At 69.1% G+C, this 403,165-nt stretch carries 376 protein-coding genes, 4 tRNA genes, 23 pseudogenes and 4 riboswitches (1 of these 407 only partly in view); of the genes and pseudogenes, 134 read left to right on the top strand and 269 right to left on the bottom strand.

What is annotated here, in order from left to right; all coding sequences use genetic code 11:
- A partial coding sequence (locus tag SSPN_RS42080; protein WP_010306172.1) for a magnesium chelatase ATPase subunit I occupies nucleotides 1-1,127 on the bottom strand: 1,127 nt, incomplete at its 3' end.
- Between the two features lie 55 nt (nucleotides 1,128-1,182).
- A riboswitch (cobalamin riboswitch) is annotated at nucleotides 1,183-1,307 on the bottom strand.
- 537 nt (nucleotides 1,308-1,844) lie between these two features.
- A pseudogene (locus SSPN_RS42075) lies at nucleotides 1,845-2,241 on the bottom strand (GNAT family N-acetyltransferase).
- A gap of 275 nt (nucleotides 2,242-2,516) precedes the next feature.
- Between SSPN_RS42075 and SSPN_RS42070 the strand changes: the two are divergent.
- From SSPN_RS42070 to SSPN_RS0102260, 4 genes are read left to right on the top strand one after another with little or no spacing between them, the layout of a single operon-like run.
- On the top strand, nucleotides 2,517-2,966 hold the full coding sequence (locus SSPN_RS42070; protein ID WP_010306163.1) for a YbaB/EbfC family nucleoid-associated protein: 450 nt from the start codon (nucleotides 2,517-2,519) through the stop codon (nucleotides 2,964-2,966).
- Between the two features lie 24 nt (nucleotides 2,967-2,990).
- Entirely contained in the window at nucleotides 2,991-3,299 is a 309-nt protein-coding gene (locus SSPN_RS0102270) for a type VII secretion target (protein ID WP_010306159.1), read from the top strand.
- Nucleotides 3,299-7,762, top strand: a complete 4,464-nt coding sequence (locus SSPN_RS0102265; protein WP_010306157.1) for an RHS repeat-associated core domain-containing protein — start codon at nucleotides 3,299-3,301, stop codon at nucleotides 7,760-7,762. The genes SSPN_RS0102270 and SSPN_RS0102265 overlap by 1 nt, the downstream gene beginning before the upstream one ends.
- A gap of 7 nt (nucleotides 7,763-7,769) precedes the next feature.
- Nucleotides 7,770-8,270: a hypothetical protein gene (locus SSPN_RS0102260; protein WP_010306153.1), complete on the top strand. Its 501-nt coding sequence runs from the start codon at nucleotides 7,770-7,772 to the stop codon at nucleotides 8,268-8,270.
- Between the two features lie 69 nt (nucleotides 8,271-8,339).
- Here SSPN_RS0102260 and SSPN_RS61415 read toward each other — a convergent pair whose 3' ends face one another.
- The 3 genes and pseudogenes from SSPN_RS61415 to SSPN_RS0102245 all read right to left on the bottom strand — a co-directional run bounded on the left by SSPN_RS61415 (nucleotide 8,340) and on the right by SSPN_RS0102245 (nucleotide 9,974).
- Nucleotides 8,340-8,672: a DUF4291 family protein gene (locus tag SSPN_RS61415; protein WP_083821573.1), complete on the bottom strand. Its 333-nt coding sequence runs from the start codon at nucleotides 8,670-8,672 to the stop codon at nucleotides 8,340-8,342.
- A gap of 154 nt (nucleotides 8,673-8,826) precedes the next feature.
- Nucleotides 8,827-9,048 (bottom strand): annotated as a pseudogene (locus SSPN_RS61410) (DUF4291 family protein); the annotation flags it as partial.
- Nucleotides 9,049-9,146: 98 nt separating this feature from the next.
- The gene (locus SSPN_RS0102245) at nucleotides 9,147-9,974 is read right to left on the bottom strand and encodes a S1 family peptidase (protein ID WP_010306149.1); all 828 of its coding nucleotides are present in this window, start codon (nucleotides 9,972-9,974) and stop codon (nucleotides 9,147-9,149) included.
- Nucleotides 9,975-10,260: 286 nt separating this feature from the next.
- Here SSPN_RS0102245 and SSPN_RS0102240 point away from each other — a divergent pair, with 286 nt between their 5' ends.
- The gene (locus tag SSPN_RS0102240; protein WP_029534884.1) at nucleotides 10,261-10,893 is read left to right on the top strand and encodes a LysE family translocator; all 633 of its coding nucleotides are present in this window, start codon (nucleotides 10,261-10,263) and stop codon (nucleotides 10,891-10,893) included.
- On the opposite strand, the gene SSPN_RS42055 is transcribed toward SSPN_RS0102240, so the two are convergent.
- Nucleotides 10,844-12,043, bottom strand: coding sequence for an MFS transporter (locus tag SSPN_RS42055; protein WP_010306145.1), 1,200 nt, complete (start codon nucleotides 12,041-12,043; stop codon nucleotides 10,844-10,846). The two genes, SSPN_RS0102240 and SSPN_RS42055, sit on opposite strands and share 50 nt — an antisense overlap.
- Before the next feature lie 53 nt (nucleotides 12,044-12,096).
- Between SSPN_RS42055 and SSPN_RS59125 the strand changes: the two genes are divergently transcribed.
- Together SSPN_RS59125 and SSPN_RS42050 are read left to right on the top strand one after the other, a co-directional pair.
- Entirely contained in the window at nucleotides 12,097-12,516 is a 420-nt protein-coding gene (locus SSPN_RS59125; RefSeq protein WP_237710420.1) for a LysR family transcriptional regulator, read from the top strand.
- The gene (locus tag SSPN_RS42050) at nucleotides 12,513-13,202 is read left to right on the top strand and encodes a LysR family substrate-binding domain-containing protein (protein ID WP_010306141.1); all 690 of its coding nucleotides are present in this window, start codon (nucleotides 12,513-12,515) and stop codon (nucleotides 13,200-13,202) included. The genes SSPN_RS59125 and SSPN_RS42050 overlap by 4 nt, the downstream gene beginning before the upstream one ends.
- 170 nt (nucleotides 13,203-13,372) lie before the next feature.
- On the opposite strand, the gene SSPN_RS0102225 is transcribed toward SSPN_RS42050, so the two are convergent.
- A complete protein-coding gene (locus tag SSPN_RS0102225) occupies nucleotides 13,373-14,179 on the bottom strand; it encodes a S1 family peptidase (RefSeq protein ID WP_010306139.1) in 807 nt (268 codons plus the stop codon).
- A gap of 255 nt (nucleotides 14,180-14,434) precedes the next feature.
- On the bottom strand, nucleotides 14,435-18,115 hold the full coding sequence (gene cobN, locus SSPN_RS0102220; protein ID WP_010306137.1) for a cobaltochelatase subunit CobN: 3,681 nt from the start codon (nucleotides 18,113-18,115) through the stop codon (nucleotides 14,435-14,437).
- 48 nt (nucleotides 18,116-18,163) lie between these two features.
- Nucleotides 18,164-18,279, bottom strand: a riboswitch (cobalamin riboswitch).
- A 593-nt stretch (nucleotides 18,280-18,872) separates the two neighbouring features.
- Here cobN and SSPN_RS42045 point away from each other — a divergent pair.
- A pseudogene (locus tag SSPN_RS42045) lies at nucleotides 18,873-19,739 on the top strand (acetyl-CoA C-acyltransferase); the annotation flags it as partial.
- A gap of 382 nt (nucleotides 19,740-20,121) precedes the next feature.
- On the opposite strand, the gene SSPN_RS0102210 reads toward SSPN_RS42045, so the two are convergent.
- From SSPN_RS0102210 to SSPN_RS0102200, 3 genes are read right to left on the bottom strand one after another with little or no spacing between them, the layout of a single operon-like run.
- Nucleotides 20,122-21,033 carry an NAD(P)-dependent oxidoreductase gene (locus SSPN_RS0102210; RefSeq protein ID WP_010306133.1) on the bottom strand — a complete coding sequence of 304 codons (912 nt, stop codon included), beginning with the start codon at nucleotides 21,031-21,033 and terminating at the stop codon, nucleotides 20,122-20,124.
- A complete protein-coding gene (locus SSPN_RS0102205) occupies nucleotides 21,030-21,641 on the bottom strand; it encodes a bifunctional 4-hydroxy-2-oxoglutarate aldolase/2-dehydro-3-deoxy-phosphogluconate aldolase (protein ID WP_237710419.1) in 612 nt (203 codons plus the stop codon). Before SSPN_RS0102205 ends, SSPN_RS0102210 begins: the two co-directional genes overlap by 4 nt.
- Nucleotides 21,642-21,643: 2 nt before the next feature.
- On the bottom strand, nucleotides 21,644-22,633 hold the full coding sequence (locus SSPN_RS0102200) for a sugar kinase (protein WP_010306125.1): 990 nt from the start codon (nucleotides 22,631-22,633) through the stop codon (nucleotides 21,644-21,646).
- A gap of 190 nt (nucleotides 22,634-22,823) precedes the next feature.
- Between SSPN_RS0102200 and SSPN_RS0102195 the strand changes: the two genes are divergently transcribed.
- From SSPN_RS0102195 to gdhA, 4 genes are all read left to right on the top strand, one after another.
- Nucleotides 22,824-23,369, top strand: a complete 546-nt coding sequence (locus tag SSPN_RS0102195; RefSeq protein ID WP_010306121.1) for a YbhB/YbcL family Raf kinase inhibitor-like protein — start codon at nucleotides 22,824-22,826, stop codon at nucleotides 23,367-23,369.
- Between the two features lie 169 nt (nucleotides 23,370-23,538).
- Nucleotides 23,539-24,564: a VanZ family protein gene (locus SSPN_RS42040; protein ID WP_010306116.1), complete on the top strand. Its 1,026-nt coding sequence runs from the start codon at nucleotides 23,539-23,541 to the stop codon at nucleotides 24,562-24,564.
- A 14-nt stretch (nucleotides 24,565-24,578) separates the two neighbouring features.
- Nucleotides 24,579-25,976 carry a mycothione reductase gene (locus SSPN_RS0102185; protein WP_010306112.1) on the top strand — a complete coding sequence of 466 codons (1,398 nt, stop codon included), beginning with the start codon at nucleotides 24,579-24,581 and terminating at the stop codon, nucleotides 25,974-25,976.
- A 173-nt stretch (nucleotides 25,977-26,149) separates the two neighbouring features.
- Entirely contained in the window at nucleotides 26,150-27,490 is a 1,341-nt protein-coding gene (gene gdhA / locus SSPN_RS0102180; RefSeq protein WP_010306107.1) for an NADP-specific glutamate dehydrogenase, read from the top strand.
- A gap of 147 nt (nucleotides 27,491-27,637) precedes the next feature.
- On the opposite strand, the gene SSPN_RS0102175 is transcribed toward gdhA, so the two are convergent.
- The gene (locus tag SSPN_RS0102175; RefSeq protein ID WP_010306105.1) at nucleotides 27,638-28,906 is read right to left on the bottom strand and encodes a CynX/NimT family MFS transporter; all 1,269 of its coding nucleotides are present in this window, start codon (nucleotides 28,904-28,906) and stop codon (nucleotides 27,638-27,640) included.
- Nucleotides 28,907-28,991: 85 nt separating this feature from the next.
- Here SSPN_RS0102175 and SSPN_RS42035 point away from each other — a divergent pair, with 85 nt between their 5' ends.
- The gene (locus SSPN_RS42035) at nucleotides 28,992-29,855 is read left to right on the top strand and encodes a FadR/GntR family transcriptional regulator (protein WP_337466310.1); all 864 of its coding nucleotides are present in this window, start codon (nucleotides 28,992-28,994) and stop codon (nucleotides 29,853-29,855) included.
- Nucleotides 29,856-29,865: 10 nt separating this feature from the next.
- Here the strand turns inward: SSPN_RS42035 and SSPN_RS62050 are convergent.
- From SSPN_RS62050 to dxr, 10 genes and pseudogenes are all read right to left on the bottom strand, one after another.
- Nucleotides 29,866-29,940 (bottom strand): annotated as a pseudogene (locus SSPN_RS62050) (type II toxin-antitoxin system Phd/YefM family antitoxin); the annotation flags it as partial.
- Nucleotides 29,941-30,048: 108 nt separating this feature from the next.
- Nucleotides 30,049-31,565, bottom strand: a pseudogene (locus SSPN_RS0102160) (cobyric acid synthase).
- Nucleotides 31,566-31,870: 305 nt separating this feature from the next.
- Nucleotides 31,871-32,728 (bottom strand): type I methionyl aminopeptidase, encoded by an 858-nt coding sequence (gene map / locus SSPN_RS0102155; RefSeq protein WP_010306096.1) that lies wholly within the window; start codon nucleotides 32,726-32,728, stop codon nucleotides 31,871-31,873.
- 138 nt (nucleotides 32,729-32,866) lie between these two features.
- On the bottom strand, nucleotides 32,867-33,262 hold the full coding sequence (locus tag SSPN_RS0102150) for a type II toxin-antitoxin system VapC family toxin (protein ID WP_010306093.1): 396 nt from the start codon (nucleotides 33,260-33,262) through the stop codon (nucleotides 32,867-32,869).
- On the bottom strand, nucleotides 33,259-33,531 hold the full coding sequence (locus tag SSPN_RS0102145; protein WP_010306091.1) for a type II toxin-antitoxin system Phd/YefM family antitoxin: 273 nt from the start codon (nucleotides 33,529-33,531) through the stop codon (nucleotides 33,259-33,261). Before SSPN_RS0102145 ends, SSPN_RS0102150 begins: the two co-directional genes overlap by 4 nt.
- 57 nt (nucleotides 33,532-33,588) lie before the next feature.
- A complete protein-coding gene (locus SSPN_RS0102140) occupies nucleotides 33,589-35,376 on the bottom strand; it encodes a penicillin-binding transpeptidase domain-containing protein (protein WP_044573203.1) in 1,788 nt (595 codons plus the stop codon).
- Nucleotides 35,377-35,552: 176 nt separating this feature from the next.
- Nucleotides 35,553-36,389, bottom strand: a complete 837-nt coding sequence (locus SSPN_RS0102135; RefSeq protein ID WP_010306083.1) for a GNAT family N-acetyltransferase — start codon at nucleotides 36,387-36,389, stop codon at nucleotides 35,553-35,555.
- A gap of 193 nt (nucleotides 36,390-36,582) precedes the next feature.
- Complete coding sequence (gene ispG / locus SSPN_RS0102130; protein ID WP_010306079.1) at nucleotides 36,583-37,737, bottom strand: flavodoxin-dependent (E)-4-hydroxy-3-methylbut-2-enyl-diphosphate synthase; 1,155 nt, start codon at nucleotides 37,735-37,737, stop codon at nucleotides 36,583-36,585.
- A 293-nt stretch (nucleotides 37,738-38,030) separates the two neighbouring features.
- On the bottom strand, nucleotides 38,031-39,314 hold the full coding sequence (locus SSPN_RS0102125) for a M50 family metallopeptidase (protein ID WP_010306075.1): 1,284 nt from the start codon (nucleotides 39,312-39,314) through the stop codon (nucleotides 38,031-38,033).
- Nucleotides 39,315-39,317: 3 nt separating this feature from the next.
- Nucleotides 39,318-40,562, bottom strand: coding sequence for a 1-deoxy-D-xylulose-5-phosphate reductoisomerase (gene dxr / locus SSPN_RS0102120; protein WP_010306071.1), 1,245 nt, complete (start codon nucleotides 40,560-40,562; stop codon nucleotides 39,318-39,320).
- A gap of 113 nt (nucleotides 40,563-40,675) precedes the next feature.
- Between dxr and SSPN_RS0102115 the strand changes: the two genes are divergently transcribed.
- On the top strand, nucleotides 40,676-40,945 hold the full coding sequence (locus SSPN_RS0102115) for a GlsB/YeaQ/YmgE family stress response membrane protein (protein WP_010306067.1): 270 nt from the start codon (nucleotides 40,676-40,678) through the stop codon (nucleotides 40,943-40,945).
- 200 nt (nucleotides 40,946-41,145) lie between these two features.
- A complete protein-coding gene (locus SSPN_RS0102110; protein ID WP_010306064.1) occupies nucleotides 41,146-41,430 on the top strand; it encodes a DUF2631 domain-containing protein in 285 nt (94 codons plus the stop codon).
- Between the two features lie 260 nt (nucleotides 41,431-41,690).
- Here SSPN_RS0102110 and SSPN_RS0102105 read toward each other — a convergent pair whose 3' ends face one another.
- The 4 genes and pseudogenes from SSPN_RS0102105 to SSPN_RS0102090 form a co-directional block, all read right to left on the bottom strand.
- Nucleotides 41,691-43,124, bottom strand: coding sequence for an aldehyde dehydrogenase family protein (locus SSPN_RS0102105; protein ID WP_010306063.1), 1,434 nt, complete (start codon nucleotides 43,122-43,124; stop codon nucleotides 41,691-41,693).
- Nucleotides 43,125-43,454: 330 nt separating this feature from the next.
- Nucleotides 43,455-43,676: pseudogene (locus SSPN_RS59120) on the bottom strand (arginase family protein); the annotation flags it as partial.
- Between the two features lie 95 nt (nucleotides 43,677-43,771).
- On the bottom strand, nucleotides 43,772-43,930 hold the full coding sequence (locus SSPN_RS57485; RefSeq protein WP_010306056.1) for a PucR family transcriptional regulator ligand-binding domain-containing protein: 159 nt from the start codon (nucleotides 43,928-43,930) through the stop codon (nucleotides 43,772-43,774).
- A 13-nt stretch (nucleotides 43,931-43,943) separates the two neighbouring features.
- Nucleotides 43,944-45,404, bottom strand: a complete 1,461-nt coding sequence (locus tag SSPN_RS0102090) for a PucR family transcriptional regulator (RefSeq protein WP_010306050.1) — start codon at nucleotides 45,402-45,404, stop codon at nucleotides 43,944-43,946.
- Between the two features lie 199 nt (nucleotides 45,405-45,603).
- On the opposite strand from SSPN_RS0102090, the gene gabT reads away from it, so the two are divergent.
- Nucleotides 45,604-46,947 (top strand): 4-aminobutyrate--2-oxoglutarate transaminase, encoded by a 1,344-nt coding sequence (gene gabT / locus SSPN_RS0102085; RefSeq protein WP_010306046.1) that lies wholly within the window; start codon nucleotides 45,604-45,606, stop codon nucleotides 46,945-46,947.
- A 422-nt stretch (nucleotides 46,948-47,369) separates the two neighbouring features.
- Here gabT and SSPN_RS0102080 read toward each other — a convergent pair whose 3' ends face one another.
- The 3 genes from SSPN_RS0102080 to rlmN form a co-directional block, all read right to left on the bottom strand.
- Entirely contained in the window at nucleotides 47,370-47,549 is a 180-nt protein-coding gene (locus SSPN_RS0102080; protein ID WP_010306043.1) for a hypothetical protein, read from the bottom strand.
- Between the two features lie 55 nt (nucleotides 47,550-47,604).
- Nucleotides 47,605-47,853, bottom strand: a complete 249-nt coding sequence (locus tag SSPN_RS62045) for a hypothetical protein (RefSeq protein WP_010306040.1) — start codon at nucleotides 47,851-47,853, stop codon at nucleotides 47,605-47,607.
- Between the two features lie 84 nt (nucleotides 47,854-47,937).
- Nucleotides 47,938-49,050: a dual-specificity RNA methyltransferase RlmN gene (rlmN, locus tag SSPN_RS0102070; RefSeq protein ID WP_029534879.1), complete on the bottom strand. Its 1,113-nt coding sequence runs from the start codon at nucleotides 49,048-49,050 to the stop codon at nucleotides 47,938-47,940.
- A 123-nt stretch (nucleotides 49,051-49,173) separates the two neighbouring features.
- Here rlmN and SSPN_RS0102065 point away from each other — a divergent pair, with 123 nt between their 5' ends.
- Nucleotides 49,174-49,851, top strand: a complete 678-nt coding sequence (locus SSPN_RS0102065) for a metal-dependent transcriptional regulator (RefSeq protein ID WP_010306033.1) — start codon at nucleotides 49,174-49,176, stop codon at nucleotides 49,849-49,851.
- Here the strand turns inward: SSPN_RS0102065 and SSPN_RS0102060 are convergent.
- The gene (locus SSPN_RS0102060; RefSeq protein ID WP_010306030.1) at nucleotides 49,828-50,310 is read right to left on the bottom strand and encodes a hypothetical protein; all 483 of its coding nucleotides are present in this window, start codon (nucleotides 50,308-50,310) and stop codon (nucleotides 49,828-49,830) included. The two genes, SSPN_RS0102065 and SSPN_RS0102060, sit on opposite strands and share 24 nt — an antisense overlap.
- Before the next feature lie 274 nt (nucleotides 50,311-50,584).
- On the opposite strand from SSPN_RS0102060, the gene SSPN_RS0102055 reads away from it, so the two are divergent.
- Nucleotides 50,585-51,349, top strand: coding sequence for a VOC family protein (locus SSPN_RS0102055; RefSeq protein WP_010306026.1), 765 nt, complete (start codon nucleotides 50,585-50,587; stop codon nucleotides 51,347-51,349).
- Nucleotides 51,350-51,500: 151 nt separating this feature from the next.
- Nucleotides 51,501-51,698, top strand: a complete 198-nt coding sequence (locus SSPN_RS0102050; protein ID WP_010306022.1) for a hypothetical protein — start codon at nucleotides 51,501-51,503, stop codon at nucleotides 51,696-51,698.
- Nucleotides 51,699-52,019: 321 nt separating this feature from the next.
- Here the strand turns inward: SSPN_RS0102050 and SSPN_RS0102045 are convergent, their stop codons facing one another.
- The 6 genes from SSPN_RS0102045 to rpsB form a co-directional block, all read right to left on the bottom strand.
- Nucleotides 52,020-52,751: a class I SAM-dependent methyltransferase gene (locus SSPN_RS0102045; protein WP_010306018.1), complete on the bottom strand. Its 732-nt coding sequence runs from the start codon at nucleotides 52,749-52,751 to the stop codon at nucleotides 52,020-52,022.
- Nucleotides 52,752-52,854: 103 nt separating this feature from the next.
- A complete protein-coding gene (locus SSPN_RS0102040; protein ID WP_044573200.1) occupies nucleotides 52,855-53,700 on the bottom strand; it encodes a phosphatidate cytidylyltransferase in 846 nt (281 codons plus the stop codon).
- 36 nt (nucleotides 53,701-53,736) lie between these two features.
- On the bottom strand, nucleotides 53,737-54,294 hold the full coding sequence (frr, locus tag SSPN_RS0102035; RefSeq protein ID WP_010306009.1) for a ribosome recycling factor: 558 nt from the start codon (nucleotides 54,292-54,294) through the stop codon (nucleotides 53,737-53,739).
- A 100-nt stretch (nucleotides 54,295-54,394) separates the two neighbouring features.
- Nucleotides 54,395-55,144 carry a UMP kinase gene (gene pyrH, locus SSPN_RS0102030; protein WP_010306007.1) on the bottom strand — a complete coding sequence of 250 codons (750 nt, stop codon included), beginning with the start codon at nucleotides 55,142-55,144 and terminating at the stop codon, nucleotides 54,395-54,397.
- A 212-nt stretch (nucleotides 55,145-55,356) separates the two neighbouring features.
- Nucleotides 55,357-56,172: a translation elongation factor Ts gene (gene tsf, locus SSPN_RS0102025; RefSeq protein ID WP_010306004.1), complete on the bottom strand. Its 816-nt coding sequence runs from the start codon at nucleotides 56,170-56,172 to the stop codon at nucleotides 55,357-55,359.
- A gap of 189 nt (nucleotides 56,173-56,361) precedes the next feature.
- Nucleotides 56,362-57,180, bottom strand: coding sequence for a 30S ribosomal protein S2 (rpsB, locus tag SSPN_RS0102020; protein ID WP_010306002.1), 819 nt, complete (start codon nucleotides 57,178-57,180; stop codon nucleotides 56,362-56,364).
- A gap of 408 nt (nucleotides 57,181-57,588) precedes the next feature.
- Here rpsB and SSPN_RS61405 point away from each other — a divergent pair, with 408 nt between their 5' ends.
- Nucleotides 57,589-58,143 carry a M23 family metallopeptidase gene (locus SSPN_RS61405; protein WP_010305998.1) on the top strand — a complete coding sequence of 185 codons (555 nt, stop codon included), beginning with the start codon at nucleotides 57,589-57,591 and terminating at the stop codon, nucleotides 58,141-58,143.
- A 146-nt stretch (nucleotides 58,144-58,289) separates the two neighbouring features.
- Here the strand turns inward: SSPN_RS61405 and whiG are convergent, their stop codons facing one another.
- The 5 genes from whiG to SSPN_RS0101990 all read right to left on the bottom strand — a co-directional run bounded on the left by whiG (nucleotide 58,290) and on the right by SSPN_RS0101990 (nucleotide 63,443).
- On the bottom strand, nucleotides 58,290-59,297 hold the full coding sequence (gene whiG / locus SSPN_RS0102010) for an RNA polymerase sigma factor WhiG (protein ID WP_010305995.1): 1,008 nt from the start codon (nucleotides 59,295-59,297) through the stop codon (nucleotides 58,290-58,292).
- Nucleotides 59,272-60,246, bottom strand: a complete 975-nt coding sequence (locus SSPN_RS0102005; protein ID WP_029534876.1) for a tyrosine recombinase XerC — start codon at nucleotides 60,244-60,246, stop codon at nucleotides 59,272-59,274. The genes whiG and SSPN_RS0102005 overlap by 26 nt, the downstream gene beginning before the upstream one ends.
- Before the next feature lie 123 nt (nucleotides 60,247-60,369).
- Nucleotides 60,370-61,527 carry a DNA-processing protein DprA gene (gene dprA, locus SSPN_RS0102000; protein WP_010305987.1) on the bottom strand — a complete coding sequence of 386 codons (1,158 nt, stop codon included), beginning with the start codon at nucleotides 61,525-61,527 and terminating at the stop codon, nucleotides 60,370-60,372.
- Complete coding sequence (locus SSPN_RS0101995) at nucleotides 61,527-63,041, bottom strand: YifB family Mg chelatase-like AAA ATPase (RefSeq protein ID WP_010305984.1); 1,515 nt, start codon at nucleotides 63,039-63,041, stop codon at nucleotides 61,527-61,529. Before SSPN_RS0101995 ends, dprA begins: the two co-directional genes overlap by 1 nt.
- Nucleotides 63,042-63,443: a YraN family protein gene (locus SSPN_RS0101990; RefSeq protein WP_010305980.1), complete on the bottom strand. Its 402-nt coding sequence runs from the start codon at nucleotides 63,441-63,443 to the stop codon at nucleotides 63,042-63,044.
- Between the two features lie 108 nt (nucleotides 63,444-63,551).
- Between SSPN_RS0101990 and SSPN_RS54195 the strand changes: the two genes are divergently transcribed.
- Nucleotides 63,552-63,809 carry a hypothetical protein gene (locus SSPN_RS54195; RefSeq protein ID WP_148271915.1) on the top strand — a complete coding sequence of 86 codons (258 nt, stop codon included), beginning with the start codon at nucleotides 63,552-63,554 and terminating at the stop codon, nucleotides 63,807-63,809.
- A gap of 24 nt (nucleotides 63,810-63,833) precedes the next feature.
- Here SSPN_RS54195 and SSPN_RS0101985 read toward each other — a convergent pair whose 3' ends face one another.
- The 19 genes from SSPN_RS0101985 to ftsY form a co-directional block, all read right to left on the bottom strand.
- Complete coding sequence (locus SSPN_RS0101985) at nucleotides 63,834-64,157, bottom strand: DUF2469 domain-containing protein (RefSeq protein ID WP_010305976.1); 324 nt, start codon at nucleotides 64,155-64,157, stop codon at nucleotides 63,834-63,836.
- 33 nt (nucleotides 64,158-64,190) lie between these two features.
- On the bottom strand, nucleotides 64,191-64,943 hold the full coding sequence (locus tag SSPN_RS0101980; protein WP_010305971.1) for a ribonuclease HII: 753 nt from the start codon (nucleotides 64,941-64,943) through the stop codon (nucleotides 64,191-64,193).
- A gap of 7 nt (nucleotides 64,944-64,950) precedes the next feature.
- Nucleotides 64,951-65,853, bottom strand: coding sequence for a signal peptidase I (gene lepB, locus SSPN_RS0101975; protein WP_187764705.1), 903 nt, complete (start codon nucleotides 65,851-65,853; stop codon nucleotides 64,951-64,953).
- 294 nt (nucleotides 65,854-66,147) lie between these two features.
- Nucleotides 66,148-66,507 carry a 50S ribosomal protein L19 gene (gene rplS / locus SSPN_RS0101970; RefSeq protein WP_010305964.1) on the bottom strand — a complete coding sequence of 120 codons (360 nt, stop codon included), beginning with the start codon at nucleotides 66,505-66,507 and terminating at the stop codon, nucleotides 66,148-66,150.
- 193 nt (nucleotides 66,508-66,700) lie between these two features.
- On the bottom strand, nucleotides 66,701-67,507 hold the full coding sequence (gene trmD / locus SSPN_RS0101965) for a tRNA (guanosine(37)-N1)-methyltransferase TrmD (protein WP_010305960.1): 807 nt from the start codon (nucleotides 67,505-67,507) through the stop codon (nucleotides 66,701-66,703).
- Nucleotides 67,508-67,579: 72 nt separating this feature from the next.
- Nucleotides 67,580-68,119: a ribosome maturation factor RimM gene (rimM, locus tag SSPN_RS0101960; RefSeq protein ID WP_010305958.1), complete on the bottom strand. Its 540-nt coding sequence runs from the start codon at nucleotides 68,117-68,119 to the stop codon at nucleotides 67,580-67,582.
- Between the two features lie 8 nt (nucleotides 68,120-68,127).
- Nucleotides 68,128-68,367 carry an RNA-binding protein gene (locus tag SSPN_RS0101955; protein ID WP_010305954.1) on the bottom strand — a complete coding sequence of 80 codons (240 nt, stop codon included), beginning with the start codon at nucleotides 68,365-68,367 and terminating at the stop codon, nucleotides 68,128-68,130.
- On the bottom strand, nucleotides 68,364-68,816 hold the full coding sequence (gene rpsP, locus SSPN_RS0101950; RefSeq protein WP_010305950.1) for a 30S ribosomal protein S16: 453 nt from the start codon (nucleotides 68,814-68,816) through the stop codon (nucleotides 68,364-68,366). The genes SSPN_RS0101955 and rpsP overlap by 4 nt, the downstream gene beginning before the upstream one ends.
- Before the next feature lie 189 nt (nucleotides 68,817-69,005).
- A complete protein-coding gene (locus SSPN_RS0101945) occupies nucleotides 69,006-69,761 on the bottom strand; it encodes a CPBP family intramembrane glutamic endopeptidase (RefSeq protein ID WP_010305948.1) in 756 nt (251 codons plus the stop codon).
- Nucleotides 69,762-69,869: 108 nt separating this feature from the next.
- Nucleotides 69,870-70,724 carry a CPBP family intramembrane glutamic endopeptidase gene (locus tag SSPN_RS0101940; protein WP_010305945.1) on the bottom strand — a complete coding sequence of 285 codons (855 nt, stop codon included), beginning with the start codon at nucleotides 70,722-70,724 and terminating at the stop codon, nucleotides 69,870-69,872.
- A gap of 202 nt (nucleotides 70,725-70,926) precedes the next feature.
- Entirely contained in the window at nucleotides 70,927-72,003 is a 1,077-nt protein-coding gene (locus SSPN_RS0101935; protein ID WP_010305941.1) for a metal-dependent hydrolase family protein, read from the bottom strand.
- Complete coding sequence (ffh, locus tag SSPN_RS0101930; protein ID WP_010305936.1) at nucleotides 72,000-73,544, bottom strand: signal recognition particle protein; 1,545 nt, start codon at nucleotides 73,542-73,544, stop codon at nucleotides 72,000-72,002. The genes SSPN_RS0101935 and ffh overlap by 4 nt, the downstream gene beginning before the upstream one ends.
- Before the next feature lie 200 nt (nucleotides 73,545-73,744).
- The gene (locus SSPN_RS0101925; RefSeq protein WP_010305932.1) at nucleotides 73,745-75,475 is read right to left on the bottom strand and encodes a DEAD/DEAH box helicase; all 1,731 of its coding nucleotides are present in this window, start codon (nucleotides 75,473-75,475) and stop codon (nucleotides 73,745-73,747) included.
- A 307-nt stretch (nucleotides 75,476-75,782) separates the two neighbouring features.
- Nucleotides 75,783-76,367: an AAA family ATPase gene (locus tag SSPN_RS0101920; protein ID WP_029534872.1), complete on the bottom strand. Its 585-nt coding sequence runs from the start codon at nucleotides 76,365-76,367 to the stop codon at nucleotides 75,783-75,785.
- A gap of 773 nt (nucleotides 76,368-77,140) precedes the next feature.
- Nucleotides 77,141-77,479, bottom strand: a complete 339-nt coding sequence (locus SSPN_RS0101915; RefSeq protein WP_010305925.1) for a P-II family nitrogen regulator — start codon at nucleotides 77,477-77,479, stop codon at nucleotides 77,141-77,143.
- Nucleotides 77,476-78,813 carry an ammonium transporter gene (locus SSPN_RS0101910; protein WP_010305921.1) on the bottom strand — a complete coding sequence of 446 codons (1,338 nt, stop codon included), beginning with the start codon at nucleotides 78,811-78,813 and terminating at the stop codon, nucleotides 77,476-77,478. Before SSPN_RS0101910 ends, SSPN_RS0101915 begins: the two co-directional genes overlap by 4 nt.
- 122 nt (nucleotides 78,814-78,935) lie before the next feature.
- Nucleotides 78,936-80,156, bottom strand: a complete 1,221-nt coding sequence (locus SSPN_RS0101905; RefSeq protein ID WP_010305918.1) for a CynX/NimT family MFS transporter — start codon at nucleotides 80,154-80,156, stop codon at nucleotides 78,936-78,938.
- Nucleotides 80,153-80,842: a FadR/GntR family transcriptional regulator gene (locus tag SSPN_RS0101900; protein ID WP_029534871.1), complete on the bottom strand. Its 690-nt coding sequence runs from the start codon at nucleotides 80,840-80,842 to the stop codon at nucleotides 80,153-80,155. The genes SSPN_RS0101905 and SSPN_RS0101900 overlap by 4 nt, the downstream gene beginning before the upstream one ends.
- 202 nt (nucleotides 80,843-81,044) lie before the next feature.
- Complete coding sequence (gene ftsY, locus SSPN_RS0101895; RefSeq protein ID WP_202798844.1) at nucleotides 81,045-82,484, bottom strand: signal recognition particle-docking protein FtsY; 1,440 nt, start codon at nucleotides 82,482-82,484, stop codon at nucleotides 81,045-81,047.
- Between the two features lie 147 nt (nucleotides 82,485-82,631).
- On the opposite strand from ftsY, the gene SSPN_RS0101890 reads away from it, so the two are divergent.
- Both SSPN_RS0101890 and SSPN_RS0101885 read left to right on the top strand, forming a co-directional pair.
- A complete protein-coding gene (locus SSPN_RS0101890) occupies nucleotides 82,632-83,831 on the top strand; it encodes an anhydro-N-acetylmuramic acid kinase (protein ID WP_237710417.1) in 1,200 nt (399 codons plus the stop codon).
- A 9-nt stretch (nucleotides 83,832-83,840) separates the two neighbouring features.
- On the top strand, nucleotides 83,841-85,349 hold the full coding sequence (locus SSPN_RS0101885) for a sodium:solute symporter (RefSeq protein ID WP_010305905.1): 1,509 nt from the start codon (nucleotides 83,841-83,843) through the stop codon (nucleotides 85,347-85,349).
- Between the two features lie 79 nt (nucleotides 85,350-85,428).
- Here SSPN_RS0101885 and SSPN_RS0101880 read toward each other — a convergent pair whose 3' ends face one another.
- Nucleotides 85,429-86,085: a hypothetical protein gene (locus SSPN_RS0101880; protein ID WP_010305900.1), complete on the bottom strand. Its 657-nt coding sequence runs from the start codon at nucleotides 86,083-86,085 to the stop codon at nucleotides 85,429-85,431.
- 247 nt (nucleotides 86,086-86,332) lie between these two features.
- Between SSPN_RS0101880 and SSPN_RS42025 the strand changes: the two genes are divergently transcribed.
- Nucleotides 86,333-86,632, top strand: coding sequence for a hypothetical protein (locus SSPN_RS42025; RefSeq protein WP_143539746.1), 300 nt, complete (start codon nucleotides 86,333-86,335; stop codon nucleotides 86,630-86,632).
- Nucleotides 86,633-86,879: 247 nt separating this feature from the next.
- Here the strand turns inward: SSPN_RS42025 and smc are convergent, their stop codons facing one another.
- The 3 genes from smc to SSPN_RS57475 form a co-directional block, all read right to left on the bottom strand.
- Nucleotides 86,880-90,527, bottom strand: coding sequence for a chromosome segregation protein SMC (gene smc, locus SSPN_RS42020; RefSeq protein WP_010305891.1), 3,648 nt, complete (start codon nucleotides 90,525-90,527; stop codon nucleotides 86,880-86,882).
- 257 nt (nucleotides 90,528-90,784) lie between these two features.
- Nucleotides 90,785-91,078: an acylphosphatase gene (locus SSPN_RS0101865; protein WP_010305887.1), complete on the bottom strand. Its 294-nt coding sequence runs from the start codon at nucleotides 91,076-91,078 to the stop codon at nucleotides 90,785-90,787.
- Nucleotides 91,066-91,659 carry a hypothetical protein gene (locus tag SSPN_RS57475; RefSeq protein ID WP_010305883.1) on the bottom strand — a complete coding sequence of 198 codons (594 nt, stop codon included), beginning with the start codon at nucleotides 91,657-91,659 and terminating at the stop codon, nucleotides 91,066-91,068. The genes SSPN_RS0101865 and SSPN_RS57475 overlap by 13 nt, the downstream gene beginning before the upstream one ends.
- A gap of 39 nt (nucleotides 91,660-91,698) precedes the next feature.
- Between SSPN_RS57475 and SSPN_RS0101855 the strand changes: the two genes are divergently transcribed.
- Nucleotides 91,699-91,887 (top strand): hypothetical protein, encoded by a 189-nt coding sequence (locus SSPN_RS0101855; RefSeq protein WP_010305879.1) that lies wholly within the window; start codon nucleotides 91,699-91,701, stop codon nucleotides 91,885-91,887.
- Nucleotides 91,888-92,161: 274 nt separating this feature from the next.
- Here SSPN_RS0101855 and SSPN_RS0101850 read toward each other — a convergent pair whose 3' ends face one another.
- The 6 genes and pseudogenes from SSPN_RS0101850 to SSPN_RS50235 form a co-directional block, all read right to left on the bottom strand.
- Nucleotides 92,162-92,785: a nucleoside/nucleotide kinase family protein gene (locus SSPN_RS0101850; RefSeq protein WP_010305876.1), complete on the bottom strand. Its 624-nt coding sequence runs from the start codon at nucleotides 92,783-92,785 to the stop codon at nucleotides 92,162-92,164.
- Nucleotides 92,786-92,874: 89 nt separating this feature from the next.
- Nucleotides 92,875-93,678 (bottom strand): ESX secretion-associated protein EspG, encoded by an 804-nt coding sequence (locus SSPN_RS0101845; protein WP_029534869.1) that lies wholly within the window; start codon nucleotides 93,676-93,678, stop codon nucleotides 92,875-92,877.
- A 2-nt stretch (nucleotides 93,679-93,680) separates the two neighbouring features.
- The gene (locus SSPN_RS0101840; RefSeq protein ID WP_010305869.1) at nucleotides 93,681-94,970 is read right to left on the bottom strand and encodes a PPE domain-containing protein; all 1,290 of its coding nucleotides are present in this window, start codon (nucleotides 94,968-94,970) and stop codon (nucleotides 93,681-93,683) included.
- A gap of 9 nt (nucleotides 94,971-94,979) precedes the next feature.
- Nucleotides 94,980-95,585 carry a DUF3558 domain-containing protein gene (locus tag SSPN_RS0101835; protein WP_010305865.1) on the bottom strand — a complete coding sequence of 202 codons (606 nt, stop codon included), beginning with the start codon at nucleotides 95,583-95,585 and terminating at the stop codon, nucleotides 94,980-94,982.
- Nucleotides 95,586-95,595: 10 nt separating this feature from the next.
- Nucleotides 95,596-95,967 carry a hypothetical protein gene (locus tag SSPN_RS0101830; protein WP_029534868.1) on the bottom strand — a complete coding sequence of 124 codons (372 nt, stop codon included), beginning with the start codon at nucleotides 95,965-95,967 and terminating at the stop codon, nucleotides 95,596-95,598.
- A 112-nt stretch (nucleotides 95,968-96,079) separates the two neighbouring features.
- A pseudogene (locus SSPN_RS50235) lies at nucleotides 96,080-96,313 on the bottom strand (DUF397 domain-containing protein); the annotation flags it as partial.
- 179 nt (nucleotides 96,314-96,492) lie between these two features.
- Here SSPN_RS50235 and SSPN_RS0101825 point away from each other — a divergent pair.
- Nucleotides 96,493-98,211 carry a PstS family phosphate ABC transporter substrate-binding protein gene (locus tag SSPN_RS0101825; protein WP_010305857.1) on the top strand — a complete coding sequence of 573 codons (1,719 nt, stop codon included), beginning with the start codon at nucleotides 96,493-96,495 and terminating at the stop codon, nucleotides 98,209-98,211.
- Nucleotides 98,212-98,264: 53 nt separating this feature from the next.
- Here SSPN_RS0101825 and SSPN_RS0101820 read toward each other — a convergent pair whose 3' ends face one another.
- From SSPN_RS0101820 to kdpF, 6 genes are all read right to left on the bottom strand, one after another.
- Nucleotides 98,265-98,945: a response regulator gene (locus SSPN_RS0101820; RefSeq protein ID WP_010305852.1), complete on the bottom strand. Its 681-nt coding sequence runs from the start codon at nucleotides 98,943-98,945 to the stop codon at nucleotides 98,265-98,267.
- Nucleotides 98,942-101,497, bottom strand: coding sequence for a DUF4118 domain-containing protein (locus SSPN_RS0101815; protein ID WP_010305849.1), 2,556 nt, complete (start codon nucleotides 101,495-101,497; stop codon nucleotides 98,942-98,944). The genes SSPN_RS0101820 and SSPN_RS0101815 overlap by 4 nt, the downstream gene beginning before the upstream one ends.
- A 126-nt stretch (nucleotides 101,498-101,623) precedes the next feature.
- The gene (locus SSPN_RS0101810; RefSeq protein WP_010305847.1) at nucleotides 101,624-102,241 is read right to left on the bottom strand and encodes a potassium-transporting ATPase subunit C; all 618 of its coding nucleotides are present in this window, start codon (nucleotides 102,239-102,241) and stop codon (nucleotides 101,624-101,626) included.
- 163 nt (nucleotides 102,242-102,404) lie between these two features.
- Complete coding sequence (kdpB, locus tag SSPN_RS0101805; protein WP_010305844.1) at nucleotides 102,405-104,474, bottom strand: potassium-transporting ATPase subunit KdpB; 2,070 nt, start codon at nucleotides 104,472-104,474, stop codon at nucleotides 102,405-102,407.
- Nucleotides 104,471-106,132 carry a potassium-transporting ATPase subunit KdpA gene (gene kdpA, locus SSPN_RS0101800; protein ID WP_010305841.1) on the bottom strand — a complete coding sequence of 554 codons (1,662 nt, stop codon included), beginning with the start codon at nucleotides 106,130-106,132 and terminating at the stop codon, nucleotides 104,471-104,473. The genes kdpB and kdpA overlap by 4 nt, the downstream gene beginning before the upstream one ends.
- Nucleotides 106,132-106,227, bottom strand: a complete 96-nt coding sequence (gene kdpF, locus SSPN_RS0101795; RefSeq protein ID WP_010305839.1) for a K(+)-transporting ATPase subunit F — start codon at nucleotides 106,225-106,227, stop codon at nucleotides 106,132-106,134. Before kdpF ends, kdpA begins: the two co-directional genes overlap by 1 nt.
- A gap of 431 nt (nucleotides 106,228-106,658) precedes the next feature.
- Here kdpF and asnB point away from each other — a divergent pair, with 431 nt between their 5' ends.
- The gene (gene asnB / locus SSPN_RS0101785) at nucleotides 106,659-108,491 is read left to right on the top strand and encodes an asparagine synthase (glutamine-hydrolyzing) (RefSeq protein WP_010305834.1); all 1,833 of its coding nucleotides are present in this window, start codon (nucleotides 106,659-106,661) and stop codon (nucleotides 108,489-108,491) included.
- A 321-nt stretch (nucleotides 108,492-108,812) separates the two neighbouring features.
- Here the strand turns inward: asnB and SSPN_RS0101780 are convergent, their stop codons facing one another.
- The 13 genes and pseudogenes from SSPN_RS0101780 to rsmD form a co-directional block, all read right to left on the bottom strand.
- Nucleotides 108,813-110,264 carry a sensor histidine kinase gene (locus SSPN_RS0101780; protein ID WP_010305829.1) on the bottom strand — a complete coding sequence of 484 codons (1,452 nt, stop codon included), beginning with the start codon at nucleotides 110,262-110,264 and terminating at the stop codon, nucleotides 108,813-108,815.
- Nucleotides 110,261-110,977 (bottom strand): response regulator transcription factor, encoded by a 717-nt coding sequence (locus tag SSPN_RS0101775; protein WP_010305825.1) that lies wholly within the window; start codon nucleotides 110,975-110,977, stop codon nucleotides 110,261-110,263. The genes SSPN_RS0101780 and SSPN_RS0101775 overlap by 4 nt, the downstream gene beginning before the upstream one ends.
- 231 nt (nucleotides 110,978-111,208) lie before the next feature.
- Entirely contained in the window at nucleotides 111,209-112,264 is a 1,056-nt protein-coding gene (locus tag SSPN_RS59100; protein WP_237710416.1) for a mannosyltransferase YkcB-related protein, read from the bottom strand.
- Nucleotides 112,249-113,418 carry an ArnT family glycosyltransferase gene (locus SSPN_RS59095; protein ID WP_237710415.1) on the bottom strand — a complete coding sequence of 390 codons (1,170 nt, stop codon included), beginning with the start codon at nucleotides 113,416-113,418 and terminating at the stop codon, nucleotides 112,249-112,251. The genes SSPN_RS59100 and SSPN_RS59095 overlap by 16 nt, the downstream gene beginning before the upstream one ends.
- Complete coding sequence (locus tag SSPN_RS0101765; RefSeq protein WP_010305819.1) at nucleotides 113,415-114,674, bottom strand: bifunctional glycosyltransferase family 2/GtrA family protein; 1,260 nt, start codon at nucleotides 114,672-114,674, stop codon at nucleotides 113,415-113,417. Before SSPN_RS0101765 ends, SSPN_RS59095 begins: the two co-directional genes overlap by 4 nt.
- A gap of 375 nt (nucleotides 114,675-115,049) precedes the next feature.
- Nucleotides 115,050-115,919: pseudogene (mutM, locus tag SSPN_RS42010) on the bottom strand (bifunctional DNA-formamidopyrimidine glycosylase/DNA-(apurinic or apyrimidinic site) lyase); the annotation flags it as partial.
- 79 nt (nucleotides 115,920-115,998) lie between these two features.
- Nucleotides 115,999-116,748, bottom strand: coding sequence for a ribonuclease III (gene rnc, locus SSPN_RS0101755; RefSeq protein WP_010305811.1), 750 nt, complete (start codon nucleotides 116,746-116,748; stop codon nucleotides 115,999-116,001).
- A gap of 14 nt (nucleotides 116,749-116,762) precedes the next feature.
- On the bottom strand, nucleotides 116,763-116,945 hold the full coding sequence (gene rpmF / locus SSPN_RS0101750; protein ID WP_010305807.1) for a 50S ribosomal protein L32: 183 nt from the start codon (nucleotides 116,943-116,945) through the stop codon (nucleotides 116,763-116,765).
- A gap of 2 nt (nucleotides 116,946-116,947) precedes the next feature.
- Nucleotides 116,948-117,520, bottom strand: a complete 573-nt coding sequence (locus SSPN_RS0101745) for a YceD family protein (protein ID WP_010305803.1) — start codon at nucleotides 117,518-117,520, stop codon at nucleotides 116,948-116,950.
- Between the two features lie 159 nt (nucleotides 117,521-117,679).
- Complete coding sequence (locus SSPN_RS0101740) at nucleotides 117,680-118,414, bottom strand: DivIVA domain-containing protein (protein ID WP_010305800.1); 735 nt, start codon at nucleotides 118,412-118,414, stop codon at nucleotides 117,680-117,682.
- 197 nt (nucleotides 118,415-118,611) lie between these two features.
- On the bottom strand, nucleotides 118,612-119,037 hold the full coding sequence (locus SSPN_RS0101735) for a guanyl-specific ribonuclease (protein WP_029534865.1): 426 nt from the start codon (nucleotides 119,035-119,037) through the stop codon (nucleotides 118,612-118,614).
- Nucleotides 119,038-119,195: 158 nt separating this feature from the next.
- Nucleotides 119,196-119,678 carry a pantetheine-phosphate adenylyltransferase gene (gene coaD, locus SSPN_RS0101730; RefSeq protein ID WP_010305792.1) on the bottom strand — a complete coding sequence of 161 codons (483 nt, stop codon included), beginning with the start codon at nucleotides 119,676-119,678 and terminating at the stop codon, nucleotides 119,196-119,198.
- A 54-nt stretch (nucleotides 119,679-119,732) separates the two neighbouring features.
- Nucleotides 119,733-120,293, bottom strand: coding sequence for a 16S rRNA (guanine(966)-N(2))-methyltransferase RsmD (rsmD, locus tag SSPN_RS0101725; protein ID WP_010305790.1), 561 nt, complete (start codon nucleotides 120,291-120,293; stop codon nucleotides 119,733-119,735).
- A gap of 382 nt (nucleotides 120,294-120,675) precedes the next feature.
- Here rsmD and SSPN_RS0101720 point away from each other — a divergent pair, with 382 nt between their 5' ends.
- From SSPN_RS0101720 to SSPN_RS61395, 3 genes and pseudogenes are all read left to right on the top strand, one after another.
- Entirely contained in the window at nucleotides 120,676-122,736 is a 2,061-nt protein-coding gene (locus tag SSPN_RS0101720) for a HelD family protein (protein WP_010305786.1), read from the top strand.
- Between the two features lie 340 nt (nucleotides 122,737-123,076).
- Nucleotides 123,077-123,397 (top strand): annotated as a pseudogene (locus tag SSPN_RS61400) (thiamine pyrophosphate-dependent enzyme); the annotation flags it as partial.
- A 97-nt stretch (nucleotides 123,398-123,494) separates the two neighbouring features.
- Nucleotides 123,495-123,566: pseudogene (locus SSPN_RS61395) on the top strand (hypothetical protein); the annotation flags it as partial.
- 375 nt (nucleotides 123,567-123,941) lie between these two features.
- Here SSPN_RS61395 and SSPN_RS42005 read toward each other — a convergent pair.
- A complete protein-coding gene (locus SSPN_RS42005) occupies nucleotides 123,942-124,586 on the bottom strand; it encodes an Ldh family oxidoreductase (protein WP_158309521.1) in 645 nt (214 codons plus the stop codon).
- A 224-nt stretch (nucleotides 124,587-124,810) separates the two neighbouring features.
- Nucleotides 124,811-128,188, bottom strand: a complete 3,378-nt coding sequence (locus SSPN_RS0101690; RefSeq protein WP_010305766.1) for a pyruvate carboxylase — start codon at nucleotides 128,186-128,188, stop codon at nucleotides 124,811-124,813.
- Between the two features lie 319 nt (nucleotides 128,189-128,507).
- On the opposite strand from SSPN_RS0101690, the gene SSPN_RS0101685 reads away from it, so the two are divergent.
- Entirely contained in the window at nucleotides 128,508-129,731 is a 1,224-nt protein-coding gene (locus SSPN_RS0101685; protein WP_044573188.1) for a cytochrome P450 family protein, read from the top strand.
- A 169-nt stretch (nucleotides 129,732-129,900) separates the two neighbouring features.
- Here the strand turns inward: SSPN_RS0101685 and recG are convergent, their stop codons facing one another.
- The 6 genes from recG to SSPN_RS0101655 all read right to left on the bottom strand — a co-directional run bounded on the left by recG (nucleotide 129,901) and on the right by SSPN_RS0101655 (nucleotide 136,293).
- Nucleotides 129,901-132,138, bottom strand: a complete 2,238-nt coding sequence (recG, locus tag SSPN_RS0101680) for an ATP-dependent DNA helicase RecG (protein ID WP_010305761.1) — start codon at nucleotides 132,136-132,138, stop codon at nucleotides 129,901-129,903.
- Nucleotides 132,139-132,222: 84 nt separating this feature from the next.
- Nucleotides 132,223-132,684, bottom strand: a complete 462-nt coding sequence (locus tag SSPN_RS0101675; protein ID WP_010305758.1) for a hypothetical protein — start codon at nucleotides 132,682-132,684, stop codon at nucleotides 132,223-132,225.
- A gap of 100 nt (nucleotides 132,685-132,784) precedes the next feature.
- Nucleotides 132,785-132,967 carry a hypothetical protein gene (locus SSPN_RS0101670; RefSeq protein ID WP_010305755.1) on the bottom strand — a complete coding sequence of 61 codons (183 nt, stop codon included), beginning with the start codon at nucleotides 132,965-132,967 and terminating at the stop codon, nucleotides 132,785-132,787.
- A gap of 249 nt (nucleotides 132,968-133,216) precedes the next feature.
- On the bottom strand, nucleotides 133,217-134,164 hold the full coding sequence (locus SSPN_RS0101665) for a DUF1648 domain-containing protein (protein WP_010305752.1): 948 nt from the start codon (nucleotides 134,162-134,164) through the stop codon (nucleotides 133,217-133,219).
- Between the two features lie 61 nt (nucleotides 134,165-134,225).
- Nucleotides 134,226-134,576, bottom strand: a complete 351-nt coding sequence (locus tag SSPN_RS0101660; protein WP_010305748.1) for a GntR family transcriptional regulator — start codon at nucleotides 134,574-134,576, stop codon at nucleotides 134,226-134,228.
- A 163-nt stretch (nucleotides 134,577-134,739) separates the two neighbouring features.
- Complete coding sequence (locus tag SSPN_RS0101655; RefSeq protein ID WP_010305744.1) at nucleotides 134,740-136,293, bottom strand: DAK2 domain-containing protein; 1,554 nt, start codon at nucleotides 136,291-136,293, stop codon at nucleotides 134,740-134,742.
- Nucleotides 136,294-136,583: 290 nt separating this feature from the next.
- Here SSPN_RS0101655 and rpmB point away from each other — a divergent pair, with 290 nt between their 5' ends.
- Entirely contained in the window at nucleotides 136,584-136,775 is a 192-nt protein-coding gene (rpmB, locus tag SSPN_RS0101650; RefSeq protein WP_010305739.1) for a 50S ribosomal protein L28, read from the top strand.
- 172 nt (nucleotides 136,776-136,947) lie between these two features.
- Here rpmB and SSPN_RS0101645 read toward each other — a convergent pair whose 3' ends face one another.
- Both SSPN_RS0101645 and SSPN_RS0101640 read right to left on the bottom strand, forming a co-directional pair.
- Entirely contained in the window at nucleotides 136,948-137,535 is a 588-nt protein-coding gene (locus SSPN_RS0101645; RefSeq protein WP_010305735.1) for an Rv1733c family protein, read from the bottom strand.
- A gap of 107 nt (nucleotides 137,536-137,642) precedes the next feature.
- Nucleotides 137,643-138,317: a uracil-DNA glycosylase gene (locus SSPN_RS0101640; RefSeq protein WP_010305732.1), complete on the bottom strand. Its 675-nt coding sequence runs from the start codon at nucleotides 138,315-138,317 to the stop codon at nucleotides 137,643-137,645.
- A gap of 370 nt (nucleotides 138,318-138,687) precedes the next feature.
- Between SSPN_RS0101640 and SSPN_RS0101635 the strand changes: the two genes are divergently transcribed.
- Nucleotides 138,688-140,013, top strand: coding sequence for an MFS transporter (locus SSPN_RS0101635; protein WP_010305727.1), 1,326 nt, complete (start codon nucleotides 138,688-138,690; stop codon nucleotides 140,011-140,013).
- Between the two features lie 16 nt (nucleotides 140,014-140,029).
- Here SSPN_RS0101635 and SSPN_RS0101630 read toward each other — a convergent pair whose 3' ends face one another.
- Nucleotides 140,030-141,019: a thiamine-phosphate kinase gene (locus SSPN_RS0101630; protein ID WP_044572458.1), complete on the bottom strand. Its 990-nt coding sequence runs from the start codon at nucleotides 141,017-141,019 to the stop codon at nucleotides 140,030-140,032.
- A 73-nt stretch (nucleotides 141,020-141,092) separates the two neighbouring features.
- On the opposite strand from SSPN_RS0101630, the gene SSPN_RS0101625 reads away from it, so the two are divergent.
- Together SSPN_RS0101625 and SSPN_RS0101620 are read left to right on the top strand one after the other, a co-directional pair.
- On the top strand, nucleotides 141,093-141,326 hold the full coding sequence (locus SSPN_RS0101625) for an Lrp/AsnC family transcriptional regulator (RefSeq protein ID WP_010305722.1): 234 nt from the start codon (nucleotides 141,093-141,095) through the stop codon (nucleotides 141,324-141,326).
- Nucleotides 141,327-141,373: 47 nt separating this feature from the next.
- A complete protein-coding gene (locus tag SSPN_RS0101620) occupies nucleotides 141,374-141,991 on the top strand; it encodes a DUF3515 domain-containing protein (protein ID WP_237710414.1) in 618 nt (205 codons plus the stop codon).
- A gap of 257 nt (nucleotides 141,992-142,248) precedes the next feature.
- On the opposite strand, the gene SSPN_RS0101615 is transcribed toward SSPN_RS0101620, so the two are convergent.
- Both SSPN_RS0101615 and pdxR read right to left on the bottom strand, forming a co-directional pair.
- Entirely contained in the window at nucleotides 142,249-143,340 is a 1,092-nt protein-coding gene (locus SSPN_RS0101615; protein WP_010305717.1) for a D-alanine--D-alanine ligase family protein, read from the bottom strand.
- A gap of 147 nt (nucleotides 143,341-143,487) precedes the next feature.
- Entirely contained in the window at nucleotides 143,488-144,900 is a 1,413-nt protein-coding gene (pdxR, locus tag SSPN_RS42000) for a MocR-like pyridoxine biosynthesis transcription factor PdxR (protein ID WP_044573183.1), read from the bottom strand.
- 60 nt (nucleotides 144,901-144,960) lie between these two features.
- Here pdxR and SSPN_RS53550 point away from each other — a divergent pair.
- The 3 genes and pseudogenes from SSPN_RS53550 to SSPN_RS53540 all read left to right on the top strand — a co-directional run.
- Nucleotides 144,961-145,608: pseudogene (locus tag SSPN_RS53550) on the top strand (pyridoxamine 5'-phosphate oxidase family protein); the annotation flags it as partial.
- A 7-nt stretch (nucleotides 145,609-145,615) separates the two neighbouring features.
- Nucleotides 145,616-146,032 (top strand): GNAT family N-acetyltransferase, encoded by a 417-nt coding sequence (locus SSPN_RS53545; RefSeq protein ID WP_010305711.1) that lies wholly within the window; start codon nucleotides 145,616-145,618, stop codon nucleotides 146,030-146,032.
- 376 nt (nucleotides 146,033-146,408) lie between these two features.
- On the top strand, nucleotides 146,409-146,663 hold the full coding sequence (locus SSPN_RS53540) for a hypothetical protein (RefSeq protein WP_010305708.1): 255 nt from the start codon (nucleotides 146,409-146,411) through the stop codon (nucleotides 146,661-146,663).
- Between the two features lie 51 nt (nucleotides 146,664-146,714).
- On the opposite strand, the gene SSPN_RS0101590 is transcribed toward SSPN_RS53540, so the two are convergent.
- From SSPN_RS0101590 to SSPN_RS62400, 5 genes are all read right to left on the bottom strand, one after another.
- Entirely contained in the window at nucleotides 146,715-147,182 is a 468-nt protein-coding gene (locus SSPN_RS0101590) for a cysteine dioxygenase (protein ID WP_010305705.1), read from the bottom strand.
- 802 nt (nucleotides 147,183-147,984) lie between these two features.
- Complete coding sequence (locus tag SSPN_RS0101585; RefSeq protein ID WP_010305701.1) at nucleotides 147,985-149,091, bottom strand: cystathionine gamma-lyase; 1,107 nt, start codon at nucleotides 149,089-149,091, stop codon at nucleotides 147,985-147,987.
- A 187-nt stretch (nucleotides 149,092-149,278) separates the two neighbouring features.
- On the bottom strand, nucleotides 149,279-150,286 hold the full coding sequence (locus SSPN_RS0101580) for an NAD(P)H-dependent glycerol-3-phosphate dehydrogenase (RefSeq protein WP_010305696.1): 1,008 nt from the start codon (nucleotides 150,284-150,286) through the stop codon (nucleotides 149,279-149,281).
- Complete coding sequence (locus SSPN_RS0101575) at nucleotides 150,273-151,049, bottom strand: lysophospholipid acyltransferase family protein (protein WP_010305692.1); 777 nt, start codon at nucleotides 151,047-151,049, stop codon at nucleotides 150,273-150,275. The genes SSPN_RS0101580 and SSPN_RS0101575 overlap by 14 nt, the downstream gene beginning before the upstream one ends.
- Before the next feature lie 193 nt (nucleotides 151,050-151,242).
- Nucleotides 151,243-151,491, bottom strand: coding sequence for a zinc ribbon domain-containing protein (locus SSPN_RS62400; protein ID WP_420187918.1), 249 nt, complete (start codon nucleotides 151,489-151,491; stop codon nucleotides 151,243-151,245).
- Between the two features lie 284 nt (nucleotides 151,492-151,775).
- Here SSPN_RS62400 and SSPN_RS50220 point away from each other — a divergent pair.
- The 4 genes and pseudogenes from SSPN_RS50220 to SSPN_RS0101555 all read left to right on the top strand — a co-directional run.
- Nucleotides 151,776-151,997: pseudogene (locus tag SSPN_RS50220) on the top strand (IS200/IS605 family transposase); the annotation flags it as partial.
- 76 nt (nucleotides 151,998-152,073) lie between these two features.
- A complete protein-coding gene (gene cofC, locus SSPN_RS0101565; protein WP_010305684.1) occupies nucleotides 152,074-152,706 on the top strand; it encodes a 2-phospho-L-lactate guanylyltransferase in 633 nt (210 codons plus the stop codon).
- A 102-nt stretch (nucleotides 152,707-152,808) separates the two neighbouring features.
- Nucleotides 152,809-155,115: an RNA degradosome polyphosphate kinase gene (locus tag SSPN_RS0101560; RefSeq protein WP_044572455.1), complete on the top strand. Its 2,307-nt coding sequence runs from the start codon at nucleotides 152,809-152,811 to the stop codon at nucleotides 155,113-155,115.
- A gap of 45 nt (nucleotides 155,116-155,160) precedes the next feature.
- Entirely contained in the window at nucleotides 155,161-156,114 is a 954-nt protein-coding gene (locus SSPN_RS0101555; protein ID WP_044573178.1) for an NUDIX hydrolase, read from the top strand.
- Between the two features lie 548 nt (nucleotides 156,115-156,662).
- On the opposite strand, the gene SSPN_RS0101550 is transcribed toward SSPN_RS0101555, so the two are convergent.
- The 3 genes from SSPN_RS0101550 to leuC form a co-directional block, all read right to left on the bottom strand.
- A complete protein-coding gene (locus tag SSPN_RS0101550; RefSeq protein ID WP_010305671.1) occupies nucleotides 156,663-157,283 on the bottom strand; it encodes an HU family DNA-binding protein in 621 nt (206 codons plus the stop codon).
- A gap of 232 nt (nucleotides 157,284-157,515) precedes the next feature.
- Complete coding sequence (leuD, locus tag SSPN_RS0101545) at nucleotides 157,516-158,118, bottom strand: 3-isopropylmalate dehydratase small subunit (RefSeq protein WP_010305666.1); 603 nt, start codon at nucleotides 158,116-158,118, stop codon at nucleotides 157,516-157,518.
- Between the two features lie 180 nt (nucleotides 158,119-158,298).
- On the bottom strand, nucleotides 158,299-159,702 hold the full coding sequence (gene leuC / locus SSPN_RS0101540; protein ID WP_010305662.1) for a 3-isopropylmalate dehydratase large subunit: 1,404 nt from the start codon (nucleotides 159,700-159,702) through the stop codon (nucleotides 158,299-158,301).
- Between the two features lie 89 nt (nucleotides 159,703-159,791).
- On the opposite strand from leuC, the gene SSPN_RS0101535 reads away from it, so the two are divergent.
- Entirely contained in the window at nucleotides 159,792-160,493 is a 702-nt protein-coding gene (locus SSPN_RS0101535) for an IclR family transcriptional regulator (protein ID WP_083821565.1), read from the top strand.
- A 126-nt stretch (nucleotides 160,494-160,619) separates the two neighbouring features.
- Here SSPN_RS0101535 and SSPN_RS0101530 read toward each other — a convergent pair.
- The 6 genes from SSPN_RS0101530 to gltX all read right to left on the bottom strand — a co-directional run bounded on the left by SSPN_RS0101530 (nucleotide 160,620) and on the right by gltX (nucleotide 164,346).
- Nucleotides 160,620-160,695 (bottom strand) — tRNA-Glu (locus SSPN_RS0101530).
- 78 nt (nucleotides 160,696-160,773) lie between these two features.
- Complete coding sequence (locus SSPN_RS56375) at nucleotides 160,774-161,040, bottom strand: hypothetical protein (RefSeq protein WP_010305653.1); 267 nt, start codon at nucleotides 161,038-161,040, stop codon at nucleotides 160,774-160,776.
- Between the two features lie 538 nt (nucleotides 161,041-161,578).
- Nucleotides 161,579-161,651, bottom strand: a tRNA-Glu gene (locus SSPN_RS0101520).
- Between the two features lie 33 nt (nucleotides 161,652-161,684).
- Nucleotides 161,685-161,756, bottom strand: a tRNA-Gln gene (locus SSPN_RS0101515).
- A 170-nt stretch (nucleotides 161,757-161,926) separates the two neighbouring features.
- On the bottom strand, nucleotides 161,927-162,709 hold the full coding sequence (locus SSPN_RS0101510) for an HAD family hydrolase (RefSeq protein ID WP_010305650.1): 783 nt from the start codon (nucleotides 162,707-162,709) through the stop codon (nucleotides 161,927-161,929).
- 140 nt (nucleotides 162,710-162,849) lie between these two features.
- Nucleotides 162,850-164,346, bottom strand: coding sequence for a glutamate--tRNA ligase (gene gltX / locus SSPN_RS0101505; RefSeq protein ID WP_010305646.1), 1,497 nt, complete (start codon nucleotides 164,344-164,346; stop codon nucleotides 162,850-162,852).
- Between the two features lie 103 nt (nucleotides 164,347-164,449).
- On the opposite strand from gltX, the gene SSPN_RS0101500 reads away from it, so the two are divergent.
- Nucleotides 164,450-165,679 carry an FAD-dependent oxidoreductase gene (locus SSPN_RS0101500; RefSeq protein ID WP_029534859.1) on the top strand — a complete coding sequence of 410 codons (1,230 nt, stop codon included), beginning with the start codon at nucleotides 164,450-164,452 and terminating at the stop codon, nucleotides 165,677-165,679.
- Between the two features lie 332 nt (nucleotides 165,680-166,011).
- Here SSPN_RS0101500 and SSPN_RS0101495 read toward each other — a convergent pair whose 3' ends face one another.
- The 10 genes from SSPN_RS0101495 to SSPN_RS0101450 all read right to left on the bottom strand — a co-directional run bounded on the left by SSPN_RS0101495 (nucleotide 166,012) and on the right by SSPN_RS0101450 (nucleotide 177,068).
- Complete coding sequence (locus tag SSPN_RS0101495) at nucleotides 166,012-166,794, bottom strand: fumarylacetoacetate hydrolase family protein (RefSeq protein ID WP_010305640.1); 783 nt, start codon at nucleotides 166,792-166,794, stop codon at nucleotides 166,012-166,014.
- A gap of 108 nt (nucleotides 166,795-166,902) precedes the next feature.
- On the bottom strand, nucleotides 166,903-168,540 hold the full coding sequence (gene cimA, locus SSPN_RS0101490) for a citramalate synthase (protein ID WP_010305636.1): 1,638 nt from the start codon (nucleotides 168,538-168,540) through the stop codon (nucleotides 166,903-166,905).
- Between the two features lie 306 nt (nucleotides 168,541-168,846).
- Nucleotides 168,847-169,173 (bottom strand): ArsR/SmtB family transcription factor, encoded by a 327-nt coding sequence (locus SSPN_RS0101485; RefSeq protein ID WP_010305630.1) that lies wholly within the window; start codon nucleotides 169,171-169,173, stop codon nucleotides 168,847-168,849.
- A gap of 5 nt (nucleotides 169,174-169,178) precedes the next feature.
- On the bottom strand, nucleotides 169,179-169,613 hold the full coding sequence (locus tag SSPN_RS0101480) for an SRPBCC domain-containing protein (protein ID WP_010305627.1): 435 nt from the start codon (nucleotides 169,611-169,613) through the stop codon (nucleotides 169,179-169,181).
- A 133-nt stretch (nucleotides 169,614-169,746) separates the two neighbouring features.
- Nucleotides 169,747-170,790 (bottom strand): 3-isopropylmalate dehydrogenase, encoded by a 1,044-nt coding sequence (locus tag SSPN_RS0101475; RefSeq protein ID WP_010305623.1) that lies wholly within the window; start codon nucleotides 170,788-170,790, stop codon nucleotides 169,747-169,749.
- Between the two features lie 261 nt (nucleotides 170,791-171,051).
- A complete protein-coding gene (gene serA / locus SSPN_RS0101470) occupies nucleotides 171,052-172,647 on the bottom strand; it encodes a phosphoglycerate dehydrogenase (RefSeq protein ID WP_010305620.1) in 1,596 nt (531 codons plus the stop codon).
- A gap of 505 nt (nucleotides 172,648-173,152) precedes the next feature.
- A complete protein-coding gene (locus SSPN_RS41990; protein WP_010305617.1) occupies nucleotides 173,153-173,398 on the bottom strand; it encodes a DUF397 domain-containing protein in 246 nt (81 codons plus the stop codon).
- A gap of 180 nt (nucleotides 173,399-173,578) precedes the next feature.
- Nucleotides 173,579-174,574 (bottom strand): ketol-acid reductoisomerase, encoded by a 996-nt coding sequence (gene ilvC / locus SSPN_RS0101460; protein ID WP_010305613.1) that lies wholly within the window; start codon nucleotides 174,572-174,574, stop codon nucleotides 173,579-173,581.
- Between the two features lie 146 nt (nucleotides 174,575-174,720).
- Nucleotides 174,721-175,227, bottom strand: a complete 507-nt coding sequence (ilvN, locus tag SSPN_RS0101455; RefSeq protein WP_010305608.1) for an acetolactate synthase small subunit — start codon at nucleotides 175,225-175,227, stop codon at nucleotides 174,721-174,723.
- A gap of 8 nt (nucleotides 175,228-175,235) precedes the next feature.
- Nucleotides 175,236-177,068 carry an acetolactate synthase large subunit gene (locus tag SSPN_RS0101450; protein ID WP_083821564.1) on the bottom strand — a complete coding sequence of 611 codons (1,833 nt, stop codon included), beginning with the start codon at nucleotides 177,066-177,068 and terminating at the stop codon, nucleotides 175,236-175,238.
- Nucleotides 177,069-177,470: 402 nt separating this feature from the next.
- On the opposite strand from SSPN_RS0101450, the gene SSPN_RS41985 reads away from it, so the two are divergent.
- Nucleotides 177,471-178,016: a PH domain-containing protein gene (locus tag SSPN_RS41985; RefSeq protein WP_010305598.1), complete on the top strand. Its 546-nt coding sequence runs from the start codon at nucleotides 177,471-177,473 to the stop codon at nucleotides 178,014-178,016.
- Nucleotides 178,017-178,379: 363 nt separating this feature from the next.
- Entirely contained in the window at nucleotides 178,380-180,224 is a 1,845-nt protein-coding gene (gene ilvD, locus SSPN_RS0101440; RefSeq protein ID WP_010305594.1) for a dihydroxy-acid dehydratase, read from the top strand.
- 279 nt (nucleotides 180,225-180,503) lie between these two features.
- Here the strand turns inward: ilvD and SSPN_RS0101435 are convergent, their stop codons facing one another.
- A complete protein-coding gene (locus tag SSPN_RS0101435) occupies nucleotides 180,504-181,163 on the bottom strand; it encodes a DoxX family protein (RefSeq protein ID WP_237710413.1) in 660 nt (219 codons plus the stop codon).
- Nucleotides 181,164-181,401: 238 nt separating this feature from the next.
- Here SSPN_RS0101435 and SSPN_RS0101430 point away from each other — a divergent pair, with 238 nt between their 5' ends.
- The 3 genes from SSPN_RS0101430 to SSPN_RS59090 all read left to right on the top strand — a co-directional run bounded on the left by SSPN_RS0101430 (nucleotide 181,402) and on the right by SSPN_RS59090 (nucleotide 184,157).
- On the top strand, nucleotides 181,402-182,358 hold the full coding sequence (locus SSPN_RS0101430; protein WP_010305587.1) for an alpha/beta fold hydrolase: 957 nt from the start codon (nucleotides 181,402-181,404) through the stop codon (nucleotides 182,356-182,358).
- Between the two features lie 423 nt (nucleotides 182,359-182,781).
- Nucleotides 182,782-183,921, top strand: a complete 1,140-nt coding sequence (locus tag SSPN_RS0101425; RefSeq protein ID WP_237710412.1) for a PQQ-dependent sugar dehydrogenase — start codon at nucleotides 182,782-182,784, stop codon at nucleotides 183,919-183,921.
- 23 nt (nucleotides 183,922-183,944) lie between these two features.
- The gene (locus tag SSPN_RS59090) at nucleotides 183,945-184,157 is read left to right on the top strand and encodes an SDR family oxidoreductase (RefSeq protein ID WP_010305578.1); all 213 of its coding nucleotides are present in this window, start codon (nucleotides 183,945-183,947) and stop codon (nucleotides 184,155-184,157) included.
- Between the two features lie 156 nt (nucleotides 184,158-184,313).
- Here the strand turns inward: SSPN_RS59090 and gatB are convergent, their stop codons facing one another.
- Genes gatB through gatC form a run of 4 tightly spaced genes read right to left on the bottom strand, consistent with a single transcriptional unit; the run spans nucleotide 184,314 to nucleotide 187,841 of the window.
- A complete protein-coding gene (gatB, locus tag SSPN_RS0101415; protein WP_010305575.1) occupies nucleotides 184,314-185,819 on the bottom strand; it encodes an Asp-tRNA(Asn)/Glu-tRNA(Gln) amidotransferase subunit GatB in 1,506 nt (501 codons plus the stop codon).
- The gene (locus SSPN_RS0101410; RefSeq protein ID WP_010305573.1) at nucleotides 185,816-186,013 is read right to left on the bottom strand and encodes a hypothetical protein; all 198 of its coding nucleotides are present in this window, start codon (nucleotides 186,011-186,013) and stop codon (nucleotides 185,816-185,818) included. The genes gatB and SSPN_RS0101410 overlap by 4 nt, the downstream gene beginning before the upstream one ends.
- On the bottom strand, nucleotides 186,010-187,542 hold the full coding sequence (gene gatA, locus SSPN_RS0101405; protein ID WP_010305571.1) for an Asp-tRNA(Asn)/Glu-tRNA(Gln) amidotransferase subunit GatA: 1,533 nt from the start codon (nucleotides 187,540-187,542) through the stop codon (nucleotides 186,010-186,012). Before gatA ends, SSPN_RS0101410 begins: the two co-directional genes overlap by 4 nt.
- Entirely contained in the window at nucleotides 187,542-187,841 is a 300-nt protein-coding gene (gene gatC, locus SSPN_RS0101400) for an Asp-tRNA(Asn)/Glu-tRNA(Gln) amidotransferase subunit GatC (protein WP_010305570.1), read from the bottom strand. Before gatC ends, gatA begins: the two co-directional genes overlap by 1 nt.
- A gap of 329 nt (nucleotides 187,842-188,170) precedes the next feature.
- Between gatC and SSPN_RS0101395 the strand changes: the two genes are divergently transcribed.
- Entirely contained in the window at nucleotides 188,171-188,824 is a 654-nt protein-coding gene (locus SSPN_RS0101395; RefSeq protein WP_029534856.1) for an ACT domain-containing protein, read from the top strand.
- 129 nt (nucleotides 188,825-188,953) lie between these two features.
- Here the strand turns inward: SSPN_RS0101395 and ligA are convergent, their stop codons facing one another.
- The 8 genes from ligA to SSPN_RS0101350 all read right to left on the bottom strand — a co-directional run bounded on the left by ligA (nucleotide 188,954) and on the right by SSPN_RS0101350 (nucleotide 197,632).
- Nucleotides 188,954-191,110: an NAD-dependent DNA ligase LigA gene (gene ligA / locus SSPN_RS0101390; protein WP_044573164.1), complete on the bottom strand. Its 2,157-nt coding sequence runs from the start codon at nucleotides 191,108-191,110 to the stop codon at nucleotides 188,954-188,956.
- A gap of 115 nt (nucleotides 191,111-191,225) precedes the next feature.
- Complete coding sequence (locus tag SSPN_RS0101385) at nucleotides 191,226-191,921, bottom strand: hypothetical protein (RefSeq protein WP_010305564.1); 696 nt, start codon at nucleotides 191,919-191,921, stop codon at nucleotides 191,226-191,228.
- Between the two features lie 51 nt (nucleotides 191,922-191,972).
- Nucleotides 191,973-192,983 (bottom strand): DUF6461 domain-containing protein, encoded by a 1,011-nt coding sequence (locus SSPN_RS0101380; RefSeq protein ID WP_010305563.1) that lies wholly within the window; start codon nucleotides 192,981-192,983, stop codon nucleotides 191,973-191,975.
- A gap of 202 nt (nucleotides 192,984-193,185) precedes the next feature.
- On the bottom strand, nucleotides 193,186-193,359 hold the full coding sequence (locus SSPN_RS56370) for a hypothetical protein (protein WP_010305559.1): 174 nt from the start codon (nucleotides 193,357-193,359) through the stop codon (nucleotides 193,186-193,188).
- A gap of 161 nt (nucleotides 193,360-193,520) precedes the next feature.
- Nucleotides 193,521-194,552, bottom strand: a complete 1,032-nt coding sequence (locus SSPN_RS0101365; RefSeq protein WP_010305550.1) for a methionine synthase — start codon at nucleotides 194,550-194,552, stop codon at nucleotides 193,521-193,523.
- 136 nt (nucleotides 194,553-194,688) lie between these two features.
- Entirely contained in the window at nucleotides 194,689-196,221 is a 1,533-nt protein-coding gene (locus tag SSPN_RS0101360; protein ID WP_010305545.1) for a fatty acyl-CoA synthetase, read from the bottom strand.
- A 72-nt stretch (nucleotides 196,222-196,293) separates the two neighbouring features.
- Complete coding sequence (locus SSPN_RS0101355) at nucleotides 196,294-197,070, bottom strand: alpha/beta fold hydrolase (protein ID WP_029534854.1); 777 nt, start codon at nucleotides 197,068-197,070, stop codon at nucleotides 196,294-196,296.
- 31 nt (nucleotides 197,071-197,101) lie between these two features.
- Nucleotides 197,102-197,632, bottom strand: a complete 531-nt coding sequence (locus tag SSPN_RS0101350) for a TetR/AcrR family transcriptional regulator (RefSeq protein ID WP_010305538.1) — start codon at nucleotides 197,630-197,632, stop codon at nucleotides 197,102-197,104.
- Between the two features lie 85 nt (nucleotides 197,633-197,717).
- On the opposite strand from SSPN_RS0101350, the gene SSPN_RS0101345 reads away from it, so the two are divergent.
- Complete coding sequence (locus SSPN_RS0101345) at nucleotides 197,718-198,905, top strand: FAD-dependent monooxygenase (RefSeq protein ID WP_010305532.1); 1,188 nt, start codon at nucleotides 197,718-197,720, stop codon at nucleotides 198,903-198,905.
- Between the two features lie 59 nt (nucleotides 198,906-198,964).
- Here SSPN_RS0101345 and mnmA read toward each other — a convergent pair.
- The 5 genes and pseudogenes from mnmA to SSPN_RS41975 form a co-directional block, all read right to left on the bottom strand.
- Nucleotides 198,965-200,034: pseudogene (gene mnmA, locus SSPN_RS41980) on the bottom strand (tRNA 2-thiouridine(34) synthase MnmA).
- A gap of 2 nt (nucleotides 200,035-200,036) precedes the next feature.
- On the bottom strand, nucleotides 200,037-201,272 hold the full coding sequence (locus SSPN_RS0101335; RefSeq protein WP_029534853.1) for a cysteine desulfurase family protein: 1,236 nt from the start codon (nucleotides 201,270-201,272) through the stop codon (nucleotides 200,037-200,039).
- A 443-nt stretch (nucleotides 201,273-201,715) separates the two neighbouring features.
- A complete protein-coding gene (locus SSPN_RS0101330) occupies nucleotides 201,716-202,561 on the bottom strand; it encodes a lysophospholipid acyltransferase family protein (RefSeq protein WP_010305524.1) in 846 nt (281 codons plus the stop codon).
- Nucleotides 202,558-203,322: a GNAT family N-acetyltransferase gene (locus SSPN_RS0101325; RefSeq protein WP_010305521.1), complete on the bottom strand. Its 765-nt coding sequence runs from the start codon at nucleotides 203,320-203,322 to the stop codon at nucleotides 202,558-202,560. The genes SSPN_RS0101330 and SSPN_RS0101325 overlap by 4 nt, the downstream gene beginning before the upstream one ends.
- Before the next feature lie 220 nt (nucleotides 203,323-203,542).
- Nucleotides 203,543-204,682 (bottom strand): glycosyltransferase, encoded by a 1,140-nt coding sequence (locus SSPN_RS41975; protein WP_010305518.1) that lies wholly within the window; start codon nucleotides 204,680-204,682, stop codon nucleotides 203,543-203,545.
- 201 nt (nucleotides 204,683-204,883) lie between these two features.
- Between SSPN_RS41975 and rnhA the strand changes: the two genes are divergently transcribed.
- Nucleotides 204,884-205,342, top strand: a complete 459-nt coding sequence (gene rnhA / locus SSPN_RS0101315; protein WP_010305515.1) for a ribonuclease HI — start codon at nucleotides 204,884-204,886, stop codon at nucleotides 205,340-205,342.
- 60 nt (nucleotides 205,343-205,402) lie between these two features.
- Here the strand turns inward: rnhA and SSPN_RS0101310 are convergent, their stop codons facing one another.
- Both SSPN_RS0101310 and SSPN_RS0101305 read right to left on the bottom strand, forming a co-directional pair.
- On the bottom strand, nucleotides 205,403-206,353 hold the full coding sequence (locus SSPN_RS0101310; RefSeq protein ID WP_010305510.1) for an electron transfer flavoprotein subunit alpha/FixB family protein: 951 nt from the start codon (nucleotides 206,351-206,353) through the stop codon (nucleotides 205,403-205,405).
- Nucleotides 206,354-206,388: 35 nt separating this feature from the next.
- On the bottom strand, nucleotides 206,389-207,171 hold the full coding sequence (locus tag SSPN_RS0101305) for an electron transfer flavoprotein subunit beta/FixA family protein (RefSeq protein WP_010305506.1): 783 nt from the start codon (nucleotides 207,169-207,171) through the stop codon (nucleotides 206,389-206,391).
- Between the two features lie 288 nt (nucleotides 207,172-207,459).
- Here SSPN_RS0101305 and SSPN_RS0101300 point away from each other — a divergent pair, with 288 nt between their 5' ends.
- Nucleotides 207,460-208,305: a DegV family protein gene (locus tag SSPN_RS0101300; protein ID WP_029534851.1), complete on the top strand. Its 846-nt coding sequence runs from the start codon at nucleotides 207,460-207,462 to the stop codon at nucleotides 208,303-208,305.
- Between the two features lie 396 nt (nucleotides 208,306-208,701).
- Here SSPN_RS0101300 and hrpA read toward each other — a convergent pair whose 3' ends face one another.
- The 4 genes from hrpA to SSPN_RS0101280 form a co-directional block, all read right to left on the bottom strand.
- The gene (gene hrpA / locus SSPN_RS0101295) at nucleotides 208,702-212,664 is read right to left on the bottom strand and encodes an ATP-dependent RNA helicase HrpA (protein WP_029534850.1); all 3,963 of its coding nucleotides are present in this window, start codon (nucleotides 212,662-212,664) and stop codon (nucleotides 208,702-208,704) included.
- Nucleotides 212,665-212,766: 102 nt separating this feature from the next.
- On the bottom strand, nucleotides 212,767-213,945 hold the full coding sequence (locus tag SSPN_RS0101290) for a THUMP-like domain-containing protein (RefSeq protein ID WP_010305494.1): 1,179 nt from the start codon (nucleotides 213,943-213,945) through the stop codon (nucleotides 212,767-212,769).
- A gap of 180 nt (nucleotides 213,946-214,125) precedes the next feature.
- Complete coding sequence (locus tag SSPN_RS0101285; protein ID WP_010305488.1) at nucleotides 214,126-214,908, bottom strand: enoyl-CoA hydratase/isomerase family protein; 783 nt, start codon at nucleotides 214,906-214,908, stop codon at nucleotides 214,126-214,128.
- 77 nt (nucleotides 214,909-214,985) lie between these two features.
- Nucleotides 214,986-215,753: an ABC transporter ATP-binding protein gene (locus SSPN_RS0101280; RefSeq protein WP_044573160.1), complete on the bottom strand. Its 768-nt coding sequence runs from the start codon at nucleotides 215,751-215,753 to the stop codon at nucleotides 214,986-214,988.
- Between the two features lie 480 nt (nucleotides 215,754-216,233).
- Here SSPN_RS0101280 and SSPN_RS0101275 point away from each other — a divergent pair, with 480 nt between their 5' ends.
- From SSPN_RS0101275 to SSPN_RS0101260, 4 genes are all read left to right on the top strand, one after another.
- The gene (locus SSPN_RS0101275) at nucleotides 216,234-216,863 is read left to right on the top strand and encodes a cysteine dioxygenase (RefSeq protein WP_010305481.1); all 630 of its coding nucleotides are present in this window, start codon (nucleotides 216,234-216,236) and stop codon (nucleotides 216,861-216,863) included.
- Entirely contained in the window at nucleotides 216,860-217,285 is a 426-nt protein-coding gene (locus tag SSPN_RS0101270; protein ID WP_010305476.1) for a rhodanese-like domain-containing protein, read from the top strand. The genes SSPN_RS0101275 and SSPN_RS0101270 overlap by 4 nt, the downstream gene beginning before the upstream one ends.
- Before the next feature lie 231 nt (nucleotides 217,286-217,516).
- Nucleotides 217,517-217,699 carry a hypothetical protein gene (locus SSPN_RS59085; protein WP_148271914.1) on the top strand — a complete coding sequence of 61 codons (183 nt, stop codon included), beginning with the start codon at nucleotides 217,517-217,519 and terminating at the stop codon, nucleotides 217,697-217,699.
- Between the two features lie 136 nt (nucleotides 217,700-217,835).
- Nucleotides 217,836-218,960: a hypothetical protein gene (locus SSPN_RS0101260; protein WP_237710411.1), complete on the top strand. Its 1,125-nt coding sequence runs from the start codon at nucleotides 217,836-217,838 to the stop codon at nucleotides 218,958-218,960.
- A 10-nt stretch (nucleotides 218,961-218,970) separates the two neighbouring features.
- Here SSPN_RS0101260 and SSPN_RS62395 read toward each other — a convergent pair.
- The 5 genes and pseudogenes from SSPN_RS62395 to glgP all read right to left on the bottom strand — a co-directional run.
- Nucleotides 218,971-219,102 (bottom strand): annotated as a pseudogene (locus tag SSPN_RS62395) (zinc-binding dehydrogenase); the annotation flags it as partial.
- 348 nt (nucleotides 219,103-219,450) lie between these two features.
- Entirely contained in the window at nucleotides 219,451-220,116 is a 666-nt protein-coding gene (locus tag SSPN_RS53535; RefSeq protein WP_010305463.1) for an HNH endonuclease, read from the bottom strand.
- 152 nt (nucleotides 220,117-220,268) lie between these two features.
- A complete protein-coding gene (locus SSPN_RS0101245; RefSeq protein WP_010305459.1) occupies nucleotides 220,269-220,841 on the bottom strand; it encodes a TetR/AcrR family transcriptional regulator in 573 nt (190 codons plus the stop codon).
- Nucleotides 220,842-220,928: 87 nt separating this feature from the next.
- Nucleotides 220,929-221,027, bottom strand: a pseudogene (locus tag SSPN_RS50195) (mycothiol transferase); the annotation flags it as partial.
- 224 nt (nucleotides 221,028-221,251) lie between these two features.
- Complete coding sequence (gene glgP, locus SSPN_RS0101235; RefSeq protein ID WP_010305451.1) at nucleotides 221,252-223,804, bottom strand: alpha-glucan family phosphorylase; 2,553 nt, start codon at nucleotides 223,802-223,804, stop codon at nucleotides 221,252-221,254.
- 88 nt (nucleotides 223,805-223,892) lie between these two features.
- Here glgP and SSPN_RS0101230 point away from each other — a divergent pair, with 88 nt between their 5' ends.
- From SSPN_RS0101230 to SSPN_RS0101220, 4 genes are all read left to right on the top strand, one after another.
- Nucleotides 223,893-225,143: a neutral zinc metallopeptidase gene (locus tag SSPN_RS0101230; protein WP_143539749.1), complete on the top strand. Its 1,251-nt coding sequence runs from the start codon at nucleotides 223,893-223,895 to the stop codon at nucleotides 225,141-225,143.
- Nucleotides 225,144-225,367: 224 nt separating this feature from the next.
- Nucleotides 225,368-226,315, top strand: coding sequence for a neutral zinc metallopeptidase (locus tag SSPN_RS59080; RefSeq protein ID WP_237710410.1), 948 nt, complete (start codon nucleotides 225,368-225,370; stop codon nucleotides 226,313-226,315).
- Complete coding sequence (locus SSPN_RS59075) at nucleotides 226,222-226,797, top strand: neutral zinc metallopeptidase (protein ID WP_237710409.1); 576 nt, start codon at nucleotides 226,222-226,224, stop codon at nucleotides 226,795-226,797. Before SSPN_RS59080 ends, SSPN_RS59075 begins: the two co-directional genes overlap by 94 nt.
- A 95-nt stretch (nucleotides 226,798-226,892) precedes the next feature.
- Nucleotides 226,893-227,609 carry a tyrosine-protein phosphatase gene (locus tag SSPN_RS0101220; RefSeq protein WP_029534846.1) on the top strand — a complete coding sequence of 239 codons (717 nt, stop codon included), beginning with the start codon at nucleotides 226,893-226,895 and terminating at the stop codon, nucleotides 227,607-227,609.
- Between the two features lie 110 nt (nucleotides 227,610-227,719).
- Here the strand turns inward: SSPN_RS0101220 and trxA are convergent, their stop codons facing one another.
- Nucleotides 227,720-228,637 carry a thioredoxin gene (gene trxA, locus SSPN_RS0101215; RefSeq protein WP_029534845.1) on the bottom strand — a complete coding sequence of 306 codons (918 nt, stop codon included), beginning with the start codon at nucleotides 228,635-228,637 and terminating at the stop codon, nucleotides 227,720-227,722.
- A 340-nt stretch (nucleotides 228,638-228,977) separates the two neighbouring features.
- Here trxA and SSPN_RS41955 point away from each other — a divergent pair, with 340 nt between their 5' ends.
- On the top strand, nucleotides 228,978-229,238 hold the full coding sequence (locus tag SSPN_RS41955; RefSeq protein WP_187764709.1) for a hypothetical protein: 261 nt from the start codon (nucleotides 228,978-228,980) through the stop codon (nucleotides 229,236-229,238).
- Between the two features lie 57 nt (nucleotides 229,239-229,295).
- On the opposite strand, the gene SSPN_RS0101205 is transcribed toward SSPN_RS41955, so the two are convergent.
- Nucleotides 229,296-229,598 carry an MTH1187 family thiamine-binding protein gene (locus tag SSPN_RS0101205; protein ID WP_010305429.1) on the bottom strand — a complete coding sequence of 101 codons (303 nt, stop codon included), beginning with the start codon at nucleotides 229,596-229,598 and terminating at the stop codon, nucleotides 229,296-229,298.
- 139 nt (nucleotides 229,599-229,737) lie between these two features.
- Between SSPN_RS0101205 and SSPN_RS0101200 the strand changes: the two genes are divergently transcribed.
- Nucleotides 229,738-230,238, top strand: coding sequence for a MarR family winged helix-turn-helix transcriptional regulator (locus tag SSPN_RS0101200; protein WP_010305424.1), 501 nt, complete (start codon nucleotides 229,738-229,740; stop codon nucleotides 230,236-230,238).
- A 1-nt stretch (nucleotide 230,239) separates the two neighbouring features.
- Here SSPN_RS0101200 and SSPN_RS0101195 read toward each other — a convergent pair whose 3' ends face one another.
- Both SSPN_RS0101195 and cutA read right to left on the bottom strand, forming a co-directional pair.
- Nucleotides 230,240-230,599 carry a DUF3817 domain-containing protein gene (locus tag SSPN_RS0101195; RefSeq protein ID WP_029534844.1) on the bottom strand — a complete coding sequence of 120 codons (360 nt, stop codon included), beginning with the start codon at nucleotides 230,597-230,599 and terminating at the stop codon, nucleotides 230,240-230,242.
- Between the two features lie 76 nt (nucleotides 230,600-230,675).
- Nucleotides 230,676-230,993 (bottom strand): annotated as a pseudogene (gene cutA / locus SSPN_RS41950) (divalent-cation tolerance protein CutA).
- Between the two features lie 553 nt (nucleotides 230,994-231,546).
- Between cutA and SSPN_RS0101185 the strand changes: the two are divergent.
- The 7 genes from SSPN_RS0101185 to SSPN_RS0101155 all read left to right on the top strand — a co-directional run bounded on the left by SSPN_RS0101185 (nucleotide 231,547) and on the right by SSPN_RS0101155 (nucleotide 238,089).
- Entirely contained in the window at nucleotides 231,547-232,521 is a 975-nt protein-coding gene (locus SSPN_RS0101185; protein WP_010305409.1) for a LacI family DNA-binding transcriptional regulator, read from the top strand.
- A complete protein-coding gene (locus tag SSPN_RS0101180) occupies nucleotides 232,518-233,564 on the top strand; it encodes a class I mannose-6-phosphate isomerase (protein ID WP_237710408.1) in 1,047 nt (348 codons plus the stop codon). The genes SSPN_RS0101185 and SSPN_RS0101180 overlap by 4 nt, the downstream gene beginning before the upstream one ends.
- Nucleotides 233,561-234,313, top strand: a complete 753-nt coding sequence (locus SSPN_RS0101175; RefSeq protein WP_010305404.1) for an ATP-binding cassette domain-containing protein — start codon at nucleotides 233,561-233,563, stop codon at nucleotides 234,311-234,313. The genes SSPN_RS0101180 and SSPN_RS0101175 overlap by 4 nt, the downstream gene beginning before the upstream one ends.
- The gene (locus SSPN_RS0101170) at nucleotides 234,313-235,362 is read left to right on the top strand and encodes an ABC transporter permease (protein WP_010305401.1); all 1,050 of its coding nucleotides are present in this window, start codon (nucleotides 234,313-234,315) and stop codon (nucleotides 235,360-235,362) included. Before SSPN_RS0101175 ends, SSPN_RS0101170 begins: the two co-directional genes overlap by 1 nt.
- 45 nt (nucleotides 235,363-235,407) lie before the next feature.
- Entirely contained in the window at nucleotides 235,408-236,385 is a 978-nt protein-coding gene (locus tag SSPN_RS0101165; RefSeq protein WP_029534843.1) for an ABC transporter substrate-binding protein, read from the top strand.
- Nucleotides 236,386-236,457: 72 nt separating this feature from the next.
- Nucleotides 236,458-236,646: a hypothetical protein gene (locus SSPN_RS0101160; protein WP_010305395.1), complete on the top strand. Its 189-nt coding sequence runs from the start codon at nucleotides 236,458-236,460 to the stop codon at nucleotides 236,644-236,646.
- 147 nt (nucleotides 236,647-236,793) lie between these two features.
- Entirely contained in the window at nucleotides 236,794-238,089 is a 1,296-nt protein-coding gene (locus SSPN_RS0101155) for a DNA polymerase IV (protein WP_044572444.1), read from the top strand.
- A 6-nt stretch (nucleotides 238,090-238,095) separates the two neighbouring features.
- Here the strand turns inward: SSPN_RS0101155 and SSPN_RS0101150 are convergent, their stop codons facing one another.
- The 3 genes from SSPN_RS0101150 to SSPN_RS0101140 all read right to left on the bottom strand — a co-directional run bounded on the left by SSPN_RS0101150 (nucleotide 238,096) and on the right by SSPN_RS0101140 (nucleotide 241,376).
- The gene (locus tag SSPN_RS0101150) at nucleotides 238,096-238,863 is read right to left on the bottom strand and encodes a hypothetical protein (RefSeq protein ID WP_010305389.1); all 768 of its coding nucleotides are present in this window, start codon (nucleotides 238,861-238,863) and stop codon (nucleotides 238,096-238,098) included.
- A 67-nt stretch (nucleotides 238,864-238,930) separates the two neighbouring features.
- On the bottom strand, nucleotides 238,931-240,145 hold the full coding sequence (locus SSPN_RS0101145; RefSeq protein ID WP_029534841.1) for an acetyl-CoA C-acetyltransferase: 1,215 nt from the start codon (nucleotides 240,143-240,145) through the stop codon (nucleotides 238,931-238,933).
- 223 nt (nucleotides 240,146-240,368) lie between these two features.
- Nucleotides 240,369-241,376 carry a hypothetical protein gene (locus SSPN_RS0101140; RefSeq protein WP_010305383.1) on the bottom strand — a complete coding sequence of 336 codons (1,008 nt, stop codon included), beginning with the start codon at nucleotides 241,374-241,376 and terminating at the stop codon, nucleotides 240,369-240,371.
- A gap of 134 nt (nucleotides 241,377-241,510) precedes the next feature.
- On the opposite strand from SSPN_RS0101140, the gene mce reads away from it, so the two are divergent.
- Entirely contained in the window at nucleotides 241,511-241,957 is a 447-nt protein-coding gene (gene mce, locus SSPN_RS0101135; RefSeq protein WP_010305380.1) for a methylmalonyl-CoA epimerase, read from the top strand.
- A 64-nt stretch (nucleotides 241,958-242,021) separates the two neighbouring features.
- Here the strand turns inward: mce and SSPN_RS0101130 are convergent, their stop codons facing one another.
- From SSPN_RS0101130 to SSPN_RS0101120, 3 genes are all read right to left on the bottom strand, one after another.
- Entirely contained in the window at nucleotides 242,022-244,373 is a 2,352-nt protein-coding gene (locus tag SSPN_RS0101130; protein ID WP_237710407.1) for a penicillin acylase family protein, read from the bottom strand.
- A gap of 176 nt (nucleotides 244,374-244,549) precedes the next feature.
- Nucleotides 244,550-245,212 (bottom strand): TetR/AcrR family transcriptional regulator, encoded by a 663-nt coding sequence (locus SSPN_RS0101125; protein ID WP_029534839.1) that lies wholly within the window; start codon nucleotides 245,210-245,212, stop codon nucleotides 244,550-244,552.
- Between the two features lie 128 nt (nucleotides 245,213-245,340).
- Complete coding sequence (locus SSPN_RS0101120; protein ID WP_010305372.1) at nucleotides 245,341-245,739, bottom strand: SPW repeat protein; 399 nt, start codon at nucleotides 245,737-245,739, stop codon at nucleotides 245,341-245,343.
- Nucleotides 245,740-245,989: 250 nt separating this feature from the next.
- Between SSPN_RS0101120 and SSPN_RS62040 the strand changes: the two genes are divergently transcribed.
- From SSPN_RS62040 to SSPN_RS56365, 3 genes are all read left to right on the top strand, one after another.
- Nucleotides 245,990-247,831: a hypothetical protein gene (locus SSPN_RS62040; RefSeq protein WP_010305369.1), complete on the top strand. Its 1,842-nt coding sequence runs from the start codon at nucleotides 245,990-245,992 to the stop codon at nucleotides 247,829-247,831.
- Nucleotides 247,832-247,965: 134 nt separating this feature from the next.
- Nucleotides 247,966-248,787: a MerR family transcriptional regulator gene (locus tag SSPN_RS0101110; RefSeq protein WP_010305365.1), complete on the top strand. Its 822-nt coding sequence runs from the start codon at nucleotides 247,966-247,968 to the stop codon at nucleotides 248,785-248,787.
- A gap of 115 nt (nucleotides 248,788-248,902) precedes the next feature.
- The gene (locus tag SSPN_RS56365; RefSeq protein ID WP_010305361.1) at nucleotides 248,903-249,067 is read left to right on the top strand and encodes a hypothetical protein; all 165 of its coding nucleotides are present in this window, start codon (nucleotides 248,903-248,905) and stop codon (nucleotides 249,065-249,067) included.
- Nucleotides 249,068-249,106: 39 nt separating this feature from the next.
- Here the strand turns inward: SSPN_RS56365 and SSPN_RS0101100 are convergent, their stop codons facing one another.
- The 11 genes and pseudogenes from SSPN_RS0101100 to SSPN_RS41935 form a co-directional block, all read right to left on the bottom strand.
- Nucleotides 249,107-249,931 (bottom strand): alpha/beta fold hydrolase, encoded by an 825-nt coding sequence (locus SSPN_RS0101100; protein ID WP_187764710.1) that lies wholly within the window; start codon nucleotides 249,929-249,931, stop codon nucleotides 249,107-249,109.
- 499 nt (nucleotides 249,932-250,430) lie between these two features.
- Nucleotides 250,431-251,180 carry an alpha/beta hydrolase gene (locus SSPN_RS0101095; RefSeq protein WP_010305352.1) on the bottom strand — a complete coding sequence of 250 codons (750 nt, stop codon included), beginning with the start codon at nucleotides 251,178-251,180 and terminating at the stop codon, nucleotides 250,431-250,433.
- 45 nt (nucleotides 251,181-251,225) lie between these two features.
- Entirely contained in the window at nucleotides 251,226-251,540 is a 315-nt protein-coding gene (locus SSPN_RS41945; protein WP_029534838.1) for a hypothetical protein, read from the bottom strand.
- A gap of 22 nt (nucleotides 251,541-251,562) precedes the next feature.
- Nucleotides 251,563-252,546, bottom strand: coding sequence for a DUF3558 domain-containing protein (locus tag SSPN_RS0101085; protein ID WP_010305345.1), 984 nt, complete (start codon nucleotides 252,544-252,546; stop codon nucleotides 251,563-251,565).
- A gap of 70 nt (nucleotides 252,547-252,616) precedes the next feature.
- A complete protein-coding gene (dhaM, locus tag SSPN_RS0101080) occupies nucleotides 252,617-253,294 on the bottom strand; it encodes a dihydroxyacetone kinase phosphoryl donor subunit DhaM (RefSeq protein WP_010305342.1) in 678 nt (225 codons plus the stop codon).
- Nucleotides 253,291-253,943, bottom strand: a pseudogene (gene dhaL, locus SSPN_RS41940) (dihydroxyacetone kinase subunit DhaL). The gene dhaM and the pseudogene dhaL overlap by 4 nt, the downstream one beginning before the upstream one ends.
- 13 nt (nucleotides 253,944-253,956) lie before the next feature.
- Nucleotides 253,957-254,952: a dihydroxyacetone kinase subunit DhaK gene (gene dhaK, locus SSPN_RS0101070; RefSeq protein ID WP_010305335.1), complete on the bottom strand. Its 996-nt coding sequence runs from the start codon at nucleotides 254,950-254,952 to the stop codon at nucleotides 253,957-253,959.
- A 159-nt stretch (nucleotides 254,953-255,111) separates the two neighbouring features.
- Nucleotides 255,112-256,626 (bottom strand): aldehyde dehydrogenase family protein, encoded by a 1,515-nt coding sequence (locus SSPN_RS0101065; protein ID WP_010305332.1) that lies wholly within the window; start codon nucleotides 256,624-256,626, stop codon nucleotides 255,112-255,114.
- 73 nt (nucleotides 256,627-256,699) lie between these two features.
- Nucleotides 256,700-257,680, bottom strand: a complete 981-nt coding sequence (locus SSPN_RS0101060; RefSeq protein WP_029534837.1) for a DUF3558 family protein — start codon at nucleotides 257,678-257,680, stop codon at nucleotides 256,700-256,702.
- Between the two features lie 115 nt (nucleotides 257,681-257,795).
- Nucleotides 257,796-258,053 (bottom strand): hypothetical protein, encoded by a 258-nt coding sequence (locus SSPN_RS0101055; RefSeq protein WP_010305325.1) that lies wholly within the window; start codon nucleotides 258,051-258,053, stop codon nucleotides 257,796-257,798.
- A 28-nt stretch (nucleotides 258,054-258,081) separates the two neighbouring features.
- Nucleotides 258,082-259,684, bottom strand: a pseudogene (locus SSPN_RS41935) (sodium:solute symporter family protein).
- A 298-nt stretch (nucleotides 259,685-259,982) separates the two neighbouring features.
- Here SSPN_RS41935 and SSPN_RS0101030 point away from each other — a divergent pair.
- Nucleotides 259,983-260,165 carry a hypothetical protein gene (locus SSPN_RS0101030; protein ID WP_010305322.1) on the top strand — a complete coding sequence of 61 codons (183 nt, stop codon included), beginning with the start codon at nucleotides 259,983-259,985 and terminating at the stop codon, nucleotides 260,163-260,165.
- 12 nt (nucleotides 260,166-260,177) lie between these two features.
- Here the strand turns inward: SSPN_RS0101030 and SSPN_RS56360 are convergent, their stop codons facing one another.
- The gene (locus SSPN_RS56360) at nucleotides 260,178-260,480 is read right to left on the bottom strand and encodes a hypothetical protein (RefSeq protein WP_010305319.1); all 303 of its coding nucleotides are present in this window, start codon (nucleotides 260,478-260,480) and stop codon (nucleotides 260,178-260,180) included.
- A 58-nt stretch (nucleotides 260,481-260,538) separates the two neighbouring features.
- Nucleotides 260,539-261,128: pseudogene (locus SSPN_RS41930) on the bottom strand (endonuclease); the annotation flags it as partial.
- Between the two features lie 150 nt (nucleotides 261,129-261,278).
- Between SSPN_RS41930 and SSPN_RS0101015 the strand changes: the two are divergent.
- From SSPN_RS0101015 to SSPN_RS41920, 4 genes are read left to right on the top strand one after another with little or no spacing between them, the layout of a single operon-like run.
- Nucleotides 261,279-262,646, top strand: a complete 1,368-nt coding sequence (locus SSPN_RS0101015) for a tyrosine-type recombinase/integrase (RefSeq protein ID WP_049887568.1) — start codon at nucleotides 261,279-261,281, stop codon at nucleotides 262,644-262,646.
- Nucleotides 262,643-264,460: a hypothetical protein gene (locus tag SSPN_RS0101010; RefSeq protein WP_010305313.1), complete on the top strand. Its 1,818-nt coding sequence runs from the start codon at nucleotides 262,643-262,645 to the stop codon at nucleotides 264,458-264,460. The genes SSPN_RS0101015 and SSPN_RS0101010 overlap by 4 nt, the downstream gene beginning before the upstream one ends.
- Nucleotides 264,457-266,661, top strand: a complete 2,205-nt coding sequence (locus SSPN_RS41925; RefSeq protein WP_010305309.1) for a hypothetical protein — start codon at nucleotides 264,457-264,459, stop codon at nucleotides 266,659-266,661. Before SSPN_RS0101010 ends, SSPN_RS41925 begins: the two co-directional genes overlap by 4 nt.
- The gene (locus tag SSPN_RS41920; protein ID WP_010305306.1) at nucleotides 266,658-267,122 is read left to right on the top strand and encodes a hypothetical protein; all 465 of its coding nucleotides are present in this window, start codon (nucleotides 266,658-266,660) and stop codon (nucleotides 267,120-267,122) included. The genes SSPN_RS41925 and SSPN_RS41920 overlap by 4 nt, the downstream gene beginning before the upstream one ends.
- A 587-nt stretch (nucleotides 267,123-267,709) precedes the next feature.
- Here SSPN_RS41920 and SSPN_RS59060 read toward each other — a convergent pair.
- The 6 genes from SSPN_RS59060 to SSPN_RS0100970 form a co-directional block, all read right to left on the bottom strand.
- Nucleotides 267,710-267,904 (bottom strand): hypothetical protein, encoded by a 195-nt coding sequence (locus SSPN_RS59060; protein ID WP_237710406.1) that lies wholly within the window; start codon nucleotides 267,902-267,904, stop codon nucleotides 267,710-267,712.
- A 64-nt stretch (nucleotides 267,905-267,968) separates the two neighbouring features.
- Nucleotides 267,969-268,343 carry an SAM-dependent methyltransferase gene (locus SSPN_RS59055; RefSeq protein WP_238935670.1) on the bottom strand — a complete coding sequence of 125 codons (375 nt, stop codon included), beginning with the start codon at nucleotides 268,341-268,343 and terminating at the stop codon, nucleotides 267,969-267,971.
- A gap of 283 nt (nucleotides 268,344-268,626) precedes the next feature.
- The gene (locus SSPN_RS0100985; protein ID WP_010305300.1) at nucleotides 268,627-269,124 is read right to left on the bottom strand and encodes a GNAT family N-acetyltransferase; all 498 of its coding nucleotides are present in this window, start codon (nucleotides 269,122-269,124) and stop codon (nucleotides 268,627-268,629) included.
- 353 nt (nucleotides 269,125-269,477) lie between these two features.
- Nucleotides 269,478-270,137 carry an endonuclease NucS gene (gene nucS / locus SSPN_RS0100980; protein ID WP_010305297.1) on the bottom strand — a complete coding sequence of 220 codons (660 nt, stop codon included), beginning with the start codon at nucleotides 270,135-270,137 and terminating at the stop codon, nucleotides 269,478-269,480.
- The gene (locus SSPN_RS62390; RefSeq protein ID WP_420187915.1) at nucleotides 270,137-270,376 is read right to left on the bottom strand and encodes a PDDEXK family nuclease; all 240 of its coding nucleotides are present in this window, start codon (nucleotides 270,374-270,376) and stop codon (nucleotides 270,137-270,139) included. Before SSPN_RS62390 ends, nucS begins: the two co-directional genes overlap by 1 nt.
- 126 nt (nucleotides 270,377-270,502) lie before the next feature.
- Complete coding sequence (locus SSPN_RS0100970; RefSeq protein WP_010305294.1) at nucleotides 270,503-272,191, bottom strand: alpha-amylase family glycosyl hydrolase; 1,689 nt, start codon at nucleotides 272,189-272,191, stop codon at nucleotides 270,503-270,505.
- Between the two features lie 322 nt (nucleotides 272,192-272,513).
- Here SSPN_RS0100970 and SSPN_RS0100965 point away from each other — a divergent pair, with 322 nt between their 5' ends.
- A complete protein-coding gene (locus SSPN_RS0100965) occupies nucleotides 272,514-272,795 on the top strand; it encodes a hypothetical protein (RefSeq protein ID WP_148271913.1) in 282 nt (93 codons plus the stop codon).
- 88 nt (nucleotides 272,796-272,883) lie between these two features.
- On the top strand, nucleotides 272,884-273,423 hold the full coding sequence (locus tag SSPN_RS0100960; protein WP_029534831.1) for an NUDIX domain-containing protein: 540 nt from the start codon (nucleotides 272,884-272,886) through the stop codon (nucleotides 273,421-273,423).
- Between the two features lie 60 nt (nucleotides 273,424-273,483).
- On the opposite strand, the gene ehuA is transcribed toward SSPN_RS0100960, so the two are convergent.
- The 5 genes from ehuA to murA form a co-directional block, all read right to left on the bottom strand.
- Nucleotides 273,484-274,248, bottom strand: coding sequence for an ectoine/hydroxyectoine ABC transporter ATP-binding protein EhuA (gene ehuA / locus SSPN_RS0100955; RefSeq protein WP_010305279.1), 765 nt, complete (start codon nucleotides 274,246-274,248; stop codon nucleotides 273,484-273,486).
- A 13-nt stretch (nucleotides 274,249-274,261) separates the two neighbouring features.
- On the bottom strand, nucleotides 274,262-274,912 hold the full coding sequence (gene ehuD / locus SSPN_RS0100950) for an ectoine/hydroxyectoine ABC transporter permease subunit EhuD (protein WP_010305275.1): 651 nt from the start codon (nucleotides 274,910-274,912) through the stop codon (nucleotides 274,262-274,264).
- Nucleotides 274,913-275,626: an ectoine/hydroxyectoine ABC transporter permease subunit EhuC gene (gene ehuC, locus SSPN_RS0100945; RefSeq protein WP_010305271.1), complete on the bottom strand. Its 714-nt coding sequence runs from the start codon at nucleotides 275,624-275,626 to the stop codon at nucleotides 274,913-274,915. It abuts the gene before it with no gap.
- Between the two features lie 20 nt (nucleotides 275,627-275,646).
- Nucleotides 275,647-276,540, bottom strand: a complete 894-nt coding sequence (ehuB, locus tag SSPN_RS0100940) for an ectoine/hydroxyectoine ABC transporter substrate-binding protein EhuB (protein WP_029534830.1) — start codon at nucleotides 276,538-276,540, stop codon at nucleotides 275,647-275,649.
- A 97-nt stretch (nucleotides 276,541-276,637) separates the two neighbouring features.
- Nucleotides 276,638-277,894 carry a UDP-N-acetylglucosamine 1-carboxyvinyltransferase gene (murA, locus tag SSPN_RS0100935; protein ID WP_010305264.1) on the bottom strand — a complete coding sequence of 419 codons (1,257 nt, stop codon included), beginning with the start codon at nucleotides 277,892-277,894 and terminating at the stop codon, nucleotides 276,638-276,640.
- A gap of 121 nt (nucleotides 277,895-278,015) precedes the next feature.
- Here murA and SSPN_RS0100930 point away from each other — a divergent pair, with 121 nt between their 5' ends.
- Nucleotides 278,016-278,588: a cob(I)yrinic acid a,c-diamide adenosyltransferase gene (locus SSPN_RS0100930; RefSeq protein WP_010305262.1), complete on the top strand. Its 573-nt coding sequence runs from the start codon at nucleotides 278,016-278,018 to the stop codon at nucleotides 278,586-278,588.
- Between the two features lie 320 nt (nucleotides 278,589-278,908).
- On the opposite strand, the gene SSPN_RS0100925 is transcribed toward SSPN_RS0100930, so the two are convergent.
- From SSPN_RS0100925 to SSPN_RS0100870, 12 genes are all read right to left on the bottom strand, one after another.
- Entirely contained in the window at nucleotides 278,909-279,346 is a 438-nt protein-coding gene (locus SSPN_RS0100925; RefSeq protein ID WP_010305258.1) for a DUF2550 domain-containing protein, read from the bottom strand.
- A 12-nt stretch (nucleotides 279,347-279,358) separates the two neighbouring features.
- Nucleotides 279,359-279,724 carry a F0F1 ATP synthase subunit epsilon gene (locus SSPN_RS0100920; protein ID WP_010305255.1) on the bottom strand — a complete coding sequence of 122 codons (366 nt, stop codon included), beginning with the start codon at nucleotides 279,722-279,724 and terminating at the stop codon, nucleotides 279,359-279,361.
- Nucleotides 279,725-279,894: 170 nt separating this feature from the next.
- Nucleotides 279,895-281,325: a F0F1 ATP synthase subunit beta gene (atpD, locus tag SSPN_RS0100915; protein WP_010305252.1), complete on the bottom strand. Its 1,431-nt coding sequence runs from the start codon at nucleotides 281,323-281,325 to the stop codon at nucleotides 279,895-279,897.
- 1 nt (nucleotide 281,326) lies between these two features.
- A complete protein-coding gene (locus SSPN_RS0100910) occupies nucleotides 281,327-282,253 on the bottom strand; it encodes a F0F1 ATP synthase subunit gamma (protein WP_010305250.1) in 927 nt (308 codons plus the stop codon).
- Nucleotides 282,254-282,264: 11 nt separating this feature from the next.
- Nucleotides 282,265-283,911, bottom strand: a complete 1,647-nt coding sequence (gene atpA / locus SSPN_RS0100905) for a F0F1 ATP synthase subunit alpha (protein ID WP_010305247.1) — start codon at nucleotides 283,909-283,911, stop codon at nucleotides 282,265-282,267.
- 55 nt (nucleotides 283,912-283,966) lie between these two features.
- Nucleotides 283,967-284,797: a F0F1 ATP synthase subunit delta gene (locus SSPN_RS0100900; RefSeq protein ID WP_029534829.1), complete on the bottom strand. Its 831-nt coding sequence runs from the start codon at nucleotides 284,795-284,797 to the stop codon at nucleotides 283,967-283,969.
- Nucleotides 284,798-285,016: 219 nt separating this feature from the next.
- Nucleotides 285,017-285,580 (bottom strand): F0F1 ATP synthase subunit B, encoded by a 564-nt coding sequence (locus SSPN_RS0100895; protein ID WP_010305239.1) that lies wholly within the window; start codon nucleotides 285,578-285,580, stop codon nucleotides 285,017-285,019.
- Between the two features lie 30 nt (nucleotides 285,581-285,610).
- Entirely contained in the window at nucleotides 285,611-285,868 is a 258-nt protein-coding gene (locus tag SSPN_RS0100890) for an ATP synthase subunit c family protein (protein ID WP_029534827.1), read from the bottom strand.
- A 60-nt stretch (nucleotides 285,869-285,928) separates the two neighbouring features.
- Complete coding sequence (gene atpB, locus SSPN_RS0100885) at nucleotides 285,929-286,708, bottom strand: F0F1 ATP synthase subunit A (protein WP_010305232.1); 780 nt, start codon at nucleotides 286,706-286,708, stop codon at nucleotides 285,929-285,931.
- Between the two features lie 271 nt (nucleotides 286,709-286,979).
- Nucleotides 286,980-287,456 carry a Cg1360 family ATP-synthase-associated protein gene (locus tag SSPN_RS0100880; RefSeq protein WP_010305229.1) on the bottom strand — a complete coding sequence of 159 codons (477 nt, stop codon included), beginning with the start codon at nucleotides 287,454-287,456 and terminating at the stop codon, nucleotides 286,980-286,982.
- Nucleotides 287,453-288,625, bottom strand: coding sequence for a glycosyltransferase family 4 protein (locus SSPN_RS0100875; protein WP_029534825.1), 1,173 nt, complete (start codon nucleotides 288,623-288,625; stop codon nucleotides 287,453-287,455). The genes SSPN_RS0100880 and SSPN_RS0100875 overlap by 4 nt, the downstream gene beginning before the upstream one ends.
- A 146-nt stretch (nucleotides 288,626-288,771) precedes the next feature.
- The gene (locus SSPN_RS0100870) at nucleotides 288,772-289,422 is read right to left on the bottom strand and encodes an L-threonylcarbamoyladenylate synthase (RefSeq protein ID WP_010305223.1); all 651 of its coding nucleotides are present in this window, start codon (nucleotides 289,420-289,422) and stop codon (nucleotides 288,772-288,774) included.
- 196 nt (nucleotides 289,423-289,618) lie between these two features.
- Between SSPN_RS0100870 and SSPN_RS0100865 the strand changes: the two genes are divergently transcribed.
- Entirely contained in the window at nucleotides 289,619-290,488 is an 870-nt protein-coding gene (locus SSPN_RS0100865) for an alpha/beta fold hydrolase (protein WP_010305220.1), read from the top strand.
- Between the two features lie 36 nt (nucleotides 290,489-290,524).
- Here SSPN_RS0100865 and prmC read toward each other — a convergent pair whose 3' ends face one another.
- From prmC to rpmE, 3 genes are all read right to left on the bottom strand, one after another.
- On the bottom strand, nucleotides 290,525-291,397 hold the full coding sequence (gene prmC, locus SSPN_RS0100860) for a peptide chain release factor N(5)-glutamine methyltransferase (protein ID WP_029534824.1): 873 nt from the start codon (nucleotides 291,395-291,397) through the stop codon (nucleotides 290,525-290,527).
- Nucleotides 291,398-291,406: 9 nt separating this feature from the next.
- Entirely contained in the window at nucleotides 291,407-292,501 is a 1,095-nt protein-coding gene (gene prfA / locus SSPN_RS0100855) for a peptide chain release factor 1 (protein WP_420187237.1), read from the bottom strand.
- Between the two features lie 208 nt (nucleotides 292,502-292,709).
- Nucleotides 292,710-292,931, bottom strand: coding sequence for a 50S ribosomal protein L31 (gene rpmE, locus SSPN_RS0100850; protein WP_010305211.1), 222 nt, complete (start codon nucleotides 292,929-292,931; stop codon nucleotides 292,710-292,712).
- A 277-nt stretch (nucleotides 292,932-293,208) separates the two neighbouring features.
- Here rpmE and SSPN_RS0100845 point away from each other — a divergent pair, with 277 nt between their 5' ends.
- On the top strand, nucleotides 293,209-293,577 hold the full coding sequence (locus SSPN_RS0100845) for a hypothetical protein (protein ID WP_237710405.1): 369 nt from the start codon (nucleotides 293,209-293,211) through the stop codon (nucleotides 293,575-293,577).
- A gap of 120 nt (nucleotides 293,578-293,697) precedes the next feature.
- Here the strand turns inward: SSPN_RS0100845 and rho are convergent, their stop codons facing one another.
- From rho to argS, 6 genes are all read right to left on the bottom strand, one after another.
- The gene (rho, locus tag SSPN_RS0100840; protein WP_010305206.1) at nucleotides 293,698-295,491 is read right to left on the bottom strand and encodes a transcription termination factor Rho; all 1,794 of its coding nucleotides are present in this window, start codon (nucleotides 295,489-295,491) and stop codon (nucleotides 293,698-293,700) included.
- 897 nt (nucleotides 295,492-296,388) lie between these two features.
- Complete coding sequence (gene thrB, locus SSPN_RS0100835) at nucleotides 296,389-297,303, bottom strand: homoserine kinase (protein ID WP_010305203.1); 915 nt, start codon at nucleotides 297,301-297,303, stop codon at nucleotides 296,389-296,391.
- Nucleotides 297,300-298,364: a threonine synthase gene (thrC, locus tag SSPN_RS0100830; RefSeq protein WP_029534823.1), complete on the bottom strand. Its 1,065-nt coding sequence runs from the start codon at nucleotides 298,362-298,364 to the stop codon at nucleotides 297,300-297,302. Before thrC ends, thrB begins: the two co-directional genes overlap by 4 nt.
- Before the next feature lie 20 nt (nucleotides 298,365-298,384).
- Nucleotides 298,385-299,689, bottom strand: a complete 1,305-nt coding sequence (locus SSPN_RS0100825; protein ID WP_010305197.1) for a homoserine dehydrogenase — start codon at nucleotides 299,687-299,689, stop codon at nucleotides 298,385-298,387.
- Nucleotides 299,690-301,108 carry a diaminopimelate decarboxylase gene (gene lysA / locus SSPN_RS0100820; RefSeq protein WP_010305194.1) on the bottom strand — a complete coding sequence of 473 codons (1,419 nt, stop codon included), beginning with the start codon at nucleotides 301,106-301,108 and terminating at the stop codon, nucleotides 299,690-299,692.
- Nucleotides 301,109-301,176: 68 nt separating this feature from the next.
- A complete protein-coding gene (gene argS / locus SSPN_RS0100815; RefSeq protein WP_010305191.1) occupies nucleotides 301,177-302,838 on the bottom strand; it encodes an arginine--tRNA ligase in 1,662 nt (553 codons plus the stop codon).
- 212 nt (nucleotides 302,839-303,050) lie between these two features.
- On the opposite strand from argS, the pseudogene SSPN_RS41910 reads away from it, so the two are divergent.
- A pseudogene (locus SSPN_RS41910) lies at nucleotides 303,051-303,843 on the top strand (DUF3105 domain-containing protein).
- Between the two features lie 3 nt (nucleotides 303,844-303,846).
- Complete coding sequence (locus SSPN_RS0100805; RefSeq protein WP_010305184.1) at nucleotides 303,847-304,518, top strand: DUF305 domain-containing protein; 672 nt, start codon at nucleotides 303,847-303,849, stop codon at nucleotides 304,516-304,518.
- 39 nt (nucleotides 304,519-304,557) lie between these two features.
- Here the strand turns inward: SSPN_RS0100805 and SSPN_RS0100800 are convergent, their stop codons facing one another.
- A complete protein-coding gene (locus SSPN_RS0100800) occupies nucleotides 304,558-305,475 on the bottom strand; it encodes a cation diffusion facilitator family transporter (protein ID WP_010305182.1) in 918 nt (305 codons plus the stop codon).
- 164 nt (nucleotides 305,476-305,639) lie between these two features.
- Here SSPN_RS0100800 and SSPN_RS0100795 point away from each other — a divergent pair.
- A tRNA-Arg gene (locus tag SSPN_RS0100795) sits at nucleotides 305,640-305,712 on the top strand.
- Nucleotides 305,713-305,790: 78 nt separating this feature from the next.
- On the opposite strand, the gene SSPN_RS57470 is transcribed toward SSPN_RS0100795, so the two are convergent.
- Nucleotides 305,791-305,928, bottom strand: a complete 138-nt coding sequence (locus SSPN_RS57470) for a hypothetical protein (RefSeq protein WP_010305180.1) — start codon at nucleotides 305,926-305,928, stop codon at nucleotides 305,791-305,793.
- 280 nt (nucleotides 305,929-306,208) lie between these two features.
- On the bottom strand, nucleotides 306,209-306,931 hold the full coding sequence (locus SSPN_RS0100780) for an SDR family NAD(P)-dependent oxidoreductase (protein ID WP_010305174.1): 723 nt from the start codon (nucleotides 306,929-306,931) through the stop codon (nucleotides 306,209-306,211).
- A gap of 55 nt (nucleotides 306,932-306,986) precedes the next feature.
- Here SSPN_RS0100780 and SSPN_RS0100775 point away from each other — a divergent pair, with 55 nt between their 5' ends.
- Nucleotides 306,987-307,544 (top strand): MarR family winged helix-turn-helix transcriptional regulator, encoded by a 558-nt coding sequence (locus tag SSPN_RS0100775; RefSeq protein WP_010305173.1) that lies wholly within the window; start codon nucleotides 306,987-306,989, stop codon nucleotides 307,542-307,544.
- A gap of 234 nt (nucleotides 307,545-307,778) precedes the next feature.
- On the opposite strand, the gene SSPN_RS0100770 is transcribed toward SSPN_RS0100775, so the two are convergent.
- The 3 genes from SSPN_RS0100770 to SSPN_RS62035 all read right to left on the bottom strand — a co-directional run bounded on the left by SSPN_RS0100770 (nucleotide 307,779) and on the right by SSPN_RS62035 (nucleotide 309,148).
- Complete coding sequence (locus tag SSPN_RS0100770) at nucleotides 307,779-308,534, bottom strand: FadR/GntR family transcriptional regulator (protein ID WP_010305170.1); 756 nt, start codon at nucleotides 308,532-308,534, stop codon at nucleotides 307,779-307,781.
- A 177-nt stretch (nucleotides 308,535-308,711) separates the two neighbouring features.
- On the bottom strand, nucleotides 308,712-309,056 hold the full coding sequence (locus tag SSPN_RS48510) for a hypothetical protein (protein ID WP_010305166.1): 345 nt from the start codon (nucleotides 309,054-309,056) through the stop codon (nucleotides 308,712-308,714).
- Complete coding sequence (locus tag SSPN_RS62035; protein ID WP_010305163.1) at nucleotides 309,041-309,148, bottom strand: hypothetical protein; 108 nt, start codon at nucleotides 309,146-309,148, stop codon at nucleotides 309,041-309,043. Before SSPN_RS62035 ends, SSPN_RS48510 begins: the two co-directional genes overlap by 16 nt.
- A gap of 641 nt (nucleotides 309,149-309,789) precedes the next feature.
- Here SSPN_RS62035 and SSPN_RS59050 point away from each other — a divergent pair.
- Complete coding sequence (locus SSPN_RS59050) at nucleotides 309,790-309,954, top strand: hypothetical protein (protein ID WP_010305160.1); 165 nt, start codon at nucleotides 309,790-309,792, stop codon at nucleotides 309,952-309,954.
- Nucleotides 309,884-310,033: pseudogene (locus tag SSPN_RS62030) on the top strand (lytic polysaccharide monooxygenase auxiliary activity family 9 protein); the annotation flags it as partial. The gene SSPN_RS59050 and the pseudogene SSPN_RS62030, both read left to right, overlap by 71 nt.
- Nucleotides 310,034-310,201: 168 nt before the next feature.
- Here the strand turns inward: SSPN_RS62030 and SSPN_RS0100750 are convergent.
- Both SSPN_RS0100750 and SSPN_RS0100745 read right to left on the bottom strand, forming a co-directional pair.
- Nucleotides 310,202-311,770, bottom strand: coding sequence for a solute symporter family protein (locus SSPN_RS0100750; protein ID WP_010305157.1), 1,569 nt, complete (start codon nucleotides 311,768-311,770; stop codon nucleotides 310,202-310,204).
- Complete coding sequence (locus SSPN_RS0100745; protein ID WP_044572435.1) at nucleotides 311,767-312,189, bottom strand: DUF485 domain-containing protein; 423 nt, start codon at nucleotides 312,187-312,189, stop codon at nucleotides 311,767-311,769. The genes SSPN_RS0100750 and SSPN_RS0100745 overlap by 4 nt, the downstream gene beginning before the upstream one ends.
- 838 nt (nucleotides 312,190-313,027) lie before the next feature.
- Here SSPN_RS0100745 and SSPN_RS0100740 point away from each other — a divergent pair.
- The 4 genes from SSPN_RS0100740 (at nucleotide 313,028) to SSPN_RS0100725 (ending at nucleotide 317,780) form a co-directional block, all read left to right on the top strand.
- Nucleotides 313,028-316,009, top strand: coding sequence for a sensor histidine kinase (locus SSPN_RS0100740; protein WP_029534821.1), 2,982 nt, complete (start codon nucleotides 313,028-313,030; stop codon nucleotides 316,007-316,009).
- A 41-nt stretch (nucleotides 316,010-316,050) separates the two neighbouring features.
- On the top strand, nucleotides 316,051-316,491 hold the full coding sequence (locus SSPN_RS0100735; RefSeq protein ID WP_010305145.1) for a roadblock/LC7 domain-containing protein: 441 nt from the start codon (nucleotides 316,051-316,053) through the stop codon (nucleotides 316,489-316,491).
- Between the two features lie 76 nt (nucleotides 316,492-316,567).
- On the top strand, nucleotides 316,568-317,098 hold the full coding sequence (locus SSPN_RS0100730) for a DUF742 domain-containing protein (protein WP_010305141.1): 531 nt from the start codon (nucleotides 316,568-316,570) through the stop codon (nucleotides 317,096-317,098).
- Between the two features lie 76 nt (nucleotides 317,099-317,174).
- Nucleotides 317,175-317,780, top strand: a complete 606-nt coding sequence (locus SSPN_RS0100725) for a GTP-binding protein (RefSeq protein WP_010305137.1) — start codon at nucleotides 317,175-317,177, stop codon at nucleotides 317,778-317,780.
- Between the two features lie 206 nt (nucleotides 317,781-317,986).
- Here SSPN_RS0100725 and SSPN_RS56355 read toward each other — a convergent pair whose 3' ends face one another.
- On the bottom strand, nucleotides 317,987-318,139 hold the full coding sequence (locus SSPN_RS56355; protein WP_158309519.1) for a hypothetical protein: 153 nt from the start codon (nucleotides 318,137-318,139) through the stop codon (nucleotides 317,987-317,989).
- A 338-nt stretch (nucleotides 318,140-318,477) separates the two neighbouring features.
- On the opposite strand from SSPN_RS56355, the pseudogene SSPN_RS59045 reads away from it, so the two are divergent.
- Nucleotides 318,478-318,855, top strand: a pseudogene (locus tag SSPN_RS59045) (transposase); the annotation flags it as partial.
- A 390-nt stretch (nucleotides 318,856-319,245) separates the two neighbouring features.
- On the opposite strand, the gene SSPN_RS50165 reads toward SSPN_RS59045, so the two are convergent.
- The 6 genes from SSPN_RS50165 to SSPN_RS0100690 all read right to left on the bottom strand — a co-directional run bounded on the left by SSPN_RS50165 (nucleotide 319,246) and on the right by SSPN_RS0100690 (nucleotide 326,160).
- The gene (locus SSPN_RS50165; RefSeq protein WP_237710594.1) at nucleotides 319,246-319,755 is read right to left on the bottom strand and encodes a transposase family protein; all 510 of its coding nucleotides are present in this window, start codon (nucleotides 319,753-319,755) and stop codon (nucleotides 319,246-319,248) included.
- Nucleotides 319,756-319,812: 57 nt separating this feature from the next.
- Nucleotides 319,813-320,757, bottom strand: a complete 945-nt coding sequence (locus SSPN_RS0100710; RefSeq protein WP_029534819.1) for a patatin-like phospholipase family protein — start codon at nucleotides 320,755-320,757, stop codon at nucleotides 319,813-319,815.
- 62 nt (nucleotides 320,758-320,819) lie between these two features.
- On the bottom strand, nucleotides 320,820-321,254 hold the full coding sequence (gene arfB, locus SSPN_RS0100705; protein WP_010305122.1) for an alternative ribosome rescue aminoacyl-tRNA hydrolase ArfB: 435 nt from the start codon (nucleotides 321,252-321,254) through the stop codon (nucleotides 320,820-320,822).
- Nucleotides 321,255-321,423: 169 nt separating this feature from the next.
- Nucleotides 321,424-322,782 carry a serine hydrolase domain-containing protein gene (locus SSPN_RS0100700; protein WP_010305116.1) on the bottom strand — a complete coding sequence of 453 codons (1,359 nt, stop codon included), beginning with the start codon at nucleotides 322,780-322,782 and terminating at the stop codon, nucleotides 321,424-321,426.
- A 115-nt stretch (nucleotides 322,783-322,897) separates the two neighbouring features.
- Nucleotides 322,898-324,022: a CPBP family intramembrane glutamic endopeptidase gene (locus SSPN_RS0100695; RefSeq protein WP_083821558.1), complete on the bottom strand. Its 1,125-nt coding sequence runs from the start codon at nucleotides 324,020-324,022 to the stop codon at nucleotides 322,898-322,900.
- Between the two features lie 71 nt (nucleotides 324,023-324,093).
- A complete protein-coding gene (locus tag SSPN_RS0100690; protein WP_237710593.1) occupies nucleotides 324,094-326,160 on the bottom strand; it encodes a transglycosylase domain-containing protein in 2,067 nt (688 codons plus the stop codon).
- Between the two features lie 315 nt (nucleotides 326,161-326,475).
- Between SSPN_RS0100690 and SSPN_RS0100685 the strand changes: the two genes are divergently transcribed.
- A complete protein-coding gene (locus tag SSPN_RS0100685; protein ID WP_010305105.1) occupies nucleotides 326,476-326,856 on the top strand; it encodes a hypothetical protein in 381 nt (126 codons plus the stop codon).
- On the opposite strand, the gene SSPN_RS0100680 is transcribed toward SSPN_RS0100685, so the two are convergent.
- The 5 genes from SSPN_RS0100680 to SSPN_RS0100665 all read right to left on the bottom strand — a co-directional run bounded on the left by SSPN_RS0100680 (nucleotide 326,849) and on the right by SSPN_RS0100665 (nucleotide 331,292).
- On the bottom strand, nucleotides 326,849-327,268 hold the full coding sequence (locus SSPN_RS0100680) for a hypothetical protein (RefSeq protein ID WP_010305103.1): 420 nt from the start codon (nucleotides 327,266-327,268) through the stop codon (nucleotides 326,849-326,851). The two genes, SSPN_RS0100685 and SSPN_RS0100680, sit on opposite strands and share 8 nt — an antisense overlap.
- 257 nt (nucleotides 327,269-327,525) lie before the next feature.
- Nucleotides 327,526-327,915 (bottom strand): MFS transporter, encoded by a 390-nt coding sequence (locus tag SSPN_RS59040; RefSeq protein WP_237710404.1) that lies wholly within the window; start codon nucleotides 327,913-327,915, stop codon nucleotides 327,526-327,528.
- On the bottom strand, nucleotides 327,881-328,540 hold the full coding sequence (locus SSPN_RS59035; RefSeq protein ID WP_237710403.1) for an MFS transporter: 660 nt from the start codon (nucleotides 328,538-328,540) through the stop codon (nucleotides 327,881-327,883). Before SSPN_RS59035 ends, SSPN_RS59040 begins: the two co-directional genes overlap by 35 nt.
- Nucleotides 328,541-328,965: 425 nt before the next feature.
- The gene (locus SSPN_RS61390; protein WP_010305101.1) at nucleotides 328,966-329,712 is read right to left on the bottom strand and encodes a DUF6319 family protein; all 747 of its coding nucleotides are present in this window, start codon (nucleotides 329,710-329,712) and stop codon (nucleotides 328,966-328,968) included.
- 83 nt (nucleotides 329,713-329,795) lie between these two features.
- The gene (locus SSPN_RS0100665; RefSeq protein WP_010305099.1) at nucleotides 329,796-331,292 is read right to left on the bottom strand and encodes a flavin-containing monooxygenase; all 1,497 of its coding nucleotides are present in this window, start codon (nucleotides 331,290-331,292) and stop codon (nucleotides 329,796-329,798) included.
- Between the two features lie 83 nt (nucleotides 331,293-331,375).
- On the opposite strand from SSPN_RS0100665, the gene SSPN_RS0100660 reads away from it, so the two are divergent.
- Both SSPN_RS0100660 and SSPN_RS41885 read left to right on the top strand, forming a co-directional pair.
- A complete protein-coding gene (locus SSPN_RS0100660; protein WP_010305097.1) occupies nucleotides 331,376-331,987 on the top strand; it encodes a TetR/AcrR family transcriptional regulator in 612 nt (203 codons plus the stop codon).
- A 233-nt stretch (nucleotides 331,988-332,220) separates the two neighbouring features.
- On the top strand, nucleotides 332,221-333,054 hold the full coding sequence (locus SSPN_RS41885; protein ID WP_143539751.1) for a hypothetical protein: 834 nt from the start codon (nucleotides 332,221-332,223) through the stop codon (nucleotides 333,052-333,054).
- Nucleotides 333,055-333,308: 254 nt separating this feature from the next.
- On the opposite strand, the gene SSPN_RS0100650 is transcribed toward SSPN_RS41885, so the two are convergent.
- The 3 genes from SSPN_RS0100650 to SSPN_RS0100640 all read right to left on the bottom strand — a co-directional run bounded on the left by SSPN_RS0100650 (nucleotide 333,309) and on the right by SSPN_RS0100640 (nucleotide 337,408).
- Nucleotides 333,309-333,788, bottom strand: a complete 480-nt coding sequence (locus SSPN_RS0100650) for a hypothetical protein (RefSeq protein WP_010305092.1) — start codon at nucleotides 333,786-333,788, stop codon at nucleotides 333,309-333,311.
- Between the two features lie 174 nt (nucleotides 333,789-333,962).
- Nucleotides 333,963-336,179 carry a 3-hydroxyacyl-CoA dehydrogenase NAD-binding domain-containing protein gene (locus tag SSPN_RS0100645; protein WP_010305089.1) on the bottom strand — a complete coding sequence of 739 codons (2,217 nt, stop codon included), beginning with the start codon at nucleotides 336,177-336,179 and terminating at the stop codon, nucleotides 333,963-333,965.
- A gap of 14 nt (nucleotides 336,180-336,193) precedes the next feature.
- Nucleotides 336,194-337,408 carry an acetyl-CoA C-acetyltransferase gene (locus SSPN_RS0100640; protein ID WP_010305084.1) on the bottom strand — a complete coding sequence of 405 codons (1,215 nt, stop codon included), beginning with the start codon at nucleotides 337,406-337,408 and terminating at the stop codon, nucleotides 336,194-336,196.
- Nucleotides 337,409-338,416: 1,008 nt separating this feature from the next.
- Between SSPN_RS0100640 and SSPN_RS59020 the strand changes: the two genes are divergently transcribed.
- The 6 genes from SSPN_RS59020 to SSPN_RS0100600 all read left to right on the top strand — a co-directional run bounded on the left by SSPN_RS59020 (nucleotide 338,417) and on the right by SSPN_RS0100600 (nucleotide 342,346).
- Nucleotides 338,417-338,695 (top strand): hypothetical protein, encoded by a 279-nt coding sequence (locus SSPN_RS59020; RefSeq protein WP_187764717.1) that lies wholly within the window; start codon nucleotides 338,417-338,419, stop codon nucleotides 338,693-338,695.
- A gap of 173 nt (nucleotides 338,696-338,868) precedes the next feature.
- The gene (locus SSPN_RS0100625) at nucleotides 338,869-339,420 is read left to right on the top strand and encodes a DUF3558 domain-containing protein (RefSeq protein ID WP_029534818.1); all 552 of its coding nucleotides are present in this window, start codon (nucleotides 338,869-338,871) and stop codon (nucleotides 339,418-339,420) included.
- A 99-nt stretch (nucleotides 339,421-339,519) separates the two neighbouring features.
- Nucleotides 339,520-340,026 carry a hypothetical protein gene (locus tag SSPN_RS0100620; protein WP_029534817.1) on the top strand — a complete coding sequence of 169 codons (507 nt, stop codon included), beginning with the start codon at nucleotides 339,520-339,522 and terminating at the stop codon, nucleotides 340,024-340,026.
- Nucleotides 340,027-340,150: 124 nt separating this feature from the next.
- Nucleotides 340,151-340,486: a hypothetical protein gene (locus SSPN_RS41875; protein WP_010305069.1), complete on the top strand. Its 336-nt coding sequence runs from the start codon at nucleotides 340,151-340,153 to the stop codon at nucleotides 340,484-340,486.
- Nucleotides 340,483-341,790: a putative T7SS-secreted protein gene (locus tag SSPN_RS41870; RefSeq protein ID WP_044572430.1), complete on the top strand. Its 1,308-nt coding sequence runs from the start codon at nucleotides 340,483-340,485 to the stop codon at nucleotides 341,788-341,790. The genes SSPN_RS41875 and SSPN_RS41870 overlap by 4 nt, the downstream gene beginning before the upstream one ends.
- Nucleotides 341,791-341,836: 46 nt before the next feature.
- The gene (locus SSPN_RS0100600) at nucleotides 341,837-342,346 is read left to right on the top strand and encodes a hypothetical protein (RefSeq protein WP_010305061.1); all 510 of its coding nucleotides are present in this window, start codon (nucleotides 341,837-341,839) and stop codon (nucleotides 342,344-342,346) included.
- An 855-nt stretch (nucleotides 342,347-343,201) separates the two neighbouring features.
- On the opposite strand, the gene SSPN_RS0100595 is transcribed toward SSPN_RS0100600, so the two are convergent.
- From SSPN_RS0100595 to SSPN_RS0100585, 3 genes are read right to left on the bottom strand one after another with little or no spacing between them, the layout of a single operon-like run.
- Nucleotides 343,202-344,521 (bottom strand): (Fe-S)-binding protein, encoded by a 1,320-nt coding sequence (locus tag SSPN_RS0100595; protein WP_010305057.1) that lies wholly within the window; start codon nucleotides 344,519-344,521, stop codon nucleotides 343,202-343,204.
- Nucleotides 344,521-345,777 carry an FAD-binding oxidoreductase gene (locus tag SSPN_RS0100590; RefSeq protein ID WP_010305052.1) on the bottom strand — a complete coding sequence of 419 codons (1,257 nt, stop codon included), beginning with the start codon at nucleotides 345,775-345,777 and terminating at the stop codon, nucleotides 344,521-344,523. Before SSPN_RS0100590 ends, SSPN_RS0100595 begins: the two co-directional genes overlap by 1 nt.
- Nucleotides 345,777-347,261 carry an FAD-linked oxidase C-terminal domain-containing protein gene (locus tag SSPN_RS0100585; protein WP_010305048.1) on the bottom strand — a complete coding sequence of 495 codons (1,485 nt, stop codon included), beginning with the start codon at nucleotides 347,259-347,261 and terminating at the stop codon, nucleotides 345,777-345,779. The genes SSPN_RS0100590 and SSPN_RS0100585 overlap by 1 nt, the downstream gene beginning before the upstream one ends.
- Before the next feature lie 347 nt (nucleotides 347,262-347,608).
- Between SSPN_RS0100585 and SSPN_RS0100580 the strand changes: the two genes are divergently transcribed.
- From SSPN_RS0100580 to SSPN_RS48505, 4 genes are read left to right on the top strand one after another with little or no spacing between them, the layout of a single operon-like run.
- Nucleotides 347,609-347,935 carry a hypothetical protein gene (locus tag SSPN_RS0100580; protein ID WP_010305044.1) on the top strand — a complete coding sequence of 109 codons (327 nt, stop codon included), beginning with the start codon at nucleotides 347,609-347,611 and terminating at the stop codon, nucleotides 347,933-347,935.
- Nucleotides 347,932-349,101, top strand: coding sequence for a WXG100 family type VII secretion target (locus tag SSPN_RS0100575; protein WP_010305041.1), 1,170 nt, complete (start codon nucleotides 347,932-347,934; stop codon nucleotides 349,099-349,101). Before SSPN_RS0100580 ends, SSPN_RS0100575 begins: the two co-directional genes overlap by 4 nt.
- Before the next feature lie 22 nt (nucleotides 349,102-349,123).
- Nucleotides 349,124-349,888 (top strand): hypothetical protein, encoded by a 765-nt coding sequence (locus SSPN_RS0100570; protein WP_010305037.1) that lies wholly within the window; start codon nucleotides 349,124-349,126, stop codon nucleotides 349,886-349,888.
- Nucleotides 349,882-350,427, top strand: a complete 546-nt coding sequence (locus SSPN_RS48505; RefSeq protein ID WP_010305033.1) for a hypothetical protein — start codon at nucleotides 349,882-349,884, stop codon at nucleotides 350,425-350,427. The genes SSPN_RS0100570 and SSPN_RS48505 overlap by 7 nt, the downstream gene beginning before the upstream one ends.
- 72 nt (nucleotides 350,428-350,499) lie before the next feature.
- Here SSPN_RS48505 and SSPN_RS0100560 read toward each other — a convergent pair whose 3' ends face one another.
- The 4 genes from SSPN_RS0100560 to SSPN_RS0100545 form a co-directional block, all read right to left on the bottom strand.
- Nucleotides 350,500-351,342 carry an oxygenase MpaB family protein gene (locus SSPN_RS0100560; protein WP_010305028.1) on the bottom strand — a complete coding sequence of 281 codons (843 nt, stop codon included), beginning with the start codon at nucleotides 351,340-351,342 and terminating at the stop codon, nucleotides 350,500-350,502.
- A 6-nt stretch (nucleotides 351,343-351,348) separates the two neighbouring features.
- Complete coding sequence (locus tag SSPN_RS0100555; protein ID WP_010305024.1) at nucleotides 351,349-352,512, bottom strand: alkaline phosphatase family protein; 1,164 nt, start codon at nucleotides 352,510-352,512, stop codon at nucleotides 351,349-351,351.
- A gap of 44 nt (nucleotides 352,513-352,556) precedes the next feature.
- Nucleotides 352,557-353,699, bottom strand: coding sequence for an acyl-CoA dehydrogenase family protein (locus SSPN_RS0100550; protein WP_010305020.1), 1,143 nt, complete (start codon nucleotides 353,697-353,699; stop codon nucleotides 352,557-352,559).
- A 97-nt stretch (nucleotides 353,700-353,796) separates the two neighbouring features.
- A complete protein-coding gene (locus SSPN_RS0100545; protein ID WP_010305015.1) occupies nucleotides 353,797-354,930 on the bottom strand; it encodes a CaiB/BaiF CoA transferase family protein in 1,134 nt (377 codons plus the stop codon).
- 310 nt (nucleotides 354,931-355,240) lie between these two features.
- Between SSPN_RS0100545 and SSPN_RS56350 the strand changes: the two genes are divergently transcribed.
- Nucleotides 355,241-355,402, top strand: coding sequence for a hypothetical protein (locus SSPN_RS56350; protein WP_010305011.1), 162 nt, complete (start codon nucleotides 355,241-355,243; stop codon nucleotides 355,400-355,402).
- Nucleotides 355,403-355,465: 63 nt separating this feature from the next.
- Here the strand turns inward: SSPN_RS56350 and SSPN_RS0100530 are convergent, their stop codons facing one another.
- From SSPN_RS0100530 to SSPN_RS0100515, 4 genes are read right to left on the bottom strand one after another with little or no spacing between them, the layout of a single operon-like run.
- Nucleotides 355,466-355,651, bottom strand: a complete 186-nt coding sequence (locus SSPN_RS0100530; RefSeq protein ID WP_029534815.1) for a DUF397 domain-containing protein — start codon at nucleotides 355,649-355,651, stop codon at nucleotides 355,466-355,468.
- Nucleotides 355,652-355,655: 4 nt separating this feature from the next.
- Complete coding sequence (locus SSPN_RS0100525; RefSeq protein WP_010305004.1) at nucleotides 355,656-356,504, bottom strand: helix-turn-helix domain-containing protein; 849 nt, start codon at nucleotides 356,502-356,504, stop codon at nucleotides 355,656-355,658.
- Between the two features lie 12 nt (nucleotides 356,505-356,516).
- Nucleotides 356,517-357,047: a DUF6879 family protein gene (locus SSPN_RS0100520; protein ID WP_010305001.1), complete on the bottom strand. Its 531-nt coding sequence runs from the start codon at nucleotides 357,045-357,047 to the stop codon at nucleotides 356,517-356,519.
- 5 nt (nucleotides 357,048-357,052) lie between these two features.
- Nucleotides 357,053-357,253, bottom strand: a complete 201-nt coding sequence (locus SSPN_RS0100515; protein WP_010304998.1) for a hypothetical protein — start codon at nucleotides 357,251-357,253, stop codon at nucleotides 357,053-357,055.
- A gap of 286 nt (nucleotides 357,254-357,539) precedes the next feature.
- Here SSPN_RS0100515 and SSPN_RS0100510 point away from each other — a divergent pair, with 286 nt between their 5' ends.
- Nucleotides 357,540-357,977 (top strand): Imm1 family immunity protein, encoded by a 438-nt coding sequence (locus tag SSPN_RS0100510; protein WP_237710402.1) that lies wholly within the window; start codon nucleotides 357,540-357,542, stop codon nucleotides 357,975-357,977.
- Between the two features lie 52 nt (nucleotides 357,978-358,029).
- Here SSPN_RS0100510 and SSPN_RS0100505 read toward each other — a convergent pair whose 3' ends face one another.
- Both SSPN_RS0100505 and SSPN_RS56345 read right to left on the bottom strand, forming a co-directional pair.
- Nucleotides 358,030-358,284: a hypothetical protein gene (locus tag SSPN_RS0100505; RefSeq protein WP_010304992.1), complete on the bottom strand. Its 255-nt coding sequence runs from the start codon at nucleotides 358,282-358,284 to the stop codon at nucleotides 358,030-358,032.
- Entirely contained in the window at nucleotides 358,277-358,447 is a 171-nt protein-coding gene (locus SSPN_RS56345; RefSeq protein ID WP_010304990.1) for a hypothetical protein, read from the bottom strand. The genes SSPN_RS0100505 and SSPN_RS56345 overlap by 8 nt, the downstream gene beginning before the upstream one ends.
- Nucleotides 358,448-358,868: 421 nt before the next feature.
- On the opposite strand from SSPN_RS56345, the gene SSPN_RS0100495 reads away from it, so the two are divergent.
- Together SSPN_RS0100495 and SSPN_RS0100490 are read left to right on the top strand one after the other, a co-directional pair.
- Nucleotides 358,869-359,585, top strand: a complete 717-nt coding sequence (locus SSPN_RS0100495) for a MerR family transcriptional regulator (protein ID WP_010304988.1) — start codon at nucleotides 358,869-358,871, stop codon at nucleotides 359,583-359,585.
- Nucleotides 359,586-359,702: 117 nt separating this feature from the next.
- The gene (locus SSPN_RS0100490) at nucleotides 359,703-361,049 is read left to right on the top strand and encodes an AMP-dependent synthetase/ligase (protein WP_010304985.1); all 1,347 of its coding nucleotides are present in this window, start codon (nucleotides 359,703-359,705) and stop codon (nucleotides 361,047-361,049) included.
- A 215-nt stretch (nucleotides 361,050-361,264) separates the two neighbouring features.
- On the opposite strand, the gene SSPN_RS0100485 is transcribed toward SSPN_RS0100490, so the two are convergent.
- From SSPN_RS0100485 to SSPN_RS0100470, 3 genes are all read right to left on the bottom strand, one after another.
- Nucleotides 361,265-362,425 carry a methyltransferase domain-containing protein gene (locus SSPN_RS0100485; RefSeq protein WP_010304983.1) on the bottom strand — a complete coding sequence of 387 codons (1,161 nt, stop codon included), beginning with the start codon at nucleotides 362,423-362,425 and terminating at the stop codon, nucleotides 361,265-361,267.
- A 121-nt stretch (nucleotides 362,426-362,546) separates the two neighbouring features.
- Nucleotides 362,547-363,020: an MvdC/MvdD family ATP grasp protein gene (locus SSPN_RS41860; protein WP_010304981.1), complete on the bottom strand. Its 474-nt coding sequence runs from the start codon at nucleotides 363,018-363,020 to the stop codon at nucleotides 362,547-362,549.
- Between the two features lie 456 nt (nucleotides 363,021-363,476).
- Nucleotides 363,477-363,827, bottom strand: a complete 351-nt coding sequence (locus tag SSPN_RS0100470; RefSeq protein WP_237710401.1) for an MFS transporter — start codon at nucleotides 363,825-363,827, stop codon at nucleotides 363,477-363,479.
- Between the two features lie 125 nt (nucleotides 363,828-363,952).
- Here SSPN_RS0100470 and SSPN_RS0100465 point away from each other — a divergent pair.
- From SSPN_RS0100465 to SSPN_RS0100455, 3 genes and pseudogenes are all read left to right on the top strand, one after another.
- Nucleotides 363,953-364,195 (top strand): annotated as a pseudogene (locus SSPN_RS0100465) (recombinase family protein); the annotation flags it as partial.
- 78 nt (nucleotides 364,196-364,273) lie between these two features.
- Nucleotides 364,274-364,426, top strand: a complete 153-nt coding sequence (locus SSPN_RS56340) for a hypothetical protein (protein WP_158309518.1) — start codon at nucleotides 364,274-364,276, stop codon at nucleotides 364,424-364,426.
- Nucleotides 364,419-364,667 carry a hypothetical protein gene (locus SSPN_RS0100455; protein WP_010304971.1) on the top strand — a complete coding sequence of 83 codons (249 nt, stop codon included), beginning with the start codon at nucleotides 364,419-364,421 and terminating at the stop codon, nucleotides 364,665-364,667. The genes SSPN_RS56340 and SSPN_RS0100455 overlap by 8 nt, the downstream gene beginning before the upstream one ends.
- Nucleotides 364,668-364,719: 52 nt before the next feature.
- Here SSPN_RS0100455 and SSPN_RS0100450 read toward each other — a convergent pair whose 3' ends face one another.
- The 5 genes from SSPN_RS0100450 to SSPN_RS0100430 all read right to left on the bottom strand — a co-directional run bounded on the left by SSPN_RS0100450 (nucleotide 364,720) and on the right by SSPN_RS0100430 (nucleotide 367,971).
- Nucleotides 364,720-365,868, bottom strand: coding sequence for a methyltransferase domain-containing protein (locus tag SSPN_RS0100450; RefSeq protein WP_029534811.1), 1,149 nt, complete (start codon nucleotides 365,866-365,868; stop codon nucleotides 364,720-364,722).
- The gene (gene tgmB / locus SSPN_RS50160) at nucleotides 365,759-366,835 is read right to left on the bottom strand and encodes an ATP-grasp ribosomal peptide maturase (RefSeq protein ID WP_010304968.1); all 1,077 of its coding nucleotides are present in this window, start codon (nucleotides 366,833-366,835) and stop codon (nucleotides 365,759-365,761) included. The genes SSPN_RS0100450 and tgmB overlap by 110 nt, the downstream gene beginning before the upstream one ends.
- Before the next feature lie 3 nt (nucleotides 366,836-366,838).
- Nucleotides 366,839-367,144 (bottom strand): putative ATP-grasp-modified RiPP, encoded by a 306-nt coding sequence (gene tgmA / locus SSPN_RS56335; RefSeq protein ID WP_010304966.1) that lies wholly within the window; start codon nucleotides 367,142-367,144, stop codon nucleotides 366,839-366,841.
- Between the two features lie 264 nt (nucleotides 367,145-367,408).
- Complete coding sequence (locus SSPN_RS0100435) at nucleotides 367,409-367,759, bottom strand: hypothetical protein (protein WP_010304963.1); 351 nt, start codon at nucleotides 367,757-367,759, stop codon at nucleotides 367,409-367,411.
- Nucleotides 367,759-367,971, bottom strand: coding sequence for a hypothetical protein (locus SSPN_RS0100430; RefSeq protein WP_044572420.1), 213 nt, complete (start codon nucleotides 367,969-367,971; stop codon nucleotides 367,759-367,761). The genes SSPN_RS0100435 and SSPN_RS0100430 overlap by 1 nt, the downstream gene beginning before the upstream one ends.
- A 373-nt stretch (nucleotides 367,972-368,344) precedes the next feature.
- Here SSPN_RS0100430 and SSPN_RS0100425 point away from each other — a divergent pair, with 373 nt between their 5' ends.
- Complete coding sequence (locus SSPN_RS0100425) at nucleotides 368,345-369,202, top strand: helix-turn-helix domain-containing protein (protein WP_010304959.1); 858 nt, start codon at nucleotides 368,345-368,347, stop codon at nucleotides 369,200-369,202.
- Nucleotides 369,199-369,399 (top strand): DUF397 domain-containing protein, encoded by a 201-nt coding sequence (locus SSPN_RS0100420; RefSeq protein WP_029534809.1) that lies wholly within the window; start codon nucleotides 369,199-369,201, stop codon nucleotides 369,397-369,399. Before SSPN_RS0100425 ends, SSPN_RS0100420 begins: the two co-directional genes overlap by 4 nt.
- Nucleotides 369,400-369,462: 63 nt before the next feature.
- On the opposite strand, the gene SSPN_RS41850 is transcribed toward SSPN_RS0100420, so the two are convergent.
- Both SSPN_RS41850 and SSPN_RS59015 read right to left on the bottom strand, forming a co-directional pair.
- Complete coding sequence (locus SSPN_RS41850) at nucleotides 369,463-370,008, bottom strand: MFS transporter (protein WP_010304955.1); 546 nt, start codon at nucleotides 370,006-370,008, stop codon at nucleotides 369,463-369,465.
- Nucleotides 370,005-370,232, bottom strand: a complete 228-nt coding sequence (locus SSPN_RS59015) for a hypothetical protein (protein ID WP_010304954.1) — start codon at nucleotides 370,230-370,232, stop codon at nucleotides 370,005-370,007. Before SSPN_RS59015 ends, SSPN_RS41850 begins: the two co-directional genes overlap by 4 nt.
- Nucleotides 370,233-370,427: 195 nt before the next feature.
- Here SSPN_RS59015 and SSPN_RS0100410 point away from each other — a divergent pair, with 195 nt between their 5' ends.
- From SSPN_RS0100410 to SSPN_RS0100400, 3 genes are all read left to right on the top strand, one after another.
- Entirely contained in the window at nucleotides 370,428-370,925 is a 498-nt protein-coding gene (locus SSPN_RS0100410) for an SSI family serine proteinase inhibitor (protein ID WP_143539754.1), read from the top strand.
- A gap of 99 nt (nucleotides 370,926-371,024) precedes the next feature.
- Complete coding sequence (locus SSPN_RS0100405; RefSeq protein WP_010304950.1) at nucleotides 371,025-371,417, top strand: YidH family protein; 393 nt, start codon at nucleotides 371,025-371,027, stop codon at nucleotides 371,415-371,417.
- 1 nt (nucleotide 371,418) lies between these two features.
- Nucleotides 371,419-371,748 (top strand): DUF202 domain-containing protein, encoded by a 330-nt coding sequence (locus tag SSPN_RS0100400; protein ID WP_010304948.1) that lies wholly within the window; start codon nucleotides 371,419-371,421, stop codon nucleotides 371,746-371,748.
- 1 nt (nucleotide 371,749) lies between these two features.
- Here SSPN_RS0100400 and SSPN_RS0100395 read toward each other — a convergent pair whose 3' ends face one another.
- The 5 genes from SSPN_RS0100395 to SSPN_RS0100375 all read right to left on the bottom strand — a co-directional run bounded on the left by SSPN_RS0100395 (nucleotide 371,750) and on the right by SSPN_RS0100375 (nucleotide 376,227).
- Nucleotides 371,750-372,169, bottom strand: a complete 420-nt coding sequence (locus tag SSPN_RS0100395; RefSeq protein ID WP_010304945.1) for an organic hydroperoxide resistance protein — start codon at nucleotides 372,167-372,169, stop codon at nucleotides 371,750-371,752.
- An 11-nt stretch (nucleotides 372,170-372,180) separates the two neighbouring features.
- Entirely contained in the window at nucleotides 372,181-372,624 is a 444-nt protein-coding gene (locus tag SSPN_RS0100390) for a MarR family winged helix-turn-helix transcriptional regulator (RefSeq protein ID WP_010304943.1), read from the bottom strand.
- A 366-nt stretch (nucleotides 372,625-372,990) separates the two neighbouring features.
- The gene (locus SSPN_RS0100385; protein ID WP_010304940.1) at nucleotides 372,991-374,094 is read right to left on the bottom strand and encodes a 3-dehydroquinate synthase II; all 1,104 of its coding nucleotides are present in this window, start codon (nucleotides 374,092-374,094) and stop codon (nucleotides 372,991-372,993) included.
- A gap of 68 nt (nucleotides 374,095-374,162) precedes the next feature.
- Entirely contained in the window at nucleotides 374,163-374,978 is an 816-nt protein-coding gene (locus tag SSPN_RS0100380) for a 2-amino-3,7-dideoxy-D-threo-hept-6-ulosonate synthase (RefSeq protein WP_010304936.1), read from the bottom strand.
- 13 nt (nucleotides 374,979-374,991) lie between these two features.
- Nucleotides 374,992-376,227 carry an aspartate kinase gene (locus SSPN_RS0100375; RefSeq protein WP_029534806.1) on the bottom strand — a complete coding sequence of 412 codons (1,236 nt, stop codon included), beginning with the start codon at nucleotides 376,225-376,227 and terminating at the stop codon, nucleotides 374,992-374,994.
- A 253-nt stretch (nucleotides 376,228-376,480) separates the two neighbouring features.
- On the opposite strand from SSPN_RS0100375, the gene SSPN_RS0100370 reads away from it, so the two are divergent.
- Together SSPN_RS0100370 and SSPN_RS0100365 are read left to right on the top strand one after the other, a co-directional pair.
- Nucleotides 376,481-378,391, top strand: a complete 1,911-nt coding sequence (locus SSPN_RS0100370; RefSeq protein ID WP_010304933.1) for an FAD/NAD(P)-binding protein — start codon at nucleotides 376,481-376,483, stop codon at nucleotides 378,389-378,391.
- A gap of 92 nt (nucleotides 378,392-378,483) precedes the next feature.
- On the top strand, nucleotides 378,484-379,893 hold the full coding sequence (locus tag SSPN_RS0100365) for a class-II fumarase/aspartase family protein (RefSeq protein WP_010304931.1): 1,410 nt from the start codon (nucleotides 378,484-378,486) through the stop codon (nucleotides 379,891-379,893).
- A 191-nt stretch (nucleotides 379,894-380,084) separates the two neighbouring features.
- Here the strand turns inward: SSPN_RS0100365 and SSPN_RS0100360 are convergent, their stop codons facing one another.
- The 5 genes from SSPN_RS0100360 to SSPN_RS0100340 form a co-directional block, all read right to left on the bottom strand.
- Nucleotides 380,085-381,704, bottom strand: a complete 1,620-nt coding sequence (locus SSPN_RS0100360; RefSeq protein ID WP_010304929.1) for an FAD-binding oxidoreductase — start codon at nucleotides 381,702-381,704, stop codon at nucleotides 380,085-380,087.
- 277 nt (nucleotides 381,705-381,981) lie between these two features.
- A complete protein-coding gene (locus SSPN_RS0100355) occupies nucleotides 381,982-383,037 on the bottom strand; it encodes a methyltransferase (protein ID WP_010304927.1) in 1,056 nt (351 codons plus the stop codon).
- A 217-nt stretch (nucleotides 383,038-383,254) separates the two neighbouring features.
- Nucleotides 383,255-384,946: a class I adenylate-forming enzyme family protein gene (locus SSPN_RS0100350; protein ID WP_010304924.1), complete on the bottom strand. Its 1,692-nt coding sequence runs from the start codon at nucleotides 384,944-384,946 to the stop codon at nucleotides 383,255-383,257.
- Nucleotides 384,947-385,215: 269 nt separating this feature from the next.
- On the bottom strand, nucleotides 385,216-385,590 hold the full coding sequence (locus tag SSPN_RS0100345; protein ID WP_044573115.1) for a VOC family protein: 375 nt from the start codon (nucleotides 385,588-385,590) through the stop codon (nucleotides 385,216-385,218).
- A gap of 114 nt (nucleotides 385,591-385,704) precedes the next feature.
- On the bottom strand, nucleotides 385,705-388,473 hold the full coding sequence (locus SSPN_RS0100340) for a helix-turn-helix transcriptional regulator (RefSeq protein ID WP_010304918.1): 2,769 nt from the start codon (nucleotides 388,471-388,473) through the stop codon (nucleotides 385,705-385,707).
- A 435-nt stretch (nucleotides 388,474-388,908) separates the two neighbouring features.
- On the opposite strand from SSPN_RS0100340, the gene SSPN_RS0100335 reads away from it, so the two are divergent.
- Entirely contained in the window at nucleotides 388,909-389,400 is a 492-nt protein-coding gene (locus SSPN_RS0100335; protein WP_010304915.1) for a cupin domain-containing protein, read from the top strand.
- 55 nt (nucleotides 389,401-389,455) lie between these two features.
- Here SSPN_RS0100335 and SSPN_RS0100330 read toward each other — a convergent pair whose 3' ends face one another.
- The gene (locus SSPN_RS0100330; protein ID WP_010304913.1) at nucleotides 389,456-390,094 is read right to left on the bottom strand and encodes a TetR/AcrR family transcriptional regulator; all 639 of its coding nucleotides are present in this window, start codon (nucleotides 390,092-390,094) and stop codon (nucleotides 389,456-389,458) included.
- 131 nt (nucleotides 390,095-390,225) lie between these two features.
- On the opposite strand from SSPN_RS0100330, the gene SSPN_RS0100325 reads away from it, so the two are divergent.
- The 5 genes from SSPN_RS0100325 (at nucleotide 390,226) to SSPN_RS0100305 (ending at nucleotide 394,612) form a co-directional block, all read left to right on the top strand.
- Nucleotides 390,226-390,966, top strand: a complete 741-nt coding sequence (locus SSPN_RS0100325) for an SDR family NAD(P)-dependent oxidoreductase (RefSeq protein ID WP_010304910.1) — start codon at nucleotides 390,226-390,228, stop codon at nucleotides 390,964-390,966.
- A 40-nt stretch (nucleotides 390,967-391,006) separates the two neighbouring features.
- Nucleotides 391,007-391,324, top strand: coding sequence for a DMT family transporter (locus tag SSPN_RS0100320; RefSeq protein ID WP_010304907.1), 318 nt, complete (start codon nucleotides 391,007-391,009; stop codon nucleotides 391,322-391,324).
- Nucleotides 391,325-391,759: 435 nt separating this feature from the next.
- Nucleotides 391,760-392,875: an NAD(P)/FAD-dependent oxidoreductase gene (locus SSPN_RS0100315; protein ID WP_010304905.1), complete on the top strand. Its 1,116-nt coding sequence runs from the start codon at nucleotides 391,760-391,762 to the stop codon at nucleotides 392,873-392,875.
- On the top strand, nucleotides 392,872-393,723 hold the full coding sequence (locus tag SSPN_RS0100310) for an SDR family oxidoreductase (RefSeq protein WP_010304903.1): 852 nt from the start codon (nucleotides 392,872-392,874) through the stop codon (nucleotides 393,721-393,723). Before SSPN_RS0100315 ends, SSPN_RS0100310 begins: the two co-directional genes overlap by 4 nt.
- A 16-nt stretch (nucleotides 393,724-393,739) precedes the next feature.
- Nucleotides 393,740-394,612 (top strand): NAD-dependent epimerase/dehydratase family protein, encoded by an 873-nt coding sequence (locus SSPN_RS0100305; RefSeq protein WP_010304901.1) that lies wholly within the window; start codon nucleotides 393,740-393,742, stop codon nucleotides 394,610-394,612.
- A 170-nt stretch (nucleotides 394,613-394,782) separates the two neighbouring features.
- Here SSPN_RS0100305 and SSPN_RS0100300 read toward each other — a convergent pair whose 3' ends face one another.
- Both SSPN_RS0100300 and gcvH read right to left on the bottom strand, forming a co-directional pair.
- The gene (locus SSPN_RS0100300) at nucleotides 394,783-396,138 is read right to left on the bottom strand and encodes an L-serine ammonia-lyase (protein ID WP_010304898.1); all 1,356 of its coding nucleotides are present in this window, start codon (nucleotides 396,136-396,138) and stop codon (nucleotides 394,783-394,785) included.
- Nucleotides 396,139-396,166: 28 nt separating this feature from the next.
- On the bottom strand, nucleotides 396,167-396,538 hold the full coding sequence (gene gcvH / locus SSPN_RS0100295; protein WP_029534805.1) for a glycine cleavage system protein GcvH: 372 nt from the start codon (nucleotides 396,536-396,538) through the stop codon (nucleotides 396,167-396,169).
- A gap of 51 nt (nucleotides 396,539-396,589) precedes the next feature.
- A riboswitch (glycine riboswitch) is annotated at nucleotides 396,590-396,687 on the bottom strand.
- Nucleotides 396,688-396,792, bottom strand: a riboswitch (glycine riboswitch).
- Between the two features lie 113 nt (nucleotides 396,793-396,905).
- Here gcvH and SSPN_RS0100290 point away from each other — a divergent pair.
- The 6 genes from SSPN_RS0100290 to SSPN_RS0100265 form a co-directional block, all read left to right on the top strand.
- Nucleotides 396,906-398,462, top strand: coding sequence for a PucR family transcriptional regulator (locus SSPN_RS0100290; RefSeq protein WP_010304894.1), 1,557 nt, complete (start codon nucleotides 396,906-396,908; stop codon nucleotides 398,460-398,462).
- A gap of 183 nt (nucleotides 398,463-398,645) precedes the next feature.
- Nucleotides 398,646-399,761 carry an alanine dehydrogenase gene (ald, locus tag SSPN_RS0100285; RefSeq protein WP_010304892.1) on the top strand — a complete coding sequence of 372 codons (1,116 nt, stop codon included), beginning with the start codon at nucleotides 398,646-398,648 and terminating at the stop codon, nucleotides 399,759-399,761.
- Between the two features lie 327 nt (nucleotides 399,762-400,088).
- Entirely contained in the window at nucleotides 400,089-400,754 is a 666-nt protein-coding gene (locus SSPN_RS57465; protein ID WP_010304890.1) for a hypothetical protein, read from the top strand.
- 139 nt (nucleotides 400,755-400,893) lie between these two features.
- Entirely contained in the window at nucleotides 400,894-401,862 is a 969-nt protein-coding gene (locus tag SSPN_RS0100275; RefSeq protein ID WP_010304887.1) for an ABC transporter ATP-binding protein, read from the top strand.
- Complete coding sequence (locus SSPN_RS0100270; RefSeq protein ID WP_010304885.1) at nucleotides 401,862-402,716, top strand: ABC transporter permease; 855 nt, start codon at nucleotides 401,862-401,864, stop codon at nucleotides 402,714-402,716. Before SSPN_RS0100275 ends, SSPN_RS0100270 begins: the two co-directional genes overlap by 1 nt.
- A 213-nt stretch (nucleotides 402,717-402,929) precedes the next feature.
- Nucleotides 402,930-403,165: the start of an ABC transporter transmembrane domain-containing protein gene (locus SSPN_RS0100265; protein ID WP_010304882.1), read on the top strand. It continues 3,439 nt past the right edge of the window; the window shows 236 of its 3,675 coding nt (coding positions 1-236); the start codon lies at nucleotides 402,930-402,932; its stop codon lies beyond the right edge, outside the window.

Genomic DNA, 403,165 nt, shown 5'->3' with positions numbered 1-403,165 from the left:
TCGACGCTGCGCTCCTCCGAGCCGCCGTCGGCTCCGCCGTCCGGCTCGGTCGGCCCCTCCGGCGGCTGGCCGCCGCCGTCCGGGCCTTCCGGCGGCTCGTCGTCGCCGCCGTCGTCGGCGTGCTCCGCCGCCTCCGTCAGGGCCTGCTGGAGCTGGTCTTCGGCCATGCCGGGTTCGTCGAAGGGGTCGCGGCGGCGGCGGTGCGGCAGCGCGAGCCTGGCCGCCGCTTCGACGTCCGCCTCGGCGACCGCCTCGGCTCCGCGCCACGCGACGGCGGTGCGCGCCAGCACCAGGTCTGCGCGCATGCCGTCGACGTCGAAGGACGCGCACAGCGCGGAGATCCGGCGCAGCTCGGTATCCGGGAGGACCACCGCGTCCACCCGGGCGCGGGCGACCACGATCCGTGCGGCGAGTTCGGCGTCGGCGTCGGCCCACCGCGCGGCGAACCCGGCCGGGTCGGCTTCGAACGCCAGGCGGCGGCGCACCACCTCGGTCCGGGTCGCCACCTCGCGCGACGCGGCGACGTGCACGGTGAGGCCGAACCGGTCCAGCAGCTGCGGGCGCAGCTCGCCTTCCTCCGGGTTCATCGTTCCCACCAGCAGGAACGATGCCGCGTGCGAGACCGAGACGCCTTCGCGCTCGACGTGCGCGCGCCCCATCGCCGCGGCATCCAGCAGCAGGTCGACGAGGTGGTCGTGCAGCAGGTTCACCTCGTCGACGTAGAGCACGCCCCGGTGCGCGGCGGCGAGCAGGCCGGGTTGGAAGGCGCGGACTCCTTCGGTCAGGGCGCGTTCCAGGTCGAGCGAGCCGATCAGCCGGTCCTCGGTGGCGCCGACCGGGAGCTCAACTAGCTGGGCGGGGCGCTGCGTAGCGGCGGAGCCGTGCGGACCGTCCGGGCACTGCGGGTCCGCGGCCTGCGGATCGCACCCGAAGCGGCAGTCTGCGATCACGTCCAGCGGCGGCAGCAACGACGCCAGCGCACGCACCACGGTCGACTTCGCGGTGCCCTTCTCGCCTCGGACGAGGACCCCGCCGATGCGCGGGTGAACGGCGTTGAGCAGCAGCGCCAGCCGGAGGTCGTCGTGGCCGACGACGGCGGAGAAGGGAAAGCGCGGGATAGCGGACATGCCGGGTGTTCCTTCCTCGGGGTGCGGACGCCCCGGTGGCGGGAACAAGGGGCCGCAGTGTCCTGACTCCCGGATCGTCGCGCCCCTCCGGCCTTCCCAGGTCGCCCCGGTGGCTCGCGGGGGAGGGCCGCTCCCCGGTCACAGTGGCGCCGACCGTGCCGGATTCCCACCGGCTTCCTGGCGCACCCCTTGCATTCGGATCACCGTGCATCGTCGCAGAACCCGGCCACCTGACCAACCGACCACCACCCCGACGAGACCAGCACCACTGGAGAGCGCCCTGCTCGCCACACCGGCGCGCCATTTCAGGGATGGGGGAATACCGATCCGCTCCAGGAGCGGCGGTGCTGGCACGATTTCTCCTCCTCGTGCACGGCGATGTGCGCAAGCAGCGCGAACGCACGTGCAAGCCGGGATCGCGCCGAATGGCTGGGCGGTCCCGGGATCGATGGAAAAGCGCGAACAGCAGGAAGTGCTCGCCGAAGGAGGCGCGCTCCAACACACCCTTGGGCCGGAGCAGACTCAGGCGGTGTCCGGGCCGATGCGGGGCCGGCAGAAACGCGTGGCGCCGCGAAGCGCCGGGGCAGGGCGGATGCCGGGCAGCACGCCGCGACGTTCACGCCGTTCGGTGCACCGTCGCCACTCCTCCACGCTCAATTTTGACGCCGGGAGCGTGGCAGCCCGAACGACCGCGGTCAAGCCCGCGAATAGCGCCGATCACGCGTGGCGGCGGGGCTCGCGGCGCATGTCGATGTGCGGGATGCCGTCCTCCAGGTATTCCTCGCCGTCCTCGACGAAACCGAAGGAACGGTAGAAGTCCGTGGCGTAGGTCTGCGCGGCCAGCACGGCCGGTGAGTGCTGCACCTCGGCGACCGCGGCGCGCATCAGCTTGCGGGCCAGGCCCAGGCCGCGCGCGCCCTTGGCGGTGCAGACCCGCCCGATGCGGAAGGTGCCGTCGGGATCTTCCAGCAGCCGGAGATAGCCGAGCACGTAGCCGTCGGCCGAGTCGATCCAGAAGTGCCGGGTGGTCTCCTCCAGGTCGCGACCGTCGAGCTCCGGGTAGGGGCATTCCTTCCTGCTCGACGACGAACACGTCGACGCGCAGGCGTAACATCCGGTAGAAGTCCTCGGCGTCCAGGTCCGCGGTGTAGGCGCGGTGGACGGCGGTCGCGAGCGGCTGCAGGGTCACTCTTACCTGGATATCACAGTCAGGTCTCAAAACCCTCATTCACCAGCGCGCGGAGTAGTCAACACCACTCCTGCCGACGCCTTTCCCATTGCTCTGTTCGGGGTGGTTTCGCGCCGAAGCGCTGACCGTCCGCCGGGTCCGCGACTAGCCTGCCCGAGATCAGTAGTCGATCCGTCACGGCAAATGGTCTTGGGGGATTCGTGGGCGAACCGGTCTTCGGCGTCGATGGCGCGCGAACCGAGGAGGAGATCAGGCGCTGGGCCGCCGGCGTCCAGGCGAAAGCCGAGCGTTATCAGCAGATGCAGCAGCAGGTGACTGCGGTCACGGCCAGCGCGGAGTCCCGCGACGGGGTGGTGCGGGTGACTGTGGACAGCGCCGGTGCGGTCACCGACCTGCAGATCACCGACGACGCGCGCCGGATGTCCGGCGCGGGGCTCGCCGAAGCGGTGCTGACGACCATGCGGCAGGCCCAGGCAGGCATCCGGGACCAGGTGGCCGAGGTCATGTCGGCCACCGTCGGCGACGACACCGAGACCGTCAACGCGGTCATGTCGGCATACCAGGAGCGCTTCCCGGATCCCGAAGCCGGGGAACGCGCCGAGCAGCCGCCCGACGACGAAGATTTCAACGACGACACGTACCTGCGGTAACCGGGCGTCACCTGGGGGTTGACGATGACGAACGCATTCGGCGTGTCCCCGGAGGAGCTCCGGTCGCACGCCAGCAAGCTCGACGCGCTTTCCGATCAGCTGAAGACCGCGTTGGACGCGGCCAACCAGGTCACGATGGGCACCGAGGCCTACGGGGTGATCTGCTCGTTCTTCGTGCCGATCGTGCAGGCGGTCTCGCAGCCCGGGGTCGACGCCCTGTCCACCGCGTCGGAATCCATGACCGACCAGGCCGGCAACGTCAAGGACACCGCGCAGACCTACGAGTCCGGTGACGAGGCGAACGCCGACAGCTTCTCCGGCTGGGAGGTGTGATGGCCGACAACCCGCTGGTCGCGCCGCGGCAGGACTCCACCACGGGGGTCAGCGGCATCGGCATCCTCGAATCCGTCGGCGACCTCCAGTCCGGCATCGAATCGGGTTCCTGGTCGGAGATCGCGCTCGGCGCGGCCGGCGCGGGACTGGAAGCGCTGTCGATGGTCATGGACCCGGTCGGCACGCTGGTCTCGTACGCGGTGTCCTGGCTGATGGAGCACGTCAAGCCGCTGTCGGACGCCCTGGACTGGCTGGCCGGCGACCCGGACCAGATCTCCGCCTACGCCCAGACCTGGGGCAACGTCGCGAAATCGGTGGAGCAGGTCGCGGCCGATTTCACCAACGAGGTCAACAACATCACCGGTACCTGGACCGGTGCGGCGGCCGACGCCTACAAGAACGCCACCACGAAGCAAGCCGAGCAGATCAAAGCGGCAGGCGGCGCGGCGGACACCATCAGCACGGTCGTCGAGATCGTCGGCGTGCTGGTCGGCATCGTCCGCGAACTGGTGCGCGACCTGGTCGCGGAGTGCGTGGCGGCGCTGATCACCAAAATCCCCCGCTGGATCGCGGAAATCGGCGGCACCCTCGGCATCGGCACCCCGGCGGTGGTGGCCGAAGCGGCCGGGATGATCGCCAAGTGGGTCAGCAAGATCTCCGACGTCATCACCAAGCTGACCCGCTCCCTGAACAAGCTGCAACCGCTGCTGAAGAAGCTCGACGAGATCTGGGAAGGCATCAAGGACGCCCTCAAGGGCCTCCGCAAGGCCGACGGCCCAGCGAGCACCAAACCGTCCAGCGTGGACGCGCCGTCCCCCAAACCAGACGCCCCGGACGCCCCCAACTCCCCCGACACGTCCCCGTCGAGCACGTCCCCGGCTGGCACGTCATCGAGCCCGGATGGCACGCCGAACGGCGGATCGCCGTCCACCAAATCACCCGACGAACCAGAAATTCGGGACAAAAGCCGCTCCGCTGAAGAGGAGCGGGTCCCGGACAAGGACAAGAACGACTGCGGCGACCCGATCGACATCGCAAGCGGTGACGTGATCTTGTCCCAGACAGACGCCGAACTCGCTGGAACGCTGCAACTGCAGCTCAAGCGGCTTCACCTTTCGTCATATCGCGTCGGCCGCCACTTCGGCGAAACCTGGTCGTCCACATTGGACCAGCGGCTGGAAGTAGATGCTGAGGGCGTCTGCTTCGCAGCGGACGACGGGACCTTGCTGTTCTATCCGCATCCGGCACCTGGAGCCTCCGTCACGGCCGTAACCGGTCCCCGCAAGCCGTTGACCCGTGCCGAAGACGGCAGCTTCACGATCGACGACGCGGAGTCCGGCCGAAGCCTGCATTTCGCGCCACGTGGCGCGGTCCTCCCGCTCACCGCGATCACCGATCGCAATGGGAACCGGGTCGATTTCGAGCGCGATTCCGCAGGAACACCGGTCGAAGTACGCCACAGTGGCGGGTACCGGATTCGCGTGGATTCCGACGACGGCCTGGTCACCGCGCTGTATCTGCGCGAGGCGGACAACGGCGACGACCTGCTGCTGCAGCGCTACGAGTACGAGGCGCGCCGCCTCACCGGCGTGGTCAACGCATCGGGCCTGCCGTTGAAATTCGCCTACGACGAAGCCGGCCGACTCACCAGTTGGACCGACCGCAACGGCTCCTGGTACCGCTACGCGTACGACCACGAGGGACGGGTCGTGCAGGCAGACGGCTCGGGCGGCTTCTTCAGCGGCACCCTCCAGTACGACCGGGAAAACCGGGTCACGTACTGGACGAACTCACTCGGGCAGCGAACGGCCTACCACCTCAACGAGAGGGGGCAAACTGTTCGCGAGGTCGATCCGCTGGGAAACGAAGTCCGCATGGAATGGGACGAGCACGACCGCCTGCTCTCCAGCACCGACCAGCTCGGCCACACCACGCGATACGACTACGACGCGGACCTCAACCTGATCTCGGTCACGCGACCGGACGGCAGCCAGGCGCGCTTCGAGTACAACGAATTGCAACTGCCGACCACGATCATCGCGCCCGACGGCTCGGTGACCCGGAACGAGTGGGACGATCGCGGAAACCTCGTCAGAACCATCGATGCTTCCGGGGCGCACGAGCGGTTCGGCTACGACGAGAACGGGCATCTCCAGGTCGCCATCGATGCCTTGGGCAACGTGCGTCGAATCGAAACCGACGCCGCGGGTCGCCCGATCTCCATCACCGATCCGATGGGCAACACCACTCGATACGAGCGTGACGGTTTCGGTCGAGTCGTCGCGATCACCGATCCGCTCGGGCGCACCACGCGGTTCGGCTGGACGGTCGACGGCAATCTGGCGTGGCAAGTTCTCCCCGACGGCGCGACCGAGCGCTGGAGGTATGACGGCGAAGGGAACCTCCGCGGCTATACCGACGCCCTCGGCCAGACGACGCACACCGAAGTAACCCATTTCGACCTGCCGTCGGCGGAAGTCCGCCCGGACGGGACGAGGTTGGAGTTCGAGTACGACACCGAACTGCGGCTCACCAGTGTCACCAACGAGCAGGGACTGGTGTGGCGCTACGACTACGACGAAGCCGGAAACCTCAGCAAGGAGGTGGACTTCAACGGCCGAGCGGTCACCTACCGGCACGACGCGGCAGGGCGGCTCGTCGAACGGACGAATGGTGCCGGGGAAACGACGGCCTTCGTGCGCGATTCCTTCGGCAACGTGATCGAACGCCGCAGCGGGGACGCGATCGCGACGTTCAGGTACGACGAAGTCGGCCTTCTGGTCGAGGCTATGGACAACAACACCCAAGTGACCTTCCAGCGTGATCTGCTGGGCCGGGTACTTGCCGAGACGATCAACGGCCGCACTGTGGCATCTGCGTACGATCCCGTCGGCCGACGAGTTCGCCGCCGCACGCCGTCGGGCGCGGAAAGCGTGTGGGACTTCGACGCCAACAGCCAACCCATCGCGCTGCACACCGCCGGACGGACCCTGGGCTTCGCCTATGACGCGGCGGGGCGTGAGATCCGCAGAACCCTGGGCCGTCATGCCGCACTGGCGCAGGAATGGGATCCGGGCCATCGTCTTCTCGCGCAGACCATCACCGGCAGCGAGAAGCGCAAGGTCCAGCACCGTTCGTTCACCTACCGCGCCGACGGGTCTTTGACCGGCATAAACGATCAACTCACCGGACCACGCACGTTCGAGCTCGACCGAGCCGGCCGGGTAACCGCTGTGCGCGGCGCCGGCTGGACCGAGAGGTACACCTACGACGCGGCCGGGAATATCACAAATGCATCATGGCCGACGGCGAACACCTCATCGGACGCGGACGCCACCGGCGATCGCGAGTATCGCGGCACTTTGATCAAACGGGCCGGAAAGGTTCGGTTCGAACACGACGCGCAGGGCAGGGTAGTACTTCGCCAGCAAAGACGGCTATCGCGAAAGCCTGAAACATGGCGCTATTTCTGGGACGCAGACGACCGGTTGATCGGGGTACTGACGCCGGATGGCTCGCGCTGGCGCTATCGCTACGATCCGCTCGGACGCCGCATCGCAAAGCAGCGCCTTGCGCCGGACGGCGTGAGCTTTCTGGAACAGGTCGAATTCGCCTGGGACGGACCGGTTCTGGTCGAACAAGCGCACACCGACGGCGTCCCCAACGGGCCCGGACTCGGCGATGCACGAGTCACCGTCTGGGATTACGAGCCGGGAACCTTCCGCCCGATCACCCAGCTCGAACGCTCACCCGTGAGCCACGCACCGCAGCAATGGATCGACGAGCAGTTCTACTCCATCGTCACCGACCTGATCGGCGCGCCGTGCGAGATGGTCAACGACCGAGGCGGCATAGCCTGGTTTCACCGCACCACGCTTTGGGGCAACACCCTCGATCAAAGCCGTGCGGGCGCGTACACGCCCCTGCGCTTTCCCGGGCAATACCACGACAGCGAAACGGGACTCAACTACAACTTCCAACGACACTACGATCCGATTTCGGGCCGCTATGGCAGCACGGACCCGCTGGGCCTGAGCGCGGGTCCGAACCCGCATCATTACGTGGCCAACCCGACGAGCTGGATCGACCCGCTGGGGCTGCAGGGGAGAGACTGCAAGAAGCGCAGGGACGAGGTGCGGAAAGGAGTTGAACGGGACGGGACCACGTACAAACCGGAAGCGGGGTTGCTGGGCGCCAAGAAGCACGGTCTCGACTGGACGGAAGGGCCCGCCAGAGCCACAAAGGAAAACAAGCCACAAGGCCAGTTCGGATCGCCCGATGATGTCGAATTCGCCGTGCAAAAGGGCGCAGAACTAGGAAAGAACAACCACGGAGTATTCCCGCTTCCGGAGGGGCACGGGAACATAGAACACCTCCCCGGCGGGGGGACGCGAACACCCAACGCCATCTTCGTAAAGGTCTACGAGAGTGGTAAAGTGCACGCCTACCCGTTTACCCAGTAGGAGCACGATGAATTTCGCCGTTCAGGCCGGAAACCCGGCAACGCTGCGACCACCGGACGTCGCGGCCGACATGAGTGACGCGATCGGCGAGATCTATCCACTTGAGACCGAGGACGCGATCCTGATCTGGAACCTGGTTCCGATCCGGCTGAGCTACCGGTACGACCTCTCCGTCCTGGTGGACGATCTGGTGCCCCTGCTGGAAAAGGTACAAGAGGACGAATTCACTTCGGGCTCGACGCATTGGGGCTCTGATACATTTTCCGCCGAGTGGAAAATCGTCCGGACAGGACAGGATCTCACCATTACTGCGAAATGGCTGAGCACCCTGGGAAACTACGAAGAACTGCTCAACGCCCGCGCCGTCGTCAGCACTTCGCTCAGCACGTTCGTGCATGAGCTGACGAAGCTCCTGATCCGGACATCATCCGATATCAATGCGGTGGGTGTCGAACTGGAGGACCAGGACATCTTCCAGCGTGCGGAGGCGATCATCGCACGGCAATGAGTGCCCCAGCTCAATGCCGAAAAGCATGTGCTGCTGGTCACCGGATCCCGGCGCACGCGAGGCCGTGGCCTAACCGGTGGCTCCGAGCACGCGGGCGATGTGCGCTGGGAGGGGATACGGCTTCTCGGCGGGCAGTGCCGTTCCTGCAGCTTCGAGGTTTCCGGCCGCCACGAGGTCAGCGGTCTTCCGCATTACCGGGGTTACGTCGGTAATTGACACGATCCAGTCTTCGACGTAGCGGTCGACCGACTCACCGCCGAGTCCTGTTTGGATGGACCTGTGGTCCATCCGGCGGTGGTTCAGGTCGCGTTCCGGGTCCCATTGGACTCGGACCGGGCTCGCGCGCTTCTGCTCGGTCCACGCTTCGCGGCGGCCGTGGACGTCGGGCTCGTAGTGGCTCAGGCAGGCGTGGCCGAGCGTCCGTAAGCACGGAGCAGGAAGTACGCCGGGAAGTCACCCGTGGATCCGAGGCTCATGCCGACCAGGGCGGCCGCGATCACGATCAGTACCACCGCTGTGCCGGCGCCCGCGAAACCGAGCACTGCCGCGCCGACCGCGCCCATTCGAAGCCCTCTCGGGTGATCTCGACCGCTAACACCCTTTCCTGGTCCGGCTTTCTCGCCCAGCCGCACCGGTAGGCCATCCACCGGAACGACGGCTTGATCCACGTCATCCGTTCGCGTTTGAACGGGGGCACGAACGTCCCGGCCGCCAGCGCTGCATCCGCGATGGCATCCGGATATGCCTGGTACACGGTGATGGCGGACTCCGTGTACAGAGCCCTGACCGCGCGGTACCCGCGCGGGCTTCCCTGATCTTCCACACCGCTCAGCCTGCGGCAGGGCCAGGTGCCGGCTCAACCGGTTTTCGCTGCGGTCACAGCTCCGCCGACAGGTCCGCGGCGTAGCTGCTCAGCCGGGTGTACACCCCGGGCGTGTTGGGGCGGCCGCAGCCGGTGCCGTAGGAGACCACTCCGATCAGGCGGTTGTCCGCCACGATCGGGCCTCCCGAGTCCCCGGCGCAGGCGTCCATGCCGCCCTCCGGGACTCCGGCGCAGAACATGCTCCGGGCGTCGTAGTTCGGGTACGCGGTCCGGCAGGTTTCATCGGTGGTGACCGGGACGTCGACCGAGCGCAGGGTGTTCGACGGCGGACCGGATTCGCGGGTGCGGCCCCAGCCGTATACCCGCGCCACCGCCCCCGGCTGGTACGGCGCGGTTTCGCCCGGGCCCACGACGTTCAGCGGGTGTTGCGGCATCGGGGCGCGCAGGGTCAGCACCGCGACGTCGTCGCCGCGGGTGTAGTCCTTGAAGCCGGGGTGGACCCAGATGCTCTCGATCTCCCCGACCACGCCGCGCTCCGTGTGCAGGTCGGTGCGTCCCGCGATCGCGCGCAGTCCCTCCGGGGGGCGCCTGGTGCCGGTGGTCGGGTCCATCGTGCAGTGCGCCGCCGTGATGACCTTGATCGGGCTCACCAGGGTGCCGCCGCAGAACTGGCGGCCGTGGTCGTCGGTCACCGCCACGGCCCAGGGGGCGTCCTCCGTGCTGGTTTCCGAGCCGCCGAGCACGCGCGCCTCGGGGTGCCCCTCCGCGCTGGCCGCCACCGGGTGCAGTCCGGCCAGTGCCGTCACCGCGCCGGTGACCACGAGCCGCAGCAGCGCTCCCTTGCGCGCCGTTCCGGTACTGCGCTCACTGCCACACCCCACGTCGTGCCTCCAGCTGTCACGGATCTCGCCGACGGCACACCGTAGTCACCCCGATACAGGAACATCACGAGGCGCAACTCACACGTGATCGGGAAAATATCTCGTTAATATTGGAGATACCGGGAAATTCTTCGGATCATGTCGATGATGACAGCAGCTCATCCTTCCCGAACCACCACGGACCCGGAGCGCGCCTCGCGCCCGGTCCGTGAACTGTGCCCGACCAGGTGATCGATTCCATCCGATCAAGTGATCAGTGCTGCGCGCTGTCGCGAAGGAGGATGCCGTGCTTGTGGACCTGACCCCGTTGCCCGCCTTCCTGCTGGCGAGCGCGGTCGTCATCCTCACCCCGGGCGTGGACGTCTTCCTGCTGCTTCGCACCTCGCTTACGGCCGGCCGCCGGGCCGGGCTGCTCGCGCTCGCCGGGATCCACAGCGCGAGCATCATCCAGGTCGCATCGGTGATCTCCGGGCTCGGCGCGCTGCTGACCAGCCACCCGGCCGTGCTGTCCGTCCTGAAGTGGATCGGCGCCGCCTACCTGGTCTACCTCGCCGCGTCGATCCTGCGCGGACTGTGGCTGACCAGGAAGGAATCCGCCGCGGGGGCGCTCACGACACCCCCGGCGGATTCGGCGAACCCCTACCTGCGCGGCCTGTTCAGCAACCTCACCAACCCGAAGATGCTGCTGTTCAGCCTGGCGTTCCTGCCGCAGTTCGTCGGCGCCGCCGCGCAGCCCGCGCTGCAACTGGTGCTGCTCGGCGTGGTCTTCCTGGTGCTCGCGGCGATCTGGGAGCTCACGATCGTGCTCGGGGCCGCCCGCATCGCCACCCGCCTACAGCACCCCCGCGTCGCGAAGTCGCTGGATGCGGTCAGCGCTGCGGCGTTCCTGACCATCTCGGTCGGCCTGGTCGCGGGCTGACACCGCCGCGCACGTCAGCAGCGCGAGCCCGGCCATCACGGCCAGCACCACCGGGGCGGTGACGAACGGCTCCAGCAGGCTGACCGCGAACGGCGTGCAGAAGCCCAGGTAGGCCATCGACCAGAACACCGCGGTCAGCCTGGCCAAAGTGGACGGTGGCGCGATGCGGCCGACCACGGTCAGGCAGAACGTCACGCAGAACCCGTAGCCGGCACCGAGCACGAGAGCGGCGAACAGCGCCAGCCCCGGCAGCACCCACCACACCGCGACCGCCGCCAACGTGAGCGCGGCGGGGCGCGGCGGTCGTCGTGAGCAAGCCGACGACCGCCGGTGCGCACTCGCCTCGCTGCGCGACCCGCCGCGCCAAGGGCTGGACCACCGCACCGAACCCCGGTGCCATCAGCGCGGCGACCCCGGCGAAGACGAGCTCGAACCCGGGCACCGCCGAGGCGACCTGCTCGGGGAGCACGCCGAAGGCCACGGTCGGCCCGACGAACACCCACGGCGCGACCGGCACCACCAACCGCAGGAAGCGCGGATCCCGCAGGCCGCTGCTCTGCGGACCGGGCTGGACCTCGCGCGACCGCGTCTCCGGGCACGCCACCGCGAGCGACAAGCCCGCGATGCACAGGACCAGGTGCGGCAGATATGCGCTGACCAGCGGGTTCGGGCCCCATTGCGCGATCAGCGCGGACACCAAACCGCTCACGCTGAACCCCAGCGACAGCAGCACCCCAGCCCGTCGCGCGCCCACCCCGTCCTCGACGGCGGTGCCGAACGGCGGGTGCGACAGGTCGCGGACCCACGCGCTGCCCGCGGCCAGGACCGCGCCCGTGCTGATCCCGGCCAGCAACCGCCCCACCAGCAGCCACGGCGTGGCCAGCACCCCAGCCATGAGCGCGGCGGTTCCGGCCGCGCTGATCGCGATCGCACCGAAGACGACGGGACGCCGGCCGTACCGGTCCCCCATCGGGCCGCCCAGCAGCAGCCCCGGCAACAGGCCGACCACGTAGAGCACGAGCAGGCCGGTCACGGCCTGCCCGGACAGCCCGAGTTCCGCCTGGTAGCCCTCGAGCAACGAGGAGAACTGGTTCGCGCCCCAGCCCGCCGTGGTAAGCAGGAACGCGGCGGGCAACCACTTGTTCCGCACAGCGTCGGTTCTATGCCGGTCGAACGCGCGACCGCACCGGCCGTTCAGGATTCGTGAACGCGGCCGTGATTTCCGCCTCGCCATCTCTTCCACGTCACGAAAACCCGGCGCGCCGTTTGGTCCGGTTTGCCAGAAATATCGTGCTCGACGCGGCCGCTCGCCCGCAAACTCGGGCAAATTTGCCCGGTGCCGCCGCTTCCCCTGCTTCGTACGCTGCAGGTATGGACCTGCGGCGGTTGGCGTCGTTTCTCGCGGTTGCCGAAGAAGGCCACTTCGGCAAGGCCGCGGCGCGCCTGTTCCGGTCGCCCGCGTCCGTCACGGCGCACGTCCAGCAACTCGAGCGCGAACTCGGGGCCCGGCTGCTCGACCGCTCCCCGGTCCGGCTCACCCCGGCAGGCGAGCGGTTCATCGGGCACGCGAGTCCGCAGGCGCGCGGTTCATCGGGCACGCGAGATCCCTGCTGGCGGCGATGAACGCCGCGGTCGCGGACCTGTCCGAGGTCGCCGCCGAGCCCACGCTGCGGATCGGCATCATGAGCAACGGCTCGGCCGAGCTCACCCCAGCCGTGGTGCAGACCTTCCACCGCGCCCGCCCCGAAATCCAGGTCGAGTTCGTGGCGCTGGACTTCACCGAGCACGTCTCCGCGCTGATGCAGCACAAGGTCGACGTGGCGTTCGTGCGGCCCGCCCCGGACGACGAGCGGGTCGCCGTTGACGTGCTGACCACCGAGCGGCGGATCGTGGTGGTCCCGGCGTCCTGGGAGCTGGCCGACGCCCCGGCCGTCCACCTGTCCGACGTGCTCGAACTGCCCTACATCAGCCTTCCCGACCACACGCCGCGGCAGTTCGCGGACTACCTCTACTTCGCCGCTGCGCGCGGCGGCCTGGCCCCGCACTGCAGCAGATCGCATGCTGTGACCCCGCACGAGGTACTGACCACGGTGGCGGCCGGGTGCGGCGCCGGATCGGCGCTGGAGTCCTTCCAGCGCTACTACCCGTGGCCGGGCACCGTGTGCGTGCCGGTGCTGGACGCGCCGCTGGAGCACAGCGTCCTGGCCACCCGGGCGGACGACCGGAACCCGGCGGTGCGCATCTTCCGCTCGCAGGCGACGACCCTGGCGCGCGAGCTGGGCCCGCAACTCCGCTTGACCGCCACCTGACGCCAACGGCTTTCGGACCGCAGACCTTCCAGCACCAGCCGGGTCTCGTGGTCGGCCAGAGCTCTCCGGTGGTCGCGGCGACGGCCATCTTTGTCGAGGACGGCGGTCTTCGACAAGAGACATGACGCGGCCGGGGCGCTCCCGCTTCGCCCCGGCCGCGTCGATCCGGGTCAGGAGCCCAGTTGTGCTTGGACGTCGTCGTGGTACGCCGACACCCGGGTGTAGATGCCCGGCGCGTTTGGCCGGGCGCAGCCGTTGCCCGTCGAGACGATCCCGACCAGCTTGTTGTCGACCACCAGCGGCCCACCTGAGTCACCCTGGCAGCTGTCCACGCCGCCCTGCGGGAAACCGGCGCAGATCATCGCGTCGGACTTGTACTGCGGGTACGCCTTCAGGCATTCCTGGTCGCTGACCAGCGGCACCTCGGCCTTCTGCAGTGTCTGCGACGCCTGGCCGCCTTCGGCGGTGGCGCCCCAGCCGAGCACTGAGGACATCTTCCCCGCTTCGTAGAGCGAGCCGTCCTCCTTGCCGGCCAGCGCGAGCGGTTGCTGCGGCAGCGCCTGATCCAGGGTCAGTACCGCGACGTCCGCGCCGCTGTTGGCGTTCTGGAAGCCCGGGTGCACCCAGATGCCGGTCACCTTGGCGACCGTGCCCTCGGTGGTCTTCTTGTCCTCCCGCCCGGCGACGACCTGGACCGACTCCGGCTTCTCCCCCGAGACGCAGTGCGCGGCGGTCACGATCTTGTTGGCCTTGGCGACCGTGCCGCCGCAGAACTGGTTGCCCTGCGGGTCGGTCAGGTACACCACCCAAGGGTGTTCGGCGATCTTGACGGGTTGCCCGCCCACGATGGGCGGTGCCTTGGCCTCCGACGTCTCCCCACCCGCCGCGTTGGCCGTCGTTGTCAGCAAGCCCGACGACAGGGTCGCCGCCGCCAGCAGCCCGGCAATCGACCACGTCCGGCGCTTCGTGTCTGCCATCACCGTTGCCTCCTCCCCCGGAGCCATCCGGCACGCCGTCGTTCGACCTGCCGCCTCCGGCTCGTCCAAGAGTGTCCATTAGAAAGAGGATCAGAACCCGCTGTTGGATACACCCGAGCTAGCCAGGGCAACCCGATCGAGTGGAAAAAGCGCACTATTACCACCCGGACGGACTAACGTGACTGTCCAAATAGGACTTTGGCCACGTGGCCAATTCCCTTGCATGGAAAGAGTAATTCCACGCTTGCCGAGAGCTCAGTCCTCCAACTGCCCCTCCAGCTCCAGGTACACCGCGCGGAGGTCGTCGAGCACCGACGCGTCCGGCTCGGCCCACAGGCCGCGCTCGGCCGCCTCCAACAGGCGTTCGGTCATGCCGCGCAACGCCCACGGGTTGGACTTCCGCAGGAACTGCTGCACCTGTTCGTCGAACACGTACGACTCGGCGAGCTTGGTGTACATCCAGTCGTCGACCACACCGGCGGTCGCGTCGAAGCCGAACAAGTAGTCCACTGTGGCCGCGAGCTCGAAAGCGCCCTTGTAGCCGTGCCGCTGCATGGCCGAAATCCACTTCGGGTTGACCACGCGGGCCCGGAAGACCCGCTTGGTCTCCTCGCCCAGCGTCCGCGTCTTGACCGCGTGCGGCACCGCCGAGTCGCCGACGTAGGCGGCCGGGTTCTGCCCGGACAGCGCGCGCACCATCGCCACCATGCCGCCGTGGTACTGGAAGTAGTCGTCGGAGTCGGCGATGTCGTGCTCGCGGGTGTCGACGTTCTTCGCCGCGACCTGGATGCGGCGGAACGCCGATTCCATGTCGGTGCGCGCCTCGCGTCCGTCCAGGCCGCGCCCGTAGGCGTAGCCGCCCCAAGTCGCGTAGACCTCGGCGAGGTCGGCGTCGCTGCGCCAGTTTCGGGCATCGATCAGCGGCAGCAGACCCGCGCCGTAGGCGCCCGGCTTGGAGCCGAAGATGCGCGTCGAGGCGCGCCGGTCGTCGCCGTGGTCGCCAAGGTCGGCGCGGTAGTGCGCGGCGACGTAGTTGTCCTCGTCCGGTTCGTCGAGTTTGGCCACGGTCTGCACCGCGTCGTCGAGCAGCGCCACCACGTGCGGGAAGGCGTCACGGAAGAATCCGGAAATGCGGACCACCACGTCGATGCGCGGCCGGCCCAGCTCCGCGACCGGAACAACGTCGAAGCCGGTCACCCGGCGCGAGGCGTCGTCCCACACCGGGCGGCAGCCCAGCAGCCACAGGATTTCGCCGAGGTCGTCGCCCTGGGTGCGCATCGCGGAGGTGCCCCACACGGTCAGCCCGACCGAACGCGGGTACTCGCCGGTGTCCTCGCGGTGGCGCGCCAGCAGCGAATCGGCCAGTGCGGAGCCGACGTCGAAGGCGTTGCGGGACGGGATGGCCTTCGGGTCCACGGAGTAGAAGTTGCGGCCGGTGGGCAGCACCGAGATCAACCCGCGCGTCGGCGATCCGGACGGACCGGCCGGAACGAAGCCGCCGCCCAGCGCGTGCAGGACGTGCTCGACCTCTTCGGTGGTGCGCGCCAGCCGCGGCGCGACCTCCGTGCAGGCGAAGCGCAGCACCTGCACGACCGAGTCCAGCGGCGCGCCGATAACCCCGGCGACGACCTCCTCGGCCGCCGCGGCCTGCCAGCCCGCTTCGGCCAGCGCGACGATCAGCTTGCGCGCCAAGGATTCCAGCAGGTCCACGGCGTCCGACGCTGATACCGAAGGTCCTTCTACCAGCTGCGTCAGCGCGCTCGGCACGTCGGCCCCGGCACCCGGTTCGGCCAGCAGCACCTGCTCGTCGAGTCCGAAGTGGACGGCCAGCGCGGACCGCAGCCCGGGCAGCGCGCCGACCTTTCCGCCGAAGACCTGGCGGGCGCGCAGGATCGCGAGGACGTCGTTGACCAGCTCCTCGCCCAGCGGCGCCCGGCCCAGGATGTGCAGGCCGTCGCGGATCTGCACGTCCTTGATCTCGCACAGGTACCCGTCGATGTGCATCACGAAGTCGTCGAAGGACTCCGCGTCGGGCCGGTCCTCCTGATGCAGGTCGCGGTGCAGCTCCGCGGAGGTAACCAGCTCCCAGATCTGGTTGCGCAGCGTGGGTTTCTTCTCCGGGTCCAAGTCTGCGACCAGCGCATACTCGTCCAGCAGCTGCTCCAGCTTGGCGATGTCGCCGTAGCTGTCCGCCCGGGCCATCGGCGGGATCATGTGGTCGACCACGATGGCGTGCCCGCGGCGCTTGGCCTGGGTGCCCTCGCCCGGGTCGTTGACGATGAACGGGTAGATCAGCGGCAGCTCGCCCAGCACCGCGTCCGGCGCGCAGTCCGCCGCCAGCCCCAGGCCCTTGCCCGGCAGCCATTCCAGGGTTCCGTGCTTGCCCAGGTGGATCACCGCGTGCGCGCCGAACTCCTCGGCCAGCCACCGGTAGGCGGCCAGGTACTGGTGCGACGGCGGCAGATCCGGGTCGTGGTAGATCGCGATCGGGTTCTCCCCGAAGCCGCGCGGCGGCTGGATCATCAGCACCACGTTGCCGAAGCGCAGCGCCGCGACGTAGATCGAGCCCTCGTCGTCGACGTACAAGCTCCCGGGCGGGGCGCCCCAGTGCTCCGTCATGGCCGCCCGCAACGACTCCGGCAGCGCGTCGAACCACTCGCGGTAGCGGGTGGCGGGCACCCGGATCGCCGCCTCGGACATCTGGTCCTCGGTCAGCCACTCGACGTCGTGCCCCCCTGCGGCGATCAGCCGGTGGATGAGGCTGTCACCGTCCAAACCGGACACGTCCAGCCCGCTGAGGTCGTAGCCCGCGGCCTCCAGCGCACGCAGCAGCACGACGGCCGATGCTGGGGTGTCCAGGCCGACGGCGTTGCCGACGCGGGAATGCTTCGTCGGGTAGGACGACAGGACCACGCCGAGCCGCTTGTCCGCGTTGCCGACGTGGCGCAACCGGGCCAGCGACACCGCCGTTCCCGCGACGCGGCGAGCGCGCTCCGGATCGGCGGCGTAGACCGGGATGCCGTCCTCGCCGCTTTCCTTGAAGGAGAACGGAACGCTGATCAGCCGACCGTCGAACTCGGGCACCGCGACCTGCATCGCCGCGTCCATCGGCGACAGCGCCGCGTCGCTTTCCTCCCACACAGCCCGACTGGTGGTCAGGCACAGGCCCTGCAGGACCGGGATGTCGAGCTCGGCGAGCGCACCTGCGTCCCAGGAGTCCTCATCGCCGCCCGCGCTCGCGTCCGCCGCGACGGAACCGCCTGCGGCGAGCACCGTCGCCACCAGGACGTCGCAGCCTTCGAGCAGTTCGCGCAGGCCTGCCGCGTCCGACAGCCCGCGCAGCGAGCCGCAGAACACCGGCACTGCGTTGGCACCGGCGTTTTCGACCTGCTCGGCAAGGGAATCCACGAATCCGGTGTTGCCCGCCAAGGCATGGGCCCGGTAGAAGACGATGCCCACCGTGGGCCGCGCCGGGTCGTGCGGCCGGGAGCCGTGGCGGCCGAACTCGGGCGTCTTCTCCGGCGCGGCGAAACCCTCTCCGGTCAGCAGCACGGTGTCGGAGAGGAACCGGGCCAGCTGGGCGAGGTTGTTCGGCCCGCCTTCGACTAGGTAGGCCAGCGCCTGCGTGGTCACCCCGGCGGGCACGGTGGACAGTGCCATCAGCTCGGCGTCCGGGGTGGCCTCGCCACCGAGCGCGACGGTGGGGACGCCGGAGGCGAGAACCGCGTCGAGGCCCTCCTCCCAGGCCCGGCGGCCGCCCAGCAGGCGGACCACCACGACGTCCGCACCGACGAGCAGTTCCGGGACTTCCTCGGGGGTGACGCGGGCGGGGTTGGCAACCCGGTAGCCGACGTCCGCGGCGCGGGCGGCCAGCAGGTCGGTGTCCGCAGTGGACAGAAGCAGGACACGGGTTGTTTCGCGGGCAGGCTCGCTCACGGTCGTCCTCTCTCGGGGTGCGCGCCCCGGTGGGGTCACGGCGGCCGGAGTGTCCTGGCTCCCGGATCGCCGCAGGTCCCCGCCTTCCCGCCCGCGGGCGGTGGCACGTGGGGCTGCTCCCCGGTCACAGTGGCGCGACCACCCCGGATTCGCACCGGGTTCCTCCGCAACACCGCCGTCTTGCTCGTCGCCATCCTAACGGCCACCCCACCCAGCACCAGGCCTCCGTCGAAGGTCACCTCGTCGCTGGTGAACCCCGTGAGCGCTTTGCGAGCGATAGAGGCTGCCACCAAACGCGTCCTACGTAGCGCTGCGGGCAGCGGAACCTCAGATGCCATCCGGACTCCGGGATCCCCACGCTTGCGTCTGCCCATTGGCAACACGTTCTACCTGGAAGTCCCGGTGGCAACCCCCAGCGGGAGCAGTCTGATCCTGTCTCGCCAAGACCGCGAAGCGAACGGACTGCCCACCCCAATAGACGGTCCGTTCACTCCACACACCCAACGCAACCCCCAGCACACCCACCCGAAGCGAACGGACTGCCCACCCCAATAGACGGCACAAACGGTCCGTTCACTCCACACACCCAACGCAACCCCCAGCACACCCACCTGAAGCGAACGGACTGCCCACTCCGGTAGACGGCACAAACGGATGCTCCTATAGATGTCAAGCGGCGGGTGCAAGGTCGTTTTGAGTGACTTGTGTGGTGGTCAGGGCGTGGTAGACCTCGCGGGCGACGAATCGTTTGAGGCACGCGGAAAGCATGAGCAGCGCGCCGTTCTACACCACTGAGGCGCGGTGGGGCATCCGCGGCAGCGGGCTGGAGCTGCACGACGCGCTGGCACGCGGGCGGGTGACCGCAGGCGGCAAGAACTTCCCGGTGCCGGGCGGGATGCTGGAAACAGCCGAGAACCTGCGCCGCGAGTACGAGATCTCGCGTACCGAGCAGGACGAGCTCTCGGTCCGCTCGCAGCAGCGCGCCGCCGCCGCGCAGCAGGCCGGGCGGTACGACGACGAGATCGTGCCGGTGACGGTGCGTTCCCGCAAGGGCGACACCGTTGTCGACGTGGACGAACACCCGCGCCCGGATACCACGATGGAAAGCCTGTCGGCGCTGAAGCCGGTGCTCGGCAAGTCCGACCCGGAGGCGACGGTCACCGCAGGCAACGCCAGCGGGCAGAACGACGCCGCCGCCGTTTGCGTGGTGACGACGCCGGAGCGCGCGGCGGAGCTCGGACTGCGCCCGCTGGTGCGGCTGGTGTCCTGGGCGCGGGCTGGCGTGCCGCCGCGCACGATGGGCATCGGCCCGGTCCCAGCGACCGCGAAGGCCTTGCAGCGCGCCGGAATCGGCCTGGCCGACGTCGATCTGATCGAGCTCAACGAGGCATTCGCGGCGCAGGTGCTGGCCTGCACCCGCGAGTGGGAGTTCAAGCCCGCAGACTTCGACCGGCTCAACGTCAACGGCTCGGGAATCTCGCTGGGCCACCCGCTGGGCGCCACCGGCGGCCGCATCCTCGCGACATTGTCCCGCGAGATGCACCGCCGCGAAGCCCGCTACGGCCTGGAAACGATGTGCATCGGAGGCGGCCAGGGCCTCGCCGCTGTCTTCGAACGCATCTGAATCCCGTTTCCAGACGCATTCTGCGTGTCACGGCGGTGCTGCGCCGAACACCCGTGAGGCGTTTGGGTTGCTATAGCCATAGCTATCCAAAAGGCTCACGGGTTCGTGCGACAGTTCCGTCTCCGCGGGTCTGCCGTGAGCGTTTTGGGGCTTCCGTTCGAGGGTCAGACCCACCAGCGGCGTCACTACACACATCATCACTGTCCGTTCACTCCACACACCCAACGCAACCCCCAGCACACTGACGTGAAGCGAACGGACTGTCCACTCCGGTAGACGGCACAAACGGTCCGTTCGCTTCAACCAGCGCATTCCGAAACGGCCTCGGCAGCACCCAGAGGGCACAGATGCGGATCTGTCGTTCTGCCGGGCCAGGTGGGGGTCAGTAGCCCGCGGTGCGGTCGATGACGCCGAGGAGTGGTTGGCCTGCGAGGCGGCGGCGGACGTTTTCCTCCACCCGCCGCGCCAGCGCCGGGACCAGCAAGGACTTCGGGTTCGCCGAGTGCGGCGAGATGATCGCGCGCGGGTGCTGGAACAGCGGGTGTCCGTCCGGCAGCGGCTCCGGATCCGTCACGTCCAGCGCCGCGCCACCGATACGCTCCGCGTCCAGCGCCTCGACCAGCGCGTCGGTGTCGACCAGCGATCCGCGGGCAACGTTGATCAGCCACGCGTCCGCTTTCATCCGGGACAGTGCGCTTGCGTCGACCAGCTTCGCCGTCTTGGCCGTCGCGGGCGCGGCGACCACGACGAAGTCCGACTCCGCGAGCAGCCGGTCCATCCCAGCCTCGTCGTCGGCCGGCCAGGTCCAGGCCGCCCCGGCGACCGGCTTCCCGGACCGGTTCACCGCCAGCACCCGAACGCCGAAGGGCTGCAGCAAATCGATCAGCGCCCGGCCGATGCCACCGGCGCCGATGATCCCGACCGTGGCGCCGAAGAGGCTGAGCATGCCCGCCGGTCGCGCCCAGTTCTCCGCGCGCGCCATCGCGTGCAGCTGCCGCGCCCCGGTCAGCATCAGTCCAAGTGTGTGCTCGGCGACGGTCTGGGCGTAGGTGCCCGCCGCGGAAGTGAAGGTTATCCCGTCGCGCAGCGCGCCGGCGGCGACCCACGCTTCGATTCCGGCCGATGGGAGCTGCACCCATTCCAGGCCAGGGTGGTCGAACTCGGCGAACCGCTCGGGGCCTGCGCCGTACCAGGTCAGCGCGGTGGCCTCCGCGGCCGGGCTGATCTCGGCGCCTGCCGCCACGACGGCCGCCGTCAACTCTGGCGGGGCGACCGGACCAATGTGGACTTTCACGACTTCGTCACCTCGGCCTCCTCGACCAACTTCGCCAACTCGGGCAGCTGCTCGGCATCCTCCAACGCCGAACCGACCGCAACCACGGTGGCCCCCGCCGCGAGGAACTCCGGCGCGTTGCGCGCGTTCATCCCGCCGGTGGCCACCATCCGCAGGCCGGGGAACGGCCCGTGCATCGCCTTGAACCAACCGGCGCCCAGTTCGGCGGCCGGGAACGCCTTGACCCACGACAGCCCGAGCCGGTGGGCTTGCTGTATCTCGCTGGGCGTGGCCGCGCCGGGCAGGTGCGGCACGCCGAGTTCCGCGCTCAGCCACACCACTTCGGGATCCAGCCCCGGCGCCACGGTGAATGCCGCGCCCAGTTCCTTGGCCGTGTGCACCTGCTCCGTGCTCACCACCGTCCCGGCCCCCACCGGCCGACCCCGCAGCACGCCCGCCTGCACGGCCGCGCGCAGCGACGGCTCGGCGCGCGGCGTCTCGATCGGCACCTCGACGGCCTCGATGCCCAGGTCCCACGCCAGTTCGGCCAGTTCGACGGTCCGCTGAGGGTCCATTCCGCGCAGGATCGCCATGACCGGACCGGTGAAAAGCTCGTCGAAGAAGCCCACGATCACTCTCCCTTCTCGGCTGCAGCAACGCCGCCGAAGCTGAGGCTGCACCACTGCTGGTCGTCGTAGCCCGACCATTCGGCCACCGCTGCGCGATCCGGCAGTGCCATGTGGTCCTCGGTGCTGAGCAGGCTGTGCGCGGCCAGGATGTGCCCGAGCCGCAGGCAGCGGACGCCGTCTTCGCCGCGCAGCACGCCGGAGAGGTACCCGGCGGCGAACGCGTCCCCGGCGCCCACCGGCTCGACCACCTGGACCTTCGGGGCCGGCACGATCACCGTCTCGGCACCCAGCGCGTAGGCGGCGTCGGCGCCGTCCTTGACCACGACGGCGCTCGGCTGGTCCAGGAGTTTCCGCACGTCCTCGGCAGTTTCGACGCCCCAGAGGGTGGTCGCCTCGTCTAGGCCGACGAACACCACGTCGGCGAGCTGGGCGAGTTCACGCAGCAGCGGTCCGGCCTGCTCGACCGGCCAAAGCGCGGGGCGGTAGTTGACGTCGAAGGTGATCCGGGCGCGGCGTTCGCGGGTCAGCAGTCGCCGGACGAGCCGTTCGCAGCTGGCGGAGAGCGCGGGGGTGATGCCGCTGATGTGCAGCAGCCGGGGCGCGTCGAGCTGCTCGTCGCCGAGGAAATTTTCGTCCATTGTGGACGCCGCAGAGCCCGCCCGGTAGTAGTGCACCTTGGTGGCGGACGGGCCGGGGTCCTTGAAGTAGACGCCGGTCGGCGCGTCCGGGCACACCTCGACCAGGCCGGTGTCGACCCCGGCGGCGGCGATGGCCGCGACCATGCGGCGCCCGAGCGGGTCGTCCCCGACCCTGCTGACCCAGCCGACGCGGTGCCCCAGCGCGGCGAGGTGGATGGCCACATTGGACTCCGCGCCACCTGCGGAGAGGGTGAACGTCGCGGCTTGCTCCAGAGGCACCGGGGCAGCCGGGGCGACCAGCGACATCGTCTCCCCCAGGCACAGCACCTCGGGGGCGCTGCTTTGCTCCGCCACGTTCGCCTCCTCGATTCCACGGCACTCGTCGCCGGACAGCTTAACCGTTCATCGCTGCGAAATGCACATATCCATTGCGCTCCTTGCAACAAGATTGACTGCGGCGTGCGCTGCCGTGGTGGCGAACGGCAGGCCTCTAGGCTGAGAATCCGGTGATCACGCACACCCCGATGAAAGGGAGGCTGCTCGAATGAGCTTGGAGCGCCCGATCGATCCGGACCCGTACTCGCTGCTGCCCTCGGTTCCGGCGTTCACCGTCACCTCCGACGACGTGACCGACGGTCAGCCGATGGCGCAGGCCCACGCCTACGACGGCATGGGCGTCGACGGCCAAAACCACTCGCCCCACCTGCGCTGGACCGGTTTCCCGGAGACCACCAAGAGCTTCGTGGTGACCTGCTTCGACCCCGACGCGCCGATCCCGGGCGGCTTCTGGCACTGGGTGCTGGTCGACGTGCCGGCCGACGCGACCGAGCTGGCCACCGACGCGGGCAACCGCAACGGGCAGGGCATCCCGGCCGGGTCCTTCCACGTCGCCAACGACCTCGGTGAGCGCGCCTTCGCCGGCGCCGCCCCGCCGCCCGGCGACCGGCCGCACCGCTACTACTTCGTGGTCCACGCGGTAGACACCGAGAAGCTCGGCGTGGACGAGAACGCAAGCCCGGCGGTGGTCAGCTTCAACCTGGCCTTCCACACCGTCGCGCGCGCCGTCATCACCCCCACCTACCAGCGCTGACGGCGCAAGCCGACAACTGCAACACCCTTTCGCGAGCCGTGCCGCTCCGGGCCTTCCCGGAGCGGCACGGCTCTTTTCGCGCGCCAAGATCGCCCGATCGAGATGTATCTGAAACGGCCCCTCGCTCCTCTTTAAGAACAGGGAGGTTCTCGGACGTCAGGAGATCGGGATGAGCGTGCTGCCGGGTTCGTTCGCCGCGCTGGTCGCCGCCGGGGTGGCCGCGCTGCTGTTCGCGCCGTTCGTCGCCGGTGAGCACCGGACGCACGGCGAGTTGCGCGTGGGCGTCGCGATGCAGCGCTTCGCCGTGCTGCTCTACGCGTTCGGGCTGGTTTCCTACGTGTTCCTGCCGTTGCCGACCGGTGCGGCCTGCTTCGCGCCGCAGTGGCGGCCGCTCGCCGGGCTGACCAACCCCTCGATGCTGGGGCAGTTCGCGTGCAACATCGCGCTCTTCGTCCCGCTGGGTGCGCTAGCGCGGGGCGGTTGGCCGACTGCGGCGCTGGCCGGCTTGGTGACCTCGGTGCTCGTCGAGTTGACCCAGCTGACCGGGTTCTGGTTCGCCTTCCCCTGCCCGTACCGGGTTTTCGACGTGGACGACATCCTCGCGAACACCACCGGCGCGCTGCTCGGCGGCTTGCTCGCACCACTCCGGCGGCGCCTGCCGACCGGCACCAGCGGACGGCCAGCGGCGGAACCGCGCCCGGTCACCGCCGCCCGGCGACTACTGGGCATGTGTTGCGACGCACTGGTGCTGTGGCTCCTCGGCGTGGCCTGCGCCCGGGCCGTGGACATCGCGCTCCGGCTGACCCGAACCGCCCCGACGCGGTGGTGGGAAGCCGCCGCGCTGTGGCTCGCGCCAGCCGCGTTGTCGCTGGTCGCGATGCTGATCGGACACGGCAGCTCGCTCGGCCAGCACGCGGTGATGCTGCGCGCCAGAGCTCCCGACGGGCGCCCCGCACCGGCGGCCATGCTGTGCCGTTGGGCGGTCGGCATCGGCGGACTGGCCGTGGCGCAAGGCGTGGTCGAGGGCTCGTTTGGGGAACCGAGTGCTGTGCTCGGCGTGTTGTGGTGCACCGCGCACGCCTGGGGTGTGACCAGCACCCGAGATCACCGCGGAATCACCGGGCTCGCTGCCGGGTTGCAGGTGATCGACGCCCGACGAAGCCAAGGTGCGCCGCACGCGGCGCGCTCGATTTGAGGCAGGATGGACCAGTGCGGCACTTCGATCTAGTCATCATCGGCTCCGGCTCCGGAAACTCGATCCTCGACGACCGGTTCGCCGACTGGGACGTCGCGATGGTCGAGAAGGGCGTCGGCCCCAACGACGCCTACGGCGGCACCTGCCTCAACGTCGGCTGCATCCCGACGAAGATGTTCGTGCACACCGCCGACGTGGCCAGCGCCCCGGCCAGCGGCGCGAAGCTCGGCGTCGACCTCGAACTGCGCGACGTGCGGTGGCGCGACGTCCGGGACCGGATCTTCGGCCGCATAGACGAGATCTCCGCCGGTGGCCGGCGCTACCGCGCAGAGGACAACCCGAACGTCACCCTCTACGAGGGCATCGCCCGGTTCACCGGCGTCAAGCAGCTGACCGTGGACACCGCCACGGGCCCGGAGACGATCACCGCGGACCGCTTCGTGGTGGCCGCCGGTGGCCGTCCGGCGATCCCGGACATCCCGGGCCTGGACCAGGTCGACTACTACACCAGCGACACCGTGATGCGGCTCGACGAGCTGCCCACTCGGATGATCATCATGGGCACCGGGTTCGTCGGCGCGGAGTTCGCGCACGTGTTCTCCGCGCTGGGCGTCGAGGTGACCATGATCGGCCGGTCCGGCCGGGTACTGCGCTCGGAGGACACCGACATCTCCGCGAGGTTCACCGAGCTCGCGGCCCAGCGCTGGGACCTGCGGCTGAACCGCAAGGAGATCGCGGTCGAGCGCGATGGCGACCTCGTCCGCCTGCACCTGGAGGGCCCGGAGGGCACCGAGGTCGTGGCGGCCGAGGCGCTGCTCATCGCAGTTGGCCGGGTACCCAACGCCGACCTGCTGGAGGCAGCCGCGGGTGGCCTCGAACTCACCGCCGACGGCAAGATCAAGGCCGATCTGACCCAGCTGACCTCGGTGGACGGCGTCTGGGCGCTGGGCGACATCAGCTCCGACCACGAGCTCAAGCACGTCGCCAACCACGAGATGCGCGTCGTCCAGCACAACCTGCTGCGCCCCGACGAGCCGATCGAGTCCGACCACCGGTTCGTGCCGCACGCGGTGTTCTCCGCCCCGCAGATCGCCTCGGTCGGCCTCACCGAGCAGGAGGCGCAGCGGCGCGGAGTCGACTACGTGACTTCGATCCAGGACTACGCGGGCATCGCCTATGGCTGGGCTATGGAGGACACCACCGGCTTCGCCAAGCTCCTAGCCGATCCGGAGACCGGTCAGCTCCTCGGCGCCCACATCATCGGCCCGCAGGCTCCGACGCTGCTGCAGCCGCTGATCCAGGCGATGCAGTTCGGCCTGGACGCCCGGACGATGGCCCGCGGCCAGTACTGGATCCACCCGGGCATGCCGGAGCTGGTCGAGAACGCCCTGCTCAACCTGCCGCTGAAGTAACGCCGCCCGCATCTGCCGCCCAGGACCGGGCGGCAGATGTGTTCCGCGTCATCTTGAGTAATTCCAGTTAATTCGTCAACTTGGGAGGATTGGGGCTGCCCGAAAACCCCGCCGCCGCCCGGTGAAACGGCGTGCGACAGCCCGGAACGCTCAACGGACAAAGGAGTTTGACTGTGCTTCACGAACGCCTCGAACCGGTCTACGAGAACGTGGTCCAGCGCAACCGCGGCGAAGACGAGTTCCACCAGGCAGTCCGAGAAGTACTGGAGAGCATCGGTCCGGTCGTCGACAAGCACCCCGAGTACGCCGAGCAAAAGATCATCGAGCGAATCTGCGAGCCGGAGCGGCAGATCGTCTTCCGGGTGCCGTGGGAGGACGACTGCGGCGAGGTGCAGATCAACCGCGGCTTCCGGGTGGAGTTCAACAGTGCGCTCGGCCCGTACAAGGGCGGCCTGCGGTTCCACCCGTCGGTCTACCAGGGCATCGTCAAGTTCCTCGGCTTCGAGCAGATCTTCAAGAACGCCCTCACCGGGTTGCCCATCGGCGGCGGTAAGGGCGGCGCGGACTTCGATCCGAAGGGCCGCTCCGACCGGGAGGTCATGCGGTTCTGCCAGAGCTTCATGACCGAGCTGCACCGGCACATCGGCGAGTACACCGACGTGCCCGCCGGTGACATCGGCGTCGGGGGCCGCGAGATCGGCTACCTGTTCGGCCAGTACAAGCGGATCACCAACCGCTACGAATCCGGGGTGCTGACCGGCAAGCACCTGTCCTTCGGCGGCGCCCGCGTGCGCACCGAGGCCACCGGCTTCGGCTGCGCGTTCTTCGTGCAGGAGATGCTGTCCGCCCGCGGCGAGTCGTTCGACGGCAAGCAGGTCGTGGTTTCCGGATCGGGCAACGTGGCCATCTACACGATGGAGAAGGTGCACCAGCTCGGCGGAACCGTGGTGGCCTGCTCGGACTCCTCCGGCTACGTCGTCGATGAGAAGGGCATCGACGTCGAGCTGATCAAGCAGATCAAGGAGATCGAGCGGGGTCGCATCAGCGCGTACGCTGGGCGTCGGCCGGGCGCGAAATTCGTTGCGCAGCGCAGCGTCTGGGAAGTGCCGTGCGACGTGGCGATGCCGTCGGCGACCCAGAACGAGCTCACTGCGGACGATGCGGCCACCCTGATCGCCAACGGCTGCGTGGCCGTTGGCGAAGGCGCGAACATGCCCACGACGCCGGATGCGGTGCGCGGCTTCCAAGAGGCCGGCGTGGCGTTCGGCCCGGGCAAGGCGGCCAACGCCGGGGGCGTGGCCACCTCCGCGCTGGAAATGCAGCAGAACGCATCCCGCGACAGCTGGAGCTTCGAGTTCACCGAGAAGCGGCTCGAGGAGATCATGAAGGACGTGCACGCCCGCTGCTACGCCACCGCCGCGGAGTACGGCATGCCTGGCAACTACGTCGCGGGCGCGAACATCGCGGGCTTCACGAACGTCGCCGACGCGATGCTCCGCCTCGGCCTCGTCTGACCGGGCGATCAACGCCCATCACGCCCACCCCAGCTCGCTCATCAAGCGAGGTGAACGGTCCGTTCGCCCCAGTAGGCGGAGCGAACGGACCGTTCGCCTCAACAGCAGGCGAGGTAAACAGGCCGTTCGCTCCCCCTGCCGGAAGCGTCAGATGGTGCGGGGACGTCCCGCGACTACGCCGAACACCGCCTGGACCGCGACGATCACCACGATCGCCGTCAACGAAGCCGACCAGCCGCCGGTCTCGTCGTGCAGCACGCCGAACAGGAACGGCCCGAACGACGAGATCAGGTAGCCGATGCTCTGCGACATCGCCGACAACGACGCGGTGTCAGCGGCGTTGGCGGTGCGCAGCGAGATGAGGACAAGCGCCAGCGGGAACCCGCTCATGCCGACACCGATCGCGAGCGCCCACACCACCGGCATGGCCAGCGGAGCCCACAGCAGTCCGAGCAGGCCGGTGAGGGTCATCACCGCGAGCCCGATGGCCCACCAGGACTGGCTGCGGCTCCTGGTCACCAGCGGCGGCAGAATCATGTTGATCGGCACACCGATCAGCAGCAACAACCCGAGCAGCATGCCTGCGGTCGTGCTGTCCATCCCGGCGCCCTTGAACACTTCAGGCATCCAGCCCATCAACACGTAGGCGACCAGTGCCTGCAGCGCGAAGTAGATGGTGATCACCCATGCCAGCGGGCTGCGCAGCAGCGAACGCCGCTTCCCCGTCGAAGCGGTGCCCGGCGCCTGACGCGTCGGGAAGCGCCGAGCCGTCGCGGGCACCCACGCGCACAGCGCGGCCAGCGCCACGACCGCCCAGGTCGCCAGCGCCAACCGCCAGCTGCCGGTCGAGGAGTTCAGGTACGGCGTCAGCGCCGAACCGGTCGAGCCGCCCGCCGCCATCGCGGTGGTGTAGAGCGCCGTCGCCATCCCGACGCGGGTCGGGAAGGACTCCTTGACCACCACCGGGATCAGTACGTTGCACATCGCGATCGCGGCGCAGACCAGCACTGTGCCGCCCAGCACCGTCCACGGTCCGTCGACGACCCGCAGCAGCATCGCGGCGGTCAGCACCGCCAGCGACGCGCCGATGACCTTGTTGATGCCCATCCACCTTGCCAGCAGCGGAGCGCCGAAGCCCGCGACCCCGAAGCAGAGCGTGGGCACCGAAGTCACGACGCTCGCCCACGTGCTGGAAGCACCGAGCGACTCATGCACCTCACCGAGCACCGACGCCAGGCTGGTGACCGCCGGGCGCATGTTCGCCGCCGCGAGCACAACACCTGCCAGCAGCAGCCCTCCCCCGGCTGCGGCAGCGTGCCGATTGGGGAAGACCGCCTCGGTGGCACCCTCGTTCTCGACGGCGAGGGCATCCGGGTGGTGCTGGGCGGCGAGTCGGGTGGCATCCTGGTCAGCCAAGTGTTCGGGGACATGGGGTTGTGGCTTCGTAGACATCGCGACCTAGTATGTCAAACGTAGGATGTTTGGACGAAAGGACCTGTCAGTGCCTTTGGTCACCACCAAGCGGACGGGGCTGGTCGATCAGGTCATCGCCCAGATCCGCGAGCTCGTATCGTCCGGGGAATGGCCGATCGGCGAGAAGATCCCACCCGAGACCGAGCTCGTGGGCGCACTCGGCGTGGGCCGCAACACCGTCCGCGAGGCGGTGCGCGCGCTCTCCCACGCCGGGCTGCTGGAGGTGCGGCAGGGCGACGGGACGTTCGTGCGCGCCACCAACGAGATCTCCGGGGCGGTGCGCAAGCTGTGCGGCCCCGAACTGCGCCAGGTCCTGGAGGTCCGCCGCGCGCTTGAGGTCGAGGGCGCGCGGCTGGCGGCCGGGGCGCGGACCGACGAGGACCTGACCGGGCTGGAGGCCTGCCTGACCATCCGGAACGAGGCGATGCGGCGCCAGGACAGCACGGAGGTCGCCACCACCGACGCCGAGTTCCACCGGCTGCTGGTCGCGGCCTCGCACAACCCGGTGCTGATCTCGCTCTACGAAGGGATCCGCGAGACGGTGGCATCCAGCGTCGCGACCGCCCTCAACCGGGACGCCCAGGCTGAACTGGTCTCGCACGCCGAACTGCTGGCAGCGGTGCGCGACGGCGACCCCCGCCCCCTTCCTCGACGAACTGCTCAGCCAGATGGGCTCGGAGAGCGCGGCGGAGCAGCTCGATTGATCGCCGCCACTCCGAAGGCGTCGGCTATCCGGCCGACGAGTCCGGCCAGTAGTCGGTCCCAACGTCGAACGCGTCGCCACCGGTCGGCACCACCCAGGAGGCCGCGATCACCCCGGCGGCGAAACCACCGGTGGTGGAACGGGTGCGCGCGGGTTGCAGCCACACCGACGGCGCGCCGAAGCGGGTGATCACGATCTCCTCCCCCGATTCGGCGCGGTCGAGCAGCTCCACCAACCGCTCGCGGGCTTCGTCAACGGTGAACTCGGCAGCCATGTCCTCGACGTTACCCGCGTCACAACTCGTTGAGGCGACCTTCCACCGACGCTCGCGGCTCTCGCGCGACCGGAGCACCGGCCGACACCGGCCGACACCGGCACAGTTTCATTTGAAACTGCGGTGCACCGCCGGGAGCCCGGCGGGCGCGCCGTGGTCAAGCAGGCGGCGCAGGGCATCGGTGTCCAGGTGGTTTTCCACCAGGTCACCCAGCAGATCCAGCTGCCCCGCGCGGACCTCGGCGAAATCCGTGTCGTCGGCCGGTTCGAAACCGTCCCGCCCGGCGCGCCGCGCCGCCCACCACAGGAAGGCCCGCCGGAAGGCGTTGTTCTCGAACAACCCGTGCCAGTGGGTGCCGAGCACGGATTCCGCGATACCCCCTTCGGCCCGTCCGTCGGGCAGGGTGACCAGCGGCGTCAGGTCGCCGCGGCGCACTGCGGCACCATAGTGGATCTCGTAGCCCTCGACAGGCTCGCCGAAGGCCTCGCCGCGTGGCCTGGCCAGCGTCTTCTGCGGCGCGAACTCGATCTCCAGCTCGAGCAGCCCGAGTCCGTCGACCGCGCCGGCCCCGGACTCGACCTCGTCGACGATTCGTCGGGCCAGCATCTGGAAGCCGCCGCAGATCCCGACCACCGGCAGTCCGGCGCGGGCGTGCGCGCGGATCGCCTCGGCCAGCCCGCTGCTCCGCAACCAGGCCAGGTCGGCGACCGTCGACTTGGATCCGGGCAGCACGACCAGGTCCGCATCGGCCAGCCGCGAAGGTTCGGTGACGAACCGGACCGCGACGCCCGGTTCCGCGGCCAGCGCCTCCACGTCGGTGGCGTTGGAGATCCGCGGCAGCCTCGGCACCGCGACCCGCAGCCACTGGCCGCCCTTCGGCGGCGCAGGACGCCCGATCACCCCATCGGCCACGTAAGACAACGAATCCTCTGCGTCCAGCCACAGCTCCTCGGCCCACGGCAGCACGCCATGCACCGGGCGGCCAGTCAGCTCGCGCAATTGGTCCAGCCCCGGCTCCAGCAGCGCCGGATCCCCACGGAACTTGTTGATCAGGAATCCGGCGACCAGCGCCTGGTCCGCCGAGTCCAGCAGCGCGAGGGTGCCGAAGATCTGGGCGAACACGCCGCCGCGGTCGATGTCACCGACCACCAGCACGGGCAGTCCGGCGGCCTGCGCGAGACCCATGTTGGCGATGTCGTTGGCTCGCAGGTTGATCTCGGCCGGTGATCCGGCGCCCTCGCACACGACGTAGTCGTACTCCGCGCGCAACCCCTCCAATGTGGACACGACGGTGTCCAGAAGAGTGGCCTTGCGGGCCCGGTAGGACATCGCGGTCACCTCGCCGGACACCTGCCCGAGCACGACGACCTGCGAACTGCGGTCGCTGCCTGGCTTGAGCAGCACGGGGTTGAACCGCACCGAAGGCTCGACGCCGCACGCAGCGGCCTGCACGGCCTGCGCGCGCCCGATCTCGCCGCCGTCGGGCGTGACCACGGAGTTGTTGGACATGTTCTGCGCCTTGAAGGGCGCAACCCGAGCGCCGCCGCGCGCCAACCAACGACAGATCCCGGCGGTACGCTCTTCCCGGCATCCGAGGTGGTCCCGGCAACCAACACCGCATTCACACGTAGTTCCTACCCCATCAACCCGAGCCTCCCGAAGGCACCACCGAACCACCGGCAGCACCTACAGGCCGACCATCCGAGGACCGACGCCGCACGCAGACGCTGCAGTCGGCGAAACCGCACGAAATCGCCGGGCAAAGCAACCGCTAAGCACAGCCGAAAGCCAATGCGGGGAAGCGAAAGCGCGCACTACAACAGCACAATCGCAACCGCGACACTCGAATCTGACGACTTGACGCCGCCCCAAGCGGCGAAGCCGCTTAGCCACCCTCGCAACCGGCACCGCCACGCAAAACGAGCCTGGATCAGGGCAGAGTCAGGATTTCGTTGCCTTCTTCGGTGATTAGGATGGTGTGCTCGAACTGGGCCGTCCAGCTCTTGTCCTTCGTCGTGACCGTCCAGCCGTCGTCCCACATGTCGTACTCGTGGGTGCCGAGGGTGATCATCGGCTCGATGGTGAAGGTCATGCCGGGTTCCAGGACGGTCTGCACAGACGGCTCGTCGTAGTGCAGGATCACCAGTCCGCTGTGGAACGAGCGGCCGATGCCGTGCCCGGTGAAGTCGCGGACCACGCCGTAGCCGAACCGCTTGGCGTAGGACTCGATCACCCGGCCGATCACGTTGAGCTGACGTCCAGGCTTGGCGGCCTTGATGCCCCGCATCAGGGCCTCGTGGGTGCGCTCCACCAGCAGCCTCGCGTCCTCGGAGACCTCGCCGGCCAGAAACGTCCCGTTGGTGTCGCCGTGCACGCCGCCGATGAAACCGGTGACGTCGACATTGACGATGTCACCGTCCTCGATCACCGTCGAGTCCGGGATGCCGTGGCAGATCACCTCGTTCAGCGAGGTGCAGGAGGACTTCGGGAAGCCCCGGTAACCCAGCGTCGAAGGGTAGACCCCGTGGTCGCAGAAGAACTCGTGCACCACAGCGTCGACTTGGTCGGTGGTCGCGCCGGGCTGCACCGCCTTGCCGGCCTCGACCAGGGCCTGCGCGGCGAGTTTGCCCGCCACCCGCATCGCCTCGATCACCTCGGGCGGCTGCACGTCGGGGTCGCTGTTGCGCTTGGGAGCCGGTTTGTCGACGTACTCGGGGCGCTCGATGTGCGCTGGGACTGGGCGACGCGGCGTCTGCACGCCTGGCTTCAACGGAGCTCGAACCGGCATGCCCCCCACTGTAACCGCGTTGCGCTCCCGGACTCCGCGTGGCGGCCACGAACGCACCACACTCGTCCCCCTCGCCGTTGGACCGCAATTTCCATTGAAATTGAAGATCCAATTTCAATGGAAATTGCGGTAGTCCCGTCAGTTCACGCCTGGTGAGGCCGTGGTCAGCCCCGCGTCTTCCGCCGCAGCCAGCAGCGCCGGATCGTAGGAGACGTAGGCGTGCAGGCCGTGCTTGATCTTGCACGCGGAGGCCAGGTGGATGGCGTCCACCGGGCCGACGTTGCAGCGCAGTTCGGTGGCCACGTCGAGCACGTCCTGCTTCACCGGCAGCTGGTCGATCTTCGACACGATGATCGACGCCAGGTCTTCGGCGGCCGGGCTTACCTCACGGAAGGTGCGCAGCACGTCCACCTTCGACAACGCGCTGGTCACGCGGGGGTGTTCCCAGCGCTCGCGGATCCACTGGCTCAGCGCCTTGCTCTCCGGCTCCGGGGCGATCAACTTGATCAGCGCGGAGGAATCGAAGTAGATCAAAGCCGCTCCTGTTCACGCCTGCGCAGCAGCCGGTCGGAGACGTTCGGGGTCGGCGCTGCGGGCAACGGTTCGGGGAGCTCACCGCCTTCACCGGGCACGAGCTCTCCGGCGGCGACGAGTTCGTCGTACAGGGTTTGGTCACGCGTGGGCGGACTTAGCACCGCGACGGTGCGCCCCCGATCGGTCACGAGAATCGATTCGCCGGCGGCGACCCGCTTCAGGTATCGACTGGCGTTCTGCCGCAGCTCACGGACGCCGATCCGCTCCATGTGCAACAAAGTAGCACAATGATCACCACTGGCGATCGCCCCGAACACGTGAAGCGATCAGGCGCCCGCGAGGAAGCGCTTCGCGGCCTCGACGGCCGGGCCCGACGAGCCCGCGTCGGTCACCAGCACCGCGAAGGCCAGGTCGCCGCGGTAGCCGACGAACCAGCCGTGCGAGTGGGTCCCGTCGCCGAACTGCGCCGTGCCGGTCTTGCCCCGGACGTCACCGGAGCCGTTCAGCGAGGTCGCGGTCCCGCTGGTGACCACCTCGCGCATCATCGCGCGGAGTTGGTCGAGGGACTGCGGCGACGGCGGCTGCGGTTCGGCGTCGGCCTTCGTCGGCACGCCCCGGACCAGCGTCGGCACCGGCATCCGCCCTTGGGCGACCGAGGACGTCACCAGCGCCATGCCGAACGGGCTGGCCAGCACCGTGCCCTGGCCGATGCCGTTCTCGGCGCGCTGCACCGTGCTGCCGGCTGGCGTCACCTTGCCGGTGATCGTCGTCGCTCCTGCCATGTCGAAGTCCACGCCGAGGCCCAGCTGCCGCCCCGCGTCGGTCAGCGCCTGCCCGGGCAGGTCGACCGCGAGCTGCGCGAACGACGTGTTGCAGGAACGCGCGAACGCCGTCCGCAGCGGCACCTGGCCGAGGTCGAACTCCTTGTCGTTCGGCAGAACCCGGCCGTCGAACACCTTCTTGCCCGGGCATTCGACCTGGGTGTCGATGTTGACCTTGCCGGACTCCAGCCCGGCGGTCGCGGTCACCGTCTTGAACGTCGAGCCCGGCGGGTACTGGCCGGAAAGCGCCACCGGGCCCTGCGCGTCGGCGGCGGCGTTCTGCGCCACGGCGAGCACCTCGCCGGTGGACGGCTGCATGGCGACCAGCATCGCGGCCTGCGGTACCGGGTCCACCGCCTGTTCGGCGGCGTGCTGCGTGCGGTCGCCGAGGGTCACGTTGGTCGGCGCGACCGGCTTCTCTGGGACGTCGTGCAGCTCCGCGGCCTCCTGACCGGCAGCGTCGAGCGTGACGACGCGCCACCCGGCGTTCGCCTCGACCTGCTCGTCGACCTTGCGCGCGACGCCCGCGAGCACCTGCGTGCCGTACCCGCGCTCGGTGGTGACCAGCCGCGTCTGGGCCGGGAAGCGCACGCCCGGCAGGTCGTAGATCTGCGCCTTGACCTTGTCGTAGTCGCTCTGCCGCAGCGTGACCACCGCGTAAGGCTGGCCCTGCGGCGTTTTCGCCACGCCGTCCAGGATGGACTGCTGGGTGATCGCGGGCTCGACGGTGCTCAGCGCGCTCGCCAGCGAAGACGCGACCGCCGGCACGTCACCGGCTTCCGGCCGGCTGAGGCTCACGGTGACCAGCCGTTCCGGGCCCATGAGCTGCTTGCCGTCGCGGTCCAGGACCGGCGCCGGATCGGGCCGTTGTTCGCGGAAGGCGATGGTCTGCCCGGCGGCGAGTTGCGGGTGGATCACCGCTGGTGCCCAGCGGACCTTCCAGCCCTGATCCTGCTCGACGAGCTTGAGCTCGGTCGAGTAGTTCCAGACCTTGCCCGCGCCGAAGTCCCAGGACATGTCGAACCGGGCAGTAGGCACCCCCTGGGCGTCCTCGGTCACCTCCCGGACCGTCGCGTGCGCGGCGGTCGGCGACAGGTTCCGCCGAGCCGCCTCCAACGCCTGCCGGGCCTGGTCGGGCGCGTCGGTCTGGTTCGCCGCACCGGCTGCGTCGCCTGCCGCCACCGCGTTCACGAAGGACGCGGCCACGTCCTCTTCAGAGGGTCCGGTGCTGCAAGCGGCCAACGGCGACAGCAGCAATGCCGCCGCGCCGGCCAAGATCCGCGAGGAAACCATGTCCGCGAGTATGCCGAAACCTCCCGAAACGTCCACACCTCTTTTTCCGGCGGGGCACTCGCGTTCGGGCCACACCGACCAGACAGACGACAGTTTCGATTGAAACTGTCACCGAACACACCACACGAGAAACAGCAGTTTCAATTGAAACTGCTGCGGAACTCCACAGTGGATGATCAGAGGAGGACGGTGCCGAAGGATCCGACCTGCTGGAAGCCGACCTTCCGGTAGGCCAGGCGGGCGGCGGTGTTGTAGCCGTTGACGTACAGGCTCGCCGTGCGGCCCAGGCCGCGCACCAGCCGGTCCGCCACCGCAGCCGTTCCCGCCGTGCCCAGTCCGGTGCTGCGCCGGTCCGGATGCACCCAGACGCCTTGGATCTGGCCCACGGTTCGGGACAACGCGCCGATCTCGGCCTTGAACACCACCTCGTCGCCCTCGAAGCGGGCGAACGCCCGGCCACCGGCGATCAGGTCGGCGACCCGCGCGCGGTAGCTCGCCGCGCCGCCGTCGCTGGACGGGTCCACCCCGACTTCCTCGGTGAACATCGCGATCGCCGCAGGCAAGTAGCGGTCCAGTTCGTCCGGGCGCACCGGGCGCACCAGCGGGTCCGGGGCCACCCGCGGCGGTTCGGAGAGCGCCATGAGCGGCTGGTCGGCGCGCACCTCCCGCGCCGGGCCCCACTGCGCCGCCACCTCGTTCCAAAGCGCGAGCACCTGCTCGGCCGGGCCGACCAGCGACGAGCACACGCGGCGTCGGCGCAGCGCGCGGTCGGCGAAGGCGCGCATCGCGGCGGGCCCGCCGCGCAGCGGGATCAGGTTCGCGCCCGAGAAGCACATCCCGGTGAGCTTGTTGCCGTAGCCCCAGAGTTCGCCGCCGAGGCGCAACGGGTGGACGCCGACCTCCTCGACGCGCGCGGCCACCATGCAGGCCGCAACCGGAGCGGAATCCAACACGGAACGGACCAGCAGCGCGTCGCGTTCCTCCAACAGCCGTGCACCGGCGAGCTTGAGCACCTGCCAAGACTGCCAGAAACCCCGGTCGAAGAGCCTCCCCTGCCGATATGCACCACACCTACCCGAACGTGCACTCACCCGTTCGGAGCAGTCCGATCGGCGGAACACCGCCGATTCACCGCACCGGAACGCGCGAACGCCCGGAAATCCGAAGACCGGCCCCCTGAATCGGGGACGGCCGGTCGCGGCGAGATCAGCTGACGGTGACGACCGGCGCGCCGGACTCGGCGTCGGCGGGTTCCATGTCCTCGGCGATGCGCATGGCCTCCTCGATCAGGGTCTCGACGATCTGGTGCTCCGGCACCGTCTTGATCACCTCGCCCTTGACGAAGATCTGGCCCTTGCCGTTGCCCGAGGCCACGCCGAGGTCCGCTTCCCGCGCCTCGCCCGGCCCGTTGACGACGCAGCCCATGACCGCGACCCGCAACGGCACCTCCATGCCCTCCAGGCCGGCGGTGACCTCCTCGGCGAGCTTGTACACGTCCACCTGCGCCCGTCCGCACGACGGGCACGACACGATCTCCAGCTTCCGCGGCCGCAGGTTCAGCGACTGCAGGATCTGGGTGCCGACCTTGATCTCCTCGACCGGCGGCGCCGACAGCGACACCCGGATCGTGTCCCCGATGCCCTGGCGCAGCAGCGCGCCGAAGGCGACCGCGGACTTGATCGTGCCCTGGAACGCCGGGCCTGCCTCGGTGACGCCGAGGTGCAGCGGGTAGTCGCACTGCTCGGCGAGGATCTCGTAGGCGCGCACCATCACGACCGGGTCGTTGTGCTTCACCGAGATCTTCAGATCGTGGAAGTCGTGCTCGGCGAACAGGCTCGCCTCCCACAGCGCCGACTCGGCCAGCGCCTCCGGGGTCGCCTTGCCGTACTTCTGCATCAGCCGCGGGTCCAGCGAACCGGCGTTGACGCCGATCCGGATCGGCGTGCCGTGGTCCTTGGCGGCCTGCGCGATCTCCTTGACCTTGTCGTCGAACTTCTTGATGTTGCCCGGGTTGACGCGCACCGCGGCGCAACCGGCTTCGATCGCCGCGAACACGTACTTCGGCTGGAAGTGGATGTCGGCGATGACCGGGATCTTCGACTTCTGCGCGATGGCCGGCAGCGCCTCCGCGTCGTCCGCGCTGGGGCAGGCCACCCGGACGATGTCGCACCCGGCGGCGGTCAGCTCCGCGATCTGCTGCAGCGTGCTGTTGATGTCCGCAGTGACGGTCGTGGTCATGCTCTGCACGGAGACGGGGTGCTCACTGCCCACCCCGACCGCTCCGACCTGTAACTGCCGGGTCTTGCGCCGTTCCGCGAGCACCGGAGCCGGGGACGCGGGCATGCCCAGATCGACGGTCATCGATTCCTCTCCACCTCTTCTGGTGTTCTTCGCGCGACTCGCGCCGCCTCGCACCACGATACCGGCGCACGTTCATCCGGCGGGACGTCGTGGGGTCGAACGTTCGGTGACCATCAGCGCCCGTTCACGTCGGGTTAGGAGCACCGTCGCGCGCCGGTCAACCACCCGATCCATTAACCGCCGTGGCGAGCGGCCGAAGCCGTTCAACACCGGCCGACACGCGTTCCCGCGATCCCGCAGCCGCTCGGCATGCGAGTGAAATTCACATCCTATGCCGTTCCCCCGCCGCGCGGCTAGAACAGCTTCACCGGGTTCACGACATCGGCGACCAGGACCAGCAGCGAGTACGCGATGAAGATCAGGCTCACCGCGTACGCCAGCGGCATCAGCCGCGCCGTGTCGAACGGGCCCGGGTCCGGCCGCCGCACCAGCTTGGCGAACCCTCGGCGGAGACTCTCCCAGATCGCGCCGGCGACGTGGCCGCCATCCAGCGGCAGGATCGGCAGCATGTTGAACACGAACAACGACAGGTTCACGCCCGCGAGCAGGTTGAACATCATGATGATCCGGGCGTCCACGCCGTAGTCGTCCGAGGCCAGCACCTCGCCGCCCAGCCGGCTCGCGCCGACGATGCCCACCGGCGAGTCCTGGTGCCGTTCACCGCCGAAGATCGCGTTGATCAAGTCGGGCACCCGCTGCGGCAACTCGACGACCTTCTGCGCGGTGAGGCTGACGAAGCCGCCGATGGTCTTCGCCACGCCGCCGACGTCCTGCTTCACCAGCTGCGACGTCGGGGTCAGGCCGAGGAAGCCGACCTTCTCGTACTCGCTGGTCGAGTTCAGCTTCGGCCGGTCGGTCTGCATCAGGTTCGCCTGCAGGGTCAGCTGCTGGCCGCCGCGGTCGACGACCACCGGCACGGTGCCGGCGGAGCGCCGGATGGCCAGTTGCAACTCGTCCCACGAGGCGTAGGGCTTGCCGTTGAACTCCAGGATCCGGTCGCCGGGCCGGAAGTCGGCGGCCGCGGCCGGCGACGGCGGCGCATCCGCCGGGCACTGCTCGGTGTTCGGGGCGGTAGCGGGGAGCACGCACGCGCTGACCGACGACACCGTCGTGGTCGGCGTGTTGATGCCGTGGCCCATCAGGATCGCCGCGAAGATGCCGACCGCCAGGATGAGGTTCATCACCGGCCCGGCCAGCATCACGATGACCCGCTTCCACGGGCTGCGCTGGTAGAACTGCCGGTGCGCGTCCTCGGGGGTGATCTCCTCGGCGGACATCTGGCGGGCGTCCTCGATCATCGCCCGCCACGGCGCGGACGACGCGGTGCGCCCGTACTTCTCGTCCTTCTTCGGCGGAAACATGCCGATCATCCGGATGTAGCCGCCGAACGGGATGAGTTTCACGCCGTACTCGGTGTCGCCCTTCTTGCGCGACCAGATGGTGCGCCCGAAGCCGACCATGTACTGGGTGACCTTGATCCCGAACAGCTTCGCTGTCGCCAGGTGCCCCAGCTCGTGCCACGCGATGGAGAACAGCAACCCGAGGAAGAAGATGATGATGCCAACGACGACCAGCATCTATTACTCCGCCTTCCCCGCGAGCTCGCGAGCCCGAGTCCGCGCCCAGCCCTCGGCCGCGAAGACCTCGTCCAAGCCCGCCGGATCGCTGCGCCACTGATCTGCGCCGGCGAGCACCTCACCCACAGTTTGCACGATTCCGGTGAAGCGAAGTCGGCCATCGACGAAGGCCGCGAGCGCTTCTTCGTTCGCCGCGTTGTAGATCGCGGGCAGGCAACCGCCGCCGGAGCCCGCAGCCCGGGCCAGCTCGACAGCCGGGAACGCCTCGTTGTCCACCGGCTCGAAGGTCCACTCCTGCGCCTGCTCGAAGGTCAGCGCCGGGGCGGCCTTGGGCACCCGGCGCGGCCATTCCAGGCTCATCGCGATCGGGATCCGCATGTTCGGCGGGCTGGCCTGGGCGATCGTGGCGCCGTCCACGAAGGTGACCATCGAGTGCACGATCGACTGCGGGTGCACCACGACGTCGATCCGGTCGTAGTCGATGCCGAACAGCAGGTGCGCCTCGATCAGCTCCAGACCCTTGTTGACCAGTGTGGCCGAATTGATGGTGACCACGCTGCCCATCGACCAGGTCGGGTGGGCCAGCGCTTGCTGCACCGTGACGTCCACGAGCTCGTCGCGCTTGCGGCCCCGGAACGGGCCGCCGGAGGCGGTCAGCACCAGCCGTTCCACCTCGTCGGAACGACCCCCGAACAGGCACTGCGCCAGCGCGGAGTGCTCGGAGTCGACCGGCACGATCTGGCCGGGGGCGGCGCCCTTGAGCACCAGCGCACCACCCGCGATCAGCGACTCCTTGTTGGCCAGCGCCAGCTGCGCGCCGGTCGCCAGCGCGGCCAGCGTCGGCTTGAGACCGCGCGAGCCGTCGACGCCGTTGAGCACCACGTCGGCGGGGGTGGACTCGATGAGGTCGGTGACCGCCTCCGGCCCGGCCAGCAGCCTGGGGAGGCGGAATTCACCGGCCGCGTAGCCGCGCTTCTGGGCCTCGGCGTAGAGGGCGAGCTGGACGTCTTCGACGGCGGTGCCCTTGGCGACCGCGACCGCCGGGACGTCGAACTCCAGCGCCTGTTGCGCCAGCGCCTGCGGGTCGCTGCCGCCCGCGGCCAGCCCGGCGACCCGGAACCGGCCGGGGTTGTGCCGGATCACGTCTAGGGCCTGGGTACCGATCGAACCGGTCGAGCCGAGCACCAGCACGGTGCGGGGGTCGCCGGGTGCGCTCTGATTCGGGGTGTCGGCGTGCATCACGGTCATTGTCCCCGAAGAAGGTGAGCACCCGTCGCTCGCGGTGCGCAAATCACTTCCGGGGCTCACGATCAGGTGGTAGGCCCCGGCCGGGTGAACCGGATGACGTGAGGAGAACCGCAATGGGCATCATCGGATGGATCGTTCTCGGCCTGGTCGTGGGGGCAATCGCGAAGGCGATCATGCCGGGCAAGGACCCGGGCGGGATTCTGGTCACCATGCTGCTTGGCGTGGTGGGCGCGTTCGTCGGCGGGCTGCTCGGCAACTGGATCTTCGGCGTCGGCATCGACCGGTTCTGGTCGCTGAGCACCTGGATCCTGGCCATTGTCGGCTCGGTCATCGTGCTGGGCATCTACCGCGTGATCGTCGGCCGCAAGGCGGTGCAGCGTTAGGAGCGAGCCCACCGTCCTCGGCGCGGGGTGTTGCGGAAATCGCTTCCGCAACACCCTTTTCGCTGATCGCAGGGGGGCAGGTGCGCGCTCGGGCACCGAGGGCGTGTGCGAGGATGGGGGCAATGTGGATCGCCGGACGGCGGTCTGCACACCTAGTAACGTCTTCCGGCCTGGCGGCCGGCGTGGCACAGGAGGGGAACGTGGCGAGCACCGAGCTGGAGAAGAAGCCCGGCCAGGCCATCGACCCGGCCGAGGAACCGTCGGTCGAGTGGGGCTGGCACGGCGGTTTCCCGAAGGGCACCCAGTTCATGGGCTGGTTCTCGGTCGTCGCGTGCCTGGCCATGCTGATCGGCAACCACCAGGGCGTCCTCAGCGGCGGCGGGCAATTCAAGACCGAGGACGGCTACCTGGTCTTCATCGCGGCGGTCCTGGTCATCGGCCTGCTGATCGACCTGCGCAAGAAGCGGACCGCCTGGCGCCGCTGACGCGCCGAAAGCATGAAAGAACGCCGCCCCGGTCACCGGGGCGGCGTTCTTTCATGAGTGCGCTGGTTCTCCTCGACCCAGCCCGACCAGGACGCCGTCTTGGAGGCGGTTTCCTGGTGTTTTCTTCTGAAGCGGCGCAGCGGCTCAGCCCACCCGCGCAACCGGCACCGCGCACGTGTGCGTCGAGGATCCCGCAGCGAGCAGGCGTCCGAGGTTCCGCTACCCGCACCGCCGCGCAGAAGGAGCCTGGAAGCAGCGATTCACGGGTTGATGCCGGTGAGGACTGTGACGTGCTCCTCGGTGAGATCCGTCATCGCGGCCCGCACGCCTTCCCTGCCGACGCCCGACTCCTTCACCCCGCCGTAGGGCATCTGGTCGGCGCGGAAGCTCGGCACGTCGCCGATGATCACGCCGCCGACCTCCAGCTCCGACGACGCGCGGAAGGCCAGCTGCAGGTCGCGGGTGAACACCCCGGCTTGCAGGCCGTAGCGGGAGGCGTTGACCTTCTCGAACGCCTCGTCCATCGAATCGACCGGCGCGATGACCAGCACCGGCCCGAAGACCTCCTCGCAGGAGACCTTCGCGTCCTCCGGTGCGTCGGCCAGCACCGTCGGCGCGTAGGTCGTGCCCTCGCGGGTGCCGCCGGTGAGCACCCGGGCGCCCGCCGCGACGGCTTCGCCGACCCACTGCTCGACGCGCTCCGCGGCCGCCAGGTCGATCAGCGGCCCGACCTTGGTGGCCGGGTCCTTCGGGTCTCCGGTGCCCTGCGCCTCGACGGCCTTGACCACCCGGGCGGTCAGGTCGTCGACGATGTCGCGGTGGGCGTAGACGCGCTGTACCGAGATGCAGGACTGGCCGCCCTGGTACACCGCGAAGGTGGCGATGCGCTCGGCGGCGTATTCGAGGTCCGCCCAGTCCGAGTTGACGATCACCGCGGCGTTGCCGCCGAGTTCGAGGGTGACGTGCTTGCGCGGGGCCGAGTCGCGGATGCCCCAGCCGACCGGCCCGGAACCGGTGAACGACACCACCGGCAGCCGCGGGTCCGCGACGAGCTCGGCGGCCTTCTCGTTGGTGGTCGTCACCACCGACCAGGACCCGGCGGGCAGCTCGGTCTCGGCCAGGATCTCGCCGAGCAGCAGCGCGGACAGCGGGGTCTTCGGTGCGGGCTTGAGCACGATCGGGGTGCCGACGGCGAGCGCCGGGGCGACCTTGTGCGCGACCAGGTTGAGCGGGAAGTTGAACGGCGAGATGCCGAGCACCGGGCCGCGCGGGATCCGGCGGATCAGCGCCATCCGGCCCGTCGCACCCGCATCGGTGTCGAGCCGCTGCAGCTCGCCGGAGAAGCGGCGGGCTTCTTCCGCGCCCCAGCGGAAGGTGGAGACGGCGCGGGCGACCTCGCCGCGCGCCCAGGTGATCGGCTTGCCGTTCTCGGCGGTGATCAGCTGTGCGATCTGCTCGGCCCGCTCGGTGAGGCGGCGGCTCACGTGGTCCAGCGCCGCCGCGCGCGCGTGCGCGGGCAGTTCGGCGAACTCGCGGCGGACCGCGTGCGCGGCGGCGACGGCCCGCTCCACATCGGCGTCGGTGGCGTAGCACGTGGTGGCGACTGCCGCGCCGTCGTAGGGATGACGCACCTCGAAGGTCGCGTCGCTGGTCAACCGTTCGCCAGCGACCCAGTACCCGGTGACCGATGACATCGGCTGCCTCCTGTTGATTTTCGTCCTCGCCGCGACGCTACGGCCGCGCCCCGAGCCACCGGCACTGCCAATCCGTCCACCGCCGCCCGCAACCATGTCCAAACCGTCACCCCACCCCGCTCGGCTAGCGAAGGGCACCTCGACCGGTTGGCAGGTCGCGCAGACCGGGCGCACCGGCGCGGGCGTCTTGCTCGCGCGAAATCGCCAACCCGGGGCACGCCATCAGCGCATCTTCGCTGGGGCGGGCGAAGGTGCCCATCAGCCGCGAGACGGCGCTCGACCGGGCCGGAGTGACCGGCCCGGTCGCGGGGCGCACGCGATGGGGTGAACCACCTCCACCACGTCGGCGCCGACCACGTTCAGGTCGGCCAGCCCCCGCACCACTTCGAGCAGCTCGCGGCTGGACAGCCCGCCGGATTCGGGGGTTCCGGTGCCCGGCGTGTACGCCGGGTCCAGCACGTCGATGTCGATGGACGGGTACACCGGCCGTATCCCGAGCCGCGTGCGGATCCGCTCGATGATGGTGTCCGGCGGCGTCCGGGCGAACTCACGGGAGTTCGGCCCGGCACCCGTCCGTATCCGACGGCCGCGACGTCGGCGATGACCAGGTCCGCGATGAAGGCCTCCGGGGTAATCCCGGCGGTGCGCTACACCCCGGCGGTCAGCACCACCTCGCCGCCGCGCAGGAACCGGCCGGGCGCCTTGATCTCGATGGTGTGCACCCAGCGGATCGGCCGGTCCACCCGGCCGCGCACCCGCACCTGCAGGGCGAGTCCCGGCAGGTTCAGCAGATCTTCGACGAGCACGGCGCCACCCCCGTCACTCGCCGGGCCGGTCCAGGATTTGCAGCGCCAGCCACAGCTCCGCGCGCACGCCGGGCTGGTCCAGGCTGCGCCCGAGCAGCTCCTCCACCTTGCGCACCCGGTTGCGCAGGGTGTGCCGGTGCACGCCCAGCCGGTTGGCCGCCGGATCCCACTGCCCGTGGTGCGCCAACCAGGTTTGCAACGACTCGATCAGCGCGTCCTGCCCGCGCAGCGGGGCGAGCAGGGCCTCGGCGAACCCCTGGGCATCGGTGCCGGGCACCAGGTTCAGCAGGCCGTATCCGGCGAGGTCTCCGAAGTGCACCGCGGTGCCGCTGCGCTTCGCCGCACGCGCCGCCTGCTGCGCCTGGCGGAGGCCTTCGGCGAGCCCGGCCACCTCGCACGGCTCGGACACGCCGACGGCCACGCCAGGCTGGCCGGTGAGCCAATCGAGCGCGCCGCCATCGACGAGCCCCACCACGGTGTCGCCGTGTTCGGCCAGGTAGGCGGGGGCGCTTGGCTGGTCCGCCGCCAGCCGGGTGAGCAGCTCGTCGCGGTCGCGGGCACCGGCCAGCGCCACCACCCGGAACGGCTCGGGCGGCAGCTCGGCGTGCAGGTCGGGGAGCACGTCCTGCACCGGCTCGCCGCGGAGCATCAGGTCCAGGAACCCGGCGCGCAGCCGACGACGGGCGGTGGCGAGGGCCTCGACCTGCTCCAGCGCCAAGGTCAGCAGCGAGGCGGCCGAGTTGATCACGTGGTGGTCGGTGGTGGCGAACGGCCCGCCGCGGCCGACGGCCAGGAAGCCGCGCGCCCGGCCACCCAGCGCCTGCATGCTCACTTCCTGATCGCCGAGCGAGAACCCGGCGGCGGTCAGGCCGCGCTTCGCGCGCACCTTAGCCACTTCCGGCTCCAGCTGCGGCAGCCGGGAACCCGCCGCCGCCGGGGCGCTGTGCAGGAGCCGGCCACCGGCGTCGAGCAGCAGCACCCACGCGTCCAAAAGCGTCGCGAGCTTGCGGACCAGGGTGGCCACGCCGTTGGTGGTGCCGGCCGCCTGCGCGAGTTCATGCTGGGCGCGGCTGGTGTGGCGCAGGCTCGCGTACTCGTCGGCCGAGACGGCGCGCGAAACGGCTTTGCTGATCGCGATGAACGGCGTCGGGCGGGGCACTTCGAGCAGCGGCAGCCCGGCGGATTCCGCAGCCGTCACGAGCTCGGCAGGGATCTCCCGGTGGCTGAGCCCGACACCGAAACCCAGCCCCGCGACGCCGACCGCGGTGAGCCGCTCGACCAGCCCCGCGCAGTCTTCCGGACGCAGCGCCAGGCCGGTCGTCAGCAGCAGTTCGCCGCCCTCCAGGAACGGGGCTGGATCCGCCAGCTCGCTGGTGTGCGCCCACGCGATCGGGCGGTCGAACGCCCGTGCACCGGCCCTCGCGGCGAGCCCCAGCTCGGCGTCGGCGACCAGGTCGCGAACCGTCAACGGCACCGGCCACCTCCTGACATTGTGTCGAATCCGAAAATCCGAGTTAACCAGATCGTCCACTGTTCGGTTCAGGGCACCGGGGGCGACTCTGGTCTCAGGACGTATGCGACCGAAGCCTGCTCCAAGCGGAGATAGCCGCTTGCGGTGCGGGGGCTCAATCTGCTGCAGCCACTTTCGAAACAGTTCTCAGGAGGTCCCCACCGTGACCGTTTCCCCTGCCCGGGCGGCACTGCCGCAGGCACGCGTGCTGCGCACCGAGATCCCCGGCCCGAACTCCCGCGAACTCCAGCGGCGCCGCACTGCGGCGGTGTCGACGGGCGTGGCCAGCGTGCTGCCGGTCTTCATCGCCGAGGCCGCCGACGGCGTGCTGCACGACGTCGACGGGAACTCGCTGATCGACCTCGGTTCGGGCATCGCCGTCACGAACGTCGGCAACGCCGCGCCGGAGGTCGTCGAGCCCGTGCGCCGCCAGGTCGGCGAGTTCACCCACACCTGCTTCATGGTGACGCCGTACGAGAACTACCTGCAGGTCTGCGAGGAACTCGCGGCGCTCACCCCGGGCGACCACGAGAAGCGCAGCGCGCTGTTCAACTCGGGCGCGGAAGCGGTGGAGAACGCCGTCAAGATCGCGCGGCGCGCAACCGGGCGGCAGGCGATCGTGGTGCTCGACCACGCCTACCACGGGCGCACCAACCTGACCATGTCGCTGACCGCGAAGTCCGTGCCGTACAAGCACGGTTTCGGCCCGTTCGCGCCGGAGATCTACCGGATGCCGACGTCGTACCCGGCGCGGGATTCGCGCACCGGCGAGCAGGTTGCGCGGGAGGCGATCGACCGGATCGAGAAGCAGCTCAGCGCCGACACCGTCGCGGCCGTACTGATCGAACCGATCCAGGGAGAGGGCGGATTCATCGAGCCAGCGGCCGGATTCCTGCCCGCGATCTCGCGATGGTGCACCGACAACGGCGTGCTGTTCATCGCCGACGAGATCCAGACCGGCTTCTGCCGCACCGGCGCGTGGTTCGCCTGCGACCACGAGAACGTGGTCCCCGACCTGATCACCACGGCGAAGGGCATGGCCGGCGGTCTGCCGCTGGCCGCGGTGACGGGCCGCGCGGAGCTGATGGACGCGATGCCGCCGAGCAGCCTGGGCGGCACCTACGGCGGCAACCCGGTCGCGTGCGCGGCCGCGCTCGGCGCGATCCGCGCGATGCGCGAACGGGACCTGGCCACGGCCGCGCACGACATCGGCGACCTGGTGTTCCCCCGACTTCGCGAGCTCGCCGAGACCACCGACGCGATTCTCGACGTGCGCGGCCGGGGCGCCATGATCGGCATCGAGTTCGTCAAACCGGGCACCCCCGATCCGGACCCCGAGGTGACCGCGAAGATCGCGAAGGCCTGCCACGCCCAGGGCGTCGTGATCCTCACCTGCGGCACCTACGGCAACGTGATCCGCCTGCTGCCGCCGCTGGTCATCGACCACGCCCTCCTCGAAGAAGGCCTGGCGGTCCTGGAAGAAGCCATCCGCGAGCACACGCGGTGATCGACCGGGACGCGGGCGATCTGCCGGGGGGACAGCCGCCCGCGGCCCCATCCATCACGCAGGCGACGCGAAGGAAGCGGAACGCCAGCTGACGAAAGAACCACCCAGCACGGCGCGGACACCGGGCGCACCTGCGGCCAGGCGAGTTGTGGGCACACACCCGGTCCGCTGGTTTGTCGCTGGGAGATCGGGCTTGCCTGCGGCGCTCCGCCTCGACGCGCCAGTCATGACAGCCGACAAAGCTTGGCGGGACGTCGACGTTCGAGTTCCGGTCCAGCTTCTGCGCTGACATCTTGAGCGGTTGTGCCGGAACAACTGCTCACGACCGCATGGGGGCTCGGTCGGTGCGCGCCGTTCGGGGGCTGGGCGGCGCGCACCGGCCGTGCACGGGTCGGGGTTCATCCGGCCCCGGCCCGAGTCTTTCAGCGCAGCTGGTGCCGGGCGAAGAACTGCATGATGATCGGCGTCGCATCGACGACCGCCGGCGCGGAGGCCTTGCCGCAGCCGGTTGACGGCAGAGGATCGTCGGTCACGCGAGCCGGTTCGGCCTGCGCGGGCAAGCCACCCAGCGCCATCATGGCCACGCCGACCGCGACCAGCAACCGTCCACTTCGGATCAAACGGGGAGAGTGGCGGGCGAACACCCGTTTCGCACGGTCAGGCACCATTGCCTCCCACCTCGATCAACTCGGGTGCAAGGATCGTGGACCTCCGAAGCCCGCCGGTCAGCATTGCGTTCATTGCGTTCACGGGTCGCTCGAAGGGCGCGGCGTTGCGCACCGCCCACTCGGCGAAGGTGCGGGGCAGGCGCGCGAGGACCCGCTCGACGTCCCGACTCACCTGCCGCTCAGCGGCTTTCGGTTCGCCCAGGATGCGGAGGGTGGACTCCACGACCGGCTCTGGCATGAACCGCAGCCTGCGTTCGGGCCTGCACTCTCGACCGGCCCGGCCGGTAGGAGAAGCCCTGAGAAGCCCGTCATCCCAAGGAAATCAGCCCTCGGCGGCGAGTTGGCCGCAGGCCGCCGCGATCTCCTGGCCGCGGGTGTCCCGGACCGTGCACGAGACACCCGCGGCACGAACCCGGCGGACGAACTCCCGCTCCACCGGCTTCGGGCTGGCGTCCCACTTGCTGCCCGGCGTCGGGTTCAGCGGGATCAGGTTGACGTGCGCGAACGGCCCGAGGTGGCGGTGCAGCAGCTTGCCGAGGAGATCCGCGCGCCACGGCTGGTCGTTGATGTCGCGGATCAGCGCGTACTCGATCGACACCCGGCGCCCGGTGTGGTCGGCGTAGCCGCGGGCCGCCTCCAGCACCTCCGCGACCTTCCAGCGGTTGTTCACCGGCACCAGCGAGTCACGCAGCTCGTCGTCCGGGGTGTGCAGCGACACCGCGAGCGTGACGTGCAGGTTCTCCGCGGTCATCTTCTTCATCGCGGGCACCAGCCCGACCGTGGACACGGTGACCGACCGCTGCGAGAGGCCCAGCCCCTCCGGCGCCGGGTCGCAGATCCGGTGCACCGCGTTGATCACCCGCCGGTAGTTGGCCAGCGGCTCGCCCATGCCCATGAACACGACGTTGGACAGCCGACCGGGCCCGCCCTGGACCTCGCCGTCGCGCATCGCCGCCGCGGCCGAACGCACCTGGTCGACGATCTCGGCGGTCGACAGGTTGCGCTGCAGGCCGCCCTGCCCGGTGGCGCAGAACGGGCACGCCATCCCGCAGCCGGCCTGGCTGGATATGCACACAGTCGCGCGGTCCGGGTACCGCATCAGCACGCTTTCCAGCAGCGTGCCGTCGTGCGCGCGCCAGAGCGTCTTGCGGGTGGTGCCGTCGTCGGTGTTCAGGTGCCGGACCGGACTCAGCAGCGGCGGCAGCAGGTGCTCCGCGAGCTTCGCGCGGCTGGCCGCCGGGATGTCGGTCATCGACTCCACGTCGGCGTTGAGCCGGCCGAAGTAGTGGTGCGCGAGCTGCTTGGCTCGGAACGGCTTCTCCCCCAACTCGGTCACCGCGGCGCGCCGTTCGTCGGCGGAGAGGTCGGCGAGGTGTCGCGGCGGCATGCCACGGCGCGGGGCGTCGAAGACGAGTGGAAGGGAAGTCGCAGACATAGCGTCCACAAGTGTCCCACGGCGCGAAACGACCTTGGTGGCCGGGCGACACCGCGCGAACACGCGGGGCACACGCTTCGTTCACGGGCCGGGGGTCGCCCGTATCGTGCAAGTATGACGAGTATGGCCGAGCGCCCCTCGCCGTCCGTTGAGGACTACCTCCGGGCGATCTACGGGCTCAGCGAACGGGGCGTGCCCGTCACGAACGCCACCCTGACCCAGCGGCTCGGCCTGAGCCCTTCTTCGGTGTCCGGGATGATCAACAAGCTGGCGCAGCTCGGCCTGGTCACCCACGTCCGATACCGCAGCGTCGAGCTGACCCCGGAGGGCCGCCGGCTGGCCTGCGACGTGCTGCGCCGACACCGGCTGATCGAGCTGTTCCTGGTCGAGGAGCTCGACTACAGCTGGGACGAGGTGCACCGGGAGGCCGACGCGCTGGAGCACGCGGTGTCCGACGAACTGGTCGCGCACATCGCCGCCAAGCTCGGCAACCCCACCCGTGACCCCCACGGTGACCCGATCCCGACCGCCGAAGGCACCGTGGAGAAACCCGCGACGCTGCTGCTGGACCAGGTCGAGCCCGGCACGATCGGCACCATCGCACGGGTCTGGGACACCGATTCGGAGCTGCTGCGCTACCTCACCGAACACGGCATGACACTGGGCTCGCGGATCGAGATCGTGGAGCGCAAGCCCTTCGGCGGGCCGCTGGTGGTGCGCGTCGGCGAGCCGCCGCGGGACGAAACCCATTTCGTGGGCAACGAGATCGCGGCAGCGCTATCGATCAGCGTGCACCGGTGACCCCTCGGTGGTGAGCCGGGAGGCGACCGTGCGGGATGCGACCACTCGCGACGCCGCCCGCTCCAGCGGATCCGCGGGCGGATCGTCGCCGTAGATCTGCTCGGTCACCAGGCGTCCGTGCAGCTCGTCGGTGCGGTGCGCGCCCAGCACCGCCAGCAGCAGGTCGAACCGGCTGTCGGTGAGAGCCACCACGACGTAGCAGAATCCGGCGAGACCGGCGAACACGAGACCGGACACCCACCACACCGAAGCGCCCTGGACCAGGAACATCACGGCCAGGGCGAGCATCAGTCCGGACGCGAAGGCCATTCCGCGGGCGATGGTCACCTGCTTCAGCATCGACCGGAACGCCGGGTACTGGTGGCAGAGCTGCTGGATGATGCGGGCCCGCTCGTGGCGGTCGATTTGCGCAAGCCGGCTCAGGCCCGCGGTGACCGGCTTCGCCGCGCGGTTGGCCATGGCTGCTCCTGTAACCCTGGTACGTGCTTCGATCGGGTTCTCCGGCATGCGACTACGCACGCTGAGTCACCTCTACTAGTCGATCACGCGGACCGTCCAGTAGCAAGGCGTCATTCGGGGGCGTTCCCATTGCGGAAAAGACACCGAACAGTAACGCCCCCGCGCGGCCGAACCGGCTTGATCCACCACGCGTGTTTTCCGGACCGGCGCAACGGTCACCCTGAGGTAACCGACCATTGACCGCCTCTGCGGCGTGCGCTTCGAAGGAGTAGCGATGGCCATCGCAGTGGGTGCGCCTGCCTGGGTGGATCTGGCCACCCACGACGTCGCCGACGCCAGGGACTTCTACACCGGCCTGCTCGGCTGGCACTGGATCCAGCGCCCGGACTACAACATCGCCTTGAAGGAGCACAAGCCGGTCGCCGGGTTGCTGCTGCCGGAGACCGATACGCCGACCGCCTGGACGCTGTACCTGGAGTGCGGCTCGGCGCGCCGAGCGGTGGAGCGCATCCGCGCGCTCGGCGGAAAGGTGCTGGTCCCGCCGACGGAAACGCCCGCCGACGAGACGTTCCTGGTGGCCGAGGATCCATCCGGCGCGACCATCGGACTGTGGGAAGCACCGCCCAACGGCACCTTCGGCCGCGACCACGCGGGCATGCTCTGCTGGGCGGAGCTGCATACCCGCGACGGTTCTTCCGCCGATCCCTTCTACGCCGAACTGCTGGGCTACCGGCAGGAGCAGATCGGCGAGCCTGGCGACAGCTTCGACTACACGGTCTGGTACGTCGACGACCTGCCAACCGTGGGCCGCTTCGAGACCAGCTCGGCGCTGCCCGAGGACGTGCCCGCGCACTGGCAGCTGTACTTCCAGGTCAACCCCGACAACGACACCGACGCCGCAGCGGCGAAAGCGGTGGAGCTGGGTGGCAAGGTGCTGCGCGAACCGTCCGATTCCCCGTACGGCCGGCTCGCCCTGCTCCAGGACGTCGTGGGAGCCACGTTCTTCATCATGGACACCGCCCAGCGCACCGGGGAGTGACCCGCGCACCTGCTCGCACCGACGCGAACCTGGATGTTTGGCATCCAGGTCATGCGGATGGGCGAAGGGGTCGAGTGGGGACTGCGCTGCTGCCTCACGTTGGCGTGGCTGGACGACGAGCCGGTGCCGACCGCCCGCCTCGCCACCCATTTTGATCAGTGGAGCACCGGCGGAAGCGTCGCTGGTCGTTTCGCTGAACGCCTCGGCGATCTACCTGGGAATCGGCGCCGGAACCCTCGGCGGCGGCCTACTGCTCACAACGAGCCCAGCCCTCGTCGACACCGCATCAACCGTCGTCGCCGCAACCGCAGCGCTCTTCCTCGCGATCACCCGAACCACCGGCGACTGATCCCAGCGCGCCCGGGCGTTGGCGCAGTTCCGGTTCCGATCAGCGGAATCACGGCAGCTGCTACACAGCCGACTAGCGGCACCGACTCCTCCATGTGCTCCAGCACTGCCCTGTCACCGGGGAGATCACCTGCGAGCACCAGTTCTTCGCCGAGCACCCAACGAACCCCCAGGCAACGCCGCTGCTCCCCGGGGAATGCTCCAGCCCGGCGAGCGCAGCGCAAGCGCGCGCCGCCCCCCGGCACCATCAGCGACGCAGCCGATTCCACCTACCGGAAGTACGTCGGTCCGCTAGACGTTGACCGGATCGCGAGCCCACCGCTCAGGCGCGCAACAGGCCCGCCGGCTTGCGGCGGGTGCGGAGGCGGTAGCCGACCGGGATCGTTCGGCCGGGCGTCTCGCGGGCTGCGCGGGCGGCGACCTTCGCCGAGAACTCGATGCCCAGCACCGCTTCGAGGGTTTCCCGGTCGTCGAAGCGCCACAGGGTGTCCACCGGGGCGCTGTCGAAGTCGTGGCGTTCGAAGAACGACTCGATCGCATCCGGATCGATCTGCGGAGCATCCGCTCGCATCCAGTCCCCGTACGGCGGACGGGACGCGTCGAGGTCGACGATCGCGATCATCCCGCCCGGGCGGAGCACCCGCTCCGCCTCCGCCAGGCCCGGTTCACAGCCGGCACCGAAGAAGTACGCGGTGCGGGCGTGCACCAGGTCGACGCTGGCGTCGGCGAGCGGCAACTGCTGGGCGGGCGCGACCCTGACGTCCACACCAGGAGTTCCGGCCAGCCGGCCGCGAGCGCGTTCGGCCAGCGGCGGATGCGGTTCGACGCCGATCACCGTCCGGGCCGTGGCGGCGAACAGCGGCAGGTGAAAGCCGTCGCCGCAGCCGATGTCGACCACGTCGCGACCGGCCCACTCGCAGCGCTCCCGCAGCGCCCGCCACAACGCGCCGGTGGAGTCCTGGGCCCGGTTCTCGATCTCGAAGAGCTCCGGCCAATGCCAGATGTTCGGGCTCGGCGTCACCTGCGGCCGGGCCGGCTTCCGCCAGGTTCGCATCACTGTCCTTGAACCGGTTAGTCCTTCGTCTTCGAAGCGGCGCAACCGACCGCTCCCAGGTACCCGACACCGAGCGTTGACGCAATGCCGAGCAGCGGGTTCCTCAGGTCGGGATCAGCCAGAAGAGCATCATCCAGGCGGCCGCGGCCGACGGCAGCAGGGAATCCATCCGGTCCATCAGGCCGCCGTGCCCGGGCAGGAGGTTGCCCATGTCCTTAATGCCGAGATCGCGCTTGATCAGCGATTCCATCAGATCGCCCAGCGTCGCGGTGCCCACCAAGGCAGCCCCGAACAGCGCGCCCTGCCACCACTGACCGTCGAGCATCAACGTCACCGAGAGGACGCCGGCCACCACACCGACCAGCATCGACCCACCGAAGCCCTCCCAGGACTTCTTCGGGCTGATCTTCGGTGCCATCGGATGCTTCCCGAACAGCACGCCGAACGCGTAGCCACCGGTGTCCGAAGCGACGACACCGATCACGAAGCACAACGCCCGGAACGCGCCGTCCTCCGGCCGCACCAGCATCGCCGCGAAAGCGGCGAACAGCGGTACGTAGGCAGCGGTGAACACCGACGCGGTCACGTCCCGCACGTAGCCGTCCACGCCGTGCCGGAACCGCCACGCCAGGCATGCCAGCACGGTTATCACGAACGCCACCAGCGTCCCGCGCAGCCCGAAGGGCCACGACAGCCACAGCATGGCCTGCCCACCCACCAGCACCGGGACCAGCGAGATGCGGATGTCGGCTCCGCGCTTGAGCGCGCTGGCCAACTCGACGGTGGACACCGCCACCGCGGCGGCCACGATGCCGATGAAGACGAACCGCACCATCAGCAGGGAGAGGATGATCGCGGCACCGAGCACTACCCCGACGCCGATGGCGGCACGGAGATCGCGTCCGGCCCGGGAAGGACGCGAAGGCGGGTCCGGGCTGCCAGCGGACATTCCGGACTCACCTTCGCATTGGCCGGCCGTCACCACTCAGACCTCTAGCAGCTCTGCTTCCTTGTGCTTGACCAGCTCGTCGATCTGGGCGACGTAGCGGTGGGTGAGGTTCTCCAACTCCTTCTCACCGCGAGTGCCCTCGTCCTCGCCGGCCTCGCCGTCCTTGACGATCCGGTCGATCTCTTCCTTCACCTTGCGGCGGATGCCCCGCAGGGTGATCTTGCCTTCCTCGCCCTTGTGCTTGGCGAGCTTGACCATCTCCTTGCGGCGCTCCTCGGTCATCTGCGGGATCGCCACCCGGATGAGCTGGCCGTCGTTGGACGGGTTCACGCCGAGGTCGGAGTCGCGGATGGCCTTCTCCATAGCCGCCAGCTGGCTGGCGTCGTAGGGCTTGATGACCACCAGCCGCGCCTCCGGCACGGAGACGCTGGCGAGCTGGTTCAACGGCGTCGGCGAACCGTAGTAGTCGACGACGATGCCCGAGAACATCGCGGGGTTCGCGCGGCCGGTGCGGACGGTAGCCAGCTCGTCCTTGGCCACCTCCACCGCCTTTTGCATCTTCTCCTCGCCTTCGAGAAGAGCTTCGTCGATCACGGCTGCTCCTTAAGTCTGCCGACCGGTGGACATTCGTAGTGTCGCCTGCTGCGCGGCGCGCCCCCAGTGCGGGCCCGCCGCAGATCAGGATCCAGCACCCTCAGGCCGACGGAGCGTCCGGGGTGCTGACCAGCGTGCCGATCTTCTCACCGCCGACAGCGCGGGCGATGTTGCCTTCTTCCAGCAGGTTGAACACCAGGATCGGCATTTGGTTGTCCATGCACAGGCTGAAGGCGGTCGCGTCGGCGACCTTCAGCCCGCGTTCCAGCACCTCGCGGTGCGTGATGCTATCGAACAGCTTCGCGTCCGGGGTGGTCTTCGGGTCGGCGGTGTAGACGCCGTCGACCGCCTTGGCCATCAGCACCACCTCGCAGCCGATCTCCAGCGCCCGCTGCGCCGCAGTGGTGTCGGTGGAGAAGTACGGCATGCCGGTGCCGGCACCGAAGATGACCACACGTCCCTTCTCCATGTGCCGCATCGCGCGCCGCGGGATGTACGGCTCGGCGACCTGCCCCATAGTGATCGCGGTCATCACCCGGGTGTCGATGCCGTGCTCACGCTCCAGGAAATCCTGCAGCGCCAGGCAGTTCATCACCGTGCCCAGCATCGCCATGTAGTCACCGCGCGCGCGTTCCATGCCGCGCTGCTGCAGTTCGGCGCCGCGGAAGAAGTTGCCGCCGCCGATCACGATGGCCACCTCGACCCCGTCGGCGACGATCTCGGCGATCTGCCGGGCGACCGTGCCGACCACGTCCGGGTCGATCCCGACGCTGCCCCCGCCGAACATCTCGCCGCCCAATTTGAGCAGCACCCGGCTGTAGCCGCGCTTCGCTGGGCCGTCGTCGGTCACTGGTTCCTCCCGCGAGGTTCGATATGGCTTGAAGTTTGCGCGGATTGGCCCGCTCGCCGACAACGGCGCCGCGCCAGGCGCCGCGATCTTGCGAAAGCGCCCCGCCTTGCGAACGAAGGCGGGGCGCTGGTGCCGTGGCTGGCGGCCGTGACCGGTTCACCACAGCCGGTGAACCTGCGATGCCGCCCGGCGTGCCGCCGAACAGCGACCGATCAGGCCTGGCCGACCTCGAACCGGACGAAGCCGGTGACGGTCACGCCGGCCTCGTCGAGCAGGGCCTTGACGGTCTTCTTGCTCTCCTGCACGGACGACTGGTCCAGCAGGGCGTTCTCCTTGAAGAACCCGTTCAGGCGACCCTCGACGATCTTCGGCAGCGCCTTCTCCGGCTTGCCCTCGGCCTTCGCGGTCTCCTCGGCGATGCGCCGCTCGTTGGCGACGATGTCCTCCGGGACGTCGTCGCGGCTGAGGTACTTCGGCTTGAGCGCGGCGACCTGCATCGCGGCACCCCGCGCTGCGTCGGCATTGTCACCGGTGTACTCGACCAGCACGCCGACCGCCGGGGGCAGGTCCGCGGACCGGCGGTGCAGGTAGGTGGCCACCTCGCCGTCGAACTTTGCGACGCGGCGCAGCTCCAGCTTCTCGCCGATCTTGGCGGACAGCTCCTGGATAACCTCGGAGACGGTCTTGCCGTCCAGCGGGGCCGCCAGGGCGGCTTCCAGGTCGGCGGCACCGGCGGCCTGGACCGCGGCGACGACCTTGCTGGCCAGCTCGATGAACTCGTCGTTCTTGGCGACGAAGTCGGTCTCGCTGTTCAGCTCGATCAGCACGCCGCCGTCGGCGGCGACCAGGCCCTCGGCGGTGGCGCGCTCGGCACGCTTGCCCACGTCCTTGGCGCCCTTGATGCGCAGGCTCTCGACGGCCTTGTCGAAGTCGCCGTCGGCCTGCTCAAGAGCCTTCTTGCAGTCCATCATGCCGGCGCCGGTCAGCTCGCGAAGACGCTTGACGTCGGCCGCACTGAAGTTCGCCATCGTGCGTTATCCGTCCCTCTTAGTACGCAGCTTCGAAGGTCTTGCAGACATCGGCCGGGCCGCGTCCCGTGGCGTTCAACCAGCTCAGTGGGGATGCGAACCCGGCCCGGGTGGCACCCACCAGGTTGCCTGGCGGGTAGCCGGACCGCGCCGCGCGCCGACCGCGTGACCGGCGCGCGGCAAGCGGACTCAGGACTGCGCGGCCTGCTCGCCGCCCTCGGTGGCCTGGCCGGAGCCGGCCAGCAGCTCCTTCTCCCACTCGGCCAGCGGTTCGCCACCGGCCGGCTTCTCCTCGCCCTCCGGGGCACCGTTGGTGCGGCCACTGCGGGCCATCAGGCCCTCGGCGACACCGTCGGCGACCACGCGGGTCAGCAGGGCGGCGGAGCGGATCGCGTCGTCGTTACCCGGGATCGGGTAGTCGACCTCGTCCGGGTCGCAGTTGGTGTCCAGGATCGCGACGACCGGGATGCCCAGCTTCCGGGCCTCGCCGACGGCGATGTGCTCCTTCTTGGTGTCCACGATCCACACGGCGCTGGGCACCTTGCTCATGTCGCGGATACCGCCGAGGGTCTTCTCGAGCTTGTCCTTCTCGCGGGTCAGCATCAAGATTTCCTTCTTGGTGCGGCCCTCGAAGCCCCCGGTCTGCTCCATCGTCTCGAGTTCCTTGAGACGCTGCAGACGCTTGTGGACGGTCTGGAAGTTGGTGAGCATGCCACCCAGCCAGCGCTGGTTGACGAACGGCATGCCGACCCGCAGGGCCTGCTCGGCGATCGCTTCCTGCGCCTGCTTCTTGGTGCCGACGAACAGGATCGTCCCGCCGTGTGCGACCGTCTGCTTGACGAAGTCGAACGCCCCGTCGATGTAGGTCAGCGTCTGCTGCAGGTCGATGATGTAGATGCCGTTGCGCTCGGTGAAGATGTAGCGCTTCATCTTCGGGTTCCAGCGCCGGGTCTGGTGCCCGAAGTGCACGCCGCTATCGAGCAGCTGCTTCATGGTGACGACGGCCATAGCCTGATTCGCACCTCTTGAGTCAGGCGCGCCGCTTGGCGCGCGATCCGGTTGCCGCGGCGGACCGGGTGGCCCGTCGCCCTGGTACCCACCCGGCCGCCCCCACCCGGGCTCGGCGAAGAGCTCGGGACCGCGAGGGCGCCGGTACCCTGCCGGGAGCAGCAGCGTCCGAAGCGTCGAACTAGTTGCTGTTCCAACCGGTGGCCGACCACGAAGTCGGTCTACCTGCTCAAGCTGGGCGTGCGGGCACGCGAAGTCGGTCCGTGCGGACACGAAACCGCGCTGACAGTGTACTGGACGCCCCGGCTGACCCGATCGTGGACTGCGAGTTGTCCACAGCCGCCGGGTTTGTCCACAGATCTTGATTTCCCCCTGTTCACCCGGGCCACCCGCGGCCACGGTTGCACCATGCGCCTGTTGATCTCCGTCCTCATCTGCTGCAGTGCCGCCGGGCCCCTCGGCCTCACCGCAACGCTCGTCGAGCCGCCACCCACGGTGTCAGCACGACCGCGTGCTGCGCCGGAGCCAGCGCCGCCGGTAGCCGCGCGGTTCGGCTGGCCGCTGGCACCGCCGCCTGCCGTCACGCGACCGTTCGAGGCCCCGGAGCACACCTTCGGCCCAGGTCACCGCGGTGTCGACCTCGCAGGAGAGGTCGGCCAGCCGGTGTTGGCGGCCGGGGACGGCATGGTCGTCTACGCGGGCTGGATGGTGGATCGCAACCTGGTGTCGATCGAGCACGCCGGGGGCCTCCGCACCACATACGAGCCGGTCGCGCCGGGAGTCGCGGTCGGCGACCAGGTCACCCGGGGACAGCCCATCGGCCATCTGGAGCCAGGCCACCCGGGGTGCACCGCCGAACCGCCCCGGGCCTGCCTGCACTGGGGCGCCCGGCAGCGCCGGGACTACCTCGACCCGCTACGCCTGCTCGGCTTCGGCCACGTCCGGCTGAAACCGTGGCGATGACGTCGTATCCGTGGTGATTCCGGGGGAGCACGAAACGTCGATTTCCCTGGTGTCTCGCGGAGAGCCGCTGCGGTGGGAAGTGGCCTTGATGTTCCGTCACCCGCACCGCCGCGCAGAACAAGCCCGGAACCGGCCTCTGCAGCAGGTCAGGCCTGTTCGGTGAGCTTGGTGCGGAGGCGGAGGACCGCGCGGGTGTGCAGCTGGCAGACCCGCGATTCGGTCACGCCGAGCACCTTGCCGATCTCGGCCAGGGTCAGGTTCTCGAAGTAGTAGAGGGTGACCACCACGCGGTCCCGCTCGCTGAGCCGCTCCACGGCCTCGGCCAGCTGGCGCCGGCTGTCCCGGTCCACCAACGCCGCCACCGGGTCCTCGGCCCGGTCGTCGGGCAGCGTCTCGGCCAGCGAAGCCTGCGCCGGACCCGCGCCGATCAGGTCGTCGAGCGCGATCACGCTGGTCATCTGCAGCTGCGCGAACAGCTCCCGCAGCTCATCGAGGGACAGCTCCAACTCGCTGGCCAGCTCGGCATCGGTCGCGGTGCGCTGCAGCTTCGCCTCGAGGCGCTCCAGCGCCCGCTCCACATCGCGGGCCCGGCTGCGCACCGACCTCGGAACCCAGTCCTGGGCGCGCAGGTCGTCGAGGATGGCGCCGCGGATGCGCTGCATCGCGTAGGTCTCGAACTTCAGACCGCGCTCCGGTTCGAACTTCTCTATCGCGTCGACCAGCCCGAATATCCCGGACTGGATCAGGTCGGAGACGTCGACGTGCGACGGCAGACCGGTGCCAACCCGGCCGGCCACGTACTTGACCAACGGGGCGTAGTGCAGCACCAACCGGTCCCGCAGTTTCTGGTCGCGACGCTGGCCGAATGCCTGCCACAACGCGACTATTCCGGCCTCGACCTCGTCGCCGCTGCGGTGATCCGCGCCGGTCGCAGGCCCGGCGGACGCAGTGGATTCGGTGGAATCGGCGGACGCGGCGGACGCGGCGGGCTCAGCGGTCGCCACGGACAGCCTCCGACACGATGCGCGGTCGCCGACATGGCCGTTGGTCGAGCCGCCTTGATCACGGGCGGTCACCGATACCGAGGTCGATCTCGCGGCCACCGTGTCGGCGTCGCCCCCGGCGTGGTCAGGAACGGGGGTGAGTTCGGTCATGGATCGCCTTCAGCCGTTCAACGGTCACGTGGGTGTAAAGCTGGGTCGTTGCGAGCGTAGCGTGACCAAGCAACTCCTGAACGCTACGGAGGTCAGCACCGCCCTCCAACAAATGGGTCGCGGCCGAGTGACGCAGCCCATGCGGTCCGACATCCGGCGCACCGGACACCACGCCGACCGCGTCGTGCACAGTGCGTCGCACCGCACGCGGGTCGAGCCGTCCACCTCGGACACCCAGGAACAATGCGGCACCGGACGATTCTCTGGCCAGTTTCGGCCGGCCATCGGAAAGCCAGCGCCCGATCGACTGATCCGCAGGTACGCCGAAGGGCACGGCGCGTTCTTTGTCTCCTTTACCGATCACGCGGATCAGCCGGCGCTCGCGGTCGACGTCGTCGACGTCGAGCCCGCAGAGCTCGGCGACGCGAACCCCGGTGGCATACAGCAGTTCGAGCACCGCGTAGTCCCGCAATGCCACCGGATCCCCCTGTTCCGCACCCACCGCAGAAGCCTGCATCGCCGAACCCGCTTGGTCAACGCGCAGCACTGCGGGCAGCTTCCGCTGCTTCGATGGCACCGCCAGCCGCGGCCCCGGGTCGACGGGCAGCAGCCCGCCGCGGAACGCCCACGCGGTGAAGGTGCGGGCCGAGGCGGTCCGCCGGGCCAGCGTCGCCCGGCTCGCGCCGTGCGCGTGCTGCGCAGAAAGCCATTCCCGCAGGACGGAAATGTCCAGTGCAGCAGGGGTTCCGCCGTTCTCCGAGGCGGCCAGGTGCGCCAGCAGCGAGACGACGTCACCGATGTATCCGCGAACGGTGTGCGCGGACAACCCGCGTTCCGCAGCGAGATGTCGTTCGAACGCGTCGACTGCGGTGCCGAGCGACTCGGGCAGTTTCGCCCGAGCCACTCGTAGATCCGGTCTTCGCGGTTCGGCGGAACGTGGGCGGGCCATACGTCGAAGCTGGCCCTCGCACCGGCATCGGTCAAGCATCGCCACGCCGAATCATGATCACTTGAATGGTGCGCGATTCGGCTTGCGCCGTGGAAGTTCAGCTGTCAGCACGTGATCGCGTGATCACTCCGTCGCGGACCACCCCCCTTCGGACCTGGTCACGAACCCGGCCAGTTCCAACTCCGGCAGCAGCGCCCGGACTTTGCCCAACGGCAGCCCCGAGTCCCGCGCCAGCTCGTCCGCGCTGGCGCAGTCCGTACCGGTCAGAGCATCGTGCAGGCGTCGCGCATCCGGATGCAGCCCATCGGTGCGGCGGTGCTGGGCAGGGATTTCGACCGCTGGCAACGCGCCGAGCGGGCTCAGCGCCTCCAGGACCTCCTGGGTGCGGGTGACCAGCACGGCCTGCCCAGACCGGACCATCCCGTGGCAGCCCACGGAATTCTTCGACGTCACGGGCCCGGGCACGGCCAACACGGGCCTTCCCAACGCATCGGCGGTGTTCGCGGTGTTGGCCGCGCCGCTGCGAGCGCTGGCCTCGACCACGACGGTGGCTTGGCCCACCGACGCGATCAGCCTGTTCCGGACCAGAAAACGGTGCTTCCGAGGCGGCGTACCCAGCGGATATTCGCTCACGACGACACCTTGATCGGCGATGACGCGCAGCAACCTGCCGTGCCCCGCCGGGTAATCGACGTCAACGCCGCAGGCGAGGAAGGCAACCGTCAAACCTCCCGCTGCGAGAGCACCTCTGTGCGCGGCTCCGTCGATGCCGTACGCAGCCCCGGAGACCACAGTGAACCCCGCGGTCGCCAGCTCGTGGCCGAACTCCGCCGCCACGTGCTCGCCGTAGCCGGATGCCGCTCTGGCACCGACCACGGCCACCGCCTGCTCCGCCGCTTCGGACAGCACCGCCTTGCCGCGGACCCACAACGCGATCGGCTCGGCCATCCCCGGCAGGTCGATCGATCTCGCCCCGGACAGACCGTCGAATGCCCCGCGCGGCCATTCGGGGTCCTCCGGCACGACCAGCCGGACACCGGCGGACTCGGCGGCCGCCAGGAGCTGTTCGCCCGAGACGTGCCATCGCCGCGCCTCGACCTCCGCCGCGACGTCCGGCGGTGCCTTCTCCCGCTGGATCAGGCCGACCGCCCGGCACGGGCCGCGCTCCGCGACGAACCCGGCCAACGCCGGGGCCGGCGGCTCGGCAACGGCGGCCAGGAAAGCCCTGGCGGCCAGCAATTCCCGCTTCGCCTTCTCCCCCATCACGGTCCACCTCGTCATCACGCCGCCCTCCTGTCCCGGAACTCCAAGGCTGCCGCCACGTGCTCCGGACCCGGTTGATCACTCCCGTCGAGGTCGGCCAGCGTCCAGGCCACCCGCAGGCACCGGTCTGCGCCCCGCGCCGTGATCGCGCCGACCTCCAGCCCCCGGTCCAGCAGTCCAGTCGCCTCGACCGGCAGCGCGAACTCCCGCCGCAGCACCGGCCCCGGGACCTCGGTGTTGGTCTGCCACCCGTGCGCGGACCACCGCTCCCGCGCTGCCGCCCGCGCGTCCTCCACCCGCTTGCGCACCGCCGCCGTGCCCTCCGGCTCGGCGCCGCTGTGCACGGTCATCGCGGTGATCGGACGCATCCGAACCCGCAGGTCGACCCGATCCAGCAGCGGCCCGGACAACTTTCCGAGGTAGCGCCGCCGGACCTGCGGCGGGCACTGGCAGTCCAGGTCGCGAGCCGGCGCGCACGGGCACGGATTCGTGGCCAGGACCAGCTGGAACCGCGCCGGGTAGCGCAGCGTGCCGTCGCGCCGGGCCAGCCGGACCTCGCCTTCCTCCAGCGCCGTTCGCAAGGCCTCCAACCGTTTCGCCCCGAGCTCGCAGGCCTCATCCAGAAGGAGAACCCCTCGATGCGCCCTGCTCACCGCGCCCGGTTTCGCCAGTCCGGTGCCGCCGCCGATCAGTGCCGGGATCGACAGCGTGGGGTGCGGCGCCACGAACGGCGGGGTCCGGATCAGCGCGGTCCCTGGCAGGTCGCCGGCCACCGAGCAGATCGCGGTGACCTCCAACGCCTCGGGCGCGGTCAGGCTCGGCAACAGCCCGCACAGCCGCTTGGCCAGCATCGTCTTGCCGGTGCCCGGCGGCCCGACCATCAGCAGATGGTGGCCGCCCGCCGCGGCGACCTCCAGCGCCCACCTCGCCTCGGGTTGCCCCAGCACGTCGGAAAGGTCCGGCACGTCTTCGGCAGGCGGCTGGTCGACCGGCGGCGGTCGGCGATCAAGCTCGCCGAGTTCGCGCAGCCAGCCGACGACGTCCCGGAGGTGCCCGGCGCCGAGCACCTCGATGCCTTCCACCAGGTGCGCCTCGGCCAGTCCCTCGGCGGGTACCACCGCCCGGCGCATGCCCGCCCGGCGAGCGGCCAGGAGCGCGGGCAGCAGGCCACGGACCGGCCGGATGCGCCCGTCCAGGGCCAACTCGCCGAACAACACCGTGCCCGCCAGCCGGTGCGGCGGCACCAGTTCCGCCCCGGCCAGCACCGCGCAGGCCAGCGCCAGGTCGTACGACGTACCGGTCTTGGGCAGCGCGGCCGGCGACAGCGCCAACGTCACGCAGCTCGCTGGCCAGTCCTCCTTGCAGTTCTGGATCGCCGCGCGCACCCGGTTCTTCGACTCCTGCAGCGCCGTGTCGGGCAGGCCAAGGAGCTGCACAGATGGCAACCCACCCTTGCGCACGTCGGCTTCTACCTCGACGAGCACGCCGTCCACTCCGAACAGCGCGACCGCCCAGGTCCGTCGCAGTGCCATCTAGAACACCCCCTCCAAGTGCTTGATGCGCGGCTGCTTGCCCGGCGGCCACAGCACCGCCACGACGTCGAACCGCACCCGGCAACCCACCAGGCCACGCGCCGCCAGCCAGGACTGCGCCACGCCCCGGATCCGGTTGATCTTCTCCGGCACGATCGCGTAGCTCGGTCCGCCGTAGTCCATGCCGGAGCGCGCCTTGACCTCGCAGCACACCACGGTGTCGCCGTCGGTGGCGACGATGTCGAGTTCTCCTTGCGGGCATTGCCAATTCCGGTCCAACACGGTCAGGCCGCAGCGTTCCAGGAGCGCTGCCGCCAGCCGCTCCCCCTCGGCGCCCAACGCATGTCTGCGGCCCCTGGTGTCGTCATCGGACAGCTGACCCACGACCTTCTTCCGGCGCACGGCTTCCTCCTCGATTCGGGTTCGGGGTTCCGTGCCGGTATCCGGAAGCGCACATGAGCGAGTTCCACCAAGTACGCCAAGGGATTCGAGCACGTCGATGCATCCAAGGTGCCCGCATTCGGGACCGATCTCCAGTTATTTTCGAAATCTGTGGATCAATCCGTCCGCTGTGGACAACTCTCCTCACCCGAAGGAGTAGGAACAATTGTCATTCAAGCAAGAATCGCTTCGCATACTGCGAAATTTGCAGAATCCGCCGATACAGGAATTGGGGTCACGCAACATTTGCACAACGGCTTGCAAAACGGTTTGTACAACGGCTTGCAAAACGGCCCGCAAAAAGAAGAAGCCCGGGCGGTCGGATAGACCACCCGGGCTGCGAGATCGGGATCAGGAACCGAACGGGCCGCTCTCCGGCAGCCGGAGGTCCGGTTTGTCCAGCTCCTCGACATTGACGTCCTTGAACGTGATCACCCGCACGTTCTTCACGAACCGCGCCGGCCGGTACATGTCCCACACCCACGCGTCCGACATAGCCACCTCGAAGTAGACCTCCGAGTCGGAGTTGCGCACCTGGACGTCCACGACGTTGGCCAGGTAGAAGCGCCGTTCCGTCTCCACGACGTAGGTGAACTGCCCGACGATGTCGCGGTACTCCTTGTAGAGCTGCAGCTCCATCTCGGTCTCGTACTTCTCGAGATCCTCGGCGCTCATCGCTGTGCGAGCCCTTCTGCATTGCCGTTCGGACTACAACGCCTCATTGTCCACCACATCCCCCTCCGAAGCATCGAACAACCCGGGCTTGCTGGTCACGATGCGCGGCGAGCGCATCCCGTGCCGCTGCGCCGCGGACACCACGTTCGCGTAGGACCACCGGTGCTCGGCGCAGGGGCCGAACCGCGTCAGCCGGGCCGAGTGCACGGGCGTGCTGTACCCCTTGTGCTCGTCGAACCCGTAGTCGGGGAACTCGACGTGTAGCTGCGCGGTCATCAACCGGTCCCGGGTCACCTTCGCCAGCACCGACGCCGCGGCCACGCAGGCCGCGACCAGATCGCCCTTCACCACGGCCACGCTGGGCGTCGCCAGTCCCGACACGCGGAAGCCATCGGTCAGCACGTAACCCGGATGCGGGTTCAGCTGCGCGACCGCACGCCGCATGCCCTCCAGGTTCGCCACGTGGATTCCGAGCGCATCGACGTCCTCGGCCGGAATCACGATGGTGGAGCAGCTCAGCGCCCGCTCGGTCACGCGGTCGTACAGGCGCTCCCGATCGGCCTCCGAGAGCACCTTCGAGTCCGTCAGCCCGTCGAACCGCCGCGCGTCCCCCGGGCGGAGCGCGCACGCGGCCACCACGAGCGGACCCGCGCATGCGCCACGCCCGGCCTCGTCCACACCTGCCACCGGCCCGAGGCCCCTGCGGTCCAACGCGCTCTGGAGGGCCCAGTTACCACTGCTGCGCCGGATCACCGACCTCGGCGGCCGGAACGCCGCCACCGTCACCTCGACGTCACTCCGACGACCGTCTCTTGTTCACCACACCGACGAGCCTACGACCCAGCCACAGCGTCGGGAACGCCGCGGCGAACCCGACGCCCATCGGCACCCCGGTCTGCCAGGCCGGTGCGCCCAGCGCGGTGGTCTGCGGGTTAGGTTCCGGGATGCTCTGCCAGCGGGTCGGCGGCAGCACGATCAGCTGGGCCTTGCCGATCACGTTCTCGACCGGCACGGCACCGTTGCTACCGCCACCGCCCTGCACCCGCGAGTCCGCCGAGTCGTTGCGGTTGTCCCCCATCACCCACAGGTGCCCCGGCGGCACCTTCACCGGCTTGAACTCGTCCTGACCGACGCCACGTCCGGGCTCCCAGTACAGATACGGCTCGTTGAGCGGCTTGCCGTCGACCAGCACCCGGTTCTGCGCGTCGCAGCACGCCACGGTCTGGCCGCCGACGGCGATCACCCGCTTGACGAAGTCCTTCTCGTCCGGAGCGCCGAAGCCCAGCAGCGACGCCGCGCCCTGGAAGAAACCGGCGACGGGGTTGGACGGCTCATCCACCTCGAACTCGTTCTGCACCCAGGGCTGCGGGCCGCGGAACACCACCACGTCGCCCGGTTCCGGATCGCTGAACCGGTAGGTGACCTTGTCCACCAGCACCCGGTCGTTGTTGCAGCCGGTGCACCCGTGCAGGGTCTGCTCCATCGACTGCGATGGGATCACGTACACCCTGGCCAGGAACGCCTGGATGAGCACCGTCAGGACGAGTGCCGTGACGATCAGGATCGGCAGCTCGCGCCAGAACGAGCCCTTCTTCTTGCCCTTGGGCTTGCGACGGCGGGCACCATCCCCCGGCTCGTCCGGGGCACCACTGGGGCGCTCCGCGCCGTTGGGGTCTTCCGCTGATCCGCTGCGCATGACGTCGGCCACCTGGCCAGGCTACTGGAACCGCGGCGGCCGCCGTCGCGCTCCCCCCGCCGCAGGCACCTGATTCGAACGCCCCGCGGCACCGCTTTGACGTGCTATTTCCCGGTAAATCCGATTCGAGGGAGCGGGACGACACCACACGGACCAGCCGGTGATCACTCGAAGGTGGATCACCCGACCGACACCGATGCGCGACCGCCACCGGGCAAAACGCCTATCCACGGCACGCGAAACGGCCCAGGTGCGTACACCTGGGCCGGTCGGTGGTTCCGAGTGGAACGCCGATCAGGAAGCCGACGCGGTCTCGCGCTTCTCCTTGATCTTGGCCTTCTTGCCGCGCAGCTCGCGCAGGTAGTACAGCTTCGCCCGCCGAACGTCACCGCGCGCCACGACCTCGATCTGCGCGATGTTCGGGGTGTGCACCGGGAACGTCCGCTCCACACCGACACCGAAGGAAATCTTGCGCACGGTGAAGGTCTCCCGGATGCCACCGCCCTGCCGGCGGATGACCACGCCCTGGAAGACCTGGATCCGCTCGCGCGAACCCTCGATGACGCGGACGTGGACCTTCAGCGTGTCGCCAGGCCGGAAGGCCGGAATGTCGGAACGCAACGACTGGGCGTCCAGCGCGTCCAGGGTGTTCATCGGTGGTCCGTCCTCATCCGTGTCGAAGGCACCCGTGTTCTCGCATGTCGATGACCCGACCTACTGGTGGGCACCGCCTGACACGGGGTGAACTTGCTTGTGAGCCCGCCGAACCTGACGTTCGGCTGCATCAACCGTTCCAGTGTGCCAGATCCGCATTTCGGCGTCTGAACCGACCCCACCGACGCGGGGGTCAGCGCGGCGCGTCTCCGGCATTCCGGGACTCGTCGGAATGCTCCGACCCCCGCAGCTTATCGAGTTGCTCGCGGTCGGCCGCGTCCAGGGTCCCCGCCGGCAGCGCGGCCAGCAGATCTGGGCGTCGCCGGTAGGTCCGGGCCAGCGCCTGATCGCGCCGCCAGCGGGCGATCGCGGCGTGGTTGCCGGAACGCAGCACGTCCGGCACGGCGTGCCCGCGCCACACCTCGGGACGGGTGTAGCAGGGGCCTTCCAGCAGGCCGTCGGAGAACGAGTCCTGCTCGGCCGACAGGGGGTTGCCCAGCACGCCTGGCAGCAGCCGGGCCACCGCCTCGATCATGACCAGCGCGGCGACCTCACCACCGACCAGCACGTAGTCGCCGATGGAGACCTCCTCCACCGGCATCCTGGTGGCGGCGTCGTCGATCACCCGCTGGTCGATGCCCTCGTAGCGACCGCAGGCGAACACCAGCCAGGGCTCGGCGGACCAGCGGATGGCGGTGCGCTGGTCGAACGGCCGCCCGGCCGGGGTCGGCACCACCAGCCGCGGCGCGGGGGAGTCAGCGGATGCCGCAGCAGCGCCACAAACACCGTCCAGCGCCGCGCCCCAGACGTCCGGCTTCATCACCATGCCGGGGCCGCCGCCGTAGGGGCTGTCGTCCACGGCCCGGTGCACGTCGTGCGTCCAGTCCCGCAGGTCGTGCACGCCGACCGCGATCCGCTCGCGTTCGATGGCCTTGCCCAGCAGCGCTTCCCGCAGCGGGGCCAGGTAGTCGGGGAAGATCGTGATGACGTCGATGCGCATGGGGCCCTCGAAAAGGAAACACCCCCACCGGACGGCGAGGGCGGTTTTGCCTTGTTGTTGCCGGGTGCGGCGTCACTCCGCGTCGAGCAGGCCTTCCGGCGGGTCTACGACGAGGCGACCGGCGGCGAGATCGACCTCGGGCACGATCTCGGCCACGAACGGCACCAGGACCTCCCGGCCGTCGGCGGTGCGCACGGCCAGTAGCTCGCCGGCGGGCGTGTGCAGCACTTCGCCCACCGCACCCACCTCGTCGCCGGAGACCAGTTCGACCCGCAGGCCGGTCAGCTCGTGGTCGTGGAACTCGTCCGGATCACCGGTCGGTTCGAGGACGTCGGAGCGGACCGTGAGCAGCACGCCGCGCAGGTCCTCGGCGGCTTCCCGGCCCTCGACGCCCTCCGCGCGCACGAGCAGCCGCCCGGCGTGCTGCCGGGCGGCTGTCACCGTCAGGTTCTGCGCGCGGACCACCCCGCGCCGCTGGACCCCGAGCACCGAGCCGGGAGCGAACCGCAGCTCCGGGCTGTCGGTGAGCACCTCGACGACGAGTTCTCCCCGGATGCCGTGCGGCCGCACGACGCGGCCGACGGCCAGGGTTTCCAGCTCAGGCTCGTTCATGGTCGTGCTCAGCGGTCGGTGTCGACCACGTCGACCCGGATGCCGCGCCCACCGATGCCGGACATCACGGTCCGCAGCGCCGTCGCGGTGCGCCCACCGCGACCGATGACCTTGCCCAGGTCGTCCGGGTTCACGTGCACCTCGAGGGTGCGACCGCGTCGGGTCGTGAGCAGCTGGACGCGGACATCGTCGGGGTTATCGACGATGCCGCGCACCAGGTGTTCAAGCGCGTCCGCGAGGACCGTCACGCCTGACCTTCCTCGGACTTCTGCTCTTCGGCCTTGTCCTCAGCCTTGTCCTCGGCCTTCTTCGCACCCTTCTTCTTCGGGGTGGTGGCCTCGGTGGTGGGCTCCTCGCCGGCGGCGGCCAGTGCGGCCTCGAACAGCTCCTGCTTGCTCGGCTTCGGCTCGGCGACCTTCAGCCGACCCTCGGCACCCGGCAGGCCCTTGAACTTCTGCCAGTCGCCGGTGATCTCCAGGATGTTCTGCACCGGTTCGGTCGGCTGCGCGCCGACACCCAGCCAGTACTGCGCCCGCTCCGAGTTGACGATGATGCCGCTCGGGTTCTGCTTCGGGTGGTACTGCCCGATCGTCTCGATGGCCCGGCCGTTGCGGCGGGTCCGGGCGTCGGCGACCACGATGCGGTAGTGCGGCTCGCGGATCTTGCCGATCCGCGCGAGCTTGATCTTCACAGCCACGGGTGCTGGTGCTCCTCAGACTCTCGTTCGTGCTCCGGTGAGCATGCCCAAGCCGCGTGGGGCAGCGGAATGGAATGCTCGTACGTCAATGGGCCACAAGCGGTGAGAGGGACCCCTCGCGGCGAACAGCATCTAATTGTGCCAGATAGTGCGGCCGCCGTTGCCGCGGACCCGGGCCAGCAGGCACCGCTAGGCCGGGAGCAGGCCGAGGGAGACCAGCAGCAAGCCGAGCGCGGGCAGGAAGTTGTTCACCTGGTGCGCGACCACGCTCGCCATCAACCGCCCGGTGACGAGCCGGGCCACGCCGATCGGGATGGCGATCACCAGCAGCAGCACGGTGCGCTCCGGCTCCAGGTGGCCGATCGCGAAGACCGCCGTGCTGAGCACGAACACGTTCAGCTGGCTCCAACGCAGCCGTTCCATCGCGCCCCAGAGCAGCCCGCGGTAGAGCAGCTCCTCGCACAGCGGCGCCACCAGCCAGATGTGCAGGAAGATCACCACCGCCAGCGCCGGTGGCAGCTGCACCCCGTCGACCAGGCTGCTCACCGTGGACTGCCCTTCGCCCGGGCCCATCCACTTCATCCACAGCATCGAGGCGATGGTCGTCGTGACCAGGCCGACGCCCCCGATGGCCAGGCCGGTGGTGACGTCCGACCAGTGCCATTCGAGGCCGAAGTCGTGTCGCGGGCCGTTGCCGCGCACCACGGTGATCACCACGGCCACCGCCCCGGCCAGCACCGTCGGCAGCACCAGCATCACGACCAGCGTCACGCTGTCGGGGCTGCCCAGCGCGGCGGCGAGCGTCACCGAGACCAGCACGAAGATCGCCTGCGCGAAGAAGAACGCGCCGAGCCCCCACCGGTGGGTCCGAGCCAACGCGGGCTCCGGCGGGGTGGGCGGCAGCGATGCGTTCGCAGCGGGCTCTGGCTGCTTCGGTGTGTTCACGGGGCCTCCGGGATGCCGATCGGCGACCGCTTGCCTGATCATTTCGGCGTGCGGACGCCGGCGGAGTCGCCAGGCTATACCCGCCGGTACCGCCGACGGCAGCGATTTTCAGCTGGCGACGGCGAACAGCAGCAAGGCGGGCAGGAAGTTGTTCGTGGCGTGCGCGATCATGCTCGCCGCCACCCGGCCGGTGATCATCCGCGCGGCCCCGATTGCCAGGCCGCCGACGAACAGCACCGGCGTGCGCCACACCTCTTGGTGAATAAGCGCGAAGATCAACGAGGTCAACACCAGGATCGCGTACCTCGGGATGCGGTAGTGCTCCAGTGCGCCCCAGAGCGCACCACGCATGAGCAGCTCCTCGGTCAGCGGGGCGCCGAGGAAGGCGAACAGCGCGAACAGGAACAGCCAAACGGTCCGCTCGCCCTGCATTAGCCGGGTCAGATCGGTCTCCGGGGGCGGCCCGGAGATGGCGATTATCACCACTGCCAGCACCCAGGAACCGAGCAGCGCGATGGCCCCGCAGGCCAGCCCCACCTTGAAATCGCGCCGTCTCGGCAGGATGCCGAAGTCCGAGCGCAGCCCGTTGCCGCGCCACCAGGAGAACATCGCGGGCACCAGGCCGAGCAGGATGTTCGGGGCGAAGGCCAGCAACAACAGCGGCCCAGTGTTGGGCGGCGCTGTCGGGTCGAACCCGCTGGCGCGCGCCGGCCGGATCGCGTGGAGGATCAGCACGACCAGGTAGTAGCCGCCGTAGCCGATGAAGAACGCCGCGAAACCCCAGGCCAGGGAGCCGCGGCGGGCAGCCTCCAGCTGCGCCTCCCAGAACCGCGGATGCAGGTCCGCGTCGGTGGTGTCCTCAGCTGGGGGCATCGGCCGCGCGGCTGGCGTCGACGGCGGCTGGGCCGGCTCCTCGGGTGACTTCGGGAACTCCGGCTCTTCTCGCTCGGGCAGCTCACCCACATTCGCTCCCCTCGACGATTTCACCCTAGGTGCTCAACGAACGCGCTGGGCCGCGCACCCCGCGATGACCTGGTGAATCGAAGATCGAGCCCGGAAGCAACTGCCGGTGTGAAGGACGAAGAGCACCCTCGACCGGCCGCCACCCGGCCACGCCGGTCGAAGGTGCTCTCCATTCGGCCAAAATCGCCCGTTGGGCGAGGGGTCATGCGCCGACTACGTTGCCGCGCAGGACGATCCGCTTCGGGTGGCGCAGGACCGCCAAGTCCTTGCGCGGGTCCTCGTCGTAACAGACCAGGTCGGCCGGGGCGCCGTGCTCCAGCCCGGACCAACCCAGCCACTCGCGGGCCGCCCACGACGCCGCACCCAGCGCCTGCTCGGTGGACATCCCGACCCGGTGCAACGCGAGCACCTCGTCGGCCAGCAGGCCGTGCGCGATGCCGCCACCAGCATCGGTGCCCGCGTACACCGGGATGCCCGCCTCGATCGCCGTCGCGACCGTTCGATCGGCCCGCTCGTAGAGGTCGGTCATGTGCGCCGCGTAGGTCGGGTACTTGGTCGCGGCCGCCGCGAAGGACGGGAAGTTCTCGACGTTGACCAGCGTCGGCACCAGCGCCGTGCCGTGCCGGGCCATCAGCTCGACCGACTCGTCGGTGAGGCCGGTGCCGTGCTCGATGCAGTCGATCCCGGCCTCGATCAGGCCGGGCAGCGCCGCCTCGCCGAAGACGTGCGCGGTGACCCGGGCACCCAGCCGGTGCGCCGTCGAGATCGCCTCGGCGAGCACCTCGTCGCTCCACAGCGGCGCGAGGTCGCCCACCGACCGGTCGATCCAGTCGCCGACGAGCTTGATCCACCCGTCGCCGTAGGCGGCCTGCTCGGCGACCGCGGCGGGCAGCTGCTCCTGGTGCTCCAGTTGGTCGCCCAGGTGCGGGATGTAGCGCTTGGGCCGCGCCAGGTGCTTGCCGGCCCGGATGATCCTGGGTAGGTCCTCGCGTTCCTGCAGCGGGCGGGTGTCGATCGGCGCGCCGCAGTCGCGGATCAGCAGCGTCCCGGCGTCCCGGTCCGCTTCCGCCTGCGCCGCGGCCTCGTCGAGCTCCACCGGGCCGTGGGAGCCGATGCCGACGTGGCAGTGCGCGTCGACCAGGCCGGGCAGCACGAAACCGCCGTCGAACACGGTCTCGGCGCCGGGCACCGGATCCAGGCTGATCAGCCCGTCCTGCACCCAAAGCTCCCGGTGCGCGCCGTCGGGCAGCACGACGGCGCGCAGGTGCAGGACGGTCACTTCTTCTTGCCGAAGTTCAGCTTCGACGGGTCGAAGCCGGGCGGCAGGTCGTTCATGCCGCCTTCCAGCTTGGACAGGTCCGGGCCTGCGCCGGGCATGCCCATGCCACCCGGGGGCAGGCCGGGGAAGCCACCAGGCAGGCCGCGCATGCCCTTGGGCTGGGTCGGACCGCGCCCCTTCTTGCCCTTCTTCCCCTTCTTGCCCCTGCGGTTCTTGCTCCCGCCACCGCCGCCGAAGCCGAAGCCGCCCGCCATTTGCTGCATCATCTTTCGGGCTTCGAAGAAGCGGTTGACCAGGTCGTTGATCTCGCTGATGGCCACCCCTGAGCCACGCGCGATGCGCTGCCGGCGGGAGGCGTTGATGATCTTCGGGTCGGCCCGCTCGGCGGGCGTCATGCCGCAGATGATCGCCTGGATGCGGTCCAGGCTCTTCTCGTCGAAGTTGGCCAGCTGCTCCTTCATCTGGCCTGCGCCCGGCAGCATCCCCAGCAGGTTCTGCAGCGGGCCCATCCGGCGGACCGCCTGCATCTGCTCCAGGAAGTCCTCCAGGGTGAGCTGGCCGGTGCCCAGCTTCTGCGCGGCCTGCTCGGCCTGCTCCTGGTCGAAGGCCTGCTCGGCCTGCTCGATGAGGGTGAGCAGGTCGCCCATGCCCAGGATCCGGTTGGCCATCCGGTCCGGGTGGAAGACGTCGAAGTCCGCCAACTGCTCGCCGCTGGAGGCGAACATGATCGGCTGCCCGGTGACCTCGCGGACCGACAGCGCGGCACCACCGCGGGCGTCGCCGTCGAGCTTGGTCAGCACCACGCCGGAGAACCCGACGCCGTCGCGGAAGGCCTCGGCGGTGTTCACCGCGTCCTGGCCGATCATCGCGTCCAGCACGAACAGGATCTCGTCCGGGGTGATCGCGTCCCGGATGTCGGCGGCCTGCTTCATCATTTCTTCGTCGATGCCCAGCCGGCCGGCGGTGTCGACGATGACGATGTCGTGCTGGGCCCGGCGGGCCTCGTCGATGCTGCGGCGGGACACCTCGACGGGGTCGCCCACACCGTTGCCGGGCTCCGGCGCGAACACCGGTACCCCGGCGCGCTCCCCGACCACCTGCAGCTGGTTCACCGCGTTCGGGCGCTGCAGGTCGCAGGCCACGAGCAGCGGGGTGTGGCCCTGCCCGGCGAGCCACTTGGCGAGCTTGCCGGCCAGCGTGGTCTTACCGGAACCCTGCAGACCGGCCAGCATGATCACGGTCGGCGGCGTCTTGGCGAACTCCAGCCGACGGGTCTCGCCACCGAGGATGATGACCAGTTCCTCGTTGACGATCTTGATGACCTGCTGGGCCGGGTTCAGCGCCTGCGAGACCTCGGCACCCTTGGCGCGATCCTTGACACCCTTGATGAAGCTGCGCACCACGGGAAGCGCCACGTCGGCTTCGAGGAGGGCGATGCGGATCTCCCGCGCGGTGGCGTCGATGTCAGCATCGGACAGCCGCCCCTTGCCGCGCAGGTTCGTCAGGACCGAGGTGAGCCGGTCGGAGAGAGTGTCGAACACGGGTTCACGGGCTCCAGAGTCGATGGATGTGCCTGGGTACCTATGCGAGGGTAACCGGCCGGGCCAGTGGTCCGGTGCGGGCCGGGGAGCGCAACTTCGCGAGGAATCGCGACCGTCCCCTCGGCGCGGGACTCAGGGGAAACGGGTGCAACCCGGGGGTTGGCCGATTTCACGTGAAACCGATCAACCCCCGGAACACCTCAGCTGTGCGAGTAGTCCTCGTGGCGCTTGCCCGTCGAGCGGGACTGCGGCGAGCGCTGGCCCTTGCGGTGCGGCCGCGGCTTGTCCCGATCCCGGTCCCGACCGGGGCGGCGCGGGCGGCGGTTGATGAACTCGCCGTCGGCGCGGCTGATCCGCAGGCCCCGCCCGGCCACCTGGGTGGTGCGCAGCTTGCTGAGCAGTTCGTCCGGCAGGTCGGCGGGCAGTTCGATCAGGGTGTGCTCGTTGCGGATGTCGATGTGCCCGATGTACTTGCTGGGCACGCCGCCCTCGTTGGCCAGCGCCCCGACCAGGGCCCGCGGGGTGACGCGGTTGCGGCGGCCGACCTCGACCCGGTAGGTCTCGGTCTCCGAGGTGGTCGCGTCGAAGGAGGGCCCGCCGCGGCGGGCCGGCGGCTCAACGGGCTCCGGGTCCAGCAGCAGCGGCCGGTCGCCCTGCGCCATAGCGGCCAGCGCTGCGGCGATCTCCGTGGCCGGCACGTCGTGGGTTCGCTCGTACTCCGCCACCAGGTCCTGGAACACCTCCAGGCCGCCCTTGGCCAGGGTGTCGGTGATGCTCTGGGCGAACTTCGCCAGCCGCCGGTCGTTGACCGCGTCGATGCTGGGCAGCTCCATCTGCTGGATGTGCTGGCGGGTGGCCCGCTCGATGGACCGCAGCAGGTGGCGCTCGCGCGGCGAGACGAACAGGATCGCCTCCCCGCTGCGGCCGGCCCGGCCGGTGCGGCCGACGCGGTGCACGTACGACTCGGTGTCGTGGGGGATGTCGTAGTTCAGCACGTGGGAGATGCGCTCGACGTCGAGGCCACGGGCGGCGACGTCGGTGGCCACCAGGATGTCGATCTTGCCGTCCCGGAGGTGGCCGATCGTGCGCTCCCGCTGCGCCTGCGCGATGTCGCCGTTGATCGCGGCCGCGCTGAAGCCGCGGGCCTGCAGCTTCTCGGCGAGCTCCTCGGTGAGCTGCTTGGTGCGGACGAACACGATCATCGCGTCGAAGGTCTCGACTTCGAGGATCCGGGTCAGTGCGTCCAGCTTGTTCGCCGCGCGCACCGGCACGTGCCGCTGGTTGATGTTGGTCGCGGTGCTGGTCTTGGTCTTGACCGAGATCTCGACCGGCTCGTTGAGGTAGTTCTGGCTGATCTTGCGGATCGCGCCGGGCATGGTCGCGGAGAACAGCGCCACCTGCCGACTGGCCGGCACGGACTGCAGGATCTTCTCCACGTCCTCGATGAAGCCCATCCGCAGCATCTCGTCGGCCTCGTCAAGCACCAGGTTCTTGAGCCCGGTCAGGTCGAGCGAGCCCTTCTCCAGGTGGTCGATCAGCCGACCGGGGGTGCCGACGACGACGTGCGCGCCGCGGCGCAGGCCGGCGAGCTGCGGGCCGTAGCTGGTGCCGCCGTAGATCGGCAGCACGTGGAAGCCGGGGATATGCGCGGCGTAGCGCTGGAACGCCTCGGAGACCTGGATGGCCAGCTCGCGGGTGGGCGCGAGCACCAGGGCCTGCGGGCCGGCGGCGTCCAGGTCGAGCCGAGACAGGATGGGTAGCGCGAACGCGGCGGTCTTGCCGGTGCCCGTCTGGGCCAGGCCGAGCACGTCGCGGCCCTCCAGCAGCAGCGGGATGGTCTTCTCCTGGATCGGCGACGGGGTCTCGTAGCCGATCTCGGTCAGCGTCTGGCAGACGCGCGGGTCGAGATCAAGTTCGTCGAAGGTCGGCATGCTAAACGCGGGTCTCCTCGGTGGACTCGGCAAGGGCTGATGGATTGCGGAAACGGCCCTGCACTGCCCGCCCGGGAGGTCCGGGGTGGATCGGCTAGGCGTCGGCTCGGAAGCTCATACCGCCACGGGGCGGCGCCGCTTGCGCATTTCGAACCGCGCGCTCAGCTGGACGCACACCCTGTTGCCAGTCACCCGCAGCTCGATCTTTCTCAGCCTGGCGCGACGACCTCCTGCCGCAGCGCCAGACGCCTAGCCTAGCGATCGGGTTCCGGGCGCGCGGCGGTGGCCCGGCCCAACGGGACGTAGGTCACGCCACGACGTCCAGCCGGAGGCCGTGCTCGACTTGATTCCGGGTGAACAGGTGCACCCGGTACCAGCCGTGCGGCGCAGCGCCGCCGCGCAGCCGGTGGTGCATCCGGTCGGCCCGCAGTACGTGCCGTTGGAACGACCTGGAGCGGATTAGCCGTCCGCGTGCCTGCTGCCCGGCCAATGCCTCGCGCGCATCCGCGTGCAGCCACACCAGCACCCGCTGCCGACCGGTGAGCCAACCGAACATCAGCAGCAGCAACCGGGTCGTGGCGCGGGTGGCCGGTTCATGCGCGACGACCGGACCGGACGTGCGCAGGCACTTCCAGGCGATGCGACTTCGGTGCAACACGTGCACCAGCGGGCGGTAGTAGCGGTACGGCAGGCGGGCCGGGAGGACCTTGCGCAGCCTTGCGCGGACCTGGTCGGAATCCAGCGTCGAGATGTCCTTGCCGCCGTGCAGCTTTCGGAGCACCGTGCTCTTGCCCGCGCCGGGCAGACCGGCCACGACGACGAGCGAGCGGCGGCCGACGCGCACCGTCGGCGGCGGGCTGGCGGGCGGCGGAAGTACGTCCGATATGTCCACGACGACATCGAGGTTACGCGTTGATCGATCTTGGGCAGCCGCCCGAGTGCGCAACGCCACCGAACGCGGAGAAGCGGGAGGCGGCCCGCTCCCCCCGGACGAGCCGCCTCCCGCACCATCACCATCCCCCTGGGCGCTACGGGATATCGCACCCGGCCCGCGTGGGCGACCGTGTCCCCCCGGCCACCCACGCGACCCCAAACGCGACCGCGAAGCCCGGTTTGCCCGCCCGACCCCCAGTACGGGCGGGGCCCCCTCCGGTTTTCTGCTCTACCGCGTCGCACTTGGAAGTCTGCCGCCTGGCGGGGCCCCGCGAGACCGTGAAGCCCCCTGAGTGCGGCTGCGTAGTGTTACGCACTCGCCACCGCCCGATCCGCGAAATCCACTCACCCGACACCGACGGACCGGACGTTTGGCCTGTTCGGACCCCGTGAGCGCTGCTCGGCGCCATAGCACCTGAACCACTCACGGGTCGGCCTTGCCTTTGAAGCGCCGGAGGCGCTTGGCCCACCCCCACAACTGGCACTGCTGCGGGTTCTCAGACCGCGCCCACCCCGTCGGTCGGGGCTCTTGGCGAGGCAAGTCCCCGAAACCACGTTGGACATGCACGAATCGGGACACCGGATGCCAGGCGGCGTCTGAGGTCCGCTACCCGCACCGCCACGCAGGACGAGCGGAACAGTCTCTACTCACCGGCCTTGAGCAGGCGAAATGCGAAGGGCACCGCCGACCCGTTGGAGATCGGAGGTGCCCTCAACTCGGCCCGGAACGGGTCAGATCGCCTCGACCCCGGTTTCTCCGGTGCGCACCCGGACCACGGTGTCCACCGAGGTCACCCAGACCTTGCCGTCGCCGACCCGGCCGGTGCGCGCGGCGGTAACGATCCCGTCGACCACCTTGTCCACGTTGGACTCGTCGATGAGGACCTCGATCCGCAGCTTCTCGATGAAGTCCACCGCGTACTCGGCGCCCCGGTACACCTCCGTGTGGCCCTTCTGGCGGCCGTAGCCCTGCGTCTGGCTGACGGTCATGCCCAGCACCCCGAGCCGCTCCAGCGCGTCCTTCACGTCGCCCAGTTTGGACGGTTGAACGATCGCGGTCACCAGTTTCATGCGCGGCTGCCCTCCAGCTTGCGTTCGACCTCGTCGGCCGGCACCGCGGAGCGCCGCGCGGAACGCTCGGCGCCGAAGTGGTACGCGGTCTCGGCGTGCTCAGTCTCGTCGATGCCCACGGACTCGTCCTCGGCGCTCACCCGGAACCCGACGACCGCCTTGACCAGCAGCGCCAGCACCAGGCTGAGCACGAAGGAGTAGGCGAGCACCGCGACCGCGCCGACGGCCTGCCGCCAGAGCTGATCGAACCCGCCGCCGTAGAACAGCCCGTCGACCCCGGCCGGGGCGGCCGACGAGGCGAACAGGCCGATCAGCAGGGTGCCCATCAGGCCGCCGACCAGGTGCACGCCGACGACGTCCAGCGAGTCGTCGTAGCCGAACTTGTACTTGAGGCTGACGGCCAGCGCGCACACCACGCCGGTGATCGCGCCGACGGCGATCGCGCCCAGCGGGGTCACCGAGGAGCAGGCCGGGGTGATCGCCACGAGGCCCGCGACGATGCCGGAGGCGGCGCCGAGCGTGGTGGCGTGACCGTCGCGGATGCGCTCGGCGAGCAACCAGCCGAGCATCGCGGCGCTGGTCGCCACCAGGGTGTTCACCAGCGTGACCGCGGCGGTGGTGTTGGCCGCCAGCGCCGATCCGGCGTTGAACCCGAACCAGCCGAACCACAGCAGGCCCGCGCCGAGCACCACGAACGGCAGGTTGTGCGGCTTGCCCGGGTCCTTCGGCCAGCTCCGGCGCTTGCCGAGCACCAGGGCCAGCGCCAACGCGGCGGCACCCGCGTTGATGTGCACCGCGGTGCCACCGGCGAAGTCAATCGCGGCCAACCGGTTGGCGATCCAGCCGCCGACGGCGGTCACGTTGCCCGCATCGTCCTTCGTGTCGAAGGCGAAGACCCAGTGCGCGACCGGGAAGTACACGACCACGGCCCACAGCCCGGCGAACAGCAGCCAGGGGCCGAAGCGGGCCCGGTCGGCGATCGCGCCGGAGATCAGCGCGACGGTGATGATCGCGAACATCGCCTGGAAGCCGACGAACGCCAGCGTCGGAATGGTGCCGGAGACCTGGTCCTCGCCGAGCAGCGAGCTCAGCCCGAAGAACTCCGCCGGGTTGCCGAGCAGCCCGACGCCGCCGATGTCGGAGCCGAACGCGGTGGAGTAGCCGATGAGCACCCACAGCACGCCGACCACGCCGATGCTGCCGAGGCTCATCATCAGCATGTTGAGCACGCCGCGCGAACGCACCATGCCGCCGTAGAAGAACGCCAGACCCGGGGTCATGAGCAGGACGAGCGCCGCGCTCACGAGCACCCATGCGGTGTCGCCTGAATTCACATTGCCTCCCGATGCCGACCGAGTTGGCCCGCATCCTGCGGAATGCCTGTTTCAGGCGACCCGTTTCGCGGTAACGCGACCGTGAATTCCGGCTCACCGCGCGTTACAGCCGTGTTGTGAGATCACCGCGGTGTTTCGTCGCCGATCACCGAAGGCACCTGGACCGGCCGCCCGGCCAGCAGGCCCATCCAGAGCCAGGCCGCCGAACAGGCCAGCAGCAGCACCAGCGGCGCGATCCAGCCACCGGTCACCTCGTGCAGCAGCCCGATCAGGAGCGGGCCGGCGGCGGCGATGAGATACCCGCCGCCCTGCGCCATCCCGGACAGCGCCGTCGTGGTGTCGCTGTCCGGCGAGCGCAGCCCGAACAGCGTCAGCGCCAAACCGAACCCCGCGCCCTGCGCCAGGCCGAGCCCGACCACCGCCGGCCACAGCGCGGCGGTCGGGCCGACGAGGATGCCGGTGAAGCCGAGCATGAGCAGCACCGTCAGCACCACGGCGATCAAGCGCTGGTCGCGGAGCCGGTGGCACAGCACGGGCACGCTCATCGAGCCGACGGCCTGCACCGCCGCCTGGATGCCCAGCGCCAGGCCAGCGAGCTCGGGATCCATGCCCCGGCTCTGCAGCATCGTCGGCAGCCAGCCGAACGTGACGTAGGCCATCGCCGACTGCACCCCCATAAAGACGGTGACCTGCCAGGCCAGCGGGTTGTTCCACAACCGGCCACCGCTCGACGGCAGCGGCGGCGCGCCAGAGCTACGCCGCAGCGCGAAGAGGCTGATCACCAGGGCCAGCAGGACGGGAAGGGCCAACAAGCCGAGCGGAGCGCGCCAGGCGGAGGCCAAGGCGGCGCCGATCGGCACGACCACGCTGGCCGCGATCGCGCCGCCCAGCGTCAGGCACATGGTGTAGACCGCCGTGATCATCGGCACCTTGTGCGGGAAGTCCCGCTTGATCAGGCCCGGCAGCGCCACGTTCGCCACGGCGATCCCGGCCCCGGCCACGACCGTGCCGGCCAGCAGCGTCCAGATCGACCCCAGCGCGCGCAGCGAGTCGCCGACCAGCAGCACCAGCAGGCAGCCGACCAGCACCTTCTCGTCGCCGAATCGCTGCCGGAGCTTCGGCGCGACGAACGCGAACGCCCCCAGGCACACCACGGGCAACGTGGTCAGCACGCCGCCGAAGGTGTTCGACACCCCCAGGTCCAGCTGGATCTGCTCCAACAGCGGTGCGACCGCGGTGAACGGCGGTCGCAGCGCCAGCGCCACCAGCACGACCAGGACCAGGGTGGCCGCCGCGGCGGTGCCCACCGGAGGGGCCTTCGGCTGCTGGACTCGGGTGCTCACTGCTCGTTTCCCCTCCCGTCGAGAACGCCGCCGAGAGACGTCAGGCTCGGCTGGATCACGGCATGCGCGGCGGCCGCGGCGGCCTCCGGGGCTCCCTCGACGATCGCGTCCAGCAGCGCGCGATGCGTGATCGGCCCGCCTTCGGTCAGCGCGGAGTCCGCGCGGAGCGTCTTCAGGCTTTCCTGGAGTCGTTCGCTCAGGTAGCGGTACATCTCCGAGAGCAGCGGGTTGCGCGCCGCCGCCACGATCGCGACGTGGAAGTCGACATCGGCGGCGGCAAAGGCGTCGGGAGAGTCCGCGCGGTCACGCAGTTCGAGCAACTCGCGCAGCTGACGAACGTCCGCGTCGTCGCGACGCACGGCGGCCAGCCGCGCGGCCTGCACGTCGTAGGCGAGCTGAACCTCGAAGACGTCCCGCACCTCGGCCAGCCGCAACTGCCGAAGCATCGGCGCCGGGTCGGCGGTGGACACGACGAAGGTGCCGGCGCCCTGCCGGGTCTCCAACCGCCCGAGGTGCACCAGAGCCCGCACGGCCTCCCGGATCACGGTCCGGCTCACCCCGAGCTCGGCGACCAGTTCCAGCTCGGTCGGAATCCGCTCGCCGGGAGCCCAAGCGCCACCGACCAGCTGCTCGTTGACAGCGGCGATGACCTCGTTCACGGAAGACCGATGCCCAACCATCCGCATGCCAACACCTCCGGCAGACCGTAAGCCAGACGTCAGTCGGCAGACAAATATTCCGCAGAGTGGAACCGGTCACCGACACCGCGCATTCAGCTTCAGCGATCCTTCTAACGGTGCCGAAGATCGACGGGGCCTGGCTGTAGTGCGGACAGCAGACAGCCCCCGCACCGAAGGGTGGTGGTGCGGGGGCCGCGGTGTCGGTGGGTCAGTCCAGAAGTGCGTCCACGAAGGCTCCTGGCTCGAAGGGCGCCAGGTCGTCCGGGCCTTCTCCGAGGCCCACCAGCTTCACCGGGACACCAAGCTCCCGCTGGACCTGGAAAACGATGCCGCCCTTGGCCGTGCCGTCGAGCTTGGTCAGCACGATGCCCGTCACGTCGACGACATCGGAGAACACCCGCGCCTGCGTCAGGCCGTTCTGGCCCGTGGTCGCGTCCAGCACCAGAAGCACCTCGTCGACCTGGGCCTTCTTCTCCACGACGCGCTTGACCTTGCCCAGCTCGTCCATCAGGCCCGTCTTCGTGTGCAGCCGGCCCGCGGTGTCGACCAGGACCGCGTCCACCGCGGTGTCGCTACCGCGACTGACCGCCTCGAACGCCACGCTCGCCGGGTCGGCGCCTTCCTTTCCGCGCACCACCTCGGCGCCCACCCGGTGCCCCCAGGTGGCGAGCTGCTCGACGGCCGCGGCGCGGAACGTGTCGGCCGCGCCGAGCAGCACCGTCCGCCCGTCCGCGACCAGCACCCGCGCCAGCTTGCCGGTGGTGGTGGTCTTGCCGGTGCCGTTGACCCCGACGACCAGCACCACGGCCGGTTTCCCGCCGTCGGCCGGGTTGCCGTGCGGCAGCGCCCGGACCGCGCGCTCCATGTCCTGGCCGAGGGCGTCCACCAGGACCTCGCGCAGCAGCGCGCGCGCCTCGTCCGGGGTTCGGATGCCGCGTGTGGCGATCTCGGTGCGCAGCCGCTCGGTGATGTCCGTGGTGGTCGCCGTGCCCAGGTCGGCCAGCAGGAGGGTGTCCTCGATCTCCTCCCAGGAGTCCTCGTCGAGGTCGCCCGCGCCGAGCAGGCCCAGCAGGCCCTGGCCGAAGGTCGACCGGGAGCGGGAGAGCCGGCCACGCAGCCGCTCCAGCCGCCCCGAGGTCGGCTCGATCTCCTCGATCTCCTCGGGCACCGCGGGCGCTGGCTCCGGCACCGGCTCGACGCGTTCCTGCTCCGGGACCTCGACCGGCGGGGCCTCGACCGGCGGTTCCTTCGCCGGAGGCTCCTCGACCGGTGCCTCTTCGGTCGCCGTCGAGCCGTCCGGCAGCGGCACGTCCACGATCCCGCGCCGCTCGCTGTCGCGGGGCACCGCCGCGTCGTCGCCTACCCCGGGCTGGCCCTCCACCTCGGTGCGCTCGCCCGCAGGATGCTCCGGCGGGGCCGCCGTCGTGGTGCCGCCGCTGGACAGGCTGATTCCGCCGTCGGCGCGATATCCGCCGCCCTTGACGGCCGCTGTCGGGCCGGCGTTTTCGTCCCGTTCGCTCAGGCTGATCCGCCGCCGGCGGGTGAGCACGACACCGGCGACCACGGCGATCGCCAGCACCACCACGACGGCGACGATGATCAGAATCAGGGTTGAGGTGGTCACGGACCCATCCTCCCACCTGGTCATACCGGCCCCGGAACGCGCCCGGCGCACCAGGCGCGTCGCAGCCACCGCCCGCCGCGCCGGGTGCGAACCGGGCACCGGGAAATTCCGACACACAAAGTGAGCAATTCACCAACAACGCCCGCGATACGCTTGCATTTACCGGCTGGTGTGGAATACACCACATACGTGCCTTGGTGGCGGGTGCTCGGACTGCTCTCCGGCACGTCGGTGGACGGCGTCGACGTGGCAGCTGCCGAGCTGCGGCTGGACGGCGACACCGTGGAGCTCCGCCCGCTGGGAGCCACCGTTCTCCCCTACCCGGAAGTCCTGCGCGAGAAGCTGCTCGCCGTGCTTCCGCCGGCCGCATGCAGCGCCGAAGACCTGTGCCGGCTCGACACCTACGTGGGCCAGCAGCTGGCGGCGGCGGCCCGCCTCGGGGTGGAGCTCGCGGGAGGCCGCGCGGATCTCGTCGCGTCGCTGGGCCAGACGATCTACCACTGGGTCCAGGGCAGCGGACGGGTCCGCGGCACCTTGCAGATCGGGCAGCCAGCGTGGATCGCCGAGGCCACCGGGCTGCCCGTGGTGTCCGACCTGCGCGCCCGGGACGTCGCCGCCGGCGGCCAGGGCGCCCCGCTGGCGGGCGTGTTCGACGCGCTGTGGCTGGCCGACGAACCCGGCACGACCATCGCCCTGAACATCGGCGGCATCGCCAACATCACCGTCGTCGGCGGCCGACGCCCGCTGGCCTACGACACCGGCCCCGGCAACGCGCTGATCGACCTCGCGGCCGGACAGATCACCGGTACCCCGCAGGACACCGACGGGCGCATCGCGGCGACCGGCACCGTCCATCCCGAACTGCTCGAACTGTTGCTCTCCGACGGCTACTACCGGCGGCCAGCGCCGAAGTCGACCGGCAAGGAGCACTTCAACGCCGATTACCTGGCCCGGACGCTGGACGAGCTGCCCGACGAGGTCGGCGATGGCGACCTGCTGGCGACGCTGACCGAGCTCACCGCGCGCACCATCACCGACGCCTGCCGCACCGAGCATGCGGCGAAGGTCGTCGCGTCCGGCGGCGGGGTGCGCAATCCCGTCCTGCTGGCTGCCCTGCGCCGTCGGCTGGACGCCCCGCTGGTCGTCAGCGACGACCTCGGGCTGCCCGCCGACAGCAAAGAAGCGCACCTTACGGCGCTGCTCGGATTCCTGACCTGGCATGGCATCACCGGCAACACACCGGGCACCACCGGCGCCGCCGGACCGCGGCTGCTGGGGAGCATCACCCCGGGCTCCGGTTCCCTGCGCTTGCCCGAACCCGCCATCAAGCAGCCGAGGCGACTGCGACTGCAGCCCGGCCACACCGCCTAGGAGGCTCCAATGCGATCTGTCGACCTCATCGTGATCGGGTTGTACCTGGTCGCGATGCCGGTACTCGGGTTGCTGCTCAGCGGGCGGCAGCGCAGCTCGCAGGACTACTTCATCGGTAGCCGCCAACTGCCCTGGTGGGCGGTGTGCTTCTCGGTGGTCGCCACCGAGACCTCGACGCTGACGGTGATCAGCGTGCCGACGGTGGCGTACCTCGGCAGCTTCACCTACCTGCAGCTCGCGATCGGGTACCTGATCGGCCGGATCGTGGTGGCGTTCGTGCTGCTGCCCAAGTACTACGCCGGGAACCTGGTCAGCGCCTACGAGTTCCTCGGCCAGCGGTTCGGTTCCGGTTTGCAGGGCACCGCGTCGGTGACGTTCCTGGTGACCCGGCTGCTGGCCGACGGGCTGCGGCTGTTCGCCACCGCGATCCCGGTGAAGGTGATGCTGGCCGCGTTCGGCGTGAACATGGCGTACTGGCAGATCGTGCTGATCCTGTCGGCGATGACGGTGATCTACACCTACCTCGGCGGCATCAAGGCCGTGGTGTGGGTCGACGCCATCCAGATGGCGGTCTACGTCGGCGGCGCGGTCCTCGCCGCAGTGGTGCTCGCCGGCCGGTTGCCCGGGGACTGGATGTCGACCGCGTTCGCCGCGGGCAAGTTCGAGCTCCTGGACTTCGGCTCGTCGATCATCACGGACCAGTACGCGTTCTTCACCGCCGTGATCGGCGGGGCCGTGTTCGCGATGGCCTCGCACGGCGCCGACCAGCTGATGGTGCAGCGGCTGCTCGCCTGCCGGAACCTCCGGGACAGTCAGCGAGCGCTGATCGCCAGTGGCGTCGTGGTGTTCCTGCAGTTCGCCCTGTTCCTGTTCATCGGCACGATGCTGTGGTCGTTCTTCAACGGTGCCAAGCCCGCCGAGCTCGGAATGGCCAGCAAGGACGAGCTGTTCCCGCAGTTCATCGTCAACGATCTCCCGCCCGGGCTTTCCGGGCTGATGATCGCGGGCATCCTGGCCGCCGCGATGAGCACCCTGGCGTCCTCGTTGAACTCGCTGTCCACGTCCACGGTCAGCGACCTCTACCAGCGGATTTCGAAGCACAAGCTGGACGACTCGACGATCCTGCGGATGGGTAAGGGCTGGACGCTCGTCTGGGCCGTGGTGTTCGTGGTGTTCGCGTCGATGTTCAGCAGCACCGACAACCCGGTGGTCGAGGTCGGCCTGAGCATCGCCAGCTACACCTACGGCGCGCTGCTGGGCGCTTTCCTGCTGGGGCTGCTGGCGAAGCGGGCCCGGCAGTCGGATGCGGTGATCGCGTTCGTGGCGACGATCGTGGTGGTGCTGTTCTTCGTGTTCGGGGTGACCTTCCCCGACGGCGAGGGCGGCGAGAAGGCGCTGGCCTTCCCCTGGTACACGCCGTTGGGCGTCGTCGTGACGCTCGTGGTGGGCGGGCTGCTGTCGCTGCGCCACCCCCGGCTGGCGACCGAAGCCGCCGTGCAGCGGGTCGACAACGCGTGAGTACCCGTGAGTCTTTTGGGGACAGCCACAGCAGCCCAAAAGACTCACGGGCGCCGCTGGCCCCAGTCAGCCGCTCGGCTCAGCTGACCGCGACCGAGATGATCGACAGCAGGATGATCAGGAAGCACAGCGCCAGGCTGCCGCCCATGATCCCCAGGGCCAGGCCCACGCCCGGCGCCTTCTGCGGGGTCGGGCCGATGGCACCGTTCATGAAGACGATCACCGGCGCCGCGTAGTGGACGTCGACCTGCTGGCCGGCGTTGACCGGGATGACCGCGGTCGCCTCGCCGACCCGCCACAGGTAGTTGACGTGGATCCCGATCTGGTACTGGCCGGGCGGCAGGTCGACCGGCGTTTTGCCCCAGGTCAAGATCGGCCCTGGCTGCCCGTTGATGGTGACCTGCGGTTTGAAGAACATCAGCATGAACGCGAGCCAGAAGTACGAGCAGTCGATCACGATGCGCCCCATGCCGGGCGGGGGCGGCGCCATCAGTTGGCCCTGCGGCGCGACCGGAGCCGGCGGCTGCGGCGGGTACCCGCCCTGCTGCGGCATGGGCGGCGGCATTCCCGGCTGCATCTGGGGCTGCGGGTAGCCGCCCTGCTGCGGTATCGGACCGGACCCACCGGGCTGCGGTATCGGACCGGACGGGGGACCGTAACCACCGGGCTGTGGCATCGGCTGGCCCTGCGGCGGGTATGGCTGCTGCCCCGGCGGGGGGCCGTACGGGTTGGTCATGGAAAGCCTCCTGTACCTGGTGGGGCCCCGCACTCGGGGTGATGCGGGAACATCCGCGCCCGGTGTCCGGTCGACATCTGCCCCCGAGGATCGATGCCGGACCGCGGAACATCGTCCCGCATCCGGATCCGGGTGTTGAAACCGAGGTGGCTGACCACACTAATGCCCGGCACCGGGCCTTCAGCGGGAGTCACGCCAGGTCGATGATCTACCCAAACGATCAGCGTGGCTGCGGATGGGGGTTGCGGTGCAGAACATCGATCATGCGGACCTCCGGGCAAAGCTCGGTGCGTATTCCGCGGACGCGTTAGACGACGTCGAGTGGCTCACGGTGCGCACCCATCTGTGGGAGTGCGCGCCCTGCCGGGCCGAACTGGGGTGGCCGGAGTTGTGGAATCGCGCTGCGCCGCAACGGATTTCACCGTCGAAGCCGTCGCGCGACCGTCGGCCGCAGGCGCAGCCGGGCTGGTCGGTGGCGTTCGGCCTCGCACTGGTCGCGGCGCTCGTCGCCTTCGGCGTCGGCTACGCCCTCGGCACAGCTGGCTGACCGCCACGCGGGATCAGGGGTTCGTCCCGGCTGTGGTCGGGCCTGAACCGGCACCGATCCGCTTGGCCCCTTGTCGGGCTCCCGGAAGCGCACTGCAGCACCTGCGGGCTTCCGGGGCTCCACCCGTCGCACGCGGACGTCTCGTAGAAACCCTGCTTGGCCAGCTGATGAAGTTGTGGACAGCGCAGGGTGCCGGCGGTCGGTGCACAACGAGCGGGACGTGGAACAGCGAAAACCCCGCCTCCGCTCAGGAGTCCAGCACCGCCGCGACATCTCCTTCGGCTGGCTCGTCTGGGGCGTCCTTGCGCTGCTTGTCGGAATCACCGCGCAGGCGTTGGGAAATCACCTGCGTGATGCCGTCGCCGCGCATCGTCACGCCGTACAGGGCGTCGGCGATCTCCATAGTCGGCTTCTGGTGCGTGATGATGATCAGCTGGGAGGTCGTGCGCAGCTGGTCGAGCAGCGTGATCAGGCGCCGCAGGTTGGTGTCGTCCAGCGCCGCCTCGACCTCGTCCATCACGTAGAACGGCGACGGGCGGGCACGGAAGATCGACACCAGCATGGCCACCGCGGTCAGCGACTTCTCGCCACCGGACAGCAGCGACAGGCGCTTGACCTTTTTTCCCGGCGGCCGGGCCTCGACCTCGACGCCGGTGTTCAGCAGGTCGTTCTCGTCGGTGAGCATCAGCCGCCCGTCGCCGCCGGGGAACAGGACCGTGAAGACCGTCTCGAATTCCCTCGCCACGTCGTGGAAGGCGGAGGTGAAGACCTCGAGGATCTTGTCGTCGACCTCCTTGACGACGCTGAGCAGGTCGCGGCGGCTGTCCTTGAGGTCTTCGAGCTGGGTGGAGAGGAACTTGTAGCGCTCCTCCAGCGCGGCGAATTCCTCCAGCGCCAGCGGGTTCACCTTGCCCAACAGGGAAAGGTCCTTCTCGGCGCGCTTGGCGCGGCGCTCCTGGGTGGCCCGGTCGAACGGCACCGGCGGCGGCGCGCTGACCTCCTCGCCGCGCTCCTTGGCCGCCTCGTACTCGGCGATCTCGGCGGGTCCCGGCGGAATCGGCACGGTGGGGCCGTATTCGTCGACCAGGTCGTCCAGCCCGATCCCGAAGTCCTCGATGATCTTGGTTTCCAGCTGCTCGATCCGCAACCGCTGCTCCGCACGCACGACTTCGTCGCGGTGCACCGCATCGGTCAGCTTCTCCAGCTCCCCGCTGAGCTCGCGCACTCGCGCTCGCACGGCGCCGAGCGCCTGCTCGTGCTCGCTCTGCTTCGCCTGCGCGACGTCCCGCTCCTCCGTCGCGGCGCTCAGCGATTGCGCGATGCGCTCCAGCGCTGTCTCGCAGCCGGTGACAACAGCCTGCGTCACGCGCGCTGCGCGTTCCCGCGCCTTGCGCGCCGCTTCCGCGCGGGCGCGCGCTTCGCGCTCGTGGCGGGCTGCGCGGCGCAGTTGATCGGCACGTCCCTGCACCGCGCGCGCCCGCTCTTCGGCGGTGCGCTGGGTGAGGCGGGCGTCCATTTCCTGTTGCCGCACCGCGTTCAACTCGGTGCTGAGCCGGTCGCGTTCGCCGGTGTCGGGTTCCGCCGCCTCGTCCTGTTCGGTTTTGACGATGCTCAGGCGTTCTTCGAGTTCCGCGAGCTTGACGAGGGATTGTTCGCGGGACTGCTCGATCTTCACCCGCTGCTGCCGGATCCGGTCGACCTCGGCGGTGGCGGCGCGGGCCGCGCGTTGCAGGCTGGACAGCCGTTCGGTGCTGCGGGCTCGCCGCACCTTGGCGTCGTTGATCTGCTCCTGCACGGCGCGGACTTCGGCGCGCCGCGCTTCTTCTTCGGCTCGCGCGCCTTCCAGCGCCGCGGAGTGCTGTTCCAGGCGTCGCCCGGCGGCGGCGAGCTCGCGTTCGGCTTCGTCGACGGCGGCTTGCACCTCGATGGTGCTCTGCCGGTCGTCGGAGCCGCCGGTGGCCCAGTGCGCGCCGAGGACATCGCCGCTGGTGGTGACGGCGCGGATTTCGGGGTGCCGCTGCACGAGTTCCTGGGCGGCGGCCAGCGTGTCCACGACCGCGACCTTGTCGAGCGCTTTCGCCACGGCGCCGCGCAACCCGTCCTGGGCGCTGACCAGGTCGGCAGCCCAGCGCGCCGAGCCGGCGAGCTGCGGCCAACCCGACCTATCCAGCTCCACAGCGGATTCGATGAGCAGCCCCGCGCGGCCCGCTTCGTCCGCCTTGAGCAGTTCGAGGGCCATCACAGCGTCGGTGACGCCGCGAACCGCGACGGCGTCGGCGACGGCGCCCAGCGCCGCGGCGAGCGCGGCCTCCGCGCCAGGTTCGACGGTGAGCAGCGCCGCCACCGAGCCGAGCAGGCCCGGCACCCTGTCCCCTGCCGACATGAGTGCGCCCGCGCCGTCCTTGCGCTGCAAGCCCATCGACAGCGCCTCGACGCGCGCCTTCCAGGACGCGATCTCCCGCTCCGCGGTCCGCTCGGCCTTCACCAACTCCTCGACGCGGGCCCGCGCGGCGTCGCGCGCTTCGGCCGCGCCTTCGCGGCGTTCCTCCAGTCCAGCGTCGTCGGAGTCGTAGCCGCCGCTCTCCTCTTCGGCGTCGGCCAGCGCGCGCTCGGCTTCTTCGGCCCGCGCGGTGGCTTCGTCCAGCGAGTCCGACAGCCGCTCGATCTCCTCCCCGGTGTCGCTGACCTTGCCGCGCAACGACTCGACCTGCCCGGACAACCGGGCGGCACCTTCGCGGTGGTCGGCGATCGCCCGCACCGCGGCCAGGTGCGCGTGCTCGGCCTGCTTCAGCGCGGATTCCAGCTCAGACCGGCGCTGCACCACCTCGTTGAGCGCCTCGCGAGCCTCTTCGACCTGCTCACGGAGCTCGATCTCCTCCTCGGCGGCCTCTTCGGCCTCGGCGTCGAGCTGGTCCGGGTCGCGGCCCGGGCGGTGCTCCTCGGTCTGGGCGGTGAGGTGCCGGTGGCGTTCGGCGGCCAGCCGCAGCGTGCCGTGCAAGCGTTCTTCCAGCGCGGACAGCCGGTACCAGGTCTCCTGCGCGCGGGACAGCCGCGGCGCGTCGGCGGCGACCTGCTCTTCGAGGTTCTTCTCCTCGGACTGCGCGAACTGCAGCGCACGCTCGACCTCGGTGCGCTTGGTCCGCGCGGCTTCCTGGTCTGCCTCGTCGCGGGCCAGGTCGGCGCGGGCGGTGACCAGGTCATCGGCGATGAGGCGCAGCCGGGCGTCCCGCAGATCGGCCTGCACGGTCTGCGCCTTGCGCGCGATCTCGGCCTGCTTGCCGAGCGGCTTGAGCTGGCGGCGCAGCTCGCTGGTCAGGTCGGTCAACCGGGTCAGGTTGGCCTGCATCGCGTCGAGCTTGCGCAGCGCTTTCTCTTTGCGCTTGCGGTGTTTCAGCACGCCCGCGGCCTCTTCGATGAGCCTGCGGTGCTCGTCGGGCTTGGCCTGCAGGATCGTGGCAAGCTGGCCCTGCCCGACGATGACGTGCATCTCGCGGCCGATGCCGGAGTCCGACAGCAGTTCCTGCACGTCCATCAGCCGGCACGAGTTGCCGTTGATCTCGTACTCGCTGGCGCCGTCGCGGAACATCCGGCGGGTGATGGACACCTCGGTGTACTCGATCGGCAGCGCGCCGTCGGAGTTGTCGATGGTCAGCGTGACCTCGGCGCGGCCCAGCGGGGCGCGGCCCGCGGTGCCCGCGAAGATCACGTCTTCCATCTTGCCGCCGCGCAGCGCCTTCGCACCCTGCTCGCCCATCACCCAGGTCAGTGCGTCGAGCACGTTGGACTTGCCCGAGCCGTTCGGGCCGACGACGCAGGTGATGCCGGGTTCGAAGCGCAGCGTGGTGGCCGAGGCGAAGGACTTGAACCCCTTCAGCGTCAGGCTCTTCAGGTGCACGGCTGCGATTGACCTTCCCGTGGTTCGTCTGGTTGACCGGCGGTCACATCCGGCAGAGCCTACCGCTGCGGCCGTCCGCAACTGCGCAGAACCGCTGGTAACGGCGATTTCGCTCGCACGACGGCGAACCGGAGATCAACAATCGGCATCGCCACCGTTTCAGCTGGCCAGCTGCCGCGAGTACGTTGCGCTGCTGCCGGAGCACGACGTGCTCACAGGTCGCAGACCAGGCCAAACCGGTTCCCGGCGCGATTCCATTAGCGCTCCATGAAACCGGTCAAGCCGCCCTTGGGCTCGGACCACTGCTCCGCGACGTGGTCGACGTGGCCCGGGGTTTCGCCGGAACGCAGCGCAGTCAACAGCTTCTCGCACGCTTCCCGGGGGCCTTCGGCGACCACCTCGACGCGGTTCGCGGGCCGGTTCGTGGCGCTGCCCACCAGGCCGAGTTCCAGCGCCCGGGAACGCGTCCACCAGCGGAAGCCGACGCCCTGCACCCGCCCGTGCACCCATGCGGTCAGTCGTGCCTGTTGCGAATCCGTCACGCCGGGCATGATGCCGCACGGCCGCTGCGCGCGCGGCCCTGGCTTGCGCCGATCATCACCACTGCCCGGGCACCGGTATGATCCGCCACGATTCGTGGTAGGGCCGGGTGTTCTGGGGCATCCGCGCAGACCGCCCGACGAGCCGACGAGTGGGGCACCGTGGACCCGATGTTGCCGGAAGACCCGGACGCCCGGCCGAAGCGCCTGGTGATGCTGGCCGCATCGAGCATCGCCGTGGCCACCGTGTTCGCGACGACCGCCGCGATGGTCGCCGGCGCGCAGCAGCACGACGCGGCGACGCCGGACTTCACGCTGAAGCCGACCGCCACGTCCCGGCCGGCCTCGACGTTCTCCACGCCGTCTTCGTTGCTGCCCCCGCCGCCGATGAGCAGCGAAACCTCGGATATCTCGACGACCTCCAGCAGGTCGACTTCGTCCGCTTCGAAGAGCAGCGAAACGCTCACGGAGATCCCGCCTCCGATGCCGCCAGAGCCGCCCCCGCCCCACACTCCGCCGCGGCCGACGAAGACCACCACGACACCCACGACCACGACGACCACCACCACGACGACCACGACCACCACGACCACGGAGCCGACCGACTCAGAGACCTCCGGCGGTGACGACTAGTGACGTTGGCCGTGCACGCCTGCCAGTCGCTGTGCTCGTGGCACCGGACTCCCAAGCAGCTCAACGGGTTTCCGCTGCTGGCCTGTCGCGGCTGCGGGTCGCAGTGGATCCGCAGCGAGCCGTGGACGCCCATCGACCACACCGGCCGGATCCCCGACGACGTTCGGGCGGAGCTCGCCGAGCGCTGACGCTGCGCACCCACCCGCGCATCCATCGTGACGATGCCGTGTCAGTAAAGGTCCTGTGTCGGTCGAAACACCAGCGCATGGGCGAGGGCAAGCGATCGGCGAGGCGTCGGCGAGCACGGGCAAACGCGGCCGGTAGCAGCAGCGTCCCAATCCCGCGGACGGCCCGGTCGCCGAGTTCGCGCACCGGTTGTGCGAGCTGACGGAAGCCGCGGGCGATCCGTCCTGGGCCCCGGACCCCATTCCTGAATGGTAATTAAGGTTTCGCGCGAAGAAATCACCGCGGATCGCCGACGACGACGAGATCGGCACGATCCCGACTCGCCGCGACGACAGCGGAATTCCGCTCGTCGCTGCGGTAAACCCATTCCGCGGCTTCGTCAGGAGTGCGCCCGTAACTGATGTGCCGCGCAATGAGCCGCTGCACCCGAACGTCGTCATCGGGCGCGAGGAACCAGGCTTCGTCGAGCAATTCCCGAACCGCCGACCACGGCGGCGCGTCCAGCAGCAGGTAGTTCCCTTCGGTGATCACCAGCGGAACATCGGGCTCGACGGCAATGGCGCCGGCATAGGATTCCTCGATCTCCCGGTGGAATTCGGGCGCGTAAACGGTATCGGGCCCGCATTCCCGAATCCGCCGCAGCAAAGCGACGTACCCGGCGGCGTCGAAGGTGTCAGGAGCGCCTTTCCGATCGGCTCGCCCGAGCCGACGCAACTGGGCGTTGGCCAGGTGGAACCCGTCCATCGGCACCAGTACGGCCGAGCTGCCGAGCTCCTGCAGAACCCGCTCGGCCACGGTCCCCTTGCCTGCCCCGGGAGCACCGGCGATCCCCAAGATCCGCCGCTGCCCGCTACCGGCCAACTCCCGAGCCCGCTTGACCAACTCCACGTACCCGACCAACCAACACCTCCGCGCGAAACGCCCGCGAGTGCTTTTGGGCGCTCTGACACCTAACCGTACTCACGGCAGCTGAGCAGCGGAAACGAGGTTCAGTCCGACCACAGTTCGGCGAGCAGTTCCCTGGTGTACTCCGCGATCCTCGCGTTGCCCGCCGGGGCTATCGTGCTCCAGCGCCGACCGTCCCCGCTCGGGCGGACCACGTGGCTGTAGCGGCCCTTGCCCGTGTCGTGGAACGCCACGACCCTGCTGGCCCGCTCGGGTTTGCCGCCTCGGTTCGGGCAGGCCTCAACGCCGAACTGGCCCCGGATCCCCATGCCATCCGCCATGTTCGCGACGTCGGCGGCGTCGTCCGGGACGATGCCCAGGGCTCGGAGCTCGTCCGTGAACAGCAGCGGGTTGTCCGGGCCCGCATAGTCGCTGGCCTCGCGGAGGATGTCGTTGGGCAGGCTCACCGCGCGGCCCGGGCCGGGCGGCATGTCGCCCGCCACCGACACCGCCGCCTCCGCCAGCGAACTCCCCCGGATCGGGGTGAGCTCGACGATGTCACCGTCCACAATGGTCAGCAGGCCCGCCGCGCCGTTGGCCGAGGCCAGTGCGCGGATCGGCCGGTCGGCCCAGATCCGCACGTCGATGCTGCGCTGCGGCCGGTCCAGCAGACCGAGCAGGTCGCCGAGGTCGACGTCGACGCGGTCGCGCTTGCCCTCGGCGAGGCGGCGGCGGCGAAGCCCGGCCCACACGTCCGCGACGAGCTGGGCGCGCTCCGCGTACGTCACTCCCGGGCTAGGCACGTTGAGGATGATGTGCCGGCGCTCCGTGAGTTTCTCCGCCTCGCAGACCACATCGAATTCCAATGCGGACAGCACAATCGGATCGGCTTCTGTTCCAGGGCGCAACGTCAGTCCCGCTTCTTCGATTCGTCGTCGGGTTCCTCGTCGGCTTCGGCGTCGGGGTCGAAGTGCCCCAGCACCGGAGGAGCGACCAGCCGCTCGTCGTCGAACGGGGTTTCCTCGGCGACGTACTTGTTCTCGTGCTCCTCGTCCTCGCTGCGCTTCTCGCCGCGGGTCGCCGCCGGACCCATCATCGAGCCGGCCGCCGGACGGCTGCCCGGGGTGTTGCCCGCGGCCCGCCCGGCCACCGTGTCACCAGGACCGCCGCCGATGCCGGACGAACCCCCGCGACTCATCCCTTCGACCGCGCCGCCGCGCACGGTTCCGCCGCCGGCGCCCGCCACCGCCGGGGCGCGGCCACCGAGCATCCGGCTCGCCGCGTAGGCGCCGATACCAGCGACCACCGCGCCACCACCAGCGATGCCGAGCACCGTGGCGGGGTTGATGCCGTCGCTCGTCCCGGCGGCCTCCGGCGTCTGGTCCGCCTCGCCACCGGGTTCGCGCTCGTCCGGGTGCTCGCCGCTGCCGCTCCGGTCGCCGGGCACCGGCGGAGCCGTGCGGTCGCCGCGCACCGGCGGAGCCGTGCGGTCGCCGCGCGGGGTTCCACCGCCGGCATTGCCGCCGCCCACTACCCCGCCCAGCACACCGGCATCGCTCGCGCCGCCGCCGTAGTAGGCGCCGACCGAACCCACGCCCGCGCCGATGCCCGACATGCCCGTCCCGGACGCCGACTGCGCCGACACCGTGGCCGGTGGCATCCCGGGCAACGGTTGGTAGGAATCGGCCTGGCTGACGGAGGTGTTGCGGTAGGAGCTGAGAGCCGCCTGCGCGGCCTGCTTCTGGGCCTCGATCTGCTTGGCCTCTTTGTCGTAGTCGCTCTCGTAGCCGAAGGCGCCCCCGGCCCATTCGACCGCGTTCTCCGACTGCTTGTGCTTGAGCTCGTCGTTGTTCGGCAGCCCGTTGCGCGCCGACTCGTACCCCCGACCCTGCGCGTCGACGCTTTCCGCCGAAGCCTTCAGGGGATCCGGGGCGTCGGCCATGAAGACGGATTGCTGCTGCGTCACGGCCGCCGCGAGGCTCCCGGCGTTGCCCTCCCAGGCGATCTGCAGCTTGCCGAGCTCGCGGCGCAGCGTCTCGTCGAGATCTACGACCACCTGCACGCACTCGTCCAGCGCCCGCACCGCGCCCTGCATCGACTCCGCGCCGCGCCCCTGCTTGATCTGCGTGATCCATTCCTGCAGCTGGGGGATGTCCATCCCCTCGAACCGGATATCGCGGATCGGATCGATGCTGGTCACGACTTCCCCTTAGCTACCCTGCAAGGTCGTCACGGCCGCCTCCGCGGCCTGCTTCGCCCGCACGCACATCTGCTCGTTGTTCATGCCACCGGGGGTGGTGAGGCTCAGGTCCACGTAGAGCGTCTGCCCTTCGGCGGCGTCGACGAACACCGCACAACCGAGGCTCTCGGCACCCGGAACCTGCCCTTGCACGGCACCGAAGCCGTTGACCTCATACGTCGTCGCGGTCTTCGCCTTCACGGCCGCAATTTTCTGCGCGAAATCGTCCAAACCCTCGGGCACCACCCGAAGCGAGATCCCGAACTGAGTCTTTCCTGCAGCACCAGCGAAAGAACACCCGTTGTAGTTGTTCCCGTTTCTGACCACCGGGCGGCCGCCACCCACCTGGAGCGGCGCCTTCTGCTCAGGAGACAACCAAGTGCAGATCGCCGCATCCTGCTTACCCGCAATCGCCAGGTCTTTCGGGCGCTGCGGAAGGTCCAGCGAAGAAGGCGGCGCTGCCTCCGAAGCGGGAGCTGAACTCGTCGGCTCCGGGTCCGGGCCGTTCACCGTGCAGCCAGCAAGGGTGAAGACCGAAGCCAACCCGATCAAGCCATGCCCGAAGCGCAACCGCACGGGACTCCCCTCACACCTGGTTCTGCTGCAGCTGGAACGACGCAACGATCTCGTCGTCGGTGAAGCCGTACTGCTTGGCTGCGTCTTCGAGTTGTCTTCCCAGTTCAAAGACGTTGTCCACGTACTGCATGAGACGCGCGTAGTGAGAGTCGGGGTTTCCCAGCAGGTTCGCCGTCCAAACCGCCGCAGCGGTCGCGCTGATCTCATCGTAGGCGGGAGCGCCTACAGCCAAGTTGTGCGCGAGGCTGAACAGCTTGAACTGCGCGTCCTCAGCCGCTGAGAGGATGATTTTGCGCACCTCAAGGACATTGTCCTTGTTGACAGTGATGGTTTGACCGGCTCCGCCGGGAACCGGCGGCGGAGGTGGTGCTGGCGTCGTCATCGCGGGAAACCCCCAGGTCGCGGCGTCTGATCACCCGGTCGAAAGCCGACCCTAGCAGCGCGCCTTCCCGCCCCGCACCAACTCTTGAAAACTTCACACCAACCCAACGCGCCTATGCGCGAACTCGCATGAGCCCACCGACGAAGTCGGCCCACCGAGCAGCGGAAAACACCAGCACGCCCCCGCCGGGATCCTTCGAATCCCGAACCCCGACAACAGCGTCCCGCCCGGCGACGTCGACACAGTTGGAACCGGAAACACTGCGACTGGACTTCCGCCAGGTGTCCCCGACAAAGGTGACTTCAACACAGTTGGAACTCGCGGTGCTGCGGCTCGACTTTCGCCAATGTCAGCAGATCGGCCACTGGGACTCATATCTGCATGATGACGTGCTCCAACAGCACCAAGCCGTCAGCTGCGGCCCACAGCCAGGCCGTCGGCCGCTAGGGCCACCGGCCGACGTTGAACCTGTGGTGAACAGCGGGTGATCGAGCCCATCGGGGCTCGATTCCGCGCTTACCCTCCTTGATCATCGGCGGGCTCGGGGAGGCGTTGCAGGTGGTCAGCTGGGGAGAGACCGTTCAGGCGTTAGCCGCCTTGTTCGGCCAACACGTCAGCAGTTGGGTGCTCGGCGTGCTGGCCGCCGCGACCATCGCCGCTCCCGTGGTCGACCGGTTCGTCATCCGGCGCAAGCGGCTCCACTACCGCGTGCTCTACAACTCCAAGATCGGGTTGAGCCCCATCGAGCTGCACGACGGCGAGGTTCCGCCCGCCGATCCGCAACTGATCAGGATCGCGCGACTGGTGGACCGGATGAGCATCGTGATCATCCGCATCCGCAACACCGGCAGCTTCGACATCGAAGCCGACGACTTCGCCGAGGACCTCTCGTTCACCTTCGGCAAGCGGATCGTTTGGGACGCGCGGATCTCCGAGGCACCGACCAAGACCATCCGCCAGCGGATCCGCAACAACCTGGTCTTCTTCACCGACGGGCAGGAGACCGGTTACGCCCCGAACCCGCCGAGCCTCGGCACCCTCCGGGAAAGGCTCGGCCAGCGGCTGGCCAACTGGGTCGCCGCGCAGCCCACGGCGGCCATCGAGATCGGCCCGCAGTGGCACGGGGTCCGGCTCTCGGAGCTCAGCCTGCAGCGCGGCCAGAAGTTCAAGCTCGTCGTGGTGCTGCGGGAGCCGGACGACGAATCGGCCACCACCGACGACTCCACCAGCAAGGAAATCGGCTTCGCGGGCCGGATCGCCAACGGGCGCATCAAGGACGAGAAGCAGCAGCGGGGGGTCGCCTGGCCGCTGGCCGTCACCGGGATCGGGGCGCTGCTGACCGTCGCGCTGGTCACCACCCTGATCACCGGGATCTTCCGGCAGGACAGCGACGTCGTGTGCGCCACCGGTTCGCTGCGCATCGAGGGTTCCAGCGCCTTCGCCCCGATTATGAGCAACGTCGCCACCGCTTACTCGCAGGCCTGCGGTGGCGCGGACGTCATCGCACAACCCACCGGCAGCCTCGACGGCGTGCGTGCGCTTTCCGCGCCCGGCTCGCAGAACGACCTCGCGGTGCTGTCCGACGGCCCGGCGCTGGAACCCTCGCCGGACCTCGTCGCGCAGCCACTGGCACTGGTCGTCTACGGCGTGGTCGTCAACGATTCGGCGGGCATCGACCGGCTCACCACCGAGCAGCTCCACGGCATCTTCGCCGGCCGGTTCCGGGACTGGAACCAGCTCCGCGACGGCGCTTCGCTGCCCATCCGCATCGTGGGGCGCGGGCAGGAATCCGGCACGAGGCAGGTCTTCGAAACGCGGGTGCTGCAAGGTTCCGAGGGGCTGCTCTCCTCGGACAGCTGCGAAGCGCCCGAACGAATGCCGCAGGCGCAGACCACGCGGTGCGAACGCAGTTCGACGGCGCAGGTAGTCGACGAGATCGCCACCACCCCGGGCGCGATCGGCTACACCGACACGCCGGCCGCGAACATCGCCGTGGCGCAGGGCAAACCGGTCAAGATCGCGCAGCTGGACGGACGCTACCCGGACATCAGCAGCGCCCACCAGGGCTACCGGTTCTGGACGATCGAATACCTCTACACGAAGGGCTTCCCGGCGAACGACTCGGTGCTCAAGCACTTCATCGACTACCTGCGCAGCGACACGGCCCGAGCGGAGCTCCGCGACGCGGGCTACACCCCTTGCATCGAACGCACCGGCCTTCCCCACCCCCTCTGCCAGGGCTAGTGAATCCACAATGGACGCCCGTAGGTCGCACGCCGGTCAGGGAAGCGCGAAGCTCACGGTTCGAAGCGGTAACCCATGCCCGCTTCCGTGATCAGGTGGCGGGGGTGGCTGGGATCCACTTCCAGCTTGCGGCGGAGTTGGGCCAGGTAGACGCGCAGGTAGTGGGTTTCGTTCGCGTACTGGGGGCCCCAGACCTCCTTGAGGAGCTGCTTCTGCGCCACCAGGCGGCCCTGGTTGCGGGCCAAGACCTCCAGCATTCCCCACTCTGTCGGCGTCAGGTGGACCTCCACCCCCTCGCGCAGGACCTTCTTCGCCGACAGGTCCACCGTGAACGTCGCCGTCTCAACCAGCGGTTGGTCGCCGGCTTCGCTGGTGTTCGAGCGCCGGACCGCCGCGCGCAGGCGGGCCAGCAGCTCGTCCATGCCGAACGGCTTCGTGACGTAGTCGTCCGCACCCGCGTCGAGGGCCTGCACCTTGTCGGCGGAGTCAGCGCGCGCCGACAGCACGATGATCGGCACCGTCGTCCAGCCGCGCAGGCCCGCGATCACCTCGCTGCCGTCCATGTCCGGCAGCCCGAGGTCGAGCACCACCACGTCCGGTTTGCCGTCGATGGCCACGCGCAGCGCGGACGAGCCGTCCGCGGCCGTCAGCACCTCGTAACCGCGCGCCGTCAGGTTGATCCGCAATGCGCGCAGCAGCTGCGGCTCGTCGTCGACAACCAGCACCCTCGTCATCGTTTCCCCTGCCCATTTGCGGTGACCGCCGATAGTGAGAGCACGATCGTCAACCCGCCACCGGGGGTGTCCTCGGCGCGTATCGTGCCGTGCATTGCCGTCATGAAACCTTGCGCCACGCTCAACCCGAGCCCGACTCCGGCGACCCCGGCGACCCCGGTGTCGCCGCGCTCGCCGCGCTCGCCGAGCCGCTCGAACGGCGCGAACACAGCGTCGGCGGCGTCCTTCGACAGCCCCGGTCCGTGGTCGACCACGCGCAGCTCGACCCGCGCCGCATGCTCGCTGGCCCGCACGCTGATGCGGGCCCCGTCGGGCCGCCCGTACCTCAGGGCGTTCTGCACCACGTTGGCCACCACGCGCTCCAGCAGCCCGGTGTCGGCGAGCACCGGCGGCAGGCTCTCGTCGATGTCGACGTCGATGTGCTGCCGCCCGTCCAGCCCGGCCAGCGCGCGCGCCACCACTTCGTAGTAGCTCACCGGGCGCAGACTCGGCGCGATCGCGCCGGTCGCCAGCCGGGAGGAGTCCAGCAGGTTGTCCACCAGCTCGGTCAGCCGGTCCGCGGACTCCTCCACCCCGCCGAGCAGCTCGGCGGTGTCTTCTTCGGACAGCTGCAGGTCGGGTGCCCGCAGGCTGCTTACCGATGCCTTGATGGACGCCAGCGGGGTGCGCAGGTCGTGGCCGACCGCCGACAGCAACGCCGTGCGCAGCTGGGTCGCGTCCGCGCGGCGCTGGGCTTCCTGCGCCTCCGAGGCCATCCGCTGCTGGCGCAGCGCGACCAGAGCCTGCCCGGCCGCGCCTTCCAGGACCGTGCGGTCGGCCGCCGGCAGAGGTCTGTGGCCGGGCCCTTTGAGCACCAGGTGCACTTCGGGGTTGACCTCGATATCCACGTCGGACTGCTCGGGTTTCCTGCAGGGTTGCGTGCCCGTGGAGGCCGCCACCTGCCAGCCGTCCTTGGTGCGCTCCAGCAGCGCCGCCGAGGTCAGGCCGAAGTTCTCGACCACCTTCTCCAGCAGCCGCGCCAGCGGATCGGGGTGGGTTAGCACGGTGCGGGCATAGGAGGTCAGCAGCGCTGCTTCGGTGCGCGCATTGGTGGCCTGCTCGGCCAACCTCGCCGCCCGGTCGACCATGAACGCGACCAGCATGCCGACGATCATCATCGCGATCACCGTCACGAGGTTCTGCGGCAAGGCCACGGTCAACGTGTAAAACGGCGGGGTCAGGAAGAAGTTCAGCAGCCCGCCGGAGAGCAGCGCGGCGACGATCGCCGGTGCCATCCCGCCGACCAGCGCGACGATGACGGTGACCAGGAAGTAGCCGACGACATCCGTGGACATCGCCTCGTCGCCCAAGTAGTTGGCCACCGCAGTGACTGCGCTCGGCAGCAGCACCGACAGCACCCAGCCCCACAGCTGGCGCGCCGACGAAAGCGGATTCCGGGGGATCTTCTTGAGGAAACGGCGCCCACCGGCCTCGGGGTGGGTGACCATGTGCACGTCGATCGCGTCGGACTTCTGCACCGTGACGGCTGCGATGCCCTCGTCGAACAGCCGGGCCCAGCGGGAGCGCCGCGAGGTGCCGATCACCAGCTGCGTGGCGTCCGCGGCGCGGGCGAACTCCAGCAGCGCCTCGGACACGTCGTCGCCGACGACGGTGTGGAAGCTGGCGCCGACGGCGTCGGCCAGCTTCCGGGCGCGGGCGATGCCGCTCGGTGACGCCCCCGCGAGCCCATCACCGCGCAACACGTGCACGACCTGCAGTTCCGCGCCCGCACGGGCCGCGATCCGGCGGGCCCGGCGGATCAAGATCTCGCTCTCGCTGCCGCCGGTGACGGCGACCACGACCCGTTCACGGGCTTCCCAGGTGGCTGTGATCTTCTTCTCCGCGCGGTAGCGGCGCAACGCCACATCGACCTGGTCTGCCAACCACAGGAGCGCGAGCTCGCGCAGCGCCGTCAGATTGCCGGTGCGGAAGTAGTTGCCCAACGCGGCGTCGACCTTGTCCGCCGCGTAGACGTTGCCGTGCGCCATGCGGCGGCGCAGCGCTTCCGGGGTGATGTCGGCGAGTTCGATCTGCCCGGCGCGGCGCACCACCTCGTCCGGCACGGTTTCCTGCTGCCGCACACCGGTGATCGTCTCCACCACGTCGTTGAGGCTCTCCAGGTGCTGCACGTTCACGGTGGACAGCACGTTGATCCCGGCGTCGAGCAGCTCGTCGATGTCCTGCCAGCGCTTCTCGTTGCGGGAACCGGGGACGTTGGTGTGCGCGAGCTCGTCGACGACGGCTATCTCCGGTTTCCGGGCCAGCAGCGCGTCGAGGTCCATCTCGGTCAGTTCGACCCCGCGGTGGCTGACGCGCCGCCGCGGCACGACCTCCAAGCCGTCGAGCAGCGCCGCGGTCCTGGCACGGCCGTGGTCCTCCATGAAGCCGACCACCACGTCCGTGCCGCGCTCCAGGCGTCGGTGCGCCTCGTTGAGCATCGCGTAGGTCTTGCCGACCCCTGGTGCCGCACCGAGGTAGATCCGCAGCTCGCCGCGCCGTCGTCCCTTCTCCACCACGCTTCCAGTCTCCTACGACCCGCTGTTATTAGCGGTTGTCCCCACCCAGTGGCCGCCGTCGCCCCGTGAGCACCTTCGGGCGTTGCCGCACCCGAACGTGCTCACGGGCCCCGACCAGGAAATTTACTCCGCTGGCCGCACCCGGCCCCGGTTGATGGCGAGGTTGAGGGTCGTCACGTTCACCACGCGCTCGGCGACCACCCCGCCGCTGGCGTGCTCGGCGACCAGGCGCCGGACCTCGTCCAGCGGGAGGCCGGTGACGCGCGCGACCCGGGGAGCCTGCAGCTCCGCATAGGCCGGGCTGATGTCCGGGTCGACGCCGCTGGCCGACGCCGTGACCGCATCGGTCGGCACCTGCTCGGGCCGGACGCTCTCGCGGGCGGCGATCGCGCCGCGCCGCTCCTGCACGGCCGCCAGCAGGTCCTCGCTCGCTCCGCCGTAGTTGGAACCGCCGGTGCTGGACGGGTCGCCGGGGCCGACGTTGCCTTCGGCGGAAGCCGCTGGGCGGGTGTGGAAGTACGGGTCGTTGGCCGGGTCGGCCGGGACCGGGTCGATGCCGATCAGCGCCGAACCGACGACCCGGCCGTCCACCACGATCTGCGAGCCCTCGGCGTTGGCCTGCAGGCCGGGGATCCTGCTGATGCCCCAGATCGCCAGCGGATAGGCAACGCCGAGCACGACCGTCGCCACCAGCAGCAGCCGCAGCCCCGCCAGGGTCTGGCGCAGCAGTGTGTTCTTCATCAGTGCCTTTCCGGTTCAACCAGGTGCCAGGGACGACCACAGTTTCAATTGAAACTGCCGGTCCGGAAGTGGTAACCACAGTTTCAATTGAAACTGCCAGTCCGGAAGTGGCAACCACAGTTTCAATTGAAACTGTGGTCCACTCGGACGGGAGTCGTCCGCCTCAGCCGATGCCCGGGATGAAGCGGATGACCAGGTCGGTCAGCCAGATGCCGACGAACGGCGTGACGATGCCGCCGAGGCCGTAGACCAGCAGGTTGCGGCGCAGCAGCGCGCTCGCCGAGGTCGGCCGGTAGCGGACCCCGCGCAGCGCCAGCGGGATCAGTGCGATGATGATCAGCGCGTTGAAGATCACCGCCGACAAGATCGCCGAGGTCGGGGTGGCCAGCCGCATGATGTTCAGCGCGTCCAGCTGTGGGTAGATCGCCACGAACATCGCGGGCAGGATCGCGAAGTACTTGGCCAGGTCGTTGGCGATGCTGAAGGTGGTCAGCGCGCCACGGGTGATCAGCAGCTGCTTGCCGATCTCGACGATCTCGATCAGCTTCGTCGGGTCGGAGTCGAGGTCGACCATGTTGCCGGCTTCTTTGGCCGCCGCGGTGCCGGTGTTCATCGCGACGCCAACGTCGGCCTGCGCGAGCGCGGGCGCATCGTTGGTGCCGTCACCAGTCATCGCGACCAGTCGGCCGCCTTCCTGCTCTGCCTTGATGAGCGCGATCTTGTCCTCCGGCTTGGCCTCGGCGAAGTAGTCGTCGACGCCCGCCTCGGTGGCGATGGCCTTGGCGGTGAGCTCGTTGTCGCCGGTGACCATCACGGTGCGGATGCCCATCGCGCGCAGCTCGGCGAACCGCTCCTTCATGCCCGGTTTGACCACATCGGACAGTCGGATCACACCGGCCACGCGGGTGATCCCGCCGCTGCGCTCGGCCACCACCAGCGGCGTGCCGCCCTGCGAGGAGATGTTGTCGGTCAGTTCCTCCACTTCGGATGAGATGCCGCCAGCCCACCCGCACACCGCGCTGGTGGCGCCCTTGCGGATCTCGCGGCCGTCGATGTCGATGCCGCTCATCCGGGTCTGCGCGGTGAAGGCGACCTCTTCGGCGTGCAGTTCCGGGCCCTGCGGCTTCGTCGGAAGCCCGTACTGCTCGGCGCAGTACGCCACGATGCTGGTGCCTTCCGGGGTCTGGTCGGCGAGGCTGGACAGCCGCGCCACCTCGGCCAGCTCGCCGAGCGTCACGGAACCGACGGGCAGCAGCTCGGTGCAGCGCCGGTTGCCGAAGGTGATCGTGCCGGTCTTGTCCAGCAGCAGGGTGTCCACGTCACCGGCGGCTTCCACCGCGCGACCGGACTTGGCGAGCACATTGCGCTGCACCAATCGGTCCATGCCCGCGATGCCGATCGCCGATAGCAGCGCGCCGATCGTGGTCGGGATCAGGCAGACCAGCAGCGCGGTCAACGTGATCACCGACTGCAGCGAGCCGGAGTAGCCGGCCATCGGCTGCAGCGCGACCACCGCGAGCAGGAACATGATCGTCAGCGTGGACAGCAGGATCGTCAGCGCGATCTCGTTCGGTGTCTTCTGCCGCTGCGCGCCCTCGACCAGCGCGATCATCCGGTCCACGAAGGTTTCGCCGGGTTTTGTGGTGATCTGCACGACGATCCGGTCGGACAGCACCGTGGTGCCCGCCGTGACCGCCGAGCGGTCGCCGCCGGACTCCCGGATCACCGGGGCGGATTCGCCGGTGATCGCCGACTCGTCGACGGTTGCGATGCCTTTCACCACGTCACCGTCGCCGGGGATGACCTCGCCGGCCTCGACCACGACGCAGTCGCCGATGCGCAGCGCCGCGCCCGGCACCCGCTCCTCGACGCCGTCGACCAGCCGGCGCGCGACGGCTTCGGTCTTGGTGCGGCGCAACGATTCCGCCTGCGCCCGCCCGCGGCCTTCGGCGACCGCTTCGGCGAGGTTGGCGAACAGCACGGTGAACCACAGCCAGGAGGCCACCGAGATGCTGAACACGTTCGGTTCGGTCACGGCCAGCACGGTGGTCAGCACCGAGCCCGCCCACACCACGAACATGACCGGGTTGGCGAGCTGGTGCTTGGGGTTGAGCTTGCGCAGCGCTTCCGGCAGCGACGTCCACAGCTGGCGCGGGCTGAACGCGCCCGCGGACATCTTCCGCGGCCCGGTTTCCGCTTGGGCCTGCTGGGGTTTCTCGAGGATGGTGGTCATGCGAGGGCCTCCGCGATCGGGGCGAGGGCGAGCGCCGGAAGGAAGGTCAGCGCTGCGACGAGGACGACGGTGCCGCCGAGCAACCCGGCGAACAGCGGGCCGGTGGTGGGCAGCGTGCCTGCGGTGGCGGGCACCCGCTGCTGCTGGGCCACCGCACCGGCGAGCATCAGCACCGCGAGGATCGGCACGAACCGGCCGAAAAGCATCGCGAGACCGAGCGCGATCTGGAAGAAGTCGCTGGTCACGGTGAGCCCGGCGAAGGCGCTGCCGTTGTTGTTGCCCGCCGAGGCGAAGGCGTAGAGGACCTCCGATAGCCCGTGCGCGCCGATGTTATTCAGGGCGTCCTCAGTGGACGGCAGCGCGAGCGCGATACCGGCACCGAGCAGAACCATCGTGGGCATCACGAGGATCGAGATCGCCGCCGCGGTGACCTCCCGCCGCCCGAGTTTCTTGCCCAGGTACTCGGGCGTCCGCCCGACCATCAGACCGGCCAGGAACACCGCGATCACGGCCAGCACGAGGATCCCGTACAGGCCCGCGCCGACGCCGCCCGGCGCGACCTCGCCGAGCAGCATGTTCAGCAGCGGCACCAGACCCCCGAGCCCGGTGAAGCTGTCGTGCATCGCGTTGACGGCACCGGTGGATGTTCCGGTAGTGGCAACCGCGAACAGGCCGGACAGGAACAGGCCGAAGCGGGTCTCCTTGCCTTCCAGCGCACCACCGGCGGCCAGTGTGGCCGCGCCGTTCGGGTGGCTCTCGGCCCACCAGACGACCGCCGTCATCACGGCCATGATGGCGACCATCACCGACAGCAGCACCCGGCCCTGGCGGCGGTCGCCGACCATCGTGCCGAAGGTGCGGGTCAGAGCCAGCGGGATCACCAGGATCAGGAAGATCTGGAGCAGGTTGCTGATGCCGCCGGGGTTGGAGAACGGGTGCGCCGAGTTGGCGTTGAGCACCCCGCCGCCGTTGGTGCCGAGATCCTTGATGACCTCCTGGCTGGCGATCGGCGCGGTCGCGATCGTGTGCGCCTGCCCGTCCAGGCCGACGACGTGGATGCCGGATGCGAGGCTCATCGCCCCGCCGAGCGCGACCAGCAGCACCGCCGCCACGACCGCGATCGGCAGCAGCACGCGGGTGCAACCCCGGGTGATGTCCACCCAGAAGTTGCCGATGCGGCCGGTGCCCGCGACGGCGAACCCGCGGACCAGGGCGATCGCGACAGCCATGCCGACGGCCGCCGAGACGAAGTTCTGCACGGTCAGCCCGGCCATCTGCACGGTGTGCCCGAGGACCTGCTCCGGCACATAGGACTGCCAGTTCGTGTTGGTCACGAAGCTGACCGCGGTGTTGAACGCCATAGCGGGCTCGACCGCGCCGCGACCGAAGCTCAGCGGCAGCAGCGGCTGCAACCGCTGCATCAGGTAGAGCAGCGCGATTGACATGACCGAGAAGCCGAGGACACCTGCGGCGTAGGTGGTCCAGCGCTGCTGGGCGTCGCCGTCGATGCGCACCAGCCGGTACACGGCCTTCTCGACGCGCCAGTGCTTCTCGCTGGTGTAGACGTGGGCCAGGTAGTCACCGAGGGGCCGGTAGACCACGCCGATGGCCAGGATCAGTAGGCCGACCTGGACCAGGCCGACCGTCAAGGAACTCATCAGAACTTCTCCGGCCGGATAAGCGCGACGAACAGGTAACCGATCAAAAGGAGCGCCAACACGCCCCCGGCGACGTTGGCAAGCACAGTGCTCACAAGCGCTCCAAACCGCGGAGGGTCAACGCAAGTACGAGGAACCCGCCGATCAGCAACACGGCGAAGGCGAGATCAGCCACCGCTGCGCACTCCTCACTCGAATTCGGGCCACCGGTTCGTGGTGGCCGTCTGGGAACAGCGAAATCCCCCGTACCGGGCGCGGCCAAGGCCCATGACGGCTCCTTGATGCCTGCTCCGTGCGCATTGATGCGTTCTTGATGCGCCCGATCGAGTGAACTGGCAGCCGTCGTTTTCAGGTGGTTTCGTGTTTCTGCACGGTTCGTGAGTGGGCGACTTCACTCCGTGAGTTGGTTTCGTCTATGCAACTATCTAGTTAACATTGCTAATGAAGGCGCCTGTGGTGCAAAGCGCCCGAAACCCGGCATTTGCGCCCCTCGCGTGAGATCCCCAACGCGAAGGAGAACACCGACATGTGCGGCATCTCCGGCTGGATCGACTTCCAGCGCGACCTGACCCGCGAGCAGCCCGCCATCGACGCGATGTGCGCGACCATGACCTGCCGGGGCCCGGACGCCGGCGGCACCTGGGTGCGCCCGCACGCGGCACTCGGGCACCGGCGGCTGGCGATCATCGACCTGCCCGGCGGGGCACAGCCGATGGCGGCCGCAACCTCCGACGGTGAGGTCGCGATCGTCTACAGCGGCGAGGCGTACAACTTCACCGAGCTGCGCGACGAGCTGCGGCGCCGCGGCCACCGCTTCGACACCGACAGCGACACCGAGGTCGTGCTGCACGGCTACCTGGAGTGGGGCCCGCAGGTCGCCGAGCACCTCAACGGCATGTTCGCCTTCGCCGTCTGGGACACCCGCACCGAGCAGCTGCTGCTGATCCGCGACCGGATGGGCATCAAGCCGCTGTACTACTACCCGACCGAGCAAGGCGTGCTGTTCGGCTCCGAGCCGAAGGCGATCCTGGCGAACCCGCTGGCCGAGAAGATCGTCGACGCCGACGGGCTGCGGGAGCTGTTCGTGATGGTCAAGACGCCGCGGCAGGCGGTGTGGTCCGGCATGCACGAGGTCGAGCCCGGCACCATCGTCACCGTCGATCGCAAGGGCCTGCGCGAGCACACCTACTGGCGACTGCAGGCCGCCGCGCACACCGACGACCAGCAGACGTCGGTCTCGCACGTGCGCGAGCTGCTGGACGACATCGTCAGGCGGCAGCTGATCTCCGACGTGCCGCGCTGCGTGCTGCTCTCCGGCGGCCTGGACTCCAGCACCATCACCGCGCTCGCCGGGCTCCAGCTGGCGCAGAGCGGCGAACAGGTGCGCAGCTTCGCGGTCGATTTCGTCGGCCAGACCGAGCACTTCGTGCCCGACGAGATGCGCGCCACGCCCGACACCCCGTACGTGCACGACGTCGCCGAGCACGTCGGCTCGCGGCACCAGGACATCGTGCTCGATCCGGACGCGCTGGCCGACCCCGCCGTGCGGCGCGCCACCGTGCAGGCCCGCGACCTCCCGCTGGGCCTGGGCGACCTGGACCAGTCGCTGTACCTGCTGTTCAAGGCGATCCGCGGGCACTCGACGGTGGCGCTCTCCGGCGAGTCCGCGGACGAGGTCTTCGGCGGCTACAAGTGGTTCCACGACCCGCAGGTGCAGCAGGCCGAGAACTTCCCGTGGTTCGCCGTCCGATCGCTACCCGTCAGGCAGACGAACACGTTGAGCCCGGACCTGGCAGCGGCGATGGACCTGGAGTCCTACGTGGCCGATGCCTACCGCGAGGCCGTCAGCTCCGTCCCGGTGCTCGACGGGGAGAGCGACCTCGACCGCCGGATGCGGCAGATCTGCTATCTGCACCTGTCCCGGTTCGTCCGCGTCCTGCTGGACCGCAAGGACCGGATGAGCATGGCGGTCGGCCTGGAGGTGCGGGTGCCGTTCTGCGACCACCGGCTCGTCGAGTACGTCTTCAACACGCCGTGGTCGCTGAAGACCTTCGACGGGCGGGAGAAGAGCCTGCTGCGCCACGCCACCGCCGACACCCTGCCGAAGTCCGTAGTCGAGCGGGTGAAGAGCCCGTACCCGTCCACGCAGGACCCGAAGTACGCGGCGGTGCTGCAGCGGCAGGTCGCGGACCTGGTCGCGGCGGGCGACCCGGCGCTGTCGCTGCTCGACGAGAAGTGGCTGCGCGAGGCGATGAAGCAGGACCCGAACGGGATCGACCAGGCGGCCCGCTTCACCTTCGAACGGGCCCTCGACCTGTCGACCTGGTTCGAGATCCACCACCCCACGGTCAAGCTCTGACGCCGAATCCAATTGCCCACTCCCGGAAGCGGGGGTCCGAGCCTCGGAAAGACGCAATTTCAATAGGTCCGATTTCCATTGAAATTGCGGAAACGGAACCGGGGTTCCGCGATACGGGACAACTCGTTCGGATCCCGGGTGTCACGTCGGATCCCGGAAGTCACGTACGTGGGATCCCGGAAGTCACGTGGGATCACGAATGTCACGTTGGATCACGGAAATCACGTCGGATCCCGGGGGCATGTCGGATTACGGAAGTCACGTTGGATCACGGAAGTCATGTCGGATTCGGGGTGTCACGTCGGATCTCGGGTGGGTGGATCAGGTCAGAGGTAGGAGAAGGCGGAAGGTGCTGCCTCCTTCGGCGTTGGCGTGCAGTTCCACCCGGCCGTTGTGGGCCTCGGCGATCGCGGTCGTGATCGCCAGGCCGAGGCCCGTTCCGCCGGCCTCGCGGTGGCGGCCGTCGTCGACCCGGTAGAAGCGGTCGAAGATCTGCGGCGCGTGGTCCGGTGGGATGCCCGGGCCGGTGTCGGCGACCGAGACGATCGCCACCGGTGTGCCCGCGGGCAGCTGCGCGCCCGCCGCGGCGAGGGCTCCTCCCCCGGCGGAATCCCGGGCGACCTCGACGGTGATCGGCGAGCCCGGCGGGGTGTGCATCAGGGCGTTGTTCACCAGGTTCGTCAGGACCTGGCGGAGGCGGGGGCTGTCGCCCAGCACGCGCAGCGGCTTTTCCGGTTCCCGCAGCACGATCTTCCGCTCGGGGTCGCGCGCCCGCCCGTCGTGCACCACGTCCTGCACCAGCGGAGCCAGGTCCAGGTCGACCAGGTCGATGGTGCGTTCCCGGTCCAACCTGGCCAGCAGCAACAGGTCGTCGACCAGGCCGCCCATGCGCACCGCCTCGGACTCGATGCGCCGCATCATCATCCGCACGTCCTCCGGACGGTGCTGGTCGCTGCGCCGGTACAGCTCCGCGAACCCCCGGATCGACGTCAACGGCGTGCGCAGTTCGTGCCCGGCGTCCGCGACGAACCGCCGCAGCCGGAGCTCTGATTTCTCGCGCTGCTGCAACGCGTCCACCAGCCGCCCGAGCATCGTGTTCAGGGCCGCGCCGAGCCGCCCGGTCTCGGTGCGCGGGTCCTGATCCGGCACACGTCGATCGAGCTGCCCGGCCGCGATGGCATCGGCGGTGTGCTCGATGCGGTTCAGCGGCCGCAGGCTGAGCCGCACCGTCAGTGCCGCCGCCGCAGCCAGCACGAGCAGCACGCCACCCGCGACCACCAGTTCGATGACGATCAGCTGGCGCACGGTCGCATCGACGTTGGCGAGCGACAGCGCGAGCACGGCGTGCCGCCCGTCGGGCAGCGCGACCTCGCGCACCCGCCAGGCCGCGCCGCCCGCCTGATCGGGCACCGTCTTGATCTGCGGACCCCGCTCCGGGGTCCGTAGCACCGGCCCGCCCCGATCGCCCGAGGTCTGCCCGAGTATCCCGCCAACCTGCGCGCCGGCCGAGTCGAAGATCAGCACCCGGAATTCGGTGGGCAGGTCGCCTCGCCCGGGGCTTTCGGCCAGAGCGCCCCTGGGCGGTTCCGGTGGCGGCCGGAACCCGTGCTCCCACGGCCCGGACAGCTCCGCCAACCGGTCGTCGGTGCGCTCCAGCAGCGACCGGCTCAGCAGTGCGGTGCTGGTCACGCCCACCAGGAACAGGCCGGTCACCAGCGCCCCGACCAGCACTAGCACCAGCCGCCCGCGCAGCGTCCGGAACACGACCGTCATCGCTGCTCCGGAGGCAAGCGCAGCACGTAACCCACGCCACGGATGGTGTGGATCAACGACGGGGACACCGAGTCGACCTTGCGCCGCAGGTAGCTGATGTAGGACTCGACGATCCGGCTGTCCCCGCCGAACTCGTAGTTCCACACCCGGTCCAGGATCTGGACCTTGCTGACCACCTTCTCGGCGTTGATCAACAGGTAGCGCAGCAGCTTGAACTCGGTCGGCGACAGGCTCACCAGCCGTCCCGCCCGGCGGACCTCGTAGGTCTCCTCGTCCAGTTCGAGGTCGTGGTAGCGCAGCCGCGAGTCGTTGACCTGCGCGGGCTGCACCCGGCGCAGGATCGCGCGCAGCCGCAGCACCACCTCGTCGAGGCTGAACGGCTTGGTGACGTAGTCGTCGCCACCGGCGGTCAGGCCGGCGATGCGGTCCTCGACGGCGTCGCGCGCGGTCAGGAACAGCACCGGCACGGCGTTGCCGTTGGCCCGCAGCTCGGAGGCGACCGAGAACCCGTCCCGGTCCGGCAGCATCACGTCGAGCACCACGATGTCGGGCCGGAACTCCGCAGCGGCCCGCAGCGCGTCGGCCCCGGTTCCCGCGCCGTGCACCTCGAAGCCGCTGAGCCGCAGAGCTGCGGTGAGCAGCTCCAAGATGTTTGGCTCGTCGTCGACGACCAGCACGCGCGCAATGTTGGTATCCGCCACGTCGCCAAGCATCGCCCACCTCCCTGGGAGAAAGCTGGAAGGAACCTGGGAACAGGCTTCGTATCCCGGAGCCACCGCCGCGCACCCCGTCGGGCCGATGTTTCCGCAGCTGATCGCCTGTGAGCACGTTGGGCTGCTACCGCAGGCTGCTGCCGCGACCAAACGTACTCACGGGGCCCTGACCAGGCAGAACACGGGGCTGTCCGGGGTGGGTGCGCAGCCTGGGTGCGCACCCACCCCGGCTCACTTGCAGCTGTAGAGCTGCAGCGAGGTGTCCGCCGCACCGCCCCAGGACGCCGGGTTGACGAGGGTGCAGTTCTGCTTCACCCACTCGTCGCGCTCCTGGCTGACCTGGCCGCCACGCCCGGACATGCCACCGGGAGGCTGTGCACCCGCAGGCGGCTGGGAACCGTCCCCGCCCGGCTGAGCATCGCCGCCGCCCAGGCCGTCCCGGTCGCCCAGGCCGTCCCGGTCGCCCAGGTCGTCGTGGCGCCGCATGCCGCCCGAGCCGCTGATGCCGCCGAGCTGGACGTAGCCGAGCTGACCGGACCGCTTCCACTCCGCCAGCTGGGCCACCGACGGAGCCTCGTCGCTGCTGCTGAAACCGCCCATGCCGACGACCCTCAGATCGGAGTTGATGATGTACGACGACGCGGCCATCGAGCCGCCCTCGACCGCCAGCGGCACTTCGAGGTCACCTGCGTTGGCCCGGACGTGGTCGAGCATCTTCCGCTCCTCCTCGGTCAGCGATTCACCGCCCCTGCCGTCCATGAAAAGGACCGGCCCTTCCTCGGCGCTGCCCCGCTCGGCCGAGTCCTGCGGCTGCTGCGCGCCGTCCTGGCCCTGACCGTTCGGCGGCACCGCTCCCGGGAACTGCATGACGTTGCCCTGCCGGATGCTCATCTCCGGGCCGGCCATCGGGTTCGCGCCGCCCATGCGGCTCTGGCCGCTGACCGCACCGAGCGCCGACCAGGCCGTCGGCACCGCCAATGCGGCGGCCAAGCCCAGCACCAGGCCGGTTCTGGCCAGCGCCGCCTTGCCGCGCCGACCGATCAGCAGCACGACCAGCGCGAGGACGCCCAACCCCACGGCCGCATACCCGGCCCACGCGTGCCAGCTCAGCTCACGCGCGACGACGGCCATCGCCCACGCCACCGTGATCGCGACACCGACCGGAAGCAGCAGCCACGCCTTGCCCCGCGGTTCCCGGTACCAGCGCCAGAACCGGACCACCCCGGCCCCGGCCACGGCGCCGACCGCTGGCGCGAGCATCGTCGTGAACATCAGCCCGATGACCACCAGCCAACCGCCCCAGACCGCGCGAAGCTGAACATCAGGCCGATGACCACCAGCCAACCGCCCCAGAGCACCCAGCCCGCGGCCTGCCCGCGGTCCAGCGGTCGGCCGCCGCGCCAATGCCGGACCCCGAAGACCAGCATCGCGACCAGCACCAAAGCGCACAGCGGCAGCAGCCAACTGATCTGACCGGCGAGCTGGTCGTTGAACAACCGCAGGACGCCCGACGAGCCGGCGAAACCGCCGCCCCCACCGCCCGGACCACCCGACGGCGGCTGGAAACCGCCATCGGTGCCCGCATTCCGGCCGGGGTTGCGGTCACCGCCGAAGATCCGGCCGAAACCGTTGTAGCCGAACACCAGATCCCAGGCGGAACCGTCCGTGCTGCCGCCGATGTACGGCTTCGGCGAAGGCCACAGCGCGGTCGCCGCGACCCACCAGAACGAGCTGACCAGCACCACCACGGCTGCCACGCCCAGATCCAGCAACCGCCGCCCCCACCCGGCGCGACTGCCGACCAGGTAGGCCGCGACGAAGGCGGGCAGGACCATCCAGGCCTGCAGCATCTTGGTCAGGAAGCCGCAGCCGACCAGGAATGCCGCCAACGCGAGCCAACCGGTGGCCGTGCGCGATTCGGAGGCCCGCGTCATCGCATAAGCCGCCGCGACGACCAGCAGCACGAGCAGCGTGTCCGGGTTGTTGTCCCGGTTGATCACCACCGTGATCGGTGTCAGCGCCATGACCAGCGCCGCGAGCAGCGCGGCGTGCTCGCCCGCCCAACGCCGAACCGTGCGGTGCAGCAAGAAGACCGCCGCGACACCGGCCAACACCTGCGGGAACAGCACTGCGAACTGGCTGAACCCGAACACCTTCACCGACAAGACCTGCAACCACAGGGCCATCGGCGGCTTGTCGACGGTGACCACGCCGGCCGGGTCGAAGGAGCCGAAGAAGAAGTTCTCGAAGCTCTGCGACATCGACTTCACGGCCGCCGAGTAGTACGAGTTCCCCCAGGACCCGCCGATCCCCCAGCAGTACAGCACCCCGGACAGCACGCAGATCGCCGCGAGCGAAAGCCATTGCCACGGCGCGGTCCCGCGACGCGGTTCCGCCCCCTCGACCCGGGCGTGCCGGGTCGTCGTATCAACCGACGTCATCCCTGTTCCTCTTCCTTGGACGGCACCTCGGGCCGGAACACCCAGGACCTGAGCAGCACGAACCGCAGCCCCGTCCCGACCACCGAAGACACCACGAGCACGAGAACTTCCAGCCACCGCGACGGATCCGGCTGCCAGGCGTGCAATCCGAGCAGCGCACCGGAGGTGACCACGTAGTAGAGGGCGAACACGACCAGCCCCTGCAGGTGCACCCGCCCGGAGGAGCTGGACTGGTTCAGGAAGGTGAACCGGCGGTTGGCCTCGGTGTTCCACAACGTGGTGACGGTCAACGCCACCAGGTTCGCCAGCAGCGGCGGCCACCACGAACGCAGGACGGCGTACAGCACGGAGGTGATCACTGTGGACACCAGCCCGATCACGCCGAACGAAACCAGCTGCCACAGCAGGCCGTTCTCCCGCTTCGCCAGCGCGGCCCGGGGGTGTGCGGCTCGCGGCGCGGGCCGCTGCGGCAGACCCGGCACCTTCGCCGCTCCGGTGACCTTGGCGCGCGCCACCCGGATCAGGCCTGCGATGTCGTCGATGGCGGTCTTGACCACGTTGACCCGGGTGTCGACGTCTTCGACCCAGTCCACCGGGACCTCGTGGACCCGCAGGCCATTGTGCTCGGCCAGCAGCAGCAATTCGGTGTCGAAGAACCACGAATCGTCCTGCACGTGCTTCAGCAGCGGCTTCACCACATCCGTGCGAGCTGCCTTGAAACCGCACTGCGCGTCGGTGAACCGGGCACCGTGGGTCCAGCGGATCATCTTGTTGTAGCAGCGGGAGATCAGCTCCCGCTTGCCGCCGCGGACCGTGCGGGCTCCGGTCGCCAGCCGGGAACCGATGGCCAGCGCCGAGTGCCCGTTGACCAGCGGGGCGACCAGCGGGAGCAGCGCATCCAGACCGGTCGACAGGTCGACGTCCATGTACACCACGACATCCGCGTCGCTGTAAGCCCACGCGGTGCGCAGCGCCAGCCCGCGGCCTTTGCGGTCGAGGTGCAGCACCCGAACGTTGTCCATCGCGCCGGCCAGCTCGTGGGCGACGCCCAGCGTGCCGTCCGTGCTCGCGTTGTCGACCACCGTGATGGTCCACGAGAAGGGGAAGTCTTCGGCGAGGTGCTTGCCGAGCACCTCCAGGCACCCGGGCAGCGAACGTTCCTCGTTGTAAACCGGGATCACCACGTCGACCGTCGCGGTCCGGTTTGCCGCGCGGCGTGCTTGCGCGGCGACACCGAGCTGCGGCACGGCACTCATCTCCCACCACCTCACTTCCGGCCTGTTGCGGTATCCATCAAGCCGGGGCGAGGTGCGAGGGCCGTGGGCGTCAGCTGGGAATTACCTGGGAGTCGTCCGCCTCCGCGCGTTTTCGCAGGTCAGTTGAGCAGAGATCGGAGCGGATCACGATGCTCTCGGGGATTTCCCACGGTTTTCCCAGGCGTTCGGGCCCAAGTCGGAGCCGTTCGGCGAACTGGCCGTGCGAGAGGAAGACGCGATGACAACCGAACGTCGGTGCCTGCCGCGCCTGTTCCTCGGGCCACGAGATGACCCGGGGTGGGCCCCGGCCGGCACTGTCCCCAACCCGCGCCGGTTGAGCTCCGCGATCTGGCGGCGGGTGGACCAGCGCGGTTCCACGTGCTCAGAGGTGGGCGTTGCGGGGCTTCGGCGGTTCATGAACGCGTCGCGCCGCACCGAGGCCCCGCACCGCCGACACGGGCGCCCCGCCTGCCCGTACACCGCCAACGAGCGGTCGAAGTAACCGGACTCGCCATTCACGTTGACGTACAAGGCGTCGAACGAGGTGCCGCCGACCTGCAACGCCTCCTGCATGACATCGGTGACGGCATCGAACAGCTCGCGGATCTTGGGACGCGTCAAGGTCGCCGTGGGCCGCGCCCAGTGCAGCTGGGCCCGCCAGAGCGCCTCGTCCGCGTAGATGTTGCCGACCCCGGAAACCAGGCTCTGGTCGAGCAAAGCCCGCTTGATCCCGGTGCGCCGCGACCGCAACCGGGCGGCCACCGCGTCCACCGCGAATACCTGCTCCAGCGGGTCGGGCGCGATGTGCGCCACCGGCTTCGGCAACGCGATCCCGTCCACCTCGACCAGATCGGCCAGGTGCAGGCCGCCGAAGGTTCGCTGGTCGACGAACCGCAGCTCCGGCCCGCCGTCGGCGAACCGCAACCGCACCCGCAGGTGCTTCTCTTCCCGGGCGTCGCCGGGCTGCACGAGCAGCTGGCCGCTCATCCCCAGGTGCACCACCAGGGCTTCACCGCCGGAATCGGGCGAACCGGCCTCGTCACCGAGCTCCAGCCACAGGTACTTGCCGCGCCGCCGCGCCGCGCTCAGGCAACGCCCGGCGAGCCGACCCGCGAAATCATCCGGACCGGGCACGTGCCGACGCACCGCGCGCGGATGCAGGACCTCGACGCTGGACAACGTTCGACCGACCGCATGCTCGGCGACACCACGCCGGACGACCTCGACCTCAGGCAACTCAGGCACGAAAACATCTTCGACCACCCGCCCCGAACCCCGGCGCGCGGCCCCCGCCTCCCCGCTCGCGCGGGCCCGTCAGGCGGCGCTACGCGGAGGGGGTCTCGGCGTCTTCGGTGGTCTGCTGCTCGGAGAGCTGCCGCCAGGCCGCCTCGGCGGCCTTCTGCTCGGCTTCCTTCTTGGTGCGACCGTCGCCGCGACCGTAGGTCTGACCGCCGACGGCCACGTAGGCGCTGAACTCCTTGCGGTGGTCCGGCCCCTGCTCCTCGACCCGGTACTCGGGCACGCCGAGCCCGGTCGACGCGGTCAGCTCCTGCAGGCTCGTCTTCCAGTCCAGCCCGGCACCGCGCTGCGGCGCCTCGGCCAGCAGCGGCTGGAACAGCCGGTGGACCACATCGCGGGCGACGCCGATGCCCTTCGCCAGGTAAACCGCGCCGAGCACGGCTTCCAGACCGTCCGCGAGGATGCTCGCCTTGTCCCGGCCCCCCGTGAGCTCCTCGCCCCTGCCCAGCAGCAGGTACTCGCCCAGACCGCCCTCACCGAGCCTGCGGGCGACGCCGGCCAGCGCATGCATGTTGACCACGCTGGCGCGGAGCTTCGCGAGCTGCCCCTCGGGCAGGTCCGGGTGCTCGGTGTACAGGTGATCCGTGATCACCAGGCCGAGCACCGCGTCCCCGAGGAACTCCAGCCGCTCGTTCGGCGGCAGACCGCCGTTCTCGTAGGCGTACGAGCGGTGGGTAAGGGCAAGGGTGAGCAGCTCGGCGTCGAGCTCGACGCCGAGCGCTGCCGACAGCGGACCCCGATCGACTTTCCGGGCCCGTGACTGCTTTCCCCCCACTACGCGGCCGCCGATCAGGCGGGCTGGACGACCTGGCGGCCGTCGTACTGGCCGCAGGCCGGGCAGACCACGTGCGGCAGCTTCTGCTCACGGCATGCGCGGTTGGAGCACTGCACCAGCGTCGGAGCCGAGGTCTTCCACTGCGACCGGCGGTGACGGGTGTTGGCCCGGGACATCTTGCGCTTCGGGACGGCCACGACTACTTCTCCTCCTCGGTCCCGCCGAGCCGCTCTTGCAGTGCAGCCCAGCGAGGATCAATGATCTCATGCGTGTGATCGGGGGCGAGTTCGGCCCACTTCACGCCGCACCCGGTGCACAGCCCCGGGCAGTCTGGCGAGCAGAACGGTGCCGAGGGCAGCGACAGCAACATCGCGTCCCGCACCACCGGTTCGAGGTCGATCAGGTCGTCCACGACCCGCTCCACCTCGTCGTCATCGGTGCTGGCGTCCGTTGCGCTGTCCGGGTAGGCGAACAGCTCCCGCACCTCCACCTCGACCTCGTCGGAGATCGGGTCCAGGCACCGGACGCACTCGCCGGCCAAGGTGGCCGCGGCGGTGCCCGACACCAGCACGCCCTCCACCACCGACTCGGCCAGCAGGTCGAGCTCGACCGGCTCGCCCTCGGGCACCTTGATCATGTCCAGCCCGAGCCCGGCCGGTGCCGGGGCACTGCGCGTGTAGGCGCGGCTGCTGCCGGCCCGGTGGCCGATCTCCCGGGTGTCGATCACCCAAGGGCCGACGTGCGCGGTGTGCGCTGCATGGTTCTGAGACATCACAAGTTTCGGTGGTCAATTCAACAGGGCAGGTGGTGCGGCGTTGGTGGATGAACAGCTGCGCATCATCCCCAGCCAGCTTTCCCAGGGTACGCGACAGCGGTCCGCCCGCGACACCAGCCCCTCCGCGGCGAATCCGCTGCGGAGGACGGGAAAAGATCAGTTGGCACCGGTGTTGTTGCCGGCGTTCCACTCCTCGTAGTCGAACGGGGCGCCCATCGGGCTGCGCAGCTGCTGACGCCCCTTGCCGACGGTGCGAAGCGTGCGGCCGAGCAGGTCTTCGAAGTCGGCCAGGCGGGAGTCGACGTAGACGTCGCACTCGCTGCGCAGCCGCTCGGCGTCGTCGTTGGCCTCGTCGACGATCCGCTTGGCCTCGGTGTTCGCCGACTGCACGACCTCGGTGTCGGCCACCAGCCGGGCCTGTTCCGCCTTGCCCTCGTGCACCGACTGCTCGTAGGCGGCCCGGCCGGCCTGCACCATGCGGTCGGCCTCAGACTGGGCGCGGCCGACGTAGTCCTCGTACTCGCGGCGGCCGGCGGTCACCGCCTGCTCGGCCTGCGCCCGCGCCTCCGCCATCAGCTCGTCGGCCTGCTCGCGGGCGTCGGCGAGCAGTTGCTCCGCCTCGGCTCGCGCCGCGGCAAGCGTGCGGTCGGCTCCGTTGCGGGCATCCGTGACCGACTTGTCGGCCTGCGCCTCGGCGGTGGACAACACCTCGTCGCGGTGGTCGAGCACGTCCTGGGCGTCGTCGAGTTCCTGCGGGATCGCGTCCCGCACGTCGTCGAGCAGCTCCAGCACGTCGCCGCGGGGCACCACGCACCCCGACGTCATGGGCACGCCACGCGCTTCTTCGACGATCGTGACCAGCTCGTCGAGCGCCTCGAACACCCGGTACACGTTGATCTCCCTGCCGTCGTAGCCGCCGCAGCGGCAAGCATGTCAGAACACCCGCAGCCGCCGATCATGGGTTGTTCTGCTATCAGTCTGCCCGCGCTGGGCAGCGCGGCGGGGGAAATCCAGTGTCCGCGTGTCAAGCCCCCCCCAACGCACTCGTGCGCGCCCCGGGCACCCCGGGACGCGCACGGCTCGCGGAACTACGCGTTGATGTTGGTCAGCCGGAAGCTGTCGTAGTGGTCGTCGGTGTAGAAGTACTCGCCGCCGTTGCCGACCACGAAGCGGCGCGCGCCGCGGTCGTCGCTGCCAGGCGTCTTGACGGTGTACTCGTGGTAGTACCCGCTGTCGCACTTCGGCAGGATGCCTTCCCGGTTCGAGAAGACCTGGCCGTCCTGCGGGTACGGGTAGGGGCCGCCCTGCTTGATCAGGTTGACCGTGTCGGTCGCCTCCTTCGGCAGGGCGGAGAGGTCGACCTTCTGGAAGCCGGCGGTGTCCCCGCACGGCGCCTGCGCGACGGGCGCGGTCGGCGCGGCGGACAGGGCGCTCGCCTGGAACCCGACCAGGCCCACGACCGTGACCAGACCGGCCAACAGGATCTGCACTGCCTTCGACGTGATCCGCTTCATGGTCGGCCACGCTACGTCGATGGCGTGTTCACGCACTGAAGCTGACGTGAACCCGAAATGTCATTGGGCACGGTCGAAGGACACGTGCTAACCCGAACGGCTTAGCACGGCGGAAGACCCGGATGCCGCGCGACTCGGGGGTGCAGGAGCGGTGCCGCTCAGCCGCGCTCGGCCAGCCGTTCGCGGAGCCGCTGCTCGATCTTCGGCGGCAGCAGGTTCGACACGTCGCCGCCGTAGGTGGCGACCTCCTTGACCAGCGAGCTGGCCAGGAAGCTGTACAGCGGGTTGGTGGACATGAACATCGTCTCGACCCCGGACAGCTGCTGGTTCATCTGCGCCATCTGCAGCTCGTAGTCGAAGTCGCTGACCGCGCGCAGGCCCTTGACGATCGCGCCGATTTCGTGCGCCTTGCAGTAGTCCACGAGCAGGCCGTGCCAGGCGTCGATGCGCACGTTGGGCCATTGAGCGGTGACCTCGCGCAGCATCTCCAGCCGCTCCTCGACGGTGAAGAGGCTCTTCTTGTTCTTGTTGATGAGCACCGCGACGACGACCTCGTCGAACAGCTTCGACGCTCGCTCGATGATGTCCAGATGACCGTTCGTCACCGGGTCGTAGGAGCCTGGACACACGGCACGCCTCATGACCTGGCACGTTAGCAGCCGTTCGCGGATGCACCCACGATCGCGTGGCGCGGGTCACCGCTCCTCGTGCACGGCCCAGTGCACGGCGGTGTCCCCGTAGCGCTTGGTGCGCATCGCTTGGAGGGGCGGCGGCCAGTCCGGTTCGCCGCTGCGCACCGCGCGCTCGACGATCACGAGGCTGCCCGGCGCGGTCCAGCCGTTCTGGACCAGCCCGACCAGCACGCGCTGCAACTGCTCCGGCGCGAGGTCGTAGGGCGGGTCGGCCAGCACCACGTCGAAGGGCTGCGCGGCCGGGGTGCCGATCAGGGTCTCGGCCTTCGCCTGCTCCACCCGGACCTCGCGGAACCCGAGCGATGCGGCGTTGCGGCGCAGCAGCTGGGCGGCGCGCCGGTCGGACTCGACGAAGGTGGCGTGGCCCGCACCGCGCGACAGGGCTTCGAGGCCGAGCGCCCCGGAGCCGCCGTAGAGGTCAAGCACCCGCGCGCCGGTCAGCTCGATGACCGATTCCAGCGCGCTGAACAGGGCTTCCCGCACCCGCTCCGAGGTGGGTCTGGTGCCGCGCGGGGGCACGTCAATGCGCCGCCCGCCCACGCTTCCGGCCACGATCCGCGTCACCCGACCATCGTCGCGCACGCCCTCCCGACCGATGCTCCGTGGGCCCCGAAGTCCGCCCACGCACCGGGCAACGTCACGGAAGCGGCGTCAGCCGCTTCCTCTTTTCCCACCCTCGCGACTCGCACCGCCGCGGGTTCTCAGACGCCGCCTGGCGAGGACAGCCCCAGCGCTATGTATTTGGACATACCTGAGTCGGGGATCCCGGACTCAGGGCGGCGTCTGAGGTTGCGCTACCCGCACCGCCACGCAGGGCGAGTCCTAATGAAAAGGGAGTTTACGCCTGGGTATGCGGGTTCTTAGCTCCTGGGAGCAGCAAACCGGCATCGCAGCGGGTCGTAGGCTGACTGGTCTGCCCACTGCGCCAGACGGGGAGAACGACACGGTGTCCGAAGCGTCCATCAAGCAGGCCGAGATCGCGGTCGAGCAGCAGCACGTCGATCGGGTTTACGCCCGGCTCGGCGAGTTGCGTGCCGAAGCCGAGGCGATGCGCGACAAGAGCTACGAGTACGGGCAGGAGGCCACGCCCGAGGCGCTCAACGAGCGCGACGTGATGCTCTACCACGCGAACCGGACGCTGCAGGCGTTGAACGCGGAGTCCGAGGGACTCGTGTTCGGCCGTCTGGACTTCGCCGACGGTGATGCCGTGCACATCGGCCGGTTGGGCATCCGCGACCCCCAGTTCGACAACCTGCTGGTTGACTGGCGGGCCCCACTGGCGGCGGCGTTCTACCAGGCCACCCCCGAGCAGCCGCTGGACGTGGTGCGCCGCCGGGTGATCCGCTCCTCCCGCGAGGAGGTCGTCGACCTCTCCGACGACCTGCTGGACCCGGACCGGGCGCCGGCGGACATGCGGGTGATCGGCGACGGCGCGCTGATGGCGGCGCTGACCCGGTCGCGCGGCGACTCGATGCGCAACATCGTCGCCACCATCCAGAAGGAGCAGGACGACGCGATCCGGGCGCCCGAGGGCGGGGTCACCGAGATCACCGGCGGGCCGGGCACCGGCAAGACCGCAGTGGCGCTGCACCGCGCCGCCTACCTGCTCTACCGCGACCAGCGCCGGCTCGGCGGGCCCGGCGTGCTGGTGGTAGGGCCGTCGCCGGTGTTCATGTCCTACATCTCCCGCGTGCTGCCGTCGATGGGCGAGCACAACGTCGAACTCCGGGCGCTCGGCGAGGTGCTGGACGGGATCGGCACGGCCAAGATCGACGATCCGCGCACGGCGGAGGTCAAGGGCTCGTCGCTGATGGTGAAGGTGCTCCGGCGGGCGCTGCGGTTGCCGCCGCCGGACGCGCCGGAGAAGCTGCAGCTGTTCTACCGGGGCACGGTGCTGAAGCTGCAGGCCGACGACCTGAGGCGGATCCGCCGCTCGCTGCACGGCAAGGGCGGGCAGCCCAACCGGTCCCGGATGCGGGCGGCCGACGCGTTGCTGGAAGCCCTGTGGCAGAAGGCGAAGCAGGCCGCCGACGAAGACTTCCAGCCGGACCGCGAGCGGTTGATCACCGAGATCGGCGACCGCATCGAGTTCCACCGGTTCCTGGTCGCCTGGTGGCCGCCGCTGTATCCGATGCAGGTGTTGCGCTGGCTGTCCGACCCGGCGCGGCTGTCCCTCGCCGCCCGCCGGTTGCTGTCGGCCGAGGAGGTCGACCTGCTGGCCAAGTCGTGGACCGAGGTGACCGAGTGGACGGTCGCCGACATCGCGCTGATCGACGAACTGCGGGTGCTGGCCGGGCCGCCGCCGAAGCGGCGCCGCACCGCCCCGGATGCGGAGCAGTCGCGCCGCGCGGTCAACTACGACGAGTACGCGCACGTGGTGATCGACGAGGCGCAGGACCTCTCGCCGATTCAGTGGCGCATGGTGGGTCGCCGCGGGCGGCACGCGAGCTGGACGGTCGTAGGCGACCCGGTCCAGTCGTCGTGGCCCGATCCGGCGGAGGCCGCGGCGGCGCGGGAGGAGGCCCTGAGCGAGCAGCGCACGCACCGCCGGTTCACGCTGCACACCAACTACCGGAACTCGGCGGAGATCTTCGCCGTCGCCGCCGATGCGGTCCGCGACCTGGTACCGGCCGACGACCTGCCGGTCGCGGTGCGCACCACCGGAATCGACCCGGCGGTGCGCGAGGTGTCCGCGGACGAGCTGCCGCGGGAGACGCGAACCGCCGCAGCGGAGCTGGTCGCGGCGGCCGAGGGCACGGTTGGCGTGATCACCACGATGGCCCGCCGCGACGAAGTCCGCGAATGGCTATCCACTGTGGACGGCTCGGAAGCCGGCTCCGACCGGCTCCGCGTGGTCGGCAGCCTGGAGGCCAAGGGCATGGAGTACGACGCCGTGGTGGTCGTCGACCCGGACGGCCTTGCTGCGGAATCCAGCACCGGCCGCCGGGCCCTCTACGTCGCCCTTAGCCGGGCCACCCAACTCCTCACGGTCCTCAGAACCCCGTAATCCCAGCCCAACCGGGGGAATTCGTCCCGGGTGAAGGGTGCCGCCGACCGGCGTGGTCGGCCGGCGGCACCATCACGTGATACCCGGACTTCCTGGTGAACCAGCAGGGCTTCTCGCCGCTGGAGCTCGGCCGCTTCGGCGCGATCCCCGGCCTGGCCGCGATGGTGGCCAACTGGGTCGGTGGGTTTAGGTGACCAGCCAAGGTTTCCGGTTCCCGTTGCCGGGGCAGGAGATCGTGCAGGTCCGCGGCCGGGTCGCCGAGCTGTTGCGCGAGCTGCCCGCGGTGGCCCCGGCGCGGCAGCACGACTGGTCGGTGGCCAACGCAGCGGTGCGGGAGTTCATGACCCCGCCGGACACCGGGAGCGGACCGGGCGTCCACCCGACCGACGTGATCCGAACCCTGCGGCGGCTCGCGCCCGCGGACGCGGTGGTGACCAACGACGCCGGGAACTTCTCCGGATTCCTGCACCGCTACTGGTGCTTCACCGATACGCGCGCGCAACTCGGACCGTGCAACGGCGCGATGGGTTACGGGGTGCCGTCCGCCGTCGCGGCCAAGCTCTCCCGGCTCGAGCGGACCGTGATCGCGATGGTCGGCGACGGCGGTGCGTTGATGACCGGCCAGGAGATCGAAACCGGCATCCGGCACCAGGCGCCGGTGGTCGTGATCGTCTTCCAGAACGGCCGGTACGGCACGATCGCCTTGCACCAGGTGAAGAGCCGCCGCACAATGTCGGCGGTCTCGATCGGCGGTCTCGATCGGCGCGGTCGATTTCGCGGGCTGGGCACGCGGACTCGGCGCGGCGGGCTTCACCGTCGGCGCCCGCGAAGAGCTGGAACTGGTGATCCACGCCGCGCTCGCCGAAGACCGCCCCAGCCTGATCGACGTCCGCACCGACGCGGAGGTCCTCACCGCCGACACCCGCCTCGTCGACTTCCTCGAGACCTGACCTTCGCCGGGACAGCAGGATCCACGAAAGGCGCGAACAGGCCGTTCACTCCTTCCCGCTCAACGACAACAAAAGGAGCGAACGGACCGTTCACACCCAAAGACGACGCAAACAGGCCATCCACCCCACCCCGCCAGCCGGGTGGTCAGGTGAGGCCGAACTCCACGCCGGTCTGCTCGGCGATACCGCGCAGCCGGGTCAGCAGGACGTCCGGCATCGGGATGCCGTCGCGGGAGCGTTGCGCCCGCGCCATCGCTAGCGGATCCCAGGCCACCAGCACCGGGTTTCCGGGCCCAGCGGCGGGGTTTCGTGGAGGACGTCGATGGCGTCGTCGAGGTCGTCCTCGAACGAGCCCGTGGCCCGGAACGCCGCCGGGTCGAGCGACAGGAATAGTTCCCGATGTTGTGTAGGGACGCCGGATCGTCGCGCTCCCGGATCGCCGGGAACGCGCCGCCGCAGAGGGTCGCCGCCAGGAATGTGCGCCATCATGCTCAGCCCGTGTCCCTTGTGGTTGGACATCTCCAACGTGCCGCCCAGCGGGGTCAGGCCGCCGACGTCGCCGCTTTTGATCAGGCCGAGCGCCTTAGCCGCGTCCTCCACCGGCTGCCCGGCGCCGTCCACGACCCACCCGCTCGGCAGCGGCTTGCGGTGGAAGTCGTAGACCTTCACCTTGTTGACCGCGACCGTAGTGGTGGCGATGTCCGCCAGGAAGTTCGGATTCCGCCGGGCGGGCGCGGCGAACGCGTCGGGTTGGTCGGCAGCCGGGGCACCACCGAGCCGGTCGGCGTCGCACAGGACAGGTTCGCCGAGCTGGTGACCAGCCCGACCACGCCGTGCACGGCGGCCATCTCCGCGTAGTACCCGGCCGGCCCCGAAGTGGAGCGAATTGACCAGCGACACCACACCGACCCCAACTCGCCCGCGCCTTCTCGATCGCCAGCCGCATGGCGAACACGCTGGCCGGGTGAACGATCCCGGCTTTGGCGGCCACCAGCGCGGATGCCGCGTTCTCCCCGCACCACGGTCGGTTCAGGAACCTCCTGATCGAGAACCCGTTCCGCCCCTGAAACCCCGAACGCGGGCCACCCCCTGAGAGGGGACGGCCCGCGTCGGGTTGCGATCGGTCAGCCGAGTTCGATGATCAGGTCTCCGCCTTCGACCTGCTGGACCGCTCCGATCGCCAGGCGCTTGACGCGGCCGCCCTGCGGGGCGGTGATCGCGGCCTCCATCTTCATCGCCTCGATGGTGGCGATGGTCTGGCCCGCCTCCACCGCGTCGCCCTCCGCGACCGACAGCGTCACCACGCCCGCGAACGGGGCGGGCACGTGGCCGGGGTTGGACCGGTCGGCCTTCTCCGCGATCGGCAGGTCCGTGGCCACCGAGCGGTCCCGGACCTGGATCGGCCGCAGCTGGCCGTTCAGGACCGCCATCACGGTGCGGATGCCGCGCTCGTCGGGCTCGCTGATCGCCTCCAGCCCGATGAGCAGCCGCACGCCCGGCTCCAGGTCCACCGAGTACTCCTCCCCCGGCCGCAGGCCGTAGAAGAAGTCCTTGCTGCGCAGCAGGGAAGTGTCGCCGAACGCCTCGCGGTGCTCGGTGAACTCCTTGGTCGGCTTCGCGAACATCAGCCGGTTCAGGGTGCCCCGGCGGTCCGACTCCAGCCCGGCCCGGTCTTCTTCGGACAGTTCCGCGACCTTGCGCACCGCGGTGCGGCCCTCCAGGGCCCGCGTGCGGAACGGCTCTGGCCAGCCCGCCGGCGGGTCGCCGAGCTCGCCCTGCAGGAACCCGATCACCGAGTCCGGGATGTCGAACTTGCGCGGGTCGGCCTCGAAGTCGGACGGGTCCACCCCGGCGCCCACCAGGTGCAGTGCCAGGTCGCCGACCACCTTCGACGACGGGGTCACCTTGACCAGCCGGCCGAGGATCCGGTCGGCCGCGGCGTACATGGCCTCGATTTCCTCGAACTTGTCGCCCAGCCCGAGCGCGACCGCCTGGGTGCGCAGGTTCGACAGCTGGCCGCCGGGGATCTCGTGCTTGTACACGCGCCCGGTCGGCGAGGCCAGCCCTGCCTCGAAGGGCTGGTAGACCTTGCGCACCGACTCCCAGTAAGGCTCCAGGTCGCACACCGCCTGCAGGTCCAGCCCGGTGGCCTGCTCGGTGTAGTCGGTGGCGGCGACCACCGACGACAGCGCGGGCTGCGAGGTGGTGCCGGCCAGCGACGCCGTCGCGGCGTCCACCGCGTCCACACCGGACTGGACGGCCGCAAGGTAGGTGGCTAGCTGGCCGCCCGGCGTGTCATGGGTGTGCAGGTGCACCGGCAGGTCGAATTCCTTGCGCAGCGCGGAAACCAGCTTCGCCGCCGCCGGCGGGCGCAGCAGCCCGGCCATGTCCTTGATGGCCAGCACGTGCGCACCGGCGTCGACGATCTGCTCCGCCAGTCGCAGGTAGTAATCGAGCGTGTACAGCTTTTCGTCCGGGTTGGACAGGTCGGCCGTGTAGCACAGCGCCACCTCGGCGATCGACTTGCCGGTGGCCCGTACCGCCTCGATCGCCGGGCGCATCTGCTCGACGTCGTTGAGCGCGTCGAAGATGCGGAAGATGTCGATTCCGGTGCCGGTGGCCTCCTGCACGAAGTGCTCGGTCACCTCGGTCGGGTAAGGCGTGTAGCCGACCGTGTTGCGCCCGCGCAGCAGCATCTGCAGGCAGATGTTGGGCACCGCCTCGCGCAGCTTCGCCAACCGCTCCCACGGGTCCTCGGCGAGGAACCGCAGCGCCACGTCGTAGGTCGCGCCGCCCCAGCACTCCAGGGACAGCAGCTCCGGCGTCATCCGCGCCACGTGCGGCGCGACCGCGAGCAGGTCCTTGGTGCGCACCCGGGTCGCCAGCAGCGACTGGTGGGCGTCCCGGAAGGTGGTGTCGGTGACGCCGACGGCCTTGGATTCCCGCAGCCAGCGGGCAAAACCTTCCGGACCGAGCTCGGTGAGGCGCTGCTTCGAACCGGCCGCCGGGGCGACCGACAGGTCGATCGCCGGCAGCTTGTACGCCGGGTCCGGGGTGGTTGGGCGCTTGCCGTTGGGCCGGTTGACCGTCACGTCGGCGAGGTAGTTCAGCAGCCGGGTGCCGCGGTCGGCGGAGTGGCGGGCGGTGAGCAGGTGCGGCCGCTCGCTGATGAACGAGGTGGTGACCTTGCCCGCGGCGAAGTCCGGGTCGTCCAGCACGGCCTGCAGGAACGGGATGTTCGTGGATACGCCGCGGATCCGGAACTCGGCTACCGCGCGGCGGGCCCGCGCGACGGCGGTGGCGAAGTCGCGGCCCCGGCAGGAGAGCTTCACCAGCATCGAGTCGAAGTGGGCGCTGACGCTGGTGCCGGCGAACGCGGTGCCGCCGTCGAGCCGGATGCCCGCGCCGCCCGGCGAGCGGTAGGCGCTGATCATGCCGGTGTCCGGGCGGAACCCGTTGGCCGGGTCCTCGGTGGTGATGCGGCACTGCAGGGCGGCGCCGCGCAACCGGATCGCGTCCTGCGTCATGCCGAGGTCTTCGAGCGTCTCACCTGCGGCAATGCGCATCTGCGACTGGACCAGGTCGGCGTCGGTGACCTCTTCGGTGACCGTGTGCTCGACCTGGATGCGCGGGTTCATCTCGATGAACACGTGGCGGCCCTGCTCGTCGACCAGGAACTCCACGGTGCCCGCGTTGACGTAGCCGATCTTGCGGGCGAAGGCGACCGCGTCGGCGCAGATCTGCTCCCGCAGCTGCGGGTCGAGGTTGGGCGCCGGGGCGATCTCGATGACCTTCTGGTGGCGGCGCTGCACCGAGCAGTCCCGCTCGTAGAGGTGGATCACGTTGCCCGCGGCATCGGCGAGGATCTGCACCTCGATGTGCCGCGGGTTGATGACCGCCTGCTCCAGGAAGACCGTCGGGTCGCCGAAGGCCGATTCGGCCTCGCGCATCGCCGCTTCGAGCGCCTCGCGCAGCCCGGACACCGCGTCGACGTGGCGCATGCCGCGCCCGCCACCGCCGGCGACGGCCTTCACGAACACCGGGAACGTCATGTTCTCGGCGGCGGCCAGCAGCTCGTCGACGTCGCGGGAGGGAGCCGAGGAGTCCAGCACCGGAACCCCGGCCTCGCGGGCGGCGGCGACCGCGGTCGCCTTGTTCCCGGTCATCTGCAGGATCTCGTGGCTGGGGCCGACGAAGGTGATCCCGGCTTCCTGGCAGGCCCGCGCCAGTTCGGGGTTCTCGGAGAGGAACCCGTAACCGGGGTAGATCGCGTCCGCGCCAGCCTGGCGCGCGGCCTTGATGATCTCTTCGACGGACAGGTAAGCGCGGACCGGATGACCAGCTTCACCGATCTCATACGACTCGTCCGCTTTCAGGCGGTGCAACGAGTTGCGGTCTTCGTGCGGGAACACCGCGACCGTGCCCGCACCCAGCTCGTACGCGGCGCGGAACGCGCGGATCGCAATCTCGCCGCGGTTCGCGACGAGGACCTTGCGGAACATGCCGGCTCCTCCTGGACAGGTGTCGGTCGGTGTGAGCACAGTACCGCGAAAATTCCCTCTTCCGGGAGGACCTCTCAGGTGATGGACACCTCGATGCCTTGATGACCTGCTCAAACGAAGATTCGAAATACGGTCTGGACCAAAAGAAAAACCATCCAATTTCGCCTTTGTGGAATTTTCAATTTATTATTCTCGTCCAGGCATGGCGTATGCCCCAACGTCGGCGCCCGACCGGCGGCTGGACTGCCCGCCGAAGAGCCGCAAGATCGTGGACGACACCGCAAGCCCTACCGCGACGCTCGCACTGGGGGAGCCTCTGATGCCACTCCGACATCCCCACGTCCTAGACCCCGACGCCACCGACATCCAGGCCGAGGGCGCCGTCCTCCGGGAGCGCGGGCCCGCCACCCCGATCGACCTGCCCGGACAGGTCACGGCCTGGGCCGTGACCGACCCCGGGTTGCTGCGCCGCCTGCTGACCGATCAGCGGGTTTCCAAGGACCCGCGCCAACACTGGCCCGCGTGGATCGCCGGCGAGATCCCGCCCGACTGGCCGCTGGTTACCTGGGTGGCGGTGGCCAGCATGGGCACCGCCTACGGCCAAGACCACCGGCGGCTGCGTTCGCTGGTCTCCGGCACGTTCACGGCACGCCGCATCGCGGCGCTGCGGCCAGAAATCGAGCAAATCGTCACCGCGCTGCTCGACGACCTCGCCTCGGACGCGGGCGGGGCGCCGGTCGACCTCCGCGAACGGTTCGCCCACCCGCTGCCGATCGAGGTGATCTGCCGACTGGTCGGCTTCCCAGACGACGGGTCCCGCACGCGGCTGCGGCAGATCGTCGACATCACCTTCGACACCACCACCGAACCGGGCGAGATGGCCGCGAGCATGGGCGAGGCGCAGGAGCTCTTCGCCGGGCTAGTCGCGGCGAAGAGCCGGGAACCCGGGGACGACCTCGTCAGCGCCATGCTGGTGGCCCGGGACGAGAACGACTCGCGGCTCAGCGAGGCCGAACTGATCAACATGATCTTCCTGCTGCTTGGGGCCGGTCACGAAACGACCGTCAACCTCCTCGATCACGCCATCGCGGCGCTGCTCACCCAGCGCGACCAGCTCGACCTGGTATTGACCGGGCGCTGTTCCTGGCACGACGTGATCGAGGAGACGCTGCGCTGGCAGGCACCGGTGGCGAACCTGCCGCTGCGCTACGCGATCGAGGACATCGAGCTGGACGGGCTGACCATCCGCCGGGGTGAGCCGATCCTGGCGGCATACGCAGCGGCCGGGCGAGCCCCGGACCGGCACGACGACGCGGACCGCTCCGACATCACCCGGCCGGACAAGGAGCACCTGGCCTTCGGCCACGGCGTCCATTTCTGCCTCGGCTCGTCGCTGGCCCGGCTGGAAGCGGAGGTCGCCCTACCGGCGCTGTTCGACCGCTTCCCGGATCTGACGCTCGCGGTCGCCCCGAACCGGCTGCGCCCGCTGGCCTCGTTCATCTCCAACGGCCACCTGGAGCTACCGGTCCGCCTGACGCCCTAGCCCGCGGAGGAACTCATCTGGTCAGGGCCCGCCGCGTATGGTCGGCGTACACAAGCCGGGGATCCCCGAGACCAGGCGGCGTCTGAGCGTCCGCCACCCGCACGCAACGCACAACGAGCTTGGAAACAGCTTCTAGAGCCCCGAAAACGCTCACGGCCCCTGACCAGGCCTAGCTCTTCTCCAGGTACTCGGCGCGGTCGGCATCGACCACTTCGGCGACCATCCGGGCCAGGCCCGGCTGCTTCCGCAGTTGGGGGTCTTCGCCGACCACCCGGTCGGCTTCCTCCCTGGCCTGGGCGATCACGTCCTCGTCGCGCAGCAGCGACAGCATCTTCAGGCCCGACTTCCGGCCGGACTGCGCCGCACCGAGGATGTCGCCCTCACGGCGCAGCTCCAGGTCCAGGCGGGCGAGCTCGAAACCGTCCGTGGTGGAGGCCACCGCGTCCAGCCGGTCCCGCGTGGTGGTGCCAGCCATCGCCTCGGTGACCAGCAGGCAAAGGCCCGGCGCGCTGCCCCGGCCGACGCGGCCGCGCAGCTGGTGCAGCTGGCTGACGCCGAACCGGTCGGCGTCCATGATCACCATGACGGTCGCGTTCGGCACGTTCACGCCGACCTCGACGACGGTGGTGGCGACCAGCACGTCCAGCTCCCCGGCGGCGAACGCGCGCATCACCGCGTCCTTGTCGTCCGCGGCCAGCCGGCCGTGCAGAATGCCCAGCCGCAGGCCCGCGAGCGGCCCGGCGGCAAGCTGCTCCGCGACGTCGAGCACCGCCACCGGCGGCCGCCGCTCCTCGCCCTCCTCCGGCGGCGGTTCCTCGCCGCCCCCGTCGCTGTCGTCCACAGCGGACTTCGCGGCCTTCTTCTTGCCTTTGCCCGAGTTCTCCTCGTCGTCGCCGATCCGCGGGCACACCACGTAGACCTGGTGCCCGGCCGTGACCTCCTCGTGGATGCGCGCCCAGGCCCGGTCCAGCCAAGCCGGTTTCTCCGCCACCGGAACGACGCTCGTGCTGATCGGCGAGCGACCACGCGGAAGTTCCCGCAGCGCCGAGGTTTCCAGGTCGCCGTAGACCGTCATCGCCACCGTGCGCGGGATCGGCGTCGCGGTCATCACGAGCACGTGCGGCGACACTTCGTCCCCGCCGCGCGCCCGCAACGCGTCGCGCTGCTCGACACCGAAGCGGTGCTGTTCGTCCACCACGACCAGGCCGAGATCGGCGAACGACACCCGGTCCTGGATCAGCGCATGCGTGCCGACGACGATCCCGGCCTCACCGGAAGCCGCCTCCAGCAAGGCCTTCTTGCGCTGCGCCGCGTTCAGCGAACCGGTCAGCAGCGTGACGCGGGTGGCGTCGTCCGCGCCGCCGAGCTCACCTGCCATCGCCAGGTCGCCAAGCAGTTCGCGCAGCGAGCGGGCGTGCTGCGCGGCAAGCACCTCGGTCGGCGCGAGCATCGCCGCCTGCCGCCCGGAGTCCACCACCTGCAGCATCCCGCGCAGCGCCACCACCGTCTTGCCACTGCCGACCTCGCCCTGCACCAGGCGGTTCATCGGGTGCTCGGTGGTCAGGTCGACGGCGATCTGCTCGCCGATCTCCCGCTGCCCCTTGGTCAGCTCGAACGGCATCCGCTGGTCGAACGCCGCCAGCACGCCATCGTCGCGCCGCCGGCACACCGGCGCCGGATGCGACTTCGCCGCGACGCGCAGCTGCGCCAGCGCCAGCTGCACCGCCAGCGCCTCGTCCCACTTCAACCGGTTCTGCGCGACCGCCACCTCCCCGAAGTTCTGCGGGCGGTGGATCTTGCGCAGCGCCGATTCCAGGTCCGCCAGCCGCATGCGGTCGCGCAACTCCACCGGCAGCGGGTCGTCGGTGCCGTCCCAGACGTCCAGCACCTGGCTCACGCATTGCGCGATGGACCACGACGGCAAGCCCTGCGCGGCCGGGTAGACCGGGATCAGCGCGGCGGCGAATTCTTCGGCCGCCGAGCCGAGATCGGTCTTCTCCGCGTCGAAGAGCTGGTACTCCGGGTGTGCCAGCTGCAGCTGCTTGCGGTAGGCGGTGACCTTGCCCGCGAACATGCCGCGCCGCCCCGGCAGCAGCTCCCGCTCCCGCCAAGCCTGGTTGAAGAACGTGCAGCTCAGCGAGCGGTGGCCATCGGTGATGCGGGCCTCGACGATGGTGCCGCGGCGGGACTTCATGGTGCGCTTGCTGACCCGCTCCACCTGCGCCAGCACGGTGGCGTGCTCGCCGATCTCCAGCCCGGCGATCGCGGTCAGCTCGCCGCGCTCGGCGTAGCGGCGCGGGTAGTGGCGCAGCAGATCTCCCACGGTGGCCAGGCCCAGCGCCGAATCGAGCGCCTTGCCGGACTTGGCGCCGAGCACCCGATCGAGCTTCGCGTCCAATGTGGTCACTGCTTGTCCTCCGCCGTGCGCATCGTCACCGGTCGTCCCGCCGGGCAGGCACCCGCAAGTTACTGGACCGCACCGACGAGTCGATCAGTCGGTGGCGGCGACCCGCGCACTCTGGCTGCCCAACCGCCATCCCAGCCAACCCGCGAGCGCGCCGCCCAGCAGCAGCCAGCCCTGCGCGTGGAGGTCGACGGTGTCCCGGAAGTCTGAGGCGTTCAGGTTGGTGAGCGTGGTCAGCACGACGTTGCCCAGCATCAGCGCGCCGAAGACGCCCAACGCCGCCCCAGCCCAGGCCAGGCCGCGTCGCTGCAGCACCCCGCGGACCCCGAAGACGCTCCACACCGCGGCGACCGCCAGCCACCAGACGAGCTTGTCGAAGAGGAAGTCACGCAGCGGACTGGAGCTCTCCGGCGCGCCCGACGACGTCCACTCGACCGCGATGGGCTCGGGCAGCCAGGTGCGCAGCAGCAGCGGGATCGCGATCATCAGCAGCGCGACGAGCACGGTCCAGCCACCGACGAACCACAGATATCGGCTTCGGACTCTCACTGGACGCTCCCGGGTCAGTCGACGACCAGTGCTGACAGTAGCGCCACGCCGCCGCTGCCGTCCGGCCCGGCCGGGCATCGCCGACCGAGCCGACCGCTGGTCAGGCGGTCGCGACGGGTTGCGGTGCGCGAGCGACGGGCCACTGGCGCATCACGAACAGCGCGAGCACGGCCATCAGCACCCAACCGAGCAGGCCGGTGGCCCCGGCGACGATCAGGTTCGGCGGCTCGGCCGCGGAACCCAGCAGCATCGGCGGGCCGAGCCCGGCGACCAGCAGCAACACGAACGTGCGCCTTGCGCGGTCCGAACGCCAGCCCGGTCGCGCGGGCCCAGTTCCGGGCCGGTGCGCGGTGGTCCAGCGGCCGCACCGCGAGCACGCCGAGCGTAGGCGTGAACATCATGATGCCGGCCACCCACAGGAAACCGCTGCCCAAGCCGCCCGCAAGCCACAGCGGCAGCGCCAGGAGCCACGCGCCGCCCAGCGCGACGAGCAGATACACCCATAAGTCGCGACGTCCCACGAGTTCCTTCCTCACAGCGCCGAGTTTTCGGTGATCAGCGCGTTGATCAGCGCGGCGCCGCGTTCGGCGTGGTCGACGCTGATGTAGAAGTCGCGGCCGGAGGTCAGCCGCAGGACCAGGCACTCGCCGCTGCGCATCATGATCGCGGTGCTGCTGGGGAGAACCCGGTAGCCCCAGCCGCCGACCTCGAGCGCCCGCCGGGTCTCGACCCGCGCGCCCTCGATCTGTGCCAGCCGGATCCGCCGAGCGGGCCAGCGCTGCGGCCCGAACGCGACTCGCACCCCGCGCTCGTCGGCCTGCACTCGCGCCGAAGAAATGGCGAGGCACGCCGCACCGGCCAGCAGCGGCGCCAGCGCGACTTGCGAGGTCTGGAAGATGAACGTCACCGCCGCGACCAGCAGCACGACGACGCCGACCACGCGGAGCACCTGGCTCGACACCGACGACAGCCACACCGCGCGTTCGCCCGCCTTCAACGCCAGCTCCGAACCCGAAGCCAGGTCCTGCTCCTCGCCCGGCCCCCGGTTGCATGCGAACCAGCCGACGCGGCCGGCGATCCCGGCGGCCGCCAGCATCGGAACCACCTGCCAGCTCAGCGACCCGGCCTGCCGCCACTCGACGGCGTCCAGGTTCACCCACGCGGTCAGCGCACTCAGGCCGACGACGAATACCCCGGCAGCCGCGAGGATCGCGCCCGTGGCGGCGCGGGTGCGCCGCAGCCGCCAGCCGCGCGCGCCGTACCAGAGCGCGCCCACCCCAACCGCCAGCCAGCCGACCAGCAGGAAAACCAGGAAACCGGTGAGCGACATCGAGTCGTTGGGCGCGCCGGAGAAGCTCCAGTGCGAGGCGATCGGATCCGGCAGCCGGTCCCGGAGGGCCAGCGCGCCGACGACGAGCACCGCCGTCACGGCCGCCACCCACAGGACCGAAGCGGCCAGGAACCGGGTGCGGTAGGTCATTTCGCCTCCTGGGTCTGGTGGGACACCGTTGTCGGGCTGCGCGGAAATCGCGGATGATCCCTCATGCCTCCCCCTGCCTGATCCATTCGATGACGTCGTCCGGCCGGTAGCCGTGGCGCTCCGCATCGGCCAGCAGCTCGCCGAGCCGCCGCTGCAGCGCGGCCCGCGTGTCTGGGCGGCGCAGCACCGTGACGCCGCGCCCGCGGCGGAACTCCAGCAGCCCCTCTTCGCGCAGTTGGCGCAGCGCGCGGAGCACGGTGTTGGAGTTGATCTGCAGCGCGACGCCCAGGTCCCGCGCGGGCGGCAGCCGATCTCCCGGCTCGACCTCGCCGTCGGCGATGGCGCGCCGGATTGCGTCGGCGGCCTGCTCGTGCAGCGGCCGCTGGTCGTGCAGATCCAATGAAAGCAACATGATGCTAATAACAATAGCATCATTCACCTCTCAACGACCGGCGGATCCACCATTTGCACAGATCAGGTCTCGCGAGCGCCTCCAGTCGTCATGGCACCAAGCCACGCTCGCGGGATCTGACCAGGCAAAAAATACGACCGCATCGGGGCGATCGGAACCGGTGCTACTCGACGCCGACGAGGAGCAGCGCGCCGAGATCGCCGCCCGGGTAGCAGGCGAATTCCACCTCGGGATGGGCGTGCCGGAGGTGCTCGGCCAGCGCATCCGGCAGCCCCTCCGGGGCATCCGCCTGAACAAGCGCGGTGAGCAGCTCGCCACCGATGGCGAGCATCCTGGTGGCGAGGTCGCGGGCCGCGGCCGGCACGTCGTCGCCGATGAGCACGACCTCGCCGTCGATCAACCCGAGCACGTCGCCGGGCAGGCAACGGCCGACCCAGGTCAACGCCTCGGCGTCGGCGATGCGCAGCTCGCCGCGCCGGGTCGCGGCCGCCGCCTCGGCCATCGCCACCTGGTCATCGGCCCGGCGGCGGCTCGGGTCGTGCACCGCGAGCGCGGCCAGCCCCTGCACCGGCGACGCCATCGGCACCACGACCACGTCCTGCCCCTCGCCGATCACCCCGGACCGTTCCACCACGGCGGCCGTCTCCGCGTCGTTGGGCAGCACCACCACGTGCGCGGCACCGGTCGAATCGAAGGCCTCGCGCAGCCAGTCCGCGCTCAGCTCCGCGCCGACGACCAGCACGTCGGCGCCCTCCGCGGCGAACAGCTCCCCTAACGCGCGGTCGGGAACGCAGGCGAGCACCGCGACGTCCCGCGCGAAAGCGGCCTGCTGGTCGGCGAACCTGGTGACCTTGATCTTGTGCACGCGCCCGGCATCGATGCCCGCCTCGATCGCCGCGCCGATCTCGTCGCAGTGCACGTGCACGGCCCAGGAAGCCCCGCCGTCACCGACCACGGACACGCAGTCACCGAGCCCGCGCAAGGCTTCCCGCAGCGCCGAGACCCGATCCTGATCGGTGTCGGCGAGCAGGTACATGATCTCGTACTCGTATTGCGACTCGTGCTCCAGCACTCCCGAATCCCCCGGGACCGGAGCCTTCGGCGCGAGCCACTCGCCGTCGCGAACCACCGCGTGGAGTGCGTCAAGCATGATCACCAAGCCCCGGCCGCCGGCATCGACGACACCGGCGTCGGAGAGCACCGCGAGCTGCGCGGGCGTCGCAGCCAGTGCGCCGATAGCCGCTCGGGTCGCCTCGTGCACGACCACTTCCAGCTCGTCCGAACCGACCGCCGCACGCGCCGCAGCGCGCAACACCGACAGCACCGTGCCCTCGACGGGTTCGGCAACGGCCTGCCTGGCCAGCCCATCGGCGCGGACCAGGGCTGCGCCGAGCGCTCGGCCGTCCGCCTCCGCGACGTCGCGCAGCGACTCGGCAATACCGCGCAGGGCCTGCGACAGCAGCACGCCCGAGTTCCCGCACGCACCGCCAAGCGCGCCTTTGGACAGCGCGTCGAGGACGCCGCCGAGCGTGTCCGGCTCAACCGCGTCCAGCGTTTCCACCGCCGCGCGCATCGTCTGCAGCAGGTTGGTGCCGGTGTCGCCGTCGGCGACCGGGTAGACGTTGATCCGGTCGATCGCGTCGCGCTCGGCGACCAGCGCGGCCAGCCCCAGGTCCGCCCACCGGCGGGCAGCCGCCGCAGTCAGCGTCCGCAACACCCGCGACCTCCCACGCAACCACCTAGGATCGGATTGTCCGAGAGTAGTCGCTATCCGCGCCGTGTTCGGCCCGCGTCGGCACTCGCCCCCCGCCGCCGAACGCGCCATAAGCCGGTGGGCTAGACTGATCCGGTCCCAGGGTGGCGATGACCCCGGGCGACCGGGCTCTCCGGGAGGCCGCCGGCCACGGCGGTGAACAGCAAGCGCTCACGCAAGTGCCCTCAAGGCGAGGGTGATGCGCTTGTGGCTCTCATCGCTGTAACCGTCAAGCAAAGTAAGGGGTGTCTGACGTGGCTGCCGTATGCGACGTCTGCGGTAAGGGACCAGGCTTCGGCAACTCGGTCTCGCACTCCCACCGGAAGACCAAGCGCCGGTGGAACCCGAACATTCAGACCGTGCACGCCAAGATCGGTCTTTCGCAGCGCAAGCGCATGAACGTGTGCACCTCGTGCATGAAGGCCGGCAAGGTCGTCCGCGGCTGACGTGACTTCGCGCGAAACCCCGAGGCCGAGCGCCTCGGGGTTTTCTGCGTGCGCACTCCATCCGAGTCCCACGCGCTGAACTGCGCCTCGACGTCAGGCAAGCGGCCTGAGCCGTTCCCTTTTCATCGCGCGCAACCTGCACCGCAGCGCAAAGCGACCGCGTGCCCCTCGCTCACGAAGCGTGGTTCCGCCACTGGGGCCCGACCTTCTCCCACTCCGCAGCCCAGGCGGCGAGCCGCCTGCGGGTAACGAACAACCTCACCCCGGCCAGCGCCACCCCGGTAAACATCGCCGAACCGATCAGCACGCCCGCCCCGGCCAGCCCGGCGGCTTGGGTCGCCTCGGCACGGGTGAGCGGCGGCGCGGTCAGCTGACCCTGCTGGTTCAGCCACACGGGGACGGTGCCGGCTGCCGGGGTTCGCGCCGGCAACTCGATGACCGCGAAGTGCTCGTCCGGCGGCTGCCCCCAGCGCACCGCTACCGGCCGCTGCGCGTTCCCGCCGGAATTACCGACCTCCGCGACGACCGTCGCCACCACCTGGTGCTTGGCGGCCTGCTCCCGATCCGCCTCGCCGACCCGGTCGCGCAGCTCGGACTGCGCGATGACGATGGCCGCCACCGCCGTGACGACCGCGATCAGCACGACCACCAGCAACGCGACGGGTTCGAAGTAATCGGTGCGCCGCCGCAGCGGGTTCGCGCCCGGAAATATCCCGCGGACCCGACGCCTCAGGTCGCTTTCGCTCCGGCCGGCTCCCATGACGAGCCTTCTTCCGCCCCGAACGAATCTCCCGGCAAGGGCCAATGTACGACCGGGCGGAACCGAAATCCAGACGCCGCGACCAGGCGGAACGGGTCGCGGGACGGCTAGGGCAGCTTCCAGTCCACGGGCTCGGCGCCGCGGCGGGTGAGGATCTCGTTGACCCGGCTGAACGGGCGGGAGCCGAAGAAACCGCGGTCGGCCGACATCGGGCTGGGATGCGGCGACTCAACGCACTCCACTCCGGGCATCAGCGGGCGCAGGTCGCGGGCGTCGCGCCCCCACAGGACCGCCACCAGCGGCTCTTCCCGGGCGGCCAGCGCGCGGATCGCCTGCGCGGTGACCTCCTCCCAGCCCTTGCCGCGGTGCGAGCCGGGCTTACCGGGCCGGACCGTCAACGACCTGTTGAGCAGCAGCACGCCGCGCTCGGTCCACGGCGTGAGGTCGCCGCTGGCGGGCTCGGGGTGGCCGAGGTCCTCGGTGTACTCGCGGTAGATGTTGACCAGGCTGCGTGGCGGCGCGACGCCGGGCGCGACGGAGAAGCTCAGGCCGACCGGGTGCCCGGGCGTCGGGTACGGGTCCTGGCCGACGATCAGCACTCGCACGTCGTGGAACGGCTGCTGGAAGGCGCGGAGCACGTTCTCCGGGGCGGGCAGGTACGTCCTGCCCTCGGCGACCTCGGTGCGCAGGAACTCGCCCATCTTCTTGATCTGATCGGCGACCGGTTCCAGGGCTTTCGCCCACCCGGCCTCCACGAGCTCGTGCAGCGGACGTGCGGTCATGCGAGCACCTTAGCGAGCGACGGAGATCGACCTCGCGACCGCCCCAAGATCGACCGCAAATCGGTTCATGTGTTGCAAGTCACACTCGATCGAAGTAGCGCATCGCGCGATATCGCACACATCCGTATCCGGCTGTCACACGAAAGCATCCTTTTCGCCCGTCATCCAGCAAATTGGGCTGTCAAATCAGCGACTCCGCGACACAACGCGCAAGCCGTCCGATCGGTGACGTTTTGCATAAAGGAAATAACATCGGAATAACGCAATCCCGGTCTTTTGGTGGCCTCCCCAAGGTCGCTCGGCTAGGTTTCACCGGAGTTCGAATGACCGTGGGGGCGGATGACATGACCCGGAGGTGGGCCGAAAACTCATGACTTCGCAGGAAACAGCCGAAACATCAGCCGAGCAGCGATCCCTGCTCCGCCGCGCAGTCGGCGCAGCGGCAATCGGCAACTGCACGGAGTGGTACGACTTCGGCGTATATGCGTATGTGGCCGCATACGTCGGCCACCAGTTCTTCCCTGGCCCGCTAGAGACCGTCTCGGCCTTCGGCGTCTTCGCCATCTCCTTCCTGTTCCGGCCGCTGGGCAGCCTGTTCTTCGGGCCGCTGGGCGACCGGATCGGCAGGCAGAAGGTGCTGGCGGTGACGATCCTGCTGATGTCCGGCTCGACGTTCGTCATCGGCCTGCTGCCCACCTACGGGACCATCGGCATCTTCGCTCCGATGCTGTTGCTGTTGTGCCGGCTGTTGCAGGGCTTCTCCACCGGCGGTGAATACGGCGGCGCCGCGACCTACATCGCCGAGTTCGCGCCGGACCGCCGCCGCGGCTTCTGGGGAAGCTGGCTGGAATTCGGCACCCTCGTCGGATTCGGATTCGGTGCACTGGTGCCGACGATCCTGATCTTGAATTTGGACAGCGCCTCGATGGAAAGCTGGGGTTGGCGCATTCCGTTCCTGATCGCCGGCCCGCTCGGCGCCGTCGGCCTCTACCTGCGGAGCAAGCTGGAGGACACCCCGGCGTTCAAGACCCTGGAAGCGACCCACCAGGTCGCCAAGTCGCCGCTTAAGGACCTGATCAAGGAATGGTGGCGGCAGCTGCTGATCCTGATGGGCATCGTGGTGCTGATCAACGTCGCCAACTACACGATCCTGACCTACATGGAAACGTACCTCGGGGACGCGCTCCACGTGCCGGCCGGCCAGGAGTACCAGGTGCTGCTCCCGCTGCTGCTCACCGTCGTGTTCATGCTGGTGGTCATCACTCCGGTGGGCGCGCTGTCGGACCGGATCGGCCGCAAGCCGCTGTTCCTGTCCGCGGCGATCTGCTTCATCGTGCTGCCGATCCCGGCATTCTTGCTGATCTCCCAGGGCACCGTGCTGACCACGATCCTGGGGTTGGGCCTGCTCGCGATCGGGCACGTGCAGCTGATCGGACCGCTGGCGGCGACGCTCCCGGCGATGTTCCCGACGAAGGTCCGCTACGCGGCCTTCTGCGTCGGCTACAACATCTCCACGGCGGTCTTCGGCGGAACCGCACCGCTGGTCAACGACGCCGTGGTCACCTCGACCGGCAACACATTGTTCCCGGCCTTCTACCTGATGGCCGCGGCCCTGGTGGCGCTGGTGCCGATCCTGCTGATGAAGGAGACGGCGAGGAAACCGCTGATGCAGGACGCACCTGCCACGTCGGCATAGCCGACGAGCTGACGTCCTAGCGCCAGTGCTCCCAGCCCGCCGAGCCCTCGTACTCGCCGCCGTCCACCGTGACCCCGGAGCCCTCGGCGACGACCCCGAGCGCGCGCCAGCCCTCCGGCAGCGGCCGTCCCGGCGGGAACGTCGCCACCAGCGCCTGGTCCTCGCCGCCGGTGAGCACCCAATGGCGGGCGTCCGCGCCCAGCGCGGAGGCGACCTCGTTCAGCCGCTGCGGCACCTCGACCTGCTCGGTGCGGATATCGATGGCCACCTGCGACGCCGCGGCGATGTGCCCGAGATCGGCCAGCAGCCCGTCTGAGGTGTCCATCATGGACGTCGCGCCGGCGACGGCCGCCTGCGGTCCTGCCGCGTAGGGCGGCTCCGGGACTCGGTGCGCGCCGACGACCGCGACCGGTGAGCGGAAACCCCGCCCCAGCACGGCCAGACCGGCCGCCGACCAGCCGAGCCGCCCGGCGACCGCGACCACGTCGCCGGGCCGTGCGCCCGACCGCGTCACCGGCTTCCGGCCCTGCAGGTCGCCCAGCGCTGTGATCGAGATCGTCAGTGAGGTCGCCGACACCATGTCACCGCCGATGATGCCGATGCCGACCTGCTGTGCTTCTTCCCACATGCCCCCGACGAGCTCGTCGGCCACGCTCACCGGCAGGTCCGGTGAGCAGGCCAGGCCCACCAGCAGACCAGTGGGCACCGCGCCCATCGCGGCGATGTCCGACAGGTTCACCGCGACTGCCTTGCGGCCGACCTGGTGCGGTGTCGACCAGTCGAAACGGAAGTGCACCTGCTCCACCAGCACGTCGGTGGTGGCCACCACGCGGCCGTCTGGGGCGGCCAGGACGGCCGCGTCATCCCCCGGCCCGAGTAACGTGCCCGGTGACTGCGGTCTCCCGGCAGTCACCCGATCGATGAGACCGAACTCACCCAACTGGGAAACGGTCTGTGCGTCCCGCGACGAATCAGGACCCAACTGGGACCTTCCTTCCTTGAGCATCCGCTCGGTCCAATGGGGTAGCTTTCTGCCAGTTTCCTACCCCGAGCACATCGGCAAGACGAAGGGGCACGCCGTGGTTCAGGCATACATCCTCATTCAGACCGAAGTCGGCAAGGCCGCCGCGGTCGCTAACGAGATCGCCGGCTCGCCTGGCGTCATCAGCGCCGAGGACGTCACCGGTCCGTACGACGTGATCGTGCGCGCCGAAGCGGAGAACGTCGACCAACTCGGCAAGATGGTCGTCGCCAAGATCCAGAACGTCGAAGGCATCACCCGGACCCTCACCTGTCCTGTCGTGCACCTCTGACGACCCGCGGGTGGGCAGCCCGCACCAGGTAGGAGCCGGCCGGGCCGGTGACCACACCCGGCAACGGCCGTGCTGTAGTGGACGACGTGGTGCACCAATCAGCGCCCGGATTGCCCCGGCCGGTGTTGATCATGGCGATCACGCTCGGCGCACTCCTCGCCCTAGCGGTCGCCGGTATCGGCGCGTACGGCTGGTATGGCGACCACCAGGCGCAAAAAGCTGCAGTGGAAGCGGAAGCGGCCCGGCGAAGCGGGCCGCTTCCGCTCGCTCCGGTCCCGGCGCCGAAGGCGTCGTCGCAGGAGTGCGCGGCGGTGCTCGCAGCGCTGCCGAGCGAGCTCGCCGTAGGCGGCGAGCTCGTACCGCGCCGCGCGCTGGCGGAGCCGGCGGCGGCGGGAGCCGTCGCCTGGGGAGATGCGAAGCACGACCCGCTGACGGTGCGCTGCGGCATCGACGCGCCTGCGGAGCTGACGCCGACGGCGCAGCTGGTCGACGTCTCCGGCGTCAGCTGGCTGGAGATCAACCAAGGTGGCGACACCTCGTGGCTGGCGGTCGACCGCCCGGTGTACGTCGCGCTCACCGCTCCGGAGGGCACCGGAACCGGCCCCCTCCAGGACCTTTCCAACATCCTCCGCAGCACCCTCCCCACCCGACCGGTCTTCCCTTGACCAGCGCCCTCGAACGGGGACTGCGCGGAGTGAACGGACCATTCGCGCCGCCAAACGAAACGAACGGTCCGTTCGCTCCAAGTACCCCGGCGAACCGCAGCGCAGCGGTCAGACCTCGTCCACAGCTCCGTGACGCGAACGGCCCGTTCACTCCGCCTAGCGGAACGAACGGGCCGTTCGCGTCAACTCGGTTGTGGAGCGAACGGACCGTTTGCGCCTTCTACGGCGGTGAACAGGCCGTTCGCTTCGACCTTTCGTCAGCGGAGGCCGGTGCCCCGGGTGATCGCCGTTTCGATCAGGGTGGTCAGCAGGGTCGGGTAGTCGATGCCCGTGTGCGCCCACATCCGCGGGTAGAGCGAGATCGCCGTGAAGCCCGGCATTGTGTTGACCTCGTTGACGATCAGCCCGCCGTCCTCGGCGAGGAAGAAGTCGACCCGCGCTAAGCCCTGGCATTCCAGGGCGCGGAAGGCGCGCACCGCGGCATCGCGCAGCTCCTCGATCGCGTCGTCGCCGATCTTGGCCGGGATGTCGAACTCGGTGACGTCGTCGAGGTATTTGGATTCGTAGTCGTACCAGTCGGATTCGCCGGTCACCCGGAGTTCGGCGGGCTGCGAGGCCTCGATCCGGCCGTCCGGGAACTCCAGCACGCCGCACTCGATCTCGCGGCCCACCACCGCCGACTCGATGATCACCTTCGGGTCGGTGCGCCGCGCCTCGGCGATCGCCGCGTCCAGGTCGGCCCAGTCGTCGACCTTGGTGATGCCCAGCGACGACCCGGCCCGCGCCGGCTTGACGAACACCGGCAGCCCGAGCCGCTCGCGCTGCGCGTCGTCCAGCGTGCTCTGGTGGCGTCGCAGCACCTCGTAGCGCCCCACCTCCAAGCCCTCCGCCGCGAGCAGCTTCTTCGTGTACTCCTTGTCCATCGACACAGCGCTTGAGAGCACGCCCGGCCCGACGTAGGGCACGTCGGCCATCTCCAGCAGCCCCTGGATGGTGCCGTCCTCGCCGAACGCGCCGTGCAGCACCGGGAACACCACGTCGACCGACGACAGCACCTCGCCGCCCCGGCCCGGTTCCAGCAGTACCAGCTCGCGGCGGGTGGGGTCGCCGGGCAGCACGACGGCCGTGTTCGCCGCGACCTCGGGCGCCTGGCGGTCCCGGATCTCCAGCTGCTTCGGGTCGTCGGTGCCCAGCACCCAAGCGCCCTCGCGGGTGATGCCGACCGGCAGGATCTCGAAGCGGTCCTGGTCCAGGTGCGCGAGCACGCTACCGGCGGACACGCAGGAGATGCCGTGCTCGGTGCTGCGTCCGCCGAAGACAACGGCCACCCGGGTCTTGCGCTGTGTCATGCGCCGGACCATACCTGCCGCTTCCGGAGGTCGTTTCACAAAGGCTTGGTTGGAGACCTCGAGGCGGGACGCGCGTGATCTTCGACTCGGAACCCGCGACGACGCAAGCGAGTTCCGCCCGACAAGCGCCTGACCTGGCGAAGTGCGTCACCTCTCGCCGCACAGCTGGGCCAGGATCGGCAGGGCGCGTTCCAGTTCGCTGCGCGAGCACGCGGCGTAGCCGAGCGCCAGCCCAAACCACTGCTGCGGACCGCAGTGGTGGCGTCGCAGCCCGTCGAGCACCAGGCCGCGTTCGGCGGCCGCCGCGACCACCCGCTGCTCGGTCTCTGCGTCCGGCAGCGGCAGCACCACGTGCGCCCCGGCCCGGTCCCCGAACACCTCGACGCCCTCGGCGACGAGCTTGTCCACCACGAGCGCCCGGCGCTGCGAGAGTTCTCGCCGCAGCCGCCGCAGGTGGCGCCCCAAGTCGCCGTGGCGCGCGAGTTCCACCAGCACGCGCTGCCCCGCCGGGGCCGGGCTGGTGCCGGTGAGATCCCGGTGCTTCAGCACCGAAGCGGCGACCTTGTCTGGTGCCAGCATCCAGCCCGCTCCCAGTGTCGGGGTGAGGATCTTGCTCGTCGTGCCCAGGTGCACGACGACGTCCGGGGCCATCGACGCGAGCACCGGCAGCGGCGCCACGTCGTAGCGCAGCTCGCCGTCGTAGTCGTCCTCGATGATCAGCCAGTCCTCGGTACGCGCCCGCTCCACCAGGGCGATCCGGCGCTCCGCGGGAAGCCGACCGCCGATCGGGTACTGGTGCGCGGGCGAGCAGTAGACCGCCCGCACGCCGCGCGGAATGGCATCGACCACGATTCCCGCGTGGTCGACCGGCGCTGGCACCACCCGCACGCCCGCCGACCGCAGCGCGCCCACCGCTCGCTGGTAGCCGGGCTCCTCCACGGCGACCGTCGCGCCACGGCGCAGCACCGCGGATGCCAGTTCGAAGACGGCCGACGTGGTGCCAGCGGTGGCCAGCACGTTCTCCACCGTCAGCCCGCCGACGACCAGACCGCGGTGCCGCAGCAGGTGTTCGACGATGGCTTCGCGGTACTCGACCGCCCCGGCACGATGCGGCCTGGAATCGGGCCCGGTGTCGGCCGCCGCGCGCCAGGCCCGGCGCCACGCCGCCCGGTCGACGCCCTCCACCCACGGCACGCCGGGCGTCAGCACGATCACCGGTTCGTCCGGTCGGCTTTCGCCGTGCTTGGCTCCTGCGGCGCCCTCGGTCCGAGAGCCGGGCGGGCTGGTTGTGACGTAGGTGCCCGAGCCGCGCCGACCGGCGATCCAGCCCTCGGCGTGCAGCTGCTCGTAGGCGGCGGCTGTCACGGTGCGGCTCACCGCGAGGTGACGTGCGAGCGCGCGCGTGGATGGCAGGCGGTCGCCGCCGCGGAGCTGACCTTTCGTCGCCGCATGCCGCAGCGCGTCGGCGAGCTGTACGGCGAGCGGTCGGCGGTCGTCACGGTGCAGCTCGATGGCCAACTCCAGCAGCGGCGAGCTGGCCGCGGGCACGGCATGTGGCATTTCGAAATTCTCCCTGATTGGCACTTCGATAATGCCACTTTCTTGAAGATCCTGTTTCATGTGACCCGACAGCTCTCCACCACAGACCGGACGACCATCCGCCGCGGCAGCGCGCGGGCCCGCACCGAACGAAGCGACCTGCACGCCACGCTGGACGCGGGCCTGATCTGCCACCTCGGGCTGCTGATCGACGGTTCGCCCCGGGTGCTGCCCACCGGCTATGGCCGCAGCGGCGACACGCTCTACGTCCACGGTTCGACCGGTGCGCGCAGTCTGCGGGAGGCCGCCGAAGGAGTCGAGGTCTGCGTCGCCGTCACCCACCTCGACGGGATCGTCTACGCGCGCTCGCTGTTCCACCACTCCGTGAACTTCCGCTCCGCGATGATCCACGGACGCGCCCGGGACGTCACCGACACCGACGAGAAGCTGCGGGCGCTGCGGGTGATCACCGAGCAGCTCGCGCCCGGTTCGTGGGAGCACGCGCGGCAGCCGAACAAGAGGGAGCTGGCTGCGACGGCGGTCATCGCCGTCGATCTCGCCGAGGCGGCGGTGAAGATCCGCACCGGCGGGCCCAACGACGACGACGAGGACGTCGAGGAGGCCAAGTCCTGGGCCGGGGTGCTCCCGCTGCGACCACACTGGGGCACGCCGGAACCGTCGGCGGACCTCCCGGCGGGATTCGAGGTTCCGTCGCACGTCGGCGAACGGGAGCGTCGTGGAGCTGGAAGAAGCCGCGCCCGCATACCGGGTGCTCCGGGAGTTGCGGCCGGATCTGACTTCGCTGGAGGACTTCCTCGCGCAGGCGAAGCAGCAGCAGGCTGCGGGGTACCGGTTGATCGCGTCGCTCGACGCCAACGGGGAGGCCGCCGCCGTCGCCGGATTCCGCACCGGGCAGTCGTTCGCGTGGGGCCACTACCTCTACGTGGACGACCTCGTCACGTTGCCGACGGCGAGGAAGCAGGGGCACGCCGGCGCGCTGCTCGCCTGGATCGACGAGGAGGCCCACAGGCTCGGAATCGGGCAGATCCACCTGGATTCGGGCACCCAGCGCCACGATGCGCACCGCCGCTACCTCGGGGTCGGGTTCGCGATCCGGTCCCTGCACTTCGCGAAGCCCACGCCGGAGGCCTGAAAAGATCGGCCAGCCTGGGATGCCGCCAACGACGAGCAGGAATGGCAGCGACGGCAGGCCGAGTGGAACGACTCCGGCCAGCTGGTGCCGCGGCCCGGGCCCGGCGACCGGTCGTGCGGCCGGCGCACTTCGTGCTCGACTGCGACCGAATCCTGCTGTACGGCCCCGACCCGATCTGGCGTGCTGGAGCACGATCCGCGCTGCGTGCTGTCGATTGTGGACAATTACGCCTACGTCCCCGGCCGTGGCGGGTCGAGGGCGACACCCCGACCAGCTCGGGCCGTGCCGACGAGCCATTACGCCAGCGTGCAGCTCTCGGGCGAAGCGAAGCTGGTCGACGACCCGGCCGTCAAGGCCGCCCCTGCTGCAACGTCAGGTGGAGCACTTCCAGCCGACGGGCAGGACTGCCGAGATCGCCGCGCACGACGGCCCGTTCCACCGGATGCTCAACGGATTCCACGGTGTGGTCCTGCACATCGAGTCGGTGACGGCGAAGTTCAGGTACGGCGACAACAAATCGGTGTCGCTGCAGGACCCGGCCGCCCGCCGACTGGTCGAAAGGGACGGTCCCCGAGATCGGGCCACGGCCGCCAAACAACGCAGCCGCATGTGGCGGCGCGCCGAATCCTGACGGCACCGGGGATCCGCAGTTCCAATTGGGACTGCGGATCCCCGGTGCCGGTCACTCCTGGCGGAGGCCGGTGACGGGGTCGTTGATGTAGAGCGTCATCCGGGCGCGAGTGGGCCGGTAGACGTGGATGCTCACCGCCGGGTCCGAGCCGTCGTTGTGCACCTGGTGCACGTAGTTCGGGCCGAAGACGCGGGACTGGCCCGCGACCAGCGGGTGCAGCGCCTCGGTGCCACCGCGTTGGACGACACGCTCGGTCAGGGTGCCGGTGACCACGGTGAAGGCGCCGGTGGCGCCGCCGTGGTCGTGCAGATCGGTGCGCTGGCCAGGCAGCCAGCTCAGCAGCCACGCCTCGTAGCTCTCGGTGCGCGTGATCAGCCCGGACCACCGCTGGTCCGGGTCGTAGCGCAGCAGGTGCGTCCACGAGCCGCGGTCGGCGGCGAGTTCACGGGCGATGCGGACCGGGTGCGCGATGGTGAGATCGGCAGGCGCGGCAACGGTATTCGGAGGAACGGCGAACACGGCGGTTGTCCTTCGGGATCGTGATGAGCCCCGGGCCGTCAGCGCGCGCACGGGCACGGCGGAAACACCCGGGAATTACGGTAGAACGATCAACACGAAGAACACAGACAGAGCGCGCTGGCGACGCGGCGCAGGTCGATGTGACCCCGTCGATCAGTCATAGCACGCAACAACACGCCGTGAACTGAACCAGTCCGCCGACCTCACGTCAACTCGAACCGCAAGATCTCACACCACGGTGCGACCCGACCCCGGGCGCAAGGGCAGGGCTTCAGGTCCGGGCGGCTTCTGGCGGCCTGGCGTTCGCTGGTCGGGCGGCTGGTGCTTGGGCCGTCACGACGTTGCGCCATTGGGCTCCCGTTCGGCGTTCAGGGCCTTCGTGGCTCGTTTGAGCCTCGAGTTGGAGACCCGGTGCCGGCCGGTTCGGAGTGCCGACAGCCTCAGGCAGTTCCACGCACCGGGCAGCTGCGGGTCCAGGCGCGGCGCTGCCTCCAGCGGTTCACGGGCTTAACGAGCCGCCGCCCGGCCGCCCATCGACAGCAGGTCCATGCCGATCACGCAGTGCTCCAGCGCGGAGTCCGGTTTGAAGTCGCGGGCGCGGTGGGCGTGCCAGAGGGCGCGATCGCCTGCAACTGCCAGCGGCCGACGTGGTCCGGCCAGGTCGCGAGGAGCGGCGCGAGCAGTTGTCTGGCGAGGTCGAACGACGGGCTTCCAGCAGGTTGCGGATCTACTCGACCTTGGCGTCTTCCCCGCTCACCGCATCCCGCTGGACACTGTGGACATTCGCCGGAACCCGCGGGCGTCAGGAGAGGGCCTGCCGGACGTCCGCGACCAGGTCCGCGGGGTCTTCGCAGCCCGCGGAGAACCGGACGAAGCCCTCCGGCACCGGGTCGCCCCACTGGGCCCGGCGGTCGACCGTGCTGTGCAGGCCACCGAAACTCGTCGCCGCCACGACCAGCTCGCTGCGCCGGACGAACTCGTCGACCGCCGCCGCATCCGCCAGCTCGAACCGGAACACCCCGCCCCAGCGGCGCATCTGCCGCCGTGCGAGATCGTGCGACGGATCACCAGGCAGGCCGGGCCAGCGCAGCCCGGAAACCGCTGGGTGCCCGCGCAGCGCCTCGACGAGCGCGGCGGCGTTCTCGGCCTGCCGCGCCAACCGCAGGTCCAGCGTGCCCATGCTGCGGTGCGCCAGCCAGGTCTCGAACGGGCCGGGGATCGAGCCGGACAGCGTCCGCGCCCGCACGAGCCGCTGCGCCAGCTCCTCGTCGCTGACCGACACGTGCCCCATCAGGATGTCGCTGTGCCCGGACAGCGCCTTGGTGTCGCTGGCCACCACGATGTCCGCGCCCAGCTCCAGCGGTCGCTGCCCGAGCGGCGTCGCCGTGGTGTTGTCCACCGCCAGCAGCGCACCCGCGGCGTGTGCGCGGTCGGCGAGCTCCGCGATGTCGCACACGTCCAGCCCGGGATTCGACGGGGTTTCCAGCAGCACCAGGCGAACCCCGGCGAACACGTCGTCGTGCCAGGGGCCCGGCGTGTCGATCTCCCGGACGTCGAGCCCCAGGTCGCTCAGCTCGTCGCTCACGAACTGGCGCGTCGCGTAGTACCCGTCGCTGGGCAGGACCACCGCGTCGCCGGGGATCAGCACCGCGCGCAGCAGGGTGCTGATCGCCGCCATGCCGGACGGCAGCAGGACGCAGTGGCCGCCGTCGAGGTCGCCGATGGCCGACTCCAGCGCCCGCCAGGTGGGATTGCCCGCCCGGCCGTAGAAATCGCTGCCCTGGACGTCCTCACCCAGGTGGAACGGCGCGGCGAAGACCGGCCCCGGCAGCAGCGGCGTCCCGCCGGCCGGTTCCGGATGCCCACCGCGCACGCACCGCGTGCCGTCGCCAAGATCCGATGTGGTCACGACTCTCCTGCCTCTTGCTGCCGTGCGCGTCCGAACCGGGCCTCTCAGGCCCGTTCCGCGCCGGTGGTCCGGGAACCTCGCCCCCGGAGCACGCACGTCCAAGCCTCGCCGAGGATCCGCGACGATGCCCGTTCGCGTGCACGGGCGGTTTCGAAGACGGCCGCGCGCAATGGGACCTCGCGCGGGTTCACTCGGGTTTGCGCTCGCGGCCGAGCAGTTCGGCGGCCGCCGGGGCGGGTGCGAGTCCCTCGTGGCAGACCCGGTGCACCACGTCCGTGATCGGCATCTCGACGCCGTGTCGCGCCGCCAGCTGCCGGATCGACGAGCACGATTTCACGCCCTCGGAAACCTGTCCGTGCGCCGCCTCCTGCGCCTGTGACATGGTTTCGCCGCGCCCCAGCCGCTCGCCGAACGTCCGGTTGCGCGACAGCGGCGACATGGCGGTGGCGACCAGGTCGCCCAGCCCCGCGAGGCCCGCGAACGTCATCGGGTCGGCGCCCAGCGCGACGCCGAGCCGAGTCGTCTCGGCCAGGCCGCGGGTGATCAGCGAGGACATGGTGTTGTGCCCGAACCCCAACCCGGCGGCCATCCCGCACGCGAGCGCGATCACGTTCTTGCACGCCCCGGCGATCTCGATGCCGACGAGGTCCGTGTTGGTGTAGGGCCGGAAGTACGGCGTCGAGCAAGCCTGCTGTAGCGCGACTGCGCGGTCGTGGTCCGGGCACGCCACCACGGTCGCGGTCGGTTGCTCGGCGGCGATCTCCTTGGCCAGGTTGGGCCCCGATACGACCGCGACGTGCTCCATCGGCACGTCGGCGACCTCGCCGACAACCTCGCTCATCCGCTTCAGCGTGCTCAGCTCCACGCCCTTGGCCAGGCTCACCAGCGTCGCTTCCGGCGGCAGCAGGGGCTGCCACCCGGCTAGGTTCTCGCGCAGCGTCTGGCTGGGCACCGCAAGCACCACCGCGCTCGCGCCGTGGACGGCTTCGGCCGCGTCGTCGGTGGCGCGCAGCGTCGAAGGAAGCTGGATCTCCGCTAGGTACGCGGGGTTGCTGCGGGTTTCGTTGACAGCCGCGGCGATCTCCGCGCGCCGCGCCCACAGGACGACGTCATTGCCCGCATCGGCGAGCACCTTCGCGAACGTGGTGCCCCAGGAACCGGCGCCGAGGACCGTGATCCGCTCAGGCCTCGCCATCGTCACCCCGGCTCTTGCGGGAGGAGCTGTAGAACTCGGCCGGCGGCTGCTCGCCACGGATCTCGCCGAGCAGATCCCGCACGCGCGTCATCGCCAGGTGCGCGACCTCCCGCAGCGCGTGCGTGTCGTGCTCCATGCCGCGGTAGGCCGACAGGTCCAGCGGCTCGCCGAAGGCGATTCGCACGGTCTTGCGCGGGAACGGCCGGAACTTCTTCTCGTAGTGGTCGTAGATGTCCCGGGTGCCCCAGCGGGCCGCCGGGATCACCGGGATGTTGTGCGCCAGCGCCAGCCGCGCCACCCCGACCTTCGGGGTCATCGGCCAGCCGTCCGGATCCTTGGTGATGGTGCCGTCCGGGTAGATCACGATCGTCTTGCCGTGCTGCAGGGCGTCGTGCGCGTCCTGCAGGCTCTTCTGCGCGTCGGCAGTGCCGCGGTAGACCGGAATCTGCTCGACGCCGACCAGGACGCTCTTGAGCACCGGCACGTTCCAGAGCGTGTTCTTCGCGAGGAACCGCGGCACCCGGCCGGCGCGGTGCACGGTCACAGCGTCGAAGATCGGGTCCAGGTGGGAGACGTGGTTGAACACCAGCAGCGCGGGCCCCTCGGCGGGGATGCGCTCCAGCCCGGTCACCTCGTTGCGGGCCAGCACCGCGGTCAGCGGGTAGAAGACCCCGCGGGCGAGGCCGAGCCAGAACTTGCCCATGCCCTGCGCCTTTTCGCTGGTCTGCCTCCGCTGGCGCCGGAGGCTCTTCGGTTCCGCCACGGGATCTCCTTCAACTGGTCGCAAGCGCCCCGACAAGTTACCTGCCGGGCCGGGCGACCGGACATCCCGCACGGCCGAACCGAATGCGGTGCCGCACCCGGGCGGCGCGGCAAGATGGCGCCTTGACTGCTCGCCCGCCTGAAGGCGGGGGGATTCTTCGTCCCTCGTCTCCAGACGTAGTGGGATTCCTGGCTCAGGCAGCCTCCCGAGGCAGCGCCTCGGGAGGTCTTGCGCCCTCAACACCAGCCGGGTACAGCCCAGCCCGGACCAGCATCACACGCGCGGAGTTCGTGTCTCTCGGACAGACGTGTCCGCACGCGGTACAGGTGGTTCGTTCCGACAGCGGCAGCGCGTGCTTGGTTCTCGCCCCGCACGCTGCGCCGTCCATCGTCGTGTGCTTCGGATCGACAAGCACCACCACTCGGCCGTGCTTGCGCCCCATCATGATCAATTCGTTCTTCGTGGCTGAGATCGCAGCATCAGCCGCCTTCTTCGCCATCGTGGTCTTCGCAAGAAATTTCGGACGGAAGTCCTCCACCGCGATCGCATCGTGCTCGGTCACCACGCGCCTAGCCCAGTGACGGACCGTGTCCCAACGCTGGCGGGCGAACTTCGGCATCCTTGCCCGCTGCCGCATCGGCAACCGGGCGTTGACGTCCTTCAACGCCACCGACGATAAACGAAGCTGATAGGTGTACCGGGCGTGCCCGGTCCCCTCGGTCTTCGCTGCTGCTGCCATGTGGATCAGGGGTCGCGGCGTCGAAACTGGTCAACTCTCTCAAGGGAGTATCCTCCCGGCTGTTGCGCAAAGAGTTCGAAGACCTGCGGTTCGCGTACAGGAGAGGTGTCCGGTTGTGGTCGGGCTCCTACTTTGGCGGGTCGGTCGGAGGCGCACCGATTTCCGTGGTGCGGCAGTACATCGAACGGCGAGCCCGTCCCGCTGTTTGAGTGGTCGGTTCAAACACGAAGTTGATGCGCTTCCTCCCCGCCCTAAAGGGCAGGGCATCTGCGCTACGTTTCTTCGGTGACCGCAGGGTTGTTCCTCATCGTGCCGATCAAGCCGTTGCACCTGGCGAAGTCGCGGCTGCTCGGCGCGGCCGACCGGGGGGCGCGCCAGCTGGCCGCGCACGCCGACCTGGTCACAGCCGTGGCATTGGACACAGTGACCGCTGCGCGCCAGGCGCCGGGCGTCGCCGGAGTCGTGGTGGTGACCTCCGACCCGACGCTCACCGAGGCGTTCGCCGCCGAGGGAATCGAGGTGCTCGTGGACACCCCTGCCGCCGGGCTGAACGCCGCGCTGCGGCACGGCGACGCCCAGTTGCGGCAGCGGACCGCCACCTCGCGAGTCGGGGCGTTGCAGGCGGATCTGCCCGCGCTGCGGCCCGCCGACCTCGCCTCCGCCATCAGCGCCGCCGGGGACGATCGCGCGTTCTGCCCCGACCGGCAAGGCACCGGCACCACGCTGCTGCTGGCCGTGCCCGGCCAACCGCTTGCCCCTTGTTTCGGGCCCGGCTCCGCCGACGCGCACGCCGGGTCCGGGGCGAAGACGCTCGTGGGCGGGTGGGACTCGCTGCGCTGCGACGTGGACACCGAGGCCGATCTGGCCGTCGCGGTGACGCTTGGTCTCGGCCCGAACACGGCCCGCCGGATCGCTTGAGCAACGCTCGCCCACTTGGTGTTCAAGGACCCGTACGGGAATGTTCACCACAAGACCGCGAACGTCACACGGCCACGTCAGAGGTCGATTCAGAACGCCGTGATGAGTGACAATGGGCTGGTGAGCACCGACAGCAGCGACAGGGTCCCGAAGCAGCCCGCCAAGCGAACCTCCAACGGCCGGTCCGCGCACCGGACGCCACGCCCTGGTCGCCACGCCGGCAATCCCGTCGCTGCCGACGCACCGGCAGCCAGCACCGCGGCCACCCCGGAGGCGGACCAGATCACGAACTCCGAGGGAACCCGGGTTCCGGCGGCCCCGCCTGCGGTGACCCGCGCGGCTGCCACCACCGACCTGCCCGAGGACCGCTACCTCAACCGCGAACTGTCCTGGCTGGATTTCAACGCGCGGGTGCTGGCGATCGCCGAGGACCGCTCGCAGCCGGTGCTGGAGCGCGCCAAGTTCCTCGCGATCTTCGCGTCCAACCTGGACGAGTTCTACATGGTCCGGGTGGCCGGGCTGAAGCGCCGCGAGGAAACCGGGCTTTCGGTGCGCAGCGCCGACGGGCTCACCCCGCACGAACAGCTGGTCCGTATCTCCGCCCGCAACCAGGACCTGGTGGAGACGCAGGGCCGGGTCTTCCTCGACGACCTGCTGCCGGAGCTGGCGGCGCACGGCATCCGGATCCTGCGCTGGTCCGAGCTGGACAACGACGACCAGGCCAAGCTGACCCGCTACTTCGAGGACCACATCTTCCCGGTCCTCACGCCGCTGGCGGTCGACCCGGCGCACCCGTTCCCGTACATCTCGGGGCTGTCGCTGAACCTCGCGGTCACCGTCGCCGACCCGGACGCCGGGCTGCGGCGCTTCGCGCGCGTCAAGGTGCCGGACAACGTGCCGCGACTGATCCGCGTCGAATCCGACCGGGAGAACGAGCGCGCCACGTTCCTGCCGCTGGAGGAACTCATCGCCGCGCATCTGGGGAAGCTGTTCCCCGGGATGCGGGTCGCCGAGCACCACATCTTCCGGGTCACCCGCAACGCCGACCTGGAGGTCGAGGAGGACCGCGACGAGGACTTGCTGCAGGCGATGGAGCGGGAACTCGCGCGCCGCCGCTTCGGGCCGCCGGTGCGGCTGGAAGTGACCGACACGATGAGCGAGAACATGCTCGAACTCCTGCTGCGCGAACTGGAGGTCGACCAGCACGACGTGGTGGAGGTCAAGGGACTGCTGGACCTGTCCTGCCTGTTCCAGCTGGACCGGTTGCAGCGCCCGGACCTCAAGGAGTCGCCGTTCGTGCCCGCGACGCACCCGGCGTTCGCCGAGGGGCAGACGCCGAAGAGCATCTTCTCCACGCTGCGCGAGGGCGACGTGCTGGTGCACCACCCCTACGACTCGTTCTCCACGTCGGTGCAGCGGTTCATCGAGCAGGCCGCAGCCGATCCGCACGTGCTGGCCATCAAGCAGACGCTGTACCGGACTTCCGGTGACTCCCCCATCGTCAACGCCCTCATCGACGCCGCCGAAGCGGGCAAGCAGGTGGTGGCGCTGGTGGAGTTGAAGGCGCGGTTCGACGAGCAGGCCAACATCCAGTGGGCGCGGACCCTGGAGCGCGCCGGGGTGCACGTCGTCTACGGCCTGATGGGGTTGAAGACGCACTGCAAGACCGCGCTCGTGGTGCGCCAGGAGGGTTCCGCGATCCGCCGCTACTGCCACCTGGGCACCGGCAACTACAACCCGAAGACCGCGCGGATATACGAGGATCTGGGCCTGCTGACGGCCTCCCCGGAGATCGGCGCCGACCTCACCGACCTGTTCAACGTGCTCACCGGCTACGCCCGGCACGGCCAGTACCGCCGGATTCTGGTGTCGCCGCAGGGCATCCGCAACGGCATCGTGGAGCGCGTGGAGGCCGAGATCGAGCGCGCCCGGCAGGGTTTGCCGTGCGGCATCAGGATGAAGGTGAACTCGCTGGTCGACGAGCAGATCATCGACGGCCTGTACCGGGCTTCGCTGGCCGGTGTGCCGGTGCGCGTGGTGGTGCGCGGGATCTGCTCGCTGAAGGCCGGCGTGGAGGGGCTGAGCGAGAACATCGAGGTGCGCTCGATCCTGGGGCGCTTCCTTGAGCATTCCCGGGTGTTCCACTTCGTCGGCATCGACGAGCACTGGATCGGCAGCGCCGACATGATGCACCGCAACCTGGACCGGCGGATCGAAACCCAGGTGCAGGTCACCGACACCAAGCTCACCCAGCAGCTCGACGCGATGCTGGATTCGACGCTGCACCCGGCCACCCGCTGCTGGGTGCTCAACGCGAAGGGCGATTGGGAGGCGTCGCCGCGCAGCGGAGAGCAAGTTCGCGATCACCAAGCGGAAATGCTGCGCCTGCACGGCGCCAAGGTGTCCTGATTGAGGAAGATAAGCGTGACCGAGAACCAGCCGGCGCCCGGCGGAATCGACGACGAACCAGTCGACGCACCGCCTACCCCGGTCCGGGCGGCCGGTGCGGTGCTTTGGCGCGATGGCGGCGACGGTCCCGAAGTAGCGCTGGTGCACCGGCCCCGCTACGACGACTGGTCGCTGCCGAAGGGCAAGCTCGACCCCGGCGAACTCTCCGCGCACGCGGCGGTCCGCGAGGTGTCCGAGGAGACCGGGTTTTCCTGCGTGCTGTCGCGTTTCCTGACGCGGGTGAACTACTCCGTCCCGGAATCCGGCGGTGGCCGCGCGCCGAAGGTGGTCGACTACTTCACCGCCCGGGCGGCTGACGGGGTCTTCGCGCCGAACGACGAAGTGGACGAACTGCATTGGCTGCGTACCGACCAGGCACGGGGCCGGCTGAGCTATCCGCACGACGTCGGCGTGCTCGACGCATTCGAGGAGTTGCCGCCCGAGTCCGCGACCGTGTTGCTGGTGCGGCACGCGAAAGCGGGCAAACGCTCCGAATGGGCGGGCGAGGACACCCTTCGGCCCCTCACCGAAGCGGGACGGCAACAGCGCGATGCATTGCATTCGCTGTTGCCGTTGTTCGGCCCGGCCCGGATCTATTCCGCACCGCGACTGCGCTGTGAACAAACGGTTGCGCCGATCGCCGAAGACCTCAGAATCGGGATTGCCACCGAGCCGCTGTTTTCCGAAGAGGGCTATCTGGGCGATCCGGACGCGGCCGTTGACCTGATGCTGCGGGTGGCGGCCGGCGCGGGCCCCGCGGTGGTGTGCAGCCAGGGCGGCGTCATCCCGGATCTGGTGGCGCGGCTGGCCGATTCCGCCGGGTTGCCGCTCGACGAGGTGGCCAGCCGCAAGGGCAGCGTGTGGACGCTGACGTTCAGCGGGGACCGGTATTCCAGTAATGGGAGCGGCCCGGCGCTGCGGCTGGCCGCGGCCGACTACCTCGCGGACCCGCTCGCCTGAGAGCCTCTTCGATCTCCTCTTGCGTGGCGGTGCGGGTGGCGGATCCCCGACTCATGAATGCCAATTCACCACGCTGGGGACTGGCCTCGCCAAGAACCCCGACCGGATGGGCACAGCCGGAGAACCCGCGTCGGTGCACGCTGCGAGGGCGGGCGACCAAGCGGCTGCGCCGCTTCGGAGAACAGACCAGGTCCCGGAGGGGAGACGGATGCGTCGGCGAATTTCGGTGCCGGCGAAGTATTCCGCCGACGCCCCGGCTCCAACTGACGACCGCGCCCGCACCGCACCACGCGCGCTGAGGTGCTGGACGGGCGCTGTCCGGCGCTGATCGCGCCGTGTGGGCGTTGCGCATCGCCCACGGGTGAAACTCGCGCAACCGCCGAAGTTCCGGCGGTCACGGCCTTCTCGCGGCCGTTTCCGGGCATCGCCCGACGTCGGGGCGATGACCGGGCGACCGCGGGAACGCCGTGAGCGGGCGGCTCGTAACCCACGTGGGGGTTATCTCGCCGCCCGCTCGGTCCACTGGTGCTCGCTGCGGAAGCGAGCGATCACTTCTTCGTGGACTTGCGCGTCGTCGTCGCCTTCTTGGTAGCCGGACGGGTCGTCGTGGCCGCGGTCTTCGTGGTGGCCTTGGCCGTCGTCGCCCGCTTCGCGGTGGACTTCGCCGGCGTCGCCTTCGCAGCAGTCGCCTTGGTGGCGGTCCGCCTCGGGGCCGCCTTGGTGGCGGTCGCCTTCGCGGTGGTGGCGCGGGTCGTGGTCTTCGTCGCGGCCGCCCTGGTGGTGGTGGTGGTGGCCTTGGCGCGAGTACCGGCGGCGGCCCTGGTGGCGCCCGCGGTCTTGGTGGTGGCACCACGGGTGGTGGCCGCCTTGGCAGCGGAGACGCGCGGCAGTTTCCGCTGTCCGCCCACGACTTCCTTGAACTGGGTGCCGGCGCGGAAGGCGGGCACGTTGGTCTTCTTGACCTTCACGCTCTCACCGGTGCGCGGGTTGCGAGCGGTGCGTGCGGCACGGGCCCGCTTCTCGAAAACCCCGAAGCCGGTGATGTTGACCTTCTCGCCTTTGTTGACGTTGCGAACGATGATGTCCACAACACTTTCCACAGCCTGGCTGGCGGTCTTCTTGTCTCCGAGGCGTTCTGCCAGAGCCTCGATGAGTTGGGCCTTGTTCACTTCAGTCCCTCCCAGGACACAACAACGGCCCCGTTGGGCCGACTCAATGTCAACGGTAAAGCCCCGGACAAACAAATGCCATTCGCCACGCCTCTTTTTTTCGTTGGGGCGTGGGCATTCGCGTCCGGGAAACGGGGTCCGCGGGGCTCCTAGAGCAACTGTTCAGTTATCCCCCGGAGGGCGAGTTTTTCCTTTCACAACGGGAAAAACTCACCCCCGGAAGGCTTCTCTGTCAGCCCTGCCGAGCGGGCAGGGTAGCCGGTTTGAAGCTCGGGCGAGCTTGCTCAAAAGTGTCGATCGTCTCGGCGTGGCGAAGGGTCAGACCGATGTCGTCGAGGCCTTCCAGCAACCGCCAGCGGGTGTAGTCGTCGATGCTGAAGGGCACCGTGAGGTCCTTGGCATGCACGGTCCGCTGCTCCAGATCGACCGTCACGGCGGTGCCCGGCTCGTTCTCCAAGAGCTCCAACAGCAGCTCCACATCGGACTGCTCGCACTGGGCCGCCAGCAGCCCCTGCTTGCCCGAATTGCCACGGAAGATGTCCGCGAAGCGGCTGGAGATGACCACCCTGAAGCCGTAGTCTTTCAGCGCCCACACGGCGTGCTCGCGCGACGACCCGGTGCCGAAGTCGGGGCCGGCGACCAGCACGCTGCCGTTGCGGAAGGTCTCGTGGTTGAGGATGAAGTTCTCGTCCGCGCGCCAGGCGGCGAACAGGGCGTCCTCGAAGCCGGTGCGGGAAACTCGCTTGAGGTAGACCGCCGGGATGATCTGGTCGGTGTCCACGTTGGACCGGCGCAGCGGGACGCCGATCCCGGTGTGCGTCTTGAACGGTTCCATCGTCACTGCTCCTGATGGGTGGGGTGTCAGTTTTCGTCCTTGAAGCGGCGCAGCCGCTTGGCCCGCACGCACGGTGACCAGCCGCGGGTTCTCAGCGGTGCCCACCCCGTCGGGAATCCCGGACCGAGGAGGCGTCTGAGGTTCCGCTAAGGGACCACCTGCGCGAGCTGAGTTCGGCTATCAGCCGAGGTCTTCGGGGGAGGACAGGGTTCCGCGCACGGCGGTGGCCGCGGCGACCAGCGGGGAGACCAGGTGCGTGCGGCCGCCCTTGCCTTGCCTGCCCTCGAAGTTGCGGTTGGAGGTCGACGCGCTGCGCTCGCCCGGCGTGAGCTGGTCCGGGTTCATGCCCAGACACATCGAACAACCGGCCGAACGCCATTCCGCGCCGGCGGCGGTGAAAACCTCGTGCAGCCCTTCGGACTCCGCCTGCTGGCGGACCTTCATCGAGCCGGGCACGACGAGCATCCGCACGTCCGCGGCGACCTTGCGGCCCTTGAGGACCTCGGCGGCGGCGCGCAGGTCCTCAATCCGGCCGTTGGTGCACGAGCCGAGGAACACGGTGTCCACGGACACCTCACGCAGCGGCGTCCCGGGGGTCAAGCCCATGTACGCCAAGGCCTTCTCGGCGGCGAACCGCTCGCCTTCATCGACGAACTGCGCCGGGTCCGGCACCTGCTCGCCCAGCGGCAGGCCCTGCCCCGGGTTGGTGCCCCAGGTGACGAACGGGGTCAGTTCATCGGCGTTCAGCGTGACTTCTGCGTCGAATGTGGCGTCGTCGTCGGTGCGCAGCGTCTTCCAGTACTCGACGGCGGCGTCCCACTCGGCGCCCTCGGGGGCGTGCGGGCGCCCCTCGAGGTAGTCGAAAGTCGTTTCGTCGGGCGCGATCATGCCGGCCCGCGCGCCCGCCTCGATCGACATGTTGCAGATCGTCATGCGGGCTTCCATCGACAGCTGGCGGATCGCTTCGCCGCGGTACTCCAGGATGTAGCCCTGGCCGCCGCCGGTGCCGATCTTCGCGATGACGGCCAGGATCACGTCCTTGCTGGTGACTCCCGGGCGCAGGGCGCCTTCGACGTTGATGGACATGGTCTTGAACGGCTTCAGCGGCAGCGTTTGGGTGGCCAGCACGTGCTCGACCTCGGAAGTGCCGATGCCGAAGGCCAACGCGCCGAAAGCGCCGTGCGTCGAGGTGTGGCTGTCGCCGCAGACCACGGTCGTGCCCGGCTGCGTCAGGCCGAGCTGCGGCCCGACGACGTGCACGATGCCCTGCTCCGCGTCGCCCATCGGATGCAGCCGGATGCCGAATTCCTCGCAGTTCTTCCGCAAGGTGTCGACCTGCGTCCGGGACACCGGGTCGGCGATCGGCAGGTCGATCCCGGTGGTGGGCACGTTGTGGTCCTCGGTGGCCAGCGTCAGATCGGGGCGGCGCACCGGCCGACCCGCCAACCGAAGCCCTTCGAAGGCCTGCGGACTGGTGACCTCGTGCACCAGGTGGAGATCGATGTAGAGCAGGTCTGGCTCGTGCCCTTCACCACGGCGCACGATGTGCGCTTCCCAAACCTTCTCCGCGAGCGTTTTTCCCATCGTTGCTCCCAGTCGAGCCTGCCGAGACCCGGAAAAAGGGCCTTCCCACAGAGTGGACTTCCCAGATGCCGGGAAGTTAGTATCGGTACGTGGGACAGCATAGCGGCATCGGAGTACTGGACAAGGCGGTGGCCGTTCTCCAGGCGGTGGCCAGCGAACCGTGCGGCCTAGCCGAACTGTGCAGCCGTACGGGGCTGCCAAGAGCAACGGCGCACCGCCTCGCAGTGGGCTTGGAGGTCCACCGGCTGCTGAGAAGGGGCTCGGACGGACGCTGGCGCCCAGGAGCGGCTCTGGCGGAACTGGCGGGAGGAGCGGTAGATCCTCTTCTCGAAGCAGCAACGACGGTTCTGCCCAAGTTAAGGGATGTCACGGGAGAAAGCGTCCAGCTCTACAGGAGGGACGGAATGCAACGCCTGTGCATAGCGACGGCGGAACCCCCGAGCGGTCTGCGGGACACGGTGCCGGTGGGAACGGCCCTCCCGATGGCGGCGGGCTCAGGAGCCAAGGTCCTGGCGGCTTGGTCGGACCCCGCCACCCAAAGAGCGGTCCTGGCGGAAGCGGTCTACGGCGAGAGAACCCTCATGGAGGTCCGAAGAAGGGGCTGGGCCCAGAGCGTGGCGGAAAGGGAATCGGGGGTGGCAAGCGTCTCAGCCCCGGTCCGCGACGCCCAAGGCAACGTGGTGGCGGCCATATCGGTCTCGGGCCCGATCGACAGAATGGGCCGCCGCCCGGGAGCCCGTTGGGCAGCAGACCTGCTAGCAGCAGCAGATGCCCTCCAAAACCGCCTATAACCCCAACGCGCGGTGCGGGCCGGAACCCGCACCGCCAAGAACGCGCACGACGCCCAGCGCCGACGTATTGATAGGTGGCGGAACGAGAAGTGCCCCGCTCGCAGAGTCTGCGAGCGGGGCACTTGCTGGTAGTCCCGACGGGATTTGAACCCGCGCTACCGCCTTGAGAGGGCGGCGTCCTAGGCCGCTAGACGACGGGACCGCGCAACAAGAAGAACTTTACAACACCCCAGAACCCCCTCGAACACCACCCCCCACCGCCGACGCCGAAGGGCGAGTTCTATGAGTTCCGGGCCGGCCGTGGCGACGTTGCCCGAGTCGAACGGTGGGTGCGGATCGTATTCGACGCGAGGCGGGCCGCCTGGAAGTACGCCATGCCGATCCCCGCCGACACCCCGGCGGCGGTCCACGTCGTGCGCCGGTGCACGCGGCCGATCCAGTCGACCAACACCGGGTTCTCCATCGCGACGACCGTGCCGCGCTCGCCCGTGCGGACCGCGTGGTCGTCCTCAATGAGACGTTGCCGTCCCGGAAGGGCAACGCGCACCGTCCCCGGAAACCGTGGCCACGTACAGCGGCGAGCGCCGTGCGAATTCGGCGACCTCCAACGCCCCGATGGGACAGGCCACATCGAGGATCTGAGCGCCGTCATAAGCGACAACAACCACTCGCCGCTCCAAGTACCGCCAACCCCACCCAACAAGAACCCAAAGACCGGCGGCACGAGAAGCACAAAGAACAACCACCACCGCTAGAACAAGCCAAAAACCGCAAACCCCGGACCACACAAGGAAAAGCAAAGAACCAAAACGCAAAATCGATTCCAAAGACACAGACAAAGCAACCCCACAACCTGAACAGGCCCCAGACAAGGCTGCCCCCACGCCAATCCCCAGACGAAGCCAGAACAACACCAAAAGCCCAGACGAAGTCGGCCGCTGGTCGGAAACCCAGGCCGGGTACGCCCCAAAGACAAGGAGGAAGCAACCCCCGCACCGTGGGGGGCATGGGGGGCTCGGCCCCCCAAACAAAAAACGGAAAGGGCCACATCTGCGATTTCCGCAGATATGGCCCTTCCACCCTTGTAGTCCCGACGGGATTTGAACCCGCGCTACCGCCTTGAGAGGGCGGCGTCCTAGGCCGCTAGACGACGGGACCGCGTTGTTGAGAGATCATCAGATGATCTGCTCGCTGGGGTACCAGGACTCGAACCTAGACTAACTGAACCAGAATCAGTCGTGCTGCCAATTACACCATACCCCACGGTGTTGGACGGCCAGCTCCTTTTCCGATCTCCTGTGAGGAGTTCGGCTTCCGGGCCGCTGCCCGCCGCGTTGACAAGAATATTAGACCATCCCTTCAGAGAACCGAAAATCGCCCCCCTCTGTTTGGGATCGTCGCAGGTAGCGGCGGTTGCAGCGACCCGGGGCGGGCTAGTGGCGGATCAGCTCGGCGGCGCGGTGCGGGGCCTGAGCGCGGTCCGCACGGACGAGTACCGCAGGCAGGTCTGTCACGAGGAGTTCAGGGAGTTCGTCCAGGCTCGTGATGGTCGGCACGCCGGCGGACGGGTCCTGGGTTCCGCTGCGGTTGAGCCAGACGCCGTGGAGGCCGGCGCGGCTGGCGCCGAGGGCGTCGGTGTCGAGCTTGTCCCCGACGTGGACGACTTCTTCGGGGCGGAGGCCGAGCTCGTCGCAGGTGGCGTGGAAGATGCGCGGGTCCGGTTTGGCCACACCGATCTCGGCCGAGATGACGAGCGCGTCGAAGGCGCCGGCGAGGCCGACGGCGGCGATCTTCTTGCGCTGGTAGCCGCTGGGGGCGTTGGTGATCGCGGCGAGCTGGAGGCCGCTGGCGCGCAGCCAGTCGAGGCAGCGCCGGGCGTCGTCGAACAGGGTCCAGGCGCGCTGCATGGCGGCCATGCGCAGGGTTTCGCGGCGGGCGGCTTCGGCGGTTTCCAGTTCTTCGCCGAAGGCCGCGAAGAATGCCCGGGTGCGTTCGACGCACATCACGTCGAAGTCGATCTCGCCGGTGACGAACCGCGCGTAGTGCTGGTCCGTGGTGCGGTGCCACACCGGCCAGGCGCGGTCGGTGCCGACGAGTTCCCGCAGGGCGTGCCGCGCGGCTCTGCCGCTGTCGAGCAGGGTGTCGTCGAGGTCGAGGCAGACCGCCTTGATCTGGCCGAGTTCGTGGATGGTCGAAGTTTCAGGCGCGGATGTCACCCCGAGAGGCTAGGCATTCACCCGCTGCGTCCGACTCGGCCAATTTGGTGATCCTGTTGGCTTGTTTCGGTTGAGTCCGGTTGGCGGCACGGGGTCGTGGGTACGAGCGCACCCACGACCTCGTGCCGGAGCTCACTGGTTCAGCCGAGGGCCTTCCGCAGGCGTTCGAGGGAGATGTCGCGGCCGAGGAGTTCCATCGACTCGTACAGCGGCGGCGACACGGTGCGCCCGGTGATCGCCACCCGCACCGGCGCGAAGGCCTTGCGGGGCTTGATGCCGAGCCCGTCGACGACGGAGTCCTTCAGCGCCTGCTCGATGGCTGCCGTGGTCCATTCCGGCAGCGCTTCGAGGGCGTTGATGGCGGCTGCCAGGACCGGCTTGGCGTCTTCGCCGAGGGCCTTCTCGGCAGCGGCGGGTTCGGGCGCGAAGTCGTCGCCGACGAACAGGAAGGCCGTCATGCCGACCGAGTCGGAGAGCACGATCAGCCGCTCCTGCACCAGCGGCGCCGCGGCGCGCACGGTGGCGAGCTGCTGCTCGGTCGGCTCGGCCGGGAGCACGCCGCCCTGGATGAGGTAGGGCACCACGCGGTCGACGAAGTCGTCGGGTGCGAGGGCGCGCAGGTGCACGGAGTTGATCGCGTCGGCCTTCTTCTGGTCGAAGCGCGCCGGGTTTGCGCTGACCCGGCCGATGTCGAAGGCGTCGACCATCTCGTCGAGGCCGAACACGTCGCGGTCGTCGGAGATGGACCACCCGAGCAGCGCCAGGTAGTTCAGCAGGCCCTCGGGCAGGAAACCCCGGTCGCGATGGTGGAACAGGTTGGACTGCGGGTCGCGCTTGGAGAGCTTCTTGTTGCCCTCGCCCATGACGAACGGCAGGTGGCCGAACTCGGGCGTGAAGTCGGTGGCGCCGATGCGCTGCAGCGCCTCGTAGAGCGCGATCTGGCGGGGCGTGGACGACAGCAGGTCTTCGCCGCGCAGCACGTGGGTGATGTGCATCAGCGCGTCGTCGACCGGGTTGGTGAGGGTGTAGAGCGGGTCGCCGTTGGCGCGCACCAGGACCGGGTCCGGGACGCTGCCAGCGGGGAAGGTGATCTCGCCGCGCACCAGGTCGGTGAAGGTGATGTCACGGCCGGGCATCCGCAACCGCAGCACGGGCTTGCGGCCTTCGGCGCGGAAGGCCGCGAGCTGCTCGTCACTGAGGTCGCGGTCGTAGTTGTCGTAGCCCAGCTTGGGATCGCGCCCCTTCGCCTTGTGGCGGGCTTCGATCTCGTCCGGGCTGGAGTAGGACTCGTAGAGCTCGCGGGCGGCCAGCAGTCGCTGGGCGATGTCGGCGTAGATGTCGCGCCGCTCGCTCTGCCGGTAGGGGCCGTAGGGTCCGCCGACACCGGGGCCTTCGTCCCAGTCGAGGCCCAACCAGCGCAGCGCGTCGAGGATCGCCTGGTAGGACTCCTCGGTGTCCCGGCTGGCGTCGGTGTCCTCGATGCGGAACACCAGGGTGCCCTTGTTGTGCCGGGCGAACGCCCAGTTGTAGAGGGCCGTGCGGATCAGGCCGACGTGCGGGGTGCCGGTCGGCGAGGGGCAGAACCGGGCTCGGACGGGCCTGGCGTCGACTTTTGCTGCGGCTTCTGGCGTGCTCATAACACATCAAGCCTAGCCACTCGCCGTCGCCGGTTGACGGGCGCATCCGGGCAAGGCATTCTGACTTTATTCAACAACCGTTGAAAAACTGGAGGGGATCGCAATGAAACGAACCACCTGTTGCGTGGTCGGCGGCGGACCGGCGGGGATGGTGCTGGGGCTGCTGTTGGCCAGGGCCGGCGTCGAGGTGACCGTGCTGGAGAAGCACGGCGACTTCCTGCGGGACTTCCGCGGCGACACGGTGCACCCCACCACGCTGCAACTCCTCGACGACCTGGGCCTGGCCGAGCGGTTCGCCGAACTCCCGCAGCGCCGCCTGAACCAGGTGCGGCTGCCCATCGGTCAGGCGGGCGAGCTGTTCACCTTCGGGGACTTCAAGTCGCTGAAGGTGAAGTACAACTACATCGCGATGGTCCCGCAGTGGGACTTACTGGACATGCTGGCCGACGCCGGCAAGAAGGAGCCGGCGTTCACCCTGCGGATGAACACCGAGGCGACGGAACTGATCCGGGAACGCGGCCGGGTCAACGGGGTGCGCTACCGCACCGCCGACGGCGGGACCGGCGAGCTGCGCGCCACCATCACGGTGGCCTGCGACGGGCGGAAGTCGCTCGTGCGCGAGATGCCGGAGCTCGGCCTGCAGGACTTCCCTACGCCGATGGACGTTCGGTGGTTCCGGATTCCGCGGCAGACCGGCGATCTGGCGGGCGGCATCGGCCTGATCCGCGAACGCACCTTCACCATCATGTTCGACCGCGGCGACTACTTCCAGGCCGCGTCGATCATCGGCAAGGGCACCGACGAGGAGGGCCGCAAGCGGCCCATCGAGGAGTTCAACGAGCGTCTGGTCCGCTTCTTCCCGTGGCTGGCCGGGCGGGACCTCGTGCAGAGCTGGGAGGACGTCAAGCTGCTGCACGTGACCCTGGACAGGTTGCGCAAGTGGCACGTGCCGGGCCTGCTGTGCATCGGCGACGCTGCGCACGCGATGTCACCGGTCGGCGGCATCGGGATCAACCTGGCGGTGCAGGACGCCGTCGCGGCGGCGCGCCACCTGGCCGAGCCGCTGCGCAACGGGCGCTTGGAGCGCAAGCACGTGGCGGCGGTGCAACGGCGGCGCTGGCCGACGACGGTGCTGATCCAGCGGCTACAGCGCGTGATCCACGAGAACGTGATCTCCCCGGCGCTGCGCGGAGAGATCGACTTCGGCAACGCCGCGCGCCTGCCGCTCCCCCTGCGGGCGGTCTCGAACGCCCCGTGGCTGCGCAGGATCCCCGCGTACGTCCTCGCCTACGGAGCGGTCCGGGAACGCCCGCCGAAGGCCGCCCTCCGCTGACAACAGCGATGCGCCTTCGGCGTATGCGACGACCTCGCGTCACGACGGCTGCGGATCGACCAGGATGAAAAACGCTCATTGAAACTGGGGACGGACTGGGCCGTGTGTGGGGTGCAGTTTCAAATGGAAATTGCGGAGCCCGGAGACCGGGTGGTGCCTGGGGTTCCGGTACCCGGATCGGCTGCGCGAAACGGGCCCGGAAACCCGCTCTTCTAGCCCTGCTGAACTGGGGTGCAGTTTCAAATGGAAATTGCGGAGCCCGGAGACCGGGTGGTGCCTGGGGTTCCGGTACCCGGATCGGCTGCGCGAAACGGGCCCGGAAACCCGCTCTTCTAACCCTGCTGAACGGGGTTGGTTAGGGTGCCGAGGCCGTCGATGGACACCGACACCGTCTGGCCCACCCGCATCGGGCCCACGCCGGCCGGGGTACCGGTGAGGATCACGTCTCCCGGCAGCAGCGTCATAACCCGCGAGATCCACGAAACCAGCGCCGCGACGTCGTGCAGCAGCAGCGAGGTGCGCGAGTCCTGCTTGAGCTCGCCGTCCAGTTCGGTGCGGATCTTGAGGTCCGCCGGGTCCGCCGCGGTGTCGATCCACGGGCCCAGCGGGCAGAACGTGTCGTAGCCCTTGGCCCGCGTCCACTGCCCGTCGGCCTTCTGCTGGTCGCGCGCGGTGACGTCGTTGGCGATCGTGTAGCCCAGCAGCACCTCGGTGCCCCGGGCCTCCGGCACGTCCTTGCACGGCTGCCCGACGACGGCGGCGAGCTCGCCCTCGAAGTCCACCCGCTCGGAGTTCGGCGGCAGCTTGATGGCGGCGTTGGGGCCGATCACCGAGGTGGACGGCTTCATGAAGATCACCGGGTTCGCCGGTGGTTCCGAGCCCATCTCACGGGCGTGCTCGGCGTAGTTCTTGCCCACGCAGATGACCTTTGTGGGCAGGATCGGGGCGAGCAGCCGGACATCTGCCATCGGCCACTTGCGACCGGTGAACGTCGGGTCGCCGAACGGGTGCTGGTCGATCTCGACCGCGAGCACCTTCTCCTGCGGTGCGGCCGGATCCGGCTCCAGTGCGACGAAGGACACCCCGTCGGAGTGGGCGACACGTGCCAAGCGCAAGACGAACCTCCGGGATCAACTGTGGACTTCGGGTGAGGGCACCCGTGACAAACATACTTGGGCGCGGGTGCCCCTCACCCATTCCCCGGCCGGGTCACCGCGACGCGATCAGCCGCGGGCGCTGATCGCGTTGCGCCGCAAGGCCTTGTACACCAGCGCGTCGCAGAGCGCGAGCCAGCTCGCTTCGACGATGTTGCCGTGCACGCCCACAGTGGTCCACTCCTCCTCGCCGTCGCGGGATTCCAGGAGCACCCGGGTGACCGCGTCGGTGCCGGGGGCGTCGATGAGGATGCGGACCTTGTAATCGGCCAGTTCGACGGTTTCCAGCCACGGCAGGTGCGGCACCAACGCCTTGCGCAGCGCCGCGTCGAGGGCGTTGACCGGCCCGTTCCCCTCTGCGGTGGCGATCACGCGCTCCCCCGCGACGTGCACCTTGACAGTCGCTTCGGAGACCACGTCGCCGTCCGAGCGGTGGTCTAGCACCACCCGGTAGGACTCCAGCTCGAACGGCGCATCGACCGGCTCGCTGTCGGCCGCGGCGGCCATTTCCCGGCGCAGCAACAGTTCCAGCGACGCGTCGGCTGCTTCGAAGGACCAGCCGCGGGCTTCCAGCTCCTTCACCTGGCGCACCGCCCCCGTGATGGCGGCCGGCGACTCGGTGAGGTCGAGACCGAGCTCGGCGCCCTTGAGCTCCAGGCTGGCGCGCCCGGCCATTTCGGTGACCAGCACCCGCATCGCGTTGCCCACCACCGCCGGGTCGATGTGGTTGTAGAGCTCCGGGTCCACTTTGATCGCGCTCGCGTGCAGCCCGGCCTTGTGCGCGAAGGTCGACTGGCCGACGTAGGCCTGGTGCGTGTCAGGTGCCAGGTTGGCGATTTCGGCCAGCGCGTGCGAAACCCTGGTCAGTTCGCGCAGCTTTCCCTCCGGCAACACCGGCATCTCCAGTTTCGCGGCGAGATTGCCGATCACGGCGAACAGATCCGCGTTCCCCGCCCGCTCCCCGTAGCCGTTGGCGGTGCACTGCACGTGCGTCGCACCGGCTTGCACGGCCGCGATGCTGTTGGCCACCGCGCATCCGGTGTCGTCCTGGCAGTGGATCCCGACGCGCAATCCCGTGCGCGATACGACTTCGCCGACCGTCTCGGCCAGTTGCAGCGGCAGCTGCCCGCCGTTGGTGTCGCACAGCACGACGACGTCGGCGCCCGCGTTCGCGGCGGATTCCAGCACGCGCAGCGAGGTGTCGGGGTCGAAGGCGTAGCCGTCGAAGAAGTGCTCGGCGTCGAGGAACACCCGGCGTCCCTCGCCGACCAGGTAGCGCACGGTGTCCGCCACCATCGCGCAGTTCTCGGCCACGTCGGTGCGCAGCGCCCGCTCGATGTGCCGCCGGTCCGATTTGGCCACCAAGGTCACCACCGGGGCCCGCGAATCGAGCAGCGCCCGAACTTGCTGATCTTCGTCCACTTTGGTCCCGGCGCGGCGGGTGGAGCCGAAGGCCACCAGCGCGGCGTGCTGGAGATCGAGTTCTCCGTCGGCGGCGCGGTGGAAGAACTCGGTGTCCTTGGGCAGCGCGCCGGGCCAGCCGCCCTCGATGAAGCCGACGCCCAGGAAATCCAGCAGCCGCGCGACCGCGAGCTTGTCGGTGACCGAATACGAAATTCCCTCGCGCTGCGCGCCGTCCCGCAAGGTCGTGTCGTACACGTGGAAGTCGTCGCCCAGCGGCGTTCCGGCCGGGTTGGTGCGGGTCACTGGTTTTCTCCCGTCGGCGTCTGAGATGGATTGCAGCGGCAGCGCAGGCAACAAAAAAGACCCCCCGCAGATGCGAGAGGTCAGCGCGCCGGGGTGCGGAGTCGTCTACCCGGCGCGCTCGCCAATAATGATCACGCTGTTGAAAGCCACGCACCCATGCTGCCACAACGCACCGCCGGATCACCAGGTGACCGTGAATTCTCACCATCCGGGCGCGACGTCAGCGCCTGCCGCCCCAGGAACCGAATTCGACGCAGGCCAGCGCGAACTCCCCTTCGGTCAGCGCCTTCCGGCTTCGGCGAAGGCCTACTGCCCGGATTCGGCGCGGCGCTTGATCGCCGCCAGGCGTCGGTCCCATCGCGCGGCGCGGGACGCCAACCAGCGCGCCGTCGTCTCCAGCGGCTCCGACCTGATCGCGAAGCGGACCTCCCGGCCGACCCGCTGGGCCGTCACCAACCCCGCGTTCTCCAGCACCGCCAGGTGCTTGACGACGGCCTGCCGCGACACCGGCAGCGCGGCGGCCAGCGCCGTCGCGCTGGCCTCACCGCGTTCCCCGAGCAAGTCCACCAGCTGCCGCCGGGTCGGGTCGGCCAGCGCCGCCAGGACCTCGTCGACGTCACCGCGTTCCGTCACGCCTGCTACTTCTCCACCTTCTGCTTGAGCTCGTCCAGCACCTGCTCCCACCCGCCGGTGTTGTCGTCGACCGCGCCACGCCGCTGCGCCTCCGACGCGGCGAGCGCCGCGAAGCCGCTCTCGACCACGCGCAGCCGGGTGCTCCCGCCCTCCTCGACCAGCGTGAACTCGACAAGCGTCGAGTTTCCCTCCGCTGGTTCGTCGCCGGGGAAGGCGCTCGCCCAGCGGTACGAGAGGTAGCGGTTGGGGACCATCTTCTCGATCAGCTGCGGGAACCGGCCGTACTCGGTGTGCTCCGACACCAGCCGGCTGCCCGCGACGACCTCGACACCGGTCGGGTCCGCCTCGCCGAGCCAGAACTCGGGCTCCAGCAGGGCCGCCCACACCTGCACCGCCGGTGCCTCGATGACGATCTCGCGTTCGATCCGGTCCGAAACCATGAGTCACTCCAATCCAACGAATGTGCAACCCCAGGGTTGCACCACTCGCGATTTGATGCAACTCGCCGGTTGCACATCGGGTCGGCGAAAAGGGCGCCCCGACCGGGACGCCCTCATCGACTTCGAACTCCGATCAGGCCTGCGGAGCGACCTCGCGGGAGGAGACCAGCGCCGCGAGACGGTCACCGACCGCGAAGGTGGCACCCGGGGCCGAGTGGTCGCGGGTGGCGAGGTCGAACGCTACCGACGCCTCGACCCGCTTGGCGGCCTCGGTCAGGCCGACGTGATCGAGCAGCATCGCGACCGACAGCACCGCCGCGGTCGGGTCCGCCACGCCCTGCCCGGCGATGTCCGGCGCGCTGCCGTGCACCGGCTCGAACATGCTCGGGTTGCGCCGGGTGGCGTCGATGTTGCCGCTCGCCGCCAGCCCGATGCCGCCGGTGACCGCACCCGCCAGGTCGGTGATGATGTCGCCGAACAGGTTGTCGGTGACGATCACGTCGAACCGGCCCGGGTCGGTGACCAGGTGGATGGTCGTGGCATCCACGTGCTGGTAGGCCACGGTGACGTCCGGGTACTGCAGCGAGACTTCTTCGACCACGCGCGACCACAACGATCCGGCGTGAGTGAGCACGTTGGTCTTGTGCACCAGCGTCAGGTGCTTGCGCGGCCGGGAGGCGGCACGGGCGAACGCGTCGCGCACCACCCGCTCCACACCGAACGCGGTGTTGATGCTGACCTCGGTCGCGATCTCGTGCGTGGTGTCCTTGCGCAGCAGGCCGCCGTTGCCGACGTACGGCCCCTCGGTGCCCTCGCGCACCACGACCATGTCGATCTCGCCGGGGTCGGCCACCGGACTCTTCACGCCCGGGTAGAGCCGGGCCGGCCGCAGGTTCACGTGATGGTCGAGCTCGAAGCGCAGCCGCAGCAGCAGGCCGCGCTCCAGGATCCCGCTGGGCACGGACGGGTCGCCCACCGCGCCGAGCAGGATCGCGTCGTGCTGCCGGAGTTCACCCAGGACGGACTCGGGCAGCAGCTCCCCGGTCGCGTGCCAGCGCGCGGCTCCCAGGTCGTATCGAGTGATCTCGGTATCCGGCACGACCTCGCCGAGCACCTTGAGTGCCTCGGCAATAACCTCCGGCCCGATCCCGTCGCCGGGGATCACAGCGAGCCGCATCTACACACCTCCCGAGAACCACCCCGACCCGCGGGGCTCGAACTGTTGAGCCGAAGGCTACCGGCAGGGCTGTGGGCAACGGCACGCCGGGCCCACCAAGTGGATGAACTGTCCCGGGGAGTGGGACACCCATACGGGGGATAGGTCCATCGGTCACAGGTGCGACGCAGGGGCCGTCCCAAGATGCGGAACGGCCCCGCCTCACTCGTCCGAATTACCGGTCGCGGTCCCACCTACGCAGCGGGACCAGACCGGGCGCGCTCACTCGAAGCTGACGGTGCGCACGACGCGGGCCCCGACGGCGGCGCCGATCGGCTCCAGCACGCCCGGCTCGACCGGACGGTCCACGCGCAGCAGCATGATCGCCTCGGAGCGCTCCGTGGTCTGGCTGACCATAGCCGCCTCGATGTTCACGCCGACCTCGCCGAGCAGCGTGCCGACCTTGCCCATCACGCCCGGCCGGTCCGGGTACTCCAGCAGCAGCACGTTGCCCTCGGCACGCAGGTCGAAGTGCCTGCCGTTGACCTCGACCAGCTTCTCCACCAGGTTCGGCCCCGACAACGCACCGGAGACCACGGCGGTGCGACCGTCCGGCAGCCCCGCGCGCACCGACACCACGCTGCGGTGGTTCGGGCTCTCCGAAGAGGTCTTGACCTCCACCTGCACGCCCAGGTCCTCGGCCAGCTGCGGCGCGTTGACGAAGGTCACCTGGTTCTCCACCGCACCGGCGAACACGCCGCGCAGCGCCGCGAGCTGCAGCACCGAGACGTCCTCGTCGGCCAGCTCGCCGCGGGCCTCCACGGTCACCGAGCTCGGCGTGCTGCCCACCAGCGCGGCCAGCACCTGGCCCAGCTTCTGGGTCAGCGACAGGTACGGGCGGACTTCCTCGCCGACCGCGCCACCCTGCACGTTGACCGCGTCCGGCACGAAGTCGCCACGCAGCGCCAGCCGCACCGAGCGGGCCACATCGGTGCCCGCGCGGTCCTGGGCCTCCGCGGTGGACGCGCCCAGGTGCGGGGTGACGACGACGTTGGACAGCTGGAACAGCGGGCTGTCGGTGGTCGGCTCGGTCTTGAACACGTCGATGCCTGCGCCGCCGATCTGGCCGTTGCGCAGCGCGTCGACCAGCGCGTCCTCGTCGATCAGGCCGCCGCGGGCGGCGTTGACGACCAGCAGACCGGGCTTGGCCTTCTTCAGCTCCTCGGCGCCGATGAGGCCGAGGGTCTCGGCGGTCTTGGGCAGGTGGATGGAGATCGCGTCGGCACGAGCCAGCAGCTCGTCGAGGGTGACCAGCTCGATGCCCAACTGCGCGGCGCGGCCCGGCGACACGTAGGGGTCGTAGGCGATCAGCTTGGTGCCGAAGGCGGCCACGCGCTGCGCGAACAGCTGGCCGATCTTGCCCAGGCCGACCACGCCGACGGTCTTGCTGTTGAGCTCGACGCCGGTGTAGGAGCTGCGCTTCCACTCGCCGCCCTTGAGGCTCGCGTCGGCCTGCGCAACGTTGCGCGCCACTGCGAGTAGCAGCGCCATCGCGTGCTCGGCAGCCGAGACGATGTTGGAGGTGGGGGCGTTGACGACCATCACGCCGCGCTCCGTGGCGGCGGGTACCTCGACGTTGTCCAGGCCGACCCCGGCGCGGGCAACGACCTTGAGCTTTTTCGCCGCCGCCAGGACCTCGGCGTCGACCTTGGTGGCGGAACGGACCAGCAGCGCATCGGCGTCGGCGACGGCGTCGAGCAGCGCCGGCCGGTCGGTGCCGTCCACGTTGCGGATCTCGACCTCGTCCCCGAGGGCGTCGATCACGGACGGTGCCAGCTTCTCGGCGATCAGGACGACAGGACGGCTCGCGTTGGTCACGGGCGAACTCCAGTTGGAAGATCACGGTCGGCACGGGGATGTGCCCGGACGGATCGGAGTTTAACGGGAGATTGAGAAAGCATTCACAAGGGTGTTGCCCGGATCACCGCCGCCGCAAAGCCCGGCCCGTTAAGCCCGATTCTTCGGCATTGTCGCAGATCAGCCGGGCCGCGGGAACGACACCGCGAGTCCGCTGGGACACGTTGTCACGCGAGCGGCGACTGTGCCGCCAGTGACCGGCACGCACGGCAACCACCCGTACCCGTGACGACCTGCTGGTGACCGCCGCCGCGACATCCCACCCCGCGTCTGCGGGAGCTACCGCAAGCAGCGGAGCCGCCCAGCCCACCCCCACAACTTGCACCGCCGCGCGTTCTCAGACGTCCTCTCGCGAGGACAGCCCCGGCGCGACGTATTGGTCCATACGTGTGTCGGGGATCCCGGAGCCGAGAAGGCGCCTGAGGTCCCGCGACGCCACGCAAAAGAACCCCGGAACTCGGACGAATCACGGTTCGTCGAATTCGCCGTCTTTGGCGCCCGCGACGAAGGCATCCCACTCCTCCGGTGTGAAGACCAGGACCGGGCCCTCCGGTTCGGCGCCGTTGCGCATGCCGATGTAGCCGTCCACGAAGGCGATTTCGACGCCGGGCTCGTCCGGGTCGTCGGTGCTGGCGATCCACTCCGCGTTGGCGAAGTCCAACTGGTGGCGGATGTGCGCCTTGTTGTCGACGATCTCGTTGTCTGCACTCACGACACGTACCCTATCCCTCACCCGCAGCGACCGGTTTCCCCTTTCGGCAACTGGGAAACGGGGGCGGAACCTACCGACTCCCGGTCGGAAAGCCGAGGCCCGGTGATTCCTCGTGGGTTTCACCGGGCCTTTCGTATCGGCCGGACGCGCGGTTGGCACGCCGCCGAAAATCTGGACCTCTTACCTGTTGGTCCAGGACATCAGGGAGCGGAGCTTCTTGCCGACCTCTTCGATCTGGTGGGCGTTGCCCTCCGCCTGCAGCTTGGTGAAGTTCGGGCGCCCAGCCTCGTCCTCGGCCACCCACTCCGTGGCGAAGGTGCCGTCCTGGATCTCGCCCAGGATCTTGCGCATCGACTCCTTGACGTGGGCGTCGATAACCCGTGGGCCGCGGGTGAGGTCGCCGTACTCGGCGGTGTCGCTGATGGAGTAGCGCTGACCGGCGATGCCGCCCTCCCACATGAGGTCGACGATCAGCTTGAGCTCGTGCAGCACCTCGAAGTAGGCGATCTCCGGCTGGTAGCCGGCCTCGACCAGCACCTCGAAGCCGTTCTGCACCAGTGCGCTCGCGCCACCGCACAGGACCGCCTGCTCACCGAACAGGTCGGTCTCGGTCTCCTCCTTGAAGGTGGTCTTGATGACGCCGGCCCGCGCGCCACCGATGGCGGCGGCATAGGACAGCGCCAGCGCCTGCGCGTTGCCGGAGGGGCCCTGCTCGACCGCGATCAGGCAGGGCACGCCCTTGCCGTCGACGAACTGGCGGCGCACCAGGTGACCCGGGCCCTTCGGCGCGACCATTGCGACGTCCACGTCCGCCGGCGGCTGGATCAGGCCGTAGCGGATGTTGAAGCCGTGGCCGAAGAACAGCGCGTCACCCTGCTTGAGGTTCGGCGCGATGTCGTTGGCGTAGATCTCGCGCTGCTTGGTGTCGGGCGCCAGGATCATGATCAGGTCGGCCTCCGCGGCGGCCTCGGCCGGGGTGAGCACCCGCAGGCCCTCTTCCGCCGCCTTGGCGCGCGACTTGGAACCCTCCGGGAGACCGACGCGCACGTCCACGCCCGAGTCCCGCAGGCTCAGCGCGTGCGCGTGGCCCTGGCTGCCGTAGCCGATGACCGCGACCTTGCGCCCCTGCACGATGCCCAGATCAGCGTCCGCGTCGTAGAAGATTTCAACTGCCATGATGATTCAGCGTTTCCTTTCGGGACTTCTTCGTGTCTGCCGCCGAGGCGATGGTTCCTCGTCCGGGGGGTACCCGCCGGGACGGCTTCGCGGACGAATTCGGCGACAGACTCTTCGGTTTTCGGCACTGTGGCGGAGGCGCCGGATCAGCGCACTGCAATGGCCGTGATGGAGCGCGGGCCACGCCCGATCGCGATCGTTCCCGACTGCACCATCTCACGCACGCCGTAGGGTTCCAGCATTCGCAGCAATGCGTCGAGCTTATCGGCGGTACCGGTGGCCTCGACGGTCAGCGCCTCCGGGGAGACGTCAACCACTTTCGCGCGGAACAGCTGCACCGTCTCCAGCACCTGGCTGCGCACCGACGCGTCGGCGCGGACCTTGACCAGCAGCAGCTCCCGCTGCACCGCGGCGTCGGTCTCCAGCTCCACGATCTTGATCACGTTCACCAGCTTGTTGAGCTGCTTGGTGACCTGCTCCAGAGGCTGGTCCGAGACGGCGACCACGATCGTCATCCTGGAGATGTCCGGGTGCTCGGTCGGGCCGACCGCGAGCGACTCGATGTTGAAGCTGCGGCGGGAGAACAGGCCGGCCACCCGGGCGAGCACCCCGGGGACGTTCTCCACCAGCACGCTCAGCGTGTGTCGGGTCATTGGCGCGCTCACCCCTCGTCCTCGTCGAACAGCGGGCGAATACCGCGCGCCGCCATGATCTCGTCGTTTCCGGTACCGGCGGCCACCATCGGCCACACCTGGGCGTCCTCGCCCACCACGAAGTCGATCACGACGGGTCGGTCGTTGATCTCCATCGCCCGCTGGATGACGCTGTCGACGTCCTCTTTGGACTCGCATCGCAGGCCCGCGCAGCCGTAGGCCTCGGCCAGCAGTTTGAAATCCGGGATGCGGTGCTTGTGGGTGCCGAGGTCACTGTGTGAGTAGCGCTCGGAGTAAAACAGGTTCTGCCACTGACGGACCATACCGAGGTTGCCGTTGTTGATGACGGCAACCTTGATGGGGATGCCCTCGATGGCGCAGGTAGCGAGCTCCTGGTTGGTCATCTGGAAGCAGCCGTCGCCGTCGATTGCCCACACCGCCGTGCCCGGCATCCCGGCCTTGGCACCCATCGCGGCGGGCACCGCGTAGCCCATCGTGCCGAGCCCCCCGGAGTTCAGCCAGGTGCGCGGGTGCTCGTAGCCGACGAACTGCGCGGCCCACATCTGGTGCTGGCCCACGCCGGCGGCGTAGATGGCGTCCGGGCCGACCAGCTTGCCGATTCGCTCGATGACGTACTCCGGCGACAGGCTGCCGTCGCTCGGCCACTCGTAGCCCAGCGGGAACCGCTTGCGCAGGTCGTCGAGCAGCTCCCACCAGGGCGCCAGGTCGGCGGTACCGCGCTCGCCGGTGGCGGTGGTGACCGCGCCGATCAGCTCGCTGAGCACTTCCTTGCAGTCGCCGACGATCGGCACGTCCGCGTAGCGGTTCTTGGAGATCTCCGCGGGGTCGATGTCGGCGTGCACGACCTTGGCGTCGGGTGCGAACGACGAGAGCTGGCCGGTGACCCGGTCGTCGAAGCGGGCGCCCAGCGCGATCAGCAGGTCGGCGCGCTGCATCGCGGCGACCGCGGCCACCTTGCCGTGCATGCCGGGCATGCCCAGGTGCTGGGGGTGCGAGTCGGGGAACGCGCCCCGCGCCATCAGCGTGGTGACCACCGGGATGCGGGTGCGCTCGGCCAACTCCCGCAGCTCGGCGTGCGCCTCGGCCTTGATGACCCCGCCGCCGACGTAGAACACCGGCCGCTGCGCCTCGGCGATCAGCTTGGCGGCCTCCCGGACCTGCTTGCCGTGCGGCTTGCTGGTCGGCCGGTAGCCGGGCAGCTTCATCTCCGGCGGCCAGGAGAACGACACGGTCGCCTGCTGGACGTCCTTGGGGATGTCCACCAGCACCGGGCCGGGCCGACCGCTGGAGGCGATGTAGAACGCCTCGGCGATGGTCCGCGGCAGTTCATCGGGGTCGGTGACCAGGAAGTTGTGCTTGGTGATCGGCAGCGTGATGCCGCAGATGTCGGCTTCCTGGAAGGCGTCGGTGCCGATCAAGCCGGTGCTTTGCTGACCGGTGATCGCGACGACCGGGACCGAGTCCATGTGCGCGTCGACGAGCGCGGTGACCAGGTTGGTCGCGCCCGGGCCGGAGGTCGCCATGCACACCCCGACCTTGCCGGTGGCCTGCGCGTAGCCGGTTGCCGCGTGCCCGGCACCCTGCTCGTGGCGGACCAGCACGTGCCGGACCTTTTTGGAGTCGAGGAGCGGGTCGTAGGAAGGCAGGATCGTGCCGCCCGGAATCCCGAAGACGATCTCGCAGCCAACGGACTCCAGTGAACGAACTAGTGCCTGCGCACCGGTCATCTTCACTGGGGCACCGCTTGGCGGCGCGGGCTTGGGACGGCGTCCTGGCGGGGGCGCCGGGACCGGATTCTGCCGTGTATTGGCGCTGGTCATCGGGTCTGCCTCGGGGTCGGGAGTTGGACCGGACACGAAAAAACCCCCGCAGACCTCAAATAGGCCTGACGAGGGTTGGCGCGTCGATGCTGCGAACTTCCTAGGCGTCGACGCGCCGGGGAAGTACGAGAATGTTGTGCAGTCGCAGCATGGCTAGGACGTTAATCAAAGCGGCCCCCCACGTCAAACCATGCGGGACAATCTTCCCGGATAGTGGACACCTGGGATGCCGAGCCGAGCCGCCCGGATCGGGAGTAATCCCTGGTCAACAAGGCCATGACGGGTCTCGGACGCCGGTCGATGTGACGTCCGCCGCGCCCGCGGCCGTGAACGGGACGTGTCCGGCCGCGCCGCCCGCGACCGCCCACGAAGCCCGGATTTCGCAGGTGAGACCATCGGGACGTGAGTGAGACCCCGCAGGAGCCCGAGCAGCCCGACGCCGAGCAGCCCGCCACGGAGCCCTCCGGCAACAAGCCCTCCGCCGCGGAACGCGCCGAGCAGGCCGACGCCAAGCAGGCGGAGAAGGCGGAGAAGAGCGACGCGGCCGGGGCCCCGGCAAAGCCCGAGTCCCCGAAGTCCCTGACGTTCCGGATCACCCCGGTAGCGCTGCTGGCCGTGCTGGCGATCACCATCTGCGCCACCCCGCTCGCCACCACCGCGGGCACCTGGGCGCTGCTGCTCTACCTGATCCCGCTCGGGCTGCTGGTGTGGATCCTGCGGACCCGGACCACGGTCGACACCCAGCAGGTCGTGGTGCGCACCGCGTTCGGCCGCACCAAGTTCAGCTGGGACGACGTGGTGTCGCTACGGCTGGACCAGCGGCGTTGGCTCAAGGCCGTGCTGCACTCCGGCAAGGAGATCCAACTCCCGGCGGTGCGGGTGCGCGACCTGCCCCGGGTCGCGGCGATCAGCGGTGGGCGGCTGCCCGACCCGACCACGCAGGAGTAATGTCGACCGCACCGCAAACCCTCCGCGCCCAAAAGGCGCTGCCCGGGCGAATGAGCTCAACGCGTTGTCGTCAGGCAGGTGGCGACGCCACTTCCGACGGTAGACCGCAAGCCGCGACGCTCAACTCGCAAGGCCGAAAGCCGCCGCAAACGGCGAAGTCGCTTAGCCCCCTGAGCAACTTGCAGCGGGTTCTCAACGGTGTCTTGCGGGGACAGCCGCACCCGGAGCTATCTCGCGAGGACAACCCCGACGCCACTTATGTGGCATACACAAGTCGGGGATCCCGGAATCGAGAAGGCTTCTGAGGTTCCGCTACTTGCACCGCTAAGCAAACCAGTCCCGAAAATCCGTAAGAAGGTCTATATGCCCCAGCTGCGCTCTCGCACCACGACGCACGGACGCAATGCCGCCGGCGCCCGCTCGCTGTGGCGTGCCACCGGCATGACCGACGACGACTTCGGCAAGCCCATTGTGGCGATCGCCAACTCCTACACCCAGTTCGTGCCTGGCCACGTGCACCTGCGCGACCTCGGCGACGTGGTCGCCGCGACGATCCGCGAGGCCGGGGGCGTGCCGCGGGAGTTCCACACCATCGCGGTGGACGACGGCATCGCGATGGGCCACGGCGGGATGCTCTATTCGCTGCCCTCGCGGGAGCTGATCGCCGACTCGGTGGAGTACATGGTCAACGCGCACCAGGCCGACGCGCTGGTGTGCATCTCCAACTGCGACAAGATCACCCCTGGCATGCTCAACGCCGCGATGCGGCTGAACATCCCGACGGTGTTCGTCTCCGGTGGCCCGATGGAGGCCGGCAAGGCGGTCGTGGTGGACGGGGTCGCGCACGCGCCGACCGACCTGATCACCACCATCTCGGCGTCCGCGAACCCCGCGGTGGACGACGCCGGGCTCTCCGAGGTCGAGCGCTCGGCCTGCCCGACTTGCGGTTCCTGCTCGGGCATGTTCACCGCCAACTCGATGAACTGCCTCACCGAGGCACTCGGCCTGGCGCTGCCCGGCAACGGGTCCACATTGGCCACCCACGTCGCGCGCCGCGCCCTGTTCGAGGAGGCCGGCCGAACCGTGGTGCGCATCGCCAAGCGCTACTACGGCGAGGACGACGAGTCGGTGCTGCCCCGCTCGGTCGCCAACAAGAAGGCGTTCGAGAACGCGATGGCGCTGGACATGGCGATGGGCGGCTCCACGAACACGGTGCTGCACACGCTGGCCGCCGCGCTCGAAGGCGAGATCGACTTCACCCTGGACGACATCGCGGAGATCAGCCGCCGGGTGCCGTGCCTGTCGAAGGTCAGCCCGAACTCCGACTACCACATGGAGGACGTGCACCGGGCCGGCGGCATCAGCGCGATCCTCGGCGAGCTCGACCGGGCCAGCCTGCTGCACCGCGACGTTTCCTCGGTGCACAGCGCGAGCCTGACCGAATGGCTGTCCAGCTGGGACATCCGCGGCGAATCGCCGTCGGAGGAGGCCATCGAGCTGTTCCACGCGGCGCCGGGCGGGGTTCGCACCACGCAGGCGTTCTCCACGGACAACCGCTGGTCCTCCTTGGACACCGACGCCGAGGGGGGCTGCATCCGCGACGTCGCGCACGCCTACACCGCGGACGGCGGGCTGGCCGTGCTCAAGGGCAACCTCGCCGACGAGGGCGCGGTGGTCAAGACCGCCGGTGTCGAGGAAGAGCTGTGGTACTTCCAGGGCCCGGCTCGGGTCGTGGAGAGCCAGGAGCAGGCCGTGTCGGTGATCCTGAACAAGGAGATCCAGCCGGGCGAGGTGCTGGTGGTCCGCTACGAGGGCCCCGCGGGCGGCCCGGGCATGCAGGAGATGCTGCACCCGACCGCGTTCCTCAAGGGTTCGGGGCTGGGCAAGAAGTGCGCGCTGATCACCGACGGCCGCTTCTCCGGCGGTTCCTCCGGCCTGTCCATCGGGCATATCTCACCGGAGGCGGCCAACGGCGGCACTATCGGGCTCGTCAACGACGGTGACCAGATCCTCATCGATGTCCGCGAGCGGAAGCTGGAACTGCTGGTGTCCGACGAGGTGCTGGCCGAACGCCGCGCCAAGCTGGAGGCCAGCGAGCACCCGTGGCAGCCGGTCGGCCGAGACCGCAAGGTCACGGCGGCGCTGCGCGCCTACGCCCGCCTCGCCACCTCCGCCTCCTACGGAGCAGTCCGCGACGTCAACAAGTAGACCTGTCTCCGGAGGGGTCCTGCGTAGCGGTGCCCGTAGCGGAACCGCAGAACCCGCGGCGGTGCGAGTTGCACAGGTGGGCTAAGCGCCGGCGCTTGCGAAAGCTCTGCAGATACGACTCCGAGCCTCGCGGCGGTGGCGCAGCGGACGCAAGTGGCCACGGCAAACGTGTGACGGGCAGCCTTGCCGATTTGTCGGCAAGGCTGCCCTTCCGCGCTTCGGCTGAACGTGAAAACGGGCCCGGCACCAAGAGGTGCGGGCCCGTTTCGCGTGTTCTGGTCAGGGGCGGTGGAACAGGACCAGGACAGCCGCCGATGCGGCGACAGCGATGATCAGGCTGATGAAGCCGAAGGGCAACGGGCGGCGGAACCACACCCGCCCGTAGTCCAGGGCGACCCGGCCGGGGCCGGTGAACATCAACCCGAGTCCCAGCACGCCGAGCGCCGCCTCCAGCTCGAAACCACCGGCGGCGGCGAAGAACCCGGCGCCGAGCTTGAGGAAGATCGCGTTGGTCATCACGCCGACGATCCCGGCGGCGGCAAGCGGGGTGAACAGGCCGAGCACCAGCAGCGCACCGGCTCCGAGCTCGGTGCCGCCGGTCACCAGGGCCAGCGCGGCGCTTTGCTCGAAGCCCATCTTGCTCAGCGCGATGGCGAACCCGTCGGGCTCCGGGCCGTCGAGAACGCCGAAGAGCTTCTGCGCGCCGTGCGCGAGGAAGATCCCGCCCAGCGCCAACCGCAGGATCAGCAGGCCGAGGTCGGTGCCCGCGTTCCAGCCGAAGGGCTTGCGCGGGTCGCCGATCTCGTCGTAGTAGTCGGATGGAGCAGCAGCGCGCCGATCGACCACGGACGTGGCCTCGGCATCGCTGTAGCCGTCATCGTCGTCGTATTTGGCGTATTTCTGGGCATCGAGACTCTGCGTGCTCTGCGCACTCTTCACACTCGCTGCACCCTTCACACTCGACGCACCCTGCGCGCTTGCCCCTGGCTGCTGGGCGTGCGCGCCGTAGTTGCGATCGTCGGGGTAGCCGCCCGCACCGCCGGGGCGATCGTCGTGAATCCTCACGCCGGACGAGGCTAGGGCATGGTCACCCCAACGTGCGAGCCTTTCCGGCAAAAGCTTCTCGACACGTGACTTGTTCGATACTGCGTAACACCGGCTGGGGGAAAATGGTCCGATGGCCGATCAGTTGTTCCGGGAATTCGACGTTTCCGCAGGTGGCATGCCGTCTCGAGGCTGGGTTTCCCCGCCGGGGATCGCGGCTTCGCAGGCGGTCCTGGTGTGTCCTGAGGTCGGTGGGGCACCCGAGTTGCTGCCGGTGGATTCGTCGGCTCGGACGATGGGCTGGACCCCGAACCGCAACCCCGAGAACACGCTGGGTGATCACATCGACGACGCGTTGGCGGTGCTCGACGACGCCGAGGTGAAGGACTGCACTGTCGTCGGCTGGTCCGCCGGCACGGTGGTGGCGGTCGAGCTCGCCCGGCGGTTCCCGGACCGGGTCCGCGGGCTGATGCTGCTCGCCGGGCCGCCGACGGCGGGCGCGGACGCGCTGCTAGCCGCCTTCGGCGTGCCGGAACTCGCCCGGCGGCTGCTCGCGGTCGGCGGTTCCGCCTCGCTGCGGCTCGTCGGCGGCCTGCTTTGGTCGATCACGTCGCGGCTGCCGGTCACTGACTTCTCAGCGCAGCTCGTCCGGTACAGCGGCCTGCTGCACCCCGACACGGATCGGTCGGTCGCCGCGGCCGTGGTGCGGCAACTGCTGCACGAGGACTGGCAGTGGCACTTGGCGTTGAGCCTCGCCTGGAGCGCCTCCGCCCGGACCCAGGTGGCCGGGCTGAGCTGCCCGCTGACCGTCCTCATCGGACGGCACGATCCGCTGTCGGACTTCTCCAGCACCGCCAAGGCGGTCGCGGCGCTGCCGCAAACACGGGTGCGGATGCTGGCGACGTCGCACTTCATCCCATTCGAAGCCCCCGACGTGGTGCGCGAGGAGCTGGCCCTGCTGCTGCGCCGGGTCGAAGCGGTGGAGTGCGCCCGCCTCGGCATCGACCCACCGCCGCCCCCGGTGCGCCGCATCCGGCTGCCGCTCCCGGAACCAGGCCCCCGCCGCCGAGCCGAGAACCCGATCAGCTGAAGAAAGGTGTTCCGCATCCCGGAACACCGCTGCCATGTTGACCCGCACTCGCAATTCAGTGGAAATCCAAGACCCGATTTCCAATTGAGCCTCTTTCGTCCTGGCCGATCCGCAGCCGCGAGGCTGGAAGTCCCACGGTCCGGGGCGACCGCAAGTGGCATTAGCCGCCGGCACCGCCGCGGGTTCTCAGCGGTTCGTCTCGTGAGGACGGCCCGGACGCCGCGTATTGGTCCATAAACAAGTCGGGGATCCCACAGCCGGGAAAACCGCTGAGGTTCCGCCGCTCGTACCGCAACGCAAGAAGGGGTTGGAAAATGCTCATTGAAATTGCGGGGCCGACACGAGGAGGCGGTTCGCGCACGTCCTCACCCGGGGTTTACCCCTCGGCCGATAGGCTCGGGCGTCGTGGCAGTCTCGTTTCGCATGCGTCGTCTCCTGCTGGGCATGGCCGCCGTGCTCGGCACGCTGCTGGCGGGCTGCGCGCAATTCCCCGACGAGCACACCAGGCCGTGGGGCGACCCTCCCTCGCTGGAGCCGCAGGCCGGTCCGCAGCCGTCGTTCGAGAGCGAGCCCACGCCGCCGGGACCAGGCACCTCACCGCAGCAGCCCAACGCGCCGGTAGGCTGCGAGGATCCCGATCCGGCCGTGGTGGCCACCTGCCTGGACCCGGTCGGAGCGATAGCGGTCCTGCCCGACGGTCAGGGCGCGCTGGTCGGCGAGCGGGCCACCGGGCGGGTGCTGCGCGTGCAGCGCGGCACGAAACCCGTTGAGCTGGCGCAGATCCCGGTCGATCCGAGTGGCGGCGGCGGGCTCACCGGGCTGGCGCTGTCCCCCACCTACCACGAGGACGAGCTGTTCTACGCCTACGTCACGACCAGCAGCGACAACCAGGTCGTGCGGGTCGCGGCCGGGGACCGGCCCAAGCCGGTGCTGACCGGCATCCCGAAGGGTTCGACGGGCAACGCCGGGGCGATGCTCGACGACGGCCAGGGCTCGCTGCTGATCGCCACCGGCAACGCGGGCAGCCCGGCCAGCGCCTCCAATCCGCAGTCGCTGGCGGGCAAATTGCTGCGCATCGACGGTTCCGGCAAGCCAGCCGTAGGCAATCCGGACCCGAAGTCGCCGGTGATCGCCAGCGGGTTGACCGAACCGGGCGGCCTGTGCGGCACGCCCGCGCTGGGCATGTACTGGGTGACCGACCGCAGCGGTGGCCAGGATGCCCTGTACCGGGTGCAGCTCGGGAAGCCGCTGGGCTCGCCGGCGTGGACCTGGGCGGAGCGGCCGGGGGTGGCAGGTTGCGCCGCCGACCCGGCGACGGTGGTGGTTTCGCTGCGCGACGCCGCCGCGCTGTACACCTTGCACCCGGCGCCGGACGGCACCTTCACCGGTCAGCCGACGAAGGTCATGGAGAACACCTATGGCCGGTTCTCCGCCGCGGCGCTCGGCCCGGACGGCCTGATCTGGCTGGGCACCGCGAACAAGGACGGCGGTCGCCCGATCTCCAGCGACGACCGCGTCCTACGCATCGAGCCCCCGTCGGGCGGCTCCGCGGGCAAAGACTGAACGGCTCCGCTTGCGGAATCCGGGTGAACTCGGTGCATCCCGGCTTCATCGACACCCCCATCCTGGACGGCGTTCGCGGCACCGACCGGGAGGCGGCGATGCGGATGGTGACGCCGCTGGGCCGCCTCGGGCGCCCGGCCCAGGTCGCCGCGGCCGTCGCCGACCTGGCCAGCGACGACGCCTCCTTCACCACCGGCTCCGAGCTATACGTCGACGGGAGCTACATGGCCCGGTGAACCCACCCCCCAGTTTCAATTGAAACCGCACCCCACACACAGCCCAGGTCCGTCCACAGTTTCAATTGAAACTGGGGACCTGGTGGGAAATGCGAAGTGGGGAACCGGAAGTTCCGGTTCCCCACTTCGGTTTTCGGCAGTTCGCGTCCGACGCCGCTACTGGCCGCAGGCCGCGAGGACGAGCTCGCGGACCCGCTTGGCGTCGGCCTGGCCCTTGGTGGCCTTCATGACCGCGCCGACGATCGCGCCCGCCGCCTGCACCTTGCCGCCGCGGATCTTGTCCGCGATGTCCGGCTGCGCCGCCAGCGCCTCGTCGATCGCGGCCTGCAGCGCCGAATCGTCGGACACGACCTCCAGGCCGCGCGCCGCGACGACGTCGTCCGGCTCGCCCTCACCGGCGAGCACCCCGTCGACGACCTGCCGGGCCAGCTTGTTGGTCAACTTGCCCTCGGTGACCAGTGCGATCACCCGAGCCAGCTGCTTCGGGGTGATCTCCAGGTCGGCGAGCTCGACGCCACGGGTGTTGGCCTGCTGCGCCAAGTACGAAACCCACCAGGACCGGGCGTCGCCGGAGGGCGCGCCCGCGTCGACGGTCTGCGCCACCAGCTCCAGCGCTCCGGCGTTGACCAGGTCACGCAACTCCTCGTCGGACAGGCCCCAGTCCTCCTGCGCGCGCTTGCGCCGCTCCCACGGCAGCTCGGGCAGGGTCTTGGCCAGCTCCGCGACCCACTCGCGGGACGGCGCGATCGGCACCAGGTCGGGTTCCGGGAAGTAGCGGTAGTCCTCGGAGGTCTCCTTAGGGCGGCCCGCCGACGTGGTGCCGGTGGACTCGTCGAAGTGCCGCGTCTCCTGCAGAATCGAGCCGCCGGAGGCCAGCACCGCGGCGTGCCGCTGCATCTCGAAGCGCACCGCACGCTCCACGCTGCGCAGCGAGTTGACGTTCTTCGTCTCGGTGCGGGTGCCGAACTCCGCGGTGCCCTTCGGCATCAGCGACACGTTCGCGTCGCAGCGCAGCGAGCCCTGGTCCATCCGCACGTCGGAAACATCCAGCGCGCGCAGCAGATCCCGCAGCGCCGTGACGTAGGCGCGCGCGACCTCGGGAGCCCGGTCCCCGGTGCCGACGATCGGCTTGGTGACGATCTCGATCAGCGGCACCCCGGCGCGGTTGTAGTCCAGCAGGGAATAATCCGCGCCGTGGATGCGGCCGGTGCTGCCGCCCATGTGCGAGGACTTGCCGGTGTCCTCCTCCATGTGGGCCCGCTCGATGTCGACCCGGAAGATTTCGCCGTCGTCCAGCACCACGTCGAGGTAGCCGTCGTGCACGATCGGCTCGTCGTACTGCGAGGTCTGGAAGTTCTTCGGCATGTCCGGATAGAAGTAGTTCTTCCGGGCGAACCGGCACCACTCGGCGACCTGGCAGTTCAGTGCCAGCCCGATCCGGACGGCCGCCTCCACGGCCTTGCCGTTGACCACCGGCAGCGAGCCCGGCAGGCCCAGGCACACCGGGCAAATCTGGGTGTTCGGCTCGGCGCCGAAGGCGTTGGCGCAGCCGCAGAACATCTTCGTCCGGGTGGACAGCTCCACGTGCACTTCGAGCCCGAGCACCGGGTCGAACCGCGCGAGGACCTCGTCGTAGTCCATGATCTCGGCGACGGCGGTCACTTGTCGTCCTCCCCCTTGCGCATGGCCCGCACGGCCAGGGCGGTGCCGGTGATCAGCCCGAGCGCGGTGATGATCGCGTCCGCCAGCGCGAGCTTGTCGTTCTTCTCCCGCGCCGCGCGGAAGCTCGCCCGCAGCCCGAGGCCGGCCGAGAGCACGGAGGCGAGTTGGAACGCTGCCTTGATCTTCGGGTTCATCGCGCGACCTCCAGCCGGGGAACACGGTTGATGAGCGGGCCGTCCTGGCTCGCGTTGCGCGCCGCCTCGTAGGCCGCGCCGACCCGGTACAGCCACTCGTCGGCCATCGCCGGGGCCATGATCTGCAACCCGACCGGCAGACCGTCCTCATCGGACAGTCCGCACGGGACGCTCATGGCGGCGTTGCCGGCCAGGTTGGACGGGATGGTGCACAGGTCCGCGAGGTACATCGCCATCGGGTCGTCGACCCGCTCGCCGATCTTGAACGCGGTGGTCGGCGTGGTGGGCGACACCAGCACGTCGACCTGCTCGAAGGCGGCGGTGAAGTCGCGGGTGATCAGCGTCCGCACCTTCTGCGCCTGGCCGTAGTAGGCGTCGTAGTAGCCCGAGGACAGCGCGTAGGTGCCGAGCATGATTCGCCGCTTCACCTCGGGCCCGAACCCGGCCTCGCGGGTCAGCGACATGACTTCCTCCGCGCTGCGCGCCCCGTCGTCGCCCACGCGCAGGCCGTAGCGCATCGCGTCGAAGCGGGCCAGGTTGGAGGAGCACTCGCTCGGCGCGATCAGGTAGTACGCCGGCAGCGCGTAGGCGAAATGCGGGCAGGAGACCTCGATGACCTCCGCACCCAGCGCGGACAGTTGCTTGACGGCGGCGTCGAAGGCCCGCTGCACGCCCGGCTGGTAGCCGTCGCCGGAGAACTCGCGGACCACGCCGACGCGCACGCCCTGCAGGCCGCCCGAAGCGCCCTGCTCGGCGGCGGTGACGACCTGCGGCACCGGCTGGTTGATCGAGGTCGAGTCCAGCGGGTCGTGCCCGGCGATCACCTCGTGCAGCAGCGCGGCGTCCAGCACCGTGCGCGCGCAGGGACCGGGCTGGTCCAGCGAGGAGGAGAACGCGACGAGGCCGTAGCGGGAGACCCCGCCGTAGGTCGGCTTGACGCCGACCGTGCCGGTCACCGCGCCGGGCTGGCGAATCGAGCCGCCGGTGTCGGTGCCGATCGCCAGCGGCGCCTCGAACGCGGCCAGCGCGGCCGCCGAACCGCCGCCGGAACCGCCGGGGATGCGCTCCAGGTCCCACGGGTTGCGGGTCGGGCCGTACGCGGAGTTCTCGGTTGACGAGCCCATCGCGAACTCGTCCATGTTCGTCTTGCCGAGGATGACCACGCCCGCCTCGCGCAGTCGGCGCGTGACGGTCGAGTCGTACGGCGGGACCCAGCCCGCCAGCATCTTGGAGCCGCAGGTGGTGGGCATGTCGGTGGTGGTCAGCACGTCCTTGAGCGCCAGCGGCACACCGGCCAGCAACGACGTGACGTTCCCGGCGGCGCGATCCTCGTCAACCCGCCGGGCGGCGGCCAGCGCGCCGTCGGCGTCGACGTGCAGGAAGGCGTGCACCTCCGGGTCGACGGCGGCGATCCGGTCCAAGTGCGCCTGCGTCACCTCGACCGACGTGACCTCGCCCGCCTGCAGCTTGGCGGCGAGCTCGGATGCGGTCAGCCCGGCCAGGCTGCCGCCGGATGCGGTCGACGTCATCAGGCCTCCTCGGTGAGAATCCGCGGCACGCGGAACCGGTCCTCTTCGGCGGCCGGCGCCGCGGCGAGCGCCTGCTCGCGCGACAGGCCCGGCCGCACCTCGTCCTCGCGGAAAACGTTGGTCACCGGCACGGCGTGCGAGGTCGGCGGGATGTCGTCCGCAGCGACCTCGCCCACCTTGGCCACCGCATCGAGGATCTGGTCGAGCTGGCTGGCGAAGGTGTCGAGCTCCGCCTCGGTGACAGCCAGCCGCGCCAGGCCGGCGAGGTGCGCGACCTCGTCGCGGGAGATCTTGGACACTGCGAAGGCTCCCTGGTCATGTCCGGTTTCACGGGCACCGCTCAGTCTATGGCGGTGCCCGGGTCCGGCCGCCGGGGGGAGGTCCGCGGCCGCGGACTCACGACACAGCGGCAACACTCGCAGCGACGAGGCGACGACAGGACGACGGTACGGCGGGAAACCGCAGGTCCTTCCACTCCGTGGACGCCGGGGGCACCGGTGGGGCGCGGCGTCTGACACAATTTCAGTGCCAGTTCCTCGCACGAGGGGCCGCTAGAACGCGACCAAGTGCGGTGGTGAGCAGCGCGGCCGGCGAGGTGTCGCGCACGAAGCTGGAGGCGTTGAGTCCGGTGTCCTTCCTCATCCGGGTGCAGATACCGGACCGGCCCGGCAACCTCGGGTCGGTGGCGAGCGCGCTCGGCGAGATCGGTGCCGACATCCTCAGCGTCGACGTGGTCGAGCGCAGCAACGGCGTGGCGATCGACGACCTGGTCGTGGAGCTGCCCTCCGGTCGGCTGCCCGACGTGCTGATCACCGCGGCCGAGTCGATCGACGGCGTCGAGGTCGATGCGGTCCGGCCCTACGCGGGCGTGCTGGACACGCACCGCGAGCTGGAACTCGTCGAGGAGATCGCGGCCGAGCCGGGGCGCGGGTTGCAGATCTTCGCCGAGGGCGTCCCCAAAATCATCCGATCCGGTTGGGCGATCATCTTCGGGCACCGCTCGGGCGGGGCGGAGCAGCTGGCCGCCAGCACCTCGGCCCCGCAGGAGGGCTACCTGGAGCTGCCGTGGCTGCCGCTGGCGCGGGCGACGATCCTGGACGGCGACGAGGACTGGGTGCCGGACACCTGGAAGGAGCTCGGCACCGAGCTGGCGGCGACGCCGATCGGCAAGCCGGACCGGGTGCTGCTGGCGGGACGCCCGGGAGGCCCGATGTTCCGCACCGCGGAGCTCGCCCGCCTGGCCCACCTGGCCGGCATCGTCTCGGTCGTCCTCGACGGCTGACCACGCCACCTACAACCTCTCCAGGCCGCAATTTCCGAAGGTTCGATTTCAATGGAAATTGCGGCCTTGCAGGTTCTATCGCGACCGAGGAGTTCAGCCTCCTCCGCCAGCCCGGCGGACTCGCGGGCGTCACTCCTCCTCGGCCGGCAGCGCGACCTCGGCGGCGGCCTCCGGGCCGTCGTCCAGCAGCACCCGGAAGCCGTTCTCGTCGAGCACCGGAACCTTGAGCTGCATGGCCTTGTCATACTTCGAGCCCGGCGAGTCGCCGACCACGACAAAGGCGGTCTTCTTCGACACCGAACCGGCCGCCCGCCCGCCGCGAGCCATGATCAGCTCCTTGGCCTCGTCGCGGGAGAACGTCTGCAGCGTGCCGGTGACCACGATCGACAGGCCTTCGAGGGTGCGCGGGATCGACTCGTCGCGCTCGTCGGCCATTCGCACCCCGGCGGCCCGCCACTTGCGCACCACCTCGCGGTGCCAGTCGACCTCGAACCATTCGCGCACCGCGGTGGCGATCGTCGGCCCGACGCCGTCCGCGGCGGCGAGCTCCTCCTCGGACGCCACCTCGATCCGGTCCAGCGAGCCGAACTCGCGGGCGAGCGCCTGTGCGGCGGTCGGCCCGACGTGCCGGATCGACAGCCCCACCAGCACCCGCCACAACGGCTTCTCCTTGGCCGTGTCCAGGTTCGAGAGGAGCTTGGCGCCGTTGGCCGACAAGTCCCCTTCCTTGTTGCGGAACAGCGGCGTCTTGAGCAGCTTCGACTCGTCGAGGTCGAAGATGTCGCCCTCGTCCTCCACCACCCCGGCCGCCAGCAGCGCGTTCGCCGCCTCGTAGCCGAGCGCGTCGATGTCCAGGACCTTCCGGCTGGCCAGGTAGAACAGCCGCTCACGGCGCTGTCCGGGGCAGCCCTGGGCGTTCGGGCAGCGCAGGTCGACGTCGCCTTCCTTCTGCTGCGACAGCGGCCACCCGCACTCCGGGCACACAGCCGGCATGACGAACTCGCGCTCGTCGCCGGTGCGCACGTCGACCACCGGGCCCAGCACCTCGGGGATCACGTCGCCGGCCTTGCGGATCACCACACGGTCGCCGATCAGCACGCCCTTGCGGCGCACCTCGTCGGCGTTGTGCAGGGTCGCCATAGACACCGTGGACCCGGCGACCTTCACCGGCTCCATCACGGCGAACGGCGTGACCCGGCCGGTGCGGCCGACGTTGACCTGGATGTCCAGCAGCCTCGTGGTGGCCTGCTCCGGCGGGTACTTGTAGGCGATGGCCCAGCGCGGCGCGCGGGAGGTGGTGCCGAGCCGGCGCTGCAACGGGACCTCGTCGACCTTGATGACGATGCCGTCGATCTCGTGCTGAGCGGAGTCGCGGTGCTTGCCCCAGTAGTCGATGTGCCCGACCAGTTCGTCCAAGGTGGACAACACGACGGTGTGCCCGGACACCGGCAGACCCCACGCCTTCAGCGCGGCGTAGGACTCGGACTGGCGGTTCGGTTCGAAGCCGTCCCGCTTGCCCAAGCCGTGGCAGATCAACCGTAGCGGCCGGCTGCGGCTGATCCGCGGGTCCTTCTGCCGCAGCGACCCGGCGGCGGAGTTGCGCGGGTTGGCGAACGGGGGCTTGCCTGCCTCAACGAGCTTGGCGTTGAGCTCGGCGAACTCGTCGACGCGGAAAAACACCTCGCCGCGGACCTCCACCAGCGCTGGCACCGGGAACTCGTCGGTCCCGGTCAGCTGCTCCGGCACATCGCCAATGGTGCGGACGTTGAGTGTCACGTCCTCGCCGGTGCGGCCGTCGCCCCGGGTCAGGGCGCGCTCCAGCCGCCCGTCCCGGTACAGCAGGTTGATCGCCAGGCCGTCGATCTTCAGCTCGCACAGGTAGTGCACATCGGTGCCCACCTCGCGCTCCACCCGGTCGACCCAGACCTGCAGCTCCTCGGTGCTGAACGCGTTGTCCAGGCTCAGCATCCGTTCCAGGTGTGCGACCGGGGTGAACTCGGTGGAGAAGGTGCCGCCCACCACCTGCGTCGGCGAGTCCGGCGCCTGCAGCGCGGGGTGCTCGGCCTCCATCTCCTGCAGTTGCGCGAACAGCCCGTCGAACTCGCCGTCGGAGATCGTCGGTGAGTCCAGCACGTAGTAGCGGAACTGGTGGCCACGGACTTCCTCGGCCAGCTCCGCGTACCGCTCGCGCACCTCGGCGGGCACGTCTTCGACGCCTTCCGCCGCGCGGCCCGCGGCGGGGTCGCTGGGCGCGACCTCCTCTGCGGTGGCAGCGGTGTCGTTCACGACGAGGTCCCGGTCCACATCCTTGCTGGTCACGCCCCGAGACTAGCGAGCGTCCCCGACAACAGCACGCACGACTCGTCGGAGCGGTCAATCCGGTGGGAACCGGCTTCGCCCCTCAAGACTCGGTCGGCGCCGATGCGGTGCGGGCGAGTTCGCGGACCAGTTCGCGGAACTCCAGCAGGCCGATCGAGCCTTCGGGTTCCAGTTCTGCGGTCTCCACCCGGCCCAGCCGGTCGGCCGCCAGCCGCTCGCCGAGGGTCGCGTCCAGCGGCAGGAACGTCAGCGCCCGGCGCGCGTTCTCCTCCAAGCCGCTGAAACCGGGGTGGTAGACGGCGACGTCGACCAGCCCCTCGGCCTCGTCGACCTGGGCGACGACCCGCACGTCGGCCAGCGGGTACTTCTCGCCCCGCAGGTTCACCGTGACCTCGGTCGGGTCCGGCACCGGCGGCACGGAGTCGTGGTACTCCCAAAGCGTGTCGGCGGCTGGGGCCGCGGCCATCCAGGCGTCCGTGTAGGGGCGCAGTTCGGGGTCGGCCTGGGCGCTGATGACCAGCGCGTACACCGCCTTCTCGCCGTGCTCGATGGCGAAGGTCAGGTTCGGGTGCACATCGGCGAGGGCTTCCGCTACCAGGCTCTCGATCCGCTGCGGCACGCTGTCGCCGAGCGCGGAGGCGATCTCCGGCAGCAGGTCGTCCCACCGCTGCCAGAACCGCGTGGCGCGGTCGGCCGCCTCGGCGTGGACCTCGACCGGCTCAGCGTTCTCGGCGTTGTCCGGGGCTTCGGCGTTGCGACGGCGGAGGAACCTGAACATGCCCACCATTGTGCCGGGTGCGGTGCTGTCTTCGGGGCCGATCCCGCGGACTCACGGGTCCGCCAGTTCGGCGGCGACGATGCGGGCGAGCTCACCGGCCTCCACGCCGCGCACGTGCCGTGCCCCGACCAGCATCCCGGCCAGCGCGGTCAGCGCATCCTCGTGAGTTGCCTGCCGCAACGCCTCAACCGCGCGCAGCTGGTTGCGGATCTTGCTGCACGGGCGGCTCCGGGTGCTCTGCCAGGACCATTCCCGGACCACCGCGCCGAGCGCACCGTGGTCGATCGAACCCGCTCTGATCAGGGATGACAGGGTCCGCCGCACGACGGGGTGGTCGACGCAGCCCACGGTTGCGACCACGTGCCGCGCAGCCGCGGCGACGGCCCGTCGCCGATCGGGCTCGGCTGCCAGGCGCAGCGCCGCGACCAGTTCGGGCGGGTAGCCGGCGATCTCGTCCAGCGGATTGGGATCCCCGACCAGGTCGTCGGGCCACGGCGCGACCGGGAAGGTCTGGAAGTCGCCGACGAGCCAGTCCGGGGTCGGCGACAGCCCGGTCAGCCGCCCTGCCAACGCCAGCATCAGCGCCACCGGATCGGCCTGCGACCAGGGCAATCCGGCGCGAACGACTTCAAGCTCGTCCGGTCGGCTGCCCTCCCGGTACTCCGGCAGCACCGCCTCGAACGAGGTCCGGACGTCGCCGAGCACCGCATACGAGAAACGAGTGAGCGCGCTCGCGTCCCAGAACACCGAGACGGCGACCTGCCGCGCGGCCTGGCGCAGCACTTCCGGCCGCTGCCCCTGCCGACCGCTGTCCTCGACCACCAGCACCCAGCCGCCCACCTGCCGAAGCGCGATCATGGGGTATTTCTCCTGGTGGGCGAAGGCTTCCTCGCAGAAGTCGTCGATGTCCAGCAGCCGGCCGAACCCGGCGACGGCACCGAAGTCCTCAGCCACCTCACCGACGTCGTCGCCCCGCACGAAGGTCAGGCACGCAGCATCCTGGATGGTGCTCCGCCGAATCCACTCGGCCCGCTCGAGCTCGCTGATGCAATGACCGCCCACGAGTTCTTCCTACCAGCGCAACGACTTCCGCACGGCGAATTCCGAAAAACACGCACCGACAAGAAATCAAACCCAACCAGCAAGCAACCGCCCGCGGATCGAAGCAAAATTCCAAAGTGGACGAACAAAGGCGGCCGCTTCGCCGTGGGGCGGATCGTCCCGCCCCCGCTCCCGGTCGCGACCAGCCGCACAGTCCGGCCGCCTACTGCTGCGGGTTCGCAGGGTCCGGGGGGTTGCCTTCGAGGAGTTTCGCGGCTATCGCTTCCTCGAGGAGGTGTTGGTCTTTCGCGATCAGGCCTTCGAATTCGAGCTTCTCGCCGTCCCGCTCGATGCTCACCCTGCGGGCTTTTGCCTGGTCGAAGCGGGCGACCAGCATCTTCGCGAAGGCAGCCGCTGCGTCAGGTTCGCCAGGCGCTCCGGGGTTCCTCGGGTAGGTCGAAACCGACCTGCCAGCGGGCCATCTCGTAAACCTTCCGCAGCTCGGGATCTCGTTCTTCCACACGGTAGCCGATCGATCACGCTACGGTGGGCGGTTCGCTACTGCTCGGCTTCGTCGGCGAAGAGGTTGGCGAGGTCGCGGGTGAGGCTGATCGCGCGGCGCGTCCAGGCCGGTGTCGCTCCCGCGAGGCCGCAGGTCGGGGTCGGCACGCTGCGCTCGGCCAGCGCCCGGCGGGCGAAGCCGAGACGGGAGGCCAGGTCGAACGCGGGTTGGGCGACTCGGCGGAGGCGGGCTTCGCCCGTCGGCGCCGTGCTCGGGACCAGCCCGAGGAACAACGTGGTGCCCTCTTCCCATGCCTCGCCCAGTTCGTCGGCGAACGAACCGGACACGTCACCGAGCCTGGTGGCATCCAGCGCGATAGCCCCGGCGCCGGCCCGGCGCAGCAACGCGACCGGCGGGCGGACCGCGCAACAGTGCACCACGACCGGCGAACCCGTTGCGGCCGCGAGATTCTCGATCATCTCGGCCAGCACGCGTTGCGCGTCCGGTTCCGGGACCGCGGGCACCTTGCCGTAACCGGAGGGCGTGGGCAGTGATCCCGCCAGCACCGCGGGCAACGACGGCTCGTCGAGCTGGACGACGACCCTGGCGCCGGTGCGAGCGGCGACCTGTTCGGCGTGCGCGATCAGGCCTTCGGTCAGCGACTCCGCGAAGTCGCGCAGCGCGCCCTGGTCGGTCAGCACCCGGTGTCCGCGGTGCAGCTCGATCCCGGCCGACAGCGTCCACGGGCCCGCCGCCTGTACCTTCACCGCCCGCGGAGCGCCCGCTTCGGCGGCCGCTTGCTCCACGGCGTCCAGGTCCCAGCGCATCAGGTCGATGGCGCGCTGGTGGTCCCGGCCGGGGCGGGACGCGACCCGGTAGCCCGACGGCACCACTTCGACGGCGAGGTCCACCAGCAGCCCGGCGGTGCGGCCGAGGATGTCGGCGCCGACGCCGCGCCCCGGCAGCTCCGGGAAGGGCGTCAGGTCGGGCAGTTCGCCGACGACCGTGCGCGCCGCCTCGACCGGATCGGCCCCGGGCATCGATCCGATGGCGGTGGCGATCGTAGGGCCCCAAGGTGCGTCACTCACCCCGCCATTATCGACAGCCCACCGCGCGCCGCCCGACGGGGCGCAGCCAACGCGGCTCAGGGCCCGCGAACGTGTTCGGGCATTATCGAGCCCAGCAGCACTCACGGGCGCCGACCAGGCGAAACGGCGGCTCCGATCAGCCGGCGAACTGGTCGCGCAGGACGCGTTTGAGGAGTTTGCCCGAGCTGTTGCGCGGCAGGTCGTCGACGAAGCGGATCTCCTTCGGCACCTTGAAGCCGGCCAGGCTGCCGCGCGCGTGCTCCAGCAGTTCCGCCTCCGTCACCTCGGCCTTGGCGACCACCACCGCCGCGATGTGCTCGATCCACTTCGGATCGGGCACCGCGATCACCGCCACCTCGGCCACCGCCGGGTGCGTGTACAGCGCGTCCTCCACCTCGCGGGATGCGACCAGCACGCCACCGGTGTTGATCACGTCCTTGATCCGGTCGACGACGAAGCAGTAGCCCTCCGAGTCGCGTCGCACCAGGTCGCCGGAGTGGAACCAGCCGCCGCGGAACGCCTCGGCGGTCTCCGCCGGCTTGTCCCAGTACCCGGTGCACAGCTGCGGCGACCGGTAGACGATCTCGCCCAACTCCCCCGGCGCGACCTCCTCACCCTGCTCGTCGACGACCTTCGCCTCCACGAACAGCACGGGCCGCCCGGCGGAATCCGGCCGCTCGTCGTGCTCCTCCGGGCGCAGCACCGTCGCAAGTGGAGCGATCTCGGACTGCCCGAAGCAGTTGTAGAACCCCAGCTCCGGCAGCTGATCGCGCAACCGCTGCAGCACCGGCCCGGGCATGATCGAGGCGCCGTAGTAGGCCTTGCGCAGCGACTTCAGGTCGCGGGTGGCGAAGTCGGCGTGGTTGGCCAGCGCCACCCAAACCGTTGGCGCGGCGAAGAACGCGCTGATCCGCTCCTCCTCGATCCGCCGCAGGATGTCTCCCGGCTCCGGCTGTTCCACCAGGACGTTGGTGGAGCCGATCATCAGCTGCGGCAGGAGGAACACGTGCATCTGCGCCGAGTGGTACAGCGGCATCACGTGCAGCGGCAGGTCGTCTTCGCGGAAGTCCAGCGCGACCGCGCAGGACACGTACTCGTGCAGCAGCGCGCGATGCGTCATCATCGCGCCCTTGGGCTGCGAGGTCGTGCCCGAGGTATAGAGAAGCTGGACCAGCGCATCGTCGGCGACGGCGACGTCTAACCTCGGCAGCGGGCCGTCGATGCACTGCGCCAGCAGCGAATCCGCGCCGTCGCGCAACGGGATCACGCGCTCGACCGACGTGCCGGGACGGGCTTCGGCAAGCTTGTCGGCCAAGGCAGGATCAACCAACGCGATGCTGCTGCCCGACTGCTCCAGCAGGTAACCCAGCTCGCCCGAGGTCAGGTTGTAGTTGATCGGCACATGCACCAGGCCTGCCCGCGCACAGGCAAGGAATCCGATCAGGTAAACATCGGAGTTCTTGCCGTAAGCCGCGATCCGGTCGCCCTGGTTCGCCCCGGCGGCCAGCAGCACCCCGGCGGCACGGGTGACCGCAGCATCGAGTTCGGCATAGGTCCAAACCCATTCCTGCCCAACACTGTCGACGAACCGCAGCGCCTCTCGGTCGGGGACTCGTGCGGCGCTGCGCCGCAACACGTCTGCGACTGTGCTGGCCCGAAGATCGAGCACACGACCTCCACAGTTCACGATGCCTGGTGTGGTGCCAGACACTAGCCGCGAACCGCGCTACGCACTAGACCGTCAGCGGCACCACAACTCGCGCAGCGCGTCGTTGACGACATCGGGCCGCTGGCTGTGCGGCCAGTGCGACGCGCCCGGCACCTGCAGGTGATCGGCGTTGATGCGCCGCGCTGTCACGCGCGCGCACTCCATGATCGGCTCGCCGCCGTGCTCGCGGTACGCCCGCGGAGCCTCGTCCCAGGTCCCCGTGACCACGCTCATCGGCCAGGGCGCCGCAGCGAGGAGTTCGACCCGGATCCGCGCTCCCCAAGCAGGAATCTCGCGCAACGCGGTACGCGTCGCCCGCACGAGCTCCGTCGTCACCGGCGGCGCTTCCAAGCCCACGGACTCGTAATTGAGCCGAACTAGGTCCTCGTCGGACAGTTCCGGCGGCACCGACGCGATCGCGTCCCGGTTGCGCTCCAACGCCGCAGCGACCAACGGCGCATCCGCAGCGATCTGGAAGCAAGCCGGCTCAATTAACGTCAGGGAAAGGACCGAATCCGGGTTCCGCAAAGCTGCCAACATCGCGACCACGCCGCCGGAAGAGTGCCCGACCAAGTGCGCTCCGCCGTCGAGCAACTCCGCGATGTCGTCGGCGTCCTGCTCGTAGTCGCTGCGTTCGACGTCCGGGCTGCCCCCGTAGCCCCGACGATCCGGGAGAACGATCCGGAATTCGCCGGCCAGCGGGAGTTGGGCACCGAACCCGAAAAGCTCGTGCGCGGCCCAGGTGCCCGAACCGTGCACGAGGACCGCACGCGCTCCTGCACCCGTTTCCGCGACATGCAGTGAAGTCATGCGTACATTCTGTCGATGCGCAGAGGTGCTGTCACTTGGCCAACGCGGCAATCGCCGCTTCCAGGGCGGCGTCGCGGAATTCCTCAGGCGGCCCTTCGGTTGTCGCGCAGTCCTGCAACCCGCCGATCGCGACGGTCACCCGAGCGATCTGCGCCGGTGATGCGTCGGGGCCGACCAGCAATGCGTAAACGCGGTTGCGCCAGGCAAGCATCTGCTGCATCAGATCGAGCTGCGCCAACGCCGAGACGTCCCGCAGGACCAGCTCGAAGACCTGCCGGTACCGCAGGACCACGTCGAAGTAGTCGGCGAGGAACTGGCGCGGATCGACCTCCGCGGCCGCCTCGCGGTCCGCCAGCAGGCCCTCGATCTCGTCGACGAACGGTTGCACGATGCCGCGCATCAGGTCCGCCTTGGACGGGAAGTGGTAGTACAGCGCGGCTTTGGTGATGCCGAGCCGCTCGGCGACCTCCCGCAGGCTCGTCTTCTCGAACCCCTGGCGGGCGAACAGCTCCGCGGCGACCGCGCGGATCTCCGCCCTGGTGTCGACCCGTGTCCTCGGCATCGGCGTCCTCCTTTTAGCGGATCCTACTGCTTGCCGACCGGTAAGTTACTTGCCGACCGGTAAGTAGGCGGGCTAGCTTGGCCCCATGACGAAGAACATCCTGATCTCCGGCGCCAGCATCGCCGGGCCAGCGCTGGCGTTCTGGCTGCGCAAGCACGGTTTCAACCCGACCGTGGTGGAGCGCGCACCCGCGATGCGCGACGGCGGCTACGCCGTCGACGTGCGCGGCGCGGCGATCGAGGTGGCCGAGCGGATGGGCATCCTGGCCGACCTGCGGGAGGCCCGCACCGGCATGCGGGGCATGACTGTCGTCGGTGCGGCGGGCCGGTCGGTGGCCGAAGTCCGCATGGACGAACTGTTCGGCGGCGAACACGACATCGAGGTCATGCGCGGCACGCTCACCCGGATCCTGCACGAGCGCACCAGCGGCACCGAGTACCTCTTCGGCGACTCCATCACCGCCATCGACCAGAGCTCCGACGGCGTTCGCGTGACCTTCGAGCACCACGAGCCGCGCGAGTTCGACCTCGTGGTCGGCACCGATGGGCTGCACTCCAACGTCCGGCGGCTGGCGTTCGGCCCGGAGCCCGGCTTCCGCCGCTACCTCGGCTATCACGTCTCGATCTTCAGCACCGACAACTTCCTCGACCTGGACCGCTGGACCACGATCCGCAACACGCCCGGCAGGGTGGCGGGCTTGTACCGGGCGCGAACCGACACCGGGGCGAAGGCGATCCTCGGCTTCAAATCACCGGAACTGCGCTTCGACCCCAGCGACCCGCAGACCCAGATCGCCTTGCTGGACAAGGCCTTCGCCGACGAGGGCTGGATCGCGCCCCGCCTGCTCGACGCCGCCCGCCGCGCACCGGACTTCTACTTCGACTCGATCACCCAGATCCGCCTCGACGACTGGACGCGCGGACGCGTGGTGCTAGTCGGCGACGCGGGCTACTGCCCGTCCCCGCTGTCCGGCCAGGGCTCCAGCCTCGCGCTGGTCGGAGCCTACGTGCTGGCCGGCGAACTGCTCGCCGCCGGTGGCGACCACCGCACCGCGTTCCGCCGCTACGAGGCGGAAATGCGGAACTACGTCACGCTGAACCAGAAGATCGCGACGAACGGTGCGAAAACGCTGATCCCGAAGACCGCCACCAGCCTGTGGCTTCGCAACCAGGCGTTCCGCCTGATGCGTTACCTGCCCCGGACCAGCGGCCTGCCCAAGGAAATCCAGCACGCCGCCAACGCGATCAGCCTTCGCGACTACGCACCGGCGTGACCGAGGAGCGGCGCGAGGGCGCGGGCCGGGAAGAACCCACCTCGGGTGAAGTCGGCGCGCTAGCGGGTGGCGGAGATGAGTCCGCTGCCGAGGACGAGGTCTCCCGCGGCGTCCGGGCGGTAGAGGACGACCGCCTGCCCCGGAGCGACACCGCGCAGCGGCTGGCGGAGCTGGACCCGGATGCCGTCCTCGTCGGCCTCGGCGACCGCCTCGGCCGTGCCGCCGTGGGCCCGGACCTGGATCACGCATTCCGTCGGGCCGTCCAACGGCCGCTCGGACGGCCAGATGGGCCGCTTCGCGTCGATCTCGCTGACCGACAGCCGATCCGCCGAACCGACCTGGACGGTCCCGGACACCGGCTCCAGCGAAAGCACGTAGCGCGGGCGGCCGTCCGAGGCCGGGGCGTCGATGCCGAGCCCCTTGCGCTGGCCCACGGTGAACCCGTGCACGCCGGTGTGCTCGCCGAGCACCGCGCCGGTTTCGGCGTCCACCAGCTTGCCCGGCGTCTGCCCGAGCTTGGTCTCCAGGAACTTCTTGGTGTCGCCGTCCGGGATGAAGCAGATGTCGTGGCTGTCCGGTTTCTTGGCCACCGCCAGGTCCTGCTCGGCGGCCTCGACGCGCACCTCGGACTTCAGCGAGTCGCCGAGCGGGAACATCGAGTGCCGCAGCTGCTCCGCGGTCAGTGAGGCCAGCACGTAGGACTGGTCCTTGCCTTCGTCCCGGCTGCGCCGCAGCTCCGGCACATCGTCCACGATGGACAGCCTGGCGTAGTGCCCGGTGCAGACCGCGTCGAAGCCCAGCGCGATGGCCTTCTCCAGCAGCGCCTCGAACTTGATCTTCTCGTTGCAGGTCAGGCAAGGGTTCGGGGTGCGGCCCGCGGCGTACTCGCCGACGAAGTGAACCGCTCCGCGAAGTCCCACACGTAGAACGGGATGCCCAGCAGGTCTGCGGCGCGGCGGGCGTCCCGGGAGTCTTCGATGGTGCAGCACCCGCGGGCGCCGGTGCGCAGCGTGCCGGGCTTCGCCGACAGAGCCAGGTGCACGCCGACCACGTCGTGGCCCGCCGCGACCGCTCGGGCGGCGGCGACGGCGGAATCGACCCCGCCGCTCATGGCTGCCAGTACTCGCACGCTCACACCTCCGTGGCGGCGGTCGTCGACCCCGCCGAAGATCGGCGCAACCCGGGCAGGCCGGCGCTACGCGCTCGTTGCACCACCGGCCCGATCGCCTCGGTGAGTGCCTGTACATCGGCCGCGGTCGAGGTGTGCCCCAGCGAGAAGCGCAGCGACCCGCGCGCGGCCTTCGGATCCGCCCCCATCGCCAGCAGCACGTGGCTGGGCTCCGAGACCCCCGCCGTGCAGGCGGAGCCGGTGGAGCACTCGATCCCCTTGGCATCCAACAACATCAGCAGGCTGTCGCCCTCGCAGCCGGGGAACGTGAAGTGCGCGTTGCCGGGCAACCGGGACGGTCCACCGCCCACGACGTCGTGCCCCGGATCGCCGTTGAGCACCGCGTCCGGCACCACGGCGCGCACGCCGGTGATCAGCTCGTCGCGCAGCTTGGCCAACTGCGGCGCCTGCGATTCGCGCGCATCGACCGCCTCGCGCACGGCCGACGCCAACCCCAGCACACCAGGGGTGTCGAGGGTCCCGGACCGCACCTCGCGCTCCTGGCCGCCGCCGTGCAACACCGGAGTGCACTTGACGTCCCGCGACAGCAGCAGCACGCCGACCCCGTACGGGCCGCCGACCTTGTGGCCGGTCATGGTCAATGCCGCGACCCCGGAGGCCGCGAAGTCCACCGGCAGCGTCTCGACGGCCTGCACGGCATCGGTGTGCAGCGGCACCCCGCAGCGGTCGGCGATCGCGGCCAGCTCCGAAATCGCGTTGACGGTGCCGACCTCGTTGTTGGCCCACATGACGGTGGCCAACGCCACGTCGTCCGGGTTCTCCGCGAGAGCCGCCCCGAACACCTCCGGGCGCACCCGGCCGTCCGAGTCGGCCGCCAGCCAAGTCACCTCGGCGCCCTCGTGCTTGGCCAGCCACTCGACGGCGTCCAGCACCGCGTGGTGCTCGACGGTCGAGGCGAGGACGCGGCGCCGGGTGGGATCCGCGGCCCGACGCGCCCAGAAGATCCCCTTGACCGCCAAGTTGTCGCTCTCGGTCCCGCCCGCGGTGAACAGCACCTCCGACGGCCGGGCCCCCAGCGCATCGGCGATGTCCTCCCGCGACTCCTCCACCGCGCGGCGTGCCCGGCGACCCGAGGTGTGCAGGGACGAGGCGTTGCCGATCCTGGTCAACGCCTCGCTCATAGCTGCGACCGCCCCTGGCCGCATCGGTGTCGTGGCAGCGTGGTCGAGGTAAGTCATCGCGCTGTCCAGGGTAATGCAGCCGCCCTGGCGGCCACCCCTCGGTCCGGCGGAAGGCGCAGGTCAGGACGTTTGCGCACGGCCGGAGCGGACGAGCAGCAAAGCGGCCAGCACGGCACCGACCAGCAGCGGCAGATCCAGCGGCAGGACTCCCCTGGTCGGCGCGGGCCCGGTGGCCAGCGCGGCGACCGCGACGCCGCCGAGCCCGACCAGCGAGGCCTAGCCCAGAGCGCGACGATGAGCACCCCGCCGCCGAGCCCTGCAGCACACGGGCGACGAGCAGCACCAGGATGCTGTGCGCAGCGGCGACGATCAGCCCGACGGCGAACGTCGGCAGCGCGAGCAGCCGCGGAAGCGCGGGCCCGCGCCGATCCGCCTGCCTCCCGCCGAGCACCGTGCCGATCGCGCTGGCCGCCAGGAGCACCCGAAAACACTCACGGGTGTCATGCGGCGAGGTCGTGTGCGCTGCGGTGCTCCGGCGAAGCCTGGTGGCCCGGCGAAGCACCGGTGGCCGCAGCAATCGCGGACTGGGCCTGCTCGGCCAGCTCCCGGCGGTCGGTGCCGAACAGCTCGGGCAACACCACCAGTTCCACGACCAGGTCCCGCATCCGCGCCACCGCGAGGACCGAATCGACCAGCGTGGCATCGCCCAGGAACGCCGCCGCAGTGGTCGGCTCGCCGGCCTCGGTCCGGAAGAGCAGCGCAACCGGCTGCATCCGCACATCCGCATCCACCGCGGCCTGGAAGACGGCGGGCCGGAACCGCCCGGAAGCCCGCCCGCACCAGGTCGTCCCCTCCGGGAAGGCACCGATCACGGCCCCGGCGCGCAACCCGTCGGCGATCGTCCGCACGGCGCCGGGCAGCGCCGACAGCCGGTCGCGATCGATGTAAACGGTGCCGGCCCGCCCGGCGAGCGACCCCAGCAGCGGCCAGGACCGGACCTCGACCTTCGCCAGCATCCGCATCGGGTGAAACGCCTGGAGCGCCACGACGTCCAGCCACGAAACGTGGTTGCAGACCACCAGCGCGCCGCCCGGCGGAATCCACTCCTCAAACACGAGGCCGACTCCCAGCACGCGCAACAGCATCCGGAACCACGTCCGAAACGCCCGATCCCGCCAAGCCGTCGCCAGCACCGACAGCGCCAGCCCGAGGACGCACCCGACCAGCAACAATCCGACGGTGCCGCCCAGCCGCAGCACCAGCCGGGGCAGCCCCACCTCCGCCTGCTTGTCGCGCGGCGGAAGGCAACCCGGCCCGCACGGCGACGTGGGCGTCCACTGGTTCATGCCGCATCGCCCAGGAAGAAGCGCAGGTACCGCTGATCGGCACGCTTGAGGTCCAGGAGCACGAAGTAGTCGGCCACGCCGAAGTCCGGATCGTGTGCCGGCGGCCCGCATACCTGAGCACCAAGCCGCAAATACCCCTTGAGCAGCGGCGGCATCGGCGCACGTCCGGTGACCTCGAACGACTCCCAAGGCCGGTACGGGCGCACCCGCTGTTCCTCCGGCGCGTAGTGCTTCGCCGACACCGTGTTCCACACGTGCGCCGCCTGAACACCTCCGTCGTCCAGCGGCACCGAAGCGCAACCCGCGAGCATGGTGTGACCGTGCAGCAGCATGTACCGCGCGATCCCGGTCCACACCAGACTGACGACGGCGCCGTTGCGGTGGTCCGGGTGCACGCACGACCGCCCGGTCTCCACCAGCGAGGGGCGCAGCGGGTCGAGCGCCGAAAGGTCGAACTCGGTTTCCGAATAGAGCATTCCGGCTGCCTTCGCCCGCTCCGGCGGCAGCATCCGGTAGGTCCCGACCACCGCGCCGGAGCGGTCGTCCCGGACGATCAGGTGGTCGCAGTAGTCGTCGAAGGAATCCCGGTCGACGCCGAATTCGCGACCGGTGACCGTGGCCCCCATCTCCTCGGCGAACACCTGGTAGCGCAGGCGTTGCGCGGCGTGCACTTCGTGGGAGTCTCTGGCGACCAGCAGCGAGTAGTGGGCGTCGGCCGCCGCACTCGGTGCGGCGCTGGCCAGCAGCTGCGTCTCGGACATGCCGCAGGTGTATCGCCGCGCGGCGAACGCCCAACACACCAGCCGATGACACGGAGCAGGAACTTTCGGTGAATCCCAGGTGCGGCTCCAGATCATTGCCCCGAACGGTCGTCTGGAACCCCACCCAACAGCACAGCACCCCGGCCCGCGGCTCCTGCCGCGCGACCGGGGTCGCTGTCGCCCCATCCTCCCCGACCGTTTGGGGAGCCGGCGGCGGAACCTACTGGCTGACGTGCGCGGTCGCGCGCTCGATGATCGACGACGGGCTGGGCTGGGTGGCCATCTCCTCGCTCACCTCGCGAGCCGCTGCTCGGAACGCGGGCTCGGTAAGCAGCCGCTCGGCCATCGACCGCACCGTGGCGACGTCCACAGTGGCCGGATCGTGGGACAGCCCGACGCCCCGGTCCACCACCCGCTGCGCGGACATCGGATTGTCCGCGAAGGCGGTGGTGCCGGAACCGCCGTGGTGGACCATCAGCGAAGCGGTCGGCAAGAACGTCGACAGCGGGAGGAAGCCGACGGAGCGCACGTTGGCCGGCAGCGTCCCGAGGTCGGCGAGATCGGTCTTGCCGGCCGCCAGGATCACCTCCACGTCGAGCGCACCGAGCGCCTCGATCACCACGGACAGGCTGCTGATGCCGGACAAGATCGGCACCACGGTCCCGAGCGTGACGCCGACCCGCGGCCGCTCCGGCCGCCGCAGAGCCCACTCCGGAACCACCGCGCCGCCGTTGAACGGCACGAACCGCATCGACCACCAGGGGACGCCGTCCTCCTTGTCCGGCTCGTCGCCGACCAGCCCGCCCATGCTGGGCGCCCGCGGATCGATCCGCGCGATCACCCGCGGCCAACCGTCGGAAATGCCCAGCTTGTCGCGCAGCGCGAGGGTGATCTCGTCGTTCTCGTAGAAATTGCGCCCGTCCCGGAAATCCCTGTCCCTCGACGACCACGAGACGCGGTTGCCCACCTCCAGCACCGGCACCCCGAGCGCCACCGCGGCCAGCCGCCCGGCCGCGTGGTCGGTGGTGTGGACGACGAGATCCGCGCCGAACGCCCGCCCGGCGTGGATGGTGCCTTCGGTCATCGTCAGCGTGAATAACCCGAACGGGCTGTCTGCCTGCGTGGCCTTCTCGTACGCCTCGGACATCCCCTCGGCCGCGCCGAGCCGCTCGAACTCCGGCGACCTTTCCCCCGAATTGATCCCGCGCAGCAGCGCGTCCCACACGTCGTGCTCCGGGAACACGTCGACTACGGGCAACCCGGCGCGTGCGCCGACATCGGTCATCTCGGCGGTGGTGGCGACCAGAACTTCGTGCCCGGCAGCCCGGGCCGCCCAGATCAACGGGACGATCGGCAACATAAGCCCATAACCGGGCGCAGCAGTGAAGAGGATTCGCACGTCGGCCGAGCATGCCAGCCTCACCGACACCCCGCACCCGATTTTCAACTCCCCGCGAGCAAGGGAACCTTCCTGTGCCCCCGCACCTCAGCCCGAAGCAAGGAAACCTTCCTGCCACCGTCGCGGCGTCTCCCCGATCCGCCGCCGGTTAGATTCCGGGGTATGCAGCGAACGACCGACCGCGTCGACCTCTACACCGACGGCGCATGCAGCGGCAACCCCGGCCCCGGCGGCTGGGGCGTCGTGCTGCGCTACGGCGACCACGAGCGCGAGCTCTACGGCAAGGACGCCGCGACGACGAACAACAAGATGGAGCTCATGGCGGTCATCGAGGGCTTGGCCGCGCTGACGCGGCCGATGCCGACCGTGCGCATCTACACGGACAGCACGTACGTGCTCAAGGGCATCACGCAGTGGATGCACGGCTGGAAGCGCAACGGCTGGCTGACGTCCGCGAAGCAGCCGGTCAAGAACGCCGACCTGTGGCAGCGCCTGGACTCGGAATGTGCGCGCCACGGCGACGTGCAGTGGGAATGGGTGAAGGGGCACAACGGCCATCCGGAGAACGAGCGCGCCGACCGGCTCGCCTGCCAGGGCCGGGACGAAGCTCGCGTGGGTTGACGCGCAGAAGGCGGGCCGCACCTGGGTGCGGCCCGCCTTCTGCGTCAGATCAGCTCGGGCTCAGCCCTTGCGCTTGGTGATTTCCTCGGTGAGCTGCGGGACGACCTTGAACAGGTCGCCGACGACGCCGAAGTCGGCGATCTCGAAGATCGGGGCCTCGGCGTCCTTGTTCACCGCGACGATCGTCTTGGACGTCTGCATACCGGCCCGGTGCTGGATCGCACCGGAGATGCCCAACGCGATGTACAGCTGCGGGGACACGGTCTTACCGGTCTGCCCGACCTGGAACTGGTGCGGGTAATAACCGGAGTCCACCGCCGCACGCGACGCGCCCACCGCAGCACCCAGGCTGTCGGCCAGCTTCTCCACGACCTCGAACGACTCCGCCGAACCAACACCACGACCACCAGAAACCACGATCGAGGCCTCGGTGAGCTCCGGGCGGTCCCCCGCCTCGGCGGGCTGCCGACCGGTGATCTTCGCACCCGAAGCGGCCGGAACCTCCACCGACTCCACCGCGGCCGCACCCGCGGCCTGCTCGGGCTCGATCGCACCCGGCAGCACCGTGACGATCGGCGTGCCCTTGGTGACCTTCGCCTTGGCGTCGTAGGCGCCACCGAACAACGAGTGCGACCCCACACCGTCGGCGTCAAGGTCCACGACCTCCGACAGCAGACCCGAACCGATGCGGATCGCCAGCCGACCGGCGATCTCCTTGCCGTCGATCGACGCCGGCACCAGCACCGCCGCCGGGCCGGCGCTGCCCACCAGCGCGGCCAGCACGTCCACCTGCGGGGTCACCAGGAACTCCGAGGCCTCCGCGGACTCCGCCGCATACACCTTCGCCGCACCGTAAGCGGCCAGCGCATCGGTCAGCTTCCCAGCGGTGCCCGGCTCGCCCACCACGACCGCCGACGGCTCACCCAGCCGACGCGCCGCCGTCAGCAGCTCCAACGTGACCTTCTTGACCTCGCCGTCCACGTGATCGACGAGGACCAATACCTCAGCCATGAATCAATGCCTCCTCGAAAAACCGTGAACGACCCTCAGAGCAGCTTCTCGCCGGCCAGGAACTCGGCAACCCGCACGCCGCCCTCGCCCTCGTCGGTGACCTTCACACCACCGGACTTCGGCGGCTTCGGCGCCGACTCCACCACCTGCGAACCGGCGCTGGCCAGCCCCACCTCGCCCGCGTCGATACCGGCATCCGCCAGCGACAACACCGACACCGGCTTCTTCTTCGCGGCCATGATGCCCTTGAACGACGGGTACCGCGGCTCGTTGATCTTCTCCGTCACCGACACCACCGCCGGCAACGCCGCCCCGACATTCAGGATCCCCGCGTCGGTCTCCCGCTCGATCTTCACGCTCGAACCGTCGGTCTCGACCTTGCGGGCGAAGGTCAGCTGCGGCCAGCCCAGCACCTCGGCCACCATCGCCGGCACCGCACCGGTGCGGCCATCCGTGGCCTCGTTACCGGCGATCACCAGATCAACACCCTCGACAGTGCCGATCACCTTCGCCAGCGCACGCGCCGTGGCCGGCGCATCCGTGCCGTGCAGCGCCTCGTCCAACAAGTGCACCGCTTTGTCGGCACCCATCGACAGCGCCTTGCGGATCGCATCCGAGGCACGCTCCGGACCCATGCACACGACGGTCACCTCGCCGCCCTGGGCCTCCTTGATCAACAGCGCTTCCTCCACCGCGCGCTCGTTGATCTCATCCAACACCGCATCGGCCGACGCGCGGTCCAGGGTGTGATCCGCAGCAGACAGCTTCCGCTCGGAATACGTGTCGGGCACCTGCTTGACCAGGACGACGATGTTCATGGGCCCTCTTCGACCTCCTGCGGACAGACGACGCTCGCTGGTCCTCCAGCGGCTTTGCTTGCGGACCCGGCGCTGTGCAGTCCGGGTAGGTTGACCTTGCCACGCCATTGTGCGAAAAGCACAGTGACGCCAACCACCCAAAATGTTACTAGCCGGTAGTACCGGTGCAACCAGGCCCCGCACGTGACGGTACTCACCCCCGCAGGCGTCGAATACGCCAGGTTGCCGTGACGACATTTTCTGCCGGGCAGATGTACCGAATTCCTACCAATTAGTAGCCTGGCCCGCATGAGGCAACGCGTCGCCATCGTGACCGACTCGACGGCTTCAGTCCCGCACGACGTCGCCGAGCAGTTGGGCATCTCCGTCGTCCAACTGGAGCTCAAGGTCGGCGACGAGCAGAACGACGAGCGCCGGGTGCCGCACCCGACGCTGGCCCAGGCGATGCGCGACGGCATCCCGGTGGAGACCAGCGAACCGCCACCACCGGCCTTCTACTGGAACTACACGGACGCCGCCGCCTCCGGCGCCGAGACGATCATCTCCATCCACATCTCGGAGGGCCTGTCCCGAACCTGCGAGTCCGCCCGCAACGCGGCCGCCGAGATCGGCATCCCCATCTACGTGGTCGACTCCCGGCTGGTCGGCCTGGGTCTGGGCTTCCCGGTGATGGCCGCGGCCGAGGCCGCCGTCGCCGGCGCGACCCCGCAGGGCGTGATGAGCGTGCTGGACCGGCGCCTGCGCACCACCACGCAGCTGCTCTACGTGGACACCCTGGATTACTTGCAGCGCGGCGGCCGGATCGGACGCGCCCAGGCCTGGCTCGGCCAGGCACTGTCGATCAAGCCGGTGCTGATCCTCAAGGAAGGCATCATCGACCAGCTGACGAAGGCCATCGGACCGGACCGGGCGCTCAAGAAGATGGTCGCGAACGCGGTCCAGCGATCCGGCAGCGGCCCGGTCGACATCGGTGTCGAGCACTTCCAGTTCGCCGATCGCGCCCAGCGCGTGCTCGACGACCTGCGCTCCCAACTTCCCCAGGTCCGCCGCATCACCCTTGAGGAAACGAGCGCGGTCCTTGGCGCGCACGTCGGGCCCGGCGCCCTGGGCGTGACGGTCTCCCCCGCCACCTGAGCGGCAAAGCCGCACTGCACTGCACTGCACTGCACTGCACTGCATTGCGCTGCGTTCGCGGGGCGGTGAGTGCCGAGTTTTTCGCCATCCCCAAAGGGTTTTCGGGTCGAGGACCCGCGTGAGGCGCCGATTCCCGCGCTTTCCCAGCGGGTTCCACTCCGTCGAGTGATGCGAACGACTGTTCGAGCATGAATACTCGATGTTGGGCGGTTCGAAGCGCGCCAGTTCTCCAAGCACGCGGCTCGGAGCAAATAGTGCTTCCGAAGCACCGAATACGGCCATCCGCCGCGGTGTTCGCCCGAAATACCAACCCGAACCCGAAGGGGATCAGTCATGCAGGTCTCGACCGTGCTCAAGTGGTTGTCCGGCTCGTCGACCGTAACGACGAGCGCCGGATCAGCGCTCCAACTTGTCCATCGCGCGGTGGATGCGCTTCACCGACACCGGCTGCGACGTGCCGAGCGTCTGCGCGAACAGGCTCACCCGCAGCTCCTCGATGAGCCATCCGATGCTCCGCAACGCCTCGCTCGGGGAACGCCCCTGCGGCACCCCGGCCAACAGATCCCGATAGCGCTGCTGGACCTCGTCCACTTGGAACATCCAGTCCCGGTCGCGCTGCGGGTGGTATTGGAGCTTGTCCAGCCGCTGCTCGATCGCCCGCAGGTAGCGCGCCAGATCGGACAGCCGCGCGAAGCCCGTTCCGGTCACGAAACCGGGATGCAGCAGCCCGTCCAGCTGGGTACGGATGTCGGAGATCGCGTTGGCGTGCAGTCCTGCGGGCTGGTCGGCCAACAACGCCGCCACCCGCTGCGCCGCCACCAAGACCTGCTCGACTTTGGACACCGCATCGACGGTGACCGCACCCAGCCGTGCCCGCACGTTGTTCTGGAGGGAGCCGAACGCTGCCTCGTCCCACACCGGCCCGCCGTAATCCGTCATCAGCTTGTCGACGGCGCAGCTCATGCAGTCGTCGAGCACGGCGGCGAGGTCGCCGTACCGGCTGCTGCCCAGCACCAGCCGGGTGGTGCTGCTCATCCCCCGCTGGATGGACTTCACCGGCGACGGGAGGTTCAGGTTCAGCAGCAACAGCCGGCGGGTGCCGTCCCACAGCGCGTGCTGCTGCTCCTCTTCGGTGTCGAACATCCGCACCGCGACGCTGTCCCGTTCGTCCACCAACGCCGGGTACGCCTTCACGGCGTGCCCCGACCGCTGCTGCTCGAAGGTGCGCGGCAACCGGCCGAAGGCCCAGGAGCGCAACCCGCTCTGCTCGACGTCGTCCGCAGCGGCGGAGATCTCCGCGCGCAGCTTGGGTTTCAGCCGCTGCTTGAGCGACTCCAGGTCCTTCGACTCGGCGAGCTTGCGCCCCTTGCCGTCCACCACCCGGAAGGTCATCTTCAGGTGGCCGGGCACCCGGTCGAGGTCCCACTCGGAGCGCGGCACCACCACCCCGGTCATGCCCTGGAGCTGCCGCTGCAGGCCGTCCAGCAGCGCGCCGTCCGGCGAGGTCATGCGGGACAGCGCCGCCTTGGCGAAATCCGGGGCCGGGACGAAGTTCCGGCGCACGGTCTTCGGCAGCGACTTCAGCAGTGCCGTCACGAGTTCCTCGCGCAGGCCCGGGATCTGCCAGTCGAATCCGTCCGGTTCGATCTGGTTGAGCACGGCCAGCGGAATGTGGACGGTCACCCCGTCGGCGTCGGCGCCGGGTTCGAACTGATAGGACAGCGGCAGCCGGTGACCGCCCTGCGGCCAGAAGTCCGGGTAGTCCTGGTCGCTGACCGCCGCCGATTCCCGGTTGATCAACATCGATTTCTCGAAGTTGAGCAGGTCCGGCTGTTCCTTGGCGGCCGTCTTCCACCACGCGTCGAAGTGCCTGCCGGAAACCACGTCCGCGCCGATTCGCCGGTCGTAGAACTCGAACAGCGTCTCGTCGTCCACCAGGATGTCGCGCCGCCTGGCGCGTTCTTCGAGGTCCTCGACCTCGTCGAGCATCGCCCGGTTCTCGTGGAAGAACGCGTGCCGGGTGTCCCAGTCGCCCTCGACCAGCGCGTGCCGGATGAACAGCTCGCGGCTCAGCTCCGGGTCGACGCGCCCGTAGTTGACCTTGCGGCCGACCACGAGCGGCACGCCGTAGAGGGTGACCCGTTCGGCGGCGATCACCGCGGCGCGGTCCTTCTCCCAGTGCGGCTCGCTGTAACTGCGCTTGACCAGGTGCTGCGCGAGTTGTTCCACCCAGTCCGGTTCGATGCGGGCGGCGATGCGCGCCCAGAGGCGGGAGGTCTCCACCAGTTCCGCGGCCATCACCCAGCGCGGCGGCTTCTTGAACAGCGACGACCCGGGGAACACGGCGAACCGGGCGTTGCGCGCGCCCTGGTACTCGTTCGAACCGCGCCCGGGCGCCCCCGACTTCTTCTCGGTCTTCTTGTCCACGTCCTTGAGGCCGACGTGCGACAGCAGACCGGCCAGCACCGACTGGTGGATTCGTGCCGCGTCGGCGTCCTGTTCGCCGAGGGTCATGCCCATCGACTTGACCATCTGCCGCAGCTGTCCGTAGAGGTCCTGCCACTCGCGGACCCGCAGGTAGTTGAGGAAGTCGGTCCGGCACAGCTTCCGGAACTGGTTGGACGAAAGTTCCTTCTGCTGGGTGCGCAGGTACCGCCACATGCTGAGGTAGGTGAGGAAGTCGGACTCGGCGTCCTTCTCGACGAACCGCGCGTGCTTCTGGTCGGCGGCCTGCTGCTTTTCCGCCGGTCGTTCGCGGGGGTCCTGAATAGACAGCGCGGCGGCGATGACGAGCACGTCGCGCACGCAGCCGTTGCGATCCGCTTCGAGGACCATCCGGGCCAGTCGCGGGTCGATCGGGAGCTGGGCGAGCTTGCGGCCGATCGGGGTCAGCCGCTTGTGCAGCTCGGTCTTCGAGCTGTCCAGCGCGCCCAGTTCGTGGAGCAGGTTGACGCCGTCGGTGATCTGGCGGCGGTCCGGCGGCTCCAGGAACGGGAACGACTCGATCTCGCCCAGGCCCAGCGAGGTCATCTGCAGGATGACCGAGGCCAGGTGGGTGCGCAGGATCTCCGGGTCGGTGAACTCGGGGCGGGACTCGAAGTCCTCCTCGGAGTACAGCCGGATGCAGATGCCTTCGGAAACCCGGCCGCAGCGGCCCTTCCGCTGGTTCGCCGACGCCTGCGAGACCGGTTCGATGGGCAGCCGCTGCACCTTCGTCCGGAAGCTGTACCGGGAGATGCGGGCGGTGCCGGGGTCGATGACGTACTTGATGCCGGGCACCGTCAGCGAGGTCTCGGCCACGTTGGTGGACAACACGATCCGCCGACCGCTGTGCGGCTGGAACACCCGGTGCTGCTCGGCGGCTGTCAGCCGCGCGTACAGCGGCAGGACCTCGGTGTTGCGCAGGTTCTGCTGCTTCAGGGCGTCGGCGGCGTCCCGGATCTCACGTTCACCGCTGAGAAAGACCAGGATGTCGCCCGGGGCCTCGGCGCAGAGCTCGTCCACCGCGTCGCAGATTGCCTGCGTCTGGTCGCGCACCACGTCCTCGGTCTCGTCCGAGTCGTCCAGCAGCGGGCGGTACCGCAACTCGACCGGGTAGGTGCGCCCGGAGACCTCGATCACGGGCGCGTCGTCGAAATGCCGCGAGAAGCGCTCCGGGTCGATGGTGGCCGAGGTGATGATCACCTTCAGGTCGGGGCGGCGCGGCAGCAGCTGCTTGAGGTAGCCGAGGATGAAGTCGATGTTCAGGCTGCGCTCGTGCGCCTCGTCGATGATCAGCGTGTCGTAACGCCGCAGCAGCCGGTCGTGCTGGATCTCGGCCAGCAGGATGCCGTCGGTCATCAGCTTGACCAGGGTGTCGGCGCCGGCCCTCTCGGTGAAGCGCACCTGGTAGCCGATGGCGCTGCCGAGCTCGGTGTCGAGCTCCTCGGCGACGCGTTCGGCAACGGTGCGGGCGGCCAGCCGCCGGGGCTGGGTGTGGCCGATCATGCCCTGGATGCCTCGGCCCAGCTCCAGGCACATCTTCGGCAGCTGCGTCGTCTTTCCGGAGCCGGTCTCGCCGGCGACGATGACGACCTGGTTGTCGCGGATCGCCGCGAGCAGGTCGTCCCGGCGCTGGCTGACCGGCAGCGCCTCGGGGTAGCTGATCTTGGGCACGTTGCCCCGGCGCTGCTCGATCCGCCGCTCCGCGGCGTCGACGTCGCCGGCGATCTCGGCCGTCACGGCCCGCAGTGCCTGCGGATCGCGGATCTTGCGGGCTCCCTCGATGCGACGATGCAGCCGACGCTGGTCGTGCAGCATCAGCTCGGGCAACCGTTCTCGCAGATCGACCAACGGAGATTCAACAGACGACGTACCCATACTCCGTCCAAGCATAGAGAAGGGGTTGCGTCGGCTGCCTCTGGTTTTCGACGCACCCACGGCGCGCACACCCGGAAGGGGAAATCGAGTGACCCAGGGCACTCAAACCCGCTCGGCGTGGCACAGGTATGCCATCGCGGTGTCGCCGACCCGGGTCAGCACCGCGGTCGCGTCCTGCGTGCCCTTCAGCTTCAGCCGGCGGCGCAGCTCATCCGGGTCCACGTCGAGACCGCGGACGAGGATCTCCAGCCTGCCCACGTCGTGGCTGCGCAGCAGCGTGCGCAGCGACTTCTCGCCGTACCGGCCGTGGTCGAAGACCCGGAAGGCACGGACCCCCGGCGGCGGCTCGTCGCCCGTCAGATAGGCGATGTGCGGGTCGAGCTGGGCGAGCCCGTGCCGCGCGGCGTAGTGCCGGACGAGGCCGGCGCGCACCACGGCGCCGTCCGGGTCGACGATCCACTGCCGAACCTCGACGGCCGGGCAGTCGTCCGGCTCCGCGTCGGTGATCGTCCAACCGGTGCCGTCCGGCCGCAGCACCGTCGCCCGGCGCCGAACCTCGCGGTCAGCCAGCCCGCCGAACCACAGCGCGGCTTCCCGGACCTGACCGGCCAAGGACACCACCTCTGCCTCGGCGGTATCCGGGACCGCCGCGAAGTCCAGCCCCGGTGCGGACTTCACCACGAGGTCGCGTCGGGCGTACACATCGAGCAGGTCGTCCAACGGCGGGACGAGGTCCGCCGGGTTCCAGCGCCGCCGACCGGCGTCGTCCCGGCGCGCCGGGTCCGCGACCACGGCCGTACCCCGGGTCACCGGGCGCAATGCGTCGGCCTCCGCGAGCACCGCCGACCGCCCGGAAACCGCGAGGTTGTGCTGGGCCATCGACAACCGAACACGATCGAGGTCGGAGCCGGCGCAGCGCGCCGCGACGGCGGTCAGCGCAACCAGGTCCGCGCCGATGGAACATGTCACGTCGTGCACGTCACGCCCGGCCAACCGCCGCGCGCGATGCCTGGCCACCACGCTGGCCGTCGCCTGCTGCAACGCCGCGTCGGTGAACAGCCAATCCGCGCAATCGTCCAATTTGGACTCGGCACGACGCCGCAGCACGGCCGTCTCCAACGCGGCGGCCGCGAACCGTTCACCGACGAGCTTGCGGGCGGCGGCGACGTCCTTGAGCCGCGTCGAGCTGGTCAACGCGAGCGCGGAGAGCTCGACGACGGCCTCCCGACCGGCCGCCGAACGCAGGAAGACCACGTCCGCCAAATCGAAGCTGTACCCCACCAGAACTCCTCAACACCGCTGCCGGAACCACGCTCCGGCAGCGAAGCCGCGGGTCGAGCTGGTGTGGCGAGCTGTCACGATCCGTTCCGTCCGAGCATGAAGTGCCTGCCGAACTCTTGCGTCCTCGGAGCGCCGCCACCCGCACCGCCACGAAAGACGAGTTCGGCAGGCACTACCCAATCAGTTCCCGGTGAACTTGGCTTTGCCCGGGCCGTTCTCGATGAACGAGCGCATCCCGATCTTCTGGTCTTCGGTGGCGAAGGTGCCCGCGAAAAGATGGGTCTCCAGCTTCAGCCCGGTGTCCAGGTCGACGTCCAGCCCACCGTCGATCGCCGCCTTGGCCGCGGCCAGCGCGCGAGCCGCACCGCCGGTGAACTGCTCGGCCCAGCGCCGCGCCGCCGCGTACACCTCGTCGGGCGCCACGACCTCGTCGATCATGCCCAGCGACAGCGCTTCCTGGGCGTCGACGAAACGCCCGGTGTAGACGATGTCCTTCGCCTTGCTGGGCCCGATCAGGCGGGCGAGCCGCTGCGTGCCGCCCGCGCCGGGGATCACACCCAGCAGGATCTCGGGCTGGCCGACCTTGACGTTCTCCCCTGCGATGCGCCGATCGCAGCTCAACGCCAGCTCGAAACCGCCGCCGAGGGCGTACCCGGTCAGGGCGGCCACGGTCGGTTTCGGGATGGCGGCGACGTGGCTCATCGCATCCGACAGGCCGCGCTCCTCCTTGCGGGCCATGTCGGCGTAGGACATCTCGGCCATCTCCTTGATGTCCGCGCCCGCCGCGAAGACCTTTTCGCCGCCGTAGACGATCACGACGCGAACGTCGGAGCGCTCAGCGGCCTCGATCGCGGCGTCCCGCAGCTCCGTTTCGATCTGCCGGTTCAACGCGTTCATCGGCGGCCGATCCAGCCGGATCGTCCCGATCGCGCCGTCCACCTCAAGTCTGACGAACTCGCCCACGCAGCAACCTCCTCGTCGAACCGCCACCTCGCGGGCAGGCTATCGCGCGCCACCCCGAACCTGCTGTGTCGCGGATCTCAGCAGCGCCGCCTGGCGAAGAACCGGTCGCCGCTGCGCTGCAGTTCCAGGTCCTGGTCGAAGGTCTTGGACAGGTTGTCCTCGGTGAGCACGTCGTCGAGCAGGCCTTGCGCGACGATGTTCCCCTCACGCAGCAGCAGGCCGTGGGTGAAACCCGGAGGAATCTCCTCGACGTGGTGGGTGACCAGCACCGATGCGGGCGCGTCCGGGTCCATTGCCAGCGCGGACAACCGCGCCACCAGGTCCTCCCGGCCGCCCAGGTCCAGCCCCGCAGCCGGCTCGTCCAGCAGCAGCAACTCGGGATCGGTCATCAGGGCTCGCGCGATGGTGGTGCGCTTGCGCTCCCCCTCGGACAACGTCGCGTACTCGCGGTCGGCCAGGTGCGCCACGCCGAGCATTTCGAGCAGTTCGGCGGCGCGGTCGGTGTCCATCGCGTCGTATTCCTCGCGCCACCGGCCGAGCACCGAATATCCGGCGCTGACCACGACATCGCGGACCAGTTCGTCGCCGGGGATGCGGGCAGCCAGGGCCGCCGAGCACAGGCCGATGCGGGTCCGGAGATCGAACACGTTGGTCTTGCCGAGCCGTTCGCCGAGCACGTCGACGCTGCCCTCACTCGGGTGCATCTCGGTGCTGGCCATCTTCAGCAGCGTCGTCTTGCCCGCCCCGTTGGGGCCGAGCACCACCCAGCGCTCGTCGAGCTCAACCGACCAATTAACGTCGGCCACCAGCGTGGTCTTGCCCCGCCGAACACCGACGCCATCCATCCGGATGACCAGGTCGTCCACGTCTACCTCCCAGCCGTGACTGACCGCAGCGCCGCGGCGACGCGCAGGCGGTTCGTCTCCGTCCGGACCGCCGCAGGTATCCGGCAGGTCCCTCCGAGGCCCCATTGTTCCGCCTGCACCTGCGGCGGCTGCGGCCGGGCGCACCCTGCGCCCACCTGCCCGGAACGCCCCGGTCGGGTGACGATCATCGGGCGCCCAGATACCGGGACGATGGCGATAGTGCTGGCACTGCGGCCCGGCCCGTGCCACGATCGGCGACGTGTCCGATTCGTTGCTCACCCGCGATCGCGTGATCGACCTGTTCCTGGTCGTAACTTCCGCCTGTCGCTGAAGCGGTCTGCTCCGCCTTTCCAGGCTCTCATCGCGCGGTCCGACGAATCCATCCACTGAAGCACGCCCCGCCTCGGCAGGGTGTGCGCGTCGTGCCGTGCTCACCGCAAGACGAACTTGGAGACACGCATGAGCGCTGTGCGACACCACCCGTCCAACGCCAACAAACTGTCCAAGTACTCCCCGACCGAACCGGTTCCCGAGCCGGGCGTGGTGGAACTGCACCCCGGGCTCGACCTGCCGTTGCTGCACGACCTGATCCGCCCCGACCACCTTTTGTGGACGCCGCGCGAACTGCGCGACCTCACCAGCCTGGTCGCGTCCGAACTGACCGGCCCGCTGCTCGACGTCGTGCGCATCGACGACGAACAGCGATGGTGGGCCAAGCTCGGTCTGACCGCGGGCGTCGAGTTGTGGCTGCTGTCGTGGGCGCCCGGTCAGGGCACCCAACCGCACGACCACGGCGGCGCGTCCGGCTCGTTCTCCGTGCTGTTCGGCGCGCTTCGGGAGGACTACCGGTATCCAGCGGGCCCGATTCGCACCACGCACCACGACGTCGGCTCGGGCGTCGGCTTCGGCAGCGGGCGCGCGCACCAGGTCCGCAACATCAGCTCGGTGAATTCGGCGAGCGTGCACGCATATTCGCCACCGCTGCTGCCGGTCCGCTATTACGCGGATCTGGCTGACGTGCCACCAGTCCCGCCGCAACGGCCGCACGTTCCGCAAACGCCCGCACCACACCCGAAGGAGCTCGGATGACCGCGATCCCGACCCAACGACCGGACAGCGTCACGGCCGGCCCGTTCGGCATCGAGCACCTGCTGGCCGAATCGCGTGCGAAGCTGGCCCGGGTCTCCCCGCAGGAAGCGCTCGCGTTGCAGCAGGAAGGGGGCCTGATCATCGACATACGGCCGCAGTCCGACCGGCTCGCCGAAGGCGAGATCCCGGGTGCGCTGACCGTGGAGCGGATCGTTCTGGAGTGGCGCCTGGACCCGGCCGGCGGCCACCGCCTGGACGACCTGCACCCCGACCGCCCGGTCGTCCTGGTGTGCAACGAGGGTTACGCCTCCAGCCTCGCCGCCGCCCAGGCGAAGACGCTTGGCCTGTCCAAGGCCACGGACCTCGACGGCGGCTTCCGGGCCTGGAAAGCAGCAGGCCTACCGGTCACCACCAACGCCTGACGCCCGCACACCCACTGTGAGGAAGGGAACCTTCCCGCCACCCGTGGCAGGAAGGTTCCCTTCCTCACATCAGCCGCCGCAATCAATGACAGGAAGGTTCCCTTCCTCACGCCAGCCGCCGGGGCGGACCGATGAGGCGCAAGACGATTACCGGTACCGGGCCCACTGTGGACCGGAGGGCAAGGAGCACGATCTGCGCCCGGAGAGCCGGATGTGCCCCGGGAGCCGGATGTGCCCAGAGCCGCCGGAGGTGGCAAACCGCGCAGCCACAAGAGTCGGCTGTGGACGCCGGGCGAGATCAACGATCGCGGAATTCCCAGCGACGCCGACACGGAGTCGATCAAATCGCGCACCTCGCCCGGCCTGGCAATGTGCCACCTCGCCGGCAGCGCGCGACTCCTGGTCACTGCCTGATGAGCACTTTCAGGTGTCACCGCGCCAGACTGCATTCCCAGCCGACGACCTGCCCAAACGGCACATCGGGCACGGCCTGGTCCCGTACGCTTCCAACCTTGTGCGAGCTCAGAGTCTTTTGTTCCGCCCTTGGGTCGTGACCGCCGTCGTGGGCGCGGTAGCGGTAACAGCCGTAGAGCTGTTCGCGGGCACCGGCCCGGTCGGCGCTGCCGTCGGCTGGCTCGGCGCCCTGGCCGGGGTGATCTTGCTGCCGATGGCTACCCAGCTGGGTTTACTCGTCGGCTCGGTGGTTTTCGGGCTGCGGGTCCGGCAGGTGGTGTTCGGCGCGATGCGGGAGGTCGCGTCGTGGCGGATCGGCCGGGTGACCTTCACGATCCGCTGGCTGCCGGTCACATTGCGGTCGCAGATCGGTCCGTGGCGTTCCCCGGTGATCCTGCGTTGCTGGCTGGCGGGCCTGCTGTCGGCGCTGGTCGGTGTCGCCGTCGTCGTGGTCGGTTGGTTGCTCGCCGACGGTCCGTTCGGCCGCGGTTTCGTGCTCGCCGCAACGCCACTAATGATCTACAAGTTGTGGCCGAGGCGGGTTCCGCTGACCACCTCGACCGGTTGGTTGCTGTTCTCGCTGCCGCGCATGCGCGACCCGGAACGCGCGGATTTCCTGGCCGCACCGATGGCCGCCCGCGCCTACGAGGCCCTGCGCGAAGGCGCCATCGAGCGCGCGCAGACGCATGCCGATGAACTCGCCGCGAAGTACCCGGGTTTGAACGCCACGATCTCGTGCCAGGCCGCCGTGATGGAATCGCGCGGCGAATACGCGCCGGGGGTTCTGCTGATGCTGAAGTTCCTGGCGGAGAACGACGAACTCCCACCGCGCAGGATGTCCTACGTGCTGGCGGGCCTCGCGGGCCTCGGTTTCAAGGCCGTGGAGGCCGGTCAGCTGCCTGCGGAAACCTTGCTGCCGACCGCGAAGAAGGCGCTCGACGACGCGATCCGGCTCGGCTTCCCGGAGTTCGAGCTCAGCGGTGCGAGCGGACTGCTCGCGCTGATCGAGGGCGAGGCGGACCGCGCCGTCCGCCTCGCCACGACCGGCGCCGACTACAACCACTCACCGCTATCCCGCGCCGACGACCTCGTCACACTCGCCCGCGCGCACATGGCGTGCCACGACAACGTCGCCGCGCGGGTGGCGTTGGCTAAGGCCGAGGAGCTGGCCCCGTGGTCGCCGAGGGTCGTCGAGACCCGCGAGCGGCTTTCCGTGGCGTGATCGCGCTGCATCACTCCACCGAGAGCACCAGTTTCCCGATGGTGTGGTTGGTTTCGCCGAGGGCGTGCGCTTTGGCCGCCTCCGCCAGCGGGAACACACCCGCGATCTCCGCATGCGGTCGGCCGGATTCGACGATTTCGGTGAGGTGACGGCGCGCATGCCCGCCTGATCGGCCTCGACGAGCATCAGACTCACCCGTACTCCAAGCCGTTTCGCGTCGGCGGCAATCGCCTCCCGCCCGAACTGCAGAATGGAGACTAGGACGCCACCTCGTCCGAGAGTCCGTAAGGAACGGGCGGGGTCGCCCGCGATGGGGTCCAGCACGACGTCGACATCGCTGACGACGTCCGCGAAATCCTGCACGTCGCGATCGGCGTCTCCCCGCTGGCCTACCGCCGCACCTTCAGCGCGAGCGTCTGACGGCCGGTCGCAGCAGCAAGTTCGCCTTGCGCGCACCGGAAATCGTGGCCTTAACCAATCGGTGGCGCCCTCAGAGGTTCGCGCCCTTCGACTGGTTGCACTGGGCGCACAGCAGTTGGAGGTTCTCCTCGGTCGAGCTGCCGCCGAGCGCGACCGGGATGATGTGGTCGTACTGGATCTCGAAGTCGGTGCCGCATTGGACGCACCGACCATTATCGCGCTGGAACACCCGCATCTTGACCTCGCGCGGGATCGCCGGGCGGCGGCCGGGCGAGCGCGCGTCGGTGTTGAGCAGCAGGTGCGCGCGGTCCAGCTTGGCCTTCTCCTTGCGCTGCCGGTCCCGCACCAGGGCGACGACGTCCTGCGCCGAGTAACCACCCGACTCCCAGTAGAAGGAGCTCTCGAACCACCACCACGTCCGGCCGCCGGAGGACGCCACGCGCGCCGGCCGGTTCAGCTGCTCGACGCGCATCCCGTCGAGCCGTCGCCGGTCGATGCGCGTCGGCGGGCAGCCGGTACCGACGAAGAACCACCGGCGGCGGAACAGGAATCCCCGGTCGTGGAATATGTCGGCGTTGCCGTCGGAGCGGAGCTGCGTGCTGCTGGTGCCGCGGGGCCGGGCGAACGCGGGCGTCTTCGGCCACCGGCGCTGCCACAGGGACAGCCCCGCGACCAGGACGAAGACCAATGCCGCGAGCAGAACCAGGTTCAGCACCGAATCGACGAAGCCAGCCACTCGAACCCCCAGGTCGCCCGGCGGACCGCGAGGTCCTAAGCACCCGGGAAAATACCGTGCGCGACCGATTCAGCACCGGGAGTTTTCGACGACTCCTCTTCAAGATCACGCAGATGGCCCAAATGCGTTCCGGGCCGCGGAAAATCGGGCGATCAGCGGGGTTCAGTGAGGCGCTCGACGGCTTTTCGAGCCGCCGCCCGCAGATCCGCCGGCTTCGCGTCGCCGAGCATCATGCGGCGCAGCTGCGGCACGGCCAGCGGCCAGCTGATCAAGCCGATCGACAGCAGGGCGAGCATCCCGGGATCGAACTCGCCGGTCACGTTGCCGCTTTCCTGGGCGCGGCGGACTGCTTCCGCTTGGCGCCGGTAGCGCTCGGCGCGTTCGGACTCGGCGACGACGCCGGTTTCGCCGCGCTCCAGGGCTTCCCACAGCAGCAGGCGCAGCACGTGCGGGTTCGCGACGTGGTAGTCGGCGAGGCGGTCGACGTAGCCGGGCAGGTCATCGCCGCCCATCGGGATCTCGGCAGCCAGCTCGTCCATCGTTCGTTCCAGCACCGCCGAGAACAGCGCGTCCTTGCTGCCGAAGTAGGCGTAGATCAGTTGCTTGTTAGCCTGCGCCTGCTTGGCGATCCGGTCGACGCGCGCACCGGCGATGCCGTAGGCGGCGAACTCGGCGATCGCCGCCTCGAAGATCCGAGTTTTGGTGGCTTCGGCGCTGCGGGACACACTCGAACTGTACTCGCCGAACCAACCAACCAGTTGAAATCGATCAATCCCGCCAGCTCCGGCCAACCATCTGGTTGGCGACTCGCATCACTGCCCGGTGGGTCCGTCGATGCGTTCGCGGAGCAGGTCGGCATGGCCGTCGTGGCACGCATATTCCTCGATCATGTGCGCGAGGACGTACCGGAGCTGAAACTGGAGAATGCCGGTCAAGGTCGCCCGCTCATGGCCCGCCCGCGAAGGCTCGAACCGCTGCCGATCATTCACCCGGCCATCATGCCGAATCTCGTCCTTTGTGGAGGGCCCCCTGGCGGGGCGCAGCCGGCGGGCGAGCCGCACCTCGCCAGGGCATGGCCGTGCTGTACGGGTTACCGAATGCCCTCCAAGTGCCACCTCGACGTCACCCGGACGGGTCAGCTCGCGAGGACGACCTTGCCGAGTTCTGCGGGACCGGACAGCAGCGGATGCCGGGGCAGGACCCGGACGGTGTAGCCCGCGGGTCCTGCGTGCGGCAGCGTCACCGACGCTTCGTAGCGGCCGCCTTCCGCCGGGTGCATCGACTCGGTGACGAAGTCGTGCAGCACGTCGCAGTCGTCCACGCGCCCCACCACCACCTCGACGTCCACATCGGACGGATCGAGCCCGGCCAGGTCGACCCGCGCCCGCACCGTGACCTGCCCGCCGAGCAGCGGGGTGCCGCCGTCGTCGACGGACATCTCGGCGTCGCTGATCCGCACCCAGGTCCAGGCTGCCTGCAACCGGGCGCGGTAGTCGGCGATCTCCCGCGCCCCGCGGTAGTCATCCGCGGTGACGGCCCGCGCCGACCGCGCGGCTGGCATGTAGTGGTTGTCGACGTACTCGCGGATCATCCGCGACGCCTGCACGCGCGGCCCCAGCGTCGCCAGGGTGTGCCGCACCATCGACATCCACTTTCCGGGCACGCCGTCGGTATTGCGCTCGTAGAACATCGGGGCGACGTGGTCGGAGATCAGCTCGTACAGGGCCGCGGATTCCAGGTCGTCGCGCCGGTTCGGGTCGCTGACCCCGTCGGCGTTCGGGATGGCCCAGCCGTTGTGGCTGTCGAACATCTCGTCCCACCAGCCGTCCCGCACCGACAGGTTCAGGGCACCGTTGAGCGCCGCCTTCATCCCCGAGGTGCCGCACGCTTCCAGCGGGCGCACGGGATTGTTCAGCCACACGTCGCAACCGGACACCAGGTACTTGGCCAGCGACATGTCGTAGTCCGGCAGGAACGCAATGCGGTGCCGCACATCGGCCTGGTCGGCGAAGCGCACGATCTGCTGGATCATCGCCTTGCCGCCCTCGTCGGCGGGGTGCGACTTCCCGGCGACCACGATCTGCACCGGGCGGTCCGCGTCGAGCAGCAGCTCCCGCAGCCGCTCGGTGTCGCGCAGCATCAGCGTGGCCCGCTTGTAGGTCGGAACCCGGCGGGCGAAGCCGATGGTCAGCACGTCCGGGTCGAAAACCGTGTCGCACCAACCGAGTTCCAGGTCCGACGCGCCACGCCGCAGCCACGCGGTACGCAGCCTGCGACGCACCTCGTCCACCAGGCGTTGGCGCAGCGAGCAGCGCAGTTCCCACAGCAGCGAGTCGCTGACCGGCTCGATGCCGCGCAGCCCGGCACCGCTGTCCATTTCGGACTCGCCGAGCAGTTTGCCCAGTTCCCGCGCCGACCAGGTCGGCCCGTGCACGCCGTTGGTGACCGAGCGGATCGGGATCTCCTCGGTGCCGAAGCCCGGCCACAGGTTGCGGAACATCTTGCGGATGACCTTGCCGTGCAGCTCGGAAACGCCGTTGGCGCGCTGCGCGAGCCGCAGCCCCATGTGGGCCATGTTGAACATGCCCGGGTTGTCCTCGGCGCCCAGCGCGAGCACCCGGTCCGTGGGCACGCGGGGCAGCAGCGCCTGTTCGGAGCCGTCGCCGAAGTAGTGCCGGACCAGGTCGACCGGGAAGCGGTCGATCCCGGCCGGGACCGGGGTGTGCGTGGTGAACACCGTCCCGGCCCGCACCGCGGCCACCGCCTGGTCGAACTGCAGGCCCGGCGATTCCAGCAGCTCGCGGGTCCGCTCCAGGCCCAGGAACCCGGCGTGGCCCTCGTTGGTGTGGAACACCTCGGGCTGCGGGTGCCCGGTCAGCTCGCAGTAGGCGCGGACCGCGCGCATGCCGCCGATCCCGGCGAGGATCTCCTGGCGGATCCGGTGCTCGGCGTCGCCGCCGTAGAGCCGGTCGGTGGTGCCGCGCAGGTCGTCGTCGTTCTCCGGCAGATCGCTGTCCAGCAGCAGCAGCGGAACCCGCCCGACCTGCGCCTTCCAGATCCGGGCGTGCAGGGTGCGACCGGCGGGCATCGCGACCCGCACCTGCAGGGGCAGCCCGGCCGGCTCGGTCAGCATCTCCAGCGGCAGGCCGCGCGGATCCAGCACCGGGTAGTGCTCGACCTGCCAGCCCTCCGCGGACAGCGACTGCCGGAAGTACCCGGACCGGTACAGCAGCCCGACCCCGATCATCGGCACGCCCAGGTCGGAGGCCGACTTCAGGTGGTCGCCGGCCAGCACCCCGAGTCCGCCGGAGTAGTTCGGCAGAGCCTCGGTGAGGCCGAACTCCATCGAGAAGTAGGCGATCGAGACGGGCAGCCCGGCGTCCTCATCCTGCCGCTGCTGGTACCAGCGCGGCACCGCCAGGTACCGGCGCAGGTCGTCGTCGACGGCCCGGGTGCGAGCCAGGAAGTCCTGGTCGCCGGCCAGCTGCCGCAGCCGCTCGGCGGGCACCTCGGCGAGCAGCCGCAGCGGATCCGCCCCCGCCGACGACCACACCTGCGGGTCGACCGCCGCGAACAGGTCCTGGGTCGGCGGATGCCAGGCCCAGCGGAGGTTGGTCGCCAGCGTGCCGAGCGCGCTCAACGGCTCGGGCAGGTGGGCACGCACGGTGAAGCGGTGGACTGCTCTCACAGCAGCGGACCATATCTTGGAACGCGGCGGCCCGTTCGCGGAAGTACCAGCCCTGCCGCCACTCGTGGCCGATGGGAAGCTTGGCTGCGTGCGCGCGATTGGGCTGGTGGCGTTGGTGATCTTGCTGATCGTCGGCGCTTGCACCGCGGCACCACCGCAACCGGCCCCTGTGGCCGATCACACGGTCGGCCCGTCGTTCGTGCACGGCACCGACCAAGGCGACACCGACCGGCTCGCGGCCACGATCGTCACCGACGTCCAGCGGTACTGGGCAGCGCAGTACCCGGCGGTGTTCGGCGTGCCCTGGCGGGACCTCGACGGCGGCTTCTTCTCGGTGGACACCAACGGCACCAGCGCCCCGCCGCCCTGCGCGGCCGATGTGAAGGACATCGAAGGCAACGCGTACTACTGCGCCACGGTCGACGCCATTGCCTGGGACCGCGCAGCGCTGGTCCCGGTCCTGCGAGAGCACTACGGCGACGCATCGGTTGCTGTGGTGCTCGCGCACGAGATCGGGCACGCGGTGCAGCGACGCGCCGGACTGCACGCCGATGGCGCTCCGATGCGTCTCGAAGCGATGGCGGACTGCTACTCGGGTTCGTTCATCCGCTGGGTCGTGGACGGTCACGCCGAGCACCTACGCATCAACCCCGAGCAACTGGACCGGGCGATGCGCGCGCTCATCGTCTTCCGCGACCCGGTGAGCACGAACAACACCGACACCCACGGCACCGCATTCGACCGCATTTCGGCCTTCCAGAGCGGATTTCTCGACGGCCCGCGACGCTGCGCGGACGTGACCGGAACATCGCTGGCGGAACCAGCGCCGGACGATCCGAACAAACCGCTGGACGACGTCCTGCGCACCGATCGCATCTCCGGCTACTTCGGCGCTCTCGTCACACAGCGCGGCGGGCGGTGGACGCCACCTGCCGTCCGCTCAGCACCCGGATGTCCCGAAACAACCGGCCCCGCGCAGTTCTGCGCGCAACCCCCGACGATCGTCGTCGACCGCGCAGCGCTGGCCGGACCGCATCGCAGCATCGGCGACCAGGCCGTCACCACGCTGCTCACCTCCCGGTTCGCGCTGGCCGCCCTCACCGAACTCGGCCGCCCCACCACCGGAGCCGAAGCGGGCAAGCAGATCGCCTGCCTCACCGGCGCTTACACGGCTGCGCAACCAGCGCTGTCGGCGGGTGACCTCGACGAAGCCGTCACGATCACACTCGAATCCGACGAAGTCTCCCGCGACGCGCACGGCGCGAACCCGCTAACAGGATTCGACCGCATCGCGGCCTTTCGCACCGGAGCTCTCGGCGACGCGGCAGCCTGCGGCTGATCAGGACTTCGCGGCGTAAGCGGCTTCCTGTCATCCGGCCGGCCCGGGATCCGCCGAGATCGCACGTGGGTCGATCTCGCAACCGATAGGCTGCTTCCGGCATCGGGCGGCTCAGGGCCGGCCCGGTGGCAGGAGGACTTCGGTCAGCAGGATGGGGCGCGGCAGTGGTACCGGTATCGACAAGAAACCGACGGCGGCAGCGGATCCTCGGTCCCGCTGTCTCGGTGCTCGCGTGCATCGCCCTCGTCGGCGGGTGCTCGCAGGTGGTCAGCGGCACCCCAACGACGCTCGGCGGCTATTCGACCACCGAAGTCGCCGGCCTGCCCGCCAGCAACGGTCCCAGCGGTCCCAAGGACGGCGCACCGGAGTCGTCATTACCGGTGGAGGGCACCGACAACGGCGCGATGGACAAGCTCGCGCGCAACGCGGTCGCCGACATCGACACCTACTGGAGCGAGACCTTCCCGAAGGCCTTCCCCGGCAAGCGCTTCGCGCCGGTCAAGCGGTTGGTGTCCTACGACTCGGGCGGCCCCGGAATCCAACTGTGCGGGGAGAACACCACCGGCGTGGTCAACGCGTTCTACTGCCGGCCGGAGGATTTCATCGCGTGGGACCGCAGCACCCTGCTCCCGGAGCTAAACAACAGCTTCGGGCCGATGGCCGTGGTGACGGTGCTCGCGCACGAGATGGGGCACGCCGTGCAGCACCGCGCGGGCACGGCCACCTCGAACGACCAGGTGATCGTGCTGGAGCAACAGGCGGACTGCTTCACCGGCGCGTACTTCCGGCACGTCGCCGAGGGATCCTCGAAGTACTTCCAGGTTTCCACCGGCGAAGGCCTCAACCAGGTCATGGGCGTGCTGAACTTCATCCGGGACTCCCCGGGTGATTCCGACTTCCGGGACGGAAGCGCGCACGGATCCGCGTTTGACCGGGTCACGGCGTTCCAGTTCGGCTTCAGCGAGGGCCCGCAGCGCTGCGCCAAGATGGACTTCAGCGACGTCCAGAAGCGCACCACGCTCTTCCAACGCTCTTCCAGGCGTGGAAACCGATCCAGAAGCAGGACACCGATCTCCCGGTGGACCAGAAGAGCCTCAACGCAGTGGAGCAGAGCCTGCACACGGTGTTCCGCGACACCGGCGCCGAGCCGCCCAAGATCGTCACGGAGCTGAAGCCGTGCGGTCGCGAGCAGGCCACCTCACCTGCGTCCTACTGCCCGAGCACGAACACGATCTCGTTGGACATTCCAGCCCTGCAGAAGATCGCCCAACCGCCGAGCAAGAGCGGGGACACCAGCGGCTACGGCGATTTCGCCGCATACGCCCAGGTGGCGTCGAGGTATGCGCTGTCGGTGCAGAAGGCCGCGGGCCTGCCGCTGGACGACGAGGCCGCCGGCCTGCGCACCGCCTGCATGGTCGGTTCGTGGAGCGGGCTGCTGGTCGAGGACCCGATCGGGCAGCGCAACCCCGTCGGCAACCTGCGGATCGTGCCGGACGACATCGACGAGGGGGTGTCCGCGCTGCTCGGCGCGGACAGCCTGATCGCGGCGAACGTCCGCGGCGACCAGGTGCCCGTCGGGTTCGCGCGGGTGGAGGCGTTCCGGGTCGGCGTCCAGCAGGGATTCGCCCCGTGCAGCACCAAGTACGGCGGCTGAGCCGACGGAACCTGCGGTGTCGCACCGATTTTCGGGGCGACACCGCTTTTCTTTTCGCCGGAACAACCCGAACTGGTCACGGACGTCCTTCGGACATGGCCCTCGAACGGAATCTTGACTGGGACGGCCTCCTCAACGCACGGGACCTCGGCGGTCTCTGCGTAGGCGCGGAGCGGAGAACCCGTTGGGGTGCGGTGGCTCGCTCAGAAGACCCGGCCGCGCTCACCGCGGCAGGCTGGTCGGCGCTCCAGCGGCACGGCATCCGCACGATCATCGACCTCACCGGGGACGACGAACGCGAGCCGGACGCGGCCCCGCGACCGCCGGAGCTGACGACGGTGCGCCTGCCGCTCGACGACTACTCGGACACCGAGTTCTGGGAGCAGTGGGGCGGCGGGATTTCCTACACCCCGCTGTACTACCAGCCGTTCCTGGACCGGTTCCCGCAGCGCGTTGCGGAAGTGTGCCGCGCGATCGCGCGGGCCGAGCCGGGCGGTGTGCTGGTGCACTGCGGCGGTGGCCGGGACCGCACCGGCCTGATCGTTCTCGTGCTGCTGGTCCTGGTCGGCGCTGATCCGGCGGACATCGCCTCGGACTACGCGTTCAGCCACGTTCGCCGTGCCGAATTGTGCGCCCGGGTGGGGCTGGGCGACGACACCCCTAAGATCAGGCAGCTCATCGCCCAGCACGGCACCAGCGAGGACGAACTGATCCGCGAGGCCGCGACCTCGCGCGACATGGCGGTGCATCTGCGCTCCGGCGGCCTCTCCGAGGCGGATCTGACTGCATTGCGCGACAGGCTGATCGCCTAACCGATCGCCGACGAACCCCAAGCCGGCTGGGCGCGCGGAGGCACCCATCTCCAGGAAAAGGAAGGAGCGGCGATTTCGCTCGAAATCGCCGCTCCCCTTGCGTCCTGGACTCAGAACAGGGCGCTGGCGAGCGCCCTGCGGGCCGCCGCGACCCGGTCGTCGCCCTCCGGGAAGACCTCGAACATCTCGATCAGGTGCCGACGGATCCGGTCCCGGTCGTCGCCGGAGGTGCGTTTGACCGCGCGGATCAGCCGGTCGAAGCCCTCCGCAACCCGCCCGACGGCGACCTCCGCGTCGGCGGCGGCGAGCTGGGCGTCGATGTCCTCCGGGGCCGCGTCGGCGCGCTCGATCGCGGCCGGGTCGGCCTGCTCGGCGCGCGCCGTGAAGCGGACCTGCGACAGCGCCGCCTTGGCCTGCTCGTTGTTCGGCTCGGAGGCGAGGATCTGCTGGTAGGCGTCCTCAGCGGCGGCGTAGTCGCCGCGCTCCAGCGCGTCCTCGGCGGCGGTGAACCGCGGGTCCTCGGGCACCTCGGCGGCCGGCTCGACGCCCTCTTCGGCGGCGCGGATGCCGGGCATCTGGTCGCGCAGGGCGTTCAGCAGCGAATCGATCCACTGGCGGATCTGCGGTTCCGGGAGAGCACCGGCGAAGGCGTCCACCGGCTGCCCACCGGCGATCGCGATGACCGTGGGCACCGACTGCACCTGGAACAGCTGCGCGATGCGCGGGTTCGCGTCGACGTCGATCTTGGCCAGCACCCAGGCGCCGTTGGCCTCCCGGGCGAGTCGTTCGAGCACCGGGGAGAGCTGCTTGCACGGACCGCACCAGGTCGCCCAGAGGTCGACGACCACGGGCACCTGCATGGACTTCTCGACGACCTCGGCCTGGAAGGTGGCCTCGGTCACGTCGATCACCGCAGCAGTCGCCGACCCCGCATCGCTTCCGCCGTTGGCTGCGGGCGCCTGAGTGGCGGCCCTAGCGGTTGCTTCGGCCCGGTTCTTCAGGGCCGACAGGTCGACTGCGCCCGCCATCGCGGCGGACAGAGCTGCTGCGTTCTGGCGTGGATCCGGCCTCGTCACGCCTCCATCCTGACACGTCCCGCTGGCTGCGTGACGGCTGGGCGGTGAATGTTCCGCGACTCAGGACACCGAGCAACCAAAATCGCCATGCCGACGAAGTTCCTAGATCAAACCGAAGCAGCGAACGAGTGTCGCTCGAACAGGTGGCAAGGCCGGTTCGGTCCTAAGGTTCGGCGGACCCGATCACCGAAGGGGAAGGCGGAGCCCGCGAGGGACGGTTGTTTTCTCGCGGGTCTGCGGGGCCTCCAAATGGGGGACCTTCAGCCAGTTGTTCAACGAGAGGTTCGAAACAGTGCGTATTGCTACCCGTGTTGCGGGTGTCGCCGGTGCCGCCACCCTCGGCGTCCTGACCCTCGGCAGCGCCGCGTTCGCGGACAGCGCCGACAACGACGGCATCAACGCCGCCGACGACAACAACATCAGCGCCGCCGCGGTGCAGTTGTGCGGCAACAACATCGGCGCTCTGATCGGCGTCGTCGTGCCGGTCTTTTCACCGCAGGTCAACAACTGCGTTAACGCGCCGATCGTCGACCACCCGAAGGCCGGGCTCTGACCACAGCAACACCGGACCGGGGGCGGCTGCGAAGCCGCCCCCGGTCTCTTGCTGTGCCTACTCCCCGCGCAGGTGCTCCTCGACCCGGCGCACCTTCGCGTGCAGCTGGCCGGTGTGCCCGGGACGGATGTCGGCCTTCAGCACGAGGCTGGTGCGCGGCGCGTTGGCCGACGCGGCCTCGGTGGCGCGCTTCACCACGTCCATCACCTCGTCCCACTCTCCCTCGATCGTGGTGAACATCGAGGTCGTCTCGTGCGGCAGCCCGGACTCCCGCACCACCTTGACCGCGGCCGCGACCGCTTCGCTGACACTGTCGCTGTCCCCGACCCCGCTCGGGGCCACGCTGAACGCAACCAGCACGTCTACTCCTCCATTCCGTCCGCACCGCCGTCCGACGGTCGACACGATCATGTCCGACGCTGCGGCGGTTCCGCAGATTTCGAACGCCTCAGCACCACAGCGGTGAACTCGCCGGTAACCGCTGCTAGCGTCGAACACCATGAGCACCCGTAGCCCACTGCCCTTCGACCCCATCGCTCGCGCGGCCGAGAACTGGGCCGACCGGGTAGGCCCGTCGACGACGATGGCCGCAGTGACGAGCGTGATGCGGGTCCAGCAGATCCTGCAATCGGCGGTCGACAGCGCGTTGCGACCGCACAACCTGACGTTCGCCCGCTACGAGGCGCTGGTGCTACTGACCTTCTCGCGGCGCGGCAGCCTCCCAATGCGCGTCATGGGCGACCGGCTCCAGCTGCACCCGACCAGCGTCACCAACATCGTCGACCGGCTGGAGCAGGACAGCCTGGTCCGGCGGGTGCCGCACCCCACGGACCGGCGCACCACCCTGGTGGAGATCACCGAGGACGGTCGAGACCTGATGAAGAAGGCGACCGAGTCGGTCACCGAAATCGACTTCGGGTTGCGCGGCATCACCGAACGGCAGACCCAGCAGCTCACCGAACTACTCGGCAAGGTGCGGCACGCGGCCGGGGACTTCTGAGTCAGTTCAACTCGCGCAGCGCGTACCGGACCCGGCCCCAGAACGTCGGCTCGTCCGAATCCGATTCGGCCAGCAGCCCGCGACGGTTCGCCCAGCGCTCGAACCACACCGACGCCAGCGGCGGGATCGACGCCACCAGCGCCAGGACGAGCACCCCGAACCGCCAGCGCAGCGGGCTGAACACGACGAGGCAGGTCGCCACGTAGGCGGTGAACACCAGCCCGTGGACCCAGCCCATGACCGTCACGCCGAGCGGCTGCTGCAGACCGTACTTGAACGCCATCGCCACCAGCAGACCGACCCACGAGAACGCCTCGGCGATCGCCACCGCCCGGAACCACCCGGCATACGTACGCGGCACGTCAAACCCACTTCCGTTCCAACGGCACTCCCCTGCGAGTGTGCCGGGTGTCGCCGATCACACCGCCCCCGGTCCGCTACGCGCGGGTCTGGTGGTCGACCCAGGCCAGGTAATCGGGGTTGCCGCCGACGATCGGCGTGGCGATGATCTCCGGCACGTCGTAGCTGTGATTGGCCCGGAGGTGCTCGACCAGCGCGGCGAGCCGCCCGGCGGAGGTCTTGATCTGCAGCTGCCATTCGGCGTCGTCCTGCGCCGCGCCCTCCCACACGTAGAAGCTGCGGATGGGCACGACCTACACGCACGCCCCCAGCCGCCCCTCGACGACACCGCGTGCCAACTCGGCGGCCGCCTGCTCCGAGTCGGTGGTGGTCACGACCTGCACATGATCAGCCATGAGTTCAGGGGAGCCCGCAATCCGCCGCGGAGCCGCTGACCGGAAGGTCGCTGCGCTCGCTGTGCTAGCACTGGACAACCTTGTCAAGCCCCGCCGGTTCACCGTCGTTCCAGACGCCGCCGAGGTCAATGCGGATCGCCGTTCTTGTCCGGTGTCGACACCTCGACGCGGCGTTCAGCCGCGCCGAATTCCGCCGTCCGCCGACTTGACCGCCCTGCGGGTCCGGAGACTTTCCCCTCGGCCCCGCCCGGGTGCGAGCAAGGGAACCTTCCTGTCACCCCGGATCGGGAAAACCGCAGCATGGGAACCTTCCTGTCATCCTCTGGCCCGGTGGGCGCGCGCTGGACGGAGTTCGGCGGGTGTGCGGATGGGAACCTTCCGGTCACCTCCGGCCCCCGGATCGCGGCGGTGGGTGCTGGTCCGATCGACGGATGTTCCGGGGCCAGGTGCAGGCAGAATCGGCCGGTTCCATTGACAGGCGCCGACGGGTCGCGATCCAATGCCGCTCGTCATGACAACGTTGTCTCAATCCGGGAACGTCCGACGCGCCACGATGAACGATGTGGCGCGGTTGGCGGGCGTGAGCATCAAGACCGTTTCGCGGGTCGTCAACGCCGAGAACGGCGTGCATCCGGCGACCGCGGAGCGGGTGCTGGCCGCCATCGACCAGCTCGGGTTCCGCCGCAACCTCAGCGCCCGCAACCTCCGCCGGGGCACCGGGACCGGCACACTGGGCCTGGTGCTGGAGGACCTGGCGAACCCGTTCTACTCGGTGCTGACCCGCGCCGTCGAGGAAGTCGCGCGGGTGCAGGGCAAGCAGGTGCTGACCGGCTCGTCCGATGAGGACCCGGCTCGGGAACGCGAGCTGGTGCTGGAGTTCTGCGCCCGCCGGGTCGACGGGCTGCTCGTAGTTCCCGCCGGTCACCAGCACGGGTACATCGCGCACGAGATCAACGCCGGTACGCCGGTGGTGTTCGTGGACCGGCCGCCGGGCAACCTCGACGCCGACACAGTGTTGATCGACAACGCCGGCGGCACCGCGCTCGCCGCACGCCACCTGGCCGAACACGGGCACCGCGAGATCGCGTTCCTGGGCGACGCCCTGGAAATCCACACGGCCGCCGAGCGGTTGCGCGGTTTCCGGGAAGGTTGTGCGCAGGCCGGGGTGCCGTTCTCCCCCGACCTGGTCCTGATGGGCCCGCACACCTACGAGTCGGTAGCGCAGGCATTGCGTTCCACGTTGCGTCGCGCGACCGCGCTGGTGACCGGCAACAACCGGATCACCATCCACGCCCTGCGGGCGCTGGCCGGGCAGCCGTCGCGCCCGGCGCTCGTCGGCTTCGACGACTTCGAGCTCGCCGACCTTCTCGATCCGCCGATCAGCGTGGTCACCCACGACACGTGGGCACTGGGGCGGTCGGCGGCGGAGTTGCTGTTCGCGCGGTTGGACGGCGACCGCACCCCACCACGTCGCAGGGTCGTTCCCACTCGCCTGCTGGCAAGAGGTTCCGGAGAGGTAACACGTTGAGTACTGTCCACAATGATCAGACCGGCCCGGCGTCCGTGATCGCCCTGCCGTCCAACCAGCCCCGCCAGTTCTACCGGGGCGGTGCGTCAATCGCCGCGCTGCGCGGCGGAGGCGACGACCAGAAGTTCGGCCCGGAGGACTGGGTCGCATCCACCACGACGCGCTTCGGCCAGGCCGAATCGGGCCTGTCGCGCCTGCCGGACGGGCGTTGGCTGCGGGACGCGGTTACCGCCGACCCCGACTCGTGGTTGGGGGCCGAGCACGTGGCGGCCTTCGGCGACAGCACCGCGCTGCTGGTCAAGCTGTTGGACGCGGGGCAGCGGCTGCCGGTGCACTGCCATCCTTCGGACGCCTTCGCCCGGCAGCACCTGGGTTCCCGGTTCGGCAAGACCGAGGCGTGGATCGTGATCGGCACCTCCGGCGCGAACCCGGTGGTGTACCTGGGTTTCCGCGATGACGTCGCGCCGGAGGTGGTCGCCGAGTGGGTGGCCACCCAGGATTCCTCGGCGATGCTTGGTTCGCTCAACGAGATCCGCGTACGGCCAGGCGACACCGTGCACGTTCCCGCCGGCACGCCGCACGCCATCGGCGAGGGCGTGTTCATCGTCGAGTTGCAGCAGCCGACGGACTTCTCGATCACGTTGGAGTGGCAGGGGTTCCTGGCCGATGCCGAAGGCGCGTTCCTCGGCCTGGACCAGCGGACCGCGCTCGAAACCCTCAACCGATCCGGTTTCGACGACTCGGTCCTGAATTCGCTGATCAAGCGCACCGCGGACGAGGTCGCCCCGCGTGTTCCGCTGCTGGCCGAGGACGCCGCCCCGTTTTTCCGCGCCGACCGGCTGCACGGCACCGTCGAGCTCGAACCGTCCTTCGGCGTGCTCGTCGTGCTGGACGGCAGCGGGAAGTTGCGCTCCGGCGGCGTCGACCTGCCGCTGCACCGCGGCAGCACCGCCGTCGTCCCGCATTCCGCCGGGGCCACCCAGCTCGAAGGCGACCTCACGGTGGTGCACTGCCGCCCGCCGGGGGCCGGGAGCCCGAGATGACCGAACCGCTGTTGGAGGCTCGCGATCTGGTCAAGCGCTACGGGAGCGTGGAGGCGCTGCGCGGCGCGTCGTTCACAGTTCGTCAGGGCGAGGTCGTCGCCCTCGTCGGGGACAACGGTGCGGGCAAGTCGACGCTGGTGAAATGCCTTTCCGGGGTGGAGCAGCCGGATTCGGGGCAGATCCTGGTCTCCGGCAGGCCGGTGACGCTCGACTCCCCCGCCGCCGCCCGGGCGCACGGCATCGAGACCGCCTACCAGGACCTTGCGGTGGCACCGGACCTCGACCCGGCCGCGAACCTGTTCCTGGGCCGGGAGATCCGGCGGCCCGGGCTGCTCGGTCGGCTCGGCATGCTGGACAAGGCGAAGATGCGCACGCGGGCCGCCGAGCAGTTCGCCAAGTTCGGGGTGTCGCTGCAAGACCTTTCGGTTCCGATCGGCTCGTTGTCCGGTGGGCAGCGGCAGAGCGTCGCCGTGGCGCGCTCGGTCGCATGGGCGGACAAGCTCGTGTTCATGGACGAGCCCACCGCCGCGCTGGGTGTCGTGCAGCGAAAACGCGTGCTGGACGTGATCCGCCGGGTCCGCGACACCGGCATCTCGGTGGTGCTGATCAGCCACAACATGCCGGAGGTCCTGTCGGTCTCGGATCGCGTCGAGGTGTTGCGCCTCGGGCGGTTCAGCGCCGCGGAAGCGACCTTGGAAGACCTGGTCGGTGCCATGACCGGTGCACTGTCGCAGGAGGACGCGAGCTGATGGCCACCGAGCAGAGAACCCAGAAATCCACTGTGGACGCGGATGTGGCCGCGCCGGCCAAGAGGCTCGGCGCGCGGCTGACCGCCTCGAACACGCTGTGGACGGGCTTGGTGCTTGTCGCGCTGTGCGTGCTGTTCAGCGCGATCCGCCCGGACGCCTTCCCGACCCTGTTCAACGTGCAGAACCTGCTGGTGCAGGCGGCTCCGCTGCTGATGCTCGCCGTAGGCATGACCTTCGTGATCATCACCTCCGGCATCGACCTGTCGGTGGGTTCGGTGCTGGTGTTCGCCGGTGTCGTGTCCGCGATGATCATGGAATGGCTCAGCGGCGGCGACGCCACGAACGCCGGTTGGGGCGTGATCTTGATCGGCCTGCTGGTCGCGCTGGTCGGCGGCGCGCTGTGGGGCCTGCTCAACGGGCTGCTCGTGGCCGTCGCCCGGGTCCCGGCGTTGATCGTCACGCTCGGCTCGTTCGGCGCGGCACTCGGTGCCGCCCAGCTGCTCACCAACGGCATCGACGTGCGCACCGTGCCCGGTGCGCTGCGGAAGACCCTCGGCACCGGCACGTCGTTCGTCGTGGTACCGAACCTCGTGATCCTCGCGGCGGTGATCACGCTGCTGGCGCTCTGGCTGCTGCACACCACGGCCTTCGGCCGCTACACCTACGCGATCGGCTCGAACGCCGAGGCCGCCCGCCGCAGCGGCATCAAGGTCACTCGCCACCTGGTCGCCATCTACACCTTGACCGGGATGCTGGCCGGGCTGGCCGGGTTCATGTCGCTGGCCTATTTCGGCACCACCACGATCAGCGGCCACAGCAACGACAACCTGAACGCGATCGCGGCCGTCGTGCTGGGCGGGACCAGCCTGTTCGGCGGCATCGGCACCGTGGTCGGCAGCGTCATCGGCGTGTTCATCCCCGCAGTGCTCGACGCCGGGTTCGTGATGGCCGGGGTGCGGCCGTTCTGGCAACCGATCGCGGTCGGCGCGGTCCTGGTCGCCGCGGTGTGGCTGGACCAGCGCAGACGGCGGGCGCGAAACAGCCGCTGACCTCTCTCGATCATCGGCACAACGGCGTGTGGAGGTAGAACCCTGATGAGAACGCACATGACCGCGCTGGCGCTGGGGACGGTGCTGCTGCTGGCCGGTTGCGGATCAGGCCAGATCGGGGACACCGGCAGCGGGCAGACCGACCCCAACAACAAGAACCTCGCCCTGATCACCGGGATGCGCGGCGAGCCGTTCTACGTGTCCATCGAATGCGCGGCGCAGCAGGAGGCCGCCGCGCAGGGCTACCAGCTGAACACGCAGGCCCCGGAGAAGTTCGAGCAGGCCGAGCAGTCGCAGATCCTGGGCGGCATCGTCAGCACCAAGCCCGGCGCGGTGATCATCGCCCCCACCGACGACAAGGCGCTGGCCGCGCCGCTGCAACAGGCCAGGAGCAACGGCATCCAGGTCGTCGAGGTCGACACCGCGCTGGAGGACCGCTCCATCGCGGTCACCTCGCTGTCCTCCGACAACTACGCGGGTGGCCAGCTTGCCGCGCAGACCCTGGCGAAGCTGGTCGGCGACAAGCCGGGATCGGTGCTGGCGCTGAACACGAAGGCGGGCACCTCCACCACCGATGAGCGGGCCAAGGGCTTCGAGGAGGAGATCGCCAAGCACCCGAACCTGAAGCTGCTGCCCACCCAGTACACCGAGAACGAACCGGCCACGGCCGCGCAGATCGTGTCGTCGACGCTGGCCGCGACGCCGGACCTGGTCGGCGTGTTCGGCACCAACCTCAACACCGGTGAGGGCGCTGCCACCGCGCTGTCCAACGCGGGCAAATCGGGGCAGGTGCAGCTGGTCGGCTTCGACGCCAGCCCCAAGCAGGTGGACGACCTGCGCAACGGCCGGGTCCAGGCGCTGATCGCGCAGAACCCCGGCAAGATCGGCCAGGAAGGCGTCCAGCGCGCGATCGCGGCGGTCAAGGGTCAGCCGGTCGAGCGGGAGACCCGCACCGAGATGATCGCCATCACCCGCGACAACATGGACCAGCAGGCGCAGTACTTCTACAAGTCCCACTGCTGATCCCCGGGGGCCGGGGCGGGGAGCCGGCTCCGGCCCCGGGGTGGGCACCGGTTCGCGGACTACCTTGGACGCATGGGCAAATACGGCGAACCCTTCCCCGGCCGGAAGCTGCAGCACGAGGGCGATCAGACCGGGATCTCGCGCGATCACGACCCCTGCGGGCCGCTGGACCTGGAAAGCGGTGTGGTGTTCCTCGCGCCACGCGAGCGCCCGGCCGACGACGAGCAGGACGAGACGGCTGGTCCGGCGGAGCTGCGCTGACAACGTCCGCTCGTCGGGGCGCAGTTTCAATTGAAACTGTCAACCAGCCCGGCCGCGGTGAGCGCTGAATGAGACCTGCCGCCGGCAGGCCAGACCGGGGCGGCACCGCGACGGCAGATGTCAGACGGATCCCGTTGAATTGCGTGCATGCCGAGGTGGGTGCTGCACATGGACATGGACGCGTTCTTCGCGTCCGTGGAGCAGCTGACCCGCCCCACCGTCCGGGGCCGCCCGGTACTCGTCGGCGGGCTCGGCCCGCGCGGCACCGTCGCCGGCGCCAGCTACGAAGCCCGGGAGTTCGGCGCGCGGTCCGCGATGCCGATGGCCGAGGCCCGTCGTCGCTGCCCGGTCGCGGTGGTGCTCCCGCCCCGGTTCCGCGTCTACCAGGCCGTCAGCAAGCGGGTGTTAGGCATCGTCCGGGAAGTTTCGGACGTCGTCGAGCAGGTTTCGGTCGACGAGGCATTCCTGGAACCGGCCGAACTCTCGGGGGCCGCCACGCCGCAGGTGGAGGACTTCGCCACGCAGCTGCGCGCGCGGGTGCACCGTGAGGTCGGCGTGACCGCATCAATCGGCGCGGGTTCCGGCAAGCAGCTCGCCAAGATCGCCTCGGGCCTGGCCAAACCGGACGGGATGCTCGTGGTGCCACCGGAGCAGCAACTCGAACTGCTGTCGGGGCTGCCGGTGCGCAAGATGTGGGGCATCGGGCCGGTAACGGAGTCGAAGCTGCACCGCATCGGCGTCCAGACGATCGGCGAGCTCGCCGCGCTGCGGCTGGGCGACGTGACGTCGCTGCTCGGGCAAGCGCACGGCACCGAATTGCACCGGCTCGCGCACGGCATCGACGAGCATCCGGTGGCCGAGCGCGCCGAAGCGAAGCAGGTCAGCGCCGAGACGACGTTCGACATCGACATCTCCGACCAGGTGAGGCTGCAGGCCGCAGGCCGCCGGTTGGTTTCGTCGGGGCGCGCCGCCCGCACCGTGACGATCAAGATCCGGGATTCCGGCTTCACCACGATCAGCCGCGCGGAAACGTTCGCGTCGGCGACCAGCGATCTCGGCGCCCTCTCCGCCGCGGCGCGGCGGCTGCTGCCCGTCGCCGTCCCGCCGGGCACCCCGGTCCGGCTGGTCGGCGTCTCCTACTCCGGGTTGGCGACCTCCGAACAGGAGCCGCTGTTCGACAACCCCGCCGACCGGCAGGAAGCCCCGGTTCCCGTCACGCAGCCGGTCGCCGAGCCGCGCATGGCTCCTTCGAGCCGGCACTGGCGGGCGGGCGACGACGTGCGGCACGACGAGTTCGGGCACGGCTGGGTGCAGGGCGCCGGGCACGGCCGGGTCACCGTCCGGTTCGAAACCGCCGTCAGCGGGCGCGGGGTGGCCCACACCTTCGCCACCGACGACGCGGCGCTGGCCTCAGCGGATCCGATCGACAGCCTCGGCTGGTAGCCGCGCTCAGGACTGCGGTGGCGGGAGCTGCCGCTTGTACTGGCCGACCCACTTCTGCGGGGCGATCGCCTGCACCGCCCCTTCCAGTTCCTTCGGCAGCCGGCTGAACGGCGGCAGGTGGAACCGGTAGCGCTCGCCGGGCAGTCCCGGCAGCGACGAGGCCTCCTCCACCCGCCAACGCTCCAGCTCCGGGTGCCGCGTCGCGAACCCCGGATCCGCTGGGTAGACCTCCAGCGCCCGGCGCCGCTCCGGTGCGACCGGACGCCGGTGCTGCACCCAGGGCAGCGTGCCAATCCCGACGGCCTTGATCTCGTCCCATGCGATGCCGAACACCTCGCCACGGGTGCGGACGTAGAAACCGCTGCGGTCGAAAAGGAAGCCTCGGCTGTTGAGCATGCCCCTGGAGGCGGTGATGAACCACAGGAAGATCACGCCGAAGACGAGTTGCCAGATCCACATGCCGACGCTGTTGCCGTTGTTGACCAGCACCGCCGCGATAAGCACCGTGAGCAGCCCGCTGATGCCGCCGCCGATGAGCAGCGCTTTGAAGCTGCTGGCGCTGACGTCGACGTCGTGCGCGTCGGCCCCCAGCAGCGTCGGCCGGTGCCCGCCGCCGGGCTGCACCCGGGTGGCGGGCTCCGGCCGACCGGCGCGCTCCGAGGTGTAGCGGGCGGTGCCGCGCGGGTGCGCCGGGACAGTCGCCCGCTCTTGCTCGACCCGGTCGTCCCGTTGCCATCCGCCTGGAAGCCACTTCATGTCGTCCAGGGTAGCCACGCCGCGGCTAGTTGATCACAATCGGTGCAGGATCTCCGGGTAGATCTCAGGGTCGGTCCGGGTCGGATCAGGCCTTGGGGACGTGCAGGATCAGGGCATCGCCCTGGCCCCCGCCGCCGCACAGCGCCGCCGCACCGATGCCACCACCACGCCGCTTGAGCTCCAACGCCAGATGCAACCCCAACCGCGCACCCGACATGCCGATCGGGTGACCCAACGCGATCGCACCACCGTTGACGTTGACCCTCTCCTCACCCACACCCAACGCACGAGCGGACACGATCCCCACCGCCGCGAACGCCTCGTTGATCTCCACCAGATCCAGACCCGCCACGTCGACCCCCTCCTTCACACACGCGGCCTTGATCGCATTCGACGGCTGCTCGTGCAAGCTCGCATCCGGACCCGCGACGACACCATGCGCACCGATCTCGGCCAACCAGCTCAACCCCAGCTCCTCAGCCCGGGCCTTGCTCATCACCACGACCGCCGCCGCACCATCGGAAATCTGCGACGCCGAACCCGCCGTGATCGTGCCATCCGCAGCAAACGCCGGACGCAACTTCGCCAACGTCTCAACCGTGGTACCGGCACGAATGCCCTCATCGGCATCCACCACCAACGGATCACCCTTACGACGCGGCACCTCAACCCCAGCGATCTCCTCCGGCACCTCAACCCCAGCGATCTCCTCCGCGAACACACCCCGCTCCACCGCCGCCGCGGCACGCCGGTGCGAACGAGCCGCGAACGCGTCCTGCTCCTCCCGCGTCACGCCATACCCAGCGTTGTACTTCTCGGTCGACAAACCCATCGCGACCTGGTCGAACGCACAGAACAACCCGTCATGGGCCAAGTGGTCGAGCAGCTGCACGTCGCCGTACTTGAAACCCTCCCGCGACCCGGTCAGCAAATGCGGCGCCTGCGTCATCGACTCCTGACCACCGGCCACCACGATCTCGAACTCACCCGCCCGGATCAGCTGATCAGCCAACGCGATCGCATCCAACCCCGACAAACACACCTTGTTGATCGTCAACGCCGGCACATCCATCGGGATACCCGCGGCCACCGCCGCCTGCCGCGCCGGGATCTGCCCCGCACCAGCGGTCAGCACCTGACCCATGATCGTGTACCCGACCTGATCCGGACGCACCCCAGCCCGCTGCAACGCCGCCCTGATCGCAACCCCGCCCAGCTGCGCACCGGAGAAGTCCTTGAGCGAGCCGAGCAACCGCCCCATCGGGGTCCGCGCACCCGCCACGATCACAGAACTACCCACCACTGCCTCCCGGTGCTTCTTCATCGCCTACCACGTCATCGATGCGTCGCAGCACCATCATGGCCCCGCGGGCATGCCCGGACCATACCTGCGGTGGCACCCGGTGCCGCCTGTGACGACCGCCATAAGCGGCCGGTGACAGGAAGGTTCCCTTCCTCACACCCGCCCGCCGGTCGGGGCGACAGGAAGGTCCCCTTCCTCCCTCCCGCAGCGCTGCGGTTGGTCAGCAGTTGCCGGTGCCGGTGGTGGTGTCGCAGAGGCTGGATTCCTCAGCCCAGGACAGCTTGGTGCGGGCGTTGACGCCGAGTTCCCGGGAGGCCGACACGTCGGTGACCGCGCCGGATTCGGCCTTCAGCCAGTACCGCACCTCGTACTTCTTGCCGCCTTCGGCGTAGGTGAAGACGTAGAAGGGCTCCGGGACCGGGGCGGGCCCGAAGTCGGGTGAGGTCCAGGCGTCCTCGCCCTGCGCCTTGCTCGGATCGACGTGCAGGCAGTCGTATTCGGCGGCTTCGTAGGTGCAGGTGCGCGGCTGCGCCCCGCCGTACCTGTTGACGCTGTCGTCCTTGGTCACGCCGTCGGCTTCCAGCCGGTGGTAGATCGACTCGCAGGCGCCGGCGGCGCAGGCGTGCCAATCCTTCCAAGCGGCGGCGCGGGCGCTCGCGGCGGTCGATCCGCCGTTGATCGCGGCGCAGTACTTGTTGACCATGTAAGGCGCCATCTTCTTCGCGGTACCGACCGAATCGATGGCGTTTGCGGCGGTTTCGCCGGCGCCGAGCCCGGCCGAGTCGAGCTGCCAGATGCCGACGCCGGGGTTGAAGAACAGGCCCTTCGCGCGCTTTTCGGGGTCGGCGAGGGAGGTCTGGGCGTCGTAGCGGGACAGGGTCATCGGCGACGGGGCCTCGCCGGATCCGGCCACTTCGGGCCAGGTCGTGGACAGCGTCAGGTTGGTGGCGGCCTGGGCGCTGATCGTGCAGCCCGCCGCCGCGGCTGCGGTCGCCGCGGCGGAACTCACCGCTTCGTACGGTTCGGCCCCGAACACCAGCGGCCCGGGAGCCACCCACGCCCGGTCTAGGCGCAGCTGGTCAGCCCTGGGGTTGTCGCCGCCTCCGCCACTGATCACGCCGTCGCCGCCGGCCGCCAGCGCGGCGGGAACACCGAGTCCGATGGTGAATCCGAGTGATGCCACCAGGATCGCGATCTTGCGGCCCGGTCCACGTTGCCTGCTGACCATGTTTGCCCCTCTCGCGTGAACCAGCCACATTGCTGGTCCGTAGCAAGGTCACCCGACTCCGCTCGTTGGGGCAATTCGATCTTCCGGATTTGGCGGTATTCCCGGAAATTGCGGCCGCGAGTTAGGCTGCCGCCATGCGAGCTGAATTGAGCGGTCTGGTCACGGCGGTGGACCACGTGGGCATCGCGGTAGCCGATCTGGACGCGGCCATCGCCTTCCAGCGCGACACCTTCGGCCTGCGGGTCACCCACTCCGAGGTCAACGAGGAGCAGGGGGTGCACGAGGCGATGCTGCGCGCGCCCGGCGACGCCACGGGTGCCACGCAGATCCAGCTGCTCGCGCCGCTGCGCGAGGATTCGGCGCTCGCGAAGTTCCTGGACCGCAACGGCCCCGGCCTGCAGCAACTCGCCTATCGGGTGACCGACATCGAGGCGGCCTCGGAGGCGATCCGCGCCAAGGGGTTGCGGCTGCTCTACGAAGAACCGCGCCGAGGCACGGCGAACAGCCGCATCAACTTCGTGCACCCGAAGGACGCCGGCGGCGTCCTCGTCGAACTGGTCGAGCCCGCCGAAGTCCACTAAGGATGCCGTCGAGGCCGTGAGCCTTTTGGGCTGCCACAGCAACCCAAAAGGCTCACGGCTGATGTCACGCCGGGAGCAGCAGCATGCGACGTTCGGCGATCTTCTCGACGGCCGCCCGGCTGTAGGCGAGCGGGAAGTACTTTCCGGTGCGCCAGGATTCGGCCAGGTCCCGGTAGTGCGGGTCATCCGGGTCGCCGGACTGGCCGGGGGTATTGACCGCGATCGACGAGTCCCAGTTCCCCACGTCGAGGACCATCCGGAACGACGGGCCGTTGGTCTGCCGGAAGTCCTTGGTCCGGTACGACGACTGGTTCACGGTGTCCGGCGAGCCCCCGCGCGGCAGCGGGCCGACGTTGAACCGGGCGCGATCGGAGTCGTCGAACGCCCCCGACGCCAGGTGCCCGAAGAAGCTGTGGTGCAGCTCGCCCCACCTCCAGTTCCCCTCGCCCCGCCCCAGCACTTCCTGCACCTCGGCGTAGGCGGAGCGCAGTGTGTCCAGCAGCAGCCGGTCGCGGGCCGCCGCGTCGGGCAGCCACCTGCCGGGCTTCTCCAACTCGCCCAGCAGCACCAACGTGTCGGCGTCCTCGATCACCTCGGCCGCCTTCGGCACCGCGGCGCGCACGAACCCCGGCCCGAGGTGCTTCGACAGCCACACCTCGAACAGTGCCGCGGCGTTCGAATCGGCGGCTTCCACGGCGTCCCACCCTCGCAGCAGGCGCAGCGCGCGGCGGAGGTCGGACTCGCCGCTGTCCAGATCGGACAGCAGCGCGATCAGCCGCCGGGCCGGGATGGACAGCTGGTCGTTCTGCAGCGCAGCGGAATCGGCCACGCTGTGCTTTTTCTGCCGCGAAAGGACCTCGACGATCCGCTGGTGCCGGAACGGGTTGGCCCACTCGAACCCGAGGCCCTTGTCCTGGTACTCCGGCGGCAGGTTGAACTGGTTCGCGGTGGCGATGAACCCGGCCGCCGGGTTGAGCTGACGCGGCAGGTCGTCACCGGAGTAGAAGCCGTTCCACTCGTAGCGGCCGTCGCCGGGCACCGGAAGCAGGCCGTCGTAGCCGACGCGTTTGGGCGCCAGGCCACCCGGCACCCAACCGATGTTGCCTTTCACGTCGGCGTAGACCTGGTTCTCCGTGGGCGCGCCCCAGTTGCGCATCGACTGGGTGAACTCGTCGAAGTCGCGGGCCCGCAGGTAGGAAACGCTGCCGAAGTACGGCGACATGCCCGGTTCCAGCCACCCCGTCCGCACCGCGTACGCCAGGTTCCGGTGCTCGTCCACGCGGATCACCGGCCCGTGCCTGGTGAAGGCCAGTTCGACGGTGCGCTCAGCCTCGTCGCGCACGGCCACCTTCTCGCGCAGGATCGTCATCGACTCCCACCCGTCGCGGTACCGGTAGCGGGTGTGGTCGGCCGGGTCGAGCTGGTAGACGTACAGGTCTTCCTGGTCCATCGGGAAGATGGTGAGCCCGAACGCGATGGTCCCGTTGTGCCCGATGGAGATCCCCGGCAGCGCCGGCTCGCCCGCGCCGATGACGTCCAGGCCGGGGGCGGACAGGTGCGCGATGTAGCGCAGCGACGGAGCCGAGTAGGCCCGGTGCGGGTCGTTGGCCAGGATGGGGCGTCCGGTGGCGGTCCGCTGCCCGCCGATCACCCAGTTGTTGCTGCCTTCGGTGGTCGCGTCGCGGAGCGCCCTGGTGATCGCGCCGTTGGTGAACTCGACCTCCTGGGTGGCCAGCTCGAAGACCTCGAGCACGTCCGCGGGCATCGCGCACGGGTCGAAGCCATCGGGCACGGTCGTCCGCCGATCGGGCTGCAGGCCCTGCCGGACCAGGTCGGCGTCCACCCCGGCGGCGCAGGCCACCTTGGCGCGCTTGACCTCGCTGGTCAGATTGCGGGTGAGGCCGTGGCTGCGGATGCGCACCACGTCCTCCGGTTCCCACCGGGCGGGAACGTAGTCGAGGATGCCGAACTCGGGCGGCAGCTTCTCCGGGTGCTCGTCCAGCCAGTCCAGGTAGGCGTTGATCCCGGCGGTGAACTGCGTCGCGATCCGCTGCGCGTCCTTGGCGTAGCGCGCCCATTCCACGTCCATGTCGCCCCGGTAGAGGAACAACCTGGTGGCGTGGTCCTGCTCGGCGTAATCCGGGCCGAGCACCTCGGCGAGCTGCCCGAGGCCGCGGCGGCGCCACAGGTCGATCTGGAACAGTCGCTGCCGCGCGGCGTTGAAGCCCTGGGCGAGGAAGACGTCGTCCTCGCTGGTCGCGTAGAGGTGCGGGACGCCGTAGCGGTCCTCGATCAACTCCACCGAAGCCCGCAGCCCCCGCACCCGGTAGTGCGGGTCGCCGGCGGCCGAGCCGCTGGGAGTCGCATCCGCCGTCGCCATCACACCGGCTCCGGCGATACCGACTGCTGTCGCCACGAGCCCTTGCCGTCTGGAAAACCGAATCCGCCCAACACCCGCCACCACAACCTCCCGCATCGGCCAACTGCAGGAAGTTCTAGCGCGGGCAACATTCTTTCACAAGAGTGAAAGAACTTCGGGATCAGTTCGGCGAAGCCGCGAAAAAATGAACGCCGAGGCGCAACGTCAGAAGATCAGGCGGGCTTGAACTTCCGCGGCTTACCGACGCCCAGCTCCAGCGCCCTCGCGATGAAGCTGATCTCGCGGTCCAGCTCGTCGTCGTGCGCGCCGTGCCGGGCCACCGAGTGCCGGTGGTTGACCACCCGGGCCAGCAGCACGGCGGCGGTGTCGATGTCGCAGCTGACCGGCCCCGGCGGCAGCGCCAGCTCGATCACCCGGCGGATCAGCTCCACCACCGTCCCGAACCGCCGCTGAAGCGCCTGCCGCACCGCGACGTGCGTGTCCGCCTCCCGCCACAGCAGGTGGCTGAGCAGCAACGACGACTCCAGCCGCGCGTCCAGCTCGCCGACCAGCCGGCGCAGGCTGCCCGCGACATCGCCCCGGACCGCCACCCGATCGGATTCCACCAGGTCCTCGGGCAGGCGCTCCACCAGCGCCGTCAGCAGGTCCTGCTTGCGCCGGAAGTAGTAGTGGATCAGTCCTTTGGGGACCTCGGCCCGCTCGGCGATCCGGGAGGTGGGCGTGGCGTCGAAGCCGTGGTCGGCGAACAGCTCGCCGGCCGCGGCCAGGATGCGCTCCCGCGCGGACGCGCCCTGATCGCCCTGCGCCGCCTCGACGATCTCGTCCGAAGTGGACGGCCGCTTGCGGGCGCCGCGATCACCCGGTGCCTGCGCCATGAATCCGACCTCCACCTTCCGGCCGGCTTCCACCGGGCGAGTTGACCAAAAAAACGCGCGGCCCGGACGTTACCGCCGGACCGCGCTGTGTCGCACTCGTGAGTGGTCGTGGTCGTTCGAGCGACCACCTAGTGCTGGCCGGCCACCCCGCGGTTTGCGGCGTTGGCCTCGGGTAATGCGGCGGCACCGGCGATGACGGCCAGGACGCCGACGATCCAAGAAGTCCACGAGGCTCCCGTGAACATGCTGTAGCCGAGGACCCACGGCGATATGAACAGCAGCACACCCAACAGCATGTGGCTGTATTCGCTGGTCATCGACCCCGGCACGGCGAGCGACCACACGCTCGCGATCAGCAGCAGCGCGCCCAGCACGATCATCGCGGACATCGCCGACCCGTTCGTCGACGTCCACATTGTCGCGAGGATCAGATAGGCGCCCAGCACCACTCCGGCCCAGTCCTGCCAGCGGATCCACGGTTTGACAGTCGAACCGCTCGACCTATCGGCCACGTCGATCACCTCCACTGCACCCGACTTGAATCTCCATCTTCGCTCTTGGTTGGCCAGCCGGTCAAGAGTCCACTTCCCGCGGTTTCGCCCTGCTCGCCACTCCCGCCGACGGACTAGGATCGCCCCCGCTGGGTGACCACCGACACGCCGCGGCGAAACCTCGTCCGGGGTGCTCATCGGAGGGTTCCGCGCCGGGTGAGGAAAATCCGGCGGATACCTGCCACACCTCCCACAACAACGTCGTCTTACAGGTAACTTGGTTGTCATGGGCTTTGCCGACGACCGCGATTTGCTGCCACTTGGATCGGGATTCGACCTCGCTCGCAAGAACGGCTACGACCGCGCCCAGGTCGATGAGCACCTCGAGCGACTCGACGCCGACATCCGCATCCTCTCCGCGGATCGCGACGCCGCGGTCTCCCAGGCAGGGGATCTGTCGAAGCAGCTCGAATCGGCTCGGTCCGAGATCGAGAACCTGCGCGGTCAGGTCGAGCGGCTCGCCAAGCCACCGACCACGATGGAAGGCCTCAGCGAGCGGCTGCAGCGGATGCTGCGGCTCGCCCAGGACGAGGCGAACGACATCCGGGGCCGCGCCGAGAACGACGCGGCCCAGATCCGCGCGCGCTCCGAGTCCGAGGCGACCAATCTCCGCAAGCGCTACGAGCGGTTGATCTCCGAGGTCGACAGCCGACGCAGCGAGATGGAGACCGAACACCGCTCGCTGATGGACAAGGCCAAGGCCGAAGCGGGGCGGATCACCCGCGAGGCCGAGGAGAACCGCAAGCGCGGCGACCAGGAGGCCGAGGCCCGCCGGACCCAGGTCGAAGAAGACTTCGAGATCGCGATGGCCGCGCGCCGCAGCGAGTCCATGCGGACCCTCGCCGAGCAGGAGGCCACCAGCAAGGCCGAAGCCGAGCGCCGCGTCCGGGAAGCGACCGAAGAGGCCAACCGCCGCCTGCGAGAAGGCACCAACGAGGCGCACCGCCGGGTCCGCGAAGCCACCAGCCAGGCGAACCGCCTGGTCACCGACGCCACCGCGAAGGCGGAGCAGCTCACCCGCGAATCCACCGAGGCCGCCCAGAAGCGCGAACGGGAAAGCAAGGAAGCGGCCCGGGAACTCACCCGCGAATCCACCGAGGCAGCGCAGAAGCGCGAGCGGGAAAGCAAGGAGGCCGCGCAGAAGCGCGAACGCGAGTCCACCGAGGCCGCGCAAAAGCTCACCCGCGAGTCCACCGAGGCCGCGCAGAAGCGCGAACGCGAGAGCACCGAGGCCGCGCAGAAGCGGATCCGGGAGAGCAAGGCGGAAGCCGAGCGGCTGGTCCGCGAGGCGACGGAGAAGTCCGAGCTGATGGTCGGCGAAGCGACGGAGAAGTCCGAGCTGATGGTCCGCGAGTGCACCGAGGAGGCGACCCGCCTCATCGACGAAGCGACCCGCGAGAGCAAGCGCCTGGTCGCGACGGCCCGCGAGGACTCCCAGCGCCGCCTCCGCGCGACCACCGAGGAAGTCCAGCGCCGCCTCGCCAAGGCAGACAAGCAGGTCCACTCGCTGACGGAACTGCGCGAATCGGTCGCGAAGAAGCTCCGCGACGCTGCCGAGATGCTCGGCCAGACGACGCCCCTCCTGGAACGCCTCGCCCAGGAGGACTCCGAAGAGGACAAGCTCCAGGAAGCGGCGGCGGAAGCCCGCGAACAAGCCCGCGAGGACGCCGAAGCCGCCCTCGCCCGAGACTCCCGCGACGACGGGCCGAAGCCGGGCAACGCGACGAAGCCGGGCGGGGCCGCGAAGCCGGGCGACCAGGCGAAGCCGGGCGACCAGGCGAAGCCGGCGGCCGGGGCGACGAAGTCGCCGCAGGCCGGAGCCGCGAAGCAGGGCGAGGCGCAGCCCGCGAAGCAGGCGAAGCCGAAGGGGCAGGGCGGCAAGCCGTCGGGCGGCGGCGAAGCCGTCGACGACGGGCCGACGGAGCAGATCCGCCGGGACACGGCCCGCGGACATGACCCGCACGACGAGCCGACGCGCCGCATCCAGCTGCCGGTGCCGGACAGCAACGGCCAGCAGCGCTCCCACAGCGCCACCCGCATCGACGCCACCAACCAGCAGCGCCGCTGACCGCAGCTCCTGGCGAGCCAAGACCTTCGTGAACTGGTGGTGGCCCGCTCGCCCTCGATCACTGGTCGGACCGGTGCTGGCCCGCGGCGCGGACTTGCACCTGACACGGTGTCAGGTCCTAAACCCGGGGTGTCATGTTCAGCATTGGAGATTTCGCCAGGCACGGACGGGTGTCGGTCCGGATGTTGCGCCACTACGACGCCATCGGACTGCTCCGGCCCACCCGAGTCAACCGGTCGACCGGGCACCGGGCCTACGCGGCCGGCCAGTTGGCCCGGCTCAACCGGGTCATCGCGCTGAAGGAACTGGGTTTCAGCCTGCAACAGGTGCAGCAGATCCTCGACGAGGACTTCACCGCCGAGCAGCTGCGCGGCATGCTCCGCTTGCGGCAGGCCGAGCTCGAAAACCAGATCGCGGCCGACACCGCCCGGTTGGCGCACGTCCAGGCGCGGCTCCGGATGATCGAGACGGAGGGCATCATGCCCAGCGACGAAGTGACGATCAAGTCGATCCCGGCGGTGCGGGTGGCCGAGCTGTCCGGCACCGCGAAGACGATGGATCCACAGTCGATCGGCCCGGTGATCCGCGGCCTCTACGACGAGCTGTGCGCGGCGCTGGAACGCGCCGGGATGACACCCGTCGGCCCTGCCACCGCGTACTACGAGGACGGTGCAGACGACGAGAGCGTGATCGTGCACGCCGGGCTGCCGGTCAACGTCGAGCCGGACCCCGCCTTCGACTTCGCGGTGGTGGACCTGCCTGCGGCGGAGAAGGCGGCGACGATCGTGCACCGGGGTTCGATGGACGACTGCGTGCCCGCGTACCAGGCGCTGGCCCGCTGGATCGAGGACAGCGGGCATCGGACGCTGGGCACGAACCGGGAGGTGACGCTGGCCTGCCCGGAGGACCCGGCCGGGATGGTGACCGAGATCCAGGAGCCCATCACCACCGCCTGACGTTCTTCCTGGTCAATGCCGGTGTTCGTCATCGCCGGGGCCTTTCCGTGTCACTACGGGCAAGGATGGTTGTGGCCGTTTTCGCGGCCTGCACCAACGGAAAGGACCAAGGTCAGTGGCGGACCAGGAGTTCCCAACCGGTGATGACGACAGGCGGTCCGGCGCGTACTTCGTGCTGCCCAGCGAAACGGCCGAGCAGTTCAAGCGATCCGAAGCGGACGCCAAGAAGTCGCCTGATCGCAGCATCGAGCGGGATGCCCGACCACCGGGCAAGAACTAGCGGCCGCGAGGCGGGGCCCGGCTGTGGGCCCCGCCTCGCTCAGCCGAGCCGGGAAAGCCAGGGGCGGACGGCTTCGGCGAATGCGTCCGGCGACTCGATCGACGGCAGGTGCCCGGCACCGGGCAGCGTCACGAGTTCGCCCCCGGACAGCGCGCCCGCGAGTTCGCGCGCGTTGTCCGGCGGCGTCAGGGTGTCCTCCTCGCCGACGACCACCAGCGCCGGGTCGGTGTAGGACCGGAGGGTTTCAACACTGTCGGGGCGTCCCGCCATCGCCCGCTGCGCCCAGGCGACACCATCCGCGGGCTGGGCGTCGACCAGGTCTCGGACGCCGGCGACGACCTCTGGCCGTCGTTCGTGCGTCGTGCTTCCCAGCAGGTTCGGCAGGGTGCTATCGGCGAGCCAGCCGCCGGTGCCCTCGCGTTCCGCCCGATCCGCGACCTTCAGGCGGTTGGCGCGCTGCTCGTCGTTGTCGGCGACGGCCTTGGTGTCGACGAGCAGCAGTCCCGCGACCCGCTGCGGCGCGGCCCGCAGCACCGACATGGCGACGTAGCCGCCCATCGAGCATCCGCCCAGGACGACTTGCGGCAGCTCCAACCGGTCCAGCAGGGCCAGGATGTCGGCAGCCGCGAGGTCCAGGCTCGGGTGCTCGGCCGTGCGGCGGTTCTCCCCCGGCTCCGCCACGCTCCGCGCCGACGAACCGTCCAGCGCGCTCTCGCCGAGCCCACGCTGGTCCGGGGCGATCACCCGCAGCTGGTCGTCCAGGAGGCCCCGGACCGGATTCCACATCCGCGCGTCCAGCGGGAACGCGTGCAGCAGCACCAGCGGCGTTCCGGCTCCCGATTCGATGTAGTGCACGGGCTCCATCCTGCCGGACCACTTCGGCGAAGGCGCCTCAACAGGCCGGGCCGCCGGATGCAGGATGGGAACCTTCCTGTCACTGCCCGGCGCCGGGCTCCGCTAGAGGCCCCGGGACTGGCCCAGGTGCCGGGCGGTGCAGATGTTGACGTCCAGCAGGTATGCGCCTGGCTTGGCCGCACTGCCCGTCCGAGGTGCCGGCGTCGACGGGCTGGCCGTGCCCATGCCGGCCGTGCCAGCTGCTCAGCGTCGGCCACGGCCCTTGGTGCGAGCTCGCGCCGCGCACCTTGTCGCCCCCCTGCGCGGCCGCGCCGTTGCCGTAGGGCGGTGGCGCAACCGCTTCCACAGTGGACATCGCTACGCCATGAGCACGTTTTGTGTGACGACACCACATGTTTGGCCTAGGCGACCCGCCCTACCGTCACGAAGCGAACCCGAGGAGGTCTGCCATGCTCAGACGAATCGCAGCCGGCGCGAGCAACTTCCTGTCACCCGTCGACCGGGGCGGTCAGGAGTCGATGATGGTGACCTGGCGGGTTTCCGACGGACCGTCCCAGGTGCGCGGCAGCGGCGTCGGCACGTCCGGCGCCACGACCCGCACGATCGCGTCCAGCGCGGCCTCCGCCTTGCCGACCCACAGGTGCTTGGTGTCCGGGAAGCCGATCACCTCGGCCTGCGGGATCGCCGCGAACCGCCGGCGCGCCTCGTCCGGGCGCAGGTAGTCGTCTAACTCCGGGATCAGCGCGTGCACCGGCTTGCCCGATTCGGCCCAGGCCGCCAGGTGCTCCTCGATGCTCCAGCGCAGCGGTGGGGAGATCAGCACCGCGCCCTCGACCAGCGGATCCAGGCCGTGCACCAGCGTCAGGTCGGTGCCGAACGACCAGCCGACCAGCCACACGTTCGGCAGGTCGTGGAACTCGGCGAACTCCAGCGCCGCGGCCACGTCGAACCGCTCGCTGCTGCCGCCGTCGAAGCTGCCCTCGCTGCGCCCCGCCTCGCTGACGGTGCCGCGCGTGTTGAACCGCAGCACTGCGAGGTCGGCGAGCGCCGGCAGCCGGAACGCCGCCTTGCGGTAGATGTGGGAATCCATCATGCCGCCGTGGGTGGGCAGCGGGTGCAGGCAGATCAGCGTCGCCTGCGGCGGCCGGGACTCCGGCAGGGCCAGCTCACCGATCAGCTTCAGCCCGTCGGCCGTGTGCAGGGTGATCTGTTCGCGGCGTGCCGGCAGCATCGTGTTGGCGCGGATCTCGGTGCTCATCGCCCCGATCCTGCCACGAACGAGTGGCAGACATGGTGTGACGTGCTACGACCAGCGCCGCGTCGGCCCGCGCCGACCACGCGCGTTCCAGCATCCGTTGTGCCAGTGGCGCCGGTCAGAGACGCCGCCCTGCTCCGCTTCCGGCCAGGCCACCACGTGCGCGATGCCGGGTCTGATCTCGTGGTCGCAGCCCGGGCACCGGTATTCCTTCGTGGCCTGCGCGGCCGGCACGGTGCGCACCATCCAGTCGCCGTCCGGCCCGTGTTCGACGCGGGACATGCCGAATGCGGTGCCCATCGCACGGTGGCTGGTGTCCTGGGTCAGGCCCTTGGGGCGCTGCGGTCGGTTACGTCGAGGCACGTCCGCAACGGTAACGGCCCGGCTACGGCGCGGACGTCGGCAGGTGCGGCCAGGCCTGCCAGGCCAGCCCGCGGGCGTACTCGCACGCATCGATGCCGGTCATGCCCGGAACGGCCACGACCAGCATCGCCACCTCGACCTGACCGGCGGCCGGGTCGCCGAACGGGAGGTGCCCGGTTTCCGCGGAGCACAGCGGAACCTGCGGATCACCGCCGACGATGCTGAGCACGGTGCGCCGGTCCGCGATCGACTCCTCGACGGCGGCGCCGTGCAGGACTTTCGGCGGATCACCGGCGGTGTGCAGGAACTGGACCCGCGGCGAATCGGCCTCCTGCGCACCCCACCTGCACTGGTGCCCGGCCGGGCTCGGCTGCGGTTGCGCCTCTCCCAACCCGGGAATCTGCTGCACCACAGCGGAATCCAGCAGCATGCACGGATCCACCAAGGCGAGCGAGTTCGCCGCGAACGCCCGGTGCCCAACCCGGTGCTGTTCGAGCGCGTCGACCGCCGCGTCGGCCCCGGCCTGGGCAATCGCGCAAAGTCCGGAGGCCGGGTCGCCGACCAGCAGATCGGCGCTGACCTGAATCGCGATGTTGTCGGCGAAAAGGACCTGCCGGGTGCAGTGCCCGGGCAGCGGCGCGTCCTGCACGATCCGCAGCGGCCCGCGCTGGACGACCGGGCTGCCCTGCTGGTTCGGGACGGTGTCGGCGAGTTCCCCGGTAGCGAGCTGGATCAGCGAGCCGTCGTTCGGCTTCACGTGCAGCAGGCAGTAGTCCAGCGACACCGTGCCTGCGTTCTCGGTCTGCCCCAACCCCTGTAGCGCGACCGGATCGGCCAGCGTGCAGGGGTCCACTGTGCGCAGATCGCCCAGTTCAGCTCGGGCCGTGCCCGCATCGCTTCGCTGGCTGCCGGACTGGCTGGGCGGTGGGGTTTCCGGCGTGCACCCCGCCACCAGCAGCACCAGGAGGAGCAGCAGCGGCATGCCTCGGTGGCGGAGCAGCGACATCAACTCACCCTAACCGCGCCCGCGCCTCAACAGCCAGCGACACCGCTGCCGATGCGAGTCCGGGAGCCAGCTACTCGTCGAAGTTGCGGTTGGCGAGGTCGAGGATGCGCTCGACCGCTTGGCGCGCGTCCGGGCCGTTGGCGTGCAGGACGATCTGGTCGCCCTTGCGCGCGCCCAGGCCCATGACACCGAGCACGCTGGACGCGTCGGCTTCCTTGTCGCCCAACGAGATCGTGACGTTCGCCTGCAACCCGGTCAGGCTCCGGGCCAGCAGCGCCGCCGGCCGGGCGTGCAGGCCGACTTCGTTGGCCAACTCCAGTTCCTGGCGGACTTCCTCCTCCGCCGCCAGCGCGCCCGGTTCGGCGAGCTCGCCGCCCTCGGCAGCCGCCTCGGCGGCTCGTGCGACTCCCCGCATGTCGCCGCCGCCTTGCGCCGCGACGGCCGCGGCGACCGCGCCCTCCACCAGCGGCGCGTCGACGACGAGAGCGGTGCTCGGATCTCCCAGCGATTCCACGGCGAGTTCGGCGAGCATCTGCGCGCTGCCCAGGTCGTAGAGCACGACGGCACCGGCACCGGTGTTGGCGTCCGAGAGGGCGGCGGACACCTTCTCGAAGTCCGTGCCGATGTTGCCGTCCGGCAGTCCGCCGGCGGGCATTACCCGCACGTCGGGCGCCATCTGCCGGGCGAGTTCGACGACGCCTTCGGCGAGCCGGGCGCTGTGCGAGACGATGACCAGTCCGACATTCATGAGCGGGACCTCGTGGCTTCGGCGAATGCGGACAGCAGCAATGCGGTCGAGCGCGCGCCTGGATCGATGTGCCCGGCGCTGCGCTCGCCGAGGTACGACGCGCGTCCCTTGCGCGCCACCAACGGTTCGGTCGCCCGGGCACCCAGATGCGCGGCTTCGGCGGCGACGGCCAGCACTTTCGCGGCGCTCTCACCGGATTCCGCAGCGTTCTTGGCGGCTTCCACCGCCGGCGAGAGGGCGTCGACCATCGTCTTGTCGCCGACGGCCGCCCGGCCCCGGCCGACGACGCCTTCCATCCCGGCCCGCAGCGCCTTGGCGACCGCGCCTTGGCGCCCGCCGCGCCGTCGAGCTCCCCGGCGGCGCCGACCGCGGCCGCCGCGCGCAGGAACGCCGTGCCGTACAGCGGCCCGGACGCGCCGCCGACGGTGGAGATCAGCACGGTGGCAGCCAGCTTCAGCACCGCGCCCGGCGTCTCCGGCGCCACTGTGTCCACTTTGGAGACAACAGCGCGGAAGCCGCGGTCCATGTTCTCCCCGTGGTCGGCGTCGCCGATCGCCCGGTCCAGCTGGATCAGCTCATCGCGGTGCTCGGCGACGGTGGCCGCGCCCGCCCGCAGCGCGACGACCACATCGTGTGCAGTGCAACCCATCCCGCGTTCTCCCTCACCAGTGCAGCGCGGCAGTGTGCACCGGCGCGTCCCAAAGCTCGGTCAGCTCGTCGTCCAGCTTCAGCAGCGTCAGGCTCATGCCCTGCATCTCCAGGCTAGTGATGTACGGCCCGACCAGACGGCGCCGGACGTGGATGCCGCGCTCGGCCAGCAACCGCTCGGCGATGCCGTGCGCCAGGTAGAGCTCCAGCAGCGGGGTACCGCCCATCGAGTTGGTGAACAGCAGGACGTCGTCCCCGGAAGCGAACGGCAGGTCCTCGACGATCGGGTCCAGCAGCCGCCGGACGATGTCGTCCGCCGAGGCCAGCGGCACCCGGGCCCGGCCGGGCTCGCCGTGGATGCCGATGCCGATCTCCATTTCGTCCGCCGGGAGGTCAAAGCTCGGCTGGCCGACGTGCGGCACGGTCGGCGCGCTCACCGCCATGCCCATCGAGCGCACCTGCGACACGATCCGCTTGGCCAGCTCTTCGCACCTGTCCAGGTCCGTGCCGCGCTCGGCGGCAGCGCCGACGATCTTCTCCACCAGGACCGTGCCGCCCACGCCGCGCCGACCCGCGGTGTGCGTGGAGTCCTTCACGGCCACGTCGTCGTCGACGATCACGCTGCGGACCTCGACGCCGGCCATCCCGGCCAGCTCGGTGGCGGTCTCGAAGTTGAGCACGTCACCGGTGTAGTTCTTCACGACCAGCAGCACGCCCGCGCCGCCGTTGGTCTCGTCGATCGCCGCCTGCACCGCATCCGGGGTGGGTGAGGTGAACACCGGGCCCGGCACCGCCGCCGAAAGCATCCCCGGCCCGACGAACCCGCCGTGCAGCGGCTCGTGCCCGGAGCCGCCGCCGGAAACCACCGCGACCTTGCCGGACGCCGGGGCGTCCGCGCGCACGATCACCGCGGGATCGGTGCGGACGCGGAGCAGGTCCGGATGCGCGGCGGCCATGCCCCGCAGCGACTCGGCGACCACGTCCGCCGGATCGTTGATGATCTTCTTCACCCGCTGGCCTCCTTGCCTGCCGCACCGACGCCCGGCGCCGATCGACCAACCGTCAACTCCGCACCCAACGCCCGGTCGCGGGGTGCGAGAGCAAGGGAACCTTCCTGTCACCCACAGCGCAAGCCCAGGCGAAACGACGAGTCGATCAAGCGGAGCGGATCAGCGTCCGCGCACCAGCCGCATCAGCCGCACCACGCGCCGGACGGTGCCCTTGGCCCGGCCGAAGCTCATCGGGTTCAGCGGGATCCGGTAACGGAGCTGGGTCACCGACTGCGGCCGGGCGAACTCGCGCAGCCCGTCCGCGCCGTGGATCCGGCCGAACCCGGAGTCGCCGACCCCGCCGAACGGCAGCGACGGCACACCGGCGAAGGCGATCACGGAGTTCACCGCGACCATCCCGGTGCGCAGCTGCCGCGCCAGCTCCACTCCCCGGGCCCGCGAGAACACCGACGCCCCCAGGCCGTAACGGGAGTCGTTGGCGCGGGCCACGCCCTCGTCGGCGTCGCGAACCCGCTGCACCACGATGGTCGGCCCGAAGGTCTCCTCGGTGATCGCGGTGGAGTCCTCCGGCACGTCGGTGAGCACCACGGGTTCGACGAACGGGGGACGCACCGAATGCTCGCCGCCCACCACGGCCCGGCCGCCGCGCTCCAGCGCGTCGTCGATGTGGCCGCGGATGATGTCGACTTGGGCGGGCATCGTGATCGGGCCGAAGTTGGCGCCCGGCTCACCACCTGGACGCAGCTTCCCGGCCCGCTCGGCGATCATCTCCAAGAGCCGGTCCGCGACGGCGTCGACGACGTAGACCCGCTCCACGCCGATGCAGGTCTGCCCGGCGTTGGACATCGCGCCCCACACGGCCGCATCGGCGGCAGCGGCCAGGTCTGCGTCCGCGTCGACGATCAAGGCGTCCTTTCCGCCGCACTCCATCAGCACCGGGACCAGGTTCTCCGCGCAGGACGCCATCACCCGCTTGCCGGTGGCGGTCGAACCGGTGAAGGCGACCTTGTTCACCCCGGAGGCGCAGAGCGCCGCGCCGGTCTCGCCGAAACCGGTCACCAACTGGAAGACCGGGTGCTCGGGCACCGCCTCGGCGAAGCTGTCCGCCAACCACTGCCCGACGCCGGGGGTGAGCTCGCTGGGCTTGAAAACCACCGCGTTGCCCGCAGCCAGCGCGTAGGCGATCGAGCCCATCGGTGTGAACGCCGGGTAGTTCCACGGGCCGATCACGCCGATCACGCCGTACGGCAGGTATTCGACGGTCGCGGTCTGGTTCGCCATCAGGACGCCGGAGGAGACCTTCCGGCGGCGCAACACCTTCTCGGCGTTGCCCGCCGCCCAGTGCAGGTGGTCGATCACCAGGACCAGTTCCAGCCTGGCGTCGTCGAGCGGCTTGCCGGTCTCCGCGCAGATGACGGCCGCCAGCTCGTCGACGCGTTTGGAAAGCAGCTTCCGCCACGCGTCGAGCCACTGCTTGCGCCCGGAGAAGCCGAGCTCGACCCACCCCGGCTGGGCCTCGCGCGCCGCGTCTACCCGCGCGCCGACCTCCGCCACGTCGTGGATCGGATGGCGCCCCACGACCTCACCGGTGCGGGGGTCGATCGATTCGAACGTCGGTGACTCCTCGGTCGTCCCGTTGGGCATCTCGACGCCGCCACGGGCGGTCTGGGTCATCGTCGGCCTCCCCACCTTTACGTCGGTCGTTGTCATCGCGCAGCCTACGGAATTCGTTGGCGGACCGGGCCCGTCATGCGGCCGGCAGCTTGGCCCGCGCCTGTTTCGCCAGATTGGTCGCGTTCGCGCAGGGATCCATCGGGGTCCGGCCCATGTTCATGATCTCGATCTGCACGAACTCGCTCTCGCCCGCCGCGTTGGCGTTCTTGCGGTGCTCCCACTCGACCGCGCAGGTCGGCGGATCGGAGCTGCCTGGCACCACGAGGCCCGGCACGCCGGTGAGGTCCACCGGCGGCAGCGGGCTGCTCTCCAAGGCACCGACCCCGAAGTTGACGGTCACCAGCACGGAGTTTTCCGCCGACCATTCGCAGGAGTAGAGCCCTTCCCCACCGGCCGAATTCGCCGGGCTGCCCATCGCCGCGTCGCGGATCGCGGCCGGGTCGAGGATCTCGCACGGGTCGAACCCGGCCAAACCACCCGACGTGCGGGGGCTGACCGGCGGTTTCGTTCGCACGACGTCGACGACGTCGGTCAGGATCTGCACGGCCGGCGAACAGACGTCCGCCTGCCCGCTGCTCAGCTGGATCTCCAGTCCGCGCGGGTCGGCGAACTGCTCGGCGTCGGCGCCGGCGTACGCCACGGACGTGAAGCAGGAGCCCGAACCGTTGTCGTAGATGGCGGCGGGCAGCCCGCCGATGCGGTGCGCCCCGACGTCGGACACCTTCTCGTCGAAGTAAAGCGTGACGTTGAACGATTTGCCGTCGCGGTCCTTCATGTAGTTCGAGCAGGTCCCGAGGCCGTCCGGGGTGAATTCCGGGGCTGGTGCGCCGAATCTGCCGAGGTCGATCGCCTGCAGCGTGGCGCACACGTCCACCCCGCGCAGCCGGTCCGGCGCGAAGGCCTGGTCCAGCAGTCCGGGCTTGTTCAGCTCGAACTTCGACACCTCGACGGTCCGCCGGGCCGAGGTCGACTTGCCGTCCGCGGCGCAGCCCGCCGCTGCGAGCGTGGTGAGCGCGGTGAGCAGTGTGGCGATCAAGGTCACTGGTCGGGGCACGGCGATCACACTATCCAGCTGATCGGCCATCGTGGACGGGAACGTGCGGATCCGCCGGAACGCGGACGGCGTCCCACCCGGGGGCGCGGACGCCCGTCACGGCGGGTGTTCGCGCCTATTCCTTGGACGTCCCGGCCTCGTCGGGCACCACGATGGGGCGCAGTCGCGCCCAGGCCACGAACACCACCGCGAAAACGATCATCCCGATGCCGGCCCAGAGGTTGATGTTCACGCCGACGGACTTGTCGATCTCGGCATGTGGCTGCACGACGCCCACGATGGTGAGCACGACGCCGTATACGCCGAACAGCAGCGCGATTATCGTCCGAATGTCGAAGGCACCAGCGGTGTGCCTCGAACCCCGACTCGCCATGAGGAGACCTCCTTGTCTGCGTTCATCGTCAGGCGAAGATGATGTTGAGGGCGATGATCAGGACGAGGGCGATTCCGGCCAGCAGACCCGGCCGCCGGTACCAGCCCGCGTCCTCCCCGCTGGTCGCGGCCTGCCGGCTGGCCCGCGGCGTCAACGAGTACACCAACCCCGCCAACTCCGCCTCCGGCTTCGGACGCGTCGCCACCGACACCACCACGCTGACCACGATGTCCACCACGAACGCCACACCCGCACCCACGAAACTCGCACCCTGCCCCGGCAGGTCCAGCACCCCCGACTCCGACAGCCCGAACACCGCCACCGCCGACACCGTGCCCAGCACCAGCCCCGCCCACCCCGCATGCGGGGTCATCCGCTTCCAGAACATCCCCAGGATGAACGTCGCGAACAACGGCGCGTTGAAGAACGAGAACAACTGCTGCAGGTAATCCATCAAGTTCGAATAACCCGCCGCGATGAACGCCGTACCCACCGCCGCCAGCGTCGCCCCCACCGTCACCCGGCGACCCATCCGAGTCCCCCCCCACCCCCGCCATGAACGACGCCAGCAACCCGGCCAGGGCGATCCCCAGAATCCCGTTCGGCAGCAAATCCCGCATCAGCAACAAGATCGCATCGTTGTAATCCACACCCCCGCCACCGGTGCCACCGGACTGCTTGTACGCCGCGAGCTCCGGGATCAGCACCGCCGCGATCATCCCCGGAATGACCACGATGAACGGGATGAACATCTTCGGGAACGACCCGATGATCGGCGTCCGCTGCGCCGCCGACATGCTCTTGGACGCCATCGCCCGCTGCACCTCGACGAAGTTCGTCGTCCAGTACCCGAAGCTGAGCACGAACCCCAACCCGAACACCAGACCCAGCACGCTCAGCACACTGTTTCCGAACCCGGTCAACTCATTGCCCGGCCACGCCGACAGCTGCCCCGCACCCCCCGGACCCGCCGACACCTTCGCCACCAGACCCTGCACACCGCCGACCTTCACCAACCCCACGATCGTCAACGGCAACAACGCCGCCACGATCACGAAGAACTGCAACACCTCGTTGTAGATCGCCGCCGACAACCCACCCAACGCCGTGTACGACAACACGATCGCCGCCGCCAGCAACACCGACAACCACAACGGCCAACCCAGCAACGCATTCACGATGCTGGCCAGCAAATACAGGTTCACACCCGCGATCAGGATCTGCGCCACCGCGAAACTGATCCCGTTGACCAGATGCGCCGCCTTCCCGAACCGCCGCAACATGAACTCCGGAACACTGCGCACCTTCGAGCCGTAGTAGAACGGCATCATCACCACGCCCAAGAACAGCATGGCCGGCACCGCACCGATCCAGAAATAATGCATCGTCGGCATCCCGTACTCGGCACCATTCGCCGACATACCGATGATCTCGATCGCACCCAGATTCGCCGAGATGAACGCCAAACCCGTCACCCACGCCGGCAACGCCCGCCCCGACAGGAAAAAGTCCAGACTGGTGGAAACCGCACGCCGCGCCAAATACCCAATACCCAGCACAAAAACGAAGTACAACGCCAACAACGCAAAATCCACCGCGTTGGCATCAAGCAGCTGACCCCGGGCTAGCACCACCGTCACGCCACCTCCAGACCCAACAAACTCGAACGACAACCACCACGTTTGCGACAGCAGCCGGACAATACCGCACAGTGGGGCGCGTCACATCGAGCCGATATCATTTCGTTGGAACTCGACACTAAATCGATCAGGCGATTTCCGCCCGATGAGACGCCCCGCCGATCACCCACCGCACAAGGGAGCGCGACCCGACGCGGCCATGCGAGTGATATGCGAAAAACCGCTCCCCGCAACGGAATGTGACCGGTATCGTCACCGTTGGCACGTGCGCAGCGACGGGGGTGGAGCTGTGAACGCCCGGATCGACCTGGCGATCATCGCCGGACTCGCGGACGACCCGAACGACCAGACCGCGAACGACGCACAACCGGACCGCGGCCGAGCAGACCCATTCCTCCGGCACTTCGCCGGCCTGCTGGCCCCGCGGACGGTCGTGCGACTGCGCCCCTGCGGCAAGTCCGACCGCGGCTGACGCAGGGTTCCACTACGCGCCAACGCCTTTCAGCAGCGCGACCAGCGGCGGCGCGCTGGGAGCGGCCGCGGCGCTTCTGCGGCCACACGTGTTGTCGACGATCCAGGCCGCATTGGCCGAGCTGCCAAGACTCGGACCGTCAGCTACTACGGCGCGACCGGCGGGCTGTCCGTCGCGGTCGGACCGCTCCTCGGCGGATTGTTCGTGTGGGCAGACATCGCGGGCCTCGGATTGGGCACGGTGTTCGACGGCGTCTCCGATCAAAGCGACACGCGTCTCGGGTTCGTCGGCAAGCCACGCGAACGAGGTGAGCATGGGAACCTTCCTGTCACCCGCGGGCCGGCAACGCCCGCGGGTGGCAGGAACGGGTGGATCAGAACAGCCGGTACTCGTCCGGTTCGATGCCACGCAGCTTGTCGTAGTCCAGCACCACGCAGCGGATCCCGCGGTCCTCGGCCAGGGTCCGGGCCTGCGGCTTGATCTGCTGCGCCGCGAACACCCCGGCGACCGGCGCCAGCAGCGGATCCCGGTTCAGCAGCTCCAGGTAGCGGGTCAACTGCTCCACACCGTCGATCTCAGCAGCGGATCCCGGTTCAGCAGCTCCAGGTAGCGGGTCAACTGCTCCACACCGTCGATCTCGCCGCGCCGCTTGATCTCCACCGCCACGCTCGCACCCCCGGCGTCCCGGCACATCAGGTCCACCGGGCCGATCGCGGTCGGGTACTCGCGGCGCACCAGCGACCAACCGCGACCAAGGGTCGTGACGTGCTCGGCGAGCAGCTCCTGCAGGTGCGCCTCCACACCGTCCTTGACCAGGCCCGGCTCCACACCCAGCTCGTGCTTGGAGTCGTGCAGCACCTCCTCGACGGTGATCACCAGCTTCTCGCCGGCCTTGTTCTGCACCGTCCACACGCCGGGATCCTCGATCAGCCAGCACGGCGGGCTCATCCAGTTCAACGGCTTATCCGTGGCACTGGATGTTGTCTCTTCTGTCTCTAATCGTCTAGCCTCACGGCCATGTCGATCACCCTCGTAGATCACCAGGCGGTGGCGTCCCCGCACCGTCCGGATGGGACGCCGTACGGGGCTCTGGCTGACGTCTTGCGGCGTTTCGTGAAGCAAGTGCCCAACGGCACGCCCCTGTTGTTCGACCGTGAGGGTCGCTTCGACTGGACGCTGAACCGATTCATCCTGGAACTGCCTGAGTTGGCTCAGTATTCGGAGAAGTCGTGGTTGGCGACCGCCCGGGATATCGACGCGTGGGTGGAATTCTTGCGAAGCCGGGGCGAGAAGTCGTGGCTGGATGCGTCGCTGGCCGATGCGCGGGCGTACAAGCGGTACCGATTGTCCGGCCCGCTGGAGACACGGCTGACTGCCAAGAGTTGGAACCGGCACCTGAACTCACTGGACAAGCTCTACAACTGGGCGGTCCACGAGAAGCTGGTGGATGACGTGCCGTTCCGATACCGGACCCTGATGCTGCGCACGGAGTTCGGCCACCGCGAGGTCAAGCGGAACACGCTACGAAACCCGGATGCGTCCACTGACGACATCAAGTTTCTGTCACTGGACGACTACCTGTTCTGGCGTGATGTGGGTTTGCGTGGGCAACTCCCGGATGGCTCGGAAGACCCCAGTTGGCGTGGCGGGCGGTTCGCCTCCCGGACCGTCGCGTTCGCTGAACTGCTGGTGACGACGGGGATGCGGTTGGAAGAGGCGTCGGTGTTGCTAGTGCCAGAGCTTCCGGCACCGAAGCCGGACGAGAAGAGCGCGCGGTACCACGTTGCGGCAGCGACCGTGAAGTACAGGCGGGGCCGGTACATCCGCATTCCCCACCGAGTACTGGGGCTGATCAGGGACTACCTCGAGGTTGAGCGGGCCAACGTCGTCGCGGAAGGGGCAGCCTCGGGGCGTTACACGGATGTCCCTGGTGCGCTTGACGTTGTGGGCCGCACTCGTGCCGGACTCCGCATGGATGCGGGATCCGGCCCGCACCCGGTGTCATTCGACGATCTCGACCCACGCCAGCGCGAGCGACTGTTCCACGACGGAACATGGGGCCGGGAACCGTTGCTGCTGTGGCTGAGCAAGTCAGGAAAGCCCTGGGCCGCTCGGGACATCCAGGAGACATTCGAAACAGCCGCCGAGCGTTGCCGCGCCTTCGGCCGTGCGGACCTGTACGTCTCGCCCCACACGCTACGGCACACCTTCGCGGTGCACCAACTCTCGCACCTCATCCGTATCCAGTTCGGCAGCATCGCGATGGCGCGGCAGGAGAAGGATCGCGTCGGTTGGTCGCAATACGCCCGGATGCTGGGCGATCCACTGGACACGCTACGGCGGGCGCTTGGACACCGGCATGTGTCGTCCACCTTCATTTACCTGACCAACGTGGATGAAGCGCAGTGGCTTACCGATGAGGCTGCTGCCGCCTGGGCCAATGAGGTCGGCGCTGCCCTGGAACCCGGGGGTGCAGCGTGACCTTGGTGGGGTTCTCGGAACTGGGTCGCCTCAGCGTCGAGGTTGAGTTTCACGGCCGACAGCAGACCTTCTCCTTCGACGCGTGGCCGTTGCCTGGACTTACCCGGCAGATCGCTGCGATCTTCGCCAACGCGGTCGCCTCCGATGGCTGGGTGACCAGCATTCATGGTGCGATCGGCGTGCATCATGCGGCGCGGCAGCTCGTTCGTCACCTTCACGCCGAGGCTGCGGACGCCGAGCCCCTGCGGATCGGGTCGTTGAGGCCGGAGCACCTAGACCGGTTTGATGCCGCTCTGCATGAGCGCTACCGGGACACCGCGACCGGGTATCCGATCTTGATGCAGTGTGTGCGGATGCTGCGGGAGGCCGACCTGCGGGCGGCTGAGCAGCGGGACGACGAAGTCGACGCCGACGAACCGGTTCCACCGCTGGACGCGATCACATTGCTGCCCGAGACCCGGGATCGCCTCAGCTGGGTCTCCCGCTTCGACTGGCCCGAGAACCGGCCGTTGGACGCCTATCCGCCCGCTGTCGCCGCGCGACTGCGGGAGGCAACCGAGAAGGACATCGACGCCGTCGTCCAGCGGATCACCCTGGACGGGGCGGGGATGCTCGCTGCGGGAGGGCCGCCGATACCCGGCCACCGGCTCGCGGCGAGCGACGTGGTGTGGCTGATCAATGCCGAAGGACCGTTGCGGCGAGACGCCGTCCAGGCGCGGTTCGGCGATCAGCCGCACATCAAGGTCAGCGAGCTCAACCGGCTGGTGTTCCCCAGCGAGCGTGATCTGCTGCCCTTCCTGATCCGTCTCGGCCTGGACACGGGGATTCCCATCGAGTGCCTGAAAACCCTCCCCGCAGATTGCCTGCGCAATCCCGACCGCGCACGGGTGACGATCCGCTACCTGAAGCGCCGGGCTGGCCAGCGTTCGGCGTGGCAGACCAAGGTAGTGCGGGATGGCCACCCGCTCACGCCGGGCGGGCTGATCCGCACCGTGCTGACCTTGACGCGCCGGGCCCGTGAACTGACGGGTTCGCCGCGCCTGTGGGTGGGCGTGATCGGCTACAGCAAGCTAGGAGAACCCAGCTTCAAGGGCGGGCGTCCCATCATCCGGCGCTTCGTCCGCGATCATGATCTCCGTGACGTCGCCGCGGCAGCGGACGGCGGCGAACAGCCGTATCTGGATCTGGAGTTGCGCCGGTTGCGGAAGACTTACAAGGTCGAGCGCATCCGCGCCACGCGGGGGCGAATCCGGGACTGGGCCGATGACCACAGCGTCAGGGTCGCGGTCAACCACTACGGCAACGTGCCGGAGTTGCGTGGCGAGCACGAGGCCGCGATCGAAGCAGCACTGATCGAGGCCCGGTCGGTCAGCACAGCCAAGACCGATACAGCACCGACCGAGCCGGAGGCGGCCGTCTCTGACACACCCCCTCGTGTGGAGCCGCAGGTGGGCTCGGTGCCTGGAGTCGATCTGTGGGTCGCGACGTGTCGCGACCCCTACGACTCGCCGTTCGGGCGCAAGGGACAGCTGTGCCCGGTCAGCTTCTTCGGGTGCCTGCGCTGCTCCAACGCGACCATTCACCTTGGCAAGCTGCCCGCCCTCATGCAGTACCTCAACCACATCGTCAGCCAGCGCGAACGGATGTCGGCCGAGGAGTGGGCGGCGGTGCACCGCGACACCTACAACCGGATCGTCGTGCAGATCCTGCCGATGTTCTCCGAGGCGGACATCGCGAAAGCCCGCGTGGTCGCCGAATCCACCCAACGCCTTGTCTTCCTGCCCCCACAGCTACGCACCCTGGAGATCGCGTGACAGTCGTCAAGCCCCTCCGGTTGACCCCGTCGGCACAGGCCGCAGAGCTGCTTTCGCCGTTGGAGTCCGCGCACTTCCCGGAGGATCACCACGTGCTGGAGGGCTGGTCCCGCCGCCAGGGTGGCCCGGACCCTCGGTTCGGTGAACTGCGATGGGATCTCACGGCCGCGATCAGCACCCCGAACTTGCACCCGTGCGAACGAGTTGTGGACTTCAGGCGCATTACCGATCCGGTCCGACGGCTGACCGCGATGGAGTTCATCGCGGCCCGGCTGACCAAGCGCCACACGGCAATGAAGTTGTTGACGCCGTCGGCGGCAAACCAGATCCTGGGACTGCTGATGCGGTTCAACGTCTTCCTGGACAGTGAGTACGCCGGGTGCGCGTACTCCGAAGTGACCCAGCCGATGCTCGATGACTACCTTCGTTGGACGCGGCAAGGTCGCAAGGACGGACATCCCGGGCCTAGCGACCGGTCGTTGGCGACCTACATCCGGGTGATCAAGACCCTGTGGCTGTATCGGGACTGGCTAACCCACGACACCCTGAGCGTCGAGCCGTGGAACGGCAAGTCGTCCTTGCGGGCAGCCGGCGCCCGGATGGCGGCGGAGAACACCACCGACCGGATTCCCGAGCCCGTCATGGCCGCGCTGCTGCGCTGGGCCCTGTTTTACGTGCACACAGCCGCAGAGGACATCCTCGCCGCCCGACGCGAACACCGCGACCTCCAGTCCCACGAGGTCACTTACAAGCGGGCCGAGGCGATCGCACGGTTGCGCGCGTTCATCGCGAAGCGACGTGCCGCTGGCCGCGGCCTGCCCGGTCGGCGGCCCGACCTCCCGGGTACGCGTCCGCAGAACGGCTCCGTTCGGCGCCGGGATCAACACGTGGGCGCCGAGATCAACCTCACGCTCTTGGCGAAGCTGGCCGGCTACAACGACCGCCTGCATGACCGTGACGAGATCTTGGATGTCATCGCCGAGGGTGTCCAGGAGATCGGGCTGGAGCCCGGCGGCTACGACACCCCGATCACAGTCTGCCCCGAAACCGGCCTGCCCTGGCGGGAACCGTTGGATTCCAAGCGCATCGACCAGGAATCGAACCATCTGCTTGCCGCCTGCTATGTCGTGATCGCCTACCTGACCGGCGCCCGCGACTCGGAGGTCCAAGGACTGGAGCGTGGGTGCCACTTCACCGAGGCGACCGGGGACGGCGTGCTGGTTCGGCACAAGATCCGCGGCTGGGTCACGAAACGACGGGGCAGTGCGCCTCAACGTGCGGTGTGGGTCACGTTGCCCGATGTGGCGCGAGCGATCGATGTGCTGGAACGCCTCACCGACAAGCGGTACCTGTTCACCAGGCCCAACCGCGGCAGCGCGCTTGCGCCCGCCAGCGAGATCACCGAGATGATCAATAGGTTTGCCGAGCACGTTGTGACGCTCGCGGACCGAACCGGTCTCCCGCCTATTCCCCCGGTGACCCGGGAAGGCATCGACGGACAGACCACCACCGATGCATGGTGGTTCACCACTCGTCAGTTCCGCCGCACGCTTGCTTGGCATATTGCTCGGCAGCCGTTTGGCCTGGTCGCGGGCAAGATTCAGTACCAGCAGGCATCGGTGTCGATCTTCGAGGGCTACGCGGGTACCAGTGAGTCGGGCTTCCGCGCCGAGGTGGAGAAGGAGCGCGCTGAGGCTCAACTCGACGATATCGTTGAGCGTTACGAAGACGATCTGTGCGGTCGGCCCTTCACGGGCGGGGCGGCTGCACGGTTAAAGTCCGAGTTCGCCCGAGTCCGCGCTGAGCTGGGTGATTTCCCTGGTCGTCGCGCTGATCGGGCTCGAGTTCGGGAAATGCTGCGGGGACTGGCGCGTACCTTCCGGGTCGGTGTTCTGGCCGATTGCGCCTTCGATGATGCCAATCCGGATGCTGCGGTGTGCCTCTCGGAGAGCAATCGTGCCCGGAAGGTCAAGCGCACCCTGCCCATCTTGGATGCTTGCCAGCCGGGAAACTGTGCCAACGCCTGCCAGACCAGCCGCCACCGGCCCGCGTGGGAACGCATGGTCGCTGAGGTCGACGAGCATCTCAAGGACAAGAAGATCAACGACGTGCAGCGGGATGCTCTGCTGCGCCAACGCAAGGCGTGGCAAGGGATTCTCGACCGCCTCCAGGACGACACCAGCCAGGTGGAGGAGCCGTGAGCGTCAGCGCCGCCACCGACAAGAAAATCCGTGCCGCGATGGAACGTCTCTTCGCTGGCGAGCCCACACGCTGCGACGGCAAGCTCACCTACACCAACCTCGCCAAAGAGGCGGGCGTCGGCTACTCGACGCTGTGGAAGGCCGACGACAGCCTGCTCGCCGAGTTCAAGCGGCGGGCAGCCGGGACCGACGATCCCGCCCCGCCCGCTGTCACGGTGGTCTCCCGACTGACGAAGGAACGTGACGAGCTTGCCGCCCGAGTGTCGAAACTCGAAGCGGAGAAGGCCCAGCTCAACGCGCTCGTACGAACGCTGAAGCACGAAGTCGCAGCCTTGGCAGTGGACAACCACAGTCAGCGCGAGGAGGTCGAACGGCTCCGTGCACGAATCCGCCGGGCAGACGGCAACAACGTCCGGTCCCTCCCCACAGCCGGAAGCGGCGACAACCCCTCTTCGAGCTGACAGCGATGCCGGGCGATCGTCCGGCCCTTCAGTGGAGCACTCACCGACGTCTCCCAGAGGCCGCCTTTGCCGGCAGCAAATCCCATGTCTGAGCACCGTGTAGGTCGGCGATCCTGTCGCCTGCCAGCCTGAAGGGACCACCGGTTTGCCATGAGCATGGGACCGGGTTGCGTAACCACCAGCCCAGACGGTCCCATCAGTGGCAAACAGGTGGTCCCATGCTCCTGGCAAAACCGGCTCTGAGGTGGTCCCTTACTCCTGGCAGCCGACAATCCACACCGCCTGGCGGTGGGCGCTCGCGGTGAGCCCGAGCCTGTCCCAGCCAGGTAGTCCAACCTGGCTGGGACAGGCTCGGGTCGGTGACAGGTCCCGTTCCGCAAGCAGGGAATACCGACTACGGAGCCTGCCAGTCCGGGACGCCGTTTGTTAGCCGACGCTCAAGATCCCGATGATGCCGCCATTGAAGACGCAGAGTGGGATGTTGCCCGAAAGTCCGTTCACCGTCGTGGTGACGCCGTCAGCGTCAAGGTGGCGGCGCACCGAATCGCCGCTTCGCGGCATAGAGGGTAGCGGCGTTCAGCGGTCGGCTAGCGCGCGAGGACGAAGTAGGCGAAGCCGAGCACGCGTCGGTAGTCGTGGATGTACTGATGTTCCCGGGTATCGAGCCATTCGCGTACCTCGCTGGCTCGCTGATCCGAGCTGTTGGCGAGTAGCCATTCCTGCCAGCCAGCGCGGGAAGGGGTTTCGAAGTCGTCCCACTCCTGTTGGTCTGCGACGCTCATGTGAATGACTCGCCATCCGGCTGCCCGACTCATTTCTACCAACTCGGCCAGTGGCCGGACCTGGTCACCGAAGATGGCCGTGGCAGCCGGGCGTCGTCGACCCTGGCCAACAGCCGTCTCCGAACAGCAGTCGCCCAGCGTGCGGCACGAGCGCCGCCAACGCCTCCAGCGCTGCGCGGCTACCGCCGAACGCGTGCGAGGAGCCGACGCACAGCGCGCGCTCGGCTGCCCCTGACCAGGTCGCGGCGTCAGCGTGCACGAACTCAACCCGCCCCTCGAGGCCGCGCCGCCGCGCCAGCGCCCGCCCGCGCTCCAACGCCACGGGGTCGGTGTCCACGCCGACACCCCGGGCACGGGAATCTCTGTCGTCGACTACCGGATTAGAGCCGACTGCCCGCTCAACCGCACGCAGCAACAACTCACCCCACCCGCAGCCCATATCGACGATCCAAGTGACGGGGCCCACGTTCAGCCTGTCCAGCAGCAAGTCCGCGTGAGCAACCGAAAGCGGCGTGTTCCACCGCATGCGGGCACGCCGCGCCGAGACAAGGTCGTCATACATGCGGGACAGTGTCGCCCACCAGCAATATCCTGTCCCTCGAATAAACTTGCGGCCTCGCCGAGCCATCAACTGGTAGAGCAATCAAACGTCCGCACATCGGTATGACAGCGCGTCGGACGGATCGCGCTCATCGCGGCATGAGCGGAGATTCGAGGCCTGACTACAGGTGATCCGCGGAAATCTCGTAGATGATCTCGAGCCCGTCCTCGTCGTCCCACTGTTCGCCGACCTCGACGAAGCCGTACTGAGATGCCAACCGATAGGAGGCCGTATTGTCGGGGCTGATCGTGACCCGGACGGTGTGTACCTGCGGCTCCCGGGCGGCGCGCGCCAACAACGATTCCAGCGCCGCCCGCGCGTAACCGCGTCGCCGGTGTGCGGGGTCGACGGCGTAGCCGATCTCCACCATCCCCGATGTGTCGGGAGGCCCGTGGTAGCCGGCCGTCCCGACGGCCAGTAGTTGTTGCTGATCCCAGATGATGCCGGTGACCCAGGCCGCGCTGCTAGGGTCCGCTGCGACCTGCCTGCTGCGACTCTGCCACAGCCGACGCCCGTCCGGTCCGGCCAGGTAGGCCGTCAGCGGTACCGGGCTGGTCGCATTCGCTCCTGCCAGGTCGCCCCGGGCGAGCGAGTCGAACGCGGGGCCGGTCAGATGCACGATACGAACATCCGGCTTCGGCCTGTTCGCTGTCGCTGCGTGGTGATGGTCCGGCACGGAGGCAGCCTGCCACAGATCCGAGCACGACGTACCCGAGATTTCACGACCGCTCATCGGCAGAAGCGGATGTTCCCACACCCGACGCAAATGCAGGGCAGCCCCTGATCGCGCCCAAGAGCCACGCGGTCGCATCGTCATGGTGGCGACACCAAGCAGAACTGATGCATGGTCCGAGTTATCCACAGAACATCGGCATTCACACTGGCGCTTCGTCGTTATCCACAGTGGCGGATGACAGCCGTTATCTGTCCATAAGCAGACGTGAAAACACTCCGCAGGACGAATCGTCACGGCTAAAAAAGCCGGAACTCGTCGGATTCCGTGCCGCGGAGCGCGTCGTAGTCCAAGGTGACGCAGCGGATTCCCCGGTCTTCAGCCAGCGTGCGAGCCTGCGGCCTGATCTGCTGCGCGGCAAACACTCCCTTGACCGGAGCCAGCAACGGATCCCGATTGAGCAACTCCAGGTACCTGGTCAACTGCTCGACGCCGTCGATCTCGCCACGTCGCTTGATCTCCACCGCGACCGAGACGCCGTCGGCGTCTCGGCACATCAGGTCCACCGGGCCGATCGCCGTGGGGAACTCGCGGCGGACCAGGGACCAGCCCTCGCCGAGCGTGCCGACGTGCTCGGCGAGCAGCTCCTGCAAGTGTGCCTCCACGCCGTCCTTGACCAGGCCCGGATCCACACCAAGCTCGTGCTTAGAGTCGTGCAGGACTTCCTCAATGCTGATGACGAGCTTTTCACCCGCCTTGTTCTGCACAACCCACATGCCCGGCTCTTCCATAAGCCAGCAAGGAGGCGACATCCAATTTAAGGGCTTGTACGAACCGCCATCCGAATGCACCAGAACAGAGCCGTCCGATTTCACCATCACCAGACGATTAGCCATCGGCAAATGAGCGGTCAGCCGCCCGACGTAATCAACCTGGCACCGAGCGATGACAAGCCTCATCAGCAACCTCCCAAGACGGCAGTCGACCCAACAGCGCGCGTCCGCACCCCACCCCGGCGACACCGAGAGATCGGAGACAGATGTCTCGACCACGGATAGAACAGCTTGTAGGCACGGTCGTCGGAGTGCACCGACACGGAACCATCGGCCTTGATCAGCAGCAAGCGCTGCGCCATAGGCAGGTGCGCGGTGAGCCGACCGACGTAGTCCACCTGGCAACGGGCAATGACAAGTCGCACCCGGCACAGAGTACGGATGTCGATCGAGAAGTCGAGCACCCCGGGGCCCGGACAGGTCGGAACTCGATCTTTCCGCTGGGCGAGATACGGTTGCGCCCCGTGTCATTCGCCCGAACCTGCTGCGCGTCAACCCGCCGAACAACTCGCGGAAGCGGTCGTCGCGCCTGAACAGGAGCCCGCCCTCCCGTCAGGGTTGGCGTAGCCAGGCCGTGGCGTCGCCGGGGAGGAAGCCCTCTTCGGGTGCGACGCTGGACAGGAGTAGGTCTCCTGGTGGGAGCGGGATGGGGACCGGTCCGGTGTTGACCAGGACCAGGATGTCGCTTCCACGCCGGAAGGCCAGGACATCGCCGATGTTGTGCTGGTCGTCCCAGCCGAACCGTTCGTCGCTGCTGAACGGCGCACTCGCAGCGCAGCTCGGTAGAGCTCCAGCATCGAGCTCGGGTCGCCGCGCTGTGACTCGACCGAGCAGTCGCCCCAATCGGCGGGCTGCGGCAGCCAGGGCGGCACGGCGCTGAAACCGAAGGACACCCCGTCCCGGGTCCACGGCAGCGGCACCCGGCAGCCGTCGCGACCCTTCTCCTTGTGCCTGGAGTGCATCCACTTCGGATCCCGCAGAACGTCCGCAGGCAGGTCCGCGACCTCCGGCAGCCCAAGCTCCTCGCCCTGGTACAGGTACGCGGACCCGGGCAACGCCAGCGCGAAGAGGATCGCCGCCCGTGCCCGGCGGGTGCCCAGCTCCAGGTCCGGCGGTGGTTCGGTGCCGTCGGACGCCAGCCATACCCACAGGTCGACGTCGGCTGGCAGGCCCAGCGCTGATACCTGCCGCACCATGTCGTGGTTGGCCAGCACCCAGGTCGCCGTGGTCCCCACCGAGGACGCCCCGTCGATCGACTCCGACACGATCCGCCGGTACTCCGACGCCTGCCAGCGCACCCGCAGGAACTCGAAGTTGAACGCCTGCTGTAGTTCACCCGGCCGGATGTAGCGGACCCGCCGGTCGCCGCGCACCCACGCCTCGGCGACCCCGACCAGCGGCGGGTCGAACTCGTGGAACACCCGGTTCCAGTCGCGGTAGACGTCGTGAACCTCCGGCCGATCCAGGAACGGGTGGTCGGGATTGGCGGCGAAATCGTCCAGCCCGGAGCTGCCTTCACCGCCTACGACCTCGCGCAACGGCTCCCGCAGGTCCTTGACCAGCGCCGCGGCCACGTCCACCCGGAATCCGTCGACTCCGCGTCGCCCCCAGAACCGCAGAACGTCCAGGAACTCGTCCCGAACCTCCTGATTCGTCCAGTCGAGGTCGGGCTGCTCCGGGGCGAACAGGTGCAGGTACCACTGGCCGTCCGGCACCCTGCTCCAGGCGCTGCCGCCAAAGCGGGACTCCCAGTTGCTCGGCGGGCATTCCCCTCGCGGGCCCTTGCCGGCGCGGAAGATGTAGCGGTCGCGCTCAGGGGAACCCGGGCCGGCTGCCAGGGCTTGCCAGAACCACTCGTGTCGGTCCGAGGTGTGATTCGGGACGATGTCGATCAGGACTCGGATATCTCGCTCGTGCGCCGCCGACACCATCCGGTCGAAGTCCTGCAGGGTGCCCAGGGACGGGTCGATGCCGCGGTGGTCGGTTATGTCGTATCCGCCATCGACCCACGGGGATGGGTGGCAGGGCGTTAGCCAGATCGCGTCCACACCGAGCCAGGCGAGGTAGTCCAGCCTGGACGTCACGCCCTGGAGGTCGCCGACTCCATCGGCGTTCGCGTCGGCGAAGCTGCGGGGGAAGATCTGGTACGTGACCGCGTTTCGCCACCAGGGGTAGGGCATTGGGGTCCTTCGGTGGGGCTCTTGGCGTGGGTTGGTTTGTTGGCGTTGAGGTTCGCAGGGTTTTGGGTGCTGCGCTTTTTGGCTTTGGGTTCGTTTCGGGGGTTGGGGTCCGCTGGCTTGTTGGGGTTTGGTTCGGGGTTGGGGCTCTTGTTGCCCACGGATCGAGTTCGCGAACAGCCTCTACCGCGCTTGAAGCCGGTACGGTGTCGGACTTCCGGTGTTTTTGTTTCTGCTGCTTGGGTTCTCGTCCCCAAGACAGATTCTTTCACCTGATCAAGCGACCATAAAAAAAGTGCGAACAAGTGTTCTAGAACGGGAGGATGTGCGGTATGACACCGCTGGTGAACACCCCCGGACCCGGCCGCAGGCACCACCAGTGCCCGGCGCGGCGGTGTCCTGCACCGACACCGAACTCGCCACCCACATCCGCGAACTGGAGCAGGCCATGCGGGTGTCGATGATGGAGCAGTTGCGGTACATCGCCGAAGCCGGCCACCGGGGCTTGCACAACCAGCGATGGGAAACGCGAAATACGAGACCGGCGACCGGTGTTCATCCCACCAGCCACAGTGGACCCCAGGCGAATACCGCGACCAGGCGGTAGAGCACTACCCACCCAACACCGCGCGATCATTGATCGGCACCTGCGGGTGTCACGCGCCACCGTGGCCCGCGTCGGGCACCATGTCCGCATGCAGCAGACGAGCAGTCGCGAGGTGTACGCCAACCCGTGGATGACCGTCCGCGAGGACGGCGTTCGGCGCGCCGATGGTTCCGACGGGATCTACGGCGTGGTTGACAAGCCAGACTACGCCTTGGTGATCCCGCTCGACGGCGATCGGCTCCACCTCGTGGAGCAGTTCCGGTACCCGTTGGGCATGCGGCGGTGGGAGTTCCCGCAGGGCACCGCTCCGGACCGGCTCGACGTCGAGCCCACCGAGCTCGCCGCGCGGGAGCTGCGCGAGGAAACCGGCCTGCGGGCAGCGAGCCTCGTCGAGATCGGCACCCTCGACGTGGCTCCCGGCATATCCAGTCAGCGGGGGCGGGTTTTCCTGGCCACCGGGCTGACGGCGGGCGAGCACGAACGCGAGTCGGAGGAGCAGGACATGCGGGCCGGCTGGTTCTCCCGGACCGAGTTCGAGAAGATGATCGCCGCAGCCGAGGTCACCGATGCGCAGTCGGTCGCCGCCTACACGCTGCTGCTCCTGCACGAACGCCGGAACCGCGCCTGAAGGGCAGTCAGGGACGCCCGGCACCGGCTCGCCGCGAACCCTAGTACCGGCGCCGACAGGTCAGGCTTCCTCCAGCACCGACCGCAGGAACGCCCGGGTGCGCTCCTGTTCCGGCCTCTCGAACAGATCGGCCGGCGGCTTGTCCTCGATGATCTTCCCGTTGTCGAACATCAGCACCCGGTGGGAGACGTCGCGGGCGAACTTCATCGCATGCGTCACGCACAGCATCGTGATGTCGCTGGTGCGCGCCAGATCTCGCAACACGTCGAGCACCTCGGCCGCCAGTTCCGGGTCCAGCGCCGAGGTGATCTCGTCGAGCAGCAGCACGTCCGGGCTCATCGCCAGCGCTCGGGCGATCGCCACGCGCTGCTGCTGGCCACCGGAGAGCTGCGTCGGAAAGGCGTCGACCTTGTCCGCCAGGCCCACCATGTCCAGGAGTTCCCGCGCTCGCCGCTCGGCATCCGCGGCGGACTGGCCGAGCACGTGGACCGGTGCCTCCGTGACGTTGCGCAGCACCCGCATGTTCGGGAACAGGTTGAACTGCTGGAACACCATGCCGATCCGCCTTCGCACCTTGCGCAGGTGCTTCTCGTCGGCGGGCACCAGCCTTTCGCCGCGGCGCACGTGGGTGAGGCATTCCTCGCCCACGTGGATCGTGCCGCCGTCCACCCGCTCCAGGGTCATCAGCAACCGCAGGATCGTCGTCTTGCCCGATCCGCTCGGCCCGATCAGGGTGACCCGCTCGCCCGGGCAGACCGCGAAGTCCAGTTCGTCCAGCACCACGTTGTCGCCGAACCGCTTGACCACGCGGTCGAACCGGATCATCTCTCCGCCCGCCTCAGATCCCAACACGCCGTTCCAACCTCCGCACCAGCAGCGACGACGGGTAGCTGAGCAGCAGGAAGCAGATGCCCGCCAAGGTCAGCGGCTCCACGTACCGGTACGCCTCCGACCCCGCTTCCTGCGCCGCCCCTACCAAGTCGAGTACCCCGATCGCCAGCAGCAACGGCGTTTCCTTGAACATCGAGATCGTGTAGTTGCCCAGCGCGGGCAGCACCCGCGGGATCGCCTGCGGCAGGATCACGCTTGTCCACACCCTGCGGGCCGGCAGGCTCAGCGCCGTCGCCGCTTCCCACTGACCTCGCGGCACACCTTCGATGCCGGCCCGATAGACCTCCGCCGTGTAGCAGGCGTAATGCACGCCTAGACCGATCACTCCGGTGGTCAGCGAAGAGAACTTCAGGCCGATGCCCGGCAGCACGTTGAACAGGAAGTACAGCTGCACCAGCAGCGGCGTGCTGCGGACGAACTCGATGAACGCCCAGACCGCCGTGCTGACCAGCCGGACCCTGGATCGCCGCAGCAGGGCCAGCACAAGACCGAGCGCGAACGCCACGATCGAGCCCAGCACCGTGGCCTCGAACGTCACCACCAGGCCGCCGAGGATGTCCGGGATGATCCGGCCGGTGAACTCCCAGTCCCAGATCAACTAGATCGCCCCGCCTTCGACCCGGCCGAGCTCCTTCGACGGTTCGACCGGTTCGCGGCCGACGGCCGCGGCGGCCCGCCGCTCCAGCACCCGCATCACAATCGTGATCAGCACCGCCAGCACCAGGTACAGCGCGAGCATCAGCAGGTAGATCAGCGCGGTCTGGCCGGTGAAGTTCGATTCGAGTACCTCCCGGCCCTGGTAGGTGATGTCGTGCACGAAGATCAGCGACAGCAGCGCGCTGCTCTTCAGCAGCTGGATGAACAGGTTGTTGAACGGCGGGATCATCTCCACCGCCGCCTGCGGCAGGATCACCCGCCGCATCCGCTGCACCCGGCTGAAGCTCAGCGCGACCGCGCACTCGTACTGCTCCTTCGGCACCGCCTGCACCGCACCGCGCACGATCTCGCCGCCGTACGCGCCGTGGTTCAGGCCGAGCACGAGGACGCCCGCCCACAGCGGCAGCAGCTCGAAGCCGACCAGCAATGGCAGCGCGAAGAAGATCCAGAACAGCTGGACCACTTCGGACGTGCCGCGCCAAACCTCGACGTAGCTGCGGGCGACGACGCGGACCCACCGCCAGGGCGCGAGCATGCCGAGTCCAGCCGTGAACGACAGCACTATGCACAGCGCTATGCCGCACAGCGTCGCGATCACCGTCGGCGGCACACCCTGCAGCAGGACCGAGAGGAAGTGCGAGAAGTTCTCGAACATGTCGCCTCCCGTCGCCGGGATCAGCTACCGGCGCACAGCGTCTCCGTGGTCACCCCGGCCGGTGGCAGGTTGTCCTGGGTGAAGCCGAACGGCTCGGCGATGCGGACCCACTCGCTGCTGTCGTGCAGCTTCTTCAGCTCGGTGTTGAACGCATCGCGCAGCGAGGTGTCCGGCGTGCGGAACACGAACGCACCCGCCTGCACCTCTGGCTTGCCGTTGATCACCGGCGTGAAGCCCTTGGTCACCTCAACCTGCGCGCCCGGGCTCCTCCGCACCAGGTCGTTCAGCGAGATGTTGGTCAACGCGGCGCAGTAGGCGCGTTTGTTGGTGACGGCCTGCAGGAGCGCGTTCTGCGAGTCGAAGACCTGCACCTGCGCATCCGGCACGCCCAGCCGTTGCGCATAGTCCTTCTCCACCGCTCCGCTGAGGACCGCGAGGTTGAGCTTCTTCTTCGCCACGTCCTCGAAGCTGGTGACGCCCTCAGGGTTTCCCACGGGCACCAGGAACGCCGTTGGCGCGATGTAATCCGGGATCGAGAACGCCGCGTTCTTGCAGCGCTCCGGGGTGATGAACATGCCCGCCGCGACCACGCTGAACTTGCCCGCGTTGAGGGCCGGGATCAGCTGGTTGAAGTCGACCTGCGAGGCCAGCACGGTGTTCACCCCGAGGTTCCGGAACACCGCGCGCGCCACCTCCGGGGCCTCGCCGGTGATCTTGCCGGATGCGTCGGTGAAGCCGTAGGGCGCCTCGCCAGCTATGCCGACCTGGATGGTGCCGGAACTTCGGGCCGCCTGGAGCGGATCACCGCCCGCACCACCCCCGACGGTGCGGGTGCACCCGCCCAGCACCAGCGCGCCCACCGCAGCACCGGAGCCCCTCAGGAAATCTCGCCGCGTCCACCCTCTGCTCGCCATGACCATCGCCCCTTCGAAGCGGGAGCAGGGTTCAGGCCCATAGTCAGGCCCGAACGCGTGACTTGCATCACCGGGGCGGGTCGGGTTGGCGGACCGCTCAGTCGGTCACGCGTTCGATGTCAGCGCCGAGACCGCGCAGGTTCTCCACGAAGTTCGGATAGCCGCGATCGATGTGGAACACGTCCCACACCTCGGTCGAGCCGTCCGCACACAAACCGGCCAGCACCAGTCCCACCCCAGCGCGGATGTCGGTCGCCCACACCGGGGCGCTGGACAACCGCTCCAGGCCGCGGACCACCGCGTGGTGCCCGTCGGTGCGGGCGTCGGCGCCCATCCGGACCAGCTCCTCGATGAACCGGAACCTGGACTCGAACAGGTTCTCGGTGATCATCGAGGTGCCGTCGGCGACCGCAGACAGCGCCAACGCCATCGGCTGCAGGTCGGTCGGGAAACCCGGGTACGGCAGCGTCACGAAGTCCACCGCGTGCGGGCGGCCGTGCATCGCCACCCGGAAACTCTCTTCGGACGCGGTCACCTCGGCACCCGCGCTGCGCAGCTTCTCCAGCACCAGGTTCACGTGCCGCGGGTCGACCCCGCGCACCGTGATGTCGCCGCGCGTCGCAGCCGCCGCGAAAGCCCAGGTCGCGCCGACGATCCGGTCCCCGATCACGCGGTGCTTGACGGCCTTCAGCGAGGACACGCCGTGCACGTTCAACGTCGATGTACCGGAACCCTCGATCTTGGCGCCCATCTGCTGCAGCATCACGCAGAGATCGACGATCTCCGGCTCCCGCGCCGCGTTGTCGATCACCGTGGTGCCTTCCGCCAGCACCGCGGCCATCAGGATGTTCTCCGTCGCACCCACGCTGGGGAAGTCCAGCCAGATCTGGGCGCCGCGCAGGTTCTCCGCCTCCGCAACCACCGCGCCGTGCTCGATGTGGCTGGTCGCGCCGAGCTTCCGCAAGCCGTTCTGGTGCATGTCCAGCGGGCGGGAACCGATCGCATCACCACCGGGCAGCGTCACCATCGCGCGGCGGCACCGGGCCACCAGCGGCCCCAGCACGCACACCGACGCACGCAGCTTGCCCATCGACGGCGAGATCGCCTCGTGGTTGATCGACGCCGGGGTCGTGATGTGCACCGTGCCGCCGTCGATCGACACCTCGCAGCCGAGGCTGCGCAGCACGTCTGCCATCAGCGGAACGTCGAGGATCTCCGGGCAGTTGACGATCGTCGTCGTGCCCTCCGCCAGCAGCGCCGCAGCCATCAGCTTCAGCACGCTGTTCTTCGCCCCGACCACGTCGACTTCGCCGACGAGGCGCGCCCCGCCGTGTACCCGGAAGTGCTCACTCACGAGCATCGAGGTTACGGCCCGCCCCCCACCGCCATCGGATCGGGTTGCGATCGGAGCGAGCATGGGAACCTTCCCGTCACGCACGCCCGGGCGCCGGGCGGGATCCGCCTAGGCTGTCGGCATGGCAGTCCACCTGACGAAGATCTACACGCGGGCCGGCGATTCGGGCACGACTCGGTTGTCGGACAACTCCAAGGTGCACAAGACCGATCCGCGGCTGATCGCCTACGCCGATGTGGACGAGACGAATTCGGTGCTCGGCGTGGCGTTGGCAACCGCGCAGCTCGCCGACGACGTCGTCGCGGTGCTGAGGGCAGTGCAGAATGACCTGTTCGACGTGGGAGCGGACCTGTCGACGCCGGTCGTCGAGAACCCGAAGTACCCGCCGCTGCGCGTCACGCAGGCCTACGTCGACCGCCTCGAGGGCTGGTGCGACGAGTTCAACGCGCGCCTGGGCAAGCTGGACTCGTTCATCCTCCCCGGCGGCACCCCCGGCGGCGCGCTGCTGCACCAGGCACGGTGCGTGGCCCGGCGCGCCGAGCGGTCGGCGTGGGCACTACAGGAAGCCGACGGCGAGCGCACTTCGCCGCTGCCCGCCAAGTACCTGAACCGGCTGTCGGACCTGCTGTTCATCCTCGCCCGGGTAGCGAACCCGGACGGCGACGTCCTCTGGAAGCCGGGCGGCAACGCCTAGACCTCCGGCGAACACCTGCTCAGCGGGTCGTCGCGGTACGCCCCGAACGCGGATCACGTACTACTGCTGGAGGCCGTCGATCAACTGTTTGGCGTCGGGGTGGTCGTACGCGACCGTTCTAGATCCGCATCTCCGAAGCCTAGGACTCCGTTGAGCGCAAGGGTTTCTCGAACCAGTGCTTTGCGTACTGGTTGTCGTTGCAGGCGGGGATTTCCCGGTACCCCGACGAGGCGTAGAGCGCGCGGGCTTCGTGGAGTTCGGCGGCGGTGTCCAGGCGGATCCGCGAGCAGCCGGCGTCCGCAGGACCCCGCTGGAAGGATTCAGGATGCCCAGTGCACCGATCGGCCCGGTGGGGCGGATTCGAGCCAGGACAGGAAGCCGGTCAGGGCGTCGGTGCTCATCGCCAGCTCCAGCTCCGGGCCGGTCAGGCCGAGGACCGTCGACCCGGTGGGCATCGCGTAGGCCTCCGCCATCGACGGCTCGCGGCGCCGCGCGATCTCCACGTCCCGGCGGTTGATCACCCAGTTCGGCCCCGATCGCAGGCTCAGCGCCCGGTACCAGGCGAACTCCTCGCCCCGGTAGTGCGCGACGCCCAGGTGCCAGCCGCGGCCATCGCCGTCCTTGCGGGCGCGCAACGCCACGTCGATGCCCCCGACGCGCAGTTCCCGCAGCCGCCGCCACGCGAGCGCCGTGACGACCACGGCAGCGGTCATCAGCAGCCCGAAGGCCACCGCGAGCAACAGGACCGGGGAACCCATGCGCGGCCCGGATCAGGCCGAGTGGCCGGCTGCTCGCAATCGGCTCAAGGCCCGTGCCCGGGCCTGTTCATCCGCGCTCTTGACGTCCTCGCGGGCCTGCGCCACGTCGATCTCGGAGGCGAGCTCAGCGGTCTCCGCCAACACGCTCACACCGTCCGCGGTGACGGAAAGGAAACCACCGTGCACCGCAGCGGTCACGGTCTCCTTGTCGGTGGTGGTGATGCGCACCACGCCACCCTCGATCAGCTCGCCGAGCAGGGGCTCGTGCCCCGGCAGGATGCCGATCTCCCCTTCGGTGGTCTGCGCGACCACGGCGGTCGCCTCCCCGGACCACAGGCGGCGCTCGACGGCGACCAGTTGGACGGACATGTTGGCCACGCGCGTCTCCTTTGTCGGGTGTGTGCCCGCAGTCTATCCGGTGCCACCAGGGCGATCGTGACTGGCCGGGCTGGAATTGCCTTGTCGCGGTGCTTGGCAAGCGGGGTCGGGGTCCGCTCGGACCCCGACCCCGTTGCCGGTCTGCCGACCCCGCCAGCGGGGTCAGGCGCTCACTTCTCGGTGAGCTTCTTGTACGCCTGCTCCAGGTCGTCGAGACCACCGATGGACAGGAACGCCTGCTCCGGGTAGTGGTCGAAGTCGCCCTTGCAGAGCTTGTCGAAGGCCTCGATGGTCTCCTTCAGCGGAACGAAGGAGCCCTCCTGACCGGTGAACTGCTTGGCCACGAAGAAGTTCTGCGACAGGTAGCGCTCGATGCGACGCGCCCGCTGCACCGTCACCTTGTCCTCTTCGGACAGTTCGTCCATACCGAGAATGGCGATGATGTCCTGCAGTTCCTTGTACTTCTGCAGGATCCGCTTGACCTCCTGCGCCACCCGGTAGTGCTCCTCGCCGACGATCGCCGGGTCGAGGATCGTGGAGGTGGACGAAAGCGGGTCCACCGCCGGGTAGATGCCCTTCTGCGAGATCGCACGGGAGAGCTCCGTGGTCGCGTCCAGGTGGGCGAAGGTGGTCGCCGGTGCCGGGTCGGTGTAGTCGTCCGCAGGCACGTAGATCGCCTGCATCGAGGTGATCGAACGACCCCGCGTCGAGGTGATGCGCTCCTGCAGCTCACCCATCTCGTCGGCCAGCGTCGGCTGGTAACCCACCGCGGACGGCATCCGGCCCAGCAGGGTCGAAACCTCCTGGCCGGCCTGGGTGAACCGGAAGATGTTGTCGATGAACAGCAGCACGTCCTGGTTCTGCACGTCGCGGAAGTACTCCGCCATCGTCAGCGCGGACAGCGCCACCCGCATACGGGTGCCCGGCGGCTCGTCCATCTGCCCGAACACCAGCGCGGTGTCGGCGAGCACGCCCGACTCGTCCATCTCGACCCAGAGGTCGTTGCCCTCGCGGGTGCGCTCACCGACGCCAGCGAACACCGAGGTGCCACCGAAGTTCTTGGCGACCCGGCGGATCATCTCCTGGATGAGCACCGTCTTGCCGACACCGGCACCACCGAACAGGCCGATCTTGCCGCCCTGCACGTACGGGGTGAGGAGGTCGATGACCTTGATGCCGGTCTCCAGCATCTCGGTCTTGCCCTCGAGCTGGTCGAAGCTCGGCGCCTTGCGGTGGATCTCCCACTTCTCGGCGTCCGAGGCGTAGCCCGGCTCGTCGAGGCAGTGACCCAGCGCGTTGAACACGTGGCCCTTGACGATGTCGCCGACCGGCACCGAGATACCGGCACCGCTGTCGGTGACCACGACGCCGCGGACGAGACCCTGGGTGGGCTGCATCGAGATCGTGCGCACGACGCTGTCACCCAGGTGCTGGGCAACCTCCAGCGTCAGCGTCTTCGCCATGCCCTCGGCGGTGATGTCCACCGTGAGGGCGTTGAACAGGTCTGGCACCTGGTCGCGCGGGAACTCGACGTCCACGACCGGGCCGAGCACCCGGACGACGCGGCCCGTGCCAGTGGTGGTGGCAGTAGCAGCAGTCATGTCACTCACTTCCTGCGGACGAGAGCGCCTCGACACCGCCGACGATCTCGCTGATTTCCTGGGTGATCTGGGCCTGGCGGGCCTGGTTGGCCTCACGGCTGAGGTTGCGGATCAGCTCGTCGGCGTTGTCCGTCGCCGACTTCATCGCCGTTCGGCGAGCCGCGTGCTCCGAGGCAGCCGAATCCAACAGGCCCGCGAACAAGCGGGTCTTGATGTACTTCGGCAGCAGTGCGGCGAACAACGTCTCGGCGTCCGGTTCGAACTCGTACGTGGACTTGAGCGTCTTCACCGGCTCGTCGGAGTACTCCACCTCGAGCGGAGCGATCCTGCGGACCGTCGGTCGCTGGGTGAGCATCGAGACGAACTCGGTGTGCACCAGGTGCAACTCGTCCACGCCCAGCTTACCGTCCGGCCCCCCGTCGTCGAGGTAGTCGTCGGCACCCGCGAGGAACGCCTTGACCAGCGTCTCGCCGATCTCGGCCGCGTTGGCGTAGTCGGGGCGGTCGCTGAACCCGGTCCAGCTCGCCTCGATCTCGCGCTGGCGGAACCGGTAGTACGTCTCGCCCTTGCGGCCGATGACGTACAGCACCGGGTCCTTGCCCTGCTCGCGCAGCAGCGCCTGCAGTTCCTCCGCCGCCTTGATCACGTTGGCGTTGTAGCCACCGCAGAAACCCCGGTCGCTGGTCACGACCAGCACGCCGGCGCGCTTCGGGTTCGAGCGCTCGGTCAGCAGCGGGTGGTCCAACGTGCTCACGTCGGCCAGCGCGGACAGGACGCTGGTGATCTCCTCGGCGTACGGCCGCGAAGCCGCGACCCTGGCCTGCGCCTTCATGATGCGCGAGGTAGCGATCAGCTCCTGCGCCTTGGTGATCTTCCGGGTCGATTTGATCGACCGGATCCGATTCCGGAGTTCCCGAAGTTGAGCCATGACTTACCCGGTCACTTCTTCGGCGCGGGGCGGTTGACCTTCACGGTCTCCTGCCCCACCTCGTCGGCCGCCAGCGCTTCGGCGTCCGGCTCGGCCGGGACGACCGACTCGCCGCCGGAGCCCGTGAACTGCTTCTTGAACTCTTCGACCGCCGACACGATGGCCTTCTCACCGTCTTCGGAGAGCTTGCCGGTCTCGACGATGTCCTTGAGCGTGGTCTCGCTGGTACGCCGCACGTACCCCAGGAACTCGTTCTCGAACCGGCGCACGTCGGCGACCGGCACCGAGTCCAGGTGTCCCTTGGTGGCGATGTAGAGCGAAACGGCCTCTTCCTCGACCGGGAGCGGCTCGCCCTGGCTCTGCTTGAGGACCTCCATCAGCCGGGCACCGCGGTCCAGCTGGGCCTTCGAAGCGGCGTCCAGGTCCGAGGCGAAGGCGGAGAACGCCTCCAGCTCGCGGTACTGGGCCAGGTCCAGACGCAGCGAACCGGTGACCGACCGCATCGCCTTGATCTGCGCGGAACCACCGACGCGCGACACCGAGATACCGACGTCGATGGCGGGGCGCTGACCCGCGTTGAACAGGTCGGACTGCAGGAAGCACTGGCCGTCGGTGATGGAGATGACGTTCGTCGGGATGTATGCCGACACGTCGTTCGCCTTGGTCTCGATGATCGGCAGACCCGTCATCGAGCCGGCGCCCATCTCGTCGGAGAGCTTCGCGCAGCGCTCCAGCAGGCGCGAGTGCAGGTAGAACACGTCGCCCGGGTACGCCTCACGGCCCGGCGGGCGGCGCAGCAGCAGCGAGATCGCGCGGTACGCCTCGGCCTGCTTGGTCAGGTCGTCGAAGATGATCAGGACGTGCTTGCCCTGGTACATCCAGTGCTGGCCGATCGCCGAACCCGCGTACGGGGCCAGCCACTTCAGACCCGGCGAGTCGGAGGCCGGCGCGGCGACGATGGTGGTGTACTCCATCGCACCGGCGTCCTCCAGGGACCGCTTCACGCCAGCGATCGTGGAGCCCTTCTGGCCGATCGCGACGTAGATGCAGCGGACCTGCTTGTCCGGGTCGCCGCTGGCCCAGTTGGACTTCTGGTTGATGATCGTGTCGACCGCGACCGTGGTCTTGCCGGTCTTGCGGTCGCCGATGATCAGCTGGCGCTGGCCGCGGCCGATCGGGGTCATCGAGTCGATGGCCTTGATGCCGGTCTGCAGCGGCTCGTGCACGCCCTTGCGCTGCACGACCGTCGCGGCCTGCAGCTCCAGGGGACGGTGTGCCTCGGCGGCGATGTCGCCGAGACCGTCGATCGGCTCGCCCAGCGGGTCGACCACGCGGCCGAGGAAGCCGTCGCCGACCGGGACCGAGAGGACCTTGCCGGTCCGCTTGACCTCCTGGCCCTCTTCGATCTTCTCGGACTCGCCCAGGATGACCGCACCGATCTCCTGAGCTTCCAGGTTCATCGCGACACCGTAGATGCCGCCCGGGAACTCCAGCAGTTCCTCGGTCATCACCGAAGGCAGACCCTCGACATGGGCGATGCCGTCACCGGTATCGGTGACGACCCCGACCTCCTCGCGGCTGACCTCCGGGGAGTAGCTGGAGACGTACTTCTCGATCGCACTGCGGATCTCGTCCGACGAGATCGTCAGCTCCGCCATGTCTCGTTCCTGCCCTCGGTTAGTTCTTGGAAGGGAGTTGGTGTTCGACGCTTCGTCAGTCGGCGAGGTCGCGTCGAAGGGACTGCAGGCGTCCCGTGATGCTGCCGTCGATGACCTCGTCGCCGACCCGGATCAGCAGCCCGCCCTCGACCCCGGGGTCGACCTCGAGGTGCACGGCGATCGGCCGCGCGTAGATCCGCTGCAGGGTGCGCGACAGCCGCTGCTGCTGCTCATCGCTGAGCGGGATCGCGGACCGGACGTGCGCCACCGAGCGCTCGCGCCGCTTCGCCGACAGCTCGGCCAGTTCTTCCAGGCCTTCGCTGACCCGCCGACCGCGCGGCCGGGCCACCAGTTGGCGGACCAGGCTCAGGGTCACCGGCTCGACCTTGCCCTCGATGAGCTGGTCGACGACCGCGTACTTGCCCGCCTCGTCCCCCGTAGGGTCCGACAGCAACCGCTCCAGGTCGACCTGGGAGCCGATGATGCGGCCCAGCCGGAACAGCTCGTCCTCGACGGCGTCGAGCCGACCGGCCCGCTCGGCCTGCACCAGCAGCGCGGTGCGGGCCAACCGCTCCAGCCCGTCGACCAGGTCCGTCGGACTGGACCAGCGGGCCCGGACGGCCTCGACGGCCACCGGCAGCGCCCGCGCGCCGAGCTTGTCCGCCAACAGCCCGCGGGCCAGGTCCTCCCTGGACCGCGGGTCGGTGGAGGCGTCGGCGAGCGCCCGCCGCAGCGTGGACTCGCGGCCCAGCAGGGCGGCCACGCCGAACAGCTCGTCGGCGAGCCCGGTGATCTCCGCGGCCTGGGCCCCATCGGTGGCCTGCAGCAGCTGCAGCTCGGTGGCTGCCAGCGCCTCGCGGCTCGCGGCGTTCACGAGGGTGCTCAACTCTCAGCGCCTTTCACTCGGTTAGAGCCTGTCTTATAAGCGGCGGTAGCCGCTTGCGGTGTGGGACTCAACTCGCACCGCCGCGGGTTCTCAGGGGTCTTCTCGCGAGGACAGCCCCGACCTGGTGAATTGGCATTCATGATGTCGGGGATCCCAGAGCGAGAAGGCCTCTGAGGTTCCGCTACCCGCACCGCTACGCTAGCCACTTTCAAACAGTCCCTAGGCCTTGGCCGATTCGGACGACGCCGGGGCCGAGGCGGCCTCCAGCTCGTCGAGGAACCGGTCGACGGTGCCCCGCCGACGGGCCTCGTCCTCCAGGGACTCGCCGACGACCCGGCTGGCCAGGTCGACCGCGTGGCGGCCGAGCTCCGACCGCAGCTCGGTGACGATCTGGGCCCGCTGGTGCGCCAGCTGGGTCTGGCCCTGGTTGATGATCCGCTCGGACTCGGTCTGCGCCTGGGCGCGCATCTCTTCCAGGATCTGCTGACCTTCGGCGCGGGCGTCATCGCGGATCCGGGCCGCTTCCGCACGGGCCTCGGCCAGCTGCGACTTGTACTGCTCCAGCGTCCGCTGGGCCTCGGCCTGGGCGGCCTCGGCCTTGGCGATACCGCCCTCGATCCGCTCGCTGCGCTCCGCGTAGATCTTCTCGAAGCGCGGGATCGCGTACTTCCACAGCACGAACAACAGCAGCAGGAAGGCGATCAGACCGACCACGATCTCCGCTGGTTCGGGGATGATCGGGTTGTGTTCGCCGGCCGCCGCCAGCAGCATCTGCGTCTTCACCACAACGTCTCCCAACGCGTTAAGCCGTTATCAGGCAGCGGAGGCGATGAAGTAGACGACCAGACCGATCAGCGCCAGCACCTCGACCAGAACGAACGAGATCCAGGCGATGCCCTGCAGCTGGCCCTGGGCCTCCGGCTGGCGGGCGGTGCCGTTGATGACGGCCGCCCAGATCAGGCCGACGCCGATACCGGGGCCGACAGCGCCCAGGCCGTAGCCGATCGCGGCCAGACCGGGGTTGATGCTGCCCGCGGCTTCAGCGGCCTGCGCAAGAACGATGTTGCTCACTTTCACTACCTTTCACTCGGTCCGCTTCTAGGCGCGGATCGGAGGTCTTGGTCTTTCTCGTCAGTGCTCGGAGGACAGCGCCGCGCCGATGAAGTTCGCGGTCAGCAGCGCGAAGATGTAGGCCTGCAGCACCTGGATCAAGGCTTCGACGAACGTCAAGGCAATGGAGAAGGCGAACGCGACGATCGAGATCGGCTTGAACGCCCCACTCGCCTCGATGAGCAGGAACTCCCCGCCCAAGGTGAACACCAGGAGGATCAGGTGTCCGGCGAACATCGCGGCGAAGACTCGGACCGCCAGGGCGGCCGGCTGCGCGATGAACTTCTGCAGAAATTCGATCGGGGCAAGCAGGATGTAGATCGGCTTGGGCACCCCGGGCGGGAACATGACGTGCTTGAAGTAGCCCAGGAAACCGTGCCGGGCGAAGCCGACCCCGTGGAACACCAGGTACACCACGACGGCCAGCGCGATCGGGAAACCGATCCGCGACATCGTGGGGAACTGGATGACCGGGATGATGCCAAAGATGTTGTTGACCAGGATGAAGGTGAACAACGTGAAGATCAGCGGCACGAACGGACGGAAGTTCTTGGCACCGATCTGCTCCCGCGCGATCTTGTTGCGGCTGAACTCGTAGACGAACTCCGCAACGAACTGCCCCTTGCCCGGGACCAGCTTCAGGTTCCGGGTGGCGATCACGAAGTAGGCGCCCACGATGATCGCCGACAGCACGACGAGGAGCATCGGCTTGGTGACTCCGCCGAAGATCGGCGGAAGGATAAAGCTATCGGCACCCGGCGGTTGGAATGTTCCGCCCTCGGCCAGCATCAGCGCGCCCAACTGGGCTCCTTCCGGTTCTCCCGGTGAACCTCACTCTGCCGGGGGAATCGTCACGTTTTGCACTTAACGTACCTGATACGCGATCTGGCACGCGGAGGGGCCCTCCCTACCGCGTGCGATCGCGGGGGCTCCGTGGAGTCCTCCGATCCGTGCTGCGCAGGGAAGGCTTCTGCCGCGGGACGATATCAGCGGGTAGGTAGTCACCCGACATGTGGTCGGGCACCACCCGTCCGGCCCACGGCCGACGGCGCGGAAATCCCGCCGTAACCGGTCAGCTCCCCGGCACGATGGTGGGAATCTTGGTGCGCTTGAAAGCCACCACTTCGGCGCCCGCCCACACCATCACGGTGGCCAGCATGGTGAACGCCAGCGATTCCCGGTGGATCACGTCGACGCCGCCCAGCAGCGTCATCACCACCAGCAGCACGATCATCTTGCCGATGTAGCCGCCGAGCGCGGCGACCATCACGAAGTGCGGGTTCATGCCACCGGTGAACCGCATCAGCCAGATCGTCAGCAGCGACGAGGCGAACGCCACGACGCCGCCGACCAGCGCACCGATCAGCCCGGACACCCCGACCAGCACGGTCGCCACGATCGCCCCGACGGCCACCGTCGCCACACCCGGCCACACGGCGGTGCGCAGCATGGCCGATGCGAGCTTCCGCACGATTTCCGCGTGCGGGTTCTCGGTCTCGGCCGCCTCGGGGGCCACAGCGGGGGTCGGCGCGTCGGTCGCTTCGCTCATCGGGACTCTCGATCGGCTCGGGTGCGCATTCGCGGAATCACCGAGATGATAGCCGCCAGCAACACGCCGAGGCCTACGACCCATGCCACAACAACGGCGTTGAACAGCGTCAACGACACCGCACCGAAGGCGATGACGGCCGCCCACAGGTAGATCAGCAGTACCGCGCGGCGCTGCGAATGCCCGATTTCCAGGAGCCGGTGGTGCAGGTGCATCTTGTCGGCGTGGAAGGGGCTCTTGCCCGCCCGGGTGCGGCGCACGACGGCCATGATGAGGTCCAGCAGCGGCACGAACAGCACCGCCGCGACCACCAGCAGCGGCGACAGCAGCGCGATGGTGTCGGTCGGGTTCATGTAGGCGTAGTTCATCCGGCCGGACGCCGACGTGCTGGCCGTGGCCAGCATCAGGCCGATCAGCATCGAACCGGAGTCGCCCATGAAGATCTTCGCGGGCTGGAAGTTGTACGGCAGGAAGCCCAGGCAGGCCCCGGCGATCGCGGCCGCGATCAGCGCGGGCGGGTAGGCGTTGACGTCGCCGCCCTGCCGGTCCAGCACGCCGAGGCAGAACACGAAGGTTGCGGTGGCCGAGACCAGGCCGATGCCGGAGGCCAGCCCGTCCAGCCCGTCCACGAAGTTCATCGCGTTGATCATCGCGACGACCAGCAGCACGGTCAGCAGCTGGCCCTGGTTGCTGCCCAGCACCATCAGCTGCCCCACGTGGCCCGCGTCCCCGCCGCCCCACGGGACCCAGAACATGAACCACTGCACGCCGAAGAGCACCAGGATCCCGGCTGCGGTGACCTGCCCGGCCAGCTTCGTCAGGGAGTCCAGCTCGAAGCGGTCGTCCAGCGCTCCGACGAGGACGATCAGCCCCCCGGCGATGACCACGGCCAGGATGTCGTTGGAGTAGGAGAAGCCGCGCGACAGCGTCGGCAGGTTGGCGGCGAGGAACATCGCCACCAGCACCCCGCCGTACATCGCGACCCCGCCCATCCGCGGCATCGGCTTGACGTGCACGTCTCGCTTGCGGGGGTAGGCGACCGCGCCGACGCGGATCGCCAGCAACCGGACCAGCCCGGTCAGTAGGAAGGTCGCCGCCGCAGCGGTGAGCATGACGAGGAGGTACTCACGGGCAGGTAGCCCGGCCGGAGCCCACGGCGCATTGTCCATACCGGTGGCTCACCCGCGCTGTGCCGATGCCCGCGGGAATTCGACGTTCTGCCCCCAGAACGGATTGCTCAAGCCCGGCGCTCCTCATCGCTGTTCACGTTGCGGCTGGCGAATGCTAACGCTATCGGCCCGCGCCCGGGGCGCTTTCACCGGTCCGCTTCGAGCTCTTCGCCGAGCACCTCGGACAGGTCGGCGAGGCTCACCGCGCCCTCCCGCAGCACCCGCGGCTTGCCCTGGGTGAGGTCGACGATGGTGGAGGCGATGGGTTCCCCGGACGGGCCGCCGTCGAGGTAGACCTGCACGGAGTCGCCGAGTTGCTCGCGCGCCTGGTCGGCGTTGCTGGCCGGCGGGTGGCCGGTGCGGTTGGCGCTGGAGACGGCCATCGGGCCGACCTCGCGCAGCAGGTCCAGGGCCACCGGGTGCAGCGGCATCCGCAGGTTCACCGTGCCCCGGGTGTTGCCGAGGTCCCAGGACAGCGACGGCGCCTGCGGCAGCACTAGCGACAGCCCGCCGGGCCAGAACGCCTCGATCAACGCGCGTGCCTGCTGCGGAACGGACATCACCAGCCCATCCACAGTGGACCAGGAGCCGACCAGGACGGGCACCGGCATGTCCGGGCCGCGCCCCTTGGCGGCGAGCAGGGCGTGCACGGCGTTGGAGTCGAAGGCGTCCGCGCCGATGCCGTAGACGGTATCGGTGGGCAGCACTACCAGCCCGCCCGCGCGAACCGCGTTGGCCGCGGCGGCCAGGCCTTCCTCGCGGCTGTCCGGACTGGTGCAGTCATAGACGGTGCTCACACCCCGAATCCTGGCACGCCCGGGGTCGGCCCCGTTCGAGTGGTGCGGCTCATCGCCGTCCGGCAGCATCCGTCCCGAGTAACACCCGAGCGCTCGACCGAGATCACGTTTGGTGTGCCCGCACCGGGCAACGCCGGTGGCGCTCAGGCGTCTGCCGGAAGCGGGCACGAATCGCCAACGAACGAGGAGAGCAAGCATGACCGCCCCACCCCAGGGTGTCGAGGCCGACCAGATCGAGTTCACCGCGGGCCGGATCCGCTTCTACCGGGCGGGTTCCAGCGGTCCGGCGATCGTCCTGCTGCACGGCGGCGGGCCGGACAACGCGCTGCTGAGCTGGCGCCACGCGATCGGTGTGCTGGGAGCCGACCACCGGGTGTTCGCGCCGGACCTGCCCGGCCAGGGCGGGAGCATGCCGTGGCGAGGCAGCGCGAACCAGCGCACCTTTGAAGAGGTGCTGCGCTGGCTGCTGGACGCCTGGCGGGTGCCGGAGGCGATCCTGATCGGCCTGTCGATGGGCGGCAGCATCGCGGCCGGTTTCACGCTGCGCAACCCGCGGCGGGTGCGCGGGCTGGTGCTTGTGGACAGCACCGGATTGCAGCACAAGATGCCGCACCAATTCTTGACCTACGCGATGCTGCGCAGCGGTTTCGCCGGACCGCTCGCCGCGAAGTTGCTGCGGCTCAACCGCTCCTTCACCCGCACGTTGCTGACGCGAGGTTTCTTCACCGGCGGGCAACCGGTCCCGGACCTGGAGTCCATTGTCGACGAGGCATTGGCCGAAACCGGCGCGCGGGGCTCGATTTTCGCCGACTGGCACGCCGACGCCGTCGCCCGGAAGGCGATGCGGATCAACCACCTCCCGCACCTGGGTCAGATCCAGTGCCCGGTGATGGTGATCCACGGCGAGCGCGACGCCATCGTGCCGGTGTCCGCGTCGCGCGACGCCGCCGGTGCGATCCCGGGCTCATCGCTGCGGGTGATCCCCGACGCGGGCCACTGGCCGAACCGCGAGAAACCCACCGAGTTCAACGCCCTGCTGCGCGAGTTCGTCAACGCCCGCAGCTGATCTTGGCCCGGTGGCTGGAGCATGGGAACCTTTCTGTCACTCCGGCCGGGTGCGGCGGGCGGTGGCGAAGCGGGGGCGACCGGCCAGGTCGGTGTGCTCCTGGGCATCTTCGAGGACGCGGCGGGCTCGCAGCAGAGCGGGCACCGAGCCGCCGTGGGTGTCGTCGTGCTCGATGGCCACCCCGCCGCCGGGGCGCAGCAGCCGGGCCGCACAGCCCACGACGTGCCGGACCACGTCGAGGCCGTCGCGGCCGCCGAACACCGCCTGGTGCGGGTCGTGGTCGCGGACCTCCGGCGGCACCGGGGTGCCCTCCGGCACGTACGGCGGGTTGCAGAGGACCAGGTCGACCAGGCCCTCCAGCTCCATGAACAGCATCGGGTCGGTGACATCCCCCGCGTAGAGGTGGATCGGGGTGTCACCGGCCTGAGTCTGCCGATCGGCGTTGCGGCGCGCCCAGGCCAGCGCGGCGGGCTCCTTCTCCACCGCGTGCACGGTGGCGTCCGGGCGGGCGTTCGCCATCGCCAGCGCCAGCGCCCCGGACCCCGTGCAGAGGTCCACCACGGTCGGCCGCTCCACGCCGTCCAGCGTCGCCAGGCCCCAGGCGAGCAGCAATTCCGTCTCGGGCCGGGGCACGAACACGCCGGGCCCGACTTCGAGCGCCAAGGCCCCGAGCGACGCGGTACCGGTGAGGTGCTGCAGCGGCACCCGCGCGGCCCGGCGGCTCACCAGGTCGTGCAGCGCCTGGACGACCGGCGGGTCCACCAACGGCACCATCATCAACTTGGTGCGCTCGACCCCGAGCAGGTGCGCGGCAAGCAGTTCGGCATCGGTGCGCGGGCTCGCCACGCCCGCCGCGGCGAGGATGCGTTCCGCCTCGAGAATGGCCAGGCGTAGGGGCTGTCGCGTCACACGGCTAGCTTAGAGCGCGAGGCGTTCTTTCCGGTCGGCGGAGAGCAGGGCTGCCACCACGGCATCGAGATCGCCGTCGAGGACCTGGTCCAGGTTGTAGGCCTTGTAGTTCACCCGGTGATCTGAAATGCGGTTCTCCGGGAAGTTGTAGGTGCGGATGCGCTCCGAACGGTCCACTGTGCGCACCTGGCTGCGCCGCGCCTCCGACGCCTCCCGCTCGGCTTCTTCCTCGGCGAGCGCCTGCAACCGGGCCTTGAGCACCTGAATGGCGCGCTGCTTGTTCTGCAGCTGCGACTTCTCGTTCTGGCAGGACACCACGATGCCGGTCGGCAGGTGGGTGACCCGCACCGCCGAGTCGGTTGTGTTCACACTCTGCCCGCCCGGCCCGGACGACCGGTAGACGTCGATGCGCAGGTCCTTCTCGTCGACCTCGACCTCGACCTCCTCCGGTTCGGGGTAGACCAGCACCCCGGCGGCGGAGGTGTGCACCCGGCCCTGCGACTCGGTGACCGGCACCCGCTGCACGCGGTGCACGCCGCCCTCGAACTTCAGCCGCGACCAGACCCCGTCGGGGCTGGTGTCGCCGGCCTTGGCCTTGATGGCGACCGTGGCGTCCTTGTAGCCGCCGAGGTCGGATTCGGTCTTGTCCAGCACCTCGGCCCGCCAGCCCTGGCGCTCCGCGAACCGCAGGTACATGCGCAGCAGGTTGCCGGCGAACAGCGCGGACTCCTCGCCACCCTCGCCCGACTTGACCTCCAGCAGCACGTCGGAACCGTCGTGCGGGTCGCGGGGCAGCAGCAGTTCGGTGAGCTTCGACTCCAGAACCGGGATCGACTCGGCGAGCTGGTCGGCCTCCTCGGCGAAGGCGGCGTCCTCGGCGGCGAACTCGCGGGCCGTGTCCAGATCAGACTGGGCCTGGTCGAGCTCCCGCGCGGTGCGCACGATCGGGGCGAGCTCGGCGTAGCGCCGACCGAGCTTGCGGGCGTTCGCCTGGTCAGCATGCACGCCGGGATCGGCCAGCCGCTGCTCCAGTTCCGCGTACTCGGTGAGCAGCGCTTCGAGCTTCGATGTCTCCACTGGCGACCTCTTCCGCTGGTTCCTCATTCATAAGCGGCGTCAGCCGCTTGCGGTGGGGCAAGCAACCTGCACCGCCGCGGGTTCTCAGACGTCTCTCGCGAGGACAGCCCCGACGTGGTGAAGCCGCCACGCAAACCACTTCTGAACACTTCTTTTGCTGCGGACGTTCGGACACCAAACGCGGCGACGGCGCCCGTCCCGCGCTGCTCGCGTGGGACGGGCGCCGTCAGTGCAGCTACTTCTGCGCCTTCTGGCGCTTGCCGTAGCGGGCCTCGAAGCGGGCCACGCGGCCGCCGGTGTCCAGGATCTTCTGCTTGCCCGTGTAGAACGGGTGGCAGTTCGAGCAGACCTCGACGGTGATCTGGCCGGTCTTGCGGGTGCTGCGGGTGGTGAAGCTGTTGCCACAGCCGCAGTTCACCTGCGTGACCACGTACTCGGGGTGGATGCCACTCTTCAACGGCTCGTCCTCTCTGCTTGGCCGCCGGGTCCACGCGGCCGCTGCCGCGCGGTGAACCGGTGCCGGATCAACCCTGCATTCTGCCAGACCAGGGCTTGTGACCTGCAACGCAGGGGGCCCGTCCGGTATTCCGGCGGGCCTTTCGGCGCTTCCGCGCAACCGCCCAACGCACCAAACGAACCGCCTGCCGAGCGACCCCCGGTCGAGGGTGCGTCCGGGGTGGTACGCCGTCCATCCTCGACGCGTGCAGCTGTGTTCGGTCCTGGGAAGGCTCACGGTGAAGTCGTGGGTGTTCCTGCCCCCGCTCTTCGTATGCAGCGCGGCCGGAGTCGCCGCCCTGCTCGACGTGCTGCTCGCGCGCAACCCGAGCCTCGACCAGGACCTGAGCCTCTCCGTGCCGCTGCTGTTCGGGTTCGCCGCCGGGCTGGCCCTGTTCACGGCGAGCCACGTCCGCTGGAACTTCCGTTGGCAGCGCCGCGGCCTGCGGTTCAGCTACCCGCTGCTGATGGTGGCCTGCGCTCTCGCCACGGACGGGCTGCAGCTGCCCGTCGTCGCCGCGCTCACCGCCGGCCCGGTCGGAGCCGTGTTGCTGGCCGCCCTGCTGGTCCGCGCCTACCGGGACATCCCGGAGTGCGCCCGAGCTTGACGTCGCGCAGGTGCGAGCATGGGAATCTTCCTGTCACCCACCCCCAGAAGCGGCAGGGCCCGCACCGGGGTCGGTGCGGGCCCTGCCGTCGGGTGGAACGGGACAGCCGGTGGGAACCGGTCAGTCGTCGTCCTTGCCCGGGGTGGTCTTGGCGACCTGCATCAGGAACTCGATGTTGGTGCGCGTCTTGCGCAGCCGGTCCTGCAGGAGTTCCAGTGCCTGCTGCGCGTCGAGCGCGGCGAGCACCCGGCGCAGCTTGTGCGTGACGGCCAGCTCGTCGGGCGAGAGCAGGATCTCGTCCTTGCGGGTGCTGGAGGAGTCGACGTCCACCGCCGGGAACAGCCGCTTGTCCGCGAGCTTGCGGTCCAGCTTCAGCTCCGCGTTACCGGTGCCCTTGAACTCCTCGAAGATGACCGTGTCCATCGTGGAACCGGTCTCCACCAGCGCCGTGGCGAAGATGGTCAGCGAGCCGCCGTTCTCGATGTTGCGGGCCGCGCCGAGGAACCGCTTCGGCGGGTACAGCGCCGTGGAGTCCACACCACCGGACAGGATTCGCCCGGACGCCGGGGCCGCCAGGTTGTAGGCGCGGCCCAGCCGGGTGATCGAGTCCAGCAGGACGACCACGTCGTGGCCCATCTCGACGAGCCGCTTGGCCCGCTCGATGGACAGCTCGGCGACCGTGGTGTGGTCCGACGGCGGCCGGTCGAAGGTGGAGGCGATGACCTCACCCTTGACCGAGCGCTGCATGTCGGTGACCTCTTCCGGACGCTCGTCGGCGAGGACGACCATCAGGTGGCACTCGGGGTTGTTGGTGGTGATCGCGTTGGCGATCGCCTGCAGCACCATCGTCTTACCGGCCTTTGGCGGCGAGACGATCAGCGCACGCTGCCCCTTGCCGACGGGCATCACCAGGTCGATGATCCGGCCGGTCAGGTTGTGCGGCTCGGTTTCGAGGCGCAGCCGCTCGTTCGGGTAGAGCGGGGTCAGCTTGTGGAACTCGGCGCGGTTCTTCGCCGCGTCCGGCTCCAGCCCGTTGATGGAGTCCACCCGAACCAGCGGGTTGAACTTCTGCCGCTGCTGCTCGCCCTCGCGGGGCTGCCGGATGACGCCCTTGAGCGCGTCGCCGCGGCGCAGCCCGTACTTGCGGACCAGCGACAACGACACGTAAACGTCGTTCGGGCCGGCCAGGTAGCCGGAGGTGCGCACGAAGGCGTAGTTCTCCAGCACGTCCAGGATGCCGGCCACCGGCAGCAGCACGTCGTCCTCGCGGACCTCGGGCTCGCCGCCCTCGCCGCGGCCGCGGTTGCGGCGGCGGTCGCGGAACCGGCGGCCACGACCCCGACGACCGCCCTCGTCGTCATCGTCGTCCTGCCGGTTGTCGCGGTCCCGGTCCTGCCGGTTGCCGCGGTCCGGGCGGTTGTCCCGCTCCGGGCGGTTGTCCCGCTCCTGGCGGTTATCCCGCTCCTGGCGGTTGTCGCGCTCCTGGCGGTTGTCGCGGCCCTCGGACTTGCGCTCGAGGCCGCGCTGCTCGTCGGCACCACCCGATTCGGCGGCCACGCCGACCCGACCAGGCGAACGGCGGCGACGGTTGCCGCGCCGGTTGTCGTCCTCACCTGCGGACTCGGCGACCTGCGGGCGCCGGGTGCGGCCGCGGGTGGGGGCACCGTTGGTGCCGCTGCCGGACTCGGCCGGGGTCTCGCGCGGGGCGGCCTCGGTCTCGTCCAGCGCCGGCTGGTGGGCCTTGGCGGCCGGGAGCTCCTCGGCGCGGGCCGTGCTCTTCCTAGTGGAGCGGGTCCGCGGCACGGTCGTGCCGCCCTGCTTCTCCTTGATCGCGGCGATCAGGTCGCCCTTACGCAGACCACCAGTCTCGATCCCCAGTTCCCCCGCGAGTTGGCGCAGTTCGGCGAGAACCATGCCGGAGAGTCCGCCACGTCGCCGCGGGGTGCCGTTGGCCTCGGATTCCTGCTGCCTGCTGGCCAGCCGAAGAGGCGTTCGTCGCCTCGCTGCTCAACAGTTCGGTGTTGCTCACGAATGTCCTTCCTGACCGGACCGCGCCTCCTACGCGACCCAGCGGATTGCCCGCCCGCTCTTGGAGTGCGGGCGGCCGGTGTGTGCTACCAGCCCTCTTGCCGGTTCGGATCAGCGCCGCGCACGCGGCGCGACCGATTTCGGCGATGGCTCGGGGAACCAGCAGCACCGGGCGGTGGGAGGTACCCGGCTCGCGTGGTCCATGTGCGACGCATCCACTCCGATCCACGCGTGCCGATGCACGCCCTGCTGCCGCCTCATTCCAGGAATTCCCGACTCACCTTGCGCCCCGGTGGAGAACCGGGAAGCTACGGGCCGTCGAGCCGGCGTCATGGTCACCTCGGGGGCCACACCGTGGAACTTAAGGCCCCCGCCCCGACATCGGCAACGGATGTGCACCGCCCATCGTCCCGAAGCGAACTCAATTGAGTTGACAACTCCTGCCTCGGTCACCGCGATCGCCCCGAACTCGCTAAGTTGATCTTCACCCGTGCCGGGTGGAGTTCAATTCCAAGCGGGAGATGCGCCCCGGAAAACGATGTCCCGGGCATGGCACCGGCGCCCTGGGCGCGGTGACTGATTGACCTTGAGGGTAGACGCCCCGCAGTTCGGGTGCAACAACCCCCCTGGGCATGGCATGCCCGTCGCAGATCACGCCATCGACAACTACGCAACGGGAGCCGCTGCTAGCGGCCGACGACACTTCCTTTGTACCACTCGGCCGCAAGACGCCGGGTTCCGGGGCCGTGAACTGGGCTTTTCGGCACGGTTAACGGCCCCGGGTCAGGCCTGCGGCTCGACCCGCACGCCAGCCGGATCGACCGGAAGACGCAGCTCGTCGAAGCCGTTCGGCGCAATGTCGGCGGGAAGCTCCCCGCCGGGCGGAAACGCCAGTACCGTCGGGCCGGCACCGGACACGGCGGCGGCGATACCGGCCGCGCGCAGCCGGCGGACCAGCGCGATGGTTTCCGGCCAGGCCGACTCGCGGTAGTTCTGGTGCAGCCGATCGTCGGTGGCGGCCAGCAGCAACGCCGGATCGCTGGTGATGGCGTGCACCGCCAGCGCCGCACGGCTGGCAGCGAACGCCGCGTCCGCGTGCGGAACCCGTTCGGGCAACAGGCCGCGGGTGGTGTGCGTCGACGACTCCGCTTGGGGGACAAGGACGATCGGTGACACGTCCGGGTGCGGCCGCATCCGGACCGCGTGAAAGCGCCCGGATTCCTGCCAGGCGACCACGAATCCGCCGAGCAGGCTCGCCGCGGCGTTGTCCGCGTGTCCTTCCCGGACCGCGGCCAGCTGCAACGCCCGGTCGGCGTTTTCCTTGTCGCGCAAATCGAATCCGGCGAGACCGAAGGCGGCGGCGACCCCGGCGACGATGGCCGCCGCCGAGGAGCCCAGCCCGCGGGAGTGCGGAATCGAGTTCTGGCAGTGCAACCGCAGCGCCGGTGCCGCGAAACCCAGTTCGGCCAACGCCTTGTGGATGACCCGCACCACCAGGTGACGCTCGTCGGTGGGCAGCTCGGCGGCGCCCTGCCCCTCGACCGACACGCTCGCCGAACCCGCGGCTCCATCGACGACCTGCACGGAAACCGCGTCGTACAAGGACAACGCCATGCCCAGGGTGTCAAAACCGGAGCCGAGGTTCGCGGTGGAAGCGGGCACGGTCACCCGGACGGCCGATACCGGCAGTCCGGTCATGCCAGTTCCAGCGCGGTGGCGACCGCGCCGGGGTCCACCGGCAGCGGCTCGACCTCGACCATGCCGGACAGCGCGGTGTCCGGGTCCTTGAGACCGTGGCCGGTGACCGTGCACACAACGACCGAACCGGCCGGGAGCCGGCCGTCGGCGGCGGTGGCCAGCAGGCCGGCGACGCTGGACGCCGAGGCGGGCTCGACGAAGACGCCTTCGCGCGCGGCCAGCGTCCGGTAGGCATCGAGGATCTGTTCGTCGGTCACCGCCTCGAACAGCCCGCCGGACTCGTCCTTCGCGCGCACCGCACCGGCCCACGACGCCGGGCTGCCGACCCGGATCGCGGTCGCGATGGTCTCCGGCTGCGCGACGGGCTGACCGTGCACCAGCGGCGCGGCACCGGCGGCCTGGAAACCGAACATGCGCGGCGCCTGCTCGATCACGCCGTCGGCGGCGTACTCGGTGTAGCCCTTCCAGTAGGCCGTGATGTTGCCGGCGTTGCCGACCGGCAGGCAGTGCACGTCGGGCGCCCGGCCGAGCACGTCGCAGATCTCGAACGAGGCGGTCTTCTGCCCCTCCAGGCGGACCGGGTTGACCGAGTTGACCAGGGTCACCGGGTGCTCGGCGGAGGTCTTGCGGGCCAACTCCAGGCAGTCGTCGAAGTTGCCCTCGACCTGCAGGATCTTCGCGCCGTGCACGACCGCCTGGGCGAGCTTGCCAAGCGCGATCTTGCCCTGCGGCACCAGCACCGCCGAGGTCAGCCCGGCGCGAGCGGCGTAGGCCGCGGCAGAGGCCGACGTGTTGCCGGTCGAGGCGCAGATGACGGCCTTGCTGCCCCCGGCGAGGGCGTGCGTGATGGCCACCGTCATGCCGCGGTCCTTGAACGAACCGGTGGGGTTGGCGCCCTCCACCTTCAGGTAGACGGTGCAACCCGTGAGCTCGGAGAGGTGATGGGCGGGTACCAGCGGGGTATTGCCCTCCTGCAGGGTCACGATGCGCGCCCCGTCCGGGACCGGGACCCGGTCCCGGTACGCCTCGATCAGGCCAGGCCACCCAGCACCGGACCGCACCGGCACACCCTGGACGTTCGTCACGACGATTCACCTTCCACGCGCATCACGCTGACCACCTCGCGCACCACTGGTAGCTGCGCGATCTTGTCCACTGTGGACCTCAGTGCCGCATCGGGCGCGGTGTGGGTGACCACCACGAGGCTGGCCTCCGCTCCCCTGCCCTGCTGGCGCACCACGGAAATGCTCACATCGTGCTCGTTGAACGTGGCCGCGACCTGCGAGAGCACGCCCGGCTTGTCGGCCACGTCGAGGCTGATGTGGTAGCGGGTCGGGGTCTTGCCCATCGGCCGCATCGGCAGCTGCGCGTGCGCCGACTCACGGGGCCCCTTGCCCGCCACGACAAGGTTACGGGCGACGGCGACGAGATCGCCGAGCACCGCGCTGGCGGTCGGCGCTCCCCCGGCGCCTTGCCCGTAGAACATCAGCTGACCGGCAGCCTCGGCCTCCACGAACACCGCGTTGAACGCTTCACCGACCCCGGCCAGCGGGTGGCTGCGCGGGATCATCGCCGGGTGCACGCGGGCCGACACCGACTCGGTGCCGTCCTCGTCGACCACCCGCTCGCAGATCGCCAGCAGCTTCACCGTGCGGTCCAGGGTGCGCGCCGCGGCGATGTCGCCGGGCGTGACCGCCGAGATGCCCTCGCGGTGGACGTCGCTGGCGGTGACCCGCGTGTGGAAGGCCAGCGAGGCCAGGATCGCGGCCTTCGAGGCGGCGTCGAAGCCGTCCACGTCCGCGGTCGGGTCCGCCTCGGCGTAGCCCAGCCGACCGGCCTCGTCCAGCGTCTCGGAGTAGCCGGCACCGGTGGAGTCCATCGCCGACAGGATGTAGTTGGTGGTGCCGTTGACGATGCCCATGACCCGGTTGATCCGGTCCCCGGCCAGCGACTCGCGCAGCGGGCGCAGCAGCGGGATCGCGCCCGCCACGGCCGCCTCGAAGTAGATGTCGGCGCCCGAGGCGTCGGCCGCCGCGTACAGCTCGGAGCCGTGCTCAGCCAGCAGCGCCTTGTTCGCGGTCACCACCGACTTGCCTGACTTCAGCGCGGTCAGCAGCAGGCTGCGGGCCGGTTCGATGCCGCCGATCAGCTCCACGATGACGTCGACATCGCCCTCCACCAGCGCTTGCGCGTCGGTGGTGAGCAGGTGCTCGGGCAGGTCGGGGTGCTTGTGCGGGCGGCGCACGGCCACCCCGGTCACCAGCATCGGCGCGCCGGTGCGCGCGGCGAATTCCTCCGGTTGGTCACGCAACAGGCGCAGCACCTCGGTGCCGACGGTCCCGCACCCCAAAAGTGCGACCCGGATCGGTTCACGGTCGTGGATCACTCAGACCTCCAGCCGGAGCAGGTCGTCCTCGGTCTCCCTGCGCAGCAGCAACCGCGCCTGACCATCGCGAACCGCCACCACGGGCGGCTTGGGCAGGCGGTTGTAGTTGCTGGCCATCACGTAGCAGTACGCGCCGGTGGCGGCCACCGCTAGCAGGTCTCCTGGAGCAATGTCCTCCGGCAGCCAGCTGTCGCGCACCACTACGTCACCGGATTCACAGTGTTTACCCACGATGCGGGACAGCGCGGCGGGCGCCTCGGCGCCGCGGGACACTAGGCGGCAGTCGTAGACGGCGTCGTAGAGCGAGGTGCGGATGTTGTCGCTCATGCCGCCGTCCACGCTCACGTACTTGCGCTCCACGTCGCTGCCGAGCGCCACGTCCTTGATGGTGCCGACCTCGTAGACGGTCACCATGCCCGGGCCGACGATGGCGCGACCGGGCTCGACGGCGATCTTCGGCACCGGGATGCCGGCGTTCTCGGCTTCCTTGCCGACGATCTCGTGCAGCCGGACCGCCAGTTGCGCTGCCGGCAGCGGGTCGTCCTCGGCGGTGTAGGCGATGCCCAAACCACCACCGAGATCCACGGTGGAAGCGGTGGCCAGCGCGTCGGCGCCGTGCTCCTCGCGCAGCTCCGCCAGCAGCCGGACCACCCGGTGCGCGGCCAGCTCGAACCCGTCCACGTCGAAGATCTGCGAGCCGATGTGGCTGTGCAGGCCGGACAGCACCAGCGAGCCGGCCTTGAGCACGCGGTGCACCGCCTCGGCGGCCTGCCCGTTGGCCAGCGAGAAACCGAACTTCTGGTCCTCGTGCGCGGTCGCGATGAACTCGTGGGTATGCGCCTCGACACCGACGGTGATGCGCACCAGCACATGCTGGCGGACTCCTCGCTCGGTGGCGATGTGGTCCAGCCTGGTGATCTCGTGGAACGAGTCCAGCACCACGGAACCGACCCCGGCCTCGACCGCGGCGGTCAGCTCGGCGACGGACTTGTTGTTGCCATGCAAGGTGATCCGCTCGGGCGGGAACCCGGCGCGCAGCGCCACGGCGAGCTCGCCGCCGCTGCACACGTCCAGGCTCAAGCCCTCCTCGGCGACCCACTTGGCGACCTCGGTGCACAGGAACGCCTTCGAGGCGTAGTGCACGGCAGCCGGGTCCCCGAAGGCTTCGGCGTAGTCGCGGCAGCGCGACCGGAAGTCGTCCTCGTCGAGCACGAACAGCGGGGTGCCGAACCGTTCGACAAGCTCCCGGACGTCGATCCCGGCGAACCGCGTGACACCGTCGGCGCCTCGCTCGCAGTTGCGCGGCCACACGTGCGGGTGCAGCAGGTCGAGTTCTTCGGCGGTGCTCGGAACCGGCCCTGCGGTGTTGCCGGGCGGCACGACATCGGCGTGCCGCGGCCCGGCGGGATGGGCGCGCATTTACAACTCCTTCGCGCGGCCTGCCGCTGGACAGGCCGTTGTTGCGTACATCGGCTCGCGTCAGCGCCCTACATCTTCTCGGGGGCGCTGACCCCGAGAAGGCCGAGGCCGTTGGCGAGGACCTGGCGGGTCGCCTCGCACAGCTGCAGCCGCGCGATGGTCAACGGGCTCGCCTGGTCGTCACCGGGCTGCAGCACGCGGCACGCGTCGTAGAACTTGTGGTACGCGGCGGCCACGTCTTCCAGGTAGCGGGCCACCCGGTGCGGTTCCCGCAGCTGGGCGGCCGAGCGCACCACGCGCGGGAATTCACCCAGGGTGCGGATCAGGTCGCCCTCACGTTCGTGGGTGAGCAGCGACAGGTCGGCGTCGTCCACCGAGCCCCGCTCGATGCCGAGCGAGGCGGCGTTGCGCTGCAGCGAGGCCAGCCTGGCGTGCGCGTACTGCACGTAGAAGACCGGGTTCTCGTTGGTGCGCTTGCTGATCAGGTCCAGGTCGATGTCGACCGCGGAGTCCGCGGAGGACCGGATCAGCGAGTATCGGGCCGCGTCCACGCCGACGGCCTCGACGAGGTCCTCCAGGGTCACGACGGTGCCCGCGCGCTTGCTCATCCGCACCGCCTCACCGTCGCGCACCAGGTTCACCATCTGCCCGATGAGGACCTCGACGACGGCGGGGTCGTCGCCCAGCGCCGCGGCCGCCGCCTTCAGCCGGGCGATGTAGCCGTGGTGGTCGGCGCCCAGCATGTAGATGCACAGGTCGAAACCGCGCCGGCGCTTGTCCCGCAGATAGGCGACGTCGCCGGCGATGTAGGCGGGCGCGCCGTCGCTCTTGATCAGCACCCGGTCCTTGTCGTCGCCGTACTCGGTGGAGCGCAGCCACCAGGCGCCGTCGGAGAAGTACACGTGACCGGACTTCTTGAGCTCCTCGACGCACTCGGCGACCGCGCCGGAGGTGTGCAGCGAGTCCTCGTGGAAGAACACGTCGAAGTCGGCGCCGAACTCGTGCAGGCTCTGCTTGATCTCGTCGAACATCAGCCCGACGCCGATGCGGCGGAACGTCTCATTGCGCTCCGCTTCGGGCAGCTCAATGGCGTTCGGCTCGGCCTTGAGCACGGCCGCGGCGATGTCAGCGATGTAGTCGCCACCGTAGCCGTCCTCCGGGGCGGGCTCGCCCTTCGCAACGGCGACCAGGGACCGGACGAACCGGTCGATCTGCGCGCCGGCGTCGTTGAAGTAGTACTCGCGGGTCACCTCGGCGCCCTGCGCGGCCAGCACGCGGCCGAGCGCGTCGCCGACCGCCGCCCACCGGGTGCCGCCCAGGTGGATCGGGCCGGTCGGGTTGGCCGAGACGAACTCCAGGTTGACCTTCAGCGCGGTGTACAGGTCGCCGCGGCCGTAGGCGGCGGAGCCGTTCAGCACCTCGCGCACGATCTGGCCCTGCGCGTCGGCGGCCAGCCGCAGGTTGAGGAAGCCCGGCCCGGCGACGTCCACGGAGTCGATGGCGTCCTGCCCGGTCAGCGCCTCGGCCAGCCAGCCGGCGAGATCCCGCGGCGAAACGCCGACCTTCTTGGCGACCTGCATGGCCAGGTTGGTCGCATAGTCGCCGTGCTCCGGGTTGCGGGGTCGCTCGACCGTCACCGCCTCCGGCAGGACGGAAGTGTCCAGGTCCCTGGTGGTGAGGACCTCGACAGCGGTGTTGCGGACCAGTTCTGCGAGCGCGGCGGGAGTCACCCTATGCAGTCTAAGGATGTGTCCTCGCTGCTCAGCCAACGGGTTGGGCACGGCGAGACCGGACACGCCACGCCATGTGACCGACTCGTCACTCTAATGTGAGAACTTGGTGGCGAGCATCGGACGCACGGCCACCCGAAGCGCCCGCAATCTCTACACTGACGGGCCGGATCCCCCCGGTGGTTCTTGTCGAGACGAGGTTTGCGAACAGCATGGCGAACAGGAAGAACAAAGCGGTGCGCGGCGCCGTGGTGCACCAGCGGTCGGTCCCCTGGATGCTGATCTCCGGCGTCACCGTCGTGGCGGTGTTCGCGGCCGTGATCTTCGGCTACGCGTACTCCCGGTGGTCCGGGCAGGAAACCGTCCGGCAGGCCCAGGCCGAGGCGGAGAAGGCGACCGAGGCGTTCAAGCCGTCGCCGCAGAACCCGGACCCGTCGAAAGCGATCCCCGGCGTCACCGTCGTCGACTACCCGGGCCAGATGCACGTCACCCCCGCGCAGCGGGTGGCCTACGACCACAGCCCGCCGTTCGGCGGCCCGCACGACGGGATCTGGGCCGACTGCACCGGCGTGGTCTACCCGGAGGCGGTGCGCACCGAGAACATGGTCCACTCGCTGGAGCACGGGGCGGTGTGGATCGCCTACAACCCGGACAAAGTCGACGAGCCGGGCCTGGAGCGGCTCAAGGCCCGCGTGGACGGCAAGCCCTACACGCACGACGATGTCGCCGTACCCGGGTCTGGACAGCGCGATCTCGTTGCAGTCGTGGGGCCACCAGCTCAAGGTCGACCGCGCCGACGACCAGCGCATCGACCAGTTCATCACCGCGCTGCGGTTGAACAACAACGGCGTCTACCCGGAGGTCGGCGGCTCCTGCCAGGCCTACCCGGGCGCGTTCGACACGAACAACCCGCCGAAGTTCGACGGGACCCCGCCTGGCCCGGACGCGGTCCCGATGGACGGCCGCGGCTCCTCCCAGGGTTCCGGCGAGAAGATGGGTCAGTGAGCAGTGTCGGCTGAAGCGCGGCGGCCGCTCGTGGCCCGCATCTTCGTGGCCGTCGCGGCCGCGGTCGCCCTGCTAATGCTCGGGGCGGCGCTTGGTCTGCTGATCCGGGTGCCGTCCTTCGACAGCGCCGAACCGAAGCCGACAGCGGTCGACGTCGGGTTCGCGCAGGACATGTCGGTGCACCACCAGCAGGCGGTGACTATGGCGACGCTCGCGCGCGAGCGCGCCGCCGACGTCGCCGTGCGGCAGCTGGCGTTCGACATCGAAACCAACCAGCGCGATCAGATCGGCCGGATGCAGGGCTGGCTCAGCCTGTGGGGCGAGCCCGCGCAGGCCGTCGGCCCGCTGATGACGTGGATGACGGCGGACGGTGGCCACGACCACACCGCTCCCGCGGCGGCCGGGGCGTCCTCGGGAGGGCTGATGCCCGGCATGGCCACCAGTGCGGAGATGTCCCGGCTGCAGTCGCTGCGCGGCCCGGAGTTCGACGTCTACTTCCTGCAACTGATGCTGCGCCACCACGAGGGCGGCGCCCCGATGGCCGACTACGGCGCGACGCACGCGGCGCTGCCGGCGGTGCGCGAGCTGGCGAAGAACATGCTCGGCTCGCAGCGCAGCGAGAGCGACCTGATGCGCTCCATGCTCTCCGAACGAGGCGCCCGACCGCTGCGCTGACGCGAGCATGGGAACCTTCCTGTCACCACCGGGCGGCGATCACCAGGTCAGGGCTTGGCAGCGTTTGGCGCATTCCGCGGGTTCGACCTGCAGGGTCGCGTGGTCGATCTGGTAGCGCTCGGCCAGGAGTCGCTGCGCCGCGACCAGCACGCCGCCGTGGTCGGCGCCGGCCCCGGTGGTGAGGTGGGCCGAGGCGACCTCCATCCCCGAGGTGAGGGTCCACACGTGCAGGTCGTGCACCTCGGTGACGGATGGCAGCGCGGCGAGTTCGGCCCGCAGCTCCTGCACGTCCATGCCCTCGGGCGCTTGCTGGACGAGGATCCGTAGCGCCTGCCGGGCAAGCTTCCAGGTTCGCGGCAGCACGAACAGGCCGACGGAGACGGCGACGATCGGGTCGGCCAGGTACCAGCCGAACGCCCAGGTCACGGCGCCACCGATCAGCACGCCGACGGAACCGATGGTGTCCGCGAGCACTTCGAGGTAGGCGCCTCGCACGTTCAGGCTCTCGTTGGCGCCCTGCCGCAGCAGCGCGAACACCACCAGGTTGGCGACCAGTCCGGCGGCGGCGGTCAGCATCATCGGCAGGCCGGCGACCTCCGGCGGCGACTGGAACCGGGCGATGGACTCGTAGAGGATGTAGCCGGCGACGCCGAACAGCAGCACGGCGTTCGCGAGCGCGGCCAGCACCTCCATGCGGTAGAGGCCAAAGGTCCGCTTGTCCCCGACCGGTCGGCGCGCCGCGGTGATCGCGGCCAGCGCCATGCCGACCCCGAGCACGTCGGTGAGCATGTGCCCGGCGTCGGAGAGCAGCGCCAGCGACGAGGTGAGGAAGCCGACCAGCGCTTCAATGACGAAGAACGCGAGCAGGATCGCGAACGACGCGACCAACCGCCGCAGGTAACGACCGGATGCGCTGACCGCATCGGCGGCCGAGCCGTGCCCATGCCCCTGACCCATCGACCGTCCTCCTCACGCCGCCCCTCAGATACATAGTGAAGTATGCATGAATGCACGAGTCAAGTATCCGGGTCCCACCCGTTCGGACGCAAGGAGGGGCGATCCGACCCCCATCGAAGGGGATCTGCCGGGTGCGCTAAGCTAACGATCGTCCGCAGCGACAAGCCCTCGTAGCTCAGCGGATAGAGCACTGCCCTCCGGAGGCAGGTGTCACAGGTTCGAGTCCTGTCGAGGGCGCAATGCGTTACCAATGAGATCCGCCCCTGAGCAAGCAGAATGCGCTCAGGGGCGGATCTGCTTTTCGGCCATTTCCCGTCATGCGCTGCCATCGCCGGTGACCAGTACCTTCGGGCAGTTCTGGCGTTGTTCGCCGACAGCGTGCGAGCCGTCAGCGGCGGACCAGCCGCGGATATCGGCTGCGGGCCAGGCGGACCGCTCCAGCTCCTTTTTCATGTCGACGAGTCGCGACTGAAGGACGGAGGGCTATGGCGGCCACCCGATGAAAGTCCACGTCCTCCGCCGCCAGCCGGACCAGGTGGCAACCTGGCTGCGGGACGCCGGATTCATGGCGGAGGCCCAAAAGCTGCTCGTCCCGGATGAGAATCGTCCGCAAGCGGTCCTTTTCGCACGCCGCCGCTCCTGACTTCCGCAGTGTCCGGCCTGGAATCGGAGGGCATACCGGCGCATAGAGATCAGCCCCTTGGCAGGTTCGGCGGGGGGCTGATTCGTCCCGTCATCGGGTGGTGTGGGCGCCGCCGTTCACGTGCAGGGTCTGGCCCGTGAGGTGGCTCGCGCCCTCGGATGCCAGGAAATGCGCGGTACCGGCGATGTCGCCCGGGCGACCCGGCCGCCCGTTGTGGGTCGCGTCGATCAGCTCCGTTCGGCGTTGTTCGCTGAGCTGCCCGTGGAAGAACTCGGTTTCCTCGATGTAGCCGGGAGCGATCAGGTTGGCAGTCAGGCCCTTCGGGCCGATCTGCGCGGATAGGCCGGCGTTCCAGGCCGCCAGCGCCGCCTTCGCCGCGCCGTAGGAGGTCGAGGCGTTTTCGGCGCCGATGGATCCGACGTTGATGATGGTGCCGCCCGGCCGCAGCTTGCAGAGCACGGCCGTCGTGGTGAGTACCGCGCTGAGCAGGTTGGCGTCCAGGTTCGCGCGCCACGCGTCCTTCACCTGCTCCAGGTCCGCCGGTTCCCCGGACCGCTGGAGGTCGGTGTTGCCGCCGGCCATGTTGACGAGCACGTCGAGGTGTTCCCCGAGTTCAGCGGCCAGGTCTGCCACCTGCCGGGGATCGGCCGCATCGCAGGCGATCGAGCGGACGTCGAGCTCGGCCGCCGTGGCCGCCAGCCGTTCCGGGTTGCGGCCGGTGATGATCACGGTGTCCCCGTCGGCGCGGAATCTTGCCGCCACGGCCTTGCCGATTCCGCTGCCGCCACCGGTTACCAGCACGATGCGGTTCACTGTTGCCTCCCAAACTGATACGTTTAGCGCTAAATGTATCGTGGGAGGTTTGCCGATGTCCAACGGTTCAGGCGGCGAGGGTTATCCACTCGCTTCGAGCTCCACGTGGCCGGCGGCGGACATCGCCACTGCCTGGCAACGCGAACTCCCCGGCGTGAACACGGAATCCATCGAGGTCATCACCCCGATCTGGCGCATCGCGAAGGTCCTCGCCGACGACCGGCGGCGCACCCTGAACAGGCTCGGGATCGATCCGTCCACGCTGGACCTGCTCAGCGTGATCCGCCGCGCCGGGCCGCCGTACGAACTCACCACCCGCGAGATCACCCGCCGAACGCTGGTCACCCCCGGCGCGGTCTCCCAGCGCATCGCCCGGGCCGAACAGGCCGGGCTGGTCGCCAGAGCACCGTCGACAGCATCGCGCCGAGCGGTGGCCGTCCGGCTGACCGACGCCGGTCACCGCCTCATCGAAGCCACCGTGCGAGAGCTGCTCGAACACGAATCGCAGCTGATCAGCGCACTCGGCGCGGCCGAACGCGCGTCCCTCACCGGATTCCTCGCCAAGCTCGAACAATCGCTCGTCGAACGGCCCCCGGACGAGCCCGCGGGGTGAGCATCGTCCACTTCGGACTCGTTCGGGTCCTGCTCCGCTGGTTCAGCTTCCCGGTTGAGGCGGGGTGCCGAACAGGTTCCACTTGCCGGGGATCACGTTAGGCGACAGGAAGGTTCCCATGCTCCACCCCGCCCGCAGAAGGCGAATCGCTGCCCAACAGCTCCGAAGCCGAAATGCGCCAGGTGACGCCGAAATTCTCGGGTTGAACAGCTCCGGCACGTGGTGGGCTTGCGGTCAATGATCGCGCTCGGCGGCTCCATCGGAGAACGAGCCGAGCTCGTAGAAGTCGTTGATGTGGCCGCAGACGAGTTCGATGGCCCGCGGCACGTCGTGCTCCTCGACGGCCCGCAGGATCTCCCGGTGCTCGGCGCGCACCGCCCTCGCGGTCTCGCGCCAGTCCGCCAGCTGCTCGTACACGTCGATCATCTGGCGTTGGATAGCGGCGCGCAGCGAGCTCATCAGGTAGGAGGCCAGCGAGTTCCCGGTGGATTCCGCGACCCGCACGTGGAATTCGGTGTCCAGCCGGTTGAAGTCCCGGGCGGTGAGCTCCGGCGCGTCCATCCGGTCCAGGATGCCTCGCAACGCCTCGTGGTCCTCGTGGGTTGCGTTGCGCGCCGCGTCGGCGACCGCCCACTCCTCCAGCATCAGCCGGGTGCGGAGGACGTCGGTGTCGCTAAAATGCCCGAGCGCCAACTGCATCTTCAACAGGATCGCGAAGCCGTCGCCGGGACGACCGACGAACATTGTCCCGCCTTCGGGACCGCGGCCGGGCCGAACTTCGACAATGCCAAGCGCTTCCAGCACGCGCAGCGCCTCGCGCAGCGACGGGCGGCTGACGCCGAGGAGCTGCGAGAGTTCACGTTCGCTGGGCAGCCGGTCGCCTGGTGCGAGCAGCCCCTCCAGCATGCGCTGCTCGATCTGCGCCATGACCTGCTCGTAAGTGCGGACCTTGCGCACCGGCTCCCATGAGCTCTGGCTCGCGGAACTCATGCTTCTACTCGACCTCCAGCAGTGATGCTCGACCGCTCTACCTTACGGGCGACGCCCGCCGCTGTCCGGCGTCAGCCGCGCGTTGTCCGTTCCAGCTCGCGCCGCAACCGCACTGCCAGCATCGTTTCGTCCACTTCGACGTCGTCCCAACCGAGCACGCCGCCTTCGGGAACGTCGTTACGCAGCTTGAAACCACGCGCCAACCCCCATCGGTAACGCACCCGACTTCAGCGACACCCCAGCCGGTGCGAGCCTGCCGTAAACCAGGTAGCCGCCCGCACCGTCGAGGATTTCCCCGGCCTTGAGCGCGCGTTTGGCGACCGAGACCACGCCACCGCGGAAGTTGGCCGGGCATCCGGTCGCCTCGCCGCGCACTGCCGCCGAAGCGACGCTGACGCCGAGTTCGAGCCGATCATGTGCTACGACCGGCAAAGCGAGCCGTGCCGTCGCGGTGTAGGCTGGAGTCGATCTCGACGGTGCCCGGCGGGTCAGCTGACCGCCGATCTCTACAGGCCGGAACACCGTTGCCAGGTCAGGTCGTCGACGCCGCAGGGCGGGAAGAACAGACCTTCGTCCTGCGGCATCAGCCCGGTGCCGTTGGCCACGGACGCCATCTCGATGGCCGACGGGCCCGCTCGGCGAGCAGCGGCCCCACCATGCAGTCGGCCTCAACGCTGACCCCTTACCGGACATTCGGTCAGGCCATAACTGGCGTCGAAACCAACACCGCCCCCCACCCACCGTCAACCCGCCATAGTGGGCGACAGCATGGGGACTTTCCTGTCACCCGCACCGCGACAGAGCAGTTCGGAAGCAGGGCCACCGTTCTCCCAATTGTTTAAAACGATTATCATTGCATTGCTCGCGCGGTTTCAGCCGCCTCGGCTCTGCAGCAAGGGCACCTTCCTGCCTCCGAAGCGAACACGCACCATCAAATCCCCAGAGAGGACGCGATGCAGCACAACCTCGAACACCGCATCGGCGAGTACACCCTTCGGGCAGCCGACCATCCGATGTCGACGGCGCACGAAAGGAGTTCGGACACGGCTACGACTCGACATGGCACGCGGACGTGATCGGCATCGAGCACGCTTACCTCCAAAACCCCCGGCACGCCCGCTTCGTCGCGGCACGCAGCGGCGAGGTCGCGGCGACAACCGCAGTTCGGTCCAACGGACCCAGCGGCCCGCCACATCCACAATGGATCGTCGACCGCTATCCGAGTCGGCACCGGCGGATAGCGAGGAGAATCGACGTGAAGGTGCGTCACAAGGCTGCCGCATCTGCTGTTCTCGGCGGCATTTCCGTCGTCGGCATCCTGCTGGTCCCGCAGGTTGCCTTCGCCCACAGTGACATCCAGGCCGCCAACCGGTCGCGCCGACATCCGATTCCTGGAAGGCACGGAGAGCCCGGATTCTGAGGTCTGCAAGGGAGTTGTCGCCGAGAATGGCGCTGCCCCAATCTACGACTGGATGAGCAATCGGATTGGTGATGCCAACGGCAGGCACCAGGAGCTGATCCCGGACGGGAAGCTCTGCAGCGCCAACCCACGAGACCACGCAACCCGCGACTCCCGCCTCGGCTACGTCCCTCTGGGATCGCGTGATGGGCTGGTTCGCCTGACTTCGAGCCCACTCCTGGGCCGAGCATGGGAACCTTGCTTCAGCTCACGACGAGCCGATGCCGGTGAGGGAGCGGACTTCCATCTCCGCGGTTCGCTTTTCGCTCACCTGGCCGCCGCCGATCAGGGTGCCGACGTAGCCGCACAGGAACGAGATCGGGATCGACACGATCCCGGGGTTGCTCAGCGGGAACCACGCGAAGTCCACACCGGGCAGGATCGAGTCCGGCGAACCCGACACAACCGGTGAGAAGATGACCAGCACCAGGCACGAGCTCAACCCGCCGTAGATTCCCCACAGCGTGCCACGGGTGTTGAACCGCCGCCAGAACAGCGAGAACAGCAGCGTCGACAAGTTCGCTGAAGCGGCGAACGCGAACGCGAGCGAGACCAGGAATGCGATGTTCTGCCCGTTGACGAGGATCCCGCCGAAGATCGACGCGGCACCGATCACGAGCGCGGTCAACCGCGCCACACGAACCTCCGAGTCCGGATCCGCTTTGCCGTGCTTTACGACGTTGGCGTAAACGTCGTGGGCGAAGGATGCGGACGCGGTCAGCGTCAGCCCGGCGACGACGGCGAGGATCGTCGCGAATGCGACCGCGGCCACGATCCCCAGCAGCACCGTGCCCCCGACGCGGAAAGCCAGCAGCGGCGCGGCGGAGTTCTCGCCGCCGGGCGCCGCGAGGATCGCCTTCGTGCCGTTAACCGCCCCCGCCCCGTACCCGATCACCAGGGTGCACAGGTAGAACACGGCCATCGTGCAGGTCGCCCAAACCACGGAGCGCCGTGCCTGCAGCGCATCGGGCACTGTGTAGAACCGCATCAGCACGTGCGGCAGCCCGGCGACGCCCAGGACCAACGCCAGCGACAGCGACACGAAGTCCAGTTTGGTCACGTCGCTCTGCCCGTACTTCGCGCCGGGCGAGAAGATCCGGTCCCCCAACGGGTTCTTCTCCGCCGCGTGCTGCAACAGCGAGGTGAGGCTGAACCCGAACTTGCCCATCAGGAACAAGGTCATCATGACCGTGCACAGCATGAGCATGCCGGTCTTGATGATCTGCACCCAGGTGGTTCCCTTCATGCCGCCCACCAGCACGTAGACGACCATGACCACACCCACGCCGCCGATGACCAGCGCCTGGCCGCCGGAGCTGTGCACGTCGAGCAGCAGCGCCACCAGGCTGCCCGCGCCGGCCATCTGAGCGATCATGTAGACGAACGAAATTACCAATGTGGACACTGCGGCGGCCGCGCGGACCGGACGCTGCCGCATCCGGAAGCTAAGCACGTCACCCATCGTGAATTGCCCGGTGTTGCGCAGGAGTTCGGCGACCAGCAGCAGATTGATCAGCCAGCCAACGAGGAAGCCGATCGAGTAGAGGAAGCCGTCGTAGCCGTGCACCGCGATAGCCCCGGCGATCCCCAGGAACGACGCCGCCGACAGGAAGTCCCCGGACAGGGCGATGCCGTTCTGCGCACCGGTGAACCGGCCATCGGCGGCGAAGTAGTCGGTCGCGGTGCCGGTGCTGCTCACGCGGTAGACCATGTAGAGCGTGATCAGCACGAACACCCCGAAGATGCTCATGTTGAGCACGGGGTTGGTGTCGATCATGGAGCGTCCTCCCCGACCGAGTCCTGGTAGAACGCCTGCACTCGCGGATCGATCTGGCGAGCCGCGTACCGGATGTAGAGGGCGGTGATCAGGATCGTGGACGCGAACTGGCCGCCCCCCATGACGAGGGCGATGTTGACCTCGCCGACGAGCCGAACGCTCATGAATTCCGGCAGGTAGGCAGCGATGATGACGTATCCGAGGTACCAGATGAGGAACACCGCGGTCATTGGGAAGGCGAAGCGGCGCAGCCGGGCGCGCAGGTCGAGGAATTCGGGGCTCCGCGCGATGCGCTCGTAGTCCGGTGCCGGCGGTCGATGAGCTCGCGGCGCGGGCGTGTCGATCTTACCGAAGGTGGCGGCCGCCGCGGGCCCGCCGCTGGGGGTGCGCGGCGGCGGGGGCTGAGTTGCGTTGGGCATGCGTCCTTCCAAGCAGTAGAACTGCATCGACGTGGTTTCGGCCGATGCTTCGGAGTTCCCCGCGCTCCGTGGCCGATCACCTGGGTCCGCTTCGATCCGGCGTTATCGAGTGGTTCGTGAATCCGAGGTGCCGGTGAACCGCGCTGCCTGCGCTGCCAACCAGCCCGGAAGTCTAGCCAGCGATCCGGCCCACGCAGCCTCCCACAACGACACAGCACACACATTGATGAATTCGTCGATCACAGAATGTGGTCAACGCGATGTGCCTGATCAGCGTCGAAGCACCTTCATGCCTGCCTGCTCACACCCGAAAAAGCTTGGTGGGCAGCCAGTTTCGGCTGGTCAACAAGGCAGCCAGCGGACTCGCCGGGAACCCTGGCTGAACTCCCCCCAGCCCCCTGGCCGAACAAAACATTCGTAGCTCCAACATCTACCTATCGAGCGACAAAAGCCTATCCAGACATTGCCACGACGAACACGATCAGTGTTCACAGCCTTCTCCATGCGGCACGGCCCGGCGAGAATGATCTCCACCGGCGACGAATTCGCTGGTCAGAAAACCAAATCCGAGAAACGGAGGAGATCATTTCATTGAGGTAGTGTTCTGCCACCGACACTCGGCGACGAAGAATCCGGTGCGGCCGCGATCACCCCCGACATCGATCGCAGGCTCCGGACTCCGGTGTCGACGACCGCACCGGCCACCGGCGAAAACCCGGCCGCGAGCAGCCCCACCAGCCACCAAGACCTGCCGCGCACACCACAGACGGGCCCAGGCTGCCCACCACACGAACGCGCCGTCGGTGCAGACTTCGACCGCGTGGGAAAGGACTGCGTCGTGAGCAGCGGACTCGAAAACCCGACCGCGAACGCGACCCGGGCGTCCACGTGGTCGCGCACCACACCGAAGCTCACCGGGCGGATCACCAATTGGCGCAACTGGAAACTACCGGTCAAGATCACCGCCGTCGTACTCGTTCCGGTGATCTTCGCCCTGGTACTCGGCGTGCTGCAGATCCTCAGCCAGATCAACCAGGCCGACCACTACGCCAAGCTGGACCGGGTGGTCGCGGCCGGCAACGTCGTGCGCGCGGCCGTTGGCCGCCTGCAGCAGGAACGCAGTAAGGCCGCGGAATTCCTGGTGCGCGGGCCGGTTTCCGCGCCGGAAGTGCAGGAACACTACACCGCGACTGACCGGGCCCTGGACGAGATCCACCAGCGACTGCGGTCCGTCCCGGACGGCGATGCGGTCCGGTTCGCCCGGCAGGACACCGACCGGCAGCTCACCGGGCTCGCGCCGATCCGCCAGCAGGTGCTGGGCGGCCACCCGGACCCCGGGGTCGTGATCAACACCTACACCGAGTTCGTCGGGGTGCTGCTCGCGCTCGACCGCACGCTGACCAGCCAGATCTCGTCGTCCCAGCTGGTGTCCACCGCCATCAGCGCGCACGAGCTGGCGCAGATCAGCGAGGAGATGCAGCTTCAGCAGGCCCTGGTGCTCGTGGGGCTGACCCGCGGCAGCTTCACCACCGACAACCTGGCTCGGCTAGCGGCCAGCGAATCCCGCCGCACCTCCGCGGTCAAGGAATTCCGCGCGTCCGCCACGCCGCAACAACGGATGCGCTACGACCAGCTCTACGCCAAGCCGGAGGTGCCGGCGCGGGAAACGTCGGTGCAGCTGGCGATGGTCGAACGCGACAACAGCAAGTCGCGGATCTCCACGCAGCTGGTATCGCCCTCGGCCTGGAAAGACCAGTCCCGGACGGCGCTCGAAGCGCTCGACATGCTCCAAACGCACCTTGACCAGCAGCTGCACGACACCGCGTTCGCCTTGCAGGACAGCTCCAGCAACATGGCCGGGCTGGAGTCGGTGATCCTGCTGTCGGCGCTGCTGATCGCGGGCGCGATCGTCGTCGTGGTGGCCAGGCACCTGCTCGGCTCCCTCGATATCCTGCGGCGCACCGCGCTGGACACGGCGAACCACCAGCTGCCGCAAGCTGTCGCCGACATCCGCGCCGGTCATGCCACCCGATCCCCCGTCGACCAGGTGCCGGTTGAAAGCACTGACGAGATCGGTGAAGTGGCGAGGGCCTTCGACGACGTGCACACCCAAGCCGTCAACCTCGCCACCGAGCAGGCCGAACTCCGCCGCAGCTACAGCGATTCGTTCGTCAACGTGTCGCGACGCAGCCAGAGCCTGCTGGAACGGCAGCTCCGGCTGTTCGAGCAGCTCGAACGCGACGAGGAAGACCCCGACCAGTTGGCGACCCTGTTTCAGCTGGACCACCTGGCCACCCGGATGCGCCGCAACAACGAGAACCTCATGGTGCTCTCCGGGGCTGACCCGGCCCGGCGGTTCTCCCAGCCGACGTCGCCCGCGGATCTGATCCGGGCTGCGGTGTCGGAGATCGAGCACTACCCGCGGGTGATCGTCCAGCCGCTGCCGGACGTCAAGATCGTCGGATACGCGGCCAGCGACCTGGTGCGGCTGCTGGCCGAACTCCTCGACAACGCGGCGAACTTCTCAGCCCCGGAAACCCAGGTCACCGTTTCCGGACATCGGCGCGGCGACGGATCGCTGGAAGTCGACATCGTCGACCGCGGCATTGGCATGTCCCCGGACGAGCTGAACGCGGTCAACCAGCGGCTGGCCACCGACGAAGAGATCAAGCTGTCGACGTCCCGGCGCATGGGCCTGTTCGTCGTCGGCCGGCTCGCCAGCCGCCACGGAATCCGGGCCGAACTGCGTCCCGGACCCGAGGAGGTCGGGGTGCACGTCGCGGTCAGCCTCGGGCCCGAACTGCTGGTGGATGTGGCGAGCCCGGCAGTGCCGGGCCCGTCACTGCCGTTCGCGGGCAACGGCATCGTGCCCGACGACCGCACCGCTGACACGCTGGTCGAGGAGTTCGACTGGGAGGCGGCCGAACAGGACGCGTCCAGCCAGCGTCACCTCGCGCGCAACGGAATCCACCTGTCCCGCACCCCTGCCAACGGGGCTCCGCCGGCGCTGCCAGGCGAACTGTCCAACACCCAAGAGATCACCCCAGCGCCCGCGCAGATTGCCGAAAAGCACAACGACGAGACGGCCCCGACACCGATCTTCGACGACCTCGCCACCGCGTGGTTCCAAGTGCCGTCGCAGGTCTCCCACACCGCCACCCGCCCCGCCATCCGATGGCCCGCTCCCCCAGCGGATGCTGAGAGCAAGGGAACCGTCCCACCGCCGATGACAGGAAGGTTCCCTTCCTCCCAGCCCACGCGGAACGGTCACGGCGGCCAGAGCGTGTGGACCTTCGCGAACGACGAGGCAAGACAGCGGGCGGAGGAAGTCGCGGCCGCAGAACCCGCCGACTACACCACTGCGGGTCTTCCGCTGCGGGTTCCGCGAGCGAACCTGGTGGCCGGGAGCGCCGGCGCCGATCACAGCGAGCGTGCACGGCCGCCCCGCGATCCGCATGTTGCCCGCGGCCGGCTGGCGAGCTTCCAGGCCGGTGTTCGACGCGGCCGCCACAGGCAGCAGCCGGCCCGCCACAACGGCACCGCACCGGCAGGGGAGTCGCCGCAGGCGGCCCCGGAGCCGAGCACCAACGGCGCCGCCGCAGCAGCACCCGAGCCCCTCATCGACCAGGAATCCGTCGACTACACCACTGCCGGGCTGCCCAGGCGAACCCCAAGAGCCCAACTGGTGCCGGGAACGGCTACCGATCCGGCTGTGACGCCGCGCCGCGATGCGGACCTGATGCGTGGGCGGCTGGCCAGTTTCCAACGCGGAGTCCGCGAAGGCAAGCACAGCCTCCGCGACGCGCACTCAGCCGACTAACGCCGGTGACAACCCGAATCAGTGGAGAGACAGGAGGGCCGATGAACGCCCAAAACTCCCAACCGAGCCAATTCGGCTGGCTGGTCACGGACTTCACCGAGAGAGTTCCAGGCGTGGCGCACGCCGTGGTCGTCTCAGCCGACGGGCTGCTGCTGACGGCATCCGCGAAACTGCCCACCGACCGGGCCGACCAACTCGCAGCGGTCGCATCAGGGCTGCTCAGCCTCACTCAAGGCGCGGCGCGATGCTTCGAAGCCGGGGCCGTGAACGAAACCGTGGTTGAAATGGAACGCGGCCTCATGCTGCAGATGGCGATCAGCGGCGGCTCGTGCCTGACGGTGCTAGCCGCACCGCACTGCGACATGGGCCTGATCGCCTACGAAATGGCTTTGCTGGTGGAACGAGTCGGCCAGATCCTGACCCCCGAACTGCGCTCCCGACTGCAGGGAACGAATCGGGTGATGACCGGCCAGTCGGTGTGAGGACGGCATGAGCACAGGTCCGGACTCGTCCGGGCGACACCGCTGGGATGACCGAGAGTCACCCGAAGCTGACGCCGTGGCCGAGGTCTTCAACCGGTTCACCCTCGACAGCGGCCGTCGCGGGCGCCGCCGCAAACGGGCTCGCGACGAGCCCGAACCGCAGGAATCGGGACCGCTGGCGCCGGAGCCGCCCTGGCCGTCGTCCGAACCGGTCGACCCCCCGGCCCTGGCCGCGACTCGTGAGCAAGCGAACCCCCATGAGTTCGAAGCTGCAGCCACCTACATCCGGCCATACGCCTGGACTGGTGGTCGCACCCGGTCGAATCACCGGCTGGAACTGGAAACCCTGGTGTCCACCAGCGAATCAGGTCTACCGGGACGGCTGCAGAGGCTCGAACACCACTCGGTCGCCGAGCTGTGCCGGAATCCGCGTTCGGTGGCGGAAGTCGCTGCGCTGCTGGACGTTCCGCTCAGCGTGGCGAAAGTCCTCCTCGGCGACATGGCCGACCTCGGCCTGATCACGGTGCACCGAACAGTGAGCGAAAACGGCAGCAAGCCGCACTTGTTGTTGATGGAAAGGGTTCTGAGTGGGCTTCGCCGACTCTGAACGTCCGGGTGCGGATCTCGTGAATCAGCGCGCGAACCGCAGACATCCGCTCGACTCGATAGCTGAGGTTGGCAGAATGACACCTGAAACGCGATCCCGTCCCGCGCAAACCGGTGGTCGGTCCACGAACGCAACCTCGGCGAAGATCGTCGTCGCGGGTGGCTTCGGAGTAGGCAAGACCACATTCGTCGGTTCCGTGTCGGAGATCGTTCCGCTGACCACTGAGGCCGTCATGACCGAAGCCAGCAAAGGCATCGACGACCTGCACGCCACCCCGAACAAGAACACCACGACGGTGGCAATGGACTTCGGCAGGTTGTCGCTGGATTCCGATCTGATCCTCTACCTTTTCGGAACCCCCGGCCAGCAGCGCTTCTGGTTCATGTGGGACGACTTGGCCCGGGGCGCGATCGGCGCCGTGGTGCTCGTCGACACCCGGCGCCTCGCGGACTGCTTCTCAGCCATCGACTTCTTCGAAGACCGCCGACTGCCATACATCGTGGGGCTCAACTGCTTCGACGGAACCCTGCTCCACCGCATCGAAGAGGTCCGGGAAGCGATCGCGATTCCAGCCGATGTCCCGATCGTCACCTGCGACGCCCGAAACCGCGAATCCACCAAGCAAGCACTGATCCGGCTGGTCGAGTACGCCATGCGCTGGTGGCTGCGCCGCACCGCCTAGTACGGCAGCCGCCAATTCCTAGCTGACCAGGGAGTATTCCCTGTTTTGGGGTGTGCACTGGTGGAACCAACGTGCTCGTGCCTGGTGACGGCGGCGCCAGTTGAGCCAGTGCACGGCGTGCCCGTCGGGCTCGGGGCTGCGACCGCTGAGGCGTACTGGAATACCTGTGGCCGCCCGAAACGGCGTGCGGGGAATCGGGCGCAGCGTCACGTCGCCACTGCGGGCGTCCGGCACATCGACATCGGCAGCATCTCGATCATCGAAGGCCGGTACGTCGCCATCTGCATGATCGTCACCGGCTGGACAACCCCACCCCGCCTGTCGTCCACGCCCACCGGAACCGGTGCGCAGCTGCTCATCGGCGATCAACCCTACTCGGTCTACCAAGGCGGACAGACCTTCCCGCCGCCCACCTCGCTGAACATGACCGAAGCCAAGTGGAATCCGCGCCAACCAGCTGTTCTGGTTCGCCATCGCCTAACCACCATCGGACGGCGGGACAACAAGATGCCGGATGTCCTCGGGATCCACCGGGGCTGCACACAAGGGCATGACCATCGTGGACCCGCCCGCCATCCTTGTGGGCAGCACGGTAGACGGGCACCGCACGGCGGAGAGCTGCGCGGTCGACTCGTCGAGCTTGACGACAGTCGACCGCTCGGTCGGACCTGACCCCTCCGTCACCAGCGACCGAGCCTGCCCAGTGCGCGAGAAAAGCACCAAGGCCGACAGCCGCTCCGGACGCCGGATCACGCTACGCCTGCAAACGGAACACGAAGCTCTTCAGCAGGCCAGGATCGAGCAACAAACCCCGGAATGGCAACGCTCCTACCAGCACAGAGCCGGTGTCGAAGGAACCATCGCCCAAGGCATCAGCGCCTTCGGGCTACGCCGGACCCGCTACCGAGGACTGGACAAGACACGGCTACAGCACCTACTCACCGCCGCCGCCGCCGCGCTCCCCCCCGCCGCCGCCGCCGCGATGAACCTCACCCGCCTCAACGCCTGGCTCACCGACACCCCGTTCGCGCCCACCCGAACATCCCACTTCGCGGCACTCCGCCCCGCCGCCTAACAGCGACGGGACGGATTTGCCAACAGCGTCCCTTCACCGGGTACGGGGGCGCGTTCGTCGTTTCGGGCGCGGCTATACGGTCAGGCTCCATTGGTGCTCGCTGGTCGACTGGTCGATCCACATCACCTGATCACCCGGGGTGACGGTCAGTTCGCCGCGAGCCCGACTAGCTGTCGATTTACTGGGCCACCCGAAATTGTCCGACGCTCACGCTAATACCTAACTCTGTTCCCCCGTACCACTTTCGTTGTCCCCCCAAAAGAGTAGTGTGATCTCCGCCATATGTGCCAGTATTGCATTCTCCTCGAAGTCACGGAAAGATCAACACGTCGCACAGTTCAGACAAAGAGGGGGTACTGAACGCGATATTGTGAGCGTTATTCACGTGAGTTACCAGCCGAGTCGATAGAATTCGAGCGCCGTGACGATGCGGATGATGTTGGAGAGTTCAGCGAGCCGCCCTCGGTACCCGGTGGCAAGTATCTTCCAATTCTTTAAATGTGCGATGCATCGCTCGACGGCAGATCGTAGCGATGAGATCGTTTTGTTGTTTTTCTTATCTGCCGCCGAGAGTTCGCCGCCTTTCGGCTTCTTGCGAGGCGTAATCGCGCGAGTTCCCTGATAGGCAGGGTCTCCGATGAATGAGGTCTCGACTAGAAGATCTTCCCAGCCGGACTCGGTGAACGCCTTTCGGTCGTGCATGGATCCGCATAGAGGCGTCGATATTCCCAGCAGACCTCCCTCCGTATCGGCGGCGACCTGGATGTTCAGCCCAGCACGGCGACGTTTGCCGGAGTAGTTGTCCTCGTGACCAGCACGGTTACCGGTCGGCACATCGGTGCCATCGACCAGGACGAGCCGGCCAACCGGGGGCGTTGTTACCTCCGCGAGAAGGTGCACCGCCAACGTAACCTTCCTGCCGGCTGGCAGGTAGGTTCCCTTGCTCTCATCGACGGGTCATTTGGCGTTGGGGGCTGATTCGGTAACCCCGAACCGACCGCTGGTGCTCGGGTTACCACCGATGTCGACTGGTCCGGATGGCACTGGCTTGGCCGTGGGATACCACCGTTTGGCGACCTCCCAAGAAGCGTCGATCAGGGCACCCGCGTGCGCGAAGGAATACGGCGAGAGGCCCACCACCGATGGGGCGGGCACCACGTAGAGCTCGCAGCGCGTCGCGTTCAACTGCATATCAAGCCGCGCGGCAGACACCATCGCTGCCCCGAGCGCTGCGCCGTTCACTCCGCCGACCGACCTCGGCGGCGTCTTCGGCGGTGGCCAGGTCGCGATCGAACCGATCCCGCGCCTGCGCCGGTTGAATTCGAACGGTTCAGTGCCGCCACACGGCAGCACGAAAACACGCTCCGCCCCGCGCTCAACAGCGCGGCTGATGGGCATGAACGCCGCCGGGCCACCGTCCACCAGCCAACGGTCCCCGACCTTCACCGGCGGGAACATCCCAGGAATCGAGCACGACGCGACCAGCGGAGGAAGCGCCGGACCGCTTTCGAAATACACCGGCTCGCCGGTGTCCAGATCGGTTGCGGTCACGGTCACCGGGATCTGCGCGTTCTCCAACCGGCGAAACGGCAGGTTGTTGTGCAGCCAGCGCGCCAGCCCGTGGTTGCCCATCACGTGGTTCGACAAGCCGAGTTTCCCCGCGAATATCCGCGTGGGTTGGATCGGGAAGACATCCGTGCGCCGCATCGACATCCAGAGCTCGCGGAGTTTTGCCGCCCCACGAGGCGTCGGGTCGCCGGCAAGCCATGCCGCGTTCAGCGAGCCAGCGGAGGTCCCGACGACCACGTCGGGTTCGACACCGGCCTCGAACAATGCCGTAACGAGGCCGGCCTGGATTGCCCCGAAGGTGGAGCCACCCGGCAAGACCCAAGCCGTACGCATCAGCAATGTCCCTTCTGCGTTAGTCCTGTCCCGAGGCTAGTCGCGAACACCGACGGCACACGTCAGGCGTCGCCGGGATCACCTCGACGGCGCTGCCGTTTCGCCTCCCCGCGCCGCTTCTTACCAGCGAGACGGCGCTCCTGCGATCCCTTGGTCGGCTTGGTGCGGCGCCGTTTGGGGGCGGGTGGAGCAACGGAGTCGGCTAGCAGTTTTGCCAGCCGTTCCCGCGCCGCTTCGCGGTTTGCGAGCTGCGCGCGAAACTCCGAGGCCGCAATCGTGATCACGCCATTGACGAGCCGGTGGGCGAGGCGCTCCATCGAACGTTGCCGCAGGAGTTCTGGGACCGACGCTGAGCGGGCTAGATCGAAGGAGAGTTCGACCCGCGAGTCCGTCGTGTTAACACCCTGCCCACCAGGACCGGAGGATCGCGAGAAGCGTTCGGATAGCTCGGCCGCAGGGATGGTCCAGCGGCTGGTGATGGGCAGGTCTGCGGGCATACCAATCAGGATGCCTCACACCGTTTCCGCAGGGCCGCGACGGCACCAGTCCGCCGAAATCGAGGCCGGAATGCCTCGTCTGGCTGGCGGCTACGGCTGTTGGAGCATGGGAACCTTCCAGTCATGGCAGTGCCAGGAAGGTTCCCATGCTCTCGCTCCCAGCCGGGGGTTACCGCGCTGGGCGCCAGCCGGCTACGCCGCCGGGGACCGGGGCGTCAGAGTCGTACGGAGTGCGGGTGAAGATGAACGTGTTCAGGTCGAGGTGCGTGGGAACACCGCTTTCGTCCCGGCCCACGCGCAGGGTCTCTCCTGCGTAGTAGCCGTCCAGTCCGGTCCAGGTGCCATCCGGGTTGGCCCGGAATCGAGAGGCTCGCCCGCGTCCCTGCCACGGCGAGAGGTCGAGCAGCCCATCGCGAAGAACCCGCAGCGCATATGGTGTCGGGCCCCAATACCACTGGCCGGTGAGCTCCAGGAGTTGCAGGTCCACGTCACCGCGGGGCTCCCACGCGGCCGGGATCCGTGGCTCGTGTTCTGCGAGCAAATCCAGCAGATCGGTCGCCAACGCCCCTGTGACACCTGCTGTGGTGTTGGCCATGAAGATCACACCGGTGGCTTCGGCGGGGTCTGCCCAAACAGTCGCCAGGAAGCCGGGCATCGAACCGGTGTGCCCGGCCAGTCGACGTCCGCGATGCCGCATCAGCTGCAATCCGAGCCCGTAGCCACTCCGCCATTCGGGGCCATCGTCGACCGACCCGGGCAGACGCATCTCGGCAACCGTGGCCGGGTGCAGCACGTCGCCGGTGTCGCCGCTCACGAAACGCGCCCACCTGGCCATGTCGTCGAAGGTCGACCACAGCTGGCCGGCAGGGGCCATCGCCCCCGCATCCTCGGACGGCTCAGGAAGGACCACGTCCGCCCACGGGTGCACGGCGAACCCCTCCGCGTGCGGCGCGACGGGACTCAGCGTTGTCCGTTTCATGCCGAGCGGTTCGAGGATCTCGCGTTGCAGGACCTCGCCCCACGGAGCTCCGCGCGACCGGGATACGAGCTCGCCCAGCACCCCGAAACCGACGTTGGAGTAGTGGAAGCCGTGCCGAGGTGTCGGGCGCCGTGCGTGTTCGTCGATGGTGGACAGCAGATCGTCGGCGCTGCCACCCGGGGTTCGCTCCCACCACTGCCCAGCAGGTTCCGCAGTCAGCCCACTCGAATGCGACAGGATCTCGCCGATGCTTTGCTTTCCGATTGAGGTGCCCGGCACGTAGTCGTCGAGCTTGTCGGCGAGGTCGAGGCGACCCTCGTCTCGCAGCCGCATCACCAGCACCGCGACGAAGGTTTTCGTGATCGAGCCAACTCGGTACTGAGTGTCCGTTGTGGAGGGCCGACCACCGACCTGCCCGCGGGTGTCCACCCAGATCGTCTCACCATCGCGGATCAGCCCCGCGATCAACGAGGGAACGCGGTTTTCACTCTGCTCCAGGGCCAGACGCCGCAACAGTGCGCGCTGGGTGGAGGGCAGCAGACTCGTCATGCCCCCATGCTTTCACTCCGCCAAAGCGCGGGGGTGGAGCATTCGGCGTTCCCACGCCGTCAGACGGCCTGTTCTCGGTGAGTGACAGGAAGGTCGCCATGCTCTCGTGGAGCCGTCAGCGTCGAGTGCGCCGGTTGACTCCTCGGGTGATTCCGACCGTCTCCGCAGGAAACTGCATCGGCAGTTTCCCGAGCATTACGAGGACCAGGATGAGCAGGACGAGCACGATCCATCCGGTCCACCCGAGAAGGCCCACTGATGCGTTGTCGACGGGGTGCCCGGCCATGCTGAAGACCGTGCCCAAACCAGCCGCCGCATTGAGGAATCCGTGGGCGATCGTCGACGGCCAGACACTGCGCGAAACGAGCCTGAGCCAGCCGAGCAACGTGCCCACCAGGGTGCAGAAGCACACCATCATGATGACGGCCACCACGATCGGGAGCGTCGGGTAGTTGTAGCCGAGGATCAGCACCGGCACGTGCCAGAGACCCCAGAGCACCCCTGTCGTGACGAACGCGCCGGGCTGACCGAGGGGCAGCAGCGCCTGAGTGAGGTAGCCACGCCACCCCAGTTCTTCACCGAGCGCGGGAATGATCTGCAACCAGCCCAGTCCGAAGACCATTGCGATCTGGATGAGCGCGAGCATCCCGGGCGGCGTTTGCGGTGCCGAACCCACCACTGTGGGCCCGGCCTGTTCTGCGAGCCCGGAGAAACCGGTCCAGTCGGCTTGATAGACCCCCAGCAGATAGCCCACCAGCAGCGCGAGGGCCATCACCAGCGGAGGCCCCAACCAGGCAATCAGTACATAAGGCCACCACTTCTTGATACCGCCGGGGTTTGTGATTCCCAGGGTGCGCAGCAATTTCGGTCGTGGGCTGATCCACTTGTTGACCACCAACGCCGCGACTGCGGGCATGAACATCATGACCGTGAGAACGAGCGGTGCCCAATTCCACGACAGTCCTTCGCCGGTAAGCCACAGGGGCAAGGTCAACAGCCATGCCGGCACATATGCAATTGCGACGAAACTGGCAACGCCCCGTACATCGACCCGGTCATCCTCGGTGCTCACGTCGGCATTTTGCCAACCCTTGCTGAGCTCCTGCTGAGGGTCGCCCCACTGATGGCCGAAATGGCGGTTCTCTGCGGCCGCGCATGCGGCTCGCAGCGGGCATCGACGAGACGTCCTTGCGGGCCGACAGCAGCGAAAAGCAGCGCGTCCGCGAGCCGGTTCTCTCATCCTGGCTCGGCATCGAAAAAGGTCCGTGCCCGCCGAACCAGCGGGCACGGACCTCATCTACGTCAGATCCCCTACGGGGTGCCCGGCAGCGGTGCTGCCGGCAGGCCTTCGTGCACCTTCGTCATCGCGGCGAACCAGGTTCGGGCCGGCACTTTGCCGCCGTAGATGTTGCCGCCGTTCTTCCCGCACAGGTACGGGGGCGCGTCGCCACCGCCGTCGCAGATCCCTTGGGGGCTGTTCCCGTCGGCGTAGGTCAGGACCGCACCCGCCATCTGCGGGGTTGCCGCCAAGAACCCCGCGGACTGGTGGAGTTGGGTCGTCCCGGTCTTACCGATCATGGGGCGGGTCCAGCCGACGCTCTGCGCTGCCACGCGCGACGTGCCGTCGGTGTCGTCCTTGCTCATGCCCTGGGCCAGCGTCGCCGCCACCTGCGGGGACACGGCCTGCTCGCAGCGGGGTTCATTGAGCTGCACAGGGTCGCCGTGCCGGTCCTTGATCTCTTCGATCGGCGTCGGCGGACAGTAGACGCCGGCGCTCATGATCGTTGCCGCGACGTTGGACAATTCCAGCACGCTCGTCGGGGTGTAGCCGAGGGTGAATGCGCCGCGGTTGCCCTTCTTGATCGCGTCGGCCTGGGACGGACCATTCGAGCCGTCGGGTTTCAGGCCCTGGCCACTGGTGTTGACGCCGGTCATCCCGTTCCGCAGCCCAAGGCGCGCGGCCATGTCAACGACGTTGCTGAGTCCGGCCCTCTCCTGCAACGCCACGAAGGCCGTGTTCGGGGACGTGGCCAAGGCCATCTGCAGCGTCCTCGGCCCCGGCTGCACGCCGTCGGCGTTCGAGACGGTGTACGGCGCGGTCCCGTTCTTGTACACGCGGGACGTGTAGGACGGCGGCACGTCGAGCGTGTCGTAGATGCTCATGCCTTGTTCGATCGCGGAGGCCGCCGTGAACACCTTGTAAATCGAGCCGGCACCGAAGGGCTGCACCCTGCTGACGATGTCGTAGGCCGTCTGGCCCTTGCTCGCGTCGTTGCCGTAGTCGCGGTTGGCGACCAGCGCCCGCACCTTGTGCTTGTCCTTGCCTGGTTCGACTATCGCCATCGCGTTCGCGATGCCCTCGGTCTGGGTGGGCACCTGCGCTTCGGCGGCGGCCTTGGCCGCGTCGGTGGCCTTGCGGTCGAGAGTGGTGCGAATTGTGTAGCCGCCGCTCTTCAGCTTGTCGCTGTCGATGCCGAGCCGGTCGAGGTAGTCGACGAGGTAGGTGCAGAAGAAACCGTCGGTGGCACCGTCGCCGACGCCGACGCAGCCGTTCGGCGGCCGCCCGAGCGGCGACATCACGCCGAGCGGTTCCTTCTTGGCCATTTCCGCGTCTTCCTTGGTGATGCGGATGTTGTTGTTCGGGTCCGCCATCAGGTCGATCACGAGGTTGCGCCGCTGCATCGCGTCTTGCGGGTTGCTGTTGGGGTTCAGCGAGCCCGGCTGGTTGACGATCGCGGCGAGCAGCGCGGCCTGGGCGATGGTCAGCTTTTCGGAGGTGGTGCCGAAGTAGGTCTGGGCCGCCGCACCCACACCGAACGTCTGGTTACCGAAGGGCACCACGTTGAGGTATCCGGTGAGGATTTCCTCCTTGGTCATGGTGTGTTCGAGTTCGACGGCGATCTTCGCCTCGCGGAGCTTTCGGGCGATCGTCGATTCCTTGGCCTTCTCGGCCTCCACCGCGTTGGTCGCCGCGACGTGCACGAGGTAGTTCTTCACGTACTGCTGGGTGATCGTGGATGCACCCTGCGCGGCCGAACCGCTGCTGAAGTTGGTCGCCAGCGCACGCATGGTGCCGTGCCAGTCGACGCCGCCGTGGTCCCAGAAGCGCTTGTCCTCGACCGCGGTGATCGCGGCCTTCATGGTGTCCGAGATCTGGTCCGGCGGCGTTTCGATGCGGTAGTCCTTGAAGAAGTACGCGATCGGCGCGCCGTCCTTGTCCGTGACAGTGGTTATTTGCGGCATGTCCCGCCTCGCCAGGGAACCTGACATTCTGGACATGGCGTCGCTCGTCTGGTTGACCATCGCCCCGGCACCGGTCGCCATCGGCAGCAGCAACGCCGCTACCAGCACGCCGGCCAGGACGCACAGTCCGAACATCTTCAACAGCACGCCGCTGCGCACGCCAGCCCCAATCACCAAGTGTCCAAACGACTTGACCACCGATCGCGGGGCACAGTGCCCACCCAGGCCTCGTCTTGCCCGTCCACCGACCGGCCGAAGAGCTTACCGCTGACCCGCACACGCGGAACCAGTCGACACCTACTTCTCTTTGCTGTCAGTCGATTCGTTGATATCACATCGGCTGATCCCGGCGGCGTTGCACCAAATGGCCGAGTCCTGGCCGACAACCCCACGGATCCGGATCAGATCACTACACTTGGTGACCACCGGAGTTGATCACGCGGAGGAAAAATGACCGACCCGTTCCTGGATTCCCTGGCCACCGCGCTCGCCGGTCAGGTCGCCACCGCGCTGGGCAAAGCCGGAAGCCAGGCCCTGGTGAAGGTGCGCGAGCTCGTGCGCCGCAGGTCGCAGAACGATCCGGAGACGCAGGCCGCGCTCGAAGCCGCCGAGCAGGAGTCCGCGGGCCAGCCGCAGATCAAAGCCCTGGCCGAACGGCTGGACCAGGTTTGCGGAGAGGATGCCGCTTTCGCCGAGCAGCTGCGCGCCGAGGGCGCCGAAGTGCACAAAGCCATCTCGGCCGCCGACGACGGCGTGGTCAACGTGAACCACGGCGAGGTCAACAACCTGATTCAGGCGCGCGAGATCAAGGGCAACATCACGTTCAGCTAGCGCGCCGATCCGACTCGTTCAACTCCGCCAGGTAGTGGTTGTAGGCGGCGAGTTCCGGATCATCCCCAGCATCGACCGGCGGCGCCGGTGGCGGCACGAGCGGCCGCTTCCGGCGCATTACGGGCGGCGCCTCCGCGGTGACCTCCGGGCCGACCGCTTCTTCCTGGACTGCGCCTGCCGGTTCCGCCTCGTCCCCGCGGTGCACCTCCATGCGCATCAGGCGGATCCACAAGAAGATCGTGAACACGCCGAACAGCGGCCACTGCAGCGCGTAGCCGAGGTTCTGGAAGCTCCCCCCAGCTTCGTGCGCACGATCCCACTGCCACACGGCCAGGAAACCGGTGGCGACCGTGGCCACGATGAACAGCGCGTGCAGAAGCAGCCAACGCGGAGTCAGCAGGCTGCGGTACACGCCCTGAATTCTAGGCGGTCCCGAGCAGGCTTGGCGGCCTGGCGTCGTCACAGCACGTTCACACCCGCCTCATGAATCACGATTCGGCGGACTGAAATCACATGCCAATTGTGTCTAAGAACACAACAGCCTCACTGGCTGGCGGTATCAAGGGAACCTTCCTGTTTCCGGCCTGTCCAAGGCACGCGGCAGGACCGGCTCAGCATTTGCGGTGAACGCCGACGGCAGCCGCTGGTGACAGGAAGGTTCCCTTTCGTTCAGCTCCGCCTGCGGCTTCTGGTCGCCAAGGGGAGGCAGATGGTGATGAGGATCGCCGCGACCGCGAAGGTCGTCGGGTAACCGGACAGGGTGACCAGGGCACCGAAGCCGATGGCACCGAGGCCTTGGCCCGCGTCGTAGGCGATGTTCCACGCGGTGCTGGCGGCCCCGGACTCGGTTCGTTCGAACATCACGACCAGGGTGATGTTCTGCACCGCACCGAACCCGGCTCCGAAGGCGGCGGCGCCGAGCAGGGCGAGCGGGGCGGCTCCCCACGCCGCAACCGCGAGCAGGCCCGTGCCCAGGCCTGCCATCAGCACGGCGGGGACCAGGACGCGGCGCTGGCCGAGCCGGTCACCTAGCTGTCCTGCTGCCCACCGGCCCAGCATCGTGGATGCGCCGAAGACCATCAGCGCGGCTGGGGCCACCGGCCCGGCGACTGCCAGCGGCAGGAATGCTCATGACGATCCAGGACGGCAGCAGCGCGAGGGGGAACGCGGAGGCGCCTGAGCGCTGCGCGGGTTTGGCCCGCACCCGCGACATCCCCAGCACGGCAGCGGTGGCGGCCACGGGCAGGGCGCCAGCGATCCAGAACAGCGGGCCGAATCCGATCTGCTGCGTCAACCACACGCCAGCGGGGAGGAACAGAACGTTCGGCAGGCCGACCGACAACCCGTAGAGCCCAGCCGCCCGGCCGTGTTGCGCAGCGGGTACGAGCTCGGCCACCAGCGCTGCACCGGTCACCGTGAGGAGGCCGAAGCCGACTCCTCGCAGGCCGGAAACCCCGAGCAGCAGCCACAGGTCGCTGGACAGCGCGTACAACGGTGTCGGCAATCCGATCAGCATCGTGCCCGAGGCGAAAGCAATGCGGTGGTCGATGCGTTTGAGCAGCCACGGCATGCCGAGCTGGGTCAGCACTGTCACCAGCATGAAGACGGCGTTGGTCGCGCCGGCCGCAATCTCACCAGCACCGCCCGTTACCGCCCACAGCGGGACGACCGGAAGCAGCAGCACGTATCCCGCAAAACCGCCGACGGTCGCTACCAGTAGAAGCCGAAAAGACCGGTGTTGCAACGCTGTTGTGTCCTTGACGCGGGGTTCTTCCGAGACTCGCACCAGTTCTTGATAGGCGTGCGGACAACTTTTGTCCATCCGGCTCCAAGCGTCCGAGATGTCCGCTCATGGCCGACTGTGGCTTTTGGCCGTGATCGTTTCGGCTGGGCGGTCACTCGACGGCGAGGAGTTCGGCCATGAACCGGATGCGCGTACTGGCCCTGGCAGCCGTGGTCGCGGAGTGAGCAATCGTTCCTGTTGCGGCCACCACTGCGCTGCCGATGGCGGCCCCTCCACCGTGCTTCTTGCCTGACATGAGTGATCTGAGGACGAGGACCGATGCTGGCGAGCTTCGGACGTGGCAATCCGGCTCAGCGCGGCGGGATTCAGGACCCCAGTTCGTCGAGCGCCGCCTGCGCCGCCGCGAGTTCGGCGCGCAGTTGCTCGACGCGGGCGCGCTGCTGTTCGCGGGCGGCGTCGATCAGCGGTTCCACGGCTGCCGCGACGTCGTCGTGGAGCGCCTTCGCGGCTTGGGCGACGGCGTTCGCGGCGACCGGTGTCGGGCGCACCACCCGCTTCTTGCCGGTGCTGACCTCGACGCTCCACTGACCGTCTTGGTCAGCTGTCAGCATCACCGTCGCTCCGCCGATCGGCTTCGCCTGCCGCGGCTTGCGGCGTGCCACCGCGGCCCCGGCCGGCTTCGCCGACGCCGAGACACCCGGCGCGGGAGCCGAGGCCGCAGCGGCGCGGGGCTTCGCCGGAGCAGCTGGCTTCGCCTGCTCCGCAGTCGCCTTCGCCCGTTCCACCGGTGGCTTCGCCGGTGGAGCGTCGGCCGTCCGCGGCTTCGCCGGGGGTTTCGCCGGGCGTTTCGCCGGGGGCTCGGGTGGTGCCGCTTTCTTGCGGGGTGGCTTGATCTTCGTGACCTCGGTGGCCGAGAAGGACAGCACGTCCTTCGATCCGGCCGGGCGGACCTGGATGAAGTCGCCTTCGGCTGGTTCGCCGAGCGCGACGACCTTGCCGGATCGGCCTTCCGGGACTCCTACGGCCGAACCGGTGAACCACACCGTCGGGGTGGTTCCGGCGCTCAGTTCCTCGCGGAGTTCGCGCAGTTCGTCGGACGACAGCGGTGACATCGCCGCCCCTTGCTCAAGGGTGAGCCCCGGTTGGGGCTGCTAGACAGTGACGCCACCACTATATCGAACGCCCGTGCGAAGCTTCAACGGGATTGACGGGCTACCGTCTCGTAGTCGGCCAGGTCCACCTTCCGGGTTCGCAGCCAGTACTTCCAGGTGAATCCGGGCCAGATCGTGCGGTTGACGCCATTCTCGTCGAGGTACCAGCTCCGGCAGCCACCGGCCGACCACACCGCGTCGGTGAGCGCGGTCTGGATCTCGGAGTTGAAGGAGTCCTGCACCGACTGCCGCACGTCGACCTGCCCCAGCTTGCCGCGGCAGATCGGCCGCAGGCAGCTGAGCACGTAGTTGATCTGTGACTCGATCATGAACACCACGGAGTTGTGGCCGAGCCCCGTGTTGGGCCCCAGCAGGAAGAACAGGTTCGGGAAGCCGGAGACGGTCATGCCGAGGTATGCCTCCATGCCGTTGCGCCAGGTGTCCTGCAGCTTGCGTCCGTCGCGGCCGACGATGCTCAGGTGGTCGAACGCGTCGGTGACGTGGAAGCCGGTGCCGTAGATGATCGCGTCGACCGGGTGCTCCTGGCCGTCGCCGGTCACCACGGATCGCGGCCTGACCTCGGCCACGCCACTGGTCACCACTTCCACATTGGACCTGTTCAGCGCCGGGTAGTAGTCGCTGGAAAGCAGGATCCGTTTGCAGCCCATGACGTAGTCCGGCGTCACCGCGGCGCGCAGCTTCGGGTCTTTGACGGCCTTGCGGATGTAGCGCTTGGACAGTTGCTCGGCGATCTTGCCGAGGCGACGGTTGAATACCGCGAAGTAGCGCGCTTCCAGCACCCAGTACAGCGCCGCGCGGGCAGCCCGCTGGACCAGCGGAGCGTTGCGGAACAGGTGCTGCACCGACTCCGGGATGAGCCGGTCCGGTTTCGGCTGGATCCACGGCGGAGTGCGCTGGAACAGGTGCAGTTGGGTGACCGTCTTGGCGATGCGCGGCACGAACTGGATGGCGCTGGCACCGGTGCCGATCACGGCGACCCGCTTGTCCTCAAGGTCGTAGTCGTGGTTCCACTCGGCGGAGTGGAACACCTCGCCCTCGAAGCGCTCCACGCCGGGCAGGTCCGGGTAGCGCGGGATGTGCAGGGCGCCGACGCCGGACACCAGCGCCCGACCGGAGTACTCGGTTCCGTCCGCGGTGGACACCGTCCAGGTGCCGTCGTCCTCGTCGTATTCGGCGCCGGTGAACTCCACGCCGTAGTGGATGTGGTCGCGCACCTGGAATTTGTCCGCGCAGTGCTGCAGGTAGCCGGAGATCTCGCCCTGCCTGGCGAACATCCGGGACCAGGACGGGTTCTGCTCGAACGAGAAGGAGTACATCAGGGACGGCACGTCGCAGGCACAGCCCGGATAGGTGTTGTCCCGCCAGGTGCCGCCGAGGTCGGTGGCCTTCTCCAGCACGATGAAGTCGTCGATCCCGGCTTGCTTGAGCCGGATCGCCATCCCGAGCCCGGAGAAACCGGTCCCGACGATGATCACCTTGGTCTGGTAACTGCGCTGGTCCCGAGTTTGCCGTTGCGCCATCAGGCCCTCCTCCGGACACCGGCACGACTGATCTACTCAACAGTAGCTTACTATGAGTAGGTTACTTGCGGTAGGGTGATTCCGTGGAGACGCAGCAGGCACCGACCACCGGACGCAAGCGGATGCCCCGAGCCGTGCGGGAACGGCAGATCCTCGCCGTCGCCGAGCAGGTGTTCGCGACCGACGGCTACCAGGGCACGTCGATGGACGACATCGCGGCGCGGGTCGGCCTGTCCAAGCCGATGCTCTACGAGTACTTCGGTTCGAAGGAAGGGCTGCTGCTCGCCTGTCTGCAGCGATCCAAGCGCGAACTACTGGAAGCCACCACGGTCGCGGCTGCCGGCGCCGACACCCCCGAGCGGTTGCTGCACGACTGCTTGCTGGCCTTCTTCAAGTTCAGCGACGAACACGCCCAGGCCTGGGCGCTGCTGCGCAACGAGTCCGCGGTGCCGCGCGCCTCGGTGAGCACCGAACTGGAAGCGATCCGGATGCAGCAGATGGAACTCACCTCCGGGCTGCTCGGGGCCGCGCGCCCAGACCTCGATCCGGTGCGGCTGGAGGCGTTCGCGGAGGCGATCATCGGCGCCTGCGAGCGGCTCGCCATGTGGCGAGACCGCCGCCCGGACATCACCGCGGAGCAAGCCACGAGCCACCTGATGGAGCTGTTCGCCCCCAGCCTCACCCAGAACCTCTGACACATCCGGCCACCCGACACGCACAGGAAACCCACCGCGCACCCGGGCGCGCCTTGGAGCGGACGCGGGCCCGAGGCGGCCGCTTGCGGGATTCCGTCGCTCGGTGAACGCCGTGAGTCCGCGTGAAACTCACTCGTTCAGGCTGTTGGGTTGGGTATGGGCTCAAGATCGGCGGAGGGGTCTCCGATACCGAGTCAGCCGTACCAACACGTCAGACCCAAGGAGAACAAATCTTGCGCCCCTGGACCACGCGCACAGTGAAGGCAGCCGTTGTGGCCGCGGGGTTCGCCGCAGTCGGGACCGGTGCCACCGCCGCTGCGGAGAGCACCGACCTCCCGAAGCCGGACCTGTCGTCCGTTCCGGACCAAATCGGGGTCCTCGCCCCGTTGAACGCCTGCCAGATACAGGACGGTCCCGGGTACGGCCCGGCCAAGGCTCCGTGCGCGGACACCGAACTGCACGTGAACACCCCAAACCTGGTCAAGAAGGTGGGCGCGGACATCACGACCACTGCCCACGGAATGGGCGGCGAATTGCGGGACGGCCGCCCGCTGCTCGCCCCGGGCAAGCCGAACCAGGTGCTCGGGCACGTCTTCGCCGAGACCACCCGCGTCGAGCAGATGACCAAGACCCGCCCGGTCGTCGGTGGTTCGGTGGTCCCGAACCACCTCGGCTTCGTCACCGAACGCGTCCCGAACGCCGCTTTGCTGGACACCGAGGTCGGACCGCGCGAGCCCGGCCACCAGGGCACGTCGGCGCTGGACACCGCGATCGACCTGACCGCCGCCAAGGGCTATGAGACGGAACCGCTGGCCAACCCGGTCGGTGCCGTTGCTCCCGTCCTGCAGAACGACCTGCGCCCCGGTGAGCCGGTCGCCCTGCCGCAGGCGGAGAGGCTCCTGCCAGCGGTCGGCAAGCTTCCGGTGACCTCCGAGCTGAGCAGCGGCTTGGGCACGGCGTCGAACGACCTCACCCGGCAGGCCAGCGGTCGCCTCCCACAGGCTCCGGTGCACCGGATCACCGGGCAGCTCCCGAGGATCGACAGCGTCGCCCGCGCGCTGCGCTGATCGACGACCCGGTCAAGTGGCCCCGGATTTGGCTCCGGGGCCACTTTTTTCGTCCTCCTGCAACGATCGACGCCCACGGCGAGCGCTGCCTGCGCGGCGTAGGTGACCCACGACGGTTGCGGCAGCACGACAACGTCGGCTTCTTCGTGCACCCGCTTGGCAAAACGCTCGGCGTTCCCGGCGGGGCCCAGGTATTCGATCGCGTCCGGCACGGGCGCTGCGGTGAACTTGGCACGCATCTGATTCCCTCCGTCCTATCCGGACACCGGCTCGGATTCGGCGATCCGACGTGGTGCTGCGGTCAGCAAGCTGATGACGACGGTGATGGCGCAGTTCAGCGCCACGGCAACCAATCCGGTGCTCAGTCCGAAGAGGACGCTGGGGCCGGTGGTGACCAGGGCGAACGCGAACACTTCGCCGACGAGGATGCCCGCGATGACATCGGCTTTGGACACCTTCGACCAGGCCAACGTCGCACGCAGCCTGCCCCGCGTGGACCGGCCGAGCTGGGGCACGGCGGTGACCGCGCTCAGCTCCGGTCCCCGCGTGCACCGGCCGGGGCTGCGGAAGTGCTTCTCCCCCATGTTCCTGCTGGGCATGGTGCGCGACGACGTCGCGACGCTGGCGCAGAACCCCGGCATGCTCACCGACGAACTGCGCCGCGTCCGCGACGGGACTGCTTCGTCGCGCTCACCGACACCCCGGCCTCGCCCCTGGCTGGCGACGCCGACCACGCCTTCTACCTGGACACGACCGGGGTGTCGGTGCTGCGGTCGCCGACCGCGTTCACCTCGGTCGTCCGGGCGTTGGCCACGGCCGTCGTCGCCGCCGAGGCAAGCAGGCCCGCTCCGCGCTGCCGGTGGAGGAGGAACTGCTCGACGAGTTCGGCGTCTACGCCAGCTCGCGCATCACGCCGCCGTAGCGGAGACGATTGCCGCGTCGGGTTCGCCGAGGTCGAACGGCTCCCCCGCCTCGGCCCGGTGGACCAGCGAGGCCGGCGGCTCGAACCGCTGCCCGTAGCGTTCCGCCAGTTCCCGGGCGCGCGCGACGAATCCGGCCAGCCCGCCCGGGTAGCCGTTCATGTACTGCACGACACCGCCGGTCCAGGCTGGGAACCCGATGCCGAGGATCGATCCGATGTTGGCGTCCGGCACCGACCGCAGCACGCCCTCGTCGAGGCACTTGACGGTTTCCAGCGCCTCCACGAACAGCATCCGCTCCTTGAGGTCGGTCAGGTTCACCTCGGCCGGATCCCGCTCGGCCCCGCCGAAGTGCTCGACCAGCCCCGGCCACAACCCGGCCCGCTTGCCGTCGACGTAGTCGTAGAAACCGGCGCCGCTGGAACGGCCCTTGCGGTCGAATTCGTCGACCATGCGGTCGAGCACCTGCTCTGCCGGGTGCGGGTTCCAGGTTCCGCCGGCCGCCTCGACGGCGCGCTTGGTCTCGTCGCGGATCTTGCGCGGCAGCGTCAGGGTCAGCTCGTCGAACAGCTGCAGGACGGGTGCCGGGAACCCGGCCTGCGCCGAGGCCTGCTCGATGGACACCGGGTGCACGCCTTCGGCGAGCATCGACACGCCCTCGTTGGCGAAGGTGCCGATGACGCGGCTGGTGAAGAAGCCGCGGCTGTCGTTGACCACGATCGGCGTCTTGTTGATCTGCTGCACGACGTCGAACGCGCGCGCCAGGGCCCGCTCGCTGGTGTGCTCGCCGCAGATGATCTCCACCAGCGGCATCTTGTCGACCGGGGAGAAGAAGTGCAGGCCGATGAAGTCCTCGCGGCGGCGCACGCCCTCGGCGAGGCCGGTGATCGGCAGCGTGGAGGTGTTGGAGGCGATCAGCGCGTCGCCTTCGACGACGTCCTGCACCTCCGCGTACACTTGGTGCTTGATCTTCGGGTCCTCGAAGACGGCCTCGATGACCAGCTCGCAGCCGGCCAGCGGTTCGAGCTGGTCGGTGGGAGCGATCCGGGCCAGCAGCTCGTCGGCCTTGGCCTGCGTCGAGCGGCCCTTGGCGACGGCCTTCTCAAGCAGCTTCGCCGAGTAGTCCTTGCCCTTCTCGGCGGCGGCCAGCGAGATGTCCTTGAGCACGACCTCCATACCGGCCTTGGCGCACACGTAGGCGATACCGGCGCCCATCATGCCGCCGCCGAGCACCGCGACCTTCTTCGCCCGCCACTCGGGTTCACCGGCTGGGCGGCTGCCGCCGGAGTTGATGTGCTGGAGGTCGAAGAAGAACGCCTTGCTCATGTTCTTGGCGGTCTGGCCGCAGACCAGTTCCACGAAGTAGCGGCCCTCGATGGTGAGCGCGGTGTCGAAGTCGACCTGCGCGCCTTCCACCGCGGCGGCCAGGATGTTGCGCGGGGCCGGCAGCGGCGCGCCCTTGAGCTGCTTGCTGAGGTTGGCGGGGAAGGCCGGGAGGTTCGCGGCGAACTTCGGGTTCGACGGTGTGCCACCGGGAATCTTGTGCCCGGGCCGGTCCCACGGCTGTGCGGCCTCGGGGTTGGCCTTGATCCATTCCTTTGCGGCGGTCAGCAGCTGTCCCGGCGTGTCGACGAGCTCGTCGATGATGCCGATCTCCGCGGCCTTCTCGGGCCGCAGCCGCTGGCCCTGCAGCAGCAGGTTGAGCAGCGCGTCGGCGATGCCGAGCAGGCGGACCGTGCGGACCACGCCGCCCGCGCCGGGCAGCAGGCCGAGGGTGACCTCGGGGAACCCGAAGCGGGCCTTGGGGTTCTTCAACGCGATGCGGTGGTGGCAGGCCAGCGCGATCTCCAGGCCGCCGCCGAGGGCGGTGCCGTTGAGCGCGGCGACCACCGGCACGCCGAGGGTTTCGAGGCGGCGCAGCTGCCGCTTGACGCCGGTGGTGGTCTCGGCGACCCGTTCGGCGTCGCCGGGCCGGGCCTGGACCAACTCGCGGAGGTCACCGCCGGCGAAGAAGGTGCTCTTCGCGGAGGTGAGGACGACGCCGGTGATGTTGTCGTGCTCGTCCTCCAGGCGCTGCACGGTTTCCGCCATGCTGCGCTGGTAGCGCTCGTTCATGGTGTTGGCCTGCTGCTGCGGATCGTCCAGGGTCAGCACGACGATGCCGTCGGCGTCGGACTCCCAGCGGATGGTGTTCTGCTCGCTCATGTGTGATGTGTCCTTCAGCCGATCCGTTCGACGACAGTGGCGATCCCCATGCCGCCGCCGATGCACAGCGTCGCCAGGCCGTAGCGCAGGTTGCGGCGTTCCAGCTCGTCGATGAGGGTGCCCAGGATCATCGCCCCGGTGGCGCCCAGCGGGTGGCCCAAGGCGATGGCCCCGCCGTTGACGTTGACCTTGTCGTGACTCACGCCGAATTCCTTCATGAACTTCAGCGGGACCGCGGCGAAGGCCTCGTTGATCTCGATCAGGTCGATCTGGTCGATGCTCAGGTCTGCCTTGCCCAGCGCCTTGCGCACCGCCGGGCCGGGGCCGGTCAGCATGATCGTCGGGTCGGCGCCGCTGAGAGCGGCGGCGACGATCCGGGCGCGGGGGCGTAGTCCGGTGCGTTCGCCGAAGGCTTCGCCGCCGATCAGGGCCAGCGCGGCACCGTCGACGATGCCGGACGAGTTCCCGGCGGTGTGCACGTGGTCGATGCGCTCCACCCAGTGGTATTTCTGCAGCGCGACGGCGTCGAATCCGCCGAGCTCGCCGATGTCGGCGAAGGACGGCTTCAGCCCGCCGAGGCTGTCGATCGTGGTGTTCGCGCGGATGTGCTCGTCCCGGTCGAGGATGGTGCTGCCGTTGCGGTCGGTCACCGGCACCACGGAGCGGGCGAAGCGGCCGTCGGCCCAGGCTTTGGCGGCGCGGTCCTGCGACTCGGCCGCGTAGGTGTCCACAGTGGTCCGGTCGAAGCCCTCGATCGTGGCGATCAGGTCGGCGCCGATGCCCTGCGGCACGAAGGAGGTGGCGAAGTTCGTTTCGGGGTCCATCGCCCAGGCGCCGCCGTCGGAGCCCATCGGCACCCGGGACATGGATTCGACGCCGCCGGCCAGCACGGCGTCCTCCCAACCGGAGCGCACCTTCTGAGCGGCGATGTTGACCGCCTCCAGGCCGGAGGCGCAGAAGCGGTTGAGCTGCACACCGCTGACGGTGTCGGGCAGGCCCGCAGCGATCGCGGCGGTCTTGGCGATGTCGCCGCCCTGGTCGGCGACCGGCGAGACCACGCCCAGCACGATGTCGTCGATCAGCGCGGGATCCAGCTGCGGCTGGCGGCGCCGCAGCTCCTGGATCAGGCCCACGACCAGGCTGATCGGCTTCACCCCGTGCAGCGACCCGGTTTGCTTGCCGCGACCGCGTGGTGTGCGGATCGCGTCGTAGACGAACGCCTCGGACATTTGTGGCGTGCCTCCTCGTTGCGCAGGTGCTCCACCCAGAGTGTGACACCAACACTGTCACAGTCAAGGCGCTCTTGCCCTGCCCGTAAGCCCTCTCTTATGGGGGGCAGATATGGGGCAAACATGCATCACAGCACGCCAAGCAGGCAATCCACCGCCCGCATGGTCTTGTCGTTCCCCGCCGCAGGAGCCCTGCTTTGGGCAGGGGCTCCCTCATATGGGGACACATCCGCCAGCGGGCTGCCGCCGCAGCCGATCGAAGCCACCAAGCCGGCTGAGGCGCCAGAGCCACCAGCAGTGACCCCTATGAGCGAACGAACAGAAAGGTTTGTCCTGCTCGCCTACAGCTGCATCGTGGTCGTGGTCATGGTGGCCGCGGTGACGCTGAGCTAAGGACCGGAACTGAATTCCGTATTGATCGCCGTTGTGGCTGCCGATCAGGCGCGGGTGATCTCGGCAGTGGCAGGGTGGAGTCTCGCCGTTGGGGCGGGCACCGGCGGGTTGCTGGCGCTGCGGCGAATCGCGGGTAGCCGATGATCGGCGTAGAGCGTCCGCTGGACGCACTGCGGTCGCAGTAGCGCTGACAGCGGCACCCATGTCGCCGGCAGTTGCCGCAACGAGTTCCAGCTAGCGCCGCAGCCCACGTTCACATCCGACAAGGCTGTGTTCCTCGGCCAGGCCCGGCCGGCGTTCAACGAACAAAGCGGCCCCCGATCCCACTCCGACCGGGGGCAGCACTCACTAATCCGGGCGGGCCAACGGTCGAATCGGCCGATGAGGTGTGCGTCCGCTCAGTCGTTGGCACCGTCGCGCGGTCTGTGCTCGCGAAGCTCTCCTTTGGCCTGCTCCATGTCGAACCGTGCTTGACCGCCCGCCGTGACGGTTATGGGCGTGATCACGCCGCCCCGCACCCAGCGCGCGACGGTTTGGCGAACAGCCGGTCGGGCGCCGTTGGCAATTGCAACGGGGCTCGACTTGGCGTGTCCGAAACATCCACACCAAAGTGGCATGGCCGATAGCATCCGCCTGGTTGATCGACAAGGCAGGGAAGAGCGAGCTGTGACTCAGGGCGGTTTCGAGGCGGCGCTGGAAGGTCTGCAGGCCGTCCGCGGCAGGACCCAATGGATCAACCAGCAGGTCAGCGCTGGCAAGCTGGCCTTGGACCCAGAGGTTGCGGAGAAGGCAGCCAAGCGCGTGGAAGAAGAGATCCAGGAACTGGCCGTGCTGATGCGTGATGCCAGGCAGCTTGGCCGCGTGACGGGCCTGGGTACCTACCCCGATGGTTAGCAACTTGCGCAACGGTTCATTGACAAGGCTGAACACGAAACAGCCGGCGCCCTGCCGTTGATCAAGGAGATGCAAAAGGTCTTGCAAGAACAGGCGGATGCCTTCCGTGCGGCTGCAAGAAACTACCGTGCGACCGACGACCAGATCGCCCAGGATTTTCAGCGAGGTATCCAGTGACCGCATTTTCTCGGACCCTGATCTCCGCGACCGCCGGCTTGGTGTTGATCGGCCTCGCCGGGTGCTCTGGTGGTACAGCTGGCGGCAACGGTAGGACCACCACCGAGCAGCCACCAACATCGAGTACGGCAGGGTCGGGTTTGAAGAACTTCGACACGTGCGCGTTCTTCACGCAGGAAGATCTGAGCGCCGCTGGCGTCGAGGGCCCGGGTGAGAAGGCAGAGCAGCTGAGCTTTGAACCGGGCTGCAGCTACATGGGCGGAAAAATCCTGCTCACCCTCTACAAGAACGAGGAAGAAACCGTCGACAAGTACGAGACTGGCGGCAACTGGGACAAGTACGAGAAGTTCAGCATCAATGGTCGCAACGCTGCTCGTGCCGTTGAAGGCGGCGGGGGTGCGGTCGACGCTGGTTGCTCGATCGTCCTCGACGCGGGCGGCGGCGTCGTTCTCGTCGACGTCACCGAGTCCAAGCCCGATTCGGTGTCCGACAAGTGTGGCGAGGCCGAGAAGATCGCCCGCCAGATCGAGCCCCGGCTTCCCAAGTAACGTGCCCGCTTGCGGCGTGTTCGAACGGCTCGCGGCACTTTCGTGAGGTGCGAGCCGTTCGACGTCGCAATCCGCAGTCGAGGTACATGAGGTGGTGTGGTGCGGCTGTTTGACTGGTTCACTGGGACTAAACGGCCTTCGGGCGGGGTTCCGCCGCAGTCTGTAGAGGTTGTTCGTGCAGCACTTCTTGGGGTCAATAGTCCGGACAGGCCGTTCATGGTTCGTGACGGGCGGTCAGATGGCGTTGACTTGGTCGCCGAGTGGAAGATCGCCGATGCGCACTGGTACGGCTACTTCGGCAACGTGACGACGATCAACAGGACATTGATGCGGCTGGATCCGTCGAAGCATGAGGTCCGATCTCTGGACCAAGAATGGTCGGTCACGTGGGCGGGCGGAACTCCGCGGCTGACATTGGCGACCAGGTACGCGCGCGGTCAGATCAACAAGAAGTCCTGCAGCGCCACCTTCATGCGAGACGAACAGGGAAAGCTGGTCAAGGAATCCCAACGCAAGTTCTCGACAGGCGAGTTGAAGCCCCCATTGGAGGAGGCTGTCACCGGCGCCGGATGGACCTGGCGCGGCCTAGTGATCGGAAAACTCTGAAGCACGTCGGTGTCTTCAGCGACAATGGCTTACGTGTCAAACACGTGACGGTGCGGTGCTGTCCTCAGCTGTGACGTGCCCAAGCCTGGCTGCGCAGTTCGAGGTATGGAGGAAAGGGCAAAGCATGGGGGATGGATTCGAAGTCGATCCGGCTGCATTGCGGGACGCGGCGTCACGAATCACCGATGCGGTGGTCGGCATGGCGGCCAGTCAGTTGACGAATCTTGCCGTTCCTGCCGGCGACTTCGGCCATGACGGTGTGCACCAAGCTTTGATCGACTTTTGCTTTGGTGTGGAGTTGTCCGCCCAAATCCTCGTGCAGACATCCGAGTCGGCAAGCACTGCACTGCACGACGCGGCCCGCTCGTACACCGACCGGGACCTCGAGGCCCAAGCCGCGGTCCAGAAGGTGATTGGCGAGATTGCTTCGCCGGACGGACCTGCGGATGGGGCTCGATGATGGCGGAACTCGGGCATGCTACCGACCCCAAGGCATTGATTCCAGGCGAACCAAGCTCCATTGAGGACTCCGTCGCCAAGCTGCGTCAGCAGAGCGAGAAGTTCGGCACGGTGGGAGACGACCTCAAGCGTGTTGACGTCGTTGGCTGGACTGGCGAGTCAAGCACCGCATTCATGGACCTGTTCACGAAGGAACCGCCGAAGTGGTTCAAGGTCTGCGACCTGCTGGACGCTGCTTCGACTTCGTTGATGGAATACGCATTCACACTGCGTTGGGCTCAGGGCCAAGCGGCAGAAGCCATCGCCCGTTGGGAAGAGGGCGAGGCCACGACTGAGAAGGCCGCAGCAGAGTACAACGAGACCGTCGCGCAAGCCAATGCACAGAACCAGGCCAATGCCGCTGCTGGGATTGCCAACGTTGTTTCTCTCGCGCCATTTTCGGATCCTGGTGAGCGAGCTCGGAAGGAAGCAGTCGAGCTCCTCGCCCGCGCTCGCGAACAGCTAGAAGACTTCGGGCGGCGCGTCGCTGAACGAATCGGTCGGCAAGATTCGCGGGAGCGTGGACTCCTTGACGAACTGGTCGATGCGGTGACGCATGACTGGAAGACCTCTGGAAAGGCTGAGGCGAGCGGTCTCGGCGCAGGGTTCGAAGCAAAAGGCCCGGCGGACGGCAAGCTCGGTGAGCTCAAGGCGTTCGCCCAGCTGGGCAAGGCCAGTGCAGAGGGGTCGACAGGCAACGAGTTCCTCAAGCTGTCCGGCAAGGCTGAGGCCGGCGCGGAGGCGGCACTCACCACAGCCGCGTCGATCACCGATGAGGGTCTCAAAGGACGAGTAGAGGCCGGGCTCGGAGGAAAAGCGTCGGCAGAGGGGCGTCTTGACGTTGGGCCCCTTGGCGCGAACGGCAAAGCAGAGGTGTTCGGGGGTGCTCAGGCCGGCGCCCAGGTCACGATGGGGCCGAAGGGGGTAAGCGCGACCGCCGACGCCTTCGCAGGCGCGAAAGGAACAGTAAAAGGCGGTGGCGACATTGGGGGTATCGGGGTCAACGTCGTCGCAGAAGGGTGGGCAGGCGTTGGCGCCGAGGCTGGCGTCACCTTCGGCCAAGGCGATGACGGCAAATGGCACGTAGGTGCAAATGCCGGTGGCGCATACGGTCTTGGCGGCAAGCTCGGTTTCGAGCTCACCGTCGACCCAGCCAAGGTGACCAAGACCGTCACCGATGCCGCCGAGACGGTCGGGAAGATCGGAGAGGCCGCAGGCGATGTATATGGGGACGCTCAACGAACCATCTCCGGGTGGCTGGACTGATATGCGCCGCGGTAGCGTCCTGTCCCAGAAACGGAGTGAGTGACCAGTGGCTACGTCCTTGCCAACCCCGATCGAATTTCGTCTACCGAAAGGCTGGCAGGCGGTTTCACCCGACGCTGCGGGCGCGCCCGGCGCGGCGTTCGTCGCGATCCATCCGGCCACGAATCGCCCCGGCTTCACGACTAACATCACGATCGACGGTGAACATCGCTCGGATGCTGCCTCGCTGGCCGAAATCGCCGACGAGTCGATCAACCGACTTCACCAAGCGGCCAGGACAGTATCGCTGTCGCAGCGGACCGAATTCGGCTCCGCTGACGCACCAGGTCTGACCCAACTACTGCGAGTCACCACTCTTGTCGCGAGAGAGAGTACCGAGCTGATCCAGTGCCAGGTCTACCTCTCAATGTCCGACGTCGACCGCCCGCAGGAGCGAGCGGTGATCAGGCTGTCTCTCACAGCGACGGAGGACAATTTCAAGGCCGTCATCGGGGACTTCCAGGAGTTCGTGGCTTCCGTGCGACCAGAGAGCCCTGGTTCGCATAGCGATCAATGAGTTCTAGCCGGGCTACGTCCTTGATGCACGAACCGCCCCACTCCGAAGACAGCAACAAATTTCAGGCCCCCGTGTCGAGACCTGCACCCGTTGCTTGCGGGGCGCTTGTTCGTTCGGCCACGCTCTGAATTGGGGCGACGGTCGCGCCCGCGGCGTTACGACGTAGTCGCGGCTTCTGCCTCACCGTCTTTGACCAACAGTAGCCACTCACGGAAAAGCGTCGGCAGCGGAACCGCCGGGAAGTGAGGCCGCCAGCCGACGGGGAGGTAGCACATCTCCGGCGAGAAAACTTTCGCATCACGGAAGTGATACAGGTTGCCAAAGGTGCTCGACTTGACGTAGGTAACGCCTGGAAAGCCGACTGACGGAATGTGGTGTCGCCCTGGAAAGTCGCCTCCCCGAACCAGTCGTCCCTTTGGAAACTTGCTTGGTCGAACGTTGCGTCGCGCTGGAACGTTGTCCAGCCGAACTCGGCGCGGCCCCGGCAGGTCACCGAGCCGAACCTGGCACGACTCTGAAAGGACGCCCGGCCGAACCATCGTGACGGCCTCACCTTGCGTTGAGATCAGGCTGCTCAAAAAGACCAAACGGGCAAAGCCCTATCTCGCACGACACAACGCCGAGAAGATGGGCGAGCACATGCGGGACTACCGCGACGTTGTGGATTTCAGCCTCGAAACAGGTCTCCGCCCTGGCGGACTGTGTGGCTGCATGCGCACAACGTGGACCGAAAGAGCCCGCTGGCAGGAAGGTTGCCATGCTCACATCCGACGTGCCTTGGCTAGGCGGCCGGCCGGCGGTGGCGAAGTGGGTGCGAGGTCGGCGATCGGGTCGCCGACCTCGCGGGGGTGTCGTTCAGTCGCGCAGCAGGGTTTCGACGGCCTGGGCGCGGATGGAGGCGTCGAGCACCTCGACGGTGTGCGCCATCGCGAGGTGTTCGCCGCGGCGCTCGAGCGCGGTGCGGATCTGCATCGAGCAGCCCGGGTTCGCCGTTACCAGCAGCTTCGCTCCAGTGGCGAGGACGTTCTCGGCCTTGCGGTCGCCGAGCTCGCGCGCCGGCTCCGGTTGGAGCAGGTTGTAGACGCCAGCGGAGCCGCAGCACAGTTCGCCGCGGTTGATCTCCTTGAGCTCCAGCTCGGGGATCGCGCGCAGCAGTTCACGGGGCTGCGACCGGATGCCTTGGCCGTGCGCGAGGTGGCAGGCGTCGTGGTAGGCGATCTGCACCGGCAGCGGGTGCCGCTTCGCGACCGGTCCGAGTTCGACGAGCAGCTCGGCGATGTCCCGCACACGCGCGGAGAAGCGCTCCGCGCGTTCGGCGTACTCGGGGTCGTCCTGTAGCAGCCGCGGGTAATCCTTCAGCGTGGAGCCGCAGCCTGCCGAGTTGATGACGACGTAGTCCACTCTGGATTCTTCGAAGGTGTCGAGCAGGTCGCGGGCGAACTTGATCGCTTCCTCTTCCCGCCCCGAGTGCTCGCTGAGCGCGCCGCAGCAGCCCTGCGCCGGTGGGATCACGACGTCGCAGCCCTCGGCGGCGAGGATGCGTGCCGTCGCCGCGTTGACGTCGGGGAAGAAGGCGCTCTGCACGCAGCCGGTGATCATGCCGACGGTCGCGCGCCGCTTGCCGCGCGCCGGGATCCGGTTCCCCAGCTTCGGGGCGCGGCCGATGGGCGGCGCGAGGGATTCCATCACCTGCAGCCCTTCCGGCAGCAACGCATGCAGCCCGGACCGCTTGAGCAGGTTTCCGATGCCGAGCCGCTGGTAGAGCGCGAGCGGTCCGCGCATCGCCTTGAGGCGGCGCGGGTATGGGAACAGCGTGAAGATCGCCGTGCGCAGGAACCGTTCCCAGCGTCCGCGCTGGTGGTTCCGCTCGACCTGCGCCCGCGTCTCGGTGATGAGCGTGTCGTACTGCACCCCGGACGGGCAGGCGGTCACGCACGCCATGCAGCCGAGGCACGCGTCGAAGTGGCCGACCATCGTGTCGGTCATGGGCTCTCCTTCGAGCCCTTCCTTCATCAGGTAGATGCGGCCGCGCGGCGAGTCCATCTCCTCGCCCCACAGGTCGTAGGTGGGGCAGCTGGGCAGACAGAATCCACAGTGGACGCAGTCGTCGACGAGTTCGCGCTGCGGCGGGTGCAGCGCGTCGAAGGCGCCGGGACGGGCCGGGGTCTCGGTCATCAGATTCCTCCCACGAACCGGCCGGGGGCGAGCTGGTGTTCCGGATCGAACTGTTCCTTGGTGCGGCGCATCAGCGCCAGCAGTCCCGGTGCGATCGGCCCCCAAGGGTCGATCGCGGCATCTTGCGGTGCACGGACCAGCACCGCGTAGTCGCAGCCGGTGCGCAGTGCCTTGACGAGTTCGACGACGGCCGCGGGGTCGGCGTCGCCGGGCAGCCCGGCGTTGAGCACGCCGAGCCCGGCCGCTCCGCGGATCGCCAACGGCAGGCCGCTCGCCGCGGCCGCTTCCTGCGCGGCGCTGAGCACTCGGGGCAGTGCCGTCGGCTCCGCGCCCAGGCGCAGGCCGATCCCACCCACCGGGTCGAACGGGTAGCGGCCCCACCAGGACGGGGCCTGGTCCAGCACTTGCGCGCCGTGCCCGATGGCGGCGGCCAGCTCGACCGCCCGGTCGTGCGTGGCGTTGGGCCTGCCCTCTAGCTGCGCGCAGATCGTGATCGGTCCGGCGGGTTCGGGACGATTGAGCTCGATCGCGGTGGGCATCGCCTGGGAATGCCGGACGTTGTCGGCTGCGGTCGCGGCCGTCGCGGGGTCGTCGGTGGTGACGGTGATCCAGCGGTGCTCGGCGGCGACCGGGTGCAACCTGAACACGGCCTCGGTGATCACCCCGAGCGTGCCGAAGGAACCCGTGTAGAGCTTGCCGAGGTCGTAGCCGGCGACGTTCTTGACGACCTTCCCGCCAGCGGTGGTCACGGTGCCGTCGGCCCGCACGACCGTGATGCCGATGAGCAGATCGCGCACCCCGCCGAAGAGGTGCTGGCACGGGCCCGCGGTGCCGGTGGCGATGATCCCGCCAAGCGTCGCGGTCGGCAGCGGCTGGTCGATCGCCAACTGCTGCCCGGCGGCGCGCACGGTGTTGTTGACCTCGGCGATCGGTGTTCCCGCCAGGGCGTGCACGACGAGGTCGCCTGCGGCGTGGTCGACGATGCCGTTGGCGGCCGACACGTCGAGCAGCAGGTCCACCGCCTCCGGCGCGCTGCCCCAGTCGAGCTTGCTACCCGACCCCTTGGGCACCACCCGCAGGCCGTGCTCGGCGGCGACCTTCATCGCGACCGACGTCCGCTCAGTTCCGTCCACAGTGGCCACCCAGTGTGGGCGGACGCCCGACACCGCGTCGGTATTCGTCGCGTCCCGCACGCGTTCGGCACCGAGCGCGGCCACGAGTGCTTCGCGCGCGGCGTCCTTGGTTGTAGTGGGCATCAGAACTGGTCCGCCAATCCCGCCTCGGTCAGTGGATGCACGCCGCGCCGGGGCCCGGGCACTTCGCCGCAGAGCCTCGGAGTCGGGAAGACCTTGCCCGGGTTGCAGATCCCGACCGGGTCGAAGGCGCAGCGCACGCGCTGCATGGTGTCGAGGTCGTCCGCGGTGAACATCCGGCCCATGTACTTGACCTTGTCCGCGCCGACGCCGTGCTCGCCGGTGATCGAGCCGCCGTGCTCGATGCACAGGTCGAGGATGGCGCCCGAGACCGCCTCGGCCCGCTCGTTCGCGCCCGGTTCGGCGTCGTCGAAGAGCACCAGCGGGTGCAGGTTGCCATCGCCGGCGTGGAAGACGTTGGCGACCCGCACGCCGGATTCGGCGGACAGCCGGGCGATGCGGCCGAGCACCTCGGGCAGCGCGGTCCGCGGGATCACCCCGTCCTGCACGATGTAGTCGGGGCTGATGCGGCCCACCGCGGCGAACGCGGACTTGCGGCCCTTCCAGATCATCGCGCGCTCGCCGTCGTCGGCGGCGACCCGGATCTCGAACGCGCCGTGCGCCTCGCAGTGCCGCTTGACCTCGGCGAAGGTGTGCTCGACCTCTGCGGCCGGGCCGTCGAGTTCGACGATCAGCACCGCACCGGCGCCTGCCGGGTAGCCGCACTGCACGGCCTGCTCGGCGGCATCGATGGCCAGCGCGTCCATCATCTCGATGGCCGCCGGGGTGACCCCGTCGGCGATGATCGCCGACACCGCCGCGCCCGCCTCGTCGGTCGACGGGAACCCGGCCAGCAGGGTCTGCACCGCTTCGGGTTTGCGCAGCAGCCGCACGGTGATCTTGGTGACCACGCCGAGCGTGCCCTCGCTGCCGATGAAGGCGCCCAGCAGGTCGTATCCGGGGGTTTCCCGCGCGTCGCCGCCGAGTTCGACGATGTCGCCGTCCGGGGTGACGACTTCCAGGGCGAGGATGTGGTTGGTGGTGAAGCCGTACTTCAGGCAGTGCGCGCCGCCGGCGTTCTCCGCGACGTTGCCACCCACCGAGCAGACCTGCTGGCTGGACGGGTCCGGCGCGAAATAGTAGCCCTGCGCGGCGACGGCCTTGGTGATGTCGAGGTTGATCACGCCCGGTTCCACCACGGCCCGCTCGTTGGCCAGGTCGATCTCCAGGATCTGCCGCATCTTCGAGGTCACCACCAGCACGCCCGATGCGTGCGGCAGCGCCCCGCCGGACAGCCCGGTGCCGGAGCCGCGGGCGACGAACGGGACCTGGTGCTCGGCGCAGATCCGGACGATCTGGCGGACCTGCTCGGCGGTTTCGGGCAGCACCACCACGGCGGGCACGACCCGGTAGCTCGCCAGTCCGTCGCACTCGTAGGTGCGCAGCCGCTGCGGGTCGATGATCACCGCGTTGGGCGGCAGTGCCGTGTGGAAGAGCTGCACGACTTGGTCGAGCGTCTGCTCGGCCTCGGTGCTCGTCGACTGCATGCTCAGCCTCCCGGACGTCTTCCGCCTTGTGGAAAGTCCATTCTGGTTGGGGAAACCATAGGTTGTTCACAACATAGATACAAGAGGTCGACAAGATGTCCCCGCCGTGACGATCGCGTCCCGCGCAGAACCAGGATCGCCCCCAGCGCCCGTCGTGACCAGAGCAGGGAACCTTCCTGCCACCCACCCGCAAGACGAGCCGCGCGCCGAGTGCCCCAACGGGCTGGCCGCAGGTAACAGGACAGATCCACCAAGACGCCGCAAATCGCGCGGAACCACCAGCGCCTGGCCAACGTCAAAACCGGCAAGTAGATGACAACCAGTCAATTCACGCCGAGGGAGGCGCCGTGGGCGGCGAGCTGCGGATGACGCCCGGGACATTGTCCGGGCACGGCGGTGGCTGCGAGAGCCTCGCCGACAAGTTCGGGCAGCTGGCGCAGCTGCTCGAACAGGCTCGGACCGACGACCAGTGCTTCGGCCCGATCGGCAACGCCGTCGGCATCAGCGACAAGTACTTCGAGACGCTGCAGGGCTGCCAGGAGACGGCCCAGAAGGCGCAGCAGTTCCTCGTCGAGACCAAGCAGTCCCTCGACGACACCGTCAAGGACTACCACGACACCGAGCAGCAGATCATCGAACTGCTCAACAAGGCCGGGGAGGGGCTTGCCGGATGACGGGGCCAGGGACGTTCACCGAACTGAACCAAGGCGACTCCACCCGCAAGAACTGGGCGGAGCAGACCCTGACCCGCGGTTCCTCCGCCGCCAACGCCGCGTATGGCCTCCGGGACGCGGCGGTCAACACCGACGGCGGCAGCCTCGCCGACGGCTCCGCCGCACCCGAGTGGACCTCCGCGGTCATCTCGGCGCGCCAGGAGCAGATGGAACTCCTGCAGAACCCGGGCCAGGCGCTGCTGGACAACGGCCTCGGCTTCCTGGTGTCGATCGTGATGACGCCGCTGATCGAGATCGCCGAACAGGCCATCGGAGACCCCGAGCAGATGCGGGCCACCGGCAAGGGCTGGGAAGAGGTCGCGAAGTGGCTCGACTCGGTCGGCGAGCAAGAGCCCAAGCGCGCTGAGGCGACCGCCGCGTCGTGGGTCGGCCAGGACGGCGACGCGTTCCGCAACCAGATGAACGAATTCGGCGAGGGCACCAAGGCCCTGGCCCAGGACGTCCGCGGGTTAAAGGAAACGCTCGACGGGATTGCGGACATGTTCGACATGTTCGTCGAGCTCGTCATCAACATCCTGACCGAGCTGATCATCAGCCTGATCATCCAGTGGCTCGCCGCGCTCGCCGCCTCGTGGATCACCGCAGGCGCCTCGGTCGGTGCCGCCAGCGCCACCACGACGGCATCGGTCGGCATCACCGGCGGCCGGATCGCCGCGCAGGTCGCCAAGATCCAGGCACAGCTCTACAAGTGGCTCAAGAAGCTGGAAGAACTGCTCAACAAGATCCGCGAGTCCGGCCGGCTCGGCAGGCTGCTCACCCGGCAGCTCTCCAAGGGCAAGATCGAGCAGGTCAAGGACCCCAACACCGGTGAGGTGCTGCGCGAGTTCGCGACCTCGAAGACGAGCAACGTCTTCATGAAGAGCCAGGGACTGCACAAGACGGGCGAGGAGGCACTGGCCGCCAACCTCGCGGGCAAGGTCATAGGTGGGGCCCTCGGCGGGAAGGCGTCCCTGGGTGGTGCTGCCGTCAGCGGCGTGGTGGAGACTGCCGAGGGACAGGCCGTGAAGGAAATCCCCAAGGCCATGTACGACGAGACCAACCAGCGGATCAGCGGGCAGCTCACCCCTGAGGAGAGCAAGGCCGCGCAGGAGAAGGGATTCTCGTGACCTCGTGGGGGCGTCGAGCTGAATGATCTTGGAACACCTGATCCTCAGCGCACGCTCGTGGTGGTGCGAGCCGGGTGAGCCGATCGTCTGGGCCTTCCCCGATCCGTACCACATCCCGCTGTTCGAAGTGGACGGTCTCGACGAGCACGGCAAGCGGCGGCGGAACATCCTGACCCGCGCCGCGTTCCAGGTGGGCTCGCTGCCCTTCCGCATCAACTCGCTGATGACCTGGGGCGACGAACCCGCCGATCAGCGCAACCTGCCCACCGCGGTGGTGGCGGCCCGGGGTGCCGACGCCACCGCTGTCCGGATGACCGGCACGCAGGGCGAAGCCTCCCCCGGAGAACTCCCCGGGGTCCTGGTGGCCACTCCCGGCCGCTTGGCGCTGCTGGAGCTGACCGAGATCCCGGAAGGCTCCAAGGACTGGTTCGACAAGGGCCTGGAGAAGATCAAGGAGGCCACCGGTCCCGCCTACCGGCTCGCCGACGACTTCGCGGGCACGATGGGCAGCACGATCAACAACAAGGGCCGCTACTTCGACCACGACGGCCAGACCCGGACACCGCAGGTGGTCGAACGCGCGAACGTCGGGACCGAGCAGATCAGCGGCTACGACGTCGTGCCACGCGAATTCCGCGGGCACGACTACGACAAGGACAACCGCAGCAGCTCCTACCTGCGGATCAACTTCGTCGACGGGTCCCGGCTCGACCTGCGGATCGCGGCCGGAACCGACCCGAACCGGGTCCTCGGCCTGGTGCGCGGAAACGAGGCCGGAAGTTGGTAGCAACACCGAAAGACCTCGCGCAGGTGGCCGCGCAGAACTGGCTGCGCCAGGGCGAGTCGATGCACCGGATCTTCGAACGCCGACCCGGTTTCCTGGCGTCCACAGTGGCCGGTAGCGCGAAGGTGCCGCACGTGCCGGTCAACCCGGTGCCGAAGTGCGCCCAATCGGTGTCGGAGGACTACCTCAAGCCGTCCGGACTCGTCGCGCGCGGCGGGCACGTCGGCGACGAGTGGGTGCACGACCGCGGGATTCGCGGATGGGCGACGGCCGCCGACGGCCACCAGCTCGCCGTGCAGGTCGCCGACGTGCTGGCAGCGGGCAACGGCTACGCCTGGCTGATCACCACGACGCAGCGCATCGCCGTGGTCATTCCGGCCCGGTTCGTCGAGCAACCCGCAGCACCGCTGGTCACCTGGTGGGAGCGGCCGCCGAACGCGGTGCGCGGCATCCGGGACGTGCTATTGGGCCGGGCGTTCTTCGGCGCGCCGTTCGCCTCCATCGACTTCGCCGACGGCTCCACCCTCCTGCTCCGGCAGTAGCCATCGCCGTCGGCGGTCAGGTGAGAGGAAGGTTCCCGCACTCCCACCCCGCACGGGCTGGCTCCCGCTGCGTCACAGGTGGCCGAGGGCCTTGATCGACGGCAGGGCCGTCTTGCCCAGGCGGTCGACCGCGCGCTGCACGTGGTCTCCCGGGTAGCGGAAGCGCAGCTGGTCCGGGACCACCAGCCCCGCCGTGCGGAACCCGCACAGCCCGGCCGTGACCAACGGCGCCGGGTACGCCGGGCGGCCGTGCAGCTTCCGTGCCCACCCCGGCAGCACCGAGTACGCGAGGTGCCCGAGGGGTAAGTAACCGAGGTTCACCGGCAGCAGCCACCACGACGCGAACGGCTGGTGCAGGAACCGGTAGACCAGGTCCGAATCGTCCGTCCGCCGCAGTTCGGGCCGGACCTGCTCGAAGTACTCCGCCATCTCGCGGCTCGATCCGGGCACCCCCGCCGGGTCAAGCCCGACCAGCGCGGCGACCCGGCGTTGTTCTTCGAAGTACCGGTCGAGTTGCGCTTCGGTCAGCGGGAATCCCGCGCGCCGCACCACGCTTGCGAACGAGGCGACCTCGGCGCAATGCACCCAGCGCAGCAGGTCAGGATCGTCCAGGCGGATCTCGGCGCCGGTGCGCGGATCAGTCGCGCGGAGCGTCCGGTGCACCCGGCGGACCCGTTCGGCAGCGGACTCGGCTTCGGTCGTAGTGCCGTAGGTCGTCGCGGCGACGAAGTTCCCGGTGCGCATCAGGCGGCCCAGCGGGTCTTCCCGGAACCGGGAGTTCTGCACGACCGCCGCCACCGCGCGGGGATGCAGCGCCTGCAGGTAGAGGCTGCAGATGCCGGCGACCCACATCGCCGGGTCGGCGTGCAGCTGCCAGGTCACGGTTTGCGGCCCGAACAGCCCTTCGTCGCGCATCCGCCCTCACCCGCCCAGCACGAGCACCGGCACCAACTGCTCGGCGGAGGTGAGCGACCCGTGGTGGCCGCGCAGCGCGGACTCCCCAGGCTCAACCACCGACCGGATCACCCCGGAATCACGCATGATCGCCAGCACGTCGCCGATGCGCGGGCGCACCGAATCGGCCACCACGGGACCGAACCAGCCCTCGTCGATCGCCTGCTCGCAGGTGAGCACCACGCCCCGGTCGCCGATCGTCTCCCGCCACGCGGCATGCACATCGGCCAACGCGCCGGGTTCGACGTAGACGTGGCGGGCGCGGACTTCGCCGCCGAGGAGCCGGACACCGGCTTGCAGCGCCGGATCGGTGTCGGCATCAACCGCCTTAACCGGGTCGACCTGAACCATGCCGTGGTCGGCGATCACGGTCAGCACCGCGTCCGGTGGGAGCCGCTCGGCCAGCGTCGCCACCAGCCGATCGAGCACGGTCAGTTGCAGGCGCCACGGCAACGAACCCGGGCCGTGCACGTGCCCGAGCAGGTCGAGATGACCGTGGTAGCCGTAGCACAACGCCGGGCCGCCGGCGCTCAGCGCGGCCAGCAGCTCGGCTGCGAGATCACCCAGGGCTCGCAAGCCCCGGAAATCCCCGCCGCGAAACGCCGCCCTGGTCAGCCCCGTGTTCTTGAACTCGGCAGGCACGGCGGTCCGGACATCGACGCCCGCCGCGACCGCCCGTTCCAGCACCGTCGGCGTCGGTTGCACCTGCTCCGGCGGCCACTGGTCGAGCAGACTTCGACGGCCCCCGGTGGAATCGCCGACCGTGCCGTGCGTCCCCCAGCTCAGCGGGTGCAGCAGGCCACCCGACGGCTCGGCGAAGCTGTAGCCGACGAGACCGTGCTCACCCGCGCACCGGCCGGTGCCCAGCGAAGTGATGCTGGTGACCGTCGTCGTCGGGAAACCCGCCTTCAGCGGTGGCGTCGTCAGCAGGCTCGCCATGAACGGCGCGTCCTCGGCGTGCTCGCGCAGCAGGTCCCGGCCGAGACCGTCGATCAGCAGCACCCCGGCGGTGCGGCAGGCCGGGAACCCGATGGTGTCGGCGAACCCGGCTACGCCCATCGCGCCGAGCAGCGACGGCAGGACGTCCGGCAGCGCGCGCCCGTCACCGTCGGGAGCGACTATCCAATCCATGTGGCGTCCTGCCTCTCTCGTCAGCGCTGCTGCGCTCACGACCGTCAGAATCCCATCGCCCGCCCGATGATCTCCTTCATGATCTCGGTGGTGCCGCCGTAGATCGTCTGGATCCGGGAATCCAGGTACGCCTTGGCGACTGGGTATTCCGTCATGTAGCCGTAGCCGCCGTGCAGCTGTAGGCAGCGGTCCACGACCCGCTTGTTCAGCTCGCTGAGCCACCACTTCGCCATCGCGGCGTGCTCGACGTCCAGTTCACCGCGAACGTGGTCCATGATGCAACGATCGGTGAACACCCGGCCGATCTCGACCTCGGTGGCCATCTCCGCCAGCTCGAAGCGGATGTGCTGGAACTTGCCGATCGGGCGGCCGAAAGCGGTGCGGTCCCGGCAGTAGTCCTTGGTGATCGACAGGACCTTCTCGGCGGTGGCGGCCGAGGCCACCGCTATCGACAGCCGCTCCTGCGGCAGGTTCTGCATCAGGTAGATGAAGCCCTGGCCTTCCTCGCCGAGCAGGTTGCGCGCCGGGACCCGCACGTCGTCGAAGAACAGCTCCGCGGTGTCCTGCGACTTCTGGCCGATCTTGTCGAGGTTGCGGCCGCGTTCGAAGCCCGGCATGCCGCGCTCCACGACCAGCAGGCTGATGCCCTCGTGTCCGGCGTCCGGGTCGGTGCGGGCCACCACGATCACCAGATCGGCGAGGATGCCGTTGCTGATGAAGGTCTTCTGCCCGTTGAGGATGAAGTCGTCGCCGTCGCGCACCGCGGTGGTGCGGATGCCTTGGAGGTCGCTGCCCGCGCCCGGCTCGGTCATGGCGATCGCGGTGATGATCTCGCCCCGGCAGAACCCCGGCAGCCAGCGCTGCTTCTGCTCTTCGTCGGCCAGCGCCATCAGGTAGGGCGCGATGATGTCGTTGTGCAGCGGGGAACCGAAGCCGGAGATGCCCGCGTTGACGAGTTCCTCGTCGAAGACCACGTTGAAGCGGAAGTCGTCGACGCCACCGCCGCCGTACTGCTCGTCGACGGCGAAGCCCAGCAGCCCCTGCGAGCCGGCCGCCCGCCACGCCTCGCGGCTGACCACCCCGGCGGCCTCCCACTCCTCGACGTGCGGCACGAGTTCCTTGTTGACGAAGGTGCGCACCGTCTCGCGGAACGCCTCGTGCTCGGGCTCGAACAACTCCCTGCGCATCGGTTCACGCCTTCTTTCGGTGTTCGCGCCGGTGGTGCGAGGAAGGGAACCTTCCTGCCACCGGAGCCCGGTCGGCGGGCTGCCGGGGCGGTGACGTTCATGGTTTGCCGGGGCCGAATGCGCCGGAGTCGAGCAGTTCGGACGGGATCTTCCAGTCCCGCAGCACGGCGTCGGTGTCGGCGCCGGGCTCGGCCACCGGTCCGGGCGGCGGGTTCGGGGTCCGGCTGAACCGCGGCGCGGGCGCCGGTTGCAGGGCCCCGTCTCGCCGGACCAGGGTTTCGCGGGCCGCCATGTGGGAGTGGACTTCGGCTTCGGTCATGGAGAGCACCGGGGCGACGCACGCGTCGGAGTCCGCGAACACCTCCGCCCACTCCTGCCGGGTGCGCTGCCGGAAGGTCGCGGCGAACCGTCCCCTCAGCTCCGGCCAGTTCGCCGGGTCGTCGCGATCTGGCACCTCGCCCGCCAGGCCCAGCCGGTCCAGCAGTTCGGCGTAGAACTGCGGTTCCAGCGCGCCGACGGAAACGTGCTCGCCGTCCGAGGTTTCGTAGACGTCGTAGTACGGGGCACCCGTGTCCAGCAGGTTCGTGCCGCGCTCGGTGCGCCAACCGCCGGCGGCCAGGAGCCCGAACAGCATGGTCCCCAGGTGCGCCGCACCGTCCACAATGGCCGCGTCCACGACCTGGCCGCGGCCGCTGGTGCGGGCCTCCAGCAGCGCGGCGAGGACGCCGACCGCAAGGTACATCGCGCCGCCGCCGAAATCACCGAGCAGGTTCGCCGGGACCTGGGGCGGACCGCCCTTTCGGCCGATGGCGTGCAGCATGCCGGTCAGCGAGATGTAGTCGATGTCGTGCCCGGCGGTGGACGCCAACGGCCCCTGCTGCCCCCAGCCGGTCATGCGCCCGTAGACCAGTTTCGGGTTGACGGCCCAGCACTGCTCCGGCCCCACCCCGAGGCGTTCGGTGACACCGGGACGCAGCCCTTCCAGCAACACGTCCGCTTGCTCGGCCAGCGCCAGCACCGCCTCCGCGCCGCGCTCGTGCTTCAGGTCCACCTGCGCGGAGCGCTTGCCGCGGTTGAGCAGGTCGGTCTTGCCGCCCACGGCGGTGGGCCGGTCCACCCGCACCACGTCGGCACCGAGGTCGGCCAGCAGCATCGCGCAGAACGGGGCGGGCCCGATCCCGGCGAGTTCGACGACTTTGATCCCGGCCAGCGGCCCGCCTGTACCTGTCACGCCACACCTCTCCGCAGCCTTTGTCGCATACCACAAGAATCGCGACGAAGTCAGTGTTACACCGTTGGTGTTATGGCGGTCAAGGTTCTGACCTGCCCGAAGGCCCTTTCGTTTGGGGCAGATCTGGGGGCAGGCATGCGTCACCAGATACCAGGCAGGCACCGGGCCGCGTACTTGGCCCTCTCCCTTATCTCTGCGGCGGCCCTGGTCCTAGCCGCCGCCAAAACCGCTTCCGACAGGAACGGCGAGCTACCGCTACTGCCAACCAAGGCCGCCGCAACGGTGCGCCGGAGCCGCCGGCGGTGATCCGATGAGCGCGCGACTCGAACTTCTGATCGCGGCAGCGGTGGCGGCACGGGAGAAGCTGCGCCGCGACCAGTTCATCGCCAACGGCAAGGGCATGGCCTTCCACATCTTCCAGTACGTCCCAACCAAATGGACTGCGCACGGCCGCTACTACTGGCGGTGGTGACCGCGAAAACGGAAGCGCCCGCCCGGTACCAGGACTACCGGGCGGGCGCTTCTTTGTTGTGGGTCAGGCGTCGAACTTGCCGCCCTTGATCGCGGCGACGAACGACGACCATTGCTCGCGGTTGGCGGTGAAGTATCCGGCGGCCCGGTCCTTGGTGTCGCGCACGGCGGCGCGGTCGCCAACGCGGCCGACCTCCACGCAGTTGTGGGTTCCGCTATGGCTCGACTTTCTCCATGTGCTGGCGGCCACGGGGTCACCCTTCGGTCTGGTGCCGGTACTCGGCGGCGAGGCGTTGCAGGATGGCGCGAGCCTCGTCACCCTCGCACGCCACCTGCCATAGCCGGTCCATGAGTCGACGGTAGATGGCAACCTGCTCGGGGTCGTCGATGGTGAGTTCGGCCGAGACGTGCTCGACCTGCACCACGTCGTCGAGCATGATGAAGCCGTTCATCGTGATGTTGGGCAGTCGCCGGAACTCGGGCAGCACACCGAACCGCAGTCCGGGGATGTCGACGGCGGACACGAGCCGGTCGAGTTGCCCGAGCATGGCGTCAGGCGGTGCAACAGGGTGCCGCAACGCGTGCTGCGAAACAATGATCTCGATGTCTTTGCCCTGATATAGGACTTGTTGCCGCTGCATGCGAACACGCACCGACGCCTCGATGTCCGAATCGGGCACCTGTAGGAGCTCGGCTTGGGTGCGGAACACGGCGCGGGCGTAGTCCGCGGTCTGGAGCAGTCCGGGCACGACGCCGAATTCGGCGTTGCGGATGCGGGTCGCGGCGTGTTCGCTTTCGAAGCTCTGTTGTTGTCGTGCGCGGTGGCCGGCGCGCAGCTGTGCCCGCCATGCCGCCTTGCTGATCCGCAGGTCGGAGAGTTCTTCGAGCATTTGCTCGACCGAAGACTCAGACGCGCCGATGGCATCGAGCCACTGTCTGACGTCTGAGTCCTCGGCCGTCTGCTTGCCGTTCTCCAGCTTGGAGATCTTCGAGTGTGGCCAGCCCAGCGCCGACGCCAGCTCGCGGCCGGTCATGCCCGCTTCGTCTCGGAAGCGGCGCAAGCGCTCGCCGAATTCCTGTCGTCGCTGTTCGAAGCTGGTCACGTCTCCTCTTCCTCACCGCACCAGCACGGCCCATTCCTTGGCTGGCGCTGCGGCGTTCCATGCTCGGTCTCGCCACTGCCGGTACTGCGCGATCTCGGCAGTATCGGTGATCATCTCAAGTCCGAGCATTCCCCGGTCTCCGAAGTGCATCACGCCGACCTGGTGGTCATCGAACATCCAGAAATCGGTCCCCAGGGGCAGCCCCAGGGACTTGGCCTCGGACATCGACAAGCTGCGGATCTCTTCACCTGCGGGCAGGTTCGCACGGAGCGCAAGGTCCATCTCGAACCGGAGGTAGTCGGTCAACGGCTCGGTGAGCACTCGCACCCGCCGGAAGCTGCGCCCCTCGCTCGTCGCGGCACGAACGTTGTCGGTCCAAGAAGCCAACCACGCATCGTCTGGCGGTTCACCGTTCAGGAAGCGCCGCAGCGGTTCGTCTTCGACCGGCTCCCGGTAGACGCCTTGGGTTTCGAGCCGGAACGCCGTGTCACGGAACGACCGGAAGAGCCGGTCGAACTCCACACCTGAAACCAGATCCACCATGCCCGTCAGTCCCTCGCGAAACGCAATAGGGCCTTGGGGATCTCGATCGCGGTTTCGTGGTCCGGCAACCCGCGCTCGCGCAGCGTCGCCAACGCGTGCGGGTCGGTGATCCGAGTTCCCTGCACGACGTAGGTGTCCCGGTCGGTTTCGTACAGCTCCGGGCAGCCCCCGCCGCCGCTCGTGGTGCCGAGGTGGGTGAGTCGCATGTCGGTCTCCTTGTCGGCCGGTAGTGAACCAAGCGCGCACGGTTCGCGCAAGTACCAGCCAACGACAAGAACCAAATACGCACCGGGCCCCAGCTGAGTGAGTTGATTGAGAAGCTTCTCGAATGTTTCTTGTGTGGTTCTCAAAACTGGTCCATGCTCTGGGTGGCCAGTTCACCGCAGGAGGTCACCATGAGCAGCTATCGGCCTCACCCGTTCCACTGGGCCGCGATCGACCGATTGAGATCCAGGGGTAGGCCAGACCATGAAAACCGAGGTGCTGCCTGTGGTGACGGGCATCCTTGGCCACGAGTTCCGTTACGCGCAGGCTCCCGACGAAGTACGCAACCTCGTCAATGCGATCGTCACCGAAGCACCCGTGCAGTACTCGCAGGTATATGTATGGGATCGTCCCTGCCGCCAGTCCGACGACGGCACCATTCACGAGTTCCCGCGAGGACGCCTGCGCATCACGACCAACCGAACCACCAGGTGGGGCGCGCTCAACTACATGCATCCCGGAGCCCCGGACGGTGCCCTGGTCGACTCGCTCAACCCCGACGCCACCGAGGAAATCCCGGCCCTGTTGTTCGATCCGGTGGGTGACCTGTGGTTCCCGGCCTCAGCGTCCTTGCCGCTGGAGAGGGTGCGCGAGGCCATCGCCGAGTACTGCCGTACCGGGGCGCGGCCGACGTGCGTGCAGTGGCAACCCGGCAAGTGGTACTGACCCGAAAACGCCGAATGCGCCCCGCACCCGGTGAAGAGTGCAGGGCGCGTTGCTACTGGGTCGGGTACGTGGGTGATGTGTTGGAGCCGAGCAGAACTCGAGTCGCCCACGGCGGGAGGTGCGGCTCCGCCTTGCGCAGTCCGGCATAGACCGCGGCGAGTACCAGCGGCACCACGAGCACGTCCTGCGCGTCGCCAAGCGGCGCGGTAAGCCAGGCTGGAGCGCCAGCGGTCACCAGGCACGCCACGAGCGTCGACCATGCCGCGGGCACGACGGTGCGCAGCCACGAGCGCAGTTGATCAGACATATTCGCCACTCCGCGCCACGCTCACGTCGACGTTGACGGTCGCGTCGGCGATGGTCCGGCGCACCGTTTCGTCGATGCGGGCGACGAGTTCGTCGGCGTCGAACTGGCTTCGGTTGACCGCGGCGGCCAGCGTGCGGATCACCTCGGACTGGGCGGCGAGCATGGCGCGATTCTGGAAGCCGTAGTTTCGCTGTATGCAACCCGGCGCGGCTTCGCAACACGCGCTGCGGAGGGCGGACTGGACGTGTTCGCGCTCGCCGACGTGATGGGCCACGGAGACATCAGGCAAACAGGGAGTACGTACCGCAAACGCCAACGGCCCGGGCACGCGTAATCGCGGCTCTCGGCCAAGCGCCACCGCTTACCGTTACCCGTGGGGCAGCTGGGGCAAGTCTTGGGGCAAACCGCGACCAACAGCCGCCTTCGAAAAGCGCGATCGAAGCCCACGAAAACGCGTGCTGACCTGCTACGTTGCAGTCAGACGCCATGATCCACCTTCAACCACCGGAATCCGAACAACCGCAGGTCACAGCATTGATGAGACATCGTTGGTGTTACAGCGATCGAGGAGTAACGTTGCGGCCATGCTCCGAACTGCGGACGAAGAGCTCACCATCGACGAACTGGCCGCCCGCGCCGGAGTCACCGTGCGCACCGTCCGGTTCTACTCCTCGCGCGGCTTGCTGCCGCCACCCCGGTTGCGCGGCCGGCTCGGCCTCTACGGCGGCGATCACCTGGCCCGGCTCGACCTGATCCGCGAACTGCAGGCGCTCGGTTTCACACTGTCGGCGATCGAGCGCCGCCTGGAGCGCATCCCGGCCGACGCCTCACCGGACGAGCTCGCGCTACAACGCGCGCTGATCGCACCGTGGACGAACGAGCACGCCGAAGACCTGGAGCGGCACGACCTGGACCGCCGCGCCGGCCGGCACCTCGACGACGCGCTGGTGGAGCAGCTCATCGAACTCGGCATCCTGCAGCGGATTCCGGACTCGGCGCGGCTCCGGCTGCCCAGCCCGGCGATGCTGGGCGTCGGCCTGCAGATCCTGGACCTCGATCTGCCGCTGGAAATGCTGTTGCAGGCCAAAGGGATCGTCGAGCAGCACACCGCGCAGATCGCGGAAGACCTGCGCGAGCTGTTCGCCGCTAACGTGCTGCGCCCCTACGTCGAGCGCGGCCGGCCGGAGGACGAGCGCAAGCGGGTCCGCGCCGCGACCGACCAGCTGCGACCCCTGACCATCCAGGTCCTGGTGAACGGATTTCAGCGGGCCGTCAACGACGTGATCCGCGATCACGTCTGATTTGACCGGATCACGCCACCGGATTCCGGCTTTCGGCCGCTCGCCAGCGGCGCCACCCATGAGGTTTCATCGCGTCGTGACGCACGCCACTTCGAAGGTGCGCCGAGGGGAGGACAGATGAGCGTTTCGGAAGCCTGGGTCACCGCCGCGCTGGAAGCGACCATCCCGCAACTGTTCTCGCGCAACGCTGCGGAGTTCCCGCAGCGTCCGGCGCTTACCGACGACGGACGCACCTGGACCTGGGCCGAGGCGCACCACGAGGTCCACGCGTTGGCCGCCGGGCTCGCGGCGATGGGCCTGCAAAGCGGCCAAACGATGCTGATCATGATGGCGAATCGCGCCGAGCACTGGCTGATCGACGTCGCGGCCACCCATCTCGGCGCGGTGCCCAGCACCCTCTACCCCACGCTCAGCCAGGACCAGGTGCACCACATCGCCCAGCACAGCAGGGCGCGGGTGGTCGTACTCGACGGCGCCGACCAGCTGCGGCGCTGGTCGAAGGCGCTGCGCAACACGTCCACCATCGAGCACGTCGTGGTGCTCGACAAGGCGGCGATGGTGTCCGCCGATCACCGGTTCCGCACCTGGAAAAGCCTGTGGCGCCTCGGCGAGCAGCGCTTGCGCGACGATCCCGAGCTCGTGCAGCGGGCGTGGCCGGCGATCCAACCGAACCTCCCGGCCGTGATCCTCTACTCCTCCGGAACCATCGGCGAGCAGAAAGGCGTGGTGCTCACCCACCGGAACATCTGCTTCGCGGCGGCTGCGCTGCACCAGGCCACGAAGCCCGAACGGCACGCGGCGCGGTTGTGCTACCTGCCGCTGGCGCACATCGCGGAGCGGATGATCGGGCTCTACGCGGCGATCCACGATGTCGCGCACGTGCACTTCTGCGCCGATCAAGGCGGATTGCTAGCGGCGCTGGTCCGCGCCCGGCCGACCCTCTTCTTCGCCGTGCCCGGGGTTTGGGCGAAGCTCGCCGCCGCGATCCGGAAAGTTCCGGCCGAGCGGCGCTCCGATCCGCAGGCGCTGCGCCGGCTACGGGCCCGCATCGGGCTGGACCACGCCGTGTGGCCGGCCAGCGGAGCCGCCCCGATCGAGGCCGCTTTGCTGGAGTTCTTCGGCGCGATCGGCGTGGACATCTTCGAGCTCTGGGGCATGACGGAAACCACTGGCTGCGTCACCACCAATCACGCGAGCGCCCACCGCCCGGGCACCGTCGGCCGCGCCGTGCCCGGCGTCGAGGTCCGCACCGCCGCCAACGGGGAAGTGCTGGTGCGGGGTCCGCTGGTGTGCGCGGGCTACCTGCAGCCCGACGGGGCGATCAGGCCCGCCGCCGACGCCGACGGATGGCTGCGCACCGGTGACGTCGGGGTGCTGGACGCCGACGGCTACCTGACCTTGACGTCCTCCCCATCGCTGGGGCCAGGGGATCCCGACCAACGGAAGCGTTGGTTCGACCGGTAATGCCTCGCGGGTTCCGGCTGGTTCCTGCTTCACCCGCCGAGCAACCTCGACGCCTCCACAGGCGGTGACCGGCAGCGCGTCGGCCAGGATGTTCTTCGCCGCGTTCGCGTCCGCGTTCCCGGAGTGTCCACAGGCGGTGCACCGAAACCGCGCTTGGCTCTCGCGCTGGAACTCAAGCACCGGGTGCGGGGCGTATTCGTCGGTTCCACGGCCAGTCAGATGGTCAGGCTCCATTGGTACTCGCCGTGCGGATCGTCGATCCACGCCCACTGATCGCTCGCCTCGACAGTCACCCCGAGACGCGGCCAGCCCGGTTCACCCGCAGCGCGCCACATTTGGTGAGCTCCCTCGACCGCCTGCCATAGCCGCGTCGGCCCGCTCTCGGTCACCGACCATGCCCCGTCGGGGGTGGGTTCGAGCATCACGAACGCATGCGACCCCTCCGGCGCGGTGATCGTCCCGGCCGTGGGCTGCCGCGTGTCGGGGTCGAACCTCATCCCGTGCCGGACGCCGTTCGGCAGTCCGGTGAAGTGCGCCAGGAACCAGACCTCCCGGTTGTGTTGCCACGGGTCCGGCGGCGTTTTCGTGGTCCTGGTGCGCGCGCCCGCATCGGTTGGTGGGTGCAGCGAGCGGGGCTGTTCGTGGTGGTGGCGCATCTGCATGAACGTCGCCCACCGATCTGTGAAACGCCCTTCGAGCCGGTCACCGTCCCGGCGCAGCAGCACGAGATTTCCCGCGGTCGGGCCAGCCTTGATGTCGACCAGAAGCAGCCCGCCGTCGACAAGCTGGTCGCACCACGCTCGCGGCACCGTCGGTACCGAGCACGTCGCGATGATCCGGTCGAACGGCGCATGCTCGCGCAGTCCTTCGGCGCCGTCGCGTGTGACGAGCGTCGGGCGGAGTCCGATCGACGCGAGGCGTTCCCGCGCCGGGTCGACGATCTCGGCGTCGAGGTCCACGGAGAACACCCGCTCGGCTCCGAGCCGGTGTGTCAGGAGCGCGGCGTTGTAGCCGGTTCCGGTGCCGATTTCCAGCACGGTGTGGTCGTCGTGCACGTCGAGGGTTTCCAGCATCCGCACCATCAGGTCGGGTTTGGTGCTGCTGGAAATGCTCTCGTGGTGTGTGCCGTGGTTGGCCAGCGCGGTGATCAGCGTTGTTGGCGAATACACGCGGTCAAGGCCGCTCGGCGAGGCCACGTCGACCGAATGCCATTCGCCCGTGGTGCCCTGCTCGTAGACCTTCGGCACCAGTACGTGCCGCGGTGTCGCGGCCACCGCGGCCTTCCATGCCGGGTCCGTCAGGTCGCCGCGCGTTTCGAGTTCGTCGGCGAGTGCCTGGGCGCGGGGTTCCCACGCCGTATCGAGTTGGGCAGTCATGGTCGCCCTTCCATGAGTAGGTCGGCAAGAACGTTCGTCAACGGCACGCCGGTCGCGGCTTCGATCCATCCATACTGGCCGCCAGGGTTGATCTCCAGGAAGACCCACTCACCCGACGGGGTCACCAAAAATCCAACGCCCCGTACACGAGCCCGAACGCCCGCATGAGCGAATGAATCCCCTTGCGCACGGCGGACGGCTGTTCGATGACGTCGTAGGCCAGGGCGTCGTAGTCCGAGCGCCAATCGATGTGAGCCGCAGCGTTGCCTGCGTGGATCGCCGCCGCCGTCATGCGCTCACCCATGACGATGACGCGCGCCTCGAAGGCTTTCGGCACCCACCGCTGCACCATGTGCGTGGTGACCTCGATCCGGCGCAGGTCCGCGAGATCGTCCTCACCGAGAACCCTGGTCCACGAGAGTTTTCGGGAGCCCTCTTCGGAAATCGTGTTCGAGCCCAACAGCTTCGTGATCGTGCGTCCCTCAGCGGCGAATCGGCGCACGGTGTCGGCCTCGTTGGTGATGGCGGTGTCGGGCACCGTCAGCCCGCACTCGCCTGCCCGGACGAGCTGGACCGGCTTGTACGCGGCGTCCACGTTGCGGCACTGCGAGCGGCGTTGCGACGTGCGACACCCACAGCTGATCATTATGCAGACGGCAGGAAAACTTTGGCACGGCCACCGCTGCACATGTCAACCGCGAACCTGACGCGGTAACCCCTAGCTGAAGCTAGGGGTCTGCGCGCTACGTTTCTCCGGTCAAGCGCTACCGGATCCTCGACCAGTTGTGGGGCGTCGAAGGTTGCGAGCCGCCCCGCCGTTGAAGCTCAAACGCCGCGTGATCCACGCGAAGTACGCCGACATCATCGACCAGCTCTACTGCGAGTGGCCCGACAACGTGAGCAAGGGAACCTTCTTGTCACCCCGCGCCGTGGCCTGGCAGCAAGGGAACCTTCCTGTCACGGCAGCTTCCCCGGACGGGAGCATGGGAACCTCTCTGTCATCGCGCACGGTCGTCCAGCAGCAAGGGAGAACCTCCCTACCAGCAAGCGATTAGGCCGTCGCGGGTTCGGCTTCGTCCGTGCGGGCCCAGCGGTTCGGTTCACCCGTGATGGCGAGGCAGGTGACCGTGATCAGCGCGCCGATCAGCAGGTAGGCCGCGATCGGCCAGGACGCCCCGCCGGAGGTCGTGAGCAGCGCGGTAGCCACCAGCGGCGACAACCCGCCGCCCAGCACCGAACCGCTCTGGTAGCCGAGGGAAACACCCGTGTAGCGGACCTTCGTGGCGAACAGTCCGGCGCAGAACGCCGCCATCGGCCCGAAAACCGCCGCCGAACCGGCATATCCCAGCGTCATGGCCAGCACGATCAGCGCCGGGCTCGCGGTGTCCAGCAGCCAGAACATCGGAAATGCGTACAACGCCCGGAAAATCCCGCCGCCGAGCATCACCTGGGTGCGGCAGATGAGGTCCGACAGGTGCGAGAACAGCAGCCCTCAGCAGCAGCCAATTCGCCCGCAAAGCTCGCCCTGACTGGCTCCGCCTGGTGGCCGACGTCGAGGCGGGCCGCGTAAACGTTTTGATCATCTGGGAGCCGTCCCGAGCGTCCCGGCTGTTATCTGCGTGGTCGACGCTGCTGGAAACCTGCCAACGGCTCGGCGTACTGATCCACGTCACCAGCCACCAGCAGACCTACGATCTCGACAATCCGCGCCACTGGCGCACACTCGCCGAAGACGGCGTTGACGCGGTGTACGAAGCCGAGAAGACGTAGCATCGCGTCCGACGGGGCACAAAGTCCTCCGCGGCGGCCGGCCGACCGCACGGGAAAGTCCTTTACGGCTACCGCCGGGTGTACGACCCAGAGACGCGCGCATTGGGCGGAAACGACTTCGACGCCGACAAGCTCGTGTCTCGCGTCGCCGAGACGGTGCGCCGCACCATCGCTGACGCCACGATCAACGTCGATGTGAACGTGCAGCGGGGGGATGGCGCCAATGTCTGACCGGCTCCGCGCCTGGCTGCGCACCACCATCCCTGCGGCATGGTCCGCGCTCGTCGCGTGGCTGATCGCGGCCGGCGTCCCGGACTGGCTCACCGGCCCGCTCGGCGCGGCCGGTGACGTCCTGGTCGTACTCGGCGCCCTCTACGCGCTGTTGCGCTGGACCGAGCCGCACATGCCGCCGTGGCTGACCCGGATACTGCTCGGCTCCAACACACCACCCACCTACCCGCCGACCGAGTAGCAACGCGCCCTGCACCCTTCACCGGGTGCGGGGCGCGTTCGTCGTTTCCGGGTCAGGTGTGTATCCGCCAGCAGTGCGCACCGTCGGGGTCATCGATCCAGACCCATTGGCTGTTGCGTGTCACGGTGAGCCCGAACCGTTCCCATCCGGGCTGATCACGCTGTACCCACGTGGCATGTGCGTTTTCGACGGTCTTCCACAGTGGACGGGGTCCGCCTTCGCGGACTCGGTACGCTCCGCCGTCGGGTTCCAGGTCGATTTCCGCCCAGGACTGGTCGGCCGTCGCGATCCACGCGGCGGTCGGGGCCTGCGCCGGATCGCTTCCGGTGTAGCCGCAGGACACGCCGGCCCCGATGTCGAGCGCCGCGAGAAACCAGACGACAAGGTTCTGCAGAGTTTCCGGTGCGACGGTGGTGGCGCGCTCCGCCGCATCGGAGCGGTCGCGTGGCCGGGAGACGCTGGTGTATGCCTCGCCCTGTTTCCGCAGCCCCATGAACGCCGCGTAGGTCCGGTCGAATCGTCCTTCGGCGCCCGAATCCGTTCGCCGCAGCAACGCGAGGCTTCCCGCGTTGACCGCAGGTTTCACGTCCGTGAGGATCAGGCCGCCGGGTCGGGTCTGCTCGACCCATGCCCAGGGCACGGCGGGAACCGAACAGGTCGCGATGATCCGGTCGAACGGGGCATGCTCCGGCAAACCACCCGCGCCATCGACCGTGACCAACGTCGGTTGGTAGCCGATTGCGGCCAGGCGAGAGCGGGCCGCGTCCACCAGGTCACCGTCGACATCGACGCTGAACACCTGGTCGTCGCCGAGGCGGTGAGACAACAGCGCAGCGTTGTATCCGGTGCCGGTCCCGATTTCCAGCACCCGCTGTCCGTCGTGCACATCGAGCGCTTCAAGCATTCGCGTCATCAGCCCAGGCTGTGACGACGAGGACCGCACCACCTGCCCCGCATCGCTCTCGGACAGTGCAGTGATCAGGACCGCGTTCGAATACACCCGGCTCAACGACGCCTCGCGACCGGCCGGCGTGCTGGTCTCTGCCAGCTGCCAACCGCCCCCTTCGTGGACGTAGTACGCCGGAACGAATTCATGCCGGGGTGTGCTCTCGACCGCCGCCCGCGATTCGGGGCTCGTGAGCTTGCCCTGCTGCACCAGCTCGTCCGCAAGGCCGCGTGCTCTCGGCTTCCAGTCGATCACGTGTCGATCCTTCCTTTCCCGCCTGGAGAAGGTCGGCAAGCGCCTCAGTGATCGGCGCGCCGGTCCGAGCTTCCAACCATCCATACCGGCCAGCCCCGTTGGATTCGAGGAACACCCAGTTCCCGGCGTGGTCCACGCTGAAGTCGAACGCGGCATAGGCCAGACCGAAGGCGTCCATGTACGCCCGCACGCCCGTGTCCACCTCGGGTGGCGTGGGTACCCACTCGTACCGCAGCGCGTCGAAGTCGGCGCGCCAGTCCACATACGCGGCCGGGGAATCCGCGTGAATGGCGATGGTGAACACCTGCCCCCCGACTACGACCACCCGCGCCTCGTAGTCCTTGTCGACCCAATGCTGGATCTGGTGGGCGGTCACGCCGATCCCACCGAGATCACGCAACGCCGCCTCGTCGAGCCTGCGGGTAAAGGCGATCTTGAGCTTGTCGTCTTCGGTCAGCGTGTTCGCCGCGAACGACTTCTGCACCACCCCGGTCGTGGCGTTCTCGGCGAAGCGGCGTACCGCGGTCGGCGCGTTCGTCACCAACGTGTCCGGCACTGTCAGGTTGCATGCGGCGGCCGTGACCAGTTGGAGCGGCTTGTACATCGCATCGGCCGCCCGGTTCGGGTGGTTGACCCACAACACCGGCAGCGTGGATAGCACGCCGCCGAAGCCGAACTTCGCTTCCCGCGCCGCGTGGGTTCGCCATTGCGGCGCCATTCCAGGCGAAAACTGGAATGGAGTCGGCGAGCAGTACCAGATCGAGCGGATGTCCTCCAGCGCCACGCTGCGGTGCTCTGTGGCCAGATGCCCTACCCAACGGGAAGCGCGGAGTTCCGCGTCAAGCACGAGCCGGTCCGGGAACCAGCTCGTGTTGGCGCGGAACACCGTCACCCCTCGCTGTGTGAGGGTTTGCACCACGGCGTCCACCGGGGCGTCTGCCTCGTCAGCGAAGATGACAACCGTCATTGCTTACAGTTCTTCCCAGTCGTAGTGCTCTTCCGGACCTTCGTCGCCGTCGCTGCTGGCCTTGGTCTTCCAGTCCTTGTCCATGCGCTCGACCAACGGCACACCCGAACCGTCCGTGTCCACCGCCACCTGCTGGGTGTGGCAGTAATCGAACTCCGGGCGCACCGGCAACGGGCGATCCTGAGTCACCCGCAGACCGAACGGCCGCAGTGCCTCGTCAACAACCTCCAACAGATCACCATCAGCGTCCGGCGCACCCGCGAAACGGCCACTTGCCGAGGCGAGCGGATCAGCAATGAACGTCGTCACGATCCCGTCCTTTCTCCGTACTGTCGTTCTTCCATGCGCCCCCATCTCTGGGAACCGCTGGTCGGGTGCCCCGGCGCGGTCGGGTCCGGTTGCGGCGCACTGCCTCTCGTCGGCCCAGCTACGGCCGCCGTGTCGGGTCGGTCGGCCGTTCCGCGCCGGGGAGTTGGGGTGGATGGTCAGACGACGTCGGGGGTCGGTAACGGCGCAGGTACGTGGTTGCGGTGGGAACATCGGCCGTGGGGCGACTGCGACGTCCCCACCGAGTCAGAGGGAGAGGTTGTGTAGCGCGGCCAGGAGACGGCGCACCATTCCTGGATGACCGGCCATCGCCTCGCGGTCATCGATCGGTAGCCCGGTCTCGACCAGTGGCAGGTGGCGGGTTTCCTCGAGGGCGAGCGCATCGGCGAGATCTCCGCGCATCTGCACGGTGCGCGACTCGCGGAGCCGATGCCGACCATGTCCGCGCGCCTCGGCCTCCACCCGCGCGACCAGATAGGCAACCGTCAACGCACCCTCGCCACTACCGGCGTGCCGTGCCGGGGCGTAGTAGAACGTCGCCCACACCGCGAGCCCGCCGACCCCGAGCAGGCCGCTTGCAATCAACGCGGCGATCATCAGCCTTTCCTCTCGCCGTCGATCACGCGCGGCGGAACATAGGTCGCGCTCTGGTCTCGCAGCAGCTCGGCGATTTCGTGCATCAGCGCCGCGGTTTCGGTGTACTGCTCGTCGGTCACGGTTTGCTCGCGCACGTCGTCGGCGAGGTCTTCCAGCACGGCCGAGGCGCGCACCAACAACTCGTGCAGCTGCGGTTGGACCTGCGCGTTCATCACGCACTCACCGCCGGCGGCATGGGGCATTGGGCGAGCACGTGCGCCGCCGCGTTGCAATCCGGGCACGTGTCCCAAAGCCACGCCAGTTCGCTTGTGTCGACGCGGATCGGCCGGCCGCACAACGTCGTGACCTTGTCGTCACGCCATCCGCCAGACGGGTACTCGTCGCCCGTTGCGTGCCGCAGGCTTCCGCCTGGTGTCCAGCTGAACGGGTGGGGTCGATAGGTGGCCATAACTCCCCCTAGTAAGTTGAGTCACAGCTGATGCATTGGTGACGCGGTGACATCAGAGTGTCACCTGTGTCACCAGACGTGCAATGCTCCAATCGGGGACAGATCGCACCCGATTGAGATCGCCTATGCTTTGGTGCATGGCTGTCACCAACGGCACCACCCCCAAAGCACGCGCACTCGGCATGCGTCTGCGCGAAGCTCGCCAAGCCGCCGGTCTCACCGTGCGTGCCCTGGCCGCTCAGCTGGAGATGTCACACAGTGCGATTTCGCGATGGGAAGGCGGGAGCCGCAGCCCCGATACCGAGGACGTCGCCTCGTTCCTGACCGCCGTCGGCGTCACCGGCCAAGAGCGCGCCGAGCTGCTGGAGCTGGCGCGAGGCACCAACGACCCACATTGGTTGTCAGTGCAGAGTGGTGACAGGGATCGGCAGATGGCTGCGCTGCTGGGGTTCGAGCGCAGCGCCCAGCGCATCAGCGATGTGGCACCGCTGCTCATTCCTGGCTTGCTTCAGACCGCGGATTACGCCCGCGCCATCATGGTGGCCGCCGATGTACCAACCTCGGAAATCGAAACTCGCGTAGCTGTCAGGGTGGGGCGCCGCGAGGTACTGACTCGGCGGCGTAATCCGGCGCACCTGGTGGCGCTTGTCGGCGAGTCAGCAATTCGGCAGAAGATCGGCAGCCGTGACGTGGTGCTCGATCAAATGCACCACCTGCTGACCTGGGCCGAGATGTCCAACGTAGACCTGCGCGTCATTCCGGAGACGGCGGGTTGGACGCCAGCGCTCGAAGGTCCGTTTGTCCTGATCGACTTCGAAGAGGAACGGCCGATTGTGCACGTCGAGAACCGGCGTGCTGGGCTGTTCTTCCACGAACCCGACGACATCGATGCGTACCGAAACGCCATCGATAAGGTGAAAAGTGTGGCGATGAGCCCGGCCGACACAACCAAGCTCATCGCCGATGTCATCACTGAACTGGAGACGACAACATGACGATACCGCGCATGCCCGACGGGTGGCGTAAGTCCAGCTACAGCAGTTCGCAGACGAACTGTGTCGAGGTCGGCCGCGCCGGTGACGGCGCCGCAGTCCGCGACACCAAAGATCGCGCCGCTGGATACTTCACGACCAACGGCAAGCAGTGGGCCAACTTCATCAACGCGGTGAAGGCAGACAAGTTCAGCGCCTGAACCACGAGCACAGAGAACAGCCCCCGGTATGCCTGCTGCCGGGGGCTGTTCCAATGACAGGGTCTAAGAAAACCTGCCCAACCCCAGGTTCACCCCGGCCGACAGCAGGATCTGCCGCCACGAGTGGGAGAACGCCTCGGTGACGGGCAGCCGGGCGCGCTCGCCGCGTTGCCGGATCTTCGCGAACTCGGGGCTTTCGGACAGCCGCAGCCGCACGTACAGGCCCACTCCCACCAGCACCAGGCTCACCAGGAACGGAACCCGCCAGCCCCAGGTGAGGAAGGCGTCCCCGGAGATCGCGGTGGCGCCGGCGAAAGCGCCGGTGGCCAGGAACATGCCGCTCGGCGAACCCAGGAAGGTCCATCCCCCGTACCAGCCGTGCCGGTGCGGCGGCGCGTGTTCGACGGCCATCAGCACCGCGCCGCCCTGTTCGCCGCCGAGGAAGAAGCCCTGCACCAGCCGCAGCACCACGAGCATCACCGGCGCCCAGATCCCGACCTGCTGGTAGGTCGGCAGCAGTCCGATCGCCGCGGTGCACACGCCGGTCACGCTCAGCGTGATGACCAGCATCAGCTTGCGCCCGACCACGTCGCCGAAATGGCCGATCACGCCCGCTCCCAGCGGTCGCGCCAGGAAGCCGACGCCGAACGTGGCGAACGCGAGCAGGGTACCGACCCACGGGTCACCGGCGGGAAGAACAGTTTGTTGAACACCACGGCCGCGGCGGTGCCGTAGATCAGAAAGTCGTACAGTTCGATGGTGTTGCCCACCGCGCTGGCGAACGCCGCCTTGCGCACCGTGGCGCTGTCCGGTCCCGCAGGTACCGTCGCCATCGGGCCTCCTGTCTATTGCGGATGCCGGGGGGCCGCCCGGCATCGCGTGGTCCTGCTCAACAATGACCAGTGATCGCCGAAAGGTCCACCACCTTATCGAGCAACTCACCGCTTGTGGGCGACTGCCTCTCCCTCCTGACCACGCCTTTTCGTGACAGGTCGTGATCAGAGCCTGTTCGGGCGAACCACGTTTCAGTGATCCGCCGTCGCATCTGCCGCGTTTTGCTCGGCCTCGGCGATAAAGAGAAGCGAATCGTCACTCAAACACCCAGGAGGAATGACGAGATGGCTGCAAAACGGCTCATCGCCCGGACCTGCCTCGCCGCCGCGGCTCTGGTCGGCACCGCGTTGGCACCGGCGCTCGCGAGCGCGGAACCCGCGTCGTCGGCGCACGGCAGCATGATGAACCTGTCGATCCGGGGCGAGGCGCGCGAGGACATCAGGACCGCGTTCCTGACCTGCGAGCCCACCGGCGGATCGCATCCGTACGCGAATGACGCGTGTCAGGCGCTGACGGACGTCAACGGTGACTTCACGAAGCTCGCCACCAAGCAATCCGCGTGCCCGCTCAACTACAAACCGGTGACGCTCTCGGCGAAGGGCAGATGGCAGGGCAAGCCGGTCACCTTCGAGAAGACGTTCCCGAACGACTGCGTGGCCGGCGCCGCTACCGGGAAGGTGTTCTCCTTCTGATGCCGCGGTCGGGCCCCGCTGCGTGCGGGGCCCGACACCGGCCATGACCGACGGGGCGAGGGCTCTCGTCCCTCGGTTCGGGAGGGTTACCGTGAGCCCATGTCGACCGACCCTGAAAACCGCGATTCACGCTGGCCACGGCGGCTGTACCGGGACGGCTCGGACCCAGACCCGAGGTTCACCCTCGCCAACGAACGCACCTTCCTCGCCTGGATCCGCACCGCACTTGCCCTGATGGCCGGGGGTGTGGGCATCGAGGCCCTGAACGCGGCCACCGGCCAGGCGAGTCCACTGCGGACGGCGCTGGCGTTCCTGCTGCTGCTGGGCGGGGTGCTTTGCAGCGCAACGGCTTTCGCCCGTTGGATGGCCACCGAGCGAGCTTTGCGGCGCGGTCGGCCGCTGCCCGCGCCGCGGTTGGCGCCGGTCATCGGTTACGGGCTCGGGGCGATCGGAATCGCCGCTTGCCTCCTGCTGTTCGTGTCCGGGTTCTGACGTGGAGCGCCCCGGCGGTCCCTGGGATCCGGGGCTGCAGATCGAACGGACCACGCTCGCGTGGTTGCGCACCGCGCTCACCTTCGTCGTCGGCATGCTGGTGCTGCTGCGGCTCATCGCGCACGAGAGCAACCTCGCGGCGGCGGTCTGCGGCGCGCTCACCCTGCCGCTCGGGGTCGCCATCAGCTGGCTCGCCTGGCGGCGGCACCTCCGGATCGAACGCGGGCTGCACGCCGAGACCCCGCTACCCGGCGGCGCGCTACCGGCGGCGGTGGCCGCTTTGGCGGTGCTCGCCGGGTGCTCCGGCCTGATCTACGTGCTGTTCGCCTGAGTCAGGCGACCCGCAGCTCGATCTCGACGTTGCCGCGGATCGCGTTCGAATACGGGCAGACCTCGTCCGCCGCGTTGACGAGTTCCTGCGCCTGCTCGCGCGGCACGCCCGGCAGGGCGACGACCAGGCCGACGCTGAGGCCGAAGCCGCCGTCACCGTTGCGGCCGATGCCGACCTGGGCGGTGACCGACGAATCGGTGATGCCGACCCGGGCGCGGCGCGCCACCAGCTGGAGCGCGCTGTGGAAGCACGCCGCGTACCCGGCGGCGAAGAGCTGCTCGGGGTTGGTCGCCGCACCGCCGGGGCCGCCCAGTTCCTTCGGCACCACGAGGTCGAGGTCCAGGACACCGTCCGAGGACCGAGTCCGCCCGTCCCGACCCGCACCCGTCGCCGTCGCCTCTGCCGTGTAGAGCACAGTCATCGTCGAGCCTCCTACTTGCTTTCCGCCTGTTGCTGGGCCGCCGAATCCAGTGCGGCCGTCAGGCGTTCCAATGTGGACTTCAGCTGGATGAGTTCGTCGACCCGCATCCCGGTCGCGGACACCATCTGGTCCGGGATGCACCGAGCCTGCCCCCGCAGCTCCGAGCCGTCCGCCGTCAACGCGACGGCCACGGACCGCTCGTCCATGACGCTGCGTTGGCGCACGATCAGACCGCGCGCCTCCAGTCGCTTCAGCAACGGCGACAACGTGCCGGAGTCGAGCCGCAGGGCGGCGCCGAGCTCCTTCACCGTCACCGACTCGCGCTCCCAGAGCACCAGCATCACGAGGTACTGCGGATAGGTCAGCCCGAGTTCCGCCAGGAGCGCCCGGTACGTGCCGGTGAACGCTCGCGAAGCGCTGTAAAGCGCGAAGCAGACCTGTCGGTCCAAGGCCAACCGCGACTCATCCACCCGGACAAGGTAACGCGAAACTAAGTTGTGCACAACTAAGACGTGCGCTGCCGATTGCGGGCATGGGAACCTTCCTGTCACCAGAACCCAACCCCAGCCCCGGCCCCGGCCCCAGCCCGCGCAGCAAAGGGGCCCTCGCCGCCGGGTCGGCGGCCAGGGCCCCATCAACCACCTAGGTGGCTGGTGTTTTTCGGGGAGTACCAAGTGAGTGCCTCGAACTTCGAGGCTCAGGGTGGACTGATTCGGTCGACGACCGTCTTTTCGGCCGTCTATGACGATCTCAGCCCTGCACGATTTGTCTGGATCGGTCTTGCGGTGAAAATGAGGCCGTTCGACACCAGCCACCTAGGGTCATTTCTCCAGGCAGAACTCCTTGATCGGGTACCCGACGTGGCGGTCCTCCGCCGGCAGGTAGCCGAGCAGGCGGTCGCCGGGCTTGAGCTCCGTGCTGTTGAGCACCACGCCGCCCGGTCCCAGCACCCGGACGTGCCAGTCGTCCTGCAGGATCAGGTTCACCTGCTGGCCCGAGGCGCTGATCGCGTCGATCGAGATCAGCGGGCGGCTCTCGATCTTGACGCGGCCGACCGTGACCACGCGGGTGCGGCCCTTGGTGTCCACCGCGAGCACCTTGCTGCCCGCCTTCAGCTCGCTCAGGTAGTTGGTGCGGCCCTGGTGGGACACGGTGTAGGAGTGGATCGCCCCGGCGTTGACCCGGAACGGGCGGGTCGGCATGTACGGCAGCGGGTGGGTTTCACTGACGCAGAGGATCATGCCCTTGGAGTGGGAGCCGACCAGGATGCCTTCGTCCTCGCCGAAGTAGGTGCAGGTGTCCACGCACGCCCGCTCGCCCATGCCGACGTGCGCGGTGCGCACCACCTCCAGCTCAATCAGATCCAGGTCGGGCGAGCCGCCCGCGGAGGCCGCGACCAGCGCGGTGGCGTCGCCGACCTTCTCCGGTTGCAGCAGCACGCCGTCCGAGCCGTGTTCCAGGACGCCGAAGACGATCTCGGCCTCCTCCACGTCCTCGACGACCGTGATGATGCTGCCGGTGGCTGAGGCCGCCGCGGCGAGCACGATCTCCAGCGGGATCTTGGTGGGGTCGCGGAACCACAGCACGCTCCACCGCTGGGTGCGCGCCGCCTCGCAGGCGACCTCCAGGGTGGGCGCGTCGACGATCTCCACGAATGGCCCGAACTCGACGCCCGGGTGGCGGGCGGCCAGCACCGCCGGGTCGCCGTGCCGCTGGGGGTCGACGATCACCACGTCGGCCGGTCCCAGGTCCTCGGGCAGCGGGCCGCGCGGCAGGAGCACCTTGCGCACCGTCGGCGGCAGGTCGACCAGTTCGCCGGGCTCGTCGGCCACGACGGCGCTGACCCGCTGGTGCACTGCCTCCTCGACGATGGCGGGCTTGATCTCGGCGTCGACACCGCGGATGTCCAACCACGTCAGTTTCATTGCTCGCTCCTTGTTCAGGTTGCGTGACTCGGTTTCGCGCGGGCGATCGACCGCGCGGCTGGGCCGGGTCAGTAGGCCAGTTCCGGCACCAGGCCGTCGTCGGTGAACTCCAGGGCGGGGTGGACCAGGGCCGCGACCCGGCGGGCCCGTTGCCCCGGGTTCGGGGCCTGGAAGATGTTGCGCCCCAAGGCCACGCCGGCCGCGCCCGCGCGCAGCACGTCGTCGACGTGGGCCAGCACCTGCGCCTCGTCGTCGACGCGCGGGCCACCCGCGGCGACGATCGGCGCGGCGCAGGACTCCACCACCTCGGCCATGTCCTCGACCGTGCCGGGGTAGACGGTCTTGACGACGTCCGCGCCCAGGTCGGCCGCGAGGGTGGCGGCGTGCGAGATGAGCCGCACGTCGCGGGGGTCGGTGATCTGCGGGCCGCGCGGGTAGATCATCGCCATCAGCGGCAGATTCCAGCGGTCGGCTTCCTCGGCGACGGCGGCCATGTCGGCGACCTGCTGGCGCTCTTCCGCCGAGCCCAGGTTGACGTGCACGCTCACCGCGTCGGCGCCCAACCGCAGCGCGGTTTCCACGCTGGCGACGAGGTACTTGGCATCGGGGTCCGGCGCGTGCGCCGTGCTCGCGCTGAGGTGCACTATCAGCGACATGTTCGTGAAGGCCGCCGGGTCGACGTAGCGCAGCGCGCCCTTGTGCAGCACAACGGCGTCGACTCCGCTGGCGGCCAACGTCGGCACTAAGCCGCCCGGGCCGCCGGGCGTTGGTAACGGGCCGTCGGTGACGGAGTGGTCCATCGGCACCACGAGCAGGCGGTCGTCGCCGTTGCGGGACATCCGCCGGAGCCTCAGCTGTGCGCCGAACGATCGTGTGGTGGACACCGGGTCCTCCTGTTCACGAGGTGGGGACGGGATCGGGGCGGGGACGGTCCAGTTCGAATTCGTCGTGCAGTGCGGCCACCACCGTGGCGGTGTGCTCGGCGGGGATCAGCACCGACACGCGCAACTGGTTGGTGTGCAAGGAGTTCGCGGGCACGCCCAGCGCGGCCAGGGCGCTCAGCACCCGCACCGCGTATTCGGGCCGGGTGAGCATCCCCATGCCCAGCAACGAGATCTTGCCCAGTCCGCGCTGCACGGAGACGTCGTGATCGGCATCGGGCACGGCGAGTTCCACGTGCCGCCGCACCTGGTGGACGGCGTTGCCGGTGATGCTGAAGCTCAGCGCCGGTCGGTCATCGGCCCAGGTCACCAGGTCGACCGGGATGGACTGCTCCGCGACGGCGCGCAGCGCCCGGTGCGGCCGGTCGGGGTCGCCGGGGTCCAGCCGGATGGTGAACCGGGCGATGTCGGGGTCGTGCGTGATCGCGGTGACGAATCCTTCCTTCTCCAGCATGCCGTTTGGGCTCCCTCCGGTGATCGTCGTGCCGGGCCGGTCGTCCACGGCGCTCGCCACCAGCAGCGGAACGCCCCGGACGGCGGCGAGTTCCACTGCGCGGGCGTGCAGCACGCGTGCCCCGGCGAAAGCCATCTCCGCCATCAGCGGCGCAGCGATCTCGGGCAGCGGCCGCGCCCGCGGCACCAGCCTGGGATCGGCGGTGTAGACGGCGTCGACGTCGGTGTAGATCTCGCACCGGGCGTCGAGTTCGGCGGCGAACGCCACCGCCGTCGTGTCCGATCCGCCGCGACCGAGGGTGAACAGCTCCCCCGCCTCGTCGATCCCCTGGAATCCGGCGACGACTACGACCGCGCCGCGTTCGAGGTGCGCCCGCACCGCCCGGGTGTCGATGCTCTTGATCAGGGCCGCACCGTGTGGCCCGGTGGTGCGGATGCCGGCCTGCGCGCCGGTGAGCGAGACGGCCCGGGTGCCGCGCCGGTGCAGCGCGGTGGCCACCAGGGCGGCCGAGGCCACCTCACCGGTGGCCAGCAGTTGGTCGGTTTCCCTCGGCGCGGGGTGCGGGTGTAGTTGCCTGGCGTCGGCCAGCAGTCGGTCGGTGGTGTCGCCGCGAGCCGATACCACCGCGACCGTGGGGCGGCCCGTCTGCCGGGAGACGTCGATCCGCTCGGCGACCCGGCGAACGTGTTCGGCGGTGCCCAGCGAGGTGCCGCCGTACTTCTGCACCAATGGTTTCATCGACACCTCATCGCGAGGGGCGCGGCAGAACCGGCGCCGGGACGAAACGTTCTGTCGTGCAACATCTTTCTAATCGACCTCCGCGGCGGACGGCATCGCGGGAACACGTGATTGTCGAGTTGGCCGCCCGGTTTGCCCCGCAATATCCCGGAAAGACGTGCTGTGCGGCGGGGGTCCGCCGGGCTTGAATCGGCCGGTGCGACGTTGTTCTGCCGGGAGATTTGAGGATGCCGTGCGATCGAGGGAAACTCCGATGCGGATCTGCGTGATCGGTGCGGGGCCGCGTGGCCTTGCGGTGCTGGAGCGGATCTGCGCCAACTGCCGCGAACTTCTCGGGCCGGCCGTGCCCGTCGAGGTCGACCTGGTCGACCCGTTCGTCGGGGCGGGCGGCCGGGTGTGGTGGACCGAGCAGAGCCCGCTGCTGCTGATGAACACGGTGGCTTCGCAGGTCACCGCCTTCACCGACGACAGCGTCGACTGCGATGGGCCGATCCGCCCCGGGCCGAGCCTGCACGAGTGGGCGAGCGCCGATCCGGACGCGGAGCCGCTCGGGCCGGACGAGTACCCGACTCGCGCAGTCTTCGGTCGTTACCTCGCTTGGTTCCTCGACCACGTGATCGCGACCGCGCCACCCAACGTCACGGTGCGGTTGCACCGCGACACCGCGGTCACGATTCGCGATGAGGCGCAGCGCCAGCGCGTTCGGCTCGCGGACGGCGCTGAGCTGGTGGCGGACGCCGTGGTGCTCGCGCAGGGGCACATTGATGCCGAATCGACCGGTGCGGAGCAGGAGCTGGCGGGGTTCGCCCGGCGGCACCGGCTGCGCTACGTGCCGCCGAGCAATCCGTCCGAAGTGGACCTTTCGTCGATCCGCCCGGGCGAGCCGATCGGGCTGCGTGGGTTGGGCTTGAACTTCTTCGACTACCTGGCGCTGCTGACCGCCGGCCGGGGCGGCCGGTTCGTGCCGGTTTCCGGGAAGCTGCAGTACCTCCCGTCCGGGCGCGAGCCGGTGCTGTTCGCCGGCTCCCGCCGTGGTGTTCCGTACCACGCGCGCGGGCAGAACCAGAAGGGGGTGTCGGGGCGGCACGAACCGCTGTTCCTGACACCGGAGGTGATCGCCGGGCTCCAGCAGAAGGCCGCCGAAGGCACTCCGCCCTCGTTCCGCGTCGACGTGTGGCCGTTGGTGTCCGAAGAGGTCCGGGCGGTGTACTACACGACCTGGATCGGGCAGCACCGCAGCGCCAGCACTGCCCGCGCGTTCCGCCACGCCTACCTGCGCGCCATCGGGGATGAGGTCGCCGAACGCGCGGTGCTGCGCCGCTTCGCCGTGCCGCCCGAAGAATGGTGGGACTGGGATCGGGTGACGCGCCCCTGCGGCGAGCGGGTCTTCGCCGACCGGGACGAGTTTCACGGCTGGCTGTTGGAGCACCTCGAACACGACCTCACCGAGGCCGATCGGGGCAACGTCGCCGGGCCCCTGAAGGCGGCGCTGGACGTGCTCCGGGACCTGCGCAACGAGATCCGGCTGGTCATCGACCACGGCGGGATCACCGGCCGTTCCTACCGGGAGGAGGTGCAGCGCTGGTACACGGGCGAGAACGCGTTCCTGTCGATCGGCCCGCCGGCCCGCCGGATCGCCGAGCTGATCGCGCTGATCGAGGCGGGCGTGGTGCACGTGCTCGGCCCCGGCATGCAGGTGTCGGCGGCCGACGGTTCGTTCACCGTCTCCGCGCGCGGGGTGGCGGCGCCCCCGGTCCGGGTGAGGACGCTGATCGAGGCACGGCTGCCCGAACCGGACCTGCGGCGCTCGGCCGATCCGCTGCTGCGCTGGCTGCACCGGACCGGGCAGTGCGCGGCGTACCGGATCGCCGATCCGAACGGCGCCTTCCGGACCGGTGGGCTCGCGGTGACGCGCCGCCCGTACCACCTGATCGACGCGGCCGGCCGCCCGCATCCGCGGCGTTTCGCCTTCGGGGTGCCGACCGAGGCAGTGCACTGGGTCACCGCGGCCGGGGCGCGGCCCGGCGTCAACTCGGTGAGCCTTTCCGACGCGGACAGCATCGCGCGGGCGTGCCTCGCGGTGCCCCGCAGCGCACCTGCCCAGAGGCTGTACGCCGACTACCACAACCCGCTCGCCTGGTTGCCGACCAGCGCGGGGCGCTAGAACACCGCAGTTTCAATTGAAACTGCCGATACCCTTGCACGCCGGACGACAGTTTCAATTGAAACTGTCGCCCAGACGGGAGGAACAGCTCGATGATCGGAACTCCGACCGGCTCGGATGCGGGCCTGCTCTCTCCGGTATGGGCGGGTACCCCGGTGCACGCCGCGACCTCCGACGACGCGTGGCTCGGCGCGATGCTGGAGGTAGAGGTCGCGCTGGCCAGGGTGCAGGCTCGGCTCGGGGTGATTCCCGCATCAGCGGTCCCGGTGATCGAGTCGGTGGCACGCCCCGAGCGGTTCGACCTCGGCGAGCTGGCCGTGCAGGCGCGGGAGGCCGCCAACCCGGTGGTGCCGCTCGTGTCGACCCTGACCTCCCTGGTTGCTGCGGAGAACCCGGCTGCCGCCGACCACGTGCACCGGGGCTGCACCAGCCAGGACGTGCTGGACACCGCGACCATGCTGGTCGCCCGCCGGGCCCTCGCCGAACTGGAGTCCTGTTTGGACCGTTGCGCGGTTGCGTTGGCGTCGCTGGCGGAGCAGCACCGGGAGACGCCGACTGCGGGCCGGACTCTGACGCAGCACGCCGTGCCCACCACGTTCGGGCTCAAGGCGGCGGGCTGGCTGGCCGGAGTCGGCGAGGCCCGCCGCCGCGTGCACCGGCTGCGCACCCAAGGGCTACCGGTGTCCATCGGTGGCGCCGGTGGCACGGCAGCCGCGTATGCGGCCTACGCGCGGGAGGCCACCGGGACCGATCTCGTGGCCGAGCTGGTCGAGGCCACGGCGGCCGAACTCGGCCTGGCCGTGCAGGTCCTGCCCTGGCACACGCAGCGCGTGCCGCTGGCGGACCTCGGCTGGGTGCTCAGCATCGTCGCCGGAACCTTGGGAAAGTTCGCCGTGGACGTTCAGGTTTTGTGCCGCACCGAGGTCGGCGAGGCCGTCGAGCCCGGCCCGGCCGGGCGCGGGGCTTCCTCGGCGATGCCGCAGAAACGCAATCCCGTGCTGTCGACCCTGATCGTGGCCGCGGCCCGGCAGGTCGCCCCGGCAGCCGGGGTGCTGGCCCAGTGCATGCTCGCCGAGGACGAACGCCCGGCCGGGGCCTGGCACGCCGAGTGGCAACCGCTGCGGGACGGCCTGCGCGCAGCGGGCGGCGCAGCGCACACGGCGGCGGAACTCGCGGAGGGGCTCACGGTTTTCCCGGACAGAATGCTGGAAAACCTGCACCGGACCGGAGGCGCGATCGTCGCCGAGCGGGTCAACGTCGCGCTCGCCCCCGCCTTGGGCAAGGCTCGCGCGAAGCAGGTCCTGGCCCGCATCGCGGCCGAAGCCGCCGCCGGGCACGGCGCCTTCGACGAATTGCTGGCCGCCGCACCCGAACTCCGCGAGTCCAATGCGGACGATCTCAGCGAGGCAGCAGTGCGAGAACTACTCACCCCGCAGAACTACCTCGGCGCGGCATCGCTGTTCGTGCAGCGGGCCCTCGACGAATACGGGCCGCCCGCTTGAGGGTAGACGGCATAGTCGCCGTTCGGGACACCAAGGACGGGCTGGCGCCGTTCTGGTGTTCTCCCGGCGGCACTGGGGGCGTTCGTCTTGGCGTTGCGGGAGAAACGCGGGTGAACCGCTGACGACGCGATCCCCTGGGAACGGCGGCGCGGCCGCGGGTGGTGGCACCACCCGTGGCCGCGCCGGATCTGTCAGGGCAGGCGGATCGACTGGCTGTGCTTGAAGACGTCGCCCGGGTCGTAGGCCTTCTTCACCTGCTGCAGGCGCGGGTAGTTCCCCTTGAAGTACAGGTCGTGCCACGGCACTCCCGAGGAGTTCCACGCCGGGTCGCTGATGTCGATGTCGCAGTAGTTGATGAAGCAGCCGTCGGTGACGTCGTTGGGCACCGGGACACCGCCGGTGTCCCGGTAGACCGCCTGGTAGAACCGCTGGTGCCAGCCCACGTGGCGGTCGTCGTCGGCCGCCGCCTGCCACGCCGTGCCCCACAGCAGCTTCATCACCGAGTCGCGGTGCGGGTTGGCGGTCGCGTCGGCGGGGAGGGTGTTCACCTTTCCGCCGAAGGACGCGATCGACACCACGAACGGCAGCTGGGCGTAGTCGGTGTTGGTCAGCTGCTCGTACAGCGCGGCGATCTGCCCGTCGGTGAAGCCCTTGCGGTGGTAGCTGGACTTGTACTTGTAGCGGTCGGTCGGGTTGCTCATCCACATCCCGGGCCAGCCGGTCGCGTGCAGCCACGGCAGCTTCCGGTGGTCGGTGACGGTGGGCGTCACCCCGACGCCCTCTCCGACGGCGTTGAGGAAGTCGTTCAGCAGCCGCTTGGCGTTGGGCAGGCCCGCGTCGATCTGCACGACCAGGTGGAACGGGCCGTAGGCGCGGGTGGTCAGCTCCAGCCGGGAGAACAGGCCGGTGTAGGGGCTGTCCGGGCCGCTGTTGCGTTCCAGCCAGGTGCCGTAGTTGCGTAGCAGCCGGGCGAACCGCTTCGGGGTCATCTGGTCCCAGGCCCACTCGCGGCGGTGGATCCAGGCCTCGCGCGGCGGCGTCGGCAACAGCTTCGCCGGGTCGGTGCCGGTGGCGTCCGGGGAGCGGAACCAGAATCGGGTCACGACGCCGAAACCGCCACCGCCGCCGCCGGTGTGCGCCCACCACAGTTCCCGGTTGGGGTCGTTGGCCGCCCGGGTCGCGACGACCGCGCGCGCTTTCCCGCTGGCGTCGACCACCACGACCTCCACCGCGTGCACGTGGTCGCTGATGTAGCCGTGCCGGCGGCTCAGCGGCCCGTAGCCGCTGCCGGTGACGTGCCCACCGACGCCGACGGTGTAGCAGGATCCGCCGGGCAGGCAGATGCCCCAGCGCTTGTAGAGGGTGTCGTAGACGTCGCCGAGCTCCGCGCCGGCCTCGACCATGATCGCGTTCATCCTGGTGTCGTGGGCGATCGCGGTCATCTGGGTCATGTCGATGAGGACCCGCACGTCGGGGTGGTCGACGAAGTCCTCGTAGCAGTGCCCGCCGCTGCGCACGGCGACGCGCTTGCCGCGGCGCACCGCGGCGCCGACAGCGGCCACCACCTGCTCCGTCGTGACGGGCAGGCACACGCTTTCGGGGTTACTCGCGAAACGCTGGTTCTGGCCCCGGGTGAGGCCCGCGAAGCGGACGTCGGTGGGGCCGACGGTGATGGCCGGGCCGGCCGCCGGGCCGACCGGCTGCTGCGGGGCTGGTGGTGCCGCGAGTGCTTCGGTGCGGGAGGCCACGGCGACCGAACCGCCGAGAGCAGCCGTCCAGGTGAGCAGATTGCGGCGCGATAACGCGCTCATGCGAACTCCTCCGAGTGTGACTTGGTCCCCTGCGCCGTCGCGATCCGCGGATGGGCCGGACCAACGTCGACCTCATGGAGTAGACGCTGATGACACAGAGTCGCGGCCGGCGCGCCGATCACGGGCGGCTACGGCCAATCGTGTAGCTACTTGCACCGAAAGACATCACGCGATCACGTGATGGCTAACGCTCGGTGGCAGCACTTTTCGGCCCGAACGCACCCGTGCCCGGCCGGGGAACTGGCCGGGCACGGGTGCTCGCGAGGAGTTCGGTCGATCAGACCGGGACCGCCACCACCACGCTCGTCGGCGAGCTCGTCGCCCGCGTCTCCTCGTGGCGCAGGCCCGCCTTCTCGAACAGCGCCGCCAGCTCGGGCTCGGTGCGGACGTGCCCGGGGAGCAGGCTCAGCATCACGATGTCCTCGAACTTGCCGAAGTGCGGGGTGTCGCCGGGCGGCAGCACCTCGTCGATCACGATCAGCCGGCTGCCCGGCCGCATGGCCGCCCGGATGTTGCGCAGGATGCTGATCGCGTCCTCGTCCTTCCAGTCGTGGATGGTCCAGGACAGCACGTACAGGTCGCCGCCGGTCGGCACCGAATCGAAGAAGTCGCCGCCGACGCACTTCGCGCGATCCGACAGGCCCGCGGCCGCCAGCACCGCCTCGGCCTCCGGCACCACCCGCGGCAGGTCGAAGACCACCGCCGTCATCTCCGGGTAGTGCTCCAGGATGGTGGCGACGAGGTGGCCCTGCCCGCCCGCGACGTCGACGACGTGCCGCACGCCGGTGAGGTCGTAGGCCTGCAGCATCGCGGAGTTCACCAGCCGGGCCATGCTGCCCATCGCGTTGTTGAACAGCGTCGCCAGCTCGGGGTGGTCGGCGAAGTGCGCCCACCAGGTGCGGCCGTGGACGTGCTCGAAGGCCGGGCGGCCGTTGCGCAGGCTGTAGGCCAGCGCGCCAAAGGAGTGCTGCCGCTCCGGCAGTCCGACGTAGCGGGCCAGGTCTCGCATGGAGCCCTCGACGTCGCTGCGCAGGGTCGCCGCGAGCGGGGTCAGGTCGAACACCCGGTGCTCGACCTCGGTGAACACCCCGACGCTGGCCAGCGCGCGCAGCCCCCGGTAGAGGCTGTCGGAGTCCGCCTCGACGCGGGCGGCGATGTCGTCGACGTGCGTCGGCTCCCCACCGATCGCGTCGGCCACGCCGAGCTCGGCCACCGCGATCAGCAGCTGGCTGACCAGCGAGCTGTAGAGCATTTCGTACATGCGGACCGCGGGCGGCGCCTGCGCTCCTTCGGAGAGAACGCCGTAGGGCGCCGCCGAGCCGGGTTCGTTCATGACTCCCTTTCCACTGTCTCGGGCCGGGACGCGAAACCGCCCGGCCTACGAAGAATGTCCTGGTGACTGACGTTGAGCTCGGGTCCGGATTCAGCCTCCCGAACCGGCCCAACCACGTTCTTCCGCAATTTCAATGGAAATCAGACCTTCGATTTCAATGGAAATCAGACCTCCGATTTCAATGGAAATCGCGGCTTGCCCGGTCCTTCGCGGATCGTCAGGCGGTGATTCCGGTCAGGTGGTCGGCGAAGCGTTCGCGGAGTTGGCGTTTGAGCATCTTGCCGGTGGGCCCGGTCGGGAAGTCCGCGTCCTCGCGGGCCACCACCACACCGTGCACTTCGGACAGTCCGGCGGCGGCGAGCACCGCGTTGATCGAACCGGCCAGGTCCGCCACCTCCTCCGCGCCGGAGCGCAGGCGCACCACGGCCAGCGGCGCTTGTGCGTCGGGCGAGCCGGGGTCGCGGACCCCGATCACCGAGCAGTCCGCCACGAACGCGCAGCCCACGAGGATCGCTTCTTCCAGCGGGAGGCTGTAGACCGGGCCGTCCGCGGTGCGGATCACGTCGGGCACCCGGTCGAGGTGGATGAACCGGCCGCGTTCGTCCCGGTAGACCACGTCGCCGGTCAGCCAGTACCCCGCGAAGGACGACTTCACCGTCGCGCCGGTGTTGTTCCAGTAGCCCGGCGTGCGCGTGGGGGTTAGCACGCCCAGCCGGCCGGCGCGTCCCGGCCCGAGCTCCCGGCCGTCGTCGTCGAGGACCACGGCGCGGCGGACCACCTTGATCGGCGTGCCCACGCAGCGGCCGTAGTCGGTGCTGCCCAGCTCGCTGACCTTGCGGAACAGCGCCATGCCCATCTCGGAGGAGCCGAGGCCGTCGATGAACCGGCTGCCCGGCCGCGATCGCAGCAAGCCGGGGCGCCGGCCGTGCGCGATCAGCTCCTTGATGTGCGCTTCGTGCGCGGCATCGCCGGTGTTGATCCACGTGTGCACGTGCTGCGCGCCCGTCGCTTCCAGGCCGATCTCGGCCAGGTCGGCCCAGGTCTGCGGGAACGCGGCGACGATGGTCGGCTGGAACCGGCGCATCGCCGCCCGGACCGCCGGGCCGGTGGTGTCGGCCATCACCAGCGTGGGCAGGCCGAGCAGCGTCGCCGTCATCAGGTAGCTGATACCGGCCGAATGTGATTGGGGCAGCGCGGTGAGCAGCCGGTTCCGGGCGGCTGCCGGGAAGTTCCACAACCGCTGGCGCTTGCCGAGGAAGAACTGGCGGTGCCCGAAGCTGGCCGCCTTCGGCGGGCCGGTGGTGCCGGAGGTGTGGCAGACCATCACCAGGTCGTCGTCATCGTGGGCGTACGGGAAGACGCCCGGGTAGCTGGCGTCGGCCGCGAGCGTGGTGGGCAGTTCGGCCGGGTCGGTGTGAAACGCGCCCCGCTCGGTGTCCAGTCCGGCGGCGCGCAACCGAGCCAGGCGGGGCGCGTCGGCCACCACGCCCAGCACACCGATCCGGCCGAGGTACTCGACCGCGACTTCCGCCGGCATCCGGCCGTTGACCAGCGCCGCGATCGCGCCGAGCGACGTCAATGCCAGGAAGTGCAGGAACGAGTCGACGCCTTCCGGGACGTGCACGCCCACCACGTCGCCCTTGCCGACGCCTTGCGCGTGGTACCAGGAGGCGTAGGCGTTGCGCACTTCGACCAGGCGGGCCAGGCTGTAGGCCACCACGTCGGCTTCGGGGGCGGTTTCCGGGTTGCCCGGCTGCTGGGCGAAGAGGAACGCCCGGTTCGGGGCGGGGTTGTTGGCCACCGCGCGGTCCAGGAAGTTGCCCATGCCCAGTTCCCGGTCCAGCAACAACTTCAGCCGCGCGGGCAGCGGCAGGCGCGCATCGGTACGGATGTTGTCAAGTGCGATCATGCTGGCGCTCCTTCGGGGACCGCCCGGGACGATTTCGACCCGGGCGGACGACAGGAGGGTTACGGCACGCCGGTCCGGCGGCGCGCCGCGACCGACGACACAATCGTCCACAGAGGACCAGGGTGTTGCCTACCGAGCGGTGTCGGCCGCGGGTCTCGGGGTCTTCTCGCGAGGGCGGCCCCGCCGTGGCGAACCGGCCGGGGATCCCGCGGCGAGAAGACCCCTGAGATTCCGCTACCCGCACCGCTGGGCGAACACCTTCGAAGTCCTCATCCGGGCTGGCCTTCGTAGATCGTGATCAGGTAGCCGTCGGGGTCCTCGAAGATGAACTCGCGACCGCAGGAGCCGTCGCAGATCGGCTTGCTGATCGGCACACCGGCCGAGGTGAGCTGCGCGTGCAGCTTGTCCGGGTTCTCCGCCTTGATCCAGACGACCACGCCGTGCCCGACCTTGGCGACCTCGTCGAGGTCGATGGTGGCCTGGCGCAGCGCGATGCGGATGGGCTCGGCGCCCAGCACCGCCGCGTTGGGCACCTTGGATTCCACAGTGGAGAATCCGACGACCTCGGTGTAGAACCGCCGCGCCCGCTCCAGATCGCGCACCTGCAGGGTCAGGAAGTCCGGTCCGACTACGTTTGTGGACACCACAGCTCCTAACGGGAATCGGGTGGATTCGGTCGGTGGAAAGGACTTCCGCCTATTCCGGCGGGTTTCCGGCCGACCCTGCACCAGCATCCCCGCCCGGTCCGCCGCCGGCCATCACGTGTTCGCGTGAGTTGCCGGTTTGTCGTGCGTCATCACCCGCCGGGCCAGCTCGACGCGGCTGGTTATCCCCAGCTTGGCGAAGCTGTGCCGGAGATGACTGTCCACAGTGTGCGGTGATAGGTACAGCCGGTTCGCTACTTCCCGGTTGGTGAGCCCCTCGGCGACGAGCCGCACCACGCGGAGTTCCGCTCGGGTCAGGCTTTCCCAGCCCGTCTTGCGGGTGTTCTGCCGCCGGACGTTCGGGGTCCGCGCCAGCAGCCCGCGCACCCGGGCGGCGTCCAGCGGCGCGTCGCACCGCACGTACCCGGAGTCGGACTCGATGCGCAGTTCCGCGGCCTTCTCCAAGTTGCCCAAGTCCGCCTCGGCCGCCGCCAGGTCCTCCAACCCCTGTGCCAGCGCTACCGGCCGCGATCCCGCCCGGTAGTGCTCGACGGCGCTGCGCAGGACACGAGCGTCGCGCCGCAGCAGACCGGCACCGTGCTCGGCCGCGCCGAGGAGCACCGCGACGTCGGGGTTGCGCCGCGCCAGCTCGGTTGCCGAGGCGACCACCTGTGCCGCCGCCTCGCGGGCGTCGACCCGCAACGCCACCCGTACCAGCGCCGGGATCCGCTCCGGCGCGCTGACCAGCAGCGCGCTGCTGCGCTTGACCCGGTCGAGGACCTCCACCAGTTCCAGCCGGACCTCGTCCGAGTTCCCTTCGGCTTCCTCGGCGAGCAGCCGCGCCCAAACCAGCAGGTCCGGCAGGCGGCGCCGCCCGGTCTCCACGATCTCCTGGGCCCGGTTGAGGTGCTGCCAGGCGGCCTGCACATCCGCGCGCAACGACACGACGGCCCGCAACGCGAGCAACGGAACGGCCAAGGCCTCGGCGGAAAGCTGTTCGGTCAGCAGCACACCGGCTTCCGCCTCGGCCGCGGCGTCGTTGAGCCTACCGGCGGCGAGCAGCAACTCGGCCCGGCACAGGTAGCGCGGCGGCTGTGACCACACCGTCCCCAGTTCGGCGACGTCCTGCTCGTCCTTGGCCAGCTCCTCTTCGGCCTCCGCGAGGCGGTCGGCTGCGGTCAGCGCGGCGGCGAGGTGCAGCCTGGGGTGCCGGGTCCGCCCGACGTCGCCGGCGCGGTCACCGAGCCGCACCGCTTCGGTCGCGTACCGGATGGCGGTTGGAATATCGCCCTGCGCAAGGGAAACTCTGCTCCGCGCGCCTGTCCCGCATACCAGCGCGCCGTGCGTTCTCGCGCGGTTCGCGACGTGCACCGCGTTGGTCGCGGCCGCCGACGCCGCCTCCAGATCGCCGAGCGAGGTGAGCCCGTGCGCGTGCATCGCGAGCAGCTCGGCGCGCACCAGCGAGTCCGATTTCGCGCGGGGCAGGGCGAGCACCGTGTGCTCCAGGACTCGCGAGTGCTCGCCAACGGTGTGCAGCGCTTCCGTGAGCCCGAGGAGCAGCATCGCCTCCGTGTGCTGCGACAGCCCACCGCCGCGGAAGCGCTGGCCGAGTTCGATCGCTTCCGCCGGGCGACCCGCCAGCACCAGCAGCCGAACCGCCTCGGCCGCCAGTTCCGCGCGGATCGGCCTGCCCTCGTCGATCAGCGGCAGGCTGCGGAGGATCAGGTCGGCGCCGGTGTTCGGCGCCGCGGGCGCGATCTCCTGCACCGCGCGCTTCACCACGGTCGCCACGTCCATCCAACCGCCGCCGCTGAGCAGCAGGTGCTTCACCTGTTCGGTGGCCGACCGGCCGTGCTGGGCGAGCACCGAAGCGGCTTCCTGGTGCAGGGTTGCCCGGGTCGGCTCCGGCATCCGGTAGTAGAGCGCGTCGCGGATCAGCTCGTGCCGGAAGGACAGCTTCGCGCCCTGCTCCACCAGAACCTCGGCGTCGACGAGCATCGCAACCGTGCCGAGCAGCTCCACCGCCGGGCGCCCGAGCAGCGCCGCGACCTCGTGCACTCCGAAGGGCCGGCCGAACACCGTCATCGCGTCCAGCGCGCGGCGGGTTTCCTCCGGCAGGTCCTGCATCCGCTCGCCGACCGCGTCGAAGAACGTCGGCGTCAGCGTGGCGGGCGGCACCGGCAGGCCGTCCCCCGGCAGCCCGCGCAGCATTTCCCGCAGCAGAAAGGGATTTCCGCCGCTGCGCGCGGCGTAGGACAGGGTCGCTGCGTCCGGTTTGCAGCCGAGCACCCGGGCGCACAGCTGCGCGACCGCGTCGTCGGAGAGCGGTTCGAGCTGGTGCTTCTGGGCGCCCTCACCGATGAGCCAGTCCAGCGCTTCCTGCGCGCAGCTGCGAATCGGGTAGGGGCGGCGGGTGAAATACCAGAGCACGCCATCCGATTGCAGGGCGGGTACGAGCACCCGCAGCGCTAGAGCCGTCGCCTCATCAGCCCAGTGCGCGTCGTCGAGGGCGATCAGCATCGGCTGTTTGCGGGCCTGCTGCGCTATCAACTCTCCTATCTGGTCCACCGCCCACAGCGTGGAGGTGTTCAGGCCCGGTCCCGCGGGCACCTGCGGGCCGAGCAGGTGGCACGAGCGGAACAGCGACCGCAACGTGATCAAGGGTGTGTTCTTGTCCAATTTGACAGCTTGCGATGTGATGACGCCGAGGCCGAGCGCGTGGCCTTCGGCAACCACTTCCTGCAGCAGTCGGCTCTTGCCGATGCCTGCCGGGCCTTCCACCACCACGCAGTTCCCGGACCCCTCGGCGACCTGGAGCAAATACTCGCGCGATTCCCCCAAGACACGTTCCCGACCGATCAGCGGTAACGCATCAGTGTCCATCGTGTGTTCCCCTCAGTGAGCAGCATCGGACGAACGCAGATAGCTGACGCGACAGTACCTGAACAATCAGCGCCCGGCCGATAATTCCAAAGACAGCAAAGGGACATACTTCACCCGAGTGCCGCACAACGAGAGCACAGTTAGATCTTTACTAGGCGACGCCGCTTTGGTATCAAAGTCCGTAACCTCGCGCCCATTTCCTTTTCACGGCATATCCACGCCACCCGCACCGCCAATTCTCGGCAGCGGCAGCACGCGCCACCGTTCGGACCAGCGCGGCGCGGACAACCCGCGCAACGGTGATCTCGGACACATTCCGCGATGGCAATGGGAACGCCGATCCAGCGGGAATCCCGCGATGACGTGATGTCCGCACCCCGCCAATCGCCAAAGCTCGAAAGCACGCACCCGCTGGTCGAGAGGAGTCCGAACAACATGAGCACCCCGGAAATCGTCCACCGGGCGATCCACGTACCGCCCGGCGCTGGCCGAAGCGTCTGGGCCTTCAGCGGCGACCGCTACACGCTCAAGGCCGGTGCGGCGGAAACCGGCGGGCTGATCGGCGTAATGGAGGCCGAGATCCCGCCCGGAAGCGGTCCGCCGCTGCACATCCACCAGAACGAGGACGAGGCTTTCTACCTCGTCGAAGGGCGCCTCCAGGTCGTCGACATCGATCGCGAATTCATCGCCGAGCCGGGCTCCTTCATTTATCTTCCGCGCGGTGCGGCGCACGGCTTCAAAAACATTTTCGACACCCCCGCTAAAATGCTCATGCTTTTCATGCCGAGCGGATTCGAGAAATTCTTCCTGGAAGTGGGCACGGAAGTGGTGCAGGGGCAGCCTGCACCGCCGCCGAGGCAATTCGCGGCCGACGTCGAGCGGTCGATGCGCGTCGCGACCGAGAAGTACGGCATCGAGTCCCACTGATCGCCCGCTGGAGCGCGCGCCGGGTACCGGCCCCCACCGGTGCCCGGCCACCGGTTCAGCCCGGTAACGAACCATCGCGACTCTCCACCGGCGCGGCCACCATCCCGTCCCAGGCCAGCATCGCGCAGTCGATGACCGCATGCATGGTCTCGCGGGAGCTCCCGTCCCGGGCCTGGATGGACAGTCCTTGCAGGACGGTCAGGTAGAAGGAGGCGATCGTCTCCAGATCCGCACCGGGCGGGACATCCCCGTCGGTGATGCCGCGATCCAACCTGGCCCGCACGGCGCGGAAGTCGTCCCTCCGGCATTCGGCGAGGTAATCCCGGATCCGCCCGTTCTCCGGAGTGCAGTTGGTGGCCGCGAGCACCACCATGCATCCGCGCGGAGTGCTCGGATCCACGTATGCGTCGGCGTTGTCGCGCAGCATGGCTTCGATCGCTCGCCTCGCGGTCGGCTGCCGCTGCAACGACCTTTCGCCGACCGCTTCGTCGGCGCTGTTGTAGAGCCCGATCGCTTCCCGGAACAGGGCCTCCTTGGACCCGAACGCGGCGTACAGGCTCGGCGAACTGATCCCCATCGCGCCGGTGAGGTCGCTCAGGGACGCGGCCTCGTAGCCGCGTTCCCAGAACAGATTCATGGCGGTTCGCAGGGCGGCCTCCCGGTCGAAGCTGCGCGGGCGCCCACGTGGCGACATCGGCTTCCCCTCCTCCCAAGACGGCGCGGATCCCGCACCGCTTCACACCTTTCCCAGCGGTCTTGTTGACACCCGAGGGTAGCGATGATACCCATTTATATATCGTTCGACACAGAAAAGCGAGGGGCTTCATGACGGGCTTGGATGGCAAGGTCGCGCTGGTCACCGGTGGTGCCCGCGGGATCGGTGCGGCAGTCGCCGAGCGACTGGCCGCGGACGGTGCCGACGTCGCGATCACGTACAACACCTCGGCCGACCGTGCCAACGGCGTGGTCGACAAGATCAAGGGAGCCGGGCGACGCGGCGCGGCGTTCGCGGCCCCGGCCACCGACGCAGCGGCCGTGACCAGCGCCGTCGAGCAGACAGTCGCGGAGTTCGGCCGGCTGGACATCCTGGTCAACAACGCCGGGATCTTCCCGTGGGCGACCATCGACGAACTGACGCTGGAGCAGTTCGACGAGACGGTCGGCATCCACGTGCGGGCGGTGTTCGTGGCGGTGCAGGCCGCCGTCAAGCACCTGCCCGAGGGCGGCCGGATCATCAGCATCGGCAGCAACCTCGCCGACCGGACTCCCGGCCCCGGCCTGAGCCTGTACTCGCTGAGCAAGTCGGCGCTGACCGGCTTCACCAGGGGCCTCGCCCGCGACCTCGGTCCGCGCGGCATCACGGTCAACCTGGTGAACCCGGGCTCCACCGACACCGAGATGAACCCGGCCGACGGCGAGGAGGCGGACGGCGAGCGCGCCCTGACCGCCCTCGGCCGCTACAACGCCCCGGCCGACATCGCGGCGGCGGTCGCGTACCTGGCTGGCGAGGGCGGTCGCAACATCACCGGCACCGGCATCCTCGTCGACGCCGGCGCCAACGCCTGACGGCGGCGTGCGTTCACCTTCTGGAACAAGGGAAGCAGCAATGGCTTGGGTCATCCTCGTCGTAGCGGGCCTGCTGGAGATCGTCTGGTCGTTGGCGTTGAAGCACGCCGAAGGCCTGACCCGGGTGTGGCCGGCGGTGCTGGGCATCGCCGTCGCCATGATCAGCCTCGGTATGCTTTCGGTGGCGCTGAAGGACCTGCCGGTCGGCAGCGCCTACGCGATCTGGGTCGGCATCGGCACCATCGGTGTCGCTGCGGTGGGGATGCTCTTCCTGAGCGAACCGGTGACGGTGTCCAGGCTGGCCTTCCTCGGGCTGATCGTGGTCGGCATAGCCGGACTCAAGGTCGTGGAAGGCTGATCGCGAAGACTGTGCGAACTCGCTTTGCTTAGCGCTGCGGGTGACGGAACCTCAGACGCCGCCTGGTCTCCGGGATCCCGGTTTACGTATGCCCAATACGCGGCTTCAGGGCTGTCCTCGCCAAGAACCCCCGACGGGGTCGGCACAGCCTGAGAACCGGCGGCGGTGCAAGTTGCTTAGGCGGGCTAAGCGGCTTCGCCGCTTCAAAGTCAAGAACCCGCCATATCGCGGACCTGCTGCCTACCTCAAATCGACCACTGTAGACAATTCGATTTCCCCCTCCCCTACTGGAGATGCCGCCTCGCCCGCGCGAGGCGGCATCTTCGCTTCGCGGCTCCCGAGAACACGTGATGTCGCGGCGGGGCCCGGCCAAGCATCCTGGGATCCGGCTGCCGCAAGGAGAACCAGACGACGGCAACGGCTGAGGAGCGGGAAATGGCTGAGCACAAGAGGGAACTGGACATCGCGGTGATCGGCGCCGGGGTACTCGGGCTGTCCACCACGGACGCCCTGCTGCGGCGCGGCGCCGACGTGAAGTGCTTCGACGGCCGACGCCCCGGGTCAGGTCAATCCGGCGGGCTCTCCCGCACCTTCCGGCACCGGCACGACGACCCGCACATCGTCGACTTCGCGGTGCGCGGCCTGGCCGGCTACCGCGAGTGGGAGCGGCGCTCCGGGGTCGAGATGGTCGGCACCGAGGGCTGCGCCTACCTGGGCACCACCGCCGACGACACCCTCGGCCTGAAGGCGCACCAGGTACCGCACCACTACGTGCCGGCGGCCGACCGGGAGCAGGTGTTCGGCGCGCTCGGGCCGATCGGTGGCCCGCTGCTGGTGGACCCGACGGCCGGGGCGCTGCGGGTAGACCACGTGATCGAGACGCTGACCGGCTGGGTCGGCGACCACATCGTCGCCAACGACATCCACAGCCTGCTGGTGCTCGACAACGGCAAGGTCGAGTTCCAGACGGCCGATGCGATCTACCACGCGCGGCACGTCGTGCTCTGCGCCGGCGTCGACACGCCGCGCCTGGCCGCCCGCCTCGGCTGGGACATCCCGCTGGACTGCGCGCTGCACGCCCGCCCGCACTACCGGATCCGCGAGGAGCTGCGCGGCGCGCCGACGCCGTGCTGGGTGGACAAGTCCGGCGAATTCGGGGAAATGGTGTACGGCTCGGTGATCCCGTACACCGACGAGTACGTCCTGGGACTCATCGGCGACGGCGTCGACGTGCCGTTCGACGCGCGCGGCGCGCTGACCGGCGTGGAGGGCATGGAGGACCACGTCCGTCGGGTCACCGGCTACGTCGAACGCGCCCTGCCGGGGCTCATCCCGGAACCGGTGGGCGTCCGGGTGTGCATCATGAGCAAGCTGCCTGCCGGCAGCGACGCGCTCCGCGCGTGGCACGCCCCCGGCGTAACCGCGATCGCCGGGCACAACCTGTTCAAGTTCGCCCCGGAGCTGGGCGAACTGCTGGCGGACTCGGCGGTGGACGACCGGCTCCCGGCCGACCTGGAACTCGCCGGAGCCCGCGCATTGGGGGCTGCATGACCATCACCGTCGCAGGTGCCTCGGGCGTCGTCGGGCGCGCCGTGACGCGGGAGCTCGTGAGGCTCGGCCACCGCCCCCGCGTGCTGGTGCGCCCCGGCTCGCCGAATCGCGACCTGTCGCCCGACGCGACGGTCGTCGAGTGCGATCTCACGGATCGCGCGGCAACGCTGCGCGCGTTGCACGGCTCGGACCGGCTGTTCCTGCTCACCCCTTTCCACCCGGACCAGCTTGTGCTGCAACGCAATCTGATCGCGGCGAGCGCGGAGGCCGGGGTCGGGCGAGTGGTGAAGCTGTCCGCCCTCGGTGCGCGCCCCGGTGCCGAGTCGAGCATCCACCACCAGCACGGCGTCGGCGACGACGAGCTGCGCGCCTCCGGTCTTCCGCACGCGGTGCTCCGGCCCAACGCCTTCATGCAGAACGCGCTGCAGTGGCTGCCGACCATCCGGAGGAGCGACGCGATCGTGCTGCCGGTCGGGTCGGCGCGGGTCAGCATGATCGACGTCGGAGACATCGGGCTCGCGGCGGCGACCCTGCTGACCTCGGACGCTGTCGGCGACTACGACCTCACCGGGCCGGAAGCCCTCACCTACCGGGAAGTCGCGTCGATCCTGTCCGAAGTGGCCGGTCGCCGGATCCGGCACGTGGATGCCGAGCCGGCGGAGGTCGCGGCGGCCATGCGCTCGGCCGGGATCCCCGACTGGGCGGTGGCGGCGCGCCTGCAGCTCTACGCCACCTACCGGGCCGGCGACGCGGAGGTGGTGACGACGGCGATCAACGACGTCACCGGCCGCCCGCCGCGCGACTACCGGTCGTTCGCCGCCGACCTCGCCGAACCGTTGCGGAACTGACGAAACGAGGGAACCGATGCACGTATTCGCCATCGGGGCCAGCGGGGTCCTGGGGCGCCACCTCGTCCCGATGCTGCTGCGCCGAGGACACGATGTGACGGTCATGGCGCCCGACCGCCTCGACCGGCTACCGGCCGAGGTCCGCCGGATCCGCGCCTCGCTGCTCGCCCCGGAGGCGGAACGCTTGCTGGCGGCGGACTTCAAGGGCGTGGACGCGGTGGTCAACGCGGCTACCGCCGTCCCCGCCACGCCGACCGCGCCGGACGGCTGGGCGAGGAACACGGCGCTGCGCAGCGCCGGGACCGGCGTGGTGACCGGGGCGTTGCAGGAAGCCGAGGTGCGCCGCTTCGTGCAGATGAGCATCACGATGGTCTACGCCGACGGCGGCGACGACCAGCTGACCGAGGCCGCACCGCTGGACCACCGGCCGGCACGGGCGACCCTCGTCGGCCCGGTCCTGGCGATGGAGACCCAGGTCCGCAAGCTGCCCGCCGACGAGATCGCGTGGAGCATCCTGCGTGGCGGGCGCTTCGTCGGCCCCGGAACGGTGCAGGAACAGCAGCGCGCCCGGCTGCGCGCCGGAGACCTGCCCATCCCCGGTGACGGCCGCGAATGGGTGTCGATGGTGCACGCCCGCGACTACGCGGACGCGGTGGTCGCCGCGCTGGAGCGCGGATGCGCGGGCAAGACGCTGAACGTGGCGGACCAACCGGTGCGGGTCGCCGACTACTACCGCGACCTGGCCCGCGCGGACGACAGCCCGCGGCCCCGCCACGACCCGAACGCGGCAGCCGAGCCCTCGCACCGCGTCAGCAGCGAGGCGGCGCGGCAACTCCTCGGCTGGACCCCGGTGCACGGCATCTGGCCGCTCCGCGACCAAGACCGGTGACAGGAAGGTTCCCATCCTCACGAGGCCGGGCCGACCGGTGACAGAAGGTTCCCATCCCACGTCGCCAACCACGTGGTAGCGAGAAAGTTCCTATGCTCACGAGGCAGCGCTCACCGGCCGCCGGATGGTGGCAGGAAGGATCCCGTGCTCGCGCTGGTCGCCAGGCAGGGTCAGCATTCGATGACGTTGACGGCGAGGCCGCCGCGAGCCGTCTCCTTGTACTTGACCTTCATGTCCCGGCCGGTCTCCCGCATCGTCTTGATCACCTTGTCCAGCGAAACGAAATGGCTGCCGTCGCCGCGCAACGCCATCCGCGCAGCCGTGATCGCCTTCACCGACGCGACCGCGTTGCGCTCGATGCACGGAATCTGCACCAACCCACCGATCGGGTCGCAGGTCAACCCGAGGTTGTGCTCCATCGCGATCTCCGCAGCATTCTCCACCTGTCTCGGCGTTCCACCCAGCACCTCGGCGAGCCCGGCAGCGGCCATCGAACACGCGGAACCCACCTCGCCCTGACAGCCGACCTCCGCACCCGAAATCGACGCGTTCTCCTTGAACAACACGCCGACCGCACCCGCCGCCAGCAGGAACCGCACGACACCAGCATCATCCGCGCCCGGCACGAACCGCGTGTAGTAATGCAGGACCGCAGGAACGATCCCGGCCGCGCCGTTGGTCGGTGCGGTCACCACCCGCCCACCAGCCGCGTTCTCCTCGTTGACCGCGAGCGCGAACAGCGTGACCCACTCCAGCGGATCGTCGCGCTCGGTCAACGAAGCCGCCAGCTCCGCCGCCCGACGACGGACCTTCAGCCCACCGGGCAGCTCACCGGAGTTGCGGCAGCCGATGTCAACGCATTCACGCATGACCTGCCAGATTCCGAGCAACTCCTTGTGCACGGCATCCGCACCACGCCAGGACAACTCGTTCGCCAGCATCACGCCGCTGATCGGCAGCCCCGACTCCTCAGTACGCGCGAGCAGTTCCACACCCGTGCGGAACGGATACCGCACCGCGGTCTCGTCCGGTTTGATCCGATCAGTGCCCGTAGCGTCCTCGTCGACGACGAAGCCACCGCCCACCGAGTAGAACACCGCGCTGTCCAGGTCGGCATCATCGGCACCGAACGCGGCGAACCGCATCCCGTTGGGGTGCAACGGCAATGACTTGCGCCGGTGCATGACCAAGTCGCGGTCCACGGTGAACCGGATCTCCTGCACCCCGTCCAAACGCAACCGCCCGGACTCCCGGATCTCGGTGACCCGGCCCTCCACCGCCGCCGGATCAACAGTCTCCGGACTGTGCCCCTCCAAACCCAGCAGCACAGCCTTCGGACTACCGTGCCCATGCCCGGTCGCACCCAACGACCCGAACAACTCCGCCTTGATCCGCTCGACCTGCGGCAACCGCCCCGCGCTGTGCAACCGCTGCACGAACAACCGCGCCGCACGCATCGGACCAACCGTGTGCGAACTGGACGGCCCAATACCAACCGAAAACAGGTCGAAGACGCTGATCGCCATTGACCGCCTCCCTACCTCGCTTGGCCCGCTACTCCGCGATCAGCTCGGCGTACTGCTCAGCGGTGAGCAACGAACCGGTGCTGGTCGGGCGCACTTCGAGCAGCCATCCGTCGCCGAATGGCTCCGCATTGAGCAGCGCTGGGTCGTCTACGACGGACGCGTTTAGCGCCACGACCTCGCCGGTCACCGGCGCGAACAGGTCGCTGACGGACTTCGTGGACTCCAGCTCCCCGCAGGCCTGGCCCGCTTCGATCTTGGCGCCCACCTCGGGAAGCTGCACGTAGACGATGTCGCCGAGCGCGTCCGCGGCGTGCTGGGTGATGCCGATGCGGACCAGCTCGTCGCGGTCCTCGATCCACTCGTGCTCTTCGGAGTAACGCAGGTGCGCAGGCAGGGACATGCCGGGAGGCTCCAAGGCTGTCAGGGGGGCACTCGTGCCCGTCTTGGCTGGGCCTCCCCCTCTGTTGCGGAACCTGAGAGCTTCGCCGCAGTTCTCGCGGCTTGCACCGTGGGTGGAGCGTCGATGCGACGCACGCTTTCCAGAGTTGCCTCGCCCGAACGGTCATGGGTGCCTGAGAGTTTGTGGGGAGTCTTGCTCCTTCGGCGCCCTGGGAGCTCGGCGTGAGCTTGCAGGGTCTCTCCCGCACGGGGTCGACGGCCGGTATGCGATTGTCGGTGTGCTCAGCAACGATAAACGGGCCAGCTCTGGTGTCAATGCCTTCCCCCACCACGCCCGGAGGCGGCCCGAGGTATTCAGGAGGCCGGTGATGCTGGACATCCGGGCACTGGTCGAGCGGGTCGGCCCCACGCTGCTGCGCACCGTGGTCGCCCCGGAACCGGGAGTGTGCGTCGGGGACGTCGTCATCGCCGAACCCGATCAGCCGCCGACGGCGGCGGGCGGCGACCTCGTGTTGGGCGTGGCCATCCCGGACCGCGAGCACGCGGTGGCACTGACGAGGGATTGCGGCGCGAAGGGTGCCGCGGCGGTGCTGCTCAAACCGCCGATTTCGGCGGACGACGCGGTGGCCGCGGCGGCCCGGGACGCGGGGGTGGCGCTGGTCGAGGTCCGGCCTGGCACGGCGTGGGCGCAGTTGGTGTGGCTGATCCGTGCCGCGCTGGCCGGGACCGACATCGAGGAGGCCGACGCGCCCACCGCCGGGGTCGGGGACCTGTTCCGGCTCGCCGACGCCGTGGCGGACGTGGTGGACGCGCCGGTCACCATCGAGGACGCGCGCTCCCAGGTCCTGGCCTACTCCGCCCGGCAGGACCTCACCGACCCGGCGCGGATCTCGACGATCATGGGCCGGAGGCAGCCCGACGACGTGCTCGCCAAGTTCCGCGCCCGCGGCACGTTCCGGCAGCTCAGCAAGGGCAGTTCGGCGATCTTCGTGCCCGCCCAGCAGGACGGCACCCTGCCCCGGCTGGTGGTGCCGATCAGGATGGGTGGCGAACTGCTCGGCTCGATGTGGGCCGTGGTCCCCGGCGAGGTCTCCGAAGAGCGCTCCACCGCGTTCGCCGACACCGCACCTCTGGTTGCGCTGCAACTGCTGCGGTGGCGTGCGGTGGCGGACGGGGAGCGCCGCCGATCCGCCGAGCAGGTGCGGCTGCTGCTGGAGGGCGGCGAAGGCTGGCGGGCGGCAGCGAACGAGCTGGCGGTGCCCGCCGAAGCGCACCGGGTCGTCGCCATCGAAATGCCCCCGTCCGCCAGCCCCGCGGAGGGGCACCGGTTGGCGATGTGGGAGTGGATCACGCGCGGAATCGGGCGGCGCCCGCTGGTCACCGAGATCGGCACCATGCTCTACGCGCTGGTGCCCGACCGGGGGCGCGCGGGCGGCTGGCCGGATCTGCGGGCAGCGCTGACGTCCCACGACGTTTCGCCGCGCCCGCTGATCGCGGTGGGCACCGCCGTGGCGGTCGCCGAGTTGCCCCAGTCGCGGTCGCAGGCCGAGGAGCTGATCGGCCTGCTGCGCACCGGCCAACTGCAGCAACGGGTGGCGGTGTACGAGGAGAACTGGCATCTGCTGGTGCTCAGCCGGATGGCCGGGGCGGCGACCGACGCCGGTATCGGTGCCCTCGGCCCGTTACCGGTGCTGCGCGAGCACGATCGAACGCAGGGCACCGAATACCTGGCCACGCTCCACGCGTGGCTGCGCCACCCCGGCGATCCCCGGCAGGCGAGCCGTGAGTTGCGCGTACACCCGAACACCTTCCGGTACCGGATGAAGCGGCTCACCCAACTCGTGGAAGTCGACCTCGAAGACCCCAACGTCCGCTCCGCGCTGTTCGCGCAGCTGCTCGCCGACCGATGGGCACAGCACGGCTGACGGCAAGGGAACCTTCCTGCCGGGTCCGGCCGTCCGTGCCCCGTTCGCGCGCTGGGAGCGGCGCTCCACGGGCTTTGTGCTGCGAGCACAAAGCGCGCGGGGCAATCTCATTCGGCGGGAATGATGCGCCCCCCGCAGTGGCAGCGGATTGTTGTGCGCACCAGGAGACGAAAGGATTCCGCCGTGAAGATCGCAGTGCCGCGCGAGATCAAGAACAACGAGTACCGGGTCGCGATCACACCTGCGGGCGTGCACGAGCTGACCACCCGCGGCCACGACGTTTTCGTGGAGACGAACGCCGGCGCGGGCTCTTCGATCCCCGACGAGGCCTACCTCGCGGCCGGCGCGAAGGTGCTCCCCACCGCCGAGGGGGTGTGGGCGGAAGGCCAGCTGGTCCTCAAGGTCAAGGAGCCGATCGCCGAGGAGTACCCGCGGCTGCGCCGGGACCAGGTCCTGTTCACCTATCTGCACCTGGCGGCTTCCGCCGAGCTGACCGACGCGATGCTGAAGTCCGGGGTCACCGGTATCGCCTACGAGACGGTGCAGACCGCCAACGGCGGCCTGCCGCTACTGGCGCCGATGAGCGAGGTCGCCGGGCGTCTCGCCCCGCAGGTCGGCGCCTATTCGCTGATGCGCCCCAGCGGTGGCCGCGGCGTGCTGCCGGGCGGTGTTCCCGGCGTGCACCCGGCGCGGGTCGTGGTGATCGGCGGTGGCGTCGCTGGCCTCAACGCCGCGCGCGTCGCGATGGGCATGGGTGCTGATGTCGAGCTGCTCGACACCAATGTCGACAAGCTCCGCGAGATCGACCGCGACTTCCACGGCCAGATCCGCACCGTGACGTCCAACCGGTACTCGGTGGAGCAGGCGGTACGGGCCGCCGACCTGGTCATCGGTGCCGTGCTGATCCCGGGGGCGAAGGCGCCGAAGCTGGTGTCCAACCACCTGGTATCCGAGATGAAGCCGGGCAGCGTGCTGGTGGACATCGCCATCGATCAGGGCGGTTGCTTCGCCGACTCCCGCCCGACCACGCACGACGCCCCTACGTACCGAGTGCACGACTCGGTGTTCTACTGCGTGGCCAACATGCCGGGCGCGGTGCCGAACACGTCGACGCACGCCCTCACCAACGTCACGCTGCCGTACGTGCTGCGCATCGCCGACCAAGGCTGGCAGCAGGCCTGCCGCGCGGACGCCGCGCTGGCCGGTGGCCTCAACACCCACGACGGCAAGCTGGTCAACGAGCCGGTCGCCGAGGCGCACGGCCTCACCAGCACCCCCTTCAGCAGCGTCCTGGGCTGATCGCACTGCGAGCGAGGGAACCTTCCTGCCACGAATGGCAGGAAGGTTCCCTCGCTCCCAACAGCTTCGAACGCCCGTCGGTTTGGATGTCGTCGCAACACGATCCGGGACACCGTTCAGGCGCAGGGGCGAACTCAGACCACCGAAAGGGTGACGGGCTCACACAGCCGAACGGGGCGGCCCGCTCAACCAGCCTGGGGGTCACCGGGAGCAGGCCGCCACCGTCAGTGTAGGCCACGATCGCCCATTTGCCGAAGACGCGAGCCGCCGCATAGCCGCCAATTTCAAGCCAAATCGATAACCACTCGATGGGGTGAGCATCGAGCGGTGCCCGTGCAGGCGTGCGCCCCGACTGCCGATGTCACCCGATGGAGTCGGCGGGGCATCCGTCCCGCGATCCCCGCCGGCCACACCGACGCACTCGAAACGACGGTGGGAGACGACGTGACAGACGCGGCGTTGCGAAGAGCTGTCCTCGATCGGCTGGACGGAGTGGACCTGGCGGCCGCGGACGACACCCCCGAAGTGCTGCTGCCCCTCGCCCGCACCGAGCTCTACCGGCTCACCGAAGGCCTCCGCGCCCTGCTCGACGAACACGATCCGGACGAGGACGGCAGGTGCCGTTCCTGTCAGGGCACACCGCGCGGCCGACCTTGGCCGTGCACCGTGTGGCTGACCGCGCACCGGCAGTTCATCGTTGATCATTGCGGGCAGCCCGCGCACGCCCGCGGCACCGGTCTGGAAGCGCTGCGACGGAAGCTGCGGCGCAGGTCGGAGGATGAGACGAAGGACGTCGAAGTCATCCCCGACCCGATCGTCTCCTCGACAGGTCCCGGGCCGAGCGATTGGGACACCAACGAGTTCATCCGCCCCGACGTGACCGCCTCGCACCCAACCCCGCCGCCCACTCCCATGACGACCGGCCACCTCGAAACGAGCCGGAGCAGGGTCTACCGTGCGTCCGTGATCGACCGGTCCATCCGCTGGCCCTGATTGAGGGCTCCTCGCCCCCACCGGATCCGCCGCGGGCCGCTGAGAACAGCCTGGGAAAACGAAGCCTCCGCGCCTGAGCACACGTCGCCGTCCGGCAGGATGGTCACCGACGGTTGAACGGGAGACGGATGGAGGACGCGTGCACGACGGCAGTGGCCGGCTCATTGTGCAGGGGCTCAGCAAGAGCTTCGGCCCGGTCAACGCGGTGCAGGACCTGAACTTCACGGTGCGGCCCGGCTCGGTGACCGGGTTCCTCGGGCCAAACGGGTCGGGCAAGACGACCACGCTGCGGATGCTCCTCGGCCTGGTCACGCCGACCGCGGGCACGGCCACGATCAACGGCCTGCCGTTCCACCAGCTCCCGAACCCGGCGACCGTGGTCGGTGCCGTGCTAGACGCGCAGAGCTTCCACCCGGGCCGCACCGCGCGGCAGCACCTCCGGTGCTATGCCGCCGCGATGAACGTGCCGGACGCGCAGGTGGACCGGGCTCTCGAACTCGTCGGGCTGAGCGCCGCCGCGAAGCGCAAGGCGGGCGCGTTCTCGCTGGGCATGCGGCAGCGGCTGGCGTTGGCCACCGCGCTGCTCGGCGACCCGCAGGTGCTGGTGCTGGACGAGCCGGCCAACGGGCTGGACCCGGAGGGCATCGCCTGGCTGCGGAATTTCCTGAAGGCCTTCGCCGCGAGCGGTCGAACGGTGCTGATGTCCAGCCACTTCCTGCGGGAGATCGAGCACACCGTGGACCAGCTGGTGATCATCAGCCGTGGGCGCTGCGTCTTCGACGGCCACCTCGATCAGCTCCGCGCCGCGCAACGCTCCCGGGCGTTCGTGCAGGCCGCCGACCCCAGCAAGCTCGTCGACAAGCTGCAGGAAGCCGGATACGGCATCGAATACCTCCAGGACGGCCGGATCGCCGTGACCGGAGCCGACTCCCGTGCGGTCGCGGACCTCGCGCTGGAGGCCGGGATCGCGCTGTACGGGATGCAGGACGAGCGGATCGGCCTGGAACAGCTGTTCTTCCAGCTCACCAACGGCCAGTACACCAGCGTCCAGCAGCACGGCGCGCAGTGGCCCGCCCCGGACGGCCAAGGATTCGGGGGGAATGCCTGATGGGCGGGCTCGTCAAGGCGGAGTTCCGCAAGATCTTCAGCACCAGCCTGTGGTGGGCGCTGCTCATCCCGGTGGCGCTGCTCGGTTTCGGCGCGGGCTGGTTGGGCAGCTCCATCGTCGCGCTCATCGACGCGGTGGAGCAGTTCGACCGGGCGGTCCCCCTCGGGCTGCTGTCGGTGTCGATGTCGACGAACTTCAGCACGATCTTCGCGGCGCTCTTCGGCGCCATGACGTTCGCCGGCGAGTTCCGGAACAAGACCATCACCACGACGTACCTCACAAGCAACCCGCGTAGTGCGGTGCTGGTGGCGAAGCTGATCGCCTGCTCGGGCGTCGGTCTCAGCTACGGCCTCGCGAATGTGCTCTTCGCGAGCGTCGGGGGCCTGGTGGGCGCGGGCCGGGACTTCGGTGGCTTCGGCAGCCTGGGCGACTGGCTCAGCGTCGGCGCGGCGGCGGTTCTCGCGATGGTGCTGTGGACGCTGCTGGGCGTGGGCTTCGGCGCGCTGGTCGCGAACGCCGTGCTCGCGATCATCGTGCCGCTGGTCTACAAGTTCATGGTCGAGTTCATCCTGTCGCTGAGCTTGATCGAATCCCCGGCCGCCGGTATCAGCCCCTACCTGCCCGGGACGGCGGGCAACGGCATCGTGGCGAACCTCGCGGTGCCGCTGTTCGTCACCGCGGTGGCGGGCCCCGATGAGCCGAACACACCGCGGGCGGCCTTCGAATTCCTGCACCTCTTCTTCGGCGGCAGCTACGGCCACCCGTGGTGGGCGAGCCTGTTCACCTTCCTCGGATACGTCGCCGTGTTCATCGCCGGTGGCTGGCTGGTCAGCGGCCGACGCGACATCACCTGAGGCGGACGACGCGAGCGGAGAAGGTTCCCCTGCTCTTACCGCCACTCCGTTTGGCGAGGGTCACAGAGGGGGTTCGGCCGGTCTGCATGGTCGGTGGGGCGGAATAACCTGGCGGGTGTGAGCGACTCCGGTAATCCCCGTCCGTCTTCTGGCGGTTGGATCCGTCGCCTCTTCGCCGCTTGCCGTCGGCACCCCGTTGCTCTGACGTTGGCGATGGGGGCGTCCGTCACGGCCGTCGGGTTGGAGGCTCTCGTTCCGCTGCTGACCAAGGTCGCGGTGGATGATGCCGTCGCGCGCAGCACCGACGGCTTGTTCTGGATCGTGATCGCGCTACTCGCGCTCGGCGTGTTCCGCTTCGCGTCGGCGTTCGTCCGCCGCTACAGCGCCGGGCGGCTGGCCCTCGACGTCCAGCACGACCTGCGCCGCGCGGTGTTCGCGGCGATGCAGCG

Origin of the sequence: Saccharopolyspora spinosa NRRL 18395 (genome assembly GCF_000194155.1) — a bacterium.
GTDB lineage: Bacteria > Actinomycetota > Actinomycetes > Mycobacteriales > Pseudonocardiaceae > Saccharopolyspora > Saccharopolyspora spinosa.
Note: the sequence above shows the minus strand (reverse complement) of the source record. Positions and strands in the feature narration are given on the sequence as shown.

What these genes read in the sequence shown, in the direction of transcription:
- SSPN_RS0102270 (WP_010306159.1), top strand. Translation starts at nt 2,991, where the DNA reads ATGACGAACGCATTCGGCGTGTCCCCGGAGGAGCTCCGGTCGCACGCC.
- SSPN_RS0102265 (WP_010306157.1), top strand. Translation starts at nt 3,299, where the DNA reads ATGGCCGACAACCCGCTGGTCGCGCCGCGGCAGGACTCCACCACGGGG.
- SSPN_RS0102260 (WP_010306153.1), top strand. Translation starts at nt 7,770, where the DNA reads ATGAATTTCGCCGTTCAGGCCGGAAACCCGGCAACGCTGCGACCACCG.
- SSPN_RS42050 (WP_010306141.1), top strand. Translation starts at nt 12,513, where the DNA reads ATGAACGCCGCGGTCGCGGACCTGTCCGAGGTCGCCGCCGAGCCCACG.
- SSPN_RS0102225 (WP_010306139.1), bottom strand. Translation starts at nt 14,179, where the DNA reads ATGGCAGACACGAAGCGCCGGACGTGGTCGATTGCCGGGCTGCTGGCG.
- SSPN_RS0102195 (WP_010306121.1), top strand. Translation starts at nt 22,824, where the DNA reads ATGAGCTTGGAGCGCCCGATCGATCCGGACCCGTACTCGCTGCTGCCC.
- SSPN_RS42040 (WP_010306116.1), top strand. Translation starts at nt 23,539, where the DNA reads ATGAGCGTGCTGCCGGGTTCGTTCGCCGCGCTGGTCGCCGCCGGGGTG.
- map (WP_010306096.1), bottom strand. Translation starts at nt 32,728, where the DNA reads ATGCCGGTTCGAGCTCCGTTGAAGCCAGGCGTGCAGACGCCGCGTCGC.
- SSPN_RS0102145 (WP_010306091.1), bottom strand. Translation starts at nt 33,531, where the DNA reads ATGGAGCGGATCGGCGTCCGTGAGCTGCGGCAGAACGCCAGTCGATAC.
- SSPN_RS0102140 (WP_044573203.1), bottom strand. Translation starts at nt 35,376, where the DNA reads ATGGTTTCCTCGCGGATCTTGGCCGGCGCGGCGGCATTGCTGCTGTCG.
- ispG (WP_010306079.1), bottom strand. Translation starts at nt 37,737, where the DNA reads ATGACCGTCGATCTGGGCATGCCCGCGTCCCCGGCTCCGGTGCTCGCG.
- SSPN_RS0102125 (WP_010306075.1), bottom strand. Translation starts at nt 39,314, where the DNA reads ATGCTGGTCGTCGTTGGCATCATCATCTTCTTCCTCGGGTTGCTGTTC.
- dxr (WP_010306071.1), bottom strand. Translation starts at nt 40,562, where the DNA reads ATGACCGTGATGCACGCCGACACCCCGAATCAGAGCGCACCCGGCGAC.
- SSPN_RS0102115 (WP_010306067.1), top strand. Translation starts at nt 40,676, where the DNA reads ATGGGCATCATCGGATGGATCGTTCTCGGCCTGGTCGTGGGGGCAATC.
- SSPN_RS0102105 (WP_010306063.1), bottom strand. Translation starts at nt 43,124, where the DNA reads ATGTCATCGGTCACCGGGTACTGGGTCGCTGGCGAACGGTTGACCAGC.
- SSPN_RS62045 (WP_010306040.1), bottom strand. Translation starts at nt 47,853, where the DNA reads ATGCCAGAGCCGGTCGTGGAGTCCACCCTCCGCATCCTGGGCGAACCG.
- rlmN (WP_029534879.1), bottom strand. Translation starts at nt 49,050, where the DNA reads ATGTCTGCGACTTCCCTTCCACTCGTCTTCGACGCCCCGCGCCGTGGC.
- SSPN_RS0102065 (WP_010306033.1), top strand. Translation starts at nt 49,174, where the DNA reads ATGGCCGAGCGCCCCTCGCCGTCCGTTGAGGACTACCTCCGGGCGATC.
- SSPN_RS0102060 (WP_010306030.1), bottom strand. Translation starts at nt 50,310, where the DNA reads ATGGCCAACCGCGCGGCGAAGCCGGTCACCGCGGGCCTGAGCCGGCTT.
- SSPN_RS0102055 (WP_010306026.1), top strand. Translation starts at nt 50,585, where the DNA reads ATGGCCATCGCAGTGGGTGCGCCTGCCTGGGTGGATCTGGCCACCCAC.
- SSPN_RS0102045 (WP_010306018.1), bottom strand. Translation starts at nt 52,751, where the DNA reads ATGCGAACCTGGCGGAAGCCGGCCCGGCCGCAGGTGACGCCGAGCCCG.
- SSPN_RS0102040 (WP_044573200.1), bottom strand. Translation starts at nt 53,700, where the DNA reads ATGTCCGCTGGCAGCCCGGACCCGCCTTCGCGTCCTTCCCGGGCCGGA.
- tsf (WP_010306004.1), bottom strand. Translation starts at nt 56,172, where the DNA reads ATGGCGAACTTCAGTGCGGCCGACGTCAAGCGTCTTCGCGAGCTGACC.
- rpsB (WP_010306002.1), bottom strand. Translation starts at nt 57,180, where the DNA reads ATGGCCGTCGTCACCATGAAGCAGCTGCTCGATAGCGGCGTGCACTTC.
- SSPN_RS61405 (WP_010305998.1), top strand. Translation starts at nt 57,589, where the DNA reads ATGCGCCTGTTGATCTCCGTCCTCATCTGCTGCAGTGCCGCCGGGCCC.
- whiG (WP_010305995.1), bottom strand. Translation starts at nt 59,297, where the DNA reads ATGACCGAACTCACCCCCGTTCCTGACCACGCCGGGGGCGACGCCGAC.
- SSPN_RS0102005 (WP_029534876.1), bottom strand. Translation starts at nt 60,246, where the DNA reads ATGGCCCGCCCACGTTCCGCCGAACCGCGAAGACCGGATCTACGAGTG.
- dprA (WP_010305987.1), bottom strand. Translation starts at nt 61,527, where the DNA reads ATGACGAGGTGGACCGTGATGGGGGAGAAGGCGAAGCGGGAATTGCTG.
- SSPN_RS0101995 (WP_010305984.1), bottom strand. Translation starts at nt 63,041, where the DNA reads ATGGCACTGCGACGGACCTGGGCGGTCGCGCTGTTCGGAGTGGACGGC.
- SSPN_RS0101985 (WP_010305976.1), bottom strand. Translation starts at nt 64,157, where the DNA reads ATGAGCGCCGAGGATCTCGAGAAGTACGAGACCGAGATGGAGCTGCAG.
- lepB (WP_187764705.1), bottom strand. Translation starts at nt 65,853, where the DNA reads ATGCGCAGCGGATCAGCGGAAGACCCCAACGGCGCGGAGCGCCCCAGT.
- rplS (WP_010305964.1), bottom strand. Translation starts at nt 66,507, where the DNA reads ATGAACACCCTGGACGCGCTGGACGCCCAGTCGTTGCGTTCCGACATT.
- trmD (WP_010305960.1), bottom strand. Translation starts at nt 67,507, where the DNA reads ATGCGCATCGACGTCATCACGATCTTCCCCGACTACCTGGCCCCGCTG.
- rimM (WP_010305958.1), bottom strand. Translation starts at nt 68,119, where the DNA reads ATGAACGAGCCTGAGCTGGAAACCCTGGCCGTCGGCCGCGTCGTGCGG.
- SSPN_RS0101925 (WP_010305932.1), bottom strand. Translation starts at nt 75,475, where the DNA reads ATGCCGACCTTCGACGAACTTGATCTCGACCCGCGCGTCTGCCAGACG.
- SSPN_RS0101915 (WP_010305925.1), bottom strand. Translation starts at nt 77,479, where the DNA reads ATGAAACTGGTGACCGCGATCGTTCAACCGTCCAAACTGGGCGACGTG.
- SSPN_RS0101900 (WP_029534871.1), bottom strand. Translation starts at nt 80,842, where the DNA reads ATGCGGATGGTTGGGCATCGGTCTTCCGTGAACGAGGTCATCGCCGCT.
- ftsY (WP_202798844.1), bottom strand. Translation starts at nt 82,484, where the DNA reads ATGACCAGGTGGGAGGATGGGTCCGTGACCACCTCAACCCTGATTCTG.
- SSPN_RS0101885 (WP_010305905.1), top strand. Translation starts at nt 83,841, where the DNA reads ATGCGATCTGTCGACCTCATCGTGATCGGGTTGTACCTGGTCGCGATG.
- SSPN_RS0101880 (WP_010305900.1), bottom strand. Translation starts at nt 86,085, where the DNA reads ATGACCAACCCGTACGGCCCCCCGCCGGGGCAGCAGCCATACCCGCCG.
- SSPN_RS0101865 (WP_010305887.1), bottom strand. Translation starts at nt 91,078, where the DNA reads ATGCCCGGCGTGACGGATTCGCAACAGGCACGACTGACCGCATGGGTG.
- SSPN_RS0101830 (WP_029534868.1), bottom strand. Translation starts at nt 95,967, where the DNA reads ATGACGACGCCAGCACCACCTCCGCCGCCGGTTCCCGGCGGAGCCGGT.
- SSPN_RS0101820 (WP_010305852.1), bottom strand. Translation starts at nt 98,945, where the DNA reads ATGACGAGGGTGCTGGTTGTCGACGACGAGCCGCAGCTGCTGCGCGCA.
- SSPN_RS0101810 (WP_010305847.1), bottom strand. Translation starts at nt 102,241, where the DNA reads ATGAAGAACACACTGCTGCGCCAGACCCTGGCGGGGCTGCGGCTGCTG.
- kdpB (WP_010305844.1), bottom strand. Translation starts at nt 104,474, where the DNA reads ATGACCACCATCCTCGAGAAACCCCAGCAGGCCCAAGCGGAAACCGGG.
- kdpA (WP_010305841.1), bottom strand. Translation starts at nt 106,132, where the DNA reads ATGAGTTCCTTGACGGTCGGCCTGGTCCAGGTCGGCCTACTGATCCTG.
- asnB (WP_010305834.1), top strand. Translation starts at nt 106,659, where the DNA reads ATGTGCGGCATCTCCGGCTGGATCGACTTCCAGCGCGACCTGACCCGC.
- SSPN_RS0101780 (WP_010305829.1), bottom strand. Translation starts at nt 110,264, where the DNA reads ATGACGGTCGTGTTCCGGACGCTGCGCGGGCGGCTGGTGCTAGTGCTG.
- SSPN_RS0101775 (WP_010305825.1), bottom strand. Translation starts at nt 110,977, where the DNA reads ATGCTTGGCGACGTGGCGGATACCAACATTGCGCGCGTGCTGGTCGTC.
- SSPN_RS59095 (WP_237710415.1), bottom strand. Translation starts at nt 113,418, where the DNA reads ATGACGTCGGTTGATACGACGACCCGGCACGCCCGGGTCGAGGGGGCG.
- SSPN_RS0101765 (WP_010305819.1), bottom strand. Translation starts at nt 114,674, where the DNA reads ATGAGTGCCGTGCCGCAGCTCGGTGTCGCCGCGCAAGCACGCCGCGCG.
- SSPN_RS0101745 (WP_010305803.1), bottom strand. Translation starts at nt 117,520, where the DNA reads ATGTCTCAGAACCATGCAGCGCACACCGCGCACGTCGGCCCTTGGGTG.
- SSPN_RS0101735 (WP_029534865.1), bottom strand. Translation starts at nt 119,037, where the DNA reads ATGAAGCGGATCACGTCGAAGGCAGTGCAGATCCTGTTGGCCGGTCTG.
- coaD (WP_010305792.1), bottom strand. Translation starts at nt 119,678, where the DNA reads ATGAGGCGTGCCGTGTGTCCAGGCTCCTACGACCCGGTGACGAACGGT.
- SSPN_RS0101690 (WP_010305766.1), bottom strand. Translation starts at nt 128,188, where the DNA reads ATGTTCCGCAAGGTCCTCGTCGCGAACCGCGGCGAGATTGCGATCCGC.
- SSPN_RS0101685 (WP_044573188.1), top strand. Translation starts at nt 128,508, where the DNA reads ATGCCACTCCGACATCCCCACGTCCTAGACCCCGACGCCACCGACATC.
- SSPN_RS0101665 (WP_010305752.1), bottom strand. Translation starts at nt 134,164, where the DNA reads ATGACCTACCGCACCCGGTTCCTGGCCGCTTCGGTCCTGTGGGTGGCG.
- SSPN_RS0101660 (WP_010305748.1), bottom strand. Translation starts at nt 134,576, where the DNA reads ATGTTGCTTTCATTGGATCTGCACGACCAGCGGCCGCTGCACGAGCAG.
- SSPN_RS0101645 (WP_010305735.1), bottom strand. Translation starts at nt 137,535, where the DNA reads ATGGGAGCCGGCCGGAGCGAAAGCGACCTGAGGCGTCGGGTCCGCGGG.
- SSPN_RS0101640 (WP_010305732.1), bottom strand. Translation starts at nt 138,317, where the DNA reads ATGACCGCACGTCCGCTGCACGAGCTCGTGGAGGCCGGGTGGGCGAAA.
- SSPN_RS0101635 (WP_010305727.1), top strand. Translation starts at nt 138,688, where the DNA reads ATGACTTCGCAGGAAACAGCCGAAACATCAGCCGAGCAGCGATCCCTG.
- SSPN_RS0101630 (WP_044572458.1), bottom strand. Translation starts at nt 141,019, where the DNA reads ATGCTCAAGGAAGGAAGGTCCCAGTTGGGTCCTGATTCGTCGCGGGAC.
- SSPN_RS0101615 (WP_010305717.1), bottom strand. Translation starts at nt 143,340, where the DNA reads ATGACACAGCGCAAGACCCGGGTGGCCGTTGTCTTCGGCGGACGCAGC.
- pdxR (WP_044573183.1), bottom strand. Translation starts at nt 144,900, where the DNA reads ATGCCACATGCCGTGCCCGCGGCCAGCTCGCCGCTGCTGGAGTTGGCC.
- SSPN_RS0101580 (WP_010305696.1), bottom strand. Translation starts at nt 150,286, where the DNA reads ATGGCGAGGCCTGAGCGGATCACGGTCCTCGGCGCCGGTTCCTGGGGC.
- SSPN_RS62400 (WP_420187918.1), bottom strand. Translation starts at nt 151,491, where the DNA reads ATGGGGCGCAAGCACGGCCGAGTGGTGGTGCTTGTCGATCCGAAGCAC.
- SSPN_RS0101560 (WP_044572455.1), top strand. Translation starts at nt 152,809, where the DNA reads ATGAGTGACAATGGGCTGGTGAGCACCGACAGCAGCGACAGGGTCCCG.
- leuD (WP_010305666.1), bottom strand. Translation starts at nt 158,118, where the DNA reads ATGGAACCGTTCAAGACGCACACCGGGATCGGCGTCCCGCTGCGCCGG.
- leuC (WP_010305662.1), bottom strand. Translation starts at nt 159,702, where the DNA reads ATGGGAAAAACGCTCGCGGAGAAGGTTTGGGAAGCGCACATCGTGCGC.
- gltX (WP_010305646.1), bottom strand. Translation starts at nt 164,346, where the DNA reads ATGAGCACGCCAGAAGCCGCAGCAAAAGTCGACGCCAGGCCCGTCCGA.
- SSPN_RS0101500 (WP_029534859.1), top strand. Translation starts at nt 164,450, where the DNA reads ATGAAACGAACCACCTGTTGCGTGGTCGGCGGCGGACCGGCGGGGATG.
- SSPN_RS0101480 (WP_010305627.1), bottom strand. Translation starts at nt 169,613, where the DNA reads ATGGTTTCGGACCGGATCGAACGCGAGATCGTCATCGAGGCACCGGCG.
- SSPN_RS0101475 (WP_010305623.1), bottom strand. Translation starts at nt 170,790, where the DNA reads ATGCGGCTCGCTGTGATCCCCGGCGACGGGATCGGGCCGGAGGTTATT.
- ilvC (WP_010305613.1), bottom strand. Translation starts at nt 174,574, where the DNA reads ATGGCAGTTGAAATCTTCTACGACGCGGACGCTGATCTGGGCATCGTG.
- ilvN (WP_010305608.1), bottom strand. Translation starts at nt 175,227, where the DNA reads ATGACCCGACACACGCTGAGCGTGCTGGTGGAGAACGTCCCCGGGGTG.
- SSPN_RS0101450 (WP_083821564.1), bottom strand. Translation starts at nt 177,068, where the DNA reads ATGACCAGCGCCAATACACGGCAGAATCCGGTCCCGGCGCCCCCGCCA.
- ilvD (WP_010305594.1), top strand. Translation starts at nt 178,380, where the DNA reads ATGCCCCAGCTGCGCTCTCGCACCACGACGCACGGACGCAATGCCGCC.
- SSPN_RS0101430 (WP_010305587.1), top strand. Translation starts at nt 181,402, where the DNA reads ATGGCCGATCAGTTGTTCCGGGAATTCGACGTTTCCGCAGGTGGCATG.
- SSPN_RS0101425 (WP_237710412.1), top strand. Translation starts at nt 182,782, where the DNA reads ATGCGTCGTCTCCTGCTGGGCATGGCCGCCGTGCTCGGCACGCTGCTG.
- SSPN_RS0101410 (WP_010305573.1), bottom strand. Translation starts at nt 186,013, where the DNA reads ATGAACCCGAAGATCAAGGCAGCGTTCCAACTCGCCTCCGTGCTCTCG.
- gatA (WP_010305571.1), bottom strand. Translation starts at nt 187,542, where the DNA reads ATGACGTCGACCGCATCCGGCGGCAGCCTGGCCGGGCTGACCGCATCC.
- SSPN_RS0101385 (WP_010305564.1), bottom strand. Translation starts at nt 191,921, where the DNA reads ATGTTCAGGTTCCTCCGCCGTCGCAACGCCGAAGCCCCGGACAACGCC.
- SSPN_RS56370 (WP_010305559.1), bottom strand. Translation starts at nt 193,359, where the DNA reads ATGCTGGTCGCCCGCTTCGACCAGGCAAAAGCCCGCAGGGTGAGCATC.
- SSPN_RS0101355 (WP_029534854.1), bottom strand. Translation starts at nt 197,070, where the DNA reads ATGACTTCACTGCATGTCGCGGAAACGGGTGCAGGAGCGCGTGCGGTC.
- SSPN_RS0101350 (WP_010305538.1), bottom strand. Translation starts at nt 197,632, where the DNA reads ATGCCGAGGACACGGGTCGACACCAGGGCGGAGATCCGCGCGGTCGCC.
- SSPN_RS0101345 (WP_010305532.1), top strand. Translation starts at nt 197,718, where the DNA reads ATGACGAAGAACATCCTGATCTCCGGCGCCAGCATCGCCGGGCCAGCG.
- SSPN_RS0101335 (WP_029534853.1), bottom strand. Translation starts at nt 201,272, where the DNA reads ATGACTTACCTCGACCACGCTGCCACGACACCGATGCGGCCAGGGGCG.
- SSPN_RS0101330 (WP_010305524.1), bottom strand. Translation starts at nt 202,561, where the DNA reads ATGAACCAGTGGACGCCCACGTCGCCGTGCGGGCCGGGTTGCCTTCCG.
- SSPN_RS0101325 (WP_010305521.1), bottom strand. Translation starts at nt 203,322, where the DNA reads ATGTCCGAGACGCAGCTGCTGGCCAGCGCCGCACCGAGTGCGGCGGCC.
- SSPN_RS41975 (WP_010305518.1), bottom strand. Translation starts at nt 204,682, where the DNA reads ATGTTGCCGATCGTCCCGTTGATCTGGGCGGCCCGGGCTGCCGGGCAC.
- rnhA (WP_010305515.1), top strand. Translation starts at nt 204,884, where the DNA reads ATGCAGCGAACGACCGACCGCGTCGACCTCTACACCGACGGCGCATGC.
- SSPN_RS0101310 (WP_010305510.1), bottom strand. Translation starts at nt 206,353, where the DNA reads ATGGCTGAGGTATTGGTCCTCGTCGATCACGTGGACGGCGAGGTCAAG.
- SSPN_RS0101305 (WP_010305506.1), bottom strand. Translation starts at nt 207,171, where the DNA reads ATGAACATCGTCGTCCTGGTCAAGCAGGTGCCCGACACGTATTCCGAG.
- SSPN_RS0101300 (WP_029534851.1), top strand. Translation starts at nt 207,460, where the DNA reads ATGAGGCAACGCGTCGCCATCGTGACCGACTCGACGGCTTCAGTCCCG.
- hrpA (WP_029534850.1), bottom strand. Translation starts at nt 212,664, where the DNA reads ATGGGTACGTCGTCTGTTGAATCTCCGTTGGTCGATCTGCGAGAACGG.
- SSPN_RS0101280 (WP_044573160.1), bottom strand. Translation starts at nt 215,753, where the DNA reads ATGGATGGCGTCGGTGTTCGGCGGGGCAAGACCACGCTGGTGGCCGAC.
- SSPN_RS0101275 (WP_010305481.1), top strand. Translation starts at nt 216,234, where the DNA reads ATGAGCGCTGTGCGACACCACCCGTCCAACGCCAACAAACTGTCCAAG.
- SSPN_RS0101270 (WP_010305476.1), top strand. Translation starts at nt 216,860, where the DNA reads ATGACCGCGATCCCGACCCAACGACCGGACAGCGTCACGGCCGGCCCG.
- SSPN_RS0101220 (WP_029534846.1), top strand. Translation starts at nt 226,893, where the DNA reads ATGGCCCTCGAACGGAATCTTGACTGGGACGGCCTCCTCAACGCACGG.
- trxA (WP_029534845.1), bottom strand. Translation starts at nt 228,637, where the DNA reads ATGGCGGGCGCAGTCGACCTGTCGGCCCTGAAGAACCGGGCCGAAGCA.
- SSPN_RS0101200 (WP_010305424.1), top strand. Translation starts at nt 229,738, where the DNA reads ATGAGCACCCGTAGCCCACTGCCCTTCGACCCCATCGCTCGCGCGGCC.
- SSPN_RS0101185 (WP_010305409.1), top strand. Translation starts at nt 231,547, where the DNA reads ATGAACGATGTGGCGCGGTTGGCGGGCGTGAGCATCAAGACCGTTTCG.
- SSPN_RS0101175 (WP_010305404.1), top strand. Translation starts at nt 233,561, where the DNA reads ATGACCGAACCGCTGTTGGAGGCTCGCGATCTGGTCAAGCGCTACGGG.
- SSPN_RS0101170 (WP_010305401.1), top strand. Translation starts at nt 234,313, where the DNA reads ATGGCCACCGAGCAGAGAACCCAGAAATCCACTGTGGACGCGGATGTG.
- SSPN_RS0101165 (WP_029534843.1), top strand. Translation starts at nt 235,408, where the DNA reads ATGAGAACGCACATGACCGCGCTGGCGCTGGGGACGGTGCTGCTGCTG.
- SSPN_RS0101160 (WP_010305395.1), top strand. Translation starts at nt 236,458, where the DNA reads ATGGGCAAATACGGCGAACCCTTCCCCGGCCGGAAGCTGCAGCACGAG.
- SSPN_RS0101155 (WP_044572444.1), top strand. Translation starts at nt 236,794, where the DNA reads ATGCCGAGGTGGGTGCTGCACATGGACATGGACGCGTTCTTCGCGTCC.
- SSPN_RS0101140 (WP_010305383.1), bottom strand. Translation starts at nt 241,376, where the DNA reads ATGGTCAGCAGGCAACGTGGACCGGGCCGCAAGATCGCGATCCTGGTG.
- mce (WP_010305380.1), top strand. Translation starts at nt 241,511, where the DNA reads ATGCGAGCTGAATTGAGCGGTCTGGTCACGGCGGTGGACCACGTGGGC.
- SSPN_RS0101125 (WP_029534839.1), bottom strand. Translation starts at nt 245,212, where the DNA reads ATGGCGCAGGCACCGGGTGATCGCGGCGCCCGCAAGCGGCCGTCCACT.
- SSPN_RS62040 (WP_010305369.1), top strand. Translation starts at nt 245,990, where the DNA reads ATGGGCTTTGCCGACGACCGCGATTTGCTGCCACTTGGATCGGGATTC.
- SSPN_RS0101110 (WP_010305365.1), top strand. Translation starts at nt 247,966, where the DNA reads ATGTTCAGCATTGGAGATTTCGCCAGGCACGGACGGGTGTCGGTCCGG.
- SSPN_RS0101100 (WP_187764710.1), bottom strand. Translation starts at nt 249,931, where the DNA reads ATGGAGCCCGTGCACTACATCGAATCGGGAGCCGGAACGCCGCTGGTG.
- SSPN_RS0101095 (WP_010305352.1), bottom strand. Translation starts at nt 251,180, where the DNA reads ATGAGCACCGAGATCCGCGCCAACACGATGCTGCCGGCACGCCGCGAA.
- SSPN_RS0101085 (WP_010305345.1), bottom strand. Translation starts at nt 252,546, where the DNA reads ATGTCGCTGCTCCGCCACCGAGGCATGCCGCTGCTGCTCCTCCTGGTG.
- dhaM (WP_010305342.1), bottom strand. Translation starts at nt 253,294, where the DNA reads ATGAATGTCGGACTGGTCATCGTCTCGCACAGCGCCCGGCTCGCCGAA.
- SSPN_RS0101065 (WP_010305332.1), bottom strand. Translation starts at nt 256,626, where the DNA reads ATGACCCAGACCGCCCGTGGCGGCGTCGAGATGCCCAACGGGACGACC.
- SSPN_RS0101055 (WP_010305325.1), bottom strand. Translation starts at nt 258,053, where the DNA reads ATGGCGAGTCGGGGTTCGAGGCACACCGCTGGTGCCTTCGACATTCGG.
- SSPN_RS56360 (WP_010305319.1), bottom strand. Translation starts at nt 260,480, where the DNA reads ATGCTCACCTCGTTCGCGTGGCTTGCCGACGAACCCGAGACGCGTGTC.
- SSPN_RS59060 (WP_237710406.1), bottom strand. Translation starts at nt 267,904, where the DNA reads ATGAGCGTCGCAGACCAACAGGAGTGGGACGACTTCGAAACCCCTTCC.
- SSPN_RS59055 (WP_238935670.1), bottom strand. Translation starts at nt 268,343, where the DNA reads ATGGGCTGCGGGTGGGGTGAGTTGTTGCTGCGTGCGGTTGAGCGGGCA.
- nucS (WP_010305297.1), bottom strand. Translation starts at nt 270,137, where the DNA reads ATGAGGCTTGTCATCGCTCGGTGCCAGGTTGATTACGTCGGGCGGCTG.
- SSPN_RS0100970 (WP_010305294.1), bottom strand. Translation starts at nt 272,191, where the DNA reads ATGCCCTACCCCTGGTGGCGAAACGCGGTCACGTACCAGATCTTCCCC.
- SSPN_RS0100960 (WP_029534831.1), top strand. Translation starts at nt 272,884, where the DNA reads ATGCAGCAGACGAGCAGTCGCGAGGTGTACGCCAACCCGTGGATGACC.
- ehuA (WP_010305279.1), bottom strand. Translation starts at nt 274,248, where the DNA reads ATGATCCGGTTCGACCGCGTGGTCAAGCGGTTCGGCGACAACGTGGTG.
- ehuC (WP_010305271.1), bottom strand. Translation starts at nt 275,626, where the DNA reads ATGTTCGAGAACTTCTCGCACTTCCTCTCGGTCCTGCTGCAGGGTGTG.
- ehuB (WP_029534830.1), bottom strand. Translation starts at nt 276,540, where the DNA reads ATGGCGAGCAGAGGGTGGACGCGGCGAGATTTCCTGAGGGGCTCCGGT.
- SSPN_RS0100930 (WP_010305262.1), top strand. Translation starts at nt 278,016, where the DNA reads ATGGCAGTCCACCTGACGAAGATCTACACGCGGGCCGGCGATTCGGGC.
- SSPN_RS0100925 (WP_010305258.1), bottom strand. Translation starts at nt 279,346, where the DNA reads ATGGGTTCCCCGGTCCTGTTGCTCGCGGTGGCCTTCGGGCTGCTGATG.
- atpD (WP_010305252.1), bottom strand. Translation starts at nt 281,325, where the DNA reads ATGACTGCTGCTACTGCCACCACCACTGGCACGGGCCGCGTCGTCCGG.
- SSPN_RS0100910 (WP_010305250.1), bottom strand. Translation starts at nt 282,253, where the DNA reads ATGGCTCAACTTCGGGAACTCCGGAATCGGATCCGGTCGATCAAATCG.
- atpA (WP_010305247.1), bottom strand. Translation starts at nt 283,911, where the DNA reads ATGGCGGAGCTGACGATCTCGTCGGACGAGATCCGCAGTGCGATCGAG.
- SSPN_RS0100880 (WP_010305229.1), bottom strand. Translation starts at nt 287,456, where the DNA reads ATGAGCGAAGCGACCGACGCGCCGACCCCCGCTGTGGCCCCCGAGGCG.
- SSPN_RS0100875 (WP_029534825.1), bottom strand. Translation starts at nt 288,625, where the DNA reads ATGGACAATGCGCCGTGGGCTCCGGCCGGGCTACCTGCCCGTGAGTAC.
- SSPN_RS0100865 (WP_010305220.1), top strand. Translation starts at nt 289,619, where the DNA reads ATGACCGCCCCACCCCAGGGTGTCGAGGCCGACCAGATCGAGTTCACC.
- prfA (WP_420187237.1), bottom strand. Translation starts at nt 292,501, where the DNA reads ATGAGGAACCAGCGGAAGAGGTCGCCAGTGGAGACATCGAAGCTCGAA.
- rho (WP_010305206.1), bottom strand. Translation starts at nt 295,491, where the DNA reads ATGGTTCTCGCCGAACTGCGCCAACTCGCGGGGGAACTGGGGATCGAG.
- thrB (WP_010305203.1), bottom strand. Translation starts at nt 297,303, where the DNA reads ATGACCGGACTGCCGGTATCGGCCGTCCGGGTGACCGTGCCCGCTTCC.
- lysA (WP_010305194.1), bottom strand. Translation starts at nt 301,108, where the DNA reads ATGCGCGCCCATCCCGCCGGGCCGCGGCACGCCGATGTCGTGCCGCCC.
- SSPN_RS0100800 (WP_010305182.1), bottom strand. Translation starts at nt 305,475, where the DNA reads ATGGGTCAGGGGCATGGGCACGGCTCGGCCGCCGATGCGGTCAGCGCA.
- SSPN_RS57470 (WP_010305180.1), bottom strand. Translation starts at nt 305,928, where the DNA reads ATGAAAAAGGAGCTGGAGCGGTCCGCCTGGCCCGCAGCCGATATCCGC.
- SSPN_RS0100775 (WP_010305173.1), top strand. Translation starts at nt 306,987, where the DNA reads ATGTCCAACGGTTCAGGCGGCGAGGGTTATCCACTCGCTTCGAGCTCC.
- SSPN_RS0100770 (WP_010305170.1), bottom strand. Translation starts at nt 308,534, where the DNA reads ATGAGTTCCGCGAGCCAGAGCTCATGGGAGCCGGTGCGCAAGGTCCGC.
- SSPN_RS62035 (WP_010305163.1), bottom strand. Translation starts at nt 309,148, where the DNA reads ATGGCGTCCGTGGCCAACGGCACCGGGCTGATGCCGCAGGACGAAGGT.
- SSPN_RS0100750 (WP_010305157.1), bottom strand. Translation starts at nt 311,770, where the DNA reads ATGATCGACACCAACCCCGTGCTCAACATGAGCATCTTCGGGGTGTTC.
- SSPN_RS0100745 (WP_044572435.1), bottom strand. Translation starts at nt 312,189, where the DNA reads ATGCCCAACGCAACTCAGCCCCCGCCGCCGCGCACCCCCAGCGGCGGG.
- SSPN_RS0100735 (WP_010305145.1), top strand. Translation starts at nt 316,051, where the DNA reads ATGAACGCCCAAAACTCCCAACCGAGCCAATTCGGCTGGCTGGTCACG.
- SSPN_RS0100725 (WP_010305137.1), top strand. Translation starts at nt 317,175, where the DNA reads ATGACACCTGAAACGCGATCCCGTCCCGCGCAAACCGGTGGTCGGTCC.
- SSPN_RS56355 (WP_158309519.1), bottom strand. Translation starts at nt 318,139, where the DNA reads ATGAGCAGCTGCGCACCGGTTCCGGTGGGCGTGGACGACAGGCGGGGT.
- SSPN_RS0100710 (WP_029534819.1), bottom strand. Translation starts at nt 320,757, where the DNA reads ATGCGTACGGCTTGGGTCTTGCCGGGTGGCTCCACCTTCGGGGCAATC.
- arfB (WP_010305122.1), bottom strand. Translation starts at nt 321,254, where the DNA reads ATGCCCGCAGACCTGCCCATCACCAGCCGCTGGACCATCCCTGCGGCC.
- SSPN_RS0100700 (WP_010305116.1), bottom strand. Translation starts at nt 322,782, where the DNA reads ATGACGAGTCTGCTGCCCTCCACCCAGCGCGCACTGTTGCGGCGTCTG.
- SSPN_RS0100695 (WP_083821558.1), bottom strand. Translation starts at nt 324,022, where the DNA reads ATGAGAGAACCGGCTCGCGGACGCGCTGCTTTTCGCTGCTGTCGGCCC.
- SSPN_RS0100690 (WP_237710593.1), bottom strand. Translation starts at nt 326,160, where the DNA reads ATGTTCGGACTGTGCGTCCTGGCCGGCGTGCTGGTAGCGGCGTTGCTG.
- SSPN_RS0100685 (WP_010305105.1), top strand. Translation starts at nt 326,476, where the DNA reads ATGACCGACCCGTTCCTGGATTCCCTGGCCACCGCGCTCGCCGGTCAG.
- SSPN_RS59040 (WP_237710404.1), bottom strand. Translation starts at nt 327,915, where the DNA reads ATGCTGGGCCGGTGGGCAGCAGGACAGCTAGGTGACCGGCTCGGCCAG.
- SSPN_RS61390 (WP_010305101.1), bottom strand. Translation starts at nt 329,712, where the DNA reads ATGTCACCGCTGTCGTCCGACGAACTGCGCGAACTCCGCGAGGAACTG.
- SSPN_RS0100665 (WP_010305099.1), bottom strand. Translation starts at nt 331,292, where the DNA reads ATGGCGCAACGGCAAACTCGGGACCAGCGCAGTTACCAGACCAAGGTG.
- SSPN_RS0100645 (WP_010305089.1), bottom strand. Translation starts at nt 336,179, where the DNA reads ATGAGCGAGCAGAACACCATCCGCTGGGAGTCCGACGCCGACGGCATC.
- SSPN_RS0100640 (WP_010305084.1), bottom strand. Translation starts at nt 337,408, where the DNA reads ATGTCCGAGGCGTTCGTCTACGACGCGATCCGCACACCACGCGGTCGC.
- SSPN_RS59020 (WP_187764717.1), top strand. Translation starts at nt 338,417, where the DNA reads ATGGCCGATAGCATCCGCCTGGTTGATCGACAAGGCAGGGAAGAGCGA.
- SSPN_RS41875 (WP_010305069.1), top strand. Translation starts at nt 340,151, where the DNA reads ATGGGGGATGGATTCGAAGTCGATCCGGCTGCATTGCGGGACGCGGCG.
- SSPN_RS41870 (WP_044572430.1), top strand. Translation starts at nt 340,483, where the DNA reads ATGATGGCGGAACTCGGGCATGCTACCGACCCCAAGGCATTGATTCCA.
- SSPN_RS0100595 (WP_010305057.1), bottom strand. Translation starts at nt 344,521, where the DNA reads ATGACCGAGACCCCGGCCCGTCCCGGCGCCTTCGACGCGCTGCACCCG.
- SSPN_RS0100590 (WP_010305052.1), bottom strand. Translation starts at nt 345,777, where the DNA reads ATGCCCACTACAACCAAGGACGCCGCGCGCGAAGCACTCGTGGCCGCG.
- SSPN_RS0100585 (WP_010305048.1), bottom strand. Translation starts at nt 347,261, where the DNA reads ATGCAGTCGACGAGCACCGAGGCCGAGCAGACGCTCGACCAAGTCGTG.
- SSPN_RS0100575 (WP_010305041.1), top strand. Translation starts at nt 347,932, where the DNA reads ATGACGGGGCCAGGGACGTTCACCGAACTGAACCAAGGCGACTCCACC.
- SSPN_RS0100570 (WP_010305037.1), top strand. Translation starts at nt 349,124, where the DNA reads ATGATCTTGGAACACCTGATCCTCAGCGCACGCTCGTGGTGGTGCGAG.
- SSPN_RS0100560 (WP_010305028.1), bottom strand. Translation starts at nt 351,342, where the DNA reads ATGCGCGACGAAGGGCTGTTCGGGCCGCAAACCGTGACCTGGCAGCTG.
- SSPN_RS0100555 (WP_010305024.1), bottom strand. Translation starts at nt 352,512, where the DNA reads ATGGATTGGATAGTCGCTCCCGACGGTGACGGGCGCGCGCTGCCGGAC.
- SSPN_RS0100550 (WP_010305020.1), bottom strand. Translation starts at nt 353,699, where the DNA reads ATGCGCAGGGAGTTGTTCGAGCCCGAGCACGAGGCGTTCCGCGAGACG.
- SSPN_RS56350 (WP_010305011.1), top strand. Translation starts at nt 355,241, where the DNA reads ATGAGCGCGCGACTCGAACTTCTGATCGCGGCAGCGGTGGCGGCACGG.
- SSPN_RS0100520 (WP_010305001.1), bottom strand. Translation starts at nt 357,047, where the DNA reads ATGGTGGATCTGGTTTCAGGTGTGGAGTTCGACCGGCTCTTCCGGTCG.
- SSPN_RS0100515 (WP_010304998.1), bottom strand. Translation starts at nt 357,253, where the DNA reads ATGCGACTCACCCACCTCGGCACCACGAGCGGCGGCGGGGGCTGCCCG.
- SSPN_RS0100505 (WP_010304992.1), bottom strand. Translation starts at nt 358,284, where the DNA reads ATGTCTGATCAACTGCGCTCGTGGCTGCGCACCGTCGTGCCCGCGGCA.
- SSPN_RS56345 (WP_010304990.1), bottom strand. Translation starts at nt 358,447, where the DNA reads ATGCTCGCCGCCCAGTCCGAGGTGATCCGCACGCTGGCCGCCGCGGTC.
- SSPN_RS0100495 (WP_010304988.1), top strand. Translation starts at nt 358,869, where the DNA reads ATGCTCCGAACTGCGGACGAAGAGCTCACCATCGACGAACTGGCCGCC.
- SSPN_RS0100490 (WP_010304985.1), top strand. Translation starts at nt 359,703, where the DNA reads ATGAGCGTTTCGGAAGCCTGGGTCACCGCCGCGCTGGAAGCGACCATC.
- SSPN_RS0100485 (WP_010304983.1), bottom strand. Translation starts at nt 362,425, where the DNA reads ATGACTGCCCAACTCGATACGGCGTGGGAACCCCGCGCCCAGGCACTC.
- SSPN_RS0100470 (WP_237710401.1), bottom strand. Translation starts at nt 363,827, where the DNA reads ATGTTCTGGCTGCTGGACACCGCGAGCCCGGCGCTGATCGTGCTGGCC.
- SSPN_RS0100455 (WP_010304971.1), top strand. Translation starts at nt 364,419, where the DNA reads ATGTCTGACCGGCTCCGCGCCTGGCTGCGCACCACCATCCCTGCGGCA.
- tgmB (WP_010304968.1), bottom strand. Translation starts at nt 366,835, where the DNA reads ATGACGGTTGTCATCTTCGCTGACGAGGCAGACGCCCCGGTGGACGCC.
- SSPN_RS0100435 (WP_010304963.1), bottom strand. Translation starts at nt 367,759, where the DNA reads ATGATCGCCGCGTTGATTGCAAGCGGCCTGCTCGGGGTCGGCGGGCTC.
- SSPN_RS0100430 (WP_044572420.1), bottom strand. Translation starts at nt 367,971, where the DNA reads ATGAACGCGCAGGTCCAACCGCAGCTGCACGAGTTGTTGGTGCGCGCC.
- SSPN_RS0100425 (WP_010304959.1), top strand. Translation starts at nt 368,345, where the DNA reads ATGGCTGTCACCAACGGCACCACCCCCAAAGCACGCGCACTCGGCATG.
- SSPN_RS0100420 (WP_029534809.1), top strand. Translation starts at nt 369,199, where the DNA reads ATGACGATACCGCGCATGCCCGACGGGTGGCGTAAGTCCAGCTACAGC.
- SSPN_RS59015 (WP_010304954.1), bottom strand. Translation starts at nt 370,232, where the DNA reads ATGGCGACGGTACCTGCGGGACCGGACAGCGCCACGGTGCGCAAGGCG.
- SSPN_RS0100405 (WP_010304950.1), top strand. Translation starts at nt 371,025, where the DNA reads ATGTCGACCGACCCTGAAAACCGCGATTCACGCTGGCCACGGCGGCTG.
- SSPN_RS0100395 (WP_010304945.1), bottom strand. Translation starts at nt 372,169, where the DNA reads ATGACTGTGCTCTACACGGCAGAGGCGACGGCGACGGGTGCGGGTCGG.
- SSPN_RS0100385 (WP_010304940.1), bottom strand. Translation starts at nt 374,094, where the DNA reads ATGAAACTGACGTGGTTGGACATCCGCGGTGTCGACGCCGAGATCAAG.
- SSPN_RS0100375 (WP_029534806.1), bottom strand. Translation starts at nt 376,227, where the DNA reads ATGAAACCATTGGTGCAGAAGTACGGCGGCACCTCGCTGGGCACCGCC.
- SSPN_RS0100370 (WP_010304933.1), top strand. Translation starts at nt 376,481, where the DNA reads ATGCGGATCTGCGTGATCGGTGCGGGGCCGCGTGGCCTTGCGGTGCTG.
- SSPN_RS0100365 (WP_010304931.1), top strand. Translation starts at nt 378,484, where the DNA reads ATGATCGGAACTCCGACCGGCTCGGATGCGGGCCTGCTCTCTCCGGTA.
- SSPN_RS0100360 (WP_010304929.1), bottom strand. Translation starts at nt 381,704, where the DNA reads ATGAGCGCGTTATCGCGCCGCAATCTGCTCACCTGGACGGCTGCTCTC.
- SSPN_RS0100355 (WP_010304927.1), bottom strand. Translation starts at nt 383,037, where the DNA reads ATGAACGAACCCGGCTCGGCGGCGCCCTACGGCGTTCTCTCCGAAGGA.
- SSPN_RS0100350 (WP_010304924.1), bottom strand. Translation starts at nt 384,946, where the DNA reads ATGATCGCACTTGACAACATCCGTACCGATGCGCGCCTGCCGCTGCCC.
- SSPN_RS0100340 (WP_010304918.1), bottom strand. Translation starts at nt 388,473, where the DNA reads ATGGACACTGATGCGTTACCGCTGATCGGTCGGGAACGTGTCTTGGGG.
- SSPN_RS0100335 (WP_010304915.1), top strand. Translation starts at nt 388,909, where the DNA reads ATGAGCACCCCGGAAATCGTCCACCGGGCGATCCACGTACCGCCCGGC.
- SSPN_RS0100330 (WP_010304913.1), bottom strand. Translation starts at nt 390,094, where the DNA reads ATGTCGCCACGTGGGCGCCCGCGCAGCTTCGACCGGGAGGCCGCCCTG.
- SSPN_RS0100325 (WP_010304910.1), top strand. Translation starts at nt 390,226, where the DNA reads ATGACGGGCTTGGATGGCAAGGTCGCGCTGGTCACCGGTGGTGCCCGC.
- SSPN_RS0100320 (WP_010304907.1), top strand. Translation starts at nt 391,007, where the DNA reads ATGGCTTGGGTCATCCTCGTCGTAGCGGGCCTGCTGGAGATCGTCTGG.
- SSPN_RS0100315 (WP_010304905.1), top strand. Translation starts at nt 391,760, where the DNA reads ATGGCTGAGCACAAGAGGGAACTGGACATCGCGGTGATCGGCGCCGGG.
- SSPN_RS0100310 (WP_010304903.1), top strand. Translation starts at nt 392,872, where the DNA reads ATGACCATCACCGTCGCAGGTGCCTCGGGCGTCGTCGGGCGCGCCGTG.
- SSPN_RS0100305 (WP_010304901.1), top strand. Translation starts at nt 393,740, where the DNA reads ATGCACGTATTCGCCATCGGGGCCAGCGGGGTCCTGGGGCGCCACCTC.
- SSPN_RS0100300 (WP_010304898.1), bottom strand. Translation starts at nt 396,138, where the DNA reads ATGGCGATCAGCGTCTTCGACCTGTTTTCGGTTGGTATTGGGCCGTCC.
- gcvH (WP_029534805.1), bottom strand. Translation starts at nt 396,538, where the DNA reads ATGTCCCTGCCTGCGCACCTGCGTTACTCCGAAGAGCACGAGTGGATC.
- SSPN_RS0100290 (WP_010304894.1), top strand. Translation starts at nt 396,906, where the DNA reads ATGCTGGACATCCGGGCACTGGTCGAGCGGGTCGGCCCCACGCTGCTG.
- SSPN_RS0100270 (WP_010304885.1), top strand. Translation starts at nt 401,862, where the DNA reads ATGGGCGGGCTCGTCAAGGCGGAGTTCCGCAAGATCTTCAGCACCAGC.